The organism is Pseudomonas sp. NFXW11 (assembly GCF_049887815.1).
GTDB lineage: Bacteria > Pseudomonadota > Gammaproteobacteria > Pseudomonadales > Pseudomonadaceae > Aquipseudomonas.
Genome location: NZ_JAGEKI010000003.1, coordinates 55699 through 465613 on the forward strand (window position 1 = coordinate 55699; position 409915 = coordinate 465613).

The following is a 409915-nucleotide window of genomic DNA, read 5'->3' on the forward strand; positions in this document are numbered from 1 at the left end:
AGGGTGGTTCATCACTGAGCCTCGCTGCATCCACCACGGATGCCTGGGTGCAGGCTAGCTGCAAAGCACAACGCCCAGGCAAAAAAAACCCACCGCAAGCGGTGGGTTGTGGATCGCCGCCCTGGTTGTCAGGAAGACAGGTAGGACGAGCGGGTCAGGCCCAGACGCAGTGCGTCGAGGAACTGGGTGCGCTCGGCGGTGCTGATCTTGGCGCTGGCAACCTTGTCGCGGTAATGAGTCATCAACTCCTCCGGCGACAGGTGCACATAGCGCAGCATGTCTTCGATGGTGTCGTGGGTCTCGATCCCGGCGTGGTACACGCTGCCGTTGGGCCGCTGGTAGATGTTCACCGAGTCGGTGTCGCCGAACAGGTTGTGCATGTCACCGAGGATTTCCTGGTAGGCGCCCACCAGGAAGATCCCCAGCAGGTAGTCCTCGCCCTCGTTGAGGCCATGCACCGGCAGGCTGGTCTCGATGCTCTGCTCGTCGACGTACTGCTTGATCTTGCCGTCGGAGTCGCAGGTCAAGTCTTGCAGCACGGCGCGGCGCAGTGGTTCTTCGTCCAGGCGATGCAGCGGCAGGATCGGCAGTACCTGGCCGATGGCCCAGGTGTCCGGCAGGCTCTGGAACACCGAGAAGTTGCAGATGTACTTGTCGGCCAGCTTGTCGTTGAGCTCGTCCAGCACCTGGCGGTGGGAACGCTGGCGCGCCTTGAGCGAGTTGTGCAGGCGCCGGCAGACGGCGAAGTAGCACTGCTCGGCCAGGGCTTTTTCCGCCAGGGTCAGCTTGCCGTCGGCGTACTGGGCGGCTACGTCGCTCATGTAGTGGGTGGCGCGCCAGTAGGTTTCGGTAACCATCTCGATGTCGGTCGGGCCCAGCAGGTCCACCAGCCATTGCACGGTTTCCGGCAGCTCGTCCTTGTTCTCGATCTTCGGCACGTCGTCGTTGTGTTTCTCGACGTCGGTGACCTGCACCACCAGCATGGCGTGGTGGGCAGTCAGGGAACGGCCGCTCTCGGAGAAGATGTTCGGGTGCGGCAGGTTCTGCGCATCGCAGAACTCCTTGAGCATGCCCACCACCACGCCGGCGTAGTCGTCCATGTCGTAGTTGATCGAACTGGCGTTGCGCGAGTGGGTGCCGTCGTAGTCGACGCCCAGGCCGCCGCCGACATCGATATGGTCCACCGGCAGGCCGAGGTTGCGCAGTTCGCCGTAGTAGCGGATGGCTTCCTTGAAACCGTGCTGGTAGTCCGCCAGGTTGGCGATCTGCGAGCCCATGTGGAAGTGCAGCAGGCGGATGCCCTGGTCCAGGCCGGCAGCGCGGAAGCGCTCCACCACCGACAGCAACTGCGCCGCCGACAGGCCGAACTTGGATTTTTCGCCGCCGGTGTCGGCCCACTTGCTCGACGCCAGGGACGACAGGCGTACCCGCAGGCCAACCTGTGGCTTGACCTTGAGCGATGCCGCTTCCTCGATCACCAGGCCCACTTCGGACTCTTTCTCGATGACGATGAACACGTTGTGGCCAAGCTTCTGGCCCATCAGCGCGAGGCGGATGAACTCGCGGTCCTTGTAGCCGTTGCAGACGATGGTGCCGCCCTTCGGCGCCAGCGCCAGCACCGCCAGCAGCTCAGGCTTGGAGCCGGCTTCCAGACCGATGGAGACGTTCTGGGTGGCGATGATGTTCTCGATCACCGCTTCCTGCTGGTTGACCTTGATCGGGTACAGGGCGGTGTATTTGCTCTGGTATTCCAGGCGCGCGATGTTGGCGTCGAAAGCGCCGGTCAGCTGGCGCACGCGGTCCTGGAGAATGTCCGGAAAGCGCACCAGCAGCGGCAGCGACAAGCCGCTCTTGCGCAACTCGGCGACCTGTTCGAACAGATCGATGGGCAAGCTGCTCGGGCCGTTGGGGCGAACTTCGACGCGACCGGCGTCATTGATCGCGAAATACCCGGCCCCCCAATGGCGGATCCCGTAGACACTGCGGCTGTCCGCAACTGTCCATTGGCTGCCATCGTCTTTACGTGTGCGTCGTACGGACATCGAAGTCCCCTATAAAGAAGTCATAGAGCGCCACCCCGATTCAGGGCTGGCGCAGTCTAAAGAATGAAAATGACGATTTGGCCTGCAAGCGCAATAGACCGCGCCTGCCGTGCCGAGTTTAGAAACCGTTCATGAACAGGCTCTGTGAAAACCATGGAGACGATGCCGCGCGCCCAGTCGGTCGGCGCGGTATCCAGTCACAGGTGGTTTTCACAGAGGCTGCTAGCCGCCGGACTTCTTTGCCTTGAAACCGTGCTTGAGCAGTTCCGCCAAGAGTAGCTCGACATGGTCGCCCTGGATCTCGATCACGCCATCCTTCAAGGCACCACCGGTACCGCAACGTTTCTTCAACGTCGTGGCCAGTTCCTTGAGGGCGTCTTCGGCCAGGGGCACGCCGGTGATGGTGGTCACCGTCTTGCCGCCACGTCCCTTGCTCTCGCGACGTACGCGGGCAATGCCGTCGCCGGCGGGAATCACGCTTTGTTTGCAGATACAGGCGGCCACCGGCTGGCTACAGTCCGGGCAATGTCGACCTGCGTCGGTGGAAAACACCAGGCCACCAAGGGCGGCGAAGGATGCGGCTTTTTTGGCCACCGGCAATCCTCTTGGGAGGACAAAGACTGGTCGCAGCACAGGGGGCTGTCGACCGCGAAGCCCCACTCAGGCAGGGGCAGCGCTACTGAGCCGGGCCGCGGGTAACAGCGGCACCGGTTCAGCTTGAAAAGTCGCGCAGTGTAACGGCAAAAAGGCCGGTTGCTAAGAGCCAATCAGCGTCAATTTATGCAACTTTAACGACGCCGCGCCAGATAGCGCTGCAAAGCGGCCAGGGAGTCCGGGCAATAGGGCTTTTCGTGGATTTCCCGCAGCACCTGGTCGAGGGGCAGGAAGTGCGCTTCCAGCACTTCTTCCGGCTGCAGGCGCAGCGGGCCGTCCCACTCCGCGGAGAAGGCCGAGCACCAGAGGCGGTTGTCGCTGTCCTCGAAATAGAAGTGGTCATGGGCGACGAGCTCGACCCCGCTCACCCCCAGTTCCTCCTCCAGCTCGCGGGCCGCCGACTCGGCGTAGCTCTCGGTGGCCAGCACCATGCCGCCGGCGGCGACATCCCAGTAGCCCGGGTAGACCGCCTTGCTCAGGGTGCGCCGGTGCACGCACAGTTCACCGGCGGAGTTGAACAGCATGATGTAGGTGCCGCGACCGATCAGCGCACGCTGGCGCAGTTCAGAGCGAGCCATGGCACCCAGCAGCTGGTCTTCGCCATCGACCCAGGCGATCTGTTCGGCATCGGAGGCGGCACGATGGGCCGCCTCGTTGGGGGTTGCGACCATGGATCAGCCCTGATTGAGCAGTTGACGCAGATCGATGACCGCCGCGTTGGCCCGGGAAATATAGTTGGCCATTACCAGCGAGTGGTTGGCCAGCACCCCGAAACCGCTGCCGTTGAGGATCATCGGGCTCCAGACCGGTTCCTGCGACGCCTCCAGCTCACGAATGATCTGGCGCACGCTGACGGTGGCGTTCTTCTTCGCCAGCACGTCGGCGAAGTCCACTTCGATAGCCCGCAGCAGATGCGACAGCGCCCAGGCCTGGCCACGGGCTTCGTAGAACACGTTGTCGATCTGCATCCATGGGGTTTCCTCGATTTCCTCGCCCACCTGCGGCACCTGCCCGGGAGCCGAGACTTCGGTTTTCGACGCGGTATTGAGCTTGACCCGGCCAACGCTGGCCGACAGCCGCTGGGACAGCGAGCCCAGGCGCGTGCCGACATCACCCAACCAGTTGTTGAGGTTGTCGGCCCGGGCGTAGAACTGCGCGGTCTTCTGGTTCGGGTCGGACAGGCGCGCCTGGTAGCGGCTCAGAGAATTGATGCCTTCCTGGTACTCCGACTCGCTGGACGGCAGGATCCAGCTCTTGTTGTCGAAGTTGAAGCGCGGCTCGGCCTTGGCCAGGTCGGCGTCTTCGGCGGACTGCGACTGGGAACGGGCGAAGTCCTTGCGCAGTGCGCGGGTCAGGTCGCGAACCTGGACCAGCACGCCGTATTCCCAGCTCGGCATGTTGTCCATCCACAGGCCCGGCGGGAAGCGGTCGTTGGAGATATAGCCACCGGGCTTGTCCAGCAGGGTGCCGACCACGGTCTTCAGGGTTTCCACCGTGGTGTAGCCCACCACCATCTGCCGGCCTTCCTTCTCGGCGGCGATCTGCGCGTTCTGCTGCACCGGGAACAGTGCCGGCTCCTGGCTCCAGTACCAGCCCAGGGCACCGGTCACCAACAGGTACAGGCCCAGCAAGGTGGCCAGGGCACGACTGAACAGCAGGCCACCGAAATAGCTGCGTGTCGCCGACTTGGGTTGGGCAGTACGATCCGGCGCGCTGCCTGCGCGGTTCTTCCAATCCAGCATGGCTATGTCCTTTCAATCACTTGAGTTCATCGGTTCGACCACAACCCTACTCCATCGTGCCTTGCCTTGACGGACAACAATTCCGGCAAATGCGCGCCGCGCAATGATTGCGAATCAGGCAGCCACTATAAATGAAGCAAGGGCCGGAACCTATGCGACCAGTCGGTCGAGAACTGAATCGCTTGGCTTTGCACATTATTGACGTACGACACTCATGGGACGCAAAAGTGGTGCTAGCATAGAGCCACCAGTCGATCTCAGCATGCACCCTAACTAGTAGTCAGGATATGACCGAGCCAGAAGACCCCAGCCGTGAGCGCCTCAAGCACCACTTTGCCCAGCGGGTAATTCATCAGGCACGTCAGATTCTTGAGATATGGCAGCGTCTGCAACGCAGCGAATGGTCGACCACCGACATGTCGGAACTGTGCGAGGCCAACCTGCGCCTGCTGCGTTTCGCCGAACGCTTCGAACAGCCCGAGCACACCCAACTGGCCCGCAGCATCAGCCAGTCCCTGGAAGCGGTGGACGCCAACCGCGGGCGCCTCAGCAGCTCGCTGATCACCGACCTCAACCGCTTGATGCAACGCCTGTCACGCACCGGCCTGCGCCACGGCGACCAGCTCGAACAGACCTTCCTGCCGCCTCTGCGCAAACCCATCTACGTCATGCTGCAGGACTACGATCGGGCCGAGCGCCTGGCCAAGCAGCTGGAGTTCTTCGGCCTCAGCGCCCAGGCCCTGGACAGCATCGCGGCCTTCCGCTCGTCCATGGTCGAGCGTCTGCCGGCGGCCATCGTTATCGACGTCGACTTCTGCGGCAGCGGCATGGGCCTGACCCTGGCGGCCGAGGCCCAGGTCGGCTTGGAACAGAAACTGCCGCTGCTGTTCTTCAGCCTGCACGAAACCGACACCCCGACCCGCCTCGCTGCAGTGCGCGCCGGCGGCGAGGAGTTCCTCACCGGCACCCTGGAAGCCTCCAGCCTGCTGGAGAAGATCGAGGTGCTGACCTGCGTCGCCCAGTACGAGCCCTATAAAGTGCTGATCATCGACGACTCCCGGGCCCAGGCGCTGCACACCGAGCGCCTGCTCAACAGCGCCGGCATCGTCACCCGCACCCTGATCGAGCCGATCCAGGCCATGGCCGAACTGGCGGACTTCCAGCCGGACCTGATCATCCTCGACATGTACATGCCGGCCTGCACCGGCACCGAGCTGGCCAAGGTGATCCGCCACAACGACCGCTATGTCAGCGTGCCGATCATCTACCTGTCCGCCGAGGACGACCTGGACAAACAGCTGGACGCCATGAGCGAAGGCGGCGACGACTTCCTCACCAAGCCGATCAAGCCGCGGCACCTGATCACCACCGTGCGCAACCGCGCGGCGCGGGCGCGCAACCTCAAGGCGCGGATGGTCCGCGACAGCCTCACCGGCCTGTACAACCACACCCATATCCTGCAACTGCTGGAAGACTGCAGCTTCCGCGCCCGCCGCGAGAACAAGCCGCTGAGCTTCGCCATGCTGGACATCGACCACTTCAAGCGGGTCAACGACAGCCACGGCCACCCCATGGGCGACCGAGTGATCAAGAGCCTGGCGCTGTTTCTCAAGCAGCGCCTGCGCAAGACCGACTTCATCGGCCGCTACGGCGGCGAGGAATTCGCCATCGTCATGCCCGACACCGACCAGGACGCCGCCTGCAAGGTGCTCGACGAAATCCGCCAGCGCTTTGCCGAGATCCACTACCCGGCCCAGCCACAGGACCTGTGGTGCACCTTCAGCGCCGGGGTGGTGGAGATGCAGGACGACTCCGACAGCCTGCTGATGGCCAGCCAGGCGGACGAAGCCCTGTACCGCGCCAAGCACAGCGGACGCAACCGGGTACTGCCCGCGCGGCAATCAAGTCAAAGTGCCAGCTTTTCATCGGATTCCACCGAGTCGGTCATAACCTTGTAATACAAACGCAATAAATTCAGGCGCTTACCATTTTTGCCGTTGGTAGAGCCCCGATGCGCCTGAAGCTGCTGACCAATCTCAACACCCTGCTGTTAGTTGCCGTATGCCTGGCCCTGGGGGCGACGCTCTGGTGGTCGCAGCGGGCCCTGGAACGCCCCTACCTGTTGATGGAGCGCTACCTGGGGCTGTCCCAGCAGTTCCAGAATCAGGCAGCGCGCAATATCGAGGACTACCTGGCCAGCGGCGACGCCCTGCGCCTGAGCGCCGCGGCCCAGGCCATCGAAACCCTGCAGGGCGAGCTCAACCAGCTGCCAGCGCCATTGGCGCAAAGCCTGCGGCCGAGCCTGACCAGCCTCGACGACTTCAGCAAGACCGACCTGCTGGCCGCCGGCAAGCTGGCGGGCGACCCCCAGGCCCTGCTGCTGCAGGCCGAGCGCGAACTGGGGGCCAACCTCGACCAGCTCAGCCAGTACGCCACTGACGCCAAGAATGCCGACGCCCCGGCCTACCTGCCGCTGCTGCTGAATGCCGCGCAACACTTGGGCAAACTCTCCCTGGCCCGAGACAAGCTGGTGAGCAGCGGCCGCAGCGAACTGGCCGCCGACGTCGAGCGCGAGCTGAACAATATCCGTGCCCAGGCCGACCGGCTTGAAGCCCTGCCTTTATTGGGCGTGGCCGCCAGCAGCGAATCCGGCACCGATGATTTCGCCGCCATGATGGGCCTGGAAAACACCCAGAAAGCCGCCGCCGAAGACGCTGGCGTTGCCCTCAAGCGCGAACTTAATAGCTTGCTCAAGCGCTATCCGGCGGAGCTGGAACGCACCCGGCAACAGATCCAGAAGCGCGCCGACCTGAGCGCCGCCACTCTGCTGAAGATCACCGCCGTGCGCCAGGCCATCGCCGAACTGGAGCCCGCGGTACGCGCCCAGCATGGGCAGATCCAGAGCGAAGTACGCCTGATGCAAGGGCTGATGATCGGCCTGATCCTGCTGATCGCCCTGGTAATCGACAGCCTGCAACGCAAGCTGGCCCGGGTCCTGACCAACCTGGCCCCCGCGCTCTCGACCTGGGCCGAAGGCGACTTCAGCCGGCCGATCGAGCTGGGCAAGACCAATCATGAGTTGCACGCCATCGAAGCATCCCTGAATCGCCTGCGGGCTTACCTGGTGGATCTGGTGGACACCATCCGCCAGAACGCCGAACAGGTGGCCGGCAGCAGCCGCACCCTGGCCGACCTCAGCAGCGGCCTGCACAGCGGTGCCGAGCGCCAGGCCGGCGATACCGCGCAGATCCGCGATGCCCTGGGCGAACTGGAAGCCACCATCCAGCAAGTGGCCGGCGACGCCAGCCAGGCCGCCGATGCCAGCCGCAGTGCCGGGCTGGCGGTGCAGCAGGGGCAGAAAGTGATAGGCCTGAGCCTCACCGGATTGCACGCGCTTGTAGGGGAAGTCCAGGGCAACGCGCAGATGATCGAGCACCTGGCCCAGGAGTCCGCCACCATCGGCGGGGTGCTGACGGTGATTCGCTCTATCGCCGACCAGACCAACCTGCTGGCCCTGAATGCCGCCATCGAGGCTGCCCGGGCCGGAGAAATGGGCCGCGGTTTTGCCGTGGTGGCCGAAGAAGTGCGCTCCCTGGCCCAGCGCACCGCCGGCGCCACGGCAGAAATCCAGACCCTGATCGCCGGCCTGCAATCCGCCGCGCAGCAATCGGTGCAAGGCATGCGCGCCCAGGTCGAGCATGCCGAGGCCACCGCCAGCCAGGCCCAGGCCGCCGACGGTGCCCTGGATGAAATAGTCGGGGCCATCCAGACCATCGCCGACACCGCGGTACGCATCGCCGATGTCACCGCCCAGCAGAGCGGTGCGGTCAGCGAGATCCGCGACCACAGCGAACGCATCCACCAGTTGGGCGGCGACAATCTATTGCGCATCGGCCAGGGCCGAGCCCAAGGCGAGAACCTGCTGGATCTTGGCGGCCAATTGCACACTGCAGTACAGGCCTTCCGCGTCTGAACCCAACTCGGCAGCCGCAGGCTGCAACAGCGTTGAAATTCGCCAAGATGCACACCAGGAGCGGTACGCGCCGATCCTCCGGGCAAGTGACCGATTTTAATCAGCCGGTCATATATTTTGCGCAAACATCGGTCATCGTGCTGGCTATTGCCGGGAACTGGACAGTCACAAAGGCTTTCCGGCATAGTCGCCGGGTTCTGACAACAGCCCCCCGACCACCAAGGAACCACCGATGGCCACCCTACTGGTGCTGCATGGCCCCAACCTGAACCTGCTCGGCACCCGTGAACCGGGGGTCTACGGCGCCACCACCCTGGCCCAGATCAACCAGGATCTGGAGCAAAGGGCCCGTGCCGCCGGGCATCATCTGCAATACCTGCAGAGCAATGCCGAGTACGAATTGATCGAGCGCATCCATGCCGCTCGCGATGAAGGCGTGGACTTCATCCTGATCAATCCAGCAGCTTTTACACATACAAGTGTCGCTTTACGTGACGCGCTGCTGGCGGTGAGCATCCCATTCATCGAAGTGCATTTGTCCAACGTGCATAAACGCGAAGCTTTCCGCCATCACTCCTACTTTTCCGATGTAGCGGTTGGAGTGATCTGCGGCCTTGGCGCCAGCGGTTACCGCTTGGCCCTGGAGGCCGCACTAGAGCAGCTTGAACAACAAGCTAAACGCCCCTGAACGACCCCTGGGAGTTGATGATTAATGGATATCCGTAAAGTCAAGAAACTGATCGAACTGCTGGAAGAGTCCGGCATCGACGAGCTGGAGATCAAGGAAGGCGAAGAGTCCGTGCGCATTAGCCGCCACAGCAAGACTCCAGCCCAGCAGTACTACGCTCCAGCTCCGGTTGCCGCGCCAGTGGCTGCACCCGCCGCTGCTGCCGCGCCTGCCGCCGCCGCTCCTGCTGCCCCGGCCGCCCCTGCGCTGAACGGCACCGTGGCTCGCTCGCCAATGGTCGGCACCTTCTACCGCAAGTCTTCGCCAAGCTCGCCAGCCTTCGTTGAAGTTGGCCAGAGCGTGAAGAAAGGCGACACCCTGTGCATCGTCGAAGCGATGAAGATGATGAACCACATCGAAGCTGAAACCAGCGGTGTGATCGAATCCATCCTTGTCGAAGACGGCCAGCCGGTTGAGTACGACCAACCGCTGTTCACCATCGTTTGAACTGCGGAGAGTCTTTGATGTTGAAGCCTGCGAAGTTGGAAAAAGTCCTGATCGCCAACCGCGGCGAAATCGCCCTGCGGATCCTGCGTGCCTGCAAGGAAATGGGGATCAAGACCGTCGCCGTCTATTCCAAGGCCGACAAGGAGCTGATGCACCTGGGCCTGGCAGACGAATCCGTATGCATCGGCCCTGCGCAAGCCGCGCAGTCCTACCTGCACATCCCGGCCATCATCGCCGCTGCTGAAGTCACTGGCGCCACGGCGATCCACCCTGGCTACGGCTTCCTCGCGGAAAACGCCGACTTCGCCGAACAGGTGGAAAACTCCGGCTTCGCCTTCATTGGCCCGAAAGCCGAAACCATCCGCCTGATGGGCGACAAGGTATCGGCCAAGCACGCCATGATCGCTGCCGGTGTACCAACGGTTCCAGGTTCCGACGGCCCGCTGCCGGAAGACGAGGAAACCGCCCTGCGCATCGGCCGTGAAGTCGGCTACCCGGTGATCATCAAGGCTGCCGGTGGCGGTGGTGGTCGCGGCATGCGCGTGGTGCACAAGGAAGAAGACCTGATCGCCTCGGCGAAACTGACCCGCTCCGAAGCCGGCGCGGCGTTCGGCAACCCGATGGTCTACCTGGAGAAGTTCCTGACCAACCCACGTCACGTGGAAGTCCAGGTACTGTCCGACGGCCAGGGCAACGCCATCCACCTGGGCGACCGCGACTGCTCGCTGCAGCGCCGGCACCAGAAGGTCCTCGAAGAAGCACCGGCACCGGGCATCGACGAGACTGCGCGCCAGGAAGTCTTCGCTCGCTGCGTCAAGGCCTGCATCGACATCGGCTACCGTGGCGCCGGCACCTTCGAGTTCCTCTACGAGAACGGCCGCTTCTACTTCATCGAGATGAACACTCGCGTGCAGGTAGAGCACCCGGTATCGGAGATGGTCACCGGTATCGACATCGTCAAGGAAATGCTCAGCATTGCCGCTGGCAACAAGCTGTCGTTCACCCAGGACGACGTGGTGATCCGCGGCCACGCGCTGGAATGCCGGATCAACGCCGAAGACCCGAAAACCTTCATGCCAAGCCCAGGCACGGTCAAGCATTTCCATGCCCCGGGCGGCAACGGCGTGCGTGTCGACTCGCACCTGTACAGCGGTTACGCGGTTCCACCGAACTACGACTCGCTGATCGGCAAGCTGATCACCTACGGGGCCACCCGTGACGAAGCCATGGCGCGCATGCGCAATGCGCTGGACGAGATCGTGGTCGACGGGATCAAGACCAATATCCCGCTGCACCGCGACCTGACCCGTGACGAAGGCTTCTGCAAAGGGGGGGTGAACATTCACTACCTCGAGCACAAGCTGGCCGAGCAACACTGATCGGCACTCGCCACACCGCCAAGGCCGCTTTCGAGCGGCCTTGGCATTTCTGCAATACCCTCCCCCGCCACCCTGTAGGAGCGAGCTTGCTCGCGAACCGCGCAGCGGCCACTCCCCGATCAACCACCATCGCGACCCAGCAATAGGCATCCCCCTCGCTCCCAAGGGGCGTCTCGCGTAAACTTGCGCGCTTCTCGCGGCCCGCTAGGCTGCACAACACATTTTTTCAAAGGTGCCCGCCATGCCTTGGCTGCAAGTCCGTCTCGCCATCAGCCCAGAACAAGCCGAAACCTATGAAGACGCATTCCTTGAAGTCGGCGCCGTATCGGTGACCTTCATGGACGCCGAGGATCAGCCGATCTTCGAACCCGAACTCAACACCACCCCGCTCTGGTCCCACACCCATCTGCTGGCCCTGTTCGAAGGCGGCACCGAAGCCGCCAGCGTGCTCGCCCATATGGAACTGTTGACCGGCAGCCCGCTGCCCGAACACCACAGCGAAGTGATCGAGGACCAGGATTGGGAGCGCAGCTGGATGGACAACTTCCAGCCGATGCGCTTCGGCCAGCGCCTGTGGATCGTTCCCAGCTGGCACGCCGCGCCCGAACCGGACGCAGTCAACCTGCTGCTCGATCCGGGCCTGGCCTTCGGCACCGGCACCCACCCGACCACCGCCCTGTGCCTGGAATGGCTGGACGGCCAGGAGCTGAAAGACTGCAACGTGCTGGACTTCGGCTGCGGCTCGGGAATCCTCGCCATTGCCGCCCTGCTGCTGGGCGCCAAGCAGGCCGTGGGCACCGATATCGATGTGCAGGCCCTGGAAGCCTCTCGCGACAACGCCGGACGCAACGGCATTGCCGACGAACTGTTCCCGCTGTACCTGCCTGAGCAACTACCCCAGGTGCAGGCCGATGTGCTGGTGGCCAACATCCTTGCCGGCCCGCTGGTGTCCCTGGCCCCGCAACTGTCGGGCCTGGTGAAGTCTGGCGGGCGCCTGGCGCTGTCCGGCATCCTCGCCGAACAGGGCGAAGAAGTGGCCGCGGCTTATGCCCAGGACTTCGATCTGGACCCGATCGCCACCCTCGATGGCTGGGTGCGCATCACCGGCCGTCGGCGCTAGAATGGCCGCCTGCATAATCCGGATGGCCGCATGACCGACAGCTTCGTCACCCAGTGCCCGCACTGCCAGACCCGCTTCCGTGTCAGCCACGCTCAATTGAGCGTGGCCCGCGGCGTGGTGCGCTGTGGCTCCTGCTTGCAGGTGTTCAATGCCGCCCGCCAGTTGCTCGAGCAGCGCGCGGCCAAGGAAAACGCGGCCAAGAGCGCCACCCGGCCCAGCGCCAGCCCGGCGCAGAGCATTCCGCAACCATCAGCGCCGCCGGCATCGGCAGTGCTGGCCGCAGCGCCCGAGCCACAACGCGCCATCAGCCAGAAACAATGGTCCGCCGCGGAAATGGACCTGGATGCCCTGGACCTCGACGAAGAACTGGCCAAGCTCGAACAACGAGAGATTCAACCGACCAAGACCTTTGGCCAGGAACGGGAACACAAGGACGACGGCCTCAGCGCCCGCCGCGACCTGAAGGATGCCGACGACGGGCAATGGCCCGACGGCCTGTTCGGCAGCGCCGCGGAACAGGATGAACCCGAGCCGGCAACGCTCAAGCCCGAACCGACCAAGGAACCTGCCGACGCCGAGGCGCAGCGCCCGAGCCGCACCGAACCCTCGCTGTCGTTCAACCTGGCGGACCTGGATGACGAGCCCAAGGCTCCGAAGCTGAGCCAGGACGACGACCTGGAGCCCTTCACTGCCCACACCCCTGCGGACCACGAGCATCCTGACCAGCCGTCAACCGCCGCGCCGGGCAAGAAGCGCCGTGAGCGCAGCGAGCCCGGGGTCCAGGAAGATGTCCTGCTGGACCTGGTAGACGACCCGATCCACCTCGACTGGCAGAAACGCCGTTCGCCCTGGGGCCGGCGCCTGCTCTGGCTGCTGCTGATTCTGCTGGCCGCCGGCGGCCTGGTGGGACAATACGTCGCCTATCACTTCGAAGAACTGGCGCGCCAGGACCAGTACCGCCCCTGGTTCCAGCAACTGTGCCCGGAACTCGGCTGCACGGTGCCGTCCCGGGTGGACATCGCCCGGATCAAGAGCAGCAACCTGGTGGTGCGCAGCCACCCGGAATTCAGCGGTGCGCTGGTGGTGGACGCCATCATCTACAACCGCGCGCCCTTCTCCCAACCCTTCCCGCTGCTGGAGCTGCGTTTTGCCGACCTCAACGGTCACCTGATCGCCAGCCGCAGCTTCAAACCCGGGGAATACCTGGGCGGTGAAATGCAGGACGTCGCGGACATGCCGCCGCAGACCCCGATCCATATCGCCCTGGATATTCTCGACCCCGGGCCGAAAGCCGTGAACTACAGTCTGAGTTTCCACTCGCCCGAGTGACGCGGCTGTCCCGTTGATCCGCGACTGCGGATTTACGACAGATTTATGACGCTATCGCCAAGGCCGATCCCAGAGCGATAACGCAATAGCTGTTCAGATTTTATCCAATTCAGCCTTTATCCAGTCATCGAGAGCGGGTATCATGCCAACCCTTTTTCGAACTCTCATGATCCGGCCCCACAACAGGGAAGTCCTATGTCGGCGGTACGCATCGGCCCATATACATTGCACAACGGCTTGATTCTCGCCCCCATGGCGGGCGTCACCGACCAGCCCTTTCGTCAGCTTTGCCGGCAATTGGGCGCGGGCCTTGTAGTCTCGGAAATGGTCACCAGCGACATGAGCTTGTGGAACAGCCGCAAATCGCGGTTGCGCATGATCCACGAAGGCGATCCCGAGCCACGCTCGGTACAGATTGCCGGTGGCGATGCACAGATGCTGGCGGACGCCGCCCGCGCCAACGTCGAGTTGGGCGCACAGATTATTGATATCAACATGGGATGCCCGGCGAAGAAGGTCTGCAACAAGGCCGCCGGTTCCGCGTTGCTGAAAGACGAAGCCCTGGTCGAAGAGATTCTCCAGGCGGTGGTGGCCGCGGTGGATGTACCCGTCACCCTGAAGATCCGCACCGGCTGGGACCGGCAGAACAAGAATGGCCTGACGGTGGCGAAAATCGCCGAACAGGCGGGCATCACGGCACTGGCGGTCCACGGTCGGACCCGGGCCGACCTGTACACCGGCGAAGCCGAGTACGACACCATTGCCGCGATCAAGCAGGCAGTGTCGATACCGGTATTTGCCAACGGCGACATCGACTCGCCCCAGAAAGCCCGGCAGGTGCTGCACGCCACCGGGGTCGACGGGCTGTTGATCGGCCGGGCCGCCCAGGGGCGGCCATGGATTTTTCGTGAGATCGAACATTTTCTGCGCACCGGTGAAACCCTCCCGGCACCTGATCTGTTCGAAGTGGAACGTATTCTGCTGGAGCACCTGGCCGCGCTGCATGCCTTCTATGGGGATGTCATGGGCGTACGCATTGCGCGCAAGCATGTGGGCTGGTACCTGGCAACCCTGCCGGGCGCCAGGGAGTTTCGCGCCCACTTCAATCGTTTGGAAGATAGGGAAGCACAATGCGCCAACGTCCGTGAGTTCCTCGCAGGACGTTACAAGAGCCTGGAAACAGGGGACGGAGAGGGGGTGGCCGCATGACGATGATGACCGAGACTTTAGTGAGTGGAACAACACCCGTGAGCGACAACGTGAATTTGAAACAGCACCTCAATACCCCCAGCGAAGAAGGCCAGACCCTTCGCGGGAGTGTCGAGAAGGCGCTGCACAATTATTTCGCCCACCTTGAGGGCGCTGCCGTCACGGACGTGTACAACCTGGTGCTCTCCGAAGTCGAGGCTCCGTTGCTCGAAAGCGTGATGAACTACGTCAAGGGCAACCAGACCAAGGCCAGCGAACTCCTGGGTCTGAACCGCGGCACCCTGCGCAAGAAACTCAAGCAGTACGATTTGCTGTAAGCATTCAATCAAACCAGAAAGGCGCCCGCGTAAAAAACGGTCGCCTTTTTTGCTGACTCCTTTGCTTTGTGATGGAAATTGAGATGACCGACCAGACTACCCGCCTGCCGATCCGCCGCGCCTTGATCAGTGTTTCCGACAAGACCGGGATCCTCGAATTCGCCAAGGAGCTGGAAGCCCTGGGCGTGGAGATCCTCTCCACCGGCGGGACCTTCAAACTGCTGCAGGACAACGGCGTGTCCGCAGTGGAAGTCGCGGATTACACCGGTTTCGCGGAAATGATGGACGGCCGGGTGAAGACCCTGCATCCGAAAATCCACGGCGGCATCCTCGGTCGTCGCGGTATCGACGACGCCATCATGAACGAGCACGGGATCAAGCCGATCGACCTGGTAGCGGTCAACCTCTACCCCTTCGAGGCCACCATTTCCAAGCCGGGTTGCGACCTGCCAACGGCCATCGAGAACATCGACATCGGCGGCCCGACCATGGTTCGCTCGGCGGCCAAGAACCATAAGGACGTGGCCATCGTGGTCAATGCCAGCGACTACGCCGGCGTCCTGGAAAGCCTCAAGGCTGGTGGCCTGACCTACGCCCAGCGCTTCGACCTGATGCTCAAGGCGTTCGAACACACCGCCGCCTACGACGGCATGATCGCCAACTACATGGGCACCATCGACCAGGCCAAGGACACCCTGTCCACCGAAGAGCGCAGCGAATTCCCGCGCACCTTCAACAGCCAGTTCATCAAGGCCCAGGAAATGCGCTACGGCGAGAACCCGCACCAGAGCGCGGCGTTCTACGTGGAAGCCAAGCCTGCCGAAGTCGGCATCGCCACCGCCACCCAGCTGCAAGGCAAGGAGCTGTCCTACAACAACGTGGCCGACACCGACGCCGCGCTGGAGTGCGTGAAGAGCTTCGTCAAGCCGGCCTGCGTCATCGTCAAGCACGCCAACCCGTGCGGCGTGGCCGTGAGCCCGGACGCTGAAGGCGGCATCCGCCAGGCCTACGAACTGGCCTACGCCACCGATACCGAATCGGCCTTCGGCGGCATCATCGCCTTCAACCGCGAGCTGGATGCAGCCACCGCCAAGGCCATCGTCGAGCGTCAGTTCGTCGAAGTGATCATTGCCCCGAGCGTCAGCGAAGAAGCCCGCGCCATTGTTGCCGCCAAGGCCAACGTGCGTCTGCTGGCCTGTGGCGAATGGTCGGCTGACCGCGCTGCGGCCTGGGACTACAAGCGGGTCAACGGCGGCCTGCTGGTACAGAGCCGGGATATCGGCATGATCAGTGCCGACGACCTGAAAGTGGTGACCAAGCGCGCCCCGACCGAGCAAGAGATCAACGACCTGATCTTCGCCTGGAAAGTCGCCAAATACGTCAAGTCCAACGCCATCGTCTACGCCAAGAACCGCCAGACCATCGGTGTCGGCGCCGGCCAGATGAGCCGCGTGAACTCGGCGCGGATCGCCGCCATCAAGGCCGAGCACGCTGGTTTGCAAGTCGCCGGTTCGGTGATGGCCTCCGACGCGTTCTTCCCGTTCCGCGACGGCCTGGACAACGCCGCCAAGGTCGGTATCACCGCGGTGATCCAGCCAGGCGGCTCGATGCGTGATGCCGAAGTGATTGCCGCAGCCGACGAAGCCGGCATTGCCATGGTCTTTACGGGCATGCGCCACTTCCGCCACTAACAGCAGCCGCATGCTTCAAGCTGCAAGCGACAAGTCAGAGCCAAGCAAAGTTGCTCTTGCCTGGTCCTTGCAGCCTTCCTTTTTCAGAGCCGCACGCAGCACGGCAGGGCGATTGGAATTGCTCTTCACTTGCAGCTTGCGGCTTGTAGCTTCCTCCGAAGGAGTCTGACTTGAACGTTTTGATCATTGGTAGCGGCGGTCGTGAACACGCCCTGGCCTGGAAAGTCGCTCAGGACCCACGGGTCGAAAAAGTATTCGTCGCCCCCGGCAACGCCGGCACCGCCATCGAGGCCAAGTGCGAGAACGTCGCCATCGACGTGCTGGCCCTGGAACAGCTGGCGGATTTCGCCGAGAAGAATGTGTCCCTGACCATCGTCGGCCCGGAAGTGCCGCTGGTGGCCGGTGTGGTCGACCTGTTCCGCTCCCGTGGCCTGGACTGCTTCGGCCCCACCGCCGGTGCCGCGCAGCTGGAAGGCTCGAAAGCCTTCACCAAGGATTTCCTCGCCCGGCACAAGATCCCTACCGCCGACTACCAGAACTTCACCGAGATCGAGCCGGCCCTGGCCTACCTGCGGGAAAAAGGCGCGCCGATCGTGATCAAGGCCGACGGCCTGGCTGCCGGCAAGGGCGTGATCGTTGCCATGACCCTGGCTGAAGCCGAGGAAGCCGTGCGCGACATGCTCGCCGGCAATGCCTTCGGTGACGCCGGTTCGCGCGTGGTGATCGAGGAATTCCTCGACGGCGAAGAAGCCAGCTTCATCGTCATGGTCGACGGCAAGAACGTGCTGCCCATGGCCACCAGCCAGGACCACAAGCGCGTCGGCGACGGCGACACTGGCCCCAATACCGGGGGCATGGGCGCCTACTCCCCAGCGCCAGTGGTCACCGCCGATGTCCACCAGCGGGTGATGGACCAGGTGATCTGGCCCACCGTGCGCGGCATGGCCGAGGAAGGCAACGTCTACACCGGTTTCCTCTACGCGGGCCTGATGATCGACAAGGCCGGCAACCCGAAAGTCATCGAGTTCAACTGCCGCTTCGGCGATCCGGAAACCCAGCCGGTGATGCTGCGCCTGCAATCGAGCCTGGTGCTGCTGGTGGAAGCCGCCCTGGCCCAGGCCCTGGACAAGGTCGAAGCACAATGGGACCCACGTCCGAGCCTGGGTATCGTGCTGGCCGCCGGCGGCTATCCTGGTGACTACGCCAAGGGCGCGGCCATCACCGGCCTGGACGCCGCCGCCGCGCTGGAAGGCAAGGTGTTCCATGCCGGCACCGCGCTCAAGGACGGCCAGGTAGTGACCGCCGGCGGCCGCGTGCTCTGCGCCACCGCCATGGGCGCCAGCGTCGATGCAGCCCAGCAGCAGGCCTACCGCCTGGCGGCCGAGATCGACTGGTCCGGCTGCTTCTACCGCAAGGACATCGGCTACCGTGCCATCGCCCGTGAGCGTGGTCAGGAGTAACGCCGTCATGGACCCCGGCAAGGGCCTGGCGCCCTTGCCGTGCGGTCATTGCGCCGCGCATAGTTATAATCAGGCATCAACCAACGAAGGGATTTCGCCGTGCGCTGGCTCAGGATCGCCCTAGGCTTCACCGTCACCTTGCTGACCCTGCTCTGCTTGAATCCGGCCCTGGCCGCTCAAGGCAGTGGCTGGGCAGTATTGCTCGACGAACAGGCCGACCTGCAACTGAGCGACATCCGCTCCCCGCGCTACAGCAACCAGTTCAGCCCCACCGAACTGGACAAGCTGACCGCCGCCGAACCCGATGGTGCCCTGTGGCTGCGCTTCAAGCTCCAGCCCGGAACCCATGAACAGATCCTGCGGATCTTCGCCCCCGATCTGTCCCAACTGAATCTCTACGTGCTCGACGGCGACCAGCTGATCGAGCAAGTCAACACAGGCTCCAGCCAGCCGCAAGCGGAAAGGCCCCTGCCCAGCAGCGACTTCATGCTGCCACTGCCGCAAAGCGCCAAGCCGCTGGAGGTCTATGTGCGCCTGGTGTCGGAGCACGAACTGCGCCCCTTCATCACCCTGCAAGCAGCGGTGACCAGCGCCGCCGACCAGAGCCAGACGCTGATCTACGGCCTGCTGTTCGGCTGCCTGGCGATGCTGATCCTGCACAACCTCACCCGCTTCGCCTACACCCGTTCGCGCAGCAGCCTGTGGCTGGCGGCTTGCGAGAGCCTGCTGACCCTCAGCCTGCTGATGCTGCTGAACCTGTTCGGGCCCTGGCTGCCCGACTGGCAGGCCTGGCAAACCCCGGGCGCCTACGTGGCCCTGCTGCTGACCGCACCCTGCGGCATGATGTTCGCCTACCGCTTCTTCGCGCCGCTGGGCGAGCATCCGCTGAACCGCCTGCTGCTGGGCAATATCCTGCTGATCGGCCTGTTCGGCCTGCTGCTGCTGTTTGTCAGCACCCTGCCGCTGAACATCATCACCTACGGCCTGGTGGCCCTGGCCGGCCTGAGCATGCTGTTCGTCGGTGGCTACCACTGGCACAAGGGCTATCGCCCGGCGCGGCTGTTTGTCGCCGCCATGGTGATCTTCAACCTCGGCACCCTGGTGATACTTCCAGCCCTGCTGGGCCTGACCCTGGTGGCGCCGCAGGGGCTGATCGTGACCCTGATGAGCGTGATCTGCATCGCTGGCCTGCTGATGAGCGTGGCCCTGGGCGAGCGCCAGCGCAACATCACCGAAAACCGCTTCAGCGTCAGCCGCGACCTGGCCGCCAGCACCGCCGAGGTCAATGCCAAGGCCGAGTTCCTGGCCAAGATCAGCCATGAGATCCGCACCCCGATGAATGGCGTGCTGGGCATGACCGAACTGCTGCTGGGCACCCCGCTGTCGGTGAAGCAGCGCGACTATGTGCAAACCATCCACAGCGCCGGCAACGAGCTGCTGACCCTGATCAACGAGATTCTCGACATCTCCAAGCTGGAGTCCGGGCAGATCGAGCTGGACGACGTGCAGTTCGACCTCAACGCCCTGATCGAGGACTGCCTGAGCATCTTCCGGGCCAAGGCCGAACAGCAGAACGTCGAGCTCATCAGCTTTATCCAGCCCCAGGTGCCGCGAGTCATCAGCGGCGACCCCACGCGCCTGCGCCAGGCCCTGCTGAGCCTCTTGGAAAATGCCCTGAAGAAGACCGACGAAGGCGAAGTGCTGATTGTCGTCGCCCTTGACGAACGCAGCAGCAAGCCGCGCCTGCGCATCGCCGTGCAGGACAGCGGCCAGCCCATGGACGCCGAGGAACGCGACGCCCTGCTGCACACCGAACTGCACAGCAAGAACTTCCTCGCCACCACCCGCCTGGGAGGCAACCTCGGGCTGGTGATCGCCCGTCAGTTGATCCTGCTGATGCACGGTGAGTTCGGCATCAAGAGCGGTGGCCAGCAAGGCAGCACCCTGTGGCTGACCCTGCCGCTGGACAGCGAACGCCTGGAGCACCCCACCGCCGACCTCGACAGCCCGCTGCAGGGCGCCCGGGTGCTGGTGGTGGACGACAACGACACCTGCCGCAAGGTGCTGGTGCAGCAGTGCAGCGCCTGGGGCCTGAATGTCAGCGCCGTGCCTTCGGGCAAGGAAGCCCTGGCCCTGCTGCGCACCAAGGCGCACCTGCGGGACTACTTCGACGTGGTGCTACTGGACCAGAACATGCCCGGCATGACCGGCATGCAACTGGCGGCGAAGATCAAGGAAGACCCGAGCCTGAACCACGACATCCTGCTGATCATGCTCACCGGCATCAGCAACGCGCCGAGCAAGGTGATTGCGCGCAATGCCGGGATCAAGCGGATCCTCGCCAAGCCGGTGGCCGGCTACACCCTCAAGACCACCCTGGCCGACGAACTCAACCAGCGCGACAAGGCCCCTGCCGCCCCCTACAACCTGCCGCTCAATACCCCGCAGGTTCCGGCAGCGATCACCGTGCCCAGCGACTTCCGCATCCTGGTGGCCGAAGACAACAGCATCTCCACCAAGGTCATCCGCGGCATGCTGGGCAAGCTCAACCTGCAACCCGACACCGCCAGCAACGGCGAGGAAGCCCTGCAAGCCATGAAGGCCCAGCGCTACGACCTGGTGCTGATGGACTGCGAGATGCCGGTGCTCGACGGCTTCTCCGCGACCCAGCAACTGCGCGCCTGGGAAGTCGGTAACCAGCGTATACGCACCCCGGTGGTGGCCCTGACCGCGCACATCCTCGCCGAGCACAAGGAGCGCGCGCGCCAGGCCGGCATGGACGGGCACATGGCCAAGCCGGTGGAGCTCTCGCAGCTGCGCGAACTGGTGGAACACTGGGTCACCCAGCGCGACTTGCGCGAGCGCAGCGCCGCGCACACCAGTTAAGCCGACAGCCCCGGCGGCGCCTGTTAAACTCTGCCTCGCCCTCCCTAGTCGTGAGCTTCCACCATGCTCCACGTGCTGTTCAGCGTTTACCTGAAGATGCTGGTGCTCTATAGCCCGTTCTTCGTCCTCTCGTGCTTCATCAGCCTGACCCGAGGTTATTCCACCAAGGAGCGCCGGCGCCTGGCCTGGAAAGTCGCCCTGGCGACCCTGGTCTCCAGCGTGCTGTTGTACCTGTTCGGGCGGGTGATCTTCGGCGTGTTCGGCATCACCGTGGACGCCTTCCGCATCGGCGCCGGCAGCGTGCTGTTCATCTCCGCCCTGGGCATGGCCCAGGGCAAGTCGGCGGTGCAGACCGACAACGTGCAGCAGGACGTGACCATAGTGCCGCTGACCATTCCCCTGACCGTGGGCCCCGGTACCATCGGCGCCCTGCTGGTGATGGGGGTCAGCCAGCCGCACTGGGACGACAAGCTCACCGCCATCCTCAGCATCGCCCTGGCCAGCCTCACGGTGGGCGTGGTGCTGTACCTGTCCAACCGCATCGAACGTATCCTCGGCGACCAGGGCTTGCAGATAGTCAGCCGCCTGATGGGGCTGTTCGTCTGTGCCCTGGCGGCGCAGATCATCTTCACCGGGGTACGCGGCTACCTGGTGCCCTAGCCTGCCACCCAAGCAACGGAATGCTCATGCCCTACAGCGCCGACATGGCCTTTATCCAGCAGCAATGGCTGGACGAAGCCTACCCGCGGGAAAACACCCTGGTCCTGGGCAGTGGTTTCTACTGCCTGTTCGAGCTGCCCTGCGGGGCCAGCCAACTGCAAGACAAGGTGTGGCTTCCGGCCCTGGATCACCCGCAGGCAGAAGCCTGCGAAGGCCTGGCCACCCTGGCCTGTTCCGCCCCCGGCCCGCAGCCCTGGCAGGCCCTGGGCGGTGAATGCGCAGCCCACGGCGGCGATGGTTTCCTGGCGTTGCTGGACAAGGATTCACAGCGCTTGGTCTGGTTGCTGGTGCTGCGGGAAACCAACCCCTTCGCCCAGGTGCAAATCCGCGACCGAGATCTTCATGCCCAATCCACCAGCGGGGTCAGCCTATGCATTCCCATCCAGCGACCGGACCAGCTGACCCTGGCCTGGCCAGCCTGTTGAGCCCCTTGCAGAACAGCGCCCCATGAAGCCACTGACTCGCCTCGCGGCCATCGACCGCCTGAGCCGGCACCAACTGCTCGCACTCTCGGCGCAACAACGCGCCGATCATCTGCTGAACGTCTGGAGCCTGGGCCCCGAAGACCCGGAATTCGCCACCCTCACGGCCAGCCTGGGGGAGGAAATCCAGACCCGGGAGCCTCCGGAAAATGCCCAGGACCCGCGTTACGACGCGCTGATCCTGGTCAGCCTGCGCGGCGCCTACCTTGGCGTCAGCAACCTCTACCTGAGCCGCTGCCTGGCCGAAGCCGGCCACCCACGCCAGCCGGTCGAAGGCCCACTGGAAACCCGACTGGCCTGCCCCTGCTGCGGCTACCTGACCCTGGGCGCACGGGGCGAATACGAGATCTGCGACCTGTGCCATTGGGAAGACGACGGCAGCCAGGCGCTGGACGTGCTGAGCGGGCCCAACCACAAAACCCTGGGCCAGGCCCGGGAACACTTCGCCCAGCAGCAGGGCTGCCTGCCCCTGGACAAATGGCCACACATCAGCAAGGACCGCCCATGATTCCCCCGCAGTTGATCGCCCTGATCGAAGCCCAGCCCCGCTTCCGCCCGGGGCCCGACACCGCCGAGGTCACCCGAGCGCTGGCCACATTGGGCATTGCCCTGGACAGCGAATTCGCACAGATCTACCTGGCCTGCCACCCCGCCGACTTCGAAAGCCGAGCGAGCTACGAAGTGCTGATGGATATCGCCGAGCCCAGCGAGGAAATCCTTGTGGGCACCGAGTTCATTCATGACGTGTGGGAGCTGCCGCAGAACTTTATCGCCTTCACCTCATTGCAGGGCGAAGGCGGCTACTTGCTGGACAAGGACAGCGGCGGCGTCTGGGATTTCGACCTGGGCGACAGGGAGGCTTTTATCGCCGGGCGCATTCCCGCCAGATGGGCCAGCTTCTTCGAGTTCATCACCTGGTATTTGCAGCCCTAAGCGACAAGCTCCAAGCGACAAGTTGCAGGAGCCGGCTCAATGGGGGCCAAGAGCCCGGTTCTATCGAGCCGCCTCAGGCCTCAAGCCGCCATTGCAAGGCATCCAGCGCATCGCAGCCATCCTGCAACAGCAGGTGGGCAGCATGGACGAAGTGCTGCAGGTCACGCTCATTGACCCCTTCAAGACGCAGGCAATCCAGGCTATGCAGCAGATCACGCGAAGCCTTGATGCGTTGCAGCGCACCGCCATGCAGATCCGCTGCCGGGGCATTGCGGTCCAGGTGGTAAACCGGGGTGGGAGTAAGATTGCTTTGTAGCGGAATGAAATCTGTCATCGGTGCATCTCCATAGGTGCAAGACCACCACCCGCTGCGGCTAAACAATGGGTGGCAGCTGTACGAGGGTTAGCCGACCGGGTGCAACCTATGAAAACCCGGCACACCAAAAGGTGTCCCGCGCACAGCCGCCATAGAAGAAGGCCATGCAGCAAAAAGCGCCAGCATAGTAATTGATGGCGCTCATGCCGTCATAGATTCGCTTTCCGACCGGCTAAGATCGGCCGCCGATGCGTCGGCGACCGGCACACTATGGCCAGGCCCCGCGACAGGAACAACCGGCAAAGTGTTGCACTAAGCTCCAAGCCGCAAGTTTTCAGCTTGCCGCTCAAAGCTCGCAGCTTGCCGCTGCCCCCTCTAGTACCAGCGCGGCGTGTAGACCCACTCGCCGCCCTCCGCCCGGGGGAAGACGCAGGTGGTGGAGGAACCCACCAGTACCATGGTGCGCATATCCACTTGTTCCGGGGTCAGTTCGCCCAGGGTAGTCACCCGCAGGGTCTGGCCCGGGCGGCCGATATCCCGCCCCAATACCACCGGGGTTTGCGGCGTGCGGTGCTGGCGCACGATCTCCAGGGCCCGGCCCAATTGCCAGGGTCGGGAGCGGGAGATGGGGTTGTAGAAGGCCAGGGCCAGGTCGGCCTGGGAGGCCAGGTCCAGGCGCTTCTCGATGATGTCCCAGGGCTTGAGGTTGTCCGACAGCGACAGCACGCAGAAGTCGTGCCCGAGTGGAGCGCCGGCCTGGGCCGCAGTGGCCAGGGAAGCGGAAACCCCGGGAAGAATCTCCAGCTCCACCCGCTGCCAGCTCGGCTCGCTGGATTCATGCAGGGCTTCGAGCACCGCGGCGGCCATGGCGAACACACCCGGGTCGCCGGACGACACCACCACCACCGAACGACCTTGGGCCGCCAGTTCGAAAGCATGGCGGGCGCGCTGCATTTCTTCGCGGTTGTCGGTGCAGTGCAGCACCTGGTCGGCGCGGAACGGGCCGGCCATGCGCACATAGGTTTCGTAGCCGAGGATGTCCTGGGCCCGAGCCAGTTCGGCTTTCACCGCCGGCACCATCAGCTCGGCGGCACCAGGGCCGAGGCCGATCACCGCCAGGCGCCCGCGAGGGCGGCCTATCTGTTCCGGGTCCAGGGGCTGGCTGGCCACGGCAATCGCCAGCGCGTCGCCCACGGCAATGGGCGGCAGCAACTGCGGTACCGCTTGCTGTGCCAGCTCGACCACGCTGGCTGCCGCCGGGGCGAAGCGCAGTGGCACCCCCAGTTCGGCAGCCGCCTGATGCAGGCTGCGGTCGGCCATCTCGCTGTCGGCGGCCAACAGGCAGGCCAGGGATTGCACGGCGATTCGCGCCTGGTGCAGGGCCTGGCGGATGCGCTCGGCCAGGCTGGAGTCGTCGGCGTCATCAGGGCGAATGCCAGCGCAGGCCACCAGGACGCTGCGGGGGTAGATCAGCAGCTCGTTGGCCGCCGGCTCGCGCTCGGCCGAGCCGACCCTAATGGTCAGGCGCGCCTGGGCATTCTCGGGCAACTTGGCATCGCTCAGCCAGGACGCAGCACCTTCGATGCGCACGCTTTCGCCCCCCAGCAGGTCGGAGACAAAACGCTTGCCCAGCTCCAGGTCGCCCAGGGCATAACCGCTGGGCGGGTTCAGCAGGCAGGTGCCGAAACGCAGTTCGCCACTGGTGGTAATGGCGGCAGCCACCCCCAGGCCGGCGGCGATTTCCCGGGCCATCACATTGACCCCACCCAAGCCACCGAGCAGCGGCACCACGGCGCTGCCGTCCTCGGCCACCGCCAGCACCGGCGGCTCGGCGCCCTTCTCCAGCAGCAACGGCGCCAGGGTGCGGATCACGATGCCGGCGGCGCACAGGGCGATGATCGGCGTGTCCTGTTGATAGAGCTGGCGCAGCGTCGCGCCAAACTCGTGGTAACTGCGGTCGGCGCCTTCGACTCGCTCGGCCAGGCCATGAATCAACGCATCGGGGTAGAGGCGCTGGATCTGCCGTGCGGTGTCGAGGCTGCCTTGGCCGAGGATGACGATGGCCGGATTCGAGCGGGCCATCAGCCTTGCCACCTTTCGCCGGGAACGATGATCAAGGAGAAGTACGGCGAAGACATCGGCTCCACCTCATGCAAGGGCACGATCTTCTGGTTGGCCATGGTGGCGCGCTCGACATACAGCGCACGCTCTGCCAGCCCCAGCTCCTCCAGAACCTGGCGCACCTTGGGGAAGTTGCGCCCCAGCTTCATCACCACCGCCGCATCGGCATCCGCCAGGCGCCGCTTGAGTTCTTCATGGGGCAGCACGCCGGAGAGCACCGACAGGCTCTGGTTGCGATACACCAACGGCGCACCCAGCACCGAGGCGCCGCCCAGCATCGAGCACACCCCCGGCACCACTTCGGCCTGGTAGCGCTCGGCCAGGCGGTCGTGCAGGTACATGTAGGAGCCGTAGAAGAACGGGTCGCCTTCGCAGATCACCGCCACATCGCGGCCGGCATCCAGGTGCAGCGCCAGCTCCTGGCTGGCGCTGTCGTAGAAATCGCTGATCACTTGCTCATAGGACAGCGGCGCCGGCAGCACCTCGGTGGTGACCGGGTACACCAGGGGCAGCAGGGTCTGGGCCTGTTGCAGGTGCGCCTCGATGATGCCGAAGGCATTGCCCTTCTTGCCCTTGGCCACGAAATAGGCCACCACTGGCGACTCGCGCAGCAGGCGCAGGGCCTTGAGGGTAATCAGCTCGGGGTCACCAGGGCCCACGCCAAGGCCGATCAAACGTCCAGGTTGCTGCATCATTCGATCTCCGTGGCCAGGGCGTTGACCGCGGCGGCGGCCATGGCGCTACCGCCCAGGCGACCCTGCATGATCACGAAGGGCACCCCGCGGCTGTCGGCGGCGAGCATCGCCTTGGATTCGGCTGCGCCGACAAAGCCCACCGGGAAACCGAGGATCAACGCCGGTTTCGGCGCGCCGGCATCGAGCATTTCCAGCAGGTAGAACAAGGCGGTGGGGGCATTGCCGATCACCACCACGCTGCCTTCCAGGTGCGGGCGCCACAGCTCCAGGGCCGCCGCCGAGCGGGTGTTGCCCAGCTCCCGGGCCAGCTCCGGCACGCGCTCGTCGCGCAAGGTGCAGATCACCTGGTTGTTGGCCGGCAGGCGGGCCCGGGTGATGCCTTCGGAAACCATCCGCGCATCGCAGAGAATCGGCGCACCGGCCGCCAGGGCCTCGCGCCCGGCCTTGCCGGCCCCCTCGGAAAACTGCAGGCCGTCGATGGCCTCGACCATGCCGCAGGCATGGATCACCCGCACCGCGAGTTTCTCCAGGTCGGCCGGAATGCGCTCCAGCCGGGCTTCTTCGCGGATGATGGCGAAGGAGTTGCGATAGATCTCCTGACCGTCGCGGATGTAGTCAATCATCAAGGGGGCTCCGTTGGCGGGCATCGAGCAAGGCGTGCGCCGCTTCTATAGAAAGGTTGCAGGCGTGCAGCGCGCCGAAACCCGGCTGCGCTGCATCGCGCAAATACATGTCATAGCGCCCCGGGGCCACCGCCAGCAGGGTGGCCGGTGCCACCTGGGCGGCGGCGCAGGAGCGCGGGCAGCCGGACAGGTGCACCGCTGCCGTCTGCTGGCGGGCCTGGAGCCGCGCCGCCAGTTGCAGCGCATCGGCCTTGGTATCGGCCTGGGCCTTGGCGCAACCGCTAGAGCCGGTGCAAGCCGTGAGGTGGGCCAGGGCCTGTTGCGGGCTGCACAGCAGGCCCAGCTGGCTCAGGGCGGCGCTCACCAAGGGCGCGTCGGCCGGGGCAATCTCGGGCAGCAACAGGCTCTGCCAGGGCGTGAACCTTAGGCTGCCATCGCCATACTGCCGGGCCAGTTGCGCGGCGCCTTTGAGCATGGCCGGATCGAGACGCCCGAGGGGCGCCACCGCGCCGACATAGACCCGCCCGGCCTGGCGCTGTGGATAAGTGCCCAGGTGCAGGCCAGGTGCCGCGAGTGGACGCTGCCAGTCATCGACCGTCAGTAAGGGGCCACTCAGGCGCGAGCGCAGTTGTGCGAGAAAATCCGCCACCGGCACCTGCGCCAGCAAATGGCGCATGCGCGTCTGCTCGGGCGTGGCCAGATCGAGGAACAGTTCCAGCACCGCCACCAGCAGTTCATGGCCCTGCGCCTGGGGCACTGCCGCCAAAGGTTTATCCACAGGGCTGCCGGCCAGGCCGAAGGCCAGCAGCAACTGCCCGTCGCGCTCAAGGGCCGACAGCCACAGGTCGTGATGGTGTTCGAGCATGGCCAGGGCTTCGCCGCCATCGAGCTGCACGGCGAACTTGGCCGACAACTCATGGAAGCGTGGGTGGCCCTGCAAGGTGGCGAGTATCTGCCCGGCCAGGGGCCGGGTATCGACCAGCATCTGCCGGTCGATGCCGGCGCCGGGGCTGAGCATCAGGTTGCGCACATCGTCGCCGGCGGCGGTGGTCGGTCCCAGGCCGGCCGCCAGCAACCGCTCGATCAGCGCCTGATGCTCAGGCCCGATGCCGCGAATCTGCAGATTGGCGCGGTTGGTGGCTTCGATCACCCCACCGGCAAAGGCCTCGGCCGCCTCGGCCACCGCCAGCGCCTGGGCGCTGCTGATCACCCCGCCGGCTAGCTTGATCCGGCAGATACCGCCGTCCAGCGCCGCAACGATGCGCAACAACCCCGGGCAAGCCGAGGGGCGAATGGCAGTGGACAGCGGACGTGGGTTCAAAGGGGGTGACCGGCAGTGTGGGAAAAGCGCTTCGTCAGCGAAGGCGCGGTATTATGCCTGCTTTGTCCGAAGGCATGAAAAGCCTGGCAGACGGAACAACGTTTTTTGTGTTCGAGGAAGAATGATGTCGCCCTGGCTGACGGTAGTGGGAATCGGTGAAGACGGCTTCAAGGGCCTGGGCAGGAATGCCCGTCACGCCCTGCTGGGCGCTTCGCGGATAGTCGGCGGCCAGCGCCAGCTGGACCTGCTGCCGGCGTGCATTCGTGGCGAACGCCAGCTGTGGCCCAGCCCCTTCTCCCTGGAACCAGTGCTTGGCCAGCGCGGTACACCGGTGTGCGTGCTGGCCAGCGGCGACCCGATGCTGTTCGGCGTCGGTGCCAGCCTGACCCGGCAATTGCCCGCCGAGGAAGTGCAGGTGCTGCCCTCGCCTTCCTCCTATTCCCTGGCGGCTGCGCGCCTGGGCTGGGCCCTGCAGGAGGTGCTCACGCTGTCGGTGGTGGCGCGGCCAATCGCCGCGCTCAATGCCCACCTGTTCAACGGCCTGCGCCTGCTGGTGCTGAGCAATGACCGCCACAGCCCGGCCGCCATTGCCCAGCTGCTGCGCGAACGGGGTTTCGGCCCCAGCCGCATCAGCGTGCTGGAACACCTGGGCGGCCCCCTGGAGCGACGCCTCGACGGCAGCGCCGCAGACTGGAACGACCCGCCCGTGGCCGACCTCAACCTGCTGGCCATCGACTGCCGGGCCGCGGCCGACACACCGCGCCTGTCGCGCCTGGCCGGGCTGCCGGATTCGGCCTTTCGCCATGACGGCCAGCTGACCAAGCGCGATGTCCGCGCCATTACCCTGGCCCGACTGGCGCCAACCCCCGGCGAGCTGCTGTGGGACGTCGGCGCCGGCAGCGGCTCCATCGGTATCGAGTGGATGCGTGCCCACCCCAGTTGCCGGGCCCTGGCCATCGAGGCCGACGACGGCCGCCAGCAGTTGATCGAATACAACCGCGACGCCCTTGGGGTGCCCGGCCTGCAACTGATCCGCGGCCGAGCGCCCCAGGCCCTGGTCGGGCTGGAGCCGCCGGATGCGGTATTCATCGGCGGCGGCGTGACCCGCGAAGGCGTACTGCACAGCTGCTGGGAGCAACTCAAGCCCGGCGGCCGCCTGGTGGCCAATGCGGTGACCCTGCAAAGCGAAGTGACCCTGATGGACTGGCGCGAGCGCCACGGCGGCGAGCTGACTCGCATCCATATTGCCCAGGCTCAGCCTCTGGGGGAGTTCGACACCTGGCGCCAGGCCCTGCCGATCACCCTGCTGGAACTGCACAAGCCACGGGAGCTGCCATGAGCGCGGTAGGAGCGGGCTGGCCCGCGAATGCGTCCCCCCGCCTAAAGGTATCGCGCCCTTCGCGAGCAAGCTCGCTCCTACAGGGGGTGGGGCATGCGTGAGGAAAGTGCGGAACAGCCCACGCCCCTGCGCAGCGGCCTGACCACCGGCAGTTGCGCCACCGCCACCAGCCTGGCCGCCGCGCGCCTGCTGCTGGGCGGTACCAGCGCCGATGCGGTGGATATCGTCCTGCCCAAGGGCAAGCAGGTGCAGATGCGCCTGGAGTTCTGCCGCCGCACCCGCGACGGCGCCGAGGCCGGCACCCTCAAGGATGCCGGCGACGACCCCGACGTGACCCACGGCGCCCTGCTCTATTCCCAGGTGCGCCTGACCCCTGAGCCGGGCATCCGCTTTGTCGCCGGCCAGGGCGTGGGCACCGTCACCCGCCCCGGGCTGGTGCTGGCGGTGGGCGAGCCGGCAATCAACCCGGTGCCACGGCGAATGATCGGCGAGCACCTGCAACGGCTGGCCGAGGAGCAAGCCTATGGCGGTGGCTTCGAGGTCACGGTGAATGTCCAGGGCGGCGCCGAGCTGGCCCTGAAAACCATGAACCCGCGCCTGGGGATTCTCGGCGGGCTGTCGATCCTCGGCACCAGCGGCATCGTCCGGCCCTTCTCCTGCGCGGCCTATATCGCCTCGATCCACCAGGGCATCGACGTCGCCAGGAGCAACGGCTACCGGCATATCGCCGCCTGCACCGGCAACGCCAGCGAAGACACAATGCGCCGGGTGTACGAGTTGCCGGAAATTGCCCTGATCGAGATGGGCGACTTTGTCGGCGCGGTACTCAAGCATCTGCGCAAGGCGCCTGTGGATAAACTCAGCCTGTGCGGCGGCTTCGGCAAGATCAGCAAGCTGGCCGCCGGGCACATGGACCTGCACAGCCGCCACTCCAGCATCGACCTGCCGCAACTGGCGCAATGGGCCGCCGAGATCGGCGCCGAGCCAGCCTTGCAACAGGCCATCCGCGAGGCCAATACCAGCCAGCAGGCCCTGGCCATGGCCAGCGCCGCCGGGGTGGCCCTGGGCGACGCGGTGTGCCGGCACGCCCTGGATTTTGCCCGCAGCGTGGTACCGGCCCAAGTCCAGGTGGAAGTCTTCGCCATCGATCGCCAGGGCGGCATCGTCGGCCACGCCGGAGCCTGGCAATGACCCGTATCCTGCTGTTGGGCGGGGTCACCGAGGCCCTGGCCATCGCCCGCACCCTGGGGCCGCAACATATCTACAGCCTGGCCGGCATCGGCCGGGTGCCCAGCGACCTCGCATGCCAGGTGCGGGTGGGCGGCTATGGCGGGGCCGAGGGGCTGGCGGCCTTTATCCGCGAACAGCGCATCGGCCTGCTGCTGGATGCCACCCACCCTTACGCAGCCCGGATCAGCGCCAATGCGGCGCAGGCCGCACAGATCAGCGGCGTGCCCTGCTGGGCCCTGCGGCGTCCGGCCTGGCAGCCGCAACCCGGGGATGACTGGCGCGAAATCGCCGATTGGGCGCAACTGGTGCAGGCCCTGCAACCCTTCAAGCGGCCGCTGTTCACCCTGGGCCGCGAGCCCTTGCAACACCTGGATGAAATCCCCGCCGAACAGTTCTGGACCCTGCGCGCCCTGGACTCCTACCCCGGCAATCCGCGTTGCGAAGTGATTGGCGCCCGGGGGCCCTTCCTGATCGAGGACGAACGCGCCCTGTTCGAGCGTCGGCAGATCGATGTGCTGATCAGCAAGAACAGCGGCAGCAGTGCCACCGAACCCAAGCTGGAGGTGGCCCGGGAACGGGGCGTTCCGGTGCTGATTCTCAAGCGCCCCGAACTGCCCGAGGTCGATCGCAGCTTTGTCGGCGTGGCCGAGTTACTGGCTGCGCTGGGTCAGTTGCCAAACGCCTGACAGACAAAGTCGTCACGCCTCACAGGCTCTTGGGAATCCCCTGGCAGCCAGCGGCAAAACATTGCTTTAGCTTCCTGGGTGAAGGCTCAGCGCCGGCTCGCCGTCTATCGGCCAGCCAGCGTTCCATGGACTTTCGCCTGGCGCAGGACTTGCCAGTGCGTATCCCAAGGAATACAGTCGCCATGCCTATCTTTGAACAGACTGCAGAATTCGCCCACTGGCTGAACCGCCTGCAAAACCCTCAGGCAAAGACCCGGGTAGTGGCCAGGGTCAGGGCCGCGCAGTTGGGCCGCTTCGGCGACTGCCAGCGCTGGGGGGCGGCCTGCACGAGATGCGCATCCATCGTGGCCCCGGTTACCGGGTGTATTTCTCGCGCCGAGGCAAGGTGATCTACCTGCTGCTGATCGGCGGCGACAAGAGCACCCAGCAACGGGATATCCAACGGGCCAGGCAACTGGCCCAAGACCTCAAGAGCGAGGGCTGAAACATGACCACCCCAGTGACCCGCTTCGACGCGGCCGACTACCTCAAATCTCCGGAGGAGATGGTCGCCTACCTCGACGCCTGCTTCGAGGAAGACAACGGCGACGGCGTGCTGATTCGCGCCGCCCTCAACGACATCGCCCGTGCCCGCGGCATGACCCAGGTGGCCCGCGACACCGGCCTGGGCCGCGAGAGCCTGTACAAGGCCCTGGGCAGCCAGGGCAATCCGGAGTTCGCGACTATCATCAAGGTGATGAAGGCGCTGGGCCTGAAGCTGCACGTCAGCCCGGCCTGAGCTGGCACTGCGACACCACACCGCACGCGGTGCTTTTTTACTTATCCACAGCGATCAGGCTAAATACCCGCCTGATCGCTCAACCGACGGAAAGTCGCCATGTCCCGACAACGGCTCGCATTTGCCTGGATCGCCTGCTTCGCAGTGCTGTTCAACATGCTTGCCATGCCGCTTTCCGGAGCCATGCAGCGCTCCGACTCGGGACTCGACGAACAACTGCTGTGGGGCAGTTTCTGCTCCGCCAGCGGCACCAAGATGGTGGCCATTTCCCTCGGCAAGTTCGAGCAGCAGGCCCCGCAAAACGACGACCACTCGAACATGCAGCACTGCTGGTGCTGCTCCGGCTCGGCGCCCCTGGTGGCCTTGCCCGGTCATCTGCCGCAGCTGTATCACGCGCGTTTCGCTGCCCTGCCGGGTGCGCCGCAAGCTAAGATCGAATCCCTCACCCCGCGCCAGCAATGGCCCAGCCTGAACCCCGGTGCCCCGCCTCTGGCATGATTCCCTTTCGCAAGTGATCTGCGTTTTTGAATCGTTCTGGAGAACTCCCCATGTCCAAGTCTTCCCTGGTCAAGCAATCCCTGCTGTTGGCCGCGCTGCTGTTGCCTGCCTGTTTCGCCACCGCCCACGACTACAAGGCCGGCGAGTTGCAGATCGCCCATCCCTGGTCCCAGGAATTGCCGCCGAACACGCCGACCGTGGCGGCCTACTTCGTGCTGCACAACCCGGGCAAGAACGCCGACACCCTGCTCAGCGTCGACACGCCGATCGCCGGCAAGGCCGAGCTGCATGAACACGTCCAGCAAGGCGACATGATGAAGATGCAACGGGTGGCCAAGGTGCCGGTACCGGCGGGCGGCGAGGTGAACTTCGCGCCCATGGGCTATCACGTGATGCTGATGGAGCTCAAGGACCGCAGCCTGCTCACCGACGGCAAGCGCTTCCCCCTGACCCTGCACTTCGAGAAGGCCGGCGACGTTACCGTCGAAGTGGCGGTGCAGAAGCAGGCGCCGGCAGCCATGCAAGGGCATATGCACGATCAGTAAGCACTGACCGGCCCCATTCCCATGAACGCCCTGCGCGCGCCTGGCCGCAGGCGGTCCGTGCCGCGTCGCAACTCGTCTGGAGTGCGACGCGGCAGCTGGATCAGCCTGTTCGCCATGCTGATGATCTTTATCGGTCCGCTGATTTCCCAGTCGATGCCGATGGATCACGCCATGCCGATGAACATGTCCATGAGCATGGACATGGGCGCCGACGCGGCCGCCTGCCACGGCGAAACCCCGCACCACGCGCAACCCCGCAAGCCCCTGGGCGGCGCCCCTGTGCTCTGGGAAAAATGCGGCTATTGCAGCCTGCTGTTCAATTGCCCGGGGCTACCTTCGGGGCTGACATTCGCCGCCCTGGCAACGCCACCCACCCAGTATTTCCTGATCCCCGCGACGCGCCTGGGCCACGCCCGGCAGACCGTGTTCCCCGGCGCCCTGACCCGCGCCCCACCGATCCTCGCTTGAGTCACCCACTCCTCTCACACGGCCGACTGTCATCGCGACAGCCGTGCACCTGCGGCCGTGTCACTCAAGTTCGATCGATGGAACATCTATGTTTTCTGCTGACTCTCGCCTGGGCGTTGCCCAGCCATCCAAGCCCTTCGCCCTGAACCCTGCGCGCCAGCATTTCAACCGCGCCCTGGCAGTACTCTGCGGCGTCCTGCTGACGCCCCTGGCCCTGGCCGACGAGGCGCCGATGGACCACTCCCGGCACGCCGCCGAACTCAGCCCGACGGTGATCACCGCCATCGCCCCGAGCTCGCCGCTGACCGTGGTCACCAACCCCAAGGACCCGCGCCAACCGGTGCCGGCCAGTGACGGCGGCGACTACCTGAAGACCATTCCCGGCTTCGCCCTGGTGCGCAACGGCGGCACCAACGGCGACCCGGTGCTGCGCGGCATGTTCGGCTCACGGCTGAACATCCTCACCAATGGCGGCATGATGCTCGGCGCCTGCCCCGGGCGCATGGACGCCCCGACTTCCTACATTTCCCCGGAAACCTATGACCGCCTGACCGTGATCAAGGGCCCGCAAACCGTGCTCTGGGGCCCGGGCGCCTCGGCCGGCACGGTGCTGTTCGAACGCGAGCCGGAGCACTTCGGCGAACTTGGTACCCGGGTCAACGCCAGCCTGCTGGCCGGCTCCAACGGCCGCTTCGACAAAACCCTGGACGCCGCCGCCGGCGGCCCCCTGGGCTATGTGCGGGTGATCGGCAACACCGCCCATTCCGACGACTACCGTGACGGCAACAACGACACCGTGGCCTCGCGCTACGACAAGTGGAACGGTGACGTGGCCCTGGGCTGGACCCCGGACGCCGACACCCTGCTAGAGCTCACCGCCGGCAAGGGCGATGGCGAGGCCCGCTACGCCGGGCGCGGCATGGACGGCTCGCAGTTCAAGCGCGAAAGCCTGGGCCTGCGCTTCGAGAAATCCAATATCGGCGAGGTGCTGGACAAGGTCGAAGCCCAGGTCTACTACAACTACGCCGACCACGTGATGGACAACTACAGCCTGCGCACCCCCTCGGGCACCGGGATGATGGCCGGCCCCATGGCCTCCAACGTCGACCGCCGCACCCTCGGCGCGCGGATCAAGGCCACCTGGCGCTGGGCCGACCTGCAACTGATCGGCGGCCTTGACGCCCAGACCAACGAGCACCGCGCCCGCGCCAGCAGCGGCATCGACACCTACAAGCAACTGCCGCGCACCAAGGACGCCGACTTCCACAACTACGGCGCCTTCGGCGAGCTGACCTGGTACGCCGCCGAACGTGACCGGCTGATCACCGGCGCGCGCCTCGACCGCGCCTCGGCCAAGGACTACCGCGAGCGCACAGGCTCGGGAATGATGAGCCGCCCCAACCCCACCTTTGGTGACACCCGCGCCGACACCCTGCCCAGCGGTTTTGTGCGCTACGAGCATGACCTGGCCGACAGCCCGGCCACCCTCTATGCCGGCCTGGGCCATACCCAGCGCTTCCCCGACTACTGGGAGCTGTTCTCGCCGAAGATGGGCCCGGCCGGCTCGGTGAACGCCTTCGACTCGATCAAGCCGGAAAAGACCACCCAACTCGACTTCGGCCTGCAATACCAGACCGAGGACCTGGAAGCCTGGGCCTCGGGCTATATCGGCCAGGTGCGCGACTACATCCTCTTCGACTACAACTCGAAAATGATGGGCATGAGCACCTCCCGGGCCGAGAACATCGACGCGCGGATCATGGGCGGCGAACTGGGCGCGGCCTACAAGCTGACCTCCAACTGGAAGGCCGACGCCACCCTGGCCTACGCCTGGGGCAAGAACAGCAGTGACGGCAAGGCGCTGCCACAGATGCCGCCGCTGGATGCACGCTTCGGCCTTACCTACAGCGAGAACGACTGGAGTGCCGGGGCACTGTGGCGAGTGGTGGCGGCGCAGAACCGGGTCGACCTGAACAAGGGCAACGTGGTGGGCAAGGACTTCGGCAAGAGCGGCGGCTTCGGCGTGTTCTCCCTCAACGGCGCCTACCGGGTGACCAAGAACCTCAAGCTCAGCACCGGCGTCGACAACCTGTTCGGCAAGGCCTACGCCGAGCACCTGAACCTGGCGGGCAATGCCGGTTTCGGCTACCCGGCAACTGATCCACAGGCGCTCAAGGAACCGGGGCGCACGCTCTGGACCAAGGTCGACCTGAGCTTCTGACCGCCCTTCGCCGGCCAGCCGGTTCCGCCCCTTGGGAGCTGGCTGGCCGGCGAACGGCCCCTATAAGAAAAGATCCACTGCCTTGCGGAGCCTTCCCTGATGAATCGACCCAAAGTGTCTTTCTACAACCTGGCCTGGCGCTGGCATTTCTACGCCGGGCTGTTCGTTGCCCCCTTCATGGTGATGCTGGCCCTGACCGGCATCGTCTACCTGTTCAAGCCGCAGCTGGACCCACTGATGTACTCCAGCCTGCTCAAGGTGCCTGCCGCGCACCACAGCCTCAGCGCCGATGAATTGCTGCAACGGGTGCAGGCGGCCTACCCCCAGGGCCGGGTCAAGCAGTACCTGCCGCCCATCGACGCCGAGCGCAGCGCGCAGTTCGTGGTGCAGGACCATGGCCACGAACTCAATGTGTTTATCGACCCCTACCACGGTGATGTGCTCGGCGAACAGGACGCCAAGAACAACCTGCAAGCCCTGGCCCGCGCCATCCACGGCGAGCTGATGATCGGTACCCTCGGTGATCGGCTGGTGGAGCTGGCGGCGGGCTGGGGCATTGTCCTGGTGGTTTCCGGGCTGTACCTGTGGTGGCCCCGGGGCCAGTCTGCGGCCGGAGTGCTGTGGCCGCGCCTGAGTGCCCGCGGCCGCCTGTTCTGGCGTGATCTGCACAGCGTGCTGGGCTTCTGGGGCGCGGCCTTGCTGCTGCTGATGCTGCTGAGCGGCATGACCTGGACCGGCGTCTGGGGCAAGCAGTACGCCGACCTGTGGAACCGCTTCCCGGCGGCCATGTGGAACGACGTGCCAGCCTCCGACCAACAAGCTGGAGCCCTCAACAGCGCCAGCCGCCAGACCGTGCCCTGGGCCCTGGAAAACACCCCGCTGCCGATGTCCGGCGACCACGCCGAACACATGGCCCACGCGGGCGCGAACGCAGCGCCGGCGGCGCCGGCCATCAGCCTGCAGGCGGTGCAGGACATCGCTCGCCAGCGCCAGGTGCAGCCGGGCTACAGCATCACCCTGCCGAGCAGCGCCACGGGGGTGTTCACCATCGCCCTGTTCGCCGACGACCCGCGCCACGACGCCACCCTGCATATCGATCAGTACAGCGGCAAGGTGCTGGCCGATGTGCGCTTCGAGCACTACAGCACTGTGGCCCGGGCCACCGAGATCGGCGTGATGCTGCATGAGGGCAAGATGTTCGGCCGTGCCAACCAGATCATCGTGCTGGTGGTGTGCCTGATGATCCTGCTCAGCGCGGTCAGCGGCATCGTCATGTGGTGGCAACGCCGCCCGCAAGGCCGGCTCGGGGTGCCGCCGCTGCGCCACAACCTGCCGCAGTGGAAAACCGGCCTGTTGATCATCGCGGTGCTGGCCCTGGTCTTTCCCCTGGTGGGCGCCTCGCTGGTTGCGGTGTGGTTGCTGGATCGGCTGCTGCTCTCACGTTTCAATCGCGACCCTGAATCGGCCTCATCTTCAACATGAAGCAGCCGAGATGCGCATTGCAGAGCCATCGGTACAATTCCGGCGCTTCAACCCTGCACAATGATAATGTTACTTTATAACATTAAAGTGTAAGATCCTCGCCCGCAGCCCCCACTGCGGGCAACCTTTCGAAGAAGCGATCCAGCGTCCCGATGAACCACTACCTGCTGCCCAGTCTGTGCCTGTTGGCCTTGCCTGCCCTGGCCCAGGCGGACGATTCCGCCCCTGCCCTGACCCTGCCCACCGGCACCATTTCCGCATTGGCCAGCGAGGCCGACGCCAGCGTCAGCCTGAAGACCCCCACCAGCGCCGGCTCGCGCCTGGGCCTGAGCGCCCTGGAAACCCCGGCCAGCACCGACAGCCTGAGCGGCGAACGGATTCGCGCCCGGGGCGATCGCAGCATCCAGGACGCGGTTTCCCGCAGCGCCGGTATCAGCCGTACCGGCACCCCGGGCGACGGCGGCACCTCGTTGTCGGCACGGGGCTTTACCGGGCAGAGTTCGGTGATGCAGCTGTATGACGGCAACCGCATGTACACCGGCATGGGCACCCTGACCTTCCCGGTGAACACCTGGGCGGTGGAACGGGTCGACGTGCTGCGCGGCCCGGCCTCGGTGCTGTACGGCGAAGGCGCCACCGGCGCGGTGATCAATACCGTGCCGAAAAAGCCCTTCAGCGGCGAGATCGAAAACCACCTGCGCCTGGGCTATGGCTCCTTCGATCGCCAGCAGCAGGCCCTGGACAGCGGTGGCTCGCTGAGCGACAGCCTGAGCTACCGGCTCAACCTCAACCGCGAGCGTAGCAACGGCTGGATCGACCGTGGCGATTCCTCCGGCGACTTCGTCAGCGCCGCCCTGCGCTGGCAGGCCCGGGACGACCTGGCCTTCACCCTGGCCCACGACTACGGCGACCAGAACTCGATGAACTACTTCGGCACGCCGTTGATCGACGGGCGCTTGCACAAAAGCCTGCGGGACAAGAACTACAACGTCGGCAACGACAAGCAGCACTACAACGATCAGTGGACCCGCCTGACCAGCGAATGGCAGATTTCCGACAACCTCAGTGCCAGCAACGAGCTGTACTATCTCAAGGCCCAACGTCGCTGGCAGAACGCCGAAAACTACAACTACGATCCGGCCCTCCGGCAACTGACCCGCAGCGGCAACTACGGCATCGGCCACCAGCAGGAACAGGTCGGCGACCGCCAGACCTTCACCCTCAAGCATTCGCTGTTCGGCCTCGACAGCCAGACCCTGGCCGGCGTCGACTACAACCGCATCCGCTTCCACCTGAAAAGCAACTCGCCGTTCAGCGATGCCTATGCCAGCGGTCAACCGGTGGACCTCTACCACCCGGCCCCCAGCGACTTCGCCAGTAGCAACCCCTACCGCGATCAGTTCAAGACCACCACCAAGCAGATGTCGCTGTTCGCCGAAAACCGCCTGCAACTCAGCGAGCGCTGGTCCCTGGTCACCGGCGTGCGCCGTGACTACGCGCATATCGATCGCGATGACCTGGTGAAGAACCAGCGGGACGACAAGACCCTGACCGGCAACAACTGGAAGGCCGGGCTGGTGTTTGCCGTGACCCCGGACACCTCGCTGTACGGCCAGTACTCCACCAGCACCGACGGCGTCGGCGGGCTGATTTCCCTGAGCAAGAGCCAGCAGCAATTCGACCTGTCCACGGCCAAGCAGAGCGAGATCGGCCTCAAGCAGATGTTCTGGGACCAGCGCGGTGAATGGACCCTGGCGGCCTACCACATCGTCAAGAAGAAGCTGCTGACCGACGTTCCCGGCGACCCGCAACGCAAACAGCAAGTGGGCCAGCAATCCTCCAACGGCCTGGAAGCCAGCCTCGACCTGCAACTGCCCCAGGCCTGGCAACTGCAAGCCAACGCCGCCATCGTTCGCGCCCAGTACGACGACTTCAAGCAGGATGTGAACGGCGAGCAGGTGTCCCGCGACGGCAAGCGCCCGGTGGACGTGCCGCGCCGTACCGCCAACCTGTGGCTGAGCAAGGCCATCAGGGATGACCTGCGGGCCGGCGCCGGGGTGCGTTATGTGGATGCGCGCTACGCCGATATGGCCAACCAGAACCGCTTGCCCAGCTACACGGTGGTGGACGCCAACCTATCATGGCAGGCCCTGCCCGATACCACCCTGGGCTTGCAATTGAACAACCTGTTTGACCGCCAGTACGCGCAAAGCCAATACAATGACGGCCAGCAATGGATACTCGGCGAGCCGCGCTCGTTTTTCGTTACCGCCGACTACCGCTTTTAACCCCGCCTGCCGCCACGGCGCAGGCACGACATGGACACCCCATGACCGCGCTGAACCTCAGCCACCTGGCCTGGACACCCCTGGGCCAGGGCCACTGCCATCACCAGTTCCAACTGCGTGAGGCCAGCCTGCAGGTGGCGGCCGGCGAATTCGTCGGCCTGATCGGCCCCAACGGCAGCGGCAAGACCAGCCTGCTGCGCTGCGCCTATCGCTTCAGCAAGCCGCAGCAGGGCGAGGTGCAGCTGGATCATCACAACGTCTGGAAGCAGTCGCCGCGCTGGTGTGCGCAACGCATTGCGGTGGTGCTCCAGGAATTTCCCGAGGCCTTCGGCCTGACCGTGGCCGAAGTGGTCGCCATGGGCCGTACGCCCCACAAGGGCCTGTTCGATGGCGATACCGAGCACGACCGGCGCATCGCCCGCGAGGCCCTGGAATCGGTGGGCCTGCTGGGCTTCGAGGATCACGCCTTCGCCACCCTTTCCGGCGGTGAAAAGCAGCGGGTGATCCTGGCCCGCGCCCTGACCCAGCAACCGCAGATGCTGATTCTCGACGAACCCACCAACCACCTCGACCCGCGCTACCAGCTGGAACTTTTGCAACGGGTCAAGCGCCTGGGCATCGGTACCCTGGCCAGCATCCACGACCTGAACCTGGCCGCCGCCTTCTGCGATCGCCTGTATGTGCTCGACCACGGCCGCATAGTCGCCAGCGGTACACCCGAGGCCGTGCTGACCGTCGAGCTGCTGCGCACTGTCTTCGGCGTCGAGGCGCTGATCGACCCTCACCCCCTGCACGGCTACCCACGAATCACCTGGATAACCCAACCATGACCTTGCGCTCCCTGCTTCGCTCCAGCCTGCTCCTGGCCTTGTCACTGGGGGCCGCCCAGGCCTTCGCCGAGGCCACCCATTACCCGCTGACCATCACCAGTTGCAACCGCCAGGTGACCTTCAAGGAGGCGCCGAAACACGCCCTCAGCCACGACATCAACATGACCCAGATGATGCTCGCCCTGGGCCTCAAGCCACGCATGGTGGGCTACAGCGGAGTCAGCGGCTGGAAGGCGGTGACCCCGCAAATGAGCAGCCTGCTCGATGGCCTGCCGGAGCTGGCGGCCAAATACCCCTCGGTGGAAACCCTGCTCAATGCCAACGTCGACTTCCTGTTCGCCGGCTGGGACTACGGCATGCGCGTCGGCGGCGACCTCACCCCGCAAACCCTGGCGCCCCTGGGCATCAACGTCTACGAGCTGAGCGAATCCTGTGCCTTCGTGATGCAGCGCCCGGCCGCCAGCCTCGACGACACCTACAACGACCTGCGCAACCTGGGGCGGATCTTCGACGTGCAGGATCGCGCCAACGCGCTGATCGCGCAGATGCAGGAACAAGTGGCCGAGGTGCGCAAGGACCTGCCCAAGGAACAGCCGCGGGTGTTCCTCTATGACAGCGGCGAAGACCGGGCCATGACCTCCGGCCGGCTGGGCATGCCGCAAGCGCTGATCGACGCCGCCGGCGGGCGCAATATCCTCGATGACGTGGAGGCCAGCTGGACCCGGATCAACTGGGAAACCGTGGTCGAGCGCAACCCGCAGGTGATTGTCATCGTCGACTACAGCGAAGTCAGCGCCGAGCAGAAGCAGCAGTTCCTGATGAACAACAAGGCCCTGCAAGGGGTCGATGCGATCCGCAACCAGCGCTTTATCGTCATCCCCTACGTGCAGGCCACCCCGGGCATCGACAACGTGCTGGCGGTGGAAACCCTGGCCAAGGGATTCCACGGCGAATGATCAGGGGCCGTTATGCCGCGCTGCTGCTGATTCTCGGCGTCCTGCTGCTGGTGTCCTGCGTGCTGTCCCTGGGCTTTGGCCCGGCGCGGGTGCCGGTGGAGGTGGTCGGACGGATTCTGCTGCACAAGATCCTTGGCCTGGGGACGGTGGACTGGAGCCCGGGGCAGGAACATATCGTCTGGCTGATCCGCGTGCCGCGCATGCTGCTGGGGGCCCTGGTGGGTGCCGGGCTGGCGCTGATCGGCGCGGTGCTGCAAGCGGTGACCCGCAACCCCCTGGCCGACCCGCACCTGCTGGGGGTCACCTCCGGCGCCACCCTGGGCGCGGTGATCGTGGTGCTACACCTGGGGCAGGTCATAGGTTTGCTGACCCTGCCCCTGGCGGCCTTTGTTGGCGCCCTGGCGAGCATGCTGCTGGTGCTGGGCATCGCCGCCCGCCAGGGCCGCCTCGACAGCGACCGCCTGCTGCTGTGCGGCGTGGCGGTGTCCTTCGTGATGATGGCGGTGGCCAACCTACTGTTGTTCATGGGCGATCACCGAGCCAGTTCCGCGGTGATGTTCTGGATGCTCGGCGGCCTGGGCCTGGCACGCTGGGAGCTGCTGGCGATTCCCGCCGCCAGCGTGCTGCTGGGGCTGGTGCTGTTGCTGGGCATGGCGCGCCCGCTGAATGCCCTGATGGCCGGCGAGCAGAGCGCCGTGACCCTGGGCCTGAACGCACGCAACGTGCGGCTCAAGGTGTTCCTGATCGCCTCGTTGATGACCGGGGTGCTGGTGTCCATCAGCGGCTCCATCGGGTTTGTCGGGCTGATGGTGCCGCACATTGCCCGGCGCCTGGTGGGCGCCGAGCATCGTCGCCTGCTGCCGGCCTGCGTGCTGCTGGGCAGCCTGTTCCTGGTCTGGGTGGATGTGGCCGCGCGCACCCTGATCGCCCCCGAGGACCTGCCCATTGGCGTGGCCACCGCGGCCATTGGCGGGTTGTTCTTTATCGGCTTGATGCGCCGCCGCTAGGCTCGCCCGGCTGCTGCACCACGCCCCCCCATAGGAGCTGGCTTGCCAGCGAAGGCGTCCGTAAAATCGCCACAAGGCTTGCCGGCCTCTTCGCCGGCAAGCTGGCTCCTACACAAGCCATTGTGCGCCAGCCGGCTCCTACAACAGCCGCTCGTGGATTAAGATCTCGTCGGTCAATCTCAGAGGATGAGTCCCATGTTCAAAACCCTGTTCGCGGCATTGCTGCTCGGCACCTCCCTTGGCGCCCTGGCCGCTTCCTCGGCCGATGTCGCGAGGATCTACGGCAACATCCAGTTCGTCGACAGCTTCCCCGACTACAAGGTCAAGGTGGTGCATTCCTTTGCCGACCTGAAGGTGAAGCAGGTCAACTCCTTTGCCGACGCGCCAGGCAAGTGGAAGATCGTCAACAGTTTCCCCGATTACAAGATCCAGATCGTCGACTCCTTTCCCGATTTCACCATTGAATATGTCGACTCCTTCCCTGGCGTGAACTAAGCCCCGCCCGCAACCACCGCTGCCGCCTGGCGGCAGCACCAGAATGACGCACCCCGGCGCACCACCCTCGGTTCAAGGCTTCGTCTTGGGGCAGCGCCTGCCCTGCCCGCCCCGCTAAAACGACGTTTTCATGCGCCACGCCGACCCGGCACAGCCCTTGCAAAACCCCCTTCAGTAGTCCGCATCTGCCACCTGAAAAATCATGAGTTCATGGAGATCGCACAATGAAGCGTCGTAGCTTGCTCAAGGCTTTCACCCTCTCGGCATCGATCGCCGCGATGGGCATGACCTGGACCGTCCAGGCCGCCGAGACCATCAAGGTGGGGATCCTGCATTCGCTGTCGGGAACCATGGCGATCTCCGAGACCTCACTCAAGGACATGGCGCTGATGACCCTCTCCGAGATCAACGCCAAGGGCGGGGTCAATGGCAAGCTGCTGGAGCCGGTGGTGGTGGACCCGGCCTCGAATTGGCCGCTGTTCGCCGAGAAGGGCCGCCAGTTGCTGACCCAGGACAAGGTGGCGGTGGTGTTCGGCTGCTGGACCTCGGTGTCGCGCAAGTCGGTGCTGCCGGTGTTCGAAGAGCTCAACGGCCTGCTGTTCTACCCGGTGCAGTACGAAGGCGAAGAAATGTCGCCCAACGTCTTCTACACCGGCGCGGCGCCGAACCAGCAGGCGATCCCGGCGGTGGAATACCTGATGAGCGAAGACGGCGGCAGCGCCAAGCGCTTCTTCCTGCTGGGCACCGACTATGTCTACCCGCGCACCACCAACAAGATCCTGCGCAGCTTCCTGCATAGCAAGGGCGTGGCCGACAAGGACATCGAAGAGGTCTACACCCCGTTCGGCCACAGCGACTACCAGACCATTGTCGCCAACATCAAGAAGTTCGCCGCCGGCGGCAAGACCGCGGTGATCTCCACGGTCAACGGCGACTCCAACGTGCCCTTCTACAAGGAGCTGGCCAACCAGGGCCTGAAGGCCACCGAGGTGCCGGTAGTGGCCTTCTCGGTGGGCGAGGAAGAACTGCGCGGCATCGATACCAAGCCGCTGGTGGGCAACCTCGCGGCCTGGAACTACTTCGAGTCGGTGGATAACCCGGTGAACCAGAAATTCGTCGCTGCCTGGAAGGCCTACGCCAAAGCCAAGAACCTGCCGGGCGCCGACAAGGCGGTGACCAACGACCCGATGGAAGCCACCTACGTGGGCATCCACATGTGGGCCCAGGCGGTGGAGAAGGCCAAGACCACCGATGTCGACAAGGTACGCGAGGCCCTGGCCGGGCAGACCTTCGCCGCTCCTTCGGGCTACACCCTGACCATGGACAAGACCAACCACCACCTGCACAAGCCGGTGATGATCGGCGAGATCCAGCCCGACGGTCAGTTCAGCGTGGTGTGGCAGACCCAGGGCCCGGTCCGCGCCCAGCCGTGGAGCCCGTTCATTCCGGGCAACGACAAGAAGCCGGACTACGCGATGAAGAGCAACTGATCCACCCCTGAAATCATCCCTGTAGGAGCGAGCTTGCTCGCGATGAGGTCCGCAGGACCTCCAACGAAAACCGCGCGGCTGGCCGCTGCGCGGATCGCGAGCAAGCTCGCTCCTACGGGTTATCCGGGTGCTTTCAAGGACATCGATATGCCTACTGCCCTTTTTCGTTTGATCCTCGCCGGCCTGCTGTTGCTGCCATGGGCGGCCCAGGCCGGAGAGGCCGAAGATTTCGTCGCGGCCAGCCCCGCACAGCAGGCGCAGCTTCTGGAAAGCTGGGCCGCGCAGCCCGAACCAACGCGCCTCGAACTGCTCAATGCCTTGCAGCAGGGCCAATTGAGCATCGCCGGCGAAACCAAGGCCCTGCGCCTGAACAACCGCTTGCGGGGCCTGATCGACAGCGCCCTGGCCAGCCACCAACTGCTGAGTTCCGATGCCCAGAGCCGCCTGAACGCCGCCCGGCAGTTGCAGAAAAGCGCCAAGCCGGCGCAGCTGAAATTCCTCGATGCGCGGCTCGCCGCCGAGCAGGCCCCCGGTGTGCATGACGCCCTGAGCCTGGCCCTGGCGAACCTGCAACTGGTGGACAGCGACCCGGCGGTGCGCCTGGCAGCCGTGCGCCTGCTGGGGGAAAGCGGCGACCCGCTGGCCCGTACCCGCCTCGAAAGCCTGCTGCAGCCCGGGGTCGAAGCCGACGCCAATGTGCTCACTGCTGCGCAAACCAGCCTGGCCCAGGTCAAGCGCCAACTGCTGCTGGGGGAAGTGCTGGGCCAGGCCTTCAGCGGCCTGTCCCTGGGCTCGATCCTGCTGTTGGCGGCCCTGGGCCTGGCCATCACCTTCGGCTTGCTGGGGGTGATCAATATGGCCCACGGCGAGATGCTGATGCTCGGCGCCTACGCCACCTATATGGTGCAGCTGCTGTTCCAGCGCTACGCGCCCCAGGCCATCGAGTACTACCCGCTGCTGGCGCTGCCGGTGGCGTTCCTGGTCACCGCCGGCATCGGCATGGCCCTGGAGCGTACGGTGATCCGCCACCTCTACGGCCGGCCCCTGGAAACCCTACTGGCCACCTGGGGCATCAGCCTGATGCTGATCCAGCTGGTGCGCCTGCTGTTCGGCGCACAGAACGTCGAGGTGGCGAACCCAGCCTGGCTCTCCGGTGGCGTGCAGGTGCTGCCCAACCTGGTACTACCCTACAACCGCATCGTGATTATCGCCTTCGCGCTGTGTGTGGTGGCGCTCACCTGGCTGCTGCTGAACAAGACCCGCCTGGGCCTGAACGTGCGCGCGGTGACCCAGAACCGCAATATGGCCGCCTGCTGCGGCGTGCCCACCGGCCGCGTGGACATGCTCGCCTTCGGCCTCGGCTCGGGCATCGCCGGCCTTGGCGGCGTGGCCCTGAGCCAGATCGGCAACGTGGGGCCGGACCTGGGCCAGAGCTACATCATCGACTCGTTCCTGGTGGTGGTGCTCGGTGGTGTCGGCCAACTGGCCGGCAGCGTGCTGGCGGCCTTCGGCCTGGGCATCGGCAACAAGATCCTCGAACCGCAAATGGGTGCCGTGCTCGGCAAGATCCTGATCCTCGCGCTGATCATTCTGTTTATCCAGAAACGCCCCCAGGGACTCTTCGCACTGAAAGGACGGGTGATCGACTGATGAATCAACCACTGCTCATCACCGCTGCACAAAAAGCCGGCAGCAGAACCACAGTCGCCGTGGGCGCCCTGCTGCTTGCCGTGCTGCTGGCCCTGCCGCTGCTGTCGCTGCTGCCGGCGGACCACCCGCTGCACGTCTCAGCCTACACCCTGACCCTGGTGGGCAAGATCCTCTGCTACGCCATCGTCGCCCTGGCCCTGGACCTGGTCTGGGGTTATGCCGGGCTGCTGTCCCTGGGCCACGGCCTGTTCTTCGCCCTGGGCGGCTACGCCATGGGCATGTACCTGATGCGCCAGGCCGCCGGCGATGGCCTGCCGGCATTCATGACCTTCCTTTCCTGGAGCGAGCTGCCCTGGTACTGGGTCGGCACCGAGCACTTCCTCTGGGCCCTGTGCCTGGTGGTGCTGGCGCCCGGTTTGCTGGCCCTGGTGTTCGGTTTCTTCGCCTTCCGCTCGCGGATCAAGGGCGTGTACTTCTCGATCATGACCCAGGCCCTGACCTTCGCCGGAATGCTGCTGCTGTTTCGCAATGAAACCGGCTTTGGCGGCAACAACGGTTTCACCAACTTCCGCAGCATCCTGGGCTTCGGCATCACCGAGCCCGGCACCCGGGCGGCGCTGTTCCTGGCCACGGTGCTGCTGCTGATGGCCAGCCTGTACCTGGGCTGGCGCCTGGCCCGGAGCAAGTTCGGCCGGGTACTGACGGCCCTGCGCGACGCCGAGAATCGCCTGATGTTCTGCGGTTACGACCCACGGGGCTTCAAGCTCTTCGTCTGGGTGCTGAGCGCGGTGCTCTGCGGCCTGGCCGGGGCCCTGTACGTGCCCCAGGTGGGCATCATCAACCCCAGCGAAATGTCCCCCACCAACTCCATCGAGGCGGCGGTATGGGTGGCCCTGGGCGGGCGCGGCACGCTGATCGGCCCACTACTCGGGGCCGGCGTGGTGAACGGCATGAAGAGCTGGTTCACCGTGGCCTTCCCCGAATACTGGCTGTTCTTCCTCGGCGCGCTGTTTATCGGGGTGACCCTGTACCTGCCTAAGGGCGTGATTGGCCTGCTGAACAAACGAGGTGAACCATGAGAGTCACGGCAACGGCTGAGTTCATGCTCGAACCCATCCTCGAACCCAACAAGGACCCGGGCAGCAGCCGCGACGCCATCGGCCTCGGCCAGGCCGCCGGCCGGGGCCTGAACACCCGCCACGGCACCGTCCTGACCCTGGAGGGCATCAGCGTCAGCTTCGACGGGTTCAAGGCCCTCAACGACCTCAACCTGTACATCGGCGTGGGCGAGTTGCGCTGCATCATCGGCCCCAACGGCGCCGGCAAGACCACCCTGATGGACGTGATCACCGGCAAGACCCGGCCCACCCAGGGCCAGGCCTGGTTCGGCGAAACCCTGGACCTGACCCGCATGAGCGAAGTGCAGATCGCCCAGGCCGGCATCGGTCGCAAGTTCCAGAAGCCCACGGTGTTCGAGGCCCTGAGCGTATTGGAAAACCTGGAGCTGGCGCAGAAGGCCGACAAGTCGGTGTGGGCCTGTCTCGGCGCGCGCCTGAGCGACCAACAACAGGAGCGTATCCACCAGGTGCTGCAGACCATTCGCCTGAGCGCCTCGGCCCGGCGCCAGGCCGGCTTGCTGTCCCACGGCCAGAAGCAGTTCCTGGAGATCGGCATGCTGCTGATGCAAGACCCGCAACTGCTGTTGCTCGACGAGCCGGTGGCGGGCATGACCGACGCCGAGACCGAATTCACCGCCGAGCTGTTCAAGACCCTGGCCGGCAAGCATTCGCTGATGGTGGTGGAACACGACATGGGTTTTGTCGGCTCGATCGCCGATCACGTCACCGTGCTGCACCAGGGCAGCGTGCTGGCTGAAGGCTCACTGGAACAGGTGCAGGAAAATGAACGAGTCATCGAGGTCTATCTCGGACGGTAGGAGCGAGTCAGCGGCAAGTTGCAAGCTTCAAGCGGCAAGCGAGAAGCCCGAGCAAAAGCCAAAGCGCACACCGTCCCGCTCTTACTTGCAGCTTGAAGCTTGCAACTTATCGCTGATTTCCTGCCATTTCCCGGAGGGCGCCCATGCTACAGGTCCAACAGCTTCATCAGTTTTATGGCGGTAGCCACATCCTGCGGGGCCTGAGTTTCGAGGCGCGGATCGGCGAGGTCACCTGCCTGCTGGGGCGCAACGGCGTGGGCAAGACCACCTTGCTCAAGTGCCTGATGGGCCTGCTGCCGGCCAAGGAAGGCAGGGTCAATTGGCAGGGCCAGGCCATTACCGGCTACAAGCCGCACCAGAGAGTGCAGGCCGGTATCGCCTACGTGCCCCAGGGCCGGGAAATCTTCGGCCGCCTGACGGTGGAGGAAAACCTGCTGATGGGGTTGTCGCGTTTCGGCGCGCAACAAGCCCGCGAAGTGCCGGCCTTTATCTACGAGCTGTTCCCGGTGCTGCTGCAGATGAAACAGCGCCGCGGTGGCGACCTTTCCGGCGGCCAGCAGCAACAGCTGGCCATCGGTCGGGCCCTGGCCAGCCGGCCGCGGCTGCTGATCCTCGATGAGCCCACCGAAGGCATCCAGCCCTCGGTGATCAAGGAAATCGGCGCGGTGATCAGGCAGCTCGCGGCTCGCGGCGACATGGCAATTTTGCTGGTGGAGCAGTTCTACGACTTTGCCGCCGAGCTGGCCGACCAGTACCTGGTGATGTCCCGCGGGGAAATCATCCAGCAGGGCCGTGGCGAAAATATGCAGGCCGAAGGTGTACGCGGCCTGGTTAGGATCTAATCTGTAGCCTCCTAACGATAACCATTAAAAAATGAATTCACCTGCCACCACCGCCCTGTTCACCCCCAGCTGGCACGCCGAGCTGGAACTGGCCTATGGCCGCTGCGGCGCCACCACGCGCCCGCTGTTGCGCCGCCACCAGGGCCCGCTGCGGGTGCAGAAGCACCTGTACGCCGAAGGCCCCGAGGTGTGCCAGCACATCATCGTGCACCCGCCGGGCGGCATTGCCGGCGGCGACCGCCTGGCCATCAGCGCCCGGGTCGACAGCGGCGCCTGGGCCCAACTCACCAGCCCCGGGGCCGCCAAGTGGTACCGCGCCAATGGCCCGGCGAGCCAGGCCCTGAACCTGCAAGTGGCCGCGGGCGCGACCCTGGAATGGCTGCCCCAGGAGAGCATCCTGTTCAGCGCCGCCCAGGCCGAGCTGCGCACCCGCATCGAGCTGCAGGGCGATGCCCGGCTGTTCTACTGGGACATCGTCGCCCTGGGGCGCCCGGCCAGTGGCGAGCGCTTCCAACAGGGGCATTACCAGGCCCAGCTGGATCTGTACCGCGACGGCTGCCCACTGTGGCATGAACGCCAGCGCATCCAGGGCAACGACGGCCTGCTGGACTCGCCCATCGGCCTCGATGGCCAGCCGGTGTTCGCCACCCTGCTGGCCACCGGCGAAATCGATGGGCAACTGCTGGAACGCTGCCGCGCCCTGCAACATCCGGTGCGTGGCGACCTGAGCCAACTGCCGGGGCTGTTGGTGGCCCGTTGCCTGGCCGCCGAAGCCCTGCAGGCCCGGGCCTGGCTGATCGCCCTGTGGCAGCTGCTGCGCCCGGCGCTACTGGGCCGCGAAGCGCTGCCACCGAGAATCTGGAATACCTGACTTTTCAAACTGCCCCAATACGGACCGACCACGATGGACCTGACCCCACGCGAAAAAGACAAGCTGCTGATCTTCACTGCCGGCCTGGTGGCCGAACGGCGACTGGCCCGCGGCCTCAAGCTCAACTACCCGGAGGCCATGGCCTATATCTCCGCGGCGCTGCTGGAAGGCGCCCGCGACGGCCAGAGCGTGGCCGAACTGATGCACTACGGCACCACCCTGCTCAGCCGCGAGCAGGTGATGGAAGGCATCCCGGAGATGATCCCGGAGATCCAGGTGGAAGCCACCTTCCCCGACGGCACCAAGCTGGTCACCGTCCATCAACCCATCGTCTGAGGCCGTGCCATGACCTACCGCATTCGCGACGCGCTGCACGCCGATCTGCCGGCGATCCGCGACATCTACAACGACGCCGTGCTCAATACCACGGCGATCTGGAACGAGACACCCGTGGACCTGGGCAATCGCCAGGCCTGGTTCAGCGCGCGCCAGGCCCAGGGCTACCCGATCCTGGTAATAGTCAACGCCGAGGAACAGGTGCTCGGCTACGCTTCCTTCGGCGATTGGCGACCCTTCGACGGCTTTCGCCATACCGTGGAACATTCGGTCTATGTCCGCAGCGACCAGCGCGGTAACGGCCTGGGCCCGCAACTGATGCAGATGCTGTTGCAGCGCGCCCGGGAGGGCGGCAAGCACGTGATGGTGGCCGCGATCGAAAGCGGCAATGCCGCGTCGGTGCGCCTGCATGAGCGCCTGGGTTTCATCAGCACCGGACAGATGCCCCAGGTGGGCAGCAAGTTCGGACGCTGGCTGGACCTGACCTTCATGCAGCTGATTCTCAACCCTGGGGCGCAACCGCCGGCCCCGCTCAAGGAGTGATCTCTCGATGAACGCCGCCCAACTGCGCCGAGTCCATGGAGAAAGCTTTGCCCACTACCGCCAGGGGCTGATCGACCTGCTGTTCGATTCGGTCCAGCACGGTGCGTCCATAGGTTTTTTGGCCGACCTGGACGACAGCCAGGCCCGCACCTACCTCAGCAGCGTGCAGGCCGGGGTCGAGGATGGCAGCCTGCTGCTGTGGGTGGTGGTTGACGAGGAGAAGGTCCTGGCCAGCGTGCAACTGGCGCTGTGCATGAAGGCCAACGGGCGCAACCGCGCCGAGGTGCAGAAGCTCCAGGTACTGCACAGCGCCCGCCGTCGTGGCCTGGGCCAGCAGCTGATGGCGGCGCTGGAACAGGCCGCCCGCCAGCACAAGCGCGGCCTGCTGTACCTGGACACCGAGGCCGGCTCCGCAGCGGAGGAGTTCTACCGCTCCCTGGGCTACACCCGGGTCGGCGAGTTGCCCAACTACTGCCAGAGCCCGGACGGCAGCTACAGCCCCACCGCCATCTACTTCAAGACCTTGGGACAACCCCTATGATTCCTGGCCAGTACCAGATCCAGCCCGGCGAGATCGAACTCAATGCCGGCCGCCGCACCCTGACCCTGCACGTGGCCAACAGTGGCGACCGGCCGATCCAGGTCGGCTCCCACTACCACTTCTTCGAAACCAACGACGCCCTGACCTTCGACCGCGCCGCCAGCCGCGGCATGCGCCTGAATATCGCCGCCGGCACCGCGGTGCGCTTCGAACCGGGGCAGACCCGGGAAGTGCAATTGGTGGAACTGGCCGGCCAGCGCCGAGTGTTCGGCTTTGCCGGGCGAATCATGGGCGACCTCTGACCCCCGCCGCCGCCATCTGTAGGAGCCGGCTTGCCGGCGAAGAGGCCCCTGAGAGCGCCTTCGCTGGCAAGCCAGCTCCTACATGGCATGTTTTTCCAAGGAGCTGCTATGAAGATTTCCCGTGAGGCCTACGCCGATATGTTCGGCCCCACCGTGGGCGACAAGGTACGGCTGGCCGACACCGAGCTGTGGATCGAGGTAGAGCAGGATTTCACCACCTACGGTGAAGAAGTGAAGTTCGGCGGCGGCAAGGTGATTCGCGACGGCATGGGCCAGAGCCAGCTGCTGGCCGCCGAGGTGGTAGACACCCTGATCACCAACGCCCTGATCATCGATCACTGGGGCATCGTCAAGGCCGATGTCGGCTTGAAGGACGGGCGCATCGCCGCCATCGGCAAGGCCGGCAACCCGGATATCCAGCCCGATGTGACCATCGCCATCGGCGCCAGCACCGAGGTCATCGCCGGCGAGGGCATGATTCTCACCGCAGGCGGCATCGATACCCATATCCACTTCATCTGCCCGCAGCAGATCGAAGAAGCGCTGATGAGCGGCGTCACCAGCATGATCGGCGGCGGCACGGGACCTGCCACCGGCACCAACGCCACCACCTGCACCTCGGGGCCCTGGCATATGGCGCGCATGCTCCAGGCCGCGGACGCCTTCGCGATGAACATCGGTTTTACCGGCAAGGGCAACGCCAGCCTGCCTGAGCCCTTGATCGAGCAGGTCCGGGCCGGGGCCATCGGCCTCAAGCTGCATGAAGACTGGGGCACCACCCCGGCCAGCATCGACAACTGCCTGAGCGTGGCCGACCAGTACGATGTGCAGGTGGCGATCCACACCGACACCCTGAACGAGTCGGGCTTCGTCGAAACCACCCTGGACGCCTTCAAGGGCCGCACCATCCACACCTACCACACCGAAGGCGCCGGCGGCGGCCATGCCCCGGACATCATCAAGGCCTGCGGCTTCGCCAATGTGCTGCCCAGTTCCACCAATCCGACCCGGCCCTTCACCCGCAACACCATCGACGAGCACCTGGACATGCTGATGGTCTGCCATCACCTGGACCCAAGCATCGCCGAGGACGTGGCCTTCGCCGAAAGCCGCATCCGCCGCGAAACCATCGCCGCCGAGGACATCCTCCACGACCTCGGGGCCTTCTCCATGATCAGCTCCGACAGCCAGGCCATGGGCCGGGTCGGCGAGGTGATCACCCGCACCTGGCAGACCGCCGACAAGATGCACCGCCAGCGCGGCCCGCTGCCGGGGGACGGCCCGGGCAACAGCAACTTCAGGGTCAAGCGCTATATCGCCAAATACACCATCAACCCGGCGATCACCCATGGCATCAGCCATGAAGTGGGCTCCATCGAGGTGGGCAAGTGGGCCGACCTGGTGCTCTGGCGCCCGGCGTTCTTCGGCGTCAAGCCAAGCCTGATCCTCAAGGGCGGGGCCATTGCCGCCAGCCTGATGGGCGATGCCAATGCCTCGATCCCGACCCCGCAGCCGGTGCACTACAAACCGATGTTCGCCAGCTTTGGCGGCAGCCGTCATGCCACCAGCCTGACCTTTATCAGCCAGGCGGCGCTGGACGCCGGGGTGCCGGAACAGCTGGGGCTGAAAAAACGCATCGCGGTGGTCAAGGGCTGCCGCAACGTGCAGAAAACCGACCTGATCCACAACGACTACCTGCCGCAGATCGAGGTTGATCCACAGACTTACCAGGTCAGGGCCGATGGTGTGTTGCTGTGGTGCGAACCGGCGGATGTGCTGCCCATGGCCCAACGCTACTTTCTCTTCTAAGAGGCCCGTGGCCACTGGGCAGCGGCCGGTTTTGAAGCGGCGAATAAGGCGCTAAGATGCGTCTCGGTTTTCCACTCTGCCCAGTAAGGTAGCCGTCTATGCGCCTGTCCGATTTCATCGTGCAGCAGGTCGATCGCATCGTCGATCAATGGGAACAGTTCGCCAGGAGCCTGGCCCCCGACGCGGCAGCCATGACCCGCAGCGACTTGCGCGATCATGCCCGGTCCATCCTGCTGGCCGCCGCCCGCGACATGTGCCGCGCCCAGAGCCCAGGGCAGCAGGCGGCCAGGGCCAGGGGCGAGGGCCCGGAGCACAGCCCCGGCCTGGATGCGGCGGCCGCCTGCCATGGCCAGTTGCGCCACCACGTGGGTTTCGACCTGGTGCAGATGACCGCCGAATTCCGTCACCTGCGCGCCTGCGTGATTCGCCTGTGGGTCGCCGAAGCCCAATCCCAGGGCCCGGACAGCCTGCAGGACATGATCCGCTTCAACGAGGCCATCGACGAAGCCCTGGCCGAGTCCACCGCCGCCTATGCCGAGCAGGTCAGCCGTTCGCGGGATATCTTCCTGGCGATCCTCGGCCACGACCTGCGCACGCCGTTGCAGGCGGTGAGCATGTCCACCGAGATGCTGGCCCGCAAACTGGCCCTGGACGCCGAGGCCCAGGCCTATGTCGCACGGATCAAGAGCGGCACTCGGCACATGGCGGCCATGGTCAGTGATTTGCTGGAGTTCGTCCGCAGCCGCCTGGGCAACGGCTTGCCCATCGACCCGGCGCCCATGGACCTGGCCAGCGCCGCCAAGGCGGCCATGGACGAAGCCTGTGCCGGACAGCCCGAGTGCACCCCGCTGCTGAGTTTCGACGGCGACAGCCATGGCATCTGGGACCGGGCACGCATCGAGCAGATGCTGCAGAACCTGATCGGCAACGCCCTGCAGCACGGCGGCAGCCAACGCAGCGTAAGCCTGAGCATCAGTGGCACTGCCGAGCAGGTGCTGCTGACCGTGCACAACCAGGGCCCGCCGATTCCCGCTGCGGCCCTGGGCAGCCTGTTCGATCCGCTGGTGCGCAGCAGCGAGGAGGAATTGGGCACAACCAGCACCAGCCTTGGCCTGGGGCTGTTTATCGTCAAGGAAGTGGTGGACGCCCATCAGGGCAGTATCGAGGTCAGTTCCAATGCCAGCGAAGGCACCACCTTCACCGTGGTCCTGCCGCGCGTTTCACGCACCACCCTGTAGGAGCTGACCGGGCGGCGTTCCGCTTGCCAGCGAAGGCGCCGGTACAGATTGCACAAGACTCGAGGCAAGCCGGCTCCCGCGGTCAATCCAGCAGCAAGCGCCCCAGGCGCTGCTTGAGCATCTGGTTCTCGGCCCGCAGCTGGCGCACTTCGTCCAGCAGGTCCAGTGCCAGGGCCACGCCTTCCCATTCCAGGTCCAGGTCGTGGCGCAGCTTGGCCGCACGCTTGGCCAGAGCCACTTCCACATCGTTGAAACGCCAATCCCTGGGCTGCACGCCCTGAGGTTCGAGGATGCCGTGCTCGACGATCTCGATCACGTAGGCTGCCGGTAGCTCGGCCACCTCACAGAACTCTTGCATGTCCAGCTGAACGATCAGGGTGCTCATGATCAGCGCCTCCTAGTGTCGAATCAGAAATGTTCCCGAGGGTCGAACGCCGCCTTCTTCGCCAGTTGCTGCCACAAGGCCTTGACCTCGTCGCTGCTGTGCTTGGGCATCACCGCCTTGAGCTGAACGAACAGATAGCCGCGCTGGCCGTCCTTGTTCAGCAGGCCATGGCCCTTGGCGCGCATGCGCTGGCCGTTCTGGCTGCCGGCCGGGACCTTGAGGTTGATCTTGCCGGTCAGGGTCGGCACCGCCACCTCGGTGCCCAGCGCCAGCTCCCAGGGTGCCAGAGGCAGGGTGATGATCAGGTTCTCGCCTTCGACATCGAATTTCGGATGGGGCGCGAAACGGATGGTCAGGTACAGGTCGCCATTGGCCCCGCCGCCCACGCCCGGCGCGCCCTGGCCCTTGAGGCGGATGCGCTCGCCGTCGCTGACCCCGGCCGGAATCTTCACGTTCAGGCTCTTGCTGGTATTGCTCACATGCTGGCCAGCGGCATTGTATTGCGGCACCTGGAAGCTGATCTTCTTCGACTCGGTGGACAGGGTTTCCTCAAGAAAGATCGGCAGTTCCATGTCCACATCCTGTCCACGACGGCCGCTGCTGCGGCGCTGCTCCGGGCCGCCGAATCCTGGCCCCCGGTTACCAAAGATCGAACTGAAGAAGTCCGAGAAATCGCCACCGCCGGCGCCGCCAAAGCCGCCACGGCTCTGCCAGCCTGGTGGCCCCTGGAACGGCTGGCCATGCTGGCCATACTTGCGCAGCTCATCGTATTCGGCGCGCTTGTCGGCGCTTTTCAGCGCCTCATAGGCTTCCGAGGCGTCCTTGAACTTGGCCTCGGCATCCTTTTCCTTGCTGACGTCGGGGTGGTACTTGCGCGCCAGCTTGCGATAGGCGGCCTTGATCGCCTTATCGTCCGCCGTCGGCTCCACGCCGAGAATCTTGTAATAGTCTTTGAAGTCCATCGCGGGAATCACCATCCGTTATCAAAGTCGCGCGCGTGCAGCACAGCATGCTCGGTCTGCCGGCATGGGGATTGATCGGTCTCAATCCTCTGACTGAACGGCGCATCAGAAGTTTATCGGCAGCCGGCGGCAGTTCTTGCGAACGCCCAGGGCTTGCCAGGCTCATGCCTGCAAGTTTGGGGGTCAAGGATAGTCTTTCAAGGCACCTGTGCAGGTGATTTAGCAGATAGTCGGCCTTTGCAACGCTCCGGGACTGGCGTACGCTTCGCGGCCGTTTTTTGCACCGGATCCAGAGACATGAACAACGCCACCCCGGCCCGTGCCTGCGGCATTGACTTCGGTACCTCCAACTCCACCGTCGGCTGGCTGCGCCCCGGCGAGGAGACCCTGATCGCCCTGGAGGACGACAAGATCACCCTGCCCTCGGTGGTGTTCTTCAATATCGAGGAGCGCCGTCCGGTGTACGGTCGCCTGGCGTTGCACGAGTACCTGGAAGGCTACGAAGGCCGGCTGATGCGCTCGCTGAAGAGCCTGCTGGGCTCCAAGCTGATCAAGCACGACACCAGCGTGCTGGGCACCGCCATGCCGTTCAAGGACCTGCTGGGGCTGTTTATCGGCCAGCTGAAAAGCCGTGCCGAAGCCGCCGCCGGTCGGGAATTCGAGGAAGTGGTGCTGGGCCGCCCGGTGTTCTTCGTCGATGACGACGCCGCCGCCGACCAGGAAGCCCAGGACACCCTGGTGGACGTGGCGCGCAAGGTCGGTTTCAAGGAAGTCTCCTTCCAGTACGAACCCATCGCCGCGGCCTTCGACTACGAGTCCACCATCGAGCGCGAGGAACTGGTACTGATCGTCGACATCGGCGGTGGTACCTCGGACTTCTCCCTGGTGCGCCTGTCCCCCGAGCGCCGTGGTGTCGACAACCGGCATGACGACATCCTCGCCACTGGCGGCGTGCATGTGGGCGGCACCGATTTCGACAAACAGCTTTCGCTGGCCGGCGTAATGCCGCTGTTCGGCTACGGCAGCCGGATGAAAAGTGGTGCCTATATGCCCACCAGCCACCACATGAACCTGGCCACCTGGCACACCATCAACTCGGTGTACTCGCAGAAATCCCAACTGGCCCTGGGCAGCATGCGCTACGACATCGAGGACACCGGCGGCATCGACCGGCTGTTCAAGCTGATCGAACAGCGCGCCGGGCACTGGCTGGCCATGGAGGTGGAAGAGACCAAGATCCAGCTGACCCACGCCGACAACCGCCTGGTGCCCCTGGACCGGATCGAGCGCGACCTGAGCGTCGACCTGACCCGGGCGCTGTTCGAGTCGTCCATCGACAACCTGCTGGAACGCATCCGCACCAGCGTCAGCCAACTCTTGGCCGACGCCAATATCGCTGTTGGCCAGGTCGACACGGTGTTCTTCACCGGCGGTTCCAGCGGTATCCCGGCCCTGCGCCAGAGCGTGGCGGCGATGCTGCCCAATGCCCGGCACGTGGAAGGCAATATCTTCGGCAGCATCGGCAGCGGCCTCGCGATCGAGGCCAAGAAGCGTTACGGCTAGGAACCCCGCACCCGACGTTGGTCGCCCAGGGATGGAAATTTTTTTCGCAAGGAATCGAAACGATGAAGCTGTGCAAAGTGTTGCCCCTGCTAACCGCCCTGCTGCTGACCGGCTGCAAGGAAGACTTCATGTCCCTGCACTTCGAGCAGCCGGTGGGGTATCGGGGCGAACAGGTCAATGCCAAGGTCAGCACCCAGCTGAAGGAGGCCATCAGCTCCCGCGGCATCGCCCCTGAACAGATAGTGCTGGAGCTGGATGAGCAAGATTCCCGAGTGGTCCATCTGGCCCTCGACGGCGCGGTCAGCCCTGAGCAGCGGACGGCCCTGCGCGCCCTGTTCGACGAAGTCATCAAGGCGCGGGCGGCCAGCAGCATGGCCGTCGACCTGACACTCGCCACACAGCCCGGGGCGGCAGCTGCACAACCGATTCCCCTGGAGCTGGCCATCACCTCAGAGATACAGCTTTCAGCGCGCTATAAATATCTGGACCGGGCCATGGGCCTGTTCACCCAGAGCGGGGTGCCGGTGCAGATCATCTGCAGTATCGAGGGGCAACTCAAGGGCGAGCTGCCCTTCAAGGGGCTGAGCGTGCGGCAGATCCCCGAGCAATCGCCCGAGCATGTCTACCTCAATTACCGCACTCAGAACTTCCAAACCAAGACCATGCAGGCGCTGATGCAGGTCAAGGACGCGCAACTGCGCGAGAGCATGAGCAAAGGCGATATTCGCCTGTGGAGCGAAGAGCAGATCGCCGACGATCTGCTGCGGAGCAAGCTGCAACTGTCGATTGAAATCGGCAACCTGGGCGATCAGGTGCTGGCCGCCGACTTCAGTGCCGACAGCCGCCAAGGCACCTGGACCAGCGAATGTGCGAAGAAGATCGAGCACCTGGGCCGGCCCTTCTCCTTCCATATCGGCTCAGGCCTCGATCGCCTGCAGGCGGTGACCTATCAGGATCCCGAACGCAGTTGAGGCAAGACGGGGCTCAGACCAACCCCTGCTGCTTCAATTCGCTCTTCAGGTAGGCGTAGTAGATTGGCCCGGCCACCACGCCCGGCAGGCCGAACGCCGCTTCGAACACCAGCATCGCCAGCAGCAGTTCCCAGGACTTGGCACTGATCTGCCCGCCGACGATCCGCGCGTTGAGGAAGTATTCCAGCTTGTGGATAAAGATCAGGTAGCCCAGCGCCGCCACCGCCACCCAGATCGACAGCGACAGCCCGACAATGGTGATCAGGGTGTTGGAGATCAGGTTGCCGATCACCGGCAGCAGGCCGAGCAGGAAGGTCAGCACGATCAGGGTCTTGGTCAGCGGCAGCTTGACCCCGAACAGCGGCAGGATCAGCGCCAGGAAGATCCCGGTGAAGAAGGTGTTGAGCAGGGAGATCTTGATCTGCGCGAAGACGATGTTGCGAAAGGCCTGCACCAGCAGGTGCAGGCGATCGAACAGCGCCGCCGCCAGGGGCTTGCGCTTGGTCAGGTCGGGGATGCGCTGCAAGGCGATGATCGCCCCAAGCACCATGCCGATCAGCAGGGTCACGAACATGTGCGCGGCGTCCTTGCCCACCAGCTGCAACTCGCTCAGGTGCTTGCTGGCCCAGGCGCCGATGGCGGCCTGGAATTCGGCGGCGCTGGCCGGCAGGTAGGAGTCGAGGAACGGCGGCAACTGGCCCCGGGCCTTGTCCACCACCTGCATGAACTTGCCCAGTGACGCGCCGGGGTTCTCGGCTTCATGCAGGAGGAAGCTGATGGCCCCGGCGAACAACAGGGTCAGCAGGCTGACCACCAGGGTGCCAAGCAGGGCCACCGCCAGCCAGCGCGCGCGCCGCCCCTCGATCAAGCGCTGCAATTGCGGGGTGAGCATGTTCACCAGTTCGAACACCAAGAGCCCCGCCAGCAGGCTGGGTAACAGCCGCAACGGCAGCACCAGCAGCAAGCCGCCAAAGATGATGATCCAACTGATATACAACAGATGACGCTGTGAAAACGTTGGCATACAGCCTCAAGACAAACAGCGGGAAAAGACCGGCAGTCTGCCAGCCTTCACCGCCGAGGAATAGGGGCAAGCGCCGTAAGGACGCGGCTCCTGAGGGTGCCAGCGCCAGGTGGCAGGTTCCGCGTCAGTTGCTCTTGGCCGCGGGCACGGGGGCCGAAAGGTCGGGCAGCGGCACGTCATAGCCGCAGTAGTGCAGGCGGGTCAGGGTCAGGCGCTTGTCGGGGTAGTCATCGCCCCATTTCAGGTTCTGCTCGTAGCGCGATTTGACATGGGCACAAGCCTTCTGAATACCAGCTCGGGCCTTGGCCAGCACCGGTTCTGGCAGAGGGTTGATTTTCAGGCTCTGGAAGAGCGGCAGGATAAACACCTGATCCAGGTCGTAGCCCTTGCTTCCCAGGGGCAGGCGCTGGCCAGCATGCACATAGAAGGGTTGTTGCAGGCCGCTTTCCTGCTCCCAGCACCAGTACTTGACCTCATCCTCGAAAATGCCAACAGCGACCCCTTCCCAACGCTCGTAGATGCGCAGGCATTGGTGCCCCTGCATGCTCACCCAATCAATGCTGCTGGGTTTGACGCCGTGATAGGAGGGCAACGCCTGCCTGGCCAGCAAATCATCAAGAAAGGCCTGCTTCGGATAGAGCAAGCCATCCCCCCAGCCATCGAGAAAGCTGTTGACCCGCATATAGAGCGCGGAAGCCGTCACCTGAATGTCCCCATAGGAGAAAGATCCCGTGGTCCCAACAGACAGCGCATCACGGCCCTTTTCATAGTCGAACCCGCCGGTGATGGTTCCGCACCGCGAATGCCGATAAGGCCCGGGCAGATCGAAGGAATAGCGCTGCATCAGGGTGACCCGCTTCGCGCCTTCCTGGCAAAGCATGCGGGAGTCCAGGCGATCATTTTCATAGACCAGAGGGGGCGCCATGCAGCCGCTGATGCCCCCCAGCAGCCCAACGATCAAGGTGATTTCGATCCAGGCGCGAAGGCTCCTGGCCAACTCGAGCCAGCTCATTCCTTGTATTTGCTGATAAAGGAATATTTGACCCCCGCCGCTTCGGCGATGCCCTGCATTTCCCGCGCCTGTTCCGGCTCGCCGACAAACAACAGCCAGACCCGAGGAAACCGCTGATCGCTCAATGCGCCGCCGACAATCGCCTTGTCCAGGGCCGGGTTGGCTCCGTACATCAGGAACCGGCCGCTTGGGCTCGCGGAAACCTTGACGAACATGTCCCGCACATTGAAACGTTCAACCCCACCACCCGCCACAATCACCAGGCGATCGGGCAACACCCCGTGGCTGTTGATCCGCGTGGCCAACATCTGCAGCTCCTGCCCTTCGCCTGGTAGCGCTCCACTGCCGTCCTTGTGCAGCAGATCCGCGACCTCGGACAAAACCTGTTCGTCATCCTTACGCTGTGGTTGCGAAGCACAACCACTCAACACCAGCAGCAAGGCAATCCAAATCCACTTGTTCATGTACATCTCCCTATGTAGTTGCTCGCCCAAAATACCTCCAAGGGCTCAAGGAGAAGGTGCCTGAAGGTCCGGCAGCGGTACGTTGTAGCCACAGTAGTGCAGACGGGTCAGGGCCAGGCGCTTATCCGGATAATCATCGCCCCAGGGCAGGTTCTGATCGAAACGGGATTTGGCATGAGCACAAGCGGCTGCGGTTTTTGCACGAATCTGCGCCAACATCGAAGCGGGTAGCGGATTGATCGTCAAACTGCGAAACAGCGGCTCGATATAGAGTTGATCGAGATCGCCCCTTGGCTCACCGACTTTGCCACTCTGGCTGGCACTCACGTAAAAGGGTATCGACAAGCCGCTCTGCTTCTCCCAGCACCAATACTCGACCTCATCGCTCTGTATGCCGACGGCCGGAATATCGTTCACGCGGTAGAAGCGATAACAGGCAAAATCCTGGATCTGGCGCTTCTCCACAGTGTTCGGTGGACGTTGAGTGCCAGGTAACGCCATATACGCCAATCGGGCCTCGACGAACCTGTCCATGGGATAAAACAGACTGCCACCCAGGTAACTGTCGATCGACATCGAAGCAGACGTCGAAGTGGCCTGTACGGTGCCGTAATTGATCACCGAAGGAATAGTCACCGAGACCGAATTCGATTCTTTTCTATAAACGAAATCCGCCACCAGTGAAGGGCATGCAGCGTTACGAAAGGGTGGCGGAAGATCATAGGAAAGACGCGGGCTAAGAGTCACCCGCTCAGTGCCGATCTTGCACAGCAGGCGGGTTTGCATGCTCTTGTTGTCGTACTCCTGGGGGGAGACGATACAACCGGCCAAGGCCAGCACACTGGTTGAGACCGCCAACCACTTCATAATCACTTGAGAAGCTCCGCTCTGCCATTTTTATCGATCAGGGTCGGCACGATGTACAGATCCTTATGCTTTTTGAAATCCGTCTGCACGGGGCTGGTCGTACCGCCGCAGATTGTCCGGTTCACACATAGATAGTTGGAGTGTGCACTGGTAGGTGGATCGAAAAGTGAGCCGAGACTGAAAATAGATCCGACAAACAAACTCACTGGTTTGTCGGAGTTCCTGTAGTTGAAACCCAGTAGGTCTGGCACCGAATCGGTCTTGGGCAACAAACCAAAAAACACCGTCTGACCTTCGGGACGGTTGACCTGGAAGGCAATGCTTTTCTCATCGAAGCCTGCTTTCATTGCCGCGTCGTAAAACTCCTTGGCCCCCACAGGTCCACCAGACGCTTGCACACCTGCGACGCCCCCTGAACCATCATTCACCTGAAAGTTCAATCCGCCCAATGCTTGCATCAAGATCAATACCCCCTGACTGTGAGCTACAGGGCTAATGACATGGCCGTTCTTGATCCCATCGCTCATCACGTCATGCAACTGACGGGAAATGCCTGAAGGAATGATGTAGCCGATGGTCTCGTCCCAAAGCGATTCGATCAGATCCCCCATCAGGCCGTGGGCCGGGTTGTAGAAGTGCACGTACTCGTTCACACCGGACTGCATCGAACCATTAACACCGCCCTCATCCAACGAGTTCTGAATACCGTTGATAGTGAGGACACCTGATTTTTCGAGGGCCTCGATCAGGGTTATGGTGGACTTGTCCTGATCAACGATCGGCTTGCCATCCTTGATTACGGTTTCGCCATCTTTGGTCTGGTACACCGTGGTATTCGCAAAAAGCAGCCCATCGCCCTTGATCACCGTGATAAATGTCTGCGCCAGCGCCCCGCCTTTGGAGTCCACCCCGGGGAAAGTCCCAAGGGTGTAATACGAGCCCTTGTCCATCGCCCCTTTCATCAACGCCGGTATCCAGGCCAGAGGCGCCAGCAGCGGATTATCGGCCAGTTGCTTGCGGCTCTCGGCGTCCAGATCACCAAAGCGCTCGAACAGCGCGGTGGTGTTCTTGCCGTAGTCGTCAAGGCCCTTCTTCCACTTGTTCAGGGTCTTGATCGGGCTGCCCGCTGCTTCCAGGGATGATTGGCTGACATACAGGTCGGTACGTTTTTCCTTGTCCTTGGTGATCTCGTAGGCCCGGGACGGATCGCGGTTCAGGCCGGCGGTGGAATCCGCGCCGGTCTTGGCATCGTTGCGCACGGTGATGCTGCCGGCACCCACGGTGGCACGCACCTCCTGCTCACGCTCCTTGCGATAGTCGTAGCCGCTGACGCTCCAGCCGGAACTGCCGGTCTGGCCCTTGCCTTCCAGGCTCTTATCGGTGGTGAAGGCCACGTCCTTGCCGCCGGTGGCCTTGGCCCCGTCGCCAGCGCCCCAGCCGAAAGTGCCGCCGGCATTCAGGTAGTAGCTGTGCTCCTTGTCCTGGCCGGCGATATCGCGAAAGCCCAGGGTGTTGGTGTCCAGCTTGAGCTTGCCGTTGTCAGCGGCAATCAGCGCACCGTCGATCTGGGTGTGGTCCTCAGTACGGATATCCACGCCGTTCTTGCCGGTAATGCTGGTCTGTTCCTGCACCCAGTCGGTCTTGCCAGTAGTCTTGCCCAGGCCCAGGGAGCCGCTGACGCTGCCCCCGCCGCCGAGGCCAATGCTCACGGTGACACTGGCATCCATCTGCTTGCCGCTGGCCTTGCCGGTATCCGGCACCGAGGACACCGTCAGGTCACCGCCCACCCGGCCGATGACTTCATCACCGCGCAAGGTCGCTCCGGCGATGGTGGTGTCCTTGCCACTGCTGAAACGCAGCTGCTCGCCGGCGTTGAGATGGGCGTTCTGTTGCTGCTGTCCTTCCCGGTCGAGCTTGCCCTTGCCCATGTCGACACTGGCGTAGACCGAGATGAAGTCCTTGCCGCCCAGCGCCACGCCCACTTCACCACCGCCGCTGCGGCGGTTGGAGTCGCTGCTGGAATCATTCTGTGCAGCACGGATTTCCAGGTTCTTGCCCGCCGCCAGATCGATGTCACGACCGGCCTGAACCTGAGTACCGATCAACGCCAGGTTATCTACAGCCTTGAGATTCACGTCACGACCGGCCAACAACACCGATGGCGTGCTGGTGCCCTGGCTGAAGCTTTCAGTCGCCTCGCCCCGGCTGCCGCCAATACCCGCCCGGGCACTGCCGCCGCCGCTCTGGCCATTGATCCCGCCCTGGCTGCGAGTGGTCTTGCTATCTCCGCTCACCGCGCCATGGGCCACATCCAGCGTGACATTCTTGCCCAGCAGGTTGATATCGCGCCCCGCCTCGAACTGAGTCCCGCGGGACACCAGCTCGTTGCCGGCAATGGCACTGACGTCGCGCCCGGCAGTCAGGGTCGAAGGCCGGTTGGATTGGGTCTGGGTGCGTGAACTGTTGGTTTGAGTGGCCGACCCCAGGTGGGTGGCCGCAGTCGGTCCGGAAGTGAACTGGTTGATCGAGTCGATCGTGCTCAGCACGCTGGACGCCTTGCTGACGTTGTCGTCCCCCTTGCCCGTGCCTTTCAGGGCATCCATGGTGTTGCCGAAGTTGTGGCTGATATTGACGGTCAAACCGTTGCGCTCACGACTCTTGCTGCGCTCCTCAAGGCTCTCTTCACGAGCCGCATCGAGGATGATATTACGCCCCGCCTGCAGGTTGACGTCCCGCCCGGCATCCACTGCCGAGCCGCCCTGGGCCAGATCGCGGCCCGCCTTGATCGTCACATCCTGCCCGGCCAGCAGCAGGCTCGGCGCCGCGGTCTGTTCGGCATTGCGCGACTTGTCCTTGAGCCCTTCTCGCCCAAGAAATGCGGTCAGGCCATTGCGGTCGCTTTCCAGGGAGAGCCCGGTACGGCTCTGGCTTTTCCAGTTGCTCTGGTCCGAGCTGTTGCTGCCGGCCAGGATATTGACGTCGCGCCCGGCACCGACATTCAGGTCCCCCTTGGCGGCGACAGTGCTGCCGATCATGTTCACATCACGCGCCGACTGCAGGGTCGCATCACGCCCGGCGCTGATCACGCTGCCAACACTCTGGCTCTGCTGATTTTCCTGCCCCGACTTTTTCGACGAGGCCACAGAAATGAAGGTGCCGGAACTGGAGAAGCCGACCTTGCTCCGGTACTTCTCGCTCTGGCTGCTGGAAGTATTGGCCGCGTCCATCAGGTTGATGTCGCCGTTCTTGTCGATCATCCCGGCGCGCACTTCGGCATCGCGCTTGGCTTCGATGGAGCTGGCCGAAAGGTTGACGTTGGTGCCGGCGATCAGCACCGCATCGTTGCCGGCACTCAGCTCGCTGCCCACCTGGGTGGTGCTGCTGGAGGTGCGGCTGTTGCCGCTCTTGTTCAGGCCGAAGCTGCCTTTCTTCTTCTGGCTGTAGGAGCTGTCCTGGTGCTCCTGGGCCGAGACCACACTGACATCCCGGGTGGCGCCTACCAGCAGGTCGTTGCCGGCCTTGAGCTGGCTGCCGACCACGGTCACGTCGCGCCCGCCATTGAGGCTGATGCGGCCGTCCTTGTCCTGGCTGACGTTGACCATCAGGTCATGCCCGGCGCTGATTTCGGAGGCCACGTTGGTGGTCGAGGAGTCGGCGCTCTGGGTGGTCTTGCTCTTGCCCCAGGAGCCTTTCTTCTTCTGGTAGAAGGTCGAGGACTGCTCGTCCTGGGCCGAGGCGATGACCATATCGCGCTTGGCATTGAGCGACAGGTCGTGACCGGCCTCGACCTTGCTCGCCACCACCGCCAGGTCGCGCCCGGCGTTGAGTTCCAGATTGCCGCCGGTGCTGACGCTGGAGCCCAGGGTCTGTACCTGGTCCGTAGTCACCAGGCCACGGCGAATGGCGCTCTTGGTGGAGGTATGATCCTGCACCGCCAGCAGGTCGATATCACGCCCGGCACTGAGCTTGGCATCGCCGGCACTGGCGATCTGGCCCTTGTTGGTCAGATCGCGCCCGGCACTGAGGTCCAGTTGCTGACGCGCGCTGATCTGGCTGCCCTGGTCGAGAACGGTGCGGGTACCCGCGCCATAACCCACCGCCACCGCGGTGCGGTCGTTGAGGATATCGCCCTTGATCGCCGTGACGCTCACCTGGTTGCCGCGAATCTCCCCGGCCAGGGCGTTGCGCACGCTGTCCTGGGCCATCAGGCTGACCCGTTCGTTGGCCTCGATCAGGCCGCCCTGGAACAGGCTGCCGCCGGCATTCACACTGAGATCGTTGCTGGCCCGCAGGGTGCCGACGTTGCTCAGGTCACCGCCGGCGATCAGGGTCATGTCGCGGCCCTGCACCAGGCTGCCGCCGCGCAGGTTGCGGGTTTCCGCCTGGGCCAGGTAGAGCACCGGCACCAGCACGTTCTCGCCCTGCACTACGCGGCTTTCCATCCACACGATGTCGTGGGTCAGGGACGCCACCTGGGCCGGGGTCAGGGACACGCCGACGCTGAGCTTGAGCTGGTCCTTGGAGGCGATGGCGTTGTCCATCAGGTAGCGGTACTGGTCGTAGTCGCTGGTCAGCCCGGCGGCGAGGAAGCGCTGGCCGGTCTGGGCCAGCACCGCATCCCGGATCATCCGGGTTTCATACAGGCCGTCGCCGAGGCGACGCCAGGTCTGGTCGCCGTCGTAATTCAAGTGCCCGAGCATGTAGTCCGAGCTCATGAAGCGCGACAGGTCGGTGAAGGTCGGGTTGGTCTCGATCAGGTAGCGCCCTTGCGGGTTCTGGCTCTTGACGAACAGGCCGTACTCGCCCTGGGGCACGCGGAAGCTCGACAGCGCGGTCGGGTCCACTGCGGCGAAAGGCACGCCGGAGAAGTCCACCGGCACAAAGCTCACCTGGGTCGTGCCATCGGCGGCGACCTTCTCGATGCGCTGCACGTCCTTGGCCACCTGGTTGGCGGCGGCGGAGCTTTGCGCATTGACCGTGATCACCTGGCCGCCGACCTGGGACAGGCTGTTCTGCAGGGTCTGCCCGGTGAGCTGGGCCCGGGCCTGTTCGCTCAGATTGCCGTTCTCCAGGGTGCCGCTGACTTGCAGGTTAAGCCGCTGCCCGGCCTGCAAGGTGGCGGCGTAGGCGGTCTGGTTGCCGGGCACTATCACGCTGCTGCTCCCCGAGGGCTTGTACCGCAATAGCGCCGCTGGCAACGGATCCTGCTGATTGGGCGCACGCCCGCTGTTGCGCGCATTCCAGTTATTGGCAGCACGCTCGACCACCCGATAGGCGCCCTTGCTCACGCCCTGCAGGGGGTAGTTGATGGTCTCGAGCCGCTGATCCAGGGTCAGGCCGCGGTTGTAGAAGTTGTTGGCGGTGACAAACACGTCACGGTTGGCGGCCATCAGACTCTGCTGGTTCTCTACCGTGTCGGCATTGATCGTCAGGTCCCGATTGGACACCAGCCTGGCCGCGACCGAATGCTCGCCCATGGTGGTTTCATAGGTGGTGTTGACCATGTAGACCGCGGTGTGGTGGCCGCCCGAGCAGTCGGTGCAGTTGATATCGATCCTGCGCCGGGCGATCACTTCGTTGGTCTTGTACCAGTCCATGGCATTGACCAGGGACGCCACGTTGAGGTTCATGTCGCCCTCGCTCTCGATGGTCCCGGAGCGGTTGCTCAACAGGCCGGCACGGCCGCCGTCGAGGGCGGCGAAGCTGAGGTTGCCGGCGCTGTAGATATCGCCGTAGCTGTTGCTCAGGCTGTTGCCCCGCAGCAGCATGTCGGCGCCGCTGTAGATCAGGGTGTCGGCCGTGGTGCTGATGCCGTTGGCGGAGCGCAGTTGCATCTGCCCCAGGGCTCCCAGGGTGCCGCGGTTGTTGATCTGCGCGGCGGAGGCATAGAGGTTCTGGCTGGCGATCAACCGCCCCAGGTTGTCCAGGGTGCCCCGCAGGTTCAGCTCAGTGTCACCGCCGCTGGCGATGCGCCCGCCATTCTGGCTGAGGTCACCGGCACCGATCGTCAGCTTGCCCCGGGACGACAGCAGGCCGCTGTTGTTCAGGTTGCCGGCCAGATCCAGGGTCAGGTAACCGTCACTGGCCAGTTCGCCGGCGTTGTTCAGGGTCGCGGCGCCCAGGCGCAGGCCACTGGCGCTGGCGATGCGGTCACCGGCATTGAGGTTCAGATCACCGCCGGTGCTCAGGTCCAGCGCACCGTTGAGCTGCATCAGCCCGCTGCGATCCACGGCGCCGATATCCCAGTCGCCATGGCCCAGGCCGGTGATGCGCCCCTGGTAGCCGGACAGCGCCGCCAGGTCGAGCTTGAACAGGCCCGTGCCGGCGTGTTCGATGCCGCCGCCGATATTGTTCAGTTGCCCGGCATTCAGCGCCAATCCGCTGGAGCCCAGGGCCAGGCTGCCGCCCTGGTTGTTGAGAACACCGCCCAGGGTGATCCGGCTCTGATCGCCGGCCAGGGCGCGAACCCGACCGCCGGCGCTGTTGTCCAGGTTGCCACCCACCAGCAGCAGGGAGCCGGCCGACTCCACCAGGCCGCTCTGGTTGTAGAGGTTGGCTGCCACGTTGAGGTCCAGCTGCTGCGCGCTGACTTCGCCGCCCAGGCGGTTGTCGAGGACCTGCCCGGTGCTTTTCAGCAGGCCGTTGGCGTAGAGCTTGCCGGCCTGGTTGGTCAGGCGATCCACCACCAGCTTGAGGCTGCCGGCCTGGCTGTTGATCAAGCCGGCCTTGCCGTTCAGGGCGCTGTTATCCACAGTCGCCGCGGTGACTTCCAGGCTCGCGCCCTGGAGCGTGCCGCCGCGGTTGTCCAGGCGGCCCTGGCCCAGGCTCAGCTCGCCGTGGCTGTCCTTGGCCTGGATCAGCCCCTGGCTGTTGTTCAAATCGCCGGTCACCAGCTTCAGGCCATCGCTGCCGCCCAGCAATTGCCCCTGGCGGTTATCCAGGGTAGTGCCCTCGACCTCCAGGCGCTGGCCCTTGAGGGTGCCGCCCAGGTTGTCGAGACGGGCCAACTGGCTGGCCCGCAGTTGCCGCTCGCCGGCATCGATCACCCCGGCATTGTTGTTCAGCACGCCGTTGTTCAGCGCCAGAGCGATCGCGCCCTGGGTCGCCATCACTGCGCCCTTGGCGCTGTTGTCCAGGCCCGCGGCATCGATGCCGACGCTGCTGCCCAGCAGCACCCCGCCACTGTTGTTCAACTGGCCGCCATTGATTTGCAGGTGGCCGTCGCTTTGCAGGCGGCCCTGGCTGTTGAGCAGTTGCCCGGGGTGGGCATCCTCGGCGTCCAGGGTCAGCAGCAAACCGTCGTTGCCCGCCGCCAGCAAGCCGGAAGCCTGGTTGTCCAGGCGCTGGGTGGTCAGGGTCAGGCGGTCGCCCACCAGTTGCCCGCCACGGTTATCCAGCAAGCCGCTGTTGCTCAGCAGCAATTGCCCGCCCACCACCACGCCACCCTGGTTGCTCAGCCCGCCCGAGGTGATCTGCACGTCGCCGTGCTTGGCTTGCAGGTGGCCCAGGGCGTTGTTCAAGTGCTGCTTGACCGTCAGCGTCAGCTTGCCGGTCTCGGCGCTCAGCACCCCACCCTGGTTCTGGCTCAGGCTGTCGAGGTCGGCCGTCAGCACATTGCCCAGCACCTGGCCCTGGTTGTTGGCCAGGTCGCGAGCCTTGAGCAGCAGGTTGTCCTTGCCTTGCAGCAAGCCCCCCTGGTTGTCGATATCCGCGCTACGCAGCTCCAGCCGGTCGGCGTTGACCGTACCGCCCTGGTTGTCGAGCTTGCCAGTGCTGGTGAGGAGCATGTGCGGGGCCAGCAGGGTGCCCTTGCGGTTATCCAGGCTGGCCGCCTTGAGGTTCAACTCGGTGGCGGCCTGCAATTGGCCGCCGGCGTTCACCAGGTCCTGATCGAGGCTGACCTGCAGGTCGCCTTTCTCGGCGCTGACCAGGCCTTTCTGGCTGTTGTCCAGGCGCGTGCCCGTCACCTTGACCTGATCGGCCAGCAGCTTGCCGCCCTGGTTCAGCAGCTCGCCGCCGCGGGTTTCCAGCAGGGTCTGGGCCTGCAACTGGCCGCCATTGTTGTTCAACTGTTCGCTGACCTTGAAGCTGGCGCCGCCCTGGCTGGCGCCGATCAGGCCTTGCTGGTTGTCCAGGCGCTGGGCGGTGATGTCCACCCGGTCGGCGATCATCGAGCCTTTCTGGTTGCTCAGTTCCCGGGCGTTGAGGGTCAGGTCGGCACCCGCCACTTCCAGGCGCCCGCCGTTGTTGTTCAGGCTGTCGAGGGTCAGGTTGGCGGCCTGTTTTTCGCCGAAGCGGATCAGGCCGCCGAGGTTGGCGATGGCCGGGGTGTTGAGTACCAGCTCGGCCTGCGCCAGCACCCGGGCGTCGGCGCCCTGGTTGAGCAGGCGCGCCGCGTCGATCTGCACCTTGGGCCCCTGGATCACCCCGTTCTGGTTGCTCAGGGCCTGCCGCGCCGACAGCTCCAGGCTGCGGCTGGCCAGCACACTGCCCTGGTTCTCCAGGTTGCCGGCAGTGAGCTTGACCACCCCCTGCGCGTTACGGCTGTTATCGGTGTTGACCCCGGCCTCGATGATGCCGCGGTTGATCACCTGGGCCGCGTCCACCACCTGCACCCGGTCCCGGGCCGCGAGGCTGGTCTGCACCTCGATCCGCTCTTGGGCCTTGAGGATTGCCTCGGTGCCGGCATAGGCCTTGCCCTTGAGCTCGATGCTCTGGGCCTTGATCGCGATGGCCTGGTTGGCGCCGACCCCGGCCACCGTGACCTTGCCGTTGGCGTCGATCTGGATATCACCGGTGCTGGCCGCCATTTCCCCTGCCATGTTCACCCCCACGCCCTTTTCCGTGCCCACCAGGCGGATCGCCCCGGCGTACATGCCGCCCAGGGCCGAGCTGTCGATGGCCAGTTCCGGCTTGGCACTGGCATCCGCCTCGCGAGCGGTGACGCTGAGGTCATCGGCCTTGACGTCGTTACGCCCGGTAATCACGTTGAGTTTCTTGGCGTAGAGGTTGGCATTGAGCTGGGCGCTGCGGGTGATCAGGTCGAACTGATCGATATTGCTGGCATTGAGGCCAGCGCCCTCGATGCTGATATCACCGCCATCGACCTGGAAGCGATCGAGCTTCTGCCCTTCGATCACCGGCTTGCCGGTGGTCAGGGTGGCGCGCGGGGTGTTGATGAAACCGCAGCCATTGCAGGTGATGCCATGGGGGTTGGCGACGATCACCCGGGCCGACTGCCCGGCCACTTCGGTATAGCCCGCCAGCTTGCTGCGGTTGCTGCCGGTGACTTCGTTGAGGATGACCTGGGCTGCCTGCCCCTTGAGGTTGGGGTTGCCGATGATATAGCCGCCCAGCTGGGTGTTCTGGGTCGGGCCTGTGGCGTTGTTGAGGATCAGGCCGTTACTGCCGACGTTGTATTCGCTGAACTTGTTGTGCGACAAGCCGCTGCCGTTGGCCCCGTTGATATTGACGATAGGCACGCCATTGCCCGCGGCGCCGATGCTCGCGTTGCCACCGGCGGCCGGGTCCAGGGCCAGGCCCGCCGCCACACTGACGATGGGGTTGAGAAACAGGATCCCCGACAGCGACAGGGCAATGCATTGGGCAAAGGGCTTGCGTACGTCCATGTGCAAATCATCCATCCAGTAACGTTAGGGGCGAGGTCAGAAGAACAGATCGACCCGGAAATACACCGGGTGCTCTCGCCTCTCGATAATTGCCGGTCGCTCCAGGGAGCGGGCGAAACTGACTGACGCGGCCAGGTACTGGCCCCGGGCATTGAGTTCAAGGGCATTGCCGCTCATGCGACCGCGGGCACCCTGGTTGTGGCGGTCACCCTTGATCACCCCGACGTCGTAGGCGAAGGCCAGGCCGTATTCCTGGACCAAGGGCTGCAACGCCGGCCAGGTCACCGCGCGGTGCCAGCGCAGCTGGTTGCGCCAGTAGCCGCCACTGTTGCCGGACAGGGTCTGGTCCTGGAAACCGCGCACCGAGTTGAGCCCACCGATGCTGATGCGCTGCGGGCTGAACAGCGAGTCTTCGCTGCGCTGGCCGGTGGCCAGGCTGTCGAAACTGAAATTCTCGCCCCACAGGCGCAGTGGCTGCAGGTAACTCAGGGTCAGGCTGTACTTGTTGTAGCGGGCCACCGGCTCGCTGCCATGGGGGTTGCCGCTGCCCTGGGCATCCAGGGCGCCGATGCCCTGCTGCCAGCCGATATCGGCATTGACCAGGGCATTGCCAATGCGCCGTCCGTGGTTGAAACCCAGTTGGCTCTCGGTGATGCGGTTGCTGGACACATCGATCAGGTGGTCGTCGATGTAGTTGCGCGTGCGCAGATGGCTCAGCCCCAGGCTCATGCCGGTCTTGCTCAGGTTGTCGCGGTGCAGCACCCGTTCGGCCCGCAGCTGCTGGGTGTTGCTCTCGCCATCCATGGTGAAGGGGAAGCCGGTGTTGTCGTTGCGGGTGCGGTAGTAGCTCTGGCTGTAGGAGTAATTGAAGGTCCACCAGCCCCAGGGCAGGCTGTAGAACAGGCTCTGGTTGTCGGAATGGCGCCAGCGGTCGCTGACCGTGTCCTGATTGGCCCGCAGGCTCAACTGGTCCGCCAGGCCCAGCGGGCTGTCCCAGTCCAGGCCAAGGCCCGCCTGCTGTTCACCGGTGCTCTTGTCGCCGCTGTTGTTGCGGGTTGCCGACACGTGCCAGGGCTTCAGGCGCTGGCCCTTGAGGCCGACGCGGCTGTCGCCCAGCTTGTCGCCCGGGGCCAGTTCCACTTCCACCTGGCGCGATGGCAGGCGGGTCAGCTGGTCGACCATCTGCTCCAGCTCGCGCAGGTTGAGCACCTCGCCCGTGGTGCCGGGAAAGGCCATGGCCAACTCCCGGGAACTGGCCAGGGCCGAGCTGTCGAGGCTTTCCAGGCGACCTTCGACCACCACTATGATCAATTGCCCGGAAGCCAGCTCCTGGGCCGGCAGGTAGGCCCGGGTGGTGACATAACCCCGCTGCAGGTAGTGGTGGGTGATGGCCTTGAGCAGGGTGTTGATCTGCGCGACCGACAGGCACTGGTCGCGATAGGGCGCCACCAGGCGTTCCTGGTCGGCGGCAGAAAGGTGATCGGCGCCCTTGAGCACCACGGTCTTGATGGTGAAACAGCGCTGCTCGCCAGGTTGTGGCGCAGGCTCGGGGGGCGGGGTGGTGCCGGGCAGTTGCTGGAGGTCGTCCAGACGCCGCTGTTGCTCTTGCAGCAACTGCTGCTGGCGGTCACGGATCAGGTCGCGGTCACCCGGGGTCTGCAATGGCGCCGCCACGGCGGCCAGCGAACCGGAAAAAGCACCTAACGCTACTACAGGCCATAACCAGCCAAAACGCGGCATGCATTCATTCCCTTGAAAAAACAGACAGCTGATAAGTGTCCGTACGGTGCGTCCGGCACCTGTTTTCGAAGGGGATAGAGTCTAATTGTAAAAATTTTTACATATAAAAAAAGCGACGAACGGTAATTTCTGATCTATCTCATTGAAAATAAATGATTTTTATGATCCGGAGATGATCGAGATGGGCGCGGGCCAAGGTCCTGTACCGCTCGGGATACCTTGGCCCACCTGCTGGCAGGCTTATTTTTTCTTCAGGCAATCACTCATGAACGCCTTGCGCTCATCGCCCTTGAGGGCCTTGGCGGTGGCGTCGGCGTTGCAGGTTTTCATCCGTTCCTGAGGGGTCGCGGCAGCGGCCGGGGCGGCCTTGAGACAGGTACTCATGAAGGCCTTGCGCTCGTCGCCCTTGAGGGTCTTGGCGGTGGCTTCAGCGTTACAGGTGGTCATCTTGTTCTGCTGGGCAGTGGCGGCAAAGCCTTGGGAGCAAAGCAGCAGGCCAACCATCAACAACGGGATACGCAGCATCTTCATGGAGTTTTCTCCTGGTCACCGCACCGACGGGCACGGCCTTCTGCGCAGTGTAGACAAAGCCTGTTACACCTTCACCTGCTGTGCAGGGCGGCGCGGCGGTACTGCTCGGGGGTGCTGCCGGCCTGGCGCTGGAACATCGCGATAAACGCCGAAGCCGTGCTGTAGCCCATGTCGAAGGCGATTTCCTGGATGCTGCGCGCACTCTCCAAGGCTTCGATGGCCGCCAGGAAGCGCTGGCGCTGGCGCCATTCGCCAAAGCTCATGCCCAGCTCGCGGACGAACTGCCGGGCCAGGGTTCGCTCGCTGACATGGGCCTGCTGTGCCCAGTGCGCCAGGGGCTGGTGGTTGCCCGGCTCGGCCTGTAGCGCCTGGAGCACCCGCAGCAAGTCCGGGCTGCTGGCGTAAGGCAGGTAGCAGGTGTGCACCGGCGCCAGGCGCAACTGATCGAGGGCCACCTGGGCCAGGCGCTGGTCGGCCTCGCCCTGGGGGACTTGCACGTCGCGGGCGGCGAAGTCCTTGAGAATCGCCTTGAGGATCTCGCTGATGGCCAGGGTGCTGCCTTGCTGCGGCAGATCGCTGCACAGTTCCGGCGCCAGCAGCACCGCGCGATAGCTGAGCGGCTGGCTGGTATAGAAACTGTGGGCGGTATGGGGTGGCACCCAGACCGCGTACTGCGGCGGCGACATGAAACGCTGCCCGGCGATTTCCATATGCATCACGCCATGGGCCGAATACTCCAGGCAGCCCCAGAGATGCCGGTGTTCCAGGGCATGGCTGTGGGCGGCAAAATCGGCGTAGCGGAAGTACACCGGCGCCGGCAGGTCCTGGAAACCCAGGAGGTCGATGTGTTTTTTGCTCATGCTGTCTGGATGTCGGGGCAGGTTGTCCGGTTCGCAGTATAGGCATTGAACCAGACAAGGGATAATCAGCCCTCATTCACTTTCTGGCTGTTTCCATGCAATACGCTTATCCGCTGCTGGCCATCTTTATCTGGGCCGGCAATACCGTGGTCAACAAACTCGCCGTAGGCGCCATCTTCCCCGCGGAAATCGGCTTCTACCGCTGGTTGCTGGCGGGCCTGCTGTTCACCCCCTTCATGCTCGGCCCGGTGCGCCGCCACTGGCCGGTGATCCGCCCCAATCTCTGGCGCATTGCCATTCTCGGGGTGCTGGGCATGGCGGTGTACCAGAGCCTGGCCTACTTCGCCGCCAGCCTGACCTCGGCCACCAACATGGGCATCATCCTCTCGCTGATGCCGTTGATGTCCCTGGCCATGGCGATTGCCGCCCTGGGCCAGCGCCTGACCGCCGGGGCCCTGGTGGGGGCGGTGCTGTCCTTTGCCGGGGTGCTGGTGGTGGTGTCGTCCGGCAGCCTGAGCGCGCTGTTGCAGCACGGGGTCAACCTGGGGGACGGGATGATGCTGGTGGCCACCCTGGCCTATGCGATCTACAGCACCCTGCTGAAGAAGTGGCAGTTGCGCCTGCCGCCGCTGGTGCTGCTGTACCTGCAGGTGCTGGTGGCGGTGCTGGTGCTGCTGCCGCTGTTCCTGGCCTCACCCAAGGTCGGGCCGACCCTGCACAACATCCCGCTGGTGCTCTATGCCTGCCTGCTGGCCTCGATGCTCGCGCCACTGGCCTGGATGCAGGCCGTGGTGCGCCTGGGGCCGAGCCGCACCACCCTGTTCTTCAACCTGCTGCCGCTGATCACCGCACTGATTGCCGCCGTGGTGCTGCATGAACAACTGGCCTGGTTCCACCTGATCGGCGGGCTGCTGACCCTGGGCGGGGTGATTCTCTCCGAACGCTGGACCACCGTGCTGGGGCGCGCGCGCCGACACGTCCAGGCCTGAGGCCCCGGGCAGCGCCGGCCGTCTCAGAGCCCGGCGGCCTTGAGCCGTCGGGCCTGCTCGAGAAACAGGCGGATCGGCTCGGCGCCCTTGCCCACCAGCCCCAGGGACTGGTTGACGATATCGAAGTGATCCAGCGGGTAGTCGTCGCCGATGACCTGGCCCAGGTGCGAGCTGTAGCGCCCCACCATGCCATCGCATTGCCCGGCCTCACGGACGAAGGTGCGGGCGAACAGGCGGCAGCTGCGGTTGCTGCCATCCAGCAGGTTGAAGCCGCGATCGGTCTTGCCCGGCTGCAAGATGCCGGACCAGGAGTAGTAGCGCACCCCGTTGACCTCGGGAGCGCCCTGCCCGCCCCAGGTTTCCGGCAGGCCCTGGGGGTACTGGCGATTGAACAGGGCCACCCCCTCAGTGGTCAGCGACTGGTGCGAAGCGTGGACATCCACCGGCAGGCGCGGCCCGCGATAGCCGGTTTCCATAAGGCTCATCAAGGCCGCGATACCCCGCAGCAACGCGCTCAGTAGGCGTCCGCGCAGGCTCTGGGCCGGGGAGTAGCGCTGCAGGTAGTCGGCCAGCTCGGAGCCATGGTTGGGGCCGGCCACCGAGGTCACCGAGGCCACCCAGTCCGGGCGCTTGGCCGCCGCGTAACGGGCCGTGAGCGCGCCCTGGCTATGGCCGATCAGATTGACCCGGCTGGCGCCGGTGCTGTCGAGGATCTGCTGGATCCGCGCCAGCAACTGCTCGCCGCGCACCTCGCTGGAGTTGAGCGACGACACCTGCACCGCGAACACCTGGGCCCCGCCCCGGCGCAGGGCCGGGATGATCCCGTACCAGTAGGGGTACAGCAGCAGGCGAACAAAACCGAGCATGCCGGGCACCAGCACCAGGGGGTAACGCGTGGCAAGCTCTTGGCTCATGCGCGGGGCATCCTTGTGATGGGCGCCATGGCCCAGGCTGAAAGCTAGACCATAACCAAGGGTCGCAGCCGCCCGCATGACACTTCGATGACCACCGCATGACAGGCCCCGTGCCATGCCTACTTCAGCCCTATCACCCCGGCCACTATCAATCCCGCTGAGAGCAGCTTGAGGGGAGTCAGGCTCTCGCCCAGCAACAAACAGCCGAGAAACACCGTGCCCAGGGAGCCAATAGCGGTCCAGATCGGGTAGGCCACGCTCACCGGCAACTCGCGCATGGCCAAGGTCAGGAAGTAGACCCCGGCCAGCGCTGCGCCCAGGGTCAGCAGCGACGGCCAGAGCCGGGTGAAACCCTCGGCGTACTTCATGCCCATGGCAAAAGTGACTTCGAAGGCTGCCGCCAGCAGCAGGAACAGCCAGGCCATGGCGGGTCTCCTCAGAAGGTCCGGGCCAGGGCCTGCAGGCGTTGCTCGGCCTCGGCGCAGGAGCGTTGGAACACTTCGGGCACCGATTCCTCGCCTTCCGCCGCGACCACCGTGACCTCTTCGATGCCGATAAAACCCAGGGCCGTGCGCAGCCAGCGGTCGGCATGGTTCATCGCCTCATGCTCGCCCCCGGGGCCAAAGCCGGCGCCGCCGCGGCTGGTGATGATCAAGGCTTTCTTGCCCTGCACCAGCGGCTGGTAATGGGCCAGGCCGTTGTCCTGCAGGGTGTTGAAGGTCAGCCCCAGGCGCACGACGTGGTCGACCCAGGCCTTGATCCCGCTGGGCACATTGAAGTTGTGCATGGGCGCCGAGATCACCAGGCGCTGATGCCCCAGCAGCTCGGCCACCAGTTCATCGCTCAGGGCCAGGTCGGCCTGCATCGACAGCGGCCGCGCCTCGGGCTGTGGATAAAACGCCGCGGCGATAAAAGCCTCGCTGATATGCGGTACTGCGCCGCGCCCGACTTCGCGACGGGTCAACAGGCCCTGGGGATTGGCCGTCTGCCAGGCCTGGAGGAAGGCGTCGGCCAGACGCCGGCTATGGGAGCGCTCGCCCCGTGGACTGCCATGAATTGCAAGAATTGTGTTCATCTGATCGCCCTTGTGCGGATGACGTTAAACGGCTTGAAGCCGCATTGATTCCGCGTTAAAGCTAGAAGCACAGGGATTCATCAACAACTGAGTAAAAGTACTTCGAGATGAATCTATTTCATCCATGGAGTTGGATATGTTCGCCCACCTGCCCCTCACCGCTCTGCGCACCTTCGAATCCGCCGCGCGCCTGCTGAGTTTCAAGGCCGCCGCCGAGGACCTTGCAGTGACGCCCACCGCGGTGTCGCACCAGATCCGCAGCCTGGAGCACTGGCTGGGGATGGCGCTGTTCGAACGCCTGCCGCGCCAGGTGCGCCTGACCACTGCCGGCGAACGGCTGTTCCACAGCCTGCACAGTGCCTTGCTCGACATCACCCAGAGCGTCGACAGCCTGCGCCCCAGCCCCGGCACCGGCCAGTTGACCGTCTCCACCACCGCAGCTTTCGCCGCCCTCTGGCTGGTGCCGCGGCTGGGCCGTTTCTATGCCCGGCATCCGGCTATCAACCTGCGCCTGGACACCCAGTGCGAGGTGGTGGACCTGCAACAGGACGCCAGCATCGACGTGGCGATCCGCTACAGCCAGGACGGCTACCCGAACCTGCATGGCCTGTGCCTGTTCGATGAACGCTTCGCGGTCTATGGCGCGCCGCAGCAGGTGGCCCTGGCCTGCCAGCAGCCCCCCGCCTTGATCAGCGTGCACTGGCGCAATTCCAGGCTGTATGCCGACGGCTGGCAGGCCTGGTGCGCCCAGGCCGGGGAAAGCTGGCTGGAACGGCAGCCGCTGATCCGCTCCTACGACGAAGAGCAGTACGCGCTGCAAGCCGCCATCGCCGGCCAGGGCCTGGTGCTGGCGAGCAATATCCTGGTGTCGCAGAGCGTGGCCAGCGGCCTGCTGCAGGCCTATCGCCCGGAGATCCAGGTGGACGGCGCCGGCTACAGCGCCCTGTGCGTGCCGGGGCGCGAGCGCCATCCGCCGGTCCGAGCCTTCCTTCAATGGCTGCAGGACGAGGCCCTGCTGGCCGGGCATCCGCCATTGCCGCGCGGTTGACCGCAGGGCACATCCGATAAAACTTTTCAGCGCCCCCGCGACTCACACCCAAGGTAACGATCGGGCCAATAGAGCCTGGCGTAAATCGGATTAGCCTTCAGGAGATCGAGATGAGCGATATGCATTTGTCTGATGTGAACAGCCTGCGCGAACGGGCTCGCCAGCATGTGGAAAACGGCGCCGTGACCGAGGGTTACAACGCTGATCGCAAGCAAATACTGCGCCTGCTCAACGAGTCGCTGGCCACCGAACTGGTGTGCGTATTGCGCTACAAGCGCCACTACTTCATGGCCAACGGCATCAAGGCCAGCGTCGCTGCCGACGAGTTCCTCGAACACGCCACCCAGGAGGCGCAGCACGCCGACAAGCTGGCCGAGCGCATCGTCCAGCTCGGTGGCGAACCGGAGTTCAACCCCGACCTGCTGTCCAAGCATTCCCACGCCCAGTACGTGGCCGGCAACACCTTGAAGGACATGGTCTATGAAGACCTGGTGGCCGAGCGGATCGCCATCGACAGCTACCGCGAGATCATCCAGTACATCGGTGACCAGGACCCCACCACCCGGCGCCTGTTCGAAGAGATCCTGGCCCAGGAAGAAGAGCACGCCGACGACATGGCCGACATCCTCAACAGCCTGTGATGCACCTGCCCGCTCCGGTTTCCAGAAGGAGCGGGCTGCCCCGCCATATCCCGACTATTTGCTCGGCTTGACCGTCACTGGCGCCTTGCCCGAGCGCATCTGCTGCAACAGCGGCGCGCACTGGTTGGGCACATCGCCGCTGGGCGCCACCAACGCCAGCAGGCCCGCCGCCGGCCCGGCGATCACCCCCAGCGCCACCATCCCGGCTCCGCGCAGTACCAGGGGCACGGCCTTGACCCCGGCACTGGGCTTGATGAACTTGCCTTGCACATAGAGCGGCGAACGCAAGGAAAACAGGCGCAGGCCCTTGGACTCTGGCGTGATGGTCAGGTCCAGTTGCTCGCTGGCCATATTGGCCGTGCCATCGACGTAGATGATGGCGTTCTCGGTGTCGAAGACAAACAGCCGCGGGGTCGCCAGGCCGCTCTTGATGGCCAGGTCGGCGGCCGCGCAATTGATCTTCACCTCCTTGTCGCCAAACATCTTGCCCACCACGTAGTTGCCCACGTTGAGCCCGGCGATTTCCATCAGGCTGCGGCTGATGGCGCCATCGTTGATCAGCATCTTCAGGTCGCCGTTGGCGCTGCCCAGCAGGGCCGCCACCGAGTTGCCGCGTCCGGTGAGATCGGCATCGCCATTGAGTTCGCCGAAGCTGGTCTTCATCGGTTCGAAGGTGGGGAACAGCTGCTTGAGCTTGAAATTGCGCGCGGTCAGCCGGGCCCGGCCCTGCAACGGCGTGCTCTGGCCATTGAGGCGCACCTGGGCGTCGAGCTTGCCGCCGGCCACGCCAAAGCGCAGGGGTTCCAGGCTGAGCTGGCCGTCATTGAGTACCAGATGGGTGTAGAGATCGGTGAACGGCAGCTTGCTGCTGTGAACGATGCGCTTGCCGGTGAACTCGACATCGGCATCCATATCGCGCCAGCGCTCGGTGCGAAATTCCTCCACCGGCAGCACCTTGTCGGCGGGCTGCTTGCTCTCGCCGCCCCGGGCTTTCTGCTGGGCGTTGGAGTCGGCTCCGATCAGCGGTGCCAGGTCACTCATCAGCAGCTGGTTGGACACCAGGCTGCCACTGAGCTTGGGCCGTGGCTGGCTGGCCACGTAGGTCAGGTTGCCGTGGATATCGCTGTCGCCGATCTTGCCGTTGAAATCCTGATAGCTGAAGGTCGCGCCCGCCGGATCGTGCAGCTTGGCCGTCAGGTGGCCGTCGGTGGCATAGGGCGGCGAATCCGGCAGGGTGACGCCGGTCAGCGGGTAGAGATTGCCCAGGCTGGTACCGGCCAGCTTCAGGCGCAGGTCCAGGGCGCCGAGGTCCAGTGGATCGGTGAGGCTGCCGCGCAATTCGACCTGGGTGTCGCCGATCTGCGCCTGAGCCTGCAGGGGGAACGGCTTGCGCCCATCCTGCAGGGCTAGCAGGCCACCGATCTTGCCGCTACCGGCGAGCTTCTGCCCGTGGTACTGGCCCTTGACCTTGAGAGCGAAGACATAGGCCTGGGCCTCGGCGCCTTTCTCGACGATTTTCTTCGCTTCGCTTTCGCCAACTATGTCGCTGAAAGGAATCGGCTTGCCGAGCAATTCCACCTGCAGGTCCAACTGGGTCTTCAGGCTCTGGTCGTCCAGGGTCACGTGGCCCTTGTCGAAGCCGATGGCACCGATCTCCACCGACCAGTTGGAGGGTTCGGCAGCGGGGTCCTTGGGGTCGAAGGTGAAGGTCCAGTTGGCGCGACCGTCGGCCAGTCGCTGCAGGGCAGCGTCGGGCTCGGTGAGGTCGATACGCGGGATGCTGACCCGCTGCGCCAGCAGGGCCAGGGGCGAGATCCGCAGCTCGACCCGCTTGAGGCTGACCATCTGCGGTGCCTTGGACCAGTCCGGGTTGCCCAGGCTCAGGTCCTCGGCCACCACATGGGGCCAGGGCACCCAAGCGCGCCAGCCGCCCTCGTCGGGCTCGCGCTGCCAAGCCACCGACAGGTCGCCATTGATCGCGAACGGCCGGTGCAGCTCTGCGGAAACCTTGGCATTGAGGGCCGGCTTGATGCGATTCCAATCGAAGAAGGCGATGACCAGCACCAGCACGGCCAGCAGCAGGGCCAGACTGGCAGCAGTCCAGGCGAGAATTTTAGGTGTGCGCGTCATTGCACGAGGCTCCTGATGACAACTTGAGCGCCAGACCACGACGCATAGGTGAAAGGCCGGGGCAAACCCGCGCCATGAAAACTAGGACTGACAAAGCCGGTGCAGGTTTAATCCGCCGCCTCTACGGGGCCGAAAAAAGCCGATTGCTGATCGTTCGGCCAGCTTTGTGTTACCGCAACCTGCCCTGGCGTGAAGCACAGGTGGGTCGAAAATACCCAGCCTGGTGCAAAAGCGATTGGCGAAGACGCCCGGGCTAGAGCCTTTCAAGCAAACAATCAATTCCGTTGATTATTACCATTGTGTTTATGAACTTTTATATCGACATAGTGGCGGTAACATTTGCTCCGTACCCAACTTTTCGCCCTCCCAAGGAGCAAACATCATGAAACGCCACATCCTGCTGAGCCTGACCTTATCCATCCTGGCCGCCAACGCCTTCGCCCTGCCCGCCGCTGAACAGGCCACCCCGCAGGTCAAGGCCAGCCACAGCGTATTCACCCAGACCCTGGCCGAAGGCGGTGCTGATCGCCTGCTGGAACGCAACAAAGTGGCTGCCGACGGTTATGACCGTACCCCACAAGGCCAGAGCGTTGCCGAAGACGGCTACGATCGCACCCCACAGGGCCAGAACGTTGCCGAAGATGGCTATGACCGCACCCCACAAGGTCAAAACGTAGCTGAAGGCGGCCGTGATCGCCTGGAAGAGAAAGGCCTGGTGGAAGATGGCTACAGCCGCACGCCTCAAGGTCAGTTCGTTGCCGAAGGCGGTGCCGATCGCCTGGCTGAACGTCATCAAGCTGCGAGCTAAGGCCATGCTGGCCCAGGAAAAAAGCCCGATCCGCAGATCGGGCTTTGACTTTCAAGGCTGCCGTATTCTACCGCTGGAACCTTCGCTTTTCGCCTGACACCCGTTCGACTCCGGCAAAGTTGATTTGCTAGAGTGCGCCGCTCCCCCTGAGCAAAGAATTTCCCGCCGATGCTGCCCCGCGCCGAACAGAAGCAACAGACCCGCAATGCCCTGATGGATGCCGCCCGGCACCTGATGGAAGGCGGTCGCGGTTTTGGCAGCCTGAGCCTGCGGGAAGTGGCAAAAGCCGCCGGCATAGTCCCCACCGGTTTCTACCGGCACTTCAGCGATATGGACCAACTGGGCCTGGAGCTGGTCAGTGAAGTCGGCCAGACCTTTCGCGAAACCATCCGCCTGGTGCGCCACAACGAGTTCGTCATGGGCGGCATCATCGACGCCTCGCTGCGTATCTTCCTCGACGTGGTGAGTGCCAAGCGTGCGCAATTCCTGTTCCTGGCCCGCGAGCAGTACGGCGGTTCGCTGCCGGTACGCCAGGCCATCGCCAGCCTGCGGGAGAACATCAGTTCGGACCTCGCGGCGGATTTGCGCCTGATGCCGAAACTGCAGCACCTGGACAGCGCCGACCTCAGCGTTATTGCCGACCTGATCGTCAAGAGCGTGTTCGCCACCCTGCCGGACATCATCGACCCGCCTGCCCAGGCCCTGCCCAGCCACCTGACACCCCAGGCGAAGATGACCCAGCAGTTGCGCTTCATCTTTATCGGCCTCAAGCACTGGCAAGGCCTGGGCAGCACCGAGTAACCCCCTCCAAAGTACCTGTGCATCTGGCACGCACCGCTCTGGCGCGTGCCTTTGCCTGCGCCCATAAGGCACGCCCCGGATTGCCGCAAAAATACTTGCAGCGCACCAATGCGGTGCTATAAATCAGCTCTGCGCGCCAATTTGTAACAAGATAAAACACAGCTTTACCCTGATGCCAATCAGTCAAGGGCAAGCACTGTACTTGTGGCGAGGGAGCTTGCTCCCGTGGGACCGGCCGGCGCTCCGGGGCGTAGCTGTCCGATTTTTGGGGCCGCTGCGCGGCCCAGCGGGAGCCAGTTCCCTCGCCACAGGTCATTTTGGCTCGCCATGGCACTGAACTGATCGGTATTAGGCGTTGCCCCTTTTTCAGGCGCAGTTGCGGTATCGAGAAAGGGATTTCCCTGTCCTTCGAGCGATTGGCAAGGCCCTTGCTCTGGCTTGTGCATCGCTCATAGCTGGAAGCTTTCCGATGCTGGTGATCCACCGCAGAACCGCTCCCCAAGCCACCTGGTCCGCCGAGCTGCACCTGACGTACGAGGCCCGCAGCAAAAGCCGCCTGCGCTGCTTCAGCGCCACGGGTGAAGATGTCGGCCTGTTTCTCCAACGCGGCCAGCCACCCTTGCACGATGGCGAGTTCCTGGAGGCCGAGGACGGGCGCCTGGTCAAGGTCTGCGCCCGCCCGGAAACCTTGCTCCACGTCACCTGCCGCAATGCTTTCGAGCTGACCCGCGCCGCCTATCACCTGGGCAACCGCCATGTGGCCCTGCAGGTGGGCGACGGCTGGCTGCGGCTGCTGGACGACTATGTGCTCAAGGCCATGCTCGAACAGCTGGGGGCCAGCACCGAAACCCTAGAGGCGCCGTTCCAGCCCGAGCACGGCGCCTATGGCGGCGGCCATCATCATTCGCGCCACGGCGATGAAGACTTCAACTACCCACCGCGCCTGCACCAGTTCGGCGTCCGCCCATGAACCCGGCCTGGGCCTTGCTGCGCCTGGCCAGCCCGCAGCTGCCGATTGGCGGCTACAGCTATTCCCAGGGCCTGGAAATGGCCGTGGAACAGCAGCGGGTGCATGACCCGGACAGCGCCCGACGCTGGGTCGGCGATCAACTGTTGCTGAACCTCGCACGCTTCGAAGCCCCGTTGCTGCTGGCCCACTGTCAGGCTGCGGCCGATCGGGACTGGGCCCGGTTGCAGCAACTGGGTGAAGAACATCGGGCCAGCCGTGAAACCCGCGAGCTGTACCTGGAAAGCCGACAGATGGGCTACTCCCTCAAGCAACTGCTGGAGGGCCTGCCGGAGCTCGACGCCGAGGCTCGCCAATGCCTGGCGCAGCAGGCTGAACCGCACCTGGCCCTGGGCTGGGCCCTGGCCGCCCGGGCCTGGAACATCAGCCCCGAGGACGCCCTGGCCGCCTGGCTCTGGAGCTGGCTGGAAAACCAGCTGGCGGTGCTGATGAAAACCCTGCCCCTGGGCCAGCAGGCGGCCCAGCGCCTGACCAGCGAACTGCTGCCGCTGCTGCAACAGGCCCAGCATCAAGCCGCGCACCTCGACTTCAACCACTTGGGCAGCGCCGCTTTCGGCCTGTCCCTGGCGAGCATGGCCCACGAGCGCCAATACAGCCGCCTGTTCCGTTCCTAGGAGAAACTCATGAACGCACAACCTCTGCGGGTCGGCATCGGCGGCCCGGTGGGCTCCGGCAAGACCGCCCTGACCCTGGCCCTGTGCCTGGCCCTGCGCGAACGCTACAACCTGGCGGTGGTAACCAACGATATCTACACCCGCGAAGACGCCGACTTCCTGGTACGCAACCAGGCCCTGGCCCCGGAGCGGATCATCGGCGTGGAAACCGGCGGCTGCCCGCACACCGCGATCCGCGAGGACGCCTCGATCAACCTGGAGGCGGTGGACCAGTTGAACCGGCGCTTTCCCGGTCTCGACCTGATCCTGGTGGAGTCCGGCGGCGACAACCTTTCGGCCACCTTCAGCCCCGAGCTCTCGGACCTGACCATTTACGTGATCGACGTTTCCGCCGGCGACAAGCTGCCGCGCAAGGGCGGCCCGGGGATCTGCAAATCCGACCTGCTGGTGATCAACAAGATCGACCTGGCGCCTTTGGTCGGCGCGTCCCTGGAGCTGATGAACAGCGATACCCAGCGCATGCGCGGCGGCAAGCCCTTTGTCTTCAGCAACCAGAAGACCGGCCAAGGCCTGGCAGAAATCATTGCCTTCATCGAACGCCAGGGCCTGCTGACCGCGGCCTGATCCCGACTCCAATACGCCCAACAAGGAAGCCACCACATGACCCTGAAACCCATACTCGGTGCCCTGGCCCTGCTGCTGACCCCGGCCCTGGCCTTCGCCCACCCCGGTCATGGCGACAACGGCCTGATGGCCGGTATCAGCCACCCCATCGGCGGCCTCGACCATTTGCTGGCCATGCTCGCAGTGGGCCTGTGGGCGGCCCAGCAACAAGGCGCGGCGCGCTGGGCGCTGCCCTGCACCTTCGTCGGCACCATGTTGATCGGCGGCCTGCTGGGCTTCGAGGGCCTGGACCTGCCGGCACTGGAAAGCGGCATCGCCGCCTCGGTGCTGGCCCTGGGCCTGGCGGTGGCCCTGGCGGTGCGTCCGCCCCTTGGCCTGGCGCTTGCCGCCACGGCGCTGTTCGCCCTGTTCCACGGCGTGGCCCATGGCCTGGAGCTGCCGGACATGTCCAGCCCCTGGGCTTATGCCGCAGGTTTTGTGGCCGCCACCGCGGCGCTGCATGCCGCCGGTTATGCCGTGGTGCGGCTCCTGCCCCAGGCCGCAGCGCCCCTGGTGCGCCTGGCCGGCGCCGCTTCGGCCGCCACCGGCGTGTGGCTGCTGGCGGGCTGAACCCGGCCCGTCACAGTAGGAGCCGGCTTGCCGGCGAAGGTGGTCTTGCGGGCCTCGTTCGCTGACAAGCCAGTGCCTGCAAGCCGACTCGTGGGGCTTCTCTGCTAACATGTCGCGCATTCAATCCTGCCGTGACGACGCCAGCCAATGCCCGATGTTTCCCGCTCCGCCTCCGCGCCTGAATCAAGCGCTCGGTTCAATGCCGTGCAGCAGCATTTCCATAAGGTGATAGTGCCCCTGTGGCAGGGCCCGGGCTGGAACCCGCAACTGGCGTTGCCCTACGAGGCACTGGACGCCGAGCAACGGCCGCTGCCACCCCAGCGCTATCGGGCCATGGCCTGCGCTCGCCAGCTGTATGTGTTTGCGCAACTGATCGGCGATGCCAGCGCGCCCTTTGCCGAGGAGCGTTGCGCGGCGCTGTTTCGCTCCTTGCAACGGCATTTCCACGACGCCGAGCACGGCGGCTGGTTCTACAGCATCGACCCCGAGGGCACCCCGCTGGATCGGCGCAAGGACCTCTACACCCACGCCTTTATCCTCTTCGCCTGCGCCCATTACTGGGCCAAGGTTCGCGAGCCCCTGGTGGAATCGGTACTCGGCGCCGCCCTGGAAGTACTGGCCCAGCGCTTTGCCCGGGGCGACGGCCTCTATGAGGCCAGCCTCGATCAAGACTGGTCGCAACTGGGCTGCGGGCCGCTGCAGAATCCGTTGATGCACCTGGCCGAAGCCTTCCTCGCGACCCTCGCAGTACGCCCGGACCAGGCCGTGCAAAACGCACTGCTGAGCCTGTGCCAGGCCATGCAGAAGCACTTTATCGAGCCGCAACACGGGGTGATGATGGAGAAGCCGCTGGGGGCTGTGGATAACTGGTTCGAGCCAGGGCACCAGTTCGAGTGGTACTTCCTCCTCGCTTCGTCGCCACAGCTACGCGGTAGCCCGCTGCACCTTTCGCTGGAGCGCGCCTTCGCCTTCACCGAGCAGGTGGGCGTCGAGCCCGAAAGCGGCGCCGTTTGCGCCATGCTCGACCTGCAGCCCCAGGTGCGGGTCAAGGACGCCACCCAACGCATCTGGGCCCAGGCCGAATACCTGCGTGCCCTGACCTTGCGTGCAGATGGCCAGGCCACCTTGCAGCGCCAGTTGCAGGCGCTGCAAGCGCATTTCCTGCATGCCGGTGGCTGGCATGAATGCCTGGATGCCAGCGGCGCGGTCAGCCGGCGGGACATGCCGTCGACCACGCCTTATCACCTGGCGACCTGCTATAGCGGTTTGGCGGGCTATTTCGCCTGAGGCTTTTCGCGGGCAAGCCCGCTCCTACAAAAAACCTGTGGGAGCGGGCTTGCCGTCGGAATAGACGCCCCTCGTCAAGCGATCCACTTGCGATCCCCGGTGAAGCTGATGGTCAGCCAGCGGGCTGAATCCGCTTCGCCCAACTGGGCGGAAATTTCCTCGCGCAGTTGATCCAGGGTCGCCACGCTGTGCAGCGGATAGTCCGCCGGCAGCACGATGTGAATCTCGATAAAACGTGCTCGTCCGTGCTTCTGCACATAGCTGATGCAGTGCTCGAAGCCATGCTCGGCCTTGGCCCGCTCCATCACCTGGCGAACCTTCTCGTCCAACTGGTCCGGGGCCATGCCCAGTACATCGCGCAGCGCCGGGCGGAGGATCTTCAGCGCCGGTGGCAGCATGCTCAGGGCCAGCAGGATGAGGATCGCCGGGTCGACATAGCGCGCCCATTCATCTTGGCCGTAGTGCTTGAACAGCAAGGCGGTGACAAAGCTCGCCAACAAGCCCACCGAGAGCATCGCGTCCACCAGCCAGCTGATGTTGTCGAACTGGATCAGCGAAGATTTAAGGCTGCGATTACGTCGGCGCACATAGAAGAAGTAAGCGAACTCGGCCACGGCGAAAAACGCCGCGTAGAAGATCACCAGCCCCAGCTCCACCTCGCGGCCACCGTTGATGATGCCGAACACCCCGTTGAGGAAGGCGTAGATGGCGATCAGCAGCAGGAAGCTGCCTTCGATCAGCAGCACCATGGGTTCCAGGTGCCAGAAACCGAACTGGAAGCGCTGGTTGCTTTCCTTGGCGATCAGCTTGGCGGTGATCAGCATCAGCACCTTGATAAAGGTCGCGATCAGGGAAAAAAAACCATCGAACAGGATGGATTGGGCGCCAGAAACAAAACCCGTGACGATACCGGCGATCGCCACGGCGAACATCAATACAGTCGATTGTTTGAGCAGAACCTGCTCACCTCGGTTACTCACGATTCCTCCTATCGAACTTCAAACACACCGCCTCGTGTGAGGCGGCAGCGAAATTGCGGGCTGGAATTCTACCGGGTCGCGGCTGACCTTTAGCTGAAACGAATCAGCTTATGTGTTTCCGCGTACAACCGCCTGCCGTTTCAGGGCTTGGCGTTGCGCTCGATGGCAAAGCCGGCCCAGGTCTGGCTCACGGGCATCAGTTCCAGGCGGTTGATATTGATATGGGCCGGGGTGTTGAGCACCCAGAAGATGGTTTCGGCGATGTCCTCGGGCTGGATCGGCTCGGCCCCGGCGTAGGTGGCGTCATAGCGGGCCTGGTCGCCGGCGAAGCGCACCAGGGAGAACTCGCTTTCGCACAGCCCCGGCTCGATATTGGTCACCCGCACGCCAGTGCCCTGCAGGTCGCAGCGCAGGTTCAGCGAGAACTGTTTGACGAAGGCCTTGCTCGCGCCATAGATGTGGCTGCCCGGGTAGGGGTAGTTGCCGGCAATGGAGCCCAGGTTGACGATCCCGGCGCCGCGCCCGTGGGCGATCAGCCGTGGCAGCAGCAAGCGGGTGCTGTACATCAGGCCCTTGATATTGGTGTCGACCATGGTGTCCCAGTCGTCCAGGTCGCACTTGGGCGCCGGGTCCACGCCCAGGGCCAGGCCGGCGTTGTTGATCAGCCCGCGCAGCGTGCTGAACGACGGCGGCAGGTTGGCGATGGCATCCTCCATGGCCTTGCGGTCGCGCACATCGAGCACCAGGCCATGCACCTCGGTCTTTTGCGACAGCTCGGCACACAGCGCATTGAGGCGCTCCTCACGACGGCCGGTGAGCACCAGCGACCAGCCGGCCTCGGCGAAACGTCGGGCGCAGGCTTCGCCAAAACCGGACGTCGCGCCCGTAATGAACAGTGTGGAAGTCATGGTGTTCTCCTAGCTGGGTGGCGAGCCGCCGTTACGATAAAAAAACGTTTCGCAGCATGCCCGGCCACGCTTCGGGCGGCAACCGAAGCCGGGGTTCTGCGGGATTTCTGTGCAAAAAACGCTCAAACGGCTGCAAGCCACGGCCGACATGGCCTGCAGCCATATGCCCGCACCTTATCCACAGCCCGGTCCACAGTCTTTGGGGGCAAGTGCAAATCCGCCAAAGCCGCTATCCACAGGGCTTGCGGAGGATCAACGGAAGTTTTTTGCTTGACCTGCACAGACGGTCCATGCAGCAGCGGGCGAAAAAGATGACCGGCCGGTCAAAGTCGATAAGGCCAGAGGCCAGTAACGACGCTGCCCAGAGCGGTCTTTCCAGAGTTTAACCACAGACTTACCCACAGGCTTATCCAAGGCGTTTTACAGGTCTGGCCGCGACAATAAAAAGGTTGACAATGGCCGGGGCCAGCCACCTGAAAAGCCCTGATCAAAAAACATACAGCACGCTGCAGGCCACGGTTTAAAAGGCTTTCAGCCAGCTACTCCCACGTTACCCACAGCCCGCTCCACAGCAAACGGGGACAAGTCAAAACAGTGGAAAAACAACTGTTTGCCGCGTCTTCATGCCGCACTTTGGCAACTGGCGAACAAGGTTTTCCACAATTGTCGGACGCATCGCTCGCCGATCTGCGCCATTGGCCGGTGCTGTGCCGCACCGCCATAGCTGTGAATAAAAAAATGCCCCGCCGGAATCAACCGGCGGGGCATTTCTTATCCACAAGCCTGGGGGTCAGTGACCGCCCAGGTAGGCGTTGCGCACCTGCTCATTGACCAGCAACTCCTTGCCGCTGCCACTCAGGCGAATTTCACCGTTGACCATCACATAGGCCCGATCCGAGAGGCGCAGGGCATGGTTGGCGTTCTGCTCCACCAGGAAGATGGTCATGCCACTGGCCGCCAGTTCGCGCAGGGTGGCGAAAATCTGCTTCACCACGATGGGCGCCAGGCCCAGGCTCGGCTCGTCCAGCAGCAACAGCTTGGGCCGGCTCATCAGCGCCCGGGCGATGGCCAGCATCTGCTGCTCGCCACCGGACATGGTCATGGCCCGCTGGGTACGCCGCTCCTTGAGCCGGGGGAACAGCTCGAACATGCGTTGCATGTCCTCGAGGGCGTACTTATCGCCAATGGGGATGGTGCCCATCAGCAGGTTTTCCTCCACGGTCATGTCGGGGAACACCCGGCGCCCTTCCGGGGACTGGGCGATGCCATTGGAAGCGATGTAGTGGGACGACTTGTGGGTGATGTCCACGCCACGGTAGATAATCTGCCCAGACTCGGCCCGGGGCTGGCCGAAGATCGACATCAGCAGGGTCGACTTGCCGGCACCGTTGGAGCCGATCAGGCTCACGGTTTCCCCTTCGTTGATGTGCAGCGAGACTTTCTTCAAGGCCTGGATCGGGCCGTAGTACACATCCAGGTCCTTGAGTTCGAGTATGGGTTGAGTCATGCCAGCTCCTCTTCGTCGGCACCCAGGTAGGCGGCGATCACTTTCGGATCGTTACGGATCGCTTCCGGTCCGCCTTCGGCGATCACGTTGCCGTGATCGAGCACCACGATGTGATCGGAAATGCTCATGACCATGCCCATGTCGTGCTCGATCAGCACCACGGTCAGGTCGTGCTCGTCGCGCAGCAGGCGGATCATCGCGCTCAGCGCTTCGGTTTCCTGGGGGTTGAGGCCGGCGGCCGGTTCGTCGAGGCAGATGATCTGCGGCCGGGTGCACATGGCCCGGGCAATCTCCAGGCGCCGCTGCTGGCCGTAGGACAGCTCGCCGGCCAGGCGGTTGGCGCAGTCCACCAGGTCCACCACTTCCAGCCAGTAGAAGGCGTGGTCCAGGGCGTCGCTTTCGGCCTTGCGGTAGCCCTTGGTATTGAGGATGCCGCTCAGCAGGTTGCGGTTGACCCACATGTGCTGGGCCACCAGCAGGTTCTCCACCACCGACATTTCCCTGAACAGGCGAATGTTCTGGAAAGTCCGCGCCAGCCCGGCGCGGTTCACCAGGTGGGTGCCGCCGAACATCTTGTAGTGCAGGCGGCTGGCGAAGTTTTTCGGCGACACGAAGTCACTGGCGCGAAACGGCTCGCCCAGCAGCTTGATGACGTTGGTCTGCTGGCCCCGGGTATTGAGCTCGATGCGCCCGCCGGAGGCCTTGTAGAAGCCGGTCAGGCAGTTGAACACCGTGGTCTTGCCGGCGCCGTTGGGGCCGATCAGGGCGAAGATCGAATTGCGCTTGACCTTGAGGCTGACGTCGCTCAGGGCCTTGATGCCGCCGAAGTGCATCATCAGGTTCTCGACCGAAAGAATGTATTCGCTCATTGCGCGTTCCTCTCAGTCAAAGCCCCTTTGCGCGGGGTCACCCCGGTACGGCTGATGCGGATCAACCCACGCGGCCGCCAGATCATCATCAGCACCATGAGAATGCCGAACAGCAGCACCCGGTATTCGGAGAAGCTGCGCAACAGCTCCGGCGCCACGGTGAGCACGAACGCGGCGATCACCACGCCCACCGTCGAGCCCATGCCCCCCAGCACCACGATGGCGAGGATCAGCGCCGACTCGAAGAAGGTGAAGGACGACGGGTTGACGAAGCCCTGGTAGCTGGCGAAGAACACCCCGGCCAGGCCCGCGGTGGAGGCGCCGAGGGTAAAGGCCGAGAGTTTTACCAGCACATGGTTCAGGCCCATGGCGCGGCAGGCGATCTCGTCCTCACGCAGGGCTTCCCAGGCCCGGCCAACCGGCATGCGGGTCAGCCGGTGCTTGATGTAGAGCACCAGCAGCACCACCAGGAACAGCACGATGTAGATAAACAGGAACTTCAGGTTGGGGTTGTATTCCAGGCCGAAGAACTCATGGAATGGCACCCCGCCGTCCTTGGCCTTGCGGCCGAACTCCAGGCCCATGAAGGTGGGCGACGGCACCGGCATGCCGTTGGGCCCGCCGGTGAAGGACAGCCAGTTGTTGAGCACCAGGCGGATGATCTCGCCGAAACCCAGGGTCACGATGGCCAGGTAGTCGCCGTGCATGCGCAACACCGGGAAACCCAAGATGCACCCCGCCAGCGCCGCAGCCAGTGCCGCCAGGGGCAGCACGGTCCAGAAGCCCAGGCCCAGGTACTGGTAGCCCAGGGCCAGGCCATAGGCGCCAATGGCGTAGAAGGCCACATAGCCGAGGTCGAGCAGCCCCGCCAGGCCCACCACTATGTTCAGCCCCAGGCCCAGCAGCACGTAGATCAGGCCGAGGATCACCACGGTCAGCAGGTACTTGTTGGCGAAGAACGGAAAGACCATGGCAATCACGATCAGCGCCGGAATGATCCAGCGCAGCCGCGACTTGTAGTCCGGCGCCAGCACATGCACCCCGGAGCCGGTGCTTTCAAAGCCCTGGAGAATCTTCAGGCCCTTGGGGGTTTGCAGGAACAGGCTCAGGGCCAGGCGCCCGGCCATGACGATCGCCACCAGCCAGGCCACCCGGGTGGGGGCCAGGTTGAAGCTGTAGCCATCCAGCACCACGCCGACTATGGGCCCGAACACGATCAGCGAGATCAACCCGGCGAGCACCGCGTCGATCAGGCTCTTCTTGATATCAATAGGTTTATTGGCAGCAGACATACTTACACCTTCGCCACGAGTGGGCGACCCAGCAGGCCTTGGGGACGGAAGATCAGGATCAACACCAGCAGCGAGAAGCTGAACACGTCTTTGTAGTCGGAGTTGATCAAGCCGGAGAACAGCGACTCGGAGATACCGAGGATGATCCCGCCGAGCATGGCTCCGGGCAGCGAGCCGATACCACCGAGCACCGCCGCAGTGAACGCCTTGATGCCGATGACAAAGCCGGCATAGAAGTCGAAGGTGCCGTAGTTCATGGTGATCAGCACGCCGGCCAGGGCTGCCATGGCCGCGCCGATGACAAACACATAGGAGATCACCCGGTCGGTGTTGATGCCGAGGATCGAGGCCATCTTGCGGTCTTGCTGGGTAGCCCGGCACATGCGCCCGAGCTTGGTGTACTTGATGACGTAGGTGAGCAGGGCCATGCCGGCGAACGCTGCCACCAGGATGAAGATCTTGGTGTAGGTGAGCTGCACGAAGCCGGTACCAATATCCACCTTCCAGGCCCCGGCCAGCAGGGTGGGCACGCCTTGCTGCTTGGCGCCCTGGCTGATCTGCGCGTAGTTCTGCAGGATCAGCGAAATGCCGATGGCGCTGATCAGCGGTGCCAGGCGAGTGGAGTTGCGCAAAGGCTTGTAGGCCACGCGCTCGATGACCCAGCCATAGAGACCCGTCACCACCACGGTGAAGATCAGGGTGCCGAGAATGAGTAGCGGGAAGGATTCGATGCCGAAGTAGGCCAGCAGAGCCAGACTGATTGCCGCGAGGTAGGCGGAAATCATGTAAACCTCGCCGTGGGCGAAGTTGATCATGCCGATGATGCCATAGACCATTGTGTAGCCGATGGCGATCAGACCATAGACAGACCCGAGGGTCAGTCCATTGATCAGTTGCTGCAGGAAAATACCATCCATAACGCAATCTCACGGACTTGAGAGACGGCACAGGGCGTCGACGCCGGACAGGGGTCACCTGTCCACGCAACACGTCCGTTGTGCAGTTCTACGAGATAAAGGCAAGCACTGCATGAGCAAGGGCCGGCACCAGGGAGGCGATGCCGGCCCTCAGGGCCTCATGTCACTTCTGTTTTTCCAGCTGGTGGTACTTGCCGTCCTTGTCCCACTGATAGACCACGTAGTCGGAGATTTTCAGGTCGCCCTTGGCGTCCCAGGACTTCTCGCCCATCACGGTTTTCACCGGATTGGCCTTGAGCCATTTGGCGGCGTCCTCGCCCTTGTTGGACTTGGCGCCATTGAAGCCGGCCGCCAGGGCCTGGACCGAAGCGTAGGCGTACAGGGTATAGCCCTCGGGCTCGGTGCCAGCCTTGCGGAAGGCATCGACCACGGTCTTGCTGTCGGGCAGCAGGCGTGGGTCGGCGCCGAAGGTCATGTACACGCCATCGACGTACTGCGGGCCACCGGCGGTGGTCACCAGCTCATCGGTGACGATGCCGTCATCGGACATGAACTTGACGTCCTTCAGGCCCTGTTCGCGCAGTTGGCGTACCAGCGGACCGGCTTCCGGATGCAGGCCACCGAAGTACACCACGTCGGCACCGGCGGCGCGGATCTTGGTCACCACGGCGCTGAAGTCCTTCTCGCCGCGGGTCAGGCCTTCGTACAGCACCGGGGCCACGCCGCGCTTGGTCAGCTGCGCCTTGGTGGCATCCGCCAGGCCCTGGCCGTAGGTGTCCTTGTCGTGCAGCACCGCGACTTTCTTGCCCTTGAGCACGTCGACAATGTAGTCGCCGGCGACTATGCCCTGCTGGTCGTCACGCCCGCACATGCGGAACATGGCGGACAGGCCGCGCTCGGTGACCTGGGGGTTGGTGGAGCCCGGAGTGATGGCAATCACCCCGGCGTCGCTGTACACCTCGGAAGCCGGGATGGTCGACGAGGAGCAGAAGTGGCCGACCACGCCGGCCACCTTGTCCTGGTCCACCAGACGGTTGGCCACCGCCACCGCCTGCTTCGGCTCGCAGGCGTCATCGCCCTTGACCAGCACGATCTTCTCGCCGTTGACCCCACCCTTGGCATTGATTTCGTCAGCCGCTGCTTGTGCACCCTTCATGTACTGCTCGCCAAATGCCGCATTGGCGCCAGTCATGGGACCCGCTACACCGATCTTCAGGTCGGCTTGAGCAAACGCAGAAACACCCAGCGCAGTTGCCACTGCGAGGGCCAGAAAGCCTTTCTTGTAAAACGTCTGGGACATGAGGTGGTGCTCCAAGGTTTTTTTAGTTGGCACTGCGACTTCACTGATCTGCTCAGAGCAAGCGCCGTGCCAGTGGTTTTTTATTCTGAAAAAAGTCGCTGTCTTATTGTTATTTCGACTGTTTCGAGCCCATTTTCATTGGGCGTGCAACCGTCTAAACCGCGGAAGGTGAAACCATGCTTTTCAATGGGCGCAACCCATGCGTGCCATCATTGCAACCGCGACACAATTCAACGTGCAACCCCGCTGTAACAGCCCGCGTCACCGAACTGCACACTGCCGGTGCACAACTGCTACGAGCCGCACCACTACAGGCTAGTCGCTGCATCGAAAAGCGTCGTCGTCGACTGTTTATTTCCTCCTTCAGATGACGATGCGCAGGCACTGGCCCGCGTGGTACAGGGAGAATCCGGCCTCGTACAGGCAGCTGCGCAGGGCCACCCCGGCCAGGGGCTGCATGGGCGCGAAAGGAATCGGCAAGGCCTTAGGATCGCCGTTGCACAGGTAGTCGGCGAAAGCCTTGCCGACCACGGTGCCGGTGGTCACCCCACGGCCGTTGTAGCCCGTTACCGCCACCAGGCCGGGAGCCGGCTCGAACAGGCGCATCAGATGATCGGGGGTGAAGGCGATGCAGCCGGTCCAGGTGCATTCCCACTCCACCGGTTTGAGGTAGGGGAAGTAGTGCTGCTGCACCCGGTCGGCCCAGGCCTTGAGGAACCACTGGGGCTTCTGATTGCCGTTGCCCAGGCTGCCCAGCAGCAGACGCCCCTGGGCATCGCGGCGGATGCTGCTCAGCACCTGGCGGGTATCCCAGGAGCCCTGGCCACCGGGCAGTATCTGCTGCGCGGCCTCTTCGGTCAGCGGCACCGAGGCCACCTGGTAGTAGTAGCCGGGGAAGAAATTGCGCCGCAGTTCGGTCCAGTCGCCTTCGGTGTAGGCGTTGGAGGCGATCACCACCTGCTCGGCCAGCACCGAGCCCTGATCGGTCTGCACCGACCAGCGCTGGCCCTGGCGCTCCAGGCGGGTGACCGGGGAATGGTCGAACAGCTGGCCGCCAAGATCCGCCGCGGCCTTGGCCAGGCCGCTGACATAGGCCATGGGGTTGAGGGTGCCGGCACGCCGATCGAGCAAGGCGGCGGCGATCTTGCGGGTGCCGGTGGCGCTTTCGCAGGCGGCGCCGGTGAGCAGTTCCACCGGCGCGCCGCGACGCTGCCATTGTTCCTCGCGGCTGCGCAGGTCGGCTTCGCCCCGGGCGTTGTGGGCCATGTGCAAGGTGCCTTCGCGGCGCAGCTGGCAATCGATGCGGTACTTGTCCACCAGGCTGAACACCAGGGACGGCGCGGCGCCGAGCATGCGGTTGAGCTGGCTGCCCACCTGCTGGCCGAAACCGGCCTCGATCTCGTCCGGAGGAATCCACAGGCCGGCGTTGACCAGCCCGACATTGCGCCCCGAACCACCCTGCCCGGTGCGATGAGCCTCGAGCACACAGACCCGCTTGCCCTGCTCCAGCAGATGCACCGCCGCCGACAGCCCGGTGAAGCCGGCGCCGATGATGCACACGTCCGCCGTCACCTCGCCCTTGAGCGGAGTGTGCTCAGGCCGTTGCGGGGTCAGTTTTTCCCATAGACATTGTTCTTGTAGGGACATAGGGGCTCCTAACGGAGCAGTGGCGAGCTTCAAGCTGCAAGCTGCAAGCAGGTGCTCTTGCAGCTTGTGGCTTGCAGCTTGCCGCTGCTATTCGAAACTGATGCCCTGGGCCAATGGCAGCTCCCGGGAATAGTTGACGGTGTTGGTCTGGCGGCGCATGTAGGCGCGCCAGGCGTCGGAGCCGGACTCACGACCACCGCCGGTTTCCTTCTCGCCACCGAAGGCCCCGCCAATTTCCGCACCGCTGGGGCCAATGTTGACGTTGGCGATGCCGCAGTCGCTGCCCACCGCCGACATGAACTGCTCGGCCTCACGCACATCAGTGGTGAAGATGCACGACGACAGCCCCTGGGGCACGGCGTTGTTCAGGCGCAGGGCTTCGTCGAAGTCGCTGTAGCCGATCACGTAGAGGATCGGCGCGAAGGTTTCGCTGCACACCACCTCGCTCTGCTCGGGCATCTCGACGATGGCCGGCGCCACGTAGTAGGCGTTGGGGAACTGCTCCTGCAACTGGCGCTGGCCGCCGAACACCCGGCCGCCTTCGCTCAGGGCCTGCTCCAGGGCGTCCTGCATGGCGTCGAAGCTGTGCTTGTCGATCAGCGGGCCGATCAGGTTGCCTTGCAGCGGATGGCCGATGCGCACTTTGGAGTAGGCGGTCTTCAGGCGACTGACGATTTCCGCTTTCACCGACTCGTGGGCGATCAGCCGGCGCAGGGTGGTGCAACGCTGGCCGGCGGTGCCGACGGCGCTGAACAGGATGGCGCGCACGGCCATGTCCAGGTCGGCGCTGGGGCCGAGGATCATGGCGTTGTTGCCGCCCAGTTCGAGAATGCTGCGGGCAAAGCGCGCCGCCACCTTGGGCGCCACTTCGCGACCCATGCGGGTGCTGCCGGTGGCGCTGATCAGGGCCACGCGCGGGTCGTCCACCAGGGCGGCGCCGGCGTCACGGCCGCCGATGATCACCTGGCTCAGGTATTCGGGGGCGTCCTGGAAGTTCTTCAGCACGCGCTCCAGCAACGCCTGGCAGGCCAGGGCGGTGAGCGGGGTCTTTTCCGAGGGTTTCCAGATCACCGGGTTGCCGCACACCAGGGCCAGGGTGGTGTTCCAGGCCCAGACCGCCACCGGGAAGTTGAAGGCGCTGATCACCCCGACCACGCCCAGCGGGTGCCAGGTCTCACGCATATGGTGGCCCGGGCGCTCGGAGGCGATGGTCAAACCGTAGAGCTGGCGCGACAGGCCGACGGCGAAGTCGCAGATGTCGATCATTTCCTGCACTTCCCCCAGGCCTTCCTGGGTGATCTTGCCGGCTTCCCAGGACACCAGCTCGCCCAGGTCGGCCTTGTACTGACGCAACACCTCGCCGAACTGCCGCACCAACTCGCCGCGACGGGGCGCCGGCACCTGGCGCCACAGGGCGAATGCATGCTCGGCGCGACTGACCTGCTGCTCCACTTCGGCAGCGCCCTGCCAGTTCACCGCGGCAATGCGGCTGCCATCGATGGGCGAATGCACAGGCTGGGAGCCCGACTGGTACAGGGCCGGGTCGACCCCCAGACGATCAAGCAATGCGGCAACCATGGGGTTACTCCTTACAGATGAAAGGCAAAGATCCGGGCCGCCATAACGGCCATCAAGGCCTGTAGTTGTAGCTGGCCCGCGACTTGCCAACAAACGACCTTTAAGCGAGATATCATTCCGTTTATTCATGCTGAGCCGGCATCCAGCACCGATAACAACAAGGACCACCCATGCTCAACAAACGCTACCTGCCGTCGATCACTGCCCTGCAGTGCTTCGAGGCCGTGACCCGGCACCTGAGCTTCACCCGCGCCGCCGAGGAACTCAACCTGACCCAGAGCGCGGTGAGCAAACAGGTGGCGCAGCTGGAAGAGCTGTTGCAGCACCTGCTGTTTCGCCGAGTGCGCCGGCGCCTGCAACTGACCCCGGCCGGCGACCTGTACCTGGTGGAAGTGCGCAAGATCCTCACCCAGGTGGAGATGTCCACTCACTACCTGCGCTCCTACGGCGGCGAGACCGAAGTGCTGCGGGTGTCCACGCCCTACACCTTTGGCGCGCGCTGGCTGGTGCCGCGCCTCAAGGGCTGGCGCCTGCGCCATCCGCATATCCACCTGGACCTGTGCAACGAGCAGGAGCCGGACGAGCTGCTCCAGGGCCACGCCGACCTGGCGTTCTATTTCGGCCAGGGTTCGCGCCCCGGCACCGAGAGCCTGAAGCTGTTCAGCGAGGAACTGGTAGCGGTCTGTGCCCCCGACAACCTGCCCGCCGAACCCTTGACCGACCCACGGCAACTGACCGACCTGGTGCTGCTGCAAAACGCCTCGCGGCCCCAGGGCTGGCACGAGTGGTTCGACCAGCAGGGCTACCAGACCGAGCACAGCTACCACGGCCCGCGCTTCGAAACCTTCTATATGTGCATCCGTGCAGCCCAGGTCGGTTGTGGCGTAGCCCTGCTGCCGCGGTTTCTGGTGGAGGAAGAACTGGCCGAAGGCAAGCTGGTGATTGCCTGGGGGTACGCCATGCCCAGCCAGGACGCCTATTACCTGGCCTACCCCGAGCATTCGGCGGAGGTGCCCAAGGTCCGCGACTTCGTGCGCTGGATGCTCGAGCAACAGGACCCGCCTCTGTCGTAGGCGCCGGTCGTGCGGGCGCCTTCGCTGGCAAGCCAGCGCCTACAGCAGCCGGACAATCACCCGCAGCGAAAAAACGCTGGCAAAGCGCAGGGCGTCTATGCGCCACTAGCGCCTTTATTGAAACAGCTGAACGCCGCAGCATCGCATCGCGGCCAGCATGGAGACTCCTGCTATGAGCGAGACTGTGTTTGCCGATCGCATCGTGCAGAACCTGCTCGACACCGACTTCTACAAACTGACCATGATGCAGGCGGTGCTGCACAACTATCCCAATGTGGAAGTGGAATGGGAGTTTCGTTGCCGTAACAGCGAGGATCTGCGGCCTTACCTGGCGGAGCTTCGCTACCAGTTCGAGCGCCTGGCGGACTTGAGCCTGAGCCCCGACCAGTTGAGCTTTCTGGAGCGCATCAGCTTTCTCAAGCCGGACTTCCTGCGCTTCCTCGGGCTGTTCCGTTTCAACCTGCGCTATGTGCACACCGGCATCGACAACGGCGAGCTGTTTATCCGCCTGCGCGGCCCCTGGCTGCATGTGATTCTGTTCGAAGTGCCGATGCTGGCGATCATCAGCGAGGTGCGCAATCGCTACCGCTACCGCGAAACGCAATTGGTGCAGGCACGGGAGCAGCTGTACCGCAAGTTCGACTGGCTGAGCGCCAACGCCAGTAGTGAAGAACTGTCTGAACTGCAAGTAGCGGATTTCGGCACTCGCCGACGCTTTTCCTACCGGGTGCAGGAGGAAGTGGTGAACGTACTCAAGCACGATTTCCCCGGACGCTTCGTCGGCACCAGCAATGTGCACCTGTCCCGGGAACTGGACATGAAGCCCCTGGGCACCATGGCCCACGAGTGGATCATGGCCCACCAGCAACTGGGACCGCGGCTGATCGACAGCCAGATCGCCGCCCTGGACTGCTGGGTTCGCGAATACCGTGGCCTGCTGGGCATCGCCCTCACCGACTGCATCACCACCGACGCCTTCCTCGGCGACTTCGACCTGTTCTTCGCCAAGCTGTTCGACGGCCTGCGCCACGACTCCGGGGACCCGATCCAGTGGGCGGAAAAAGCCATCGCCCACTACCACAAGCTGGGCATCGAACCGATGAGCAAGACCCTGGTGTTCTCCGACAGCCTGACCCTGCCCCGCTCCCTGGAAATCTTCCGCGCGCTGCGGGGGCGGATCAATGTCAGCTTCGGTATCGGCACCAACCTGACCTGCGATATTCCCGGTGTCGAGCCGATGAGCATCGTGCTTAAAATGGCCGCCTGCAATGGCCAGCCCGTGGCCAAGATCTCCGATGAAGCGGGCAAGACCCATTGCAAGGATCCGAACTTCGTCGCCTACTTGCGCCACGTTTTCCAAGTACCAGCCCAACCTGGCAAGGAGTGAAACATGCAAGCCGTACAGCGTGAGATCGCGCAGCAGCTGAAGGTCCAAGCACCTTTTCCCGACCACGCGGCCCTGGAGGCGGAGATCGCCCGGCGCGTCGGTTTCATCCAGGACTGCCTGGTCAATTCCGGGCTCAAGTCCCTGGTCCTGGGCATCAGCGGCGGCGTCGATTCGCTGACCGCCGGCCTGCTGGCCCAGCGCGCCATGCGCGAGTTGCGGGCCCGCACGGGTGACCAGCAGTACCGCTTTGTCGCGGTGCGCCTGCCCTACGAAACCCAGTTCGACGAACACGATGCCCAGGCCTCGGTGGACTTCATCGATCCCGACGAGCGCCACACGGTGAATATCGGCCCGGCGGTCAAGGCCCTGGCCAGTGAAGTGGCGGCCTTCGAAGGCCAGCACGCGGTGTCCCGGGATTTCGTCCTGGGCAACACCAAGGCGCGGATGCGCATGGTCGCCCAGTACACCATCGCCGGCGCCGCCCAGGGCCTGGTGATCGGCACCGACCATGCCGCCGAGGCGGTGATGGGCTTCTTCACCAAGTTCGGCGACGGCGCCTGCGACCTGGCGCCCCTCAGCGGCCTGGTGAAAAACCAGGTGCGTTCGATTGCGCGGTATTTCGGCGCTCCGGAATCCCTGGTGGAAAAGATCCCCACCGCCGACCTCGAGGACCTGTCGCCGGGCAAGCCGGACGAAGCCTCCCATGGCGTTACCTACGCCGAGATCGATGCCTTCCTGCATGGCCAGCCAGTGCGCGAGGAAGCCTTCAAGATCATCTGCGACACCTACCGCAAGACCCAGCACAAGCGGGTGATGCCCTTCGCTCCGTGACCCACCACGCACTGTAGGAGCCGGCTTGCCGGCGAAAGGGCCGCTTGATGCTGCACCAGGCTCAAGGGCCTGTTCGCGGGCAAGCCCGCTCCTACATTAGGTGGAATTCCAGGCATAAAAAAAGCGCCCCGCGGGGCGCTTTTTCGTTGCAGCAGGGGCTGATGCTTACTTCAGCACCAGCGCGCCTTTCATCATCGAGTTGTGGCCTGGGAACGAGCAGAAGAACTGGTAGCTTTCGCCTGCAGTCAGCTTCGACACGTCGAAGGTCACCGAGTCTTTCTCGCCGGCACCGATGATCTTGGTGTGGGCGATGACACGGGTGTCGCCTTCCTTCAGGTAGCTCTTGTCGATGCCGGCGGCCATGCCGTCGGTGGCAATGCCGGCCATGTCTGCGGTCTTGCTCAGTACCCAGTTGTGACCCATGACGTTCTTCGGCAGGCTGCCGGAGTGGCTCAGGTTCACGGTGAAGGTCTTGCAGCTCTTGTCGATGGTGATTTCCTTGGTGTTGAAGGACATCTGGTCGGTAGAGTCGACATCGACCTTGCATTCGGCGGCCATCAGTTGGCTACTGGCCAGTGTCAACAGGGATACCGCAACGAGTTTGGCAAACATGGTGAATCTCCAAGGCAGGGTTAACAAAATCCGTCTAAATCCATGGGACGCAAGACTGCCTGAATTTCTCGCCAGTTCCTATGATGTGAATCAAAAAAGTGTATACAACTCTCTGCTATCAGGCCGATCGAGACAATCAACCGCAGCCCCCCGGAAGCCGGCCCTAGAATCGGCCCGTCATCCCTTTCCGGAGCCAGGATCATGCAACTCAACAGCCTGTTTCGCAGCTTGCTCGCCGCCTACGCCTGTGGTGCCAGCGGCACCTATGAAACCCCGCAACGGGAGCTTTAGCACTTGGATCGAGGACGACGAGCCATTACCCTGAGGCGATTTTTCGACCTCGGAGCAAGGCATGTCGTTAACCTCGGTCTGTGTATTCTGTGGCGCCAGCACCGGCACCAACCCCCTTTATCGTGAAGCCGCCCAGGCCCTGGGCAAGGCCATTGCCGAGCGCCGCCTGACCCTGGTCTACGGCGGTGGCGCGGTGGGCCTGATGGGCATAGTCGCCGACGCCGCCCTGGCGGCCGGCGGCGAAGTGATAGGGATCATTCCGCAAAGCCTGAAAGACAAGGAAATCGGCCACAAGGGCCTGACCCGCCTGGAAGTGGTGGACGGCATGCACGCGCGCAAGGCCCGCATGGCCGAGCTCAGCGATGCCTTTATCGCCCTGCCCGGCGGCCTGGGCACCCTGGAAGAATTGTTCGAGGTCTGGACCTGGGGCCAGCTGGGCTACCACCACAAGCCCCTGGGGCTGCTGGAAGTGAACGGCTTCTACGAGAAGCTCAGCGGCTTCCTCGATCACATCGTCGGCGAAGGTTTTGTGCGCGCTCCGCACCGCGAGATGCTGCAAATGAACGCCTCGCCCAATGGCCTGCTGGATGCGCTGGATGCCTGGCAGCCGACGGTCCCGGACAAGTGGGCCGAAAGCCGTCCCAGTTGATGCCCGCAGCCGTGAGCCGATGACTATTCCTGTGGCATGACCGTGACCCGGACTTCCGGGTCATGGCTACCGCCCCCCAGGATCACCCCGCGCAGCGGCGAGACATCGGAAAAATCCCGGCCCCAGGCCAGGGTGATATGTTCCAGGGCCGGCTGCACATTGTTGGTGGGGTCGAAATCCACCCAGCCCAGCAGCGGGCAATACACCGCGACCCAGGCATGGGAGGCGTCGGCACCGATCAGCCGTGGCTGCCCCGGAGGTGGCTGGGTCAGCAGGTAGCCACTGATGTAACGCGCCGCCAAGCCCCGCGAGCGCAGGCAAGCCAGCATCAGGTGAGCGAAGTCCTGGCACACCCCACGTCGGCGCTCCAGCACCTCCACCAGGGGCGTCGCCACCTGGGTGGCCTCGGCGTCGAAAGTGAACTCGCCAAAGATCTTTTCCATCAGCGCCTGGGTGCCCTGCAACAGCGGCCGCCCCGGGGCAAAGCAACTGGCGGAAAACTCGACGAAGCGTTGCTTGAGGTGCACATAGGGCGACTCGAAACGGTAGCGACAGGCCTCCAGCGACTCGGCGGACAGCGGCCGGCCGCTGTAGGTCAGGGCGCTGCGGGCGGCCTCCCAGGCCAGGGAGGCGGCGAAATCCAGTACTGGCCGATCCAGCACCTCGACACTCAGCCGGGCATTGACCTGCAACTCATCATGGGGCCGTTCGAAGGCCAGGCGCGTCAGTGGATTGCCAAACACATCCAGCTCGTCGCGGCGGCTGCTGGGCAACGGGCTGATCAGCAACTGGCGCTCGCGGCAACGCTGCCAGGAGCAATCCCGCGGCCACAGGTGCGCCAGTTGCTGGGCCAGGGACACCGGGCTGTCGTAGCGGTAATGGGTGTCGTGGAAAATCTGATAACGGGCGCTCATCACAGCGACACCGTTTGCTGGCTGACATCATCCACATGGGCGAAATGCCGCAACGCCAGGCGGTCGGACACCTGCCCGCTGACCTCGGCGATCTCCTGCAGCAGCTGCGCCAGCCCTTCCAGCGCGGCGCTGACACTGGCCTCGCCGAACAGCGCGTTTTCCAGGCAACCCAGGTCGATATGTTCCAGGCGCTGCACCAGGGCCGGCAATGCCAGCTCCCGCGGCACGCCGAAATCATCGTTGAGGCGCTTGACCGTGCGGGTCACCAGCTTGAGCTGGAACAGCACCGCATGGGGGTTCTGCTCATCCAGCAGCAACAGGTCGAGGACCGGGATCAACTGCGCCACCGCCAGGTAGCGCGAGCGATAGGTGATGCTGCTGTTGCCCAGCTCCAGCAGCCACTCCAGGCCGGCCTGGTCGAACACCGCCGAGCCCCGCAGGAAGGCCGCCAGGCTGCTGCTGAGAAATTGCAGGCGCTCGATGCGCCGCCCGATCATCAGGAAGCGCCAGCCTTCGTCGCGGGTCATGTCGTCCAGGGCAAAACCCGACAGCGCCGCCAGGGACATCACCAGGCGGTTGAGAAAATCCAGCAGTTCGCCGAAATCCGGCTCTGGGCGATCCAGCTCCTGGGCCTCGCGTTGCAGCTCCACCAGGGCCTGCCAGTTTTCCCGGGACAACTTGCCGCGCACCTGGGAAGCGGCCCACTGCAAACGCTGCAGGTTGCTGCGCAGGCTGAACGACCAGTCCTCGCCGAGCAGGGCCGCCAGCAGGCGCTCGGGCAAGGGGCCCTCGTCCGGCAGCAGCATCAGGCTTTCCCCCAGGTCCACGGCGGCTTGCAGGGCTTGCGGGTCATCGCCATCGACATAGCGCGCCAGGATGATCCGCAGCAGGCGCGCGCTGTCATCGCAACGCTCGCAATAGCGCCCGAACCAGAACAGGTTCTCCACCACCCGCGACGGCAGGTACGGGTCACGCCGCACCAGGTCGTGCACGCCAATATTGCGCTGGGCCTTCCACTGCTCGCCGCTGGCGGCCCGCTCGCCCAGCACCCAGGTGTCCTTGCTGGCGCCGCCGCGCTGCATCGACAGCACCTCGGCATCAGCCGCCGCGGCAACCCGGGTCAGGCCACCGGGCAGTACTCGATAGCCTTCGTCGCTGGCCACCGCGTAGACCCGCATGCCAATCGCCCGAGGCTGCAGGCCGCCGTTTTCCGCCTGCCATACCGGCGCCTGGGACAGTTGCGGCAACTCCTGGGCGACATAGGCGTAAGGCCGCGCACGCATGCGCTCGGCCAGGCGCCGACGTTGCTCGGGGCTCAGGTCACGGCCCAGCACCGGGGTGAAACTCTGGGAGGGGAACGCCGGGCGGATCAACAGTTGTGGCAATTTCTCCAGGGCCTGCTGCAGCACCGGCGCCTCGCCGCACCACCAGGTGGCAATGGACGGCAGCAGCAATTCCTCGCCCAGCAGGAACTGGCTGATGCGCGGCAGAAACCCCAGCAGCCCGGGGGACTCCAGCACCCCGCTGCCGAGGGCATTGGCCACCAACACCCGGCCCTGGCGCACCGCATCCAGCAGCCCGGGAACCCCCAGGGCGGAATCGGTGCGCAGCTCCAGGGGGTCGCAGAAATCATCGTCGAGACGGCGCATGATCGCGTGCACCCGGCGCAGGCCACTGAGGGTCTTGAGGTAGACCGTGGCGTCGCGCACGGTCAGGTCGCCGCCTTCCACCAGCGGGTAGCCCAGTTGGCGCGCCAGGTACAGGTGTTCGAAGTAGCTCTCGTTGAAACGCCCCGGGGTCAGCAGCACGATCAAGGGCACATCAGCATCCCGTGGCGCCTGGCGGGCCAGGGTCTGCTGCAGGGTGCGGAAGAAACCGGCCAGGTGCTGCACCTGCAGGTCGCGGTACAGGTCGGGGAAGGCCCGGGACAGGATCATCCGGTTTTCCAGGGCGTAGCCCGCCCCGGAGGGAGCCTGGGTACGGTCGGCGGTCACCCACCAGCGGCCGTCGGGGCTGCGCGCCAGGTCGACCCCATACAGGTGCAGAAAGCTCTGCTCAGGGGGCTGGATGCCCTGGCACGGCCAGAGGAAATTGTTGTGGCCGAACACCAGCTCCGCCGGCAGCAGGCCCTGGCTGATCAGCCGTTGCGGGCCGTACAGGTCGGCCAGCACCGCATTCAGCAGGCGCGCACGCTGGGCGATCCCGGCCGCCAGCCGCTGCCACTCGTCGGCGGCCAGCACATGGGGCAGCAGGTCGAGCTCCCAGGGCCGGTCCGCCCCCTTGGGGTCGGCATAGACGTTGTAGGTGACGCCGTTCTCGTGGATCTGCCGGGCCAGCAAGGCCTGGCGCTGCGCCAACTGTGCCGGGCTGCTGCGCTGCAAGTGTTCGAGCAGGCGCTGCCAGTGCGCGCGCACCGCACCCTGGTCATCCAGCAGCTCGTGGTAGGTACCCGCCGTCAGCGGGTAACGGTCTAGCAAGTCAGGCATGGAACACTCGGCAAGACGGCAGGAAAATCAGCTTAACCCAGGCTCATGACGCCCGGATATCGCTGTATCGCGGGCGTCGCGGATGGCTTAGAAGCGTCGCAAATCCAGGGTCAGCGGCAGTTCATCGTTGCGGGTCGGCACTGGCACCTGCAGCTTTCCGGGGCTGTGGCCAAGGCGGAAGAAACGCGCCAGGCGCCGGCTTTCCGCCTCGTTGGCATTGACCGGCAGGCTGTCGTAGTTGCGCCCGCCGGGGTGGGCCACGTGGTACTGGCAGCCCCCCAGGGAGCGCTGCATCCAGGTGTCCAGCAGGTCGAACACCAGCGGTGCGTGCACCGGGATGCTCGGGTGCAGGCAGTTGGCTGGCTGCCAGGCGCGGTAGCGCACCCCGGCCACAAATTCTCCGACCCGCCCGGTGGCATGCAGCGGTAGCGCCTGGCCATTGCAGGTCAGCACATGACGCTGCGGCACCAACCCGCGCACCTTGACCTGCAAACGCTCCAGGGAAGCATCGACAAAACGCACCGTACCGCCCGCCGTGCCCTTCTCGCCCAGCACATGCCAGGGCTCCAGGGCCTGGCGCAACTCCAGCTCGACACCGCCCACCGCATAGTCCCCCAGCTTGGGAAAGCGGAACTCCAGGTGCGCGGCGAACCATTCGGCCTGCAGGGCGAAACCCGCCGCCTGCAGTTCCACCAGCACATCGGCGAAATCCTCCTGGATAAAGTGCGGCAGCAGGAAACGGTCGTGTAGTTCAGTGCCCCAGCGCGTCAGCTTGACCGGGGCGTAGGGCTCGCGCCAGAAACGCGCCACCAGCGCCCGCAGCAGCAACTGCTGGACCAGGCTCATGCGCGCATGGGGCGGCATTTCAAAGGCTCGCAGTTCCAGCAGGCCAAGGCGCCCGCTGGCGCTGTCCGGCGAATACAGCTTGTCGATGCAGAACTCGGCACGATGGGTATTGCCGGTCACGTCCACCAGCAGGTTGCGCAGCAGCCGGTCCACGCGCCACGGCGGGCATTCCTCACCGGGCGCAGGCAGCTGTGCAAAGGCGATTTCCAGCTCGTACAACGAGTCGTTGCGGGCTTCATCGAGCCGCGGGGCCTGGGACGTGGGACCGATGAACAACCCGGAAAACAGGTAAGACAACGACGGGTGATGGTGCCAATAGCTGATCAGGCTGCGCAGCAGGTCGGGCCGCCGCAGGAATGGCGAGTCGGCCGGGGTGGCGCCGCCGAGGACGAAATGGTTGCCGCCGCCAGTGCCGGCATGGCGCCCGTCGAGCATGAATTTCTCGCTGCTCAGGCGCGTTTGCCGGGCCTGTTCGTAGAGGAATTCGGTGCGTTCCTGCAACTCGTCCCAGCTGGCCGAAGGCTGCACATTGACCTCGATCACCCCCGGGTCCGGGGTGACCCGGAAGTTGCACAGGCGCGGGTCCGCCGGCGGCTCGTAGCCCTCCAGCAATACCGGACAGTGCAGTTCCTGGGCCGTAGCCTCGATCACCGCAACCAGTTGCAGGTAGTCCTCCAGGCGTTCCAAGGGCGGCATGAACAGGTACAGGCGCCCCTCACGGGCCTCGGCGCAAAGCGCGGTGCGGGTCAGCCAGTCGGCGGATTCATCGACCTGGGGCACGCGCTCCGGCGCTGTGGTCGAGGTCGGTTCCTGCTGCCCAGGCTCCGCCAGTTCGGGGAACTCCTGGTTGGGGTCACGGCTGTGGATAAACGGGTATTCGGCCGCCGTCACCCAGGGCTGGGACGCCAGGGGCAAGCGATAGCCCAGGGGCGAATCTCCGGGCACCAGGCGGCAGTGGCTGTCGCGTAGGTACCAGCGCCCGCTCTGCCACTGGTCACCCTTGGCATTGCGGGCCAGGGGCAGCACCTGGCCGACGATCTTGTCCAGGCCCTGGCTGAAGACCTTGCGCAGCCGCTGCCGCTCCAGGGCATCCTCCAGCCGCGAGTCCTCGGCAGTGACATTCAGCGGCAGGCTGCCTTCGCGCCACAGGTAGTAGAAGTGGTCTTCATAGGCGGGAAATACAAAGCGCGCCGGCAGCTTCAGGCGCTCGGCGATACTGGCCAGAAAACGCCCGGCCAGTTCGGCGTCGGCGGTGTAATCCTGCTGTTCATCGGCGATCAGCGCCGGGTCGTTCCAGATCGGCAGGCCATCGCGGCGCCAATGGCAATTGAGCGACCAGCGCGGCAGCGGCTCGCCGGGGTACCACTTGCCCTGGCCGAAGTGCACCAGGCCCTGGGGCGCATAGCGCTGACGCAAGCGCTGGAACAGTTCGCCGGCCAGACGCCGCTTGTTCGGCCCCAGGGCGGCGGTGTTCCATTCGGCGCCGTCGGGGTCGTCGATGGCGACGAAGGTTGGCTCGCCGCCCATGGTCAGGCGCACATCGTCGGCCTGCAAACGGGCATCCACCTGGCGCCCCAGGGCCTGGATCGCCCGCCATTGCTCGTCGCTGTAGGGCTGGGTCACCCGGGGCGCTTGCCAGATGCGCTGCACGCTCATTTCATGGCGCATTTCCACGGCGCAAGGCTCCACCAGGCCGCTGATGGGCGCCGCCGAAGAAGGCTCGGGGCTGCAGGCCAGGGGAATATGCCCTTCCCCGGCGAACAGCCCGGAGGTGGCGTCCAGGCCGATCCAGCCGGCGCCGGGCAGGTAGACCTCGCACCAGGCATGCAGGTCGGTGAAGTCCTGCTCGGTGCCGGAGGGGCCATCCAGGGATTTGACGTCCGCCGTCAGCTGGATCAGGTAGCCGGAAACGAAACGCGCCGCCAGCCCCAAGTGTCGCAACAGTTGCACCAGCAGCCAGGCCGAGTCACGGCAGGAGCCGGAAGCGTTGGCCAGGGTCTGTTCCGGGCTCTGCACGCCGGGCTCCAGGCGGATCAGGTAGGCGATATCGCTGCTGAGGCGCTGATTCAGCGCCACCAGAAAATCCACTGTCGGCAGCGGCGCCCGCGGTATGCCATCCAAGTAGGCCTGGAACCTGGGTGTCGGCGCCAGGGTTTGCAGGTAGGGCGCCAGCTCTCGCTGCTCATCGGCGGCGTAGGCGAAGGGGATCTGCTCGGCGTAGGGCTCGAGGAAGAAATCGAACGGGTTGAACACCGCCATTTCTACCAGCAGGTCGACCTCGACCCGCAGTTCGGCGGTTTTCTGCGGGAACACCAGGCGCGCCAGGTAATTGCCCTGGGGGTCCTGCTGCCAGTTGATGAAATGCTTCTCGGGGAGAACTTTCAGCCCATAGGAGAGGATGCGCGTACGGCTGTGGGCGGCCGGGCGCAGGCGGACGATCTGCGGCCCCAGCTCGACGGCGCGGTCGTAGCGATAGTGGGTGACATGGTGCAACGCGACATGAATCGACACGGCGTGCCTCCTGCGAGCCTGAGCGGTAGCCCAACCCGCGCAAGACTTGTGCCAGGGCACAGAGGCAGGGAGTTGTTCCGCGACTCAAGGCAGTACAGCACCAAAATCGCGCAACCGATGCTCAAGCGCACTCAGCGGCGCACCGCAATGCACCAGGCGCTGCCATTCACCTTAGCGACGCTTGGCGGCGCGGATGCTCTGGCGCTGGAGGCGGATCTGCAGCAGTTTTTCGCGCATTTGCCGATGGCGCTTGCCGTTGAGCGACAGCAGCCCGAGCAGCGGCAGCAGGATGGCGAACAGGTACACCCCCTGATGGGGCCGGTACTGCAACATCGGCACGGTGATGGCCAGGCAAGCCAGGAAATACCCCGCCACCAGCCACACCGCCCAGGAACGACCGCGGATGATCAGCAGGTTGCCCGCCACCAGCAACGCTATCAGCACCAGCAGGGCCAACCCCAGGTAGTCGCTGCGCTGAGCCGCCGGCAGGTCGCGCCAGTAGGTGGTGACCGCCAGGGACAGCAGCGCCGAAGCGCTGAAACAGCCCAGCAGCACGGTGAGCATGAAGGTCGGGAAATAGCGCGCGAGGAAGGCGCGCATGGAGCCACCGCCAATCATCTTCATTCGTTGAATTCCTCGTACAGGCCCACGGCGAGGTTCTTCGCCTCCTTCAGGTTGCCCGCGCGGTAGCTGCCCCAGACCGACATGCCGGCGCCCACGGCGTCCTTGATCTGGGTCAGCGTGGCATGGCGGATCTCGGTCGAGGCATAACGCTTGGGCAACCCACCGGCACGCTGCTGGAGCTTGAGCAGTTTTGGGGTCAGGCTCGGGTCGCGCAGGGTCAGCAGTTCACGGGTGAGCTTGGCCCGCTCCTGGCGATTGAGCCCACGCAGCAGCTGATACCAGCTCTTGCCGACGCCAGACGCCTTGTTGGCCTTGAGCAGCTTGACCGTGGTCAGCGCCGAACCGCCCACCCCCACCAGGGAAATGCCGTCGAGAATCGGCGACACCGTGGTGTACCACTCGGCATCGTCCATCTCGTCGTTGGCCTGCGGGTTGTGGATTTCGTTCAGCACCCGCGCGCCGCCAATGCCGCACTGGGCGGTGCCGGCGGTAGCGGCGGCCACGCCCAGGCCCACCATGAACACGCTGGCGCCCCCGGTGAACGGCACGGCGATACTACCGCTGAACACCACCAGCCAGCCCAGTACCGCCGCGCCACAGGACAGCGTGGCGTTCATCGCTTCGCTGGTCAGTCGGGATTCGCGAGGGTTCTTCTTCACTTCCTCGATGTACTGCTGGGGCGTGATGTACTTCTTGGTTTCCCGCAGGATCAGGCGCTTGGGGGTGATGCTGCAGATCGGCTTGAACTCGCGCAGGGTCACCACGTTGAATTCGGCGTCGATGTACACCACCCCGGCACCGACTATCGCCGGATCGGCATCGATGGCGGCGAACAGTCGGGGCAGGTTGAGCTCGCTCTCGATACGTTGACGGGCGAAATACTGCGCACGGGTGGAATCCATGCCGATGCCAGGTAACAGGCTGGTCACGCTATTCATCCTTGAACTGAAGGGGCTATCGACCGCCAACGGCACGCACAAGACGGGTGGCGGCGAGTTGAAAAAACCGCGTCACCTTAGCAAAGCCCGGGGCCTTTGTTGCCCGCCAAGCGGCAAAAAAAACACATTGCCATCAAGGCAAAACGCCAGCTATAGAGCTGGCGTTTTAGGGGTTTAGCGTGGCACCACCGGCTTGCGGGTCGGCTTGTTGCCTTTGCCCTTGGCCGCGTCGGCGCGCTCCTTGGCGGCCTGCTTGTTGCGGGCAAAGGCCGCGGCCTTGGCCTGCTCGCGCTTGTCCCAGGCGTTGCCGCCGTCGCTGGCGCGAGGGGGCAGGCCGGTGTGCTGGGTGAGGATCTTGGTTTCCTTGGCCACCTTGTGGCTGCCGGCCGGGGTCGAGTTCTTGCGCCGGGCACTCTGGTAGCTGTCGGTGCTCGGCTGATGGGTCGGGATCAGTTGGTTCTTGCCCGGACCAATCAGGTCGCCACGGCCCATGCGCAGCAGCGCTTCGCGCAGCATCGGCCAGCCCTTGGGGTCGTGATAGCGCAGGAACGCCTTGTGCAGGCGGCGCTGCTCTTCGCTCTTGACGATGGTCACGCCGTCGCTCTTGTAGGTGACCTTGCGCAGCGGGTTCTTGCCCGAGTGGTACATGGCGGTGGCACTGGCCATCGGCGACGGGTAGAAGGCCTGCACCTGGTCGGCACGGAAGCCGTTGCCCTTGAGCCACAGGGCCAGGTTCATCATGTCTTCGTCGGTGGTGCCCGGGTGCGCGGCGATGAAGTACGGAATCAGGTACTGCTCCTTGCCCGCTTCCTTGGAGTACTTCTCGAACATGCGCTTGAAGCGGTCATAGGTACCGATGCCCGGCTTCATCATCTGATTCAGCGGGCCTTCCTCGGTGTGCTCCGGGGCGATCTTCAGGTAGCCACCCACATGGTGGGTCACCAGTTCCTTGACGTACTCCGGCGATTCCACCGCCAGGTCGTAGCGCAGGCCGGAGGCGATGAGGATCTTCTTCACCCCGGGTAGCGCCCGGGCGCTGCGGTACAGCTGGATCAGGGAGGAGTGGTCGGTGTTCAGGTTGGGGCAGATGCCGGGGAACACGCAGGATGGCTTGCGGCACGCGGATTCGATCTCCGGGCTCTTGCAGGCGATGCGGTACATGTTTGCGGTGGGGCCGCCAAGGTCGGAGATCACCCCGGTAAAACCAGGAACCTTGTCGCGAATTTCCTCGATCTCGCGAATGATCGATTCTTCGGAGCGGTTCTGGATGATCCGCCCTTCGTGCTCGGTGATGGAGCAGAAGGTACAGCCGCCGAAGCAGCCACGCATGATGTTCACCGAGAAGCGGATCATGTCGTAGGCGGGGATCTTTTCCTTGCCATAGACCGGGTGCGGAATGCGCTGATAGGGCATGCCGAACACGTAGTCCATTTCCTCGGTGGTCATGGGAATGGGCGGCGGGTTGAACCACACGTCCACTTCACCGTGCTTCTGCACCAGGGCGCGTGCGTTGCCGGGGTTGGTCTCCAGGTGCAGCACACGGTTGGCGTGGGCGTAGAGCACCGGGTCGTTGCGCACCTTCTCCACGGACGGCAGGCGGATCACGGTCTTGTCCCGGGTCATTTTCGGGCTGGCCAGAATCTGCACCACCTTGGCTTCGCTCGGGTCTTCGACCGGGCCCTTTTCCTGCTCGATAGCGCAGGCCTGGGTGTCCTGGGTATTTACATAGGGGTTGATGATCTTGTCGATCTTGCCCGGGCGGTCGATACGGGTGGAATCCACTTCGTACCAGTCCTTGGGGGTGTCGCGGCGGATGAAGGCGGTGCCGCGCACGTCGGTGATCTCTTCGATCTTCTGGCCCCAGGACAGACGCTGGGCCACTTCGACAATGGCGCGCTCGGCGTTGCCGTAGAGCAGGATGTCGGCGCTGGCGTCGATCAGGATCGAGTTGCGCACCCGGTCCTGCCAGTAGTCGTAGTGGGCGATGCGCCGCAGCGAGGCTTCGATGCCGCCGAGGACGATCGGCACATTCTTGTAGGCTTCCTTGCAGCGCTGGCTGTACACCAGGCTGGCGCGGTCAGGGCGCTTGCCCGCCAGGCCGCCGGGGGTGTAGGCGTCGTCGGAGCGGATTTTCTTGTCGGCGGTGTAGCGGTTGATCATCGAGTCCATGTTGCCGGCGGCGACGCCGAAGAACAGGTTCGGCTCGCCGAGCTTCATGAAGTCGTCTTTGGACTGCCAGTTGGGCTGGGCGATGATGCCGACGCGAAAGCCCTGGGCCTCCAGCAGCCGGCCGATGATCGCCATGCCGAACGACGGGTGATCGACGTAGGCATCACCGGTGACGATGATGATGTCGCAGGAATCCCAGCCGAGCTGATCCATCTCCTCCCTGCTCATGGGCAGGAACGGCGCCGGGCCGAAACATTCGGCCCAGTACTTGGGATAGTCAAATAACGGCTTGGCTGCTTGCATGGCGATGACCGGTGTTGGCTTGAATAGGGACGCGTCGATCCGCATGGAAATTCGCGGTCGCGGAATATAGCACAAAAAATAACCAATTCCGACCGCTATGGTCGGAATTCATTGTCACCTCACGCGACCCGTGGCGAGGGCGCTTGCTTCCGCTCGCCTGCGCAGCAGGCGCAGAGTCGGTGCTGACAATGTATCTGGAGTTTGGGGCCGCTGCGCGACCCAGCGGGAGCAAGCTCCCTCGCCACAGGCTGGCGGGGTTATTCGTCGTCGTCGAAGTTGTAGCTGCCCGGGGCGAGGTTCTCGAAGCGGGTGTACTTGCCGATGAAGGCCAGGCGGATAAAGCCGATGGGGCCGTTCCGCTGCTTGCCGATGATGATTTCGGCAATGCCCTTGTGCTCGGTTTCCGGGTGATACACCTCGTCGCGGTAGACGAACATGATCACGTCGGCGTCCTGCTCGATGGCTCCGGATTCCCGCAAGTCGGAGTTCACCGGGCGCTTGTTGGGGCGCTGTTCCAGGGAGCGGTTGAGCTGGGACAGGGCCACCACCGGGCAGTTGAATTCCTTGGCCAGGGCTTTCAGGGAGCGGGAGATCTCGGAAATCTCGTTGGTCCGGTTGTCACCGCTGGAGCCTGGAATCTGCATCAGTTGCAGGTAGTCGATCATGATCAGGCCGATGTCGCCGTGCTCGCGCACCAGGCGCCGGGTGCGCGCGCGCATTTCCGAGGGGCTGATGCCCGCGGTGTCATCGATGAACAGCTTGCGGTCGTTGAGCAGGTTGACCGCCGAGGTCAGGCGCGGCCAGTCGTCGTCTTCCAGCTGGCCGGAACGGACCTTGGTCTGGTCGATGCGCCCCAGGGAGGAAAGCATACGCATGATCAGCGATTCGCCTGGCATCTCCAGGGAGTACACCAGCACCGCCTTGTCGCTGCGCAGCACCGCGTTCTCCACCAGGTTCATGGCGAAGGTGGTCTTACCCATGGACGGACGGCCGGCGACGATGATCAGGTCGGCCGGTTGCAGGCCGCTGGTCTTCTCGTCGAGGTCGGTGTAGCCAGTGGACAGGCCGGTGATCGCGTCGGCGGTGTTGAACAGGGTATCGATACGGTCGATGGCCTTGGTCAAGAGTTCGTTGACCCCGACCGGGCCGCCGGTCTTGGGCCGCGCTTCGGCGATCTGGAAGATCTGCCGCTCGGCCTCGTCGAGGATCTCCTCGGCGGTACGGCCCTCGGGGTTGAAGGCGCTGTCGGCGATCTCGTTGCTGATGCCGATCAACTGACGCAGGGTGGCGCGCTGGCGCACGATCTGCGCATAGGCCTTGATGTTGGCCACCGACGGGGTGTTCTTCGCCAGCTCGCCGAGGTAGCCCAGGCCGCCAACCTGGGAAGTCTGGCCTTCCTTGTCCAACTGTTCGGACAAGGTGACCACGTCGATCGGCATGTTCTGGTCGGCCAGCTTGGCGATGGCGCGGAAGATCAGGCGGTGGTCATGTCGATAGAAATCGCCGTCGGACACCTGATCCAGCACCCGCTCCCAGGCGTTGTTATCCAGCATCAAGCCACCGAGCACGGCCTGTTCGGCCTCGATGGAGTGCGGAGGCACCTTCAGGGCAGCGGTTTGCAGATCGTATTGCTCGGGTGCTGAGATATCGTTCATGGCCACTTGGAATTCGGGGGTGAAAATCGGGATCGGCAGAAAGACAAAGGGCACGACCTGTAAACAGGATCGTGCCCGATGTTAACCGTCAGCCACACAAGGTGCCAGACGATTTGGTACTGCTTAAGCAGCCACCACGACAACGCGTACGGTTGCTTCAACTTCGGCGTGCAGGTGCACGGCCACGTCGAATTCACCTACGTTGCGGATGGTGCCGTTCGGCAGACGAACTTCGCTTTTCGCAACTTCAACGCCCGAGGCGGTCAGTGCGTCAGCGATGTCGTGGGTGCCGATCGAACCGAACAGCTTGCCTTCGTCACCGGCGGTGGCAGTGATGGTCACTTCCAGCTCGGCCAGTTGGGCAGCGCGGCTTTCAGCCGAAGCTTTACGGTCTGCAGCCAGTTTTTCCAGCTCAGCACGACGCTCTTCGAACGCAGCCAGGTTGGCAGCGGTAGCAGCGGTGGCTTTGCCGTACGGCAGCAGGTAGTTACGACCGTAACCGGCCTTAACGTTCACTTTGTCGCCCAGGTTGCCCAGGTTGGCGACTTTTTCCAGAAGGATCAGTTGCATGTGAAAATCCTCTTAACTTTTAACCTTCACCGTTCGCGTTATCGGCGTCTTTCGGCGCCAAACGACCGCGAAAATCAACCAGACTGTCGACAATGGCCATAACCACGAGCAACGGATAGATCAGCTGCATAAACGGCAACAGCGTGACGTACAACCCCACCAGCCAGAACTTGGCCAGTCGCCCTTGCGCCACCAGCCCGTGAATCAGGGCCAGCCCGGCAAAAGCCAGCGGGACACTGCACATCGGCGTGAGCATGGCCAGTTGAGGTCCGAAGTTCGGCCCCACCAGCATGCACGCCAGCAGTAACATCGCTGGCCCAAGAGGGATTCTGATGGCGCGAAACTCGCGACCAAAACCACCCGGGTTATACAACACAGCCTGCCAGTAACGCCCAAGAATCAGGCTCAGCACGCTGATGGCTTGCAGCAAGGCCGCTATCAGGCCGGTCAGGATCGGTGCGATCAGCGTGGCGAGACGAGCTCGCTCTTCCACCGACAACTGCTGGTAGACCTCACCCAAGGCCATCGGCAGGATCTTGATCAGTTCCTGTGACAGCGCTTCGATCTGGGGACGGAACGCCGCACCCAGGACTCCAGCAAACACCAACCCCATCGCTATGCTGACCAGCAGCACGCGGTTCCAGGATTCGCTTGCGCGCAAAACCAACGCAAGGCTCGAAGACCCCAGCAGCACCAGAAGTGCCCGCGGGTCGTCGAACGTGAGCCACCAGAGCAGAGCCGGCAGCACTCCCAGAGCCAGGACGCCCAGGGCGTCCTGCAATCCGCGCCGCAGAAGCACCAGGCTTCCGGCGGCAGCACCCAACCAATACAACAGCGGCAATGCCGAACAACCAGCCACTACCAGAGTGGCCTGCACACGACCGCGCATGATGAACTCAGCTAAGGCGCGCATGCATTCAATCCCTTACTACTTGTCGACTGCCCGATCTCAGCGGCCGTGGCTGTCGGTGTAGGCCAGCAGGGCCAGGAAGCGGGCGCGCTTGATAGCGGTGGCCAGCTGACGCTGATAACGAGCTTTGGTACCGGTGATGCGGCTTGGAACGATTTTGCCGGTCTCGGATACGTAGGCTTTCAGAGTGTTGAGATCTTTGTAATCGATCTCTTTCACGTCTTCAGCGGTGAAGCGGCAGAATTTACGACGACGGAAGAAACGTGCCATGTAATTGGCTCCTCAAAAGGTCCGTGGATTACTCGTCAGCGTTATCGCTGTTGTCGCTGTCATTGCTGTCGTCGCCATCGGCGCTGTCAGCATGCTCAGGACGGTCGCGACGCTCACGGCGCTCACTGCGGTTTTCTTCAGCCTTGAGCATCTCGGATTGGCCAGTGATGGCTTCTTCGCGACGGATGACCAGGTTACGGATCACTGCATCGTTGTAGCGGAAGTTGTCTTCCAGCTCAGCCAGGGCTTTACCGGTGCACTCAACGTTCAGCATCACGTAGTGAGCCTTGTGAACATTGTTGATTGCATAGGCCAGTTGACGACGGCCCCAGTCTTCCAGACGGTGGATTTTGCCGCCGTCTTCTTCGATCAGCTTGGTGTAACGCTCAACCATGCCGCCGACTTGCTCGCTTTGATCCGGGTGGACCAAAAAGATGATTTCGTAATGACGCATGAATGCTCCTTACGGGTTGTAGCCTGCCGCCTATAAGCGGTCAGACAAGGAGTGAATGACACTGGTGTGTCTTGCCACAGATAGGCACATATGCGCCTGCCGTCACGGCAAGGGGCGCAATTGTAGAGAAGGGGGAACGGCGGCGCAAGGCAATTGGTGAATATTTGAACAGCAGCTGCAAGGGGAAAGCTGCAAGCGACAAGTCAGGTCGAGCCGTGCTTGCCGCTTGTCGCTTGTCGCTGCTGGCGCTTAGGCCTTGGTCTTGGCGTTGCGTTGGCGCATGGCCTCGAACAGGCAGACGCCGGTCGCTACCGAGACATTGAGGCTGCTGACACTGCCGGCCATCGGCAGGCGCACCAGGTAGTCGCAGTGTTCGCGGGTCAGGCGGCGCATGCCCTTGCCTTCGGCACCCATGATGATGATGGTCGGGCCGGTGAGGTCCTGGTCGTACAGTTCCTGCTCGGCCTCGCCGGCAGTGCCGACTATCCACAGGCCACGCTGCTGGAGTTTCTCCAGGGTGCGAGCCAGGTTGGTCACGGCCACCAGCGGAATCACTTCCGCAGCGCCGCAGGCCACTTTACGCACGGTCGGCGTCAGGGTCGCCGACTTGTCCTTGGGCACCAGCACTGCCAGCGCACCGGCCGCATCGGCGGTACGCAGGCAGGCGCCGAGGTTGTGCGGGTCAGTCACGCCGTCCAGCACCAGCAGCAAGGGCGCGCCTTCAGTACGGTCCAGCAGCTCGTCGAGCATGGCCTCGCCCCACACCTGGCTCGGGCTGACTTCAGCCACCACGCCCTGGTGCACGCCTTCGACCCAGGCGTCCATTTCCCGACGCTCGGCCTGCCCTACCGCCACCCGATTCTGCCCGGCCAGGTCGACCAGCACCTGGACCCGCGGGTCGCTGCGGCCTTCAGCCAACCAGATTTGCTTGACCCGCTTGGGGTGATGGCGCAGCAACGCTTCCACAGCATGCACGCCGTAGATTTTTTCCAACTGACTCATGACTTGGCCTTAGGTTTGGACGGCCCTTTGCGATGCTTGCTCGGCTTGGCAGGCTTGTCGCTATTGCGCGCCGGCTTGCCGGACTTGCCCGCAGACGCAGGCTTGCCGCCCGCTTTCGCCTCGGCCAGCAGGGCCTGCTTCATTTCACGGCTCTTACGCACCTCGGCATTTTTCGCCGCAGCATCGCTAGGACGGTAGGCTTCGCTTGCCTTGTCTTTGCTGGAGCTGCGCCGCGGAGCCTTGGCGGCAGCCGGCTGCTCGACGGACTTGCTCGCCGGCGCAGCAGTGGTTTCACGCTTCTTGCGGCCGATCGGCGCACTGATGGTTTTTTCCGCCATCTCGAAGTCGATCTTGCGCTCGTCCAGGTCGACACGCATGACCCGCACTTCCACGGTGTCGCCCAGGCGGAAGCTGCGCCCCGTGCGCTCGCCCGCCAGGCGGTGATGCACAGGATCGAAGTGGTAGTAATCGCCCGGCAAGGCGGTGACATGCACCAGGCCTTCGACGTAGATGTCGGTCAGTTCGACGAACAGGCCGAAACCAGTAACCGCCGTGATCACCCCGGGGAAGGACTCACCCACGCGATCCTTCATGAACTCGCACTTGAGCCAGTTCACCACGTCGCGGGTGGCCTCGTCGGCGCGTCGCTCGCTCATCGAGCACTGCTCGCCGAGCTGCTCCAGGCCTGCTTCGTCGTACGGATAGATGCGCGCCTTGGGAATGCTGGCCGCGCCGGCACGCCGTACATGCGGGGTGTCCTGCTTGGAGTGGATCACACTGCGGATGGCGCGGTGGGTCAGCAGGTCCGGATAGCGACGAATCGGCGAGGTGAAGTGGGTATAGGCTTCGTAGTTCAGGCCGAAGTGGCCCTGGTTATCGGCGCTATACACCGCCTGGCTCAGCGAACGCAGCATCACGGTCTGGATCAGGTGGTAATCCGGACGGTCCTTGATGTGTTCCAGCAGGGCCTGGTAGTCCTTGGGTGTCGGACCATCCTTGCCTTTATGCAGGGACAGCCCCAGCTCGCCAAGGAAGGTGCGGAGTTTTTCCAGGCGCTCCGGCGGCGGACCATCGTGCACCCGGTACAGGGCCGGAATCTCGTGCTTCTTGAGGAACTCGGCGGTGGCCACGTTGGCCGCCAGCATGCATTCCTCGATCAGCTTGTGGGCATCGTTGCGCGTGGTCGGACGAATTTCGGCGATCTTGCGCTCGGAACCGAAGATGATCCGGGTTTCCTGGGTTTCGAAGTCGATGGCGCCACGGGTATGACGCGCGCCCAGCAAGACCTTGTACAGCGCATACAGCTGCTTCAGGTGCGGCAGGACATCACCATACTCACCGCGCAACTGCTTGGCTTCGCTGGTTTTCGGCTGCTCGAGCATGCTGCTGACCTTGTTGTAGGTCAGGCGCGCCTTGGAATGGATTACCGCTTCGTAGAACTGGTAGTCGGTCATTTCGCCGGATTTGGAGATGGTCATCTCGCAAACCATGGCCAGGCGGTCGACTTTCGGGTTCAGCGAGCACAGGCCGTTGGACAGTTCCTCGGGCAGCATCGGAATCACCCGCTCGGGGAAATACACCGAGTTGCCGCGAACCTGGGCTTCGGCGTCCAGGGCCGAGCCGATCTTCACGTAGCTGGAGACGTCGGCAATCGCCACGTACAGTTTCCAGCCACCGCCAAACAGGCGCAGCTTGCCGGGCTTGGCTTCGCAATAGACCGCATCGTCGAAGTCGCGGGCGTCTTCACCGTCGATGGTGACAAAAGGCAAGTCGCGCAGGTCGATGCGCTTTTCCTTGTCCTTCTCTTCCACTTCCGGCTTGAGCTTGCCGGCTTCCTTGAGCACGGCTTCAGGCCAGACGTGGGGAATATCGTAAGTGCGCAGGGCAATGTCGATTTCCATGCCCGGTGCCATGTAGTTGCCCACCACTTCCACCACATCGCCTTGCGGCTGGAAGCGCGGTGTCGGCCAGTGGGTGATCTTCACTTCGACGAACTGACCGATCTTGGCGTTGGCGTTGCGCCCGGGGGTCACCAGCACTTCCTGCTGGATCTTCGGATTGTCCGCCACTACAAAGCCGATGCCGCCTTCTTCGAAGTAACGGCCGACGATGCTTTCATGGGCACGGGACACCACTTCGACAATCACGCCTTCACGACGGCCACGACGGTCCAGACCGGAAACCCGGGCCAGGGCACGATCGCCATCGAACACCAGGCGCATTTGCGCCGGGCTCATGAACAGGTCGTCGCTGCCGTCATCCGGCACCAGGAAGCCAAAGCCGTCGCGGTGACCGCTGATGCGGCCCAGGATCAGGTCGAGCTTGTCCACCGGCGCATAAGTGCCGCGGCGGGTGTAGATCAGTTGAGCATCGCGCTCCATGGCGCGCAGGCGGCGACGCAGGGCCTCGAATTGGTCTTCTGTGGTCAGACCGAACTCTTCTACCAACTGCTCGCGGCTAGCTGGCGAACCCCGGTCAGCAAGGTGCTGCAGGATGAGTTCGCGGCTAGGAATAGGGTTTTCGTATTTTTCCGCTTCACGAGCGGCCTCGGGATCGAGGGACTGCCAATCGGCCATTAGATAGATTTCACCTTGTCAATATGCGGGTTAGTTTGGCATACGCGTATTGAAACGGGAAATTTCAGGCTTATACAGCACAGGAAAAATCCTTAGCGCTGCTTCAGATATATCCTCAGGCAGGCTATTGGCGCTTTTTTTAAACTTTTTTGAAATCGGGGGTTTACAGCTCAAAAGAGCCTCCGTATAGTGCGCGCCATCGACGACGGAGACGTCAGCGATACTGCCCAGATGGTGAAATTGGTAGACACGCCAGCTTCAGGTGCTGGTGACCGCAAGGTCGTGGAAGTTCGAGTCTTCTTCTGGGCACCAATTCAAGAGCTTGAGATTCAATCGATTTCAAGGCTCGAACAAAAACCCGCGAAAGCGGGTTTTTGCGTTCTAAGTGCTTGATTTAATAAATCCAAAACAGGGGTTTACAGATCAAAACACTGTCCGTATAGTGCGCTCCATCGACACGGCGACGATGTCGATACTGCCCAGATGGTGAAATTGGTAGACACGCCAGCTTCAGGTGCTGGTGACCGCAAGGTCGTGGAAGTTCGAGTCTTCTTCTGGGCACCAATTCAAACTTGAGAGCACTGCTTTCAAGTCTCACAAAAACCCGCGAAAGCGGGTTTTTGCGTTTCTGGCCCCAGGTAATTCCTCCGTCCCAGAGCCTGCCGCTGTACCCGCAAAGCGCACATGAGAAACGATATCGTTTATGATTGTTACAAGTTTTTGCGGCACAACAGTGAGGAAACCTGCGAATGATGTTCAGAAACACCCTCCTTCCAACATCCCTTCTACGCGGCTTGACCATCACTTTGCTGGGACTGACCCTGGCATCTCCACTCACCCAGGCCGCCGACCCCGTTTCGTTGACCCTGTACAACGGCCAGCACAAGGAAGTCGGTGACGCGATCGCCAAGGCCTTCGAGGCCAAGACCGGCATTCACGTCAATGTACGCAAGGGCAGCAGCAATCAACTGGCCAGCCAGGTCGTTGAAGAAGGCGACCGCTCCCCCGCCGATGTGATCTACACCGAAGAATCCCCGCCCCTGAACAAGCTGGGCGAACAAGGCCTGCTGGCCCAGACCGACGCCCGCACCCTCGCTGTCCTGCCCAAGGAATATGTGGCCGGCAACGGCACCTGGATCGGCGTCACTGCACGAGTGCGAGTGGTGGCCTTCAACCCGAAACTGATCGACGAGAAAGACCTGCCCAAGTCGGTGCTGGAATTCTCCCAGCCACAATGGCAAGGCAAGGTCGGGTTCGTGCCCACCAGCGGCGCCTTCCAGGAACAGGCCGTGGCTATCATCAAACTGCACGGCATGGACGCCGCCGAAGAATGGCTGACTGGCCTGCGGGCATTCGGCAAGGTCTACAGCAACAACATGGTCGCTCTCAAGGCCGTGGAAAGCGGCGAAGTTGCCACCGTCCTGGTGAACAACTACTACTGGTTCGCCCTGCAACGGGAAAAAGGCCAGTTGGATTCCAAGCTGCACTATTTCACCGGCGGCGACGTCGGCGGCTTGATCACCGTATCCAGCGCCGCGGTGCTCAAGGCCAGCAAGCACCCAGAGGAAGCCCAGCAATTTCTCGCCTACATGGCCAGCGAAGAAGGCCAACGGGTAATCACCCAGACCACCGCCGAGTATCCGCTGCATAAAGGCATGCAATCGGACCGCGGCCTCAAGCCCTTCAGCGAGCTGGAAGCGCCGAAAGTGTCTCCGGCTGATCTGGGCAATGCCGAGCAGGCCCTGGACCTGGAACGCGATGTCGGCCTGAACTGATGAACCCATCACCCTCCGCCCCTGCCTACATGCCGAGGCGCAAGCGCCCCTCGATCTGGCTGCTGCTGCCGGTGTTGCTGCTGGTCTGCCTGAGCCTGTTGCCGCTGCTGTATGTCGGCCTCAAGGCCTGGCAGGCGGGCTGGGCCGAAGCCTTGCACCTGCTCTGGCGCCCCTATGTATTGCGCCTGCTGAGCAATACCCTGCTGCTGATGCTCGGGGTGACAACCGCTTGCGCCTTGATCGGCCTGTCCCTGGCCTGGCTGCTGGAGCGCAGTGATCTGCCGGGCAGGCGCATCTGGGGCGTGGTGCTGTGCCTGCCGTTTGCCGTACCGGCTTTTGTCAGCAGCTTCACCTGGGTCTCTCTGAGTGCCGGCTTCGAAGGCTTGGGCGGCGCCATTCTGGTAATGACCCTGTCCAAGTACCCACTGGTGTTCTTGCCGGTGGCCGCCACGCTGCGCAATCTCGACCCCTCCCTGGAGGAGTCGGCACGCACCCTCGGGCAGAATCGCTGGGGAGTGTTCTTCAAGATCACCCTGCCGCTGCTCTGGCCCTCACTGCTGGCAGGCTCCCTGCTGATTGCCCTGCATATGCTGGTGGAGTTTGGCGCCCTGTCGATCATTGGCCTGCAGACCTTCACCACCGCGATCTATCAGCAATTCGAGCTGGAATTCAGCAATGCCAACGCCGCCATGCTCTCGGCCGTGCTGCTGATGCTCTGCCTGATGCTGCTGGGCCTGGAATTGCGGGTGCGCGGCAAGGGTCGACACGTGCGCACCGGCCAGGGTGCAGCGCGGCATGCCGAACAGGTTCGCCTGGGCCGCTGGACCATGGGCGGGCAGCTGTATTGCCTGGTGCTGACCCTGATCGGCAGTGGCGTGCCCCTGGGCATGCTCGCCTATTGGCTGGCAGTGGGCTCATCGGCCGCCTTCCCGGTCGCCGCCATCGGCGAGGCCTTGTTCTCATCCCTGGCGCTGTCCCTGGGCGGTGGCGCCCTGTGCCTGGTACTGGCAGTGCCGGTAGGATTGCTGGTAGTGCGTTACAAAGGTCGACTGGCGATCTGGGCCGAGCGCCTGCCCTATCTGCTGCACGCCTTGCCGGGGCTGGTGATCGCCCTGACCCTGGTGTACTTCGCCCTGCACTATGTGCCAGCGTTGTACCAGAGCTCGGCACTGCTGTTGATTGCCTACGCCCTGCTGTTCCTGCCCCTGGCCCAGGCGCCGATCCGTACCGCGCTGAACAAGGCCGCGCCGCAGCTCGAGGAAGCCGCGAGAACCTTGGGCGCGTCCTCGTTCAGTGCCTTTTGCCGGGTGACTCTGCCCATCATCTTTCCAGCACTGGGCGCGGCATTCGCCCTGGTGTTTCTGGATGCGATGAAGGAGTTGACCGCGACCCTGCTGCTCAGCCCGACCGGGCTGGACACCCTGGCCACCGAAGTCTGGGCGCATACCGCGAATGTGGAGTTCGCGGCTGCGGCGCCTTATGCGGCGCTGTTGATTCTGGTGTCGGGGCTGCCGGTGTATCTGCTGACCACGCGGATGTATTTGAGTCGCTGAGAAGGGCTTCGCCGGCAAGCCGGCTCCTACAGAGCGATGCAGGAGCCAGTACCGGCGACGTGTCAGGCGCGGAATTGCCCCAGACTGGCCTTGAGCTGGGCCGCCAGATTATCCAGCACCTTGCCGCTGGCAGTGGTTTCCACCACTGCCTGCGCGGCGCGCTCAGCCTGGGCATGGATGGTTTCCACCCGCCCCCGCACCGCCTGCGCACCCTGGGCCTGATGCGCCGCTGCCTGGGTAGCCAGGCCGATGGCCGCATGCACCTGCTCCACCGAAGACTGCACCGACTGCTGCAACCGCGCGCTGTCGCGCAGCACCAGCAAGCCCTCGCTGGCCTGGCGCCCAGCCTGGCCGATAGCCGCCACCGCTTCCCGTGCGCCCTGCTGCAGGGCGCCGATATGCGCCTGGATATCCCCGGTGGAGCTCTGGGTCTTGCTGGCCAGGGCCCGCACTTCATCCGCCACCACCGCAAAGCCGCGCCCGGTTTCGCCAGCCCGCGCAGCCTCGATTGCAGCGTTCAGCGCCAGCAGGTTGGTCTGTTCGGCGATACCATGGATCACCGTCAGCACCACCTCGATCTGCTCGCTCTGCTGCGCCAGCCGCTCGATCACCTTGGCCCCGGTATCCACCTGCCCGGCCAACGCCTCGATCAGGCTGCCCACCTGCTCGGAGGTACGGGTGGTTTCGTCGGTGGCCTGGCGAATCTCCACCACTTGCTGCAGCGCAGCCTGCATCGCCTGGCTTTCCGCCTGGGCTTCGTCGGCCATTTGCGACAAGGCCCGCAGGCTCTCTGCCACTTCATCACGCTGCGCTTCGGCGGCGGCATCGGCCCCGGCATTGCGCTGGCTCATGGCGCCAATCTCGACCCCGGTACGCTGCGCCACATCCCCTGCTTCACGCACGATGGGCTGCAGCTTATCCACAAAGCGATTCACCGCCGCAGCCATGTCGCCGATCTCGTCATTGCTGTTGAGCGGCACCCGCTTGGTCAGGTCGCCCTCGCCCGCCGCCAGGTCCTTGAGCGCGGCGATCAGCAGGTGCAGCTTGTTCACCACTCGCCGCCCCAGCACCACCGCCAGCAACAGCAGCAAGGCCAGCCCCACCAGCGCCAGACCGGCACCAATCTGCCAGCGCAGGGTGGCCGCAGCTTCCTGTACGGTGCTTGCGGTATTGGCCTGCATCTGCGCGGCGGTGGCCTGGGCCGACTGCAGGCGCGAGCGCATGGCGGCCGAGCTGTCGGCCGAAGCGCCTTTGAGGCTGTCGCCCACCAACTGGTCGCTGCTGGCGATCAGTGCTCCGAAACGCTGGTCGAGGGCCGCGATATCTGCTTCCACCGAAGCCGTGGACACCCCCATCAGCACCTTGCCGATCTCCACCCCATTGGGGTTGATCGAGGCTTCGAGGTAATACACCGAAGGGTCACTCTTCGCCGCATCCAGCACCTTGTCCAACGCCCGATCGCCCTTGCCCTTCTCCAGCAGGGCCTTGTTGATGGGGTTCTCACGATTCAGATAGCGGGTCAGATGCTCGCCCGCCGCATCGTCATAAACCACGAACAACACATTGGGATTGCGCTGCGCACGCCGTGCGAATTCGGACAAGGTCGGCACATCGCTGTCCCACATGGCGCGAGGCGCCACCGAGGCCAGCAACTGGGCCATGTCATTAGCGGAATCCTTCAGGTCTTTTTCCAGGGCAGCGCGCAGTTGCACCTGCTCTTCCTTGAGACGGGAAGACAGGCCCGCGGTCAGACGCTGGCGGGTGCTGCTGGACAGGCTATCCAGGCTGGAAGTGACCTCCTTGCCTGCCTGCTCGAGCTCGCCAGACAACTTCTGGCTATCGACACCCAGGCGCGAAGCCAGATCGGCCTCCAGGGCCGTCACCGTGCTCCGAGTCAGTGCAACGGCGAGCAGCACCTGCACCAAAAGGGCGATACCGAGGGTAACGAACACAGGCCGTAGTAAACGGCTTTGTAACAGTGAGAGAACGGCCGACACAGGAAATCCCTCTACTTTTGACGCCATTATTCTGATGGCACTCTAGAAGTGAATTTCACAGCAAGGGTCGTGCCGCGCGGCAGACAGAAACGACAAAGGGCCCGATCAAGGGCCCTTTGGTTTTTACATCAACGACTTATCAAGCGAACGGATGACGCAGAACGATGGTTTCGTTGCGGTCCGGGCCCGTCGAAATAATGTCGATCGGCGCGCCGACCAGCTCTTCGATGCGCTTGATGTAGGCCTGGGCAGCTGCCGGCAGCTCGGCCAGGGTCTTGGCGCCCAGGGTCGATTCGCTCCAGCCCGGCATCTGCTCGTACACCGGCTCCAGGCCAATGTAGCTGTCGGCGTCGGTTGGCGCGTCGATGACTGCACCATCCTGGTTCTTGTAGCCAACGCAGATGTTGATGGTTTCCAGGCCATCCAGCACGTCCAGCTTGGTCAGGCACAGGCCCGAGATGCTGTTGACGTCGATGGCGCGACGCAGGATCACGGCGTCGAACCAGCCACAGCGACGGGCACGACCGGTGGTAGCACCGAACTCGTGGCCACGCTTGGCCAGGAAGGCACCGACGTCGTCGAACAACTCAGTCGGGAACGGACCCGAACCCACGCGAGTGGTGTAGGCCTTGGTGATGCCCAGGATGTAGTCCAGGTACATCGGACCCACGCCCGAACCGGTGGCGATGCCGCCAGCAGTGGTGTTGGAGCTGGTGACGTACGGGTAGGTACCGTGGTCGATGTCCAGCAGAGAACCCTGGGCACCTTCGAACATGATGTCCTTGCCGGCGCGGCGCAGCTGGTGCAGCTCGGCGGTGACGTCGAGCATCATCGGCTTGAGCAGCTCGGCGTATTCCATGCACTCGTCCAGGGTCTTCTGGAAGTCGATGGCCGGCTCTTTGTAGTAATTCACCAGGACGAAGTTGTGGTAGTCCAGCAACTCGCCCAGCTTGGCGGCGAAACGCTCGCGGTGGAACAGATCACCGATGCGCAGGCCACGACGGGCAACCTTGTCTTCGTAAGCCGGGCCGATGCCGCGACCGGTGGTGCCGATCTTCTGCTCGCCACGGGCCTTCTCGCGGGCCTGGTCCAGGGCCACGTGATAGGACAGGATCAGCGGGCAGGACGGGCTGATACGCAGGCGCTCACGCACCGGTACGCCTTTCTCTTCCAGCTTGACGATTTCACGCATCAAGGCATCCGGTGCTACCACCACACCGTTGCCGATCAGGCACTGCACGCCTTCGCGCAGCACGCCGGACGGAATCAGGTGCAGGACGGTCTTCTCACCGTCGATCACCAGGGTGTGGCCAGCGTTGTGGCCACCCTGGTAGCGCACTACGGCGGCGGCATGTTCGGTCAGCAGATCGACGATCTTGCCTTTGCCCTCATCACCCCACTGGGTGCCCAGGACTACGACATTCTTACCCATAACATTTGTCCTCATTCGCGCAAACTTGGTGCCGGCAGCCGCCGGCAGGAAAACTCAAGAAACCAGCGGCAATACTTGCCAAAGCCCATTGTGCTGAATCAATTGCCGGTCGCAGTCCGCTTCAGCGGCAGCCGCCAATGGCTGGCCGGGCAACGCCTGGACTACACGCTGACCCTCACTGCGCAACTGGCAGACGGCCCGCCAGAGTGTTGCGTCAGTGCTGTCAGGCATCCAGATCCCGCCACTGGGCAACGGGATTTCGGCACGCCCCAGGGTCACCAGGGTTTTCAGATCGGTAGAGAAACCCGTGGCCGGACGGGCACGCCCGAAGTCCGCGCCGATGTCATCGTAACGACCGCCCTGGGCGATGGATTGACCCACGCCAGGCACGAACACCGCGAACACCACGCCGGTGTGATAGTGGTAGCCACGCAGCTCGCCCAGGTCGAAATACAGCGGCAAACCCGGGAAACGCACCGACAAGCGCTCGGCGATGGTCAGCAATTCATCCAGCGCCAGCAGCACCGACGTCGGTGCGCCTGCCAGGCGTCGACGGGCCTCGCTCAACACTTCACGACTGCCGCACAGGTCCACCAGGGAGCGCAGCATTTGTGCCAGGTCGGCGGGCAGGCCCTGGGTCAGGCTGATGACCTCATCGATGGCCTTGCGCTGCAGGGCGTCGAACAGTTGCTGCTCCACCGCGCCGGACAGGCCGGCGGCCTGGGCCAGACCGCGGTAGATGCCCACGTGCCCAAGGTCCATGTGCACATCCGGTACGTCGGCCAGTTGCAGCATGGCCAGCATCAGGCTGATAACCTCGACGTCGCTGCTCGGGCTGGCATCGCCGTACAACTCGGCACCCAACTGGATAGGGCTGCGCGAGGACGACAAGGCCCGCGGCTGGGCATGCAGCACGCTGCCGGCGTAGCACAGGCGGCTTGGCCCTTCGCGGCGCAAGGTGTGGGCGTCGATGCGCGCCACCTGCGGCGTGATATCGGCACGGAAACCCATCTGCCGCCCCGATTGCGGGTCGATGACCTTGAAGGTACGCAGATCCAGATCCTGGCCGGCGCCCGTCAGCAGGGACTCCAGGTATTCGATATGGGGAGTGACGACGAACTCGTAACCCCAGCTCTGGAACAGATCCAACACCTGACGACGCGCCACTTCGATGCGCGCCGCTTCCGGCGGCAATACTTCTTCGATGCCATCTGGCAGCAGCCAGCGGTCTACCGTTGCCATTACGCCATTCCCCTATGGTCCGGGCGGCAAGCCTGGGGCCAGCCTTAGAGTGAAGCAGAAAAGGGTCGCATCCGACACGAGCTCAGCCGGACAGGCAGCCAGGAATCAGCTGTACAGACCATTTTCCTCGAAAAATCTCGCCGGACTCTTGAACGAGCCACGGCCAATCAAAGATGCAGACGCAAAAAAGCCGGGAATTTCCCGGCTGCCGCATCATACACCCGTTTTCCCAAAGGATCACCCCGCGAGGCGTTTTAGCCGCCCGGCGGGGTGCCCAGGGATCAGGGTCGGATCAAGGCTTGGACTTTTCCAGGTAGTGGAAGAAGTCACTGCTTGGGTCCAGAACCATGACATCGGATTTGTTCGCGAAGCTTTCACGGTAGGCACGCAGGCTACGGTAGAACGCGTAGAACTCCTGGTCCTGGCCGTAGGCCTTGGCGTAGATCGCCGCTGCCTGGGCGTCACCATCACCGCGCGCCTCTTCAGACTCGCGATAGGCTTCCGCCAGCAACACGCGACGCTGACGATCGGCGTCGGCACGGATGCCTTCGGCCAGCTCGTTACCCTTGGCGCGGTGCTCGCGAGCTTCACGCTCACGCTCGGTGCTCATGCGCTCGAACACGCTGCGGTTGACTTCCTTCGGCAGGTCGATGGCCTTGACCCGGACATCGACCACTTCGATGCCCAGCTCCTTTTCCGCCATCTTGTTCAGCGAACCCGTGATGTCCGCCATCAGCGCGTCACGCTCACCGGAAACCACTTCATGCAGGGTGCGCTTACCGAACTGGTCACGCAGGCCCGATTCCAGACGACGGGAAAGACGCTCGTCAGCGATCTGCTTGAGGCCGGAAGTCGCGGTGTAGAAGCGCTCGGCATCCTTCACCCGCCACTTGGCGTAGGCATCCACCATCACCGCTTTCTTTTCCAGGGTCAGGAAGCGCTGGGTCGGTGCATCCAGGGTCATCAGGCGCGCGTCGAACTTACGCACCTGGTTGATGTAGGGCACTTTCCAGTGGGGGCCAGGCTGGACATCGGCCTGAACCACACGACCGAACTGCAGCAACACCGCGCGCTCGGTTTGAGCGACGATGTAGAAGCTGTTCCAGGCAACCACCGCCACGACTACGCCCACGATCAGGGCGATCAGCGATTTATTGCTCATCAGCGACTCTCCCTAGAACGCGTTTGCTGCTGTTGCTGCATATGCTCAACCGCGGCGCGCGCATTCGCTTCATTGCTGGCTGCAGAAGCCGAGCCGGTTACCGGAGCACCGCCGCTACGACCACTGTCGATCATCTTGTCCAGCGGCAGGTAAAGCAGGTTGTTCTGCCCGCCCTTGCTGCCGGTTACCAGCACCTTGCTGGTATTGCTGAAGACTTCCTGCATGGTGTCCAGGTACAGGCGCTGACGAGTGACCTCGGGAGCCTTGCGGTACTCGGCGACCAGCTTGGTGAAGCGATCCGCCTCACCCTTGGCGCGGGAAACCACTTCATCGCGGTAACCATTGGCATCCTCGAGGATGCGCTGGGCCTGGCCACGGGCTTCCGGCACCACGCCGTTGGCGTAGGTTTCAGCCTGGTTGCGCGAACGCTGTTCATCTTCACGGGCACGGATCACGTCATCGAAGGCTTCCTGCACTTCACGCGGTGCCGCTGCGCTCTGTACGTTCACCTGGGTAACGGTGATACCGGTGCGATAGTTGTCGAGGAACCGCTGCAGGCGCTCCTTGATCTCGCTCGCCATCAATTCACGACCTTCGGTCAGCACCTGGTCCATGGCGGTGGAACCCACCACGTGGCGCAGGGCGCTGTCGGTCGCATGCTGCAGGCTGATTTCCGGCTGATCGACGTTCAGCACGAAGTCCTGCAGGTTGCTGATCTTGTACTGCACGGTCAGCGGCACTTCGACGATGTTCTCGTCCTCGGTGAGCATCTGCCCCTGCTTGGTGTAGGCACGCTCACGCGTGACGTTCTCCATGTACTTCTTGTCCATCGGCGGGAAGTAGATATTCAGGCCCGGCCCAACGGTTTCGTAGTACTTGCCCAGGCGCAGCACCACGGCCTGCTCCTGCTCGTCTACGACATAGACCGCGCTGTACAGCCAGGCAGCCGCCAATACGGCCAGACCGACGCCCAGCAAGCCGAAGCCGCCGCCCTTGCCGGAACTGCCGCCGTCATCACCACGTTTCTTACCACCACCGAACAACCCATTCAGGCTTTCCTGCAGCTTTCGGAAGGCCTCGTCGAGATCTGGTGGCCCCTTGCGATCGCCGTTATTGCGGCGCTTGCCACCCCAAGGGTCCTGATTATTCGAGTTGCCACCCGGCTCATTCCAAGCCATAGCGCTCTCCATCTGATAAAGCAAAGACGCACCCACGGCGCGCCGACCAATGCTACAGAATGCCTGCTACAGCGGCACAACCGCCTGCCCAGGCTTTTATTGCAAAGTGTGTTGCTCGATGAATTCAGAAGGTTGCAGTCCTTCGCGACTGACCAGCCGGTTCAACTCGGCGCGCGGCAGGCGCACGGCCAGCAAACTGACGCCTTCGTCGTCGTGATCTTCTTTCTGCACCGCGTTCAACTGGAAAAACTGTGCTCGCAGTCGAGCAAAACGCTGCGGCAAGCGCAAGGTGCCGACGAACAAATCTTCGCCCAGCAGCTCGGCAATGGCCTGCTTGAGCAAATCCAGCCCACGACCATCGCGGGCCGACAGCCAGACACGCTGCGGCTTGCCATCGGGATCGCGCTGGATCTGCGGCTCCACGCCCTCGAGCAAATCGAGTTTGTTATAGACCTCCAGGATCGGCAAGTCTTGAGCCCCGATCTCCCCGAGCACCACCATGACCTGCTCGATCTGGGCCATACGCTCGGGTTCATGGGAATCGATCACGTGCAGCAGCAGGTCGGAGTTGCTCGACTCCTCGAGGGTAGCCCGAAACGCCTCGACCAACTTGTGCGGCAAGTGCCGAATGAAGCCCACGGTATCGGCCAGCACGATCGGCCCCAAGTCGTCCAGTTCCAGACGGCGCAAGGTGGGATCGAGGGTGGCGAACAATTGGTCGGCAGCAAAGACCTCGGACGCGGTCACGGCATTGAACAAGGTGGACTTGCCGGCGTTGGTGTAACCCACCAACGACACCGAAGGGATATCCGCGCGCTTGCGGCCACGCCGAGCCTGTTCACGCTGGCTACGAACCTTTTCCAGGCGTGCCTTGATCTGCCGCAGGCGTACGCGCAGCAGGCGCCGGTCGGTTTCCAGCTGGGTTTCGCCCGGACCGCGCAGGCCGATACCACCCTTTTGCCGCTCAAGGTGGGTCCAGCCACGCACCAGACGCGTGCTCATATGCTCAAGCTGGGCCAGTTCGACCTGAAGCTTGCCTTCGTGAGTGCGCGCGCGCTGAGCGAAAATATCGAGAATCAGACCCGTGCGGTCGATCACGCGACACTCGAATACACGTTCGAGGTTACGTTCCTGACTGGGCGTGAGGATGTGATTGAAAATCACCAGGTCTACCTGTTCGGCGTTGACCAGGTCGCGTAATTCTTCGACCTTGCCGCTGCCAACCAGGTATTTGGCCGTTGGCCGATGACGCGGCACGCTAACAAACGCGACGGTCTCGGCGCCGGCCGATAGTGCCAGCTCCTGAAACTCCTGCGGATCTTCGCGCGCCTCAGGGTCCTGACCATCCAAGTGAACGAGAATGGCCCGTTCACCACCACCGTGGCGCTCAAAGAACAAAGGAGACTCCTATCAGGCGTTACCTGGCTCAGCGTCACCCTGTTCGGATTCGGATGCGCTAGGCAGACGAATTGGGCGAACCGGAACCACTGTCGAGATAGCGTGCTTGTAAACCATCTGGCTAACGGTGTTTTTCAGCAGGATAACGAACTGGTCGAACGACTCGATCGTGCCTTGCAGTTTGATGCCATTGACCAGATAGATGGAAACCCCAACTTTCTCTTTACGCAATGTATTCAAGTAAGGGTCTTGTAGCGAATGCCCTTTTGACATGTGCCGCACTCCTTTAAGGATCAATAATAAAAAATAGAAAACAGATGGCCAAAGCCGTCACACCCCCAAGGATAGACGGCAATTGCAAGGACTCAGCCCAATATGGAGATCGTCCCTAAGTATTTCAAGGCGCGTGGCAGATTGTCGCAATCCAGGCTGTCCAACCATTGCAGGTCAGCCCAACTGCGTAACCAGGTGAACTGGCGTTTCGCCAATTGGCGCGTGGCAATGATGCCCCGTTCCTGCATTTCGGCTGACGTCAGCTTGCCATCCAGATGATCCCAGACTTGGCGGTAACCCACTGCACGTATAGACGGCAAGCCGGCGTGCAGGTCACTTCTGGAGCGCAGAGCTACGACCTCGTCAATGAATCCCTGTTCCAACATTTGTGTGAATCTTTGTGCAATACGCTGGTGCAGTACCTGGCGATTCGCCGGGGCGATGGCCAGATTGGCGACAGTATAGGGCAATTGGCTGCGTCCCGATGCGCCTGCTTCAGTACTTTGCGCCAATTGGCGCTGGCGATGAGCCGTCATCGTCAGGCCGCTGACCCGGTACACCTCCAGCGCCCGGGTCAGGCGCTGCGGGTCATTGGGATGGATCCGCGCCGCGGACTCGGGATCCACCGCTGCCAACTGCTCATGCAACGCCTGCCAGCCAAGGCGCGCGGCTTCTTCTTCAAGCTCGGCGCGCACTTGCGGGTCGGCCGCCGGCATATCCGCCAGGCCTTCGAGCAGCGCCTTGTAATAAAGCATGGTGCCGCCCACCAGCAAGGGAATCTTGCCTCGCGCGGTGATATCGGCCATGGCCGCCAGGGCATCACGACGAAAATCCGCCGCAGAATAGCTTTCGGCCGGGTCGAGGATATCGATCAAGCGATGGGGAAACTCGGCCAGCAACTCCTTGGACGGCTTGGCGGTGCCAATGTCCATGCCGCGATAGACCAGCGCCGAATCGACGCTGATCAGCTCGCACGGCAGCACCTTGGTCAGTTCGATGGCCAGGTCGGTCTTGCCCGCAGCGGTCGGGCCCATCAGGAAAATCGCTGGAGGTAACTGAGTCATCAACGGCCGCGCAGAAAGAGTTTATCCAGATCGTCCAGGCCCAACTGGGTCCAGGTCGGTCGACCGTGGTTGCATTGGCCGCTGCGCTCGGTGTTTTCCATGTCGCGCAGCAAGCCGTTCATTTCCGCCAGGGCCAGGCGCCGGTTGGCACGGATCGCACCGTGGCAGGCCATGGTGCCCAGCAACTCGTTGAGATGGGCCTGGATCCGGTCACTGGTGCCGTATTCCATCAGGTCCGCCAGCACGTCATGCACCAGCCGATTGGCCTCGGCCTGCTTGAGCAAGGCCGGAATCTGCCGGATCGCCAGGGACTCCGGCCCCAGGCGCTGCAGCTCGAAGCCCAGGCGCTGGAACCAGGCGACATGCTCCTCTGCGCAATCGGCCTCGCGCTGGCTGACCGCGATCGACTCCGGCACCAGCAAGGGTTGGCCGCTCAGACCTTCGCTGGCCATGGCCACCTTCAAGCGCTCGTACATGATGCGCTCGTGAGCCGCGTGCATATCCACCAGCACCAGGCCAAGGGCGTTCTCCGCCAGGATGTAGATGCCCTTGAGCTGCGCCAACGCATAGCCCAATGGAGGAATGTCTTCCTGGCTTTCCGGTAGTGCGCTAGCCGCAGCACCTGGCAGCGGCGCAAAGAATTCGCGATAGGCGCCCTGGGCCTCCGCGGCCGGCAGCACCGGCTGCGGGCGTGGCGTGTACTGATATTGATAGCCGCTGCCAGCACCGGTACTCGGTGCACTGAAGCCCGGCTGGGACTGTGGCTGCTCCAGGGCCAGGTTCGCCGCCAGGCGCATCTCGCCCTGGGGCCCGAATTCACCGGCCTCGAGCCCCGTCGGCCGCACTATGCCGGCCACCGCCGCCGGCGCCGCCAATTGGTCCTCGGGACGCACATCGCCCAGGGCCCGATGCAAGGTGCCATAAAGGAAGTCATGGACCATGCGCCCATCACGGAAGCGCACTTCGTGCTTGGTCGGGTGGACGTTGACGTCGACCACAGCCGGGTCGACCTCGAAAAACAGCACGAAGGTCGGGTGCCGGCCGTTGAACAGCACATCGCGGTAGGCCTGGCGCACCGCATGGGCCACCAGCTTGTCCTTCACCGCACGACCGTTGACATAGAAATACTGCAGGTCCGCCTGGCTGCGGGAGAAGGTCGGCAAGCCCACCCAACCCCAGAGGTGCAGGCCATTGCGCTCGACATCGATCGGCAGCGCCTGCTCCAGGAAACCCGAGCCACAGACTGCGGCCACACGCCGGGCACGGGCCATGTCGTCCTTGGCCTCATGCAGGCTGAGGATGCTCTTGCCGTTATGGCGCAGATGAAAGGCCACGTCGAAACGCGCCAAAGCCAGGCGCCTGATCACTTCCTGCAGGTGATCGAACTCGGTTTTCTCGGCCTTGAGGAACTTGCGCCGCGCCGGGGTATTGAAGAACAGGTCGCGCACTTCCACCGAGGTGCCCACCGGATGCGCCGCCGGCTGCACCCGCGCCGCCATGTCCCGGCCTTCGGTTTCCACCTGCCAGGCCTGATCGGCATCCCGGGTGCGGGAGGTCAGGGTCAGGCGTGCCACCGAGCTGATGGACGCCAGGGCCTCACCCCGGAAGCCCAGGCTCATCACCCGCTCCAGGTCTTCCAGATCACGAATCTTGCTGGTGGCGTGACGCGCCAGGGCCAGCGGCAGGTCATCGGCGGCAATACCGCGGCCGTCATCGCGAACCCGCAACAGCTTGACCCCAGCCTGCTCGACATCCACATCGATACGCTTGGCGCCGGAGTCCAGGCTGTTCTCCAGCAGTTCCTTGATCACCGAAGCCGGGCGCTCAACCACCTCGCCCGCGGCGATCTGGTTGGCCAGGCGCGGGCTGAGCAGCTCGATACGCGCACTGCTGTTCACCGATTCACTCATTCCTTGGCCGCCAGTTCGGTGCCGGGGATGGTCAAGACCTGCCCCACTTTCAATTCATCGCTCTTCAGGTTGTTGGCACTGCGCAGCGTCGCCGCCGATACCTGATAGCGCACCGCGATCATGGCCAGGCTCTCCCCGGGGCTGACCCGGTGATCACGCGGCCCCTGGGCGATCTTCCCGGAATCCCGCAGCCAGGCAATGTAGGTGCCCGGTGGCGGATTCTGCTGGAAGAACTGCCGCACGCCACTGCTGATGGAACGCGCCAGGGCCTGCTGATGGCTGGCGGTGGCCAGCTTCGAGGCTTCGTTGGAGTTGGAGATAAAGCCGGTTTCCACCAGGATCGACGGAATATCCGGCGACTTGAGCACCATGAACCCCGCCTGCTCCACGCGCTGCTTGTGCAGCGGCGTGACCCGGCCGATGTTGTTCAGCACCTTCTGCCCGACATTCAGGCTGGAGGTCAGGGACGCGGTCATCGACAGGTCCAGCAACACCCCGGCAAGCATCCGGTCCTTGTCATCCAGGCTGACGTTACCGGCACCACCGATCAGGTCGGAACGGTTTTCACTGTCCGCCAGCCAGCGCGCGGTTTCCGAAGTGGCACCGCGCTCGGACAGGGCGAACACCGAGGCGCCGAAGGCAGCGGCCGAGGGGGCGGCGTCGGCGTGGATCGAAACGAACAGGTCGGCACCCTTCTTGCGAGCGATCTCGGTGCGGCCGCGCAGCGGGATGAAATAGTCGCCGGTACGCGTCAGCTCGGCACGGAAGCCCTTGAGGCCGTTGACCTGGCGCTGCAGTTCCCGGGCAATGGCCAGCACCACGTCTTTCTCATGCTGGCCACGGGAACCGGAAGCGCCCGGGTCTTCGCCACCATGACCGGCATCGATCACCACGATGATGTCGCGCTTGCCGGCCGGCGCCGGAGGCAGCTTGATCGCCGGTTCCGCCGGGGTTACCGGCACAGCGGGAACCGTCGCCACGGTTGGCGGCGGCGCCACGGGCGGCGCGGCATCGGCCGGGTTGTCGAACAGGTCGACCACCAGGCGATTGCCGTACTGGGCGTTGGGCGCCAGGGTGAAACTCTTGGGCGTAACGGCCTTTTTCAGGTCGATGACCACCCGCAGGTCGGTAGGGGTGCGCTGCGCCGAGCGCATGGCGGTGATCGGCGTATTGGCGGTGGCGACGTTCAGTTGACCGCCCAGGGTCGCGCCATTGATATCGATCACCAGACGATCCGGGGCCGTCAGGGTAAAGACACTGTGCTGGACCGGGCCGGACAGGTCGAATACCAGTCGCGTGTTATCCGGTGCCCGCCACAGGCGGACGCTGCGAACCTGTGTTGCGGCCACAGCATCGACGGCCAATGCCGTAAGCAACAGTCCTACGACAGTAACCAACGCGCGAATGCGCATACCTAACCCCATCAATTATTTGAATTCCAACGCCAAAGCGGCACACCAGGACTCGCCGCGCGAGCCTTGAGACAACAGGTGCACTGAACGCCCGCTGTTATGCGGGGTAATGGTAATGGTCAGGTCGGGCTTTGGCAAAAAGCCTGCACCCTTCTGGGGCCACTCCAGAAGACACAATGCATCGCCCTCGAAGTAGTCGCGAATGCCCAGGAATTCCAGCTCCTCGGGGTCCACCAAGCGGTACAGATCGAAGTGAAAGGCCCGCACCGGGCCAATCTCGTAAGGCTCCACCAGGGTGAAGGTCGGGCTCTTCACCGCCCCCACATGCCCCAGCCCGCGGATGATGCCGCGGGACAAGGTGGTCTTGCCCGCCCCCAGGTCACCCTCGAGAAAAATCACCCCCACACCCTGGGTGATCCGCGCAATGCGTGCGCCAAATTCCACCATGGCCTGCTCATCGGCCAGGTAAAGGGTTAACTCAGACACGGTGATTGCTCCTCCAACAACTGACGAATGACTGGAATCAGATCACTGGCCGCCAGCCCACGGCCCATTTTTCCTTGCTGCTCGCCGGCGCTGGCATGCAGCCAGACCGCCAGGCAAGCCGCCTCGAATACCGGCAACCCCTGCGCCAGCAAGGCCCCGATCAAGCCGGCGAGCACATCCCCCAGCCCCGCCGTGGCCATCGCCGGATGCCCGACATCACAGCGTGCCAGTTGCCCATCGGGACTGGCGATCAGACTGCCCGCGCCCTTGAGCACGGCCACGGCCTGGTATTTCTCACTCAAGGCCCTGGCGGCCCCGGGGCGATCGGCCTGAATTTCGGCAGTGGAGATGCCCAGTAACCGCGCCGCCTCGCCCGGATGCGGGGTGATCACACTGGCTCGCGGCAACTGCGCCGCCCCCAACGCCAACAGATTCAGGGCATCGGCGTCCCAGACCTGCGGCAAGCGCGCATTGGCCGCCGCCGACAACAGGCTGCGCCCCCAGGCACCCTGCCCCAGGCCCGGCCCCACCACCAGCACCGTGGCCCGCGCCAGCAGCGCCATCAATTGATTGGCCGAATGGGTGCCCAGGGTCATGACTTCCGGCAGGCGCGCAGCGGCAGCCGCCACATGCTCGCTGCGGGTCGCCAGGGACACCAGCCCGGCGCCACTGCGCAGGGCGCTTTCAGCGCTCAATAGCGCGGCTCCGGCAAAACCAAGATCACCACCGATCAGCAACAGATGGCCGAACTGGCCCTTGTGCGCATCCAGGGAACGCGCATTCAGGCACGGCAACTGACCGCGCGTCAGCAACTGAACGTCGGGTAATGGGGGTTTTGTCTGCGGCATGCGTCTTCGGGCTCCGATGTCTGGCAGAATTATACGCACCTTAAGTCCCCGGTTTCTCTTGCCTCATGTCCGTCATTACCCAGGATCTTCCCGCTCTCGCCCAATCGATCAAGGACTGGGGCCGCGAACTGGGCTTTCAACAAGTCGGCATCAGCGGCCTGGACCTGGCCGAGCACGAGCAGCACCTGGAACGCTGGCTCGCCGCCGGCTACCACGGCGAGATGGACTACATGGGCGCCCACGGCAGCAAACGCTCCCATCCCGACCAGCTGGTGCCCGGCACCTTGCGCGTGGTGTCGCTGCGCATGGACTACCTGCCCGGCGACACCCAGATGGCCCAACGCCTGGCGCAACCTTCCAAGGCCTATGTTTCGCGCTATGCCCTGGGTCGCGACTACCACAAGCTGATCCGCAAGCGCGTGCAGCAACTGGCCGAGCGCATCCAGCAAGTCATCGGCCCCTTTGGCTATCGCGCCTTCGTCGACAGCGCCCCGGTGCTGGAAAAAGCCATCGCCGAACAGGCCGGGCTCGGCTGGATCGGCAAGAACACCCTGGTGCTCAACCGCAAGGCCGGCAGCTATTTCTTCCTCGCCGAACTGTTCGTCGACCTGCCGCTGCCGGTGGACCCGCCCCACGCCACGGAGCACTGCGGACGTTGCAGCGCCTGCCTGGACATCTGCCCCACCCAGGCCTTTGTCGGCCCCTATGTACTGGATGCCCGGCGCTGCATTTCCTACCTGACCATCGAGCTCAAGAGCGCCATCCCCGAAGACCTGCGACCGCTGATCGGCAATCGGGTCTTCGGCTGCGACGACTGCCAGATCGTCTGCCCCTGGAATCGCTTCGCCCGCCCATCGGGGGAAGGCGACTTCAAGCCCCGGCACAACCTGGACAACGCCGAACTGGCGGAGCTGTTCATGTGGGACGAAGACCAGTTCCTCAGCAGCACCGAAGGCTCGCCCCTGCGCCGCGCCGGCTACGAGCGCTGGCTACGCAACCTGGCGGTGGGCCTGGGCAATGCGCCATCGAGCATCCCCGTGCTGGAAGCCCTCAAGGCCCGCCAGGACTACCCCTCGGAACTGGTGCGCGAGCACGTGCAGTGGGCCCTGGCCCAGCACGCCAACCGTCAGTGTTCGTCGTTGTAGACGAACTTGGGCATTTCCCAGTGAAACCGGATCGCCAGCAGGCGCAATAGAAAGCCGCCGAACAAGGTCACCAGGATCGACTGCTCGCTGGGCAATTGCAGATAGATGCACAGCATGTAGCACCAGGCGGCGGCGAAGGACACGCTGGCATACAGCTCGCGACGGAAGATCAACGGAATGTCGTTGCAGAAGATATCCCGGAGGATGCCGCCAAAGACCCCGGTGATTACCCCGCTGACCGAGGCCACCAGCATGCCATGGCCCATTTCCAGGGCGGTCATGCAACCGATCAGGGTGAAGGCCACCAGGCCCACGGCGTCGAGCACCAGGAACAGCGAACGCAGGTGGCGCATCAAGGGCGCGATAAAGATGGTCACCAGGGCCGCCACCGACGTCAGCACCAGGTACTCGGGGTGCTTGACCCAGGTCAGCGGGTAGTGGCCGAGCAGCATATCGCGCACCGAACCACCACCCAGCGCCGTGACACAGGCGATCAGCACCACACCGAACCAGTCCATGCCGCGGCGGCCGGCAGAAAGGGCGCCAGTCATGGCTTCGGCGGTAATGGCGATCAGATAGAGCATCAACAGCATGGTGGCGGTCCTTACGGGAAGGCGCGCAGTCTACTCAGTTGAAGCGGGCACCAAAAGAGGGCAGGTACGGGCGCGAGCTACCCCGCGCGCCCGTTTGCCGGCAAGCCGACGCCTGCGGATCAGAACTTGATGAAGTGCTTGCGGTAATGCTGCAGCTCGGCGATGGACTCGCGAATGTCGTCCAGGGCCAGGTGGGTGCTGCCCTTCTTGAAGCTGTCGCGCACCTCGGGGGCCCAGCGTGCGGCCAGTTCCTTGAGGGTCGATACGTCCAGATTGCGGTAGTGGAAGTAGCTTTCCAGGGACTTCATATGGCGATAGAGAAAGCGCCGGTCCTGGCAGATGCTGTTGCCACAGATCGGCGACTTGCCACGGGGCACCCACTGCTCGAGGAAGGCGATGGTCTGGGCCTCGGCCTCGGCCATGCTGATGCGGCTGTCACGCACCCGCTGGGTCAGGCCGGAACCGCCGTGCTGGCGCGTGTTCCACTCGTCCATGCCGGCGAGAATCTCGTCGCTCTGATGGATGGCGATGACCGGTCCTTCAGCCAAGGTGTTGAGGTTGCTGTCGGTGACAATGGTGGCCATCTCGATGATGACGTCGGTGTCGGGGTTCAGACCGGTCATTTCCAGATCGATCCAAATCAGGTTTTGCGGGTTTTGCATGGCTGGGCTCCTCGGCGTAGTTGCGCAGTTTAGCCTAGAGGGCCTGCCCGGCGTGCTAAACTCGCCGCCGTTTTACCCAACCGCCGTAATTATCGACACGGAACACCAATGGCCAAACGCCAGCTCAATCGACGCCAGAACTGGCGCATCGAAAAGATTCAAGGTGAGCGCGCTGCCCGCGCCGCCAAACGCGAGTCCTCTGCCGTCGAGGCCCTGGAAGGGGGCGACCTGGGGCCGGAACAGACCGGCCTGGTGATTGCCCACTTCGGCGTCCAGGTCGAGGTCGAGGCCCGCGAAGGCGAGCTGGCCGGCCAGGTCTTCCGCTGCCACCTGCGGGCCAACCTGCCGGCGCTGGTGACCGGCGACCAGGTGGTCTGGCGCGCCGGCAACCAGGGCATCGGGGTGATCGTCGCGCAACTGCCGCGCAGCACCGAGCTGTGCCGCCCGGACAGCCGCGGCCAGCTCAAGCCGGTGGCGGCCAACGTCGACATGATCGTGATTGTGTTCGCGCCCATGCCCGAGCCCCACGCCAACCTGATCGACCGTTACCTGGTGGCGGCCGAGCACGCGGGTATCCGCCCCTTGCTGCTGCTGAACAAGGCCGACCTGATCGATGAGCAGAACGCCCCCGCGTTGAATGCCTTGCTGGCCGTGTATCGCCAGCTGGGTTACCCGCTATTGGAAGTCTCGGCTCATCACGGCGACGGCATGGAGCAGTTGCAGGCCCTGCTCGATGGCCGCATCAGCGTATTCGTCGGTCAGTCCGGGGTGGGCAAATCGTCCCTGGTGAACAGCCTGCTACCGGAAGTCGAGACCCGGGTTGGCCCGCTGTCGGAGTTCTCCGGCCAGGGCACCCACACCACCACCACCGCGCGACTGTTCCATTTCCCCGGCGGCGGCGAACTGATCGACTCCCCCGGCATTCGCGAATTCGGCCTGGGCCATGTCAGCCGCGCCGATGTCGAGGCCGGTTTTATCGAGTTCAACGACCTGCTGGGCACCTGTCGCTTCCGTGACTGCAAGCATGATCGCGAACCGGGCTGCGCGCTGCTCAAGGCCCTGGAAGACGGGCGCATCCAGCAACAGCGGATGAACAGCTACCGCTCGATCCTCGCCAGCCTGCCCGACAGCAGCTACTGAAACCTCTGCCATAGAAACAACAAGGCCGCGATCATCGCGGCCTTGTTGTTTGTCACTTCGGCGTTACCGGAGCTGCCGGTGCGGCAGCAGGGGCAGCCGGCGATGCCGGCGCCGCAGCGGGTGCCGGCGCCTGGGCTGCACTGCCCTGCTCGTCCATCTTCAGCACACCATCCTCGAAGATGTTCATGCGCTGGCGCACCTCGTGGGCCGGCAGCGGTTCGCTGCCCGGCGGCAAGGCATGGGGATCGACCGCAGCCCCCGGCACTTCGCCCGGAGCACCGCTGCCCTGGTTCGGCGCCGGAGCGTTGGGATCGGTCTGCTCGCCTTCGATGGCGCGCTGGGCCTTCTTGGTCAGCACCACAATGTCGATGCGCCGGTTGACCGGATTGAACGGGTCCTTGCGATCGAACAGCGCCGAAGAAGCAAAGCCCACCACCCGTGCCACTTGCGGATCAGGATAACCACCAGCCACCAATGCACGCCGTGCAGCGTTGGCACGGTTGGCCGACAGTTCCCAGTTACCGAAGTCGCCAGTGCCCGAATACGGCTTGGCATCGGTGTGGCCGCTGATGCTGATCTTGTTCGGCACCGCCTTGATGGTGTCGGCCATGGCCAGCAGGATGTCTTCGAAATAGGGTTTCAGACGCGCACTGCCAGAGTCGAACATCGGCCGGTTCTCGGCATCCATGATCTGGATCCGCAAACCATCCGGAGTGATCTCGAAGAGGATCTGGTCCTTGAACTTCTGCAGTTGCGGGTTCTCTTCAACCTTGTTCTGCAACTCCTGCAGCAGCAGTTCGAGACGCTCGCGCTCGACCTGCTCGGCCATGCCCTCCACTTGGTCGGCATCCACTGTGACCTTGTCCGGCTGTGGCTGGGACTTGACCTCAGGGTTCAGGGTGTTCTCCGGCGCCAGCTGCGGCGAGCCGCCCAGATCGATGATGTAGGGCGTGCCGCTTTCAGAGAAGCCGACCGGGTCCTTGAAGTAGCCGGCAATGGCGATCTTCTGTTCCGGGGTCGCGGTGGACAGCAACCACAGCACCAGGAAGAACGCCATCATCGCCGTGGCGAAGTCGGCGAAGGCGATCTTCCATGCGCCCCCGTGGTGTCCGCCGCCAAAGCGCTTGACGCGCTTGATGATAATCGGCTGATTATTTTCCATGACTTAGCGACCGCGAACCGCTTGTTCCAGCTCGGCGAAGCTAGGACGGTGCGACGGGTACAGAACCTTGCGCCCGAACTCCACCGCCAACGACGGCGGCATGCCGGAAGCCGAGGCCACCAGGGAAGCCTTGATGGCTTCGTAGACGTTGAGCTCTTCCTTGGCATCGTGGGCCAGGGAGTTGGCCAGCGGGCCGAAGAAGCCGTAGGCCGCGAGAATACCGAAGAAGGTACCTACCAGCGCCGCACCTACGTGCAGGCCGATGGACTTCTGGTCGCCGTCGCCCAGGGACGCCATGGTCACCACAATCCCCAGTACCGCCGCGACGATACCGAAGCCGGGCATGCCGTCGGCGATCCCGGTCACTGCGTGAGACGGGTGCTCGAGTTCTTCCTTGAGGCTCAGCAGCTCCATGTCGAACAAGCCTTCCAGTTCGTGGGGGGCCATGTTGCCGGAGGACATGATGCGCAGGTAATCACACACGAACGCGGTCATGCGTTCATCCTTGAGCACTGCCGGGTACTTGGCGAAGATCGGGCTGGCGGCTGCGTCTTCGATGTCCCCTTCGATGGCCATCATGCCTTCGCGACGGCTCTTGTTGAGGATCTCGTAGATCAGGCCCAGCACTTCCAAATAGAAGGTGTGGGTAAAACGCGAGCTGAACATGCCCAGGGACTTCTTGATGACGTGCATCGTCATGTAGCCCGGGTTCGCCTGGAGAAATGCACCGAAGGCCGCACCGCCGATGATCAGAACCTCGAAAGGCTGGATCAGCGCTGCGATTTTGCCGTGGGAGAGCACGTATCCGCCGAGCACGCTCGCGAATACGACGATGATGCCGATTATTTTAGCCATAGTAGGAGGAGTACTTATTGAGTCGGGTTCAAGGTCATATTCGGAAGTTCTTAAAACTCTTCTTCTACTTATCGGCAAAACTGCGCCAGACTATAGCCAGTTAAGGCGAAAAGCCAGTTTGGCCCGCTCTGGGCGTGTTCACAGCAGACGATGATTACGCCCAGCCATGTCTAATGAAACCAGCGTTCCACATTCCCCGCCCAGCTCTCTGGATGCCTGGGTAAGGCTTCTCAATGGCGTGCGCTTGCCGGTGCCCCAGGGCAGCCATGATCGGGTCTGCCGAGCCATTGCCAACAATAGAAGTTCGCTGCGCGATATCGTCGATCTGATGCAGGACAGCCCGGCGCTGGCCTTGAGCCTGATCCGCGAAGCCAACCGACACACCCATGGCAGCATGAGCGAGCCCGCGGAGAACCTCGAAGTCGCGGTCAACCGTCTCGGCCTCAAGCGCACCGAGGAACTGCTGGAACAACTGCCGACCCTGCCCGAAGAACAGATTCCCCAGGCGCTGCGCCAGTTTCAAATGATCAGCCAGCACGCCAGCCAGCAAGCCAGCGGCTTCTTCGCCGGGCGCCTGGCCCGGCTCTGGCAAGACATCCACTGGGGCAGCCTGCTGTTTCTCTCGCCGTTGTGGGCCATGGCCCTGGTCTACCCCAAGCTGCTGGAAGAATGGGAGCTGCGGGTCATCTATAAGCACGAGTCGGCTCGGGAAGTCGAACTGCAGCTGTTCGGCGTGCGCCTGATGGAAATGTGCCAGGCCCTGGTGCAGGCCTGGCATCTGCCGATCTGGGTCCAGCAGGGCTATCGCCTGTTGACCCAGGAACAGCACCTGCTGGCCAAGGTCATGCTGATCGCTCGCGACCACCACAACCCGCTGCGCCAGCAACAGCGCCTGGATGCCGAACCGGACCTGCGACGCTGGCTGAACCAGCCCGCCAACACCGTGCTCCTGGCCAACGGCCTGGCACTGGCGGCACAGCATTCCTGGAACAACGCCCACGGCCGCCGCTGGCAGAACCTCACGGCGCTGTACCTGCAACTCCCCCTGGCCGAGGTTCAGCAACAGCTGCACCAGCAAGCCGCGCAAAGCGCCCGCAACGACGCCCAGCCCGACCTCTGGCACCCGGCCCAGGCCCTGCTCTGGCCCTGGGACGCACGCCGCCTGCACCCTGGCGAGCAACCGGCCCACCCACCCACGGCGGAACAACTGGCCAAGTGGCGCAAGCTCTGCAGCGAACTGCTGCTGGAGCCCAGCCCCTTCACCAATGCCGTGCACCTCACCGGCTTTGCCCGGGATGCCCTGGCAGCTTGTGGCATGCAGCGGGTGATGCTGCTGATGGTCGACCGCAGCCTCAGCCATCTGCGGGTGCAGCAACTTTTCGGCCTGCCCGGCGAGGCCGCCGGCATGACCCTGCAAGCCAAGCAGAGCACACTGTTGCAGCGCTTGCTGGAGAAGTCCGCCCAGGTACGCCTGGGGCCGAGCAACAAAGGGCAGTTCTGGCCCCATGTGCCAGGGCCGCTGCGCCAGCTGTTCCGCGGCGACCACCTGTTGATCCGCTCATTGTCCTGCAACGGCCGGGTGCTGATGCTGGCAGTGGCCGACCAGGGCGGCGCACCTTTCGCCGAAGTCAGCGTCCAGGCCTTCGGCAAGACCGCCCAGTGCATCGAAAAAGCCTTGCACAGCTTTACCAACCGCAGCCAGTGACGCTTGCGCTACAATCCCACCCTTTGTGCCCTGGGGACCTGACATGTCTGATTTTTCCGGCTTGCCGCTGGTCATCGAACCGAGCGAGCTGCTCGCCCGCCTCGACGCCCGCGAACTGATCCTGGTCGACCTCACCAGCGCCGCCCGCTACGCCAACGGGCACATTCCCGGGGCACGCTTCGTCGACCCCAAGCGCACCCAGCTGGGCCAGGCCCCGGCCCCCGGCCTGCTGCCGGCGAAAACCGCCCTCGAGGCCCTGTTCGGCGAGCTCGGGCACAACCCCGACGCGGTCTATGTGGTGTATGACGACGAAGGCGGTGGCTGGGCCGGGCGCTTCATCTGGCTGCTGGACGTAATCGGCCACCGCCACTACCACTATGTGGATGGCGGCCTCCCGGCCTGGCTGGCGGAAAGCCTGCCGATGTCCACCGAGGTTCCGGCCGCAGCGGGCGGCCCGGTGCCACTGACCCTGCACGACGAACCCACCGCCACCCGCGAATACCTGCAAAGCCGCCTCGGCGCCGCCGACCTGGCAATCTGGGACGCCCGTGGCCCGCTGGAGTATTCCGGCGAGAAGGTCCTGGCCGCCAAGGGCGGGCATATTCCCGGCGCAGTGAATTTCGAATGGACCGCCGGCATGGACCAGGCCCGGCACCTGCGCATCCGCCGCGACATGCCACAGATCCTCGCCGACCTGGGTATCAGCAAAGACAAAGAAGTGATCACCCACTGCCAGACCCACCACCGCTCCGGCTTCACCTACCTGGTGGCCAAGGCGCTGGGTTATCCACGGGTCAAGGGCTACGCCGGCTCCTGGGGCGAATGGGGCAACCATCCCGATACGCCTGTAGAGATTTAAGGTTTTTTAAGGACACCCAATGAAAAAGCGCTTGTTCATCATCAGCCAGTACCTGCTGCCTCATCACCTGCTGTCGCGCCTGGCCGGCTGCATCGCCGAGTGCCGCGTGCGCTGGTTCAAGAATGCCTTCACCAGCTGGTTCGCCAAGCAGTATCAGGTGGATATGTCGGAGGCCCAGGTCGAGGACGTGACCGCCTACGAGCACTTTAACGCCTTCTTCACCCGAGCCCTGAAAGACGGCGTACGGCCACTGGACCCAACCCCTGGCGCCGTGCTCAGCCCCGCCGACGGTGCCGTCAGCCAGCTGGGCCCGATCGAACACGGCCGGGTATTCCAGGCCAAGGGCCACAGCTACAGCGTGCTGGAACTGCTGGGCGGCGACCCGGCCCTGGCCCAGCCCTTCATGGGCGGCGACTTCGCCACCATCTACCTGTCGCCCAAGGACTACCACCGGGTGCACATGCCCCTGGCCGGCACCCTGCGCGAAATGGTCTATGTACCGGGGCGGATTTTCTCGGTGAACCAGACCACCGCCGAGAACGTGCCCGAGCTGTTCGCCCGCAACGAACGCGTGGTGTGCATCTTCGACACCGAACGCGGGCCGATGGCCCTGGTGCTGGTGGGGGCGATGATCGTCGCTTCGATCGAAACCGTCTGGGCCGGCCTGGTCACGCCGCCCAAGCGCGAACTCAAGACAGTGCGCTACGACGAAGCCGCCCGGGCACCGATCCATCTGGAGAAAGGCGCCGAAATGGGCCGCTTCAAGCTGGGCTCCACCGCCATCGTGCTGTTTGGCCCAGGCCAGGTGCAGTGGGCCGAGGAACTGGCTGCCGGTTCGCCAGTGCGCATGGGCCAGGGCCTAGGCCTGCCCAAGGCTTGATGCCTGAACGCTGGACAAAAAAACGCCGCTGATCAGCGGCGTTTTTTTATGCCCGGGGAGTATCCCGGCGACTCAGAGCTGGCCGTCGCGATCGCGGAAGCCCAGCAGGTAGAGCACACCGTCCAGGCCCAGGGTGGAGATCGCCTGCTTGGCCGACTGCTTGACCAGCGGCTTGGCACGGAAGGCCACGCCCAAACCGGCAATACCCAGCATCGGCAGGTCGTTGGCGCCATCACCCACGGCGATGGTCTGCTCCAGGCGCAGGCCTTCCTTGTGCGCCAGCTCGCGCAGCAGGTCAGCCTTGCGCTGGGCGTCGACAATCGGCTCGACCGCCACGCCCGTCACCTTGCCGTCCACCACTTCCAGCTCGTTGGCGAACACATAGTCGATGCCCAGCTTGGCCTGCAGTTGCTTGGCGAAGTAGGTGAAGCCACCAGAGAGAATCGCGGTCTTGTAGCCCAGGCGCTTGAGCTCGGCGAACAGGGTTTCGGCGCCCTCGGTCAGGCGCAGGGAAGCGCCGATGGAGTCCAGCACCTTGACATCCAGGCCCTTGAGCAGCGCCAGGCGCTCCTTGAAGCTGGCACGAAAATCCAGCTCGCCGGCCATCGCCCGCTCGGTGATCTCGGCCACCCGGTCGCCCACCCCGGCGGCCTTGGCCAGCTCGTCGATGACCTCGGCCTCGATCAGCGTCGAGTCCATGTCGAACACCGCCAGGCGGCGGTTACGACGGAACAGCGAGTCTTCCTGGAAGGCGATATCGACGTTCAGTTCCTGGGCCACGCTGAGGAACTCGGCCCGCAGTGCCTGCGGATCAGCGGCTTCGCCACGTACCGAGAACTCGATGCAGCCCTTGCCCTGGTCGGCCGGGGTATCCAGGGGCATGCGCCCGGACAGGCGATCGATATGGTCGATGTTCAAGCCGTACTTGGCAGTGATCGAGCTCACTCGCTGCAACTGCTCGGCGGTGACCTTGCGGGTCAGCAGGGTAACGATATGGCGCTGCTTGCCCTGGCCGGCGACCCATAGCTGGTAGTCCGCCTCGGACACCGGGGTAAAGCGCACCTGCTGGTCGAGCTTGTAGGCCGTGAACAGCACGTCCTTGAGCACCGACGAACTCTGCTCATCACCGGGTATCTCCACCAGGATGCCGAACGACAGTGTGTCGTGGATCACGGCCTGACCGATGTCGAGAATGTTCACACCGCCCTGGGCCAGAACGCCGGTGATGGCCGCCGTCAGACCAGGACGATCTTCGCCGGTGATGTTTATCAGGACAATTTCGCGCAAGGCGCACCCCCGAGGTGGAAAAAAGCGCATTCTACCCACTTTCGCTGACCATCGGGCACAGCCAGCGCTTTGCCGGTCTAGGGCCTATCGCTATACTGCGCGTCAAATTCACGGACAAAAGAGCCGAGCTCAGTGAACCGGCCCACGCCAGTCAAAACCGATAACTTCTTCCTGCTGATCTTCCGTGCACTGCGCCACCGCCGTGTGCCGATTGCATTGCGCATCGCCAGCCATAACGTGATCCTGGTCGCCCTGGCCCTGGTGATCTATGCCGGCGTGATGGGCCTGCAATTCAAGCAAGCCATGCATGAACAGGCTGACGCCCTGGGCCAGAGCCTGACCACCCAGACCGCCACCTCGGCCACCGAGCTCCTGGTGTCCAACGACATCCTCAGCCTCAATGTCCTGCTCAATAACCTGACCAAAAACCCGCTGGTGGCCCATGCGGCGATCTACAGCGTCGACAACCGCATCCTCGCCGAGGCCGGCCAGCGCCCCAAGAGCAGCCTGCTGGGTGAGACCGAGGGCGTGTACCAGACCAAGATCACCTTCCAGGACGTGACCGCCGGCAACCTGCGCATCAGCCTGGACATGACCCAGTTCCAGCAGCCGATGACCATCAGCCTGCAGAGCATGGGCATTCTCAGCGCCATCCTGCTGGCCCTGGCACTTGCCCTGAGCCTGCGCCTGGGCCGGCATATCTCCACTCCGCTACTGCAACTGCGGGTATGGCTGCGGGACCTGGACGAACACACCCCGGCCACCCAGCGCCAGGATGAAATCGGCGACCTGGCGCGCCAGCTGCACGCGCGCCTGGTTCCGGAAAAGCCCGAGCCTGCTGCGCAACCCGCGTTCCAGGCGGCGGATTACCAGGACGACGAAGCGGACGAACCGGCCTTCGAAGTGCGCAACCTGCGCGATCCGAGCTTCGATGAAAGCGCCCCGGTGGCCGGCCTCAAGCCGGTTGCCCGGCAGTTGGTGAGCGCCGAGGAAGACGAGGACGAGGAAGACCCCTTCGCCGACCTGCGCGACCACAGCTCGGCACCGGCCCCCAAGCCGCAGCCCCAGGCCCCGAGCCAGCCTCAGCACAGCGCCGTGCTGGCGGTGCAACTGGGCGCCCAGGAGCAACTGCGACGCCTGCCACGGGCCCGCCTGACCGAGTTGCTGGAACGCTATCGCGACTGCCTCGACCAAGCGGCGCAGCTCTATCAGAGCGAGTTGCACACCCTTAATGACGGCAGCACGCTGATGCTGTTCCACAGCGAAGACAGCGGTGACGACTACCTGACCAATGCCATTTGCTGCGGCGAGTTGCTGCGCGCCCTGGGCCATGCCCTGCAGATCGAAGTGGCGGACAGCGGCATCACCCTGCAACTGCAATTGGGCCTGACCCTGGGTGACGACCTGTTCGGCCTGAGCCAGATCGACCTGCTGCTGACCGAAACCGCCCAGGACGCCCTGGCGCTGTCCCAGCACAGCCGCAACCTGCTGCTGGTGGAACGCAAGGTCAACGACGATGTGCTGCTGCGTCAGCGCGCGCGTATCCGCCCAATCGCCAGCCCGGAAGGTGCTTGCTGCGTGGAGCGCCTGATGGAGCCCTACCCGTCGATGCTGGAGCGGCAACTGGCACGCATGCACGAGACTCGGGCCAAGCTCTAAGGCCGCAATCGTGCGACAAGAAGCCCGCCATGTGCGGGCTTTTTTGTGCCTGGCGGGTGGCTGGGGTGATGCCCTTCGCTGGCAAGCCAGCTCCTACAGCGGCCCGTCGTAGGAGCTGGCTTGCCAGTGAAGACCATGGACCAGGCCCCACCGCAGAAACGACAAGGCCCGCCAATAGGCGGGCCTTGTCATGCAACAACTGGCGTTTAGAACCTGAACACTTCCATATCGGTACGGATCGGCACCGCCATCGGAATCTTCGGCTGCTTCTCGTGCTCTACCGGCTTGGCTGCTGGCGCAGGGGCCGGCGCCTTGCGTGGCACGTCGGCTACCGCTGGCTGGTTGGCCAGGGGCTTGAGGGCCACCGACAATTGCTCGGCCAGGCGCTGCAGCAGCACGCCCTGGGCCTGGACCTGGGAAGCCGTGCTGCCCGCGTGCTGTTCCTGTAGGTGGACGATGCGGTTGTCCCGCACCTGGCCGCGACGGTCGAGCAGGCGCCACTGGGCATCCAGCACCGCCGGCTGCGACTTGCCGGAATCCAGGCGAGTGATCGACAGCAACACCTGCACATCCGGGGTGAAGCCGCTGGTGGCCGGAGCCAGCACCACGCGCTGGCTGTCCAGATGACCGGCGACCTGACGCATCAGCAACTGGTCGATATCCGCAGACAGGCTACCAGCCCAGCGGCCATCGGTGGACGCTTGCAGGCTGCCATCGTCCTGGCGCTGCAGCAGGGTTTCACGTTGCAGGTAGTCGGCGATCAACACCGGGCCCAGCAACACCGACATGCCGGCACTGGCCGGCTGAGCTGGACTTCCGCTGTCCAGCTGATACAGCGACACCGGCTGGTGCACGCTGCAACCCGCCAGGCCAAGAACCCCAGCGAGCAAGAATACGAGTGGAAGGCGCAGAGCAGTCATCATCCCATCCAAGTGGCGGCCACCAGGCTGGCCACAGTGTAAATACGCAAAAAACTGAATAACCACCGGCCAGGCCGGCTTTTGAAAGCGCATATCATCCGTGAATATGCGCCATGACTCCAGTGTTCAAGCGCCGATCCACCGCTTAAATAGCAGATCGAACGCTCTGCCCCAGGCTTAACTGAGAGGCTCTACCAACAACGCATCCACCCGCTGGAATCCGCGAGGCAGTTTGTTGCCGCGACGCCCACGCTCACCCTTGTAGTGCTCGAGGTCGTCGGCCTTCAGCGACAGCGTGCGCTTGCCCGCCTGCAACACCAGGGTCGCGCCGTCCGGCAGCACCGCGATATCGGTGACGTACTCTTCACGGCTGGCCACTCGCTCACCGGGAATGCCGATGATCTTGTTGCCCTTGCCCTTGCCCAGTTGCGGCAGGTCGCTGATCTTGAACACCAGCAGGCGCCCTTCGGTGGTCACCGAGGCCAGCCAGTTGTGCTCGCGATCGGCCACCGGCCGCGGCGCCAGGACCTTGGCGTTGTTCGGCAGGCTCAACAGCGCCTTGCCCGCCTTGTTCTTGGCTTGCAGGTCTTCACCCTTGACCACGAAGCCGTAGCCGGCATCGGAGGCGATCACATACAGCGCGTCGTCGTCCGGCAGCAGCACGCATTCGAAGGTCGCGCCCGGCGGCGGGGTCAGGCGGCCGGTCAGTGGCTCGCCCTGGCCACGGGCCGACGGCAGGGTGTGGGCCGCCACCGAATAGCTGCGGCCGGTGGAGTCGATAAACACCGCGAACTGGTTGGAGCGCCCGGGTGCCGCGGTCTTGTAACCATCACCAGCCTTATAGGACAGGCCCGTAGCGTCGATATCATGACCCTTGGCGCAACGCACCCAGCCCTTTTCCGACAGAACGATGGTCACCGGCTCGGTCGGCATCAGCTCGTTTTCCGACAGTGCCTTGGCCTCGGCCCGGGCGACGATCGGCGAACGGCGGTCATCGCCGTAGGTTTCGGCGTCTTGCAGCAGCTCGCTGCGCACCAGTTTCTTCAGCTTCGCTTCGCTGTTGAGCAGCGCTTGCAGCTTGGCCTGTTCCTTGAGCAGTTCGTCCTGTTCGGCCCGCAGCTTCATCTCTTCCAGCCGCGCCAATTGCCGCAGGCGGGTATCGAGGATGTAGTCGGCCTGGATCTCGCTGAGGGCAAAGCGTTCGATCAGCTTGGCCCGCGGCTGGTCCTCGGTACGGATGATGTGAATCACCTCGTCGAGGTTGAGGTAGGCGATCAGCAAACCGTCCAACAGATGCAGGCGACGCTCGACCTTGTCCAGGCGGAACTGCAAGCGCCGGCGCACCGTGGCCACGCGGAACTCCAGCCATTCCACCAGCAGCGCCCGCAGGTTCTTCAACTGCGGCTTGCCGTCCAGGCCGATGATGTTGACGTTGACCCGGTAGGTCGACTCCAGCTCGGTGGTGGCGAACAGATGCTGCATCAGTTCCTCGGGATCGACCCGATTGGAACGCGGAATGATCACGATGCGGCACGGGTTCTCGTGGTCCGACTCGTCACGCAGGTCGGCCACCATCGGCAGCTTCTTGGCCTGCATCTGCGCGGCGATCTGCTCCAGCACCTTGGCCCCGGAAACTTGATGCGGCAGCGCGGTGACGATGATGTCGCCGTCCTCGACCCGATACACGGCGCGCATGCGCACCGAACCACGACCGGTCTCGTAGATTTTCAGCAGGTCGGCACGCGGGGTGATGATCTCGGCTTCGGTGGGGTAGTCCGGGCCCTGGATATGCTCGCAGAGCTGTTCCACCGTGGCCTTGGGCTCATCCAGCAGGCGCACGCAGGCCGTGGCCACTTCCCGCAGGTTGTGCGGCGGTACGTCGGTGGCCATGCCCACGGCGATGCCGGTGGTGCCGTTGAGCAGAATGTTCGGCAAGCGCGCCGGGAGCACCAGCGGCTCCTGCAGCGTGCCGTCGAAGTTCGGCCCCCAGTCCGCGGTGCCCTGGCCCAGTTCGCTGAGCAGCACCTCGGAATAGCGCGACAACCGCGCCTCGGTGTAACGCATGGCGGCGAACGACTTGGGATCGTCCGGCGCACCCCAGTTGCCCTGGCCGTCCACCAGGGTGTAGCGGTAGCTGAACGGCTGGGCCATCAGCACCATGGCTTCATAGCAGGCCGAGTCGCCGTGGGGGTGGAACTTGCCGAGCACGTCGCCCACGGTCCGCGCGGATTTCTTGTGCTTGGAATCGGCATCCAGCCCCAGCTCACTCATGGCGTAGACGATACGCCGCTGTACCGGTTTCAGGCCGTCGCCGATATGCGGCAAAGCACGGTCCATGATCACGTACATGGAGTAGTTGAGGTAGGCATTTTCGGTGAAGTCAGCCAGTGACCGGCGTTCTACGCCATCCAGGCTGAGATCAAGGGAGTCGCTCATGCGGGCCTCATTGGTTCGTGGTCTGGCGCAGCAGCATGGTGCCGCCGCGCTGAGTAAATTCAAGTTGCTTCAACGCGCTCATGCCCAGCAAAACCTGGTCGCCGTCGAGCCCCGGGGCCACCAGGGCCCTGACGTCCCGCAGGAGGATGTCCCCCAGTTGCAGGCGCTCGATGCGAGTGCGGTAACCCTCGCTGCGGCCATTGGCGGTACTCAGGCTCACCGGCAGCCCGCGCTCCAGGCCCAGGCGCTCGGCCAGCCCTGGGGGAATCGAGACTTCGGTGGCACCGGTGTCGAGCATGAATTGCACCGGCTGGCCGTTGATATGGCCACTGGCGACGAAATGCCCCTGGCCGTTGCCCACCAGTTTCACTTCGATGTAACCCTCATGTTGTTGCGAGGTGACGACAGTGTTGGGGTTCTCCTGGCGCGCCTCCCAATCGGCGAAGAACCGCGTGGCCAGGAACAGCGCCGCGGCCCAGGCCAGGATCAGCATCACCCGCCCGGCGCTCTTGCCCGGTTGCTGACTCATGGCTTGGCACTCCAGCCGCCTGCAGGCGCGGCAAAGCGCCAGACGATCGGTCGGGCCTCGCCATCGGCGCGGGCACCGTTGTTGTTGTCCACGCCGATCCAGGCGCCCTCGGCGTCCACCACCAGGGCCTCGGCCAGGCCATAGGGCTGTGGATAACGTCGATGCTCCTTCAGGGCCTCGGCGGCGAACGACCAGCACTGCTCGACCTTGGCGCTCTGCGAGTCGCGGCGGCAGATCTGGTAGGCGTTGCGTTCCAGAGTGAACAGCTTGCCGTCGAACAGCGACAGGTCGGCGAAATCCCGAGTCACCGCCTTGGCATTGGGCATCTGCGCAGGCTGCATCAGCACCCCGGCTTCGCTGAGCAGCACGCAGCCACCGTCGCAATCCCAGGTGCTCTGGCCGCGCTTGATCAATAGCAGGCCACGCCGCTCGCGCTCCGCCGCCAGCCAGATACGGTCCCCGGCCGGGTCCACCGCCAGGCCTTCGAACAAGGCGTTGAAGTGCAGCAGCATGCCACTGGCACGGGCCTCGCGAACCATGATCGGGGAGATTTTCAGCCAGTTCGGCACACCTTGCACCGGCACCTGCAGCACCGAGGCGTGAGCCTCGCTGACCAGGTACTTGTTACCGGCGGCATCGCAGGTTATGCCCTCGAAATCCAGGTCGCCACCGCGCACGAAGGACGCCGCCCAGGTGCGCGACTTCAGGCCCCAGGGCAAGCCAGTGTCCGGCACCGGGGGTACGTCGAGCTTGACGGTTTCGGCCTGCCAGACAGTGTCCCGGGTATCGAGCTTGTAGATCTGCTCGTCGTCGCGGTCGGAAACCGTCCACAACGCCTGGCCACAGAGCGCCAGCCCCGACAGGTTGCCACCGCGCATGCCCGTCACAGGATGCTCGGCAAGCAGGGTCAGCTCGGGGGCCGGCGCGGCCACCACCGAGGTTGCCAATAGCGCCAGGGCCAGGGCAATACCCCTGTGCATCAGTCCAGTACCGCCAGGTTGCCCTTGGACTCCAGCCACGACTTGCGATCGCCGGCGCGCTTCTTCGCCAGCAGCATGTCCATGACTTCCGCAGTGGCTTCGACATCGTCCAGGGTCAACTGCACCAGGCGCCGGGTGTTCGGGTCCATAGTGGTTTCACGCAACTGCGGCGGGTTCATCTCGCCCAGGCCCTTGAATCGGGTGACCTGGGGCTTGCCGCGTTTCTTCTCCGCCACCAGGCGATCGAGAATGCCGTCGCGCTCGGCATCGTCCAGGGCGTAGTAGATTTCCTTGCCGAGGTCGATGCGGTACAGCGGCGGCATGGCCACATACACGTGACCGGCATTCACCAGCGGGCGGAAATGCTGGACGAACAGGGCGCAGAGCAAGGTGGCAATGTGCAGGCCGTCGGAGTCGGCGTCGGCGAGGATGCAGATCTTGCCGTAGCGCAACTGGCTCATGTCCTCGGCGCCCGGATCGACGCCAATGGCCACGGCGATGTTGTGCACTTCCTGGCTGGCCAGGACTTCACTGCCATCCACTTCCCAGGTGTTGAGGATCTTGCCCCGCAGCGGCAGGATCGCCTGGAATTCCTTGTCCCGCGCCTGCTTGGCCGAACCGCCGGCGGAGTCGCCTTCCACCAGGAACAGCTCGGAACGCATCGGGTCCTGGCCGGCGCAGTCCGCCAGCTTGCCGGGCAATGCCGGGCCCTGGGTAATGCGCTTGCGCTCGACCTTCTTGCTGGCCTTCAAGCGGCGGCCGGCGTTGCTGATAGCCAGCTCCGCCAGTTGCATGCCCAGCTCGGGGTTGGCATTGAGCCACAGGCTGAAGGCGTCCTTGACCACCCCGGAAACGAAGGCCGCGGCCTCGCGGGACGACAAGCGCTCCTTGGTCTGGCCGGAGAACTGGGCGTCCTGCATCTTCATCGACAGCACGAAGGCAATCCGTTCCCAGACATCTTCCGGGGCCAGCTTCAGGCCCCGCGGCAGCAGGTTGCGGAACTCGCAGAACTCGCGCATGGCATCCAGCAAGCCCTGGCGCAGGCCATTGACGTGGGTGCCGCCCTGGGCAGTGGGAATCAGGTTGACGTAGCTTTCCTGGACACTGTCGCCGCCCTCGGGCAGCCACAGCAGGGCCCAGTCCACGGCTTCCTTGTTACCTGCCAAGCTGCCGCAGAACGGCTCGGCCGGCAGGCGTTCGAATTCGCTGACCGCATCCACCAGGTAGGAACGCAGGCCATCTTCGTAATGCCACTCGACCTTCTCGCCGCTGGACTTGTCCTCGAAGCTCACCAGCAGCCCCGGGCACAGCACGGCCTTGGCCTTGAGCACATGCTTGAGGCGGCTGACGGAGAACTTCGGCGAATCGAAGTATTTCGGGTCCGGGGCGAAGTACACGCTGGTGCCGGTGTTGCGCTTGCCCACAGTGCCGACCACTTCCAGCTCGGTGGCCTTGAAGCCGTCGGCGAAGGTCATCTGGTATTCGTTGCCGTCGCGCTTGACCTTCACCCGCACCTGGGTCGACAGGGCGTTGACCACCGAGATACCCACCCCGTGCAGACCACCGGAGAACTGGTAGTTCTTGTTGGAGAACTTGCCGCCGGCGTGCAGCTTGGTGAGGATCAGCTCGATCCCGGACACCCCCTCTTCCGGGTGGATATCCACGGGCATGCCGCGGCCGTCGTCACAGACTTCCAGGGAATGGTCGGCATGCAGGATGACCTGTATCGACTTGGCGTGGCCGGCCAGGGCTTCGTCGACACTGTTGTCGATGACTTCCTGGGCCAGGTGGTTGGGCCGCGTGGTGTCGGTGTACATGCCCGGGCGTTTGCGCACCGGGTCGAGTCCCGAGAGGACTTCGATGGCGTCTGCGTTATAGGAGCTAGCGCTGGGAGTGGCCATGGGTTCTCGTCGTTAGTCGTTCAATGAAAATGGGCGTGGCTTCACAGTGCGCTGAAGTCGATCGCCTGGTACTGATCGGCAGTGATGCCGGCAAAATTCAATATCGCCGGCAATTGGCCGGTAAATCCTTGGAAACTATGATCGCCGCCCGCCTGGATCCGCAAGGCGCAGGCACGGTAGTAGCGCTCGGCGCTGCGATAATCCAGCGTCTCGTCCCCGGTTTGCAACCACACCTGATAACGCTCGGGGTCCTGGGGTGGCGCAACTTCCAGCGCCTCCAGGGCCGCCACATGGTCGAGGGTCAGCTCCCAGGTTTCATCGGTGTAGAGGTTCTTCTGCGGGCCCAGATAACCGTCGAACATCCGGTGCGGGCTCACGGCAGGGTTGATCAGCAGGGCTTTCAGGCCATGGCGCTCGGCAAGGTGAGTCGCATAGTAGCCGCCGAGCGAGCTGCCGACCAGCAATGGTCGACCAAGTTCGGCAATCGCCTGTTCCAGCTGGCCAATGGCCTGGCGCGGATGGTGGTGCAGGGCCGGTACGCGCAACTGTCCAGCCAGCCCCATCTGCTCCATCACCTGCCGTAGCTGGCTGGCCTTGGTCGAGGCCGGGGCACTGTTGAAGCCGTGGATATAAAGGATGGAACCGGACATGCGAACTCCCTGCGCACCTGAATGAAGGGCGCAGTTTACAGGGAGCAATGCCGGTAACGCAGCCGCTTCAGTAGCCGTTGCTGCCGTAGTCGATGGTGAAGGCGTAGCCTTCGACCCGTTGCACGCCGGTTTCCAGCCGTCCATCGGCCAGCAGCCGCAGCCAGCGGTAGCCCGGGGCCTGCTCCTGGACCTTGAAATCATCGCTGCCGGGCTCGAACTGGATGCAGGTGGAGGGTGAGGCCAACAGTCGCACATCGCCACGCAGCCGGTCGATTTCCTGATGCACATGGCCCCAGAGCACTGCACGCACTTGAGGAAAACCGTCGATCAGGGCCAGCAACGCCTCGGCATTGCGCAGGCCGATGGGCTCCATCCAGGCGCAGTCGATGGACACCGGGTGATGGTGCAGGCAGATCAAATGATGGCGCTGCGGGGCCTCGCTCAGGGAGCGGGTCAGCAGTTGCAATTGGTCATCCTGCAGGTAGCCCGGCACCGAACCCGGTACTGCCGAATCCAGCAGGGTGATGCGCCAGTTGCCGATATCCACTACCGGCTGCAGCAGCTCGCTGTCGTCCGTGGCCTGCTGCATCACCTGCGGCTCATCGTGGTTGCCGGGCAACCAGCGACCGGGGGCCGGGATCTGCCGGGTCAGCTGGCGAAAACGCTGATAGGACTCCAGGCTGCCATCCTGGGACAGGTCGCCGGTGGCCAGCATCAGGTCAATCTGCGGCTGCTGCGCCAACACCAGCTCGATCACTCGCTGCAGGCTGTCGGCGGTGTTCATGCCCAGCAGTGCACCGTCCGCCTCGGCAAACAGATGGCTGTCGGACAGTTGCACCAGCAATACGGAGTCGTCAGTCAGTGCGGATACGCTTGGCACGGCGCTCTCCCGGAGCAAGATCACAAGGCAGTAAGAAGGCTGCAATTATGCTGGGGTATGTGACAAAGAGGAAACCTGGGAAACGGACCCAGTTCACATCTAGCGCACGGCCTCGAACTCGTGCCCGCAGGCCAGGCAATGGCTCAGCCACTCGCCCAGAAACACATTCAACTGGGCCTTCTCGTCCGGCTGGTGCATCAGGGCATTGGGGTAGGGATAGATGCCACGGAACCGCCGCGCATGCTCGGCGCTGATCACCTCCGCCATGCGCGCATCGTGATACACCTGCACTTCCAGTTGCGGCACCGGCAGCCAGGGCAGGCTGTGTTCCTGGCGCACCCGCAAGGTGGTGGTGTAGGGGCAGGCCAGCAGCACTTCTAGAGCCAGCACCCCGAGCATCTGCTCACCCTGGGTCACGGCAATGCGGCGCGCCACGGGCTGGCTGCGCATGTCGGGCAACAGGCGCATCAGCCGGGCGTAGTTGGCCTCGCAGGAAGCTTGCAGCCCCGCGAGATCCACCCGATAGCGGTCGCGTACCTGGTTTACGACCATAACCCCCTCACTTCCGCGCGATTGAGCGCCAGCCACTGCAAGGCAATGATGCTCGCCGCATCGCAGATCCGCCCGTCGCGCATGGCCTGCAATGCATCTTCATAAGCCATCACCGATACCCGGATGTCCTCAGCCTCTTCCTCGAGCCCGTGCAAGCCGCCAGCAGCGCTGCTGTCACAACGCCCCAGATACAGGTGGATGTACTCGGTACTGCCGCCCGGTGACGGGAAGTACTGGGTCATCGGCCACAATGCCGAGATATCCAGGCCGGCTTCCTCCTGCGCCTCACGGCGGGCAACTTGTTCCGGCTGCTCATCCTTGTCGATCAGGCCGGCCACCAGCTCCACCAGCCAGGGACTGGCGATCTTGCCCATGGCGCCCACCCGGAACTGCTCGATCAGCACCACTTCATCGCGCAGTGGGTCGTATGGCAGCACGCACACCGCATCACGCCGGACCACCACTTCACGATCGATTTCCCGCCCCATACCACCGGCGAACAACTCATGACGCAGATGCAGGCGATCAAGCCGGCAGAAACCCTGGAAACAGTTTTCCCGCCGAATGATCTCGACGGCGCTCGGCGTGGCGTTGGCAAATTCAGTCATAGCTATCCTCGTGTACAGCCTGTTCAACCCGAGGATCCCCCTCGACTTCGCGCCATCCTAACGCGCCCGCGGGCACCGATGCAGCCCCTTTGCCTTCAGCGGGATAGACGGCGAGGGGCGAAACCAACTCTAATTGCCTGCATTGAGCTTAGTGGCGAACCGACTGCCTCGCAGGCAGTCGAAGCCGGTAACTTTTGCCTCCCCCCTGGTTTATGAAGGACGCCCATGTCGCTTGTCAAAATCGCCTCCGTGGCCTGTATCGCCCTGACCCTGGGCGCCTGCCAGAGCCTGTTCCAGCCCAGCTACATGACGCCGCTGGCAAGCACCCCGGACAAGTCGGAACAACTCAAGCCCGGCTGCAGCGGCGCTGATTGCCCGCTGGTCAACCTCGACACCCTGCACTTTGCCGCCGAACCGCAGCTGGACGCCATCATTGAACAGCGCTTGCTGCAAATGACCCGTACCAGCCCAGACAGCCCGCTGCCCGCAAGCCTCGCGACCTATCGCGAGCAGTTCCTGCGCAGCGCGCCGGATCGCCATGGCATGTACCTGCAAGCCAAGCTACGGGAGCAGCATGACGGCCTGGTGATCATCGAGCTGGCCAGCTACCTGGACACCGGCGCCGCCAATGGCACCCCGGGCCGTGGCTTTATCAACTACTCGCGCCAGCAGCAGCGGGCCCTGAGCCTGGCGGACATGCTGCTGCCCGGCCAGGAGGAGAACTTCTGGAAAGCCGCACGAGTGGCTCACAACAACTGGCTGATCAGCACCCACCTGGATCGCGAAGCCGAATTCGTCAAGGCCTGGCCGTTCCAGAAAACCGCCCATATTGCCCTGACCAAGAACGCGCTGACCCTCAAGTACAACCTCAGCAGCATCGCGCCAGCGGCCCTGGGCCACGTCGAATTGCAGATCCCCTACGACCGCCTCAAGGGTGTGCTCAAGCCCGAGCTGTTTCCTGGCGGTAACTGAAGGCCCGGCCCAACAGCCACTGCAGCAGCCCTGCCAGCACCAGCGCCGGCAGGGTTGCGCCGACATCCGGGTACAGGTTGGCCAACAGGTGATAGGTGCTCACCCCACCCAGCCAGGCCAGCAGCGCCGGCCAGCGCAAGGCTGACGGCGATTCCAGCCCGCCACGGCGCCGCAGAATGAAGTGATCCACCAGCACCACGCCGAACAGCGGTGCGAACACTGAACCGATCAACAGCAGGAAATTCTGGTACTGGGCCAAGGGCGCCAGGCAGGCAATCAGGGTGCAGAGCAGGCCGATGGCCAGGGCCAGGTGCTCGACCTTCAGGCGCAGCAGAATGCCACTGGAAACCGCCGCCGAGTGGATATCGGCAAAGGCGTTTTCCGACTCGTCCAGCAGAATCAGCAACAGCGGAATCCCCAGCCCGGCCCCCGCCAGCGCCAGCAGCAGCGCGTTCACTTCACCACTGGGGGCGAACGCCAGGGTATAGGCCACGCCCAGGCTCATCAGCCAGAGGTTGCCGATAAAGAAGCCCAGCGCCGTGCCGCCGAACACGCTCTTGGCGCGCTTGCCGAAACGTGAGTAGTCGGCGATCAGCGGCAACCAGGACAGCGGCATGGCAATGGCGATATCGAAGCCCACGGCAAAGGGCATCGAACCATCCCCGGCCTGGGCCCAGAGCGCCGCCAGATCGGCCCGGGCGAAGAGGTTCCAGGTCAGCCACAGGCAGGCCGCCAGCAATAGCCAGATCCCCCACTTGCGCAGAATCTGCCGGACAAAGGTCAAGGGCCCGCTGACCGCCAGCAAGGTGGCCAGGGCACCAAAGAACAGGGTCCAGAGCAACGGACTGGCCCACAGGCTGCCCTCGCTGAACGCCCGACTGCCCAGGAGGCTTGCGGCATCGCGCATGACGATGATCTCGAACGCCCCCCAACCCACCAGTTGCAGCAGGTTGAGCAGCGCCGGCAGGCTGGCGCCGCGCCGGCCCAGGCTGAGCTTGAGAGCGGCCATGGACGACAGCCCGGTATCGCTGCCGATCACCCCCACCGCGGCCAGCAGCAGCACGCCCACGGCCGTGCCGCAAACGATCGCCAGCACCCCATGGGCCAACCCCAGGCCTGGCGCCAGCAAGGCGCCGGCCTGCAGCACCATTAGGCCGATGCCCAGGGAGAACCACAGGGAAAACAGATCGCGGGCGCCGAATACGCGCTTGTCGCTCGGCACCGGCAGATCAGGGGAATAGGTACTTGGACGGCTCAAGGTGGTTATCTCGAAGGAAATGGGAACAGCAGCAAGCGGCAAGCCTCGAGCCGCAAGCGACAAGAACAGCCGGTTACAACCGGCTTTGAACCTGCAGCTTGCCGCTCGAAGCTTGCCGCTGCTCCTCAGACTTTCTTGTACAGCTGGCTACCTTCCTGCTTGAAGCGCTCAGCCTGTTCCGCCAGTCCCTTGGCGACGTCCACATCCACCGCGTCGATGCGCTGGTTGGCCGCGTATTCACGCACTTCCTGGGTGATCTTCATCGAGCAGAACTTCGGCCCGCACATGGAGCAGAAATGCGCCACCTTGGCCGAATCCTTGGGCAGGGTTTCGTCGTGGTAGGAGCGCGCGGTATCCGGGTCCAGGCCCAGGTTGAACTGGTCTTCCCAGCGGAATTCGAAACGCGCCTTGGACAGGGCGTTGTCGCGAATCTGCGCACCGGGGTGCCCCTTGGCCAGGTCGGCGGCGTGGGCGGCGATCTTGTAGGTGATGATCCCGGTCTTCACGTCATCCTTGTTCGGCAGGCCCAGGTGCTCCTTGGGCGTGACGTAGCAGAGCATGGCGCACCCGAACCAGCCGATCATCGCCGCACCAATGCCGGAGGTGATGTGGTCGTAGCCCGGGGCGATGTCGGTGGTCAGCGGGCCGAGGGTGTAGAACGGCGCCTCGTCGCAGCACTCCAGCTGCTTGTCCATGTTCTCCTTGATCAACTGCATCGGCACGTGGCCCGGGCCTTCGATCATGCACTGCACATCATGCTTCCAGGCGATCTTGGTCAGCTCGCCGAGGGTTTCCAGCTCGCCGAACTGGGCCTCGTCGTTGGCGTCGGCAATCGACCCCGGACGCAAGCCATCGCCCAGGGAGAAGCTGACGTCGTAGGCCTTCATGATTTCGCAGATTTCATCGAAGTGGGTGTAGAGGAAGTTCTCCTTGTGGTGCGCCAGGCACCACTTGGCCATGATCGAGCCGCCCCGGGAGACGATGCCGGTGACCCGCTTGGCGGTCAGCGGTACATAGCGCAGCAGCACCCCGGCGTGGATGGTGAAGTAGTCCACGCCCTGCTCGGCCTGCTCGATCAGGGTGTCGCGGAACAGCTCCCAGGTCAGGTCCTCGGCCACCCCATTGACCTTCTCCAGCGCCTGGTAGATCGGTACGGTGCCGATCGGTACCGGCGAGTTGCGGATGATCCACTCGCGGGTCTCGTGGATGTGCTTGCCGGTGGACAGGTCCATCACCGTGTCCGAACCCCAGCGGATGCCCCAGGTCAGCTTGGCCACTTCTTCCTCGATGGAGGAACCCAGGGCGCTGTTGCCGATGTTGCCGTTGATCTTCACCAGGAAGTTGCGGCCGATGATCATCGGCTCCAGCTCCACGTGGTTGATGTTGGCCGGAATGATCGCGCGGCCGCGGGCGATTTCCTCGCGCACGAACTCCGGGGTGATTTCCTTGGGGATGCTGGCGCCGAAGCTGTGGCCAGCGTGCTGCTGCTTCAGCAGGCCGGCGGCGCGGGCCTCTTGCAGCTTCATGTTTTCGCGGATGGCGACGTATTCCATCTCGGCGGTGATGATGCCCTGGCGCGCGTAGTGCATCTGGCTGACGTTGGCCCCGGCCTTGGCCCGGCGCGGGTTGTTGACGTGGGCGAAGCGCAGCTTGGTCAGCTCCGGGTCGGCCAGGCGCTGCTGGCCGAAATTGGAGCTCAGGCCCGCCAGGCGCTCGGTGTCGCCCCGGTCTTCGATCCAGGCCGAGCGCACATCGCCCAGGCCCTTGCGCACATCGATCACCACGTTCGGATCGGTGTAGGGGCCGGAGGTGTCGTACACGGTGACCGGGGCGTTGATCTCGCCGCCGAAGTCGGTGGGGGTCACATCCAGGGTGATTTCGCGCATGGGCACGCGGATGTCAGGGCGGGAACCCTGGACATAGACTTTTTGCGAGCGGGTAAAGGGCTGCACCGATTGTTGGTCGACTTGGGCCGACTCACTGAGGTTGCTAGCGTTTTTTAATGTTGTAGTCATCACGGGCTCTCCAGACAGCATCCAGGCAGTGGATTGGTTGTCGGAGCGAACCTGTAACGGACGGACGCACCCTGACTAGGCAACTAGTGAGTGCAGTGCTTGGAACTCGGGGCGAGGTGTTCGATTGTCGAACAAGATCCCGGACTAAGCACAAGAGGACTCGCCGGGTGACGAGAAATCTTGTTCCCTACGCAGGCGCTAACCTGATCAGGTTCAACGGGATCCGGATTATCCGATCTCAGCCTCATAGCAAGGCACCCCGACAAGAACCGGGCCAGTCTAGACAAAGCCACGGCAGAACGCCAATACCCATGCAATCAGCTTGATGAATGGCGCAAACAACGGATTGTTGCGATCCGCCAGCACCTCTACACTGCCTGACCTGTGTCTAATCTTGACGCTCTGGGGGCCGCGCCTTAGCCTTGGCGCCTGGATTATCTACGTAATATCAACTCTAGGGATCGCCGAATGCTGCGCAAACTCTCACTGGCTGTTGCCGTGTCTTGTGCGTCCAATGGATTGGCATGGGCAGCCGAAGCGCCTCTGTCCAACCGCACCGACCTGGTCAGCGTCTACCAGGAAGCCGTGGACAACAACGCCGACCTGGCCGCCGCCCGCGCCCAGTACGGCGCCCAGAAGGAAGTGGTGCCCCAGGCCCGCGCCGGCCTGCTGCCCAACCTCTCGGCGGGAGCGGACGTGAACAACACCCGCACCCATTTCGATGAGCCTTCGGGCACCTCCACCCGCAGTGGCAACGTCTACCAGGCCACCCTCGCCCAGCCGCTGTTCCGCGCCGACCGCTGGTTCCAGCTGCAAGCCGCCAAGGACATCGACGAGCAGGCCTCGCTGCAACTCTCCGCCACCGAGCAGAACCTGATCCTGCAAAGTGCCGAGAACTACTTCGCAGTGCTGCGCGCCCAGGACAACCTGGCCTCGACCAAGGCCGAGGAAGCCGCCTTCAAGCGCCAGCTGGACCAGTCCAACGAGCGCTTCGACGTGGGCCTGTCGGACAAGACCGACGTATTGCAATCCCAGGCCAGCTACGACACCGCCCGGGCCAACCGCATCGTCGCCCAGCGCCAAGTGGATGACGCCTTCGAAGCGCTGATCACCCTGACCAACCGCGACTACAACTCGATCCAGGGCATAGTCCATACCCTGCCCGTGCTGGCGCCAACGCCCAACGACGCCAAGGCCTGGGTCGAGACCGCCGCCAAGCAGAACCTCAACCTGCTGGCCAGCAACTACGCAGTCAGCGCCGCCGAGGAAACCCTCAAGCAGCGCAAGGCCGGGCACGCCCCCACCCTGGACGCCGTGGCGCAGTACAAGAAAGGCGACAACGACGCCCTGGGCTTCAGCAACCCCAACCCGCTGACCCGCTATGGCAGTGATGTGGAGCAGCGCTCCATCGGCCTGCAGTTGAACATCCCGATCTACAGCGGCGGCCTGACCAGTTCCCAGGTTCGCGAGTCCTACTCGCGCCTGAGCCAGACCGAGCAGCAGCGTGAATCCCTGCGCCGCCAGGTGGTGGAAAACACCCGCAACCTGCACCGCGCGGTGAACACTGATGTCGAGCAGGTGCAGGCCCGGCGCCAGTCGATCATCTCCAACCAGAGCGCCGTGGAAGCCACGGAAATCGGCTACCAGGTGGGCACGCGCAATATCGTCGACGTGCTCGACGCCCAGCGCCAGCTGTACAGCTCGGTGCGCAACTACAACAACAGCCGCTACGACTACATCCTCGACAACCTGCGCCTGAAGCAGGCGGCCGGCACCCTCAACCCGGGGGACTTGCAGGACCTGACGCGCTACCTCAAGGCTGATTACAACCCGGATCGCGACTTCCTCCCGCCAGACCTGGCCAAGGCCGCCGCCGAGCAGCTCAAAGCCCGCCCCTGAAAAGCAGCACAAAGGAAAAGGCCACCGGCGAACGTTAATGCCCGTCAGTTAAGGGCAAGCACTGTAGTTGTGGCGAGTGAGCTTGCTCCCGCAGGACTGCGTAGCCGTCCCTTTCTTGGGGGCGCTTCGCGCCCCAGCGGGAGCAAGCTCCCTCGCCACAGGTCATTTTTGCTCGCTCTAGCGCTTAACTGAGTCCTGACGCTCACGACTTGAGCTGATGAACCGCAGCTCACTACTTGGCGCTCCTGGCCGCATCTTGCCGCTCGTTACTTGCCGCTTGTAGCTGCCGCTACATCAGCCGGCCAAGGCCATCCAGCAGCCGCTGCAGGGCCCCCTGGTTGGCCTTGAGCACCTTGAGCCCGGCGTCGGCCATCTTGCGTGCATCCTGGGGCAACTCGAACAGGCGCTGTACCGCCACCGCCAGCCCCTGGGCGTCGTCCACTTCCTGCAAGGCACCGGCCTCGCGCAGCAGCGCCGCGATTTCCAGGAAATTGAACAGGTGCGGCCCGCTGATCACCGGCTTGGCCAGGGCCGCCGGCTCCAGCAGATTGTGCCCGCCATTGGCCACCAGGCTGCCGCCGACGAACGCACTGTCGGCCAGGGCGTAGAGGAACAGCAGCTCGCCCATGGTGTCCCCCAACAGCACCGAGGTGCCGGGGGTCACCGGCTCGCCGCTGGAACGGCGAAGGGTCGCCAGGCCCTGTTGCCGGCACAGCTCGTACACCGAATCGAAGCGCTCCGGATGCCGCGGCACCAGGATCAGCAAGGCATTGGGGTAACTGGCCAGTAACTGCCGATGGGCATCGAGCACCACCGCGTCTTCGCCCTCATGGGTGCTGGCGGCGATCCATACCGGACGCTCCATGGCCTGCCACTGCTCACGCAGTTCACCGGCACGCCGCAGCAGTTGCTCATCGATTTTCAGGTCGAACTTGATCGAGCCGGTCACCTCTACCGTCTCGGGGCGTGCGCCCAACTGGCGAAAGCGCTCGGCCTCGGCCTCGGTCTGCACCGCGAACAGGCTCATCTGCGCCAGCATCGGCGCGGTCAGGCCGGCAAAGCGGGCATAACCCTTGGCCGAACGGGCGGACAGCCGGGCATTGGCCAGGGCCACCGGAATCCCCCGGCGCGCGCACTGGTCGATATGGTTGGGCCAGAGCTCGGTTTCCATGATCACCGCCAGCTTGGGCTGCACTCGGTCGAGAAAGCGCGCGGCGGCCCAAGGCAGGTCGTATGGCAGGTAGCAGTGCTGCACCCGCGGCTCATTGGCGAACAGCGCCTGGATCCGCTCGGAGCCGGTGGGCGTCATGCAGGTGACGGTGATCGGCAGCTGTGGATAACGCGCCAGCAAGCCACGGATCATCGGCGCCGCAGCGATGCTCTCGCCCACCGACACCGCATGCACCCAGATGCCGCCAGGCTGCATCGCCGGCAAGCCGATGGCAAAGCGCTCGCCAATGCGCTTGGCATAGGCCGGCGCCTTGCGCGAGCGCAACCACAGGCGGATCGCTACCAGTGGCAGCCCCAGGTAAAACAGTGCGGTGTACAGAGTTCTATTCATGGCGGCGGAGTTTATCGGTTTTTTAGCCGATCGCCTTCAGATGAACGGCAAAACGTTCCGCCAGCCAGCGTGCCGCCGGCCCCAGGGGTTCGTCGCGGCGCCAGGCCAGTTCCACCACCAGCGCCGGCGGGGTCCATTCACTGGTCAGCTCCACCATCTGATGCTGATAGGCCGGGTACTGCACCACGTGCCGCGGCAGCCAGGCCCAGCCCAGGCCACGCATCAGCCACTCGGCCATGACGTAGAAACTGTCGGCCCGCCAGACCTGGGGGCTGACCTGCTCGCCGCCGGGGTAGCCGCTCTGCTGCGGCGCAATCAGCAACTGCCGGTGCCGGGCCAGGAGCTGGCGATTGACCCGCCGCTCATGGGCCAACGGGTGCCCCACCGCGCACACGGTGACCATCTCGACACTGCCCAGGGCCTGGCGCTCCAGGGTTTCGGGCATGTGCTCATGGTGAAACAGCAGCCCCAGGTCAGCCCGGCGCTCCAGCAGCTTGCGCGCCACATCGCCCTGGGCACCGCTGGCCAGCTGTACCTCCAGGCTGGGGAAACGCTCAGCCAGGGCCTCCAGGCTGTCGAGCACCGGCTGGTAGGGCATGGCCTCATCCTGGGCCAGGCGCAAGCGCGCTTCCTGGCCGCGCATCAGGGCCAGCGCCCGGCCATTCAGGCGATCGCACTGGCGCAGGATCTCCCGGGCCTCCTGCAACAAAGCCGTGCCGGCTTCAGTGAGCTTGGGCTGGCGACCGCTGCTGCGCTCGAACAGGCTCACCCCCAGGTCTTCCTCAAGCAAGGCAATGGCGCTGCTGATGGCCGACTGGGCCTTGCGCTGCTGGCGCGCCACCGCAGAAAACGAGCGCAACTCGGCCACGCTGACGAACAGCCGCAACTGCTCCAGGTTCCATTGCATGTTCATGGGTCAACCTATCTTCAATTCAGATAGGTAATGACTTTACCCCATCTGCCCAGTCTCTAGAATGCCCCCTCAGAAAGCAGCCCCCGATACGAGGAACCCTCCCATGAACGCTTACTACTACCTGGCTATCGCCATCTGCGCGGAAGTGATCGCCACTGTTTCAATGAAAGCGGTCAAGGGCCTGAGTACCCCGCTGCCCCTGGCGTTGATCATCGTCGGCTACGGCGTGGCCTTCTGGATGCTGACCCTGGTGGTGCGCACCGTTCCGGTGGGCGTGGCCTACGCGGTATGGGCCGGTTTGGGCATCGTCATGGTCAGCGTCGCCGCGCTGATCCTCTACGGTCAGAAACTGGACATTCCGGCCATGCTCGGCATGGCGCTGATCGTCCTCGGCGTGGTGGTGATCCAGCTGTTCTCGAAAACCGCCGGCCATTGAACAGCAGCGGCAAGCCTCAAGCGGGTAGCGACAAGAGGACGCGATAACCGCTTGTTGCTTGCAGCTTGGGGCTCGAAGCTTGAAACTTGCGGCTTCGTTTGTTTTCCGAGGTCGCTGCATGCCTTCCGCTATTTCCACCGATGTGCTGATTGTCGGCGCAGGCGTCGCCGGTCTCTGGCTCAATGCCCGCCTGCGCCGCCAGGGCTTTTCCACTGTGCTGGTCGAAAGCGCCAGCCTGGGCGGCGGACAAAGCGTGAAATCCCAGGGCATCATCCACGGCGGTGCCAAGTACGCCCTGCACGGCGCCCTCACCGGCGCCTCGGAAGCCATCGCCGACATGCCCCGGCGCTGGCGCGAAGCCTTGGCCGGCAATGGCGAGCTGGACCTGTCCGGCGTGCGCCTGTTGTCCGATGCCCACTACCTCTGGTCTCCCGGCACCCTGGCCGGCAACCTCACCAGCTTCTTCGCCAGCAAGGCGGTGCGCGGCCGGGTCGACCAGGTCAAGGGCGAGCAATTGCCTCCGGCCCTGCAAGACAAGCGCTTCAAGGGCAAGGTCTATCGCCTGGCCGAACTGGTGGTGGATGTACCCAGCGTGATCGAACGCCTGGCGCAATTGGCCGGCGACGGGCTGCTGGCTGCACAGCAGATCGAACCCCTGATGGAAGACGGGCAACTCTGCGGGTTGCGGGTCGATGGGCGGGAGATCCGCGCCCAGCGCGTCGTCCTCAGCGCCGGCGCCGGCAATGCCGCGCTACTGCAGGCCCTGGGCCTGAGCCAGCCGGCCATGCAACTGCGCCCGCTGCACATGGTGCTGGTCAAGGGCCCGAGCCTGAAACCGCTGTATGCCCACTGCCTGGGCGGCGGGCCCAAGCCGCGGGTCACCGTCACCACCCACCCCGCAGCCAATGGCCAGTGGGTCTGGTACCTGGGGGGCGATATCGCCGAAGGCGACGCGGTGAACCGGGAGCCGGCAGCGCAGATCGCCGCCGCCCAGAAAGAACTGGCACAACTGCTGCCCTGGATCGACCTGAGCCAGGCGCAATGGGCCACCTTGCGTGTCGACCGCGCCGAGCCGGCACAATCGGGCCTGACCCGTCCGGACAACGCCTTCCTCGCCGAGCAGGAGCGCCTGCTGGTGGGCTGGCCAACCAAACTGGCCCTGGCCCCGGACTTCGCCGACCGGGTACTGACCGCCCTGGAACGCGATGGCATTCGCCCCGGCAGCCATGACCCCCTGCCCGCCCTGCCGCGGCCGCCCGTCGCGCAACCGGCCTGGGAGCAACTGCTGCCATGAGCCAGCCAACCCTGCACCACCTGCACCGTCCGTTCGGCAGCACCGGCCTGATGGTGTCGCCCCTGGGCCTGGGCACGGTGAAACTGGGCCGCGACCAGGGGGTGAAATACCCCAGCGGCTTCCAGATCCCCGACGACCAGGACGCACGCCAGCTGCTCAAGCTGACCCGCGACCTGGGCATCAACCTGATCGACACCGCGCCGGCCTACGGTCGCAGCGAAGAACGCCTGGGCCCGCTGCTGCGGGGCCAACGCCAGGAATGGGTGATCGTCAGCAAGGTCGGCGAGGAATTCGCCGACGGCATCTCCCGCCACGATTTCAGCGCCGCCCATACCCGATTCTCGGTGGAGCGCAGCCTGCAGCGCCTGGAAACCGACTTCATCGACCTGGTGCTGGTGCATTCCGACGGCAACGACCTGGCGATCCTCGAGCACAGCGAGGTCTATCAGGCCCTGGCGCAGCTCAAGCAGGAGGGCAAGATTCGCGGTTTCGGCTTCTCCGGCAAGACCGTCGACGGCGGCTTGAAGGCCCTGGAGCAAGGCGATTGCGCCATGGTTACCTACAATCTGAACGAACAGGCGGAGCGGGCGGTCATTGACTATGCTGCCGCCCAGCACAAGGGCATCCTGGTGAAAAAGGCCCTGGCCAGTGGTCATGCCTGCCTCAGCCCGGGGGTGGATCCGGTGCGGGCCAGCTTCGAATTGCTGTTTGACCGGCCCGGCGTCGCCAGTGCTATTGTCGGGACCATCAATCCACTGCACCTGGCCCACAATGTGACAACCCTGGCCCAGGTCCTGGGCCAGAACTGAAGCCGCCGACGCGGCCGCCCACCGACGCAGGAAGGAGTCGAGATGTCGCGACCGCTGATCCGCAAGAATCCCAGCAACTTCAAGACCCTGCCCCTGTTCGTCGAAGCGACTCCCGACGCCCTGTGCTACCAGAGCGTCGGCATGCCGCTGAACTTCGCCCAGACCCTGCAACGCCGCCGCGCGGTGACGGTGCCCGACAACCAGCGCTTCGCCCTGGAACTGGCCAACCTCGGGGTCTCGGTGCGCCTGACCCTGCACTGGCAGAATCGCGACTACTGGGTGCTGGTGCGCCAGCGCCGCCAGGATCGCGGCGACGTGGTGCTCAAGCTGATCTCAGGTTACGTACCGGCCCATGAGCTGAACCTGCCGCTGCACACCGCGATCCAGGAAATCGCCGAGGAATGCCTGCTGGAAACCCCGGAAGGCTGGCTCGGCGGACGCTTCAACGACACCTGGCTGCCCGCCCCCTATTCCGGCGCCCTGCACTACCGCGAGGCCCTGCCCTTTCGCCTGACCCCGCAATCCGGCGCGGCACGCCCGGTGCGCTGCGCCAACCTGCAACTGCTGGAGCGGCCCCAGGCCTATGTGCACCTGCCCACCGCCTCGCTGCAACTGATCTACGACCTGCGCCTGGAAGTGCCCAAGGAAGCCAAGTCCCTGAGCCTGTTCCACGTCGACGAGCGCCTGGAAGGCGACCAGCTGGTGGCCCGCCTGGACCGCAAGCGCCCGGACCTGTACCTGATGCCCCTGGAAAACGGCCAGCCCCGCGCAGAGCTCTACACCCTGAAAAAGGATCAACTGCACCCGGCCAGCACCCGCGGCCTGCACCTGGCGGAAAGCTTCGCCCAGCAGGACGGCTGGGTGGTGCGCGAGGAACGGATTCGCTGGAAGGACTGGCTCCGGCAACGCGGCCTGAGCGAGCCGGAGGCGGATTCCAAGCTGCTGCGCCTGACCGGCAAGGCCCGGCAGATCCTGCGCAAGATGGTCCCGGCCAAGGCCCGGCGCCAGGGCTGAAGGCAAAAAAAACGGCGCCTGATCAGGCGCCGTCTGGTTCAGCCGCGGGGGTCACTCGGCCTTGTCGGTCTTGCGGATCTTCTCGACGATCGCCGTGGTCGAGCTGTTCTCCACCAGCCCCAGCACCTTCACGGTGCCTCCGTAGGCGCTGACGATATCCGCACCCACCACCTGGTCGATGGAGTAGTCGCCACCCTTGACCAGTACGTCCGGTCGAACCTGGGACAGCAGGTTTTCCGGCGTGCCCTCGGGGAAGCTGATCACCCAGTCCACCGCACCCAGCCCCGCCAGCACCGCCATGCGCCGGTCGACACTGTTGATCGGCCGGCCCGGGCCCTTGAGCCGGCTGACCGAGGCATCATCGTTGATCGCCACGATCAGCCGATCACCCTGGGCCCGCGCCTGCTCGAGGTAGGTCACATGCCCGGCGTGGAGGATGTCGAAGCAGCCATTGGTGAAGACAATCTTCTCGTTGTGCGCCCGGGCATCGTCGATGGCCAGCAACAGCTGTTCGAGGCTCAGCACCCCGCGCTCGGAACCTTCCTCGCGCTGGATCGCCCGGCGCAGTTCCGGCGCACTGATGGCCGCTGTACCCAGCTTGCCCACCACAATGCCCGCAGCCAGATTGGCCAGGCCCACGGCGTGAGGCAGTTCCTCACCAGCGGCAATCGCCGCCGCCAAGGTGGAAATCACCGTATCGCCGGCACCGGTGACATCGAACACTTCCCGAGCCCGGGCCGGCAGGTGCAGGGGCGGGTGCTCGGGGCGCAACAGGGTCATGCCGTGCTCGCCACGGGTCACCAGCAGCGCGCCCAGCTCCAGGTCGTGCATCAGCTTGGCGCCCTTGCTCACCAGTTCGTGCTCGTCGGCGCAGCCGCCAACGATGGTTTCGAACTCGCTGAGGTTCGGGGTGATCAGGCTGGCGCCACGGTAGATGGAGAAATCCTTGCCCTTGGGGTCGGCCAGCACCGGAATGCCCCGGGCCCGCGCAGCAGCGATCAGCACCTGGTGATTGCGCAGCGCGCCTTTGCCGTAGTCGGAGAGCACCAGCACCTTGATCCCGTCGAGCAGGGTGTCGACTTCGGCCGCCAGGGCCAGGGCGTTGGTGGCGAAGGGTTCTTCGAAATCGATGCGCAACAGTTGCTGGTGACGGCTCATGACCCGCAACTTGACGATGGTCGGCTGGTGCTTGATGCGCTGGAACAGGGCACGCACGCCTGCGCCTTGCAGGCTGTTGGCCAGGCTGTCGGCGGCCTCGTCGTCGCCGGTCACCCCCACCAGGGACGCCGGAGCGCCCAGGGCTGCGATGTTCAGGGCAACGTTGGCGGCACCGCCCGGGCGGTCCTCGATCTGCTCGACCTTGACCACCGGCACCGGCGCCTCAGGGGAAATCCGTGAGGTACCACCATGCCAGTAACGGTCGAGCATGACATCGCCGACCACCAAGACAGGGGCTTGATCGAATCGCGGCATGGACAACTTCATGGAGCATCCCACATACAAAATGAACAGGGGCGCGATATTAACACAGGGTAAAGCCGCGGCTGTTTCAATCCGAAAGGTCACGCACCCAGAACAGTTCATGGCGCCGGACCGACTTGCGGAAAAACTCGTTGGCCCCCGTGGCCGGCCAGCGTCGACCCGCCAATAGCCATTGGATCAAGCGGCGCAACCGGCGCTTGAATGGCAACGCCCCCTGCAAGTCATGCTGCATGGCCAGCGCCATGGCCTTGTCCAGTTGCACGTCCGCGGACAGCTGCGGGCTCCATAGACGATCGGCCGGCAATGGCTCGATGGCCGGCGGCAAAGCGATACCCGCACCCGCCGGCCCCATGGGCCAGCGATCATTGTCATGCAGGTGATTGGCGTACAGCAGCAGGGTCGCAGGTTTCCATGCGCTGAGGGCGATCGCCGCGTTCAGCGCTTGTGTGGTTGCCACATGATCGCTGTGGGGGTCGAGCTCGGGATGGGGAGTGACCAGGACCTGGGGGCGAACATGCTCCAGCAGGGCCACCAGGTCGGCCACCAGGTTGTTCCAGGTCGGCGCGCCATCGGCATCGGCAGGCAGGCGCATCGGGTTGTGCTGGCGCACGCTGCGGATATCGCTTTCCCCAGACTCGCGGGAGGCAAAAGGCTCGCTGGGGGACTGGGCCATCAATGGCAGTTGCAGGCAGTAGTACCCCAGTTGCACGCAACGGCTGGCAGGCACGCCAGCCCAGAGCGGAACGGCCAGGCTGTCCCAACTGCGCAAACGCCCTTTTAGTCGGGCCGCCTGCGCGGTGTCCAGCCCGAGTTGCCGGTACGCCTCGGCCTCGATCTCGCCCTGGGTCAGTGTGACGATACTGACGTCCTGGCCACGGCCATACAGGCCGAAGGCTGCCAGCTCGGCATCATCCGCATGCGGCGCCAGCACCATCAGCGACTGCTGGGCGTAATCGGGGTTAGCCATGACCCACAGCGTGCCGCTCGAAGCCAGCGTGCAACGACGACCGCGTACGGCCAGCATGCCCTGGGCCAAGGCGGCTTCCTGCCCCGAGAGGTTCAGGTAACGCAGGCCTTTGACACCGCGCTCGAAATCCTGGCGGTCGTCGCCGATTTCGACGAAAGGGTCCAGCCAGCGGCCGAGCCAGCTGGACTTCAGGTGCAACTCAAGAACCAGCGTCTCCCCTGCCGCCAGCGGCTGATCAAGACGCAGCAGGCCACCCACGAGCGTCACGCTCTGGCGCGGGGTAGCAGCGGGAAAACGGTACTGATAATCATCGCTGGCGCGATAGAACAGATGATCGGCGAACCAGGCTTCATGGCCCACCCACAGCAGCACCAACAGTACCGGCAACAACCACCAGCTCAGCCAGAAGCCAAGTGCCGCCAGTACCAGAAGCATGACCATCAGGAACAGCCGCTTGTTGCGGCGATGGGCCTTGAGTAAACGCTGTTTACGGACCGTCATAGAGTCAGACCTGATAGACCGGCACCTTGTGGCACCAGCGATCCTTGTACTCCCGGTCAGCGCGACCGAACGAATAGCGCAACGCCTTGCCGGCCGCCTTGGCGCACTCCCATTCATGCTGGGTGTTGACGAAGCTCAGGACACTGCCCGGACTGAACTCGCGACTCTGCGGATCGACCCCACCATTGATGTACTCCAGGGAGATCCATTGCGGGGCCTCGACGCGATACAGGATCTGGATCGCGATGGGCGCGCCATCCAGCATCACCACCGAACCGGTCATGAACTCGCGTAACAGGGTGAAGACCTCTGCCAGGCCGGCCTTTCCCGGAACCTCGAAATTCCAGCGCCGCTGAAACAGATCCCCATAGATCGCCGCCTGCTCCTGTGGCGACAGCTGCGACATCGGCAGCAGAACGCCGCCCGCTTCCTCCAGCAGACGCTGTTCACGCCGCTGGTTGTAACGGAATTTCTTCGAGTAATCCTCAGGAGCACGGGCCAGGGCCAGCCCCTGCGGTTGCACCTTGAGGGTAGTGATCTGCTCGGCATTCAACTGCGAAACGTAAGCCATGCGCTGGCGCACCGGCACCCTGGCTTCGGGCGCCACGGGCAGAATGATTTCTGCATTGCCCATGTCCAGCAGCCCGCGCTTGCCTTCACGCTTGAGCACGTCCTTGGACAGCGCGACGTGTCGCCCCCAGGTTGGAATTGCCGCCACCGGCTGGCCATTTTGCAGCCAGCCCAGGTAACGCGGCTTGATCCCAACCAGAGAGGAAAGCCGCTCTACTACTTCGGGGTGGGTGGCAACGCTGCCACCAAATTGCTGCCATGCATGTCGGTAGCTTTCAAGGTCGATCTCGGTCCAGCCACGCTCACGCCACTGACGAAAGAAACTCAGCATGCGCCAATCACCGATACCGGCTGCTCGTCGCCTTCTTCGAACTCCTTGGCATGCAGCCGGGAGTAATAACCGTTCTGCGCCAGCAACTGGGTGTGGGTACCACGCTCGACGATCCGCCCGTCATCCATGACCAGGATCAGGTCGGCCTTCTCGATGGTGCTCAGACGGTGCGCGATCACCAGCGTGGTGCGGTTCTGCACCACGTGGTCCAGGGCTGCCTGGATGTGTCGCTCGGACTCGGTGTCCAGAGCCGAAGTCGCCTCGTCAAGAATCAGCAGCGGCGCATCTTTGAGCAGGGCCCGGGCGATGGCGATACGTTGACGTTGACCGCCGGAAAGCAGCACGCCATTTTCGCCCACCAGGGTTTCATAGCCTTGCGGCATCTTCGCGATGAACTCATCGGCATAGGCTTCTGCTGCGGCACGCCGGACTTCTTCGAGCGACGATCCGCTAAGATCGCCATAGGCGATGTTGTTGGTGACGGTGTCGTTGAACAAGGTGACCTGCTGGGTCACCAGGGCGATCTGCCGACGCAGGCTTTGCAGGGTGAAATCCTCAACGCGCACACCGTCAAGCAGGATTTCTCCCTGCTCATGCTGGTAGAAGCGCGGAATCAAACCGGCCAGGGTTGACTTGCCGCTGCCGGAACGCCCCACCAGCGCCACCATCTGCCCAGGCTCGACGACAAAGCTGATGTCATCGAGCACCTGCTTGTCGCTCTCCGGGTACTGGAAGTTGAGGTTGCGCACTTCCAGCCGTCCCTCGAGACGCTCGGACTCGAAAGTCCCCTGGTCGACTTCCACCGGTTCATCCAGCTGTTCGAAAATGCTCTCAGCCCCGGCAACGCCTTTCTGGATGGTCGAGCTGACTTCGGAGAGCTGGCGAATCGGCTTGGGCAGCAGGCCAGCCATGGTGATGTAGGCCACCAGGTCGCCAGGCGAGGCATCACCACGCAGATACAGCACCAGGAACATGACCACGGCCATGGCGCTGTAGGTCACCAACTGCAACATCGGGGTATAGACCGCCCCGGTCTTGGTCATTGCCAGCTGCTTGTCGGTATTGCTCTGGCTGGCCTGCTCGAAACGCACCCGCTCGTAACTCTCGCCACCAAAGCTGCGCACCACGCGATAGCCGTGGATGGTTTCGGAGGCGACGTGGGTAACATCCCCCATCGACACCTGGATCTTCTTGCTCTGCTTGCGGAACTTGCGGCTGGTGCTGTTCACCATCATGCCGATTACCGGCAGGATCGCCAGCATGACCAGGGTCAGTTTCCAGTTCATCCAGATCAGGGTGCAGAACAGGAAAATCACCGTCATGCCTTCACGAATCACCACCTTGATCGCATCGGTGGCCGCCCCCGTGACCATGGTCACGTTGAAGGTGATCCGGGAAATCAGGTGGCCGGAGTTGTGCTTGTCGAAGAACCTGTTCGGCAGTTCCAGCAACTTGTTGAACAGCACGACCCGCAGGTCATGCACCAGCCCCAACGACACCCGGGCCAGGAAGAAGTTGCCCAGGTACGAGCCCACCCCTTGCCAGGCGGCGATCAGGACAATCATCAGCGGAACGGTTTCAAGCAGCTGCAACTTGCCAAGGTAGGGGTTGCCCGGGAACAGGCTGGCTTCCGGATTGGCCAGCCCGTCGACAAAATACTTGAGGATGTAAGCGAGCATCGGTTGCGTCGATGCAAAGATCAGGAACCCGACAATGCTCAGGATGAACAAGCCGACATAGGGCCGCACATAAGCCAGAAGTCGGAAATAGATAGCCAGCGTGGACTGGGCTTTGGGTTCAGGACTGCTCATGGGAATCCGTGCAAATCAGTGAAGCGCGGATGATATCACAGGCACTTTTGCGCCAAACAACCTGACCACCGGACCTGCCCAGCAGCAAGTCGGTTAAGATAACCGGCTAATGATCTGGAGTCGCCAATGCAAGAGATTGATCACCGCACCTACGAGACGTTGCGCGCCGGAGCCCAGGTACTCGAGGCCGACGGCTCCGGAGACAAGGTACTGCGCTTGAGCGACGGGCGCATGCTCAAACTCTTCCGCCGCAAGCGCCTGCTGAGCTCGGCCCTGTTCTACCCCTATGCCCGGCGCTTTGCCGACAACACCAAAGCCCTGGCGCAACGCAGCATCGCCTGCCCGCGGATCGTTGCCGTATACCGTATCCCGAGCATCCAGCGTGACGGGGTCTACTACGAGCCCTTGCAAGGCAAGACCCTCAGGCAACTGCTCGACGAACGCGACAACGCCGATGCGCTCAGGGCTCAGTTGGGCCGCTTCATTGCCGACCTGCATGAAAAAGGCGTGTATTTCCGCTCGCTGCACCTGGGCAACGTGGTCCTGACGCCGGATAACCAACTGGGGCTGATCGATATCGCCGATTTACGCTGCCAGAACTCGCCCTTGAGCGAACGCAAGCGGCTGCGCAACTTCGTCCACGTGCTGCGCTATCAGGAAGATCGGCAATGGCTGCTGGGCCAGGACGCTGGCAGCACCTTCGTCGAAGGATACCGCCAGGGTGTGCAGGCCAGCCCCCGCCAAGCGCCGTTTATCGAACAACTGCGGCAGTTGCTGGCCTAGGCCTTACTGACCTATGACCAGCACCCTGGCGCCCTTGCGATTGGCAAACTGCGCCAGGATGCGCATCTGGTGCTCGGCCAGCCAGCCGGCCAGCCAGGCTTCGTCGGGCTTGGCCTCAATCAGGAAGTAGCGATAGTCGCCGGCGTGCTCGGCAGACATCGCCTGCTCCCGCGGCATGCTGTTGAGATACCCTCGCCCAGCGTAATAGCCGATACGCCCATCCTCAAAATACGCCGGTGCCTGCGCATCGGTGTTCGCGGCGAGCCAGCGACCGGCCTCGACATACTGGGTCTTGCCCGGGCTGGTGGAAATCACGTTCGACAGCATCAGCAACAGCCCGATTGCCACCAACGCCTTGCCAAGCCGCGGAAACTCCCGCACGAAGAGCATCAGGGCCATGGCCAGCACGGGAACCATCAACAGGTTCAGGAAGCTCAGATAGCGTGAGTTCATGAATTGTTGCTTGATGAAGAACAGCATCAGCACCAGGGTATAAAGCAAGGCCGCCCAGGCAAATGGACGATATTGATCCCAGTAGGTACGCAACACCTGCCAATTGCGCCGGAACACAAAGGGAAGCGCAAAGGGCCCCATCAGCTTGACGAAGGAAATCATCAAGGTGGCGAGAATGCCGAAGAAGATGATCCGCCCCGAATCATCCTTCGAATACTTGTTGATCAGGGAGTTGGCAAACTGCTCGGACAACATATTGAACGAAGCAAAGACGTGCCGCGGATTGATCATGTCCAGGTAATAGCTGACGCGGGCGGAAGACAACTGCCCCGATACCGATACCAGCACCACTGCCGCAACCAGACCCAGCAGCGGAAGCAACATGAACTCGAAGAATGCCTTGCGCCGGGAGCCGGAGAAAAGATTCGGCAACTGCCATAACCCCAACGCGGGCAGCAGCAGTATGGCCTCAAGGCGAAACAGCGCCGCCGCCCCGATTGCCAGGTGAATAGTCCCGGCTCGCCACCAGCCACCACGGGCCTGCCAGCGCAAGGCCAGCCAGAGGCTCAAGGTGCAGAAGAACCAGAAACCGCATTCCCGAATGATATCGTCACGGAACGCATTGACTGCGGGCATCGCCAACATCACCAGGCAAGCCCATCCCGCGGCTTCTGGCACACGCTGGCGAACACAATCGACCATCAAGGCACTGGTTCCGGCAACGAAGAGTGCGCACCACAGATAGGCACTCAGTTCCAGAGGCAACCCCAGGAAGATATGGGTTTGCGCCAACAGCAGGGGGAACCAGGGCCAATCGAATATCGTCCAGGCGATTGCCGGCCCCTGTTCGGTAACCTTCTGCGCAATATTGATGTAGTAGGCCGCATCACGACCAACGGTTGCCGCGCCCAGTATCGCAATCAGGGACAGCAGCAAACTGCCTACCAAGGTCAAACGAACGGGATACTGATTGATAACCCTCAAGCCCCACTTCCATGCACCCCCCTCAACCACGAGCGTTCCCCCCTTTCAAATACAGTCGCAATACTTTGCGTAAATAAGTCCAGCGCATGGCCTGCAACGGACTCAAGGAAAACGCCGTCCAATAGAACCGTCGCGCCAGGCCGACCTCATTACCCAGCAGTGCAGCCCGGAACAGCGACAGGTAACGCTGCGCTTTATAGCGCTTCTTCAGCGACTGGCAGGCTTCGGGCAAGCTGCTGAAAACCTCCTCCACAATGCCCAGCGCCACCTGTTCCTCGTCATCACGACTGTGACGCAAGCTGTCGGCATGCTTGTGGATTCGCGCCAGGGGCGTGGAGGTTATGGCAAAGCGCCCATTGACCACCAGGTAGGCAAATACGGCAATGTCTTCCCCGGTTCGCAGCGTCTCGGGATAGGGACGCTGCAGCAACAGCCGGCGGGAAAACAGCGTGCAGCAGTGAGAGAGGGAAATACGCTTGCTCAGCAGATACTGACGGGCCAGCGTGCGAGCATCTGCCCGCGGCACGGAAGTCGGCAAGCGCAGGCGCTCGCGACCGTCGACCTCTACCGATAGCTGAGCCCCCAGCACCACATCGATGGCAGGATCGGCCAGGACGATTTTGCGCAGCTCGGCAATCGCCCCGTCAGTCAGCTCATCATCGGCATCCAGCAACAACACATAACGGCCAGTGGCAAGGCCAATGCCGTGGTTGCGTGCGGCGGCAGCGCCGGCATTGGCCTGCACATGCACCCGCACCTGAGCAAAACGAGCGACATAGTCCGCCAGGACTGCCGCCGTGTTGTCAGTGGATCCATCGTCGATAACGATAAGTTCAAGGTCAGCTGCCCACTGACCAAGAACCGAATCAAGCGCTCTAGGGAGCAGATGCGCATAGTTGTAAGTCGGTACAACTACGCTGATCAGCGCCTCAGAGTTCGTCATAGGCATTGACACCGTCTTTGACCACCAGAATGTCTTCCATGATCAGGTATTGCAGGTCGGAGCCGTAGAACATGTTCAGGGCGTCGGTAGGCGAGCAGATCATCGGCTCGCCACGGCGGTTCAGCGAGGTGTTCAGCGACACGCCGTTGCCGGTCAGCACTTCCAGGGCCTTCATCATGTCGTAGTAGCGCGGGTTGTACTCGCGCTTGAGCACCTGGGCCCGGGAGGTACCGTCTTCGTGCACCACTTCCGGTACCCGGGTCTTCCACTCTTCAGCCACTTCGAAGGTGAAGGTCATGAAGGGTGCCGGGTGATCGACCTTGATCATCTGCGGGGCAACGGTGTCGAGCATCGACGGGCAGAAAGGCCTCCAGCGCTCGCGGAACTTGATCTGCTCGTTGATCCGGTCGGCCACGCCCGAGGCGCTCGGGCAACCGATGATCGAACGACCGCCCAGGGCCCGCGGACCGAACTCCATGCGGCCTTGGAACCAGGCCACCGGGTTGCCGTCCACCATGATCTTGGCGATGCGTTCCGGGGTGTTGTCGATCTGCCGCCAGGCCGGCTTATGCGGGTGGCGGGCACAGGCCGCAATCACGTCTTCGTTGCTGTAGGACGGGCCGAGATAGACGTGCTCCATCTTCTCTACCGGCACCCCACGGGCATGGGACACATAGGCCGCGGCACCCACTGCGGTACCGGCGTCGCCGGAGGCCGGCTGCACGAACAGCTCCTTCACGTCCGAACGAGCGATGATCTTCTGGTTCAGCTTGACGTTCAGCGCGCAGCCGCCGGCGAAGGCCAGCTTGCCGGTTTCCTTCAGGGTGTCGCCCAGGTAATGGTCGATCATCTGCAGGGCCAGCTTCTCGAACAGCGCCTGCATGCTCGCCGCGTAGTGGATGTAGGGCTCGTCGGCGATATCGCCTTCGCGCTTGGGACCCAGCCACTCGATGAGTTTTGGCGAGAAGTAGAAGCCCTTGCCCTTCTCTTTGTAACGGCGCAGGCCGATAACGTTGGCGTAGTCGGTGTTGATCACCAGCTCGCCGTTTTCAAAGCTGGCCAGGCGCGAGAAGTCGTACTTGCTGGCATCGCCGTAAGGCGCCATGCCCATGACCTTGAACTCGCCGTCGAGCATCTCGAAACCGAGGAACTCGGTGATCGCGCCATACAGGCCGCCCAGGGAATCCGGATCGAAGAATTCCTTGATCTTGTGGATCTTGCCGTTCTCGCCATAGCCGAAGAAGGTGGTGGCGTACTCGCCCTTGCCGTCGATGCCGAGGATCGCGGTCTTCTCCTTGAAGCCCGAACAGTGGTAGGCACTGGAGGCGTGGGCCAGGTGGTGCTCCACCGGCTCGATCTTGATCTTCTTCGGATCGAAGCCCAGTTGCTCCAGGCACCAGACGATCTTCTTGCGGTAGCGCTTGTAGCGACGGTTGCCCATCAGGATCGCGTCCAGGGCGCGGTCCGGGGCGTACCAGTAGCGCTTGGCGTAGTGCCAGCGGGCCTTGCCGAACAGGCTGATCGGGGCGAATGGAATCGCTACCACATCAACGTCGGAAGGCTTGATCCCGGCCTGTTCCAGGCAGAACTTCGCCGACTCGTAGGGCATGCGGTTCTTTGCATGCTTGTCGCGCACGAAACGCTCTTCTTCGGCGGCGGCGATCAGTTTGCCGTCGATGTACAGGGCTGCCGAAGGATCATGGCTAAGGGCGCCGGACAGGCCAAGAATCGTCAATGCCACAGGGGTCTAGCCTCGTTTAGTCTGCATGCGGGCGCGATGCGCCTTGAAAATGAAGTGTGCTCGCAAGGGGCGAGAAACAACGAAAGGGCGGGATTATAGCGTAAAAGCGGGGGCAAGCCTCTAGCGGCAAGCGGCGAGCCCGGGGGCTGCGTCCGCCCTGGCCGATGGTCGCTGCCAGCAGCAGCGACCATGGGTCGCAGGTCAGCCCTGAGCGGCCTGCACGGTCTTGGGCAGCCGCTGATCAATCACCTGATACAAATTGCAGCTTTGCGGCCAGTTGCGCATGAAACGTGCGCGATCCCGGGCGTAGGCCGGGGCAAAGCTGCGCAAACTGGCGTGCTGGCGCATGGAATCCAGATCGATCAGGGCCCAGCGATCGTCTTGCCAGAACAGGTTGTGCCCCTTGAGGTCGCCATGACTGATGCGCTCCTTGAGCAACTGGGCAAACAGCTGCTCCAGGGCCTGCAACTCCTGCTCGGGGGCTGCGCCGCTGTCCACGAACGGGGCGAAGCGCTCGATGATGTCCGGCCCGGCCAGGTATTCGGTAATCAGGTAGGCACGCTGGCGCAGCCAGAGGAAACGCCGCTCCAACAACGCCAGCGGCTTGGGCGTGGCAATCCCCAGGAACGCCAGGCGATTGCCCTCGCGCCAGGAGTGCCAGGCCCGGCTCGGGCGCCAGAAACGTTTGAGCCAATGGGCAAAGCCCTTGATGTTGTAGCGCTTGAGCACCAGCGTGCGGCCCGCGGCCTCGACCCGACCGACACTGGCCGCACCGCCGGTCTTGTACAGATGCCCTTGATCCAGCAGCGCATCGGCCTGCTCCAGCACCGGCAGCATTGCCGCCTCTTCCTCACGGCGAATCGCCCGCAAGGCGAAAGGCCCGCGCTGCACGGCGAACAGGCTGCACTCGCGGCCGACCTTGGCGAGAAAGTCCCGCAGGCGCCAGCCGCGCACCTTGTCCACCTGCTTCTGCAGGGCTTCCAGGGGCAAGGCGTGCTCGGCATTGCTCAGCAAATAATGCACCAGCAGCTCTTCGGTAAAGGGCTCCAGGTTCTTGGGCAACTGGGCGAAGAACACCCCGAGGTTTTCCAGCACTTTGTGCCGCGACAGTGGCTTGCCGGCCTCTTCGACGCAGATGCCAGCGCCATCGATCAGATGCAGCTTGCCGTCATGGCGCAGCAGGTTGTCCAGGTGCAGGTCTTCCTGCCACAGGCCTTTGGCGTGCAACTGGGCAATCGCGCCCAGGGCCTCGGCCAGCACCGCAACCTGTTCATCGGCCAGCACCGGCAACGTTTCTACCTGCTTCCAGGCCTCGCCCAGGCTGTGCGCGCCCTCAAGAAACTCGAACAACAGCCAGCCGCCTTCGCCGTCTTGCAAGCCATCGACCAACAGCAGTGGCGTGGTCAGGCCTTGCTGGGCCAGCAGGCGCACGCCATTGAGCTCGCGCTGAAAATGCCGCGCCGCCTTGGGCCCCACCAGCAACTTGGCCAGCACCATGCGCCCACGCCAGACAGCGGCACCCACATAGCGCTGCCCCGGCAACACCCGCAGCAGGCTGAGCAGCTGCAATTGGGCCGGGCCGGCGGCGTCCGCCAACTCCAGACTCAGGGGCAGGGCCGGGTTGCGCCCACTGTTTTTCAGCTCGGACAAACGCATCAGCGAGATCCCTTGTGATCGCGGCGAGCACTCAGGCGTGCCAGCCAGGCATCCACCAGGGCAGCGTCCCGAGGTTGATCCAGATAGGCCGCCAGCAAGCTGCGCACTTCCTCGTTGTTCCACACCGAGGCCCGGCGCAACAGGGGCTCGAGGTCCTTGACCCGGTCGCGCTGGCCGAACAGCAATGGCCGGGTTTTCTCCAGGTCGATCAACTGCGCCTGGTAACCCTCGCCGTCGGGGCGCAGGAAAATATGCTTGGGATAAAAACAGCCGTGCACCTGGCGCACGCCGTGCAGTTGCCGGGCCAGTTGCCCACAGGCAACAAGCACCGCCTGGCGCTCTGCCGCGCCCAGTTGATCCCAGCGCGAGAGCAAGGCATCCAGGTCGTCCCAGCCGTCCAGGGCTCGGGTCAGGAGAATCGCCCGCGACTCGCCGGCAACCTTGCGCATGCCGAAGAACACCGCCTGCAAGGCCGGAATACCCAGCTGCTGATAGCGGCGGATATTGCGAAATTCCCGGGCGAAGCTCGGCTCGCCGAACGGTCGGTGCAGGGTCCGGGTCAGGTAGTTGGTTTGCCGCTTGAGATAGAAGCCCTGCCCTTCCACATCCAGGCGGAAGACGCTGCTGCTGCCACCGCGGCCGGTATTGGGCTCGTCCACGGCTTGCAGTTGCGTGGCCCACAGCTGGTCAAAGGTACCGAGGCCGTTGCGCTCCAGCAACGCACGCTCCTCGGCGGCCAGAAAATCAGTCATTCACGCCCCTCGAAAAATCTCACCACGTGGCGAATACGCTCCTTGTCGGCAGCGCTCAGGCGCTCGCGCTCACGGTATTGCAGGTAGAAACGCAGGCGCTGAGTCGCCGACAGATGATATTTGGCCACCTTGTCCAGGCAGGCCAGGTCCTTGGTGATCCGGTACTTGAGCCAGAATCCGCGCCAGAAATCACCGTTGGGGCAATCGATCAGATACAGGCGGCTGTGATCGTCGATCAACAGGTTGCGCCACTTCAGGTCGTTATGGGTAAAGCGATGGTCATGCATGACTCGGGTATAGGCCGCCAGCTGCCGGCTTACACAATCCACCCAGGACCTGTCCTTGAGCCGCGGATCGTTGCGTTCGGCCAGCACCGACAGGTCTTCGGTCTGCGGCAGCTCGCGGGTGATCATCGCCCCACGGGCATAGGCCAGGCCGCGCCGTTCCAGGCCCCAGGCCACCACATCGGCGGTGGGGATGCCCCACTTGGCGAAACGCTTGAGGTTCTGCCATTCGAACTTGACCCGGGGCTTGCCCAGGTAGCGCCGCAGATTCTTGCCGGCGCCGGTGTAACGCTTGACGTAGTAGTTGACGCCATCACGCTTGACGCGAATGACCTCCGACAGCGGATCGCGGGTCAGGTGCTCGCCCTCAAGGGCAAATACCGCCTCCAGACTGCCAAAATCTTGTGCCAGCGCCTGACAGGCAGGGTCCAGGTTCCAACCCGCCATCAGAGCGCGTCTCCATATCGTTGTTTACGGGCGTAGAGCTTTTCCGCCTTGCCCTCGAGCCAGGACAGCAGCGCCGCTTCTTCGGCGAGGATCTGCCGCAACGGCTGCTGGAAATAGCCCTTGAGGAAACGCAGCTTGTCGCGGCGCGTCAGGCCGATATCCAGGGCCGAGAAATACAGTGCGGCCAGGTCCTTGTTGCGCCAGCGCTGGGTGATCTGCGGCCGGGTCTGGGCGCGATGCAGGTCGATCACCGAGAGTTTCAGCTCGCCATGGGCGATGGGCTGGTCGGTGTGCAGCAGGAAGTGACAGATGTAGCAGTCGCGATGGTTGACCCCGGCCCGATGCATGGTGCCGGTCATGCGCGCCACTTCGGCGATCAACGCTCGCTTCAGGGCCGGCGCCGGAGGCTGCTTGACCCAGTCGATGCTGAAGTCCTCGAGGCTGACGGTCGGTGCCAGTTCCTCAGTGACGATAAATGAATGCTGGTCCGCCGGGTTGCGACCACGTTCGCCATAGGCGACGGCGGTCATGGTGGGCACGCCGACCTGATGCAGACGCTCGAGCGCCCGCCATTCCTGGCCGGCGCCAAGCACCGGCAGCTTGGCGGTGATCAGGTTCTTGAGGATCTCGCCCCAGCCGATACCACGATGGATCTTCACGAAATAGCCGCGGCCCTCGACTTCCGTACGCAAGGTACGGCGCGCCTCCAGCTCACGGTAGACCTGGCCCTTGAGTTCCTCGACCGCGGCGAACGCGTCGCGTCCGGCCCAGAGGGACTTGAAGGGTTCGGCAAGCATCAACTTCATCGGTGTTGCTCCGCCAGAATCACGTCCGCAGCGTGCTGCGGCATGCTGTAGAGGTCGGCCGTCTCGGCGAACGCCAGGCCATTACGGCTCCAGGTCGCACGCGCAGCGTCGTCGGCCAACATGGTGCTCAAATACTGATTGAGCTGCGCCTGCTCCATAGGCTCATCCAGCACCAGGCCACTCCCGGCCTCGGCAATGTAGTGGGCATAACCGCACACCGCGCTGACCAGCACCGGCAGCCCGGCCACCAGGGCTTCGAGCAATACGGTGCCGGTGTTTTCGTTGTAGGCAGGGTGAATCAGCAGGTCGGCCCCCAGCAGGAAACGCGGGATATCACTGCGCCCTTTCATGAACTGCACCTGGTCGCTCAGGCCCAGCGCTGCGCTCTGCACCTGGAATACCTTGGGGTCGTCCTGGCCGATTACAAACAGCCGGGTGCGCTTTTTCAGCGCCGACGGCAACGCCGCCAGGGCCTTGAGGCTGCGGTCCACGCCCTTGGTCTTGAACCCGGAGCCGATCTGCACCAGCAGCAGGTCGTCGTCCTTGAGGTTGAATTCACGGCGGAAATCGGCACGGATTTCGGCGGCATTGGCCGGTGCCCGACGGTCCTGGGCGATGCCCGGCGGCAGCAGGTGGAAGCGCTCCAGCGGGGTGTCGTAATGCTTGATGAACAGCGGCTGCTGGACTTCGGAGATCATCAGGATCTCGGTCTTGGCATCCCTGGCGAACACCGCTCGCTCGTACTCGGCGAAGTGCCGGTAGCGGCCCCAGCGCCGGTACAGCGAATGACGCAGGTTCTGCGCCTTGTCCTCGAAACAGCCATCGGCGGCGTAGTACACGTCCAGCCCCGGCATCTTGTTGAAACCGATCAACCGGTCCACCGGGCGCTTGGCCAGGTCGGCCTCCATCCAGGCGCTGAGTTTCTCGTTGCGTCGATGGTTGAACAGCGCCTTGACCGGCGCCACCAGCACCTCGAAACCCGGGGGCACCTCGCCCTCCCAGATCAGGGTGTAGACACGGATCTGATGCCCGCGCTGCTGGCACTCCAGGGCAATGCGCATGAAGTCACGCTGCAGGCCGCCGAAGGGAAAATACTTGTAAAGGACAAAAGCCAATTGCATCAGCGTGGCTCCTCAGCCAATAACAAGGTGCTCAGTCGGCTGGCGACACGCTCGGGATTCAGGCGGGTGAAACACAGTGGCCACTCGCGCTTGAGGTCAAAACGCTGCTGGTCCGCAGCGGTGGGCTGATAGGTGCATTTCTTCTGCAGGCAGGGTGCGCAGGGGAAGTTGCTGCCCAGGTGGATCTGCACCCGGCCGTAGGCCCCGGTCAGCCCCGGGTTGGTCGGGCCGAACAGGGAAATGGTGGGTACATCCAGGGCTGCGGCAAGGTGACCAAGACCGGTGTCCACGGCCACGCAGGCCTGGGCGTCGGCCAGCACCTTGGCGACCCCGGCCAGGTTCAGCTTGGGCAGAACCGTGGCGTTTTTCAGGCCACTGGCAATACGTTCAGCGCGAGCCTTTTCGGCGGCGTTGCCCCAGGGCAGCTTGACCTCGACGCCGAGCATGCCCATGCGCTCGGTCAGCTCGCGCCAGTAGGCTTCGGGCCAGTGCTTGGTGTCCCAGGTGGTGCCATGCAGGAACAGCACGAAAGGCTTCTTGCGCGGCAGTTCCACCAATTTCTCGACGTTCAGCCCGTAGTCGCCCAGCCGCTGCGGCAAGTCATAACCCAGGGCCACGGCAAACAGCTGGCGCACCCGCTCCACCGCATGCTGCCCACGGGCCACCGACAGGCGTCGGTCATAGAAGCGCGAGGCCAGGGGCTCACGGGCCGAGTCCTTGTCCAGCCCAGCCACTGGGGCACGCACATAGCGGGTCAGCCAGGCGCTTTTCAGCAGGCCCTGGGCATCGATCACCAGGTCGTACTTGGTCGAGCGCACATTCTGCTTGAAGCGCCGCCACTCGCCGCTCTTGATGGTTTGCCAGATGTTCTTGCGCCAGCGGCGGATGGCCACTGGAATCACCTTGCCGACAGCCGGGTGCCAGGTCGGAATCTCCGCGAAACCCTCTTCCACCACCCAGTCGAACTTGATCCCGGGAATCGCTCGCGCGGCATCGGTCAGGGCCGGCAGCGCGTGAATCACATCCCCCAGGGAGGAGGTCTTGATCAACAGTACCCGCAACTTACTGAACCTCGACCACAGAGCCCTGCAACCGCTGCAGGGCTTCGTTCACCGGCTGCGGCAGAAGCTGGCGCAGGCAGTTGTAATGGCCGAAACGGCAGGTGCGATCGAAGCACGGGCTGCACTCGATGCCCAGGCGCACCACTTCCACCTGATCGGCCAGGGGCGGGGTGAAGCCCGGCGAGGTGGAACCGTACACCGCCACCAGCGGGCGGTTCAGCGCCGCGGCCACATGCATCAGCCCGGAGTCGTTGGACACCACCGAGTCAGCGCAGGACAGCAGGTCGATGGCTTCGGCCAGGGAGGTTTCGCCACTGAGATTGGTCGATTCCTCGCGCAAACCGGGAATCAGCCGGCCGCGAATCTCTTCACCCACGGCGTGGTCGTTCTTCGACCCGAACAGCCAGACCTGCCAGCCCTCGCGGATCTTGGCCTCGGCCACCTGGGCGTAGTGCTCGGACGGCCAGCGCTTGGCCTCACCGAATTCCGCCCCCGGGCACAGCGCCAGCACCGGACGATCCAGGGCCAGGCCGAACTTGGCCAGGGCCGCCTCCCGACTCTGGGCATCGATCTGCAGGCGCGGGCGCGGGTAAGGCTGGGGCAGCTCGACACCCGGTTCATAGGCCAGGGCCATGAAGCGCTCGATCATCAGCGGATAGCGTTGTTTATCCAGCTTGCGCACGTCGTTGAGCAGGCCGTAGCGGAACTCGCCACGCCAGCCGGTGCGTTTGGGGATGCCGGCGAAAAACGGCACCAGGGCCGATTTCAGCGAGTTGGGCAACAGGATCGCCTGGTCGTACTGGCCGGCCAGGGACTTGCCGATCTTGCGGCGGGTCGCCAGCTCCAGAGCACCGTGCCCCAAGGGGAAGCTCAGGGCCCGACGCACCTGGGGCATGCGCTCGAGAATCGGCCGACTCCACTCGGGGGCCAGCACGTCGATCTCGCATTGTGGATGACGCTGTTTCAGGCACTCGAAGAGTGTCTGCGCCATCACCATGTCACCGACCCAACTGGGCCCAACGATCAGAATATTCATGTGGTTTCCATAAACGAGCCGGGGAGGCCTACGCCTCCCCGCCTCGAGAATCCAGCACCGCGGCCTTCACCGTCGGTTTGATTGGGGCGAGCCTCGCAGCTCGCCCGATACAATTGCGGCCGCATTATGCCGCCTAGCTTAGCCCCAGCTCGTGCCAAATTCGTAACACTTCCCGTCGTTCGGTCACGAATTGATCACCGGTAATGATTCCGGCCTCATTCTGCAGCGCCTGTCGATGAGCGGCTGAACGGTAGGCCTTGTAGACCTCACGCAGTAGGCTGGCATCGCTCGCCGGCATCAGCCCGACCTGCTCCAGGCCTTCCAGGATGCGGATGTTATCGGTGTAGCGCAGCAGCGAGGGGTGCTCTTGGGACCACGCCAGGGCGGCGTATTGCACCATAAATTCGATATCGACGATACCTCCGGCGTCCTGCTTGAGGTCGAACGGCGCCGTGGCCTCGAAGGCGTTGGCCGCGGTTCCGGCGGCGGTCAGGCGGCTGCCCAGGTTGTCGCGCATCTTGGCGCGCATCTCGCTGACTTCCTGGCGCAGCTTGGGCAGGTCGCGCTGCTTGCCCAGCACCGCGGCACGCACCTGTTCAAAGGCCTGCCCCACATCCTGGCTGCCCACCAGCACCCGGGCGCGCACCAGTGCCTGATGCTCCCAGGTCCAGGCTTCGTTCTCCTGATAACGGCCAAAGGCCCCCAGGGAACTCACCAGCAAACCCGAGGCTCCGGATGGCCGCAGGCGCATGTCCACCTCGTACAACTGCCCGGAGTTGGTCTGGGTGGTCAGCAGGTGGATGATCCGTTGCCCCAGGCGGGTGAAGAACTGCGCACCGTCTATGGGCTTGGGCCCGTCGGTTTCCGCCTGGGGGTCACCGTCGTGGATAAACACCAGGTCGAGGTCGGAACCATGGCCCAGCTCGATGCCGCCGACCTTGCCATAACCGACGATGATAAATCCCGGGTCGCACAAGGTGCCGTCGCTCCGCTGCGGCGCGCCATGCTTGGCCACGGTCTGGCGCCAGGCCAGGGCCAGCACCTGTTCCAGAATCGCCTCGGCGAGCCAGGTCAGGTAATCGCTGACCTTCATCAACGGCAGGCTGCCGGCGATTTCCGAGGCCGCTACCCGCAGGCGGTGGGCCAGCTTGAAGTGGCGCAGGGCCTCCATCTGCTGTTCCAGATCGTCCTCGGGAATCCGTGTCAGGCGTTCGCGCAACTCGGCTGCCAATTCCGGCGCCAGGGGCGGCTTGAACAGACGCCCTTCGTTGAGCAGCTCATCCAGCAACAGCGGGAAGCGGGTGATCTGCTCGGCAATCCACGGGCTGGCGGCACACAGGGTCAGCAATCGGCGCAGGGCACCGGGGTTCTCGGCCAGCAGCACCAGATAGGCCGAGCGTCGCGCCACGGCTTCCACCAGGGGCAACACCCGCTCCAGCACCAGGTCCGGATTGGCGTGTTCCACCGCCTGGGCCAGCAGGCGGGGAATAAAGGCATCCAGGCGTTCGCGGCCAAGCCGTTGCATGGCACGCAACTGTGGGCTGCTGCGCAAGCTGGCCAGGGCGCGCAAGGCCTTGGGCGCATCGATGAAACCGCCCTCCTGCAACTGCCGGCAAGCGGCCTCTTCATCCTGGGCCTCCTCCCACAGCGGCAGCCATTCACCGCCCACCACCACTTCGCTCTCGGCGCCTTCGTCTTCATCCGGGTCGGCGATCACCTGGCGGAAGTGCCACTCCACCCGCCCACGCCAGTACATCAGCTGTTCATGGAAGGCGTTCCAGTCGGCAAAGCCCAGCATAAAGGCGATACGTGCCTGGTCCTGGGGATTGTCCGGCAGCATCTGGGTCTGGCGGTCGGCAATGGCCTGGATCCCATGCTCGGTGTAGCGCAGGAACTCGTAGCCCTCGCGCAATTCGCTGATCACCGCCGCCGGCAGGTAGCCCTGCCCTTCCAGCGTGCCCAGCACCTTTAATAAAGGACGCTGCTGCAGGCTCAGGTCGCGCCCCCCGTGAATCAACTGGAAGGCCTGGGCGATGAACTCGACCTCGCGGATGCCCCCCGAGCCCAGCTTGATGTTGTCGGCCATGCCCTTGCGCCGGACTTCCTGCTGGATCAGCTGCTTCATGGTGCGCAGCGCTTCGATGGCGGAGAAATCCAGGTAACGGCGGTAGACGAAAGGCCGCAGCATCTCCAGCAGCTGCGCGCCGGCCACTTGGTCCCCGGCCACCACCCGGGCCTTGATCATGGCGTAGCGCTCCCAGTCGCGACCCTGATCCTGGTAGTACTGTTCCAGGGCGTTGAAGCTCAGCACCAGGGCGCCGGCGGAGCCGTAGGGCCGCAGGCGCATATCGACACGAAACACAAAGCCGTCGACGGTCATCGGGTCCAGGGCCTTGATCAGCCGCTGCCCCAAACGGATAAAGAATTCCTGGTTATCCAGCGGTCGCTTGACCCCCACCGTCTCGCCCCCTTCGGGGTAGGCGAAGATCAGGTCGATGTCCGACGACAGATTGAGCTCCACGGCCCCCAGCTTGCCCATGCCGAGGATGACCATCTGCTGCGGCTCGCCGCTGCGGGCGCCGGTGGGCACGCCGAATTGCTGGCTATGGCGCAGGTACAGCCATTGATAGGCCTGGTCGATGCTGGCATCGGCCAGGTCGGAAAGATCGCGGCAGGTTTGCACCAGGTCGGCCTGGCGATTCAGGTCGCGCCAGATGATCCGCACCTGCTGGCGGGTACGCTGGCGGCGCAGCACGCGCCCCAGCTGGTCCTCGGTTTCGGCGGCTTGCACGGCGGCGGCAATCTGCCCACACAGCTCCCCCGGGGCGAAGCCGCGATCCAGTTCCCCGGAACGCACCAGCTCCAGCAACATCAAAGGGTCACGCAGGCTCTGTTCAATGACGAAGTCGCTGGCGGCACAAACCCGGGCGAACTCGGCCCAGCGCTCGGCACTCCAATCGCCGATGCCGGGGTCACCCTCCAGCGCCGCCACCGCACTGCGCAACGACTGCTCGCCACGGCTGACCAATGGCTGGAGAATCGCAGGGACTTGGGCAAGCGCGGGCAGGCTCATGGGCTATCCTTGATCGGCGTGGAAAAAGCGGGCGGGGATGGTTGGCAAGGGCAAACGGCGTGATGGACTGTCGAACAAAAGTTAGAAATAGCTGAAAATAGGTTTTTTTTAGCAGCGGGCATTAATTTATTACCTATTCCCCTTGGCCACCGACCAAGAGTAACGATGATTCTCACAACGCAGCAGGAGGCCACGAGCCAATCTTCTGTAGTTTTACTACTCGTCTATACATTCGAAAGGCTGAAATGGCCGACGATTTGTAGTAAAACTACACGCCGCCGGATCAACCTCCGGCAATCCAAGAATTTATAATCGTCTGCCCACAAGGCCAGTCGCAAACTCAGGCAACCGATTCTGGAAGCCTTTCCGCCCTGGAGCAAGCCATGCAAGACCTCGATCCCGTCGAAACCCAGGAATGGCTGGACGCCCTGGAATCGGTTCTCGAAAAAGAAGGCGAAGACCGTGCTCACTATCTGATGACCCGTATGGGCGAACTCGCGACCCGCAGCGGCTCGCAACTGCCCTACGCCATCACCACGCCGTACCGCAACACGATTCCCGTCACCCACGAAGCACGCATGCCTGGCGACCTGTTCATGGAACGCCGCATTCGCTCGCTGGTACGTTGGAACGCGTTGGCCATGGTTATGCGTACGAACCTGAAAGATTCTGACCTGGGCGGTCACATCTCCAGCTTCGCCTCCAGCGCCACCCTGTATGACATCGGCTTCAACTACTTCTTCCAGGCCCCGACCGACGAACACGGCGGCGACCTGATCTACTTCCAGGGTCACGCATCGCCAGGCGTCTACGCCCGTGCGTTCATGGAAGGCCGCATCTCCGAAGACCAGATGAACAACTTCCGCCAGGAAGTCGATGGCAACGGCCTGTCGTCCTACCCGCACCCTTGGCTGATGCCTGACTTCTGGCAGTTCCCGACCGTTTCCATGGGCCTGGGCCCGATCCAGGCGATCTACCAGGCGCGTTTCATGAAGTACCTGGAAGCCCGTGGCTTCATCCCGGCCGGCAAGCAGAAAGTCTGGTGCTTCATGGGCGACGGCGAGTGCGACGAGCCGGAATCCCTGGGCGCGATCTCCCTGGCCGGCCGCGAGAAGCTGGACAACCTGATCTTCGTCATCAACTGCAACCTGCAGCGCCTCGACGGCCCGGTTCGCGGCAACGGCAAGATCATCCAGGAACTCGAAGGCGTGTTCCGTGGTGCCCAGTGGAACGTCAACAAGGTGGTCTGGGGCCGTTTCTGGGACCCACTGCTGGCCAAGGACGTCGACGGCATCCTGCAACGCCGCATGGACGAAGTTATCGACGGCGAGTACCAGAACTACAAGGCCAAGGACGGCGCGTTCGTCCGCGAGCACTTCTTCAACACCCCTGAACTCAAGGCGATGGTTGCCGATCTGTCCGACGACGAGATCTGGAAACTCAACCGTGGCGGCCACGACCCGTACAAGGTCTATGCGGCCTACCACGAGGCGGTCAACCACAAAGAGCAGCCGACCGTGATCCTGGCCAAGACCATCAAGGGTTATGGCACCGGCGCCGGCGAAGCGAAGAACACCGCGCACAACACCAAGAAAGTCGACGTCGACAGCCTGAAGCTGTTCCGCGACCGTTTCGACATTCCGGTGAAAGACGACGACATCGAGAACCTGCCGTTCTTCAAGCCTGAAGAAGGCAGCGCCGAAGCCCGCTACCTGAGCGAGCGTCGTGCCGCGCTGGGCGGTTTCGTGCCTCAGCGTCGCGCCAAGAGCTTCAGCATCCCGACCCCGCCACTGGAAACCCTCAAGGCCATCCTCGACGGTTCCGGCGATCGTGAAATCTCCACCACCATGGCCTTCGTGCGGATCCTCGCGCAGCTGGTCAAGGACAAGGAAATCGGTTCGCGCATCGTGCCGATCATCCCGGACGAAGCCCGTACCTTCGGTATGGAAGGCATGTTCCGCCAGCTGGGCATCTACTCCTCCGTCGGCCAGCTCTACGAGCCAGTCGATAAAGACCAGGTGATGTTCTACCGCGAAGACAAGAAGGGCCAGATCCTCGAGGAAGGCATCAACGAAGCGGGCGCCATGAGCTCCTTCATCGCTGCCGGTACTTCGTACTCCAGCCACAACCAGCCGATGCTGCCGTTCTACATCTTCTACTCGATGTTCGGCTTCCAGCGTATTGGCGACCTGGCCTGGGCTGCCGGCGACAGCCGTACCCGCGGCTTCCTGATCGGCGGCACCGCCGGCCGTACCACCCTGAACGGTGAAGGCCTGCAGCACGAAGACGGCCACAGCCACATGCTGGCCGGCACCATCCCGAACTGCCGCACCTTCGATCCAACCTACGGCTACGAGCTGGCGGTGATCATCCAGGACGGCATGAAGAAGATGACCGAAGAGCAACAGGACGTCTTCTACTACATCACCGTGATGAACGAGTCCTACCAGCAGCCAGCCATGCCGGCCGGTGTCGAGGAAGGCATCATCAAGGGCATGTACCTGCTGGAAGAAGACACCCGCGAAGCCGCACACCACGTACAGCTGATGGGCTCCGGCACCATCCTGCGCGAAGTTCGCGAAGCGGCGAAGATCCTGCGTGACGAGTTCAACGTCGCTGCCGACGTCTGGAGCGTTACCAGCTTCAACGAACTGCGCCGCGACGGCCTGGCCGTAGAGCGCAGCAACCGCCTGCACCCTGGCCAGAAGCCGAAGCTGAGCTACGTCGAAGAGTGCCTGAGCGGCCGTAAAGGTCCGGTCATCGCCTCTACCGACTACATGAAACTGTTCGCCGAGCAGATCCGTCAGTGGGTGCCGTCCAAGGAATTCAAGGTCCTGGGCACCGACGGTTTCGGCCGCAGCGACAGCCGCAAGAAACTGCGTCACTTCTTCGAAGTCGACCGTCATTTCGTGGTGTTGGCAGCCCTGGAAGCCCTGGCTGACCGTGGCGACATCGAACCCAAGGTTGTGGCCGAGGCCATCACCAAGTTCGGTATCGACCCGGAAAAACGCAACCCACTGGACTGCTGAGGAGACTTTCTGTGAGCGAACTCATTCGCGTACCTGACATCGGCAGCGGTGAAGGTGAAGTAATCGAACTGTTTGTGAAGGTCGGCGACCGTGTCGAAGCCGACCAGAGCATCCTGACGCTGGAGTCGGACAAGGCCAGCATGGAAATCCCTGCGCCGAAGGCCGGGGTGGTCAAGAGCCTGAAAGTGAAGCTGGGCGACCGCCTGAAAGAAGGCGACGAACTGCTGGAACTGGAAGTCGAGGGTGCCGCTGCTGCGGCCCCTGCCCCGGCTGCTGCGCCAAAGGCTGAACAGCCTGCGGCCGCTCCGGCTCCTGCCGCGGCCCCAGCAGCACCGGCTGCCGCTTCGGTGCAGCAAGTGCACGTGCCGGATATCGGCTCGTCGGGCAAGGCACAGATCATCGAGATCCAGGTCAAGGTCGGCGACACCGTTGCTGCCGATCAGTCGCTGATCACCCTGGAATCCGACAAGGCCAGCATGGAAATCCCATCGCCTGCCGCTGGCGTGGTCAAGGCCATCAGCGTCAAGCTCAACGACGAAGTCGGCACCGGCGACCTGATCCTGGATCTGGAAGTGGCGGGTGCTGCGGCTCCTGCTGCCGCTCCGGCCCAGGCTGCCGCTCCAGCCGCTGCCGCTGCGCCTGCTCCTGCAGCAGCCCCGGCTGCTCCAGTGGCCGACAGCGTCCAGGACATCCACGTTCCGGACATCGGCTCGGCCGGCAAGGCCAAGATCATCGAAGTGCTGGTCAAGGCCGGCGACAGCGTGGTTGCCGACCAATCGCTGATCACCCTCGAATCCGACAAGGCCAGCATGGAAATCCCATCGCCAGCCGCCGGTATCGTGGAAAGCGTATCGATCAAGCTGGACGACGAAGTCGGCACCGGCGACCTGATCCTCAAACTCAAGGTCAAGGGCGCTGCCCCGGCCGCCGCGCAGGCTCCTGCTGCTGCACCGGCTCCAGCCAAGGCTGAAGCAGCTCCTGCGGCTGCCGCGCCAGTGGCTGCCGCCGCACCAGCTGCCGCACCGGCCAAGCCGGGTGCCAAAGTTCACGCCGGCCCAGCCGTGCGTCAACTGGCCCGCGAGTTCGGCGTCGAGCTGAACGCGGTAGGCGCCAGTGGCCCGCACGGTCGCATCCTCAAGGAAGACGTGCAGGTCTACGTCAAGGCCATGATGCAGAAGGCCAAGGAAGCACCGGCTGCCGGCGCAACCGGTGGCGCAGGCATTCCGCCGATTCCGGTGGTGGACTTCAGCAAGTTCGGTGAAGTCGAGGAAGTGGCGATGACCCGCCTGATGCAGGTCGGCGCCGCCAACCTGCACCGCAGCTGGCTGAACGTGCCGCACGTGACGCAATTCGACTCGGCCGATATCACCGAGCTGGAAGCCTTCCGTGTGGCGCAGAAAGCCGTGGCCGAGAAGGCCGGCGTCAAGCTGACCATCCTGCCGCTGCTGCTCAAGACCTGCGCCCACCTGCTCAAGGAACTGCCGGACTTCAACAGCTCCCTGGCACCAAGCGGCAAGGCGATCATCCGCAAGAAGTACGTGAACATCGGCTTCGCCGTGGACACCCCGGATGGCCTGCTGGTACCAGTGATCAAGAACGTCGATCAGAAGAGCCTGCTGCAACTGGCTGCCGAAGCCGCTTCCCTGGCGGAAAAGGCCCGGACCAAGAAGCTTTCCGCAGACGAGATGCAAGGCGCGTGCTTCACCATCTCCAGCCTCGGCCACATTGGCGGCACCGGCTTCACGCCGATCGTCAATGCACCGGAAGTGGCGATCCTCGGCGTGTCCAAGGCCACCATCCAGCCCGTCTGGGACGGCAAGGCCTTCCAGCCGAAGCTGATGCTGCCGCTGTCGCTGTCCTACGATCACCGCGTGATCAACGGCGCCGCCGCCGCGCGCTTCACCAAGCGCCTGGGCGACCTGCTGGCGGATATCCGCACCATGCTGCTGTAATCCGCAAGCCGGCCCACCCGTCATGGGCGGGCCGGCTTCGCAACCCTTTCGAGCGCCACGCTCGTACCTCAACCCCGTCACTTTGGCGGGGCTTTTTTTGCCAGAAAAAAGTCGCCAATCCTCCGGCACCCCAGGGCGACGAAAGGTCGAAAAAGTAACTTTGCAGAAATCCCGCGGCTTGCCGATACAGGTTTATAGCACTTAGCCTTCATCTCACTTGTCAGTCGATGCTGCATGATGCAACCTTGCCGCAGGCTGCAGTAAAGAGGGCGAGTGCCCGGCGCGATCAGCAATTTCGAAGCGAGTTTCCCCATGAAAAGCCAACCCGATGCCGCCAGCCGTATGGTGGCCGAGGTAGTGACGCAGTTGCCGGTGCCTTCGCGGCTCGGCATGCTGCGTTTCGAACGGCTGAATGAAGCAAGCTGGGCACTGCTGTTTCTCGACCCCAACTGCGAACGCCAGTTCGGCCTGCCCGCTGTCGAGCTCTGCGCCCTGGTGGGCTCGCCCTACGCCAGCCTGATGGAACCGGAAGCCCGTTATCAGCTGCACGACACCATCCAGCAGCAGCTGAGCAGCAGCCCCCATTACCTGATCCGCTACACCCTGCACACCAGCCAGGGCCCCCTGAGCATCCTGGAGCTGGGCGAAGCCTACAAACAGCACAACCGCCACCTGCTGCGCGGTTACCTGCTGGTGGTCGAGGGGCTGTTCAACTCTGCCGCGTCGCTGCCGACCCAGGACCTGGAAACCCAGAACTCACGCCTGCAGATCGCCCTGGAACTCAACCAGCGAGCCCAGCAGGAACAACTGCAGCATCTGGAACGGGTCCGCGCCCAGCAGGACCTGATCCTGCTCCTGACCCGCCAGCGCTACAGCAGCGGCAACTCGCTGAAGGAAGCCGCGGAACTGATCACCCGCTGCGCCTGCGATATCTACCAGATCGACTGCGCCAGTATCTGGAACCTCGAAGACCAGCAACTGGTGCCAATTGCCGCCTATCATCGTGGCCCCCAGGAATACCGCCTGCCGGAGCCCATCGACGCCAGCAGCTTTCCCGACTACCTGGAAGCCCTGCACAGCTGCCGCGCCATCGATGCGCAGAACGCCATGCGCGACCCGCGCACCCGGGAGATGGCCGAAAGCCTGCGCCCGCGGGATGTCAACGCCATGCTCGACGCCAGCATCCGCATCGACGGCCAGGTGGTCGGCGTGCTGTGCCTGGAACAGACCGGCATGACCCGAGCCTGGCAGTCCGACGAGATCGCCTTTGCCGGCGAGCTGGCGGACCAGTTCGCCCAGGTCATCAACAATCACAACCGGCGTGCCGCCACCAGCGCCCTGCACCTGTTCCAGCGCGCCGTGGAACAGAGCGCCAACGCCTTTCTGCTGGTCAATTGCGACGGGGTGGTGGAGTACGTCAACCCGAGCTTCACGGCGATCACCCAGTACAGCACCGAAGAGGTCCACGGCCACCGCCTGGCGGAACTGCCGGCCCTGGAAAACCTCAGCGAACTGCTGTTCGACGCCCCCTCCAGCCTGGCCAAGAGCAATAGCTGGCAGGGCGAATTCAAGAGCCGGCGCAAGAACCTCGAGCCCTACTGGGGCCAGCTGTCGATCTCCAAGGTGTATGGCGACAATCGCGAACTGACCCACTACATCGGTATCTACGAAGACATCACCCAGACCAAGCTGGCCCAGCAACGCATCGAACGCCTGGCCTACACCGACAACCTGACCAACCTGGGCAATCGCCCGGCGTTCATCCGCAACCTCGACGAGCGTTTCGCCCGAGACAGCGATACCCCGATCAGCCTGCTGCTGGTGGATATCGACAATTTCAAGCGGATCAACGACAGCCTCGGCCACCAGACCGGCGACAAACTGCTGATCAGCCTGGCCCGGCGCCTGCGCAACAGCCTGAGCCCCAGCGGCAGCCTGGCGCGCTTTGCCAGTAACGAATTCGCCGTGCTGCTGGACAACACCGACCTGGAAGCCGGCCAGCAGATCGCCAGCCAGTTGCTGATGACCCTGGACAAACCCATGTTCGTCGACAACCAGCTGATCAGCGTCACCGGCTCGGTGGGCCTGGCCAGTGCGCCGCTGCATGGTCGCGATCCGCAAACCCTGATGCGCAACGCCGGCCTGGCGCTGCACAAGGCCAAGGCCAACGGCAAGCACCAGGTGCAGGTGTTCACCGAGGCGCTGAATGCCGAGGCCAGCTACAAGCTGTTCGTCGAGAACAACCTGCGCCGCGCCCTGACCCAGAACGAGCTGGACGTGTTCTACCAGCCCAAGCTGTGCCTGCGCAGCGGCCGCCTGCTGGGCATGGAAGCGCTGCTGCGCTGGAATCACCCGGAAAAGGGCATGATCCGTCCGGACCAGTTCATCAGCGTGGCGGAAGAAACCGGCCTGATCATCCCCATCGGCAAATGGATCGCCCGCCAGGCCTGCCGCATGAGCAAGCAGCTGACCGCCGCCGGCCTGGGCAACCTGCACGTGGCCATCAACCTGTCGCCCAAGCAGTTCTCCGACCCGGACCTGGTGGCCTCCATCGCCGGCATCCTCAAGGAAGAACAGTTGCCGCCCTCGCTGCTGGAGCTGGAGCTGACCGAAGGCTTGCTGCTGGAAGCCACCGACGACACCCACCAGCAACTCGAGCAATTGAAGAAACTCGGCCTGACCCTGGCCATGGACGACTTCGGCACCGGTTATTCGTCCCTGAGCTACCTGAAGAAATTCCCCATCGACATCATCAAGATCGATCGCAGCTTTATCCACGAGATCCCCGACAACCAGGACGACATGGAAATCACCTCGGCGGTGATCGCCATGGCCCACAACCTGAAGATCAAGGTGGTGGCCGAAGGGGTGGAAACCGCCGAGCAACTGGCATTCCTGCGTCGTCATCGCTGCGACGTGGGCCAGGGCTACCTGTTCGACCGGCCAATCCCCGGCAGCGAGCTGATCGCCAAGCTCAAGCGCTATCCGCGCGGCCCAATTGCCTGACAGCGCTGTAACACTCGGGCAAACTGCGGGTCTATCTTCTTACCTACTCCCCAACCTGACTGAGAGGACTGCGACATGGTCTTGCGCTCGGAAATCCTGGTGAATAAAAACGTGCTTCCAACCAAAGAACAAGCTCTGCCCGGCCGTGAAACCCCCATGACCGTTCCCGATGAACACTACGTCAACGGCCACCCGCTGCTGGGCCCCTTCCCGGGCGAAGTGGATTTCGCCATCTTCGGCCTGGGCTGCTTCTGGGGCGCCGAGCGGCGCTTCTGGCAACGCGAGGGCGTGTACAGCACTTCAGTGGGCTACGCCGGCGGCTTTACCCCGAACCCGACCTATGAAGAAGTCTGCTCGGGCCTGACCGGGCATACCGAAGTGGTGCTGGTGGTGTACGAACCGGAGAAGGTCAGCTACCAGCAACTGCTGGCAATGTTCTGGGAACTGCACAACCCGACCCAGGGCATGCGCCAGGGCAATGACATTGGCACCCAGTACCGTTCGGTGATCTACACCACCAACCCGACCCAGCTGGAGCAGGCGCTGCACAGCAAGGAGGTGTTCCAGGCGGAACTGACCAAGGCCGGCCTGGGCAGCATCACCACTGAAATCGCCGAGGCCCCGACCCTCTACTTCGCCGAGGCCTACCACCAGCAGTACCTGGCGAAGAACCCCGAAGGCTATTGCGGCATCGGCGGCACCGGCGTCACCTGCCCCATTTGAAGCAGCCGCAAGCTGCAAGCCTCAAGCTGCAAGTGCAAGCACCTCAGCTTGCCGCTTGTAGCTTGCAACTTGCCGCTGCTACTCAGCTATTAGCCAGTCCATCTGCCAGCCACCCTGGGTCTGGCCGAGTTTCTGCGCCAGCCAGGGCAGCAGCTCGCGCAATTCCTCTTCCAGCCCCCAAGGCGGGTTGGCAATCGCCAGGCCCGAGCCATTCAGGCTGTTGGGAGTGTCCAGGGGATGCACCAGCAATTCCACCCGCAGCAGTTTTGGCGCGCCGGTACCGGCCAGGTCCTGGTAGAAGCGACGTAGCGCCCGCTGGTCCTTGACCGGGTACCAGATGGCCGCCACGGTCTGGCGCATGCGGCCAATGGCTTCCTTCAGCGAGGCCGCGCAGCGCTGCATCTCGTCCAACTGCTCGAAGGGTGGATCGATCAGCATCACCGCGCGCTTTTCCGCCACCGGCAGCAGCGCCCGGGCCACATGCCAGCCCTCCCCCAGATGCACCGCCACCCGTGGATCGCGCTTCATGTTTTCCTTGAGCAGCAGGCCGTCTTCAGGATGCTTCTCGTTGAGCAGCACCCGGTCCTGGGAACGCACCAGGCGCCTCGCCAGCTCAGGCGAGCCGGGGTAGTAGCGCAACTGGCCATCCGGGTTGAGCTTGTGCAGCACGCGCATATAGTCGGCGGTCAGCGCCGGCAGGTCCTCGGCGCCCCACAGGCGGGCGATGCCTTCCAGGTACTCGCCGGTGCGGTTCGCCTGGTCGCCCTGGAGGTCGTACAGACCAATGCCGGCATGGCTGTCGAGGTAGGCGAACGGCTGCTCCTTGCGCGACATCAGGGCGATGAGGCGGGTCAGGGTCAGGTGTTTGAAAACGTCGGCGTGATTGCCGGCGTGGAAGGCGTGACGATAGTTCATGGTTGCTCCTGCGCAGGGGGGCAAGTTTACCCTGTGCCGCAAGGCACGTCAGGACAGACCATCGCCTTGACCCGGCTGCAGCCATCTTGCCCAAGCGCCACGCCTGTTGGACACTGACGCGCCCGCCTGCGGCCAAGCGGCGGGCAGACCACGCGGTTGCTGGCGACTCAGACACACGGGACCACTGACTGCTGCGCTCATTAATGGATTGCTACTGAGTCGAGGATTTATGAAAGACGCAACGATTGCGCTGCACCATGGATTCAAGTCAGACCCGACCACCAAGGCCGTGGCCGTGCCCATCTACCAGAATGTCGCCTTCGAGTTCGACAACGCCCAGCACGGTGCCGACCTGTTCAACCTCGATGTGCCCGGCAACATCTACACCCGCATCATGAACCCCACCAACGATGTGCTGGAGCAGCGTATCGCCGCCCTGGAAGGCGGGATCGCCGGGCTGGCGGTGGCCGCCGGCAGTGCAGCGATCCACTACGCGATCCAGACCCTGACCCAGGCCGGCGACAATATCGTCTCCACCCCGCAGCTCTACGGTGGCACCTACACCCTGTTTGCCCACCTGCTGCCGAGTTTCGGTGTCGACGTGCGCTTTGCCCGGGACGATTCCCCCGAAGCCATCGCCGAGCTGATCGACGACAAGACCAAGCTGGTGTACTGCGAGAGCATCGGCAACCCGGCGGGCAATATCGTCGATATCGAGGGCCTGGCCGAGGTCGCCCACGCCCGCCATGTGCCACTGATGGTGGACAACACCGTGGCCACGCCGATCCTCTGCAAGCCGATCCAGTTCGGCGCCGATATCGTCGTGCACTCGGTAACCAAGTACGTCGGCGGCCACGGCAACTCCCTGGGCGGGGTGATAGTCGACAGCGGCAACTTCCCCTGGGCCGAGCACCCGCAGAAATTCGCCAGCCTCAACACCCCGGAGCCGGCCTACCACGGCGTGGTCTACACCGAGAAGTTCGGCCCCGCGGCCTTTATCGCCCGGGCCCGCACCGTGCCCCTGCGCAATACCGGCGCGGCCCTGGCGCCGATGAACGCCTTCCTGCTGCTGCAAGGCCTGGAAACCCTGGCCCTGCGCATGGAGCGCCACACCGACAACGCCATCCAGGTGGCGCAGTTCCTCAAGGCCCATCCGCTGGTGGCCTGGGTCAGCTACGCAGGCCTCGCCGACCACCCGCACCACGAGCTGGCGCGCAAGTACATGGGCGGCAAGCCCTCGGCGATCCTCTCCTTCGGCCTCAAGGGCGGTTATGCCGCGGGGGTGCGCTTCTACGATGCCCTGCAGATCTTCAAGCGCCTGGTGAACATTGGCGACGCCAAGTCCCTGGCCTGCCATCCGGCCTCCACCACCCATCGGCAGATGAATGAAGAGGAGCAGGCCAAGGCCGGGGTGAAACCGGAAATGATCCGCCTCTCGGTGGGCATCGAGGCCATCGAAGACCTGCTGCAAGACCTCGACCAGGCGCTGCGCCAGGCCTGATCCCCGCAAGGGCCCGTCGCCACAGGGCGACGGGCCTTCATATACCCTTCCACCACCCCCAGGACGCTTTCTTGCCCATAAAAGGACTCAACCATGATTGTGCGTGACGTGAAAATCATCATGACCCTGGCCGTGGCCGCCTTCGCCCTGCTGGTGGCCTGGAACAACATCAGCGACTACGGCTCCAACTTCGCCTTCGTCCAGCATGTGCTGAGCATGGACAGCGTTTTTCCCGGCAACAGCGCCACCGACCGGGCCCTGGCCCAGCCCTGGCTGTGGCACGCCGGTTACTGGCTGATCATTGTCGGTGAAAGCCTCACCGGCCTGCTGCTGGCCTTGGGTGCCTGGCGCCTGTGGCGCGTGCGCAACGCCAGCGCCAGCACCTTCAACCAGGCCAAGGGCTGGGCGATTGCCGGCTTCGGCCTGGGCTTCTGCGTGTGGTTCTTCGGCTTTATGGTGGTGGGCGGCGAGTGGTTCATGATGTGGCAATCCCACACCTGGAACGGCCAGGACGCAGCCTTCAAGTTCTATATGGCGATCCTTGGCGTGCTGATCTTCCTCAACCAACCCGACAGCGATACACACCAATAAAAACGGCCCGCTGCGGTGACGCAGCGGGCCGTTGTACAACGCCCTGGGGAATCAGGGCCAGCTCTGTTCAGCTTAGTGATTGAGCTTGAAGTCCTTCTCGGCGGCTTCGAAACGCTGGACCATGCCCGCGCTCGGTGCACTCATCTTGCTCACCAGCACGATGGCCAGGCTGGCGAAGATAAAGCCCGGAATGATTTCGTACAGACCCAGCAGAGCGAAGTGTTTCCACAGGATCACGGTCACGGCACCGACGATGATCCCGGCCAGCGCGCCGTCACGGGTCATGCCTTTCCACAGCACCGAGATCAGCACCACAGGGCCGAAGGCGGCACCGAAGCCGGCCCAGGCGTAGCTCACCAGGCCCAGTACGCGGTTTTCCGGGTTGGCGGCCATGGCGATGGCGATCAGCGCAACCACCAGCACCATGGCGCGACCGACCCACACCAGCTCGCGTTGGGAAGCATGCTTGCGCAGGAAAGCCTTGTAGAAGTCTTCGGTCAGGGCACTGGAGCACACCAGCAGTTGGCAGCTCAGGGTACTCATCACCGCAGCCAGGATGGCCGACAGCAGCACACCGGCAATCCACGGATTGAACAGCAGCTTGGCCAGTTCGATAAACACCCGCTCCGGGTTCTCGGTCACAGGGCCAGCCACTTCCGGGTGCGCCGAGAAGTAGGCGATGCCGAAGAAGCCCACGGCCACGGTGCCGCCCAGGCAGAGGATCATCCAGGTCATGGAGATGCGACGAGCCTTGGCGATCGACTTGACCGAATCCGCCGCCATGAAGCGCGCCAGGATATGCGGCTGGCCGAAGTAGCCCAGGCCCCAGCCCATCAGCGAGATCACGCCGATAAAGGTGGTGTTCTTGAGCATGTCGAAGCTGGTGGGGTCCTTGGCTTCAATGGCCAGGAAAGTGGTGTCGACGCCACCGGTGGCCAGCAGCACGATGATCGGCGTGAGGATCAGGGCGAAGATCATCAGGGTCGCTTGCACGGTGTCGGTCCAGCTCACTGCCAGGAAACCACCGACGAAGGTGTAGGCGATGGTTGCCGCAGCACCGGCCCACAGCGCGGTCTCGTAGGACATGCCGAAGGTGCTTTCGAACAGACGGGCGCCGGCGACGATGCCGGAAGCGCAGTAGATGGTGAAGAACACCAGGATCACCACCGCGGAGATGATCCGCAGCAGGCCGCTCTTATCTTCGAAACGGCTGGAGAAGTAGTCCGGCAGGGTCAGTGCGTCGCCGTTGTGTTCGGTCTGCACCCGCAGGCGACCGGCCACGAACAGCCAGTTCAGGTAGGCACCGACGATCAAGCCGATGGCGATCCAGCTTTCCGAAAGACCCGACATGTAGATGGCGCCCGGCAGGCCCATCAGCAGCCAGCCGCTCATGTCGGAGGCACCGGCGGAAAGCGCGGTCACCACGCTGCCCAGGCTGCGGCCACCCAGAATGTAGTCGGAAAGGTTGTTGGTGGAGCGATAGGCCATGAAGCCGATCAGCACCATTGCCGCGATGTAGATCACGAAGGTGATCAAGGTTGGATTGCTTGCACTCATTGAGTTACGCCCTGGCTTTGTTTTTATGGTGCGGCGGTCACTGCCTCTCTCCGCCAAACGATTTCGCTTGGGAGACGATCAGGCGTGCCGCGCATTTATGACTGATGTTTCCCCAGGAAAGCCATCAGCCGATGCACCGACCGTGGAGTCGGTTGCACCTTGGGCGCGAATCCTATGCAACAAGACGAACAAGGTGCAACCAATTTGCGCCGAATCAGTTGCACCTCGTCGATTAATCCACTACCGACGCCGCTTTTTGCTCCTTTTTGGCGCAAGAAACTGCCTTTTCATAAGCAAAGATATCAGTGAGATGCACGCCACCCGTTGCAAGAAATTTATTCCTGACAAGCTGCGGTTTTTTCCAGGCAAAAATGGGTTGCACCCGGTTGCACCTATTTCGGCGCACGGATAATCTTGCCGCCAGCTGATGCCACACGTGCGTGGCAAACATGAGGATAAAAATATGGCTACCACCACCCTCGGGGTCAAACTCGACGACCCTACCCGCGAGCGTCTCAAGGCGGCCGCGGCCTCGATCGATCGGACCCCGCACTGGCTGATCAAGCAGGCGATCTTCAATTACCTGGAAAAACTCGAGGGTGGTGCAACCCTGACCGAGCTGAGCGGTGCCACCGTCGCCAGCGGCGATGACGCCGGCGAAGTGCAGACCGACCACACTCACCAATGCTTCCTCGAATTCGCCGAGAGCATCCTGCCGCAATCGGTGCTGCGCGCTTCGATTACCGCCGCCTACCGTCGCCCGGAACCGGAAGTGGTGCCGATGCTGCTGGAGCAGGCGCGCCTGCCGGCCGCCACCGCCGAAGCCGCCAACAAGCTGGCCGCCTCGATCGCCGAGAAACTGCGCAACCAGAAGAGCGCCGGCGGCCGTGCCGGTATCGTCCAGGGCCTGCTGCAGGAGTTCTCCCTGTCGTCCCAGGAAGGCGTGGCGCTGATGTGCCTGGCCGAAGCCCTGCTGCGCATCCCCGACAAGGGCACCCGTGACGCGCTGATCCGCGACAAGATCAGCACCGGCAACTGGCAGCCGCACCTGGGCAACAGCCCGTCGCTGTTCGTCAACGCCGCCACCTGGGGCCTGCTGCTCACCGGCAAGCTGGTGTCGACCCACAACGAGGCCGGCCTGACCTCCTCCCTGAGCCGCATCATCGGCAAGAGCGGCGAGCCGATGATCCGCAAGGGCGTGGACATGGCCATGCGCCTGATGGGCGAGCAGTTCGTCACCGGCGAGACCATCGCCGAAGCCCTGGCCAACGCCAGCAAGTTCGAAGCCAAGGGCTTCCGCTACTCCTACGACATGCTCGGCGAAGCGGCGCTGACCGAGCACGACGCGCAGAAATACCTGGCGTCCTACGAGCAGGCCATCCACTCCATCGGCAAGGCCTCCCACGGTCGCGGCATCTATGAAGGCCCGGGCATCTCGATCAAGCTCTCGGCCCTGCACCCGCGCTACAGCCGCGCGCAGTACGAGCGGGTGATGGAAGAGCTGTACCCACGCCTGCTGTCCCTGACCCTGCTGGCCAAGCAGTACGACATCGGCCTGAACATCGACGCCGAGGAAGCCGACCGCCTGGAGCTGTCCCTGGACCTGCTGGAGCGCCTGTGCTTCGAGCCGCAACTGAGCGGCTGGAACGGTATCGGCTTCGTGATCCAGGCCTACCAGAAGCGCTGCCCTTACGTGATCGACTACGTGATCGACCTGGCCCGCCGCAGCCGTCACCGCCTGATGATCCGTCTGGTAAAAGGCGCCTACTGGGACAGCGAGATCAAGCGCGCTCAGGTCGAAGGCCTGGAAGGCTACCCGGTGTACACCCGCAAGGTTTATACCGACGTGTCCTACATCGCCTGCGCACGCAAGCTGCTGTCGGTGCCGGAAGTCATCTACCCGCAGTTCGCCACCCACAACGCCCATACCCTGTCGGCCATCTACCACATTGCCGGTCAGAACTATTACCCGGGCCAGTACGAATTCCAGTGCCTGCACGGCATGGGCGAACCGCTGTACGAGCAAGTGGTAGGCAAGGTTGCCGAGGGCAAGCTCAACCGTCCGTGCCGCGTGTACGCACCGGTGGGCACCCACGAAACCCTGCTGGCCTACCTGGTACGTCGCCTGCTGGAAAACGGCGCCAACACCTCGTTCGTCAACCGCATTGCCGACCAGTCGATCTCGATCCAGGAACTGGTGGCCGACCCGGTCAGCCAGATCGAACAGATGGCCACCCTGGAAGGCGGCTTCGGCCTGCCGCACCCGCGCATTCCATTGCCGCGTGACCTGTATGGCGCCGAGCGGGCCAACTCCGCCGGCATCGACATGGCCAACGAACACCGTCTGGCGTCGCTGTCCTGCGCCCTGCTGGCCACGGCCCACAACAACTGGAAAGCCGCACCGATGCTCGGTTGCGCCGCCAGCAGTGAAACCCCGGCGCCGGTACTCAACCCGTCCGACCACCGCGATGTGGTGGGCCAGGTGCAGGAAGCCACGGTGGAAGACGTGGACAACGCCATCCAGTGCGCGCTGAATGCCGCGCCGATCTGGCAGGCCACACCGCCAGCCGAGCGCGCCGCGATCCTGGAACGCGCCGCCGACCTGATGGAAGGCGAGATCCAGCCGCTGATGGGCCTACTGGCCCGGGAAGCCGGCAAGACCTTCGCCAACGCCATCGCCGAAGTGCGTGAAGCGGTGGACTTCCTGCGCTACTACGCAGTGCAGGCACGCAACGACTTCAGCAACGACGCCCACCGCCCACTGGGCCCTGTGGTGTGCATCAGCCCGTGGAACTTCCCCCTGGCAATCTTCAGTGGCCAGGTCGCCGCGGCCCTGGCCGCCGGCAACCCGGTACTGGCCAAGCCCGCCGAACAGACCCCGCTGGTGGCGGCCCAGGCCGTGCGCCTGCTGCTCGAAGCCGGGATTCCCGAAGGCGTGCTGCAACTGCTGCCGGGCCAGGGCGAAAGCGTTGGCGCGCGCCTGGTGGGTGACGAGCGTGTCAAGGGCGTGATGTTCACCGGCTCCACCGAGGTGGCGCGCCTGCTGCAACGCAATATCGCCGGGCGCCTGGACAACCAGGGCCGGCCGATTCCGCTGATCGCCGAGACTGGCGGCCAGAACGCGATGATCGTCGACTCCTCGGCGCTGACCGAGCAGGTGGTGATCGACGTGGTGTCCTCGGCCTTCGACAGTGCCGGCCAGCGTTGCTCGGCCCTGCGCGTGCTGTGCCTGCAGGAAGATTCCGCCGACCGCGTGATCGAAATGCTCAAGGGCGCCATGGCCGAAAGCCGCCTGGGCAACCCGGAGCGCCTGTCGGTGGACATTGGCCCGGTGATCGACGCCGAAGCCAAGGCCGGCATCGAGAAACACATCCAGGCCATGCGCGACAAAGGCCGCAGCGTGTACCAGATGGCGATTGCCGACAGCGACGAAATCAAGCGCGGCACCTTCGTCATGCCGACCCTGATCGAGCTGGAAAGCTTCGACGAGCTGCAGCGCGAGATCTTCGGCCCGGTGCTGCACGTGGTGCGCTACAAGCGCAAGGACATCGACCAGCTGATCGCCCAGATCAACGCTTCCGGCTACGGCCTGACCTTGGGCGTGCACACCCGCATCGACGAAACCATTGCCAAGGTGGTGGACAACGTCAATGCCGGTAACGTCTACGTCAACCGCAACATTGTCGGCGCCGTGGTCGGCGTGCAGCCCTTCGGCGGCGAAGGCCTGTCGGGCACCGGCCCGAAAGCTGGCGGCCCGCTGTACCTGTACCGCCTGCTGTCGACCCGCCCAGTGGATGCCATCGAGCAGTCCTTTGTGCGTGCCGATGCGGCCAACGCCCCGGACCTGCGCCTGCGGGAAACCCTGAGCAAGCCGCTCAACGCCCTGCAAGCCTGGGCCGAGAGCAGCAAGCTGGCAGAGCTGGCGACCCTGTGCAAACAGTTCGCCGGCCAGTCGCAAAGCGGTATCACCCGGCAGTTGGCCGGCCCTACCGGCGAACGCAACAGCTACGCCATCCTGCCCCGCGAGCATGTGCTGTGCCTGGCGGAAGTCGAAGGCGACCTGCTGACCCAGCTGGCAGCAGTGCTGGCAGTGGGCGGTTCGGCGGTATGGCCGGAAAGCGCACTGGTCAAGACCCTGTTCGGTCGCCTGCCGAAGGAAGTGCAAGCGCGCATCCAGCGCGTGGCCGACTGGACCAAGGACGAAGTGGTGTTCGACGCCGTGCTGCACCATGGCGACTCGGATCAGCTGCGCGGCGTCTGCCAGCAGGTGGCCCAGCGTGCCGGGGCGATTGTCGGCGTCCAGGGCCTGTCCCAGGGCGAAACCGCGATTGCCCTGGAACGCCTGGTGATTGAGCGCGCCCTGAGCGTCAACACCGCAGCGGCCGGCGGTAATGCCAGCCTGATGACCATCGGCTAACAGCAGTAGGTAGCGGCAAGCTGCAAGCGGCAAGTGGGGGTGCAATGCTCTCGCTTGTAGCTTGTAGCTTGTAGCTTGTAGCTTGTAGCTTGTAGCTTGTAGCTTGTAGCTTGCAGCTTGCCCCTCTGCTTCTCTGCCTCTATCACCCTTATCTATCTTGCTGTTCAGCCTCTATTCACGCACCTAGACTCGCTGCATTCCCCGTCAACAGGTGCGCCGTCATGTCCGAGACCTTGCTCAGTTCCCGCAATCTGGCTTTCGAGCTGTACGAGGTGCTCGATGCCGAAGCCCTGACCCAGCGCGAGCGGTTTGCCGAGCACAACCGCCAAACCTTCGATGCCGCCCTGGGCACTGCGCGCACTATCGCCGAGAAGCTCTTCGCCCCGCACAACCGCAAGGGCGACGAGCATGAACCGCGCTATGAAGACGGCCAGGCGCTGCTGATTCCGGAAGTGAAACCGGCGGTGGAGGCCTTTCTCGAAGCCGGCTTCCTGAATGCCGCGCGCAGTTTCGAAGCCGGCGGCATGCAGTTGCCGACCCTGCTGTCCCAGGCCTGTTTCGCCCACTTCCAGGCGGCCAACGTCGGCAGCTCGGCCTACCCCTTCTTGACCATGGGCGCGGCCAACCTGATCGAAAGCTTCGGCAGCGAAGAGCAGAAGCAGCGCTTCCTGCAGCCGATGATCGACGGCCGCTTCTTCGGCACCATGGCCCTCACCGAACCCCATGCCGGCTCCTCGCTGGCGGATATCCGCACCCGCGCCGAACCGGCCGCCGACGGCAGCTACCGGATCAAGGGCAACAAGATCTTCATCTCCGGCGGCGACCACCCGCTGGCGCAGAACATCGTGCATATGGTGCTGGCCAAGCTGCCGGACGCACCGCCCGGGGTGAAAGGCATCTCGCTGTTTATCGTGCCCAAGTTCCTGGTCAATGCCGACGGCTCCCTGGGCCCGCGCAACGATGTGCTGCTGGCCGGGCTGTTCCACAAGATGGGCTACCGCGGCACCACCTCCACCGCGCTGAATTTCGGCGACAACGGCGAGTGCGTCGGCTACCTGGTGGGCCAGCCCCACGCCGGCCTGTCCTACATGTTCCAGATGATGAACGAGGCGCGGATCGGCGTCGGTATGGGCGCGGTGATGCTCGGCTATGCCGGCTACCTGTATTCCCTGGAGTACGCCCGCGAACGCCCCCAGGGCCGCCTGCCGGAGAGCAAGGACCCGAGCACCGCACCGGTGCCGATCATCCAGCACGCCGATGTTCGACGCATGCTGCTGACCCAGAAGGCCTATGTCGAAGGCGCCTTCGACCTGGGGCTGTACGCCGCGCGGCTGTTCGACGACACCAGCACCCTGGCCGACGCCACCGAGCGCCAGCAGGCCCATGAACTGCTGGACCTCTTGACCCCGATCGTCAAATCCTGGCCATCGGAGTTCTGCCTCAAGGCCAACGAACTGGCGATCCAGGTCCTTGGCGGCCACGGTTACACCCGGGAATACCCGGTGGAGCAGTACTACCGTGACAACCGCCTGAACCCGATCCACGAAGGCACCCATGGCATCCAGTCCCTGGATTTGCTGGGGCGCAAGCTGGCGCAAAATGGCGGCGCCGGGCTCAAGCGCCTGATCCGCCTGATCGCCGACACTGGCGAACGGTCCCGAGCCCATGCCTCCCTGGACGCCCTGCGCCTGCCGCTGGAACAACTGGTCAGCCGCTTGCAGAGCGTGACCCTGGGCCTGCTGGGGGACCTGGCCACCGGCAAGGTGACCTCGACCCTGGCCAACTCGGCGCTGTACCTCAAAGCCTTTGGTCATGCGGTGATCGGCTGGCGCTGGCTGGAGCAGGCGATTCGCGCCGAAGAGGGGCTGGCCCGGGGCAATGCCGCGGATGAGGATTTCTATCGAGGCAAGTTGCAGGCCGCGCGCTACTTCCTGACCTGGGAAGTGCCGGGCTGCCAGCATGAGCTGAATCTGCTGGAAGCCCGGGACGATACCTGCCTGGGGATGCAGGATCAGTGGTTCTAAGGGGCTGAGTGGCTGTGCTTAGCGCAACTTGAAGCCACCCACCTGGCGCGTCAGGTCTTCGGCCAGGCGCTGCAGGGCGACGCAATCTTCCCGGCAGGCCTGGACTTCCGCCGCGGTGGCCCGGGCCAGGTCGGAAATGCCCTGGACGTTGCGGTTGATTTCCTCGGTCACCGCCGACTGCTCCTCGGTGGCGGTGGCCACCTGCTGGTTCATGTCGCTGATGTGCTCCACCTGCCCGGTGATCGCGGTCAGCGAGGTGCCGGTCTGCTGGCTGGACTCGACGCCGGTGCCGGTCGCCGCCTGCCCCGCATGCATCGACGACACCGCGTTCTCCGCGCCCTGCTTGAGGCCCTGGATCATCTGCTGGATCTCGTCGGTGGAGGCCTGGGTGCGCTGGGCCAAAGTGCGCACTTCATCGGCCACCACGGCAAAACCGCGCCCCATGTCGCCGGCCCGGGCCGCCTCGATGGCGGCGTTCAGGGCCAGCAGGTTGGTCTGTTCGGAGACCCCGCGAATCACCGCCAGCACCTGGTCGATGGAGGCCACATGCTCGGCCAGTTCGCTGACCGCGTCGGCGGCCTGGGCGATTTCTGTGGACATGCGCTCGATATGCCCGATCGAGCCGCCCACCACTTCCTGAGCCTGCAGCGCTTCATCGCGGGCCACCTGGGAAGCCTCGGCGGCCTGCCCGGCATTGCGCGCGATATCCTGCACCGTCAGCCCCATCTGGTGCACGGCGGTGGCCACCATATCGGTCATCTGCTGTTGCTGAGCGGAGCGCTCGGCGGTGTTTTCCACCACCGCCGCCACCTGGCCCACCGAGTTGCGCAAACGTTCGGTGGTGGCCAGCACTTCGCCAATCATGCCTCGCTGGCTGTCGAGGAAACGGTTGAACCCCCGGGCCAGGTCCCCCAGTTCGTCGGCGCGGCTGGCGTCCAGGCGCAGGGTCAGGTCACCGCCGCCACTACCGATGGCCACCAGGCCTTCGGTCACCTGGCGCAGCGGCCGCACCAGGCCCCGGGCCAGCAGCACCACCAATAGCAGGCAGATCGCGGCAATACCCAGGCCCAGCAGGCTGGTCAGCCAGATCGCCTGGCGTGCCTCGGCGTAGATCTGCGCCTGCGGCACTTCCGCCACCAGGCTCCAGCCAAAGCCCCGCAAGGGCAGGCTCAGGGCCAGGTAGGCCTCGCCGTCACGCTCGAAATCACTGCTGGTCAGGCCCTGATGGCCCATCAGCGCGGCGGCGGCGGTGGCGCCGATCTGCTCGGACAACTGCCGCTTGCCACTGAACTGGGCGTCCGGGTGCACCTGGATCAAGCCGTCGTTGCGCACCAGGAACACCCGGCCGCGCTCGCCGAAGCTGTAGTCGTGGATCAACCGCGACAGCTCGGCCATGCGCAGGCCCAGGCCGGTGACGCCTACTAGCTGGCCGTCTTTCTCCACCCGGTAATTGATGAACATCGCCAGCTCGCCACTGGCGACGTCGATATCGATGTTCAGCACCCGCGGCTGGCCACCGTCGATAAAGCGGTAGAACCAGACATCCTTCGGGTTATCCCGACTCAGGGTCCGGTCCAGGCCTTTCTCGTTGTAGTAGTGGTTGCTGAGGGGGCTCGCCATCATGGTGGTGAACGCCTGGTTCTCGGCGCGGATGTCATTCAGGTAGCTGATGAAGCTCTGCGCCTGGGCCGGGTCTTCGCCGGCCGCCAACCAGTCGCGCAACATGCCGTTGCCGGCCAGGTCCCGGGCGGCCGTCAGGGGCTGTGTGAGGATGCGCTCGATATCGTTGCGCATGGCTTCGATGCTCGAAGGCAGTGCCCTGTCCACCAGGTAGTTCTGGGTCAGGTGATTGATCAGCACCGTGTAGATCGCCACGACCACCAACAGGCTGAGCAACAGCGCCGAACCCATGCTGAGGATCAGCTGCCATTGAATACTGCGTCGCCAGAATTGCATGGAACACCTCTTTCTTATTGGAATAAGAGGCTGAGATACCGCGCCAGCCGCGCAGGGTTGTATACAAACAATACGCTCGCTTGTCCAACCTATTGCCTGGCGGCTGTATGCAACTCCATCAGTTCTGCTGGATGGTCTTGGCGATCACCTCGACAGTGGCGCTTACCTGCTCCTGGTAACGGGCCAGCTCCTCGGCGTGGCTCTTTTTCATCTCGAGCTGCTGCGAGCACAGGTTCATCGCCGCCAGCACCAGCAGGCGCTCACCAATCAGCGTCGGGTATTTTTTCTTGGTCTCGGCCAGGGTCGCCTTGAGCATCAGCGCGGCGTCCATCAGGGCCTGTTCCTGGCCAGCCGGGGCCTTGATCGAATAGTCCTCGCCGAGGATCGAGACGACTTTCACCCCATCGATATGATGTTTCATGGATTGGCCGGGCCTGCGCTGACGCGCTCAACCAGGGCCTGGATGCGGGCCGCGGTGGCGCCTTGCTTTTCTTCCTGTTCCATCAGGCTCAGTTGCAGGCTCTCGTTTTCGTCCTTGGCTTGGGCCAGTTGTTCGTTGAGGGCGGCGTTCGTGCCGAGCAGCTCCTGGTTCTGTACTACCAGGTCACTGACCAGCTGTTCCAATTGGCTGAGGGATGCTTCCAACATTTTGACCTTCCAGGCTTTTTGCAAAGGGCGCGTACGATAAAGAAAAGTCACCCTGGAAGCCAGGAATATGCAGGCGCAAGACCTTGATTTTCCTGGGCAATGGGGCTTTTCACGGACCTAAAGAGACTGCACTTTGGGCTGTGGGTTCCGGCCCTTCGTCGCACCGCAACACGGAAAATCGCAGTGCCGGGGGACTCAAGACTTTAGTCGTACGACCGATAAGTCACGGTAGATCAGTCTCAAGCCCCGCACGGATGCGCCTTTCTCTGGTAACCACCATGTCCCTTCGTAATATGAATATCGCTCCACGGGCCTTCCTCGGCTTCGCCATGATCGGCGGCTTGATGCTGATCCTCGGTGTCTTCGCCCTGAATCAGATGAGCAAGATCCGCGGCGCCGCCGAAGACATCACCCTGAGCAGCGTGCCGAGCATCAAGAGCCTCGACGAGTTCACCCAACTGACCCTGCGCCTGCGGGTACTGTCCTATCGCCTGCTGGTGAACCGTGAGCCGGATATCCAGCAAAAGACCATCGAGCTGCTGGAGATGCGTAACCAGCAGATCCGCAGCGCCCAGACCGACTACGAAAAGCTGATCACCAGCTCGGCGGAACGAGCGGCCTACGACCAGTACGTGCAGCTGCTGGGCCAGTACCGGCAGATCGAGGAGCGGATGAAGTCGCTGTCCCGCGCCAACCAGGTGGACGACCTGCGCAACCTGCTCAACACCGAGCTGCTGAACAACTCGGAAGCCATGAACACCGTGCTCAACCGCCTGCTGGAGATCAACACCCAGCAGACCCTGGACACCAACCAGAAAGCCGCCGAGCAGTACTCCTCGGCCTTCAGCCTGGTGGTGACCCTGTTGCTGCTGGCCACCGGTCTGACCCTGCTGTTCGCCTGGCTGCTGACCCGCAGCATCACCCTGCCGATCGCCAATGCCCTGAACGCCGCCGAACAGATCGCCGAAGGCAACCTGACCCGGCCGATCAAGGTCGACGGCAGCGACGAGGCCGGCCGCCTGTTGCAGGCCATGGCCAAGATGCAGGACAAGCTGCGCGACACCCTGCAGCGCATTTCCGGCTCCGCCACCCAGCTGGCCTCGGCCGCCGAGGAACTCAACTGCGTCACCGAGGAAAGCGCTCGCGGCCTGACCCAGCAGAACAACGAAATCGAACAGGCCGCCACCGCAGTCAATGAAATGACCAGCGCCGTGGAAGAAGTCGCGCGCAATGCGGTGAGCACTTCCGAAGCCTCGAAGAACGCCACCTCTTCGGCCGGCGACGGTCGCGACCTGGTGCAGGAAACCGTGGCCGCCATCGAGCGCATGAGCGCCGACGTGCAAAGCACCGCGGGCCTGATCGGCGACCTGGCCAACGAATCGCGGGACATCGGCAAGGTGCTGGACGTGATTCGCGGCCTGGCCGACCAGACCAACCTGCTGGCCCTCAACGCCGCCATCGAAGCCGCCCGTGCCGGTGAAGCCGGTCGCGGCTTTGCCGTGGTCGCCGACGAAGTCCGCGCCCTGGCCCACCGCACCCAGCAGTCCACCAGCGAAATCGAACGCATGATCGGCAGCATCCAGGGCGGCACCGAGCACGCCGTGGACTCGATGCGCAACAGCACCGAGCGTGCCGAGTCGACCCTGAATATCGCCCGTGGCGCCGGCCTGTCCCTGGACACCATCAACAGCGCCATCATCGAGATCAACGAACGCAACCTGGTGATCGCCAGCGCCGCCGAGGAACAGGCCCAGGTGGCCCGTGAAGTGGACCGCAACCTGGTGAATATCCGCGACTTGTCGGTGCAGTCGGCCACCGGCGCCAACCAGACCAGTGCAGCCAGCAACGAGCTGTCGCGCCTGGCCGTGGACCTCAACAGCATGGTCGCCCGCTTCAGCCTCTGAAGCACCGCGCCAGCCCCGTCCTGGCGCCGGTAAAACGGCGCCAGGCATCGCTTGCACGGAATCCGCAGCCATCGCGAAAAGCTTTTTGACAGCGGCACATTTACGCAGGTTAGAATCGCTGGCACGCAGACTGCATGGTCAGTTCGCGCCCGCCTTTACCGCTCTGGAGTACTGCCTTTGAATGCGACGACCATCAACAGCCTGTTCTTGATCGGCGCGTTGCTGGTGGGTGCGAGCATTCTGGTGAGCTCACTTTCATCACGCCTGGGCATCCCGATCCTGGTGATCATCCTGGCGGTGGGCATGACCGCCGGAGTCGACGGCGGCGGCATCATCTTCGACAACTACCCGACCGCCTACCTGGTGGGCAACCTGGCCCTGGCAGTGATCCTGCTGGACGGCGGCCTGCGTACCCGGGTCGCGAGTTTCCGCGTGGCGCTGTGGCCGGCGCTGTCCCTGGCCACGGTGGGGGTGCTGATCACCACCGGGCTGACCGGCATGGCCGCCGCCTGGCTGTTCGACCTGAACCTGATCCAGGGCCTGCTGATCGGCGCCATCGTCGGCTCCACCGACGCCGCGGCGGTGTTCTCGCTGCTGGGTGGCAAGGGCCTCAACGAGCGGGTCACCGCCAGCCTGGAAATCGAGTCCGGCAGCAACGACCCGATGGCGGTGTTCCTCACCGTGACCCTGATCGACATGCTCGCCAAGGGCCACACCGGCCTGCACCTGAGCCTGTTGGTGGAGTTGCTGCGCGAGTTCGGTATCGGCGCGGTGATCGGCCTCGGCGGCGGCTGGTTGATGCTGCAACTGGTCAATCGCATCCACCTGGCCAACGGCCTGTACCCGATCCTGGTGATCGCCGGCGGCCTGGTGGTGTTCGCCCTGACCAACGCCCTGCACGGCAGTGGCTTCCTCGCGGTGTACCTGTGCGGCCTGGTGATCGGCAATCGCCCGGTGCGCAGCCGCCACGGCATTCTGCACATGCTCGACGGCATGGCCTGGCTGGCGCAGATCGGCATGTTCCTGGTACTGGGGCTGCTGGTCACGCCCCATGACCTGCTGCCCATCGCCTTGCCGGCCCTGGGCCTGGCGCTGTGGATGATCCTGTTTGCCCGGCCGCTGTCGGTGCTGGTGGGCCTGGCGCCGTTCAAGGCTTTCCATGGTCGGGAAAAGGCCTTTATTTCCTGGGTCGGCCTGCGCGGTGCGGTGCCGATCATTCTCGCGGTGTTCCCGTTGATGGCCGGGCTACCCAACGCCCAGCTGTATTTCAACCTGGCGTTCTTTATCGTGCTGATCTCGCTGCTGGTGCAAGGCACCAGCCTGCCGTGGATGGCCAAGTGGCTGAAGGTCACGGTGCCACCGGAGCCGGCACCGATTTCCCGGGCGGCGCTGGAGGTTCACGTCACCAGCGAGTGGGAGCTGTTCGTCTACCGCCTGGGGGCCGAGAAATGGTGCATCGGCGCCGCCCTGCGGGAACTGAAGATGCCCGAGGGCACGCGGATCGCCGCCCTGTTCCGCGGCCAGCAACTGCTCCATCCGTCGGGTAGTACGGTGCTCGAGGCCGACGATCTGCTGTGCGTGATCGGCCATGAACACAACCTGCCGGCCCTGGGCAAACTCTTCAGCCAGGCCCCGGAACGTGGCCTCGACCTGCGCTTCTTCGGCGACTTCGTGCTCGAAGGCGACGCCCAGCTGGGCGCGGTGTCGGCCCTCTACGGGCTCAAGCTCGACGGCCAGGACGCCGATATGCCACTGGGTGCCTTCATCGCCCAGAAGGTCGGCGGCGCCCCGGTGGTCGGCGACCAGGTGGAGTGGAACAACACCATCTGGACCGTGGCGGTGATGGACGGGAACAAGATCGGCAAGGTGGGCGTCAGATTCCCCGAAGGAAGTCGCCCGGGCCCCGGACTCTTCCTCTAAACTCGGGAGCGCATCAGCCGCCGCCATGGCGCTCCCCCTATTTCCTGATTGCCTGACCGACTTCTATGCCTACCCTGCGTAAATGTTTCGCCATTGCCCTGCTGGGCCTGAGCCTCGCCGTTGGCACCGCCCAGGGCGGTGATCCGCCCAGCGCCGAAGCGGTGCAGCAGAGCCTGGACAAGATCGCCGAGCGCAAGCTGCCGGAGGCCGATCAGAAAGCCCTGCAAACCCTGCTGCAGAACACTCTGAACCAGCTGAACAACAAGCAGGACTATGAACGGCGCCTGGCGGACCTCAAGCAGCAGCTGATCAACGCTCCGCGCCTGACCACGGAGAACCAGCGCGAACTGGTGCGCCTCAAGGCCAGCAAGGTGTTGCCGGTGGCTCAGCGCTACGCCGCGATGTCGGTGGCCCAGCTGGAACAGTTGCTGGCCGAGCGCAGCACCAACCAGAGCGACCTGCAAAAGGCCCTGTCCGATGCCAACAGCCTGACCATCACCGCCCAGACCCGCCCCGAACGGGCCCAGGCCGAGATCAGCAGCAGCCAGACCCGAATCCTCCAGATCAATGCCGCGCTCAAGGCCGGCAAGGACGGCGGCAAGCTGCTCAGCAGCGACCAGCGCAACCTCTTGAATGCCGAGCTGGCGGCGCTCAATGCGCTGATTCCGCTGCGGCGCCAGGAACTGGCGGGCAACAGCCAACTGCAGGACCTGGGCAACAGCCAGCACGACTTGCTGATGGAAAAGACCGCGCGCCTGGAGCAGGAGATCCAGGACCTGCAGACCCTGATCAACCAGAAACGCCTGGCCCAGTCCCAGGAGACCGTGACCCAGCAGTCGATCGAGGCGCAGAAGGCCGGCAGCAGCAGCCTGCTGGCCACCGAGAGTGCCACCAACCTCAAGCTCTCCGACTACCTGTTGATGGGCACCGACCGCCTCAACGAGCAGACCCAGCGCAACCTGCAGACCAAGCAGCAGCTCGACAGCGTGACCCAGAGCGACGCCGCCCTGGACGAGCAGATCAGCGTGCTCAAGGGCAGCCTGCTGCTGTCGAAAATCCTCTACAAACAGAAGCAGGCCCTGCCGCGGCTGAAACTGGACCGGGGCCTGGCCGATGAAATCGCCGATATCCGCCTCTATCAGTTCGAGGTCAACCAGCAGCGCGAACTGCTCAGCAACCCTGTGGCCTACGTCGACAACCTGCTCAAGACCCAGCCCGCCGAACAGGTCACGCCGCAACTGCGCAAGACCCTGATCGACCTGGCGAACACCCGTGTCGACCTGCTGGATCGCCTGAACCGCGAGCTCAGTGCCCTGCTCAACGAATCCATCACCCTGCAACTGAACCAGAAGCAATTGCTGGTCACTTCCCAGAGCCTGCGCGCCACCCTCGACGAGCAGATGTTCTGGATTCCCAGCAACAAGCCCCTGGACGCCGAATGGCTGCAGGAAGTGCCCGAGCGCCTGCAGAACCAGGTGACCACACTGCCCTGGGCCTCCAGTTTCAGCGAACTGACCGACGGCCTGGTGCAACGGCCGTTGCTGTTCCTGCCGCTGCTGCTAGTGATCGGCGCCCTGCTGTGGCGGCGCAAGAACCTGTATGCGCGCCTGAACAAGGTGCACAAGGATATCGGCCACTTCAAACGCGACAGCCAGTGGCATACGCCCTTGGCGATTCTGGTGAACATTCTGCTGGCGATGCCGGTGGCCCTGGCCTTGGCGCTGTGCGGCTACGCCTTGCAGATCGACGCCCGGGGGCAGAACGCCACCCTGGGCGCGGCCTTGCTGCAGATCGCCCAGGCCTGGCTGGTGTTCTACACCTCGTACCGGATCCTCGCCCCCGGCGGCGTGGCCGAGCTGCATTTCCGCTGGGAAAGGCCCCAGGTGGAGTTCCTGCGCGGCTGGATCCGTCGCCTGGGGCTGGTGGTGCTGGCGCTGGTGGCGGTGGTTTCGGTGGCCGAGCTGCAACCTGCGGCCCTGGCCGACGACGTGCTGGGCATCGCCGTGGTGCTGACCTGCTACGCGCTGATGGCCTGGCTGCTGAGCCGGCTGCTGTTGAGCAGCCCGACCCACGAAAACGCCTCACTGTTCCGCAAGGCCGTGGGGCTGCTGTTCACCCTGCTGCCCATCGCCCTGTTTATCGCCGTGTGCTTTGGCTACTACTACACCGCGCTGAAACTCAGCGACCGCCTGATCAACACCCTGTACCTGCTGATGTTCTGGCTGGTGGTGGAAGCCACCTTCATGCGTGGCCTCAGCGTTGCCGCACGGCGCCTGGCCTACCAGCGGGCCCTGAGCAAGCGCCAGGCGGCCAAGGAAGCGGGAGAAAGCGGCGAGCCCGTGGTCGAGGAACCGACCATGGACATCGAGAAGGTCAACGAGCAGTCCCTGCGGCTGATCCGCCTGGCCCTGCTGGGCGGTTTCATGGTGGCGCTGTATTGGGTCTGGGCCGACCTGATCACGGTGTTCTCCTACCTCGACCGGGTCACTTTGTACGAATACACCAGCGGCACCGGCATCAACATGAGCATGGTGCCCATCAGCATTGGCGACGTGCTCGGGGCGCTGATCATCGTCGGCATCACCTTCGCCCTCGCGCGCAACTTGCCGGGGCTGCTGGAGGTGCTGGTGCTGTCCAAGCTCAACCTGGCCCAGGGCAGCGCCTACGCCACCACCACCCTGCTGTCCTACGCCATCGCCGGGATCGGTTTCGTCTCGACCCTGGCCACCCTCGGAGTCAGCTGGGACAAGCTGCAATGGCTGGTGGCGGCGCTGTCGGTCGGCCTGGGTTTCGGCATGCAGGCGATCTTCGCCAACTTCATCTCCGGCATCATCATCCTCTTCGAGCGACCGGTGCGGATCGGCGACACCATCACCATTGGCAACCTGTCGGGCACGGTGAGCAAGATCCGCATCCGCGCCACCACCATCACCGACTTCGACCGCAAGGACATCATCGTCCCCAACCAGACCTTCATCACCGGGCAACTGATCAACTGGTCGCTGACCGACACCGTGACCCGGGTCACCCTCAAGCTCGGCGTCGACTACGGCTCCGACCTGGACCTGGTGAAGGAACTGCTGCTCAAGGCCGCGCGGGAGAATCCGCGGGTGCTCAAGGAACCCGAGCCCCACGTGTACTTCCTCAACTTCGGCGAAAGCACCCTGGACCACGAACTGCGCATGCATGTGCGCGAACTGGGGGACCGCAACCCGGTGGTGGACGAGGTCAACCGCTTCATCAACCGCGAGTTCAAGAAGCAGCACATCAACATCTCGTTCCGGCAGATGGAGGTGTACCTGAAGAACCTCCACGGCCAGGAATACAAGCTGGTGCCGATCGAAGCAGACGGCAGCATCGCCACCACCCCGCCCAAGGGCATGACCCCGCCCGAGCCGCCACCGAGCAAACTCGACTAAGGCGCCTTTGCCCAGCAGAATACTCGGACATTCTGCTGGGAGATGGCCGTTGAAAGCCCTCGACGAACTGACCTTCGACAACCGCTTCGCCCGCCTGGGCGATGCCTTCTCGACCCATGTACTGCCCGAACCCCTGGACCACCCGCGGCTGGTGGTGGCCAGCCCGGCGGCCATGGCGCTGCTGGACCTGGAGCCGAGCCTGGCCGACACCCCGGTGTTCGCCGAGCTGTTCGGCGGGCACAAGCTGTGGGCCGAGGCCGAACCCCGGGCGATGGTCTATTCCGGGCATCAGTTCGGCTCCTACAACCCGCAGTTGGGAGACGGTCGCGGGCTGTTGCTGGGCGAGGTGCGCAACGCCGCGGGCGACTACTGGGACCTGCACCTCAAGGGCGCCGGCCAGACGCCCTATTCGCGCATGGGCGATGGTCGCGCGGTGCTGCGCTCGTCGATCCGCGAGTTCCTGGCCAGCGAGGCCTTGCACGCCCTGGGTATTCCCAGCAGCCGCGCGCTGTGCGTGATCGGCTCGGACACCCCGGTATGGCGCGAGAAGCAGGAACGCGGGGCGATGCTGCTGCGCCTGGCGCCGAGCCATGTGCGCTTCGGGCATTTCGAGTATTTCTATTACACCAAGAAGTCCGAGCAGCACACACAACTGGCGGAGCATGTGCTGGACCTGCACTTCCCCCATTGCCGGGAACAGCCGGAGCCTTACCTGGCGATGTTCCGCGAAATCGTCGAGCGCAACGCCGAGCTGATCGGCAAGTGGCAGGCCTACGGTTTCTGCCACGGGGTGATGAACACCGACAACATGTCGATCCTGGGCATTACCTTCGACTTCGGGCCCTTCGCCTTCCTCGATGATTTCGACGCCCATTTCATCTGCAACCACTCCGACGACCAGGGCCGCTATTCCTTCAGCAACCAGGTGCCGGTCGGCCAGTGGAACCTCAGCGCCCTGGCCCAGGCGCTGACGCCGCTGATCAGCGTCGAGGCACTGCGCGAGACCCTGGGCCTGTTCCTGCCGCTGTACCAGGCCCACTACCTGGACCTGATGCGCCGCCGCCTGGGCTTCACCCAGGCCGAGGACGCCGACCAGCAACTGCTGGAGCGCCTGCTGCAATTGATGCAGGGCAGCGGCGTGGACTACAGCCTGTTCTTCCGCCGTCTGGGCGAGGATGCCCCGGAGCTGGCGCTGCAACGGCTGCGGGACGATTTCGTCGACCGCCAGGGCTTCGATGCCTGGGCCGAGCTGTATCTGGCCCGGGTCGCCCGGGACCCGATCCAGGGCCAGGAACTGCGCCGCGAGCGGATGCACCGGGTCAACCCGCTGTACATCCTGCGCAACTACCTGGCGCAGCGAGCCATCGAAGCGGCGCAAGCCGGCGACTACTCGGAGGTTCGGCGCCTGCACCAGGTGCTGAGCCGGCCGTTCGAGGAACAGCCAGGCATGCAGGGCTATGCCGAACGGCCACCGGAGTGGGGCAAACACCTGGAAATCAGTTGTTCGTCCTGAGCCGGAGCAAGGCCGCCAGCCACACCTTGAAGCTCTCGGCCAGCCAGTTCGCCTGCCCCAGGCGAGCTGGCACAGCCGGAATCGAACATGGACCCGCCGAGCGCGGATGCGGATAATGCCCACCCCTGATGTCCAGTACCTGCAAGGATGCGCATGAAGCTGTTTCTCAACCTCGTCACGCCGGCAACCGGCGGGATCGGGCCGCCAGCCCAGTGATGCACCTGCGGCCCGGCTGCCATCTTCACGGCTCGCCCATGGCGCGCCCTGCTCCCGTCGATACCCTGCAAGAGCCCACCATGAAACCTCGCTACCTGCTGCTGTTGCCCCTGCTGCTCGCGCTGACCGGGTGCAAGCAAGACTTTGCCACCCTGCATTTCCAGGACTCGGTGCGTTCCGACCCCAAGGCCGGCCCGCAATACTCCGACCAGTTGGTGCACGAGGCCTACAAGCAAAGCATCTACGCCGCGCTCAGCGCCCAGGGCCTGGACCCGGACGCCATCGCCCTGGAACGCGACAAGGAGGATGACAAGGTGATCCACCTGCGCCTGGTGGACTACTCCCTGAGCCCGGAACAACGGGGCAGCCTCAAGGCCATCTTCGAGCAGGTCACCGCCGCGAGAAATGCCAGCTCGATGAACCTGCACCTGGAGCTCGACAACGCCCATGCCAGCGTTGTCCCGTCGGGCCCCAGCGGCCTGCCGGACAGCATCGACACCCCCCTGGTGTTCGACCCGACGTTCGACCTGCTGCTGGACCGCAGCGAGGAAGACAGCAGGCGTGCCATCGTCAGCCAGAGCGCCATCGAAGGCCCGGTCAGTTGCAAGATCAGCGCGCACCTGAGCATGCCCACGCCCTTGCAATTGATCGCCTACGAGGCCCTGGAGCAGGACAACATCGAGCACGGTCTGGTTTCGCTGCTGACCCACAACAACAGCATCGCCAAGCTGCCGCTCAAGGTGCGTTTCGATGACCCGGACCTGAACCGTCACATTCAGCAGAAAACCGTCCTGGTCTCGCCATCCAGCTCGAAAATCACCCGCCCCGCCCCAGTGCCCCTGGACGAGTTCGCCTTCCATATCGGCTCCATCGGCGTCCAGACCCTGACCACAGCCATGCCCTTCGACACCCGCAAAGACGAGCTGCAAGCGCTGTGCAATCAAAAGATGCTGGCCCTGGGCCGGCCATTCACCTTTCAGCTGAGCCGCACCCTGGATCGCCTGACCAGCGTCGATTACCACTAAGAACAAGGATGTGCATTGAACCGACATCTCTCCATTGCGGGCCTGCTGCTGATGCTGCTGACCGGCTGCAAGCAGACCTACCTCAGCCTGCATTTCCAGGACGAAGTGGGTGACCCCAAGCAGGCCAAAGTGGTGCCGTACTTTGCCGAGACCATCACCCAGATGGCCGCCGGGATCGGCATCGAAGCCGCCGACATCGGCCTGGAGATGGACCGCCAGGACGACAAGACCCTGCATATCAGCCTGGACAGCCGCGTGCCCGAAGCCCAGCGCCAGCGTCTGCTGGGGCTGTTCGAGGAGATTGTTGAGGCGCGCGCGGCCGGCACCTTCGAAGCCGTGCTGGAGATCGCCCCGGAAACCGGGAAATACACCAGCCCCGAGTACCGCAAAAAAGCCATGGCCCTGCCCCGGCGCTTCCCCCTGGCGCTGGAGCCGGTGAAATACGCCGAAGTGTTGTTTCATTACTCAATGGAAGAATTGACCAGCGGCAAGCTCTCGGCCACCGGCACGCCCAACGAGGCGTTTTGCCAATACCCGGCCAGCCTTCAGGCGCCAGGCATGCTGTTCAGCAAGCTGGGCAGCAAGGCCGGCAGCGGAGCTGGCGACTACAACGTGTTCCTGGAGTGGAAAGACGACAAGTACGGAGCGGCGCAGTACCTGTTCGGCAACATCACGTTCGCCAACCCCAGGCTCAACCAACTGTTGTTCGACGATCGCATCAAGCTGTCAGTGAGCAAGATCAACTGGGGCCGCCGAGCCGACAAGATAGGTTTCCATGTCGGCTCCCTGGGCCTGCAGCCCCACGAGGATGGGGCGATTTCCCCGCTGCAAAATATCGGCTTCATGGGCAGGTGCGAAAGCATGGCCATGGACCTGGGCCGGCCCTTCACCTTTTACATCGGCCGCTCCATGGACCGCCTGGTCAGCGTCGAACTGGCCCAGCCTGGCAGCTGAACCCGGGGCCCTTAGACAAACACCTCCATCGACACCTTGAAGCGCTCGGCCAACCAGCGCACCTGCCGCAGGTTGAGCTGGCGCTTGCCGCTCAGCACCTCCGAAACCACCGACTGCGCACCGACCCCGGGCAGGTCGCTTTGGGTCAGGCCGTGTTCATGCATCAGATAACGCAGCACATCGACACCGTTGGCCTCGGGTATCGGCCGATGTTCAAGGTCATAGGCCTCGATCCAGTCGCCGATGATTTCCAGCAAATCGTTGAGCGGGTGTTCCTCGTTATCACCCGTGAGATCCAGCAACTCATCCAAGGCCTGGACCAACCGATCGTAATCAGCCTCGCTCTTGGGCTTGCGCAGCAGTGGCGCAACGAACTGCCAATGCTCGGCAGCCTGTTCGATCAGCGCACTCATTGCCATTCCTCCTTCCATTGACCTCTGTCGTATTCCCGGTGATCCAAGATGAACCTGATGTAGAGCTTCTGGGTGGTGTAGCGCAGGACCGCGATCAAGCGCAGTTTATTGCCCCCCACATCGAAGACATGCCATGGACCCACTTTATCCACAGCCGGGAACATTGCCTTCATTGCCGCAAAGTCGGCAAATCTGTTGCCCTTTATCAATCGATACCAATCATCCAGAGCCTTGGCCGATTGCGGCCACTTTGCCTTGGCTTCCCATATCCGCTGAGCAGTGATGACTCGCATGCAAAATCCCTATCGCACGTTGCTATTGAGGCTAGTCAGGACACTCATGAATCGCAAGTTGCTATAGCCATGAGCAGACCGACGGCCCATCCCCTTTCAATCCTAGAGATTGAGAACGACAGACAGGCAACCAATATGTGAGCAGGTGCAACCACCACCAAGACGCTTGATAAATCCGCCACGCGACTCCAGATAGGTGCCATTGGCCACTGACCCGGAGCCCCCCCCCATGACCGACCCACTGCTGATCCCCTGCCCGCACTGCAACGGCCTCAACCGCATACCCGCCGAACGCCTGGGGGACCACCCCAAGTGCGGACGCTGCAAGGGCCAGGTACTGCTGGGCACGCCGTTCGAATTGACCCAGGGCGACTACGCCAGCCAGGTCAAGGGCGACCTGCCGCTGCTGGTGGATGTCTGGGCCGACTGGTGCGGGCCGTGCAAATCCTTTGCCCCGACCTTCCAGCAGGCCGCCGCGCAACTGAGCGGCCAATGCCGCCTGGCCAAGCTCGACAGCGAGGCCAACCCGCAGCTGTCGGCGCAATTGGGCATTCGCTCGATCCCCAGCCTGATTCTGTTTCGCAACGGCCGCGAGGTGGCCCGGCAAAGTGGCGCCCTGCCCCTGCCACAACTCATGGGCTGGCTGCGCAGCCAGGGTATTTGACGCCGCGCCCCGAGGACCGGAGCGCGGCCTGGGTTCAGGCGCTTTCCAGCAGGTTGTGCAGGTCGACGAACTGCTGGGTCAGCTTGTGCCGCGGGTCGAGATGGATCAACGGCATGCTGGCCTGGTGGGATTCACGCATGCGCACCGAACTGCCCAGGTACACCGGCAGCACCGGCAGGCCCTCGCTGATCAGCTCGTCGAGCATTTGCTGCGGCAGGCTGGCCCGGGCCTGGAACTGATTGACCACAATGCCCTCCACCGCCAGGTCTTCGTTGTGGTCTTCCTTCAACTCCTCGATTTCCGCCAGCAGGCCATACAGGGCCTGACGCGAGAAGCTGTCGCAGTCGAAAGGAATCAACACGCGATCAGCGGCGATCAACGCCGAAACCGCATAGAAATTCAGGGCCGGCGGAGTATCGAGGTAGATCCGGTCATAGTCGTCGGCCAACTCGTCGAGCAATTTGCGCAGCTTGTTGATCTTGTGCTTGGCCTCGAGCTTGGGCTGCAGGTCCGCCAGCTCGGCGGTGGCCGTCACCACATGCAGGTTGTCGAAAGGCGTCTCGTAGATATCCACCTGGTTCTTCTTCGAGAACGGCCCGGACGACAGGGTCTGCTTGAAGAAATCGGCGATGCCCATGGGGATGTCCTCGCCGGTCAGGCCGGTGAGGTACTGGGTCGAGTTGGCCTGGGCATCCAGGTCCACCAGCAAGGTGCGATAGCCCTCGCTGGCGCTGACCGCCGCCAGATTGCAGGCGATGCTGGACTTGCCGACGCCACCCTTCTGATTGAACACCACACGCCGCATGTCTAAACCTCCGTGTATCAAAGATCACCGAGTGTAGTAGGCCGCGCCGCCCCTTAGCTACCTCGCCGGAGCAAGAGTTTGCCGTGGCCGGCCCGTCGGTCGTGCGCCCTGCCGCAACGCCGTGGGAGGGCCCTGCCCGCGCGATGCAACGCACCCGGCAGGGTTTCCTAAAATTACCCGGGAATATTCTCTATTTGCGACCAACAGGCCATGGAGCATTTGCTACAAGCCAGTCGCACCGGGATAATGCGCGCCACTGACGCTATCGCGTCACCCAGGTGAATCGCCGCTCGAAGCGATATACCGCGTCAAGGAAGCCCGCAGGGGCGGGATGAAATCAAGTGATCAAGTTCAACATCGCTCAATGGCGCGCGTGGGCCCCTGGGCTCGAAAGCGTGGACGCCTGGCAAGCCTGGAGCCAGCAGCCAGCCTTGCCGCAAAGCAGCGATGCCGTTCCCGATGTGTCCTTTCTGCCCGCCATGCAGCGGCGCCGTCTCAGCCGCCTGGCACGCATGGCCTTCAGCGTTGCCTGGCCCCTGGCCGAGGGCCTCGAGCAACTGCCGCTGGTGTTCGTGTCGCGGCATGGCGAAACCCCAAGAACCTTCGACATCCTCAGCGACCTGGCCGCCGAGCAGCCTCTGTCGCCGACCCAGTTCAGCCTTTCGGTGCATAACGCGGTGATCGGCCTGTGGTCGATCATGCGTGGCGAAACCAGTGAAATGACCGCCCTGGCCGCCGCCGGCGATGGCCTGGAACACGGCCTGCTGGAAGCCGCCACTCTGCTGGCCGATGGCGCCCCCCAGGTGCTGCTGGTGATCACCGAGGAACAGCCGCCCGAAGCCTATGCCAGCTGGATCGACGACGTGCCCTTTCCCTACGCCCTGGGCCTGCTGCTGACCCCGGGCGACGACTGGCAGCTATCACTGGGCAGCCACGACGGTCAAATCCAAAGGGCTCCCTGGCCCCATGCCCTGAACCTGCTGCGGATGCTGCTCGGCTCGCAGTCCCTTTGCCAACATGCCTGGATGAATCGTGTATGGACCTGGCAACGCAAGCACTGAACGCCAAGGGCCGCGATGCCTACCATTGGCGCCTGCTGGCCACCGCTCTGAGCTTTGCATTGTTCGGAATAGGTGGTTTGTGCCTGCGCCTGGTGATTTTCCCCCTGCTCGCCTGCCTGCCCGGCGATGCCGCCAGTCGGCGCCGCCGCGCGCGCCAGACCGTCAGCCAGCTGTTCTGGCTGTTTATCCGCTTCATGGCCAGGAGCGGCGTGCTCACCTATGACGTACAGGGCGCCGAGCGCCTGGGGCGGCCGGGACAGATGATCATCGCCAATCACCCGTCGCTGATCGACGTGGTGTTCCTGATCGGCCTGGTGCGTGACGCCAACTGCGTGGTGAAGCAGAGCCTGTGGAGCAACCCCTTCACCCGCGGCCCGGTGCGCGCCACCCAATACATCAGCAACGACGGCAGCATGGACATGCTCGATGCGGCCTCCGGAGCACTGCAGCAGGGCCAGACCCTGATCGTCTTCCCCGAGGGCACCCGGACCCAACCGGGCAGCACGCCGGCCTTTCATCGGGGGGCGGCGGCGATTGCCCTGCGCGGTGCGAAAATCATCACACCGGTGGTGATCCGGGTCAGCCCCACCACCCTGACCAAGGCCGAGCCCTGGTACCGCATCCCGCAACGCCGCGTGCACTTCAGTTTTCAGGTCGGTGCCGATATAGACCCACAGACCTTTGCCGCCCAAGGCCCGGCGCCTCAGGCTTCGCGCAAGCTCAATGAGCACTTGCACCACTACTTCATCAAGGAGCTCGCCAGAGATGAGCGATACACACCCGGACCTGATCGTTGAAATCAAACTGCTGATCATCGACGCCCTGGGCCTCGAAGACATCAGCGCCCAGGACATCGGCGATGACCAGACACTGTTCGGCGAAGGCCTCGGCCTGGACTCGGTGGACGCCCTGGAACTGGGCTTGGCGATCCAGAAAAAGTACGGCATCAAGATCGACGCCGACGCCAAGGACACCCGCAACCACTTCAGTAACGTGGCGAGCCTTGCGGCGTTCGTCATTGCAAAACAGGCAGCTTGAGAACCGACCATGCAAACCCGTGACGACATCTTCAACACCCTGCGCGATGCCATGGTCGAACTCTTCGAACTGGCGCCCGAGCGCATCAGCCTCGAGTCCAACCTGTACCAGGACCTGGAAATCGACAGCATCGACGCGGTCGACCTGATCGACCACATCAAGCGCCAGACCGGCAAGAAAATCGCCGCCGAGGAATTCAAGTCGGTGCGTACCGTCAACGACGTGGTCGAGGCGGTCTACCGCCTGGTCCAGCCGGCCGCATGAGCCGGCTGATCGGCCTGGGCTTGTTGCTGGCCGGCCTGCTTTACCCCTTCGCGGTGTATTTCGGCATGGAGCACTTCGCTCCGTGGCAGTTCGGCCTGCTGCTGGGCGGCCTGTGGCTGGCCCGGGCGCTGACCGGCGAACGTCGTCCCGGCAGCCTGTGGATGGCCCTGGCGGCGATCGTCTTCTGCCTGCTGCTGGCCTGGTTCGACAACCCGGCGCTGCTGCGCTGGTACCCGGTGCTGATCAGCGCCTTCATGCTCGGCCTGTTCGGCCTGAGCCTGAAGTACGGCCCACCGGTGGCCGAACGCCTGGCCCGCCTCAGCGAGCCGGAGCTGCCGGAGAAAGCCATACGCTATACGCGCCAGGTGACCGTCGCCTGGAGTGTGTTTTTCCTCTGTAACGGAGTGCTCGCCGCGGCCCTGACCCTGTGGGCGCCGCTGAGTTGGTGGACGTTGTACAACGGCCTGATCGCCTACGGGCTGATGGGTTTGCTGTTTGCCATTGAATGGCTGTTACGACAACGGGTACGAGGCCGTAGATGAATTGGATTCCCCTTGAGCAGCTGTTGCTCAAGACGCCGACCCCGCGCCGGGTCAGCGCCGCCCCCGAGATCGACCTGGCAGAGCTGCAAGAGCGCGCCCTGAGTCTCGCCGCGGCCCTGCAAGCGCGCGGTGTACGGCGCTTGGCGCTGCATCTGGAAGATGCCGTGGAATTGGCTGTGGCCCTGCTCGGCGCCTGGCGCGCCGGGGTCAGCGTGCTGCTGCCCACCGACCTGCAAGCCCAGACCCGCCAGCGCTGGGCGGCACAAGTCGATCTGTGGCTGACCGACCTGGACCCGCCCCTGGCCCCCCTCACCGCCACACCCCTGGCGCCCGCCGCGCTGGACCTGGACGCCTGCCAATTGAGCCTGTGCACCTCCGGTTCCAGCGGCGCGCCCAAGCGCATCGAGAAGAACCTGCGCCAGCTGGCCAACGAGGTGGCGGCCCTGGAACAGCTGTGGGGCGCCGACCTGGGCCAGGCCTGGATCATCGGCAGCGTCGCCACCCAGCATATCTACGGCCTGTTGTTCCGCGTGCTCTGGCCGCTGTGCGCCGGGCGCCCGTTCGTGCGCCGCCAACTGCCCTTCCCCGAAGACTTGCAACGGGCCAGCCGTGAATGCCCGGCGTTCGCCTGGGTGGCCAGCCCGGCGCTGCTCAAGCGCATGGGCGACAACCTCGACTGGCCGGCCCTGAGCCCGGTGCGCCGGGTGTTTTCCTCCGGCGGCGCCTTGCCCGCCGAAGCGGCCGCCAGCCTGCAACAGCGCCTGGGGCAAAGGCCGACGGAAATCCTCGGCAGTTCGGAAACCGGCGGTATCGCCTGGCGCCAGGACCAGAGCCTGTGGCAACCCTTCGCCGAAGTGCAACTGAGCCAGGATGCCGATGGCGCGCTGATGATCGCCTCGCCCTACCTGCCGGCCGGGCATGTGGAACACAGCGCCGACGCCGCGCGGATCGCCGCCGATGGCCGCTTCGAGCTGCTGGGGCGCCTGGACCGCATCGTCAAGCTGGAAGAAAAACGCATCTCCCTGCCCATGCTCGAACAGGCGCTGGAAAGCCACGAGTGGGTGAGCGACGCGCGCCTTGGAGTGATCGAGGACAACCGCGCCTACCTCGGCGCCCTGCTGGTGCTCAGCGAAGCCGGCCTGCATGCCCTGCGCAACCAGGGCCGGCGCCAGCTGACGCAAACCCTGCGCCAGCACCTGGCCGGGCATTGCGAAGCCCTGGCCCTGCCGCGACGCTGGCGCCTGGTGCGGCAACTGCCGCTCAACAGCCAGGGCAAGCTGCCCCAGGCCGAGGTCCAGGCCCTGCTGCTGGCTCCGCGCCCGCAAGCGCCGGAAGTGCTGGAGCAAGCGCAGCACGCAGACGAGTGGCAACTGCAACTGGCGATCCCGCCGGACCTGGCCTACTTCAGCGGGCACTTCCCGCAGACCCCGGTATTGCCAGGGGTGGTGCAGGTGGATTGGGCCCTGAGCCTGGGCCAGCAATTGCTGGAACTGCCAGGCCGCTTCGCCGGCATGGAAGTGCTGAAATTCCAGCAGCTGGTACGCCCCGGAGACCGCATCCAGCTCAACCTGCGCTTCGACGCCCAGCGCCAGAAACTGTATTTCGCCTACCTGAATGACGGCGCCCCCTGCTCCAGCGGGCGGATCATCCTGGAGGCCAGCTGTGGATAACGCTTCCCGCTCCGCGACTGTAGGAGCTGGCTTGCCAGCGAAGGGCCCAACGCCCTACGCCCCTTGCGCCGTAATCCCTGTCTACAACCACGAAACCGCGGTGCCGGCGGTGGTCGAAGCCTTGCTGGCGAGAAACCTGCCCTGCGTCCTGGTGGACGATGCCAGCAGCCCGGCCTGCGCTGCTGTGCTGGAACAGCTGGCCGAGCGCGACCAGGTGTTCCTGATCCGCCTGGCGCTCAACCAGGGCAAGGGCGGTGCGGTGATGGCCGGGCTGCGGGAAGCCGCGCACCTGGGGTTCAGCCACGCCCTGCAAGTGGACGCCGACGGCCAGCATGATCTGCAGGCTGTGGATAACTTCATCCGTCACTCCCAGGCCGCTCCCGCAGCCTTGATCTGCGGTTATCCACAGTACGACGCCAGCGTGCCCAAGGGCCGCCTGTATGCGCGCTACCTGACCCACGTGTGGGTGTGGATCAACAGCCTGTCGCTGCAAATTCCCGATTCCATGTGCGGCTTCCGGGTCTACCCGCTGGCCCCGACCCTGGCGCTGCTGGACTCGGTGCAACTGGGCCGGCGCATGGACTTCGACCCGGAGATCCTGGTGCGCCTGTCGTGGCGCAACCAGCCCATGCACTGGCTGCCGACCCGGGTGCACTACCCCGAGGACGGCCTGTCGCATTTCCGCCTGTTCCACGACAACGCGCTGATCTCGAAGATGCACGCCAAGCTGTTCTTCGGCATGTTGCTGCGCCTGCCGCTGATCCTCTGGCGCCGGTGGCAAGCATGAGCCAGGAGCCACTCAAGGAACCCGACAGCGAACACTGGGCCGAACACCGGGAACGCGGCAGCTTCTGGCTGATGAAGCTCACCGCCTTCGGCGTGCGGGTACTGGGGCGCCGGCTGCTGAGCCCGGTGCTGTACGCCATAGTCCTGTACTTCTTCCTGTTCGGCCGCCGCGCCCGGCGCAGCATCTGGCAGTACCAGCAGCGCCTGGCGCAATGGAGCGGGCGCGATGAATTGCGCCCCAGCCAGTGGAGGGTGTTCGGCCAGTTCATGGCCTTCGCCGACGCCCTGCTGGACAAGCTCGACGTGTGGAACGGCAAGCTGCGCATCGAACAGATCGAGATCATCGACCCGGCACTGCTGCGCCACCAACTGCGCGGTGAACGCGGGCAGATGCTGGTGGGCGCACACCTGGGCAACCTGGAGGTGTGCCGGGCCCTGGCCGAGCTGGGAGAACAGGTGACCATGAACGTGCTGGTGCACACCAAGCACGCCGAACGCTTCAACCGCCTGCTGGGTGAAGCCGGGGCCAGCAACTTGCGGCTGATCCAGGTCAGCGAGCTGGACCCGGCGATCATGCTGCAACTGAGCCAGCGCCTGGATCGCGGCGAATGGCTGGCGATTGCCGGCGACCGCGTGCCACTGCACGGCGGGCGCAATGTACGGGTGGATTTCCTCGGCTACCCGGCCGCCTTCCCCCAGGGCCCCTGGCTGCTGGCGGGGCTGCTCAAGTGCCCGGTCAACCTGCTGCTGTGCCTGAAGCAGCAGGGCCGCTACCAGGTGATCCTCGAGCCCTTCGCCGAGGCCGTGCAATGGAAGCGCAACGACCGCCAGCAGGTGATCGCCCACTGGACTGCCCGCTACGCCGAGCGCCTGGGCCAGTACTGCCTGCAGGCCCCGCAACAATGGTTCAACTTTTACCCATTCTGGAAGACCGATGACGACCTCGACCCATGAGCCGGTAACCTTCGGCGAACACCCCCTGCGCATCGAAGACGTGCTGGCCCTGGCCAACCGCCAGGTGCCGACGCGCCTGCAAGAGGACGCCGCCTGGCGCCAGCGGATCGCCAAGGGCGCGCAGTTCCTCGATTCCCTGCTGGACAAGGAAGGGGTGATCTACGGCGTCACCACCGGCTATGGCGATTCCTGCGTGGTAGCCGTGCCCCTGGAGCATGTCGAGGCCCTGCCGCGTCATCTGTACACCTTCCACGGCTGCGGCCTGGGCCAGTTGCTGGACGCCCAGGCCACCCGCGCGGTGCTGGCGGCGCGCTTGCAGTCGCTGTGCCACGGGGTATCCGGGGTGCGTGTGGAACTGCTGGAACGCCTGCAAGCCTTCCTCGAGCTGGACATCCTGCCGCTGATCCCGCAGGAGGGCTCGGTGGGCGCCAGTGGCGACCTGACGCCGCTGTCCTATGTGGCCGCGACCCTGTCCGGCGAACGCGAGGTGCTGTTCCGCGGCGAACGCCGGGCATCCGCCGAGGTGCATCGCGAGCTGGGCTGGGAACCTCTGGTGCTGCGGCCCAAGGAAGCCCTGGCGCTGATGAACGGCACCGCGGTGATGACCGGGCTGGCCTGCCTGGCCTTCGCCCGGGCCGACTACCTGCTGCGCCTGGCCACCCGCATCACCGCCCTCAACGTGGTGGCCCTGCAAGGCAACCCGGAGCACTTCGACGAGCGCCTGTTCGCCGCCAAACCGCACCCGGGGCAGATGCAAGTGGCCGCCTGGCTGCGCCAGGACCTGGCCATCGACGCCCCCACTGCGCCCCTGCATCGCCTACAGGACCGCTACTCGCTGCGCTGCGCGCCTCATGTGCTGGGGGTGCTAGCGGACAGCCTGAACTGGCTGCGCTCGTTTATCGAGACCGAGCTGAATAGCGCCAACGACAACCCGATCATCGACGCCGAGGCCGAGCGCGTGCTGCACGGCGGGCACTTCTATGGCGGGCATATCGCCTTCGCCATGGACAGCCTGAAAAACCTGGTGGCCAACGTCGCCGACCTGCTGGACCGACAACTGGCGCTGCTGGTGGACGTGCGCTACAACCACGGCCTGCCGAGCAACCTGTCCGGCGCCAGCGCCGAGCGCGCCATGCTCAACCACGGCTTCAAGGCGGTGCAGATCGGTGCCAGCGCCTGGACTGCCGAAGCCCTGAAGAACACCCTGCCCGCCAGCGTGTTCTCCCGTTCCACCGAGTGCCACAACCAGGACAAGGTGAGCATGGGCACCATCGCCGCCCGCGACGCCATCCGCGTGCTGGAACTCACCGAGCAAGTGGCTGCCGCGACCCTGCTCGCAGCCCAGCAAGGGGTCTGGCTGCGCAGCCAGGAAGCTGATGCGCGGCCGTTGCCGCCGGCCCTGGATGCCATGCACCGGCAACTGGCCGAGGACTTCGCCCCGGTGATCGAGGACCGCGCCCTGGAAGGCGAGCTGCGCCTGTGCCTGCAACGCATCGCCGAGCAACACTGGAGGCTGCATGCGTAGCACGGGAGTGATTCACGCTGACACCCAGATCCTGGTGCCGTTCTTCGACGTCGACACCATGCACGTCGTCTGGCACGGGCATTACGTCAAGTACCTGGAAGTCGCCCGCTGCGCCCTGCTGGACAAGCTCGGGCACAACTACAACCAGATGCTCGAATCCGGCTATGCCTGGCCGGTGATCGACCTGCAGCTGCGCTATGTGCGCGGCGCAGTGTTCGGCCAGACCCTGAACGTGCGCGCCAGCCTGGTGGAATGGGAAAACCGCCTGAAGATCAACTACCTGATCACTGACCTGGCCAGCGGTCAGCGCCTGACCCGCGCCAGCTCGGTGCAGGTGGCGGTGGAAATCGCCAGCCGGGAAATGCAGCTGGCCTCGCCCAAGGTGTTTACCGATGCCGTGGCGAGGGCCCTCACATGACCGTAGGAGCGAGCTTGCTCGCGAAAATCGTCGGTCTGTCGGCCCATTGCATGATGCTGAGCACCCTGGTGCGCAGGTTCGCGAGCAAGCTCGCTCCTACGCTGCTGGTGTTGCTGGTGGTACCGGGGTTGGCCCAGGCCTTCGACCTGCAGCAACTGAGCGATCAGCTGTCGCGGCCGGAGGTGATCCACGGCCGTTTCATCCAGGAAAAACACCTGCGGGCCCTGCCCCAGCCGTTGACCAGCAAGGGCCACTTTGTCCTGGCGAAAAACCACGGCCTGCTGTGGCTGCTGCAAACCCCGTTGCAACAGGACTACCGCATCACCGGCCAGGGCATCGCCCGACGCGATGGCGGCGGCTGGCAGATGCTCCCGGGCAAGAGCGCCGGCGCCGAGCAGAACCGCCTGTTCCTGGCGGTGCTGCAAGGCGACAGCAGCGGCCTGCAACGGGACTTCGAACTCAAGCTCAAGGGCAGCGCGCAAGCCTGGCAATTGCAGCTGATTCCACGCTCGTTGCTGCTGCAACAGATCTTCACCCAGATCAATATCGACGGCGGCGAGCTGGTGCAGCGCATTGAACTGCTGGAAGCCCAGGGCGACCGCACCCTGCTGATCATGCAAGACAGCACCAGCGCCCAGGCCTTGAGCGAAGCGGAGCAACATGATTTTGCCGAGTGAACGCTGGTTGCCCCGCGCTTTCCTGATCCTGCTGATGGCGGTCCTGGCCCTGGGGGCCTGGCAATGGCGCCACGGTGCGCCGCTGTCGGCCAACCTGATGGAGCTGGTGCCCGGCACCGCCCCGGATGCCCTGGAGCTGCAAGCCGAACAGCGCATGCAGGAACCGCTGAACCGAGAGATCCTGGTGCTGGTGGGCCATGCCCAGCGCCAGCAGGCCCTGGACCTGGCCCGGCAACTGGCCGAGCAATGGCAGGCCAGCGGCCTGTTCGACAAGGTCCAGTGGAACCTCCAGGCCGATTTGCCGGCGCTGCGCACTCAGTTGCTGCAAGGCCGCCTGGCGATGCTCGGCGCGGCGGACCGCGAGCAACTGATCCAGCAGCCCCAGGCCTTTATCCAGCAGCGAGTGCAGAACCTCTTCGACCCCTTCGGCGGCTTCAGCCTGGTGCCCAGCCAGGACGACTGGCTGGGCCTGACCGGACGCATCCAGAACAGCCAGCCGCAACACGGCGCGGTGCAACTGGATATCGGCAGCGGCGCGCTGGTGGCCGAGGCCGACGGCAAGCACTGGGTGCTGCTGCGGGCCCATACCGGCGGCAACGCCTTCGATATGCAACTGCCGCTGCAAGTGGCCGAACTGCTGCGCCACAGCCGTGAGCTGGCCAGCCACAGCGATGTCCAGCTGCTGGCTGCCAGCGGCTTGCTGTACGCGGCCAACGGCCAGCAGCAGGCCAGCCGGGAAATCACCTGGGTCGGTGGCGGCGCCACCCTGGGCATTCTGCTGCTGCTGTTGCTGGCCTTCCGCCGCTGGCGCGCCCTGCTGGCCTTTGTCCCGGTGCTGGTGGGCATGCTGTTCGGTGCGGTGGCCTGCGTGGCGCTGTTCGGCCATATGCACGTGATGACCCTGGTGCTGGGTTCGAGCCTGATCGGCGTGGCCGTCGACTACCCGCTGCATTACCTGTCCAAGAGCTGGAGCCTGAAACCCTGGCGCAGCTGGCCAGCGCTGCGCCTGACCCTGCCAGGGCTGAGCCTGAGCCTGATCACCAGTTGCATCGGTTACCTGGCCCTGGCCTGGACGCCATTCCCGGCCCTGACCCAGATCGCCGTGTTCTCCGCCGCCGGCTTGCTGGGGGCCTATCTGTCGGCGGTGTGCCTGCTGCCAGCGCTGCTGCAGGGCGTGGAACTGCGCCCGGCGCAATGGCCGCTGCGGGTCAGCGAAGCCCTGCTCAAGGTTCGCGCGGCGCTGCTCAAGCGGGTGCCGAGCCCGGTGCTGCTGGGGCTGCTGGGGCTGTTCTGTGCCGCCGGCCTGTGGCAGCTCGAGAGCAAGAACGACATTCGCCAATGGGTCGGCGCGCCGCCGCAACTGCAGCAAGAGGCCCAGGCCATTGCGCGGATCACCGGCTACCAGCCCACCAGCCAGTTCTTCCTGGTGCGCGCCGCCGACCAGCCACAGCTGCTGCAACGCTTGCAGGCCCTGGACGAGCGCCTGCAACAGCTGGTGAACCTGGGCAAGCTCAAGGGTTATCTGTCCCTGGAGCAACTGCTCAGCCAACCCGTGGAACAGCAGCGGGTGCGTGAAGCGCTCAAGCGCCTGCCGGACTTCTGGCAGCCACTGCTGGAGCTGGGTGTGCCGCTGGCGGCGCTGCAAACCGAGTTGCAGCAATTGCAGGACCTGCCCACAAGCGATATCGACAGCGCCCTGGCCGGCCCCCTGGCCGAACCCTATCGGCCGCTGTGGCTGGGCGCCAACGCCGACGGTGTGGCGGCCATGGTCAGCCTGCAAGGCCTGAACGACGCGGCGCTGCTGCGACTCCAGGGCGACGACTTGCCCGGCGTGCAACTGGTGGATCGCCTTGGCGAACTGAACCGGGTGTTCGCCGCGACCCAGGTCAGCGCTGCCGAACTCAAGCTGGCTTCCTGCGGGCTGATCGTGCTGTTGCTGATCCTGCCGTTCGGCCTTGGCGGCGCCCTGCGGCTGGTGGCCCTGCCCCTGCTGGCGGCCCTGTGCAGCCTGGCCAGCCTGGGCTGGCTGGGGCAGCCGCTGACCCTGTTCAGCCTGTTCGGCCTGCTGCTGGTGACCGCCATCAGCGTCGACTACGCGATCCTCATGCGCGAGCAGATCGGAGGCGCCGCAGTGAGCCTGCTGGGCACCCTGCTGGCAGCCCTGACCACCTGGCTGTCGTTCGGCCTGCTGGCGATTTCCAGCACCCCGGCGGTGAGCAACTTCGGCCTGGCGGTGAGCCTGGGGCTGGCCTTCAGCTTTATCCTCGCGCCCTGGGCCGGGCACAGCCCGCACCCGGCGCCGGCCGAGGAGCCCAGCCAATGCTGACCCTGCTGTTCTGGCTGTTGGCCCTGGCGCTGTTCGCCCTGGCCACCCATGTTGGCCGCTACCTGGGGCTGATCCCCATCGTCAGCCAACTGCTGCTGGCGAGCATTGGCTTGCCGCTGCTGATGCTGCTGTGGATCGAACCCCACTGGCAGCTCAGCGGCGCGCAGCTGGTATCGCCGGCCTGGCTCAAGCATCTGTACGGGCTGAGCTTCGCCCTGCTGCTGGGGCATATCCTCAGCGACGTGATCGACCTGCGCCTGGAGCGCCAGAGCCTGAAGATCGCCGTGCCGAGCTTCGCCATCCCCTTCGCCTGCGGCCTGGCCACGGCCTGCTGGCTGCTGCCGGCACAACCCTGGATCAGTTCCCTGGCGGTGGGCTTGCTGTTCGCCATTACCGCGATTCCGGTGCTCTACCTGTACCTGCGGCATATCCACTACCCGCCGGCGGCTACCCGGCGCCTGGTGCAGACCGCGATCCTCATCGACCTGAGCTGCTGGAGCCTGTTCGCCCTGGCCCAGGGCAGCCTGCACCTGTCCAGCTTGCTGCTGCCCCTGGCTGGCGCCGGCCTGCCCCTGCTGCTGCGCACCCTGGGCCTGCGCCAGCCGCTGCTGCACAGCCTGGGCTTCTTCGGCCTGCTGGTGGTGGCCGAGCACTACCGGCTCAATGCGCTGATCTTCGGCATCGGCTACCTGCTGTGCATGGCCGCCCTCAAGCTGCCGCTGGTGCTGCCGTTACAGGCTGCCTGGATGAACCGCTTGCAGACCTATGTCGCCATCCCGCTGATCCTCACCTTCGGCATCGTGCAGATCAACGTGCACAGCGCCATGGACAGCCTCGGCTGGGTGCAACTGGCGGCGCTGCTGCTGTTGCCGATCGCCAGCAAGCTGCTGGGCAACTGGCTGGGCCTGCGCTGGGCCGGCGACTCCTTTGCCGGCGCCAGCCGCTGGCGCGAGAGCCTGCTGCTGAACATCCGCGGCTTGAGCGAGATCGTCTTTCTCAACTTGCTGCTGCAACAACAGTTGATCAGCCCGGCGCTGTACTTCGCGCTGATGCTCATGGGCCTGATCGCCACCCTGCTGCCGGCCCTGGCCGGCTTGCACCGAGCGCCCTCGGACCCTTTGAATTTGAATATCGCCCAACCGGCAAGGAGCCCCAGTGCCAAGAGTTGAAATGGAACGTCGCCAGGTCGTGGTGATCGGTGCCGGCCCCTCGGGGGCCATCGCGGCTGCGCTGCTCAAGCGCCAGGGCCACGACGTGCTGATTGTCGAGCGGCAGCATTTCCCGCGTTTCTCCATCGGCGAAAGCCTGCTGTCCCACTGCCTGGATTTCGTCGAGGAAGCCGGGATGCTGGAAGCGGTGCAGGCCGCCGGCTTCCAGCTGAAAAATGGCGCGGCCTTCGCCTGGGGCGAGCATTACAGCAGCTTCGATTTCGGCGACACCTTCAGCCAGGGCAAGCCCACCACCTTCCAGGTACAACGCGCCGACTTCGACCAGCTGCTGGCCGACCAGGCCGCCCTGCAAGGGGTGGAAATCCGCTACGGCGAGGAGATTGTCGCGGTGGACGTCGATCGACCGTTGCCACAGCTCGACTGCCGTCGCGAGGACGGCAGCCAGTACCGCATCGAGGCCGACTTCATCCTCGACGCCAGCGGTTATGGCCGGGTCCTGCCGCGCCTGCTGGAGTTGGAGGCGCCGTCGAACTTCCCGGTGCGCCGCGCGGTGTTCACCCATATCGAAGACCGCATCGACTGCGAACACTTCGACCGCAACAAGATCCTGATCACCACTCACCCGGTGCACCGCGACATCTGGTTCTGGAGCATCCCCTTCAGCAACGGCCGCTGCTCGGTGGGGGTGGTGGCCGCCGACGAGCACTTCGCCGGCCGCGATGGCGACCTGGACGCCTGCCTGCGGGGTTTCATCGCCGAAACCCCGAGCCTGGCCAAGGTCCTGCAATACGCCCAGTGGGACACCCCGGCGCGGACCATCGGTGGCTATTCGGCCAACGTCAGCACCCTGCACGGCCCGGGCTTCGCCCTGCTGGGCAATGCCGCGGAATTCCTCGACCCGGTGTTCTCGTCCGGGGTGACCATCGCCATGCGCTCCTCGAGCATGGCCGCCGCCGTGCTGCACCGGCAATTGCAGGGGCAAAGCGTGGACTGGCAGAAAGACTTTGCCGAGCCGCTCAAGCGCGGGGTCGACACCTTCCGCTGCTACGTCGAGGGCTGGTACGACGGCACCTTCCAGGACGTGATCTACCACCCGGGCAGCTCGCCGGAAATCCGCCGCATGATCAGCTCGATCCTCGCCGGCTATGCCTGGGATGAACGCAACCCCTTCGTCAGCGAACCCAAGCGCCGGCTCAAGGCCCTTTCGCAAGTGTGCGCGAGGGACAGCCAATGAACGATCAATCCACCCAGTTCCTCAGCGACAGCTATGTCGAGGAAACCCGCTTCGGCTTCTGGTTCCTGCGCAGCCACACCTGGCAGCACCATGTGCTGCGGGTGGCGATCAATGACCTGCGCTCGCTGTTCGACGAGCAGCCGCCCAGCCAGCCGGTGCTGCTGGATGCCGGCTGCGGCCAGGGCAAGTCGTTCCAGTACCTGCGCCAGGTGTTCGCCCCCGGGCGCCTGATCGGTATCGATGCCGACCCCCATAGCCTCAAGCTCAGCGCCGAGGAAGCACGGCGCCAGCAGCTGGAGGTGGAACTGATCGGCAGCGACTGCGCGACCCTGAAACTGGCGGATGCCAGCGTCGACCTGCTGTTCTGCCACCAGACCTTCCATCACCTGGTGGAGCAGGAGAAGGCCCTGGCCGAGTTCTATCGCGTGCTCAAGCCCGGGGGCTACTTGCTGTTCGCCGAGTCCACCGAGGCCTATATCGACACCTGGGTGATTCGCTGGCTGTTCCGCCACCCGATGCACGTGCAGAAGAGCGCCGACGAATATTTGCAGATGATTCGTCGCCAGGGCTTTGAATTCGGCCCGCAGAACCTGTCTTATCCTTACCTGTGGTGGAGTCGCTCCAAGGACTTCGGCCTGCTGGAACGCTTTGGCCTGCGCCGCCCGCCACCCGTGGGCCAGCGTGAGGAAACCCTGGTCAATGTGGTGGCGCGCAAACCCCTGAACCCTGCTGTTGCCGAGGAAGGCCTGTCCGAATGATCCGCGCCCTGCTGCTCGGTTGTGTCCTGTTGCTGAGCGCCTGCGTCAGTCAGGCGCCGCTGCCCGAGCGCAGCCCATCGCTGGCCTTGCCATTGCAGTTGCATGTGCAGCGCCTGGCCGAGGGCCAGCGCCAGGACTGGCTGCTGGTGATCCAGGCCGAAGGCGCGGACCTGCGCTGGTCGCTGATGGACCCGCTGGGCATTCCCCAGGCCCGCCAGCGCCTGGTGCGCGGCCAGTGGCAGGCCGATGGCCTGCTGCCGCCCAACCCCGAAGCCCGGGAACTGTTCGCCGCACTGCTGTTCGCCCTCACCCCCGAGCGCGAGCTGGCGGCCAACTACCCGCAAGCACGGCAACAGCAGCAGCAACGTACCCTCGGCCCACGCTGGCGGATCGACTATCAACAACCTCTGGATTTCCTGTTGAACCTGTCCCAAGGCCCGCACTACCACATCACCGCACTGAGCACCGAGGCCACCCCATGACGGCCTACCTGAATGCCCTGGGCCTGATCTGCGCCCTGGGCCGCAATCGCCAGGACGTCGCCCGCAGCCTGTGGGCCGGCGACTGCTCGGGCATGCGCCACGAAGCCCACTGGGTGCCCGCGCGCAACCTGCCGGTGGCGGCGGTGCGCGGCCCGCTGGCGGCCATGCCGCAAGGCCTGGAGGCACAGAGCAGCCGCAACAACCAGTTGCTGCTGGAAGCCACGCGGCAGATCGAGGACGACATCCGCCAGGCCATCCAGCGCCATGGCAGCGGCCGTATCGGCATCGTCCTGGGCACCAGCACCTCGGGCATCGACGAGGCCAGTCGCGGTATCGCCCGCTACTTGCAGGACGGGCAATTCCCGGCGGACTACGACTACCGCCAACAGGAGCTCAGCGCCCCGGCGAACTTCCTTGCCGAGTGGCTGCAACTGTCTGGCCCGGCCTATGTGATTTCCACCGCCTGCACCTCCAGCGCCCGGGCCCTGATCAGCGCTCGACGCCTGCTCGACCTGGGCCTGTGCGATGCCGTGCTGTGCGGTGGGGTCGACAGCCTGTGCAAGCTCACGCTGAACGGTTTCACGTCCCTGGAGGCGGTGTCCGAGCAGCGTTGCAATCCCTTCTCGCGCAACCGCGACGGGATCAATATCGGCGAAGCGGCGGTGCTGTTCCTGATGACCCGGGAGCCCGGTCCGAGTGCCCCCATTGCCCTGCTGGGCAGCGGCGCCGGCTCCGATGCCTACCATATTTCCGCCCCGGCTCCCGACGGCCGCGGCGCCTTGCAGGCCATGCGCCAGGCCTTGCACAACGCCGGGCTGCAGCCGGGGCAGATCGATTACCTGAACCTGCACGGCACCGCCACCCAGCACAACGACGCCATGGAAAGCCTGGCGGTGGCACAGCTGTTTCCCGAGGGCGTGCCCTGCTCTTCGACCAAGCCCATGAGCGGCCATACCCTGGGCGCCGCCGGGGCCCTGGAAGCGGCCTTCTGCTGGCTGGCCCTGAGCCCCGACAACCCCGACCAGGCCTTGCCACCCCATGTCTGGGACGCCCAGCCCGACCCGGCCCTGCCAGCCCTGCACTGGGTTGACGGGAGCCAGCGCCTGGGCGCGCAAACCCCACGTCGCCTGATGAGCAATTCCTTCGCCTTCGGCGGTAACAACGTCAGCCTGATTATCGGAGACGCCCCATGATTGACTGGCCGCTCGCCGAACTGCTGCCCCACGCTGGCGACATGATCCTGATCGATCAGGTCCTGGCGTTCGATGAAGAGCAGATCCGTACCCGCCTCAAGGTTCGCCCCGGTGGCCTGTTCAACCGTGCCGACGGCAGCCTGCCGGCCTGGGTCGGGGTCGAGCTGATGGCCCAGAGCGTGGCCGCCTATGCCGGTTGCCGGGCCCGCCAGCAAGGCCAGGCGGTGGAACTGGGCTTTCTCCTGGGCACCCGCAAGTTCGAATGCAATGTCGAGCATTTCCCGGTCGACAGCCTGCTGGAAATCCACGCCTTGCGCTCCCTCGAAGACGACAACGGCATGGGCGTGTTCGAATGCCACCTCAGCGGCCCCGGCATCAGCGCCAGCGCCCGGCTGAACGTGTTCCGCCCGCCCCAGGCCGCCGACTATCTGCATGAAACACCCGCTTCTTCTACAGGAACTCCGTCATGACTGACTCCGTACTGGTCACCGGCTCCAGCCGTGGCATCGGCCGTGCCATCGCCCTGCGTCTGGCCCAGGCCGGTTATGACCTGGTGCTGCACTGCCGCAGTGGCCGCAGCGAAGCCGAAACCGTCAAGGGCGAGGTCGAGGCCCTGGGTCGCAAGGCCCGCATCCTGCAATTCGACGTGTCCGAACGCGAAGCCTGCAAGGCCGCACTGGAGGCCGATGTTGAAGCCCACGGCGCCTATTACGGCGTGGTGCTGAACGCCGGCCTGACCCGCGACGGCGCCTTCCCGGCCCTCAGCGAAGAGGACTGGGACCAGGTGCTGCGCACCAACCTCGATGGTTTCTACAACGTGCTGCACCCGGTGATGATGCCGATGATTCGCCGTCGCGCACCGGGGCGGATCATCTGCATCACCTCGGTCTCGGGGCTGATCGGCAACCGCGGCCAGGTCAACTACAGCGCCTCCAAGGCCGGCCTGATCGGTGCCGCCAAGGCCCTGGCGATCGAGCTGGGCAAGCGCAAGATCACCGTCAATTGCGTAGCCCCGGGCCTGATCGACACCGCCATGCTGGACGAAAACGTACCAGTGGAAGAACTGCTGAAGATGATTCCCGCACAGCGCATGGGCACCCCCGAAGAGGTGGCCGGCGCGGTGAACTTCCTGATGTCCGCCGAAGCGGCCTACATCACCCGCCAGGTGCTGGCGGTGAACGGGGGCCTGTGCTGATGAAACGCGTGGTTGTCACCGGCATGGCCGGCATCACTTCCCTGGGCAACGACTGGGCCAGCATCGTCGAGCGCTTCACGGCCAACCGCACGGGCATCCGACGCATGCACGAGTGGGACAGGTTCAGCGAGCTCAACACTCGCCTGGCCGGGCCTATCGACGACTTCCAGGTGCCTGCGCACTGGACCCGCAAGCAGCTGCGCAGCATGGGCCGGGTCTCGCGCCTGGCGGTGGGCGCTGCGGAACGGGCGCTGGCCGATGCCGGGCTGCTGGGCGACTCGTTGATTCAGGACGGGCGCATGGGGGTGGCCTGCGGCTCCTCCACCGGCAGCACCGACGAGATCAAGGCCTTCGGCAACATGCTGCTGAACTCGGTGGCCGACGGGCTCAACGCCAACTCCTACGTGCGCATGATGCCCCACACCACCGCGGCCAATATCAGCATCTTCTTCGGCCTTACCGGACGCCTGATTCCCACCTCCAGCGCCTGCACCAGTGGCAGCCAGGGCATCGGCTATGCCTATGAGGCGATCAAGTTCGGGCGCCTGCCGCTGATGCTCGCTGGCGGCGCTGAGGAGCTGTGCCCCACCGAGGCCATGGTGTTCGACGCGCTCTACGCCACCAGCCTGAAGAACGACACCCCACAAGCCAGCCCGCGCCCCTACGACTGCGACCGCGACGGCCTGGTGATCGGCGAAGGCGGCGGCATGCTGGTGCTCGAGGAGCTGGAGCACGCCCTGGCCCGAGGGGCGCATATCCACGCCGAGATCGTCGGTTTCGGCAGCAATGCCGACGGCCAGCACACCACCCGCCCCGAACAGGCCACCATGCGCCGGGCCATGGAGCTGGCGCTGGAAGACGCGGCCCTGGCACCTTCGGCCATCGGTTATGTGAACGGTCACGGCACCGCCACCGAGCAGGGCGATATCGCCGAAACCCTGGCCACCAGCAGCCTGTTCGGCAACCGCATGCCCATCAGCTCGCAGAAGAGCTTCCTGGGCCACACCCTGGGGGCCTGCGGGGCCCTGGAATCCTGGTTCAGCATCGAGATGCTCAACCGCGACCTGTACGTGCACACCTGCAACCTGGACAACATCGACCCACGCTGCGGCGAGCTGGATTACCTGCAGCATGGCCTGCGCGCCATGAGCCACGAATTCGTCATGAACAACAACTTCGCCTTTGGCGGGGTCAACACTTCGTTGATCTTCCGCCGCTGGTCCTGATGCCCCGATACCACTGGAGAAATGGAATGCCCTCCCTGCTACGCGCCACACTGATCGTCCTTGCCCTGCTGAGCACCACTGCCTGTACCAGCAAGCGCATGTACACCCCCAACCGGGTGATCCCGGCCACCATCCACGCCGACCAGGAACAGGTCAAACAGGCGATTTTGAAGAACCTGGTGGCACGCAAGTGGACCGTGCAACGCATCAGCCCGGAGCTGATCCAGGCCGAAATCACCGTGCGTGAACAGTTCCACGCCGAGATCGATATCCAGTACTCCGCCAGCGCCTACAAGATTCTCTACCGCGACAGCCGCGAGATGGACTACAAGGACGGCAAGATCCACAAGAACTACATCCGCTGGGTGCGCCTGCTGGACAAGGGCATCCTGCGTGACCTGCGGGACGACCAGAACGAGCGGGCCGCGCAGCAACTGTCCGACGCTGCGGCCAAGAGCTTCCCCGCAGCGCAGTGACGCTTGCCCTGTGACCCCGATTCCAGGGCCGCCCTGCCCCCCTTTCATGTCAAGGAGTATGCAATGCGTATAAAGACTCTGGCGGCCACCGCCACCCTGCTGTTGTGCACCCTGCCCGGCATCAGCCAGGCCCGCGATACCACCCACTACCTGCCCTTCGAGAAGGTGGTGGCCGAGGCCATCAGCACCGGCAAGATCGACGGCAGCGTGAAGTTCTACCTGGCGGGCACCAAGCCTGCGGGCAAGGTCACGGTGCTGAGCCCGGGCGCAGTGACCAACAAGAAGACCAACGCTTTCGGCAAGGCCGATGAAGTGGCCTGCGAGTGGGCCCTGCAATCGGCGCTGATCACCCTGCATGAAGCGGCGAAGAAGGTCGGCGCCAATGCCGTGACCGATATCGCCAGTTTCTACAAGAGCCGCGAGCGCAAGGACGCCAGCACCTACGAGTGCCATGCCGGCGCGATCATGGCCGGCGTGGCCCTGCGTGGTGATTTGTCCAAGGTGCAGTGAGGCGAATGCCCCGTGGCGAGGGAGCTTGCTCCCGTCGGAGTGCATAGCACTGCCCTTTTGGGCCATTTCACACTGGTGCGCCAGCCGGCCCAGCGGGAGCAAGCTCCCTCGCCACAAGTAGAGTGTTTGTCCCTGGCTTTTTTCTGCAAGCTCGCCATGGGCCACCCCCGAGCACGGCTCAGGAGGTGGTTGCGGTCTTGTCGGTCAGCAACTCGACAAAGGCCTTGGCCATGGGCGAGGCCTGGTCGGTGCGCTGCACCAGCCACACCGCGGTCATGGCCTCCGGGTCCAGCAGGCGCCGGTAGACCACGCCGTCGATACGCATGCGCCGGTAGGACGCCGGCAACACCGAAACCCCGAGCCCCGCCGCCACCAGGCCGATGATGGTCATGGCTTCCGCCGCTTCCTGGGCAAAATGCGGGGTGAAGCCGGCATCCCGGGACAGGCTCAGCAACTGCGCATAAAGACCGCTGCCGTAGCTGCGGGGGAAGAACACGAACGGCTCGTGGGCCAGCGCTGCCAGGTGCAGCCCCTCATCACTGCCCTGGGCCAGCGGGTGCTTGGAACTGAGCACCGCCACCAGAGGCTCGCGCAGCAATTCCACCACCGACAACGAATCGGGCAATGCCAGGGGGCGCATGATGCCAACCTGGATCGACTGGTCCACCAGGGCCTCGGCCACCTGGGTGCTGCTCATTTCCTTGAGCTTGAGGTGCACCGCGGGAAAGCGCTGGCGGAAGGCGAAGATCGCCTGGGGAATGGTCGAGTTGAAGGGCGCCGAAGAGGTGAAGCCGATTTTCAGCTCCCCGAGCTCTCCCAGTTGCGCACGCCGTGCCACGTCCGCCGCCTTGTCCACCTGGGCCAGCACCAGCCGCGCCTCTTCGAGGAACAGGCGCCCGGCTTCGCTGAGCTCGACCCGACGGTTGGTGCGCTCGAACAACCGCGCCCCCACCTCCTGTTCCAGGGCCTGGATCTGCTGGCTCAGGGGCGGCTGGGAAATGCCCAGCACCTGGGCCGCGCGGCCGAAATGCAGCTCTTCGGCGACGGCGATGAAGTAGCGCAGGTGACGCAATTCCATGGGGGCTCCATTGAGTCGTTAAAGCTATCAAACAGGTCGAACAATATATTGGAAATGATCATTAGCCAGCTATATGCTTTTTCCATTGCCTGATCGGCTGCGTTCCCCCCGAGGTTCCCGTGAAATCCGCTGTCGCCCCCCTTGCCCATGAAATTCCCGCCACAGCCCTGGACGAGGTGGTCGCCCAGCTCAACGAGGTGTACATCGAGAAGGGCACACCGATGTTCATGCGCACCGTGCTGGCGCTGTTCTCCGGCGGTTTCGCCACCTTCGCCCTGCTGTATTGCGTGCAGCCGATGATGCCGCTGCTGTCCCGGGACTTTTCCATCAATGCGGCGCAGAGCAGCCTGATTCTCTCGGTGGCCACCGCCCTGCTGGCGGTGGGCCTGTTGATCACCGGGCCGATCTCCGATCGCATCGGGCGCAAGCCGGTGATGGTTGCCGCGCTGCTGGCCGCTGCCCTGTGCACCATGGCCAGCGCGCTGATGCCCAGCTGGCATGGCGTGTTGCTGATGCGCGCGCTGGTGGGGCTGTCCCTGAGCGGGCTGGCGGCAGTGGCCATGACCTACCTCAGCGAGGAGATCCACCCACAGCACATCGGCCTGGCCATGGGCCTGTACATCGGCGGCAATGCCATTGGCGGCATGAGTGGGCGCCTGATCACCGGGGTGCTGATCGACTTCGTCAGCTGGCACACGGCGATGCTGGTGATCGGCGGCCTGGCGCTGATCGCCGCCGCGGTGTTCTGGCGCATCCTTCCCGAATCGCGCAACTTCCGCCCGCGCTCGCTGCACCCGCGCAGCCTGCTGGACGGCTTCACCATGCACTTTCGCGATGCCGGCCTGCCCTGGCTGTTTGCCGAAGCGTTCCTGCTGATGGGGGCCTTCGTCACCCTGTTCAACTACATCGGCTACCGCCTGCTGGCCGAGCCCTATCACCTGAGCCAGGCCTGGGTCGGGATGCTTTCGGTGGTCTACCTGTCGGGGATCTACAGCTCGGCGAAGATCGGCGCCCTGGCCGACCAGCTGGGCCGCCGCCGCGTGCTCTGGGGCACCATTGTGCTGATGCTGGCGGGCATAGCCCTAACCCTGCTGCAGCCCCTGGCCCTGGTGCTGATCGGCATGCTGCTGTTCACCTTCGGCTTCTTTGGCGCCCATTCGGTGGCCAGCAGCTGGATCGGCCGCCGCGCCACCAAGGCCAAGGGCCAGGCCTCGTCGCTGTACCTGTTCAGCTACTACGCCGGGTCGAGCATCGCCGGCACCGCGGGCGGGGTGTTCTGGCATCTGGCGGGGTGGAATGGCATCGGCCTGTTTATCGGCGCGCTGCTGCTGGGGGCGCTGTTGATCGCGGTGAAGCTGGCGAAACTGCCACCGCTGTAGGACCTGTGCTGGCTCCTATTCTGCCGCGGTAAATTCGACGCCACCCGCCTGTAGGAGCGGGCTTGCCCGCAAAGGCGCCCGCACTGTCAGCGCACGTCTCACGGGCCTCTTCGCCGGCAAGCCGGCTCCTACGTAACGGACAACACCGTCAATTCGCCCATAAAAAACGCCCGGCATAGGCCGGGCGTTTTTTTGTTGGCTGGCGCTTATACGTGGTACTGCGCCGACAGCTCGTGCACTGCCTCGAGGAAGGCCCCGGCGTGCTCCGGCTTCACTTCCGGGGTGATGCCGTGGCCGAGGTTGAACACGTGGCCGCTGCCCTGGCCGTAGCTGGCGAGGATGCGCGCGACTTCGCTGCGGATCGCCTGCGGGTTGGCGTAGAGCACGGTGGGGTCCATGTTGCCTTGCAGCGACACCTTGCCACCGACCCGGCGGCGGGCTTCGCCGATGTCGCAGGTCCAGTCCAGGCCCAGGGTATCGGCGCCGGCGTCAGCGATGCTTTCCAGCCACAGGCCGCCGCCCTTGGTGAACAGGATCACCGGCACCTTGCGCCCTTCATGCTCGCGGATCAGGCCGCTGACGATCTTGCGCATGTAGGCCAGGGAGAATTCCTGGTAGGCCGCTGCCGACAGGCTGCCGCCCCAGCTGTCGAAGATCTGCACCGCTTGCGCACCGGCGAGGATCTGCCCGTTGAGGTAGCTGGTGACCGACTGCGCCAGCTTGTCCAGCAGCAGGTGCATGGCTTGCGGGTTGTCGTAGAGCATGGCCTTGGACTTGCGGAAGTCCTTGGAAGAACCGCCTTCGACCATATAGGTGGCCAGGGTCCAGGGGCTGCCGGCAAAGCCGATCAGCGGTACCCGACCGTTGAGTTCGCGACGGATGGTGCTGACCGCGTCCATCACGTAGCCCAGGTCCTGTTGCGGATCGGGGATCGGCAAGGCTTCGATGTCGGCCAGGGTGCTGACCACTTTCTTGAAGCGCGGGCCTTCGCCGGTCTCGAAGTACAGGCCTTGGCCCATGGCGTCGGGGATGGTCAGGATATCGGAGAAGAGGATCGCCGCATCCAGCTGTGGATAGCGGTCCAGCGGCTGCAGGGTGACTTCGCAGGCGAACGCGGGGTTCTTGCACAGGCTCATGAAGTCGCCGGCATTGGCGCGGCTGGCACGGTATTCAGGCAGGTAGCGCCCGGCTTGCCGCATCATCCACACCGGGGTGACGTCTACGGGTTGCTTGAGCAGGGCACGCAGGAAACGGTCGTTCTTCAGGGCAGTCATGTCGGCATCCGGAAAAAAAGTGGGGACATTTTCTCAGAGCCGGACATAAAAGGCACGGCACGAGCCGTTTCTTTATGTCTATGGGGGCAATTTGTCGCGCCACAACCCACGGACCTGTAGGAGCGAGCTTGCTCGCGATGGGGGCGTGTCAGGCAACATCACTGGTTGGCTGATACACCGCGATCGCGAGCAAGCTCGCTCCTACAAGGGGTAGCGATCAGACGCCCAGGTAGTCGAGGATGCCTTCGGCGGCGTTACGCCCCTCGAAGATCGCCGTCACCACCAGGTCGGAACCACGCACCATGTCGCCACCGGCGAAGATCTTCGGGTTGCTGGTCTGGTGCTTGAACTGGCCCTGCTCCGGCGCCACCACGCGGCCCTGGCTGTCGGTCTGGATGCCGAACTGCTCGAACCAGGGCGCCGGGCTTGGACGGAAGCCGAAGGCGATGACCACGGCATCGGCCGGGATGATCTCCTCGGAACCGGGGATAGGCTCGGGGCTGCGACGGCCACGGGCGTCCGGTTCGCCGAGACGGGTCTCGACCACCTTCACGCCTTCGACCTTGTCTTCACCGACAATGGCGATCGGCTGGCGGTTGTAGAGGAATTTCACCCCTTCTTCCTTGGCGTTCTTCACCTCTTTGCGCGAGCCGGGCATGTTGGCTTCGTCACGGCGGTAGGCACAGGTCACGGCCTTGGCGCCCTGGCGGATGGAGGTGCGGTTGCAGTCCATCGCGGTGTCGCCACCACCCAGTACCACCACCTTCTTGCCTTTCATGTCGACGAAATCTTCCGCCGACTTTTCAAAGCCCAGGTTGCGATTGACGTTGGCGATGAGGAAATCCAGGGCGTCGTGCACCCCCGGCAGGTCCTCGCCGGCAAAGCCGCCCTTCATGTAGGTGTAGGTGCCCATGCCCATGAACACGGCGTCGTATTCGGCGAGCAGTTGCTCCATGGTCACGTCCTTGCCCACCTCGGTGTTGAGGCGGAACTCGATGCCCATGCCGCTGAAGACTTCGCGACGATTGCTCAGCACAGTCTTTTCCAGCTTGAACTCTGGAATGCCGAAGGTCAGCAGGCCGCCGATTTCCGGGTTCTTGTCGAACACCACCGGCGTCACCCCGCCACGCACCAGCACGTCGGCACAGCCCAGGCCCGCCGGGCCCGCGCCAATGATCGCCACGCGCTTGCCGGTGGGCTTGACCTTGGACATGTCCGGGCGCCAGCCCATGGCGAAGGCGGTGTCGGTGATGTACTTCTCCACCGAGCCGATGGTCACCGCGCCAAAGCCGTCATTGAGGGTGCAGGCCCCCTCGCACAGACGGTCCTGGGGGCAGACCCGGCCGCAGACTTCCGGCAGGGTGTTGGTCTGGTGCGACAGCTCGGCGGCGGCGAGGATATTGCCCTCGGCCACCAGCTTGAGCCAGTTGGGAATGAAGTTGTGCACCGGGCACTTCCATTCGCAATACGGGTTGCCGCAACCCAGGCAGCGGTGGGCCTGGTCGGCCGATTGCTGGGGCTTGAAGGGTTCGTAGATCTCCACGAACTCCTTCTTGCGCTGACGCAGCAGTTTCTTCTTCGGGTCTTTGCGCCCGACCTCGATAAACTGGAAGTCGTTGTTCAGACGTTCAGCCATTTTCAAAACCTCTATACAGCAGCTGCAAGCTCTAAGCTGCAAGCCGCAAGACGATCACTTATGCCCGGCAAACCTCGAACTGCTTCACTTGCAGCTTGAGGCTTGCCACTTGCAGCTGCTTTATTGCGGACTCGCGCGAGTACTGGTGAGCAGAGACTTCAAGTTCGCTGCCTTAGGTTTGACCAGCCAGAAACGGCGCAAGTAGTCGTCGAGGTTCTCGGCGAGGTTGCGACCCCATTCGCTGCCGGTTTCCTCGACGTACTCGTTCAGTACGCGTTGCAGGTGGCTGCGATAGGCTTCCATCGCTTCGCCGCTGATCCGCTGGATTTCCACCAGTTCGTGGTTGACCCGGTCAACGAAGGTGTTGTCCTGGTCGAGCACGTAGGCGAAACCGCCGGTCATGCCTGAGCCGAAGTTGTAGCCGGTCTTGCCCAGTACGCAGACGAAACCGCCTGTCATGTACTCGCAGCAGTGATCGCCGGTGCCTTCCACCACGGTGTGGGCCCCGGAGTTACGCACAGCGAAACGCTCGCCCGCGGTGCCGGCGGCGAACAGCTTGCCGCCGGTGGCGCCGTACAGGCAGGTGTTGCCGATAATGGCGCTGTCTTGAGTCTTGTAGGCGCTGCCCTTGGGCGGAACTATCACCAGCTTGCCGCCGGTCATGCCCTTGCCCACATAGTCGTTGGCATCGCCTTCCAGGTACATGTGCAGGCCGCCGGCGTTCCACACGCCGAAGCTCTGCCCCGCAGTACCCTTGAAGCGGAAGGTGATAGGCGCCTGGGCCATGCCCTGGTTGCCGTGGCGCTTGGCGATTTCACCGGAGATCCGCGCGCCTATGGAACGGTCGCAGTTGCAGATATCCAGGGCGAATTCGGCGCCGCTCTTGTCGTTGATCGCGGCACGCGCCATCTCGACCATTTTCTCGGCCAGCAGGCCCTGGTCGAACGGTGGGTTGCGCTCCACCTGGCAGAACTGCGGCTTGTCCGCCGGGATATGGTCGCTGCCCAGCAGGGGGGTCAGGTCCAGGTGATGCTGCTTGGCGGTCTGGCCTTCGAGGATGTCCAGCAGATCGGTACGGCCGATCAACTCCTCAAGGGAACGCACGCCGAGCTTGGCCAGCCACTCACGGGTTTCCTCGGCGACGTAGGTGAAGAAGTTCACCACCATGTCGACGGTGCCGATGTAGTGGTCCTTGCGCAGCTTGTCATTCTGAGTGGCCACGCCGGTGGCGCAGTTGTTCAGGTGACAGATGCGCAGGTACTTGCAGCCCAGGGCGATCATCGGCGCGGTGCCGAAGCCGAAGCTCTCGGCGCCGAGGATGGCTGCCTTGATCACGTCGAGGCCGGTTTTCAGGCCGCCATCGGTCTGTACCCGAACCTTGCCGCGCAGGTCGTTGCCACGCAGGGTCTGGTGAGTTTCCGCCAGCCCCAGTTCCCAGGGCGCGCCGGCGTACTTGATCGAGGTCAGCGGCGAAGCGCCGGTGCCGCCGTCGTAGCCGGAGATGGTGATCAGGTCGGCATAGGCCTTGGCCACGCCGGCGGCGATGGTGCCAACGCCTGCTTCCGCCACCAGTTTCACCGAAACCAGCGCCTGGGGATTGACCTGCTTGAGGTCGAAGATCAGCTGCGACAGGTCTTCAATCGAATAGATGTCGTGGTGCGGCGGTGGCGAGATCAGGGTCACCCCGGGCACCGCGTAGCGCAGCTTGGCGATCAGGCCATTGACCTTGCCGCCAGGCAGTTGGCCGCCTTCGCCGGGCTTGGCGCCCTGGGCCACCTTGATCTGCAGCACTTCGGCGTTAACCAGGTATTCCGGGGTCACGCCGAAACGGCCGGTGGCCACTTGCTTGATCTTCGAGCTCTTGATGGTGCCGTAGCGCGCCGGGTCTTCGCCGCCTTCGCCGGAGTTGGAACGCGCACCCAGGCGGTTCATGGCTTCAGCCAGGGCTTCGTGGGCCTCGGGCGACAGGGCACCCAGGGAGATACCAGCGGAGTCGAAGCGCTTGAGGATCGATTCCAGGGGCTCGACCTGGCTTAAGTCCAGGGGCGTGTCCAGGGTCTTGACCTGGAACAGGTCGCGGATCATCGACACCGGGCGGTTGTCCACCAGCGCGGTGTATTCCTTGAACTTGGCGTAGTCGCCCTGCTGCACGGCGGCTTGCAGGGTGTTGACCACGTCCGGGTTGTAGGCGTGGTATTCGCCGCCGTGGACGAACTTCAGCAGGCCGCCTTGCTGGATCGGCTTGCGTGGGCTCCAGGCTTCAGCGGCCAGGGCTTTCTGTTCGGCTTCGATATCGACGAAACGCGCGCCCTTGATCCGGCTCGGCACGCCACGGAAGCTCAGGTTGCAGACTTCCTCGGACAGGCCGATGGCCTCGAACAGCTGCGCACCACGGTAGGAAGCGATGGTGGAGATGCCCATTTTCGAGAGGATCTTCAGCAGGCCCTTGGTGATGCCCTTGCGGTAGTTCTTGAACACCTCGTAGAGGTCGCCCAGCACTTCACCGGTACGGATCAGGTCGCCCAGCACTTCGTAGGCCAGGAACGGATAGACCGCCGAGGCACCGAAACCGATCAGCACCGCGAAGTGGTGCGGGTCGCGGGCGGTGGCGGTTTCCACGAGGATGTTGGAGTCGCAGCGCAGGCCCTTTTCGGTCAGGCGATGGTGCACCGCGCCAGTGGCCAGGGAAGCGTGGATCGGCAGCTTGCCCGGCGCGATATGACGGTCGCTCAGGACGATCTGGGTGCGGCCGGCGCGTGCGGCTTCTTCAGCCTGGTCGGCGACATTGCGGATCGCCGCTTCCAGGCCGAGGCTCTCGTCGTAGTTGAGGTCGATGACCTGACGCTCGAAGCCCGGGCGGTCGAGGTTCATCAACGAACGCCACTTGGCCGGGGAGATCACCGGCGAGCTGAGGATCACCCGCGAAGCGTGCTCGGGCGATTCCTGGAAGATATTGCGCTCGGCACCGAGGCAGATCTCCAGAGACATGACGATGGCTTCGCGCAGCGGGTCGATCGGCGGGTTGGTGACCTGGGCGAACTGCTGGCGGAAGTAGTCGTAGGGGGTGCGCACGCGCTGCGACAGCACGGCCATCGGCGTGTCGTCGCCCATGGAACCCACCGCTTCGTAGCCCTGCTCGCCCAGCGGACGCAGCACCTGGTCACGCTCCTCGAAGGTGACCTGGTACATCTTCATGTACTGCTTGAGCTGGTCGACGTCGTAGAAGGCCGAACCGTGGTCGTTGTCTTCCATGGTGGCCTGGATGCGCAGGGCGTTCTTGCGCAGCCATTGCTTGTAGGGATGACGGGACTTCAAGCGGTTGTCGATGGCGTCGGTGTCGAGGATCTGCCCGGTCTCGGTGTCCACGGCAAAGATCTGCCCCGGACCGACCCGGCCCTTGGCGATCACGTCTTCGGGCTGGTAGTTCCACACGCCGATTTCCGAGGCCAGGGTAATGAAGCCGTTCTGGGTGGTGACCCAGCGCGCCGGGCGCAGGCCGTTGCGGTCCAGCAGGCAGACGGCGTAGCGGCCGTCGGTCATGACCACGCCGGCCGGGCCGTCCCAGGGCTCCATGTGCATGGAGTTGTACTCGTAGAACGCGCGCAGGTCGGCGTCCATGGTCTCGACGTTCTGCCAGGCCGGTGGAATGATCATGCGCACGCCGCGGAACAGGTCGATGCCGCCGGTGACCATCAGTTCCAGCATGTTGTCCATGCTCGAGGAGTCGGAACCCACACGGTTGACCAGCGGGCCGAGCTCTTCCAGATCGGGGATCAGGTCGTTGGCGAACTTGGTACGCCGGGCCACGGCCCAGTTGCGGTTGCCGGTGATGGTGTTGATTTCGCCGTTGTGCGCGAGAAAGCGGAAGGGCTGGGCCAGCGGCCACTTCGGCAGGGTGTTGGTAGAAAAGCGCTGGTGGAACACGCAGATCGCGGTTTGCAGGCGCGGGTCGCCCAGGTCCGGATAGAAGGCGGCGAGGTCCGCCGGCATCATCAGGCCTTTATAGATGATGGTCTTGTGGGAAAAGCTGCAGATGTAGTGGTCGGTGTCGGCGGCGTTGGCCACCGACGAGCGACGCCGGGAACTGAACAGCTTGATGGCGAAGTCCTGGTCGCTCAGGGACTCGCCACCGATGAACACTTGCTCGATCTGCGGCAGGCGCTCCAGGGCCAGACGCCCGAGCACGCTGGTATCGATCGGCACTTTGCGCCAGCCCACCAGTTGCAGGCCGGCGGCCAGGATCTCGCGGTTCATGTTTTCGCGAGCGGCTTGGGCTTTCACCGGGTCCTGGTTGAAGAACACCATGCCCACCGCATATTGCTTGGGCAGGTCGATGCCGAAGTGCTCCTTGGCGATCGCGCGCAGGAACAGGTCGGGCTTTTGCATCAGCAGACCGCAACCGTCGCCGGTCTTGCCGTCCGCGTTGATCCCACCGCGGTGGGTCATGCAGGTCAGGGCCTCGATGGCCGTTTTCAACAGGGTATGACTGGGCTCGCCCTGCATGTGGGCGATCAGGCCGAAACCACAGTTATCCTTAAATTCATCGGGTTGGTACAGACCTGCTTTCATAGACACTTTCTCACCAGGCTGCCTCTTTAAAGAGACAAATTTCTTTTCAATTCAACCACTTACCTTCCACGCCGAACGTACGCCGGCTTTGCGGGGGCAAAAGGGAGGTCATTGTACACACCGACACAAAGCCCCACAAATTTAGCGACGATCTGTCGTAAATTCATGTCGCATTTATGAACGTTTTAAAGCGATACGCTGTGCTAGTCAAAAAGTTTTGTCTTTGACAGCCGCGACTCAAAAACTACTGTGACGCAGACACCACAAGGCACGCGGCCTGAAAGGCAGCATGCCGATGCGGAAATTTGAGGTTGCCGGGAGAGGCGGCCTGGGTAAGGCCGCCGAATCTTCAGCGGGTTGTTGCCAGTTCTTGTTGAACGCTAGCGACAGTGCGAGGCCAAGGTTTACCAGCCTGAACCTTCGCTGGCAAGGATTTGATGGCGCTGACCGCTGCATCGCGGCTGGAGAAGTTGCCGTAGGTGATTACATACAGCGGCTTGCCGTTGAGGACTTTCTTGAAATAGCGGTACTCGCCGCCCTGTTCCTTGACGAAGCTCTGGGCCGTGGCTTCCGAGCTGGTGCCGAGGATCTGCACCACATAGTTGCCCGGTGCTTGCCCGGCGTACCAGCTGCCACCGGCGGCCTTGGCCACGGTGACCGGCTTCTCCGCCGGTTTGGGCGCCGGGGCTGGCTTGGCGGCAACTGGCTTCTCTACCGGCTTGGGCGCTGGAGTCGGCTTGGCGCTGGCCACCTGGGTCGGTGCCGGAGCTGGCGTCGGACGTGCAGCAGGTGTCGGTGTCGGCCCGGCCACTGCACCAGCAGGTGGCGCAATGGTGGTCACGGTTGGCGGAACGGCACTGGAGCCTTCCACCGGCACCCCATCATCGCCCTCGTTGATGCCACCCGCAGCTTCAGCCAGGGGACCACGCATCACCGGCTGCGACTGGCCGACCAACGGCAGCGGCATCGGCTGCGACGAACCGGCGAACTCCACCGCCGGGCTGCCATTGGCATTCGGCGCCTGGCCCAGCGGCAACTGTGCCTGCTCGTTGGCCGGTGCCCCGGTGGCGGGCGCCTTGCTCCGACCCGGCATCAGCCAGGCGGCGGCCACGGCCACTACCACTACCGCGGAAATGGCCAATACGTGTTTCTTCGGCATGTTGAACCCCATACTTGGACGCTTGACCGCAGAGCGGCTGGCGATCATGGCTTCGATCATTGCATCCCTGGCGACCTGGTTGATGTTGCCCGGCCAGCCATCGGAGCTTTCGTGAATATCACTGATCTGATCTGCGGAGAAAAGTTCGATGCCCTGCCCCGCGCCTTCAAGACGCTGGGCCAGATATTCGCGGGTTTCTTCTTCGGTATAAGGTTGCAGCTCGATGATATGGAAGCGTTCTTCCTCGGCGCTCAGCTGATCCAGCGCGGCAATCAGCGACGACTCACCGAACAGGAACACATGCGGACGGCCTTCCGGCGCGCCCGCCGCCAGGGCCAGCAGGGCCTCCAGCGCGGATTCGTCGAGCTGCTCGGCATCATCCACCAGCAGGTAGACTTCCTGGCCGGTCAGGGCCAGTTGCACCACCTGCGCGAGGATCGCGCCGATTTCCGCCTGGGCCACGTTCAGCGCCTGGGCCACCTGGCGCAGCACACCGGCGGCATCGCCGGCACCACGGGCGGAAACCACCACGCTCTGCACCGACTGCTTGTTGGTGCTGGCGACCAGCGCCTGGCGCAGCAGGGTCTTGCCGCTGCCCTGCGGGCCGGTCACCACCAGCAGCAACTGGCTGTAACGGGCCAGGTGATGCAGTTGTCCCAGCACGGGCTTGCGCTGGGCGGGAAAGAACTTGAAGCCAGGAACCCGGGGAGCGAAAGGGTCGTGGCTCAACTGGTAATGGCCGAGGAAAGCCTCGTCGGCATGCAAACTAGTCATCGGGATCTTATTAACCTTTAAGCTGAGCCAGGGCGCGGTAATCCGCTCCCAGCGTGGCCTGTAAAACCTCTTTCGGATAATCGTCGGTCACTACGGCTTCGCCCATTCGGCGCAACAGCACCAGACGCATACGACCGTCTATCACTTTCTTGTCTACTGCCATGTGCTCGAGGAAATCTGCCTCGGTCATTTCCTCTGGAGGAATGACCGGCAAACCCGCGCGCTGGAACAGGCGAATACCGCGGTCACGCTCCTGGCTGGTGATCCAGCCCAGGCGCGCGGACATTTCCAGGGCCATCACGGTGCCAGCGGCAACCGCTTCTCCGTGCAGCCAGACGCCGTAACCCATATGGGTCTCGATGGCGTGGCCGAAGGTATGGCCCAGGTTGAGGGTGGCGCGCACCCCCGATTCACGCTCGTCGGCGCCCACCACGGCAGCCTTGGCTGCACAGGAACGCTCGATGGCATAGGTCAGTGCCTGCTGATCCAGAGCCCGCAGGCGGTCGACATTTTCTTCCAGCCAGGTGAGGAAGGGTTCGTCGCAGATCAGGCCGTACTTGATCACTTCCGCCAGGCCGGCCGACAACTCGCGTGCCGGCAGGGTGTTGAGACTGGCGGTATCGATCAGCACCAGGTTCGGCTGGTAGAAGGCGCCGACCATGTTCTTGCCCAGCGGGTGATTGATACCGGTCTTGCCGCCCACCGAGGAGTCCACCTGGGACAGCAGGGTGGTAGGAACCTGGATGAAGTCCACGCCACGCTGATAGCAGGCGGCGGCAAAGCCGGCCATGTCACCGATCACCCCGCCACCGAGGGCGATGAGGGTGGTGCGCCGGTCGTGACGGGCGCTGAGCAGGCCGTCGAAGATCAACTGCAGGGTTTCCCAGTTCTTGTGGGCCTCGCCATCGGGCAACACCACCGAGATCACCGAGAACTGCTCCAGGCTGCGGGTCAGACGCTCAAGGTACAGCGGCGCGACAGTTTCATTGGAGATGATCGCCACCTGCCGTCCGGCGATATGCGGCACCAGCAGCTCGGGCCGGTCCAACAATCCTTCACCAATGTGAATCGGGTAGCTGCGCTCGCCTAGATCGACCTTAAGTGTCTGCATGTGTCCCCGCAGTGAAGATGGAGCAGGCATTGTGCCTTGCATTGACGATGGGCCTCGCCTGGTCTTCTGACGCTGCCCGATAGCTCTGCGCCACACCTTGGCGGTGCGACGCGACGCCGAGAATAGCGCATTTCGCTCGGCGGATTAACGGGGCGGCAGTTGCTGCAGGCGCTCGAGGATGTCCAGCACCACCATTCGCGGTGGCCGCTCATCGGTTTCCACCACCAGATCGGCGATTTCCCGATACAGCGGGTCGCGGATTTCCAGCAGATCGCGCAGGGTCTTGGCCGGATCGGCCGTGCGCAGCAGGGGACGATTGCGGTCCCGCGCCGTGCGCCCCACCTGCTGCTCGACCGAGGCATGCAGATAGACCACTCGTCCGCCGGCATGCAACGCCCGACGATTGGCTTCACGCATCACCGCGCCACCACCGGTGGCCAGGACCACTCCGTCGGTGCCGCACAGTTCGGCGATCATCGCCTGCTCGCGATCGCGAAAGCCCGGCTCGCCTTCCTTATCGAAGATCCACGGGATATTCGCGCCGGTACGCAGTTCAATTTCCTTATCGGAATCTTTGAATGGCAGACGCAGCTCTTTGGCCAACAAGCGGCCAATGGTGCTTTTTCCAGCCCCCATCGGCCCAACAAGAATCAAATTTCGCACAGAATCAACGACTCACAGCTATCGCCTGGTTGTTCATGATACGCGGAGTGAGAAATACCAGCAGCTCGGATTTTTTCTCCGACACCACGTCACGCCGGAAAAGGCGGCCAAGATACGGCACATCGCCAAGAAATGGCACTTTATCTACAACCTTGCTCTGGGTGGTGGAGAAAACCCCACCGATGACCACGGTCTCGCCATCCTTGACCAGGACCTTGGCGCTGACTTCGTTCTTCTTGATCGGCGGCACCTCCTGGACCTTGTTCAGGTAGTCCGGCTCATCCTTGGTGACCTTGACCTCCATGATGACGCGCTGGTCCGGGGTGATCTGCGGCGTAACCTCCAGCGACAGCGAGGCCTCCTTGAACGACACCGCAGTGGCGCCACTGGAACTGGCCTCCTGATAGGGGATCTCGGTGCCCTTGAGGATCTTCGCCGTCTCCTTGTCTGCGGTGACCACCTTGGGCTGGGAGACGATCTGGCCATTACCGGTCTTTTCCATGGCAGTCAGTTCCAGGTCCAGCAGCAGGTTGTCGCTGATATAGGCGACCCCCATGCCCGCGGTACTGGCCCTGGCGCCAAGGTCGACGAACGGTGCCTGGCCATCCCCACCACCCGGGGCACCGGCAGCGCTCCAGTTGCCCGCAGTACGCAGCGAACCACCCCAGCGCACCCCCAGGCTCTTGTCGTAATCGACATCGACCTCGACGATCCGCGCCTCGATCATCACCTGGGGCACCGGCACATCCAGCTGCGTGACGATGCGCCGCAACTCATCGAGCCGGCTTCGAGTCTGGTAGGCAATGATGTGGTTGGTGCGCTCATCCACGGTAATGGAACCCCGCTCTTCGGGCCGCTCCTCGGTACCGGTGACCGACTGGAACAGGCTGGCGATATCCGCAGCCTTGGCGTAATTGACCTGCAGCAGTTCCCGGCGCAGAGGGGCGAGGTCTTCGCGCTGCTTCTGCAACTCCAGCTCCTGGCGCTCGCGAGTGGCGATTTCATCCGCCGGTGCCACCAGCAGTACATTGCCGACTCGGCGCTGGCCCAGGCCCTTGGTCTTGAGCACCAGATCCAGGGCCTGATCCCAGGGCACATTCTGCAAGCGCAGGGTGATGCCGCCCTGCACCGAATCACTGGCCACCAGGTTGAGGCCGGTGAAGTCGGCAATCAGCTGCAATACCGAACGCACCTCGATGTCCTGGAAGTTCAGCGACAAGCGCTCACCGCTGTAGGGCGAGCCACTGCCAGCCAGCGCCTCAGGTGCCAGCCGCTGCTCGCTCGGCTGCGACGCATGCTCGGCAGCTGCGACCGGCGATACCTGCCACGCCATCCATAGCGCCAGACCAAGAGCAGCAACAGTCCTGTTCATTCTCTGCCAACTCCATTAGCGGGTTTCTTTCAGGGACAACACCCGTGGGCGCTGCTGCCACCTCCCCACACCATCAGCAAGCGTTTCCAGCAGTTCCACCCGGGACTCACCTAGCGCCACCACCCGACCTTCGTCGTGCCCCAGGTAATCACCGACCTGCACGCGATACACCACGTCGGCCGCGCGCAGCAGTGCATAGCGCCGAGTAGTGCTGGACAAGCTTCCGACCAGTTGCAGTTGATCGAGAGGAAAGCCCTCCAACAGTTGCCGGGGCCGCTGTGGGTCGGGGCGAATCCCCCTCGAGCCCTGGCGGCTTGCTAGCGCCCCATGCGGCGGCTGGAACGGGCTGCGCAGCGCCCCGGCGGTATAGGCCTGCACGGGGTAGGAAGCCGAGGCCGGCACAGGCTCGAGTGGTTCCGCTGCTTGCCGCGACACCTCATCCATATAGGTATCCAGGTCGGCAAGACCTGCACTCGGCTCACAGGCCGACAATCCGATGCACAAGCATCCCGGCAGCAGCCAGCGCCAGCCGTTCACAAGGGCGGCTCCGGTGATTTGTCGTACCTGTAGGTTCGCGCTTCGATGCCCATGCGCAACCGGTCCGGGTTGCTCGCCGACAGCGGCCGGAGGCGAAAGTCGTGCAAGGTGACGATTCGCGGCAACCCGGCTACGCCAGCGACAAAGGCCGCCAGGTCGTGATAGCTGCCGACAAGGGTGATCTGCATGGGCAACTCGACATAGAACTGCCGGGGTCGCTCCGGTTGCAGGCGGATCTCCTCGAATGCCAGGCCAGCTCCCAGGCCCAGGCGACTGATGTCTTCGAGCAGGCCGGGCACTTCGCTCTCGCCGGGCAGCTGCCGCAGCAGCGTATCGAAGCGGCCAAGGATGATTTCAAGCTGCTGGCGATAGCCCTCGGAGCCGGCCCCCTGAAGGGCCTTGGCGGCGAACTGCTGCACCAGCCGGGCCTGCTCCTGGCGCTGTTGCTGCACCTGTTGCAGGTGCGGACTGAGGTACAGCAGGTATCCACAGAGCAGCGTCGACAACAGCAGCACCGTGGCAGCTAGCGCTTGAACCGGCCCCGGCCAGGAACCAGGGTCCTGCAGTTCCAGTGCGCGCATGTCAGTACAACGCCACTCAGCCAGCCACTGCTCCAGGCTCATGGCAGCGGCTCCCCCGGCGACCAGGGCACCAGCCCGACGCTAAGCCGAAACAGATTGCCCCTGCCCTGCCCAGGGCCTTCGGCCCGCTTCACCTGCGCCAGGCCCGGAGCAGCAAAGCCCTTGGCGGCGTGCAGGTTGCGCATCAGTGCGGAGATCCGCCCATGGGACTCGGCCGCCCCGCTGATTTCAAGGTTATCGCCCTGCCGATCCAACGCGTTGAAGTACAGGCCCTCGGGCAGACTGCGCGCCAGTTGCTCGAATAGCTGCACGCTGGCGCCACGTCGCGCCTGTAGATCCTCGATGACAGCCATGCGCTCAAGCAGTTGCTGACGCTGCGTCTTGAGCTCGTCGACAGTGCGGATCTGCACGTCCAGCCGGGCCGTTGCCTGCAGCAGATGCTGGCTGCGCAGTTGCTGCCGCTCCAGCACCCGGGCGATACAAGCGTCCGCCAGGTAAACCAGCGCCAGGCCCAGCACCAGCATCCCCGCCAGCACCTGCAAAAAACGCCGACCGCGCTGCATGCGTGCCGCCTCGCGCCATGGCAGCAGGTTGATCCGCGGCATCAGTCGAATCCTCGCAGGGCCAGACCACAGGCCAGCAGCAGGTTGGGCGCCTGATGGGCCAGGGCCTCGGCATCCACTTGATCCGCCACGGACATACCGACAAACGGATCGGCGATCACCGTAGCGATGCCCACCCGTGCCGCGACTCGCTGCGCCAGCCCCGCCAGACGACTGCCCGCACCCGCCAGAAGCAGCAATTCGATGGAACGGCGCTGCGGCGACTCGGCGAACAGTTGCAAGGCTCGGTGCAGGTGCTGCAGCAACTGCTCTTCGAACGATTGCAGCACCTGCTCGAGGCAACTCTGCGGCAACAGGTTCCGGCGTTCGGCCAGCACTGCCTGATCCAGTGTCAGCGAGCAATCGCGCTCCAGGGCCTGGGCCAGTTGCCGGCTTCCGAACAGCTGCTCGCGCCCATAGATCAGTTGCAGCTCGTGCATGACTCGAAACTGGCTGACGTCTTCGCCTATATCCAACAAGGCCAGGGCACAGTGCGGGGCCAGCGACAGCTGCGGGACCAGCATCGCCAGGCAACGCTCCAGGGCCAGGATCTCGCTATCCACCACCTGCGGCTCCAGTCCGGCCTGGGCCAGGGAGGTTTCCAGGGCCTCGACATCCTCATTGCGGCAGGCCACCAGCAACAGCTGCATCCGCGAGGGGTTATCGGGCAACGGGCCCAGCACCGCGAAGTCCATGGCCGCGTCCTCCAGGGGATAAGGGATGTGCTGCGCGGCTTCCAGTTCGACCTGCAGCTCCAGTTCAGCACCGGACAGGCCTGCCGGCACCTCGATCAACTTGTCGATCAACGCCTCGCCAGGCAGGGCCACCGCTACCGCCTTGAGTCGGCTGCCACTGTGGCGCCAGGCCCGTGAAAGCACAGCGGCCAGGGCCTCGGAGTCGGGCTGCTCACGCCCCACTGCCCGTGGCTCACAGGCATAGGCTTCGACCTGATGGGCCCGGCCCTGGCGACTCAATGCCAGAAGCCTGACCGAAGTCGCAGCGATATCGATCCCCAGCAGGGAACCAGGCTTTTTGCCGAAGAGTCCAAGCACGACCAATTCCCTATGAGTATCCGTAACTTACGGAATCCTTGAGCTGCGTGGCGCGACCCTGCCGCGCCTTGACAGACGGGCAAATGACGCTCTCGATGGAAAATGCTTATAATGCGCAGCGTTTTTTCCGCCTTTACCTGCCGCGCGGGTCGGTCCCTATGACCGTGAATGCCCTGGCGCCTAATTCATTCCTTTCTCTGGAAATCCAAAAGCCTTGATTCGTCTGCTGAAGTTTTTCGGGTGGTCCATTGTCGCGGTGTTCTGTGGGCTGCTCCTCGCCCTCTCCGGTGCGTATCTCTATCTTAGTCCCGGCCTGCCTTCGGTTGAGGCGCTGAGAAGTATCCAGTTGCAGATTCCCCTGCGGGTGTACAGCAGCGACGGCAAGTTGATCGCAGAATTTGGCGAAATGCGCCGTACGCCCATACGTTTCGCCGAAATTCCACCCAACTTCATCAATGCGTTACTAAGTGCTGAAGACGACAACTTCGCTAACCATTACGGGGTTGACCCCAGCAGCCTGATGCGCGCCGCAAGCCAGTTGGTCAAGAGCGGTCACATTCAGTCCGGCGGCAGCACCATCACCATGCAGGTGGCGAAGAACTTCTTCCTCTCCAGCGAGCGCAGCTTCTCGCGCAAGACCACCGAAATCCTTCTGGCCCTGCAGATCGAACGGCAGTTGACCAAGGACGAGATCCTCGAGCTGTACGTCAACAAGATCTACCTGGGCAACCGCGCCTACGGTATCGAGGCGGCGGCCCAGGTGTACTACGGCAAGTCCATCCGTGATGTGAGCCTGGCGCAGATGGCGATGATCGCCGGCCTGCCCAAGGCGCCTTCGCGCTTCAACCCGCTGGCCAACCCGGCGCGCAGCAAGGAACGTCGCGACTGGATCCTGGGGCGCATGTACAAACTGGGCAAGATCAGCGAAGCGGACTACACCGCAGCGATCAACGAGCCGCTGAATGCCAGCTATCACGTGCCGACCCCGGAAGTGAGCGCACCCTATATTGCCGAAATGGCCCGCGCCGAAATGGTCGGCCGCTATGGCAGCGACGCCTACACCGAGGGCTTCCGGGTCACCACCACGGTGCCCAGCGACCTCCAGGAAATGGCCAATACCGCAGTCCACGAAGGCCTGATGACCTACGACCAGCGTCACGGCTATCGTGGTCCTGAATCTCGCCTGGCAGGCAAGACCCGCGCCGCCTGGGCCAGTGAGCTGACCAAGCAGCGCACCATCAGCGGCCTGGAACCGGCGATCGTCACCCAGGTCGAGAAGAACGGGGTACAGGTGCTGACCCGCAATGGCGACGAGCACGTGGCCTGGGACAGCATGAAATGGGCCCGGCCTTTCCTCAACACCAACAGCATGGGCGCCGCTCCACGCCAGCCGGCGGACGTGGCCCAGGTCGGCGACCTGATTCGCGTGCAGCGCCAGGCGGACAATTCGCTCAAATTCAGCCAGATCCCACAGGCCCAGGGCGCCCTGGTGACCCTGGACCCGCAGAACGGTGCAATCCGCGCCCTGGTGGGTGGCTTCGCCTTCGAGCAGAGCAACTACAACCGCGCCATGCAGGCCAAGCGCCAGCCCGGCTCGAGCTTCAAGCCCTTCGTCTATAGCGCCGCGCTGGACAACGGCTACACCGCAGCCAGCCTGGTGAACGACGCACCGATAGTGTTTGTCGACGAGTACCTGGATAAGGTCTGGCGTCCGAAGAACGACACCAACACCTTCCTCGGCCCGATCCGCATGCGTGAGGCGCTGTACAAGTCGCGCAACCTGGTGTCGATCCGCCTGCTGCAGAGCATGGGTGTGGACCGCACCATCGACTACATCAGCAAGTTCGGCTTCAACAAGCAGGACCTGCCGCGCAACCTGTCCCTGGCTCTGGGCACCGCGACCCTGACCCCCATGGAAATCGCCACCGGCTGGAGCACCTTCGCCAACGGCGGCTACAAGATCACGCCGTACATCATCGACAAGATCGAAAGCCGCAACGGCGAGACCCTGTTCACCGCCAATCCCCCCAGCGCGCCCACCGGCGACACCGCCAGCAGCGGCATCGCCGCTCCGGAGCCGGGCTTCACGGTCAATAGCGTGGCGGGCGAGGCTGCAACCCAGGCGCCGGTGCAGGCCCCGGTGATCGCCGAGCGAATTATCGACGGACGTACCACCTACATCCTCAACAGCATGCTCGAGGACGTGATCAAGCTAGGCACCGGCCGCCGCGCCCTGGCCCTGGGTCGTCCGGACCTGGCCGGCAAGACCGGCACCACCAACGAATCCAAGGATGCCTGGTTCTCCGGCTACAACGCCGACTACGTGACCACCGTATGGACCGGATTCGACCAGCCAGAAAGCCTGGGTCGCCGCGAATACGGCGGCACCGTGGCCCTGCCGATCTGGATGAACTTCATGGGCGCCGCCCTCAAGGGCCGGCCGCCGCACACCCAACCGGAGCCAGAAGGCATTCTCAGCCTGCGGGTCGACCCGGTCAGCGGCCGCGCCGCCACTCCGGGCACGCCCAATGCCTACTTCGAACTGTTCAAGAGCGAGGACACCCCGCCCTCGGTCAACGAACTGGGCAACGGCGTAGCCCCGGGCAGCCCACTGCCGGCGGACGAAGCAGCACCGATCGACCTCTTCTAAGAGAACGGCAGCACAAGCTGCCAGCTACAAGCGGCAAGAAAGAGCGACACCTCCTTCTCTTGCCGCTTGTAGCTTGAAACTCCCCCATAAAAAAACCCGGCTCGATGGCCGGGTTTTTTATGGGGCTTCGCTTAACCGTTGAACACGTCGTTCACGCTTTTCAGCGGGTAGTTCTTCGGATACGGCAGGGTTGCCACGCCGGTCTCGATGGCAGCCTTGGCCACGGCATCGGAGATCACGGTGATCAGGCGGGCATCCATTGGTTTCGGAATGATGTACTCACGGCCGAACTCCAGGGAGATACCACCGTAGGCGTCGCACACTTCCTGAGGCACCGGCAGCTTGGCCAGTTCACGCAGGGCGTTGGCCGCGGCAATCTTCATTTCCTCGTTGATGCGCTTGGCGCGAACGTCCAGGGCACCACGGAAGATGAACGGGAAGCCCAGTACGTTGTTCACCTGGTTCGGGTAGTCCGAACGGCCGGTAGCCATGATCACGTCATTGCGGGTGGCGTGAGCCAGTTCCGGAGCGATTTCCGGATCGGGGTTGGAGCAGGCGAACACGATCGGGTTCGGCGCCATGGACTTCAGGCCTTCAGCGCTCAGCAGGTTCGGGCCGGACAGGCCAACGAACACGTCGGCGCCGTGCAGGGCGTCGGCCAAGGTGCGCTTGTCGGTAGCGTGGGCGAACACCGCCTTGTACTGGTTCAGGTCGTCACGGCCGGAATGGATCACACCGGTACGGTCGACCATGAAGATGTTCTCGATCTGCGCACCCATGCTCACCAGCAGCTTCATGCAGGAGATGGCGGCAGCACCGGCGCCGAGGCAGACGATCTTGGCGTCGGCCAGGGTTTTGCCAGCGATTTCCAGGGCGTTGATCATGCCAGCGGCGGTCACGATCGCGGTGCCGTGCTGGTCATCGTGGAACACCGGGATATCGCATTGCTCGATCAGCGCGCGCTCGATCTCGAAGCACTCGGGTGCCTTGATGTCTTCCAGGTTGATGCCACCGAAGGTGATGGAAATGCGCTTGACGGTGTCGATGAAGGCCTGCGGGCTTTCGGAGTCGACTTCGATGTCGAACACATCGATGCCGGCGAAACGCTTGAACAGAACGCCCTTGCCTTCCATCACCGGTTTGGAGGCCAGTGGGCCGAGGTTGCCCAGGCCGAGAATTGCGGTGCCATCGGAAATGACGGCAACCAGGTTGCCTTTGCCGGTGTACTTGTAGGCCAGTTCCGGATCGCGAGCGATCTCGCGTACCGGTTCGGCTACGCCGGGGCTGTAGGCCAGCGCCAGATCACGAGCGGTAGCAGTGGCCTTGGTGAGCTCGACACTCAGCTTTCCTGGACGAGGATTGGCGTGATATTCGAGAGCGGCAGTTTTCAAATCAGACATGTGGGCATTCCGCTTTTTGCTGTTGGACAGACGGACCGCCGAGGATACTCGTCTCGCATAGTCCCCACAAGACTGGCCAGTCACCCCTGTCAAGGCCCCTAGCCTACGACTTTGGGCCAAGAGCCGCGGTGCACAAGGCTTTCAACTGTTCACAATATTCATTAAAAATGTCTACAATTTTTCTTTATCAGAGGAATCTGAGCATGGACGAGTCTTTTACTGACAATATCCAGCGAATATCACCAGCCTTGCTCCAGGCCTGAGGCGCAGCTTCTCTCACCCAGCCACGCACCTCTATCCGCCGACCGGCCAGGCCCTCCAGCGACCGCCGATCGAAGCGCTTCAGGACATTGGGTGCAATATGCAATACAAGCCGGCCCGGCAGTGTCAGCCAAATGCCCTCGCGATTGCGCCGAACCTTGCGTACAGAGCCTTCCAGCAGGGCAAAACCCGAGCGGCGGATCTGCTCCGCTTTCAGTACAGGTGAACGCCGCCAAAGCCCCAGCCTGGCGCGGCGCGCGTGGTTTTCCGCAGCCTGCTGGCAGGCCACCAGGGCGACATTCGGCAGCAGCGCAATCTGCACAGCCAGGCCCTCGGCCAGCAACTGCGCCTCGAGGTTGCGACCATTGCGGTCATAGACATGGGCCAGGGTCCGCCCGTAGCGGTCGTGACGTTCTCGTCCAGGCAGCAGGCCGACCCGGCCACCGCTGCGTGCCACCAGTCGCTGCAAGCGTTGCCGTGCAGCCTTGGCCAAGGGTTCGGCCGCGCGCCCCTTGCCGGCCAGTTCCGGCGCATTGAGGCCCAGCATGCGCACCCGGCGACCGTCGCTCAGATGCAAGGTGTCGCCATCCACCACCCGCTGCACAGTGGCAGGCACCAGCCCCTTGGGCGCTGGGCAAAATGCCTGGGCTGCTGTCAGCCAAATCGCGGACACAAAAAAGGCGCCCACATGGGGCGCCTTTTTCATCAGCGAGGAAAGTCGGTATCGGCTTTCCAGAGCGATCAGCCTCAGGCCTTCTTCGCAGCGCCGAAAGCACCGAAGCGCGACTTGAACTTGTCGACACGACCGCCAACGTCCAGAGTCTTCTGCTTACCGGTGTAGAACGGGTGGCACTCGTTGCACACGTCCAGGCTCAGAGGCTTGGCCAGGGTGGAGCGAGTTTGAATCACGTTGCCGCAGCTGCAGGTAGCGGTAACGGCTTCGTATACTGGATGGATATCGGCTTTCATGGTGCATTCCTCAGGCTAGCGTGCCGCCACCCAACACTATTGTTGAATACCGCACGAATTAGGGCGCGAATTCTACCAGACCGCGGCAATCACGCAAGAGATCCCGACCACCCTCCATCAGAAAAAGCCGACATGGCCTTGACAGCCCCCAACTTGCTGTACCAGCAGTCTTGACCGTTGCACATCAGCCCCCCAAGGCCGGCGTAACACCGCACATGCTGGTGCAGGACACTCCACCGCTCGTCTGTTAGGCTCCGGGCCTGTTCACCGACCGTCCAACGAGATCCTCCCGCGTGCCCAACGCCATCTTGCGCCTCGCCCTGCCTTCGCCCCTGCGCCGCCTGTTCGACTATCGTGCGCCGGCCGGCGTACCGCGCACCCAGCTGCATCCGGGCATGCGGCTGCGGGTGCCGTTCGGCCGTCGGGAAATGATCGGCATCCTGGTGGAAGTCACCGATCACAGCGAAGTCCCGGTGGAAAAGCTCAAGCCGGCACTGGCCCTGCTGGACCCCACGCCACCGCTGCCGGAGGCTCTGTTCAAGCTGTGCCTGTGGACCTCCCAGTATTACCAGCACAGCCTGGGCGACACCTTCAGCTGGGCCCTGCCGGTGCTGCTGCGCCAGGGCGAACCGGCCGAGGTTCGCCAGGAACGCTTCTGGTCGATCGCCCCCGGCGCCCGCCTCGACGACCCGCGCATCGCCCGTGCGCCACGCCAGCGCGAGGCCCTGGCAACCCTGGCCCAGCACCCCCACGGCGTGCCCCATCCGCTGCTGAGCAAGCTGATGCTGAGCAAGGACAGCCTGGACTTGCTGCTGGCCAAGGACCTGGTGCAGATCGAGGTGCGCAAGCATGCGCCCGGCGCACGCCACGAACACTGGCTGGCGCAGCCGGAGCTGCCGCTCAACGACGAGCAGCGCGCGGCCCATGAAGCCATTCGCGCCGGGTTCGACAGCTATCACGCGTTTCTCCTGGCCGGCGTCACCGGCAGCGGCAAGACCGAGGTCTACCTGCAACTGATCCGCGAAACCCTGGAAGCCGGCAAGCAGGCCCTGGTGCTGATTCCCGAGATCAACCTGGGCCCGCAGACCCTGGCGCGCTTCGAGCAGCGCTTCAATGCGCGCATCGCCCTGCTGCACTCGGCGGTCAACGATCGCGAGCGGCTGGACGCCTGGCTCGCAGCCCGGGATGGCGAGGCCGATATCATCATCGGCACCCGCTCGGCGCTGTTCACCCCCATGAAAAACCCCGGGCTGATCATCATCGACGAGGAGCACGACGGCTCCTATAAGCAGCAGGAAGGCCTGCGCTACCACGCCCGCGACCTGGCCCTGGTGCGCGCACGCCAGGAGAACATCCCGATTGTCCTGGGCTCGGCCACGCCGTCCCTGGAAAGCCTGCACAACGCCTACACCGGCCGCTATGGCCTGCTGCGCCTGAACCAGCGTGCCGGCGGCGCCAAGCAACCGCGTTTCCTGCGCCTGGACGTGAAGAGCCGGCCCCTGGACAGCGGTATTTCCGGCCCCATGCAGCAAGCCATCGGCCAGACCCTGGCCGCCGGGCAACAGGTGCTGGTGTTTCTCAACCGCCGCGGTTTCGCCCCGACCCTGCTGTGCCACGACTGCGGCTGGATGTCCGAATGCCAGCGCTGCGACGCACGCATGACCGTACACCAGCGCTCCGGCGAGCTGCGCTGCCACCACTGCGGCTATGTGGAGCGCGTGCCGCGCCATTGTCCGCAATGCGGCAAGGTCGACCTACGCCCCGTGGGTGCCGGCACCGAACGGGCGGAGGAGCGGCTGGGCATTCTGTTCCCCGACTACCCAGTGTTGCGGGTGGACCGCGACAGCACCTCGCGCAAGGACGCGATGAACCAGCTGTTCGCCACCATCCAGAAAGGCCAACCGTGCATCCTGGTGGGCACCCAGATGCTGGCCAAGGGGCATCACTTTCCCCGGGTGACCCTGGTGTCGATCCTCGACGCCGACGGTGGCCTGTTTTCCGGGGACTTCCGCGCCAGCGAGCGCATGGCCCAGTTGATCGTCCAGGTGGCCGGCCGCGCCGGGCGGGCTGAAGAACCGGGCAAGGTGATCATCCAGACCCACCTCGCCGACCACCCCTTGCTGGTGCAACTCACCGATCAGGGCTACTTCGCCTTCGCCGAACAGGCCCTGAGCGAGCGTCGCGCCGCCGGCCTGCCGCCCTTCGCCCACCTGGCCCTGCTGCGGGCCGAGGCGCACAAGCCGGGCCAGGCCGAGGCCTTCCTCGATGAAGCCTGCAGTGAAGCCGAGCGCTTGCTGGCGGAACAGAATCTGGGGGGCATCGAATTGCTGGGGCCGGTGCCAGCGCCCATGGAAAGGCGTGCCGGACGCTATCGCGCGCAGCTATTGTTGCAGGCCAATGCCAGGGCGCCGCTGCATCGGCTGCTCAGCAGCTGGTTGCTGGTGCTGGAGCAGATGCCCAGCGGGCGCCAGGTGCGCTGGTCGCTGGATGTGGATCCGGTGGATCTCTACTAAGCCGTAAGCGGCAAGCTCCAAGCGGCAACAGTAGGTAGGGTCGGCCTGTGCTGCTTTACTGACGGCTTGCAGCTTGCCACTCGCACCCTCAATGGTTGGCAAGCCCGTTCCAGCAACGGATAATGCCCAGTTTTTCCACCTGCGCATCAAAGCGCCGCCGCGCCAGCGGTCGAAAGAGAAGATCATGAAAGACAGCATTCGCCAGCTCATCCAGCAAGCCATCACCCAACTCGTCACCGAAGGTGTGTTGCCAGAAGGCTTGACGCCGGCGATCCAGGTGGAGAACACCCGCGACAAGACCCACGGCGACTTCGCCAGCAATATCGCCATGATGCTGGCCAAGCCGGCCGGCATGAAGCCCCGCGACCTGGCGGAGAAGATCATCGCCGCGCTGCCGGCCGACGAAAACCTGAGCAAGGCGGAAATCGCCGGCCCGGGCTTTATCAACTTCTTCCAGAACACCCAGGCCCTGGCCGCGCGCCTGGATGCCGCCCTGGCGGACGAGCACCTGGGCGTGCGCAAGGCCGGCCCGGCGCAACGCACGGTGATCGACATGTCGGCACCGAACCTGGCCAAGGAAATGCACGTCGGCCACCTGCGCTCCACCATCATCGGTGACGGCGTGGCACGGGTCCTGGAATTCCTCGGCGACACGGTGATTCGCCAGAACCACGTCGGCGACTGGGGCACCCAGTTCGGCATGCTGATGGCCTACCTGGAAGAGAACCCGATCACCAGCGACGAGCTGTCGGACCTGGAAAACTTCTACCGCGCCGCCAAGCAGCGCTTCGACGAGTCCAGCGAGTTCGCCGACCGCGCCCGCGGCCTGGTGGTCAAGCTGCAGGCCGGCGACCCTGAATGCCTGGCCCTGTGGACCCGCTTCAAGGACATCTCCCTGTCCCACTGCCAGAAGATCTACGAGCTGCTCAACGTCAAGCTGAGCATGGCCGACGTGATGGGCGAGAGCGCCTACAACGATGACCTGATCAATGTGGTCAACGACCTCAAGGCCCAGGGCATGCTGGTGGAAAGCAACGGCGCCCAGTGCGTGTTCCTCGACGAGTTCAAGAACGCCGAGGGCGAGCCACTGCCGGTGATCATCGTCAAGGCCGACGGCGGCTACCTGTACGCCACCACCGACCTGGCCGCCGTGCGCTACCGCAGCGGCCAGCTCAAGGCCGACCGCGCCCTGTACTTCGTCGACCAGCGTCAGGCCCTGCACTTCCAGCAGGTGTTCGCCGTGGCGCGCAAGGCCGGTTTCGTGACCCATCCGATGGAGATGGAGCACATGGGCTTCGGCACCATGAACGGCGCCGACGGCCGTCCGTTCAAGACCCGCGACGGCGGCACCGTGAAGCTGATCGACCTGCTGACCGAGGCCGAGGAGCGCGCCTACGCCCTGGTGAAGGAGAAGAACCCGCAACTGCCGGAAGCCGACCTGCGCCGCATCGCCAAGGTGGTGGGCATCGACTCGGTGAAATACGCCGACCTGTCCAAGCACCGCGCCAGCGACTACAGCTTCAACTTCGACCTGATGCTCAACTTCGAAGGCAATACCGCGCCTTACCTGCTGTACGCCTACACCCGCGCCGCGGGTGTATTCCGCAAGCTGGGCAAGGGTTTCGCCGAAGTCGGCGGGCAGATCGAGCTGCACGCCGCCCACGAACTGGAGCTGGCGGCCAAGCTGGCGCAGTTTGGCGAGATTCTCAATAACGTCGCCGACAAGGGCACCCCGCATATCCTCTGCACCTACCTGTACGATGTGGCCGGGCTGTTCTCCAGCTTCTACGAGAATTGCCCGATCCTCGCCGCCGAGACGCCAACGCAGATGCACAGCCGCCTGCGCCTTACCGAGCTGACTCGCCGCACCCTCAAGCAAGGTCTGGAACTGCTGGGCCTCAAAGTCCTGGAGCAAATGTAAGTTGGCTGCCAAGAAAAAACCCGCACCCAAGCGTGGCGCCAGCCGCTACCAGGCCCCGGCCAAGAAGCCGATCCCGGGCTGGTTGTGGCTGGCCATCGGCCTGACCATCGGCGCCTTCATCGTGTTCCTGATGAAGCTCGAACCGGGCAAGGGCGGCGACAGCGTCAAGCGCGAGAAGGTCGAGCAGCAGAAAGCCAGCAAGATCGCCGAGGCCAACAAGACCCCGCCGAGCCCGCAGCAACCGGTGAAGCCCAAATACGACTTCTACACCCTGCTGCCGGAATCGGAAGTCATAGTGCCGCCCGAGGCGGTGCCGGAGAAAACCCTGCCGACCCCGCAAGTGCCGACCGTGCCGACCACCCCGGTCACCCCGGCGGAAGCGGCGAAGATCGACACCGCGCGGGCCCAGGCGGCGCTGGCGGGCATCACCCCACCACCGGCGCCGCCGGTGGCCAAGGCTGCGCCGGTGACCAAGTTCTTCCTCCAGGCCGGCTCGTTCCGCAAGGAAGCCGATGCCGACAAGGTGCGGGCGCAGATCATCCTGCTGGGCCAGTCGGTGTCGGTGGAGTCCGGCACGGTCAAGGACGAAACCTGGTACCGGGTACTGGTCGGCCCGTTCAGCAACCGCGAACAGCTCACCGTGGCGCAGAAACAGCTGTCCGGCGCCGGCTTCAGCAACCTGCTGTTACAACAGCGCCAGAGCCGCTAGCCCCAAGCGCCGCTAGCCCGCTCCTGCACAACGCCCCGCAGGAGCGGGCTTGCCCGCGAAGCACCTGGCCAGCCGGCAACTGCCGCTGGTCCCCCGATACGCCCCCCAGTTGAAAAACCCTCAGCCACCCCCATATGAGTTTCCATCAGGGCACTTTCGCCCCGCAGTGTGGAGACTCCCCCCTTGACCACCATCGTTTCAGTCCGCCGCCACGGCAAAGTCGTCATGGGCGGCGACGGCCAGGTTTCCCTCGGCAATACCGTGATGAAAGGCAACGCGAAAAAAGTCCGCCGCCTGTATCACGGCCAGGTCATCGCCGGCTTTGCCGGAGCCACTGCCGATGCCTTCACCCTTTTCGAACGCTTCGAAGGCCAACTGGAAAAACACCAGGGGCACCTGATTCGCGCAGCCGTCGAGCTGGCCAAGGAATGGCGTACCGACCGCTCCCTGAGCCGCCTGGAAGCCATGCTCGCCGTGGCCAACAAGGACGCCTCCCTGATCATCACCGGCAACGGCGATGTGGTTGAGCCCGAAGACGGCCTGATCGCCATGGGTTCCGGTGGCGCCTACGCCCAGGCCGCAGCCAGCGCCCTGCTGAAGAAGACCGACCTGTCGGCCCGGGACATCGTCGAGACCGCCTTGGGCATCGCCGCCGATATCTGTGTATTCACCAACCACACTCAAACCATCGAGGAGCAGGATCTCGCGGAATAAGCCCGTTTCGGCCTTTATTCCTGCTTGAGGACCGCCAATTACTATGTCCATGACACCCCGCGAAATCGTCCACGAACTCAATCGCCATATCATCGGCCAGGACGATGCCAAGCGCGCCGTCGCCATTGCCCTGCGCAACCGCTGGCGGCGCATGCAGCTGCCGGCCGAGCTGCGCGTTGAAGTGACCCCCAAGAACATCCTGATGATCGGCCCGACCGGCGTCGGCAAGACCGAAATCGCCCGGCGCCTGGCCAAGCTGGCCAATGCACCGTTCATCAAGGTCGAGGCCACCAAGTTCACCGAGGTCGGCTATGTCGGCCGCGATGTCGAATCGATCATCCGTGACCTGGCCGATGCCGCGATCAAGATGTTCCGCGAACAGGAAATGATCCGGGTTCGCCACCGCGCCGAAGACGCCGCTGAGGAACGCATCCTCGACGCCCTGCTGCCTCCGGCCCGCATGGGCTTCAGCAACGAGGAAGCGGCCCCGGCCCAGGACTCCAATACCCGCCAGCTGTTCCGCAAGCGCCTGCGCGAAGGCCAGCTGGACGACAAGGAAATCGAGATCGAAGTGGCGGAAGCCACCGGCGTCGATATTTCCGCGCCACCGGGCATGGAAGAGATGACCAACCAGTTGCAGAACCTGTTCGCCAACATGGGCAAGGGCAAGCGCAAGAGTCGCAAGCTCAAGGTCAAGGAAGCGCTGAAGCTGGTGCGCGATGAAGAGGCCAGCCGCCTGGTCAACGACGAGGAACTCAAGGCCAAGGCCCTGGAAGCGGTCGAGCAGCACGGCATCGTGTTCATCGACGAAATCGACAAGGTGGCCAAGCGCGGCAACGCCGGTGGCGTCGATGTGTCCCGCGAAGGCGTGCAGCGCGACCTGCTGCCGCTGATCGAAGGCTGCACCGTCAACACCAAGCTGGGCATGGTCAAGACCGACCACATCCTGTTCATCGCCTCCGGGGCCTTCCACCTGAGCAAGCCCAGCGACCTGGTGCCTGAGCTGCAAGGCCGCCTGCCGATCCGCGTGGAACTCAAGGCGCTGTCGCCGGAAGACTTCGAGCGCATCCTCAGCGAGCCGCATGCTTCACTGACCGAGCAGTACCGCGAGCTGCTGAAGACCGAAGGCCTGAACATCGAGTTCCTGGCAGACGGCATCAAGCGCCTGGCGGAAATTGCCTGGCAGGTCAACGAGAAGACCGAGAACATCGGTGCTCGTCGCCTGCATACCCTGCTCGAGCGCCTGCTGGAAGAGGTGTCGTTCAGCGCCGGCGATCTGGCCAGCGCCCACAGCGAGGAGCCGATCCGCATCGACGCCGCCTACGTCAACAGCCACCTGGGCGAGCTGGCGCAGAACGAAGACCTTTCCCGCTATATCCTCTAAGCGGCAAGCTGCAAGCTGCAAGCGACAGGCAGATTCGTGTCGCTTGCAGCGCGGCAACCCACTGATTTCTTGCGATGGCTTGAATATCACTTCTTGTAGCTTGAAGCTTGCAGCTTGACGCTAAAGAGATTCGAACCATGACCCGCCTGCCCACCGCCATCAACCTGCACAAAGCCTCGAAGACTCTGACCCTGACCTACGGGACGGACGAGGTCTATCACCTGCCTGCGGAATTTCTGCGGGTGCACTCGCCCTCCGCCGAGGTCCAGGGCCACGGCAAACCCATCCTGCAATTCGGCAAGCTCGGCATCGGCCTGAGCAAGATCGAAGCCGCCGGCCAGTACGCACTAAAACTGACCTTCGACGACGGCCATGACAGCGGACTGTTCACCTGGGACTACCTGTACCAGTTGGCGCTGCGCCAGGACGATCTGTGGAACGACTATCTGGCGGAACTCCAGGCTGCCGGCAAATCCCGTGATCCGGACGAGTCGATCGTCAAGCTGATGCTCTAGCTCAAGCGTCCGGCTGTTTAGAGGGCATTTTCTAATTTCATCTGTTTGAATGCGGGACTGTGTGGCCAATGAATGGCCCGCTTGCGGAAAAAATAAAACTCGGGTAACCAATGGAGCTGGCAAGTTCCCTGCATTTCCCACGGTGCGGAATTATCGGTCACCCGAGCAGTAGTACCTGGCGTCATGCTGTGTAACTGCACAGCTGGTCCGGTACTCGTCTCAGGACAATGGAGCGTCGTAGATGAGTAACAAGAACAACGATGACCTGAAACGCCAAGCCTCGGAAAACACCCTGGGGCTCAATCCAGTCATCGGCTTGCGTAGAAAGGATCTGCTTACCTCTGCCCGAATGGTGCTTGCCCAGGCCATCAAACAACCCGTTCACAGCGTCAAGCACGTCGCGCATTTCGGCCTGGAGCTGAAGAACGTGATGTTTGGCAAATCGGCCCTGCAACCGGAAAGCGATGACCGTCGCTTCAGCGATCCGGCCTGGAGCCAGAACCCCCTCTACCGACGTTATCTGCAAACCTACCTGGCGTGGCGCAAGGAACTCCACGACTGGATCGGCGCCAGCAACCTGTCGGAACAGGACATCAGCCGCGGGCACTTCGTGATCAACCTGATGACCGAGGCCATGGCCCCGACCAACACCGCGGCCAACCCCGCGGCGGTCAAGCGCTTCTTCGAAACCGGCGGCAAGAGCCTGCTCGATGGCCTGTCCCACCTGGCCAAGGACCTGGTGCACAACGGCGGCATGCCCAGCCAGGTCAATATGGACGCCTTCGAAGTGGGCAAGAACCTGGGCACCAGCGAAGGCGCGGTGGTGTTTCGCAACGATGTGCTGGAACTGATCCAGTACCGGCCGATCACCGAGCAGGTGCATGAGCGCCCGCTGCTGGTGGTGCCGCCACAGATCAACAAGTTCTACGTTTTCGACCTCAGCCCGGACAAGAGCCTGGCGCGCTTCTGCCTGCGCAATAACGTGCAGACCTTTATCGTCAGCTGGCGCAACCCCACCAAGGCCCAGCGCGAGTGGGGCCTGTCGACCTATATAGAGGCGCTCAAGGAAGCGGTCGACGTGGTCTGTGCCATCACCGGCAGCTCGGATGTGAACATGCTCGGCGCCTGCTCCGGCGGCATCACCTGCACCGCGCTGCTGGGCCACTATGCCGCCCTGGGGCAGCAGAAGGTCAACGCCCTGACCCTGCTGGTCAGCGTCCTGGACACTACGATGGATACCCAGGTGGCGCTGTTCGTCGACGAACAGACCCTGGAGGCGGCCAAGCGCCACTCCTATCAGTCCGGGGTGCTCGAGGGCCGCGACATGGCCAAGGTCTTTGCCTGGATGCGTCCCAACGACCTGATCTGGAACTACTGGGTCAACAACTACCTGCTGGGCAACGAACCTCCGGTGTTCGACATCCTGTTCTGGAACAACGACACCACTCGCCTGCCGGCGGCGTTCCATGGCGACCTGATCGAAATGTTCAAGAACAACCCACTGACCCGGCCCAATGCACTGGAAGTGTGCGGCACGCCGATCGACCTGAAACAGGTCACCGCCGACATCTTCTCCCTGGCCGGTACCAACGACCACATCACCCCATGGAAGTCTTGCTACAAGTCGGCGCAACTGTTCGGCGGCCATGTGGATTTCGTGCTCTCCAGCAGCGGTCATATCCAGAGCATCCTCAATCCACCGGGCAACCCCAAGGCGCGCTACATGACCAGCAGCGAAATGCCCAGCTGCCCTGATCAGTGGCAGGAAAACTCGGTCAAGCACACCGACTCCTGGTGGCTGCATTGGCAGGCCTGGCAGGCGCAACGCTCGGGCGAGCTGAAGCCGGCGCCGGAGGTGCTGGGCAACAAGAAGTACGCGGCCGCCGAGGCCTCGCCGGGGACCTACGTTCACGAACGTTGAATCCAGGCATTGAACGGTGCGGCACCGGGAAGTGCCGCCAAGCCCTATTCTTGGTACGAGGCCTGGCCTCAGGAAATACGGAGGGCGCCCGGGAAGGCACCTCCAATGGTTCAATTCACAGGGCTAAGGCATGCCACACTCTTTCATCTTTCGTACCGTCGACCTGGATGGCCAGACCATCCGCACCGCGGTACGCCCCGGCAAGCCGCACTTGACGCCGCTGCTGATCTTCAATGGCATCGGCGCCAACCTGGAGCTGGTGTTCCCTTTTGTCCAGGCCCTGGACCCGGACCTTGAAGTCATCGCCTTCGACGTACCCGGTGTCGGGGGTTCCTCGACGCCGTCCCACCCTTACAGGTTTCCCGGCCTGGCCAAGTTGACCGCACGCATGCTCGATTACCTGGACTATGGCCAGGTCAACGCTGTGGGGGTTTCCTGGGGCGGCGCCCTGGCCCAGCAATTCGCCTACGACTACCCCGAGCGCTGCAAGAAACTGGTGCTGGCGGCCACCGCCGCCGGTGCCTTCATGGTGCCCGGCAAACCCAAGGTGCTGTGGATGATGGCCAGCCCACGGCGCTATGTGCAGCCCTCCCACGTGATCCGCATCGCCCCGCTGATCTATGGCGGCTCGTTCCGCCGCGACCCGAACCTGGCGGCCGAACATGCGGCCAAGGTGCGCTCGGCCGGCAAGCTGGGCTACTACTGGCAACTGTTCGCGGGCCTGGGCTGGACCAGCATCCACTGGCTGCACAAGATCCATCAGCCAACCCTGGTGCTGGCCGGTGACGATGACCCGCTGATTCCGCTGATCAACATGCGCATGCTGGCCTGGCGAATTCCCAATGCCCAGCTGCACATCATCGACGACGGCCACCTGTTCCTGATCACTCGCGCCGAGGCCGTGGCGCCGATCATCATGAAGTTCCTCCAGGAGGAGCGGCAGAGGGCGGTGATGCATCCGCATCCCGAACCTGTGCGTCCGCGTCCCGTGAAGTAAAAGATAACTGTCGACAGGATCGTCGCGCGCAAGAAGGGCCAGGACCGACTATGTTGTCTGTCTTGGATCGGTCTGCTTGTTAGTGTTTTGACGAAGGAGTGTTGACTCATGCAAGACAAACCTGCGCAGGGCGCGCTGCCCTCTCCGGCGACTTACATCACCGCCCAAAGTGCAATCACCGGGCTGCGCGGTCGCGACCTGCTCTCCACATTGCGCAGCATTGCGGCCTACAGCCTGCGCAACCCGGTGCACAGCGCCCGTCACACCCTGGCCCTGGGCGGGCAGTTGGGACGGGTGCTGCTGGGCGAGACGCTGCATAAGCCCAACCCCAAGGATGGCCGTTTCGCCGACCCGACCTGGAGCCTCAACCCCTTCTACAAGCGGGGCCTGCAAGCCTACCTGAGCTGGCAGAAACAGGTCCGTCACTGGATCGACGACAGTGGCATGAGCGAAGACGATCGGGCCCGGGCGCACTTCGCCTTCTCGCTGCTCAACGATGCCGTGGCCCCGTCCAACACCCTGCTCAACCCCCTGGCACTGAAGGAGATTTTCAACACCGGGGGCAACAGCGTGGTCCGCGGTATCGGCAACCTGTTCAATGACCTGTTGCACAACAATGGACTGCCCAGCCAGGTGACCAAGCACGCTTTCGAGGTGGGCAGGAACCTGGCCGCGACGCCGGGCTCGGTGGTGTTTCGCAATGAACTGCTGGAGCTGATCCAGTACAGCCCCATGAGCGAAAAACAGTACGCCAAGCCACTGCTGATCGTGCCGCCGCAAATCAACAAGTACTACATTTTCGACCTCAGCCCGGCCAACAGCTTCGTCCAGTACGCCCTGAAGAATGGCCTGCAGGTGTTCATGATCAGCTGGCGTAACCCGGATGTGCGCCATCGCGAGTGGGGCCTATCGAGCTATGTCGAAGCGGCCGAGGAAGCGCTGAACGCCACCCGTTCCATCAGCGGCAGCCGTGAGGTCAACCTGGTGGGCGCCTGTGCCGGAGGGCTGACCATCGCTGCCCTGCAGGGCCATCTGCAAGCCAAGCGGCAGTTGCGTCGGGTGGCCAGTGCCACCTACCTGGTCAGCATGCTGGATAGCCAGCTGGACAGCCCGGCCACCCTGTTCGCCGACGAGAAGACCCTGGAAGCCGCCAAGCGCCGCTCCTACCAGCAAGGTGTGCTGGAGGGTCGCGACATGGCCAAGGTGTTCGCCTGGATGCGCCCCAACGACCTGATCTGGAACTACTGGGTCAACAACTACCTGCTGGGCAAGCAGCCACCGGTGTTCGACATCCTCTACTGGAACAACGACTGCACCCGCCTGCCCGCCGCCCTGCATGGCGACCTGCTGGATTTCTTTAAGCACAACCCGCTGAGCCACGAGGGCGGCCTGGAGGTTTGCGGCACGCCGATCGACCTGCAGAAAGTCACGGTGGACAGCTTCAGCGTCGCCGGTATCAACGACCACATCACCCCCTGGGACGCGGTGTATCGCTCAACCCTGCTGCTGGGCGGCGAGCGGCGCTTCGTGCTGTCCAACAGCGGCCATATCCAGAGCATCCTCAACCCGCCGAGCAACCCCAAGGCCAACTACGTGGAGAACCCCAAGCTCAGCAGCGACCCCCGGGCCTGGTACTACGATGCCCGGCATGTCGACGGCAGCTGGTGGAGCCAGTGGCTGACCTGGGTCCAGGAACGCTCCGGCGCCCAGCGCGAAAGCCTGGCCACCCTCGGCAACCAGAATTACCCACCGATGGAGGCCGCACCGGGCACCTACGTGCACATACGCTGAAACGCCCAGCCACACGGCTCCATGGCGGAGTCGTACCCCTCAATGGACCGACAAGAAGTCAGGATGAAGACCCGCGACCGGATACTCGAATGTGCCCTGCAGTTGTTCAACCAAAAGGGCGAACCCAATGTCTCCACCATGGAAGTGGCCAATGAAATGGGCATCAGCCCGGGCAACCTCTACTACCACTTCCATGGCAAGGAACCCTTGGTACTTGGCCTGTTCGAGCGCTTCCAGAACGAGCTGACGCCCCTGCTGGATCCACCGTCCGATGCACAGCTTGCACCGGAGGATTACTGGCTGTTCCTGCACCTGATAGTCGAGCGCCTGGCCCATTACCGCTTTCTGTTCCAGGACCTGTCCAACCTGGCCAGCCGCCTGCCGAAACTGGCCAAGGGTATCCGCAACTTGCTCAACGCCCTCAAGCGCACCTTGGCCTCGCTACTGGCCCGGCTGAAAGCCATGGGGCAACTGGTCAGCGGCACCCAGGCCCTGGGGCAACTGGTGGAACAAATCACCATGACCTTGCTGTTTTCCCTGGATTACCAGCGGATTCTCGATCGCGAAGGTGAAGTGCGCCTAGTGGTCTACCAGATCATGATGCTGGTGGCACCGCACCTGCTGCCGCCGGCGAAGCTGGCCACCGAACAAATGGCTTTGCGCTATCTGGATGAGCAGGACTAGTTCGCTCTAGAAAACACCCATGGTCGCGAAAAAAAAACGCCCAGTCGTTGCCGACTGGGCGTTTTTTGTAGGCCTGATAAATCAGGACTGGCTGCTTGCCGTGGCTGGAGCCGAAGCGGCAGTCGGGGTGACAGCTGGAGCAGGTGCCGCGGCGGAATTCGCCGAGCTGGCCGCAGCTGCTGGAGCCGCGGTTGCCGGCTTGGCCACAGCTGGCTTGGCCGCTACAGGCTTTTTGGCCACTGGCTTCTTGGCCGCGACCGGTTTCGCCGCAGGCTTGGCGGCAGGCTTGGCAGCAGCGGTCTTCACTGCTGGTTTGGCGGCAACAGGTTTGGCTGCCGGTTTCGCTGCGGCGGTTTTCGCTGCAGGCTTGGCAGCGGCCTTGACCGCCGGCTTGGCCAGAGGCTTGGCGGCCGGTTTGGCAGCAGCAACCTTGGCCGCCACTGGCGCAACCTTGGCACCGGTGAGTTTTTCAATCTGCTTGGTCAGGGTATCGACCTTTTCATGCAGGGCCTTCACTTCATTGCGGCTCGGCACGCCCAGGCGCGAAATGGCACTGTTCAAGCGCTTGTCGAAAGCCCCTTCCAGCTCATCCCACTTGCCCAGCGCGCGATCCTTGACATCACTGATACGCGACTTGGCCGAACTGGCGGAATCCTTGGCGGCTTCGACTTTCTTGCCCACTACGTTCTTGGTCAGTTTCTCGGCTTTCTCGCCGTCCTTGACCAGGGACTCGAAAAGCTTGCTGCCGTCGGAGTCGATTTTCGAGTACACGCCTAAACCAGCAAGCCAAATTTTACGGGAGTACTCTTCGACTTTCCCGATCCACGAGCTGCCTTCTTTTTCAGTATTCTTTTTACCAGCCATCCCGTTCTCCTTAATGTTTACGCGCGACACGTTCGAGCAACGCAGTCAGCTCATCGAGCTTAGCAGAGAGTGTCTCGACATCATGTTTAGACGGAATGCCGATACGATTCAAGGCACTGGCGACGCGCGAGTCGAAGGCCTTCTCGACCTTGTCCAGCTGCACTTCGACCCGACCTTTGAACGTACTGACATCACCCTTGACGCTGTCTATCTGAGTGTTGGCCGCTTCAAGTTGTTCAGTGACGACTTTTTTGCCTTTCTTTTCAACGGATTGACCCTCTTTGATCAACTCCTGAAAGTACTCGCTGCCTTCCTGGCCAATCTTGGCGTAGGCCCCCAGGCCAGCTAGCCAGATCTTGCGGGCATAGGATTTGACTTCGCTCAGGGGAGTCGATTGCACATCAACTTTTTTCTTCAAAATGACTTTGGCCATGGTGCACCTCACGCGCAGAAGGTTTGAGGAACTGCCCCCGGAGCGGGGACCTGAGGCACAACCTAGAGAGAAAAATTAGAATCGGCACCCTAACGACTGTCATCAATCCATGCCGGCACTCCGGCCGGAATCAGGCCAGGGCCTTGTCCAGGGCCTTCTCGATCTCGGACTTGATGGTGCCGCCCATGGCCGACATCAACAGGCCCAGTTCCACATCGATGCGGATCGACGATTCGCCCACATGCACCGCACCCTTGACCCCGGAACGCTTGAGGTTGAGGGTATCGCCCGCCCACTGGGGCTCCAGGCCATATTGACTGGCCAGCTTCTGCGCCAGTTGGTCGGCCTTTTCACGGGCTGCCTGCTTACCCAGGCCATGGGCACGTTCAACACTAATACGGGCCATCGAAGGACTCCTGCTGTTTACGGACTTGCCTGGAGCATCTTGACCCTGTGTGCGTCAAAAGGTCCCGGCGGATCGCTATCTTACCTTCAGCCTTGCCAAGACAAAGCCCGCCACCGGCATTAGAATGTCCCGCATTCTTTTTTGGTGACAGCGATATGACCGATCAGCGCAAAGGCAGCGATGCCGAACCCACCACGCACTTCGGCTTCAAGAACGTTCCGGAAAGCCAGAAGGCGGAAAAAGTCGCCGAAGTGTTCCACTCGGTAGCAGCCAAGTACGACCTGATGAACGACGTACTGTCCGGCGGCATGCACCGTTTGTGGAAACGCTTCACCATCGAACTCTCGGGCGTGCGTCCCGGCAATCGCGTACTGGACATCGCCGGCGGCACCGGCGACCTGACCAAGCGTTTCTCGCACCTGGTAGGCCCTACCGGCCAGGTGGTGCTGGCAGACATCAACGAATCCATGCTCAAGGTCGGCCGTGACCGCCTGCTGGACCTGGGCGTGGCCGGCAACGTCGAGTTCGTCCAGGCCGATGCGGAAAAACTGCCCTTCCCGGACAACCATTTCGACTGCGTGACCATCGCCTTCGGCCTGCGCAACGTGACCCACAAGGAAGACGCCCTGCGTTCCATGCTGCGGGTGCTCAAGCCTGGCGGCCGCCTGCTGGTGCTGGAATTCTCCAAGCCCACCAACGCGCTGATGTCCAAGGTCTACGACGCCTATTCGTTCGCCTTCATGCCCCTGGCCGGCAAGCTGATCACCAACGACTCGGAAAGCTACCGCTACCTGGCCGAATCGATCCGCATGCACCCCAACCAGGAAACCCTGAAGTCGATGATGGTCGAGGCCGGTTTCGACCGTGTGACCTATCACAACATGACCGCAGGCATCGTCGCCCTGCACCGTGGCATCAAGCCCTGATGTTGCTCAGCGGCCTGCTCGCCAGTGTCGAGACCGGCATCAATCGGGTGCTGCGTCTGGACAGCACGGCCCTGCCGCGGCTGCAACACCTCACCGGCCAGGTGATTGCCGTGGACTGCCGCAGCCCGGCACTGCGGCTGTTCATCCTGCCCAGTGACGAAGGCCTGATGCTCGCCAGCCAGTGGGCCGCAGACCCCGACTGCACCCTGCGCGCACCGGCTTCAAGCCTGCTGCGCCTGGCCCTGAGCAAGGACAAGACCGCCATCCTGCATGGCCCCGAGGTGGAACTGGAAGGCGACAGCGGCGTGCTGCTGGAGCTGGCGGCGATCCTCCAGGACCTGGAGCTCGACTGGGAATACGAACTCTCACGCTGGCTCGGCCCGGTGGCCACCCAGCTGTTCAGTGGCCATGTGCGCAGCCGCGCCCGCTGGTACCAGCAAGGCTTTGCCAGCCTCAACCAGAACCTCGCCGAGTTTCTCGCCGAAGAGTCACGGGCCCTGGTGGGCCGGCACGAAGCCGAAGCGCGCTTTCGCCAACTGGACCAGGCCAAAATCGACCTGGAACGTCTCGAGGCGCGCTTCGAGCGCCTTTCCCGCTCCCTTGACCCAAGCGATAACGCATGAAGCTGCTTGCCGTCCGCCGTCTGTTGCGCATCCAGCGCGTCGTGATCCGCTACCGCCTCGATGACCTGCTGTTCAACCTGCCCCTGCCCTGGTTCCTCCTGGCCCTGCGCTTCGCCCTGCCCTGGCGCTGGTTCCCGCGCAAGCCGCTGGACCTGAGCCGTGGCGCCCGCCTGCGCCTGGCGCTGCAGGACCTGGGGCCGATCTTCATCAAGTTCGGGCAGATCCTCTCCACCCGTCGCGACCTGCTACCCGAAGACATCGCCGACGAGCTGATGCTGCTGCAAGACCGAGTGCCGCCATTCGATTCGCAGAAGTCCGTGGCCCTGATCGAAGAGCAGTTGGGCAAGAAGATCAGCGACGTGTTCAGCCGCTTCGATATCGAGCCCCTGGCCTCGGCCTCGGTGGCCCAGGTGCATGCCGCCAAGCTCAAGAGCGGCGAGGAAGTGGTGGTCAAGGTGATCCGCCCCGGGCTCAAGCCGATCATCGCCCAGGACCTGGCATGGCTGTTCATCCTCGCCCGAGCGGCGGAGAAGCTCTCCGCCGACGCACGCCTGCTGCACCCGGTGGACGTGGTCAGCGACTACGAGAAAACCATCTACGACGAGCTCGACCTGCTGCGCGAGGCGGCCAACGCCAGCCAGCTCAAGCGCAACTTCGAAGGTTCGCCGCTGCTCTATGTGCCCCAGGTCTACTGGGACTGGTGCCGGCCGAAAGTGCTGGTGATGGAGCGCATCTACGGCATCCAGGTCACCGACCTGGCAACCCTGGCCGACCAGCGCACCGATATGAAGATGCTCGCCGAGCGCGGAGTGGAGATCTTCTTCACCCAGGTGTTCCGCGACAGCTTCTTCCACGCCGACATGCACCCGGGCAACATCTTCGTCAGCACCGTGCAGCCCTGGAGCCCGCAGTACATTGCCATCGACTGCGGCATCGTCGGCAGCCTGACCCCGGAAGACCAGGACTACCTGGCGCGCAACCTGTTCGCCTTCTTCAAGCGCGACTACCGCCGCGTGGCCCAGTTGCACATCGACTCCGGCTGGGTGCCGGCGGAGACCAAGCTCAACGAATTCGAAGCGGCGATCCGCACCGTATGCGAACCGATCTTCGAAAAACCACTGAAGGATATTTCCTTCGGCCAGGTACTGATGCGCCTGTTCCAGACCGCCCGCCGCTTCAATATGGAAGTGCAGCCGCAGCTGGTGCTATTGCAGAAGACCCTGCTCAATATCGAGGGCCTGGGCCGCCAGCTGTACCCGGAGCTGGACCTGTGGAACACCGCGCAGCCGTTCCTCGAACGCTGGATGCGCGAGCGAGTCAGCCCCAAGGCCGTGCTGGGCAATATCCACAGCCAGATCGAACAGCTGCCGCACCTGGCCAACATGACCCGCGATCTGCTGGAGCGCATGTCCCAGCCCCACGCCGCCGACCCTCCGGCGCCCTGGCGCAGGCGCAAGGACGACTGGTTCCTGCGCCTGCTGGGCACTGCCCACCTGGGTGGCGGGGCCATCCTCGCCGCGGGCGGGCCATTGCATGAGCTGGGCCACTGGCCCGCCGGGATCATGATCGCGGTGGGTCTGTATCTGATCGTTCGCCGATAGCCAGTGGCGCGACCTGCTGGCAAACTGTCGCAATCGCCGAGGCGTCACCAGCGGGTAGAGCCCGGTTGTCGGAGTCGAAAATGAAAGATTGGCTGGACCAGATCAAATGGGATGCGGACGGCCTGGTGCCGGCCATCGCCCAGGATCACAAGACCGGGCGGGTGCTGATGATGGCCTGGATGAACCGCGAGGCCCTGAGCCTGACCGCCGCTGAAAACCGCGCCATCTATTGGTCACGTTCCCGTGGCAAGCTATGGCGCAAGGGCGAAGAGTCCGGGCATGTGCAGAAGCTCCACGAAATGCGCCTGGACTGCGACGCTGACGTGATCATCCTGATGGTCGAGCAGATCGGCGATATCGCCTGTCACACCGGCCGCCACAGTTGTTTCTACCGCGTCTTTGAAGATGGCGAGTGGAAAACCGTCGAACCGGTCCTCAAGGACCCGCACGCGATCTATTCTGCAGGACACTGACATGAGCGATACCCTCACCCGTCTGGCCCAGGTGCTGGAAGAGCGTAAAGACGCAGCCGCCGACAGCTCCTACGTGGCCAGCCTGTATCACAAGGGCCTGAACAAGATCCTGGAAAAGGTTGGCGAAGAATCGGTGGAAACCATCATCGCCGCCAAGGACGCCGCCCTCAGCGGCGACTGCAGCGATGTGATCTACGAAACCGCGGACCTGTGGTTCCACACCCTGGTGATGCTGGCACAGCTGGGACAGCACCCCCAGGCCGTGCTCGATGAACTGGATCGCCGCTTCGGTCTGTCCGGACACGCCGAGAAAGCCTCGCGCCCGTCCGCCTGAACAACTTTCTAAGAGGAAACGCAGCATGGGCATTTTTGACTGGAAACACTGGATCGTCATCCTGGTGGTCGTGGTACTGGTATTTGGCACCAAGAAGCTCAAGAACCTGGGCACCGACGTCGGCGAATCGATCAAGGGCTTCCGCAAGGCCATGAACGACGACGAGAAACCCGCCGAGCCCGTGGTACCGCCCGCCGCGCAACCCGTGCCTCCGGCGCAGCCACAGCACAGCGCCCCGCTGAACCAGCCGCACACCATCGATGTGCAGGCGCAGAAAGTCGAAGAGCCGACCCGCAAAGACTCGTGAGCACAGACTAATGTTTGGTATCAGCTTCTCTGAACTGCTGCTGGTGGGCCTGGTGGCCCTGCTGGTGCTGGGCCCCGAGCGCCTGCCCGGTGCCGCGCGCACGGCGGGCCTGTGGGTCGGGCGCCTGAAGCGCAGCTTCAACGCGATAAAACAGGAAGTTGAACGTGAGATCGGCGCCGACGAGATCCGCCGGCAACTGCACAACGAACACATCCTGTCCCTGGAACAGGAGGCGCGGAAAATCCTCGCCCCGAACCAGCAGCAAGCGACGCCCCTGGAGCCTGTGGCCGAGCAGACAATTCACTCGCCAAACGCCGCCCCGGTGGCTGAGCCAATGCCTGCCAGCGAGGCGCCCGCGCCTGCAGCAGCGGCCCCTACCGCAGAGCCCGCAGCCCCGGTGGCAACCCCTGCCACCACGGCCCCCCACGATTCCACTTTGCCGCCGCGAGCCCCATGAGCGATATCCCAGAGAACGACCAACACATGCCGCTGGTGTCGCACCTCACCGAGTTGCGCACCCGCCTGCTGCGCTGCGTAGCAGCAATCTTCATCATCTTTGCCGGGTTGTTCGCCTTCACCCAGCAGATCTACACCATCGTCTCCACGCCGCTGCGCCAGTACCTGCCGGCGGGCGCGACGATGATCGCCACCGACGTCGCCTCGCCGTTCCTCACGCCGCTGAAGCTGACCATGATGGTCTCGCTGTTCCTGGCCATCCCGGTGATCCTGCACCAGATCTGGGGGTTTATCGCTCCAGGGCTGTACAAGCATGAGAAACGCATCGCCGTACCGCTGCTGGTGTCGAGCATCTTGCTGTTCTACATCGGCATGGCCTTCGCCTACTTCCTGGTGTTCCCGCTGATCTTCAAGTTCTTCGCCGCCGCCACTCCGGCCGGCGTGGAGATGATGACCGACATCACCAGCTACCTCGATTTCGTCATGACCCTGTTCTTCGCCTTCGGCGTAGCCTTCGAGATCCCGGTGGCCGTGGTGCTGCTGGTATGGATCGGCGTGGTCAACGTGGCGTACCTGAGGAAGATCCGCCCCTACGTGATCATCGGCTGCTTCGTGGTGGGCATGATCCTCACCCCGCCGGACATCTTCTCCCAGACCCTGCTGGCCGTACCCATGTGGCTGCTGTTCGAGATCGGCGTGCTGTTCGGCGGGCTGATCAGCAAGCGCGGCGAGCACCCGGACGATGAGTCCAGCGACGATCACCACGACCAGCCGCCAGCGACCCAAGCGTGAACCTGCTGCTTCTGGAGGAGGCCGACTTCATCGCGGCCGACCGTGTGGTGCTGCGCGACCGGCGCCTGACCCATATGCAGGAAGTGCATCGGGTAGCCGTAGGCGACAGCCTGCGGGTGGGGCGTATCGGCGGCCTGATGGGCACGGCACAGGTGCTGCGCCTGCAAGCTGCCGAAGCCGAGCTGCAAGTGACCCTCGACCAGCCGCCGCCGGCCAAGCTGCCGCTGACCCTGGTGCTGGCCCTGCCCCGACCGAAGATGCTGCGCCGGGTATTGCAGACCGTGGCCGCCATGGGCGTGCCGCGCCTGGTGCTGGTCAACAGCTACCGGGTGGAAAAGAGCTTCTGGCAAACCCCCTTCCTCGAACCCGAGGCGATTCGCCAGCAACTGGTGCTGGGCCTGGAACAGGCCCGCGACACGGTGCTGCCTGAAGTGAGCATCGAGAAACGCTTCAAGCCCTTCGTCGAGGACCGCCTGCCGGCCCTGAGCGCGGGCACCCTGGGCCTGGTGGGCCACCCGGGCACTTATCCGCCCTGCCCTCGCGGCCTGGATCAGCCGGTGACCCTGGCCATCGGCCCGGAAGGCGGCTGGATTCCCTACGAGATCGACCTGCTGGGCAAGGCCGGCTTGGCCCCGGTGCAACTGGGCGAGCGCATCCTGCGGGTGGAAACCGCCGTCACCGCGCTGCTCGCGCGGCTGTTCTGATTCCCGCCAGACCGACCTCATGGTCGTAATGGCAACTTGCCAGTCAACTACAGAATCCAGCAGGCTTGCCGATAGCCTATGGTTAAGCGCAAATCGCTAAAAGGGAGTTCGCAGCATGTACCGTTGGCTAGCCAGGAACCTTGGAAACGTAAGCGTCAGTCTCAAGCTGGGTACAGGTTTCGGCCTGGTACTGCTGCTGACCCTGTTGATCACCGCCACCGGCTGGAGCGGCCTGGGCGGCGTGATCGAGCGCGGCGACAAGTTGGGCAACATCTCCAACCTGTACGCCCTGACCAAGGACCTGCGCATCGCCCGCCTGACCTATGAGATGCAGCGCGGCGAACAAGGCCCCGCAGCGGTCAACGGCATCCTCCAGCAACTCGACACCGGCTTGCAGGCCGCCCGCCAGCAATTGCAGCAACCGGAAAGCATTGCCATGGTCGAGCAACAGCTGCAAGCCGTGGCCGAGTACCAGAAAGCCTTCGCCGACATGACCCGCGCCACCGCCAGCCGCGAGGCCGCCCGGACCCAGCTCGGAGCCAGTGCCGACAACGCCGTGGCCCGGGTTGCCGAAGTCGAGAAGTCGCTGCTGCAAGGCGACAGCGTGGCCCAGTTCAACAGCGTCATCGACCTCTCCAAGCTGATACAACAGGCACGCTTCCAGGTGCGCGGCTACACCTACAGCGCCAAGCCCGAGGCCAAGCAACCGGCCCTGGGTGCCATCGACAGCGCCCTCGACAACCTCACCAGCCTGCCTTCGCGCCTGCCGGAACAGCACATCGCCAACCTGCAACAGGCCAGCGACTCGCTGAAAGCCTACCGCGCGGCCGTCGCCTCCTTCAGCGATGCCGAAGAAGCCAGCGCCGCCGCCCTCAAACGCATGGCCGCCCAGGGCGACCGGCTGATGGGCCTGAGCCAGCAGCTGACCAGTGCCCAGACCGCCAAGCGCGACAGCGAGGCCAGCCAGGCCAAGGGCACCCTGCTGATCGCCACGGCGCTGGCGCTGGTCTTCGGCCTGATCGCCGCCTGGGCCATCACCCGGCAAATCACCCTGCCCCTGCAACAGACCCTCAAGGCCGCCGAACGCGTGGCTTCCGGCGATCTCAGCGAGAACCTGGCAGTGGATCGGCGCGACGAACTGGGCCAGTTGCAGAAGGCCATGCAACGCATGACCCAGGGCCTGCGGGAATTGATCGGCGGCATCAGCGACGGCGTCACCCAGATCGCCAGCGCCGCCGAGCAGCTGTCTGCCGTCACCGAGCAGACCAGCGCCGGGGTCAACAGCCAGAAAGTGGAAACCGACCAGGTGGCCACGGCCATGAATGAAATGGCCGCCACCGTGCAGGAAGTGGCGCGCAATGCCGAAGAGGCCTCCGAGGCTGCGGTTGCCGCCGACCAGCAGGCCCGCGAAGGCGATCGGGTGGTCAACGAAGCCATCACCCAGATCGAGCGCCTGGCCAACGAGATGGACCACTCCACCGAAGCCATGGGCCACCTCAAGCAGGAGAGCGACAAGATCGGCAGCGTGCTGGACGTGATCAAGTCGGTGGCCCAGCAAACCAACCTGCTGGCCCTCAACGCCGCCATCGAAGCGGCCCGGGCCGGGGAAGCCGGGCGCGGCTTCGCCGTGGTGGCGGATGAAGTGCGCAGCCTGGCGCAACGCACCCAGCAATCCACCGAAGAAATCGCCGAGCTGATCGTCGGCTTGCAGAGCGGCACCCAGCAAGTGGCCAGCACCCTGGACACCAGCCGCAGCCTCAGCGACAGCAGCGTGGAGCTGACCCGCCGCGCCGGCGGTTCGCTGGAGAACATCACCCGCACTGTGTCGGCGATCCAGGCGATGAACCAGCAGATTGCCGCCGCGGCCGAGCAGCAGAGCGCCGTGGCGGAAGAGATCAACCGCAGCGTGCTGAGTGTGCGTGACGTGTCGGAACAGACTTCATCGGCCAGCGAAGAGACCGCGGCTTCCAGCGCCGAGCTGGCGCGCCTGGGGATTCATCTGCAAAGCCTGGTGGGGCGTTTTCGGGTCTGACCCTCGGCCTTCGCCGGCAAGCCGGCTCCTACATCCCCTGTAGAAGCCGGCGCAGCACTCACAGCACCTGGCGCAGGAACGCCTGGGCCCGAGGATCCTGCGGCGCATCGAAGAAGCGCTCCGGTGCCGCATCCTCCAGCAACTTGCCGTGATCGAAGAACAGCACCCGATCCGCCACTTCCCGGGCAAAGCCCATCTCGTGGGTCACGCAGACCATGGTCATGCCTTCCTGGGCCAGGGTCTTCATCACGTCCAGCACCTCGCCAACCATCTCCGGGTCCAGGGCCGAGGTCGGCTCATCGAACAGCATCACCTTGGGCTCCATCGCCAGGGCCCGGGCAATCGCCACCCGCTGCTGCTGGCCGCCGGAAAGCCGCGACGGAAACTCGTGGGCCTTCTGCGCGATGCCGACCTTCTCCAGCAGCGCCATGGCCTTGGCCTCGCGCTCTGCCTTGCCACGCTTGCGCACCACCTTCTGCGCCAGGCAGAGGTTTTCCAGCACGCTCATATGGGGGAACAGGTTGAAATGCTGGAACACCATGCCGACTTCCCGGCGATAGGCATTGATATCGGTCTTGGGGTCGGCCAGTTGCAGGCCGTCGATGCTCACCGAGCCCGAGTCGAAGGTCTCCAGGCCATTGAGGCAGCGCAGGAAGGTCGACTTGCCGGAACCCGACGGCCCGAGCACCACCAGCACTTCGCCCCTGGCCACCTGGGTGCTGACGTTATCCACCGCACGCACCACCTGGCCACGAGCGTTGAAGACTTTTACCAGATCGCGGACTTCAATCACTTTGCGCGAGCCTCCGCTCAAGCCGGCTGGCGATCTTCGACAGCGGCAGGTTGATCAACAAGTACAGCCCTGCCACGCAGAACAGGATCTCGAACGGCGAAAACGAGGTGGTGATGACTTCCCGGCCACTCTTGAGCAGCTCGGTGATGGCGATCACCGACACCAGCGAGGTGTCCTTGACCAGGCTGATGAACTGCCCAGCCAGGGGTGGCAGCACCCGCTTGAAGGCCTGGGGCAGCACCACATGGCGCATCGACTGGCCAGCACTGAGGCCCAAGGAACGGGCCGCTTCGTTCTGCCCACGGGCAATGGACTGCACCCCGGCGCGGACGATTTCCGCCACATAGGCCCCGGTAAACAGCGACAGCGCGGCAATCCCGGCGAATTCCCGGGACAGGTTGAGCACCGTGCCGATAAAGAAATAGAAGATGAAGATCTGCACCAGCAGCGGCGTACCACGCACCAGTTCGACATAGATAGTCGACAGGTCGCGCAGGGTCGGGTTGCTCGACAACCGGCACAGGCCGGTGCCCAGGCCTATCAGCAGCCCCAGCACGCCGGACACCAGCGACAGCCACAAGGTGGTCCACAAGCCCCATAGCAAGGGGCCGGCCGCCCAGTGCCGGGTCACGCCGATCACGTCGCCCTCGGCCACATCGTCGCCGCTGGCCACCTGCAGGCTGCCTTCATCGACGCTCAACTGCTGCTGCGCACCGGACTCGCCGCGCAGCGTCACCTGGGCCTTGCCGTCCTGGCGCAGCACCTCGGCCACGGTGGAGATTTCCGCAGCCCGCTGCGACTCTTCGGCCTGATAGGCGAAGTACTGCGGTACGCGGTTCCAGCGCCATTCGTAGGACATCAGCGAGGTGGCGTAGTACAGGGCGCCGGCCAGGCCGATCAGCACCAGCACAGTGAGGCAGTGCCAGGGCCATAGGGCTTTTTTATGTTTCATGGGTTGCTGAATCCGTAACGATCAAAAAGCAGCGCTCCCCCAGGGGAGCCGCCGGAATCAAGGAGCCATTCGTGGCGAGGGAGCTTGCTCCCGCGGGTTTGCGCGGCAGAGGCTAATGCTGTGTTGTGCTACGCCTGGTGCATCCTGCTGCTCGAGATAGGGGCCGCCAGGCGGCCCAATGGGAGCGAGCTCCCTCGCCACAAACGCTTATTCCATGTCCTTGAGCCACTCGGTGCTCTTGAACCACTTGTCATGGATGCGATCGTAGGTGCCGTCTTCGTGGATCTGGTGGAGGAAGTTGTTGATGAAGTTGATGCTGTCGTAGTCACCCTTCTTCAGGCCGAAGGCCAGGGGCTCGTAGGTGAACGGCTTGTCGAGGAACGTAAGCTTGCCGTTGCCCACCTTGTTCACCGCCACCACGTTGTACGGGGCGTCGTAGATGAAGGCGTCGGCCTTGCCGTTGACCACGTCCAGCACCGCTTCCTGCTCGTTGTCGTAGCCGTGGTACTTGGCCTTGGCGATCAGCTTCTTGGCGACCATTTCCCCGGTGGTGCCCAGCTTGGAGGTGATGCGGTAATCGGCGCTGTTGAGGTCCTTGTAGGACTTGATGCTGCCTTCCAGCTCCTTGCGGATCAGCAGGGTCTGGCCAACCACGATAAAGGGTTCGCTGAAGTTCAAGCGCAGGTTGCGTTCCTGGGTCAGGGTCATGCCGCTGCCGATCATGTCGAACTTGTCGGTCAGCAGGGCCGGGATGATGCCGTCATAACCGGTGGAAACCATCTCCAGCTTGACTCCCATGGACTTGGCCATGGCCTTGAGCAGGTCGACTTCGAAGCCGATGATCTCGCCGCGCTTGTTGGTCATTTCGAACGGCATGTAGGTCGGGTCCATGCCGACTTTCAGCGTGCCACGCTTGACCGCGTCGTCGATGGCACCGGCCTGGGCCGTGTTGACCGCCAGCATGGCCGCGGCACCGGCCAGCAGCAGCGAAAGATACTTCTTCATCTCAAGTCCCCTGAAGCGATTTTATTGTGGTGTCTGCACGCTGCGGGCCTGGAAAGGAAAGTCTTCGAATATCAAGCCGTTGTCGATCACGCACAGAAATTTGCGCGTGCGATGCTAACGCACTCGGCCGTTTGCACAAGGCTTTTTGTTGTTACACGGGGGTAGGCGAGACCATCGGCCGCAGAAAGCAAAACGCCCTTGAGCAAGAGCTCAAGGGCGTTGGCTTCAGGCCGGTTGCGGCGCCGCGATCAGCGGCTGCAACGGCAGCATCGGAGCATGGGGGTCGGCGTCCACCGACTGGCGCCAGGCGCCCAGCCATTGGCTGTGGCCCTCGCTCCAGACCAGCTCGTGCAGGCGTCCCAGGGCTACCGGGTCGCTCAGCAGGGCCAGGCGCTCGCTGTTGTTCAGCGCCGCCGGACCGGCTTTCAGAGCATGCCGCACCCGCTCCTGACGCAGCCACTCAATCGGCTCAGCCTGGGTATGGCGAGAAGTCGCCAAGGCACAGGCCAGGGCATTCTGCTGCGGATCGACCACGGCCCGGATAAAGCCGTCGTTGAGCGCATGCCAGCGATTCTCGTGGGTGTACTGGTCAGTCGCCAGCAGCGCCTGGGGCGGAGCGTACTCCTCGGGGATCAGGAACAGCTTCTCATCACGGGACTTGAGGCCCAGGCCCACCCGGCTGGAAATCACCGACACCGGAATCGACAGCATCAGGGAACCGACGATCGGCACCAGCCACCAGAGGAAGCTCGGGTTCAGCCAGATCACCAGCAGTGCCCAGCAGGCGCCCAGCAGGGTCTGCGGGCCATGGCGGCGTACCGCTTCGCTCCAGGGCGTGGAGTCGTCGTCACGCTGCGGCGAGTTCCAGGTTGCGGCCCAGCCGAGGAACGCGGCGAGGACGAAACGGGTGTGGAAAATCATCCGCACCGGCGCCAGCAGCATGGAGAACAGCATCTCCAGGAGCATCGACAGGGTCACCTTGAACTTGCCGCCGAACTCTTTCGCGCCCTTGGCCCAGATCAGGATGATGCTCAGCAGCTTCGGCAGGAACAGCAGCACGATAGTGGTGGAGAACAGCGCGATGGCCTTGTCCGGATGCCACTGTGGCCACAGCGGATACAGCTGCCGCGGTTCGAGGAAGTACTGCGGCTCCATCAGTGTGTTGACCGCCAGCAGCGCCGTGGACAGCACCAGAAAGAAGAACCACAGCGGCGCCGACAGGTAGGACATCACCCCAGTGAGGAACACCGCGCGGTGCACCGGGTGCATGCCCTTGACCAGGAACAGGCGGAAGTTCATCAGGTTGCCGTGGCACCAGCGGCGGTCGCGCTTGAGCTCGTCCAGCAGGTTGGGCGGCAGTTCTTCATAGCTGCCCGGCAGGTCGTAGGCGATCCACACGCCCCAGCCGGCACGGCGCATCAGCGCAGCTTCGACGAAGTCGTGAGACAGAATCGCACCAGCAAAGGCGCCCTTGCCAGGCAATGGCGCCAGGGCGCAGTGCTCGATAAACGGCTGCATGCGGATGATCGCGTTGTGGCCCCAGTAGTGGGATTCACCCAGCTGCCAGAAGTGCAGGCCGGCGGTGAACAGCGGGCCATAGACTCGGGTGGCGAACTGCTGCATGCGCGCATACAGGGTGTCCATGCCCGAAGCCTTGGGCGCGGTCTGGATGATCCCCGCATCCGGCGTGGCTTCCATCAGGCGCACCAGGCTGGTCAGGCATTCGCCGCTCATCACGCTGTCGGCGTCGAGCACCACCATGTACTTGTAGTCACCGCCCCAACGACGGCAGAAGTCGTCGAGGTTGCCGCTCTTGCGCTTCACCCGACGTCGGCGACGGCGATAGAAGATCTTGCCGAAGCCCTTGGCTTCACGGCAGACGTCCAGCCAGGCCTGTTGCTCGGCCACGCAGATATCGCTGTCGTTACTGTCGCTGAGGACGAAGAAGTCGAAGCGATCCAGGTCGCCCGTGGCCGCCACCGACTCGAAGGTGGCGCGCAAGCCGGCGAACACCCGAGGCACGTCTTCGTTGCAGATCGGCATCACCAGTGCGGTGCGAGCGTCCTTGGGGATCGGCTCGTTGCCGGCACTGGCACCGGAAATGCGGTACTTGTCATGCCCGGTGAGCAGTTCCAGGAAGCCCATCAGGGCGGTCCAGAAACCTGCCGACACCCAGCAGAAGAGGATGCCGAAGAGGATCAGGATGCTGGTCTGCAAGGCATAGGGCAGCACTTGCTGGGCGGTCTGCATCAGTGGCTGGTGCATGACCTCTTCCAGGTCGACGAACGACCAGCCCTGGTACGGCATGATGCCCTTCATGTACCAGCCGGCGACTATGGTCTGGCCCAGCATCAACACCAGCAGGATATAGCGGCGAATCGAACCCACGGTGCGCCAGCGGGCAGCCGGCAGCACACGCTCGTCCTTCTTCGGCGCAGGCGGATTGGTGCGCCCGGTCAGGCGTCGCCAGCCACGCACCAGGATATTGGTGCGCCATGGCTCCGGCACCACCTTGGTACGGCGGATCGGCGGCGTGGCCTTGAGGCAGACCCGGCCCTCGGCGTCGACACAGAGCATTTCCGCTTCTTCAAGCTCGGCGGCGGTGCTCAGGGACAGGCGCTGGCCCACCGAGGCCTGGGCGGCATCGGTGGGACCGTCGAAGGTCGCGGACGACAGACGTTGGTGCAGTTCGCTGAAGGACTGGCAGCCCGCGAGTTCCGCGCGCTGCTGATCCGACATGGGCAAGTGCGCCAGGTACTCGCTGAGCGACTCTGGCTGTAGTTGAGCGTTACTCATCGGCAGGCAACTGGTAGCTCCAGGTCTCGGTCAGGACTTGTTCAGTTTTAACCGGTTCCGGTGTGGCAGGGGCCGCTTCGGCAGCCACTGGCTGCTTGGCGTCTTTGTGGTCCTTGGCATCCTTGGAGTCCTTGCTGTCCTTGGAGTCCTTGGCCGCCTGGGCAGCAGCCTGCTTGGCCGCTTCCTTCTTCTCTTTCTCCTGCTGCTTGGCCGCCACCTTGTCGGCCTTGGCCACGGAGGAGTTGGCAAGCGGCGCCACGGCCTTGGCCGGCTCGGCAACCGGGATATCGCGAACCAGCGCGGCACGCATCTCGGTGGCCTTGCTGGCGTCCTTGATCTTCAGCCGCAGGGTCAGGCGCCAGCCCTTGGTTTCTTCGTTGTAGCGCACGCTGTTCTCGACCACTTCGGCGTTGTCGCCAACGCTGACCTGGCTGCGCACCGGCGCATCGGCCGGCAGAGCCTTGAGCGATGGGCCTTCGAAGTCCACCAGGTAGGCCACGCTGCCGTCAGGCTGACGGATCAGGTTGGACTGCTTGACGTCACCGGTGGAACGCAAGGTCTGTTGTACCCAGGCGCTGTCGGGGGAATGCAGGGCGGCTTCGTCCATGGTCCAGTGCAGGCGGTAGGCGAAGTCCAGCGGCTGGCCTGGCTCAGGCTGCTTTTCCGGGTTCCAGAAAGCCACGATGTTGTCGTTGGTTTCATCCGCGGTAGGGATTTCCACCAGGTCGACGGTGCCCTTGCCCCAGTCACCCTTGGGCTCGATCCAGGCGCTTGGGCGCTTGTCGTAGCGGTCGTCGAGGTCTTCGTAGTGGCTGAAGTCACGGCCACGTTGCAGCAGGCCGAAACCCCGCGGGTTCTCTACCGAGAAATTGCTTACGGCCAGGTGTTTCGGGTTGTTCAGCGGACGCCAGATCCACTCGCCATTGCCGGCGTGGATCGACAGGCCGCTGGAATCGTGCAGTTCGCGACGATAGTTGAGGACCTTCGACGGCTGGTTGGCGCCGAACAGGTACATGCTGGTCAGCGGGGCCAGGCCCAGCTTGCCGACCTTGTCACGCAGGAACACCCGGGCCTTGACGTCGACAATGGTGTCGGCGCCCGGCCGCAGGGTCAGGCGGTAAGCGCCGGTGGCCCGTGGCGAATCCAGCAAGGCGTAGATCACCAGGTGCTTGTCGGTCGGCTTGGGCTGCTGGATCCAGAATTCGCTGAAACGCGGGAATTCTTCACCGGACGGCAAGGCGGTATCGATCGCCAGGCCACGAGCGGACAGGCCATAGACGTGACCCTTGCCGACCACGCGGAAGTAGCTCGCGCCGAGCATGGTCATGATCTCGTCTTGCTTGTCGGCCTTGTTGATCGGGTACAGCACGCGGAAACCGGCATAGCCGAGCTTCTCGGTGGACTTGGGATCGAACTTCAGGTCGGCGAAATCGAAACGACTCGCGTCGTACTTGATCTCGGAAACGTTGCTGGCGTTGATCTCGTTGATCTTCACCGGGGTGTCGAAATGCATGCCCTGGTGATAGAACGACAGCTTGAACGGGGTCTTCTGATCGGCCCACTCGGCTTTTTCGCTGAGGAAGCGGATTTTCTGGTAGTCCGCGAACTTCATTTCGCGGAATTCGTTCGGCAGGTTACTGCGCGGGGCTTCGTACTTCTGCCCGGCCAGGTCCTTGGCCTTGGCCGATACATCATCCAGATTGAATGCCATGAGTTGACCGGCACCGAACAGGCAGAACAGCGCAGAGCCCGTCACCAGTGCGTTTCGCAACCGTTTGGCAAACAAGTTTGGTGCATTACAGGGACTAACAATCACGAGCAACCCTCGCCGAAAACAGATCAAAAAACCAACGGCCAGCTATCTATGTGCCAGGTTGGCGAGCATTGTTCCGACTCCGATGGGGCTAAATGATTCCCCAAGCGGCCGTGGACAAGTCTCTACTTAAGTCAAAATGGACCAACGAACGCTGATCCCCGTAGCGCGCGATTATCTAGTAGCCCGCGTTACAACGCATCAGGGGTAACAAAGTATTTATCGCGAAAAACAGCTGTTTCCGGCCCAAATCGGTGGAAAAAGATGTTTCAGGCGCTTTCAGGTCTGTAACAGGAAGGTTACCGGGCCATCATTGACCAGGTGCACCTGCATGTCCGCGCCAAAACGCCCTGATGCCACTTTGCCATGCAACTGTTGCGCCTTCACTAATAGATAGTCGAAAAGCTCTTCGCCGAGGGCCGGCGGCGCGGCGCTGGAAAAGCTCGGGCGCAACCCGCTCTTGGTGTCCGCCGCCAGGGTGAACTGCGACACCAGCAGCAGCCCGCCCTGCACATCCGCCAGGGACAGGTTCATCTTGCCCTCGGCGTCACTGAACACCCGATAGTTAAGCAGCTTATGCAGGAGTTTGTCGGCACTGGCCCGAGTGTCCTCGGGCTCCACCGCCACCAGCACCAGCAACCCCCGGTCCACCGAGCCGACTATTTCCCCGGCAACTTCCACCCGCGCGCCGGCCACGCGCTGCAACAGGCCCTTCATGCTTCTTCGGGCGGCAGGTCGAGCAGGCGCCGAGCCATCTGGTCGGTGGCCCGCACCAGGGCATCGGTGATGCCCGGTTCGGAGGCGGCGTGGCCGGCGTCGCGAATCACCTGCAGCTCGCTGTTGGGCCAGGCCTGGTGCAGCTCCCAGGCATTGTCCAGCGGGCAGATCACATCGTAGCGGCCGTGGATGATGACCCCGGGCAGATGGGCGATCTTGCCCATGTCGCGGATCAACTGGTCCGGCTCGAGGAAGGCATTGTTGATGAAGTAATGGCACTCGATCCGGGCGATCGACAGCGCCCGCTGCGGCTCCGAGAAACGGTCCACCACCAGCGGGTTGGGACGCAGGGTCGCAGTGCGCCCTTCCCAGCCCGACCAGGCCTTGGCCGCGTGCATCTGGGCGATCTGGTCGCTGCCGGTGAGACGCTTGTGGAAGGCGCTGACCAGGTCGTGACGCTCCTCCAGGGGAATCGGCGCCACGTAGTCCTGCCAGTAGTCGGGGAACAGCCGGCTGGCGCCGCACTGGTAGTACCACTGGATTTCCTGCGGGCGGGCCAGGAAGATCCCGCGCACGATCAGGCCCAGCACCCGGTCAGGGTGGGTCTGGGCGTAGGCCAGGGCCAGAGTCGAACCCCAGGAACCGCCGAACAGCACCCATTTGTCGATGCCCAGGTGCTCGCGAATGCGCTCCAGGTCGGCCACCAGGTCCCAGGTGGTGTTGTTCTCCAGGCTGGCGTGGGGCGACGAACGCCCGCAACCGCGCTGGTCGAAGGTGACGATGCGATACAGGTTCGGGTCGAAGTAGCAGCGGCTGGCACCATCGCAGCCGGCCCCGGGGCCACCATGGATGAACACCACCGGCAACCCTTCCGGTGAACCACTTTCGTCGACATACAGCACATGGGGGTCGTCGACGACCAGATCGTGCCGGGCATAGGGTTTGATCTGCGGGTACAAAGTCTGCATTACGCGCTCCGTGGAGGTCGGGGGTCATCCCTGAGGGACTTCATTTATGCTGCCGTCCGGCATCATAAACCCGAATTACGCAATCAGCATGTCCTTGCAGATATCAGGGTTGAATCGGGACACGGGGCGCCTGTGCTGGGCCTGTTCGCGAGCAAGCTCGCTCCTACGGAACCATCGTGGGAGCGAGCTTTGGTGGTAGCAGGCTCAGCCGTAATGCTCCTGCCCCCAGGCCAGCAGCCCCTGCAGCAGTTGCTTGAGCACCACCTGGGTTGGCGCCGCCAGGTCCTCGCGGTAACGGAAGGGTTCGAACTCTTCCATATAGGTGCTCTGCGCCAGTTCCAGTTGCACCGCATGAATGTGTTCGGCCGGATTGCCGTAGTGGCGGGTGATATGCCCGCCCTTGAAGCGACCGTTGAGCACATGAGTGTAAGCGCCATGGCCGGCGCAGATGCTTTCCAGGCGGCCGGCCAGTTGCGCATCGCAGCTGGCACCGTTGAAGGTGCCGAGGTTGAAGTCCGGCAGCTTGCCGTCGAACAGGTGGGGGATCAGCGAGCGGATCGAGTGCGCATCGAACAGCATGGCGTAGCCGAACTCGGCCTTGAGCCGCGCCAACTCCTCCTCCAGGGTGCGGTGATAAGGACCCCAGACCTCTTGCAGATACTGTTGCCGCTCATCCGCGGTCGGTTCCTGCCCGGCCAGGAACAGCGGCTCGCCATCGAACAGGGTGGCCGGGTACAGGCCGGTGGTGGCGCCCACGTACAGGGGCTTGTCATCGGACGGACGGTTCAAGTCGATGACGAACCGCGAGTATTCCGCCGCCAGGGTGCTGGCCCCCAGTTCCTGGGCGAACTCATAGAGGCGCGGGATATGCCAGTCGGTGTCCGGCAGGCTCTGCGCCTGGGGCACCAGCCCGGCCGCCACCGCCGGGGTCAGGCGCGTGCCGGCGTGGGGCATGCTGATCAGCAACGGCACTCGACCTTGTTTGAAGCTCAGAACCTTATCCACAACCCTTCTCCTACACAGTCACTTCAACGCCGTGTCGCACGACGCGCTTTTCCAGGTCGCCGCCCAGCCAGTAGGCCAGGTCGGCGGGACGTTCGATCTGCCAGGCGACGAAATCCGCCACCTTGCCCACTTCCAGCGAGCCATGGGTCTGCTCCATGCCCAGGGCCTGGGCCGCATGCAGGGTGACCCCGGCCAGGGCCTCTTCGGGGGTCATGCGAAAACAGGTGCAGGCCATGTTCAGCATCAGGCGCAGCGACAGCGCCGGCGAAGTGCCGGGGTTGAGGTCGCTGGCCACGGCAATCTTCACCCCGTGCTTGCGCAGGGCGTCCATGGGCGGCAGCTGAGTTTCGCGCAGGAAGTAGAAGGCCCCCGGAAGCAACACCGCCACCGTGCCGGCCGCCGCCATGGCGATGGCATCGTCTTCGGTCATGAACTCCAGGTGATCGGCGGACAGCGCCCGGTAGCGCGCCGCCAGGCTCGAACCATGCAGCGACGACAGTTGCTCGGCATGCAGCTTGACCGGCAGGCCAAGCTGTTGCGCGGCCATGAACACCCGCTCCACCTGGGCCGGGGAAAACGCCAGGTACTCGCAGAAGGCATCCACCGCATCCACCAGCCCCTCCGCAGCCAGGGCCGGGAGCATTTCGTTGCAGATGTGCTCGATATAGTCGTCGGCGCGCCCGGCGTATTCCGGCGGCAGGGCATGGGCCGCCAGGCAGGTGCTGCGCACACTGACCGGCAACGCCTCGCCCAGGCGCCGGATGACCCGCAGGATCTTGCGCTCGCTGGCCAGGTCCAGGCCGTAGCCGGACTTGATCTCGACGCTGGTGACGCCATCGCGCAGCAAGCACAGCAGGCGCTTGCGCGCGCTGGCGAACAGTTCCTCCTCGCTGGCCGCACGGGTGGCCCGCACGGTGCTGGCGATGCCGCCACCGGCGGCGGCGATCTCGGCGTAGCTGACGCCTTGCAGGCGCTGCTCGAACTCACCGCTGCGGTTGCCGCCGAACACCGTGTGAGTGTGGCAATCGATCAGGCCCGGGGTAACCCAGGCTCCCGCCAGGTCCTGCACCTGTTGATAGTCGGCGACCGGCGCCTCCTGGCGCCGGCCGATCCACTCGATGTGCGCCCCTGACGTCACCATGGCCGCATCCTCGATGATCGAGTAGGTGCCTTGAGCCATGCTGGCGACGTTGCAGTGCTGCCACAGAGTTTTCATCCAGGGCCTCCGTTAATGGTCAGTAGGTAAAGAAGCATCGTTGTTCAGGGGCTGAGTCTGCCCAGCCGCCGGCTTGACCCAAAGCATATAGGCCACCACCAGCAACAGCACCCAGACCACCCCCACCAGCAGCGCGCCCTGGGTTTTCGGGAAGTAGCCCAGCACGCCGAAGATAAACAGCATGAAGGCAATGGCCAGCGCCGGGCCCCAGGGCCAGAACGGTACCTTGAACTGCAACCCGGCCACTTGCTCGGCGCTCATGGAACGACGCATGGCCACCTGGGTGAGAAGAATCATCAGCCATACCCAGACCGTGGCGAAGGTCGCCAGGGACGCGATCAGCAGGAAGATGTTTTCCGGAATCAGGTAGTTCAGCACCACCCCGCCCAGCAAGGTACCGGCCATCACCACCACGGTCATCCAGGGCACGCCGTGCTTGGACACCTGGGCAAAACCCTTGGGTGCCTGGCCTTGCTTGGACAGGCCGAAGAGCATGCGCCCGGCACCGAAGATATCGCTGTTGATCGCCGACACCGCCGCCGAAATCACCACGATATTGAGGATGGTGGCCGCCGAGCTGATGCCCAGGCTATCGAAGATCTGCACGAACGGGCTGCCCTGGGTGCCGATCTGATGCCAGGGGAAGATCGACATCAGCACGAACAGGGTCAGCACATAGAACAGCAGGATGCGCACCGGTACCGCGTTGATCGCCTTGGGAATCACCCGCTGCGGGTCCTTGGCCTCGCCCGCGGTGACACCGATGATCTCGATGCCGCCAAAGGCGAACATCACCACCGCAAAAGAAGCGATCACCCCACCGATGCCATTGGGCATGAAGCCGCCATGGGCCCAGAGGTTGGTGGCCCCCGCCGCCTGCTCGTGGCCAGCACTGCCGATACCGAACAGCATGATGCCGAAGCCGCCGAGAATCATCGCGACTATGGCCCCGACCTTGAGCAGCGACAGCCAGAATTCCAGCTCGCCGAAGACCTTGACGCTGCACAGGTTCAGCCCGCCGATGAACAGCACGATGGACAGCACCCAGATCCAGCGCTCCACATCGGGAAACCAGAAACCCATATAGATGCCGAAGGCGGTGACGTCCGCCAGGCACACGATCAGCATCTCGAAGGCATAGGTCCAACCCAGGATAAAGCCCGGCATGGGCCCCAGGTACTGGCTGGCGTAGTGCCCGAAGGAACCGGACACCGGGTTGTGCACGGCCATTTCCCCCAGGGCGCGCATCACCATGAACACCGCCGCGCCACCGATCAGGTAGGCCAGCAGCACGGCCGGCCCGGCCATCTGGATGGCCGAGGCGGAACCGTAGAACAGGCCGGTACCAATGGCCGACCCCAACGCCATAAAGCGTATATGGCGAGCCGACAGGCCCCGTTGTAATCCTCTTTCTTGCGCTTGCATGTCATCGTCCCTTTTATTGTTATCGGACAAGGCCGCCCCGCGCCGCGGCGCAGGGAGACCGACTAGACGCTCCGCGTCTGTCTTGCGGGTCATACACCCGCCGCAGGGGCCGAGGACTCGGCACCGCGGCGGCTGTCAATGCCTTACAGGCTCGGCAGCAGTTGTGCCGGCAGCAGGTCGTTGAGGCAACGCGAGGCCAGCAACTCGCTGGCGGCGTTGATGTCTGGAGCGAAGAACCGGTCCTTCTCGTAGTAGGCGACCTGTTCACGCAGGGTGGCGCGAGCCTGCTCCAGGGCCGGCGAGGTTTTCAGGCCTTCGCGCAGATCCAGGCCCTGGCACGCCGCCAGCCATTCCACGGCGAGAATGCCGCGGGTGTTGCCGGCCATTTCCCACAGGCGCTTGCCGGCGGCTGGAGCCATGGACACGTGGTCTTCCTGGTTGGCCGAAGTCGGCAGGCTGTCCACCGAGTGCGGGTGAGCCAAGGCCTTGTTCTCGCTGGCCAGGGCCGCAGCCGTGACCTGGGCGATCATGAAGCCGGAGTTGACCCCGCCATTGGCCACCAGGAACGGCGGCAACTGGGACATGTGCTTGTCCATCATCAGCGAAATGCGCCGCTCGCTCAGGGAGCCGATCTCGGCAATCGCCAGGGCCATGTTGTCGGCGGCCATGGCCACAGGTTCAGCGTGGAAGTTGCCACCAGAAATCACATCGCCTTCAGCGGCGAACACCAGCGGGTTGTCGGACACCGCGTTGGCCTCCACCACCAGCACTTCGGCGGCCTGGCGGAACTGGGTCAGGCAGGCGCCCATCACCTGGGGCTGGCAGCGCAGGGAGTACGGGTCCTGGACCTTGTCGCAGTTCTGGTGCGAAGCCGAGACCTCGGTGCGCTCACCCAGCAAGGAGCGATAGGCCGCAGCCGTGTCGATCTGCCCGCGCTGGCCACGAGCGGCATGGATCCGCGCATCGAACGGCGAACGCGAACCCAGCACCGCTTCCACGGTCAGGCCGCCACACACCAGGGCACCGGCGAACAAGTCTTCGCCTTCGAACAGCCCGCGCAGGGCAAAGGCGGTAGATACCTGGGTGCCGTTGAGCAGCGCCAGGCCTTCCTTGGCGGCCAGGGTCAGCGGCTTGAGACCGGCAACTTCCAGGGCCGCGGTGGCTTCCAGCCATTGGCCCTTGTAGCGGGCCTTGCCCTCACCCAGCAGCACCAGGGACATATGGGCCAAAGGCGCCAGGTCACCAGAAGCGCCCACCGAGCCCTTGAGGGGAATATGCGGGTAGACCTCGGCGTTGATCAGGGCGATCAGGGCATCGATCACCTGGCGACGAATACCGGAGAAACCCCGGCTCAGGCTGTTGACCTTGAGCACCATGATCAGGCGCACCAGATCATCGCTGATGGGCTCGCCCACACCCGCGGCATGGGACAGCACCAGGGAGCGCTGGAGGTTTTCCAGGTCGGCGCTGGCAATGCGAGTCGAAGCCAGCAGGCCGAAACCAGTGTTGATGCCGTAGGCGGTGCGGTTCTCGGCGAGGATCTGCTCGACACAGGCGACGCTGGCATCGATCTGCGCCGAGGCGCTGCCATCCAGGGTCAGGGTCACCGGCTGTTGGTAGACGGCCCGCAGTTGGGCCAGGGTCAGTTGGCCGGGAATCAGGTTGAGTGCAGTCACATCTATGCTCCTTTTGAGAGTTTTGTAATAACCGCCAGTCGCTCCGGAAGTTTCCGTTATCCGTCGTCGTCCGCTGTTTGGGCGGGTGACGCCTTGGCACGCTGGCTATGGGGAAAAGTGGTTTATTGCACCTTGGCAAAACGTTCGTGGAGCAGTCGCGGTTGCTTGAGCAGCGCCGCCGCACTGGCAATATCCGGCGCCAGCCAGCGATCCTGGTCATAGGCCGCCACCCGCTCGCGCAACAGGCACCAGGCCATGCCGGTGCCGATGCCGAAACGCTGCTGCTTGAGAAATTCGAAGGCCTGGGCCGCCAGCAGGTACTCGATGGCGAGGATCTGCGTGCAGTTCTCCAGCACCTGATGCAGCTTCAGCGCGGCATTGGTGCCCAGGCTCAGGTGGTCTTCCTGCAGGCCCGAGGTGACGTAGTTGTCGAGCACCGCCGGCTGGGCCAGCTGGCGGTTCTGCGCGCACAGCGAGGCCGCCACGTACTGCACGATCATCATTCCGGAATTGACCCCGGGCTCACTCACCAGGAACGCCGGCAAGCCACTGACATGGGGGTTGATCAGGCGGTCCAGGCGGCGCTCGGCAATCGAGCCGATCTCGGCCATGGCGATTGCCAGCAGGTCCGCCGCCAGGGCCACCGACTGCCCGTGAGGGTTGGCCTGGGACATCACCCGGTAGTGCTCCGGGGTGCCCAGCAGCAAGGGATTGTCGGTGGCGCCATTGAGCTCGGTCTGCACCTGCTGTGCGGCGTGGGCCAACTGATCCCGGGCCGCACCGTGAACCTGGGGAATCGAGCGGATGCTCAGGGCATCCTGGGTACGGATGCCCTGGCTGGCGGCGATCACTTCGCTGCCATCGAGCAGGGCGCGCAGGTTGGCGCCCACTACCTGCATCCCGGGATGGGCCTTGAGGGCAATGATCTCGGCATCGAAGGCGGCGATCTGCCCACGCTGGGCCTCGAAACTCATGGCGCCGATCACATCGGCCCACTGCAACAGCCGGCTGGCATCGGCCAGGGCCAGGCAGGCCAGGCCGGTCATGCACGGCGTGCCATTGACCAGGCACAAACCATCCTTGGCGCCCAGTTGCACCGGTTCCAGCCCTTCCGCGGCCAGGGCCTGCGCGGCACTCACCACCTGCCCGCGATAGCTGACCTGGCCAACCCCCAGCAGGGCGATGCCGATATGCGCCATATGGGTCAGGTAGCCCACCGAGCCCTGGGACGGCACTTGCGGGGTAATGCCGCGATTGAGCAGCGCCAGCAATGCCTTGACCACCTGCGGGTGAATACCGGATTTGCCGTGGCTGTAGTTGATGATGGCGGCGCAGAGAATCGCCCGGGTCTGCTCGTCGGCCAGCACCGGCCCCACTCCGCAGGCGTGGCTGAGCAGGGTATTGCGCGACAGCTGGCTGAGCTGCTCACCTTCGAGCAGCACATTGCACAGGGCCCCGAGGCCGGTGCTGATGCCATAGGCCCGCTCGCCCTGCTCCACCACCTTGCGCACTATGGCCTGGGCATTGTCGATCCGCGCCCAGGCCTGGGCCGACAGCTCAAGCTGCGCACCTTCACGGGCGACGGCGACCACATCCTGCCAGGCCATGGGGGCCTCGGCGATTACGATTGTTTCAGCCTGGGACATCGGGAACCTCATCATGGAATCAGGGGAGCATTGGCCGGCACGCCGGCGCCTACACCGTTGCCGCGCGGCGCTGGACGAAACGATCGACGTATTCATCCGCCGGCGAATGCAGGATCTCCCTCGGCGTGCCCACCTGGATCAGCCGGCCATCCTTGAGAATGGCGATGCGATTGCCGATGCGTACGGCCTCGTCCAGGTCGTGGGTGATGAAGACGATGGTCTTGTGCAGGGTCTTCTGCAGCTCCAGCAACTGGTCCTGCATCTCGGCGCGGATCAGCGGATCGAGGGCACTGAAAGCCTCGTCCATCAGGATCACGTCGGTGTCCGCTGCCAAGGCCCGGGCCAGGCCGACCCGCTGGCGCATGCCACCGGACAGCTGGTGCGGGTACTTCTTCTCGTAGCCCTTGAGGCCCACGGTGTTGATCCAGTGCAGCGCCCGCTCGGCGCACAGCGCCTTGCTCTCGCCACGCACCTTGAGGCCATAGGCGACGTTGTCCTGGACGTTGCGATGGGGCAGCAGGCCGAAGCTCTGGAACACCATGCTGATCTTGTTGCGGCGAAATTGCCGCAGGGCTTCCATGTCGTATTGCAGGATGTCCTCGCCATCCACCAGGATCGCCCCGCTGGTGGGATCGATCAGGCGGTTGAAGTGGCGCACCAGGGTCGACTTGCCGGAACCGGACAAGCCCATGATGACGAAGATCTCGCCACTGCCGATGCTCAGCGACAGGTCGTTGACCCCCACCACACAGCCGGTCTCGGCCAGCACCTGGTCCTTGCCCTGGCCTTGCTGGATCAGCGCCAGGGCTTCGGCGGAGCGGCTGCCGAATATCTTGAACACATTGCGCACTTCGATCTTGCTCACGGCACTGCTGCTCATTTGCTCACCTCATGGCGTGGACGACCATAGGCCTGGGTAATGCGGTCGATCACCACCGCCAGAATCACGATCGCCAGCCCGGCTTCCAGGCCGCGCCCGACGTTGAGGGTCTGGATGCCCACCAGCACGTCCTCGCCCAGGCCACGGGCACCGATCATCGAGGCGATCACCACCATCGACAGGGCCATCATGGTGGTCTGGTTAATCCCGGCCATGATGCTCGGCAGGGCCAGGGGCAGTTGCACGCCGAACAGCTGCTGCCAGCGGTTGGCGCCGAAGGCGTTGATGGCTTCCATCACCTCGCCGTCGACCTGGCGGATCCCCAGGTCGGTGAGGCGGATCAGCGGCGGCGCGGCGTAGATCACCGTGGCGAAGATCGCCGGCACCTTGCCCAGGCCGAACAGCATCAGCACCGGGATCAGGTACACGAAGCTGGGCATGGTCTGCATGATGTCCAGCAGCGGCATCAGCACCGAGCGCAGACGGTTGCTGCGGGCCGAGAGAATGCCCAGGGGAATGCCGATCAGCACCGAGATCAGGGTGGCCACCAGCATCAGCGCCAGGGTCTGCATCAGCTTGTCCCACAGGCCCACGGCACCCACCAGGAACAGCAGGCCGACTATCACCGCCGTGGTCAGGAACTTGCGCGTGGCGTGCCAGGCGACGCCGCCGACAATCGCCAGCATCAGCCACCAGGGCGCCATGCGCAGCAGGCCTTCAAGATTGACGATGGCCCACAGCAGGGTGTCGGAAATGTGCCGGAACACATCGCCGTAGTGGGTCACCAAGGCATCGACCCAGCCGTTGACCCAGTCGGCGATGGAGAAGGTGAAATTTTCTGGAAACATAGGTAACTCTCGATCAGGTGGAGTTTGGCGCAGCTCCCGAAGACCCCGTGGGATCTCCGGGAAGGCTCCACCTACAAGGCCGCGTCGATTTTCTTGGCCGCCTCGTCGCTGACCCAGGCATGCCAGACTTCAGGATGTTCCTTGAGGAAGATCTTCGCCAGTTTCGGCGACTCGATGCGTTCGCGGGTCATGCGCCCCAGGTTCTGGTTCAGCAGGTCGATCGGCAGGTTGGCCTTGGCCAGCACCGCCACCAGCTCCGGTGCTTCGTCGTGGAAGGTCTTGGACAGGCCGACCTTGATGCTCACGCTCTTGTCCACGCCGGGTTTCTCGTCGAGCTTGACCAGGTCCACCTGGCCCATCAGCGGGGTCGGCGACCAGTAGTAGAACAGGATCGGCTCGCCACGCTTGTAGCTCGACAGCACCGCCGCATCCAGGGCCGGGCCGGTGCCGGGGCGGAAGTTGGTGTAGCTGCTTTCCAGGCCGTAGCTCTTGATCATCTCGCTGTTGTCCAGCTCACAGGTCCAACCGGCCGGGCAGTTGTAGAAACGCCCCTTGCTCGGCTCTTCCGGGTCCTTGAACACGGCGGCGTACTTGCCCAGGTCGGCGATGTTCTTCAGCTCCGGGGCCTTGGCTTCGAGCTTGCGCTTGGCATCGCCCTCGATCACGTAGCGCGGCACGTACCAGCCCTCGATGGCCCCCACCACCGGCGCGCCGACACCCACCACCTTGCCGGCCTTCTCGGCCTTGTTCCACACCTCGCTGCGGCCTACCCACTCTTCGGCGAAGACCTGGATGTCATTGCTGCCCAGGGCGTTTTCCATGGTGATGGAGTTGCCCGGCAGGCTGTCGGTCTTGCAGTCGTAGCCCTTCTCCAGGACAAATTGCAGGACATCGGTGAGCAACATGCCGCTTTCCCAGTTCAGGCCGGCGAACTTCACCGGCTTGCCCGACTCGCACCAGCCGGCGGCCTGGGCTCCGGTAGCGGCCGCAAGGCCCAGGGACAGCAACGTGGTCAGCAGGGTCTTATGCATTTTCATTATGTGACGCTCCTAATCATAAGTTGGCTTACGGCAGTTAAGAGGCATCCAGGCCTGTCCACGTCCCGTTGACGACTCACACCGTAGCGGCGCGGTCGGTCCCGTTGAGCTTTTGTTCGATCGGCGCAGCCTGCTCTACCGGCAGGATCAGGTGCTCGGGCACCGCGCCATGCCACTTCTTCGCGCAGAGGTAATACAACGCTGCGGGCACCACCAGGCCGATGATCCAGGAGATATCGGTACCGCCGAGGCTGGCGACCAGGGGGCCGGTGTAGAAGTGGGTGGAAATGAAGGGCATCTGTACCAGCACGCCGAATACATAGATGGAAATGCCCAGCACATTCCAGCGGCCGTAACGGCCGTCCGGGTCGGACAGCGCCGGGATGTCGTAGCGCTCCTTGGTGATGCAGTAGAAGTCCACCAGGTTGATCGCGCTCCAGGGCGTGAAGAACGCCAGCAGGAACAGGATGAAGGACTTGAATGCCCCGAGGAACGAGTGCTGGCCAAGCAGCGCGATCAGGGTCGCGGTGCCGACAATCACCAGCACGAACACCAGCCGCTGCAGGCGCGTCACCTTCAGCTCGCCGCGAAAGCCGCTGACGATGGTGGCAATGCACATGAAGCTGCCGTAGGAGTTCAGGGTAGAAATGGTCACCTTGCCGAAGGCGATGCTGAAGTACAGCAGCGCCGCTATCGCACCGCTACCGCCCAGGCCGACGATATAAGCCACTTCACGCCCGGCGAACTGACCGTTGGCCATGGCCGCGGCGAACACCCCGAGCACCATCGCCACCTGCGCCCCGATCACCGATCCTGCGCCAGCGGCGAGGAAGGTTTTCATGGGTGAGGTCTTGCTCGGCAGGTAGCGCGAGTAGTCGGCGACATAAGGGCCAAAGGCAATTTGCCAGGAGGCCGCAAGCGACACCGCCAGGAGGAAGCTGCTCCAGCTGAAATGACGGATGTCCAGCAAGGCGCCGACATCGGTCTGGCTCAGCAGCCGGCTGAACAGATAGAAGAAGGCGATCACGCCGATCACGCTGGCAACCCGGCCGATGTAGTGGATCACCCGGTAGCCCAGCACCGTGACCAGCACGATGACGCTGGCGAACATCAGGATGCCGGCACTGTCGCTGACACCGAACATCTGCCCCAGCGCCTGGCCGGAAAGCACCGTGCCGGTGGCGGTGAAGCCCAGGTACATCAGGCACACCAGGACAATCGGGATGGCCGCGCCATAAACCCCGAACTGCACCCGGCTGGAAATCATTTGCGGCAGGCCGAGCCGTGGCCCTTGCGCGGCATGCAGGGCCATCACCCCGCCGCCCAGCAATTGCCCGATCAGCAGGCCGATCAACGACCAGAACACATCACCGCCCAACACCACCGCCAGGGCGCCGGTGACGATCGCGGTGATCTGCAGGTTGGCACCCAGCCACAGGGTGAACTGGCTCAATAGACGACCGTGTCTTTCCACTTCCGGGATGTAGTCGATCGAACGCCTTTCGATCAACGGTTTATTGTTCGCACGATCATTCGCTGAAGCCATGGACGTCAAACCTCTAATGGGCACTGCAGACGATGTCCCCTGTAGGAGCGAGCTGGCTCGCGAGGCGGTGTAGCTGAGGCACCGCGGTGCTTGCTTCGCCAGCAAGCTGGCTCCTACAGGGAGGCTGGGTTGAACCAATGCTCCGGTTACTTGCCGGTGATCATCGGCAGGTTCAGCCCCTGTTCCTTGGCGCAGTCGATGGCGATCTGATAGCCGGCGTCGGCGTGACGCATGACCCCAGTGGCCGGATCGTTGTGCAGTACCCGGGCGATACGCTCGGCGGCCTCGTCGCTACCGTCGCAGACGATGACCATCCCCGAATGCTGGGAGAAGCCCATGCCCACGCCACCGCCGTGATGCAGGGAAACCCAGGTGGCGCCGCTGGCGGTGTTCAGCAGGGCGTTGAGCAGCGGCCAGTCGGACACGGCGTCGGAACCGTCCTGCATGGATTCGGTTTCCCGGTTCGGGCTGGCCACGGAACCGGAGTCCAGGTGGTCGCGACCGATAACGATTGGCGCCGACAGCTCGCCGCGACGGACCATTTCGTTGAATGCCAGGCCGAGCTTGGCGCGCAGGCCCAGGCCGACCCAGCAGATCCGCGCCGGCAGGCCCTGGAAGCTGATGCGCTCGCGGGCCATGTCCAGCCAGTTGTGCAGATGGGCGTCGTCGGGGATCAGCGCCTTGACCTTGGCGTCGGTCTTGTAGATGTCTTGCGGGTCACCGGACAGCGCCGCCCAGCGGAACGGGCCGATGCCGCGGCAGAACAGCGGACGGATATAGGCCGGTACGAAGCCGGGGAAGTCGAAGGCATTTTCCACGCCCTCTTCCTGGGCCATCTGGCGGATGTTGTTGCCGTAGTCGAAGGTCGGCACGCCCATTTTCTGGAAGGCCAGCATGGCTTTCACATGTTCGGCCATGGACTGCTTGGCGGCCTTGATCACCGCGGCGGGCTCGGTCTTGGCGCGGTCGCGGTACTGCTCCCAGGTCCAGCCCTTGGGCAGGTAGCCGTTGAGCGGGTCGTGGGCGCTGGTCTGGTCGGTGACCATGTCCGGACGCACACCGCGGCGCACCAGTTCCGGCAGGATCTCGGCGGCGTTGCCGCACAGAGCGATGGAGATCGCACGGCCTTCGGCGGTGTATTTCTTGATCCGCGCCAGGGCGTCGTCCAGGTCGGTGGCTTGCTCGTCGACGTAGCGGGTCTTGAGGCGGAAGTCGATGCTGGTCTGCTGGCATTCGATGTTCAGCGAGCAAGCCCCGGCCAGGGTCGCGGCCAGCGGTTGCGCGCCGCCCATGCCGCCCAGGCCGGCGGTCAGCACCCAGCGGCCCTTGAGGTTGGAATCGTAGTGCTGGCGACCGGCTTCGACGAAGGTTTCGTAGGTGCCCTGGACGATGCCCTGGCTGCCGATGTAGATCCAGCTGCCGGCGGTCATCTGGCCGTACATGGCCAGGCCCTTGGCATCCAGCTCATTGAAGTGTTCCCAGCTGGCCCAGTGCGGTACCAGGTTGGAGTTGGCGATCAGCACCCGTGGCGCGTTGCTGTGGGTCTTGAACACGCCCACCGGCTTGCCGGATTGCACCAGCAGGGTTTCGTCGTCATTCAGCTGGGTCAGGGCCTCGACGATCTTGTCGTAGCACTCCCAGTTGCGCGCAGCGCGGCCGATGCCACCGTAGACCACCAGCTCCTTGGGGTTCTCGGCGACTTCGGGGTCGAGGTTGTTCATCAGCATGCGCAACGGCGCTTCGGTCAGCCAGCTCTTGGCGGTCAGCTTGTTGCCGCGTGCGGCACGGATTTCGACGTTACGGTATTGAGTGGGTTTGCTGTCGGTCACGGAAAAACTCCTCGGCGTTGAGTCCAAGGTGCGAAGAGGATTCCATCGACTCTTACGCACACATATTTACTTGTACATACAAGCATATGCAATCAAGCGGCCAACTCGCTTGAGGCGAACCTGAAAAGCCCTAAGCGAAATCTGAAAGCCTTGTGGAATAAGGCTTTCAAGCAATAAGGAATTTTCGACAAAGATATTTTGCAGCCACCTCCAGCCGCCGGTAACAGCGCAATGTGCGTCGTGCTGGGGCGTTAGGTAACAAGTTGGTGCGCGCAGAAACAGTCCACCACAACCCGGATGGGCGTTTTTTGCCCAGCGCGAACCGCAGGCCTCGAGAGGGTCTGCAATACAGATAAGGAAGAGAGGGGAAATGGGCGCAGGCCCCAGAGTCGTATCCCGACCCGGGGCCTGCGCAGGCGAATCAGCAGGCGCTGAGTTCGATCACGCAGCAGCAGCCGTCGAGGGCAATTTCCCTGAGCCCGGCATTCTCATCCAGGCGCAGGCAGTCATAGCGACCCAGTGCCTGCACCGGGCTGTCGGCGGTGTCGACCCAGGCCTGCTCGGCGGCACTGAACACCAGCAGCGTGTGGGCCTGGCTGAAGAAGCGCTGCTGGCCTTCGAACCATTGCAGCCGCGCGATGTAGCGCTCGGGGCAATAGATCAGGTTGAAATCCCGGATCGGCCCGTCCAGCAGGTTGCAGTTGACCTGGCTGGCACCACTGAAGGCGAACAGATCCAGAGGCAGCAGGGGCCGCACATCCTGGCCGTCGACCTGCAACTGCATGCCTGCGCCCTGCAGCACGGTGATGATCCGCTGATAGCCGGCAAAGCTGGAAAAGCCGCCGGACTCGGCAATATCGGCGATCGACAGACGCCAGCCGAAACCCTCAAGGCCAGTGCCGGCATCCCGGGTGATCTCTTCGGTGCTGCCGCCACCGTTCTTCCATGGCATGCGCGGGTAGTCGGCGGCCCGCAGAAGGCTGAGCTGGGTCATTTGTGAAAGCGTCCTTCCAGGCGATGACGGGAACCGGGGTGGATCAAGCGCGCGGCAGTCACCGGCTGGCGCCCGGACCAGGTACGGCGGCGAATCAGCAGGCAGGGCTCGCCGGGTTCGATCTGCAGCAGCCGGCATTCTTCGGGCTCGGCGAGAATCGCCTCCACCACATGCTCGCCCTCGGTCAGCGGCGCCACCTGGGACAGATAGGCGTAAGGGGTCTGCAGGGTGAAGTCCTGCTTGAGGTACTCCGGCGCCACCAGGGCGTTGACGAAGCGATCCTCGATCTGTACCGGGATATCGTTCTCGAAATGCACGATCAGCGAGTGGAACACCCGCTGCCCTTCGCGCATGTCCAGGGCCAGGGCGCGCTCGGAACCGGCGGCCTCCTCGCCCAGGGTGATCACCTGGCAGGTGTGGCGATGACCGCGGGAAGCGATCTCGTCGGCAATGTTATGCACCTCGAACAACGCCGACTGGCTCTTGGGCTCGGCCACGAAGGTGCCCACGCCCTGCATGCGCACCAGCATGCCCTCGGCGGTCATTTCCCGCAGCGCACGGTTGATGGTCATGCGGCTGAAACCCAGCTGGTTGACCAGCTCGCTTTCCGAAGGCACGCGGTAGTGCGGCGGCCAGTTCCCGCTCTCGATCTGCTGGGTGATCATCTGCTTGACGCGGGCATACAGGGGCGCCGGACTATCGCCCAGATGGGCGGCCAGCAGCGATTTGGCAGGCGGAGTCGGCACGGGAAATCCTTGTTCAGCAAAAAAGGTGACTAGATTGCCGGAGTTTACCGGGCAGGCAAACGTCTGTATATGTATATACAAATAACACAAGATAGGGTGCCTGAATCATGTCCGCCTTCTTCGCCGAGCGCGCGCTGCTGCCTAATGGATGGGCCAACCATGTACGTCTTGAAGTCAGCGCCGACGGCCTGCTGACTCACATCCAGGCCAACGCCAGTGCCGAAGGTGCACAGCGGCTCAAGGGCCCACTGCTGCCGGGCATGCCCAACCTGCACTCCCATGCGTTCCAGCGGGCCATGGCCGGGCTGGCGGAAGTGGCCGGCAACCCCAATGACAGCTTCTGGACCTGGCGCGACCTGATGTACCGCCTGGTGGGCAAGATCAGCCCCGAGCAGCTGCAGATCATCGCCCGCCAGCTGTACATCGAAATGCTCAAGGCCGGCTACACCTCGGTAGCCGAGTTCCACTACGTGCACCACGATTGCGACGGCCAACCCTACGCCGACCCGGCCGAGCTGTCCCGGCGCATCAGCCAGGCGGCGGCAGACAGCGGTATCGGCCTGACCCTGCTACCGGTGCTCTACAGCCACTCAGGCTTCGGTGGCCAAGCGCCCAACGACGGCCAGCGGCGCTTTATCAACAGCACGGAAAACTACCTGCAACTGCAGCAACGCCTGCAACCCTTGCTGGCGCAACAGGCCAACCAGCAACTGGGCCTGTGCTTCCACTCCTTGCGCGCGGTCACGCCGCAGCAGATAAGCCAGGTGCTGGCCGCCAGCGATAGCCAGTGCCCGGTGCATATCCACATTGCCGAACAGCAGAAGGAAGTCGACGACTGCCTGGCCTGGAGTGGGCGCCGGCCGCTGCAATGGCTGTACGAGAACGTTGCGGTGGACTCGCGCTGGTGCCTGGTCCATGCCACCCACGCCAACCCGGAAGAAGTCAGCCTCATGGCCAACAGCCGGGCCATTGCCGGGCTGTGCCTGACCACTGAAGCCAACCTGGGGGACGGCATCTTCCCGGCAGTGGATTTCCTCGCCCAGGGCGGACGCCTCGGCATCGGCTCCGACAGCCACGTGTCACTGAGCGTGGTGGAGGAGCTGCGTTGGCTGGAGTATGGCCAGCGCCTGCGGGATCAGCGCCGCAACCGACTGTACCGCAGCGACCAGCCCATGGTCGGCCGCACCTTGTACGACGCCGCTCTGGAAGGCGGCGCCCAGGCACTGGGGCAAGCCATAGGCACCCTGGCCGTGGGCAAGCGTGCGGACTGGCTGGTGCTGGATGGCAACGATCCCTACCTGGCCACTGCCGATGGCGATGCCATTCTCAACCGCTGGCTGTTCGCCGGCGGCGACCGCCAGGTGCAGGATGTGATGGTGGGTGGCCAATGGCAGGTGCGCGACGGACGTCACGCCGCCGAAGAGGATAGCAGCCGGGCCTTCACCCAGGTGCTGCGCGACCTGCTCGGCTGACCCACCAGCCACTGTAGGAGCCGGCTTGCCGGCGAATGCGCCTATAACAGCGCCTTCGCCGGCAAGAGGGTGTGCCTATTTCGAAGTCTTGGCCATGGCCGAGTCCGACACCCGCCAGATCAGCCGCGTGGTGTCATAACCCTGCTGGCGAGCCTTGCTCAGCAGGTCTTCACGTACCGTCTCGTTGACTTCCGGAGTACGTGACAGCAACCACAGGTAACGCCGGTTCGGGTTGCCGACAATCGCCGTCTTGTAGTCGTCGCTGACGTACAACACCCAGTAGTCGCCCTTGACCGCCCCCGGCAGCAGCCGCGAGAACCAGTTGTCGAACTGCACCCAGAGCTTGTCGGTCTTGCCCGGCACCTGGGGCGTTGCCGTACCCCGCGCTTCTTCCCACGTCCACTCCGGGGTCAGGCAGCGGTTGAGCACCGCCACATTGGCATCCGGCAGCAGGGTGTAGCGCGCCTCGGATTGTGCGCAATTGCGCTGGAAGTACATGGGCAACCGCGCCAACTCGTACCAGGTCCCCTGGTAGCGTTTGAGGTCGACGTGATTGGCCGTCTTGGGCGCCAGCGAATCGTCCCGGGACGTGGCGCAGCCGGCCAAGAGCAGGCCGACCAGAAGAGTGAAAACAAAACGCATCATTATTTTTCTCCCGCGGGCCCGAGGCCCCGGTTTCTACTTCAGGCCTTGCCCGGAAAACATCAGCACCTTGTCACCGGCATACTGCACGCTGATAAAGCTGTTCTTGTCGCCCCAGGTGCAACTGGACATGCCCAGCGCGCCCGAACAGTCGGTCGGTTTGCCCAGGAGTTTTTCGACATCGGCCTTGGGCATGCCCGTCGAAATCTTGGAATAGTTTTCCTGATTGACCTTGCTGCATGCAGCCAACAGCACGCAGAACGACAACAGAGCGAGAGAACGCAGGGACATGGTGAACTCCTGGACGAAGGGAGGAAGGCCTGCCGGCCAACCAGAAGCTTAGAAGAGAAAACCCCCTTCTGGTTCCCCGCCGCAGCGGGTATTTGTTGCCGGGCGCGCGAGGCATTTTCCCGGCAAATCAAGCACCTTTTCGCCCTGCCCTGCTGTTCGTCGGTTTTGTGCCACGCGCGCTCATCTTCGCTGATGGCCAGTCGACATAACTGCAGCGCAAAGCCCTTTACTGTGGCAAATTGACGCCCCTCGTTGACCAGCCCCTCGCGGTAGTTCACTTAATGACCAGCAATCTGAAATTCAGCCACAAGATCCTGCTTGCCGCCGCCCTTGTGGTGGCCGTCGCGTTCGCCTGTTTCATTCTGTTCAATGACTATCGACAGCGTGAAGCCTTGCGCAGCAGCACCGAGTCCTCGATGCAGGAACTGGGCAGCCTGACCACCAGCAACATCCAGACCTGGCTGGAAAGCCGCATCCAGCTTCTGCAATCCCTGGCCCAGCAGATCGCCGTGGACGGCAGCGGCGCCGACAGCCTGAAACGCAGCGTCGGCCTGCCCGCCTACACCAGCAACTTCCAGCTCAGCTACTTCGGTGGCCAGGACGGGGTGATGTTCTCGGTGCCGGCCGGCAATCGCGCCGCCGACTACGACCCTCGCGCCCGTGGCTGGTACAAGGCGGCCAATGGCGCCCAGCGCACCATAGTCACCGAACCCTATATCGCCGCTTCGTCGGGCAAGCTGGTGGTAACCGTCGCCACCCCGGTGCAGCACCAGAACCAGATGATCGGCGTCGCCGGCGCCGACATCGACCTGTCGAGCATCAGCGCCATCATCAACTCGCTGAATTTCGGCGGCCACGGCCAGGCCTTCATCGTCAGCGCCGAGGGCAAGATCCTGGTCCACCCCGACAGCAAGCTGGTGCTCAAGAGCCTGGCCGAGGCCTATCCCGATGGTGCGCCGAGCATCAGCCCCGGCCTCAAGGAAGTGCAACTCAACGGCAAGACCCAGTTCATTTCCTTCACCCACGTCAACGGCGTGCCCTCGGCCGACTGGTACGTGGCCCTGGTCCTGGACAAGGACACCGCCTTCGGCATGCTCAGCGAGTTCCGCACCTCGGCGATCATCGCCATGCTGATCGCCGTGGTGATCATCATCAGCCTGCTGGGCATGCTGATCCGCATGCTGATGCAACCCCTGCACCTGATGGGCCGGGCCATGCATGACATCGCCGAGGGCGAAGGCGACCTGACCAAGCGCCTGGTGATCCACGGCCACGACGAGTTCGGCACCCTGGGGGTGTCGTTCAACCGTTTCGTCGAGCGCATCCACGGCTCCATCCGCGAAGTGGCCTCGGCTACCGGCCAGGTCAACGAAGTGGCCCTGCGGGTGGTGGCGGCCTCCAACTCGTCGATGTTCAACTCCGACCAGCAAGCCTCGCGCACCAGCAGTGTGGCCGCGGCGATCAACCAGCTGGGCGCTGCCGCCCAGGAGATCGCGCAGAATGCCGCCCTGGCTTCGCAACACTCCAGCGAAGCCCGCAGCCTGGCGCAGGACGGCCAGCAGGTGGTGGATAAAACCATCGCGGCCATGCATCAGCTTTCGACCAAGATCAGCAGCTCCTGCGACAACATCGAGACCCTCAACAGCAACACGGTGAATATCGGGCAGATCCTCGAAGTGATCACCAGCATTTCCCAGCAAACCAACCTGCTGGCGCTCAACGCCGCCATCGAAGCGGCCCGGGCCGGGGAAGCCGGACGCGGCTTCGCGGTGGTGGCGGACGAAGTGCGCAACCTCGCCCACCGCACCCAGGATTCGGCGCAGCAAGTGCAGAAGATGATCGAGGAACTGCAAGTGGGTGCCCGCGCCGCAGTGGGCACCATGACCGAAAGCCAGCGCGAGAGCGAAAGCAGCGTGGGCATCGCCAATCAGGCCGGCGAACGCCTGGGCAGCGTGACCCAGCGTATCGGCGAGATCGACGGCATGAACCAGTCGGTGGCCACCGCCACCGAGGAACAAACCGCCGTGGTGGAGTCGATCAACGTCGACATCACCGAAATCAACACCCTCAACCAGGAAGGCGTGGAAAACCTGCAAGCCACCCTGCGCGCCTGCGCCGACCTGGAACAGCAAGCCAAGCGCCTGCAGCATCTGGTGGGTAGTTTCCGTATCTAAGGAACAACTTCGCCGGCAAGCCGGCTCCTGCAATAGGTGTAGGAGCCGGCTTGCCGGTGAAATCGAGTCTAGAAACGCGAACCCGGCTCGCGCAGAAACGCCAGCTCTTCAGCCGTGGACTCACGACCGAGGATGGCATTGCGGTGGGGGAAGCGCCCGAAGCGGGCAATGATCTTCTGGTGCCGTTCGGCATAGTCCAGCTGATCGGCGAACACCGGGCGATGTTCCGCCGGTTGTTCATCGTGCAATGCAGCAAGGCGCGAGACGGCCTCGTTCTGCACCGCCAGGTTCTCGCAATGCTCGAACACCAGGTAGATGAAGCAGCGTTGCATGGGCGTCAGGCCTCGGTCGAAATCCGCGGCAATGCCCTGGGCCACCAGGGCCTGGGCACGCAGGTCGCCGGCAAAGGCCTTGGGGGTATCGCGAAAGATCATCCGCGGCAGTTGATCGAGCAACAGCACCAGGGCCAGCCAACCCTCTGGACTTTGCATCCACTGGGTCAAGCCGCCGGCCAGGGCCTGCTCCACCAGCTCCCCGAAACGCTGGCGCGCTTCGAGGTCCTGGCTGTCACGCTTGCCGAACCACAGCTGGCCCTTGGTAGCGACTATCTCCTGCGGCGCTTCGGCGCTACCGAACCACCAATCGAGCAGGGGCTGCCAGGGCGTGGTCATGGCTTACTCCTGGTGGTAGTCGGTAACCCGGGCCACTTCTTCCTTCGAACCCAGGAACACCGCTACGCGCTGGTGCAGGCCTTCAGGCTTGATATCGAGAATGCGCTGGTGGCCATCGGTGGACGCGCCGCCCGCCTGCTCCACCAGGAACGACATCGGGTTGGCTTCGTACATCAGGCGCAGTTTGCCCGGCTTCTCCGGCTCACGGCTGTCGCGTGGGTACATGAACAGGCCGCCACGGGTCAGGATGCGGTGCACGTCGGCCACCATCGCCGCGACCCAGCGCATGTTGTAGTTCTTCTTCAGCGGGCCGGTGTCACCAGCCAGCAGCTCGCCCACGTAGCGCTTGACCGGGGCTTCCCAGTGACGCTCGTTGGACATGTTGATGGCAAATTCCTGGGTCGACTGCGGAATCTTGATGTCTTCGTGAGTCAGCACGAAGCTGCCCATCTCGCGGTCCAGGGTAAAGCCCTTGACGCCATCGCCCAGGGTCAGCACCAGCATGGTCTGCGGACCGTAGATGGCATAACCGGCGGCAACCTGTTGGGTGCCTGGCTGCAGGAAGGCCTTTTCATTCAGGGCTTCGTTCTGGCTCAGGTACTCGTTCGGGCAGCGCAGCACCGAGAAGATGGTGCCGACCGGCGCGTTGATATCGATGTTCGACGAACCGTCCAGTGGGTCGAATACCAGCAGGTAGGCACCCTTGGGGTACTTGCCGGGGATCTGGTAGGCATTGTCCATTTCCTCGGACGCCATGCCGGCCAGGTGACCGCCCCATTCGTTGGCTTCCAGCAGGATCTCGTTGGAGATCACATCGAGCTTCTTCTGCACTTCGCCTTGCACGTTTTCCGTGCCCATGCTGCCCAGCACGCCGCCCAGGGCGCCCTTGGACACGGCGTGGCTGATTTCCTTGCAAGCACGCGCCACCACTTCGATCAGGAAGCGCAGATCGGCAGGAGTGTTGTTGCTGCGGGTCTGCTCAATCAAATAGCGACTCAGGGTAACGCGGGACATGGAAGGCTCCGGAGGAATGGGGGCTAAAAACCCGCGCAGTTTAACGCGAGTCGGGGCGCATTTCCTCCTCTCAGACAGGCAAGCCGCAGATAGAGTTCAGGCGCCGCTTTCAGCGTAGTCAAAAACCCAGGCACGGTGGACCTCCGTGGCGAGGGAGCTTGCTCCCGCTCGGCCGCGCAGCGGTCGTAAAACCTGCCGCCGTTGCTTGGCTGCGGAAATGCCATTGGGGCGGCTGCGCCCGGAGCGCCAGCCGACCCAGCGGGAGCAAGCTCCCTCGCCACAAGTGCCGGCCTCAGGCCGCAGGCTTGCGCAACAGGCTGTAGGCCATGCCGCCCAGCGCCAGTACCCCCAGCAGCAGTACCGCCCACAGGCCGATCTTCTTCCAGTCCGGACCGCCAGCCGTCACGCTCGCAGGGTTGGCCGTAGCAGCCGTATTCGGTTGCGCCGCGCCATCCACCCGGGCCTGGCCCAGGCCTTTGAGGCGCTGCGGGCTGTAGTCGGGAATCAGGGTGGCCAGCGGCAGGTTGGCCGCGGTCGCGCTCGGGTTGCCCAGGGCCAGGGTGTAAGGCCCGGCGCCTCGGGCCAGAAACACCAGCTGGGTGCCGCGCACGGCGAACTCCAGGGCTGGCGCCTCGGCGCCCAGGCCGCCACCGCGCTCGTCCACCTTCAGCTTCAATTGCTGCACGATCTGCCCGGGCACTTGCAGCTCGTTCTGCTGCACATCCTGGCCATTCTGGGTCAGGCGATACAGCAGGCCGCTGCTCAGGGGCTGCCAGGGCAGGCTGGTTTCCCGACGACCATACAGGGTCGCCGGCGCCAGGCTGTTGGCCTGCCTGATTTCGATCCGCACCCGCTCGATATTCAGCCCCATGGGCAACTGCCAGCTGTATTCACCGGCCTTGACGGTATTGCCTGGCAAAGGCTGGGACCACACCAGCGGCGACGCCAGGCTGCTGCTGACGCTGCTTTGCACTTGCACCGAGGTCAGTTCCGGCGCCACTTGCGGCGCACTCCACAGCAAGCGCAGGTAACGCGCCTGCTGCCCAGGCAGGGCCACTTCATGCTGTTCGATCCGCTCGTCGGCAAAGGCCAGGCGCGCCACCTGGCCATCGCCCCAGGGCTGCCAGTGCTGCAGGTCGTCACTGGCCTCGATGCTGAAACGCTGGAAACCGTCTCGCTCGCTGGTCCAGTCCAGCACCAGTTGCTGCAACGGCGCCTTGATCGCGCTGGCATCCAGCAGCCAGCCGCGCAGCACTTCCTCGCCCACTTCCAACTGAGTGGCCGGCTGTACCTCCACCAGGGTGCCATTGGCCCCGGACTGCACCCGCACGCTGGGCTTGCTGTCGCCCGCCTGGGCCGAATCGTAGAGCGGGAACCACTTCACCGCGGTCAGGCTGCGCTGCTCGCTGGTCTGCGCCTGCTGGCGGGCCAGGGCGTAGGCCTGGGGCTCACCGGCGGCGTTGAATACACGGATGTCCCGCAGGTCGCTCTGGCTGGCCTGGAGTTGCACCGCCAGCGGCAGCTCCAGGCGATACCAGGGGCCTTCACCACTCAGGCTCAAGGGCGCCAGGGACTTGAAATCCCCGGGCTGCTCCTGGGCCACCGCCGACAGCGCCACACACAGGCCCACGGCCCCCAGCCAGCCCAGGTTCAACTTCTGACTCAAGACGACACTCCTTCATTCTCGGGTTTGCCGGCCTCAGGCACGGCCTCGGCCCGTTTAGGCGGCAGCGGGGCGAAATAGCCCACCACCAGCAACAGCACACCCACCCCGATAAACGAGACGATCCGCGCCAAGCCGCCACGGTTGCTCAACTCCACCAGGAACAGCTTGGCCACCACCACGGCGATCAACGCCGCGCCGATCAGCCATACCTCGCGCCGATGTCGCAGGTGCCCGCCGATCATCAGGCCCAGGGCAATCAGGGTCCAGACGATGGACAGGCCGGCCTGCACCAGCATCGATTCCAGCAGTGCGTCCGGGTGGAAGGGCACGCCACTCCAGTGATGGGCCGCACGCATCACCACCAGGGTGAAGAAGGCGAACAGGGAAACTCCCGCCACCAACTGCGTGCCACGCTCGGCGTAATCGGCGCGAATCGCCAGCTCCTGCAGCGCACTGCGCGCCCACACATAGACCCCGAACAGGGCAAACAGCAGGCCCAGTTCCAGGGGGTTGAGCAGCGGCAGGTACGGCAGCGGCTCGGCGCGACCGTCGCTGAAGGTGTTGGCCAGCCAGAACCAGCCCAGCATCAACAATGCCAGGGGCAACGCGGCATACAGGCGGTACTCCCGAGCATAAGCAGCCACCGGCCACGGCCAGTTGCGCGGCGCGGCCATCAGCACCAGGTACAGGCTTGGCAGCAGTGCCCAGCCCAGCCAGCGCCAGGCGTTGTACTGCTCGGAAAGCAGCAGCAAGGCGTAGCGCAGCTCCAGCGCCAGTACCCCCAGCAGTAGCCAGCAGCCCAGCACATGACAGAGGCTCAGCAGCCGCGCCGGCAGCAGGGCCGCCAGGCGCCGCAGGCTGAAGAAATGCACGGCGAATAGCAGGCCCCAAGCCAGCCAGCCCAGGTCCGCCGCCGGGTGATAGCGCGGCGCCCAGGACGCCAGCAGCACCAGGCCCCCGGCAGGCATCAGCAAGCCGCACAGCAAGCCCAGGGACTTCCACCGCAAGCGCAGCGCCAACAGTGCCCACAGCAGCACGCTGGCCGCGGCGATGCCCAGCAGCAGGCTGGCCTGCCAATGGGCCGGGGCAAAACGCAGCACTTCCTTGAGCCAGGTAAAGGCCCACCAGCAAGCGCCCCAGGCCAGCAACAGGTCAGACAAATGCCCCAGGCTCAGGGCATCGAAAGCCGAGCCCTGGTTGCCCCGCTGCAAGCGCCAGGCGCCCACCAATGCCGCCAGGGCCAGCACCATCGGTGTCCAGAAGTCGCCATTGGCCAGGGCGCGCACGCCTTCCACCCCAGCGCTATAGAACCAGTCCGAACCGGCCAGCAGGAAGGTGCTGCCGCCAATCACCTGCAACAGCAGGCCGAAGATGAAACTCGCACGCTGCTGCAAGTACAGGCTGAGCCAGATGATCAACAGGCCGCTGGCCGCCCAGACGCCGCTGGCGGTACGCCATGGCAGCACGAACAGTACCGCCAGGTTGATCATCATCAGGCCCGCCAGCAGCACCACCGACAAGCCGCGCAGCAGGCGCGGATCGTTGCGCACCATATCGTCGCGAGCAGCCAGCAGCATGCCACCCACCAGGGCCAGGCCGATCAGCGAGGCACTGAGCAAGCCGCCCCAGCCGGCGCTGAAGACTGCGCCCGCTTCGCCATCCGCCCCTTGCAGGCGCATCAGGAACAGCACGCCACCCAGCAACTGGATGGCGAACGCAGTGAACAGGAAAGCCCGCGATTGCAGGCGCAGGCCAGCGAACAGGGTCGCCAGCCCGGCCAGGGCCCAGCTGATGGCGGTGCCCTGGGTGAAGAAGAACAGTGGCGCCAGCAGGTACAGGAAACCCAGCCCAAGCACCGCGAGGACAGGTGCACTGCCCTGCTCCCAATTCGACGCCAGGCCTTTCTCGGCCCGGCGCAACTGGTCGAAGCTGAACAGCAGCGCACCGCCCAGCAACAGCGCACCCAATGGCGCGCCGGCCAGCAGGCTGCTGTCGCCAGGACGCAACTCGCTGAGGAAGGCCAGGGCCGAACCCAGTTGCAGCAGCAGGGCGAAGGCCCGGGCCAGCGGCCGTTGCTGGCGCAGGCCGAGCCAGAAGATACCCGCGCCTTCCACCGCCCAGGCGGCTGAGGTCCAGCGCGCATCCAGGCCCAGGGGAATCGCCAGGCTGGCGAAGATCACCCCCAGCGCCAGGCAAGTTTCCCCCAGCAGCAGGGCCCGCCCAGCCATCAGCAGCCGCGCCAGAACCATGTAGATCAGGCCCAGGGCCAGGGCGCTGAAGGACGCCGCGAACTCCAGGTGCTGGACCAGCGCCAGCTGCAGGCCAAAGCCCACCAGCGGCGGGCCGAAGAGCATGCTGCCATCGACGTAGTCACCCTTGCGCGCCGACCAGTGCAGCAGCGCCTGGCGGCTGTCGTCCGCCGGAGCATCGAGCATCTCCAGCAACTTGCGCCGAGTGAACAGCAGGCCAATGGCCAGGTACATCAGGAAGAACAGCACCAGGAACGGCTCAGTGCTCCACAACAGTTCCGGGGCATAGGAACGCAGGCCCCAGGCGAAACCTATGCCGAAGGTGCCCACGAAGCCGATCAGGTTGAGCAGGCGCCAGGCCTTGAACCAGGCAATGCCGAGGATGCCGGCGTTGAGCAGGGCGAAGTAGCTGAACAGCGCCACATGGTTGCCGGCCCCGGTGGAGGTGAGGATGGGGGCGGCAAAGCCGCCCAAGGCTGCCGCAGCCGCCAGCCCCAGGGCGTCCTGGGTGATGGCCAGGATCGCCGAGAACAGCGTCACCGCCACCAACAGGCCAAGGGCCGCGGAAGGATCGAGCAAGGGGTGCAGGCGCATGGCCGCGAACACCGTCAGGTACAGCACCGCGATACCGGTGCCCTGCAGCATCAGGGCATAGCCGCTGTTGCGTCGGCGCAACCACCAGCCCAGCGCCAACAGGCCCAGGGAACTGGCCGCGACCCCGGCATAGCGCAGCTCGATCGGCACCACCATGCCTTCAGTGGCATAACGCAGCAGGAAGGCCAGGCCGAGGAACAGCAGCACCACGCCGACCCGCAGCACGGTATTGCCGCCCAACAGCCAGTTGCGCGCACCGGCAATGGCGCGTTCGATCAGGTTCGGTTGCAGCGGCTCAGGCGGCGCAGAGCGATGGGCTTCGCCGGGCTCGGGTTGCGGCTGGGCTTGCGCCTGGGGCTGCCAGACCGAATCCGCCAGTGGCTGGCTGGCCTCGACGGCGGCCGCCGCTGGCGCCTCCGGCAATTCCCACACCAGCTCGGAAGCGGCCGGTGCGGGCTCCACGGGCGGGATCGGGTCGAGAATGAATTCGGCCAGCTGTTCCGGCTCCGGTGCGGCCGTGAAGCCGCTGCTCGTCTCAGTGACAGCTGGGCTAGCGGCCGTGGCCTGGGGCACGGGCTCGGCCGGTGCGCTGGCGCCACTTTCCAGCAGGGCCAGGCGCTCGCTCAAGGTGGCAAGGGCCTGCCTGGCCTGCACCAGCTGAAGGTGCTGATCCACGACCTGCCGGTGCAAGCCGGCAAAACGTATCGCCAGGCCAATGGCCAGCCCGGCAAAGGCGCCGATCAGAGCGTCGCTGAAGGACTCGTCGACGACCCAGCCCAGCACCAACCCCAACAGCATGAACATCCATTGCATGTGTCGATATCCCTAAGCGGTCCTCTGCAGGACGGGTCACGCAGTGTTGATCTTCTCTCCGATTGGAAGGCCAGCGCTGAGCAAAAGACACCGGCCAGGAGATAAAAAACGGCGCAATTATAGCCACCAGGCCCAACCAGCGCTGGGCCTTGCGCACACTTCCAGCATTTTCACCCCCGACTTACTCCAGGGCCTTCCAGATTTCCGTGGCGTACTCGCGGATGGTCCGGTCCGAGGAGAACCAGCCCATGCGCGCACTATTGAGCACTGCCGAACGCCACCACTGCTGAGTGTCGTGCCAGCGCTCCTCGACCCGTGCCTGGGCGCTCCAGTAGGCATCGAAATCGGCACAGACCAAGAAGCGGTCGTAGTCGACCAGCGAGTCCACCAGCCCGGTGTAGCGTGACGGATCATCGGGCGAGAACACCCCGCCACGAATCGCCTGCAGCACATCGTTGAGCCGGTGAGAGGCGGCGATATCCGGCGCCGCGCTGAACTCGCCATTGTGCTTGCGCGCCTCCACCTGCTCGGCACTGAGGCCGAAGATGAACATATGCTCGGCGCCGACCCGCTCGCACATTTCCACATTGGCGCCATCCAGGGTGCCGATGGTCAGGGCGCCATTGAGGCCGAACTTCATGTTGCTGGTGCCCGAAGCCTCGAAACCGGCGGTGGAGATCTGCTCCGACAGGTCGGCGGCGGGAATGATGCTTTCCGCCAGGCTGACGTTGTAGTTGGGCAGGAACACCACCTTGAGCAGACCGCGCACCGTGGGGTCATTGTTCACCGTGCGGGCGATATCGTTGGTCAGCTTGATGATCAGCTTGGCCTGGTGATAGCTGGCGGCGGCCTTGCCGGCGAAGATTTTCACCCGCGGCACCCAGTCGGTCTCCGGCTCGGCGCGAATCGCCTGGTACAGCGCCACGGTGTGCAGCAGGTTGAGCAGTTGGCGCTTGTATTCATGGATGCGCTTGACCTGCACATCGAACAGCGCCGACGGATTCACCGCGATTCCCAGGCGCTCATGGATGATCGCCGCTAAAACCCGCTTGCTGTGCAGGCGCTGTTCGGCGAACTGCTTGCGAAACGCCGGGCTGTCGGCGAAGGGCTCCAGCCCCAGCAGCCGCTGTTCGGGGTTGTCCAGCAGCTCCGGGCCCAGGGCCTCCACCAGCATCTCGGTCAGTTGCGGGTTGGCCTGGTACAGCCAGCGGCGGAAGGTAATGCCGTTGGTCTTGTTATTGATCCGCTCGGGGTACAGCTTGTGCAGCTCGGAGAACACCGTGCTGCGCATCAACTGGGTATGCAGCCCGGACACGCCGTTGACGCTGTGGGAACCGAGGAACGCCAGGTTGCCCATGCGCACCCGACGGCCGTTGTCTTCTTCGATCAGCGACACCGCCCGCAGCACATCGAAATCGTGCAGGCCCTTGGCCCGCAGGGAATCGATGTGCTGGGCATTGATCAGGTAGATGATCTGCATGTGCCGCGGCAGCATGCGCTCCATCAGGCCCACCGGCCAGGTCTCCAGGGCCTCGGGCAACAGGGTGTGGTTGGTGTAGGACAGGGTTTCCACCGTCACCTGCCACGCTGCCTCCCAGGCGATGCCGTGCAGGTCCACCAGCTGGCGCATCAGCTCGGCCACGGCGATCGACGGGTGAGTGTCATTGAGCTGGATGGCTGCGTGCTCACCCAGGCTGAGCACCGAGTCGTGCATGTTCTTGTGGCGGCGCAGCAGGTCCTGCAGTGAGGCCGAAACGAAGAAATACTCCTGGCGCAGGCGCAGCTCCTGGCCGGCCTCGGTGCTGTCGGCCGGGTACAGCACCCGGGAGATGCTCTCGGCCCGGGCCACTTCGGCCACTGCCCCCAGGTGGTCGCCGGCATTGAAGCGTTCCAGGTGCAAATCTTCCATGGCTCGCGCGCGCCACAGGCGCAGGGTGTTGACGCTGGCCCCGCGCCAGCCCACCACCGGGGTGTCGTAGGCCACCGCGCGCACGGTTTCCGCCGGCCACCAGACCTGCCGGGCATGGCCCACTTCATCGGTCAGGGTTTCAACGCTGCCGCCAAAGCCGATGGAGTAGATCACCTCGGGCCGCTCGAACTCCCAGGGGTTGCCGAAATCCAGCCAGTGTTCGGTCTGCTCTTGCTGCCAGCCGTCGACTATGGCTTGGCGAAACAGCCCATGTTCGTAACGGATGCCGTAGCCATGGCCGGCAATACCCAGGCTCGACATGCTCTCCATGAAACACGCCGCCAGGCGCCCCAGGCCGCCATTGCCCAGGGCCGCATCGGGCTCCAGCAGGCGAATCCGTTCCAGGTCCACCCCCAGGTCGGTGAGGGCCTCGCGGGCCACTTCCAGCAGGCCGAGGTTGCTCAGGCTGTCGAACAGCAGGCGACCGATCAGGAACTCCAGGGACAGGTAGTACACGCGCTTCTGGCCCTTGCGATAGATCTGCCGCGTGTGATCCATCCAGTGATCGACCATATGGTCCCGCGCGGCCAGGGCAATGGCCTCGAACCAGTCATGGTCGAAGGCATGGTCCGGGTCCTTGCCGACCGCATAGGTGAGTTTGGTCAAGACGGCTTCGCGAAAAGCGGCCACCTCAGCGTCACGAACAAGGGGTTCCTGAGTCATAGATCCGACCTCTGACGAGATATACGGTGAGCAGGGAGTTGTCTGAGCCTAGACGGTCTGACAGAAGGCAAAGGCTCTGGTTCGGCGCTATTTCAAATGGCTCGACTCAAGGGGGGAGCCTTCTGCGCCAGCGAGGTAAAAAGATGCAGATGCCGTGCCGCAAGGCATTTTTCTTTGTCTTTTTAAGAAATATCCGACCTGGAGTTGTTTAAAAATCCACCCGTCCCGGTATGATCGCGCGCCCTGGAACATGCCGGTAAACCACCTTGATGAAGTCCAACCTGATCGCCGCCGCGGAAATCGATCGTCTCGATACCTGGGCCAAATACACCGCGCCCATGTGCGGCTCCTGCATGTCCAGCTGCTGCACCCTGCCGGTGGAAGTGAAGATCAAGGACCTGATCCGCATCGGCATCGTCGACGAATTCGAACGCGGCGAGCCAGCGAAGAACATCGCCAAGCGGCTGCAGAAGGAAGGCATAGTCGAGCGCTACAACCAGAAGTCGGAAATCTTCACCCTGCAGCGCATGAGCAACAACGACTGCCTGTATCTGGATCGTAAAAGCCGCCTGTGCACCATTTATGACAAGCGCCCGGACACCTGCCGCAACCACCCGAAGATCGGCCCGCGCCCAGGCTATTGCGCCTACAAGCCCAAGCCGCAGGAACGCCCGAGCAATACCAGCAGCCGGACCCTGGAACGCTTCTGACCCCCGACCGCTGACGCGGCCGATCACGAGCAAGCTCGCGATGACGCCGGACCTGCCGCCACCTGTTGCGCGGGCCAAAAAAAACGCCCCCGGCCGCAAGGCCGGGGGCGTTTTCATTCAGCCGGAACTAGAGACTCAGTTCTTGGCTTTCTTGGCAGCGCGAGTACGCTCGCCTTCGTCCAGGATCTTCTTGCGAAGACGGATGGACTTAGGAGTCACTTCGCACAGCTCATCGTCCTGGATGAATTCCAGAGCCTGTTCCAGGGTGAAGCGAACAGGTGGAACCAGGGCGATGGTTTCGTCCTTGCCCGAAGCGCGCATGTTGTCGAGCTTCTTGCCTTTGGTTGGGTTCACGCCCAGGTCGTTGTCACGGCTGTTCAGACCAACGATCTGACCGTTGTAGATTTCCTGGCCGTGCTCGACGAACAGCTTGCCGCGCGCCTGCAGGGTTTCCAGGGAGTAGGTCAGGGCCTTGCCGGTTTCTACCGATACCAGTACGCCGTTCTGACGACCGGACATGTGGCCGGACTTCATCGGAGCGTAGCGATCGAAGATCGAGGTCAGGATGCCTGCACCGTTGGTCAGGGTCAGGAACTGGTTACGGAAGCCGATCAGACCACGGGCTGGAATGTTGTATTCCAGGCGTACACGGCCCTTGCCATCCGGAACCATGTTGCTCAGGTCGCCCTTACGCAGGCCCATTTCTTCCATGACCTTGCCCTGGGAATCTTCAGGGATGTCGATGGTGACGTTTTCGAAAGGTTCCTGCTTCACGCCGTCAACTTCACGGATGATCACTTCAGGACGGCCAACGCCCATTTCGAAGCCTTCGCGACGCATGGTTTCGATCAGTACCGACAGGTGCAGCTCACCACGGCCGGAAACCTTGAACTTGTCGGCCGAGTCGCCTTCTTCAACGCGCAGGGCAACGTTGTACAGCAGTTCCTTGTCCAGACGTTCCTTGATGTTACGGCTGGTCACGAACTTGCCTTCTTTACCGCAGAATGGCGAGTCGTTGACCTGGAAGGTCATGGAAACGGTTGGCTCGTCGACGGTCAGCGGCTTCATCGCTTCAACAGCGGTCGGGTCGCACAGGGTGTCGGAGATGAACAGCTCGTCGAAACCGCTGATGCAGACGATGTCGCCGGCAGCTGCTTCTTCAACGTCCACACGGTGCAGACCGTGGTGGCCCATCAGCTTGAGGATACGACCGTTGCGGCGCTTGCCGTCGACGTCGATGGCCACAACCGGGGTGTTTGGCTTGACGCGACCACGAGCGATACGGCCAACGCCGATCACACCCAGGAAGCTGTTGTAGTCCAGAGCGGAGATCTGCATCTGGAACGAACCGTCACGGTCAACGGCCGGCGCAGGTACGTTGTCGACGATCGACTGGTACAGCGGGGTCATGTCTTCGGCCATTTCGGTGTGGTCCAGACCGGCAATGCCGTTCAGGGCCGAGGCGTAGACGACTTTGAAGTCCAGCTGTTCTTCGGTGGCACCCAGGTTGTCGAACAGGTCGAAGATCTGGTCCAGAACCCAGTCAGGACGCGCGCCTGGACGGTCGACCTTGTTGATTACCACGATCGGACGCAGGCCGGCTTCGAAAGCCTTCTTGGTTACGAAACGGGTTTGTGGCATCGGGCCGTCCTGGGCGTCGACCAGCAGCAGCACGGAGTCGACCATGGACATTACGCGCTCAACTTCGCCGCCGAAGTCGGCGTGGCCCGGGGTGTCCACGATGTTGATGTGGTAGCCGTTCCAGTTGATGGCGGTGTTTTTCGCCAGGATGGTAATACCGCGCTCTTTTTCCTGGTCGTTGGAGTCCATCACGCGCTCGTCGTTGAGCTCGTTGCGCTCCAGGGTGCCGGATTGACGCAGGAGTTTGTCTACCAGGGTGGTCTTACCATGGTCAACGTGGGCGATGATGGCGATGTTGCGTAGATTTTCGATCACTTGTGTATCTCGATCAGAGGATTCGGTGTGCTGACAAAAGCTGGCAGCGATTAACAATAGATTCAGGCCTGGCCGTTACAGCTTGACGGCGGCGTCGGGGGGCCGGTGACGCAAGCCACAGGCGAACATCCCCGGGCACTTAGCTCGGTCTATAAACGCGCACATTGGCATGTCCCTCACTGAGCAGATGGTGAGCATGCAGGCGACTCATGACGCCTTTGTCGCAATACAGCAGGTACTGGCGAGTAGGGTCCAGTTCCTTGAAGCGGGCGTTCAGGGCATAGAACGGCAACGCTTTTACTTCGATGCCAGGCAGCTCCAGCGGGTCGTCCTCTTCTGCATCCGGGTGACGGATGTCGATGACAATCTGACCGGCCAGCGCCTCGCTGACTTCTTCAATCTGTACATCCTGGCCCAACTCGTCGATCACTCGATCGATCGGCACCAGCTTGGCCCGCTCGATCGCACGCTCGAGCACCGCCATATCGAATTCTTTCTCTTCATGCTCGACGCGATAGCGCTTGGCATTGGTCTTGGGGTTCACCGAGATGACCCCGCAGTACTCCGGCATGTGCTTGGCGAAGTCGGCGGTACCGATTTCGGTGGCCAGGTCGATGATGTCCTGCTTGTGGCTGGCGATCAGCGGACGCAGCACCAGCTTGTCGGTCACGCAGTCGATCACCGAGAGGTTCGGCAGAGTCTGGCTGGAAACCTGGGAAATCGCCTCGCCGGTGACCAGCGCGTCGATGTGCAGGCGGTCGGCGATGCTCGACGCGGCACGCAACATCATACGCTTCAAAATGACGCCCATATGACTGTCGTCGACTTTGCCGAGGATTTCCCCGAGCACTTCCTCGAACGGCACGCTGACGAACAGCACGCGCTGCGAGCTGCCGTACTTCTTCCATATATAGTGCGCGACTTCCATCACGCCCAGCTCGTGGGCACGGCCGCCCAGGTTGAAGAAGCAGAAATGCCCCATCAGGCCGCGGCGCATGACCTGGTAGGCCGCCACCGTGGAATCGAAACCGCCGGACATCAGTACCAGGGTCTGTTCCAGGGCGCCCAGCGGATAGCCGCCGATGCTGTTGTGCTGGCTGTGGATCACGAACAACCGTTGGTCGCGAATTTCCATCCGCACTTCGATTTCCGGCTCTTTGAGGGAAATTCCGGCGGCGCCGCACTGCCGACGCAGTTGGCTGCCGACGTATTTTTCCACGTCCATGGAGCTGAATTCATGCTTGCCGGCACGCTTGCAGCGCACGGCGAATACCTTCCCCGCCAAGGACTCGCCGAAGTGCTGCTTGCACTTGGCGACTATGTCGTCGAAGTCGCCCAGAGGGTACTCGTTGACCTGCAGGAAATGCGCGATGCCGGGCATGCAGCTCAGGCGCTCGGTCATCTCCTTCAGGGCCTTGGGCTCGCTGACGGCGGTTTCCAGCTCGAGGTTGTCCCACACACCATTGACCACCACGGCCGGGTCCAGATCGCGGAGCACGGCACGGATGTTTTTCGCCAACTGACGGATGAAACGCGTCCGTACCGGGCGGCTCTTGATGGTGATTTCCGGGAAAACTTTAACGATTAGTTTCATGAAAACAGCGCGCGCTGGGCCAGCCGAAAAAGGGGGGCGCGGATTATAGCGGAAATTGCTCAAGGTTTAACCAGTTAATGTGCAGAAGGTTTTCGACGCACCAAAACAGAGCATTTTTCGCCAAAGACGCTACATTGCAGTGCGACTCTTGCCGGTATTTGACCGAAAAGCCCGCGTAAAGCGTGGTTTTGGGGCAAAAACCCCATCGCGGGGCACTGGCATGCAATTTGCTCCCTTGTGAGGCAGGTTGCCATGGCAGAGTATTCGCGCCGGCATCACCCACATTCTAAGGGCACTCCAACATCAAGCCCGAAGCCACCCGGAGGACACTATGTCGAAGTCGGTTCAACTCATCAAAGATCATGACGTCAAGTGGATTGATCTGCGCTTCACAGACACCAAGGGCACTCAACATCACGTGACCATGCCAGCTCGTGATGCGCTGGATGACGACTTCTTCGAAGTCGGCAAGATGTTCGACGGCTCCTCCATTGCTGGCTGGAAAGGCATCGAAGCCTCCGACATGATCCTGATGCCGGACGACGAAACCGCCGTGCTCGATCCGTTCACCGAAGAGCCGACCCTGATCCTGGTGTGCGACATCATCGAACCTTCGAGCATGCAGGGTTACGACCGCGACCCACGTGCCATCGCCAAGCGCGCCGAAGAGCACCTGAAAGCCACCGGTATCGGCGACACCGTATTCGCCGGCCCAGAGCCCGAGTTCTTCATCTTCGACCAGGTGAAATTCAAGTCCGACATCTCCGGCTCGATGTTCAAGATCTACTCCGAGCAAGGCTCGTGGATGTCCGACCAGGACATCGAAGGCGGTAACAAGGGCCACCGTCCAGGCGTCAAGGGCGGCTACTTCCCGGTTCCACCGTTCGACCACGACCACGAAATCCGTACCTCCATGTGCAACGCACTGGAAGAAATGGGCCTGACCGTTGAAGTTCACCACCACGAAGTGGCGACTGCCGGCCAGAACGAAATCGGCGTCAAGTTCAACACCCTGGTGAAGAAGGCCGACGAAACCCAGACCCTGAAATACGTCGTGCACAACGTTGCCGATGCCTACGGCCGCACCGCCACCTTCATGCCCAAGCCTCTGTACGGCGACAACGGCTCGGGCATGCACGTGCACATGTCGATCTGGAAAGACGGCAAGAACACCTTCGCAGGCGAAGGCTATGCCGGCCTGTCCGATACCGCCCTGTACTTCATCGGCGGCATCATCAAGCACGGTAAGGCCCTGAACGGCTTCACCAACCCGGCCACCAACTCCTACAAGCGTCTGGTGCCAGGTTTCGAAGCGCCAGTGATGCTGGCCTACTCGGCACGCAACCGCTCCGCTTCGATCCGTATTCCTTACGTGTCGAGCCCGAAAGCCCGACGTATCGAAGCCCGCTTCCCGGACCCGGCTGCCAACCCTTACCTGGCCTTCGCCGCCCTGCTGATGGCCGGCCTGGACGGTATCCAGAACAAGATCCACCCTGGCGACGCAGCTGACAAAAACCTCTACGACCTGCCGCCTGAAGAGGCGAAAGAGATCCCACAGGTTTGCGGCAGCCTGAAAGAAGCCCTGGAAGAGCTGGACAAGGGCCGTGCGTTCCTGACCAAGGGCGGCGTGTTCTCCGACGACTTCATCGATGCCTACATCGCCCTGAAGAGCGAAGAAGAAATCAAGGTCCGCACCTTCGTGCACCCACTGGAATACGAGCTGTACTACAGCTGCTGATCCAGTAGCGCTGGCGCCAGCCGCGTGATCCAGAGGCCTCCTTCGGGAGGCCTTTTTTATGCCCGGGATTTGATCGCCGACAGGTGCGAGCAGAACCCGAGGGATGCCCACAACCGTGGTTGCAGGCATCATGGCCGGCATCCATTCCTGACCGAGCCCAGCCCACCCATGACATCGCGCCTCCCCCTGTACCTCGCCCTGACCTGCAGCCTGCTGGCCGGCAACGCCTGCGCCAGCGACGCCCCCGCCGCCCTCGCCCCACTGCTGGAGAGCATCGGCCAGCGCCTGACGCTCGCCGAGCAGGTGGCCTTGAGCAAATGGGACAGCCACAAAGCCGTAGAAGACCGCCCGCGTGAACAGCAGGTGATTGCCGGCGCCAAGGCCCAGGCCGTCAGCCATCACCTGAGCGAGGAGACGGTCGGGCAATTTTTCGCCGCACAGATCGAAGCCAACAAGCTGGTGCAGTACGCCAGGCTTTCCAGCTGGAACCTAGAGGGCCGGGCAGCGGACACCCCGCGCCAGGATCTGGCCACCCAGATCCGCCCGCAACTCGACCGGTTACAAAAGAACCTGCTGCAGCAACTGGCGGCCTTCAGCCCCTACCGCAGCGACCCCCAGTGCCCGCAGTGGCTGGCCCGGGCCCATCAGGCCGAGAGCCACGACCCGCTACGGCAACTGGCGATGATTCGCGCCACCGCCGAGTTATGTGTGTTCAAAGGTTAAGCGTCCCGGCAGCAGGCCCCCTGCCCGCTTAAGCTTGAGCCTTTCAACCCAGAGCCTTGCCGGCCCGGATCACCATGACACGCGTCATTGCCACTTGCCTGCTGTGGATAACTGCCCTGCCCACCGCTGCGGATAGCGTCCCGCCGCCGCCCTACGCACAACTGCGGTTGCTGGGCGTGCCGGAGCATGGCGCGCTGCGGGCCAACAATGGCAGCTTCAAGGTGCAGGTGGCGCTGCAGCCCAACCTGCAAGCGGGCCACCGCCTGCGCCTGCTGCTGGACGACCAGCCTTACGGAACCCCCAGCCGCGGGCCCGACCTGCCCCTGGTGAATATCGACCGTGGCCAGCATCGCCTGGCGGCGCAGGTGCTCGATGGCCAGCGAGTGGTGCAACAGAGCCCGAGCGTCAGCTTCACCTTGCTGCGGGCCCATCGCCGCTGAGTCATCACCGCCTCAGCAGAATGCGCACGCCGAGCGCCGGGCCGAACCATGCACTATATTGGTGCAACAACCTGCACCCAAGCGCCCATACCAACCCATTTTGGTTCGAAAACACCCAGCAAAGCTGGCCAAGCGCCACGTAATTGGGCTTCAAACGCCTGTTTCAGGGCCTGGACGCTTCTTTTCGGAGCCTTGGTTTGGTTTTTGCATTTTCCCGGCATCAGCGCTTTAACCCTGCGCGCGACCCCGGACCGACTCCGGCTCGCCCTGCTCCAAAAGAGGTCCGAATGACCATCAGCGACCCACTGCATCGTCTGCTCCTGGACAACCTGACCACCGCCACCATTCTGCTCAACGCCGAACTGCGCCTTGAGTACATGAACCCGGCGGCGGAAATGCTCCTGGCCATCAGCGGCCAGCGCAGCCATGGGCAGTTCATCAGCGAGCTGTTCACCGAGTCCGCCGAGGCCCTGAGTTCCCTGCGCCAGGCGGTGGAGCAAGCGCACCCCTTCACCAAGCGCGAGGCCATGCTCACCGCGCTGACCGGCCAGACCCTGACCGTCGACTACGCGGTGACGCCGATCCTCAGCAATGGCGACACCCTGCTGTTGCTGGAGGTCCACCCCCGCGACCGACTGCTGCGCATCACCAAGGAAGAGGCCCAGCTGTCCAAGCAGGAAACCAGCAAGATGCTGGTGCGCGGCCTGGCCCATGAAATCAAGAACCCCCTGGGCGGGATTCGCGGCGCGGCGCAACTGCTGGCCCGGGAACTGCCCGAGGAAAGCCTCAAGGACTACACCAACGTCATCATCGAAGAGGCCGACCGCCTGCGTAACCTGGTGGACCGCATGCTCGGTTCGAACAAGCTGCCGTCCCTGGCCATGACCAACATCCATGAAGTGCTGGAGCGGGTCAGCAGCCTGGTGGAAGCCGAAAGCCAGGGCTGCATCACCCTGGTACGCGACTACGACCCGAGCATTCCCGACGTGCTGATCGACCGCGAGCAGATGATCCAGGCGGTGCTCAACATCGTGCGCAACGCCATGCAGGCCATCAGCACCCAGAACGAGCTGCGCCTGGGCCGCATCACCCTGCGCAGCCGCACCATGCGCCAGTTCACCATCGGCCATGTACGCCATCGCCTGGTGACCAAGATCGAGATCATCGACAACGGCCCGGGCATTCCCGCCGAGCTGCAGGACACCCTCTTCTTCCCCATGGTCAGCGGCCGCCCGGACGGTACCGGGCTGGGCCTGGCCATTACCCAGAACATCATCAGCCAGCACCAGGGCCTGATCGAGTGTGACAGCCATCCCGGCCACACCACCTTCTCGATCTTTCTGCCTCTGGAACAAGGAGCCCCATCGACATGAGCCGAAGTGAAACCGTGTGGATCGTCGATGACGACCGTTCTATCCGCTGGGTCCTGGAAAAAGCCCTGCAACAGGAGGGCATGACCACCCAGAGCTTCGACAGCGCCGACGGGGTGATGAGCCGCCTGGCCCGCCAGGCCCCGGACGTGATCATTTCCGATATCCGCATGCCCGGCGCCAGCGGCCTGGACCTGCTGGCGCGGATTCGCGAGCAGCACCCGCGCCTGCCGGTGATCATCATGACCGCCCATTCCGACCTGGACAGCGCCGTGGCCTCCTACCAGGGCGGGGCCTTCGAGTACCTGCCCAAGCCCTTCGATGTGGATGAGGCGGTGTCCCTGGTCAAGCGCGCCAACCAGCACGCCCAGGAGCAGCAGGGCCTGGAAGTGCCGGCGACCCTGGCCCGCACCCCGGAAATCATCGGTGAGGCACCGGCGATGCAGGAGGTGTTCCGCGCCATTGGCCGCCTCAGCCATTCCAATATCACGGTGCTGATCAACGGTGAGTCCGGCACCGGCAAGGAGCTGGTGGCCCATGCCCTGCATCGCCACAGCCCACGGGCGGCCTCGCCGTTCATCGCCCTGAACATGGCGGCGATCCCCAAGGACCTGATGGAATCCGAACTGTTCGGCCATGAGAAAGGCGCCTTCACCGGCGCCGCCAACCTGCGCCGCGGACGCTTCGAGCAAGCCGATGGCGGCACCCTGTTCCTCGACGAGATCGGCGATATGCCCGCCGATACCCAGACTCGCCTGCTGCGGGTGCTGGCCGATGGCGAGTTCTACCGGGTTGGCGGGCATACCCCGGTCAAGGTCGATGTGCGGATCATCGCCGCCACCCACCAGAACCTGGAAACCCTGGTGCACGCCGGCAAGTTCCGTGAGGACCTGTTCCACCGCCTCAACGTGATCCGCATCCATATCCCGCGCCTGGCGGACCGTCGCGAAGATATCCCGACCCTGGCCAGGCATTTCCTCAGCCGCGCCGCCCAGGAACTGGCGGTGGAACCCAAGCTGCTGAAGAACGAGACCGAGGAATACCTGAAGAACCTGCCTTGGCCCGGCAACGTGCGCCAGCTGGAGAACACCTGCCGCTGGATCACGGTGATGGCCTCGGGGCGCGAAGTGCATATCAGCGACCTGCCGCCGGAGCTGCTGAGCCTGCCTCAGGACTCGGCGCCGGTAACCAACTGGGAACAGGCGCTGCGCCAGTGGGCCGACCAGGCCCTGGCCCGTGGCCAGTCGAGCCTGCTGGACAGCGCGGTGCCGAGTTTCGAGCGGATCATGATCGAGACCGCCCTCAAGCACACCGCCGGCCGGCGTCGCGACGCCGCGGTGCTGCTGGGCTGGGGGCGCAACACCCTGACCCGCAAGATCAAGGAACTGGGGATGAAGGTCGACGGCGGCGACGAGGACGAAAACGAAGAAAGCTGAACCCCTGCGCGCACCAAAATGGGCCGCGTGCACTGCCCGAAGGCGCAATGCAGCGCTATCGGGCAGGACTTCATCAGCCACAGCCCGGATTTCAGATCCGAAAATATCGCCTTCGAAAACGCAAAAGCCCCGGAATCCGGGGCTTTCAGTTTTTTATCCAGGCAATCCGCCCGGCATTCGCAAAATTGGCACGCGCCCTGCAATAACCCCATCACTACCCAGTTTCGGGGACCCTGGTACAGGCAGGCCGGGAATCCCCTCTTTACACCGGGACTCATCGCTGACACAGCGATCAGCCCCGCCGCTTTTGGGGGCCTTGGTACAGGCAGGCCGGGGTTTCCCTCTTTTATTCCTCCCGCAGGTGGATCTCCAGGCGCCAGCGTCCATCCACCTTGCTACCGCCCCATTCACCCCGCAGCGGTCGAGCCGCCACCAGGTTCAGCAGCAGGCCCTGGTCCGCCAGGCGCAAGCGCCAGTTCACATTCCTCTGGTTGACCTGCAACTGGCCGCTCTGGGCATGGCCCTGGGCATCGAACAGCAGCGCCACGGCCCCTTCTATATGTTCACCGTGCAGCTTGGGCTCATGGTTGAACCAGAGCAGCAGGCCATCAGGCGCGACCTCCACCTGCTGCAACTCCACCGGGTCGGGCTGGGTCAGGCGGCCGAGCATCAGGCCCAGCATCACACCGACAATCGCCAGGGAACCGAATACCCGCAGCATTAGCTGCGGTCGTGTGTAGGCTTCAGGCGTAGAATGCAGCCTGTCTTTGTCTTCGGAGCCGTGCATGTTTCACGTCATCCTCTTTCAACCAGAAATTCCGCCGAATACCGGCAACGTTATCAGGCTCTGCGCCAACAGCGGCTGCCACCTGCACTTGATCGAGCCACTGGGTTTCGACATGGACGACAAGCGCCTGCGCCGCGCCGGCCTCGACTATCACGAATACGCCACCCTGCAACGCCACGCCGACCTCGCCAGCTGCCTTGCAAGCCTCGGCCAGCCGCGCCTGTTCGCCTTCACCACCAAGGGTTCGCGGCCCTTCCACGACGCCAGCTTCAAGGAAGGCGACGCCTTCCTGTTCGGCCCGGAAAGCCGTGGCCTGCCGGCAGAGGTGCTGGACGCACTGCCCAGCGAGCAACGCCTGCGCCTGCCCATGCGCGAAGGCTGCCGCAGCCTGAACCTGTCCAATACCGTGGCTGTGGCGGTGTATGAGGGTTGGCGCCAGTTGGGGTTCAAGTAGCCCCATGGGTTCGCGGGCAAGCCCGCTCCTACGGGTTTCGCCCGTGCATGAAAAAAGCGCCTGTAACGGCGCTTTTTTCATGCATGGACAACGCTCTTATTGAACGGTGTTCTCGCCAGCCGACTGCAGGCGTTGCAGCTCTTGGGCGTACAGCGCGTCGAAGTTCACCGGAGCCAGCATCAGTGCCGGGAACGAACCACGGGTCACCAGGCTGTCCAGCGCTTCGCGAGCGTAAGGGAACAGGATGTTCGGGCAGAAGGCACCCAGGGTGTGGCTCATGGAAGCCTCGTCCAGGTTCTTGATCAGGAAGATGCCAGCCTGTTGCACTTCAGCGATAAAGGCCACTTCGTCGCCGTTTTTCACGGTGACGGACAGGGTCAGCACCACTTCGTGGAAGTCAGCTTCCAGGGCTTTCTGGCGAGTGTTGAGGTCCAGGCCGACGCTTGGCTCCCACTGCTGGCGGAAGATCGCCGGGCTTTTCGGCGCTTCGAAGGACAGGTCACGCACGTAGATGCGCTGCAGGGAGAATTGCGGTGCGCTTTCGTCTTCGGCAGCAGCAGTGTTCTGTTGGTCAGTCATCTCAGATCCTTCTTGATCTAGGTCTATAAGGTTAGGAATTTCAGGCCGCTAGCAGCGCGTCGAGCTTGCCGGCGCGTTCCAGGGCGAACAAATCATCACAACCACCTACATGGGTGGCGCCGATCCAGATCTGTGGCACGGACGTGCGTCCGGCCTTCTGGGCCATATCGGCGCGCACTTGCGGCTTGCCATCGACCTTGATCTCTTCGAAGGCTACGCCTTTGTTCGCCAGCAGATGCTTGGCTCGCGAGCAGTAAGGGCAGTAATCACTGGAGTAGACGATGACCTGGGGCATTACTTCACCAATGGCAGGTTGTCGGCTTTCCAGCTGGAAACACCACCGGACAGCTTGGCCGCGGTGAAACCGGATTTCATCAGCTCGCGGGCGTGGCTGCCGGCGTGCTGGCCCTGGGCGTCCACCAGGATGATGGTCTTGGCCTTGTGCTTCTCCAGCTCGCCGACGCGGGCGGCCAGCTTGTCTTGGGGAATGTTCAGCGCGCCGACGATATGCCCGGCGGCGTATTCCTTGGATGGACGAATGTCGATCACCACGCCCTGCTCGCTGTTGACCAGCGCAGTGAGCTCGCCGGTGCTGAGGCTGCGGCCGCCGCGGCTCAATTCGTGAGCGATCAACAGGGCCAGCAGAATGACGAAGGCGCCGACGAGCAAGTAGTGTTCAGTAGCGAATTGAATCAGGTGAGCAACCATCGTGAGGAGGTTCCAGGGCGTTAAAAATGTCGGCCAGTATACACAGGCCTCCGGGTCGGCCAAACCCCGCCCGGCGGTGACGCCGATGGAACTTGGCTTTAAACTGCCACTCCGTTTTTCAACACCTCCAATCCAGCCACGAGTGGACCCCATGACTACCACGCCTAAACCTTTGGTCCTGATGATTCTGGATGGCTTCGGTCACAGCGAGAGCCACGAATCCAACGCCGTGTACGCGGCCAAGAAGCCGGTCCTGGACCGCTTGTGCGCCAGCATGCCCAACGGCCTGATCTCGGGCTCGGGCATGGATGTCGGCCTGCCGGACGGGCAGATGGGCAACTCCGAGGTTGGCCACATGAACCTGGGCGCCGGCCGCGTGGTGTACCAGGACTTCACCCGGGTGACCAAGGCCATCCGCGATGGCGAGTTCTTTGAAAACCCGACTATCTGCAACGCAGTGGACAAGGCCGTGGCCGCCGGCAAGGCGGTGCATATCCTCGGCCTGCTGTCCGATGGCGGCGTGCACAGCCACCAGGACCACCTGATCGCCATGGCCGAGCTGGCCTTCAAGCGTGGTGCCGAGAAGATCTACCTGCACGCCTTCCTCGACGGTCGCGACACCCCGCCGAAAAGCGCCCAGTCGTCCATCGAGCTGCTGGATGAAACCTTCAAGACCCTGGGCAAGGGCCGCATCGCCAGCCTGATCGGGCGCTACTACGCCATGGACCGCGACAATCGCTGGGACCGTGTGGCCCAGGCCTACAACCTGATCGTCGACGGCCAGGGCCAGTTCAACGCCGCCACCGCCCAGCAAGGCCTGCAAGCGGCCTACGAGCGCGAAGAGAGCGACGAATTCGTCAAGGCCACCACCATTGGCGAGCCGGTCAAGGTCGAAGACGGCGACGCCGTGGTGTTCATGAACTTCCGCGCCGACCGCGCCCGCGAGCTGACCCGGGTGTTTGTCGAAAACGACTTCAAGGACTTCGAACGCACGCGCCAGCCGCAACTGGCCGGCTTCGTCATGCTCACCCAGTACGCCGCCAGCATTCCCGCGCCGTCGGCCTTTGCCCCGGGCAGCCTGGAAAACGTGCTGGGCGACTACCTGGCGAAAAACGGCAAGACCCAGCTGCGCATCGCCGAAACCGAGAAGTACGCCCACGTCACCTTCTTCTTCTCCGGCGGCCGTGAAGAACCGTTCCCGGGGGAAGAACGCATCCTGATTCCGTCGCCGAAAGTCGCTACCTACGACCTGCAGCCGGAAATGAGCGCCCCGGAAGTCACCGACAAGATTGTCGACGCCATCGAAAACCTGCGTTACGACGTGATCATCGTCAACTACGCCAACGGCGACATGGTCGGCCACAGCGGCGTCTTCGATGCCGCGGTGAAAGCCGTGGAATGCCTGGACCTGTGCGTCGGCCGTATTGTCGATGCCCTGGAGAAAGTCGGCGGCGAAGCCCTGATCACCGCCGACCATGGCAACGTCGAGCAGATGTCCGACGAATCCACCGGCCAGGCCCACACCGCCCACACCACCGAGCCGGTGCCGTTCATCTACTACGGCAAGCGCACGCTGAAGGTCCGTGAAGGCGGGGTGCTGGCGGATGTGGCGCCCACCATGCTCAAGCTGCTGGACCTGCCCCAGCCCGCGGAAATGACCGGCAAATCGATCCTGGTCTGATAGCAAATGGCCCAATAATGGGCCCGAAACGGCTTTTTATGACGAACGCCTCAAAGCAGTTGGCTTTGAGGCGTTTTTTTTGCAGCGATGGGCGGGCATACTAGGCCGTCCCTTTCCCTGGTGTCGCCCGCCTCTATGCTTCGCGCCCTGATAGCTACCGCCCTGATCTGCCTGCTGCAACCGGCTTTTGCCGACGAGCGCACGCAAACCCAACAACAGTTGGACGCCACGCGTCAGGACATCACCGAGCTGAAGAAGCTGCTGGGCAAGCTGCAGGAAGAGAAGTCCGGGGTGCAGAAAGAGCTGCGCGGCACCGAGACCGAGATGGGCAAGCTGGAAAAGCAGGTCGAGGCCCTGCAGAAAGAGCTGAAGAAAAGCGAATCCGAGCTGCAGCGACTCGATGAGGAGAAAAAAAAACTCCAGAGCGCGCGCACTGAACAGCAACGACTGATCGCCATCCAGGCCCGCGCGGCCTACCAGAACGGGCGCCAGGAATACCTCAAGCTGCTGCTCAACCAGCAGAATCCGGAAAAATTCGCCCGTACCCTCACCTATTACGACTACCTGAGCCAGGCCCGCCTGGAGCAGCTGAAGAATTTCAACGAGACCCTGCGCCAGCTGGCCAATGTGGAAAAGGACATTTCCCTGCAGCAGGCCCAGTTGCTGGTGCAGAAAAGCAGCCTCGACACCCAGCGCGAAGAACTCGACAAGGTGCGCAAGGAACGCCAGTTGGCCCTGGCCAAGCTCAATGACGACGTGAAGGCCCGGGACGACAAGCTCAAGGCCCGCGAACAGGACCAGGCCGACCTGGCCAAGGTACTCAAAACCATCGAGGAAACCCTGGCCCGCCAGGCTCGCGAGGCAGAAGAAGCGCGGCAGAAAGCGCTGATCGCCCAGCAGGAAGCCGAAAAAAAGCGTTTACGTGAGGCCCAGGCCGACGCCAGCGATGAGCCGCGCAAGCCGGCCAGATCGACCCCAGGCGCCCTGGTTTCCAGCAGCGGCCCTTCCTTTGGTGGCGCTTTTGCTGCCGCCCGGGGAAAACTTCCATGGCCCGTCGATGGTCGATTGCTGGCACGCTTTGGTGAAACCCGCGGCGACGACTCCCGTTCCAAGTGGGACGGGGTGATGATCAGCGCCTCCGCCGGCAGCCAGGTGCACGCGGTGCACGGCGGCCGGGTGGTGTTCGCCGACTGGCTGCGCGGCGCCGGGCTGCTGGTGATCCTCGATCACGGCAACGGCTACCTGAGCCTCTACGGGCACAACCAGACACTGCTCAAGGAAGCCGGCGACGTGGTCAAGGCCGGGGAATCCATCTCCACAGTGGGCAATAGTGGCGGACAGGACACTCCTGCGCTGTACTTTGCAATTCGTCAGCAGGGCCGCCCCAGCGACCCGGCACAGTGGTGCCACGCGCAAGGATAAGCGCGGCATCTAAATTAGGAGTTCGTTCGACATGCTGCATTTGTCCCGCCTTACCTCGCTGGCCCTGACGATCGCCCTGGTGATCGGCGCGCCTCTGGCGTTTGCCGCCGAAACCGCTCAATCGGCCAGTGCCGCGACCACCAAGGCGCCGTTGCCGCTGGAGGAGCTGCGCACCTTTGCCGAGGTCATGGACCGCATCAAGGCAGCCTATGTCGAGCCGGTGGATGACAAGACCCTGCTGGAAAATGCCATCAAGGGCATGCTCAGCAACCTCGACCCGCACTCGGCCTACCTGGGCCCCGAAGACTTCGCCGAACTGCAGGAAAGCACCAGCGGCGAGTTCGGCGGCCTGGGCATCGAGGTCGGCGCCGAAGATGGCTTTATCAAGGTGGTGTCGCCGATCGACGACACCCCGGCGTCCAAGGCCGGCATCCAGGCCGGCGACCTGATCGTCAAGATCAACGGCCAGCCGACCCGCGGCCAGACCATGACCGAAGCCGTGGACAAGATGCGCGGCAAGATCGGCCAGAAGATTACCCTGACCCTGGTACGCGACGGCGGCACGCCGTTCGACGTGACCCTGGCCCGCGCCACCATCCAGGTGAAAAGCGTGAAGAGCCAGCTGCTGGAATCGGGCTACGGCTACATCCGCATCACCCAATTCCAGGTCAAGACCGGCGAGGAAGTCTCCAAGGCCCTGGCCAAGCTGCGCAAGGACAACGGCAAGAAGCTCAACGGCATCGTCCTCGACCTGCGCAACAATCCGGGCGGTGTGTTGCAAGCTGCGGTGGAAGTGGTCGACCACTTCATCACCAAGGGCCTGATCGTCTACACCAAGGGCCGTATCGCCAACTCCGAGCTGCGCTTCTCCGCCACCGGCAAGGACGAAAGCGAAGCCGTGCCGATGGTGGTACTGATCAACGGCGGCAGCGCCTCGGCATCGGAAATCGTCGCCGGCGCCCTGCAAGACCAGAAGCGCGCCGTGCTGATGGGCACCACCAGCTTCGGCAAGGGCTCGGTGCAGACCGTGCTGCCGCTGAACAACGAGCGCGCGCTGAAGCTCACCACTGCCCTGTACTTCACCCCCAACGGGCGCTCGATCCAGGCCCAGGGCATTGTTCCGGACATCGAAGTGCGCCGCGCCAAGATCACCAGCGAGTCCCAGGACGGCGAGTACTTCAAGGAAGCCGACCTGCAGGGCCACCTGGGCAACGGCAATGGCGGCGCCGACAAGCCGAGCGCTTCGTCGAGCAAGGCCAAGCCAATGCCGCAGGATGACGACTACCAGTTGGCCCAGGCCCTGAGCCTGCTCAAGGGGTTGAGCATCACCCGCGGCAAATGATTGAACCCTTCGCCGGCAAGCCGGCTCCTACAGGAGCCGGCTTGCGTAGGTGCTGGCTGGTGTAGGAGCTGGCTTGCCAGCGAACAACCCGCCCCAAGAAGGTCCGATTCATACCCCATGCTGCCTTTACCCCCGCTCCGCCGCTTCTGGTCCCGCCCACTCAGGGCCTCTTTGCTCACCCTGCTGTGCCTTGGCGCCCTTGCCCCGACCCAAGCCGCCGAACCGGCACCTGCCGCCCCCAAGGCCTACCTGAGCCTGATCATCGATGACCTCGGGCAGAACCTGCCCCGCGATCGTCGCGTATTGGCCCTGCCGGGCCCGGTCACCACGGCGATCATGCCCGACACGCCCCACGCTGCCGAATTTGCCCGCGAGGCCCATCGCGCCGGCAAGATCGTGATCCTGCACATGCCCATGGACCCAGCCACCGGCCCTTTCGCCTGGCGCCCCGACCTGCCCGTCGAAGAACTGCAGAAACGCCTGGAAGCAGCGTTCCAGGCAGTGCCCTACACCAGCGGCCTGAACAACCACATGGGCAGCCGCATGACCGCCCAACCCCAGGCCATGGCCTGGCTGATGGCCGAGCTGCAACGCCAGCACAAGTTCTTCGTCGACAGCCGCACCAGCGCGCAGACGGTGGCCGCCGCCGAAGCGCAGAAGATTGGCCTGGCGAGCGTTTCCCGGGATGTGTTTCTCGATGACGAACGCACCGAAGCGGCGATCGCCCAGCAACTGCAGACAGCCATCAAACTGGCGCACAAACAGGGTTCGGCGGTGATGATCGGCCACCCTTATCCACAGACCCTGGCGGTGCTGGAACGCGAGCTACCCAAGCTCAAGGCCCAGGGCGTCGAATGGATAGACATCAAGTCGATGATCAGCCTGCGCAGTAACCAGGCCATGGCTGCACACGGCAAGAACGGGACATACAAGCAGCGGTAAGCTGCAAGTTTCTAGCGGCAAGAGAAAAGCTCTTGTAGCTCACTTGCCGCTTGCAGCTTGCAGCTTGCAGCTTGCAGCTTGCAGCTTAGAGATACCTTCCCATGATTTCTTCCACCAGCCCTTCTTCGCGCATCTGGTCCAGGGCGGCCTGGAGCTTGGCCACTGTGTCGTCGGGGACGTCCTTGTTCAGGGCCAGGAAGAGCTCGGCGCTGTTGAAGCGCAGCACTGTCTTGAGGTCGGTGATGCCTTCCTGCTTGGCCAGGTAGCGTCCGGCCGGGTCGCCGGTGGCCCAGAGATCGATCTGCCCTGCCACCAGCTTTTTCGCGTTGTCCTGGTCACGCAGCACCACCTGGGGCGCCAGCCCCTGCTTGGTCAGGGTCTCGGCTATGGCATCGCCCTTGTAGGCGCCGATCTTGTACTTGCGCGCCTGCTCCAGGGTTTCCAGGCTGATCTTGCTACCGGCCTTGGCCAGCATGACCCAGTCGTCCGGGCCAATCGGGCCAACCCACTTGAACAGTTGCTCGCGCTCCGGCAGGCGGGCCATGACGAACACGCCGTAACCCGGTTGTTCCAGGGCCATCTTGTAGATGCGCTCCCAGGGGAAACGCAGGGTCAGGCTGTAGCTGATGCCGGCGCGCTTGCACATCTCACGGACGATATCCACGGCAATGCCGTCGATATTCTCGCCCTGGGCGAAGTTCTTGCCGTTCTTGGCCATGTTGTAGGGGGGGAAGTTTTCCGTCAGCAACACCAGGGAGGTGTCGGCGGTTTCAGCGGCGCGGGCAAGGCCGCAAACAAGCAGCGAGGCGCTGGCGACAACCACAAGCAGACGTTTGAACATGACGGGTTACCGGAATCCATGGCGTGCTCAAGAGTGCCGCGAGCACGCCATGCTGTCCAGTGGCTATCGCACAACAATCCCGCGCTGGGCCATATAGGCCTTGGCCTCGGGAACCGTGTATTCGCCGAAGTGGAAGATACTCGCCGCCAGCACCGCGCTGGCGTGGCCTTCGATGATGCCGTCGGCCAGGTGCTGCAAGTTGCCGACGCCGCCGGAAGCAATCACCGGAATCCCCAGGGCATCGCTGATGGCCCGGGTCACGCCCAGGTCGAAACCATTCTTCATGCCGTCCTGGTCCATGCTGGTGAGCAGGATCTCACCGGCGCCCAGGCCTTCCATCTTCTTCGCCCACTGCACCGCGTCCAGCCCGGTGGGCTTGCGTCCGCCATGGGTGAAAATTTCCCAGCGCGGCGCTTCGCCCGGGCCCGAGACCTTCTTCGCGTCAATGGCCACCACGATGCACTGGGAACCGAAGTGCTGCGCAGCCTCGCCGACGAACTCCGGGTTGAACACCGCGGCAGTGTTGATCGAGACCTTGTCGGCACCGGCATTGAGCAGGTTGCGGATGTCTTGCACGGTGCGCACGCCGCCGCCCACGGTCAGCGGGATGAAGACCTGGCTGGCCATGCGCTCGACGGTGTGCAGGGTGGTATCACGGCCGTCGACGCTGGCGGTGATATCGAGGAAGGTGATTTCGTCGGCACCCTGCTCGTCGTAGCGACGGGCGATCTCCACCGGGTCGCCGGCGTCACGGATGTTCTCGAACTTGACGCCCTTGACCACCCGGCCGTTGTCCACGTCCAGGCAAGGGATGATGCGCTTGGCTAACGCCATGGGCTTAATCTCCGATTAAGAGTTGCAAGCTACAAGCTTCAAGCGGCAAGCAGGAGCGGACACGGTCACGCTGCCCACTTGCCGCTTGCCGCTTACGACTTGGAGCTGGCCGCGTAGCCGTCACAGAACGCCTGGGCCTCGGCCACATCCAGCGTGCCCTCATAAATCGCCCGGCCGGTGATGGCGCCGATGATTCCCGGCGCCTTGGCATCCAGCAGGGCCTGGATATCGCCCAGGTTGTGGATACCGCCGGAGGCGATCACCGGAATCCGCGTGGCGGCCGCCAGGGCTGCGGTGAAGGGCACGTTGCAGCCCTGCATCATGCCGTCTTTGGCGATATCGGTATAAACGATGGCGGACACGCCGTCGGCTTCGAAGCGCTTGGCCAGGTCGATCACCTGCACGCTGCTGACTTCGGCCCAGCCGTCGGTGGCGACGAAACCGTCCTTGGCATCCAGGCCGACGATCACCTTGCCCGGGAAGGCGCGGCAGGCCTCGGCGACAAACTCTGGCTCCTTGACCGCCTTGGTGCCGATGATCACGTAGCTCACCCCGGCCTTCACATAGTGCTCGATGGTTTCCAGGGAGCGAATACCGCCGCCAATCTGGATCGGCAGGTTCGGATAACGCTTGGCGATCGCGGTGACCACCTCGCCGTTCACCGGCTGGCCTTCGAAGGCGCCGTTCAGATCCACCAGATGCAGGCGCCGGCAACCCCCTTCAACCCATTTCGCGGCCATGCTCACCGGGTCATCGGAGAACACCGTGGAATCTTCCATGCGGCCTTGGCGCAGACGCACACAGGCGCCGTCCTTGAGATCGATAGCGGGAATAATCAGCATGCTTTTTCCTTCGTCAAAAGAGCTGCAAGCTGCAAGCCATAAGCTGCAAGCGCGCACGCGTGGATACTTGTTGCAGCTTGCAGCTAGAAGCTTGCCGCTGCCCTAATTCTTCTCGAGTGACCACAGGTCGCTTTCGATGCTTTCAAACCGCTCCTTGAGATGGGTCTGCACATCGAAAATCGCCCGATTGTAATAGTGCGGAGCCACTTCGCGGGTAAACAGCTCAAGAATCTCCGCCACCTCGAACGAGCCCAGCTCGAGTTCGAAGCGATCCTCCATGAAGCGCTTGATCTTGTGTGTCGCCTCATTCTCCTGCTCGGGAGTGAGGGTCAGGATCGGCGGTTTGGATTTCTTGATAGCCATTTACCAGCGCCCATCCCAGGCGGCGAAGTTCTGCAGCAACTGCAGGCCGTGGGTATGGCTCTTCTCCGGGTGGAACTGCACGGCGAAACGCGAGCCTTCGGCCAGCGCCGCGGCGAAATCGACGCCGTAGTGCCCGCTGCCCACCACCTGCCGGGCATTGCCGGCATTGATGTAGTAGCTGTGCACAAAGTAGAAGCGCGCCCGATCGGCAATGTTGTGCCACAGCGGGTGATCCACTGCCTGGCGCACTTCGTTCCAGCCCATGTGCGGCACCTTCAGGTGCTCGCCATCCTCGATCAGGCCCTTGCCGAAGAACTTCACCTGGCCGGGGAACAGGCCGATGCAGTCGACCCCGTCGTTCTCTTCGCTGTGGTCCAGCAGGGCCTGCATGCCCACGCAAATGCCGAGGAAAGGACGGTCCTGGCTGACCTCGCGCACCAGGGCATCGAAGCCCAGGCGGCGGATCTCGGCCATGCAGTCGCGGATCGCGCCCACGCCGGGGAACACCACGCGGTCGGCTTCACGAATCACATTGGCATCGCTGGTGATCAGTACCTTGCCGGCGCCCACGTGCTCCAGGGCCTTGGCCACCGAATGCAGGTTGCCCATGCCGTAGTCGATGACGGCGACGGTCTGCATTACAACACGCCCTTGGTCGAAGGCATCTGCCCGGCCATGCGCTCGTCCAGCTCCACCGCCATGCGCAGTGCACGGCCGAAGGCCTTGAACACGGTCTCGATCTGGTGGTGGGTGTTGGTGCCGCGCAGGGTGTCGATATGCAGGCTGACCAGCGCGTGGTTGACGAAGCCCTGGAAGAATTCCTGGAACAGGTCGACGTCGAAACCGCCGACGGTGGCGCGGGTGAAGGGTACGTGCATCTGCAGGCCGGGACGGCCGGAGAAATCGATCACCACGCGGGACAGGGCTTCATCCAGCGGCACATAGGCATGGCCGTAGCGACGGATGCCCTTCTTGTCGCCGATGGCCTTGGCAAAGGCCTGGCCGAGGGTGATGCCGACGTCTTCCACGGTGTGGTGGTCGTCGATATGCAGGTCGCCCTTGCTTTCGATGTCCAGGTCGATCAGCCCGTGCCGGGCGATCTGGTCCAGCATGTGCTCAAGGAAGGGCACGCCGATATCGAATCGGGCCTTTCCGGTGCCATCCAGGTTGATCGAGGCTTTGATCTGGGTTTCCAGAGTGTCGCGCTCGACAGATGCCTTACGTTCGGCCATCACCAGCTCCGCAAAATCATTGGGCGAAAAAGGCGAACAGTATAGGCCCGGCGGCGGCCAAACCGAAAGATAACGGACAACATCCTGACGGGCGCCAACCAATGGCTACGGGGCTGTACCTGTCATGACAACCCTCGAAGCACGTTGGCCGGCGAGGCCATCAATGGAACAGCACGGCGGTTTTCTGCAGGGTCACCCACACACCCCACGCCAGCGGAATGCCCACCACCAGCCAGGCCGCGATCACCAGCGGCAGGCTGGCGGACGACGCCTTCCACTCCAGCTCGACGCTGCTGTCAGCGCCCTTGTCGTGGCCCAGGGCCTGCTCGGCCGCCAGTTGCTCGTCGGTCATGAAGTACTTGTCGGCCACCGGGCGCACCAGCAGGTTGCACAGGAACCCCAGCACCAGCAGGCCGGCGAGGATGTACAGGGTGATGTCGTAGGCGGCGGCGCGCTCGACGCCAATGCTCAACTGGTACTCGCGCAGGTAGTTCACCAGCACCGGCCCCAGTACCCCGGCTGCGGCCCAGGCGGTCAGCAGGCGACCGTGGATCGCGCCCACCATCTGGGTACCGAACAGGTCCGCCAGGTAGGCCGGCACCGTTGCGAAACCGCCGCCGTACATCGACAGGATGATGCAGAACGCCGCCACGAACAGGGCGATGTTGCCCAGGTGGCCGAGGTTCGGAATCAGCGCGTACAAGGCAAAGCCCAGGGCGAAGAACACGAAGTAGGTGTTCTTGCGGCCCAGGTAGTCGGAGAACGACGCCCAGAAGAAGCGCCCGCCGATATTGAACAGGCTCAACAGGCCGGTGAAACCCGCGGCAATGGCGGCGATCTGTGCCAGCTGCCCGGCATCCAGCTGGCTGAAGGTCAGGCCGTTACCCAGCAGCTTGCCGGCGAACACTTCCTGCAGCAGCGGCGAAGCCATGCCGAGAATGCCGATACCGGCCGACACGTTGAGGCACAGCACCAGCCATACCAGGCGGAACTGCGGGGTCTTCCAGGCCACGTTCACATGCACGTGACGGTGGGTGATCATCGCATTGGCGGCTTTCTTCACCGGCGCGCTCCAGCCTTCAGGCTTCCAGCCGGTAGGCGGAACCCGGTAGGCCAGCGCACCACCAATCATGAACACGAAGTAGATCGCGGCCATCACCAGGAAGCTCTGCCATACGCCAACGCTGGTGGGGGTGGCGAAGTGGCTCATCAGTGCCGCCGCCAGGGGCGCACCGACCATGGCACCGCCGCCAAAGCCCATGATCGCCATGCCGGTGGCCATGCCGCGCTTGTCCGGGAACCACTTGATCAGGGTCGACACCGGGGAGATGTAGCCCAGGCCCAGGCCGATACCGCCGATCACCCCGGAGCCGATCCACATCAGCCAGATCTGGTGGGTATAGACCCCCAGCGCCGAGATCAGCAGGCCGCCGCACCAGCACAGCGCCGATACCACACCGGCCTTGCGCGGGCCGGCATGTTCCAGCCAGCCACCCCAGACCGCTGCCGAGCAGCCGAGGAAGATGAAGAACAGGGTGTAGATCCAGCCGAGCATGGAGATCGGCCAGTCACACTGGGACGAAAAAACCTGGGCGATAAAGCCCATGCCGGGCTCGCAAGCCACCGGGGCGCTGATGCCCAGGGCCTTGGACAATGGCAGCCAGAACACCGAGAAGCCATAGGCCATGCCGATGCACAGGTGGATGGCCAGGGCGGCCGGCGGAACCAGCCAACGGTTGAAACCGGGCTTGGCGATGATGCGTTCTTTGGACAAGAACGCTGGCTGAGCGGCCGGACTTGCGGCCGCGGTGCGAGTGCTCATGGATGTTTCCCCCAATTATTAGAATTGTTCATCGGCCACTCCCCTGCGACGACCTTGGCACGCAGGCGCGGTCGTTCTGATGAGTAAAGCTCCATTTGGGCAGGCGCGACATTAAGCCGCAGAAGGGCGGACGAACCGCGAGAGATTACCATTTGCCACCGCCGAAAAAGCCAAACTGATATCAGCTTTTTTACCACGACTGCTCCGCCCCGCCCTCGACCGCCAAACCGGCGCCTTGCCGCAAAGCGCCAGCCCCCTTGCCGGCCCCGGCCCGCCGACAGACAGCCAAGCCCTAGGCCCAACGCCCGGGCCGCAAGCCAAAACTGCCCTGCAGACAGCGAAAAAGCCGCACATGCAATGGGTGACCAGTCGTCAGGTTCAGAGCGTTATACTCCGTGGCTAAATTTTGCATTCGACATACAAGGACTCGCCCATGAAAGCGTTCGGCAAAATCCTGGGTCTGATACTTCTCGGGCTGTTGCTGATCATCGTGGCTCTGGGGTTCGCCCTGACCCACCTGTTTGATCCCAACGACTACAAGAACGAGATTCGCCAGATTGCCCGCGACAAGGCCCACATCGAGCTGACGCTCAATGGCGACATCGGCTGGAGCCTGTTCCCCTGGCTTGGCCTGGAACTGCACGATGCCGGCGTGGCCACCCTGGCCAACCCGACCCAGCCTTTCGCCGACCTGCAGATGCTCGGCCTGTCGGTGCGCGTGCTGCCGCTGCTGCGCCGTGAAGTGCAGATGAGCGATGTGCGGGTCGAAGGCCTGAACCTGCGCCTGAACCGCAACAAGGACGGCCACGGCAACTGGCAGGATATCGGCAAGGCCGCCCCTACCGACAAGCAGGCCGAGACGCCTGCCACCAGCACCGGTGAAGCGAGCCAGCCCACCGCCGACGGGGAAAAGCCTGCGCAACCGATCCGCCTGGATATCGACAGCCTGACCGTGAACAACGCCCGGGTTGAGTACAACGATGAACAGAGCGGCAAGCAGTTCACCGCCGAAAGCATCCAGTTGAGCACCGGGCCGATCCACGAAGCCACCAACACCCCGGTCAAGCTCACCGCCTTCCTGGCCAGCAACCAGCCGGCCGTGCGGGTGCGCACCGAACTCAATGGCGAGCTGCGCTTCGATCGCGCCCTGCAGCGCTACCAGTTCGAAGACATGCGCCTGTCCGGCGAAGTGGCCGGCGACCCGCTGCAAGGCAAGACCGTCACTTTCGCTGCCCAGGGCCAGTTGCTGCTGGACAAGGCGGCCAATGTCGGCCAGTGGACCGGGCTCAAGGTGTCCCTCAACCAGTTGCGGGCCCTGGGCGAACTCAAGGTCAATGACCTGGACAAGACCCCGCAAATCAGCGGCGGCCTGTCCATCGCCCAGTTCGACCTGGCGAAGTTCGTCGACGGCATCGGCCAGACCCTGCCGGCCATGGCCGAAGGCAGCCTGAGCAAGGTCGAGCTGGTCAGCCGCCTGCAAGGCACGCCCAGCAGCCTGGCCCTGGAAGACCTGAACCTGAAGCTCGACGACAGCACCTTCAGCGGCCGCCTCGCCATCGACGACTTCGACAAGCAAGCCCTGCGCGCCCAGCTCAAGGCCGACACCTTCGATGTCGATCGCTACCTGCCGCCCAAGTCCGCCGCGGCCAACAGCGCCGCCGCGGCGCGCAAGGCCGAAGTGCAAGGCAGCGAGGCCGATGCCATGGCCGGCGCCGGCTCCACGCCACTGCCCAACGCACCGACCAAGGGCGCCTGGAGCACCGACAAGCTGCTGCCGCTGGAGCGCCTGCGCAAGCTGGATATCGATGCCGACCTGAGCTTCGGCCAACTGACCCTGGACAAGCTGCCGATACAGAGCGCCGTCCTGAAGGCCAGCGGCCAGGGCGGCCTGTTGCAACTCGCCAACCTGCGCGGCGAGCTGTACAACGGCAGCTTCGAGGCCAGTGGCAATCTCGATGTGCGCCAGAACACCCCGCAGTTGAGCCTGCAGAGCAAGATCAACCGGGTGCCGGTGGAGCGCATCCTCGAAAGCCAGGGCCAGAACCCGCCGCTCAAGGGCCTGGTGACCCTCAACAGCAACCTTACCGGCAACGGCAACAGCCAGAAGGCGCTGATCGACAGCCTCAACGGCACAGCCAGTTTCGTCATCAACAACGGCGTGCTGCTCAACGCCAATATCGAACAGCAGCTGTGCCAGGGCATCGCCGTGCTCAACCGCAAGAACCTCGGCAGCACGCCACGGGGCAAGGACACCCCGTTCCAGGAGCTCAAGGGCAACCTGACGTTCCGTAACGGCGTGGCCAGCAACCCGGACCTGAAAGTGCGCATCCCCGGCCTGAGCGTCAACGGCAATGGCGATATCGACCTGCGGGTGCTGGGCATGGACTACCGGGTCGGCATCATCGTCGAGGGCGACCTCAGCGATAACCCGGACCCGGCCTGCCAGGTGGGCGAACGCTTTACCGGCGTCGAACTGCCGCTGCGCTGCCGTGGCCCGCTGGAGCTGGGGGCCAAGGCCTGCCGCCTGGACAAGGACGGCCTGGGCCAGGTAGCGGCCAAGCTGGCCGGCGACCGCCTGCAACAGAAGATCGACGAGAAGCTCGGCGACAAGGTCAGCCCGGAACTGAAAAACGCACTCAAGGGGCTGTTCAAACGATGAGAGCCGAGGCTTTTGCACCGGCGGTGCTGGACTGGTACGACCGTCACGGCCGCCACGACCTGCCCTGGCAACAGGACATCAACCCGTATCGGGTATGGGTCTCGGAGATCATGCTGCAGCAGACCCAGGTCAGCACCGTGCTCAACTATTTCGACCGCTTCATGGCCTCGCTGCCTACGGTGCAGGCCCTGGCCGAGGCCCCGGAAGACGAAGTGCTGCACCTGTGGACCGGCCTGGGCTACTACACCCGGGCGCGCAACCTGCAAAAAACTGCGCAAATTGTCATGCGCGAGCATGGCGGCGAGTTTCCCCGCGACGTGGAGCAACTCACTGAACTGCCGGGTATCGGCCTGTCCACCGCGGGCGCCATCGCCAGCATCAGCATGGGCCTGCGGGCGCCGATCCTCGACGGCAACGTCAAGCGGGTGCTGGCGCGCTTCACCGCGCAAGAGGGCTACCCGGGGGAACCCAAGGTGGCCAAGCAGCTGTGGGCCGCCGCAGAGCGCTTCACGCCCCACGCCAGGGTCAACCACTACACCCAGGCGATGATGGACCTGGGGGCCACCCTCTGCACCCGCAGCAAGCCCAGTTGCCTGCTCTGCCCCCTGGAGCGTGGCTGTGAGGCGCACATGCTTGGCCTGGAGACTCGCTACCCGATCCCCAAGCCGCGCAAGGAGGTGCCGCAGAAGCGCACCCTGATGCCGCTGCTGGCCAACCGCGAAGGCGCCATCCTGCTCTACCGTCGCCCCTCCAGCGGGCTCTGGGGCGGACTCTGGAGCCTGCCGGAGCTGGATCACCTGGACGATATCCAGCACCTGGCCCTGCAGCACGCCCTGGAGGTAGGGCACCAGCAGGAGATGCCCGGCCTGGTGCACACCTTCAGTCACTTCCAGCTGGCCATCGAGCCCTGGCTGATCCGGGTCGAAGAGTCGGCCCTGCACGTCGCCGAGGCCGACTGGCTCTGGTATAACCTCGCCACCCCGCCGCGCCTGGGCCTTGCCGCCCCGGTGAAGAAACTGCTGAAACGCGCGGCCGAAGTCTTGAATGCAGGAGAGTCGTCATGACCCGCAGCGTAATGTGCCGCAAATACCACGAACAATTGCCAGGCCTGGAACGCCCACCCTACCCGGGCGCCAAGGGCCAGGACATCTTCGACCACGTCTCGGCCAAGGCCTGGGCCGACTGGCAGAAACACCAGACCCTGCTGATCAACGAAAAGCGCCTGAACATGATGAATGCCGAAGACCGCAAATATCTGCAGGGCGAGATGGATAAATTTTTCTCTGGCGAGGATTACGCCAAGGCCGAAGGCTACGTGCCGCCAGCCGAGTAAACCCGCGCAAAATCGGGGGCGGATCGTAAGCGGCGGTAATAATTAAACTTTTTTTCAAAACTTGCTTGACGCCCCCCTGAAAAACCCGTTTAATGCGCCCCGTTGCCCAGATAGCTCAGTCGGTAGAGCAGGGGATTGAAAATCCCCGTGTCGGCGGTTCGATTCCGTCTCTGGGCACCAAATACCGAAAACCCCTGATTCCGCAAGGTCTCAGGGGTTTTTCATTTGTGGAGAGCTGTAACCCGCACCTTGACTGGTACACATTGCGGGTACACACATGACATTCATGGCACAACCCTGGAAGCACACTAGCGGCATCTACTACATCCGCCGCCGCATCCCCGACGACATCAAGTCCATCCTAGGCAGAGGTGACTTTTACAAGGTCAGCCTTCAGACCCGCGTCCCCGCCGAAGCCAAGACCAGGTTCGCAGCCGAGTGGCGTAAAGCCGACCAACTTTTTGACACGGCACGTCTACAGCTCCGCATAGGGGTACAGCTCACAGCAAAGGATGCTGTCCAACTGGCAGCACGGTGGGCGCATCGAGAACTCCATGAAATGGAACAGTCTGGCGTGTATTCGTCCTGGCTTGTCACCCACAGCGGCGGAGCCTTTGAGACTCTAGGAGAGTTCTATGGCTCCGGCCACAGCGTCCCTACCTTCCTCGCCGCGTCCGGCATACAGTCGCGACTGCTTTCCGACATTGAGCAGGAACTAGCGCGCTACAACCGCCCTCTCGTGCCCATCGACTCGGTCGCTTACCGCCATCTGCTAGAAGCCTTCGCTGCTCAGTTGCTGCGGCTGTCGGAGGCAGCCCTTGATAGGTCACACCACGACCACGTCACCCCTCTCCAGGCGCCGCCTCCGGCCCCTCTCAGCTTTGAAGCCCCGCACAATAAGGCCCCACTGCTGTCACACTTCTTTGAGGACTGGAAGGCATATGTTTTGAAGATTGGGAATGGTGGCAGGGACGTAACCAAACGAGTTGCGGAATATGGCGGCACCGTCAAAGTGTTCATTGAGCTGAATGGCGATCTGCCAATCGATGCCATCACCCGAACGACCGCCAGTACATTTGCCACCGACCTCCTCAAAATGCCTACCGGCGGGACAGGACGACGCGCTATGACAGCTCGTCAGCTAATCGCAAGGGCGGAAACCGAAGGTCTCCCCACGCTCGGGCGCCTAACCGTCAAGAACCGCCTTATGGCTCTTTCGGCAGTGCTCTCCCATGCCGTCCGCTTGGGTATTTTGGCGGAGAATGCCGTCACGGCATCCGGGGTTACAGGCGAACTGTCCAAGGCCGCACATAAAGCTGGTAGAACCGCTACCCGCAAGCACTACACCCGACAGGAGCTGAAACAGATATTCAGCAGCCCAATCTTCCACGACTCCTGGAGACCGCCAAGGGCGTCGTTCGGCGAAGCGTGGTACTGGATTCCGCTACTACTGTGCTACACAGGCGCCCGCCGGGAGGAGATCGCGCAACTTAAAGCGGGCGAAGTGCAGCGCAACGAGGATGGCGTCTGGTTCCTGGATTTGCTTTCAACGCCCGACGAGGACGGAGACATCGACCTTCGCACGCTTAAGACGGCGGGCAGCCACCGCAAGGTTCCGCTACACCCCGACCTCATCGAGCTTGGCTTCCTGGAGTACATAGACAGCCTTCCAAAGGCGGGAGCCCTATTCCCGCAGCTTGAAGCGAATCATGCCGGTTACTTCGGCCACAACTTCGGCAAGCGGTGGTCGGCATACCTGAAGACGGTAGCCCAGCTGGAAAGCAAAGTCCGACCGTCGCACGGGTTCCGCCACTCGTTCATTACGCTATGCCGGGAAGTCGGCGTGCCCGAGGAACTCCGTGACGCTCTAACAGGCCACGACAACGGCGCCGTCAGCCGCAAGTATGGGGAGCGGGCGCTACTACCTCAGCTTCTGGAGCAACTGAAGATGCTGCCGAGCATTGCACGCGATGCCGGCCTGCTGCCTGCTCTTGTTGTTGCCTCCAGGACCACCACTTTGGAATAGCCCAGGTGGTCGTAGGCTTCGTCGAACAGGACGCCCTTGAACTTGGCGTAGACAGACCAGTGGCCTGGTTTCTTGTGGAGGTATTGCATTTCGTACAGGCGGCTCTGGACGGCGTTAACCGAGGTAAAACGCCAGGGGGATGGACATGCAAGGCCCATCCATCCCGCCTGTGGTTACGGTGCTGTGGCTGCTTCGGTCAGTTCGGAAACACGCTCGCCAGTAGCTCCACGGCAGGCTAGGGAGTCGGCCTCCTCGTTACCTGGATTGCCAGCGTGGGCCTCGACCCACACAAAAGCCACCTTGCGCGTTTGTATGAGCTGGTCGATTTGCTCCCATAGGTCGCGGTGCTCAACCGGCTTCTTCTTGCTGTTCTTCCAGCCCTTGGCCTTCCAGTTGGAGAGCCATTCGTTTGCCCCTTTGACCACGAACTCGGAGTCGCTGTAGAGCGTGATAGGCATTGGTTTGTTGCACCGCTTCAGCGCCTCCAGGGCTGCCAGCAGCTCGGCTCTGTTGTTGGTCTGGGGTTGGTTACGGGGGACCGGAGCGGCAAGCTTCAGTGTCTTGCCCTCGGGGTTGGTGATGTAGGCGCCCCAGCCGGCTTTGGCGTTGGGTTTTCCGTTGTTCGGGCAGGCGCCGTCGACGTAGGCAATGTACGTGACCATGGATAGATGTCCTTTGATGTTTCGAGTTCGGCGTGGGCGCAAGTAGGTATGAGACCTCCCTGACGATACCCACGTGATGCCCTTCAGTAATCCGAAGGGAGGTGGTGTTCTGTGTCGTTGAAGTGTGGTTGTGGCTGGACGTCAAAGCCCTGTTCGCGCTGCCAGTCCAGGAACGCGTCCATGTCCTCTACGGAGAGGGTTACTTCATCGTCTTCGGGTATCGGCTGGGCGCATACAGCGAAAGCGCGGCGCACCTTGTCCATGCCCTCTACCGGCTTAACGTTGTGCAAATGAAAGCCCACCGCATTAATGGCCTTCTTGGCGACGTCAGCCCCATAGGCTGCCTCGAAGTCCGCTAAAACTTGGGCGAGGGCTCGCGCAGCCTTTTTCTCCTGCCAATGTGGATTCTTCCGTTCGCTGCTGCCGTCCCTCCTAGCCAGTCGCCAGGTATAAGGGGCGGGGCTGTCGTTCCAGTAGGCCAGCAACGCTTCCTCTGCCGCCTTGCCTTTGAGACTGGCGTCGATAACTCCCGACGCGACTCCGTTTTGACGTACCTTCTGGCGCATTTTCTTGATGGTTTCCCGGTCGACACCCAACGTAGCCTCCGCCTGGGTTTTGTTTAGACGCCGGTAGAAGTCGGTTTCGGGATAGTTCAAGCAGCGCCAAGCGTTCTCAACCTTCTGGTCTTTGGTGAGCCGTAGGCCGTGGTCATTGTTGGCCGTACCAGCGGCAACCAGTGCGTCAGCAAAACCTTTGCCGTCCAGCACAAGCGCTGGGATGACTTCCACATTGAGCTCCTGGTGCGCCCAGAAGCGGTGGTAGCCGTCAACCAAGTAGAACCGCCTAGGATTGTCGTCTTCGGCTGGGACTACCAGAACAGGGGGTAGGCGCTCCCCACGCTTGAGAACCATCTTGAGGCCGTCCAAATGCTCAATGGTGGCCGGCGTCAACGGGAGCCTGTCCTGTATACATGGTGAGGCAGCATTACGATTCTGAAGTCGCGGACTGGTGATTACCTTGTCCAGCGGGATGGATTGAAGTCGTCCCTGCATTCTTATCGGGTCCGCACGACTGGACCTAGGGCACGCCAACAAGGCGCCTCCAGGTCAGACTTGAGGAGGTCCAGCATATCGACGTCAGCCCACGTAAGGCCGCTGACCAGGGCCAGCTCCAGCGCTTCAGCAAGCCGTGTATCACGTCCTTTGCGCCGACTGATGGCGTTGGCAAGCTGGGTCAGGCGGTCAAGGTGGTCCGCACGTAAGTGTAGATTGAGGCGCACAAGGCGCATGGGCTGTTTCATGGGATTGAAGTCCGGTGATAGCAAACGCAAATGCCCCGCCGTGGTTGCCCAGGCAGGGGGAGGGTTTGCAGGAAATGTGATTGAGCTGCCGCCAGGCACAGCTCCTGGTCTGGTTATACAAGGATTGGCGTTAATACCCGTGGCATCGCTTGAGTGGGACGCCGGGTGCCTTTCTCCTTGACTGGCACTAATTGCCGTTCTCAACCCTCAAACCCCACAGGGCCAAGGGTTGCGGACACGCTCAGGGCGTGATGGATGAAATGGGGGTTTAGCGCAAACTCGGACGGGATCGACGGTGCAGACTGAATGTGGCACCTGGAGTTTGGTGCCTGCCTGGTTGCTCAAAACGGACTGTCGTAGCTAGAGGGTAAGGACGCCTTCTCTTCGTGCAAGGAAGGGCCATAATTCGCCGGGACGTCCTCCTCGGTGTTCATTTTCCTACATGAAGTGGATCATGGCCTGGGTGATAGTGATGCCGTGTTCCTTGGCGTATGCCTCGATCTTGGCCATTTTCTTCCCTTTCTCGATGGCAATCCTTGCCGCCTTCGTTTCAATGGCGTTTAGCCGCTCCGCCTCTTGGGCTACTTTCTTCTGCGACTTGGGCTCCTCGACGGCGTAGATCCCGCTTTTTACCAACGCCTTCTCGGGCCTGAACCTGGCCTGAGCCTTGATTGTGCGCTTGCTTCTCGACTTCTTTTTCTTCGTCATTTCGAGGGGGACTCCAGGTAATTGGAGCCCACTTTTTAGCAGCGCTGACGGGTTCGAAACAGTCTGGTTAGGAAGTGTGATAACGTTGATTCTATGGCCTGTAGCCCCGTAGCTGCGGGCCTCAGCTGCGATTCGACAGGTCCGGTTCCGGACCCGTATATGGCTATATCCCATGAACTCATAGCTCGTAGTCTGTCACTGAGCGGCGGCTACCTGGAGCTTCTTGGCGCGTTGCACTGTCGCCGTACTGGTGCCGGTGGCCTTGGCCGTTTCCCGGATGCCCATACCCTTAGCCAGGCACACCAGAATGCGCTTGTGCTTGTCTTGGTCGATGGACTTACCCACGTAGCGCTTTTCGTTCTTGGCCTTCTCAATGCCCTGCCGCTGACGCCGTAGACGGTCTTCGTAGTCCTTCCTTGCTACAGCGGCGAGCATGTCCAACAACATGGCGTTGACGGCTTCTATGACACGCCCTGTGAAGGCGTCAGCGGCGCTGTTTGTATTTGTCGGAGCCATCGCCATGTGTGACGTCGGCAAGTCCAGTGACACGACCTTCACGCCCTTATCCTTGATTACCGCCAGGAGCTTCTGCCAGTCAGCCTCGGTCAGGCGTGATAGCCGGTCTACCTGTTCGACCAGGAGAACGTCCCCGGGGTGGGCGTCTTCAAGGAGACGGAAAAGCTCAGGCCGCTGTAGGGACGCTCCGCTTACGTTCTCGATATAGGTCGTGGCGATGGTGTGCCCGTACTGCTTGGCAAAGTCCACCAACGACTGCTTGGCCCTAGTGGCGTCCTGTTCAGCGGTAGAGGCGCGAAGATAGGCACGGATGAACATGGAGTAAAGCCCCTGTGGTCGTAGAAGTGTGGTCACTATAGGTGTGGTCTCAATAGTGGTCAACAGGGTCTAAACGAACACAATTGGCCATGCCTCCCGCCGTGGTTGGCCAGGTATACCCTTACGACCATACCCAAGCACGCTGGGCAAACCCCGCCCGCCAAGGCATATCAATTGATCGCCTCGTCTTATGCTCAACGTTGGAAAGCTTGCCGCCCGGTCCGGGGTCGTCGCTTAAACAGATGGCATAGCACCTGTCGTCGTTCAGTGCTGAAGCTGAATTCGCCTACCGCATGGCGGTCACCCCCGCCCGGAGGGGGGGAATCGGAACACTTCTTTACTACTCAAAGACGTCGCAAATTTTTCAGCCGTAAAAAGCCGCACTACCGGGGGGCAGCACGTAGACTTCGACTTCGCTACCGCATAGTGTGGCCGCTATGGCCGCTCGCCCCTACTGGGAAAGGAATCTGATGCAATCAGCAGTGCAGCAAAGGGACGCATTTATCAAGACCATCAAGCACATCAGGACCGTTGTCCAGAAGGTGGTCGCCAACTCCGGTCCAAAAAATATCCTACGTGCCCCGGACTCACACAAGATCGCAGAAGGACTTTTCTTGAGCGCCGCTACGCATTGGGAGGAGTTGTGCCAAGGGCTATTACTTGTCGACTTAGCGACCGACAACGACAGCCTGCTGTTCAAGCATGTCAAGGGCTTCAGGACTAAGAATGGCTCCCACCACCTAGCCGAACTACTCGTGTCGCATCTAGACCATCCTCACTCGTTCTACGACTGGTCTGACTTCAACAAGCTGCACACCAGGGCAAACAAGCTTTTTCCGAAAGGACATCGATTCGCACCTCCGGCGGGGGCCCCTACAAGTCAAAAAACGTGTCTGCCTGCCGCCTTACTGGAGGATTTGATTAAGTTCAAGCGCCTACGCAACGCTGTAGCCCACAAAAGTGACAAGGCATGGGAGACTTTCATGAAGATGATTAAAGAGTCCCCCTTCAGCTTGACGTCATCCCAGCGGAAAGGCATCACGCCAGGTCGTTTCATGGTGACTAAGCAGTGGGACGGACAGATTGTCCTGCTGACTGCCTTGGACAAATTGGAAACCGCCGCGAAGTCGCTAGTCCCTTGAGGGCCTCTTGGCGCTGGTACACGGAGCAGGTACACTTCGCGCCTACGGATGGCCTATAAGCCCCGTAAAACAAGGGTTTACGGTTTCCAGCTCAGTGTCGGCGGTTCGATTCCGTCTCTGGGCACCAAATACCGAAAACCCCTGATTCCGCAAGGTCTCAGGGGTTTTTTCATTTCTGCGGACCGGCACCCGCCTCAAGGCCCATCTTGCGCTGGGAACCTGCCCTACTTGGGCAGCGACAACGGCACGCCCCAGATCGGGTCCTCCATGCCTTGCTTGCCCAGCGGCGTGATCTGCATGGGCTGGAGCCTGGACAGCAATTGCCGGTGCTTCTCGCTCAGGCTGCGTTGCTCAATCAGATTCTGCGCAAAGCTCATCGGCGCCGGCCAGGTGTAGACGGTCAGGTTATCGAGCGGACACTCGATTTTCTGCGGGTCGATCGCCCGGCACTTCGCCTGCTGGTACTTGTAGCCAGGAGTCTTCAGGTGCATGCGCGGGGCCAGCAGCAATTGCCCGCCCTGGACGGTGAAGCTGGCCAGCGCCTTGTCCGCCGGCAGGCGCGACTGGACCTTGATCGAAGGAACATCACGCGAATCGGTCTGCTGGTAATAGCCGGCCGGGGAGCCCGCCGTGGTCTGGGTATATTGCTGCTCGCCCCAGCTCACGCAGGCACCCGAAGCCCTGAGCACGGAGGTACAAACCTTTTCGGTCTTGGTCTCGCTGCCATAGGTGGCGTCCTTCCAGACCTCTTCCCTGTAGTACTCGCGATACAGCTCGGGGGACAGGTACGCGGTGCCGTTGGCGCCACGGCCCGAACCGGGTGGGCCGCTGCGGGCGCCAACCTGGTCGAGCAAGCCGCGGATCTGGTAGTCATCGCCGCCGGTCAGCAGGTATTTGCCGGGCGGCAGGATATGCACCTCGAAGGCCTTGAACAGATAGGTTTCGCCAGGCTTTCTCTGCAGCGCATTGGTCTGGAACTTGCGGCCGAAGGTCACCTTCGGATCCTTCTCGTATTCCCAGATTGCCGTCGGCGTCCATTGGGTCATGGTCAGCGCATCGCTCAGCGACTTGTGCGGCATCACGTCGGCCACCAGCACCACCGTCATGTTCGCCCTGAGCGCTGCGTCCACCTGATCCAGCAACTGCGCGTAACGCGGGTCGTCCATGCTGCCGTAGGCGCCCGAATCGAGATCGGACACGCAGCCAGAGAGGGAAAGAGAAAGAAGCAACGCAGAGGGCAGGGCGAAACGCAGCCGTGACAGTCTCATGTATCGATCCTTGATAGACATTGGCGGGGGTCGTCGAACAGCCATATTACTGGCCTGAGGTCGGAGCACAATATTCAGCAAAACCAATCGGACGACCTGCACAAAGCTCAAGAATGCGACGCGAATCGCCCCTTCTCCTGCTCAACTGCCCGCCCAGTGCAGATTCAGATCGTGCCGGGGCGCGCCCTGCAGATCCAGCATGCTGCGCTGCTCATGCCCCTGACGGGTCACGATAAGCTGATAGCGACCCGCCGGTAGCTGCACATAGAGAATCGGCCCCATCTGGCTCAGGCTCAGCAGTTGATGGCCCTGGGCATTCTGGATCGCCACATCGACATCCGCGGTGTACAGGTTTTGTGCGCCGACGGAAAAAGTCATGTGCAGGTTGTAGCCCCTGACCAGCTGAATGGCCCGCGACTCATCGAGGCCGATGCCGCCGTTCAGATAGGAGATGCCATTCTGCTGCTGCGGCTGCAGTTGCACGCCTGCCGGATCGATAGGCTCGTTGCTGAGGGTGGCGGACTCCACCCTGATGGGCGCGACGGACAGCAGCGTCGCGATAACGCCAGATACGACACAGATGGATAAGGTCTTCACGATGACCACTCCCGGGTTCGTCTCGAACCACTGTAAAGGGGCGTCACCCACAAGCCTTTGACCCCAGCAAGGCAGCGCCCGGGCCTCCCCTGTTTCACCTTGAATGGCCACGCCCCGGGCAATCAACGCCCGAACGGCAAAGCCCCACGCGCCCGACCAAACGGGCCCGTCGACAACTCCTGAATTTAAGTTTATGCCCTGAGGCAACCGGCCCTAGATCGATTCGGCGTGAAGCCATGAACCAAAGGTAGCTAGGCTCGAAAGCCGGAACCTAGGCCAGCCCCCATCGGCGCGTCCTCCTGCGAAGGTTTATCGACGTCAGGCAATTACGCAAAGGTACTGGATGCAGAGTTTGGCAAAGGCTTCGACGCTACCGACTTGCGGCATATGCATGAAGCCGCGACACAGGGCTGCGCCAGGCCAGTTTGAGGGCGGCCAGAATCAGATCGATCCTGGCCGCATTTACGCACTACCTGCATCCGCCGATCAGTTGGCCTGATCCGCTCGCCCCAACGCCTGCCCCTGAGCCACATCGAGCAGGGCCACGCCATCACCGAGCAACAGCGAGGCGAGGTCGGCAATCTGGAACAGGTCGCTGGCGTCAGCCGTTTGCGCGGTCATGCAGGACAGGCTGTTCATCAGTTTGTGCAGGGCGCGTATGCGCTGATCGGCGCAGGCCAGAAGATCGACCAAGGGCGCATGGGGATTGATCAGCAGGACAGGGTTGTCCGCTGGCGTGTGGTGAAGAGGGATATATCCGTTCATTGGTGTAGCTCCGTGCGTTAGGGAAGCTCCCCCCAAACTCTCCTACAAGCTGGGTGGCAGCTGTACGCGGGGTAGGAGACCGGTCGCACAACCCGGCCACGCCGAAGCGTGCCCGCGCACAGCCGCCATAAAACACAGGGCAGCAAGAAGCGCCCAAAAAAAACTGGGCGCCTGTGCACGGTGCGACTCTCGGGCTCCTACACCCGGCCGCTGATTTGGCAGCGACCGGCGCAGAGTAAAGAGCAGGTCAGGTCAGCGCAAGCCCTCACCTGGTGACTGAAAGTAACCAGCCGACTCAATGCCGGTGCCGATGATGAACATCGGGAAAGTGCGCATGGCTATGCCGGATCGGCGCGTGCTCATGAGGGTGGCTGTGGGGCTCCGTACCGCCCCACTCAAAGTCATGTTCATGCTGGTGGTGCTCGTCGTGCCGGTGGCGATGGCTGTGCGTCAGGGGCTCATGCTGATGCTCATGGGCATGATTCTCCAGCAGGTGAATCCAGACGCCGATGGCCATCAGTGCCGCCGCCACCAGGAACCACAGGGAAACCGACTCGCCGAGAATCAGGATCGAGAGCGCCGCGCCAAGAAAGGGCGCCGTGGAAAAATAGGCCCCAGTGCGCGCACTGCCCAGCCCACGCAGGGCCAGGACGAACAACACCAGGCTCACGCCGTAACCCAGGAACCCCACCAGGAGTATCGGCCCCCACGTGGCGACGGCGGGCAGTTGCGCACCGATCAGCAACGCCAGGCCGGTATTGACCCCTCCCGCCACCAACCCCTTGCTGCCGGCGATGAACAGCGCATCGGACGCCGAGACCTTGCGGGTCAGGTTGTTATCGATGGCCCAGCACAGGCAGGCGAAGGCCACGGCCAGCGGCCCCAGCCAGCCATCAGTAGCGGCATGCTGCTGCGGCCATGACAGGACGGCCCCGCCCAACACGATGGCGAGCATGCCGATGACGATCCGGCGATCGGCATTCTCCTTGAACACCAGCCAAGCCAGCACCGCGGTGAGCACCGACTCCAGATTGAGCAGCAACGAAGCGCTGGCGCCCGCCATCCGCGTCAGGCCGAACATCAGCGCGACCGGCGCCAGCACACCGCCAAACAAGATAGCCCCCAGCAACCAAGGCCACTCTCGCGCCGCCAGGCCCGCCGACTGCCAGCCCCGATCGCGAACACAACGGACAATGGCCAGACCGACACCACTGCCCAGATACAGCAACCCAGCCAGGAGCATCGGCGCAATATCCACCCCCAACAGTTTGGCCAGCGGCGTACTGGCGCCGAACAAGGCGGCAGCAACCAGCGCATAAAGAACGCTCAAGTTCATGCTCGGATCACCCTTCAGGTTCATTGCAAGATGCTGAACAGAATGACCCTGACGGTGTAGAAATGCCGTGAATCAACCTGCAACCGAGCGGCAAGCCTCAGCTTCCAGGGGACGCTGCGCGCCCCAGCGGGAGCAAGCTCCCTCGCCACCGCTACAGTGCTTGTCCTCAGCTCAATGGCATGACCGTCCAGAGCGCGCTTTCACCGAGCATGGCCCTGCAGTTTCAAACCCCTTGCTGCACCGTACCGACCTCAGCATGCAGCTTTATACCCAGAGCCCCCATCACCTTCATGATGGTCGCCAAACTGGGATTGCCATCAGCCGACAGCGCCTTGTAAAGCCCTTCGCGAGTCAGGCCAGCATCTCGGGCTAGCTGCGACATCCCACGCGCTCGCGCGATATCGCCCAAGGCAGCAGCCAGCAGCACGGGATCGTTCTCCTCCAGACAGGCTTCAAAGTAGAGAGCCATGTCCTGATCAGTCTTCACGTGATCGACAACATCCCACTTGCTCAGCTTTATCTTGGCCATCTCATTCTCCTAGAGCTCACGGGCCAGCCTGATGGCAATCCTTATATCAGCGGCCTCAACCAGAACTTGCCTCCATCAACACCTTGAGCGCCGCATCGGCCTCGGCACGCTGGGCCTTTGAAGGTTTGGCGGCAAAGCGGCTGCGCTGCTTGTCCAGGGTCAGGTAGGCGTTGTCGCCATCGCCCCAGATATAGGAATAGATCAACAGGAAACTGTCGGAACCAGGCTGGCAGTAGGAGGCGACGCTGCGCAGGGGCGCCAGCAGCTGGATCATCTCGCCGTAGTTGTCGGTGAACTCCAGCAAAGCGAACTGCCAGCGACCGGTCTGCGGATCGTAATGGGTAGAACCGCCTGTGCCTGTCCACATCTGCACCACTTCCTGCAGGCTGCGCGCACCGGAATCCTGCAGCCACTCGGCATCGACCCGCGCCGAGCCGTACATGTCCTTGCTGTCGAACCACTTCTGCCAATCGTTGTAGGAAATCGCCGGGCGTGGCGGCGCGGCCATGGCTTGGGCGTATTGCTCGGGCGTCATGCTGCAGCGCAGGTACACCGAGGATGGCTCGTTTGCCTGAGCCTGTGTGGTTGCTCCAAGTAGCGCCACCAGCGCCAGCCCGGTCCATGAGCACAGCTTGTTCATGTCGTTCCTGATCAATCAAAAAGGGCCGCCAGCATACCTGCACCGACGGCGGCCGATCACTCTCAAGCCGGCGCCTGTGCTGCCTGCCAATGCTTCATCTCCTCAGCGATAAAATGCTGCACCAGATCGCTGTACAACTGCTCGATGGCATCCGCGCTCAGGCCTTCGGCCTCGGCCCATTCGCGGCGGGTGGCGAGCATCGCCTTGAAGCGCTCCTCGGCGCGCACCGTGGCCGCCGAGGTCTTGAACTGCGACGCGGCCAGCACGTACTTGAAGCGTGTGCCCAGCAGGGCGATAACCGCCCGATCCAGGGTGTCGATCTCTCGGCGGATGTCTTCCATGCCCTGGCATTGCTCCGGGCTCATCTGATTCTTCACTTCCATGCTCAACACTCCATCGGGATCAGGGACCCGACCATAGCCGGGGTTCGGATTATTCCCATTGACCGATGCGGCAGTAAAGTTGCCGCGACCTGGAGGGGCCGGGTATTAATGAACGCACAAAAAAATCGTCGCCGAGGGAGGTCGCTGGCCCACCCCGCGACAGCCACCCAGGAACAATCGCCCATGTCCCTGCTGTCCTGCCCCGACCAACCCACCGCCCACCTCACCGCTGCCGCCCCCGGCGAAGCCTTCAGCGAACCGGCAGCAGACGGCTTCACGCTCGGCGGTTTCAGCTGGAGTCATGCGCGCCCCGACCCGACGCGAGCAGTGGTGATCATCAATGCCGCTACTTCGGTGCGCTGCCGCTATTACGCACGCTTTGCCGAGTACCTGTTCGCCAACGGCTTCGACGTGATGACCTACGACTATCGCGGTATCGGCGAATCGCGACCGGCATCCCTGAAAGGCTTCAAGGCCTCCTGGTCGGACTGGGGTGCGCTGGATTTCGAAGCCATGCTGCAACGCGCCCAGCGCGAATTCCCCGGCCAGCCGGTCGACGTGGTAGGCCACAGCTTTGGCGGTTGCGCCCTGGGCCTGGGCGCTTCAGCCGGGGTGATCCGCCGCGCGGCGACCATGGGCGCGCAGTTCGCCTACTGGCGCGACTACTCCCGCGAACAGCGCTGGCGCATGCTGGGCAAGTGGCACCTGGCGATGCCGCTGCTGACGCGCCTGTATGGCTACTTCCCCGGCAAGCGCCTGGGCTGGATGGAAGACACCCCCGCCGGTGTGGTGAACGACTGGAGCTTGCCCCACCCTCGCTTTGAGGGCCGCCCCAGCGGCCGCAGGCTCGCCGCGAACCGTCAGGGCCAGCCCTTCGCCAGGGTTTCGGCGCAAATCCTCGCCATCAGCCTCAGCGACGATCCCTTTGGCACCGTCCCCGCCATCGAGCGCCTGCTGGGTTACTTCAGCCACAGCACCCCTACCCATCTGCGTATCAGCCCCCAGGACATCGGCGAAACCGAAGTCGGGCATTTCGCCTTCTTCCACAGCCGCTTCCAGAGCCGGCTCTGGCCCATCATCCTCGGCTGGCTGCAGCACGGTGAGCTCGACAGCCGCAGCCCGGGGCGGATCATTCCCCTCCCCTGAAGCCGCCCCTCCCGGCCGATGGCAGATGCTCCAGAGGCGATTTACTGGCATCCTTGGCCGCCTGAAAAGGTCGCCGCTGGCCAGCGACCCCCGGGATACACCTCCAAGCATCAAGGTAAGACGCTCATGGCATCTGCGAACAAGCAACACAAGAGAGCCCAGCGGGCGAAGACCAAGGCCAAGCAAAACCGCGCCAAGCGCACCGCGCCTACCTCGGAGCTGGACCTGGACCCCAACGACAGCCGCATCGATTTCGAATCGGTGGACCTCACCGAGCTGTTCGTGAAAATGCGCGACGCCGAGAAAACCAGCCAGCAGGCCCTGTGCGAAGCCTTCCTCGCCGACCCGCTGCTGGAGCTGGTGTATGAGCAGGAAGGCGAACAGGGCGCCACCGACTTCATCCTCGCCGCCCTGATCGAATACCGTAACTGGTCCACCGAAGCCGATGAGGCCACGGCTTTGGCCTGGATCGAATCCGCCGCCTTCCAGGCCGACTACATGGCCGCCTCCCAGGCGCTGTTCAGCAGCGAAGGCTGAGTTCCGGTAGGCATGAAAAAAGGGCGCATTCAGCAATGAATGCGCCCTTTTTCATTTCAGCTACGGGAGCCGGCCTGATCTTCAGACCGCTTCCAGCCGAGGGATTTCCATGCCGATACGGGCGCTGGCAAAGCTCAAGTCGCCGCTGGCGATGGACTGGGCCTTGAAGCCTGAGCCGATCAGGTCACGTACGTACAGCTTGTTGTAGATGAACATGAACACCAGGTTGCTGAAACCGAAGGTGAACATGGCCAGCAGGAACATGATCGCCGCCCATTTCCAGTCGGCGCGGAACAGCGCCGGAATGAAGCCGAAGAAGAACACGGTCCAGGAGAAACCAACTGGCGCTTCCTTGATGGCTCCGGTGTTCGGGTTTTTGAAGATGATTTTAGTGAACGCCATGCGCGTCTCCTTGCCGCCCCATTTTGAGGAGCCAATGGTCGGGCGATCACCATTGAACCCTGAATGCTCGTTCTTCGAGCCGGGACTGCCGGCCACACCAAAGGCGGCGCGAACAATCAGGAGCCAGGGCACGGGCGAGTGATTCAGGGGAGAGAAGAAGCAGAAGACGGACTCGAAGTCCCGACAAGCATCCAATCCCTTGTATGACAGCGCTATTCCCTAGCTCCTCTCACGCTGGCACGCAAGAGCTCTTATCGAAGAGCGCGCAGGCTACTATTTCGCCAGCGCAGTGTCCATGAAACGCCATGTAACAAGTCACAAATCCAATAAAAAAGGCCGCGGTCAATGCTGACAGCGGCCTTTTTTGTACGGCAAACGGTCAAACCGTCAGTTCACTACCAGCGCTGCATTACGCTCGATCCGCCGACGCCGCGCCACCAGCAGGCCGGCCGCGATCACCAGGATGCTGAGCAAGCCAGTGGCGAGAATCTCCACCCGGTGCTCTTCCTGGAACAGCATGATGCCGAGGATCGCGACGATAAACACGATCACCGCATAGGTCAGGCCCGGGAACAGCCACATGCGGAAGGCGATCTTCTCGCCGGCGGCCATGCGCTTCTGGCGCATGCGCAGTTGCGACACGGCAATCACCAGGTACACCAGCAGGGCAATGGCGCCGGAACTGGCCAGCAGGAACTCGAACACCGCCGCCGGGGCGACATAGTTGGCGAACACCGCGAGGAAGGCCGCGGCAGTGGACAGGATCACCGCCCAGTAAGGCGTGCCGCTGGCATTGGTGCGCTTGGCGGCAGCCGGGGCATCGCCGCGCTTACCCAGGGAGAAGAGCATGCGCGAGGCGGTGTAGAGCGCCGAGTTCAGGCAACTGGTCACGGCCACCAGCACCACCAGGTCGACGATCAGCTTGGCATTGGGGATGCCCATGCGATCCAGCACGGTCTGGTAGGAGCCAACCTGGGCCAGGCTTGGATCGTTCCACGGCACCAGGGCCACGACGATAAAGATCGACACCAGGTAGAACAGGCCGATCCGCCAGATCACCGAGTTGGTGGCCTTGGAGATCTGCTTGCCCGGGTTGTGGGATTCCGCCGCGGCAATGGTGACGATCTCGGTGCCCATAAAGGAGAACATGGTGGTCAGCATGGCAGCCAGCACCGCGCCCATGCCGTTGGGCATGAAGCCCTGGGTATCCACCAGGTGCGAGACACCGCTGACCTGGCTGTTGGGCAACAAGCCGCAGATGGCCGCCAGGCCGAGGATCACGAAGCCGATAATGGCCACCACCTTGATCAGGGCAAACCAGAACTCGAACTCGCCGTAGTTCTTCACGCTGAACAGGTTGGTGGCAGTGAGCAGCAGGGTGATCACCAGGGTGAAGGCCCAGATCGCCACATTGGGGAACCAGGCATGCAGGATGGTCGCCGCGGCGTTGGCCTCCAGCGGGATCACCAGCACCCAGAACCACCAGTACAGCCAGCCGATGGTGAAACCGGCCCAGTGGCCGATGGCGCGATCCGCGTAAGTCGAAAAGGAACCGGTGTCCGGCGAGGCCACGGCCATTTCCGCCAGCATGCGCATCACCAGCACCACCAGGGTGCCTGCGGCGGCGTAAGCCAGGAGTACAGCCGGACCGGCTTCGGCGATGGCATGGCCGGAGCCGACGAAGAGACCCGCGCCGATCACGCCAGCGATCGACAGCATGGTCACATGCCGTGGTTTGAGCCCCTGTTCGAGGTCATTGGAGAGTTGCGTACCGCTCATGAAAAGCACCTTTGCAACGAAAAAAAGAGTAACTCCACCCGGCCTGCATTCGTTCTCGTAAAAAGAATCCAACGGGGCGTTCTTTATTTCGCACGCAATAATTGCGCCAAAATGTTACAGGGTCCCGAGTTACAGGGGTTGGCGAGCCGACCGATGGAATTCCCAAGTCCTTGAGAAACATGGCTTTTCGCCAGCCCGTTACCGGACGACTCATTTTGTAGGACGAAATGGCGCACCAGAAACACACCCGAAAACGGCTCGATGCACAAATAGGCAGCACAAGCATGACCTTTGGCCCGTTAACCCTTCCAACACCCGGCCAAAGCTGGCACCATCGCGCCTTTTTTTACGCGACCAGCGCCGGATTCAGGGTTCAAACGGGCGTTCGGTTGTTGATGGGGCGACAGTCTGCTGTGCTGATGCGACAACCTGCCACACACCCTCCGTTTACCTCCGGTAGCGCTGTTGGCTGCGATTCGAACCCTATGCTAGCTTGGCGCCTCGCCAGGAAAGCCGCCTGCAGCAGGAGCACCATGAACTCAATGAGGACCGCACATGGCTGAGGCCACGCCCGCGCTTGAAATCCGCAACTTGCACAAACGCTACGGTTCCCAGGAAGTACTCAAAGGTATTTCGCTGACCGCACGCGACGGTGACGTGATATCGATCCTGGGTTCCTCCGGCTCCGGCAAATCCACTTTCCTGCGCTGCATCAACCTGCTGGAAAACCCGCACCAGGGGCAGATCCTGGTGGCCGGCGAAGAGCTCAAGCTCAAGGCCGCGAAAAACGGCGAGCTGGTGGCCGCCGACGGCAAGCAGATCAACCGCCTGCGCAGCGAAATCGGTTTCGTCTTCCAGAATTTCAATCTCTGGCCGCACATGAGCGTGCTCGACAACATCATCGAGGCGCCACGCCGAGTGCTGGGCCAGAGCAAGGCCGAGGCCATCGAAGTGGCCGAGGCGCTACTGGCCAAGGTCGGCATCGCCGACAAGCGCCATGCCTACCCGGCCCAACTGTCCGGCGGCCAGCAGCAACGCGCCGCCATCGCCCGCACCCTGGCGATGCAACCCAAGGTCATCCTGTTCGACGAGCCCACCTCGGCCCTGGACCCGGAAATGGTCCAGGAAGTGCTCAGCGTGATCCGCAACCTGGCCGAAGAAGGCCGCACCATGCTGCTGGTCACCCACGAAATGAGCTTTGCCCGTCAGGTCTCCAGTGAAGTGGTATTCCTGCACCAGGGCCTGGTAGAAGAGCAGGGAACGCCACAGCAGGTCTTCGAGAACCCGCTTTCGGCACGCTGCAAACAATTCATGTCCAGCAACCGCTAACGGAGCTACACGCATGCAGAGCTATAAGAAAATCCTCCTGGCCGCTGCCGTCACCCTGGCGTTCAGCGCCAGCGCTGCCGCCGAGACCCTGAAGATGGGCATCGAAGCAGCCTACCCACCCTTCAACAACAAGGATGCCAGCGGCCAAGTGGTCGGCTTCGACAAGGACATCGGCGACGCCCTGTGCGCCAAGATGAAAGTCGAGTGCAGCGTGGTCACTTCCGACTGGGACGGCATCATCCCGGCCCTGAACGCGAAGAAGTTCGACTTCCTGATCTCCTCGCTGTCGATCACCGACGAGCGCAAGCAGGCGGTGGACTTCACCGACCCCTACTACTCCAACAAGCTGCAGTTCATCGCGCCCAAGGACAAAACCGAGTTCAAGACCGACAAGGCCTCGCTCAAGGGCAAGATCATCGGCGCGCAACGGGCGACCCTGGCCGGCACCTGGCTGGAAGACAACCTGGGCGACGACATCACCATCAAGCTCTACGACACCCAGGAAAACGCCTACCTGGACCTGACGTCCGGCCGCCTGGACGCGATCCTGGCCGACAAGTACGTCAACTACGAGTGGCTCAAGAGCGAAGCCGGCAAGCCTTACGAGTTCAAGGGCGAGCCCGTTGAAGAAAGCGACAAGATCGGCATTGCCGTACGCAAGAAAGATCCACTGCGCGAGAAGCTCAACGCCGCCCTGAAAGAAATCGTGGCCGACGGCACTTACAAGAAGATCAACGACAAGTACTTCCCGTTCAGCATCTATTGATACTGACTTGCCTGACCGGCGCTCACTCCTGGGCGCCGGTCCTTAGCAAAGCCATCCAGACCCCATGAATATCGATCTCTACGGATTCGGCCCGGCGCTCGCCGCCGGCGCGCTGATGACCGTCAAGCTGGCCCTCTCGGCGTTGTGCCTGGGGCTGGTACTCGGTCTGCTCGGCGCCTTGGCCAAGACTTCCCCGTACAAGCCGCTGCGCTGGCTTGGCGAAACCTATTCGACCATCGTGCGCGGCGTCCCGGAGCTGCTCTGGGTGTTGCTGATCTACTACGGCACGGTGAACATGATGAGCGCCCTGGGGGAGCATTTCGGCAACCCCGACCTGGCCCTCAGCCCGTTCCTCGCCGGGGTGATCGCCCTTGGCCTGTGCTTCGGCGCCTATGCCACGGAAGTGTTCCGCGGCGCGATCCTGGCCATCCCCAAGGGCCATCGCGAGGCCGGCACCGCGCTGGGCCTTTCCAAGTTGCGGATTTTCAGCCGCCTGATCCTGCCGCAGATGTGGCGCATCGCCCTGCCGGGCCTGGGCAACCTGTTCATGATCCTGATGAAGGACACCGCCCTGGTGTCGGTGATCGGCCTTGAAGAAATCATGCGCCACGCGCAGAACGCCGTGACCTTCGCCAAGCATCCGTTCACCTTCTTTATGGTTGCGGCCTTCATGTACCTGGGCCTGACCGTGATCGCCATGACCGGCATGCACTTCCTGGAAAAACGCGCCGCCCGCGGCTTTGTGAGGACGACGTAATGGAATGGGAAGTCATCTACAAATGGCTGCCGAAGTTCATCCAGGGCGCGACGCTGACCCTGGAACTGGTGGGCATCGCGGTGATTCTCGGCCTGTTGCTGGCCATCCCGCTGGGCATCGCCCGTTCGTCCAAGCTCTGGTACGTGCGCGCCCTGCCCTACGCCTACATCTTCTTCTTTCGCGGCACCCCACTGCTGGTGCAGCTGTTCCTGGTGTACTACGGCCTGGCGCAGTTCGATACGGTGCGCGAGAGCTTCATGTGGCCCTACCTGCGCGATCCGTTCTGGTGCGCCACCGCCACCATGACCCTGCACACCGCCGCCTATATCGCCGAAATCCTGCGGGGTGCGATCCAGGCCATTCCGCCGGGCGAGATCGAAGCCGCGCGGGCCCTGGGCATGTCCAAGCCCAAGGCGCTGTTCTATATCATCCTGCCGCGTGCGGCGCGCATCGGCCTGCCGGCCTACAGCAATGAAGTGATCCTGATGCTCAAGGCCAGCTCCCTGGCCAGCACCGTGACCCTGCTGGAACTGACCGGCATGGCGCGCACCATCATTGCCCGCAACTACCTGACGGTGGACATGTTCTTCACCGCCGGGGTGTTCTACCTGTTGATGTCGTTCATCCTGGTCCAGGCCTTCCGCCAGTTGGAACGCTGGCTGCGGGTCGACGCCTGCCAGGGACGCTGACCTTCCTCCGCTCCCGCCAGGGAGCGGGCCTGCCCCGGACTCAACAGCATGCCCTCGATCCTCCAAGGCCCCGCGCTGCTCGATCGCTTCCTGGCCCTGGACGGCTTCCTGCTTGAGCACCAGGCACTCTGGCGGCCACGCCCGTTCCAGCACCTGCAACTGCCCTGGGAAACCGCGCATCCGCAACTGGCCCAGTGGCTGCGCCAACGTTCCCTGGAAGATGCCGAGGCCGCGCACCATCAGCCGCAACAGCTCGCGGCACCTGCGCCCTTTGGCCAATTGGCGGAACAGTCCCTGGCCCTTGGCGCTGTCGGCGAACTGCCCGCCAGCACTCTTGCGCCCATCCGCCAGCGCCTGTCGGTCGATGTACCCGGGCGCAAATGGCAGCAGATCGAAGCCTTCGCCGCCTGCCTGCAGTTCGACCGCGTACCCGGCCACTGGCTCGACTGGTGCTCCGGCAAGGGCCATCTCGGCCGGCGCCTGCTGCAGCCTGGGCAACAGCTGACCTGCCTGGAATACGACCCGGCACTGGTGGCCAGCGGCGAGCAACTGAGCCAGCACCACGGCCTGCCCGCGCGCCATGTACAACAGGATGTGCTGGGGGCCGACGCCGCCACCCAATTGCATGCAGGGTACTGCCCCGTGGCCCTGCACGCCTGCGGCGACCTGCATGTGCGACTGCTGCAACTGGCCAGCCAGCAGGGTTGTCCACAGCTGGCCATTGCCCCCTGCTGCTACAACCGCACCAGCGCCAGCCACTACCAGGGGTTATCCATAGCGGCCCGGGCATCAGGCCTGCACCTGTCCCTGGACGACCTGGCCCTGCCCATCAGCGAAACCGTCACCGCTGGCGCCCGGGTGCGGCGCCAGCGCGACAGCTCCATGGCTCGCCGCCTGGGGTTCGACCTGCTGCAACGGCAACTGCGCGGGGTCGATGCATACCTGCCCACCCCCTCCCTGCCCAGCCACTGGCTGGACAAGCCCTTCGCCGACTACTGTCGCGACTTGGCGGCGCTCAAGGAGTTATCCACAGTGGGCCAGCAGGACTGGCCCGCCCTGGAAGCCGCCGGCTGGCAACGCCTGGCCCAGGTGCGCAACCTGGAGCTGCTGCGCGGCCTGTTCCGCCGGCCACTGGAGTTGTGGCTGGTGCTGGACCGAGCGCTGTTCCTGGAAGAACAGGGCTACCAGGTGCGCCTGGGCACCTTCTGCCCCGCGCCATTGACGCCACGCAATCTGCTGCTGCTCGCCGAACGCGCCTGACACCCCGCAACAAGCCCATTCACGCCCTTTGCTGTAGCCGCTGGCGCAGGCGGCAAACGACCTCGTACCACGCCCGAAGCGCAGTGAGTGGCCGCTGCAAGTGCATCCTCGAACTTTCCTCGATGAATCTGGAAGCGCCTGGCAGAACCGCCAATGGCCTTTGCAAATACTGGTTCCGGCTACAACACGTTGAAAGCAATTTCAGCAAGACGGCCGTCAACTTGAATCAACTATCGCCAGAACAGGCTTGAGGAAGCATGAACATGCAGAATCTCCGCGAAGGTCATTTCCTTTACTACTCTCCAGCAAGCGCCAGCAGCATGGGCGTCGGACAAAAAATGGAAGCGGCCACAGCCGCCACTACTTACAGGAGTTAATGATGAAAATTGTCGACAAAGAGGGAAAGACTTACGAAACCCTGCAAAAAGGTTTCAACTTGCGCTGGCCGCCCAGTATCGAGCAAGGTGCCAACACCATTTATGTGTGCACTACCCCCGATGAAGTACTGGCCGCAGCCAACACTGCACTGAGCAACAACAACCGAATTACCGTGCGCAGTGGTGGCCACTGCTACGAAGGTTTTGTCTCCAACAAGTTGCCCAATGAATCGGAAAAACTCGCCATCATCGATGTCGGCGAGATGAAAGGCCTGGATTACAGCGAAGAGAAAACCATCACTTCAGCCTGGGACAGCCAGAACCACACCTACCGTTTCAGATCATTCACCGGCAATCAGAACTGGGACGGTTACCTGTCGCTGTATCGGCAAGCGGGCCGCACCATCCCCGGTGGCTCCTGTTATTCCGTGGGCCTGGGCGGTCATATCAGTGGCGGTGGCTATGGTCTGCTGTCGCGCATGCATGGCCTGACCGTGGACTGGGTGACCGGCGTGGATATCCTGACGCCGGTCAGCGGCGCGCGGCAGCTGGAGTTCCGCCATGTACGTGCCGACAGCGCCAGCGCCGTGGATCGGGATCTGTTTACCGCCTGCTGCGGCGCCGGTGGCGGCAACTTCGGAATCATCACCGCCTATTACTTCGACGAACTTCCAGAAGCACCGCAAAAAGCCTACTGGATTCCCCTGTCCTATCCATGGAAAGACCTGAAGCCCAACTTCACGGCCTTCCTTAAAGCCTATTGGCAATGGTTCTCCGACAACGACGCCAACGCCACCAGCCTTGAAGAAGGCGTGGGTAATGGCGGCTTGTTCACCCTGTTGAAGTTGAATCATATTGATGCCTCGGACAGTGTGGTACTGGCCATTCAATACACTGGCCCCAATGGCCTGGTGGGTGGCGACAATGATATTCCGCTGAATGATTTCATCAGCAAGATGAATGCCGCAGCGGGCGCAATTCCCACTCTGCATGACGGTTTCATTGCACCCAACATCCTGCCGCACAAACATTCCCATGCCGGCCGGGCAGTGACTTGCGCCGCCGAACATCACGCCATGGACTGGCTCTACGTGACCCAGATGATTAACGGTTCGGGTAATAACCAGAGAGGAAAGTACAAGTCCGACTATCAGGTCGAGCAGTTTTCCGACACGGCCTGCAATGCCTTGCTGACCCACCTGACCACGGCAACCCCCAACAAGCGCTTCAACCAGTCGCTGGTGCAAATCGACTCCTATGGCGGAGCCATCAACAGCCGAGGCAAAGGCACCACTGCCGTTCCACAACGAAGTTCCTTGCTCAAGGCTCAATACCAGACTTACTGGACCAACGCCGCCGACGATGGGGAGCAACTGAAGTGGATCCGCGATATCTACACCGCGGTGCACGGTGGCAAGCCAAAACGGCCGCAATACGATGGCTGCTACATCAACTATCCCGATGTGGACATGAAGTACACCAGCAGCGGCGCGGTAGACCCTGATTGGCTGAACCTCTACTACGGCGCGGATACAGCACTGATCGACACACTGATTGGCCTGAAGGAAGCGGTAGATAGCAACAACCTGTTCCGTCACGAGCTGTCCATTCCCCTCACCAAGCCGAGCGTCAAGTACCCCTGATTGACGACCTACCGGCATCCGCTGGCTGCTAAGGTCCGAGCCCGGTGCACTGCCGGGCTCGGACCGATTCGATGGGCGCTCCGTTGCTTCAGGCTGCCCATTACCGGTGATCAGCCGCGACCTGCAAACGCCTTCCCGCGCACTGCTACAAAAGGTCGCGACCTGTGGATAAGTCTGTTGATGGAATCCATGACAGATCTGTGAATCCGCAGTCTTGAGCACCATTCAGCAGCTGATCATTTTTCACTCATAAAATAAAATACCGAAAAAACAGCCAGTTACGCAGGATTGAGAACTGACGCACAAAACTCGCCGGCCAGCGTTCCTGGCACCAACGCATTGTGCATAAACACCGCAAGCCTGCGGCATAAGGCCGCCCTATTCATCCGCCCGCGCCGGGATCCACCACTCCTCGCCACGTGCCGTGCTGATGTACTCCGGCCAGCGGAAATCGTGGGGCACCTGGAAGTCCCTGGGCAGCAGGGGCCCTTGCCAGCGACTGCCACCGATGCCGCCGCCGGTGCGCTCGACGAACTCGGCCCTGGCGGCCGCCAGCAACTGGGGTTCGGTGAGCAAGTCCACCAGGGTGGCAGCGATGGTCTTGGCCGCCACGTCGATCATCGGGTCGATGGTCTGGCGCATGCCGCCCAGGGCGTTGGACACCCAATCCGGGTACACCACCCCCGGCGGCGCACTGAGCATCGGCCGGGCCACCAACAGGCGCACGGTGGGGCAATGCCAGGTGTATTCCGGGTAGTCGTCGGAGGTCAGGTAGTTCTGCCAGGCAGGCATTTGCAGACGCATCTGGCGTTCGCACTCCTGGGGCTCGATCAGCGTTTCGGTGGCCGCCAGGAAGGGCCGCTGCATGGCCTCAAGACCGAGGTTGCGCTGGATCTCGCGGGCGATCTCCCGCGCCTCTTCATCCCACTGCGGGGCACCCACCGCCGCCAGGTTGTCGTAGGTAGCCTGGGCCAGCACATGGTTCGGCAAACCGCCCCGGGACTTGCACACCCAGGTCTTTTTCCAGCGACAACCGGTGGCCATGGCCGCCGCCGCGGCATTGTTGTCCATCACCTGGGAAATGGTCTCGGCCTGCTCGATGGAGTCGCAGCGCAGCAGGTACTGGATCTGCGACAGGTGCGGCGGCAGGTTGTCCGCGGTGGCCTGGCCGGCGGTGAGGATCGCCTCGTTGTAGCTCCACAGGCCGGTGAACGGCAGGGTCGAACGGCGCAGGCTTTCGTTCAAGGTATAGAAGTGCACCAGGGCATCGTTGGCCCCCGGTGCCCGCGCCGCCAGGTGGTTCTGCGGAATCGGGCTGTAGCGATCGGCGGCGATCCACTGCTCCGGCTCCTCGCAAGTGAAGCTGTAGATATAGGCGTAGGCGATGCCGCAGTGGGTGTCCCAGGTGGTGGTGTTGTTCAGCGGCAGCATATAGGTGGGATGGAAGCTGATGGCCGCGTCCAGATCGTCGTAGTACCCCTTGGCGGCATGCACCGGCTTGGAGGCGCGAAGCTTTTCCGCCGGCTCGCCGAAGAAGCGGATGCTGCCCTGCAGGCCGAACTCCTGCATGGTCGCCTTGGCCGCCAGCGCCCCGCCCAGGGCGCTGATGCCCAGGGCCGAGTGCGGGTCGGTGTGCCCCGGAGCGAAGCGCGACAGGCCATCGCGCGGCTGTTTGCGGGTCGTGGCCGCCTGGCAGTTGCCAGGTACCGCGTCGTACTCACCGTAGGTCGCCAGCAGCGGCCCCTGGCCCTGGGTGAAGGTGGCGCAGAAGGCCGTGGGCATGCCGCCGCTGCCACGCTCGACGGTAAAACCCTCGGCCTCGAGCCGTTCGACATACCAGGCACTGGACTTGTACTCACGGAACGCCGGCTCGGCGTAATGCCAGATGATCTGATGCCAGTCCGACAGCTGCTGGCGGTGACGTGCAACCCAATCGATGGCGAATTCCTTGTAGCGCGACATCCACGGCACTCCTGCTGATCCAGGTTCCGAGCGACCGGCGCCAGGGCGCCGCAGCCGGCTGGATCTCTTGTTGTTAGGGGAGGTGGTCCGGTCGGTTGCGGCCGGATCGAGGCTCAGTATTGGTGAAGCCACGACCACATCAATCGATTTTTTTCGCCGCCAATGTCCAAGAAAATTAACCAATTTGCCGTCGGCGCGGCCCATACTGCGGCGCGGCCCGCAGCTTGCCATCCGCCGCCGACTGCAGGTTCCCTCGACCCGGAGGTGGTATGCGCTATCCCTCGATCACCGCCCTGCGCGCCCTCGATGCCGTGGCCCGGCTGGGCAGCGTGACCGCTGCCGCCCGCCACCTGAGCCTGACTCGCAGCGCCATCAGCCACCAGATCATCAGCCTGGAACAGAGCCTGGGCCTGGCCCTGACCGAGCGGGTCGGCCGGGGTATCGGCCTGACCTACCAGGGCCAGTGCTATGCCCGGGAAGTGCGGCGCATCCTCGCCGATATCCAGGACGCCGGACGGCGCCTGGACGGCCTGGCGGTCTGCGGAAAATTGCGCATCAGTTGCAACCCGGGCTTCGCCAGTTTCTGGCTGTGCAATCACCTCAACGGCTTCTTGCGCCAGTACCCCCAAGTGCAGTTGCAAGTGGTCAGCCCGCGCACCCAGGACGACACCAGCGACGCCGAGGCCGACCTGTTCATTGCCTACGGCATCGGCGACTGGCCGGGGCTGCTGGTGGAGCAGATCGTCAGCCTGAGTTTCTCACCGGTGTGCAGCCCGCGCCTGATCAACGCCATTGGCGGCCTGAAGAGCCCGCAGGAGCTCAAGGGCTTCCCGCTGATCCACATGAGCGACAGCAGCGACTGGCGAGTCTGGCTGGCCGCCGCCGGGGCCAGCCAGGTCGATCCGGACCGCGGCATCACCTTCTCCGATGCCCATTGCGCGCAGTCGGCCTGCATCGCCGCCCAGGGCGTGGCCATCGGCGACAACCTGCTCAGCGGCGATGCCCTGGCTCGCGGCCTGTTGGTGCGGCCCTTCGATATCGCCATCAGCGCCTTGCGCGGCTACTTCCTGGTGATCGACCCGGCCAAGGCCGAGCGTCCGGTGGTGCAGGCCTTCGGCGCCTGGTTGAAGAACCAGTTGCAGGTCAGCGCCGAGGGCCTGATCGACCGCCCCGCTGGCGAGCCTTGAAGCCTTGCAATTGGGAAATTTCACTCACCAATGAGGCAAAAATTATTCCATTGATGTGGCGTTGCTTTTCACAATAATGAATTCACCGCCTGCTGTTCCGACAATAAAAATTCCATAGCGCAGGCCGGCTTTGCGGGAGAACTCTGTAGTGTCCAGCAGCTCTTCGACTCAACTCAGCGCCCAAGGAATCAGCCAGTTCTACGGCAACTTCACCGCCCTGGATGGCATCGACCTGGACGTTCGCCAAGGCGAATTCCTCACCCTGCTGGGCCCTTCCGGCTCAGGCAAGACCACCCTCCTGATGATCCTCGCGGGCTTTCTCAGCCCCAGCGCCGGCAAGCTGCTGGAACGTGGCGTGGACATCAGCCGGCGGCCGGCGGAAAAGCGCAACTACGGCATGGTGTTCCAGGGCTACGCACTGTTCCCGCACATGAGCGTGGCCGACAACGTTGCCTACCCGCTGCGCATCCGTGGGGTGAAAGCCGACGAACGCCAGCGCCGGGTCAGGCACATCCTCGACGTGGTGGGCCTGGGTGCCCATCAGCACAAGAAGCCCGCCGAGCTGTCCGGCGGCCAGCAGCAACGGGTGGCCATTGCCCGGGCCCTGGTGTTCGAACCGGACATGCTGTTGCTCGACGAACCCCTGTCGGCCCTGGACAAGAACCTGCGCGAGCAACTGCAGGGCGAGCTGCAACGCATCCATCGCCAGGTGGGCACCAGCTTCGTCTTTGTCACCCACGACCAGGGCGAGGCCCTGGCCCTGTCGACCCGCATCGCCATCTTCAACCAGGGGCACCTGGCGCAGGTCGATACCCCGGAAAGCATCTACGACCGGCCACGGAATCGCTTCGTCGCCGAGTTTCTCGGCAAGATGAACCTGTTTCCCCTGCAAGGCATTTCCCGCCATGGCAGCCAGGCCAGCGGCCGCTGCGGCGACAACCCGCTGCATGCCGCGACCACCGGGGAAATCAGCAATCAGCCACAGTTGCTGGCGGTGCGCCCGGAACACATGACGCTGCACACCGAGCCCCCGCAACTGGGCGAACACAATGTGCTGCCGGCCTGCCTCGGTGACCGGGTGTACCAGGGTTCCAGCACTCACCTGGCGCTGAACATCAGCCCGGAACTGGCGCCGGTGAACCTCTCGGTGCCCGGTGACCACCCTGGCGCACGCCTGCCCAGCGGCACCCCGGTGTGGCTCAGTTGGCCGGTGCGCCACAGCTTCCTCCTGGAAGCCTGAAGCGAGCCTGCTGCCACCGCCGGTGGCGCTTTGCGGTTTTCGTAAAAAGACCCATGACAAACGGCCGGCGCCTGGCGCATCGGCCTCGCGAGGACTTGCCCCATGAGCCAGCATCACCAACGCGACTGCATCGAAATCCTGATTGAAAAAGCCCGTGGCGGGCAGATCGACCGCCGCACCTTCATCCAGGCCATGGGCCTGCTGGCGGCCGTGCCCCTGGCCCTGCGCAGCGGTATCAGCTGGTCGGCGGACAAGCCCCTGGTGCTGGTCAACTGGGGAGGCGACGCGCTGAATGCCTTCCGCAGCGCCTGGACCGACAGCTTCACCAAGAGCACCGGCATCCCGGTGCGCATCGACGGCGCCGGCCCCACCGAGGGGGCGATCCGCTCACAGCTGGCCAGCGGCCGGCCGAGCTGGGACGTGGTCGACATGGAAGGCTACAGCGCCCTGAACCTGGGCCGCGAAAAGATCCTCCAGCCCCTGGACTACAGCGTGATCCAGCGCGACCAGGTGGCCCCGGAGCTGTCTCACAACTACGGCATCGCCGGCTACCTGCTCAGCTACGTGCTGGTCTGGGACAGCCAGAAATTCGGCGACAACGGTCCCAAGGACTGGGCGGATTTCTGGAACGTGGAGAAATTCCCCGGCAAGCGCACCCTCTACAAATGGATGAACGGCATGCTCGAAGCCGCGCTGCTGGCCGACGGCGTGAGCGCCGAGCAGCTGTACCCGCTGGACGTGCCCCGGGCCCTGCGCAAGATCGACGAGCTCAAGCCCCATGTGCTGTCGTTCTGGGGTTCTGGCGCGGAAAGCCAGCAACTGATGATCGAAGGCGAAGCCTCCATGGGCGCCCTCTGGCACACCCGCGCCAAACTGCTGCACGAAGACAGCGGCGGCCGCATCCAGTGGGGCTACGACAACGCCTTCCTCACCAACAGCAGTTGGGGCGTGCTCAGCCAGAACCCGGCAGGGCCCGGCCCGGCCATGCAGTTCATCCAGCACGCCTTGCAACCGGCCGGCCAGTTGAAGCTGTTCGAACTCCTGGGCAACGGCCCTTCCAACCCCGCCACCCAGCAACTGATGAGCGCCGAACAGCTGGAGATCAACTGCGCTTCGGCGGCCAACATGAAGAAGCAGATCCTGCTGGATACCCAGTGGTACGCCGACCACTACTCCAGCACCCTGGAGCAGTACCTGACCCACCTGTCCAAGTGAGCCGCCGAGCATGAGTGCAACCCGTACCGCACGCCTGGAACGCAGCCTGCTGCTGTTGCCCCTGCCGCTGCTGCTGGTGGTGTTCTACCTGCTGCCGTTCTGCGGCGTGGTGGGCTGGAGCTTCACCCTGCCGGAACCCGGCATCGAACAGTACCAGCGCATCGCCAGCGACCCGGCGATCCACGACATGCTCCTGCGCACCCTGCGCCTGTGCCTGACCGTGAGCCTGCTGGCCCTGCTGATCGGTTACCTGCTGGCCTACTGCTGGGTGTTCAGCCCGCCGTTCTGGCAGCGCATGGTGGAGATCTGCGTGTTCATCCCGTTCTGGATCTCGGTGCTGGTGCGGGCCTTCGGCTGGCTGATCGCCCTGCGCAGCAACGGCGTGGTCAACGACAGCCTGCTGTCCCTGGGCTGGATCGATCACCCCCTGCAATTGACCCGCAACGAGTTGGGGGTGGTGATCGGCATGCTGCACTTCATGATTCCCTATGCACTGTTCCCGCTGCTGTCGAGCATGCGCCAGCTCGACCAGCGCGTGCTGCTGGCCTCGCGCGGCCTGGGCGCCGGCGCGCTGCGGACCTTCTGGCAGGTGCTGCTGCCGCAGACCCTGCCGGGGCTGCTGGGGGCTTTCATCATGGTCTTCGTGTTCTGCCTGGGCTTCTTCATCACCCCGGTGCTGCTGGGTGGCGGGCAGACGGTGATGATCGCCGAATACGTGTTCCTGCAGATGTTCCAGACCAGCAACTGGGGCCTGGGCGCGGCCCTGAGCCTGGTGCTGCTGGGCCTGGTCAGCGCGCTGATCTGGCTGCTGATGCGCATCACCCGTGTCAATCGACTGGTGGGTTGAGATCACTATGAATACACATCGCACTGCCCTGACCACCCGATTGATCGCCGTGGTCGCCATGGCCTTCATGCTGTTCCCGTTGCTGACGGTGATCCCAGTGTCCTTCACCGCCAAGCGCTACCTATCGATGCCCGAGGGCAACTGGTCGCTGCGGCACTACGAGGCACTGCTGAGCAACCCCGACTGGCTGTCGAGCGCTGGCCAGAGCCTGGCCATCGCCAGCGCCACGAGCCTGATCGCCACCCTGCTGGCGGTGAGTTTCAGCCTGGGCATCTGGTACCTGCGCTCGCGCCTGGCGACCCTGCTGATCGGCCTGGTGCTGCTGCCCATGGCGATCCCGCCGGTGATCTCGGCGCTGGTGCTGTATTTCATGGAAACCCGGCTTGGCCAGCTGGCGCCCGGCTGGGGCTACGACACCCTGCCCGGGGTGGTGATCGCCCATGTGGTGATGGTGGTGCCCTATGGCGTGGTGACCATGCTGGTAGCCCTGAGCCAGGTGGACCGGCGCATCGAACTGGCCTCGCGCAACCTCGGCGCCAGCCTGATGCAGACCACCTTCCTGGTGATGCTGCCGAACCTCAAGCTGGGGATTTTCTCCACCGCCTTGCTGAGCTTTGCCCTGTCCTGGGAAGAGGTGGCGGTGACCCTGTTCATCACCAGCGTCGATGTGAACACCCTGCCGCGGCGAATCTGGGGCGGCTTGCGGGACAACGTCGACCCCAGCGTGGCAGCGATTTCCGTGTTGCTGATCGGCCTGACCCTGCTGGTGCTGATCGGTCGCCTGGTACTGCAATACGCCGCCCAGCGCCGAGCCCGTTCATGACAGCCCCCCGAGGCGAGGGAGCTTGCTCCCGCTCGGGCGCGCAGCGGCCGCAAAACCTGAACCCGCAATAGACCTGCAAGATCAGGGATCTCAGGCAATGGGCGGGCTTCGCTCGCCAGCGGGAGCAAGCACCCTCGCCACACAACCCCCTCCAGAGCCTTCCACTGCGTGCCGGCTATTCGCCTCCAAGCTGATCGAAATCATCCTCCTGTCCCCGGTTTCTGGCCGATAGTGCACAGCCCTTTCCATCCCTTCGTCCAGGCTCTTCTAGACTGAAAAGGTGGTCGTATTCGGAACTGAACAAGTCGCTTTCGTGCCGATGAATCAGAGGCAGCGTGTCAAGCTGCCCTTTATGCCCTGAACAGGTGCGGCAATGACCGCACCGGGTACAACAAGATACCCATTCAGGGTGCATGGCCAACGGCCTGAAACGCCGCGCTACCGTGACGTGGCAAACAGAGCCGCAGCCGAGACTTTCGGACAGCCGACAACCAGCAGGTGTGTCCGTGACCGTGAGGAATGCTGTATGCCTGATGAAACGCTGCAACTGCCTGTGATCCACCGCCTGCTGGAGCGCCACAAGGACGCCCCGGGCGCGCTGTTGCCGATTCTCCACCAGATCCAGGAAGAGCTCGGCTATATCCCCGACCTGGCCATCCCCGAAATCGCCCATGCGCTGAACCAGAGCCAGGCCGAAGTCCGCGGAGTGATCAGCTTCTACCATGACTTTCGCAGCGCCCCGCCGGCACGCCATATCCTGCGCCTGTGCCGCGCCGAGTCCTGCCAGAGCCGCGGCGCCGAACAGCTGGCGGCGCAACTGCGCGAACGCCTGCAACTGGATGACCACGGCAGCAGCGCCGATGGCGCCATCAGCCTGCGGCCGGTGTATTGCCTGGGCGCCTGCGCCTGCTCGCCGGCCCTGGAACTGGATGGCCAGTTGCATGCGCGGGTCAGCGCCGAACGCCTGGACGCCTTGCTCGCCAGTTGCCGGGAGGACGCTTGATGCCCAGCCTCTATCTGTCTTGTGATTCCCTGGCCCGCGCCGTGGGCGCCGATCAGGTGGCCCGTGAAATCGCCGCCCAGGCCGAGCAGCGCCAACTGCCGCTGCAATTGCAACGCACCAGCTCCCGCGGCCTGTACTGGCTGGAGCCGCTGCTGGAAGTCGACACCGCGGATGGCCGCCTGGGCTTCGGCCCGCTGAGCGCCACCGACGTACCCGGCCTGCTGGATGCCCTACAGGGCGACCCCGCCAGCCATCCCCTGGCCCTGGGCCGGGTCGAGGACCTGCCCTACCTGAAGAATCAGCAGCGCCTGCTGTTCGCCCGTGCCGGCATCACCCGGCCCCTGTCCCTGGACGACTATCGCGCCCATGGCGGCTTCCAGGGCCTGGCCCGGGCCATCGCCCTGGGTGGCGAACAAACGGTGACCGCGGTGCTGGATTCCGGCCTGCGTGGCCGGGGCGGCGCGGCCTTTCCCGCCGGGATCAAATGGCGCACCGTGCGCGACACGCCACCGCAACAGAAATATGTGGTGTGCAATGCCGACGAGGGCGACTCCGGCACTTTCGCCGACCGCATGCTGATGGAGGGCGACCCCTTCCTGCTGATCGAAGGCATGGCCATCGCCGGCATCACCGTGGGCGCCAGCCATGGCTATATCTACGTGCGCTCGGAATATCCACAGGCAGTGGCGACCCTGCGCCAGGCCCTGGATATCGCTCGGGATGCCGGTTACCTCGGAGCCAATGTCGGCGGTAGCGGCCTGGCCTTCGACATGGAGGTGCGGGTGGGTGCCGGGGCCTATATCTGCGGCGAGGAAACCGCCCTGCTGGACTCCCTGGAGGGCAAGCGCGGCATCGTTCGCGCCAAGCCGCCGATCCCCGCCCTGCAAGGCCTGTTCGGCCAGCCGACGCTGGTGCACAACGTGCTGACCCTGGCCTCGGTGCCGCTGATTCTGGAAAAGGGCGCGGCCTTCTATCGCGACTACGGCATGGGCCGTTCCCTGGGCACCATGCCGTTCCAACTGGCCGGCAATGTGCGCCACGGCGGCCTGGTGGAACGGGCCTTTGGCCTGACCTTGCGCGAACTGCTGGAAGACTACGGCGGCGGCACCGCCAGCGGCCGTCCGTTGAAGGCCGCGCAAGTGGGCGGCCCCCTGGGGGCCTGGGTGCCGCCGGCGCAGTTCGATACCCCACTGGATTACGAAGCCTTCGCGGCCATGGGCGCGATGCTCGGCCACGGTGGCGTGGTGGTGGCCGATGACAGCCTCGACCTGGCCCATATGGCGCGCTTCGCCCTGCAGTTCTGCGCCGAGGAATCCTGTGGCAAATGCACCCCGTGCCGCATCGGTTCGACCCGCGGCGTGGAGGTCATCGACCGCCTACTGGCCGCCCCGCACGCCGAGGAGCGCCAGCAGCAGGCAATCATCCTCAAGGACCTGTGCGACACCCTGCAATACGGCTCGCTGTGCGCCCTGGGCGGGATGACCTCCTACCCGGTGGCCAGCGCCCTGAAGCACTTTCCCGCCGACTTCGGTCTGCAGCCCTCGGAGGCCGACCAATGATCAGTATTTTCGACCCAGCCAAAGACATCGACTTGAATGCCGTGGACTTCGGCACCCCGGCCCGCGACAGCCAGGTGCAGGTCAGCCTGAACATCGACGGGCGCAGCATCAGCGTGCCCCAGGGCACTTCGGTGATGCGCGCCGCAGCCCTGCTGGGCACTACCATTCCCAAGCTCTGCGCCACCGACAACCTGGAAGCCTTCGGCTCGTGCCGCATGTGCCTGGTGGAGATCGACGGCATGCGCGGCTACCCGGCCTCCTGCACCACGCCGGTCAGCGAAGGCATGGTGGTGCACACCCAGACGCCGAAACTGGCGACCCTGCGCCGCAATGTGATGGAGCTGTACATCTCCGACCATCCGCTGGACTGCCTGACCTGCTCGGCCAACGGCAACTGCGAACTGCAGACCGTGGCCGGCCAGGTGGGCCTGCGGGAAGTGCGCTACGGCTATGACGGCGCCAACCACCTGCAGGAGCAGAAAGACACCTCCAACCCCTACTTCGACTACGACCCGAGCAAGTGCATCGTCTGCAACCGCTGCGTGCGCGCCTGCGAGGAAGTCCAGGGCACCTTCGCCCTGACCATCGACGGTCGCGGCTTCGACTCCCGGGTCGCGGCCGCCGGCGGCGACAATTTCCTCGATTCCGAATGCGTGTCCTGCGGCGCCTGTGTGCAGGCCTGCCCCACCGCCACCCTGATGGAAAAAAGCGTGGTGGAACTGGGCCAGCCGGAACGGGCGGTGATCACCACCTGCGCCTACTGCGGGGTGGGCTGTTCATTCCGCGCCGAGATGAAGGGCGACCAACTGGTGCGCATGGTCCCGGACAAGAACGGCCAGGCCAACCACGGCCACTCCTGCGTCAAGGGCCGCTTCGCCTGGGGCTATGCCACCCACCCGGATCGCATCACCAAGCCGATGATCCGCAAGCACATCAGCGACCCCTGGCAGGAAGTCAGCTGGGATGAAGCGGTGACCTACGCCGCCAGCGAGCTGCGACGCATCCAGTTCAAATACGGCCGCGACTCCATTGGCGGCATCACCTCCAGCCGCTGCACCAACGAAGAGACCTACCTGGTGCAGAAGCTGGTGCGCGCGGCGTTCGGCAACAACAACGTCGACACCTGCGCCCGGGTCTGCCATTCGCCCACCGGCTACGGCCTCAAGCAGACATTGGGGGAATCCGCCGGCACCCAGAGCTTCGACTCGGTGATGCAGGCCGACGTGATACTGGTAATGGGCGCCAACCCCAGCGACGCCCACCCGGTGTTCGGCTCCCAGCTCAAACGGCGCCTGCGTGAAGGGGCCAAGCTGATCGTCATCGACCCACGGCGCATCGACCTGGTGGACTCGGTGCACGCCCGCGCCGAGCTGCACCTGGCCCTGCGCCCGGGCACCAACGTGGCCATGCTCAATGCCCTGGCCCATGTGATAGTCACCGAAGGATTGGTCAATCAGGAATTCGTCGACGCCCGCTGCGAGCCGGAGGCCTTCGCCCTGTGGCGGGATTTCGTCAGCCGCGCCGACAACTCGCCGGAAGTGCTCGGCGCCATCTGTGGCGTGCCGGCAGCAGACATTCGCGCCGCCGCGCGCCTGTATGCCACCGGCGGCAACGCGGCCATCTACTACGGCCTGGGGGTTACCGAACACAGCCAGGGCAGCACCTCGGTGATGGGCATCGCCAACCTGGCCATGGTCACCGGCAATATCGGTCGTGAAGGGGTTGGGGTGAACCCGCTGCGGGGGCAGAACAACGTCCAGGGTTCCTGCGACATGGGCTCCTTCCCCCACGAGCTGCCAGGCTACCGGCATATCTCCAACCAGGCGGTGCGCCAGCAGTTCGAGCAGGCCTGGAACGTCAGCCTGCAGGCCGACCCCGGGCTGCGCATTCCCAACATGTTCGAAGCAGCCCTGGGCGGCAGCTTCAAGGGCCTGTACTGCCAGGGCGAGGACATCGCCCAGAGCGACCCCAACACCCAGCACGTAACCGCGGCGCTGTCGGCCATGGAATGCGTGGTGGTGCAGGACATCTTCCTCAACGAAACCGCCAAGTTCGCCCACGTGTTCCTGCCGGGCAGTTCGTTCCTGGAAAAGGACGGCACCTTCACCAACGCCGAGCGGCGCATCTCCCGGGTGCGCAAGGTCATGGAACCCCTGGGCGGCAAGGCCGACTGGGAAGGCACCCTGGCCCTGGCGGCGGCCCTGGGCTACCCGATGAACTACAGCCACCCCGGGGAAATCATGGATGAGATCGCCCGCCTGACCCCGACCTTCACCGGCGTCAGCTACGCCAGCCTGGACCGCCACGGCAGCCTGCAATGGCCGTGCAACGAGGCCGCGCCGGATGGCACCCCGACCATGCATATCGACGAATTCGTGCGCGGCAAGGGGCGCTTCATGCTCACCGGCTACGTGCCCACCGACGAGAAGGTCAATGGCCGCTACCCGCTGCTGCTGACCACCGGCCGCATCCTCAGCCAGTACAACGTCGGTGCCCAGACCCGGCGCACCGACAACGTCGCCTGGCACGCCGAGGACCGCCTGGAAATCCACCCCACCGACGCCGAGAGCCGGGGCATCAACGAAGGCGACTGGGTGGGCATCGGCAGCCGCGCCGGGCAGACCGTGCTGCGTGCTCGGGTGACCGAGCGGGTGGCGCCGGGGGTGGTCTACACCACCTTCCACTTCCCCGAGTCGGGGGCCAACGTGATCACCACCGACAACTCCGACTGGGCCACCAACTGCCCGGAATACAAGGTCACGGCGGTGGAGGTCAGCCGCGTCTACCACCCTTCCGAATGGCAGAAACGCTACCAGGAGTTCAGCGACGAACAGCATCGCCTGCTGGATGAGCGCCGCCGCTCGCGGAGCAGCAAGGCGGAGGCACGCCGATGAGCAGCGCCAACCTGATCAAGATGGCCAACCAGATCGCCGCCTACTTCGCCAACGAGCCGGACCAGGAGCAGGCGGTGCTCAGCGTGCGCAACCATATGCAGATGTTCTGGACCCCGGCCATGCGCCAGGAGCTGCTGGCCTGGCACCGCGACGAGCAAGGGGCCGAGCTGCATCCGCTGGTGCAGAAGGCGGTGGGCGAAGCGGGCTGGGAGGCCTGAGGAACGCTTGCCCGGCCTGAGGAATCAGGCCGGGCACTGCTTGCGAACTCTTACTGAGCGGCGCAATGCCGCTCGGCTGCAGGCCTGGACTCAAGCGCCAGCGGCATGGCCGACCCGGGTTTGCTCAGGGGCAGCAGCTGATACACGGCGAAGGCGCACAGGGCCTGGGTTTCGCCGCCCGCCACCGGGATGTAGTTCAGGCCGACATAGGCCTCGTAGCTCTTGCCCGGCTCGAACACCACCACCTTCTTCACCGCCGGGCAGGTGTGATAACTGTTGCCGGCACCGCCCGCCGCTACCCCACCGCCCTCCAGCAGAAAGGGCACACCCGCGGGCACCCGATACTCGGTGGCGACCTCCTGGTAAAGCCCCTCGCCTCGGCGAATCGAGCCCACATAGGCCGGCAGCTTTGGCGCGAAGCGCGCCAGCATGTCGATATGCCGAGGCTGCTCTGGAAACTGCGGGTAATTGACATTGGCCCGCTGCTCGCTGCCAAAGCGCCCCGCCTTGGCCAGCCGCTTGCTGTCACCCTGGCAGCCGGCATAGGCATCGCCGCGCACCTCGCCATTGGTGATCACCCGCAACTGCGCGGTGGGCACACTAAGCGGCGGCTCCGAATAAGGCTGCACCGGCTTGACGCTGCACGCCGCCAATAATGACAGCGCGGCCAACAGGCTAAGTGTTCTGAATTCCATTGCTGATCGTTCCTCGGGTTGAAACCATGCCTCATGGCGCATGGACAGGTTATCGACCGAAGAAACTCAGTCTGCACAGGAAATGAAACTAGACAGCAGCCTGGCACCAGACACGATCCCGCACGCCCCCAGGAACGCAGCGCATGCAACTCTCCGGGACCTACGCAAAAATAGTCAGATTTCAGGGGTTTACAGAACCCCGCCAATCGCTATAATCGTCGCCCTAACACGCCGGTATAGCTCAGTTGGTAGAGCAACTGACTTGTAATCAGTAGGTCCCGGGTTCGACTCCTGGTGCCGGCACCATATTGAAAGCCCCGCAATGCGGGGCTTTCGTGTTTCTGTCGTTCAGAAACGTATGGCTGGGAGGCAGACGGGGTCAACGTACTGCAAGTGCTATGTGACTTGCTCGACTTGGTGCAAGCGATGAACATCCAACTCACCGCACAGCCCCATTCTCTTGGACCAGCACCCGCCCCTATAGACACCGCCGCATTTTTTCAGAAGGCGGCAGTATCCTCAGCGCTTTCTACAAGCCTTAAAGCGATACCCGATAGGTAATTCAATTTTTAATTAATCATATCGGTGTAAAAATACACGACCGAAAATATTTCAGTCGTTGCGCAGAATTTTGTAACTGAGTGCAATAATTTTGCATATTCAACTGAGCGCAGATCAACCATTTAGCATAAAAATCTTTTTAATGGATGTTTCTTTGGCATTTTCTATATATCTATAAGTAAATGCGGACAAAACAAGTAGAGTTAGCCAGAATTGTAGCTCCATCTTCAGCGCGCCCAGATTTTCTATCAAAGGCTGAGAAATAACGAGCAGGTGCCAGCAGTAAATCGAGAAACACATTGCCCCCAACAATCTGAGCCACCACATAGAGAAAAATCTTGACAGCAACGACTTTGATTGCAGCGCGGCAACCAGCACAAGGCTAAACCCGACACTTGCAAAAATGTTTGTGAATGCGCCAAGAACTCTGGGGATCTTCTCCAACGTGATAAAATCCCAAGCCAACGCTGCCAATAAAACCAGGACTATACCGGCAGCAAGACATATTTTTGGCTTATTAGGTAATCTGCCGTTGATATAGAGATAGCAAACTACCATGCCAGCAACGAAGTCATCACAACGGGCAATAAAAAAATCCTTCAAAGGATTGATAATTACCATGCCGAACTCGTAATAAGACCCGCCAATTCGCAAAGCCAGTGCTATGGAAAAAATTGACAGCGCTGTTTTCTTTAGCCCAAACTTATTTATTGATAAGAGAACGACGGGAAGCGCAATGCTGAACCAAATTTCAACCATAAGCGACCAAAATGCCGGGTTGATCGACGGAAAGAAGTAACGATCAGATAGCATGCTCGCCGTGGAAACCATCATAAACATATCTCTATATTTACCGACCTCACCTTTGTGTATGTAAAAAGCGAGACTTACGAAAGTCACAAATATGAAAAGCGGTAGAAGCCTATTTGCTCTGTGAAGGTAATATCGTTTGATCTCGCCAGGTGAAGTTATATTTCGACGACCTATGAAATAAGGCAGCGCGAGAACAAATCCAGATAGCACGAAAAAAAAGCTAACCCCCATCCATGCATCCACCATTACATAAGGGAAGGCAAAGCCTGTAATTTTTTTATACGACTCCATTAGTCCAGGTGCAAATCCATGCTGATAAATCACGAGCAGTATCGCTACTCCTCTTAACCCATCAACTACAGCTAGGCGTTTTTTATTTGCTACGGACTCAACGGTCGGAAGAGCAATCATTGTCATTTAATAAATCCATTTAAATATTAAACGGTTCCATCCACCTGCAGCCTGCATGGCTAAAAACTGCTTCAAGCAGAAACAAATCGAGTAGGGCGGGAGGATATCATATTAGTGGTAGCACTCAACTAAATAGTAGCTCGTACGACACACGGTTCTATTGCATAGGCCAAAGTGCAGACGACTAGCTCAACTAAATCACTCAGATCGACAAAGTTGATGGCTTAAGTACCAAACAAGGCGCGCACCCTAATTAACAACTCACTATGATTTTTAACCACCAATATTCATTGGCCTTACTCTTGGACTTGTAATCAGTAGGTCCCAGACTCGACTCCTGGTACCGGCACAATACAAACAAGGCCTCGCAGCGATGCGGGGCCTTGTTGTTTCTTCCAAACATAACAAGCGACGTAGCAAGCGGCCACGCTGAAAAGGGATCGTGCGGAATCCGAACGAAAACGCACAGGCCGATGAAGGGTGACGCTGGAGGGCGGAACCTGAGGCAAGCATGGCGCTCTGTTCAGTAAGCTTTCAGCCTCTTCGCCATGCTCGCATCGCTGCCACTTGGTCGTCAGTACCGAGCTTACCTGGATCAGCCTCTTCCACCGCCCGTTCAATTTGCGCGGTTAGCGCCCTCTTGTGTTCGATGTAGTCGCTAAGAACATCCATCACCAAGTAGCTCACGGATTGACCATTGGTCTTGGCCAGATCGGAAAGTGAGTTCGCAAGATCTTCCGGCAAATCCAGAGATATCCCTGGCATGGCAGCCTCGATATTGAGCGCCTGCTGGGCAGCGCACACCGGGAAGAAGCCGCTTGGATTGGCAGGCCGTCGCGCTGATTTCAACCCGCATCCGGCGCTGTTGGGCGGGCAAAGGGCGCCGTTTCCGCTTCAAGCATCAACAGCACCATCTCCGTGAGTTCCGCATCGGATTTGCGTCCGGCGTAGAAGCCGTACAGTGCCTTGGCGAAGGGGATGCGCAGGTCCTGGCTTTCCTCGCTGGCGCCGGCGCCGGAGCGCATCAGTTCATCAATGGCGCGCAGCACGGCCGCCTGCCACCGGGCGGTGGTCCTGGGACCATCGCCGGTGAGTGCAAGCAACTTGTCCTTTATCAGCTGACGCCGGGCAGGACCCCGCAACGGCCTAGGCGGCCTGGGGCTGGGCGTGATCTTTGACATAGCGGACGATACTCAGCGTTTCTTGCCGGAACTGTTCGTAGTCGATCTGCTGGGCGTTGATGTAAGTGCTGCCCATCATGGTCAGCGCCCCCATGAAGCTGGCCTCGGAGATTTCCTCGTCGGTCGCGCCAAACAAGCGCGCGGCTTCAGTGTGGAACAGCGCGCAATACTTGCAGCGGGTCGCTCCGGACACCGCCAGGCCAATCAGCTCCTTGTACTTGTTGGGGATTTGAGTGTCTGCCAGCCAGAAATCCCGTGCCATGCCCCAGAATCCATTCGCCCCGCCTTCCGGCATCTGCTTGATCCACTCTGGTACCAGGCCCAGAGCCTGCTCGATTTCCCGATAGGTATCACGAATAGCCATTTGACACCTCCTTGCCTCGGCAGCCACATCCGCCACTGAGACATCCACCAGTTTAGTCGCCTGGCGACCCCGCCCAAGCCGCTCTTCGAGCCCCTTCGGCGGAAGCCCTATTAACCCAGTAAAAACAAGCACATGGCCTTAGATCGATTCGCCGCAATGACACCGTGCTGAGTGCCCGAAGTTATGGATACGCAACGCTGGCGAAAGCCAGGCCGACCGCCGCAGCAAATTGCCGCAACCGGTCCCCGACACAGGCACTTCGTGATCAAATAGCCGCCGATTTCCGCTGGACACAGGCACAACATGAAACCCATTGCAGCAATGACCCTGACCCTGGTGCTTGGCGCAAACCTGCTCGGCTCCCCGGCCCTGGCCGGCGACGCTGAAGCCGGCGGCAAACTGTTCAAGCGGCTGTGCAGCGGCTGCCACAATATCGGCCCGAACGTGCGCAGCTCATTTGGACCGCAGCTCAACGGCATCATCGAGCGGCCGGCCGGCAGCGCCACGGACTACCAGTATTCAACGGCCATGAAGTCGTCGGGCATCGTCTGGACCCGGGACAAGCTCATTCAGTACCTGGAAGACCCGAAGGCCGTGGTGCCCGGCACCCGGATGATTTTTTGGGGCCTGAGCGACGAGGAAAAAATCGACAATCTACTGGCTTATCTGCAGACCTTCCAAGCCCCCTGATCCCCTGGGAATAGGGCTACGCGAAATGAAAAAAGGCTCGCCTGCTGGCGAGCCTTTTTTATTGCTCATGCAAGGCTTGGCTCAAGGCAGAGCGATCTTGTATTCCGTCAGCTTGGCCTGGTGCTGCGGCTCGACGTACTTCTGGTTCACCCGCTTGGCGAACTGGGTAAGGTCGGCGCGGGCGTCGTCGGTCTGGCCCAGTTTGTCGTAGGCCAGGCCACGGTGGTAGAAGGCCCAGGCATAGTCCGGCTGCTTTTGCAGCCCGGCACTGTAGGCCTCGGCGGCCTCGCGGTAGCGGCCCAGGTCATAGAGGGCCTGGCCCAGGTGGTAGTAGGTCGGCATGTTGAAACCGGCGCCCTTGCCCGCCTCGCCCAGGTTGCTGTCGAGGTTGGACTGCACCAGCTCCAGGGCCTTCTGCGGGTTGCCCGCCTCACGATACAGACGGCTCAAGTCGAGTACCGCGCGGGCATCGGGCTTGGCTTCCAACTCGATGGATTTTTCCTTGGCGGCGATGGCTTCCGGGTAGCGCTTGAAGTTGGCGTAGGCATCGGATTTCAGCCAGTACACCAGGCTCTGCATCGGCTTGGACAGCTGGTTCTTCTCCAGGCACAAGTCGGCCTCTTGAAGCACCACCTCGAATTTCTCGGCCTTGGAGGCCTGGCCCACCAGGCGGCAATGGGCGTAGTTGATCTGATCCTGGCTCTGCAGGCCGGCACAGCCGCTCAGCACCAGGGAACACAGCAGCAGGATCGACCCGCGAACAGACAATGAAGGCATGTTTTTCAATCCAGCAGATGAGCGTTGAGATCAGGGCGATAGACCTGCAGCAGCGGCGCGGTGACCGTGCCCTGCAGGCTGCAGAAGATCGTGGTGCGGCCGGCGATCGGTGCGTTGGCAATGCCTTTGTCGATGCTCAGCACCCGCTCGACAAAACCGAACGGTGTGGCCACGCCACCGCCCGCCAGGCCCTGGGTACGCCATTGCTCGATCGGGTCGCCAACGCGGCGAATCTCGGCCCGGGTCATGGCGCTGCGATCGGCCTGTAGGCGGGCATTGTCCACCAGCAACGGCTTGAGCGCCGCGGCGACTTCCCTGGGCTCACCCTCGGCGATAAAGCCCCAGAACAGCAGGTTGCCCACCGATTTCAGTGACCGGGCCTCGTTGTAGTAGCCCAGCAGGCGCACGCCATTGACCAGCAACGGCTGTTCGAAGGCCTGGTAGCGGCCGCCTTCCTGCAACGGGTTCAGCACCTTGGGCGCCTTGACCGCACCGTACTGGGCCAGGCTCAGGCTGTTGGGCGGTAGCTGGGCACTGTTCAGGGCCTTGAAGAATTGCCCGTCGCAACGGGAAAAGTCATTGAGCAACTGCTCGGCAGGGGACAGGGGTTGGCCATGGACCAAACCGGCGGCGCCCAACAGGCAGAGGCCGGACAACAGGGAACGGAACATCGATAAATCATCCGTGATGGCAAAGTAAGGCCGCGACTTTAGCAAAGACTGGCGTGCATGGCGCGCCCCACCCAGGGCGCCGGAAAAGGCGCCCTGGGTCTTTCAGGCCATCAGTGGTGCATGGGCGCGGTGCCGCCCTGGCCATCGGGCAGCTCGATGCTGACGTTCTGCATCATGCCCTGGTCCTCGTGGTCGAGAATGTGGCAATGCAGGACGAACTCGCCGATGTAGCGCTCGTAACGGGTGCGCACATACAGGGTGTAGGGCCGTCCGTCCTGGTCCGGGCCCTTGACGAACAGTGTGTCCTTCCACACGTTCTGCAGCCCGGCGTACTGCTGATCGGTGGGGTCGGTTTTATCGACCGCTCCCGGCAGGCTCAGGTCGCTGCCGTCGGGGCCAATGATCTTGACCACCTGGAACGGATTGACGTGGATATGGAAGGGGTGGCTGGCAAACCCCGAACTCAGCTGCCAGCCCTGCGCCGTGCCCAGGGTCAGGTGGCGGTTGATCTTGCCGGGTTCATAAGGCTTGAGATCATTCATGCTGGTACCCACCTCGAACTTGGGGTTCTTCTTGTCGTCACGGTTGATGTAGAACACCAGTTTCTCGTCCGGCTGGTTCTTCACTTCGCTGTCGACGATGTCCTGGTGCGCAACGAACCGAGTCAGCTTCAAGCCGTCCTTGAGGTCGCTGATCACATGCTCGCGCACCGTGATGGGCATATTGCGCTGTGCCGAATCCACCAGTGCCTGGGTCAGGTAGCTGAGGCTGTCGCTCACCGGCGTACCGCCCTGCACATCGACAAAACCCAGTATCTGCCGGCCGCTGGCCGCCTGGGACACACCCGCATTGGCCGATTGCGCAGCATCCACCACGCAATAGCGCCCGGTCTGCCGGAAGATCATCAGCAGGTCGTTGCGGTAGCCCGGTTGCAGGGTGACCTGCTGGCGTTGCTGGGCCTGGCCGAAGGTCAGGCCGTCGGCGGCTATGACCTGGTAGTCCTCCGGATCACCCACACACTGCTCGCTGACAAAGGCATCGGCTTCAGCCGCAGTGATACCCGTATTGCTCTTGGCCAGGCCGCTGTCGGCCAGCTTGCGGAACTCCAGCTTGATAGTGTCGCGAATCCCCGCGTGCACCAGGCGCCAGCGTTCGATCTGGCCGGCCTGGGCGTTGTAGAAGATCGGCTGGACCACGCCATTGATGCTGGTATAGCGCCCAGACTTGCCCCAGGTATCGAAGCCGAGTTGGGCATAGTCCTCCACCACTCCCACCTCGCCCTGATCGCAGCTCCAGTCCACGCTCTTGTCGCCGGTCTGCGGATCGACCTTGACCCCTTTGCAGGCATAGGGAATCTGCTGCAGCACCAGCAGGCGCTCGGGGAAGGGCCGGTTGTCGGCCGACTTGAGCAGGGTGTCGATATCGCCATTGCTATTGGAGGAAGGCAGGCGGCTGCCGCGGATGATCAAGGCCCCGGCCATGCCGCTGGCCACCTGCAAGGCGGTGGAACCATGGCGGTGCGGGTGGTACCAGAAGGTCCCGGCCGGATGGTCGGCGGGAATGTTGTATTCGTACTGGAAGCTGACCCCGGGGTTGATCGACAGCAGCACGTTGTCGCTGTTGCCGGCGGGGCTCACCCACAGCCCGTGGGAATGCAGGTTGGTACTGTTGAAGCACTGCGGCTGGTCCGGCTCGGCGCCGTGGCCGTCGCACGGCACATCGGCCTTGAGCTTGTTGTTGAGGGTGATGCGCACGGTATCGCCCGGGGTCACGTTGATGGTGGGCGCGACGAACGGCGCCGAGCCATCGACATCGGTGCCCTTGTAGCTGCGCAGGTTGACCGGCACCTTGCGCCCGGTGGCCGGGTCGAAGAGGGTGTTGCGGGTGTAGTCGATGTCCAGCACCAGGGCCCGCTCCACACCGCCATGGGGTTCGGGCGGCAAGGTGCTGCGGTTGGTCGGCCGGGACGACATCAGCAGGTTGCTTTCAGCGGTTTTGCGTTCGGGCGCCTGCTCCTGCAGGTTGCCGGGGTTGGCGAAAGTCCGCGCGGCTTCAGCGGCCAGCACCGGCTGGCTGGCGCCCGCCAGCGATAACATGACAGCTGCACCATAGGCAGCGATCGGCAAGGGTCCTTTCATGCTGTTCTCCTGTGCTCCAGGAAACGAGGGATAAGCCGGCCCGCGGCAGGCTGCCAACGGGTCGGTTCGCACAGGGAAATTGCCGAGGACCACAGCCTCTCCCGCATCCATTGCGGCACGTGCATCATCCCTGATGGCATAAAGCTAGTGGCAAATGCGCGGAAAGCAATGTCCTCAGGCGAAGCCTTCCAGCCCAGGGCCGAGAGCAAACCACCAAGCACAAAAAAGCCCCGAACCAGTCGGGGCTTCTTGTGGAGCGACACCCGTAACCGGGTGCCGATCAGGCGTGCATCAGAACACGTTGATCGGGTAGTCGACGAACACCCGCAGCTCGTTGCCGCTGTCGTTGTACTCGCTGGATTTCTGCGACACACGCAGGATCGAGCTACGCACTTTCACGCTCAGGTCCTTGGCCGGGCCGCTCTGCACCACGTACTTGAACTGGTTGAAGATTTCCCGTTCGGTACCGCCAGTGGAGGTCGAGGTGGTGATGTTGTCGCCACGCACGTACGCCACGTTGTAGGTCAGGCCCGGTACGCCGAAGGCGCCGAAGTCCAGACCGTAGCCCAGCTGCCAGCTGCGCTCGTCTTCAGCGTTGAAGTCGGACCAGTAGGAGTTGGCCAGGTAGATGGTGTTGCCGCCATCGCCCACGCGGTTCTGACCACGCTGGTAGCCGCCGTAGGCATAGCCCAGGTGGCTGTCGCCGGTGCTGCGCTGGTGCGCCAGGGTGAAGGAGTGCGGGCCGGTAGCGTAGGTGGCTGCCAGGCTCCAGATCTTGTTGTCCTGGCCGCCGGCCTTGGCCTTCTGCGCGTAGGACTTGTCCAGTTCGGTACGGTAGCCGTTGAAGTCCAGGGTCAGGGACTGATCGGTGGCCAGCGGGAACACGTAGTTCAGGTTCACGTACTGCTTCTTCAGCACATCTTCGACGTCGGAAGCGTAGAGCGCGCCCTTGAACTGTTCGGTGAACTGGTAGCTGCCGCCCAACACGTTGATCGACTTCAGGCCACCGCTGTCACGACCTTCGGCGCTCTTGCGCGATTCGGCGGTGAAATGACCGGCGTTCAGCTCCAGGCCCTTGATCTCCTTGGAGGTGATCAGGGTGCCGGTGTAGCTTTCCGGCAGCAGGCGGCCGTTGTCGTAGTTCAGCACCGGCAGGGCCGGCATCTGGTCACCGTAGGTCAGCACGGTGTTGGACAGGCGGAACTTGACCGCGGCGCCGGCCTTGGCCAGGTCGCCCGCAGGGGTCTTGTTACCGTTTTCGCTGCGTTTGAAGAAGTCGATACCCTGGCCGCCGCTATGGCTGCCCTTGTCCAGGCGCAGAGCGTACAGGCCGAAGGCGTCGACGCCCACGCCCACGGTGCCTTGGGTGAAGCCCGAGGAGAAGGTACCGATGGCAGCCTGGCCCCACTCGCGCTGGTCATCGTTACCGTCTTTCTTGTCACGATTGATATAGGCATTGCGCAGCAGCACTTTCAGGCTGCTGTCTTCGACGAAGCCCTTGGCATCGGCCTGGCCATCGGCCATGGCTTGTGTAGCGCTCAAAATCCCCAGTGCAATCAAGCAGATCCGCTGTTTCAACATTTTATTTTCCTTATTACGGTTTGTTGACGCGCTGTGAGCTCTTCTGGCTATGGCGTTGAAACGCTCTTATTACCGACGAAACAAAAGGCCCGCCCACGAATGATCGCGGCGGGCCTTTTATTATTCTGAAATATGGCTCATGGCCACAGGCGTTGGGGCGAATCCTATCTGTGCCCTCAATAAAGTGTCAATTTCGTGAATCGTCTTAAAATAGCAGAAAATATTCTAAGAACCCCGGGCTAGAGCATTGCCAGCTGCACGCTGTGGCTGTCGACAAATTGCTCGAAGTGCGTGACCTTGCCATTTTTCAGGGTCCACAGATGCGCCACCCGCACATCGATCGGCTTGCCCGAGGCCTTGTAGGTGCCCCGGTAGTTGCCGTAGGCGAACACCTGGTCGCCCTGGGCCACGTAGTTTTCCACCTTGAAGCTGAAGTCCTGCCACTCCGTGCCCAGGCGCTTGAACACATGCTCGAGCACCGCATCGAAACCGACATAGGTACCGGCATAGGGAAAACCCGCCGCCTCGGTCCAGCGTGCATCGGGGGCCAGGGCCGCCGCGGTGTTGCGCGCGTTTTCCTGGGAGTTGGCACCTTCGTAGGTGCTTTTGATCAACGCAAGATTATCCATGGAAGACTCCATACCGCTCAGGTGAGATCAAAGCGCACAACCGTCCAGGCCACAGGCCTGGACCGCGCCAGCATTGGCGCCGGAAACCGCGCCCAGCGAGGTCTTGAGCCATTGGCTGAAGGCCTCGGGTTTGCCCAGCCAGGGGCTGATATCGAGCAACTGGTAACGGCCATCCCGCTCCAGCGCCAGGGTCGGGAAGCCCTGCCCGCCGACCTTGGCCAGCAGCGCCCGGCTGGCTTTTATATGTTCGTCCAGGGCAACCGCCTGGGCCTGCTCGAAAGCCGCCGCGAACGACTCGGGGGCATAACCCAGGCTCTGCGCCAGCTCCAGCAGTACCTCGCGATCGGCAATCCGCCGGCCCTCCTGGTAATGAGCGCTCTGCAAGCGCCCCAGCAGCTCCAGGCCGCGACCGTCCAGGGCCTGGGCCGCCAGTACCGCGGCGATCGGCGGCGCCGAGTCGAAGACCGCCGACTCATCACGCAGCAGGCCCTCGAAATAGGCCTCGCCGAAAGGCTGCCCGGTGTACTCGGCGATACGCCGATCATGGGGGATGACATAGTCACGCAGCTGTGGCGACACCGGCTGGCGGTTGCGCCCGGTCATCATGCCGCCGCCATGGGCCACCACCGGCAGCACCGCCTGGGCGGCCTGCAGCAGTGGCTTGGCGCCATAGCACCAGCCGCACAGAGGGTCATAGATGTAATGCAGGGTAGCCGAGGACATACAGGACTCCAGAAACGACTTGGCAATTCGATGCCGCGCAGACTATGCCCCGCAGGCCAGGGGAAAAACCTCGAAATGGCTCTCAGTCTGTTGCGGCAATCGGTCGAATCATTCTCTTTAGCCCCTGTATGCAGGCCAATACACGATAGAAACAATTGGAAACAAAATCATCAGGGAACTATTAGGTAATAATTCACATAAGTAAATAGCAAGCATTACCATTCGCACCCCTGACCCACCTTCCTCTCGGATGCGCTTCACATGCCTGCCCATTTCCGTCTCACGCCTCTGTCCCTGGGGCTTTGCACCCTGCTGGCCAGTGGTTTTGCCTATGCCGCCAGCACCACCCTGCCAGTGACCTCCATCAGTGCCGAAGCTGCGGCCGACCCTGATGATCCACGGGTCAAGGAAGTCAGCACCGCGACTCGCACTTCCACCCCGGCGCGCTATGTGCCCCAGGCCATCGACACGATCAAGACGGCCAACGTGCGGGACTACGGCCAGAACGATCTGGGCAGTGTGCTGAGCGGCATTCCCAACGTCAGCAGCGGTGCCGATACCCGCTTCGACAGCGTGCGCATTCGTGGTTTCGACGCCAGCAACGACTTCTACCTGGACGGTATCCGCGACGACAGCCAGTACGTGCGCGACCTGCACAACATCGAGCGCGTGGAAGTGCTCAAGGGGCCGGCAGCCGTGCTGTACGGCCGTGGCAGCCAGGGAGGCATCATCAACCGGGTGAGCAAGCTGCCGGAATTCGGCCGCCGTTCCAGCATCGAAGTCCAGGGCGGCAGCCAGGACCTGCGCAGCCTGTACGCGGACCTCAATGCCGATCCGAGCGAGAACCTCAGCCTGCGCCTGAACCTGGGCAACGAGGACAAGAACAGCTTCCGCGACGGCGTCAGTGGCAACCGCCAACTGTTCGCGCCGTCCATGAGCTGGCAACTGACGCCAGAGCTGAACTGGCTGGTGCAATACGAATACAGCCGCTACAACCGCACCCCGGACCGCGGCATCACCAGCCTCAACGGCCGCCCGGCACCGGTCAGCCAGGGAACCACCTACGGCGACAAGCGCGACTTTATCGACGACAAGTCCCAGTCGCTGCGCTCCAAGCTGACCTACGAACTCAATGACAGCTGGCAGCTGCGCCACACCCTCGGCGTGTTCAAGCTCGACAGCGACTTCGACAACACCTACCAGACTGGCTACAACGCCAGCACCGGCCAGGTTCAGCGCCAGCGCTGGCAGCAGGACCTGAAGACCCGCAACATCTATAACAACAGCGAGCTGGAAGGCCGCTTCGACACCTTCGGCCTTGAGCACCGCCTGCTCACCGGCCTGGAGTTCGGCAGCCAGCGCCGCGACCCGATCCTCTACAACGCCGCCACCAGCGGCCCCGGTAGCCAGGCGGTGCCCGCCGTCGACCTATACCGGCCCAACCCGTACCAGAGCCATAGCGGACGCATGCAGGTCTCCAGCAACAACCACACCGAAGTGGAAAGCCGCGCCCTCTACGTGCAGGACCAGTTGCGCCTGAACGATCAATGGCAACTGCTGGCCGGCCTGCGCTACGACAACTTCGACGTGGAGACCACCAACCGCCGTACCGGGGTTTCCGACAGCCGCGAAAACCACAGTTTCAGCCCGCGCGTCGGGGTGGTCTGGACACCCCTGGAACACCACTCCTTCTATGCCTCGTGGAGCAAGTCGTTCTCCCCGGTGGGCGGTGGCCTGATCGGCATCACCCCGAACGCCGCCGGCAACGGCAACGACCTGAGCCCGGAACTGACCCGGCAGAAGGAAATCGGGGTCAAGAGCGACTGGCTCGACGAGCGCCTGAGCACCACCCTGGCGGTGTATGAACTGGAGCTCTACAACCGCCGCACCACCGACCCGCTGGACCGCAATATCATCCTGCTCACCGGGCTGCAGCGTTCCCGCGGCATCGAGCTGAGCGCCAGCGGCAAGATCGTCGGCAACTGGTACCTGCGCGGCGGCCTGGGCTTGCAGGATGCAACCATCGTCAAAAGCACCAATGGCGATGAGGGCAACCGTATCTCTGACGTGGCCAAGCGCAATGGCAGCCTGTTTATCACCTGGAAACCGGAGCTGGGCTGGTACGCCGAAACCGGCCTGACCCTGGTGGGCGACCGCTACGCCGACAACGCCAATACCGTGGTGCTGCCAGGCTACGGCCGTTGGGATGCCCTGGCCGGCTACCGGCACAAGGACTGGGACGTGCGCGCGGCGCTGAACAATATCGCCGACCGCGACTACTACAGCTCCGCCACCAGCGCCTTCCAGATCCAGCCGGGTGATCCCCGCAGCCTGGTGGTCACCGGCACCTACAGTTTCTAGAACCCCAGGCAAAAAAAAGGTTCTTCACGGAATCCCGGGAAACTCAGAAACAAAAACGCCGATTTGATAGATGATGTTCGTGCGAGCAAACAGATCTAAAAAACCGGCGTTCTTATGCGTGATATTAATACTTTCCTTCCTTTTT

Annotated in this window: 348 protein-coding genes, 4 tRNA genes, 7 pseudogenes and 1 riboswitch (1 of these 360 cut by a window edge); of the genes and pseudogenes, 176 read left to right on the plus strand and 183 right to left on the minus strand. The window is 63.7% G+C overall.

The window, feature by feature from the left end; translation table 11 throughout:
- The 5 genes from J4P02_RS06045 to J4P02_RS06065 form a co-directional block, all read right to left on the minus strand.
- Positions 1-12 carry the start of an alpha/beta hydrolase gene (locus tag J4P02_RS06045; RefSeq protein ID WP_426188677.1) on the minus strand. Its footprint begins 864 nt before the window's first position, so only the first 12 of its 876 coding nucleotides appear in the window; its start codon is at positions 10-12; its stop codon lies beyond the left edge, outside the window.
- Positions 13-128: 116 nt separating this feature from the next.
- Positions 129-2042, minus strand: a complete 1914-nt coding sequence (speA, locus tag J4P02_RS06050) for an arginine decarboxylase (protein ID WP_426188678.1) — start codon at positions 2040-2042, stop codon at positions 129-131.
- A 222-nt stretch (positions 2043-2264) separates the two neighbouring features.
- Complete coding sequence (locus tag J4P02_RS06055; protein WP_426188679.1) at positions 2265-2636, minus strand: translation initiation factor Sui1; 372 nt, start codon at positions 2634-2636, stop codon at positions 2265-2267.
- A 194-nt stretch (positions 2637-2830) separates the two neighbouring features.
- The gene (locus tag J4P02_RS06060) at positions 2831-3367 is read right to left on the minus strand and encodes an NUDIX hydrolase (protein WP_426188680.1); all 537 of its coding nucleotides are present in this window, start codon (positions 3365-3367) and stop codon (positions 2831-2833) included.
- A 3-nt stretch (positions 3368-3370) separates the two neighbouring features.
- Positions 3371-4438, minus strand: coding sequence for a DUF2333 family protein (locus J4P02_RS06065; protein WP_426188681.1), 1068 nt, complete (start codon positions 4436-4438; stop codon positions 3371-3373).
- Between the two features lie 287 nt (positions 4439-4725).
- Between J4P02_RS06065 and gcbA the strand changes: the two genes are divergently transcribed.
- The 16 genes from gcbA to J4P02_RS06145 all read left to right on the plus strand — a co-directional run bounded on the left by gcbA (position 4726) and on the right by J4P02_RS06145 (position 23111).
- Positions 4726-6396, plus strand: coding sequence for a diguanylate cyclase GcbA (gene gcbA, locus J4P02_RS06070; protein WP_426188682.1), 1671 nt, complete (start codon positions 4726-4728; stop codon positions 6394-6396).
- 971 nt (positions 6397-7367) lie between these two features.
- Positions 7368-8411 carry a methyl-accepting chemotaxis protein gene (locus tag J4P02_RS06075; RefSeq protein WP_426189002.1) on the plus strand — a complete coding sequence of 348 codons (1044 nt, stop codon included), beginning with the start codon at positions 7368-7370 and terminating at the stop codon, positions 8409-8411.
- A gap of 232 nt (positions 8412-8643) precedes the next feature.
- Positions 8644-9099 carry a type II 3-dehydroquinate dehydratase gene (gene aroQ, locus J4P02_RS06080; protein ID WP_426188683.1) on the plus strand — a complete coding sequence of 152 codons (456 nt, stop codon included), beginning with the start codon at positions 8644-8646 and terminating at the stop codon, positions 9097-9099.
- Positions 9100-9123: 24 nt separating this feature from the next.
- A complete protein-coding gene (accB, locus tag J4P02_RS06085) occupies positions 9124-9585 on the plus strand; it encodes an acetyl-CoA carboxylase biotin carboxyl carrier protein (protein WP_426188684.1) in 462 nt (153 codons plus the stop codon).
- Positions 9586-9602: 17 nt separating this feature from the next.
- Entirely contained in the window at positions 9603-10964 is a 1362-nt protein-coding gene (accC, locus tag J4P02_RS06090; protein ID WP_015633996.1) for an acetyl-CoA carboxylase biotin carboxylase subunit, read from the plus strand.
- Between the two features lie 241 nt (positions 10965-11205).
- Positions 11206-12084: a 50S ribosomal protein L11 methyltransferase gene (prmA, locus tag J4P02_RS06095; protein ID WP_426188685.1), complete on the plus strand. Its 879-nt coding sequence runs from the start codon at positions 11206-11208 to the stop codon at positions 12082-12084.
- 30 nt (positions 12085-12114) lie between these two features.
- Positions 12115-13413 (plus strand): DUF3426 domain-containing protein, encoded by a 1299-nt coding sequence (locus J4P02_RS06100; protein ID WP_426188686.1) that lies wholly within the window; start codon positions 12115-12117, stop codon positions 13411-13413.
- 195 nt (positions 13414-13608) lie between these two features.
- Positions 13609-14622 carry a tRNA dihydrouridine synthase DusB gene (gene dusB, locus J4P02_RS06105; RefSeq protein ID WP_426188687.1) on the plus strand — a complete coding sequence of 338 codons (1014 nt, stop codon included), beginning with the start codon at positions 13609-13611 and terminating at the stop codon, positions 14620-14622.
- A complete protein-coding gene (gene fis / locus J4P02_RS06110; protein ID WP_003186237.1) occupies positions 14619-14939 on the plus strand; it encodes a DNA-binding transcriptional regulator Fis in 321 nt (106 codons plus the stop codon). The genes dusB and fis overlap by 4 nt, the downstream gene beginning before the upstream one ends.
- Positions 14940-15022: 83 nt before the next feature.
- Positions 15023-16630, plus strand: coding sequence for a bifunctional phosphoribosylaminoimidazolecarboxamide formyltransferase/IMP cyclohydrolase (purH, locus tag J4P02_RS06115; RefSeq protein ID WP_426188688.1), 1608 nt, complete (start codon positions 15023-15025; stop codon positions 16628-16630).
- 170 nt (positions 16631-16800) lie between these two features.
- Positions 16801-18090, plus strand: coding sequence for a phosphoribosylamine--glycine ligase (gene purD, locus J4P02_RS06120; RefSeq protein WP_426188689.1), 1290 nt, complete (start codon positions 16801-16803; stop codon positions 18088-18090).
- 99 nt (positions 18091-18189) lie between these two features.
- A complete protein-coding gene (locus J4P02_RS06125) occupies positions 18190-20976 on the plus strand; it encodes a response regulator (protein WP_426188690.1) in 2787 nt (928 codons plus the stop codon).
- Positions 20977-21039: 63 nt separating this feature from the next.
- On the plus strand, positions 21040-21636 hold the full coding sequence (locus J4P02_RS06130) for a MarC family protein (RefSeq protein ID WP_426188691.1): 597 nt from the start codon (positions 21040-21042) through the stop codon (positions 21634-21636).
- A gap of 26 nt (positions 21637-21662) precedes the next feature.
- Positions 21663-22121, plus strand: a complete 459-nt coding sequence (locus J4P02_RS06135; RefSeq protein WP_426188692.1) for a hypothetical protein — start codon at positions 21663-21665, stop codon at positions 22119-22121.
- Positions 22122-22143: 22 nt separating this feature from the next.
- Positions 22144-22686, plus strand: a complete 543-nt coding sequence (locus J4P02_RS06140) for a CPCC family cysteine-rich protein (RefSeq protein ID WP_426188693.1) — start codon at positions 22144-22146, stop codon at positions 22684-22686.
- On the plus strand, positions 22683-23111 hold the full coding sequence (locus J4P02_RS06145) for an SMI1/KNR4 family protein (protein WP_426188694.1): 429 nt from the start codon (positions 22683-22685) through the stop codon (positions 23109-23111). Before J4P02_RS06140 ends, J4P02_RS06145 begins: the two co-directional genes overlap by 4 nt.
- Positions 23112-23184: 73 nt before the next feature.
- Here J4P02_RS06145 and J4P02_RS06150 read toward each other — a convergent pair whose 3' ends face one another.
- From J4P02_RS06150 to cobG, 5 genes are all read right to left on the minus strand, one after another.
- Positions 23185-23445, minus strand: a complete 261-nt coding sequence (locus J4P02_RS06150; RefSeq protein WP_426188695.1) for a hypothetical protein — start codon at positions 23443-23445, stop codon at positions 23185-23187.
- A gap of 357 nt (positions 23446-23802) precedes the next feature.
- The gene (cobJ, locus tag J4P02_RS06155; protein WP_426188696.1) at positions 23803-25509 is read right to left on the minus strand and encodes a precorrin-3B C(17)-methyltransferase; all 1707 of its coding nucleotides are present in this window, start codon (positions 25507-25509) and stop codon (positions 23803-23805) included.
- Positions 25509-26240, minus strand: a complete 732-nt coding sequence (locus J4P02_RS06160; protein WP_426189003.1) for a precorrin-2 C(20)-methyltransferase — start codon at positions 26238-26240, stop codon at positions 25509-25511. The genes cobJ and J4P02_RS06160 overlap by 1 nt, the downstream gene beginning before the upstream one ends.
- Positions 26240-26866 carry a precorrin-8X methylmutase gene (locus J4P02_RS06165; RefSeq protein ID WP_426188697.1) on the minus strand — a complete coding sequence of 209 codons (627 nt, stop codon included), beginning with the start codon at positions 26864-26866 and terminating at the stop codon, positions 26240-26242. Before J4P02_RS06165 ends, J4P02_RS06160 begins: the two co-directional genes overlap by 1 nt.
- On the minus strand, positions 26859-28172 hold the full coding sequence (gene cobG / locus J4P02_RS06170; protein ID WP_426189004.1) for a precorrin-3B synthase: 1314 nt from the start codon (positions 28170-28172) through the stop codon (positions 26859-26861). Before cobG ends, J4P02_RS06165 begins: the two co-directional genes overlap by 8 nt.
- Positions 28173-28311: 139 nt before the next feature.
- On the opposite strand from cobG, the gene cbiE reads away from it, so the two are divergent.
- From cbiE to J4P02_RS06305, 27 genes and pseudogenes are all read left to right on the plus strand, one after another.
- Complete coding sequence (gene cbiE / locus J4P02_RS06175) at positions 28312-29526, plus strand: precorrin-6y C5,15-methyltransferase (decarboxylating) subunit CbiE (protein WP_426188698.1); 1215 nt, start codon at positions 28312-28314, stop codon at positions 29524-29526.
- Between the two features lie 93 nt (positions 29527-29619).
- Positions 29620-30717 (plus strand): cobalt-precorrin-5B (C(1))-methyltransferase, encoded by a 1098-nt coding sequence (locus J4P02_RS06180; protein ID WP_426188699.1) that lies wholly within the window; start codon positions 29620-29622, stop codon positions 30715-30717.
- Positions 30714-31442: a cobalt-precorrin-6A reductase gene (locus tag J4P02_RS06185; protein ID WP_426188700.1), complete on the plus strand. Its 729-nt coding sequence runs from the start codon at positions 30714-30716 to the stop codon at positions 31440-31442. The genes J4P02_RS06180 and J4P02_RS06185 overlap by 4 nt, the downstream gene beginning before the upstream one ends.
- 182 nt (positions 31443-31624) lie before the next feature.
- Positions 31625-31926, plus strand: a pseudogene (locus J4P02_RS06190) (type II toxin-antitoxin system RelE/ParE family toxin).
- A gap of 3 nt (positions 31927-31929) precedes the next feature.
- Entirely contained in the window at positions 31930-32220 is a 291-nt protein-coding gene (locus J4P02_RS06195) for an addiction module antidote protein (protein WP_426188701.1), read from the plus strand.
- 99 nt (positions 32221-32319) lie between these two features.
- Positions 32320-32718 carry a DUF2946 domain-containing protein gene (locus J4P02_RS06200; protein WP_426188702.1) on the plus strand — a complete coding sequence of 133 codons (399 nt, stop codon included), beginning with the start codon at positions 32320-32322 and terminating at the stop codon, positions 32716-32718.
- A 50-nt stretch (positions 32719-32768) separates the two neighbouring features.
- Positions 32769-33263, plus strand: a complete 495-nt coding sequence (locus J4P02_RS06205; protein ID WP_426188703.1) for a copper chaperone PCu(A)C — start codon at positions 32769-32771, stop codon at positions 33261-33263.
- Positions 33264-33284: 21 nt separating this feature from the next.
- Complete coding sequence (locus tag J4P02_RS06210) at positions 33285-33731, plus strand: DUF2946 domain-containing protein (RefSeq protein WP_426188704.1); 447 nt, start codon at positions 33285-33287, stop codon at positions 33729-33731.
- Between the two features lie 88 nt (positions 33732-33819).
- Positions 33820-35952, plus strand: coding sequence for a TonB-dependent copper receptor (locus J4P02_RS06215; RefSeq protein WP_426188705.1), 2133 nt, complete (start codon positions 33820-33822; stop codon positions 35950-35952).
- A gap of 99 nt (positions 35953-36051) precedes the next feature.
- On the plus strand, positions 36052-37434 hold the full coding sequence (locus J4P02_RS06220) for a PepSY-associated TM helix domain-containing protein (protein WP_426188706.1): 1383 nt from the start codon (positions 36052-36054) through the stop codon (positions 37432-37434).
- Between the two features lie 152 nt (positions 37435-37586).
- A complete protein-coding gene (locus J4P02_RS06225; RefSeq protein ID WP_426188707.1) occupies positions 37587-39722 on the plus strand; it encodes a TonB-dependent receptor in 2136 nt (711 codons plus the stop codon).
- Positions 39723-39763: 41 nt separating this feature from the next.
- Positions 39764-40552 carry an ABC transporter ATP-binding protein gene (locus J4P02_RS06230; RefSeq protein WP_426188708.1) on the plus strand — a complete coding sequence of 263 codons (789 nt, stop codon included), beginning with the start codon at positions 39764-39766 and terminating at the stop codon, positions 40550-40552.
- Entirely contained in the window at positions 40549-41508 is a 960-nt protein-coding gene (locus J4P02_RS06235; RefSeq protein WP_426188709.1) for an ABC transporter substrate-binding protein, read from the plus strand. Before J4P02_RS06230 ends, J4P02_RS06235 begins: the two co-directional genes overlap by 4 nt.
- Entirely contained in the window at positions 41505-42515 is a 1011-nt protein-coding gene (locus J4P02_RS06240; protein WP_426188710.1) for a FecCD family ABC transporter permease, read from the plus strand. The genes J4P02_RS06235 and J4P02_RS06240 overlap by 4 nt, the downstream gene beginning before the upstream one ends.
- A 195-nt stretch (positions 42516-42710) precedes the next feature.
- Positions 42711-43010, plus strand: coding sequence for a hypothetical protein (locus J4P02_RS06245; protein WP_426188711.1), 300 nt, complete (start codon positions 42711-42713; stop codon positions 43008-43010).
- Between the two features lie 224 nt (positions 43011-43234).
- Positions 43235-44500 carry an urea ABC transporter substrate-binding protein gene (gene urtA / locus J4P02_RS06250; RefSeq protein ID WP_426188712.1) on the plus strand — a complete coding sequence of 422 codons (1266 nt, stop codon included), beginning with the start codon at positions 43235-43237 and terminating at the stop codon, positions 44498-44500.
- A gap of 147 nt (positions 44501-44647) precedes the next feature.
- Positions 44648-46150, plus strand: coding sequence for an urea ABC transporter permease subunit UrtB (urtB, locus tag J4P02_RS06255; protein ID WP_426188713.1), 1503 nt, complete (start codon positions 44648-44650; stop codon positions 46148-46150).
- Complete coding sequence (gene urtC / locus J4P02_RS06260) at positions 46150-47229, plus strand: urea ABC transporter permease subunit UrtC (RefSeq protein WP_426188714.1); 1080 nt, start codon at positions 46150-46152, stop codon at positions 47227-47229. The genes urtB and urtC overlap by 1 nt, the downstream gene beginning before the upstream one ends.
- Positions 47226-48086, plus strand: coding sequence for an urea ABC transporter ATP-binding protein UrtD (gene urtD / locus J4P02_RS06265; protein WP_426188715.1), 861 nt, complete (start codon positions 47226-47228; stop codon positions 48084-48086). The genes urtC and urtD overlap by 4 nt, the downstream gene beginning before the upstream one ends.
- Before the next feature lie 143 nt (positions 48087-48229).
- Positions 48230-48928, plus strand: coding sequence for an urea ABC transporter ATP-binding subunit UrtE (urtE, locus tag J4P02_RS06270; RefSeq protein ID WP_426188716.1), 699 nt, complete (start codon positions 48230-48232; stop codon positions 48926-48928).
- A 31-nt stretch (positions 48929-48959) separates the two neighbouring features.
- Positions 48960-49799, plus strand: coding sequence for an urease accessory protein UreD (locus J4P02_RS06275; RefSeq protein ID WP_426188717.1), 840 nt, complete (start codon positions 48960-48962; stop codon positions 49797-49799).
- A 33-nt stretch (positions 49800-49832) separates the two neighbouring features.
- Entirely contained in the window at positions 49833-50135 is a 303-nt protein-coding gene (gene ureA / locus J4P02_RS06280) for an urease subunit gamma (RefSeq protein ID WP_426188718.1), read from the plus strand.
- 9 nt (positions 50136-50144) lie between these two features.
- Positions 50145-50678, plus strand: a complete 534-nt coding sequence (locus J4P02_RS06285) for a GNAT family N-acetyltransferase (RefSeq protein WP_426188719.1) — start codon at positions 50145-50147, stop codon at positions 50676-50678.
- A gap of 7 nt (positions 50679-50685) precedes the next feature.
- Complete coding sequence (locus tag J4P02_RS06290; RefSeq protein WP_426188720.1) at positions 50686-51219, plus strand: GNAT family N-acetyltransferase; 534 nt, start codon at positions 50686-50688, stop codon at positions 51217-51219.
- Complete coding sequence (locus tag J4P02_RS06295; protein WP_426188721.1) at positions 51216-51521, plus strand: urease subunit beta; 306 nt, start codon at positions 51216-51218, stop codon at positions 51519-51521. The genes J4P02_RS06290 and J4P02_RS06295 overlap by 4 nt, the downstream gene beginning before the upstream one ends.
- A 108-nt stretch (positions 51522-51629) precedes the next feature.
- On the plus strand, positions 51630-53330 hold the full coding sequence (gene ureC / locus J4P02_RS06300) for an urease subunit alpha (protein WP_426188722.1): 1701 nt from the start codon (positions 51630-51632) through the stop codon (positions 53328-53330).
- 98 nt (positions 53331-53428) lie between these two features.
- Entirely contained in the window at positions 53429-54568 is a 1140-nt protein-coding gene (locus tag J4P02_RS06305) for a sensor histidine kinase (RefSeq protein WP_426188723.1), read from the plus strand.
- Between the two features lie 82 nt (positions 54569-54650).
- Here J4P02_RS06305 and J4P02_RS06310 read toward each other — a convergent pair whose 3' ends face one another.
- Both J4P02_RS06310 and J4P02_RS06315 read right to left on the minus strand, forming a co-directional pair.
- Complete coding sequence (locus J4P02_RS06310; RefSeq protein WP_426188724.1) at positions 54651-54953, minus strand: chaperone modulator CbpM; 303 nt, start codon at positions 54951-54953, stop codon at positions 54651-54653.
- 23 nt (positions 54954-54976) lie between these two features.
- Positions 54977-55915, minus strand: a complete 939-nt coding sequence (locus tag J4P02_RS06315) for a DnaJ C-terminal domain-containing protein (RefSeq protein ID WP_426188725.1) — start codon at positions 55913-55915, stop codon at positions 54977-54979.
- A gap of 297 nt (positions 55916-56212) precedes the next feature.
- Here J4P02_RS06315 and J4P02_RS06320 point away from each other — a divergent pair, with 297 nt between their 5' ends.
- Entirely contained in the window at positions 56213-57478 is a 1266-nt protein-coding gene (locus J4P02_RS06320) for an Hsp70 family protein (protein WP_426188726.1), read from the plus strand.
- A gap of 62 nt (positions 57479-57540) precedes the next feature.
- Positions 57541-58449, plus strand: a complete 909-nt coding sequence (locus J4P02_RS06325; RefSeq protein WP_426188727.1) for a hypothetical protein — start codon at positions 57541-57543, stop codon at positions 58447-58449.
- 13 nt (positions 58450-58462) lie between these two features.
- On the opposite strand, the gene J4P02_RS06330 is transcribed toward J4P02_RS06325, so the two are convergent.
- The 8 genes from J4P02_RS06330 to J4P02_RS06365 form a co-directional block, all read right to left on the minus strand.
- The gene (locus tag J4P02_RS06330) at positions 58463-59473 is read right to left on the minus strand and encodes an AI-2E family transporter (protein WP_426188728.1); all 1011 of its coding nucleotides are present in this window, start codon (positions 59471-59473) and stop codon (positions 58463-58465) included.
- Positions 59474-59597: 124 nt separating this feature from the next.
- The gene (locus J4P02_RS06335; protein ID WP_426188729.1) at positions 59598-60470 is read right to left on the minus strand and encodes a hypothetical protein; all 873 of its coding nucleotides are present in this window, start codon (positions 60468-60470) and stop codon (positions 59598-59600) included.
- A gap of 11 nt (positions 60471-60481) precedes the next feature.
- Positions 60482-60949: a hypothetical protein gene (locus J4P02_RS06340; RefSeq protein WP_426188730.1), complete on the minus strand. Its 468-nt coding sequence runs from the start codon at positions 60947-60949 to the stop codon at positions 60482-60484.
- Between the two features lie 45 nt (positions 60950-60994).
- Positions 60995-61822 (minus strand): hypothetical protein, encoded by an 828-nt coding sequence (locus tag J4P02_RS06345; RefSeq protein ID WP_426188731.1) that lies wholly within the window; start codon positions 61820-61822, stop codon positions 60995-60997.
- Positions 61819-71445, minus strand: a complete 9627-nt coding sequence (locus tag J4P02_RS06350; protein WP_426188732.1) for a hemagglutinin repeat-containing protein — start codon at positions 71443-71445, stop codon at positions 61819-61821. Before J4P02_RS06350 ends, J4P02_RS06345 begins: the two co-directional genes overlap by 4 nt.
- 36 nt (positions 71446-71481) lie before the next feature.
- The gene (locus J4P02_RS06355; protein WP_426188733.1) at positions 71482-73185 is read right to left on the minus strand and encodes a ShlB/FhaC/HecB family hemolysin secretion/activation protein; all 1704 of its coding nucleotides are present in this window, start codon (positions 73183-73185) and stop codon (positions 71482-71484) included.
- A gap of 240 nt (positions 73186-73425) precedes the next feature.
- Positions 73426-73716, minus strand: a complete 291-nt coding sequence (locus tag J4P02_RS06360; protein WP_426188734.1) for a PsiF family protein — start codon at positions 73714-73716, stop codon at positions 73426-73428.
- A 71-nt stretch (positions 73717-73787) separates the two neighbouring features.
- Positions 73788-74576, minus strand: coding sequence for an AraC family transcriptional regulator (locus J4P02_RS06365; protein WP_426188735.1), 789 nt, complete (start codon positions 74574-74576; stop codon positions 73788-73790).
- 95 nt (positions 74577-74671) lie between these two features.
- On the opposite strand from J4P02_RS06365, the gene J4P02_RS06370 reads away from it, so the two are divergent.
- A complete protein-coding gene (locus tag J4P02_RS06370; RefSeq protein ID WP_426188736.1) occupies positions 74672-75565 on the plus strand; it encodes a DMT family transporter in 894 nt (297 codons plus the stop codon).
- A 23-nt stretch (positions 75566-75588) separates the two neighbouring features.
- Here J4P02_RS06370 and J4P02_RS06375 read toward each other — a convergent pair whose 3' ends face one another.
- From J4P02_RS06375 to J4P02_RS06385, 3 genes are all read right to left on the minus strand, one after another.
- Complete coding sequence (locus J4P02_RS06375; RefSeq protein WP_426188737.1) at positions 75589-76479, minus strand: alpha/beta fold hydrolase; 891 nt, start codon at positions 76477-76479, stop codon at positions 75589-75591.
- A gap of 119 nt (positions 76480-76598) precedes the next feature.
- Positions 76599-76904 (minus strand): DMT family transporter, encoded by a 306-nt coding sequence (locus tag J4P02_RS06380; protein ID WP_426188738.1) that lies wholly within the window; start codon positions 76902-76904, stop codon positions 76599-76601.
- 11 nt (positions 76905-76915) lie between these two features.
- The gene (locus tag J4P02_RS06385; RefSeq protein WP_426188739.1) at positions 76916-77554 is read right to left on the minus strand and encodes an FMN-dependent NADH-azoreductase; all 639 of its coding nucleotides are present in this window, start codon (positions 77552-77554) and stop codon (positions 76916-76918) included.
- Positions 77555-77678: 124 nt separating this feature from the next.
- On the opposite strand from J4P02_RS06385, the gene J4P02_RS06390 reads away from it, so the two are divergent.
- Both J4P02_RS06390 and J4P02_RS06395 read left to right on the plus strand, forming a co-directional pair.
- Positions 77679-78602, plus strand: coding sequence for a LysR substrate-binding domain-containing protein (locus J4P02_RS06390; protein WP_426188740.1), 924 nt, complete (start codon positions 77679-77681; stop codon positions 78600-78602).
- A 110-nt stretch (positions 78603-78712) separates the two neighbouring features.
- A complete protein-coding gene (locus J4P02_RS06395; RefSeq protein ID WP_426188741.1) occupies positions 78713-79243 on the plus strand; it encodes a ferritin-like domain-containing protein in 531 nt (176 codons plus the stop codon).
- 54 nt (positions 79244-79297) lie between these two features.
- On the opposite strand, the gene J4P02_RS06400 is transcribed toward J4P02_RS06395, so the two are convergent.
- The gene (locus J4P02_RS06400) at positions 79298-81373 is read right to left on the minus strand and encodes an AsmA family protein (protein ID WP_426188742.1); all 2076 of its coding nucleotides are present in this window, start codon (positions 81371-81373) and stop codon (positions 79298-79300) included.
- Between the two features lie 382 nt (positions 81374-81755).
- On the opposite strand from J4P02_RS06400, the gene J4P02_RS06405 reads away from it, so the two are divergent.
- The 7 genes from J4P02_RS06405 to J4P02_RS06435 all read left to right on the plus strand — a co-directional run bounded on the left by J4P02_RS06405 (position 81756) and on the right by J4P02_RS06435 (position 87143).
- Positions 81756-82181, plus strand: coding sequence for a hypothetical protein (locus J4P02_RS06405; RefSeq protein ID WP_426188743.1), 426 nt, complete (start codon positions 81756-81758; stop codon positions 82179-82181).
- A 168-nt stretch (positions 82182-82349) separates the two neighbouring features.
- Positions 82350-82982, plus strand: coding sequence for a TetR family transcriptional regulator (locus J4P02_RS06410; RefSeq protein WP_426188744.1), 633 nt, complete (start codon positions 82350-82352; stop codon positions 82980-82982).
- A gap of 469 nt (positions 82983-83451) precedes the next feature.
- Positions 83452-83952 (plus strand): urease accessory protein UreE, encoded by a 501-nt coding sequence (gene ureE / locus J4P02_RS06415; RefSeq protein ID WP_426188745.1) that lies wholly within the window; start codon positions 83452-83454, stop codon positions 83950-83952.
- Positions 83949-84623 carry an urease accessory protein UreF gene (locus tag J4P02_RS06420; protein ID WP_426188746.1) on the plus strand — a complete coding sequence of 225 codons (675 nt, stop codon included), beginning with the start codon at positions 83949-83951 and terminating at the stop codon, positions 84621-84623. Before ureE ends, J4P02_RS06420 begins: the two co-directional genes overlap by 4 nt.
- A 9-nt stretch (positions 84624-84632) precedes the next feature.
- A complete protein-coding gene (gene ureG, locus J4P02_RS06425; protein ID WP_426188747.1) occupies positions 84633-85247 on the plus strand; it encodes an urease accessory protein UreG in 615 nt (204 codons plus the stop codon).
- A gap of 36 nt (positions 85248-85283) precedes the next feature.
- Positions 85284-85856 carry a HupE/UreJ family protein gene (locus J4P02_RS06430; protein ID WP_426188748.1) on the plus strand — a complete coding sequence of 191 codons (573 nt, stop codon included), beginning with the start codon at positions 85284-85286 and terminating at the stop codon, positions 85854-85856.
- A 147-nt stretch (positions 85857-86003) separates the two neighbouring features.
- Complete coding sequence (locus J4P02_RS06435; protein WP_426188749.1) at positions 86004-87143, plus strand: AGE family epimerase/isomerase; 1140 nt, start codon at positions 86004-86006, stop codon at positions 87141-87143.
- Between the two features lie 74 nt (positions 87144-87217).
- Here J4P02_RS06435 and J4P02_RS06440 read toward each other — a convergent pair whose 3' ends face one another.
- The 9 genes from J4P02_RS06440 to J4P02_RS06480 form a co-directional block, all read right to left on the minus strand.
- The gene (locus tag J4P02_RS06440; protein WP_426188750.1) at positions 87218-88123 is read right to left on the minus strand and encodes a cation diffusion facilitator family transporter; all 906 of its coding nucleotides are present in this window, start codon (positions 88121-88123) and stop codon (positions 87218-87220) included.
- Positions 88124-88263: 140 nt separating this feature from the next.
- Complete coding sequence (locus J4P02_RS06445; RefSeq protein ID WP_426188751.1) at positions 88264-89031, minus strand: SDR family oxidoreductase; 768 nt, start codon at positions 89029-89031, stop codon at positions 88264-88266.
- Positions 89032-89821: 790 nt separating this feature from the next.
- A complete protein-coding gene (locus tag J4P02_RS06450) occupies positions 89822-90538 on the minus strand; it encodes an ABC transporter ATP-binding protein (RefSeq protein WP_426188752.1) in 717 nt (238 codons plus the stop codon).
- The gene (locus J4P02_RS06455; RefSeq protein WP_426188753.1) at positions 90535-91407 is read right to left on the minus strand and encodes an ATP-binding cassette domain-containing protein; all 873 of its coding nucleotides are present in this window, start codon (positions 91405-91407) and stop codon (positions 90535-90537) included. The genes J4P02_RS06450 and J4P02_RS06455 overlap by 4 nt, the downstream gene beginning before the upstream one ends.
- A complete protein-coding gene (gene livM, locus J4P02_RS06460; RefSeq protein ID WP_426188754.1) occupies positions 91404-92699 on the minus strand; it encodes a high-affinity branched-chain amino acid ABC transporter permease LivM in 1296 nt (431 codons plus the stop codon). Before livM ends, J4P02_RS06455 begins: the two co-directional genes overlap by 4 nt.
- A 2-nt stretch (positions 92700-92701) precedes the next feature.
- Entirely contained in the window at positions 92702-93616 is a 915-nt protein-coding gene (locus J4P02_RS06465) for an ABC transporter permease subunit (RefSeq protein WP_426188755.1), read from the minus strand.
- A 163-nt stretch (positions 93617-93779) separates the two neighbouring features.
- Positions 93780-94916 (minus strand): branched-chain amino acid ABC transporter substrate-binding protein, encoded by a 1137-nt coding sequence (locus J4P02_RS06470; RefSeq protein ID WP_426188756.1) that lies wholly within the window; start codon positions 94914-94916, stop codon positions 93780-93782.
- A 363-nt stretch (positions 94917-95279) separates the two neighbouring features.
- Entirely contained in the window at positions 95280-96563 is a 1284-nt protein-coding gene (locus tag J4P02_RS06475) for an NAD(P)/FAD-dependent oxidoreductase (RefSeq protein WP_426188757.1), read from the minus strand.
- Positions 96564-96650: 87 nt separating this feature from the next.
- Complete coding sequence (locus tag J4P02_RS06480) at positions 96651-98141, minus strand: aldehyde dehydrogenase family protein (protein WP_426188758.1); 1491 nt, start codon at positions 98139-98141, stop codon at positions 96651-96653.
- 170 nt (positions 98142-98311) lie between these two features.
- On the opposite strand from J4P02_RS06480, the gene J4P02_RS06485 reads away from it, so the two are divergent.
- From J4P02_RS06485 to nadE, 3 genes are all read left to right on the plus strand, one after another.
- The gene (locus J4P02_RS06485) at positions 98312-99214 is read left to right on the plus strand and encodes a LysR family transcriptional regulator (protein ID WP_426188759.1); all 903 of its coding nucleotides are present in this window, start codon (positions 98312-98314) and stop codon (positions 99212-99214) included.
- Between the two features lie 172 nt (positions 99215-99386).
- Positions 99387-100601, plus strand: a complete 1215-nt coding sequence (gene pncB / locus J4P02_RS06490; protein WP_426188760.1) for a nicotinate phosphoribosyltransferase — start codon at positions 99387-99389, stop codon at positions 100599-100601.
- Between the two features lie 3 nt (positions 100602-100604).
- Positions 100605-101432 (plus strand): ammonia-dependent NAD(+) synthetase, encoded by an 828-nt coding sequence (gene nadE, locus J4P02_RS06495; RefSeq protein ID WP_426188761.1) that lies wholly within the window; start codon positions 100605-100607, stop codon positions 101430-101432.
- 165 nt (positions 101433-101597) lie between these two features.
- Here the strand turns inward: nadE and azu are convergent, their stop codons facing one another.
- A complete protein-coding gene (gene azu / locus J4P02_RS06500; protein WP_426188762.1) occupies positions 101598-102044 on the minus strand; it encodes an azurin in 447 nt (148 codons plus the stop codon).
- A 352-nt stretch (positions 102045-102396) separates the two neighbouring features.
- Here azu and J4P02_RS06505 point away from each other — a divergent pair, with 352 nt between their 5' ends.
- Complete coding sequence (locus J4P02_RS06505; RefSeq protein WP_426188763.1) at positions 102397-102984, plus strand: TIGR00730 family Rossman fold protein; 588 nt, start codon at positions 102397-102399, stop codon at positions 102982-102984.
- A 23-nt stretch (positions 102985-103007) separates the two neighbouring features.
- Here the strand turns inward: J4P02_RS06505 and J4P02_RS06510 are convergent, their stop codons facing one another.
- From J4P02_RS06510 to rnr, 13 genes are all read right to left on the minus strand, one after another.
- Positions 103008-103898: a transglutaminase family protein gene (locus tag J4P02_RS06510; RefSeq protein WP_426188764.1), complete on the minus strand. Its 891-nt coding sequence runs from the start codon at positions 103896-103898 to the stop codon at positions 103008-103010.
- Positions 103898-106384: a circularly permuted type 2 ATP-grasp protein gene (locus J4P02_RS06515; RefSeq protein ID WP_426188765.1), complete on the minus strand. Its 2487-nt coding sequence runs from the start codon at positions 106382-106384 to the stop codon at positions 103898-103900. Before J4P02_RS06515 ends, J4P02_RS06510 begins: the two co-directional genes overlap by 1 nt.
- 87 nt (positions 106385-106471) lie before the next feature.
- Positions 106472-109741, minus strand: coding sequence for a DUF2126 domain-containing protein (locus J4P02_RS06520; RefSeq protein WP_426188766.1), 3270 nt, complete (start codon positions 109739-109741; stop codon positions 106472-106474).
- A 171-nt stretch (positions 109742-109912) separates the two neighbouring features.
- Positions 109913-110359, minus strand: coding sequence for a hypothetical protein (locus J4P02_RS06525; protein WP_426189005.1), 447 nt, complete (start codon positions 110357-110359; stop codon positions 109913-109915).
- Between the two features lie 2 nt (positions 110360-110361).
- Positions 110362-111303: an NAD synthetase gene (locus tag J4P02_RS06530; RefSeq protein ID WP_426188767.1), complete on the minus strand. Its 942-nt coding sequence runs from the start codon at positions 111301-111303 to the stop codon at positions 110362-110364.
- A 174-nt stretch (positions 111304-111477) separates the two neighbouring features.
- Positions 111478-113775: a YgiQ family radical SAM protein gene (locus tag J4P02_RS06535; RefSeq protein WP_426188768.1), complete on the minus strand. Its 2298-nt coding sequence runs from the start codon at positions 113773-113775 to the stop codon at positions 111478-111480.
- Positions 113776-114032: 257 nt separating this feature from the next.
- The gene (dnaB, locus tag J4P02_RS06540; protein WP_426188769.1) at positions 114033-115430 is read right to left on the minus strand and encodes a replicative DNA helicase; all 1398 of its coding nucleotides are present in this window, start codon (positions 115428-115430) and stop codon (positions 114033-114035) included.
- 123 nt (positions 115431-115553) lie between these two features.
- On the minus strand, positions 115554-116000 hold the full coding sequence (gene rplI / locus J4P02_RS06545; RefSeq protein WP_020299422.1) for a 50S ribosomal protein L9: 447 nt from the start codon (positions 115998-116000) through the stop codon (positions 115554-115556).
- A 19-nt stretch (positions 116001-116019) separates the two neighbouring features.
- The gene (locus J4P02_RS06550; RefSeq protein ID WP_426188770.1) at positions 116020-116913 is read right to left on the minus strand and encodes a hypothetical protein; all 894 of its coding nucleotides are present in this window, start codon (positions 116911-116913) and stop codon (positions 116020-116022) included.
- Positions 116914-116949: 36 nt separating this feature from the next.
- Positions 116950-117180, minus strand: a complete 231-nt coding sequence (gene rpsR, locus J4P02_RS06555; protein ID WP_002551829.1) for a 30S ribosomal protein S18 — start codon at positions 117178-117180, stop codon at positions 116950-116952.
- A gap of 28 nt (positions 117181-117208) precedes the next feature.
- Positions 117209-117634, minus strand: a complete 426-nt coding sequence (gene rpsF, locus J4P02_RS06560) for a 30S ribosomal protein S6 (protein WP_022641809.1) — start codon at positions 117632-117634, stop codon at positions 117209-117211.
- 249 nt (positions 117635-117883) lie between these two features.
- Positions 117884-118636: a 23S rRNA (guanosine(2251)-2'-O)-methyltransferase RlmB gene (gene rlmB / locus J4P02_RS06565; RefSeq protein WP_426188771.1), complete on the minus strand. Its 753-nt coding sequence runs from the start codon at positions 118634-118636 to the stop codon at positions 117884-117886.
- The gene (rnr, locus tag J4P02_RS06570) at positions 118633-121212 is read right to left on the minus strand and encodes a ribonuclease R (RefSeq protein WP_426188772.1); all 2580 of its coding nucleotides are present in this window, start codon (positions 121210-121212) and stop codon (positions 118633-118635) included. The genes rlmB and rnr overlap by 4 nt, the downstream gene beginning before the upstream one ends.
- Positions 121213-121437: 225 nt before the next feature.
- Here rnr and J4P02_RS06575 point away from each other — a divergent pair.
- From J4P02_RS06575 to J4P02_RS06590, 4 genes are all read left to right on the plus strand, one after another.
- Positions 121438-121524, plus strand: a tRNA-Leu gene (locus J4P02_RS06575).
- A gap of 165 nt (positions 121525-121689) precedes the next feature.
- Positions 121690-121776: transfer RNA gene (locus tag J4P02_RS06580), tRNA-Leu, on the plus strand.
- Positions 121777-121961: 185 nt separating this feature from the next.
- Complete coding sequence (locus tag J4P02_RS06585) at positions 121962-122987, plus strand: extracellular solute-binding protein (protein ID WP_426188773.1); 1026 nt, start codon at positions 121962-121964, stop codon at positions 122985-122987.
- Positions 122987-124540: an ABC transporter permease gene (locus J4P02_RS06590; RefSeq protein ID WP_426188774.1), complete on the plus strand. Its 1554-nt coding sequence runs from the start codon at positions 122987-122989 to the stop codon at positions 124538-124540. Before J4P02_RS06585 ends, J4P02_RS06590 begins: the two co-directional genes overlap by 1 nt.
- Positions 124541-124602: 62 nt before the next feature.
- On the opposite strand, the gene J4P02_RS06595 is transcribed toward J4P02_RS06590, so the two are convergent.
- The 12 genes from J4P02_RS06595 to J4P02_RS06650 all read right to left on the minus strand — a co-directional run bounded on the left by J4P02_RS06595 (position 124603) and on the right by J4P02_RS06650 (position 138942).
- A complete protein-coding gene (locus J4P02_RS06595) occupies positions 124603-126537 on the minus strand; it encodes a methyl-accepting chemotaxis protein (RefSeq protein WP_426188775.1) in 1935 nt (644 codons plus the stop codon).
- 139 nt (positions 126538-126676) lie between these two features.
- On the minus strand, positions 126677-127969 hold the full coding sequence (locus J4P02_RS06600; RefSeq protein ID WP_426188776.1) for an adenylosuccinate synthase: 1293 nt from the start codon (positions 127967-127969) through the stop codon (positions 126677-126679).
- A gap of 54 nt (positions 127970-128023) precedes the next feature.
- Complete coding sequence (locus J4P02_RS06605; protein ID WP_426188777.1) at positions 128024-129211, minus strand: ATP phosphoribosyltransferase regulatory subunit; 1188 nt, start codon at positions 129209-129211, stop codon at positions 128024-128026.
- Positions 129212-129503: 292 nt separating this feature from the next.
- A complete protein-coding gene (hflC, locus tag J4P02_RS06610; protein ID WP_426188778.1) occupies positions 129504-130373 on the minus strand; it encodes a protease modulator HflC in 870 nt (289 codons plus the stop codon).
- Positions 130373-131551 (minus strand): FtsH protease activity modulator HflK, encoded by a 1179-nt coding sequence (gene hflK, locus J4P02_RS06615; protein WP_426188779.1) that lies wholly within the window; start codon positions 131549-131551, stop codon positions 130373-130375. Before hflK ends, hflC begins: the two co-directional genes overlap by 1 nt.
- Positions 131552-131647: 96 nt before the next feature.
- Entirely contained in the window at positions 131648-132949 is a 1302-nt protein-coding gene (hflX, locus tag J4P02_RS06620; protein ID WP_426188780.1) for a ribosome rescue GTPase HflX, read from the minus strand.
- A 12-nt stretch (positions 132950-132961) separates the two neighbouring features.
- Complete coding sequence (hfq, locus tag J4P02_RS06625) at positions 132962-133222, minus strand: RNA chaperone Hfq (protein ID WP_007921378.1); 261 nt, start codon at positions 133220-133222, stop codon at positions 132962-132964.
- A 92-nt stretch (positions 133223-133314) separates the two neighbouring features.
- A complete protein-coding gene (miaA, locus tag J4P02_RS06630) occupies positions 133315-134286 on the minus strand; it encodes a tRNA (adenosine(37)-N6)-dimethylallyltransferase MiaA (RefSeq protein WP_426188781.1) in 972 nt (323 codons plus the stop codon).
- Positions 134286-136196, minus strand: coding sequence for a DNA mismatch repair endonuclease MutL (gene mutL / locus J4P02_RS06635; protein ID WP_426188782.1), 1911 nt, complete (start codon positions 136194-136196; stop codon positions 134286-134288). Before mutL ends, miaA begins: the two co-directional genes overlap by 1 nt.
- Positions 136193-137620 carry an N-acetylmuramoyl-L-alanine amidase gene (locus J4P02_RS06640; protein WP_426188783.1) on the minus strand — a complete coding sequence of 476 codons (1428 nt, stop codon included), beginning with the start codon at positions 137618-137620 and terminating at the stop codon, positions 136193-136195. Before J4P02_RS06640 ends, mutL begins: the two co-directional genes overlap by 4 nt.
- Positions 137621-137623: 3 nt before the next feature.
- Positions 137624-138094 carry a tRNA (adenosine(37)-N6)-threonylcarbamoyltransferase complex ATPase subunit type 1 TsaE gene (tsaE, locus tag J4P02_RS06645; protein ID WP_426188784.1) on the minus strand — a complete coding sequence of 157 codons (471 nt, stop codon included), beginning with the start codon at positions 138092-138094 and terminating at the stop codon, positions 137624-137626.
- Positions 138082-138942 (minus strand): NAD(P)H-hydrate dehydratase, encoded by an 861-nt coding sequence (locus J4P02_RS06650; RefSeq protein ID WP_426188785.1) that lies wholly within the window; start codon positions 138940-138942, stop codon positions 138082-138084. The genes tsaE and J4P02_RS06650 overlap by 13 nt, the downstream gene beginning before the upstream one ends.
- A gap of 65 nt (positions 138943-139007) precedes the next feature.
- Here J4P02_RS06650 and queG point away from each other — a divergent pair, with 65 nt between their 5' ends.
- Positions 139008-140087: a tRNA epoxyqueuosine(34) reductase QueG gene (gene queG / locus J4P02_RS06655; protein WP_426188786.1), complete on the plus strand. Its 1080-nt coding sequence runs from the start codon at positions 139008-139010 to the stop codon at positions 140085-140087.
- Here queG and J4P02_RS06660 read toward each other — a convergent pair.
- A complete protein-coding gene (locus J4P02_RS06660; RefSeq protein WP_058437896.1) occupies positions 140069-140680 on the minus strand; it encodes a trimeric intracellular cation channel family protein in 612 nt (203 codons plus the stop codon). The two genes, queG and J4P02_RS06660, sit on opposite strands and share 19 nt — an antisense overlap.
- Positions 140681-140799: 119 nt before the next feature.
- Positions 140800-141342, minus strand: coding sequence for an oligoribonuclease (gene orn, locus J4P02_RS06665; protein ID WP_426188787.1), 543 nt, complete (start codon positions 141340-141342; stop codon positions 140800-140802).
- 108 nt (positions 141343-141450) lie between these two features.
- Between orn and rsgA the strand changes: the two genes are divergently transcribed.
- On the plus strand, positions 141451-142482 hold the full coding sequence (gene rsgA / locus J4P02_RS06670; RefSeq protein ID WP_426188788.1) for a small ribosomal subunit biogenesis GTPase RsgA: 1032 nt from the start codon (positions 141451-141453) through the stop codon (positions 142480-142482).
- 52 nt (positions 142483-142534) lie between these two features.
- On the opposite strand, the gene motB is transcribed toward rsgA, so the two are convergent.
- A complete protein-coding gene (gene motB, locus J4P02_RS06675; protein WP_426188789.1) occupies positions 142535-143644 on the minus strand; it encodes a flagellar motor protein MotB in 1110 nt (369 codons plus the stop codon).
- 3 nt (positions 143645-143647) lie between these two features.
- Positions 143648-144499, minus strand: a complete 852-nt coding sequence (gene motA, locus J4P02_RS06680) for a flagellar motor stator protein MotA (protein ID WP_426188790.1) — start codon at positions 144497-144499, stop codon at positions 143648-143650.
- 166 nt (positions 144500-144665) lie between these two features.
- Between motA and J4P02_RS06685 the strand changes: the two genes are divergently transcribed.
- Genes J4P02_RS06685 through asd form a run of 3 tightly spaced genes read left to right on the plus strand, consistent with a single transcriptional unit; the run spans position 144666 to position 147943 of the window.
- Entirely contained in the window at positions 144666-146204 is a 1539-nt protein-coding gene (locus J4P02_RS06685; protein WP_426188791.1) for an HDOD domain-containing protein, read from the plus strand.
- A 43-nt stretch (positions 146205-146247) separates the two neighbouring features.
- On the plus strand, positions 146248-147063 hold the full coding sequence (rhdA, locus tag J4P02_RS06690) for a thiosulfate sulfurtransferase (RefSeq protein ID WP_426188792.1): 816 nt from the start codon (positions 146248-146250) through the stop codon (positions 147061-147063).
- 19 nt (positions 147064-147082) lie between these two features.
- Positions 147083-147943 (plus strand): archaetidylserine decarboxylase, encoded by an 861-nt coding sequence (gene asd / locus J4P02_RS06695; RefSeq protein WP_426188793.1) that lies wholly within the window; start codon positions 147083-147085, stop codon positions 147941-147943.
- 72 nt (positions 147944-148015) lie between these two features.
- On the opposite strand, the gene serB is transcribed toward asd, so the two are convergent.
- Positions 148016-149230, minus strand: coding sequence for a phosphoserine phosphatase SerB (gene serB, locus J4P02_RS06700; RefSeq protein WP_426188794.1), 1215 nt, complete (start codon positions 149228-149230; stop codon positions 148016-148018).
- Between the two features lie 132 nt (positions 149231-149362).
- On the opposite strand from serB, the gene J4P02_RS06705 reads away from it, so the two are divergent.
- Positions 149363-150889, plus strand: coding sequence for an AhpA/YtjB family protein (locus J4P02_RS06705; RefSeq protein WP_426188795.1), 1527 nt, complete (start codon positions 149363-149365; stop codon positions 150887-150889).
- A 206-nt stretch (positions 150890-151095) separates the two neighbouring features.
- On the opposite strand, the gene J4P02_RS06710 is transcribed toward J4P02_RS06705, so the two are convergent.
- From J4P02_RS06710 to J4P02_RS06750, 9 genes are all read right to left on the minus strand, one after another.
- Positions 151096-151809, minus strand: a complete 714-nt coding sequence (locus tag J4P02_RS06710; protein ID WP_426188796.1) for a PqiC family protein — start codon at positions 151807-151809, stop codon at positions 151096-151098.
- A gap of 177 nt (positions 151810-151986) precedes the next feature.
- Positions 151987-154245: a DNA topoisomerase IV subunit A gene (gene parC / locus J4P02_RS06715; RefSeq protein ID WP_426188797.1), complete on the minus strand. Its 2259-nt coding sequence runs from the start codon at positions 154243-154245 to the stop codon at positions 151987-151989.
- Positions 154246-154252: 7 nt separating this feature from the next.
- Complete coding sequence (locus J4P02_RS06720; protein WP_426188798.1) at positions 154253-154774, minus strand: retropepsin-like aspartic protease family protein; 522 nt, start codon at positions 154772-154774, stop codon at positions 154253-154255.
- Positions 154771-155754 carry an esterase-like activity of phytase family protein gene (locus J4P02_RS06725; protein ID WP_426188799.1) on the minus strand — a complete coding sequence of 328 codons (984 nt, stop codon included), beginning with the start codon at positions 155752-155754 and terminating at the stop codon, positions 154771-154773. Before J4P02_RS06725 ends, J4P02_RS06720 begins: the two co-directional genes overlap by 4 nt.
- Entirely contained in the window at positions 155754-157655 is a 1902-nt protein-coding gene (gene parE, locus J4P02_RS06730; RefSeq protein WP_426188800.1) for a DNA topoisomerase IV subunit B, read from the minus strand. Before parE ends, J4P02_RS06725 begins: the two co-directional genes overlap by 1 nt.
- 41 nt (positions 157656-157696) lie before the next feature.
- The gene (locus tag J4P02_RS06735; protein WP_426188801.1) at positions 157697-158305 is read right to left on the minus strand and encodes a YqiA/YcfP family alpha/beta fold hydrolase; all 609 of its coding nucleotides are present in this window, start codon (positions 158303-158305) and stop codon (positions 157697-157699) included.
- 67 nt (positions 158306-158372) lie between these two features.
- On the minus strand, positions 158373-159185 hold the full coding sequence (gene cpdA, locus J4P02_RS06740) for a 3',5'-cyclic-AMP phosphodiesterase (protein WP_426188802.1): 813 nt from the start codon (positions 159183-159185) through the stop codon (positions 158373-158375).
- Between the two features lie 99 nt (positions 159186-159284).
- Entirely contained in the window at positions 159285-159737 is a 453-nt protein-coding gene (locus J4P02_RS06745) for a DUF1249 domain-containing protein (protein WP_426188803.1), read from the minus strand.
- Entirely contained in the window at positions 159728-160345 is a 618-nt protein-coding gene (locus tag J4P02_RS06750) for an NUDIX domain-containing protein (protein ID WP_426188804.1), read from the minus strand. The genes J4P02_RS06745 and J4P02_RS06750 overlap by 10 nt, the downstream gene beginning before the upstream one ends.
- A gap of 225 nt (positions 160346-160570) precedes the next feature.
- Here J4P02_RS06750 and J4P02_RS06755 point away from each other — a divergent pair, with 225 nt between their 5' ends.
- On the plus strand, positions 160571-161317 hold the full coding sequence (locus J4P02_RS06755; protein WP_426188805.1) for an RsiV family protein: 747 nt from the start codon (positions 160571-160573) through the stop codon (positions 161315-161317).
- On the opposite strand, the gene cytX is transcribed toward J4P02_RS06755, so the two are convergent.
- Together cytX and thiC are read right to left on the minus strand one after the other, a co-directional pair.
- Complete coding sequence (gene cytX / locus J4P02_RS06760; protein ID WP_426188806.1) at positions 161286-162575, minus strand: putative hydroxymethylpyrimidine transporter CytX; 1290 nt, start codon at positions 162573-162575, stop codon at positions 161286-161288. The genes J4P02_RS06755 and cytX overlap by 32 nt on opposite strands.
- A 125-nt stretch (positions 162576-162700) precedes the next feature.
- Positions 162701-164590: a phosphomethylpyrimidine synthase ThiC gene (thiC, locus tag J4P02_RS06765; protein ID WP_426188807.1), complete on the minus strand. Its 1890-nt coding sequence runs from the start codon at positions 164588-164590 to the stop codon at positions 162701-162703.
- A 167-nt stretch (positions 164591-164757) separates the two neighbouring features.
- Positions 164758-164862, minus strand: a riboswitch (TPP riboswitch).
- A gap of 196 nt (positions 164863-165058) precedes the next feature.
- Between thiC and J4P02_RS06770 the strand changes: the two genes are divergently transcribed.
- Positions 165059-166489 (plus strand): TolC family outer membrane protein, encoded by a 1431-nt coding sequence (locus J4P02_RS06770; protein WP_426188808.1) that lies wholly within the window; start codon positions 165059-165061, stop codon positions 166487-166489.
- A 289-nt stretch (positions 166490-166778) separates the two neighbouring features.
- On the opposite strand, the gene waaA is transcribed toward J4P02_RS06770, so the two are convergent.
- Positions 166779-168050: a lipid IV(A) 3-deoxy-D-manno-octulosonic acid transferase gene (gene waaA, locus J4P02_RS06775; RefSeq protein WP_426188809.1), complete on the minus strand. Its 1272-nt coding sequence runs from the start codon at positions 168048-168050 to the stop codon at positions 166779-166781.
- A gap of 22 nt (positions 168051-168072) precedes the next feature.
- Positions 168073-168957 (minus strand): LysR family transcriptional regulator, encoded by an 885-nt coding sequence (locus J4P02_RS06780; protein ID WP_426189006.1) that lies wholly within the window; start codon positions 168955-168957, stop codon positions 168073-168075.
- A 109-nt stretch (positions 168958-169066) separates the two neighbouring features.
- On the opposite strand from J4P02_RS06780, the gene J4P02_RS06785 reads away from it, so the two are divergent.
- From J4P02_RS06785 to J4P02_RS06800, 4 genes are all read left to right on the plus strand, one after another.
- Positions 169067-169399 (plus strand): DMT family transporter, encoded by a 333-nt coding sequence (locus tag J4P02_RS06785; protein WP_426188810.1) that lies wholly within the window; start codon positions 169067-169069, stop codon positions 169397-169399.
- A gap of 118 nt (positions 169400-169517) precedes the next feature.
- Positions 169518-170693: an NAD(P)/FAD-dependent oxidoreductase gene (locus J4P02_RS06790; RefSeq protein ID WP_426188811.1), complete on the plus strand. Its 1176-nt coding sequence runs from the start codon at positions 169518-169520 to the stop codon at positions 170691-170693.
- Positions 170690-171502 (plus strand): aldo/keto reductase, encoded by an 813-nt coding sequence (locus J4P02_RS06795; protein ID WP_426188812.1) that lies wholly within the window; start codon positions 170690-170692, stop codon positions 171500-171502. The genes J4P02_RS06790 and J4P02_RS06795 overlap by 4 nt, the downstream gene beginning before the upstream one ends.
- A 42-nt stretch (positions 171503-171544) precedes the next feature.
- Complete coding sequence (locus J4P02_RS06800; RefSeq protein ID WP_426188813.1) at positions 171545-172516, plus strand: metal ABC transporter ATPase; 972 nt, start codon at positions 171545-171547, stop codon at positions 172514-172516.
- A gap of 51 nt (positions 172517-172567) precedes the next feature.
- Here the strand turns inward: J4P02_RS06800 and hldE are convergent, their stop codons facing one another.
- The 4 genes from hldE to msbA all read right to left on the minus strand — a co-directional run bounded on the left by hldE (position 172568) and on the right by msbA (position 178178).
- Positions 172568-174001, minus strand: a complete 1434-nt coding sequence (gene hldE / locus J4P02_RS06805; protein ID WP_426188814.1) for a bifunctional D-glycero-beta-D-manno-heptose-7-phosphate kinase/D-glycero-beta-D-manno-heptose 1-phosphate adenylyltransferase HldE — start codon at positions 173999-174001, stop codon at positions 172568-172570.
- Positions 174002-174065: 64 nt separating this feature from the next.
- Positions 174066-175466, minus strand: coding sequence for a PIG-L deacetylase family protein (locus J4P02_RS06810; RefSeq protein ID WP_426188815.1), 1401 nt, complete (start codon positions 175464-175466; stop codon positions 174066-174068).
- 4 nt (positions 175467-175470) lie between these two features.
- Positions 175471-176367: a GNAT family N-acetyltransferase gene (locus tag J4P02_RS06815; protein WP_426188816.1), complete on the minus strand. Its 897-nt coding sequence runs from the start codon at positions 176365-176367 to the stop codon at positions 175471-175473.
- Positions 176361-178178, minus strand: coding sequence for a lipid A export permease/ATP-binding protein MsbA (msbA, locus tag J4P02_RS06820; protein ID WP_426188817.1), 1818 nt, complete (start codon positions 178176-178178; stop codon positions 176361-176363). The genes J4P02_RS06815 and msbA overlap by 7 nt, the downstream gene beginning before the upstream one ends.
- Before the next feature lie 126 nt (positions 178179-178304).
- Between msbA and J4P02_RS06825 the strand changes: the two genes are divergently transcribed.
- Positions 178305-178961: a phosphotransferase gene (locus J4P02_RS06825; RefSeq protein ID WP_426188818.1), complete on the plus strand. Its 657-nt coding sequence runs from the start codon at positions 178305-178307 to the stop codon at positions 178959-178961.
- Between the two features lie 3 nt (positions 178962-178964).
- On the opposite strand, the gene J4P02_RS06830 is transcribed toward J4P02_RS06825, so the two are convergent.
- The 11 genes from J4P02_RS06830 to glnE form a co-directional block, all read right to left on the minus strand.
- Positions 178965-180350, minus strand: a complete 1386-nt coding sequence (locus J4P02_RS06830; protein WP_426188819.1) for a hypothetical protein — start codon at positions 180348-180350, stop codon at positions 178965-178967.
- Between the two features lie 70 nt (positions 180351-180420).
- On the minus strand, positions 180421-181341 hold the full coding sequence (locus tag J4P02_RS06835; protein WP_426188820.1) for a glycosyltransferase family 2 protein: 921 nt from the start codon (positions 181339-181341) through the stop codon (positions 180421-180423).
- Complete coding sequence (locus J4P02_RS06840) at positions 181328-183082, minus strand: carbamoyltransferase family protein (RefSeq protein ID WP_426188821.1); 1755 nt, start codon at positions 183080-183082, stop codon at positions 181328-181330. The genes J4P02_RS06835 and J4P02_RS06840 overlap by 14 nt, the downstream gene beginning before the upstream one ends.
- 201 nt (positions 183083-183283) lie before the next feature.
- Positions 183284-184738, minus strand: a complete 1455-nt coding sequence (locus J4P02_RS06845) for a lipopolysaccharide kinase InaA family protein (RefSeq protein WP_426188822.1) — start codon at positions 184736-184738, stop codon at positions 183284-183286.
- The gene (locus tag J4P02_RS06850; RefSeq protein ID WP_426188823.1) at positions 184738-185490 is read right to left on the minus strand and encodes a lipopolysaccharide kinase InaA family protein; all 753 of its coding nucleotides are present in this window, start codon (positions 185488-185490) and stop codon (positions 184738-184740) included. The genes J4P02_RS06845 and J4P02_RS06850 overlap by 1 nt, the downstream gene beginning before the upstream one ends.
- Entirely contained in the window at positions 185487-186221 is a 735-nt protein-coding gene (locus tag J4P02_RS06855) for a lipopolysaccharide kinase InaA family protein (RefSeq protein ID WP_426188824.1), read from the minus strand. The genes J4P02_RS06850 and J4P02_RS06855 overlap by 4 nt, the downstream gene beginning before the upstream one ends.
- Positions 186221-187027 (minus strand): lipopolysaccharide core heptose(I) kinase RfaP, encoded by an 807-nt coding sequence (gene rfaP / locus J4P02_RS06860; RefSeq protein ID WP_426188825.1) that lies wholly within the window; start codon positions 187025-187027, stop codon positions 186221-186223. Before rfaP ends, J4P02_RS06855 begins: the two co-directional genes overlap by 1 nt.
- Positions 187024-188148: a glycosyltransferase family 4 protein gene (locus J4P02_RS06865; protein ID WP_426188826.1), complete on the minus strand. Its 1125-nt coding sequence runs from the start codon at positions 188146-188148 to the stop codon at positions 187024-187026. Before J4P02_RS06865 ends, rfaP begins: the two co-directional genes overlap by 4 nt.
- Positions 188148-189209: a lipopolysaccharide heptosyltransferase I gene (gene waaC, locus J4P02_RS06870; RefSeq protein ID WP_426188827.1), complete on the minus strand. Its 1062-nt coding sequence runs from the start codon at positions 189207-189209 to the stop codon at positions 188148-188150. The genes J4P02_RS06865 and waaC overlap by 1 nt, the downstream gene beginning before the upstream one ends.
- A gap of 1 nt (position 189210) precedes the next feature.
- Positions 189211-190245 (minus strand): lipopolysaccharide heptosyltransferase II, encoded by a 1035-nt coding sequence (gene waaF, locus J4P02_RS06875; protein ID WP_426188828.1) that lies wholly within the window; start codon positions 190243-190245, stop codon positions 189211-189213.
- 133 nt (positions 190246-190378) lie between these two features.
- On the minus strand, positions 190379-193318 hold the full coding sequence (glnE, locus tag J4P02_RS06880; protein WP_426188829.1) for a bifunctional [glutamate--ammonia ligase]-adenylyl-L-tyrosine phosphorylase/[glutamate--ammonia-ligase] adenylyltransferase: 2940 nt from the start codon (positions 193316-193318) through the stop codon (positions 190379-190381).
- Positions 193319-193701: 383 nt separating this feature from the next.
- On the opposite strand from glnE, the gene aceE reads away from it, so the two are divergent.
- From aceE to msrA, 4 genes are all read left to right on the plus strand, one after another.
- The gene (gene aceE, locus J4P02_RS06885) at positions 193702-196347 is read left to right on the plus strand and encodes a pyruvate dehydrogenase (acetyl-transferring), homodimeric type (RefSeq protein ID WP_426188830.1); all 2646 of its coding nucleotides are present in this window, start codon (positions 193702-193704) and stop codon (positions 196345-196347) included.
- Between the two features lie 11 nt (positions 196348-196358).
- Positions 196359-198299 carry a dihydrolipoyllysine-residue acetyltransferase gene (gene aceF / locus J4P02_RS06890; protein WP_426188831.1) on the plus strand — a complete coding sequence of 647 codons (1941 nt, stop codon included), beginning with the start codon at positions 196359-196361 and terminating at the stop codon, positions 198297-198299.
- Positions 198300-198611: 312 nt separating this feature from the next.
- Positions 198612-201305, plus strand: a complete 2694-nt coding sequence (locus J4P02_RS06895) for a putative bifunctional diguanylate cyclase/phosphodiesterase (protein ID WP_426188832.1) — start codon at positions 198612-198614, stop codon at positions 201303-201305.
- Positions 201306-201380: 75 nt separating this feature from the next.
- A complete protein-coding gene (gene msrA / locus J4P02_RS06900) occupies positions 201381-202028 on the plus strand; it encodes a peptide-methionine (S)-S-oxide reductase MsrA (RefSeq protein ID WP_426188833.1) in 648 nt (215 codons plus the stop codon).
- A gap of 78 nt (positions 202029-202106) precedes the next feature.
- On the opposite strand, the gene J4P02_RS06905 is transcribed toward msrA, so the two are convergent.
- Positions 202107-202943: a 23S rRNA (adenine(2030)-N(6))-methyltransferase RlmJ gene (locus tag J4P02_RS06905; protein WP_426188834.1), complete on the minus strand. Its 837-nt coding sequence runs from the start codon at positions 202941-202943 to the stop codon at positions 202107-202109.
- 229 nt (positions 202944-203172) lie between these two features.
- Between J4P02_RS06905 and J4P02_RS06910 the strand changes: the two genes are divergently transcribed.
- Entirely contained in the window at positions 203173-204444 is a 1272-nt protein-coding gene (locus tag J4P02_RS06910; protein WP_426188835.1) for an O-acetylhomoserine aminocarboxypropyltransferase/cysteine synthase family protein, read from the plus strand.
- 93 nt (positions 204445-204537) lie between these two features.
- The gene (locus tag J4P02_RS06915) at positions 204538-205035 is read left to right on the plus strand and encodes a DUF2165 family protein (RefSeq protein WP_426188836.1); all 498 of its coding nucleotides are present in this window, start codon (positions 204538-204540) and stop codon (positions 205033-205035) included.
- 72 nt (positions 205036-205107) lie between these two features.
- On the opposite strand, the gene putP is transcribed toward J4P02_RS06915, so the two are convergent.
- The gene (gene putP, locus J4P02_RS06920; RefSeq protein ID WP_426188837.1) at positions 205108-206592 is read right to left on the minus strand and encodes a sodium/proline symporter PutP; all 1485 of its coding nucleotides are present in this window, start codon (positions 206590-206592) and stop codon (positions 205108-205110) included.
- 463 nt (positions 206593-207055) lie between these two features.
- On the opposite strand from putP, the gene putA reads away from it, so the two are divergent.
- Both putA and J4P02_RS06930 read left to right on the plus strand, forming a co-directional pair.
- Positions 207056-211009 carry a trifunctional transcriptional regulator/proline dehydrogenase/L-glutamate gamma-semialdehyde dehydrogenase gene (gene putA / locus J4P02_RS06925; protein WP_426188838.1) on the plus strand — a complete coding sequence of 1318 codons (3954 nt, stop codon included), beginning with the start codon at positions 207056-207058 and terminating at the stop codon, positions 211007-211009.
- Between the two features lie 221 nt (positions 211010-211230).
- Positions 211231-213033 carry an acyl-CoA dehydrogenase gene (locus tag J4P02_RS06930; RefSeq protein WP_426188839.1) on the plus strand — a complete coding sequence of 601 codons (1803 nt, stop codon included), beginning with the start codon at positions 211231-211233 and terminating at the stop codon, positions 213031-213033.
- Positions 213034-213051: 18 nt separating this feature from the next.
- On the opposite strand, the gene J4P02_RS06935 is transcribed toward J4P02_RS06930, so the two are convergent.
- From J4P02_RS06935 to J4P02_RS06950, 4 genes and pseudogenes are all read right to left on the minus strand, one after another.
- Positions 213052-213897, minus strand: a complete 846-nt coding sequence (locus J4P02_RS06935) for a methyl-accepting chemotaxis protein (protein ID WP_426189007.1) — start codon at positions 213895-213897, stop codon at positions 213052-213054.
- A 21-nt stretch (positions 213898-213918) separates the two neighbouring features.
- Positions 213919-214989, minus strand: a pseudogene (locus J4P02_RS06940) (cache domain-containing protein); the annotation flags it as partial.
- A 118-nt stretch (positions 214990-215107) separates the two neighbouring features.
- Positions 215108-215410, minus strand: a complete 303-nt coding sequence (locus J4P02_RS06945; protein WP_426188840.1) for a cell division protein ZapA — start codon at positions 215408-215410, stop codon at positions 215108-215110.
- On the minus strand, positions 215407-215637 hold the full coding sequence (locus tag J4P02_RS06950; protein ID WP_426188841.1) for a hypothetical protein: 231 nt from the start codon (positions 215635-215637) through the stop codon (positions 215407-215409). Before J4P02_RS06950 ends, J4P02_RS06945 begins: the two co-directional genes overlap by 4 nt.
- A gap of 344 nt (positions 215638-215981) precedes the next feature.
- Between J4P02_RS06950 and J4P02_RS06955 the strand changes: the two are divergent.
- The 7 genes and pseudogenes from J4P02_RS06955 to J4P02_RS06985 form a co-directional block, all read left to right on the plus strand.
- A pseudogene (locus J4P02_RS06955) lies at positions 215982-216638 on the plus strand (MCP four helix bundle domain-containing protein); the annotation flags it as partial.
- A 303-nt stretch (positions 216639-216941) separates the two neighbouring features.
- A pseudogene (locus J4P02_RS06960) lies at positions 216942-217541 on the plus strand (methyl-accepting chemotaxis protein); the annotation flags it as partial.
- A gap of 177 nt (positions 217542-217718) precedes the next feature.
- The gene (locus J4P02_RS06965; protein ID WP_426188842.1) at positions 217719-219461 is read left to right on the plus strand and encodes a potassium/proton antiporter; all 1743 of its coding nucleotides are present in this window, start codon (positions 217719-217721) and stop codon (positions 219459-219461) included.
- 65 nt (positions 219462-219526) lie between these two features.
- Positions 219527-222880: a mechanosensitive channel MscK gene (gene mscK / locus J4P02_RS06970; protein WP_426188843.1), complete on the plus strand. Its 3354-nt coding sequence runs from the start codon at positions 219527-219529 to the stop codon at positions 222878-222880.
- A 49-nt stretch (positions 222881-222929) separates the two neighbouring features.
- Positions 222930-224393, plus strand: coding sequence for a protein adenylyltransferase SelO (selO, locus tag J4P02_RS06975; protein WP_426188844.1), 1464 nt, complete (start codon positions 222930-222932; stop codon positions 224391-224393).
- A 296-nt stretch (positions 224394-224689) separates the two neighbouring features.
- The gene (locus tag J4P02_RS06980; RefSeq protein WP_426188845.1) at positions 224690-225634 is read left to right on the plus strand and encodes a hypothetical protein; all 945 of its coding nucleotides are present in this window, start codon (positions 224690-224692) and stop codon (positions 225632-225634) included.
- A gap of 15 nt (positions 225635-225649) precedes the next feature.
- On the plus strand, positions 225650-226588 hold the full coding sequence (locus J4P02_RS06985) for a hypothetical protein (RefSeq protein WP_426188846.1): 939 nt from the start codon (positions 225650-225652) through the stop codon (positions 226586-226588).
- Between the two features lie 11 nt (positions 226589-226599).
- Here J4P02_RS06985 and J4P02_RS06990 read toward each other — a convergent pair whose 3' ends face one another.
- Positions 226600-227001, minus strand: a complete 402-nt coding sequence (locus tag J4P02_RS06990) for a helix-turn-helix domain-containing protein (protein WP_426188847.1) — start codon at positions 226999-227001, stop codon at positions 226600-226602.
- Positions 226998-227294 carry a type II toxin-antitoxin system HigB family toxin gene (locus tag J4P02_RS06995; protein ID WP_426188848.1) on the minus strand — a complete coding sequence of 99 codons (297 nt, stop codon included), beginning with the start codon at positions 227292-227294 and terminating at the stop codon, positions 226998-227000. The genes J4P02_RS06990 and J4P02_RS06995 overlap by 4 nt, the downstream gene beginning before the upstream one ends.
- Before the next feature lie 229 nt (positions 227295-227523).
- On the opposite strand from J4P02_RS06995, the gene trxC reads away from it, so the two are divergent.
- Positions 227524-227958: a thioredoxin TrxC gene (trxC, locus tag J4P02_RS07000; protein WP_426188849.1), complete on the plus strand. Its 435-nt coding sequence runs from the start codon at positions 227524-227526 to the stop codon at positions 227956-227958.
- A gap of 34 nt (positions 227959-227992) precedes the next feature.
- On the opposite strand, the gene J4P02_RS07005 is transcribed toward trxC, so the two are convergent.
- Positions 227993-228763: a ParA family protein gene (locus tag J4P02_RS07005; RefSeq protein WP_426188850.1), complete on the minus strand. Its 771-nt coding sequence runs from the start codon at positions 228761-228763 to the stop codon at positions 227993-227995.
- Positions 228764-229104: 341 nt separating this feature from the next.
- Here J4P02_RS07005 and J4P02_RS07010 point away from each other — a divergent pair, with 341 nt between their 5' ends.
- From J4P02_RS07010 to J4P02_RS07115, 22 genes are all read left to right on the plus strand, one after another.
- Positions 229105-229824, plus strand: a complete 720-nt coding sequence (locus tag J4P02_RS07010; RefSeq protein WP_426188851.1) for a beta-ketoacyl synthase chain length factor — start codon at positions 229105-229107, stop codon at positions 229822-229824.
- Positions 229800-230621, plus strand: coding sequence for a lysophospholipid acyltransferase family protein (locus J4P02_RS07015; protein WP_426188852.1), 822 nt, complete (start codon positions 229800-229802; stop codon positions 230619-230621). Before J4P02_RS07010 ends, J4P02_RS07015 begins: the two co-directional genes overlap by 25 nt.
- Positions 230590-230862: a phosphopantetheine-binding protein gene (locus tag J4P02_RS07020; protein WP_426188853.1), complete on the plus strand. Its 273-nt coding sequence runs from the start codon at positions 230590-230592 to the stop codon at positions 230860-230862. Before J4P02_RS07015 ends, J4P02_RS07020 begins: the two co-directional genes overlap by 32 nt.
- A 9-nt stretch (positions 230863-230871) precedes the next feature.
- A complete protein-coding gene (locus tag J4P02_RS07025) occupies positions 230872-231126 on the plus strand; it encodes an acyl carrier protein (protein WP_426188854.1) in 255 nt (84 codons plus the stop codon).
- Positions 231123-231668: a hypothetical protein gene (locus J4P02_RS07030; protein ID WP_426188855.1), complete on the plus strand. Its 546-nt coding sequence runs from the start codon at positions 231123-231125 to the stop codon at positions 231666-231668. The genes J4P02_RS07025 and J4P02_RS07030 overlap by 4 nt, the downstream gene beginning before the upstream one ends.
- The gene (locus J4P02_RS07035) at positions 231665-233338 is read left to right on the plus strand and encodes an AMP-binding protein (protein WP_426188856.1); all 1674 of its coding nucleotides are present in this window, start codon (positions 231665-231667) and stop codon (positions 233336-233338) included. The genes J4P02_RS07030 and J4P02_RS07035 overlap by 4 nt, the downstream gene beginning before the upstream one ends.
- 31 nt (positions 233339-233369) lie before the next feature.
- Positions 233370-234125 carry a glycosyltransferase family 2 protein gene (locus tag J4P02_RS07040; protein ID WP_426188857.1) on the plus strand — a complete coding sequence of 252 codons (756 nt, stop codon included), beginning with the start codon at positions 233370-233372 and terminating at the stop codon, positions 234123-234125.
- Complete coding sequence (locus tag J4P02_RS07045) at positions 234122-235078, plus strand: glycosyl transferase (RefSeq protein ID WP_426188858.1); 957 nt, start codon at positions 234122-234124, stop codon at positions 235076-235078. The genes J4P02_RS07040 and J4P02_RS07045 overlap by 4 nt, the downstream gene beginning before the upstream one ends.
- Entirely contained in the window at positions 235059-236603 is a 1545-nt protein-coding gene (locus J4P02_RS07050) for an HAL/PAL/TAL family ammonia-lyase (protein ID WP_426188859.1), read from the plus strand. Before J4P02_RS07045 ends, J4P02_RS07050 begins: the two co-directional genes overlap by 20 nt.
- Positions 236596-237021, plus strand: a complete 426-nt coding sequence (locus J4P02_RS07055; RefSeq protein ID WP_426188860.1) for an acyl-CoA thioesterase — start codon at positions 236596-236598, stop codon at positions 237019-237021. Before J4P02_RS07050 ends, J4P02_RS07055 begins: the two co-directional genes overlap by 8 nt.
- Positions 237018-237698, plus strand: a complete 681-nt coding sequence (locus tag J4P02_RS07060) for an outer membrane lipoprotein carrier protein LolA (RefSeq protein WP_426188861.1) — start codon at positions 237018-237020, stop codon at positions 237696-237698. The genes J4P02_RS07055 and J4P02_RS07060 overlap by 4 nt, the downstream gene beginning before the upstream one ends.
- Positions 237682-240024, plus strand: coding sequence for an MMPL family transporter (locus tag J4P02_RS07065; protein WP_426188862.1), 2343 nt, complete (start codon positions 237682-237684; stop codon positions 240022-240024). Before J4P02_RS07060 ends, J4P02_RS07065 begins: the two co-directional genes overlap by 17 nt.
- The gene (locus J4P02_RS07070) at positions 240018-241193 is read left to right on the plus strand and encodes a sodium:proton antiporter (RefSeq protein WP_426188863.1); all 1176 of its coding nucleotides are present in this window, start codon (positions 240018-240020) and stop codon (positions 241191-241193) included. Before J4P02_RS07065 ends, J4P02_RS07070 begins: the two co-directional genes overlap by 7 nt.
- Positions 241180-242427, plus strand: coding sequence for an NAD(P)/FAD-dependent oxidoreductase (locus tag J4P02_RS07075; protein ID WP_426188864.1), 1248 nt, complete (start codon positions 241180-241182; stop codon positions 242425-242427). The genes J4P02_RS07070 and J4P02_RS07075 overlap by 14 nt, the downstream gene beginning before the upstream one ends.
- On the plus strand, positions 242424-243185 hold the full coding sequence (locus J4P02_RS07080; protein WP_426188865.1) for a class I SAM-dependent methyltransferase: 762 nt from the start codon (positions 242424-242426) through the stop codon (positions 243183-243185). The genes J4P02_RS07075 and J4P02_RS07080 overlap by 4 nt, the downstream gene beginning before the upstream one ends.
- A complete protein-coding gene (locus J4P02_RS07085) occupies positions 243182-243667 on the plus strand; it encodes a hypothetical protein (RefSeq protein ID WP_426188866.1) in 486 nt (161 codons plus the stop codon). The genes J4P02_RS07080 and J4P02_RS07085 overlap by 4 nt, the downstream gene beginning before the upstream one ends.
- Positions 243664-244860, plus strand: a complete 1197-nt coding sequence (locus J4P02_RS07090; protein WP_426188867.1) for a beta-ketoacyl-[acyl-carrier-protein] synthase family protein — start codon at positions 243664-243666, stop codon at positions 244858-244860. The genes J4P02_RS07085 and J4P02_RS07090 overlap by 4 nt, the downstream gene beginning before the upstream one ends.
- Complete coding sequence (locus tag J4P02_RS07095) at positions 244857-245330, plus strand: 3-hydroxylacyl-ACP dehydratase (RefSeq protein ID WP_426188868.1); 474 nt, start codon at positions 244857-244859, stop codon at positions 245328-245330. The genes J4P02_RS07090 and J4P02_RS07095 overlap by 4 nt, the downstream gene beginning before the upstream one ends.
- Complete coding sequence (fabG, locus tag J4P02_RS07100; RefSeq protein ID WP_426188869.1) at positions 245327-246055, plus strand: 3-oxoacyl-ACP reductase FabG; 729 nt, start codon at positions 245327-245329, stop codon at positions 246053-246055. The genes J4P02_RS07095 and fabG overlap by 4 nt, the downstream gene beginning before the upstream one ends.
- Positions 246055-247281, plus strand: coding sequence for a beta-ketoacyl-ACP synthase (locus J4P02_RS07105; RefSeq protein WP_426188870.1), 1227 nt, complete (start codon positions 246055-246057; stop codon positions 247279-247281). Before fabG ends, J4P02_RS07105 begins: the two co-directional genes overlap by 1 nt.
- A 26-nt stretch (positions 247282-247307) precedes the next feature.
- Positions 247308-247757, plus strand: a complete 450-nt coding sequence (locus J4P02_RS07110) for a hypothetical protein (protein ID WP_426188871.1) — start codon at positions 247308-247310, stop codon at positions 247755-247757.
- Positions 247758-247820: 63 nt separating this feature from the next.
- Positions 247821-248267 (plus strand): excinuclease, encoded by a 447-nt coding sequence (locus J4P02_RS07115; RefSeq protein WP_426188872.1) that lies wholly within the window; start codon positions 247821-247823, stop codon positions 248265-248267.
- 178 nt (positions 248268-248445) lie between these two features.
- Here the strand turns inward: J4P02_RS07115 and J4P02_RS07120 are convergent, their stop codons facing one another.
- Positions 248446-249345 carry a LysR substrate-binding domain-containing protein gene (locus J4P02_RS07120; protein ID WP_426188873.1) on the minus strand — a complete coding sequence of 300 codons (900 nt, stop codon included), beginning with the start codon at positions 249343-249345 and terminating at the stop codon, positions 248446-248448.
- 152 nt (positions 249346-249497) lie between these two features.
- Here J4P02_RS07120 and J4P02_RS07125 point away from each other — a divergent pair, with 152 nt between their 5' ends.
- Positions 249498-250724, plus strand: a complete 1227-nt coding sequence (locus J4P02_RS07125) for an MFS transporter (RefSeq protein ID WP_426189008.1) — start codon at positions 249498-249500, stop codon at positions 250722-250724.
- A 206-nt stretch (positions 250725-250930) separates the two neighbouring features.
- Here the strand turns inward: J4P02_RS07125 and hemE are convergent, their stop codons facing one another.
- The 11 genes and pseudogenes from hemE to pilM form a co-directional block, all read right to left on the minus strand.
- Positions 250931-251998 carry a uroporphyrinogen decarboxylase gene (gene hemE / locus J4P02_RS07130; RefSeq protein ID WP_426188874.1) on the minus strand — a complete coding sequence of 356 codons (1068 nt, stop codon included), beginning with the start codon at positions 251996-251998 and terminating at the stop codon, positions 250931-250933.
- 217 nt (positions 251999-252215) lie between these two features.
- Positions 252216-253634, minus strand: coding sequence for an FAD-dependent oxidoreductase (locus J4P02_RS07135; protein WP_426188875.1), 1419 nt, complete (start codon positions 253632-253634; stop codon positions 252216-252218).
- Between the two features lie 120 nt (positions 253635-253754).
- Complete coding sequence (gene gltB, locus J4P02_RS07140) at positions 253755-258203, minus strand: glutamate synthase large subunit (protein ID WP_426188876.1); 4449 nt, start codon at positions 258201-258203, stop codon at positions 253755-253757.
- 349 nt (positions 258204-258552) lie between these two features.
- Positions 258553-260136 (minus strand): SPOR domain-containing protein, encoded by a 1584-nt coding sequence (locus J4P02_RS07145; protein ID WP_426188877.1) that lies wholly within the window; start codon positions 260134-260136, stop codon positions 258553-258555.
- Between the two features lie 10 nt (positions 260137-260146).
- On the minus strand, positions 260147-261247 hold the full coding sequence (aroB, locus tag J4P02_RS07150) for a 3-dehydroquinate synthase (protein WP_426188878.1): 1101 nt from the start codon (positions 261245-261247) through the stop codon (positions 260147-260149).
- A gap of 144 nt (positions 261248-261391) precedes the next feature.
- The gene (gene aroK / locus J4P02_RS07155) at positions 261392-261910 is read right to left on the minus strand and encodes a shikimate kinase AroK (RefSeq protein ID WP_011058824.1); all 519 of its coding nucleotides are present in this window, start codon (positions 261908-261910) and stop codon (positions 261392-261394) included.
- Positions 261911-261914: 4 nt separating this feature from the next.
- A pseudogene (locus J4P02_RS07160) lies at positions 261915-263144 on the minus strand (type IV pilus secretin PilQ); the annotation flags it as partial.
- 153 nt (positions 263145-263297) lie between these two features.
- Positions 263298-263819 (minus strand): pilus assembly protein PilP, encoded by a 522-nt coding sequence (locus tag J4P02_RS07165; RefSeq protein WP_426188879.1) that lies wholly within the window; start codon positions 263817-263819, stop codon positions 263298-263300.
- Positions 263816-264442 (minus strand): type 4a pilus biogenesis protein PilO, encoded by a 627-nt coding sequence (locus J4P02_RS07170; protein WP_426188880.1) that lies wholly within the window; start codon positions 264440-264442, stop codon positions 263816-263818. The genes J4P02_RS07165 and J4P02_RS07170 overlap by 4 nt, the downstream gene beginning before the upstream one ends.
- Positions 264439-265005: a PilN domain-containing protein gene (locus J4P02_RS07175; protein ID WP_426188881.1), complete on the minus strand. Its 567-nt coding sequence runs from the start codon at positions 265003-265005 to the stop codon at positions 264439-264441. Before J4P02_RS07175 ends, J4P02_RS07170 begins: the two co-directional genes overlap by 4 nt.
- Entirely contained in the window at positions 265005-266054 is a 1050-nt protein-coding gene (gene pilM / locus J4P02_RS07180) for a type IV pilus assembly protein PilM (protein ID WP_426188882.1), read from the minus strand. The genes J4P02_RS07175 and pilM overlap by 1 nt, the downstream gene beginning before the upstream one ends.
- 217 nt (positions 266055-266271) lie before the next feature.
- Here pilM and J4P02_RS07185 point away from each other — a divergent pair, with 217 nt between their 5' ends.
- Entirely contained in the window at positions 266272-268704 is a 2433-nt protein-coding gene (locus tag J4P02_RS07185) for a penicillin-binding protein 1A (protein WP_426189009.1), read from the plus strand.
- Between the two features lie 131 nt (positions 268705-268835).
- On the opposite strand, the gene J4P02_RS07190 is transcribed toward J4P02_RS07185, so the two are convergent.
- The 3 genes from J4P02_RS07190 to rpmE form a co-directional block, all read right to left on the minus strand.
- The gene (locus J4P02_RS07190; protein WP_426188883.1) at positions 268836-270104 is read right to left on the minus strand and encodes a malic enzyme-like NAD(P)-binding protein; all 1269 of its coding nucleotides are present in this window, start codon (positions 270102-270104) and stop codon (positions 268836-268838) included.
- 187 nt (positions 270105-270291) lie between these two features.
- On the minus strand, positions 270292-271071 hold the full coding sequence (locus J4P02_RS07195; protein WP_426188884.1) for a thermonuclease family protein: 780 nt from the start codon (positions 271069-271071) through the stop codon (positions 270292-270294).
- Positions 271072-271112: 41 nt separating this feature from the next.
- Positions 271113-271334, minus strand: coding sequence for a 50S ribosomal protein L31 (rpmE, locus tag J4P02_RS07200; RefSeq protein WP_426188885.1), 222 nt, complete (start codon positions 271332-271334; stop codon positions 271113-271115).
- Between the two features lie 293 nt (positions 271335-271627).
- Here rpmE and J4P02_RS07205 point away from each other — a divergent pair, with 293 nt between their 5' ends.
- The 10 genes from J4P02_RS07205 to J4P02_RS07250 all read left to right on the plus strand — a co-directional run bounded on the left by J4P02_RS07205 (position 271628) and on the right by J4P02_RS07250 (position 284483).
- On the plus strand, positions 271628-273847 hold the full coding sequence (locus J4P02_RS07205; RefSeq protein ID WP_426188886.1) for a primosomal protein N': 2220 nt from the start codon (positions 271628-271630) through the stop codon (positions 273845-273847).
- A 184-nt stretch (positions 273848-274031) separates the two neighbouring features.
- Positions 274032-275768, plus strand: a complete 1737-nt coding sequence (argS, locus tag J4P02_RS07210) for an arginine--tRNA ligase (RefSeq protein WP_426188887.1) — start codon at positions 274032-274034, stop codon at positions 275766-275768.
- A gap of 1 nt (position 275769) precedes the next feature.
- Positions 275770-276477, plus strand: a complete 708-nt coding sequence (locus J4P02_RS07215; protein ID WP_426188888.1) for an SPOR domain-containing protein — start codon at positions 275770-275772, stop codon at positions 276475-276477.
- A 183-nt stretch (positions 276478-276660) separates the two neighbouring features.
- Positions 276661-277191 carry an ATP-dependent protease subunit HslV gene (hslV, locus tag J4P02_RS07220; RefSeq protein WP_426188889.1) on the plus strand — a complete coding sequence of 177 codons (531 nt, stop codon included), beginning with the start codon at positions 276661-276663 and terminating at the stop codon, positions 277189-277191.
- A gap of 43 nt (positions 277192-277234) precedes the next feature.
- Complete coding sequence (hslU, locus tag J4P02_RS07225; RefSeq protein ID WP_426188890.1) at positions 277235-278575, plus strand: ATP-dependent protease ATPase subunit HslU; 1341 nt, start codon at positions 277235-277237, stop codon at positions 278573-278575.
- Between the two features lie 137 nt (positions 278576-278712).
- Positions 278713-279090, plus strand: a complete 378-nt coding sequence (locus J4P02_RS07230; RefSeq protein WP_426188891.1) for a gamma-butyrobetaine hydroxylase-like domain-containing protein — start codon at positions 278713-278715, stop codon at positions 279088-279090.
- Between the two features lie 241 nt (positions 279091-279331).
- Positions 279332-281011: a class II poly(R)-hydroxyalkanoic acid synthase gene (gene phaC, locus J4P02_RS07235; protein WP_426188892.1), complete on the plus strand. Its 1680-nt coding sequence runs from the start codon at positions 279332-279334 to the stop codon at positions 281009-281011.
- 130 nt (positions 281012-281141) lie between these two features.
- Positions 281142-282008, plus strand: a complete 867-nt coding sequence (gene phaZ, locus J4P02_RS07240; protein WP_426188893.1) for a poly(3-hydroxyalkanoate) depolymerase — start codon at positions 281142-281144, stop codon at positions 282006-282008.
- Between the two features lie 108 nt (positions 282009-282116).
- The gene (phaC, locus tag J4P02_RS07245) at positions 282117-283799 is read left to right on the plus strand and encodes a class II poly(R)-hydroxyalkanoic acid synthase (RefSeq protein WP_426188894.1); all 1683 of its coding nucleotides are present in this window, start codon (positions 282117-282119) and stop codon (positions 283797-283799) included.
- 63 nt (positions 283800-283862) lie between these two features.
- A complete protein-coding gene (locus J4P02_RS07250) occupies positions 283863-284483 on the plus strand; it encodes a TetR/AcrR family transcriptional regulator (protein WP_426188895.1) in 621 nt (206 codons plus the stop codon).
- A gap of 81 nt (positions 284484-284564) precedes the next feature.
- On the opposite strand, the gene J4P02_RS07255 is transcribed toward J4P02_RS07250, so the two are convergent.
- The 3 genes from J4P02_RS07255 to J4P02_RS07265 all read right to left on the minus strand — a co-directional run bounded on the left by J4P02_RS07255 (position 284565) and on the right by J4P02_RS07265 (position 286186).
- Entirely contained in the window at positions 284565-285347 is a 783-nt protein-coding gene (locus J4P02_RS07255) for a phasin family protein (protein WP_426189010.1), read from the minus strand.
- A 10-nt stretch (positions 285348-285357) separates the two neighbouring features.
- Positions 285358-285780, minus strand: a complete 423-nt coding sequence (locus tag J4P02_RS07260) for a phasin family protein (protein WP_426188896.1) — start codon at positions 285778-285780, stop codon at positions 285358-285360.
- Positions 285781-285910: 130 nt separating this feature from the next.
- Entirely contained in the window at positions 285911-286186 is a 276-nt protein-coding gene (locus tag J4P02_RS07265) for a polyhydroxyalkanoic acid system family protein (RefSeq protein ID WP_426188897.1), read from the minus strand.
- Positions 286187-286341: 155 nt separating this feature from the next.
- Between J4P02_RS07265 and ubiE the strand changes: the two genes are divergently transcribed.
- The 11 genes and pseudogenes from ubiE (at position 286342) to J4P02_RS07320 (ending at position 294434) form a co-directional block, all read left to right on the plus strand.
- Positions 286342-287112, plus strand: coding sequence for a bifunctional demethylmenaquinone methyltransferase/2-methoxy-6-polyprenyl-1,4-benzoquinol methylase UbiE (ubiE, locus tag J4P02_RS07270; RefSeq protein WP_068589310.1), 771 nt, complete (start codon positions 286342-286344; stop codon positions 287110-287112).
- Positions 287112-287735 (plus strand): ubiquinone biosynthesis accessory factor UbiJ, encoded by a 624-nt coding sequence (locus J4P02_RS07275; protein ID WP_426188898.1) that lies wholly within the window; start codon positions 287112-287114, stop codon positions 287733-287735. The genes ubiE and J4P02_RS07275 overlap by 1 nt, the downstream gene beginning before the upstream one ends.
- Positions 287732-289336 (plus strand): ubiquinone biosynthesis regulatory protein kinase UbiB, encoded by a 1605-nt coding sequence (gene ubiB, locus J4P02_RS07280; protein ID WP_426188899.1) that lies wholly within the window; start codon positions 287732-287734, stop codon positions 289334-289336. The genes J4P02_RS07275 and ubiB overlap by 4 nt, the downstream gene beginning before the upstream one ends.
- A gap of 80 nt (positions 289337-289416) precedes the next feature.
- Positions 289417-289809, plus strand: coding sequence for a phosphoribosyl-AMP cyclohydrolase (gene hisI / locus J4P02_RS07285; protein WP_016962735.1), 393 nt, complete (start codon positions 289417-289419; stop codon positions 289807-289809).
- A gap of 1 nt (position 289810) precedes the next feature.
- Positions 289811-290143 (plus strand): phosphoribosyl-ATP diphosphatase, encoded by a 333-nt coding sequence (locus tag J4P02_RS07290; protein WP_426188900.1) that lies wholly within the window; start codon positions 289811-289813, stop codon positions 290141-290143.
- Positions 290144-290168: 25 nt separating this feature from the next.
- Positions 290169-290450: a twin-arginine translocase TatA/TatE family subunit gene (locus J4P02_RS07295; RefSeq protein ID WP_426188901.1), complete on the plus strand. Its 282-nt coding sequence runs from the start codon at positions 290169-290171 to the stop codon at positions 290448-290450.
- Between the two features lie 10 nt (positions 290451-290460).
- On the plus strand, positions 290461-290907 hold the full coding sequence (tatB, locus tag J4P02_RS07300) for a Sec-independent protein translocase protein TatB (protein ID WP_426188902.1): 447 nt from the start codon (positions 290461-290463) through the stop codon (positions 290905-290907).
- Positions 290904-291698 carry a twin-arginine translocase subunit TatC gene (tatC, locus tag J4P02_RS07305; protein ID WP_426188903.1) on the plus strand — a complete coding sequence of 265 codons (795 nt, stop codon included), beginning with the start codon at positions 290904-290906 and terminating at the stop codon, positions 291696-291698. Before tatB ends, tatC begins: the two co-directional genes overlap by 4 nt.
- Positions 291695-292402: a 16S rRNA (uracil(1498)-N(3))-methyltransferase gene (locus tag J4P02_RS07310; RefSeq protein WP_426188904.1), complete on the plus strand. Its 708-nt coding sequence runs from the start codon at positions 291695-291697 to the stop codon at positions 292400-292402. Before tatC ends, J4P02_RS07310 begins: the two co-directional genes overlap by 4 nt.
- A gap of 115 nt (positions 292403-292517) precedes the next feature.
- A pseudogene (locus tag J4P02_RS07315) lies at positions 292518-293579 on the plus strand (methyl-accepting chemotaxis protein); the annotation flags it as partial.
- A gap of 141 nt (positions 293580-293720) precedes the next feature.
- Complete coding sequence (locus tag J4P02_RS07320; protein ID WP_426189011.1) at positions 293721-294434, plus strand: methyl-accepting chemotaxis protein; 714 nt, start codon at positions 293721-293723, stop codon at positions 294432-294434.
- Positions 294435-294492: 58 nt separating this feature from the next.
- On the opposite strand, the gene J4P02_RS07325 is transcribed toward J4P02_RS07320, so the two are convergent.
- From J4P02_RS07325 to hutC, 19 genes are all read right to left on the minus strand, one after another.
- Positions 294493-295227, minus strand: a complete 735-nt coding sequence (locus J4P02_RS07325) for an amino acid ABC transporter ATP-binding protein (protein ID WP_426188905.1) — start codon at positions 295225-295227, stop codon at positions 294493-294495.
- On the minus strand, positions 295220-296179 hold the full coding sequence (locus J4P02_RS07330) for an amino acid ABC transporter permease (RefSeq protein WP_426188906.1): 960 nt from the start codon (positions 296177-296179) through the stop codon (positions 295220-295222). Before J4P02_RS07330 ends, J4P02_RS07325 begins: the two co-directional genes overlap by 8 nt.
- Positions 296180-296386: 207 nt before the next feature.
- On the minus strand, positions 296387-297184 hold the full coding sequence (locus J4P02_RS07335) for a transporter substrate-binding domain-containing protein (RefSeq protein WP_426188907.1): 798 nt from the start codon (positions 297182-297184) through the stop codon (positions 296387-296389).
- Positions 297185-297409: 225 nt separating this feature from the next.
- On the minus strand, positions 297410-299980 hold the full coding sequence (gene mdoH / locus J4P02_RS07340; protein WP_426188908.1) for a glucans biosynthesis glucosyltransferase MdoH: 2571 nt from the start codon (positions 299978-299980) through the stop codon (positions 297410-297412).
- On the minus strand, positions 299973-301796 hold the full coding sequence (locus J4P02_RS07345) for a glucan biosynthesis protein G (protein ID WP_426188909.1): 1824 nt from the start codon (positions 301794-301796) through the stop codon (positions 299973-299975). Before J4P02_RS07345 ends, mdoH begins: the two co-directional genes overlap by 8 nt.
- A gap of 276 nt (positions 301797-302072) precedes the next feature.
- Positions 302073-302510, minus strand: coding sequence for a D-aminoacyl-tRNA deacylase (dtd, locus tag J4P02_RS07350; protein WP_426188910.1), 438 nt, complete (start codon positions 302508-302510; stop codon positions 302073-302075).
- Positions 302507-303478, minus strand: a complete 972-nt coding sequence (pip, locus tag J4P02_RS07355; RefSeq protein WP_426188911.1) for a prolyl aminopeptidase — start codon at positions 303476-303478, stop codon at positions 302507-302509. The genes dtd and pip overlap by 4 nt, the downstream gene beginning before the upstream one ends.
- A 204-nt stretch (positions 303479-303682) precedes the next feature.
- Entirely contained in the window at positions 303683-304483 is an 801-nt protein-coding gene (gene hutG, locus J4P02_RS07360; protein ID WP_426188912.1) for an N-formylglutamate deformylase, read from the minus strand.
- Between the two features lie 10 nt (positions 304484-304493).
- The gene (gene hutI / locus J4P02_RS07365) at positions 304494-305699 is read right to left on the minus strand and encodes an imidazolonepropionase (RefSeq protein ID WP_426188913.1); all 1206 of its coding nucleotides are present in this window, start codon (positions 305697-305699) and stop codon (positions 304494-304496) included.
- A gap of 12 nt (positions 305700-305711) precedes the next feature.
- The gene (locus J4P02_RS07370; protein ID WP_426188914.1) at positions 305712-307124 is read right to left on the minus strand and encodes an amino acid permease; all 1413 of its coding nucleotides are present in this window, start codon (positions 307122-307124) and stop codon (positions 305712-305714) included.
- Positions 307125-307267: 143 nt separating this feature from the next.
- Entirely contained in the window at positions 307268-308800 is a 1533-nt protein-coding gene (hutH, locus tag J4P02_RS07375) for a histidine ammonia-lyase (protein WP_426188915.1), read from the minus strand.
- A 122-nt stretch (positions 308801-308922) separates the two neighbouring features.
- Positions 308923-310446, minus strand: a complete 1524-nt coding sequence (locus tag J4P02_RS07380) for an HAL/PAL/TAL family ammonia-lyase (protein ID WP_426188916.1) — start codon at positions 310444-310446, stop codon at positions 308923-308925.
- 49 nt (positions 310447-310495) lie between these two features.
- A complete protein-coding gene (locus J4P02_RS07385) occupies positions 310496-311326 on the minus strand; it encodes a quaternary amine ABC transporter ATP-binding protein (protein ID WP_426188917.1) in 831 nt (276 codons plus the stop codon).
- Positions 311323-312174, minus strand: a complete 852-nt coding sequence (locus J4P02_RS07390; RefSeq protein WP_426188918.1) for an ABC transporter permease — start codon at positions 312172-312174, stop codon at positions 311323-311325. The genes J4P02_RS07385 and J4P02_RS07390 overlap by 4 nt, the downstream gene beginning before the upstream one ends.
- 71 nt (positions 312175-312245) lie before the next feature.
- The gene (locus J4P02_RS07395; protein WP_426188919.1) at positions 312246-313211 is read right to left on the minus strand and encodes an ABC transporter substrate-binding protein; all 966 of its coding nucleotides are present in this window, start codon (positions 313209-313211) and stop codon (positions 312246-312248) included.
- A gap of 76 nt (positions 313212-313287) precedes the next feature.
- On the minus strand, positions 313288-314757 hold the full coding sequence (locus J4P02_RS07400; RefSeq protein WP_426188920.1) for a purine-cytosine permease family protein: 1470 nt from the start codon (positions 314755-314757) through the stop codon (positions 313288-313290).
- 146 nt (positions 314758-314903) lie between these two features.
- On the minus strand, positions 314904-316586 hold the full coding sequence (gene hutU / locus J4P02_RS07405) for a urocanate hydratase (RefSeq protein WP_426188921.1): 1683 nt from the start codon (positions 316584-316586) through the stop codon (positions 314904-314906).
- A gap of 421 nt (positions 316587-317007) precedes the next feature.
- Positions 317008-317580, minus strand: a complete 573-nt coding sequence (locus tag J4P02_RS07410) for a HutD/Ves family protein (RefSeq protein WP_426188922.1) — start codon at positions 317578-317580, stop codon at positions 317008-317010.
- Positions 317577-318326, minus strand: coding sequence for a histidine utilization repressor (gene hutC, locus J4P02_RS07415; RefSeq protein ID WP_426188923.1), 750 nt, complete (start codon positions 318324-318326; stop codon positions 317577-317579). The genes J4P02_RS07410 and hutC overlap by 4 nt, the downstream gene beginning before the upstream one ends.
- Positions 318327-318433: 107 nt before the next feature.
- Between hutC and J4P02_RS07420 the strand changes: the two genes are divergently transcribed.
- Complete coding sequence (locus J4P02_RS07420; protein WP_426188924.1) at positions 318434-319798, plus strand: formimidoylglutamate deiminase; 1365 nt, start codon at positions 318434-318436, stop codon at positions 319796-319798.
- 75 nt (positions 319799-319873) lie between these two features.
- Here J4P02_RS07420 and J4P02_RS07425 read toward each other — a convergent pair whose 3' ends face one another.
- Both J4P02_RS07425 and J4P02_RS07430 read right to left on the minus strand, forming a co-directional pair.
- Positions 319874-320443 (minus strand): lipocalin family protein, encoded by a 570-nt coding sequence (locus J4P02_RS07425; RefSeq protein WP_426188925.1) that lies wholly within the window; start codon positions 320441-320443, stop codon positions 319874-319876.
- A gap of 33 nt (positions 320444-320476) precedes the next feature.
- Positions 320477-320731 carry a hypothetical protein gene (locus J4P02_RS07430; protein WP_426188926.1) on the minus strand — a complete coding sequence of 85 codons (255 nt, stop codon included), beginning with the start codon at positions 320729-320731 and terminating at the stop codon, positions 320477-320479.
- Positions 320732-321012: 281 nt separating this feature from the next.
- On the opposite strand from J4P02_RS07430, the gene J4P02_RS07435 reads away from it, so the two are divergent.
- Positions 321013-322905: a methyl-accepting chemotaxis protein gene (locus J4P02_RS07435; protein WP_426188927.1), complete on the plus strand. Its 1893-nt coding sequence runs from the start codon at positions 321013-321015 to the stop codon at positions 322903-322905.
- Positions 322906-322973: 68 nt separating this feature from the next.
- Here the strand turns inward: J4P02_RS07435 and J4P02_RS07440 are convergent, their stop codons facing one another.
- The 5 genes from J4P02_RS07440 to J4P02_RS07460 all read right to left on the minus strand — a co-directional run bounded on the left by J4P02_RS07440 (position 322974) and on the right by J4P02_RS07460 (position 332544).
- Complete coding sequence (locus tag J4P02_RS07440) at positions 322974-323576, minus strand: DUF924 family protein (protein WP_426188928.1); 603 nt, start codon at positions 323574-323576, stop codon at positions 322974-322976.
- 3 nt (positions 323577-323579) lie between these two features.
- Entirely contained in the window at positions 323580-324590 is a 1011-nt protein-coding gene (locus J4P02_RS07445) for a class 1 fructose-bisphosphatase (protein ID WP_426188929.1), read from the minus strand.
- 292 nt (positions 324591-324882) lie between these two features.
- Positions 324883-326256 (minus strand): DUF3999 domain-containing protein, encoded by a 1374-nt coding sequence (locus tag J4P02_RS07450; protein WP_426188930.1) that lies wholly within the window; start codon positions 326254-326256, stop codon positions 324883-324885.
- Positions 326253-329912, minus strand: coding sequence for a DUF2339 domain-containing protein (locus J4P02_RS07455; protein ID WP_426188931.1), 3660 nt, complete (start codon positions 329910-329912; stop codon positions 326253-326255). The genes J4P02_RS07450 and J4P02_RS07455 overlap by 4 nt, the downstream gene beginning before the upstream one ends.
- Before the next feature lie 181 nt (positions 329913-330093).
- A complete protein-coding gene (locus tag J4P02_RS07460) occupies positions 330094-332544 on the minus strand; it encodes a glycogen/starch/alpha-glucan phosphorylase (RefSeq protein ID WP_426188932.1) in 2451 nt (816 codons plus the stop codon).
- A gap of 266 nt (positions 332545-332810) precedes the next feature.
- Between J4P02_RS07460 and J4P02_RS07465 the strand changes: the two genes are divergently transcribed.
- Positions 332811-333254 (plus strand): YkgJ family cysteine cluster protein, encoded by a 444-nt coding sequence (locus J4P02_RS07465; RefSeq protein WP_426188933.1) that lies wholly within the window; start codon positions 332811-332813, stop codon positions 333252-333254.
- A 135-nt stretch (positions 333255-333389) separates the two neighbouring features.
- Here the strand turns inward: J4P02_RS07465 and typA are convergent, their stop codons facing one another.
- Positions 333390-335210 (minus strand): translational GTPase TypA, encoded by a 1821-nt coding sequence (typA, locus tag J4P02_RS07470; protein WP_426188934.1) that lies wholly within the window; start codon positions 335208-335210, stop codon positions 333390-333392.
- Between the two features lie 139 nt (positions 335211-335349).
- The gene (gene thiI / locus J4P02_RS07475) at positions 335350-336804 is read right to left on the minus strand and encodes a tRNA uracil 4-sulfurtransferase ThiI (RefSeq protein WP_426188935.1); all 1455 of its coding nucleotides are present in this window, start codon (positions 336802-336804) and stop codon (positions 335350-335352) included.
- Between the two features lie 331 nt (positions 336805-337135).
- On the opposite strand from thiI, the gene glnA reads away from it, so the two are divergent.
- From glnA to ntrC, 5 genes and pseudogenes are all read left to right on the plus strand, one after another.
- Positions 337136-338542: a type I glutamate--ammonia ligase gene (glnA, locus tag J4P02_RS07480; protein WP_426188936.1), complete on the plus strand. Its 1407-nt coding sequence runs from the start codon at positions 337136-337138 to the stop codon at positions 338540-338542.
- 168 nt (positions 338543-338710) lie between these two features.
- Positions 338711-339265, plus strand: coding sequence for a chorismate mutase (locus tag J4P02_RS07485; RefSeq protein WP_426188937.1), 555 nt, complete (start codon positions 338711-338713; stop codon positions 339263-339265).
- 158 nt (positions 339266-339423) lie between these two features.
- A pseudogene (locus J4P02_RS07490) lies at positions 339424-339705 on the plus strand (DUF4124 domain-containing protein); the annotation flags it as partial.
- Between the two features lie 287 nt (positions 339706-339992).
- Complete coding sequence (glnL, locus tag J4P02_RS07495) at positions 339993-341078, plus strand: nitrogen regulation protein NR(II) (RefSeq protein WP_426188938.1); 1086 nt, start codon at positions 339993-339995, stop codon at positions 341076-341078.
- Positions 341075-342511: a nitrogen regulation protein NR(I) gene (ntrC, locus tag J4P02_RS07500; protein ID WP_426188939.1), complete on the plus strand. Its 1437-nt coding sequence runs from the start codon at positions 341075-341077 to the stop codon at positions 342509-342511. Before glnL ends, ntrC begins: the two co-directional genes overlap by 4 nt.
- A 346-nt stretch (positions 342512-342857) precedes the next feature.
- Here ntrC and J4P02_RS07505 read toward each other — a convergent pair whose 3' ends face one another.
- A complete protein-coding gene (locus J4P02_RS07505; RefSeq protein ID WP_426188940.1) occupies positions 342858-343298 on the minus strand; it encodes a hypothetical protein in 441 nt (146 codons plus the stop codon).
- On the opposite strand from J4P02_RS07505, the gene J4P02_RS07510 reads away from it, so the two are divergent.
- Positions 343297-343752, plus strand: coding sequence for a tRNA (cytidine(34)-2'-O)-methyltransferase (locus J4P02_RS07510; protein ID WP_426188941.1), 456 nt, complete (start codon positions 343297-343299; stop codon positions 343750-343752). The genes J4P02_RS07505 and J4P02_RS07510 overlap by 2 nt on opposite strands.
- A gap of 96 nt (positions 343753-343848) precedes the next feature.
- Here the strand turns inward: J4P02_RS07510 and secB are convergent, their stop codons facing one another.
- The 3 genes from secB to J4P02_RS07525 are packed head-to-tail and all read right to left on the minus strand — an operon-like array spanning position 343849 to position 345039.
- Entirely contained in the window at positions 343849-344331 is a 483-nt protein-coding gene (gene secB, locus J4P02_RS07515; protein WP_016963308.1) for a protein-export chaperone SecB, read from the minus strand.
- A gap of 40 nt (positions 344332-344371) precedes the next feature.
- Positions 344372-344626, minus strand: a complete 255-nt coding sequence (gene grxC / locus J4P02_RS07520; RefSeq protein WP_426188942.1) for a glutaredoxin 3 — start codon at positions 344624-344626, stop codon at positions 344372-344374.
- Positions 344626-345039: a rhodanese-like domain-containing protein gene (locus tag J4P02_RS07525; protein ID WP_426188943.1), complete on the minus strand. Its 414-nt coding sequence runs from the start codon at positions 345037-345039 to the stop codon at positions 344626-344628. The genes grxC and J4P02_RS07525 overlap by 1 nt, the downstream gene beginning before the upstream one ends.
- A 151-nt stretch (positions 345040-345190) precedes the next feature.
- Between J4P02_RS07525 and gpmI the strand changes: the two genes are divergently transcribed.
- The 4 genes from gpmI to J4P02_RS07545 all read left to right on the plus strand — a co-directional run bounded on the left by gpmI (position 345191) and on the right by J4P02_RS07545 (position 350426).
- Positions 345191-346720, plus strand: a complete 1530-nt coding sequence (gene gpmI / locus J4P02_RS07530) for a 2,3-bisphosphoglycerate-independent phosphoglycerate mutase (RefSeq protein WP_426188944.1) — start codon at positions 345191-345193, stop codon at positions 346718-346720.
- A gap of 135 nt (positions 346721-346855) precedes the next feature.
- Positions 346856-348142: a peptidoglycan DD-metalloendopeptidase family protein gene (locus tag J4P02_RS07535; RefSeq protein ID WP_426188945.1), complete on the plus strand. Its 1287-nt coding sequence runs from the start codon at positions 346856-346858 to the stop codon at positions 348140-348142.
- 31 nt (positions 348143-348173) lie between these two features.
- The gene (locus J4P02_RS07540) at positions 348174-349484 is read left to right on the plus strand and encodes a S41 family peptidase (protein WP_426188946.1); all 1311 of its coding nucleotides are present in this window, start codon (positions 348174-348176) and stop codon (positions 349482-349484) included.
- Positions 349485-349601: 117 nt separating this feature from the next.
- A complete protein-coding gene (locus J4P02_RS07545; protein WP_426188947.1) occupies positions 349602-350426 on the plus strand; it encodes a divergent polysaccharide deacetylase family protein in 825 nt (274 codons plus the stop codon).
- Between the two features lie 85 nt (positions 350427-350511).
- On the opposite strand, the gene J4P02_RS07550 is transcribed toward J4P02_RS07545, so the two are convergent.
- From J4P02_RS07550 to J4P02_RS07580, 7 genes are all read right to left on the minus strand, one after another.
- Positions 350512-351267, minus strand: a complete 756-nt coding sequence (locus J4P02_RS07550) for a substrate-binding periplasmic protein (RefSeq protein ID WP_426188948.1) — start codon at positions 351265-351267, stop codon at positions 350512-350514.
- A gap of 63 nt (positions 351268-351330) precedes the next feature.
- Positions 351331-352101: an imidazole glycerol phosphate synthase subunit HisF gene (gene hisF, locus J4P02_RS07555; RefSeq protein ID WP_426188949.1), complete on the minus strand. Its 771-nt coding sequence runs from the start codon at positions 352099-352101 to the stop codon at positions 351331-351333.
- 92 nt (positions 352102-352193) lie between these two features.
- A complete protein-coding gene (gene hisA, locus J4P02_RS07560) occupies positions 352194-352943 on the minus strand; it encodes a 1-(5-phosphoribosyl)-5-[(5-phosphoribosylamino)methylideneamino]imidazole-4-carboxamide isomerase (protein ID WP_426188950.1) in 750 nt (249 codons plus the stop codon).
- A gap of 102 nt (positions 352944-353045) precedes the next feature.
- Positions 353046-353306, minus strand: a complete 261-nt coding sequence (locus J4P02_RS07565; protein ID WP_426188951.1) for a DUF2164 domain-containing protein — start codon at positions 353304-353306, stop codon at positions 353046-353048.
- Positions 353307-353945 carry an imidazole glycerol phosphate synthase subunit HisH gene (gene hisH, locus J4P02_RS07570; protein ID WP_426188952.1) on the minus strand — a complete coding sequence of 213 codons (639 nt, stop codon included), beginning with the start codon at positions 353943-353945 and terminating at the stop codon, positions 353307-353309. It lies immediately after the preceding gene.
- Positions 353945-354538 (minus strand): imidazoleglycerol-phosphate dehydratase HisB, encoded by a 594-nt coding sequence (gene hisB, locus J4P02_RS07575; RefSeq protein ID WP_025128392.1) that lies wholly within the window; start codon positions 354536-354538, stop codon positions 353945-353947. The genes hisH and hisB overlap by 1 nt, the downstream gene beginning before the upstream one ends.
- A 160-nt stretch (positions 354539-354698) precedes the next feature.
- Positions 354699-356360, minus strand: a complete 1662-nt coding sequence (locus tag J4P02_RS07580; RefSeq protein WP_426188953.1) for an OFA family MFS transporter — start codon at positions 356358-356360, stop codon at positions 354699-354701.
- Positions 356361-356793: 433 nt separating this feature from the next.
- On the opposite strand from J4P02_RS07580, the gene J4P02_RS07585 reads away from it, so the two are divergent.
- The 5 genes from J4P02_RS07585 to J4P02_RS07605 all read left to right on the plus strand — a co-directional run bounded on the left by J4P02_RS07585 (position 356794) and on the right by J4P02_RS07605 (position 362378).
- Complete coding sequence (locus tag J4P02_RS07585; RefSeq protein WP_426188954.1) at positions 356794-359019, plus strand: AsmA family protein; 2226 nt, start codon at positions 356794-356796, stop codon at positions 359017-359019.
- The gene (mutY, locus tag J4P02_RS07590) at positions 359016-360083 is read left to right on the plus strand and encodes an A/G-specific adenine glycosylase (RefSeq protein WP_426188955.1); all 1068 of its coding nucleotides are present in this window, start codon (positions 359016-359018) and stop codon (positions 360081-360083) included. The genes J4P02_RS07585 and mutY overlap by 4 nt, the downstream gene beginning before the upstream one ends.
- Entirely contained in the window at positions 360080-360352 is a 273-nt protein-coding gene (locus J4P02_RS07595; RefSeq protein WP_426188956.1) for an oxidative damage protection protein, read from the plus strand. Before mutY ends, J4P02_RS07595 begins: the two co-directional genes overlap by 4 nt.
- Positions 360353-360456: 104 nt before the next feature.
- Positions 360457-360532, plus strand: a tRNA-Phe gene (locus J4P02_RS07600).
- Between the two features lie 97 nt (positions 360533-360629).
- On the plus strand, positions 360630-362378 hold the full coding sequence (locus tag J4P02_RS07605; RefSeq protein ID WP_426188957.1) for a DUF6538 domain-containing protein: 1749 nt from the start codon (positions 360630-360632) through the stop codon (positions 362376-362378).
- A 173-nt stretch (positions 362379-362551) separates the two neighbouring features.
- On the opposite strand, the gene J4P02_RS07610 is transcribed toward J4P02_RS07605, so the two are convergent.
- The 4 genes from J4P02_RS07610 to J4P02_RS07625 form a co-directional block, all read right to left on the minus strand.
- Positions 362552-363040 carry a ribonuclease H family protein gene (locus tag J4P02_RS07610; RefSeq protein WP_426188958.1) on the minus strand — a complete coding sequence of 163 codons (489 nt, stop codon included), beginning with the start codon at positions 363038-363040 and terminating at the stop codon, positions 362552-362554.
- An 83-nt stretch (positions 363041-363123) separates the two neighbouring features.
- Positions 363124-363990 carry a ParB N-terminal domain-containing protein gene (locus tag J4P02_RS07615; RefSeq protein ID WP_426188959.1) on the minus strand — a complete coding sequence of 289 codons (867 nt, stop codon included), beginning with the start codon at positions 363988-363990 and terminating at the stop codon, positions 363124-363126.
- 788 nt (positions 363991-364778) lie between these two features.
- Complete coding sequence (locus tag J4P02_RS07620; RefSeq protein WP_426188960.1) at positions 364779-365048, minus strand: hypothetical protein; 270 nt, start codon at positions 365046-365048, stop codon at positions 364779-364781.
- Between the two features lie 195 nt (positions 365049-365243).
- On the minus strand, positions 365244-365882 hold the full coding sequence (locus tag J4P02_RS07625; protein ID WP_426188961.1) for a recombinase family protein: 639 nt from the start codon (positions 365880-365882) through the stop codon (positions 365244-365246).
- 470 nt (positions 365883-366352) lie between these two features.
- Here J4P02_RS07625 and J4P02_RS07630 point away from each other — a divergent pair, with 470 nt between their 5' ends.
- Positions 366353-367024, plus strand: coding sequence for a hypothetical protein (locus J4P02_RS07630; RefSeq protein WP_426188962.1), 672 nt, complete (start codon positions 366353-366355; stop codon positions 367022-367024).
- A 224-nt stretch (positions 367025-367248) separates the two neighbouring features.
- On the opposite strand, the gene J4P02_RS07635 is transcribed toward J4P02_RS07630, so the two are convergent.
- From J4P02_RS07635 to J4P02_RS07665, 7 genes are all read right to left on the minus strand, one after another.
- Positions 367249-368292 (minus strand): hypothetical protein, encoded by a 1044-nt coding sequence (locus tag J4P02_RS07635; RefSeq protein WP_426188963.1) that lies wholly within the window; start codon positions 368290-368292, stop codon positions 367249-367251.
- A 141-nt stretch (positions 368293-368433) separates the two neighbouring features.
- Positions 368434-368889, minus strand: a complete 456-nt coding sequence (locus J4P02_RS07640; protein WP_426188964.1) for a carboxypeptidase regulatory-like domain-containing protein — start codon at positions 368887-368889, stop codon at positions 368434-368436.
- Between the two features lie 486 nt (positions 368890-369375).
- Positions 369376-369654 carry a hypothetical protein gene (locus tag J4P02_RS07645; protein ID WP_426188965.1) on the minus strand — a complete coding sequence of 93 codons (279 nt, stop codon included), beginning with the start codon at positions 369652-369654 and terminating at the stop codon, positions 369376-369378.
- A gap of 295 nt (positions 369655-369949) precedes the next feature.
- Complete coding sequence (locus J4P02_RS07650; RefSeq protein WP_426188966.1) at positions 369950-370990, minus strand: DMT family transporter; 1041 nt, start codon at positions 370988-370990, stop codon at positions 369950-369952.
- A gap of 223 nt (positions 370991-371213) precedes the next feature.
- Positions 371214-371519 (minus strand): addiction module antidote protein, encoded by a 306-nt coding sequence (locus J4P02_RS07655; RefSeq protein WP_426188967.1) that lies wholly within the window; start codon positions 371517-371519, stop codon positions 371214-371216.
- 55 nt (positions 371520-371574) lie between these two features.
- On the minus strand, positions 371575-372159 hold the full coding sequence (locus tag J4P02_RS07660) for a hypothetical protein (RefSeq protein WP_426188968.1): 585 nt from the start codon (positions 372157-372159) through the stop codon (positions 371575-371577).
- Positions 372160-372221: 62 nt separating this feature from the next.
- Complete coding sequence (locus J4P02_RS07665; protein ID WP_426188969.1) at positions 372222-372542, minus strand: isochorismate lyase; 321 nt, start codon at positions 372540-372542, stop codon at positions 372222-372224.
- Between the two features lie 183 nt (positions 372543-372725).
- On the opposite strand from J4P02_RS07665, the gene J4P02_RS07670 reads away from it, so the two are divergent.
- Both J4P02_RS07670 and J4P02_RS07675 read left to right on the plus strand, forming a co-directional pair.
- Entirely contained in the window at positions 372726-373688 is a 963-nt protein-coding gene (locus tag J4P02_RS07670; protein WP_426188970.1) for an alpha/beta fold hydrolase, read from the plus strand.
- A gap of 126 nt (positions 373689-373814) precedes the next feature.
- On the plus strand, positions 373815-374225 hold the full coding sequence (locus tag J4P02_RS07675; RefSeq protein ID WP_426188971.1) for a hypothetical protein: 411 nt from the start codon (positions 373815-373817) through the stop codon (positions 374223-374225).
- An 81-nt stretch (positions 374226-374306) separates the two neighbouring features.
- Here the strand turns inward: J4P02_RS07675 and J4P02_RS07680 are convergent, their stop codons facing one another.
- Complete coding sequence (locus tag J4P02_RS07680) at positions 374307-374627, minus strand: hypothetical protein (RefSeq protein ID WP_426188972.1); 321 nt, start codon at positions 374625-374627, stop codon at positions 374307-374309.
- Between the two features lie 387 nt (positions 374628-375014).
- The gene (gene gabP, locus J4P02_RS07685; RefSeq protein ID WP_426188973.1) at positions 375015-376406 is read right to left on the minus strand and encodes a GABA permease; all 1392 of its coding nucleotides are present in this window, start codon (positions 376404-376406) and stop codon (positions 375015-375017) included.
- A 555-nt stretch (positions 376407-376961) separates the two neighbouring features.
- Between gabP and J4P02_RS07690 the strand changes: the two genes are divergently transcribed.
- From J4P02_RS07690 to J4P02_RS07715, 6 genes are all read left to right on the plus strand, one after another.
- Entirely contained in the window at positions 376962-377735 is a 774-nt protein-coding gene (locus J4P02_RS07690; RefSeq protein ID WP_426188974.1) for an ABC transporter ATP-binding protein, read from the plus strand.
- Positions 377736-377748: 13 nt separating this feature from the next.
- Positions 377749-378501: an ABC transporter substrate-binding protein gene (locus J4P02_RS07695; RefSeq protein ID WP_426188975.1), complete on the plus strand. Its 753-nt coding sequence runs from the start codon at positions 377749-377751 to the stop codon at positions 378499-378501.
- 64 nt (positions 378502-378565) lie between these two features.
- Positions 378566-379258, plus strand: coding sequence for an ABC transporter permease (locus J4P02_RS07700; protein ID WP_426188976.1), 693 nt, complete (start codon positions 378566-378568; stop codon positions 379256-379258).
- Entirely contained in the window at positions 379258-379947 is a 690-nt protein-coding gene (locus tag J4P02_RS07705) for an ABC transporter permease (RefSeq protein WP_426188977.1), read from the plus strand. The genes J4P02_RS07700 and J4P02_RS07705 overlap by 1 nt, the downstream gene beginning before the upstream one ends.
- Before the next feature lie 48 nt (positions 379948-379995).
- Positions 379996-381207, plus strand: a complete 1212-nt coding sequence (locus J4P02_RS07710; protein ID WP_426188978.1) for a methyltransferase — start codon at positions 379996-379998, stop codon at positions 381205-381207.
- Between the two features lie 379 nt (positions 381208-381586).
- A complete protein-coding gene (locus tag J4P02_RS07715; RefSeq protein ID WP_426188979.1) occupies positions 381587-383227 on the plus strand; it encodes an FAD-binding protein in 1641 nt (546 codons plus the stop codon).
- A 378-nt stretch (positions 383228-383605) separates the two neighbouring features.
- Here the strand turns inward: J4P02_RS07715 and J4P02_RS07720 are convergent, their stop codons facing one another.
- Complete coding sequence (locus J4P02_RS07720) at positions 383606-385189, minus strand: amidohydrolase (protein ID WP_426188980.1); 1584 nt, start codon at positions 385187-385189, stop codon at positions 383606-383608.
- Positions 385190-385458: 269 nt separating this feature from the next.
- Here J4P02_RS07720 and J4P02_RS07725 point away from each other — a divergent pair, with 269 nt between their 5' ends.
- From J4P02_RS07725 to J4P02_RS07765, 9 genes are all read left to right on the plus strand, one after another.
- Entirely contained in the window at positions 385459-386376 is a 918-nt protein-coding gene (locus tag J4P02_RS07725; RefSeq protein ID WP_426188981.1) for a LysR substrate-binding domain-containing protein, read from the plus strand.
- A gap of 148 nt (positions 386377-386524) precedes the next feature.
- A complete protein-coding gene (locus tag J4P02_RS07730) occupies positions 386525-387616 on the plus strand; it encodes an ABC transporter ATP-binding protein (protein ID WP_426188982.1) in 1092 nt (363 codons plus the stop codon).
- Positions 387617-387718: 102 nt separating this feature from the next.
- Positions 387719-388831, plus strand: a complete 1113-nt coding sequence (locus J4P02_RS07735) for an ABC transporter substrate-binding protein (RefSeq protein ID WP_426188983.1) — start codon at positions 387719-387721, stop codon at positions 388829-388831.
- A gap of 10 nt (positions 388832-388841) precedes the next feature.
- On the plus strand, positions 388842-389678 hold the full coding sequence (locus J4P02_RS07740; RefSeq protein WP_426188984.1) for an ABC transporter permease: 837 nt from the start codon (positions 388842-388844) through the stop codon (positions 389676-389678).
- Between the two features lie 7 nt (positions 389679-389685).
- Positions 389686-390501 (plus strand): ABC transporter permease, encoded by an 816-nt coding sequence (locus J4P02_RS07745; RefSeq protein WP_426188985.1) that lies wholly within the window; start codon positions 389686-389688, stop codon positions 390499-390501.
- Positions 390502-391027: 526 nt separating this feature from the next.
- A complete protein-coding gene (locus J4P02_RS07750) occupies positions 391028-391504 on the plus strand; it encodes a formate dehydrogenase subunit gamma (RefSeq protein ID WP_426188986.1) in 477 nt (158 codons plus the stop codon).
- Positions 391504-393063: a formate dehydrogenase beta subunit gene (locus J4P02_RS07755; protein ID WP_426188987.1), complete on the plus strand. Its 1560-nt coding sequence runs from the start codon at positions 391504-391506 to the stop codon at positions 393061-393063. Before J4P02_RS07750 ends, J4P02_RS07755 begins: the two co-directional genes overlap by 1 nt.
- Positions 393060-395957, plus strand: coding sequence for a formate dehydrogenase subunit alpha (gene fdhF, locus J4P02_RS07760; protein ID WP_426188988.1), 2898 nt, complete (start codon positions 393060-393062; stop codon positions 395955-395957). Before J4P02_RS07755 ends, fdhF begins: the two co-directional genes overlap by 4 nt.
- Entirely contained in the window at positions 395954-396175 is a 222-nt protein-coding gene (locus J4P02_RS07765; protein ID WP_426188989.1) for a formate dehydrogenase subunit delta, read from the plus strand. Before fdhF ends, J4P02_RS07765 begins: the two co-directional genes overlap by 4 nt.
- Before the next feature lie 50 nt (positions 396176-396225).
- Here J4P02_RS07765 and J4P02_RS07770 read toward each other — a convergent pair whose 3' ends face one another.
- Positions 396226-396870, minus strand: coding sequence for an amidase (locus J4P02_RS07770; protein ID WP_426188990.1), 645 nt, complete (start codon positions 396868-396870; stop codon positions 396226-396228).
- Between the two features lie 230 nt (positions 396871-397100).
- Here J4P02_RS07770 and J4P02_RS07775 point away from each other — a divergent pair.
- Positions 397101-397176, plus strand: a tRNA-Thr gene (locus J4P02_RS07775).
- Positions 397177-397545: 369 nt separating this feature from the next.
- Here the strand turns inward: J4P02_RS07775 and J4P02_RS07780 are convergent.
- The 4 genes from J4P02_RS07780 to J4P02_RS07795 all read right to left on the minus strand — a co-directional run bounded on the left by J4P02_RS07780 (position 397546) and on the right by J4P02_RS07795 (position 400200).
- Positions 397546-398661, minus strand: a complete 1116-nt coding sequence (locus J4P02_RS07780) for an acyltransferase family protein (RefSeq protein WP_426188991.1) — start codon at positions 398659-398661, stop codon at positions 397546-397548.
- 528 nt (positions 398662-399189) lie between these two features.
- Positions 399190-399420, minus strand: coding sequence for a CopG family ribbon-helix-helix protein (locus J4P02_RS07785; RefSeq protein ID WP_426189012.1), 231 nt, complete (start codon positions 399418-399420; stop codon positions 399190-399192).
- An 80-nt stretch (positions 399421-399500) separates the two neighbouring features.
- A complete protein-coding gene (locus tag J4P02_RS07790; RefSeq protein ID WP_426188992.1) occupies positions 399501-399758 on the minus strand; it encodes a hypothetical protein in 258 nt (85 codons plus the stop codon).
- Positions 399759-399801: 43 nt separating this feature from the next.
- A complete protein-coding gene (locus J4P02_RS07795) occupies positions 399802-400200 on the minus strand; it encodes a carboxymuconolactone decarboxylase family protein (protein ID WP_426188993.1) in 399 nt (132 codons plus the stop codon).
- A 303-nt stretch (positions 400201-400503) separates the two neighbouring features.
- Here J4P02_RS07795 and J4P02_RS07800 point away from each other — a divergent pair, with 303 nt between their 5' ends.
- Positions 400504-400890, plus strand: coding sequence for a c-type cytochrome (locus J4P02_RS07800; protein ID WP_426188994.1), 387 nt, complete (start codon positions 400504-400506; stop codon positions 400888-400890).
- 81 nt (positions 400891-400971) lie between these two features.
- Here the strand turns inward: J4P02_RS07800 and J4P02_RS07805 are convergent, their stop codons facing one another.
- From J4P02_RS07805 to J4P02_RS07830, 6 genes are all read right to left on the minus strand, one after another.
- The gene (locus J4P02_RS07805; protein WP_426188995.1) at positions 400972-401667 is read right to left on the minus strand and encodes a tetratricopeptide repeat protein; all 696 of its coding nucleotides are present in this window, start codon (positions 401665-401667) and stop codon (positions 400972-400974) included.
- Between the two features lie 5 nt (positions 401668-401672).
- On the minus strand, positions 401673-402338 hold the full coding sequence (locus tag J4P02_RS07810; RefSeq protein ID WP_426188996.1) for a hypothetical protein: 666 nt from the start codon (positions 402336-402338) through the stop codon (positions 401673-401675).
- Positions 402339-402448: 110 nt separating this feature from the next.
- Positions 402449-404434 (minus strand): multicopper oxidase family protein, encoded by a 1986-nt coding sequence (locus tag J4P02_RS07815; RefSeq protein ID WP_426188997.1) that lies wholly within the window; start codon positions 404432-404434, stop codon positions 402449-402451.
- Positions 404435-404767: 333 nt separating this feature from the next.
- A complete protein-coding gene (locus J4P02_RS07820; RefSeq protein ID WP_426188998.1) occupies positions 404768-406057 on the minus strand; it encodes an OprD family porin in 1290 nt (429 codons plus the stop codon).
- Positions 406058-406296: 239 nt separating this feature from the next.
- Entirely contained in the window at positions 406297-406686 is a 390-nt protein-coding gene (locus J4P02_RS07825; protein WP_426188999.1) for a nuclear transport factor 2 family protein, read from the minus strand.
- 27 nt (positions 406687-406713) lie between these two features.
- The gene (locus J4P02_RS07830) at positions 406714-407409 is read right to left on the minus strand and encodes a DsbA family protein (RefSeq protein ID WP_426189000.1); all 696 of its coding nucleotides are present in this window, start codon (positions 407407-407409) and stop codon (positions 406714-406716) included.
- 261 nt (positions 407410-407670) lie between these two features.
- On the opposite strand from J4P02_RS07830, the gene J4P02_RS07835 reads away from it, so the two are divergent.
- Complete coding sequence (locus tag J4P02_RS07835) at positions 407671-409770, plus strand: TonB-dependent receptor (RefSeq protein WP_426189001.1); 2100 nt, start codon at positions 407671-407673, stop codon at positions 409768-409770.
- The last annotated feature ends 145 nt before the right edge of the window (positions 409771-409915 follow it).

Bases quoted from the DNA above. Each gene is read 5' to 3' on its own strand.
- speA (WP_426188678.1), bottom strand. From the start codon at position 2,042: ATGTCCGTACGACGCACACGTAAAGACGATGGCAGCCAATGGACAGTT.
- J4P02_RS06060 (WP_426188680.1), bottom strand. From the start codon at position 3,367: ATGGTCGCAACCCCCAACGAGGCGGCCCATCGTGCCGCCTCCGATGCC.
- J4P02_RS06065 (WP_426188681.1), bottom strand. From the start codon at position 4,438: ATGCTGGATTGGAAGAACCGCGCAGGCAGCGCGCCGGATCGTACTGCC.
- gcbA (WP_426188682.1), top strand. From the start codon at position 4,726: ATGACCGAGCCAGAAGACCCCAGCCGTGAGCGCCTCAAGCACCACTTT.
- J4P02_RS06075 (WP_426189002.1), top strand. From the start codon at position 7,368: ATGATCGGCCTGATCCTGCTGATCGCCCTGGTAATCGACAGCCTGCAA.
- aroQ (WP_426188683.1), top strand. From the start codon at position 8,644: ATGGCCACCCTACTGGTGCTGCATGGCCCCAACCTGAACCTGCTCGGC.
- accB (WP_426188684.1), top strand. From the start codon at position 9,124: ATGGATATCCGTAAAGTCAAGAAACTGATCGAACTGCTGGAAGAGTCC.
- accC (WP_015633996.1), top strand. From the start codon at position 9,603: ATGTTGAAGCCTGCGAAGTTGGAAAAAGTCCTGATCGCCAACCGCGGC.
- prmA (WP_426188685.1), top strand. From the start codon at position 11,206: ATGCCTTGGCTGCAAGTCCGTCTCGCCATCAGCCCAGAACAAGCCGAA.
- J4P02_RS06100 (WP_426188686.1), top strand. From the start codon at position 12,115: ATGACCGACAGCTTCGTCACCCAGTGCCCGCACTGCCAGACCCGCTTC.
- dusB (WP_426188687.1), top strand. From the start codon at position 13,609: ATGTCGGCGGTACGCATCGGCCCATATACATTGCACAACGGCTTGATT.
- fis (WP_003186237.1), top strand. From the start codon at position 14,619: ATGACGATGATGACCGAGACTTTAGTGAGTGGAACAACACCCGTGAGC.
- purH (WP_426188688.1), top strand. From the start codon at position 15,023: ATGACCGACCAGACTACCCGCCTGCCGATCCGCCGCGCCTTGATCAGT.
- J4P02_RS06130 (WP_426188691.1), top strand. From the start codon at position 21,040: ATGCTCCACGTGCTGTTCAGCGTTTACCTGAAGATGCTGGTGCTCTAT.
- J4P02_RS06135 (WP_426188692.1), top strand. From the start codon at position 21,663: ATGCCCTACAGCGCCGACATGGCCTTTATCCAGCAGCAATGGCTGGAC.
- J4P02_RS06140 (WP_426188693.1), top strand. From the start codon at position 22,144: ATGAAGCCACTGACTCGCCTCGCGGCCATCGACCGCCTGAGCCGGCAC.
- J4P02_RS06145 (WP_426188694.1), top strand. From the start codon at position 22,683: ATGATTCCCCCGCAGTTGATCGCCCTGATCGAAGCCCAGCCCCGCTTC.
- J4P02_RS06150 (WP_426188695.1), bottom strand. From the start codon at position 23,445: ATGACAGATTTCATTCCGCTACAAAGCAATCTTACTCCCACCCCGGTT.
- cobJ (WP_426188696.1), bottom strand. From the start codon at position 25,509: ATGGCCCGCTCGAATCCGGCCATCGTCATCCTCGGCCAAGGCAGCCTC.
- J4P02_RS06160 (WP_426189003.1), bottom strand. From the start codon at position 26,240: ATGCAGCAACCTGGACGTTTGATCGGCCTTGGCGTGGGCCCTGGTGAC.
- J4P02_RS06165 (WP_426188697.1), bottom strand. From the start codon at position 26,866: ATGATTGACTACATCCGCGACGGTCAGGAGATCTATCGCAACTCCTTC.
- cbiE (WP_426188698.1), top strand. From the start codon at position 28,312: ATGTCGCCCTGGCTGACGGTAGTGGGAATCGGTGAAGACGGCTTCAAG.
- J4P02_RS06180 (WP_426188699.1), top strand. From the start codon at position 29,620: ATGCGTGAGGAAAGTGCGGAACAGCCCACGCCCCTGCGCAGCGGCCTG.
- J4P02_RS06185 (WP_426188700.1), top strand. From the start codon at position 30,714: ATGACCCGTATCCTGCTGTTGGGCGGGGTCACCGAGGCCCTGGCCATC.
- J4P02_RS06195 (WP_426188701.1), top strand. From the start codon at position 31,930: ATGACCACCCCAGTGACCCGCTTCGACGCGGCCGACTACCTCAAATCT.
- J4P02_RS06200 (WP_426188702.1), top strand. From the start codon at position 32,320: ATGTCCCGACAACGGCTCGCATTTGCCTGGATCGCCTGCTTCGCAGTG.
- J4P02_RS06205 (WP_426188703.1), top strand. From the start codon at position 32,769: ATGTCCAAGTCTTCCCTGGTCAAGCAATCCCTGCTGTTGGCCGCGCTG.
- J4P02_RS06210 (WP_426188704.1), top strand. From the start codon at position 33,285: ATGAACGCCCTGCGCGCGCCTGGCCGCAGGCGGTCCGTGCCGCGTCGC.
- J4P02_RS06215 (WP_426188705.1), top strand. From the start codon at position 33,820: ATGTTTTCTGCTGACTCTCGCCTGGGCGTTGCCCAGCCATCCAAGCCC.
- J4P02_RS06220 (WP_426188706.1), top strand. From the start codon at position 36,052: ATGAATCGACCCAAAGTGTCTTTCTACAACCTGGCCTGGCGCTGGCAT.
- J4P02_RS06225 (WP_426188707.1), top strand. From the start codon at position 37,587: ATGAACCACTACCTGCTGCCCAGTCTGTGCCTGTTGGCCTTGCCTGCC.
- J4P02_RS06230 (WP_426188708.1), top strand. From the start codon at position 39,764: ATGACCGCGCTGAACCTCAGCCACCTGGCCTGGACACCCCTGGGCCAG.
- J4P02_RS06235 (WP_426188709.1), top strand. From the start codon at position 40,549: ATGACCTTGCGCTCCCTGCTTCGCTCCAGCCTGCTCCTGGCCTTGTCA.
- J4P02_RS06240 (WP_426188710.1), top strand. From the start codon at position 41,505: ATGATCAGGGGCCGTTATGCCGCGCTGCTGCTGATTCTCGGCGTCCTG.
- J4P02_RS06245 (WP_426188711.1), top strand. From the start codon at position 42,711: ATGTTCAAAACCCTGTTCGCGGCATTGCTGCTCGGCACCTCCCTTGGC.
- urtA (WP_426188712.1), top strand. From the start codon at position 43,235: ATGAAGCGTCGTAGCTTGCTCAAGGCTTTCACCCTCTCGGCATCGATC.
- urtB (WP_426188713.1), top strand. From the start codon at position 44,648: ATGCCTACTGCCCTTTTTCGTTTGATCCTCGCCGGCCTGCTGTTGCTG.
- urtC (WP_426188714.1), top strand. From the start codon at position 46,150: ATGAATCAACCACTGCTCATCACCGCTGCACAAAAAGCCGGCAGCAGA.
- urtD (WP_426188715.1), top strand. From the start codon at position 47,226: ATGAGAGTCACGGCAACGGCTGAGTTCATGCTCGAACCCATCCTCGAA.
- urtE (WP_426188716.1), top strand. From the start codon at position 48,230: ATGCTACAGGTCCAACAGCTTCATCAGTTTTATGGCGGTAGCCACATC.
- J4P02_RS06275 (WP_426188717.1), top strand. From the start codon at position 48,960: ATGAATTCACCTGCCACCACCGCCCTGTTCACCCCCAGCTGGCACGCC.
- ureA (WP_426188718.1), top strand. From the start codon at position 49,833: ATGGACCTGACCCCACGCGAAAAAGACAAGCTGCTGATCTTCACTGCC.
- J4P02_RS06285 (WP_426188719.1), top strand. From the start codon at position 50,145: ATGACCTACCGCATTCGCGACGCGCTGCACGCCGATCTGCCGGCGATC.
- J4P02_RS06290 (WP_426188720.1), top strand. From the start codon at position 50,686: ATGAACGCCGCCCAACTGCGCCGAGTCCATGGAGAAAGCTTTGCCCAC.
- J4P02_RS06295 (WP_426188721.1), top strand. From the start codon at position 51,216: ATGATTCCTGGCCAGTACCAGATCCAGCCCGGCGAGATCGAACTCAAT.
- ureC (WP_426188722.1), top strand. From the start codon at position 51,630: ATGAAGATTTCCCGTGAGGCCTACGCCGATATGTTCGGCCCCACCGTG.
- J4P02_RS06305 (WP_426188723.1), top strand. From the start codon at position 53,429: ATGCGCCTGTCCGATTTCATCGTGCAGCAGGTCGATCGCATCGTCGAT.
- J4P02_RS06310 (WP_426188724.1), bottom strand. From the start codon at position 54,953: ATGAGCACCCTGATCGTTCAGCTGGACATGCAAGAGTTCTGTGAGGTG.
- J4P02_RS06315 (WP_426188725.1), bottom strand. From the start codon at position 55,915: ATGGACTTCAAAGACTATTACAAGATTCTCGGCGTGGAGCCGACGGCG.
- J4P02_RS06320 (WP_426188726.1), top strand. From the start codon at position 56,213: ATGAACAACGCCACCCCGGCCCGTGCCTGCGGCATTGACTTCGGTACC.
- J4P02_RS06325 (WP_426188727.1), top strand. From the start codon at position 57,541: ATGAAGCTGTGCAAAGTGTTGCCCCTGCTAACCGCCCTGCTGCTGACC.
- J4P02_RS06330 (WP_426188728.1), bottom strand. From the start codon at position 59,473: ATGCCAACGTTTTCACAGCGTCATCTGTTGTATATCAGTTGGATCATC.
- J4P02_RS06340 (WP_426188730.1), bottom strand. From the start codon at position 60,949: ATGAACAAGTGGATTTGGATTGCCTTGCTGCTGGTGTTGAGTGGTTGT.
- J4P02_RS06350 (WP_426188732.1), bottom strand. From the start codon at position 71,445: ATGGACGTACGCAAGCCCTTTGCCCAATGCATTGCCCTGTCGCTGTCG.
- J4P02_RS06355 (WP_426188733.1), bottom strand. From the start codon at position 73,185: ATGCCGCGTTTTGGCTGGTTATGGCCTGTAGTAGCGTTAGGTGCTTTT.
- J4P02_RS06360 (WP_426188734.1), bottom strand. From the start codon at position 73,716: ATGAAGATGCTGCGTATCCCGTTGTTGATGGTTGGCCTGCTGCTTTGC.
- J4P02_RS06365 (WP_426188735.1), bottom strand. From the start codon at position 74,576: ATGAGCAAAAAACACATCGACCTCCTGGGTTTCCAGGACCTGCCGGCG.
- J4P02_RS06370 (WP_426188736.1), top strand. From the start codon at position 74,672: ATGCAATACGCTTATCCGCTGCTGGCCATCTTTATCTGGGCCGGCAAT.
- J4P02_RS06375 (WP_426188737.1), bottom strand. From the start codon at position 76,479: ATGAGCCAAGAGCTTGCCACGCGTTACCCCCTGGTGCTGGTGCCCGGC.
- J4P02_RS06380 (WP_426188738.1), bottom strand. From the start codon at position 76,904: ATGGCCTGGCTGTTCCTGCTGCTGGCGGCAGCCTTCGAAGTCACTTTT.
- J4P02_RS06385 (WP_426188739.1), bottom strand. From the start codon at position 77,554: ATGAACACAATTCTTGCAATTCATGGCAGTCCACGGGGCGAGCGCTCC.
- J4P02_RS06390 (WP_426188740.1), top strand. From the start codon at position 77,679: ATGGAGTTGGATATGTTCGCCCACCTGCCCCTCACCGCTCTGCGCACC.
- J4P02_RS06395 (WP_426188741.1), top strand. From the start codon at position 78,713: ATGAGCGATATGCATTTGTCTGATGTGAACAGCCTGCGCGAACGGGCT.
- J4P02_RS06400 (WP_426188742.1), bottom strand. From the start codon at position 81,373: ATGACGCGCACACCTAAAATTCTCGCCTGGACTGCTGCCAGTCTGGCC.
- J4P02_RS06405 (WP_426188743.1), top strand. From the start codon at position 81,756: ATGAAACGCCACATCCTGCTGAGCCTGACCTTATCCATCCTGGCCGCC.
- J4P02_RS06410 (WP_426188744.1), top strand. From the start codon at position 82,350: ATGCTGCCCCGCGCCGAACAGAAGCAACAGACCCGCAATGCCCTGATG.
- ureE (WP_426188745.1), top strand. From the start codon at position 83,452: ATGCTGGTGATCCACCGCAGAACCGCTCCCCAAGCCACCTGGTCCGCC.
- J4P02_RS06420 (WP_426188746.1), top strand. From the start codon at position 83,949: ATGAACCCGGCCTGGGCCTTGCTGCGCCTGGCCAGCCCGCAGCTGCCG.
- ureG (WP_426188747.1), top strand. From the start codon at position 84,633: ATGAACGCACAACCTCTGCGGGTCGGCATCGGCGGCCCGGTGGGCTCC.
- J4P02_RS06430 (WP_426188748.1), top strand. From the start codon at position 85,284: ATGACCCTGAAACCCATACTCGGTGCCCTGGCCCTGCTGCTGACCCCG.
- J4P02_RS06435 (WP_426188749.1), top strand. From the start codon at position 86,004: ATGCCCGATGTTTCCCGCTCCGCCTCCGCGCCTGAATCAAGCGCTCGG.
- J4P02_RS06445 (WP_426188751.1), bottom strand. From the start codon at position 89,031: ATGACTTCCACACTGTTCATTACGGGCGCGACGTCCGGTTTTGGCGAA.
- J4P02_RS06450 (WP_426188752.1), bottom strand. From the start codon at position 90,538: ATGACTCAACCCATACTCGAACTCAAGGACCTGGATGTGTACTACGGC.
- J4P02_RS06455 (WP_426188753.1), bottom strand. From the start codon at position 91,407: ATGAGCGAATACATTCTTTCGGTCGAGAACCTGATGATGCACTTCGGC.
- livM (WP_426188754.1), bottom strand. From the start codon at position 92,699: ATGTCTGCTGCCAATAAACCTATTGATATCAAGAAGAGCCTGATCGAC.
- J4P02_RS06465 (WP_426188755.1), bottom strand. From the start codon at position 93,616: ATGGATGGTATTTTCCTGCAGCAACTGATCAATGGACTGACCCTCGGG.
- J4P02_RS06470 (WP_426188756.1), bottom strand. From the start codon at position 94,916: ATGTCCCAGACGTTTTACAAGAAAGGCTTTCTGGCCCTCGCAGTGGCA.
- J4P02_RS06475 (WP_426188757.1), bottom strand. From the start codon at position 96,563: ATGTCCCTACAAGAACAATGTCTATGGGAAAAACTGACCCCGCAACGG.
- J4P02_RS06480 (WP_426188758.1), bottom strand. From the start codon at position 98,141: ATGGTTGCCGCATTGCTTGATCGTCTGGGGGTCGACCCGGCCCTGTAC.
- J4P02_RS06485 (WP_426188759.1), top strand. From the start codon at position 98,312: ATGCTCAACAAACGCTACCTGCCGTCGATCACTGCCCTGCAGTGCTTC.
- pncB (WP_426188760.1), top strand. From the start codon at position 99,387: ATGAGCGAGACTGTGTTTGCCGATCGCATCGTGCAGAACCTGCTCGAC.
- nadE (WP_426188761.1), top strand. From the start codon at position 100,605: ATGCAAGCCGTACAGCGTGAGATCGCGCAGCAGCTGAAGGTCCAAGCA.
- azu (WP_426188762.1), bottom strand. From the start codon at position 102,044: ATGTTTGCCAAACTCGTTGCGGTATCCCTGTTGACACTGGCCAGTAGC.
- J4P02_RS06505 (WP_426188763.1), top strand. From the start codon at position 102,397: ATGTCGTTAACCTCGGTCTGTGTATTCTGTGGCGCCAGCACCGGCACC.
- J4P02_RS06510 (WP_426188764.1), bottom strand. From the start codon at position 103,898: ATGAGCGCCCGTTATCAGATTTTCCACGACACCCATTACCGCTACGAC.
- J4P02_RS06515 (WP_426188765.1), bottom strand. From the start codon at position 106,384: ATGCCTGACTTGCTAGACCGTTACCCGCTGACGGCGGGTACCTACCAC.
- J4P02_RS06525 (WP_426189005.1), bottom strand. From the start codon at position 110,359: ATGATTGGCGGTGGCTCCATGCGCGCCTTCCTCGCGCGCTATTTCCCG.
- J4P02_RS06530 (WP_426188767.1), bottom strand. From the start codon at position 111,303: ATGAATAGCGTGACCAGCCTGTTACCTGGCATCGGCATGGATTCCACC.
- J4P02_RS06535 (WP_426188768.1), bottom strand. From the start codon at position 113,775: ATGCAAGCAGCCAAGCCGTTATTTGACTATCCCAAGTACTGGGCCGAA.
- dnaB (WP_426188769.1), bottom strand. From the start codon at position 115,430: ATGAACGATATCTCAGCACCCGAGCAATACGATCTGCAAACCGCTGCC.
- rplI (WP_020299422.1), bottom strand. From the start codon at position 116,000: ATGCAACTGATCCTTCTGGAAAAAGTCGCCAACCTGGGCAACCTGGGC.
- J4P02_RS06550 (WP_426188770.1), bottom strand. From the start codon at position 116,913: ATGCGCGCCTTAGCTGAGTTCATCATGCGCGGTCGTGTGCAGGCCACT.
- rpsR (WP_002551829.1), bottom strand. From the start codon at position 117,180: ATGGCACGTTTCTTCCGTCGTCGTAAATTCTGCCGCTTCACCGCTGAA.
- rpsF (WP_022641809.1), bottom strand. From the start codon at position 117,634: ATGCGTCATTACGAAATCATCTTTTTGGTCCACCCGGATCAAAGCGAG.
- rlmB (WP_426188771.1), bottom strand. From the start codon at position 118,636: ATGAGTCAGTTGGAAAAAATCTACGGCGTGCATGCTGTGGAAGCGTTG.
- rnr (WP_426188772.1), bottom strand. From the start codon at position 121,212: ATGGCCGATTGGCAGTCCCTCGATCCCGAGGCCGCTCGTGAAGCGGAA.
- J4P02_RS06585 (WP_426188773.1), top strand. From the start codon at position 121,962: ATGATGTTCAGAAACACCCTCCTTCCAACATCCCTTCTACGCGGCTTG.
- J4P02_RS06590 (WP_426188774.1), top strand. From the start codon at position 122,987: ATGAACCCATCACCCTCCGCCCCTGCCTACATGCCGAGGCGCAAGCGC.
- J4P02_RS06600 (WP_426188776.1), bottom strand. From the start codon at position 127,969: ATGGGTAAGAATGTCGTAGTCCTGGGCACCCAGTGGGGTGATGAGGGC.
- J4P02_RS06605 (WP_426188777.1), bottom strand. From the start codon at position 129,211: ATGGCAACGGTAGACCGCTGGCTGCTGCCAGATGGCATCGAAGAAGTA.
- hflC (WP_426188778.1), bottom strand. From the start codon at position 130,373: ATGAGCAATAAATCGCTGATCGCCCTGATCGTGGGCGTAGTCGTGGCG.
- hflK (WP_426188779.1), bottom strand. From the start codon at position 131,551: ATGGCTTGGAATGAGCCGGGTGGCAACTCGAATAATCAGGACCCTTGG.
- hfq (WP_007921378.1), bottom strand. From the start codon at position 133,222: ATGTCAAAAGGGCATTCGCTACAAGACCCTTACTTGAATACATTGCGT.
- miaA (WP_426188781.1), bottom strand. From the start codon at position 134,286: ATGACTCAGTTACCTCCAGCGATTTTCCTGATGGGCCCGACCGCTGCG.
- mutL (WP_426188782.1), bottom strand. From the start codon at position 136,196: ATGAGTGAATCGGTGAACAGCAGTGCGCGTATCGAGCTGCTCAGCCCG.
- J4P02_RS06640 (WP_426188783.1), bottom strand. From the start codon at position 137,620: ATGGGGTTAGGTATGCGCATTCGCGCGTTGGTTACTGTCGTAGGACTG.
- J4P02_RS06650 (WP_426188785.1), bottom strand. From the start codon at position 138,942: ATGCCGCAGACAAAACCCCCATTACCCGACGTTCAGTTGCTGACGCGC.
- queG (WP_426188786.1), top strand. From the start codon at position 139,008: ATGTCCGTCATTACCCAGGATCTTCCCGCTCTCGCCCAATCGATCAAG.
- J4P02_RS06660 (WP_058437896.1), bottom strand. From the start codon at position 140,680: ATGCTGTTGATGCTCTATCTGATCGCCATTACCGCCGAAGCCATGACT.
- orn (WP_426188787.1), bottom strand. From the start codon at position 141,342: ATGCAAAACCCGCAAAACCTGATTTGGATCGATCTGGAAATGACCGGT.
- rsgA (WP_426188788.1), top strand. From the start codon at position 141,451: ATGGCCAAACGCCAGCTCAATCGACGCCAGAACTGGCGCATCGAAAAG.
- motB (WP_426188789.1), bottom strand. From the start codon at position 143,644: ATGGAAAATAATCAGCCGATTATCATCAAGCGCGTCAAGCGCTTTGGC.
- motA (WP_426188790.1), bottom strand. From the start codon at position 144,499: ATGGCTAAAATAATCGGCATCATCGTCGTATTCGCGAGCGTGCTCGGC.
- J4P02_RS06685 (WP_426188791.1), top strand. From the start codon at position 144,666: ATGTCTAATGAAACCAGCGTTCCACATTCCCCGCCCAGCTCTCTGGAT.
- rhdA (WP_426188792.1), top strand. From the start codon at position 146,248: ATGTCTGATTTTTCCGGCTTGCCGCTGGTCATCGAACCGAGCGAGCTG.
- asd (WP_426188793.1), top strand. From the start codon at position 147,083: ATGAAAAAGCGCTTGTTCATCATCAGCCAGTACCTGCTGCCTCATCAC.
- J4P02_RS06710 (WP_426188796.1), bottom strand. From the start codon at position 151,809: ATGACTGCTCTGCGCCTTCCACTCGTATTCTTGCTCGCTGGGGTTCTT.
- parC (WP_426188797.1), bottom strand. From the start codon at position 154,245: ATGAGCGACTCCCTTGATCTCAGCCTGGATGGCGTAGAACGCCGGTCA.
- J4P02_RS06720 (WP_426188798.1), bottom strand. From the start codon at position 154,774: ATGAGTCAGCAACCGGGCAAGAGCGCCGGGCGGGTGATGCTGATCCTG.
- J4P02_RS06725 (WP_426188799.1), bottom strand. From the start codon at position 155,754: ATGCACAGGGGTATTGCCCTGGCCCTGGCGCTATTGGCAACCTCGGTG.
- parE (WP_426188800.1), bottom strand. From the start codon at position 157,655: ATGGCCACTCCCAGCGCTAGCTCCTATAACGCAGACGCCATCGAAGTC.
- J4P02_RS06735 (WP_426188801.1), bottom strand. From the start codon at position 158,305: ATGTCCGGTTCCATCCTTTATATCCACGGCTTCAACAGTGCCCCGGCC.
- J4P02_RS06745 (WP_426188803.1), bottom strand. From the start codon at position 159,737: ATGGTCGTAAACCAGGTACGCGACCGCTATCGGGTGGATCTCGCGGGG.
- J4P02_RS06750 (WP_426188804.1), bottom strand. From the start codon at position 160,345: ATGACTGAATTTGCCAACGCCACGCCGAGCGCCGTCGAGATCATTCGG.
- J4P02_RS06755 (WP_426188805.1), top strand. From the start codon at position 160,571: ATGTCGCTTGTCAAAATCGCCTCCGTGGCCTGTATCGCCCTGACCCTG.
- thiC (WP_426188807.1), bottom strand. From the start codon at position 164,590: ATGACTACAACATTAAAAAACGCTAGCAACCTCAGTGAGTCGGCCCAA.
- J4P02_RS06770 (WP_426188808.1), top strand. From the start codon at position 165,059: ATGCTGCGCAAACTCTCACTGGCTGTTGCCGTGTCTTGTGCGTCCAAT.
- waaA (WP_426188809.1), bottom strand. From the start codon at position 168,050: ATGAATAGAACTCTGTACACCGCACTGTTTTACCTGGGGCTGCCACTG.
- J4P02_RS06780 (WP_426189006.1), bottom strand. From the start codon at position 168,957: ATGCAATGGAACCTGGAGCAGTTGCGGCTGTTCGTCAGCGTGGCCGAG.
- J4P02_RS06785 (WP_426188810.1), top strand. From the start codon at position 169,067: ATGAACGCTTACTACTACCTGGCTATCGCCATCTGCGCGGAAGTGATC.
- J4P02_RS06790 (WP_426188811.1), top strand. From the start codon at position 169,518: ATGCCTTCCGCTATTTCCACCGATGTGCTGATTGTCGGCGCAGGCGTC.
- J4P02_RS06795 (WP_426188812.1), top strand. From the start codon at position 170,690: ATGAGCCAGCCAACCCTGCACCACCTGCACCGTCCGTTCGGCAGCACC.
- J4P02_RS06800 (WP_426188813.1), top strand. From the start codon at position 171,545: ATGTCGCGACCGCTGATCCGCAAGAATCCCAGCAACTTCAAGACCCTG.
- hldE (WP_426188814.1), bottom strand. From the start codon at position 174,001: ATGAAGTTGTCCATGCCGCGATTCGATCAAGCCCCTGTCTTGGTGGTC.
- J4P02_RS06810 (WP_426188815.1), bottom strand. From the start codon at position 175,466: ATGACGGTCCGTAAACAGCGTTTACTCAAGGCCCATCGCCGCAACAAG.
- J4P02_RS06815 (WP_426188816.1), bottom strand. From the start codon at position 176,367: ATGCTGAGTTTCTTTCGTCAGTGGCGTGAGCGTGGCTGGACCGAGATC.
- msbA (WP_426188817.1), bottom strand. From the start codon at position 178,178: ATGAGCAGTCCTGAACCCAAAGCCCAGTCCACGCTGGCTATCTATTTC.
- J4P02_RS06825 (WP_426188818.1), top strand. From the start codon at position 178,305: ATGCAAGAGATTGATCACCGCACCTACGAGACGTTGCGCGCCGGAGCC.
- J4P02_RS06835 (WP_426188820.1), bottom strand. From the start codon at position 181,341: ATGACGAACTCTGAGGCGCTGATCAGCGTAGTTGTACCGACTTACAAC.
- J4P02_RS06845 (WP_426188822.1), bottom strand. From the start codon at position 184,738: ATGCGTTTGTCCGAGCTGAAAAACAGTGGGCGCAACCCGGCCCTGCCC.
- J4P02_RS06850 (WP_426188823.1), bottom strand. From the start codon at position 185,490: ATGACTGATTTTCTGGCCGCCGAGGAGCGTGCGTTGCTGGAGCGCAAC.
- J4P02_RS06855 (WP_426188824.1), bottom strand. From the start codon at position 186,221: ATGGCGGGTTGGAACCTGGACCCTGCCTGTCAGGCGCTGGCACAAGAT.
- rfaP (WP_426188825.1), bottom strand. From the start codon at position 187,027: ATGAAGTTGATGCTTGCCGAACCCTTCAAGTCCCTCTGGGCCGGACGC.
- J4P02_RS06865 (WP_426188826.1), bottom strand. From the start codon at position 188,148: ATGCAATTGGCTTTTGTCCTTTACAAGTATTTTCCCTTCGGCGGCCTG.
- waaF (WP_426188828.1), bottom strand. From the start codon at position 190,245: ATGAATATTCTGATCGTTGGGCCCAGTTGGGTCGGTGACATGGTGATG.
- glnE (WP_426188829.1), bottom strand. From the start codon at position 193,318: ATGAGCCTGCCCGCGCTTGCCCAAGTCCCTGCGATTCTCCAGCCATTG.
- aceE (WP_426188830.1), top strand. From the start codon at position 193,702: ATGCAAGACCTCGATCCCGTCGAAACCCAGGAATGGCTGGACGCCCTG.
- J4P02_RS06895 (WP_426188832.1), top strand. From the start codon at position 198,612: ATGAAAAGCCAACCCGATGCCGCCAGCCGTATGGTGGCCGAGGTAGTG.
- msrA (WP_426188833.1), top strand. From the start codon at position 201,381: ATGGTCTTGCGCTCGGAAATCCTGGTGAATAAAAACGTGCTTCCAACC.
- J4P02_RS06905 (WP_426188834.1), bottom strand. From the start codon at position 202,943: ATGAACTATCGTCACGCCTTCCACGCCGGCAATCACGCCGACGTTTTC.
- J4P02_RS06910 (WP_426188835.1), top strand. From the start codon at position 203,173: ATGAAAGACGCAACGATTGCGCTGCACCATGGATTCAAGTCAGACCCG.
- J4P02_RS06915 (WP_426188836.1), top strand. From the start codon at position 204,538: ATGATTGTGCGTGACGTGAAAATCATCATGACCCTGGCCGTGGCCGCC.
- putP (WP_426188837.1), bottom strand. From the start codon at position 206,592: ATGAGTGCAAGCAATCCAACCTTGATCACCTTCGTGATCTACATCGCG.
- putA (WP_426188838.1), top strand. From the start codon at position 207,056: ATGGCTACCACCACCCTCGGGGTCAAACTCGACGACCCTACCCGCGAG.
- J4P02_RS06930 (WP_426188839.1), top strand. From the start codon at position 211,231: ATGTCCGAGACCTTGCTCAGTTCCCGCAATCTGGCTTTCGAGCTGTAC.
- J4P02_RS06935 (WP_426189007.1), bottom strand. From the start codon at position 213,897: ATGATTGGCGAAGTGCTGGCCACCACCGAACGTTTGCGCAACTCGGTG.
- J4P02_RS06945 (WP_426188840.1), bottom strand. From the start codon at position 215,410: ATGAAACATCATATCGATGGGGTGAAAGTCGTCTCGATCCTCGGCGAG.
- J4P02_RS06950 (WP_426188841.1), bottom strand. From the start codon at position 215,637: ATGTTGGAAGCATCCCTCAGCCAATTGGAACAGCTGGTCAGTGACCTG.
- mscK (WP_426188843.1), top strand. From the start codon at position 219,527: ATGCCTACCCTGCGTAAATGTTTCGCCATTGCCCTGCTGGGCCTGAGC.
- J4P02_RS06980 (WP_426188845.1), top strand. From the start codon at position 224,690: ATGAAACCTCGCTACCTGCTGCTGTTGCCCCTGCTGCTCGCGCTGACC.
- J4P02_RS06990 (WP_426188847.1), bottom strand. From the start codon at position 227,001: ATGAGTGCGCTGATCGAACAGGCTGCCGAGCATTGGCAGTTCGTTGCG.
- J4P02_RS06995 (WP_426188848.1), bottom strand. From the start codon at position 227,294: ATGCGAGTCATCACTGCTCAGCGGATATGGGAAGCCAAGGCAAAGTGG.
- trxC (WP_426188849.1), top strand. From the start codon at position 227,524: ATGACCGACCCACTGCTGATCCCCTGCCCGCACTGCAACGGCCTCAAC.
- J4P02_RS07005 (WP_426188850.1), bottom strand. From the start codon at position 228,763: ATGCGGCGTGTGGTGTTCAATCAGAAGGGTGGCGTCGGCAAGTCCAGC.
- J4P02_RS07015 (WP_426188852.1), top strand. From the start codon at position 229,800: ATGGACCTGGCAACGCAAGCACTGAACGCCAAGGGCCGCGATGCCTAC.
- J4P02_RS07020 (WP_426188853.1), top strand. From the start codon at position 230,590: ATGAGCGATACACACCCGGACCTGATCGTTGAAATCAAACTGCTGATC.
- J4P02_RS07025 (WP_426188854.1), top strand. From the start codon at position 230,872: ATGCAAACCCGTGACGACATCTTCAACACCCTGCGCGATGCCATGGTC.
- J4P02_RS07030 (WP_426188855.1), top strand. From the start codon at position 231,123: ATGAGCCGGCTGATCGGCCTGGGCTTGTTGCTGGCCGGCCTGCTTTAC.
- J4P02_RS07035 (WP_426188856.1), top strand. From the start codon at position 231,665: ATGAATTGGATTCCCCTTGAGCAGCTGTTGCTCAAGACGCCGACCCCG.
- J4P02_RS07045 (WP_426188858.1), top strand. From the start codon at position 234,122: ATGAGCCAGGAGCCACTCAAGGAACCCGACAGCGAACACTGGGCCGAA.
- J4P02_RS07050 (WP_426188859.1), top strand. From the start codon at position 235,059: ATGACGACCTCGACCCATGAGCCGGTAACCTTCGGCGAACACCCCCTG.
- J4P02_RS07055 (WP_426188860.1), top strand. From the start codon at position 236,596: ATGCGTAGCACGGGAGTGATTCACGCTGACACCCAGATCCTGGTGCCG.
- J4P02_RS07060 (WP_426188861.1), top strand. From the start codon at position 237,018: ATGACCGTAGGAGCGAGCTTGCTCGCGAAAATCGTCGGTCTGTCGGCC.
- J4P02_RS07065 (WP_426188862.1), top strand. From the start codon at position 237,682: ATGATTTTGCCGAGTGAACGCTGGTTGCCCCGCGCTTTCCTGATCCTG.
- J4P02_RS07070 (WP_426188863.1), top strand. From the start codon at position 240,018: ATGCTGACCCTGCTGTTCTGGCTGTTGGCCCTGGCGCTGTTCGCCCTG.
- J4P02_RS07080 (WP_426188865.1), top strand. From the start codon at position 242,424: ATGAACGATCAATCCACCCAGTTCCTCAGCGACAGCTATGTCGAGGAA.
- J4P02_RS07085 (WP_426188866.1), top strand. From the start codon at position 243,182: ATGATCCGCGCCCTGCTGCTCGGTTGTGTCCTGTTGCTGAGCGCCTGC.
- J4P02_RS07090 (WP_426188867.1), top strand. From the start codon at position 243,664: ATGACGGCCTACCTGAATGCCCTGGGCCTGATCTGCGCCCTGGGCCGC.
- J4P02_RS07095 (WP_426188868.1), top strand. From the start codon at position 244,857: ATGATTGACTGGCCGCTCGCCGAACTGCTGCCCCACGCTGGCGACATG.
- fabG (WP_426188869.1), top strand. From the start codon at position 245,327: ATGACTGACTCCGTACTGGTCACCGGCTCCAGCCGTGGCATCGGCCGT.
- J4P02_RS07105 (WP_426188870.1), top strand. From the start codon at position 246,055: ATGAAACGCGTGGTTGTCACCGGCATGGCCGGCATCACTTCCCTGGGC.
- J4P02_RS07110 (WP_426188871.1), top strand. From the start codon at position 247,308: ATGCCCTCCCTGCTACGCGCCACACTGATCGTCCTTGCCCTGCTGAGC.
- J4P02_RS07115 (WP_426188872.1), top strand. From the start codon at position 247,821: ATGCGTATAAAGACTCTGGCGGCCACCGCCACCCTGCTGTTGTGCACC.
- J4P02_RS07120 (WP_426188873.1), bottom strand. From the start codon at position 249,345: ATGGAATTGCGTCACCTGCGCTACTTCATCGCCGTCGCCGAAGAGCTG.
- hemE (WP_426188874.1), bottom strand. From the start codon at position 251,998: ATGACTGCCCTGAAGAACGACCGTTTCCTGCGTGCCCTGCTCAAGCAA.
- J4P02_RS07135 (WP_426188875.1), bottom strand. From the start codon at position 253,634: ATGGCTGAACGTCTGAACAACGACTTCCAGTTTATCGAGGTCGGGCGC.
- gltB (WP_426188876.1), bottom strand. From the start codon at position 258,203: ATGAAAGCAGGTCTGTACCAACCCGATGAATTTAAGGATAACTGTGGT.
- J4P02_RS07145 (WP_426188877.1), bottom strand. From the start codon at position 260,136: ATGACTAGTTTGCATGCCGACGAGGCTTTCCTCGGCCATTACCAGTTG.
- aroB (WP_426188878.1), bottom strand. From the start codon at position 261,247: ATGCAGACACTTAAGGTCGATCTAGGCGAGCGCAGCTACCCGATTCAC.
- J4P02_RS07170 (WP_426188880.1), bottom strand. From the start codon at position 264,442: ATGAGCCTGGAGCAGTGGCTGGCTGAGTGGCGTTGTACTGACATGCGC.
- J4P02_RS07175 (WP_426188881.1), bottom strand. From the start codon at position 265,005: ATGCCGCGGATCAACCTGCTGCCATGGCGCGAGGCGGCACGCATGCAG.
- J4P02_RS07190 (WP_426188883.1), bottom strand. From the start codon at position 270,104: ATGTCTGATTTGAAAACTGCCGCTCTCGAATATCACGCCAATCCTCGT.
- J4P02_RS07195 (WP_426188884.1), bottom strand. From the start codon at position 271,071: ATGAAAAAGGCGCCCCATGTGGGCGCCTTTTTTGTGTCCGCGATTTGG.
- rpmE (WP_426188885.1), bottom strand. From the start codon at position 271,334: ATGAAAGCCGATATCCATCCAGTATACGAAGCCGTTACCGCTACCTGC.
- argS (WP_426188887.1), top strand. From the start codon at position 274,032: ATGAAAGACAGCATTCGCCAGCTCATCCAGCAAGCCATCACCCAACTC.
- hslU (WP_426188890.1), top strand. From the start codon at position 277,235: ATGTCCATGACACCCCGCGAAATCGTCCACGAACTCAATCGCCATATC.
- J4P02_RS07230 (WP_426188891.1), top strand. From the start codon at position 278,713: ATGACCCGCCTGCCCACCGCCATCAACCTGCACAAAGCCTCGAAGACT.
- phaC (WP_426188892.1), top strand. From the start codon at position 279,332: ATGAGTAACAAGAACAACGATGACCTGAAACGCCAAGCCTCGGAAAAC.
- phaZ (WP_426188893.1), top strand. From the start codon at position 281,142: ATGCCACACTCTTTCATCTTTCGTACCGTCGACCTGGATGGCCAGACC.
- phaC (WP_426188894.1), top strand. From the start codon at position 282,117: ATGCAAGACAAACCTGCGCAGGGCGCGCTGCCCTCTCCGGCGACTTAC.
- J4P02_RS07250 (WP_426188895.1), top strand. From the start codon at position 283,863: ATGAAGACCCGCGACCGGATACTCGAATGTGCCCTGCAGTTGTTCAAC.
- J4P02_RS07255 (WP_426189010.1), bottom strand. From the start codon at position 285,347: ATGGCTGGTAAAAAGAATACTGAAAAAGAAGGCAGCTCGTGGATCGGG.
- J4P02_RS07260 (WP_426188896.1), bottom strand. From the start codon at position 285,780: ATGGCCAAAGTCATTTTGAAGAAAAAAGTTGATGTGCAATCGACTCCC.
- J4P02_RS07265 (WP_426188897.1), bottom strand. From the start codon at position 286,186: ATGGCCCGTATTAGTGTTGAACGTGCCCATGGCCTGGGTAAGCAGGCA.
- ubiE (WP_068589310.1), top strand. From the start codon at position 286,342: ATGACCGATCAGCGCAAAGGCAGCGATGCCGAACCCACCACGCACTTC.
- J4P02_RS07275 (WP_426188898.1), top strand. From the start codon at position 287,112: ATGTTGCTCAGCGGCCTGCTCGCCAGTGTCGAGACCGGCATCAATCGG.
- ubiB (WP_426188899.1), top strand. From the start codon at position 287,732: ATGAAGCTGCTTGCCGTCCGCCGTCTGTTGCGCATCCAGCGCGTCGTG.
- hisI (WP_016962735.1), top strand. From the start codon at position 289,417: ATGAAAGATTGGCTGGACCAGATCAAATGGGATGCGGACGGCCTGGTG.
- J4P02_RS07290 (WP_426188900.1), top strand. From the start codon at position 289,811: ATGAGCGATACCCTCACCCGTCTGGCCCAGGTGCTGGAAGAGCGTAAA.
- J4P02_RS07295 (WP_426188901.1), top strand. From the start codon at position 290,169: ATGGGCATTTTTGACTGGAAACACTGGATCGTCATCCTGGTGGTCGTG.
- tatB (WP_426188902.1), top strand. From the start codon at position 290,461: ATGTTTGGTATCAGCTTCTCTGAACTGCTGCTGGTGGGCCTGGTGGCC.
- tatC (WP_426188903.1), top strand. From the start codon at position 290,904: ATGAGCGATATCCCAGAGAACGACCAACACATGCCGCTGGTGTCGCAC.
- J4P02_RS07320 (WP_426189011.1), top strand. From the start codon at position 293,721: ATGAATGAAATGGCCGCCACCGTGCAGGAAGTGGCGCGCAATGCCGAA.
- J4P02_RS07330 (WP_426188906.1), bottom strand. From the start codon at position 296,179: ATGAAACATAAAAAAGCCCTATGGCCCTGGCACTGCCTCACTGTGCTG.
- J4P02_RS07335 (WP_426188907.1), bottom strand. From the start codon at position 297,184: ATGAAGAAGTATCTTTCGCTGCTGCTGGCCGGTGCCGCGGCCATGCTG.
- mdoH (WP_426188908.1), bottom strand. From the start codon at position 299,980: ATGAGTAACGCTCAACTACAGCCAGAGTCGCTCAGCGAGTACCTGGCG.
- dtd (WP_426188910.1), bottom strand. From the start codon at position 302,510: ATGAAGGGCCTGTTGCAGCGCGTGGCCGGCGCGCGGGTGGAAGTTGCC.
- pip (WP_426188911.1), bottom strand. From the start codon at position 303,478: ATGCAGACTTTGTACCCGCAGATCAAACCCTATGCCCGGCACGATCTG.
- hutI (WP_426188913.1), bottom strand. From the start codon at position 305,699: ATGAAAACTCTGTGGCAGCACTGCAACGTCGCCAGCATGGCTCAAGGC.
- J4P02_RS07370 (WP_426188914.1), bottom strand. From the start codon at position 307,124: ATGCAAGCGCAAGAAAGAGGATTACAACGGGGCCTGTCGGCTCGCCAT.
- J4P02_RS07380 (WP_426188916.1), bottom strand. From the start codon at position 310,446: ATGTCCCAGGCTGAAACAATCGTAATCGCCGAGGCCCCCATGGCCTGG.
- J4P02_RS07385 (WP_426188917.1), bottom strand. From the start codon at position 311,326: ATGAGCAGCAGTGCCGTGAGCAAGATCGAAGTGCGCAATGTGTTCAAG.
- J4P02_RS07390 (WP_426188918.1), bottom strand. From the start codon at position 312,174: ATGTTTCCAGAAAATTTCACCTTCTCCATCGCCGACTGGGTCAACGGC.
- J4P02_RS07395 (WP_426188919.1), bottom strand. From the start codon at position 313,211: ATGAAAATGCATAAGACCCTGCTGACCACGTTGCTGTCCCTGGGCCTT.
- J4P02_RS07400 (WP_426188920.1), bottom strand. From the start codon at position 314,757: ATGGCTTCAGCGAATGATCGTGCGAACAATAAACCGTTGATCGAAAGG.
- J4P02_RS07410 (WP_426188922.1), bottom strand. From the start codon at position 317,580: ATGACCCAGCTCAGCCTTCTGCGGGCCGCCGACTACCCGCGCATGCCA.
- J4P02_RS07420 (WP_426188924.1), top strand. From the start codon at position 318,434: ATGTCCGCCTTCTTCGCCGAGCGCGCGCTGCTGCCTAATGGATGGGCC.
- J4P02_RS07425 (WP_426188925.1), bottom strand. From the start codon at position 320,443: ATGATGCGTTTTGTTTTCACTCTTCTGGTCGGCCTGCTCTTGGCCGGC.
- J4P02_RS07430 (WP_426188926.1), bottom strand. From the start codon at position 320,731: ATGTCCCTGCGTTCTCTCGCTCTGTTGTCGTTCTGCGTGCTGTTGGCT.
- J4P02_RS07435 (WP_426188927.1), top strand. From the start codon at position 321,013: ATGACCAGCAATCTGAAATTCAGCCACAAGATCCTGCTTGCCGCCGCC.
- J4P02_RS07440 (WP_426188928.1), bottom strand. From the start codon at position 323,576: ATGACCACGCCCTGGCAGCCCCTGCTCGATTGGTGGTTCGGTAGCGCC.
- J4P02_RS07445 (WP_426188929.1), bottom strand. From the start codon at position 324,590: ATGTCCCGCGTTACCCTGAGTCGCTATTTGATTGAGCAGACCCGCAGC.
- J4P02_RS07455 (WP_426188931.1), bottom strand. From the start codon at position 329,912: ATGCAATGGATGTTCATGCTGTTGGGGTTGGTGCTGGGCTGGGTCGTC.
- J4P02_RS07460 (WP_426188932.1), bottom strand. From the start codon at position 332,544: ATGACTCAGGAACCCCTTGTTCGTGACGCTGAGGTGGCCGCTTTTCGC.
- thiI (WP_426188935.1), bottom strand. From the start codon at position 336,804: ATGAAACTAATCGTTAAAGTTTTCCCGGAAATCACCATCAAGAGCCGC.
- glnA (WP_426188936.1), top strand. From the start codon at position 337,136: ATGTCGAAGTCGGTTCAACTCATCAAAGATCATGACGTCAAGTGGATT.
- J4P02_RS07485 (WP_426188937.1), top strand. From the start codon at position 338,711: ATGACATCGCGCCTCCCCCTGTACCTCGCCCTGACCTGCAGCCTGCTG.
- glnL (WP_426188938.1), top strand. From the start codon at position 339,993: ATGACCATCAGCGACCCACTGCATCGTCTGCTCCTGGACAACCTGACC.
- ntrC (WP_426188939.1), top strand. From the start codon at position 341,075: ATGAGCCGAAGTGAAACCGTGTGGATCGTCGATGACGACCGTTCTATC.
- J4P02_RS07510 (WP_426188941.1), top strand. From the start codon at position 343,297: ATGTTTCACGTCATCCTCTTTCAACCAGAAATTCCGCCGAATACCGGC.
- J4P02_RS07505 (WP_426188940.1), bottom strand. From the start codon at position 343,298: ATGCACGGCTCCGAAGACAAAGACAGGCTGCATTCTACGCCTGAAGCC.
- secB (WP_016963308.1), bottom strand. From the start codon at position 344,331: ATGACTGACCAACAGAACACTGCTGCTGCCGAAGACGAAAGCGCACCG.
- grxC (WP_426188942.1), bottom strand. From the start codon at position 344,626: ATGCCCCAGGTCATCGTCTACTCCAGTGATTACTGCCCTTACTGCTCG.
- J4P02_RS07525 (WP_426188943.1), bottom strand. From the start codon at position 345,039: ATGGTTGCTCACCTGATTCAATTCGCTACTGAACACTACTTGCTCGTC.
- gpmI (WP_426188944.1), top strand. From the start codon at position 345,191: ATGACTACCACGCCTAAACCTTTGGTCCTGATGATTCTGGATGGCTTC.
- J4P02_RS07535 (WP_426188945.1), top strand. From the start codon at position 346,856: ATGCTTCGCGCCCTGATAGCTACCGCCCTGATCTGCCTGCTGCAACCG.
- J4P02_RS07540 (WP_426188946.1), top strand. From the start codon at position 348,174: ATGCTGCATTTGTCCCGCCTTACCTCGCTGGCCCTGACGATCGCCCTG.
- J4P02_RS07545 (WP_426188947.1), top strand. From the start codon at position 349,602: ATGCTGCCTTTACCCCCGCTCCGCCGCTTCTGGTCCCGCCCACTCAGG.
- J4P02_RS07550 (WP_426188948.1), bottom strand. From the start codon at position 351,267: ATGTTCAAACGTCTGCTTGTGGTTGTCGCCAGCGCCTCGCTGCTTGTT.
- hisF (WP_426188949.1), bottom strand. From the start codon at position 352,101: ATGGCGTTAGCCAAGCGCATCATCCCTTGCCTGGACGTGGACAACGGC.
- hisA (WP_426188950.1), bottom strand. From the start codon at position 352,943: ATGCTGATTATTCCCGCTATCGATCTCAAGGACGGCGCCTGTGTGCGT.
- J4P02_RS07565 (WP_426188951.1), bottom strand. From the start codon at position 353,306: ATGGCTATCAAGAAATCCAAACCGCCGATCCTGACCCTCACTCCCGAG.
- hisH (WP_426188952.1), bottom strand. From the start codon at position 353,945: ATGCAGACCGTCGCCGTCATCGACTACGGCATGGGCAACCTGCATTCG.
- hisB (WP_025128392.1), bottom strand. From the start codon at position 354,538: ATGGCCGAACGTAAGGCATCTGTCGAGCGCGACACTCTGGAAACCCAG.
- J4P02_RS07580 (WP_426188953.1), bottom strand. From the start codon at position 356,360: ATGAGCACTCGCACCGCGGCCGCAAGTCCGGCCGCTCAGCCAGCGTTC.
- J4P02_RS07585 (WP_426188954.1), top strand. From the start codon at position 356,794: ATGAAAGCGTTCGGCAAAATCCTGGGTCTGATACTTCTCGGGCTGTTG.
- mutY (WP_426188955.1), top strand. From the start codon at position 359,016: ATGAGAGCCGAGGCTTTTGCACCGGCGGTGCTGGACTGGTACGACCGT.
- J4P02_RS07595 (WP_426188956.1), top strand. From the start codon at position 360,080: ATGACCCGCAGCGTAATGTGCCGCAAATACCACGAACAATTGCCAGGC.
- J4P02_RS07605 (WP_426188957.1), top strand. From the start codon at position 360,630: ATGACATTCATGGCACAACCCTGGAAGCACACTAGCGGCATCTACTAC.
- J4P02_RS07610 (WP_426188958.1), bottom strand. From the start codon at position 363,040: ATGGTCACGTACATTGCCTACGTCGACGGCGCCTGCCCGAACAACGGA.
- J4P02_RS07620 (WP_426188960.1), bottom strand. From the start codon at position 365,048: ATGACGAAGAAAAAGAAGTCGAGAAGCAAGCGCACAATCAAGGCTCAG.
- J4P02_RS07625 (WP_426188961.1), bottom strand. From the start codon at position 365,882: ATGTTCATCCGTGCCTATCTTCGCGCCTCTACCGCTGAACAGGACGCC.
- J4P02_RS07630 (WP_426188962.1), top strand. From the start codon at position 366,353: ATGCAATCAGCAGTGCAGCAAAGGGACGCATTTATCAAGACCATCAAG.
- J4P02_RS07635 (WP_426188963.1), bottom strand. From the start codon at position 368,292: ATGAGACTGTCACGGCTGCGTTTCGCCCTGCCCTCTGCGTTGCTTCTT.
- J4P02_RS07645 (WP_426188965.1), bottom strand. From the start codon at position 369,654: ATGAACGGATATATCCCTCTTCACCACACGCCAGCGGACAACCCTGTC.
- J4P02_RS07650 (WP_426188966.1), bottom strand. From the start codon at position 370,990: ATGAACTTGAGCGTTCTTTATGCGCTGGTTGCTGCCGCCTTGTTCGGC.
- J4P02_RS07655 (WP_426188967.1), bottom strand. From the start codon at position 371,519: ATGGCCAAGATAAAGCTGAGCAAGTGGGATGTTGTCGATCACGTGAAG.
- J4P02_RS07660 (WP_426188968.1), bottom strand. From the start codon at position 372,159: ATGAACAAGCTGTGCTCATGGACCGGGCTGGCGCTGGTGGCGCTACTT.
- J4P02_RS07665 (WP_426188969.1), bottom strand. From the start codon at position 372,542: ATGGAAGTGAAGAATCAGATGAGCCCGGAGCAATGCCAGGGCATGGAA.
- J4P02_RS07670 (WP_426188970.1), top strand. From the start codon at position 372,726: ATGTCCCTGCTGTCCTGCCCCGACCAACCCACCGCCCACCTCACCGCT.
- J4P02_RS07675 (WP_426188971.1), top strand. From the start codon at position 373,815: ATGGCATCTGCGAACAAGCAACACAAGAGAGCCCAGCGGGCGAAGACC.
- J4P02_RS07680 (WP_426188972.1), bottom strand. From the start codon at position 374,627: ATGGCGTTCACTAAAATCATCTTCAAAAACCCGAACACCGGAGCCATC.
- gabP (WP_426188973.1), bottom strand. From the start codon at position 376,406: ATGAGCGGTACGCAACTCTCCAATGACCTCGAACAGGGGCTCAAACCA.
- J4P02_RS07690 (WP_426188974.1), top strand. From the start codon at position 376,962: ATGGCTGAGGCCACGCCCGCGCTTGAAATCCGCAACTTGCACAAACGC.
- J4P02_RS07695 (WP_426188975.1), top strand. From the start codon at position 377,749: ATGCAGAGCTATAAGAAAATCCTCCTGGCCGCTGCCGTCACCCTGGCG.
- J4P02_RS07700 (WP_426188976.1), top strand. From the start codon at position 378,566: ATGAATATCGATCTCTACGGATTCGGCCCGGCGCTCGCCGCCGGCGCG.
- J4P02_RS07705 (WP_426188977.1), top strand. From the start codon at position 379,258: ATGGAATGGGAAGTCATCTACAAATGGCTGCCGAAGTTCATCCAGGGC.
- J4P02_RS07710 (WP_426188978.1), top strand. From the start codon at position 379,996: ATGCCCTCGATCCTCCAAGGCCCCGCGCTGCTCGATCGCTTCCTGGCC.
- J4P02_RS07715 (WP_426188979.1), top strand. From the start codon at position 381,587: ATGAAAATTGTCGACAAAGAGGGAAAGACTTACGAAACCCTGCAAAAA.
- J4P02_RS07720 (WP_426188980.1), bottom strand. From the start codon at position 385,189: ATGTCGCGCTACAAGGAATTCGCCATCGATTGGGTTGCACGTCACCGC.
- J4P02_RS07725 (WP_426188981.1), top strand. From the start codon at position 385,459: ATGCGCTATCCCTCGATCACCGCCCTGCGCGCCCTCGATGCCGTGGCC.
- J4P02_RS07735 (WP_426188983.1), top strand. From the start codon at position 387,719: ATGAGCCAGCATCACCAACGCGACTGCATCGAAATCCTGATTGAAAAA.
- J4P02_RS07740 (WP_426188984.1), top strand. From the start codon at position 388,842: ATGAGTGCAACCCGTACCGCACGCCTGGAACGCAGCCTGCTGCTGTTG.
- J4P02_RS07745 (WP_426188985.1), top strand. From the start codon at position 389,686: ATGAATACACATCGCACTGCCCTGACCACCCGATTGATCGCCGTGGTC.
- J4P02_RS07750 (WP_426188986.1), top strand. From the start codon at position 391,028: ATGCCTGATGAAACGCTGCAACTGCCTGTGATCCACCGCCTGCTGGAG.
- J4P02_RS07755 (WP_426188987.1), top strand. From the start codon at position 391,504: ATGCCCAGCCTCTATCTGTCTTGTGATTCCCTGGCCCGCGCCGTGGGC.
- fdhF (WP_426188988.1), top strand. From the start codon at position 393,060: ATGATCAGTATTTTCGACCCAGCCAAAGACATCGACTTGAATGCCGTG.
- J4P02_RS07765 (WP_426188989.1), top strand. From the start codon at position 395,954: ATGAGCAGCGCCAACCTGATCAAGATGGCCAACCAGATCGCCGCCTAC.
- J4P02_RS07770 (WP_426188990.1), bottom strand. From the start codon at position 396,870: ATGGAATTCAGAACACTTAGCCTGTTGGCCGCGCTGTCATTATTGGCG.
- J4P02_RS07780 (WP_426188991.1), bottom strand. From the start codon at position 398,661: ATGACAATGATTGCTCTTCCGACCGTTGAGTCCGTAGCAAATAAAAAA.
- J4P02_RS07785 (WP_426189012.1), bottom strand. From the start codon at position 399,420: ATGCCAGGGATATCTCTGGATTTGCCGGAAGATCTTGCGAACTCACTT.
- J4P02_RS07795 (WP_426188993.1), bottom strand. From the start codon at position 400,200: ATGGCTATTCGTGATACCTATCGGGAAATCGAGCAGGCTCTGGGCCTG.
- J4P02_RS07800 (WP_426188994.1), top strand. From the start codon at position 400,504: ATGAAACCCATTGCAGCAATGACCCTGACCCTGGTGCTTGGCGCAAAC.
- J4P02_RS07805 (WP_426188995.1), bottom strand. From the start codon at position 401,667: ATGCCTTCATTGTCTGTTCGCGGGTCGATCCTGCTGCTGTGTTCCCTG.
- J4P02_RS07810 (WP_426188996.1), bottom strand. From the start codon at position 402,338: ATGTTCCGTTCCCTGTTGTCCGGCCTCTGCCTGTTGGGCGCCGCCGGT.
- J4P02_RS07815 (WP_426188997.1), bottom strand. From the start codon at position 404,434: ATGTTATCGCTGGCGGGCGCCAGCCAGCCGGTGCTGGCCGCTGAAGCC.
- J4P02_RS07820 (WP_426188998.1), bottom strand. From the start codon at position 406,057: ATGTTGAAACAGCGGATCTGCTTGATTGCACTGGGGATTTTGAGCGCT.
- J4P02_RS07825 (WP_426188999.1), bottom strand. From the start codon at position 406,686: ATGGATAATCTTGCGTTGATCAAAAGCACCTACGAAGGTGCCAACTCC.
- J4P02_RS07830 (WP_426189000.1), bottom strand. From the start codon at position 407,409: ATGTCCTCGGCTACCCTGCATTACATCTATGACCCTCTGTGCGGCTGG.
- J4P02_RS07835 (WP_426189001.1), top strand. From the start codon at position 407,671: ATGCCTGCCCATTTCCGTCTCACGCCTCTGTCCCTGGGGCTTTGCACC.